The organism is Rhizobium sp. NXC14, from assembly GCF_002117485.1.
Classification (GTDB): domain Bacteria; phylum Pseudomonadota; class Alphaproteobacteria; order Rhizobiales; family Rhizobiaceae; genus Rhizobium.
In genome coordinates this window covers 227,709-681,351 of the sequence record NZ_CP021032.1, presented here as the reverse complement: position 1 = coordinate 681,351, position 453,643 = coordinate 227,709, and the positions used below count along the sequence as shown (strand labels likewise).

Annotated in this window: 424 protein-coding genes, 13 pseudogenes and 2 riboswitches (2 of these 439 only partly in view); of the genes and pseudogenes, 214 read left to right on the top strand and 223 right to left on the bottom strand. The window is 61.5% G+C overall.

Translation table 11 applies throughout. From position 1 onward, the window contains the following. Nucleotides 1–239 carry the 5' portion of a fasciclin domain-containing protein gene (locus NXC14_RS27545; protein WP_085781168.1) on the bottom strand. Its footprint begins 247 nt before the window's first position, so the window shows 239 of its 486 coding nt (coding positions 1–239); its start codon is at nt 237–239; its stop codon lies beyond the left edge, outside the window. 160 nt (nt 240–399) lie between these two features. Here NXC14_RS27545 and NXC14_RS27540 point away from each other — a divergent pair, with 160 nt between their 5' ends. Beyond that, nucleotides 400–984, top strand: coding sequence for an XRE family transcriptional regulator (locus tag NXC14_RS27540; protein WP_085781167.1), 585 nt, complete (start codon nt 400–402; stop codon nt 982–984). 9 nt (nt 985–993) lie between these two features. Here NXC14_RS27540 and NXC14_RS27535 read toward each other — a convergent pair. The 6 genes and pseudogenes from NXC14_RS27535 to NXC14_RS27510 all read right to left on the bottom strand — a co-directional run. Next, nucleotides 994–1,321, bottom strand: a pseudogene (locus tag NXC14_RS27535) (aminoglycoside phosphotransferase); the annotation flags it as partial. A 90-nt stretch (nt 1,322–1,411) separates the two neighbouring features. After that, nucleotides 1,412–2,545: a sn-glycerol-3-phosphate ABC transporter ATP-binding protein UgpC gene (ugpC, locus tag NXC14_RS27530; protein WP_085781166.1), complete on the bottom strand. Its 1,134-nt coding sequence runs from the start codon at nt 2,543–2,545 to the stop codon at nt 1,412–1,414. 94 nt (nt 2,546–2,639) lie between these two features. Next, nucleotides 2,640–3,845: an ABC transporter substrate-binding protein gene (locus NXC14_RS27525; protein WP_085781165.1), complete on the bottom strand. Its 1,206-nt coding sequence runs from the start codon at nt 3,843–3,845 to the stop codon at nt 2,640–2,642. 73 nt (nt 3,846–3,918) lie between these two features. Then, nucleotides 3,919–4,776 carry a carbohydrate ABC transporter permease gene (locus tag NXC14_RS27520; protein ID WP_085781164.1) on the bottom strand — a complete coding sequence of 286 codons (858 nt, stop codon included), beginning with the start codon at nt 4,774–4,776 and terminating at the stop codon, nt 3,919–3,921. Continuing rightward, nucleotides 4,773–5,657 carry a sugar ABC transporter permease gene (locus tag NXC14_RS27515; protein WP_011428222.1) on the bottom strand — a complete coding sequence of 295 codons (885 nt, stop codon included), beginning with the start codon at nt 5,655–5,657 and terminating at the stop codon, nt 4,773–4,775. The genes NXC14_RS27520 and NXC14_RS27515 overlap by 4 nt, the downstream gene beginning before the upstream one ends. 13 nt (nt 5,658–5,670) lie before the next feature. Continuing rightward, entirely contained in the window at nt 5,671–6,828 is a 1,158-nt protein-coding gene (locus NXC14_RS27510; protein ID WP_085781163.1) for a Gfo/Idh/MocA family oxidoreductase, read from the bottom strand. A gap of 303 nt (nt 6,829–7,131) precedes the next feature. Between NXC14_RS27510 and yghX the strand changes: the two genes are divergently transcribed. Then, nucleotides 7,132–8,019 (top strand): YghX family hydrolase, encoded by an 888-nt coding sequence (gene yghX / locus NXC14_RS27505; RefSeq protein WP_085781162.1) that lies wholly within the window; start codon nt 7,132–7,134, stop codon nt 8,017–8,019. Between the two features lie 57 nt (nt 8,020–8,076). Here the strand turns inward: yghX and NXC14_RS27500 are convergent, their stop codons facing one another. Further along, complete coding sequence (locus NXC14_RS27500; protein ID WP_085781161.1) at nt 8,077–8,517, bottom strand: DMT family transporter; 441 nt, start codon at nt 8,515–8,517, stop codon at nt 8,077–8,079. Further along, entirely contained in the window at nt 8,514–8,999 is a 486-nt protein-coding gene (locus NXC14_RS27495) for a DMT family transporter (RefSeq protein ID WP_085781160.1), read from the bottom strand. Before NXC14_RS27495 ends, NXC14_RS27500 begins: the two co-directional genes overlap by 4 nt. A 116-nt stretch (nt 9,000–9,115) precedes the next feature. Between NXC14_RS27495 and NXC14_RS27490 the strand changes: the two genes are divergently transcribed. Together NXC14_RS27490 and NXC14_RS27485 are read left to right on the top strand one after the other, a co-directional pair. Beyond that, nucleotides 9,116–9,949, top strand: a complete 834-nt coding sequence (locus NXC14_RS27490) for a pirin family protein (protein WP_085781159.1) — start codon at nt 9,116–9,118, stop codon at nt 9,947–9,949. A gap of 236 nt (nt 9,950–10,185) precedes the next feature. Beyond that, on the top strand, nt 10,186–10,410 hold the full coding sequence (locus NXC14_RS27485) for a hypothetical protein (RefSeq protein ID WP_064695708.1): 225 nt from the start codon (nt 10,186–10,188) through the stop codon (nt 10,408–10,410). Between the two features lie 75 nt (nt 10,411–10,485). On the opposite strand, the gene NXC14_RS27480 is transcribed toward NXC14_RS27485, so the two are convergent. The 3 genes from NXC14_RS27480 to NXC14_RS27470 form a co-directional block, all read right to left on the bottom strand. Further along, nucleotides 10,486–12,480, bottom strand: a complete 1,995-nt coding sequence (locus NXC14_RS27480; protein ID WP_085781158.1) for a glycosyltransferase — start codon at nt 12,478–12,480, stop codon at nt 10,486–10,488. Then, a complete protein-coding gene (locus tag NXC14_RS27475) occupies nt 12,462–13,694 on the bottom strand; it encodes an HlyD family efflux transporter periplasmic adaptor subunit (protein WP_085781157.1) in 1,233 nt (410 codons plus the stop codon). Before NXC14_RS27475 ends, NXC14_RS27480 begins: the two co-directional genes overlap by 19 nt. Before the next feature lie 419 nt (nt 13,695–14,113). Next, nucleotides 14,114–14,314, bottom strand: a complete 201-nt coding sequence (locus tag NXC14_RS27470) for a hypothetical protein (RefSeq protein ID WP_085781156.1) — start codon at nt 14,312–14,314, stop codon at nt 14,114–14,116. Nucleotides 14,315–14,914: 600 nt separating this feature from the next. Between NXC14_RS27470 and NXC14_RS27465 the strand changes: the two genes are divergently transcribed. After that, nucleotides 14,915–16,057, top strand: coding sequence for an AraC family transcriptional regulator (locus tag NXC14_RS27465; RefSeq protein WP_085781155.1), 1,143 nt, complete (start codon nt 14,915–14,917; stop codon nt 16,055–16,057). 305 nt (nt 16,058–16,362) lie between these two features. Here the strand turns inward: NXC14_RS27465 and NXC14_RS27460 are convergent, their stop codons facing one another. Continuing rightward, nucleotides 16,363–17,388 (bottom strand): LacI family DNA-binding transcriptional regulator, encoded by a 1,026-nt coding sequence (locus tag NXC14_RS27460; RefSeq protein WP_085781154.1) that lies wholly within the window; start codon nt 17,386–17,388, stop codon nt 16,363–16,365. A 172-nt stretch (nt 17,389–17,560) separates the two neighbouring features. On the opposite strand from NXC14_RS27460, the gene NXC14_RS27455 reads away from it, so the two are divergent. From NXC14_RS27455 to NXC14_RS27430, 6 genes are all read left to right on the top strand, one after another. Further along, nucleotides 17,561–18,820, top strand: coding sequence for a sugar ABC transporter substrate-binding protein (locus tag NXC14_RS27455; protein ID WP_085781153.1), 1,260 nt, complete (start codon nt 17,561–17,563; stop codon nt 18,818–18,820). Between the two features lie 60 nt (nt 18,821–18,880). Beyond that, nucleotides 18,881–19,762 carry a sugar ABC transporter permease gene (locus tag NXC14_RS27450; protein WP_085781152.1) on the top strand — a complete coding sequence of 294 codons (882 nt, stop codon included), beginning with the start codon at nt 18,881–18,883 and terminating at the stop codon, nt 19,760–19,762. Then, complete coding sequence (locus NXC14_RS27445) at nt 19,755–20,591, top strand: carbohydrate ABC transporter permease (protein ID WP_085781151.1); 837 nt, start codon at nt 19,755–19,757, stop codon at nt 20,589–20,591. Before NXC14_RS27450 ends, NXC14_RS27445 begins: the two co-directional genes overlap by 8 nt. 13 nt (nt 20,592–20,604) lie before the next feature. Then, nucleotides 20,605–21,747, top strand: a complete 1,143-nt coding sequence (ugpC, locus tag NXC14_RS27440; protein ID WP_085781150.1) for a sn-glycerol-3-phosphate ABC transporter ATP-binding protein UgpC — start codon at nt 20,605–20,607, stop codon at nt 21,745–21,747. A 49-nt stretch (nt 21,748–21,796) separates the two neighbouring features. Next, the gene (locus tag NXC14_RS27435) at nt 21,797–23,158 is read left to right on the top strand and encodes a NosD domain-containing protein (protein ID WP_085781149.1); all 1,362 of its coding nucleotides are present in this window, start codon (nt 21,797–21,799) and stop codon (nt 23,156–23,158) included. A gap of 110 nt (nt 23,159–23,268) precedes the next feature. Next, nucleotides 23,269–24,930: a glycoside hydrolase family 32 protein gene (locus NXC14_RS27430; RefSeq protein WP_085781148.1), complete on the top strand. Its 1,662-nt coding sequence runs from the start codon at nt 23,269–23,271 to the stop codon at nt 24,928–24,930. Nucleotides 24,931–25,061: 131 nt separating this feature from the next. Here the strand turns inward: NXC14_RS27430 and NXC14_RS27425 are convergent, their stop codons facing one another. Then, complete coding sequence (locus NXC14_RS27425; protein ID WP_085781147.1) at nt 25,062–25,469, bottom strand: carboxymuconolactone decarboxylase family protein; 408 nt, start codon at nt 25,467–25,469, stop codon at nt 25,062–25,064. A 302-nt stretch (nt 25,470–25,771) separates the two neighbouring features. On the opposite strand from NXC14_RS27425, the gene NXC14_RS27420 reads away from it, so the two are divergent. Then, complete coding sequence (locus NXC14_RS27420; protein WP_085781146.1) at nt 25,772–26,701, top strand: TauD/TfdA family dioxygenase; 930 nt, start codon at nt 25,772–25,774, stop codon at nt 26,699–26,701. 85 nt (nt 26,702–26,786) lie between these two features. Here the strand turns inward: NXC14_RS27420 and aspA are convergent, their stop codons facing one another. From aspA to NXC14_RS27360, 12 genes are all read right to left on the bottom strand, one after another. After that, nucleotides 26,787–28,214: an aspartate ammonia-lyase gene (gene aspA / locus NXC14_RS27415; protein ID WP_085781145.1), complete on the bottom strand. Its 1,428-nt coding sequence runs from the start codon at nt 28,212–28,214 to the stop codon at nt 26,787–26,789. 98 nt (nt 28,215–28,312) lie between these two features. Continuing rightward, entirely contained in the window at nt 28,313–29,416 is a 1,104-nt protein-coding gene (locus NXC14_RS27410) for an asparaginase (RefSeq protein WP_085781144.1), read from the bottom strand. Nucleotides 29,417–29,481: 65 nt separating this feature from the next. Next, nucleotides 29,482–30,954, bottom strand: coding sequence for an amino acid permease (locus NXC14_RS27405; protein WP_085781143.1), 1,473 nt, complete (start codon nt 30,952–30,954; stop codon nt 29,482–29,484). A gap of 230 nt (nt 30,955–31,184) precedes the next feature. Then, a complete protein-coding gene (locus NXC14_RS27400) occupies nt 31,185–31,892 on the bottom strand; it encodes a FadR/GntR family transcriptional regulator (protein WP_085781293.1) in 708 nt (235 codons plus the stop codon). A gap of 48 nt (nt 31,893–31,940) precedes the next feature. Continuing rightward, nucleotides 31,941–32,660 carry a FadR/GntR family transcriptional regulator gene (locus tag NXC14_RS27395; protein ID WP_085781142.1) on the bottom strand — a complete coding sequence of 240 codons (720 nt, stop codon included), beginning with the start codon at nt 32,658–32,660 and terminating at the stop codon, nt 31,941–31,943. Between the two features lie 84 nt (nt 32,661–32,744). Then, nucleotides 32,745–33,566, bottom strand: a complete 822-nt coding sequence (locus NXC14_RS27390) for a bifunctional allantoicase/(S)-ureidoglycine aminohydrolase (protein WP_085781141.1) — start codon at nt 33,564–33,566, stop codon at nt 32,745–32,747. Nucleotides 33,567–33,621: 55 nt separating this feature from the next. Further along, the gene (locus NXC14_RS27385) at nt 33,622–35,478 is read right to left on the bottom strand and encodes an ABC transporter ATP-binding protein (RefSeq protein WP_085781140.1); all 1,857 of its coding nucleotides are present in this window, start codon (nt 35,476–35,478) and stop codon (nt 33,622–33,624) included. Between the two features lie 34 nt (nt 35,479–35,512). Continuing rightward, nucleotides 35,513–36,709, bottom strand: coding sequence for an aminotransferase class V-fold PLP-dependent enzyme (locus tag NXC14_RS27380; protein WP_085781139.1), 1,197 nt, complete (start codon nt 36,707–36,709; stop codon nt 35,513–35,515). A 133-nt stretch (nt 36,710–36,842) separates the two neighbouring features. Continuing rightward, nucleotides 36,843–37,355 carry a RidA family protein gene (locus tag NXC14_RS27375; protein WP_085781138.1) on the bottom strand — a complete coding sequence of 171 codons (513 nt, stop codon included), beginning with the start codon at nt 37,353–37,355 and terminating at the stop codon, nt 36,843–36,845. Nucleotides 37,356–37,403: 48 nt separating this feature from the next. Then, on the bottom strand, nt 37,404–38,273 hold the full coding sequence (locus NXC14_RS27370) for an ABC transporter permease (protein WP_085781137.1): 870 nt from the start codon (nt 38,271–38,273) through the stop codon (nt 37,404–37,406). Continuing rightward, entirely contained in the window at nt 38,273–39,214 is a 942-nt protein-coding gene (locus NXC14_RS27365) for an ABC transporter permease (protein ID WP_085781136.1), read from the bottom strand. The genes NXC14_RS27370 and NXC14_RS27365 overlap by 1 nt, the downstream gene beginning before the upstream one ends. Nucleotides 39,215–39,296: 82 nt before the next feature. Next, nucleotides 39,297–40,823, bottom strand: a complete 1,527-nt coding sequence (locus NXC14_RS27360) for an ABC transporter substrate-binding protein (RefSeq protein WP_085781135.1) — start codon at nt 40,821–40,823, stop codon at nt 39,297–39,299. 224 nt (nt 40,824–41,047) lie between these two features. Here NXC14_RS27360 and NXC14_RS27355 point away from each other — a divergent pair, with 224 nt between their 5' ends. The 12 genes from NXC14_RS27355 to NXC14_RS27300 all read left to right on the top strand — a co-directional run bounded on the left by NXC14_RS27355 (nt 41,048) and on the right by NXC14_RS27300 (nt 51,938). Then, nucleotides 41,048–41,632 (top strand): DUF1349 domain-containing protein, encoded by a 585-nt coding sequence (locus NXC14_RS27355; protein WP_085781134.1) that lies wholly within the window; start codon nt 41,048–41,050, stop codon nt 41,630–41,632. A 133-nt stretch (nt 41,633–41,765) separates the two neighbouring features. Then, a riboswitch (TPP riboswitch) is annotated at nt 41,766–41,862 on the top strand. Between the two features lie 45 nt (nt 41,863–41,907). Further along, the gene (gene thiM / locus NXC14_RS27350; protein ID WP_085781133.1) at nt 41,908–42,711 is read left to right on the top strand and encodes a hydroxyethylthiazole kinase; all 804 of its coding nucleotides are present in this window, start codon (nt 41,908–41,910) and stop codon (nt 42,709–42,711) included. Beyond that, complete coding sequence (gene thiE / locus NXC14_RS27345; protein WP_085781132.1) at nt 42,708–43,343, top strand: thiamine phosphate synthase; 636 nt, start codon at nt 42,708–42,710, stop codon at nt 43,341–43,343. Before thiM ends, thiE begins: the two co-directional genes overlap by 4 nt. Further along, nucleotides 43,340–44,149 (top strand): bifunctional hydroxymethylpyrimidine kinase/phosphomethylpyrimidine kinase, encoded by an 810-nt coding sequence (thiD, locus tag NXC14_RS27340; protein WP_085781131.1) that lies wholly within the window; start codon nt 43,340–43,342, stop codon nt 44,147–44,149. The genes thiE and thiD overlap by 4 nt, the downstream gene beginning before the upstream one ends. 215 nt (nt 44,150–44,364) lie before the next feature. Further along, nucleotides 44,365–44,844 (top strand): GNAT family N-acetyltransferase, encoded by a 480-nt coding sequence (locus NXC14_RS27335; RefSeq protein ID WP_085781130.1) that lies wholly within the window; start codon nt 44,365–44,367, stop codon nt 44,842–44,844. Between the two features lie 24 nt (nt 44,845–44,868). Next, a complete protein-coding gene (locus NXC14_RS27330; protein WP_085781129.1) occupies nt 44,869–45,891 on the top strand; it encodes a glycoside hydrolase family 3 N-terminal domain-containing protein in 1,023 nt (340 codons plus the stop codon). A 42-nt stretch (nt 45,892–45,933) separates the two neighbouring features. Continuing rightward, on the top strand, nt 45,934–47,580 hold the full coding sequence (locus NXC14_RS27325; RefSeq protein WP_085781128.1) for an ABC transporter substrate-binding protein: 1,647 nt from the start codon (nt 45,934–45,936) through the stop codon (nt 47,578–47,580). Nucleotides 47,581–47,637: 57 nt separating this feature from the next. Beyond that, the gene (locus NXC14_RS27320) at nt 47,638–48,615 is read left to right on the top strand and encodes an ABC transporter permease (protein ID WP_085781127.1); all 978 of its coding nucleotides are present in this window, start codon (nt 47,638–47,640) and stop codon (nt 48,613–48,615) included. Between the two features lies 1 nt (nt 48,616). After that, nucleotides 48,617–49,495, top strand: coding sequence for an ABC transporter permease (locus tag NXC14_RS27315; protein ID WP_085781126.1), 879 nt, complete (start codon nt 48,617–48,619; stop codon nt 49,493–49,495). Continuing rightward, entirely contained in the window at nt 49,492–50,295 is an 804-nt protein-coding gene (locus NXC14_RS27310; RefSeq protein WP_085781125.1) for an ABC transporter ATP-binding protein, read from the top strand. Before NXC14_RS27315 ends, NXC14_RS27310 begins: the two co-directional genes overlap by 4 nt. Next, nucleotides 50,292–51,191: an ABC transporter ATP-binding protein gene (locus NXC14_RS27305; RefSeq protein WP_085781124.1), complete on the top strand. Its 900-nt coding sequence runs from the start codon at nt 50,292–50,294 to the stop codon at nt 51,189–51,191. The genes NXC14_RS27310 and NXC14_RS27305 overlap by 4 nt, the downstream gene beginning before the upstream one ends. Before the next feature lie 69 nt (nt 51,192–51,260). Next, on the top strand, nt 51,261–51,938 hold the full coding sequence (locus NXC14_RS27300) for a hypothetical protein (protein WP_085781123.1): 678 nt from the start codon (nt 51,261–51,263) through the stop codon (nt 51,936–51,938). A 7-nt stretch (nt 51,939–51,945) separates the two neighbouring features. Here NXC14_RS27300 and NXC14_RS27295 read toward each other — a convergent pair whose 3' ends face one another. From NXC14_RS27295 to NXC14_RS27285, 3 genes are all read right to left on the bottom strand, one after another. After that, nucleotides 51,946–52,740: an aldolase/citrate lyase family protein gene (locus tag NXC14_RS27295; RefSeq protein ID WP_085781122.1), complete on the bottom strand. Its 795-nt coding sequence runs from the start codon at nt 52,738–52,740 to the stop codon at nt 51,946–51,948. Nucleotides 52,741–52,803: 63 nt separating this feature from the next. Next, nucleotides 52,804–53,004 carry a hypothetical protein gene (locus NXC14_RS27290; protein WP_085781121.1) on the bottom strand — a complete coding sequence of 67 codons (201 nt, stop codon included), beginning with the start codon at nt 53,002–53,004 and terminating at the stop codon, nt 52,804–52,806. 91 nt (nt 53,005–53,095) lie between these two features. Then, nucleotides 53,096–54,001 (bottom strand): LysR family transcriptional regulator, encoded by a 906-nt coding sequence (locus tag NXC14_RS27285; RefSeq protein ID WP_085781120.1) that lies wholly within the window; start codon nt 53,999–54,001, stop codon nt 53,096–53,098. A 95-nt stretch (nt 54,002–54,096) separates the two neighbouring features. On the opposite strand from NXC14_RS27285, the gene betC reads away from it, so the two are divergent. Further along, complete coding sequence (gene betC / locus NXC14_RS27280; RefSeq protein ID WP_085781119.1) at nt 54,097–55,614, top strand: choline-sulfatase; 1,518 nt, start codon at nt 54,097–54,099, stop codon at nt 55,612–55,614. Between the two features lie 18 nt (nt 55,615–55,632). On the opposite strand, the gene NXC14_RS27275 is transcribed toward betC, so the two are convergent. Both NXC14_RS27275 and NXC14_RS27270 read right to left on the bottom strand, forming a co-directional pair. After that, nucleotides 55,633–56,493: a TIM barrel protein gene (locus NXC14_RS27275; protein ID WP_085781118.1), complete on the bottom strand. Its 861-nt coding sequence runs from the start codon at nt 56,491–56,493 to the stop codon at nt 55,633–55,635. A gap of 65 nt (nt 56,494–56,558) precedes the next feature. Then, complete coding sequence (locus tag NXC14_RS27270) at nt 56,559–57,929, bottom strand: amidase (protein WP_085781117.1); 1,371 nt, start codon at nt 57,927–57,929, stop codon at nt 56,559–56,561. A 268-nt stretch (nt 57,930–58,197) separates the two neighbouring features. Here NXC14_RS27270 and NXC14_RS27265 point away from each other — a divergent pair, with 268 nt between their 5' ends. From NXC14_RS27265 to NXC14_RS27255, 3 genes are all read left to right on the top strand, one after another. Beyond that, nucleotides 58,198–58,473 carry a hypothetical protein gene (locus NXC14_RS27265; protein WP_198175577.1) on the top strand — a complete coding sequence of 92 codons (276 nt, stop codon included), beginning with the start codon at nt 58,198–58,200 and terminating at the stop codon, nt 58,471–58,473. 111 nt (nt 58,474–58,584) lie between these two features. After that, nucleotides 58,585–59,022: a DUF1810 domain-containing protein gene (locus NXC14_RS27260; RefSeq protein WP_085781115.1), complete on the top strand. Its 438-nt coding sequence runs from the start codon at nt 58,585–58,587 to the stop codon at nt 59,020–59,022. A gap of 361 nt (nt 59,023–59,383) precedes the next feature. Further along, nucleotides 59,384–59,905, top strand: coding sequence for a tetratricopeptide repeat protein (locus NXC14_RS27255; protein ID WP_085781114.1), 522 nt, complete (start codon nt 59,384–59,386; stop codon nt 59,903–59,905). Nucleotides 59,906–60,022: 117 nt separating this feature from the next. Here NXC14_RS27255 and NXC14_RS27250 read toward each other — a convergent pair whose 3' ends face one another. From NXC14_RS27250 to NXC14_RS27185, 14 genes are all read right to left on the bottom strand, one after another. Continuing rightward, nucleotides 60,023–60,592 (bottom strand): hypothetical protein, encoded by a 570-nt coding sequence (locus NXC14_RS27250; RefSeq protein WP_085781113.1) that lies wholly within the window; start codon nt 60,590–60,592, stop codon nt 60,023–60,025. A gap of 77 nt (nt 60,593–60,669) precedes the next feature. Beyond that, nucleotides 60,670–61,971 carry an AAA family ATPase gene (locus tag NXC14_RS27245; protein WP_085781112.1) on the bottom strand — a complete coding sequence of 434 codons (1,302 nt, stop codon included), beginning with the start codon at nt 61,969–61,971 and terminating at the stop codon, nt 60,670–60,672. Between the two features lie 15 nt (nt 61,972–61,986). After that, nucleotides 61,987–62,928 (bottom strand): type II secretion system F family protein, encoded by a 942-nt coding sequence (locus NXC14_RS27240; protein ID WP_085781111.1) that lies wholly within the window; start codon nt 62,926–62,928, stop codon nt 61,987–61,989. Nucleotides 62,929–62,935: 7 nt separating this feature from the next. Beyond that, a complete protein-coding gene (locus NXC14_RS27235) occupies nt 62,936–63,889 on the bottom strand; it encodes a type II secretion system F family protein (protein ID WP_085781110.1) in 954 nt (317 codons plus the stop codon). After that, the gene (locus NXC14_RS27230) at nt 63,886–65,334 is read right to left on the bottom strand and encodes a CpaF family protein (protein ID WP_085781109.1); all 1,449 of its coding nucleotides are present in this window, start codon (nt 65,332–65,334) and stop codon (nt 63,886–63,888) included. The genes NXC14_RS27235 and NXC14_RS27230 overlap by 4 nt, the downstream gene beginning before the upstream one ends. 16 nt (nt 65,335–65,350) lie before the next feature. Further along, nucleotides 65,351–65,914: a L,D-transpeptidase gene (locus NXC14_RS27225; RefSeq protein WP_085781108.1), complete on the bottom strand. Its 564-nt coding sequence runs from the start codon at nt 65,912–65,914 to the stop codon at nt 65,351–65,353. After that, entirely contained in the window at nt 65,911–67,053 is a 1,143-nt protein-coding gene (locus tag NXC14_RS27220) for a response regulator/pilus assembly protein (protein ID WP_085781107.1), read from the bottom strand. Before NXC14_RS27220 ends, NXC14_RS27225 begins: the two co-directional genes overlap by 4 nt. 29 nt (nt 67,054–67,082) lie before the next feature. Continuing rightward, nucleotides 67,083–67,706, bottom strand: a complete 624-nt coding sequence (locus NXC14_RS27215; RefSeq protein WP_085781106.1) for a TadE/TadG family type IV pilus assembly protein — start codon at nt 67,704–67,706, stop codon at nt 67,083–67,085. Next, entirely contained in the window at nt 67,700–68,179 is a 480-nt protein-coding gene (locus NXC14_RS27210) for a TadE/TadG family type IV pilus assembly protein (RefSeq protein WP_085781105.1), read from the bottom strand. Before NXC14_RS27210 ends, NXC14_RS27215 begins: the two co-directional genes overlap by 7 nt. Further along, nucleotides 68,176–69,777 (bottom strand): TadE/TadG family type IV pilus assembly protein, encoded by a 1,602-nt coding sequence (locus NXC14_RS27205; RefSeq protein WP_085781104.1) that lies wholly within the window; start codon nt 69,775–69,777, stop codon nt 68,176–68,178. The genes NXC14_RS27210 and NXC14_RS27205 overlap by 4 nt, the downstream gene beginning before the upstream one ends. Nucleotides 69,778–69,868: 91 nt before the next feature. Then, nucleotides 69,869–70,174: a hypothetical protein gene (locus NXC14_RS27200; RefSeq protein ID WP_085781103.1), complete on the bottom strand. Its 306-nt coding sequence runs from the start codon at nt 70,172–70,174 to the stop codon at nt 69,869–69,871. Beyond that, nucleotides 70,158–71,648: a type II and III secretion system protein family protein gene (locus NXC14_RS27195; RefSeq protein WP_085781102.1), complete on the bottom strand. Its 1,491-nt coding sequence runs from the start codon at nt 71,646–71,648 to the stop codon at nt 70,158–70,160. Before NXC14_RS27195 ends, NXC14_RS27200 begins: the two co-directional genes overlap by 17 nt. Before the next feature lie 55 nt (nt 71,649–71,703). Further along, entirely contained in the window at nt 71,704–72,618 is a 915-nt protein-coding gene (gene cpaB, locus NXC14_RS27190; RefSeq protein ID WP_085781101.1) for a Flp pilus assembly protein CpaB, read from the bottom strand. 97 nt (nt 72,619–72,715) lie between these two features. Continuing rightward, a complete protein-coding gene (locus NXC14_RS27185; protein WP_085781100.1) occupies nt 72,716–72,910 on the bottom strand; it encodes a hypothetical protein in 195 nt (64 codons plus the stop codon). 257 nt (nt 72,911–73,167) lie between these two features. Between NXC14_RS27185 and NXC14_RS27180 the strand changes: the two genes are divergently transcribed. Then, nucleotides 73,168–73,704 carry a prepilin peptidase gene (locus NXC14_RS27180; protein ID WP_085781099.1) on the top strand — a complete coding sequence of 179 codons (537 nt, stop codon included), beginning with the start codon at nt 73,168–73,170 and terminating at the stop codon, nt 73,702–73,704. 1 nt (nt 73,705) lies between these two features. Here the strand turns inward: NXC14_RS27180 and NXC14_RS27175 are convergent, their stop codons facing one another. Together NXC14_RS27175 and NXC14_RS27170 are read right to left on the bottom strand one after the other, a co-directional pair. Continuing rightward, a complete protein-coding gene (locus tag NXC14_RS27175; RefSeq protein WP_085781098.1) occupies nt 73,706–73,906 on the bottom strand; it encodes a hypothetical protein in 201 nt (66 codons plus the stop codon). A gap of 64 nt (nt 73,907–73,970) precedes the next feature. Next, nucleotides 73,971–74,594, bottom strand: a complete 624-nt coding sequence (locus NXC14_RS27170; protein ID WP_085781097.1) for a TetR/AcrR family transcriptional regulator — start codon at nt 74,592–74,594, stop codon at nt 73,971–73,973. A gap of 126 nt (nt 74,595–74,720) precedes the next feature. Here NXC14_RS27170 and NXC14_RS27165 point away from each other — a divergent pair, with 126 nt between their 5' ends. Together NXC14_RS27165 and NXC14_RS32745 are read left to right on the top strand one after the other, a co-directional pair. Beyond that, complete coding sequence (locus tag NXC14_RS27165) at nt 74,721–74,936, top strand: hypothetical protein (protein WP_085781096.1); 216 nt, start codon at nt 74,721–74,723, stop codon at nt 74,934–74,936. Nucleotides 74,937–75,009: 73 nt separating this feature from the next. Then, the gene (locus tag NXC14_RS32745; RefSeq protein WP_157131511.1) at nt 75,010–75,186 is read left to right on the top strand and encodes a hypothetical protein; all 177 of its coding nucleotides are present in this window, start codon (nt 75,010–75,012) and stop codon (nt 75,184–75,186) included. Nucleotides 75,187–75,283: 97 nt separating this feature from the next. Here NXC14_RS32745 and NXC14_RS27160 read toward each other — a convergent pair whose 3' ends face one another. Then, nucleotides 75,284–76,141 (bottom strand): SDR family oxidoreductase, encoded by an 858-nt coding sequence (locus tag NXC14_RS27160; protein ID WP_085781095.1) that lies wholly within the window; start codon nt 76,139–76,141, stop codon nt 75,284–75,286. Nucleotides 76,142–76,256: 115 nt separating this feature from the next. Between NXC14_RS27160 and NXC14_RS27155 the strand changes: the two genes are divergently transcribed. The 5 genes and pseudogenes from NXC14_RS27155 to NXC14_RS27135 all read left to right on the top strand — a co-directional run bounded on the left by NXC14_RS27155 (nt 76,257) and on the right by NXC14_RS27135 (nt 78,704). Beyond that, the gene (locus tag NXC14_RS27155; RefSeq protein WP_085781292.1) at nt 76,257–76,505 is read left to right on the top strand and encodes a type II toxin-antitoxin system prevent-host-death family antitoxin; all 249 of its coding nucleotides are present in this window, start codon (nt 76,257–76,259) and stop codon (nt 76,503–76,505) included. Then, nucleotides 76,505–76,927 carry a type II toxin-antitoxin system VapC family toxin gene (locus NXC14_RS27150; protein WP_085781094.1) on the top strand — a complete coding sequence of 141 codons (423 nt, stop codon included), beginning with the start codon at nt 76,505–76,507 and terminating at the stop codon, nt 76,925–76,927. Before NXC14_RS27155 ends, NXC14_RS27150 begins: the two co-directional genes overlap by 1 nt. 153 nt (nt 76,928–77,080) lie before the next feature. Next, entirely contained in the window at nt 77,081–77,920 is an 840-nt protein-coding gene (locus NXC14_RS27145) for an IclR family transcriptional regulator (RefSeq protein ID WP_085781093.1), read from the top strand. An 88-nt stretch (nt 77,921–78,008) separates the two neighbouring features. After that, complete coding sequence (locus NXC14_RS27140) at nt 78,009–78,263, top strand: plasmid stabilization protein (protein WP_085781291.1); 255 nt, start codon at nt 78,009–78,011, stop codon at nt 78,261–78,263. Beyond that, a pseudogene (locus NXC14_RS27135) lies at nt 78,260–78,704 on the top strand (type II toxin-antitoxin system VapC family toxin). Before NXC14_RS27140 ends, NXC14_RS27135 begins: the two are co-directional and overlap by 4 nt. A gap of 24 nt (nt 78,705–78,728) precedes the next feature. Here NXC14_RS27135 and NXC14_RS27130 read toward each other — a convergent pair. Both NXC14_RS27130 and NXC14_RS27125 read right to left on the bottom strand, forming a co-directional pair. Beyond that, nucleotides 78,729–79,937: an amidohydrolase/deacetylase family metallohydrolase gene (locus tag NXC14_RS27130; RefSeq protein ID WP_085781290.1), complete on the bottom strand. Its 1,209-nt coding sequence runs from the start codon at nt 79,935–79,937 to the stop codon at nt 78,729–78,731. Between the two features lie 171 nt (nt 79,938–80,108). Further along, nucleotides 80,109–80,978: a sigma-70 family RNA polymerase sigma factor gene (locus NXC14_RS27125; RefSeq protein ID WP_085781092.1), complete on the bottom strand. Its 870-nt coding sequence runs from the start codon at nt 80,976–80,978 to the stop codon at nt 80,109–80,111. Nucleotides 80,979–81,086: 108 nt separating this feature from the next. Between NXC14_RS27125 and NXC14_RS27120 the strand changes: the two genes are divergently transcribed. Further along, entirely contained in the window at nt 81,087–81,545 is a 459-nt protein-coding gene (locus NXC14_RS27120; protein WP_085781091.1) for a carboxymuconolactone decarboxylase family protein, read from the top strand. Between the two features lie 65 nt (nt 81,546–81,610). Here NXC14_RS27120 and rhaI read toward each other — a convergent pair whose 3' ends face one another. Then, the gene (gene rhaI, locus NXC14_RS27115; RefSeq protein WP_085781090.1) at nt 81,611–82,903 is read right to left on the bottom strand and encodes an L-rhamnose catabolism isomerase; all 1,293 of its coding nucleotides are present in this window, start codon (nt 82,901–82,903) and stop codon (nt 81,611–81,613) included. Nucleotides 82,904–83,118: 215 nt separating this feature from the next. Next, nucleotides 83,119–85,215, bottom strand: coding sequence for a bifunctional rhamnulose-1-phosphate aldolase/short-chain dehydrogenase (locus tag NXC14_RS27110; protein ID WP_085781089.1), 2,097 nt, complete (start codon nt 85,213–85,215; stop codon nt 83,119–83,121). A gap of 202 nt (nt 85,216–85,417) precedes the next feature. On the opposite strand from NXC14_RS27110, the gene NXC14_RS27105 reads away from it, so the two are divergent. The 9 genes from NXC14_RS27105 to NXC14_RS27065 all read left to right on the top strand — a co-directional run bounded on the left by NXC14_RS27105 (nt 85,418) and on the right by NXC14_RS27065 (nt 94,385). Continuing rightward, on the top strand, nt 85,418–86,230 hold the full coding sequence (locus NXC14_RS27105) for a DeoR/GlpR family DNA-binding transcription regulator (protein ID WP_085781088.1): 813 nt from the start codon (nt 85,418–85,420) through the stop codon (nt 86,228–86,230). A gap of 47 nt (nt 86,231–86,277) precedes the next feature. After that, complete coding sequence (gene rhaS, locus NXC14_RS27100) at nt 86,278–87,273, top strand: rhamnose ABC transporter substrate-binding protein (protein ID WP_085781087.1); 996 nt, start codon at nt 86,278–86,280, stop codon at nt 87,271–87,273. A 72-nt stretch (nt 87,274–87,345) separates the two neighbouring features. Beyond that, entirely contained in the window at nt 87,346–88,887 is a 1,542-nt protein-coding gene (locus tag NXC14_RS27095; RefSeq protein ID WP_085781086.1) for a sugar ABC transporter ATP-binding protein, read from the top strand. Nucleotides 88,888–88,897: 10 nt separating this feature from the next. Further along, nucleotides 88,898–89,899, top strand: coding sequence for an ABC transporter permease (locus NXC14_RS27090; protein WP_085781289.1), 1,002 nt, complete (start codon nt 88,898–88,900; stop codon nt 89,897–89,899). After that, the gene (locus NXC14_RS27085) at nt 89,896–90,903 is read left to right on the top strand and encodes an ABC transporter permease (protein ID WP_085781085.1); all 1,008 of its coding nucleotides are present in this window, start codon (nt 89,896–89,898) and stop codon (nt 90,901–90,903) included. The genes NXC14_RS27090 and NXC14_RS27085 overlap by 4 nt, the downstream gene beginning before the upstream one ends. Then, nucleotides 90,900–91,220 (top strand): L-rhamnose mutarotase, encoded by a 321-nt coding sequence (gene rhaM / locus NXC14_RS27080; RefSeq protein WP_085781084.1) that lies wholly within the window; start codon nt 90,900–90,902, stop codon nt 91,218–91,220. Before NXC14_RS27085 ends, rhaM begins: the two co-directional genes overlap by 4 nt. Beyond that, the gene (locus tag NXC14_RS27075) at nt 91,217–92,596 is read left to right on the top strand and encodes an FGGY-family carbohydrate kinase (protein ID WP_085781083.1); all 1,380 of its coding nucleotides are present in this window, start codon (nt 91,217–91,219) and stop codon (nt 92,594–92,596) included. Before rhaM ends, NXC14_RS27075 begins: the two co-directional genes overlap by 4 nt. 81 nt (nt 92,597–92,677) lie before the next feature. After that, entirely contained in the window at nt 92,678–93,436 is a 759-nt protein-coding gene (locus NXC14_RS27070; RefSeq protein ID WP_085781082.1) for a fumarylacetoacetate hydrolase family protein, read from the top strand. A 169-nt stretch (nt 93,437–93,605) separates the two neighbouring features. Beyond that, nucleotides 93,606–94,385 (top strand): ATP-binding cassette domain-containing protein, encoded by a 780-nt coding sequence (locus NXC14_RS27065; protein ID WP_085781081.1) that lies wholly within the window; start codon nt 93,606–93,608, stop codon nt 94,383–94,385. A 9-nt stretch (nt 94,386–94,394) separates the two neighbouring features. Here NXC14_RS27065 and mmsB read toward each other — a convergent pair whose 3' ends face one another. The 7 genes from mmsB to NXC14_RS27030 form a co-directional block, all read right to left on the bottom strand. Continuing rightward, nucleotides 94,395–95,276, bottom strand: a complete 882-nt coding sequence (gene mmsB / locus NXC14_RS27060) for a 3-hydroxyisobutyrate dehydrogenase (RefSeq protein ID WP_085781080.1) — start codon at nt 95,274–95,276, stop codon at nt 94,395–94,397. A gap of 9 nt (nt 95,277–95,285) precedes the next feature. After that, entirely contained in the window at nt 95,286–96,881 is a 1,596-nt protein-coding gene (locus NXC14_RS27055) for a GMC family oxidoreductase N-terminal domain-containing protein (protein ID WP_085781079.1), read from the bottom strand. A gap of 62 nt (nt 96,882–96,943) precedes the next feature. After that, nucleotides 96,944–97,933, bottom strand: coding sequence for a branched-chain amino acid ABC transporter permease (locus NXC14_RS27050; protein WP_085781078.1), 990 nt, complete (start codon nt 97,931–97,933; stop codon nt 96,944–96,946). A gap of 1 nt (nt 97,934) precedes the next feature. Beyond that, the gene (locus NXC14_RS27045) at nt 97,935–98,822 is read right to left on the bottom strand and encodes a branched-chain amino acid ABC transporter permease (protein WP_085781077.1); all 888 of its coding nucleotides are present in this window, start codon (nt 98,820–98,822) and stop codon (nt 97,935–97,937) included. A 4-nt stretch (nt 98,823–98,826) separates the two neighbouring features. Further along, nucleotides 98,827–99,528 carry an ABC transporter ATP-binding protein gene (locus NXC14_RS27040; protein ID WP_085781076.1) on the bottom strand — a complete coding sequence of 234 codons (702 nt, stop codon included), beginning with the start codon at nt 99,526–99,528 and terminating at the stop codon, nt 98,827–98,829. Beyond that, complete coding sequence (locus NXC14_RS27035) at nt 99,528–100,310, bottom strand: ABC transporter ATP-binding protein (RefSeq protein WP_085781075.1); 783 nt, start codon at nt 100,308–100,310, stop codon at nt 99,528–99,530. The genes NXC14_RS27040 and NXC14_RS27035 overlap by 1 nt, the downstream gene beginning before the upstream one ends. A 5-nt stretch (nt 100,311–100,315) precedes the next feature. After that, the gene (locus tag NXC14_RS27030; RefSeq protein WP_085781074.1) at nt 100,316–101,521 is read right to left on the bottom strand and encodes an ABC transporter substrate-binding protein; all 1,206 of its coding nucleotides are present in this window, start codon (nt 101,519–101,521) and stop codon (nt 100,316–100,318) included. 175 nt (nt 101,522–101,696) lie between these two features. On the opposite strand from NXC14_RS27030, the gene NXC14_RS27025 reads away from it, so the two are divergent. Further along, complete coding sequence (locus tag NXC14_RS27025) at nt 101,697–102,644, top strand: LysR family transcriptional regulator (RefSeq protein ID WP_085781073.1); 948 nt, start codon at nt 101,697–101,699, stop codon at nt 102,642–102,644. Here NXC14_RS27025 and NXC14_RS27020 read toward each other — a convergent pair whose 3' ends face one another. After that, nucleotides 102,645–102,983 (bottom strand): cupin domain-containing protein, encoded by a 339-nt coding sequence (locus NXC14_RS27020; RefSeq protein ID WP_085781288.1) that lies wholly within the window; start codon nt 102,981–102,983, stop codon nt 102,645–102,647. 171 nt (nt 102,984–103,154) lie between these two features. Between NXC14_RS27020 and NXC14_RS27015 the strand changes: the two genes are divergently transcribed. The 4 genes from NXC14_RS27015 to NXC14_RS27000 all read left to right on the top strand — a co-directional run bounded on the left by NXC14_RS27015 (nt 103,155) and on the right by NXC14_RS27000 (nt 106,842). After that, on the top strand, nt 103,155–104,342 hold the full coding sequence (locus tag NXC14_RS27015; protein ID WP_085781072.1) for an acyl-CoA dehydrogenase: 1,188 nt from the start codon (nt 103,155–103,157) through the stop codon (nt 104,340–104,342). A gap of 98 nt (nt 104,343–104,440) precedes the next feature. Then, on the top strand, nt 104,441–104,902 hold the full coding sequence (locus NXC14_RS27010) for a DUF4126 domain-containing protein (RefSeq protein WP_085781071.1): 462 nt from the start codon (nt 104,441–104,443) through the stop codon (nt 104,900–104,902). Further along, nucleotides 104,899–106,260: an FAD-containing oxidoreductase gene (locus NXC14_RS27005; protein WP_085781070.1), complete on the top strand. Its 1,362-nt coding sequence runs from the start codon at nt 104,899–104,901 to the stop codon at nt 106,258–106,260. The genes NXC14_RS27010 and NXC14_RS27005 overlap by 4 nt, the downstream gene beginning before the upstream one ends. A 12-nt stretch (nt 106,261–106,272) precedes the next feature. Continuing rightward, on the top strand, nt 106,273–106,842 hold the full coding sequence (locus tag NXC14_RS27000) for a DedA family protein (RefSeq protein WP_085781069.1): 570 nt from the start codon (nt 106,273–106,275) through the stop codon (nt 106,840–106,842). Nucleotides 106,843–106,856: 14 nt separating this feature from the next. Here NXC14_RS27000 and NXC14_RS26995 read toward each other — a convergent pair. Further along, nucleotides 106,857–107,898 (bottom strand): annotated as a pseudogene (locus NXC14_RS26995) (NAD(P)-dependent alcohol dehydrogenase). A gap of 495 nt (nt 107,899–108,393) precedes the next feature. Between NXC14_RS26995 and NXC14_RS26985 the strand changes: the two are divergent. The 8 genes from NXC14_RS26985 (at nt 108,394) to NXC14_RS26945 (ending at nt 117,816) form a co-directional block, all read left to right on the top strand. Next, complete coding sequence (locus NXC14_RS26985; protein ID WP_085781067.1) at nt 108,394–108,756, top strand: copper resistance protein CopC; 363 nt, start codon at nt 108,394–108,396, stop codon at nt 108,754–108,756. Nucleotides 108,757–109,083: 327 nt separating this feature from the next. Then, nucleotides 109,084–109,173 (top strand): K(+)-transporting ATPase subunit F, encoded by a 90-nt coding sequence (locus NXC14_RS26975; RefSeq protein ID WP_003547774.1) that lies wholly within the window; start codon nt 109,084–109,086, stop codon nt 109,171–109,173. Between the two features lie 64 nt (nt 109,174–109,237). Beyond that, on the top strand, nt 109,238–110,941 hold the full coding sequence (kdpA, locus tag NXC14_RS26970; protein ID WP_085781066.1) for a potassium-transporting ATPase subunit KdpA: 1,704 nt from the start codon (nt 109,238–109,240) through the stop codon (nt 110,939–110,941). 64 nt (nt 110,942–111,005) lie between these two features. Further along, nucleotides 111,006–113,063 carry a potassium-transporting ATPase subunit KdpB gene (gene kdpB / locus NXC14_RS26965; RefSeq protein ID WP_085781065.1) on the top strand — a complete coding sequence of 686 codons (2,058 nt, stop codon included), beginning with the start codon at nt 111,006–111,008 and terminating at the stop codon, nt 113,061–113,063. Between the two features lie 21 nt (nt 113,064–113,084). Beyond that, on the top strand, nt 113,085–113,654 hold the full coding sequence (kdpC, locus tag NXC14_RS26960) for a potassium-transporting ATPase subunit KdpC (RefSeq protein WP_085781064.1): 570 nt from the start codon (nt 113,085–113,087) through the stop codon (nt 113,652–113,654). 240 nt (nt 113,655–113,894) lie between these two features. Beyond that, the gene (locus tag NXC14_RS26955; RefSeq protein ID WP_085781063.1) at nt 113,895–116,603 is read left to right on the top strand and encodes a sensor histidine kinase KdpD; all 2,709 of its coding nucleotides are present in this window, start codon (nt 113,895–113,897) and stop codon (nt 116,601–116,603) included. Then, a complete protein-coding gene (locus NXC14_RS26950) occupies nt 116,600–117,292 on the top strand; it encodes a response regulator transcription factor (protein ID WP_085781062.1) in 693 nt (230 codons plus the stop codon). Before NXC14_RS26955 ends, NXC14_RS26950 begins: the two co-directional genes overlap by 4 nt. A 68-nt stretch (nt 117,293–117,360) precedes the next feature. Continuing rightward, entirely contained in the window at nt 117,361–117,816 is a 456-nt protein-coding gene (locus NXC14_RS26945; protein ID WP_085781061.1) for a PTS sugar transporter subunit IIA, read from the top strand. Nucleotides 117,817–117,865: 49 nt separating this feature from the next. Here NXC14_RS26945 and NXC14_RS26940 read toward each other — a convergent pair whose 3' ends face one another. Further along, on the bottom strand, nt 117,866–118,882 hold the full coding sequence (locus NXC14_RS26940; RefSeq protein WP_085781060.1) for a porin: 1,017 nt from the start codon (nt 118,880–118,882) through the stop codon (nt 117,866–117,868). Between the two features lie 343 nt (nt 118,883–119,225). Here NXC14_RS26940 and NXC14_RS26935 point away from each other — a divergent pair, with 343 nt between their 5' ends. From NXC14_RS26935 to NXC14_RS26915, 5 genes are all read left to right on the top strand, one after another. Then, nucleotides 119,226–120,251, top strand: a complete 1,026-nt coding sequence (locus NXC14_RS26935) for a sulfate ABC transporter substrate-binding protein (RefSeq protein WP_085781059.1) — start codon at nt 119,226–119,228, stop codon at nt 120,249–120,251. An 8-nt stretch (nt 120,252–120,259) separates the two neighbouring features. Further along, nucleotides 120,260–121,117 carry a sulfate ABC transporter permease subunit CysT gene (gene cysT / locus NXC14_RS26930; RefSeq protein WP_011428112.1) on the top strand — a complete coding sequence of 286 codons (858 nt, stop codon included), beginning with the start codon at nt 120,260–120,262 and terminating at the stop codon, nt 121,115–121,117. Next, a complete protein-coding gene (cysW, locus tag NXC14_RS26925) occupies nt 121,107–121,979 on the top strand; it encodes a sulfate ABC transporter permease subunit CysW (protein ID WP_085781058.1) in 873 nt (290 codons plus the stop codon). The genes cysT and cysW overlap by 11 nt, the downstream gene beginning before the upstream one ends. A 10-nt stretch (nt 121,980–121,989) precedes the next feature. Next, nucleotides 121,990–123,030 (top strand): sulfate/molybdate ABC transporter ATP-binding protein, encoded by a 1,041-nt coding sequence (locus NXC14_RS26920; RefSeq protein WP_085781057.1) that lies wholly within the window; start codon nt 121,990–121,992, stop codon nt 123,028–123,030. A 231-nt stretch (nt 123,031–123,261) separates the two neighbouring features. Next, entirely contained in the window at nt 123,262–124,080 is an 819-nt protein-coding gene (locus NXC14_RS26915) for a cell wall hydrolase (protein WP_085781056.1), read from the top strand. Between the two features lie 29 nt (nt 124,081–124,109). Here the strand turns inward: NXC14_RS26915 and pepT are convergent, their stop codons facing one another. Continuing rightward, complete coding sequence (gene pepT, locus NXC14_RS26910) at nt 124,110–125,342, bottom strand: peptidase T (RefSeq protein ID WP_085781287.1); 1,233 nt, start codon at nt 125,340–125,342, stop codon at nt 124,110–124,112. A gap of 304 nt (nt 125,343–125,646) precedes the next feature. On the opposite strand from pepT, the gene NXC14_RS26905 reads away from it, so the two are divergent. After that, a complete protein-coding gene (locus NXC14_RS26905; protein ID WP_085781055.1) occupies nt 125,647–125,961 on the top strand; it encodes a DUF982 domain-containing protein in 315 nt (104 codons plus the stop codon). Nucleotides 125,962–126,211: 250 nt separating this feature from the next. Continuing rightward, complete coding sequence (gene ligD, locus NXC14_RS26900) at nt 126,212–128,857, top strand: DNA ligase D (RefSeq protein ID WP_085781054.1); 2,646 nt, start codon at nt 126,212–126,214, stop codon at nt 128,855–128,857. Nucleotides 128,858–128,880: 23 nt separating this feature from the next. Here ligD (NXC14_RS26900) and ligD (NXC14_RS26895) read toward each other — a convergent pair whose 3' ends face one another. The 9 genes from ligD (NXC14_RS26895) to NXC14_RS26850 all read right to left on the bottom strand — a co-directional run bounded on the left by ligD (NXC14_RS26895) (nt 128,881) and on the right by NXC14_RS26850 (nt 138,138). Beyond that, the gene (ligD, locus tag NXC14_RS26895) at nt 128,881–129,942 is read right to left on the bottom strand and encodes a non-homologous end-joining DNA ligase (RefSeq protein WP_085781053.1); all 1,062 of its coding nucleotides are present in this window, start codon (nt 129,940–129,942) and stop codon (nt 128,881–128,883) included. 3 nt (nt 129,943–129,945) lie between these two features. Continuing rightward, nucleotides 129,946–130,764 (bottom strand): Ku protein, encoded by an 819-nt coding sequence (locus NXC14_RS26890; RefSeq protein ID WP_085781052.1) that lies wholly within the window; start codon nt 130,762–130,764, stop codon nt 129,946–129,948. 12 nt (nt 130,765–130,776) lie between these two features. Continuing rightward, complete coding sequence (locus tag NXC14_RS26885; protein ID WP_085781051.1) at nt 130,777–131,676, bottom strand: Ku protein; 900 nt, start codon at nt 131,674–131,676, stop codon at nt 130,777–130,779. 228 nt (nt 131,677–131,904) lie between these two features. Then, nucleotides 131,905–132,963: a sn-glycerol-3-phosphate ABC transporter ATP-binding protein UgpC gene (gene ugpC, locus NXC14_RS26880; RefSeq protein WP_085781050.1), complete on the bottom strand. Its 1,059-nt coding sequence runs from the start codon at nt 132,961–132,963 to the stop codon at nt 131,905–131,907. A 6-nt stretch (nt 132,964–132,969) separates the two neighbouring features. Beyond that, nucleotides 132,970–133,800: a carbohydrate ABC transporter permease gene (locus NXC14_RS26875; RefSeq protein ID WP_085781049.1), complete on the bottom strand. Its 831-nt coding sequence runs from the start codon at nt 133,798–133,800 to the stop codon at nt 132,970–132,972. Between the two features lie 4 nt (nt 133,801–133,804). Further along, nucleotides 133,805–134,740, bottom strand: coding sequence for a sugar ABC transporter permease (locus NXC14_RS26870; protein ID WP_085781048.1), 936 nt, complete (start codon nt 134,738–134,740; stop codon nt 133,805–133,807). A 211-nt stretch (nt 134,741–134,951) separates the two neighbouring features. After that, a complete protein-coding gene (locus NXC14_RS26860) occupies nt 134,952–136,211 on the bottom strand; it encodes a sugar ABC transporter substrate-binding protein (protein WP_085781046.1) in 1,260 nt (419 codons plus the stop codon). A gap of 35 nt (nt 136,212–136,246) precedes the next feature. Further along, nucleotides 136,247–137,419 (bottom strand): PLP-dependent transferase, encoded by a 1,173-nt coding sequence (locus NXC14_RS26855; protein ID WP_085781045.1) that lies wholly within the window; start codon nt 137,417–137,419, stop codon nt 136,247–136,249. Next, nucleotides 137,416–138,138, bottom strand: coding sequence for a FadR/GntR family transcriptional regulator (locus NXC14_RS26850; protein ID WP_085781044.1), 723 nt, complete (start codon nt 138,136–138,138; stop codon nt 137,416–137,418). The genes NXC14_RS26855 and NXC14_RS26850 overlap by 4 nt, the downstream gene beginning before the upstream one ends. A 759-nt stretch (nt 138,139–138,897) precedes the next feature. Here NXC14_RS26850 and NXC14_RS26845 point away from each other — a divergent pair. Then, nucleotides 138,898–141,426 (top strand): HAMP domain-containing methyl-accepting chemotaxis protein, encoded by a 2,529-nt coding sequence (locus tag NXC14_RS26845; protein ID WP_085781043.1) that lies wholly within the window; start codon nt 138,898–138,900, stop codon nt 141,424–141,426. 558 nt (nt 141,427–141,984) lie between these two features. On the opposite strand, the gene NXC14_RS26840 is transcribed toward NXC14_RS26845, so the two are convergent. Both NXC14_RS26840 and NXC14_RS26835 read right to left on the bottom strand, forming a co-directional pair. Further along, the gene (locus NXC14_RS26840) at nt 141,985–142,800 is read right to left on the bottom strand and encodes an endonuclease/exonuclease/phosphatase family protein (protein ID WP_085781042.1); all 816 of its coding nucleotides are present in this window, start codon (nt 142,798–142,800) and stop codon (nt 141,985–141,987) included. Nucleotides 142,801–142,895: 95 nt separating this feature from the next. Continuing rightward, nucleotides 142,896–144,359 carry a phosphatidylserine/phosphatidylglycerophosphate/cardiolipin synthase family protein gene (locus NXC14_RS26835; protein ID WP_085781286.1) on the bottom strand — a complete coding sequence of 488 codons (1,464 nt, stop codon included), beginning with the start codon at nt 144,357–144,359 and terminating at the stop codon, nt 142,896–142,898. 159 nt (nt 144,360–144,518) lie between these two features. On the opposite strand from NXC14_RS26835, the gene NXC14_RS26830 reads away from it, so the two are divergent. The 4 genes from NXC14_RS26830 to NXC14_RS26820 all read left to right on the top strand — a co-directional run bounded on the left by NXC14_RS26830 (nt 144,519) and on the right by NXC14_RS26820 (nt 147,368). Further along, the gene (locus NXC14_RS26830; RefSeq protein WP_085781285.1) at nt 144,519–145,160 is read left to right on the top strand and encodes a UdgX family uracil-DNA binding protein; all 642 of its coding nucleotides are present in this window, start codon (nt 144,519–144,521) and stop codon (nt 145,158–145,160) included. Nucleotides 145,161–145,302: 142 nt separating this feature from the next. Then, nucleotides 145,303–145,569, top strand: a complete 267-nt coding sequence (locus NXC14_RS26825; protein ID WP_085781041.1) for a DUF2934 domain-containing protein — start codon at nt 145,303–145,305, stop codon at nt 145,567–145,569. A gap of 317 nt (nt 145,570–145,886) precedes the next feature. Beyond that, nucleotides 145,887–146,057, top strand: coding sequence for a hypothetical protein (locus NXC14_RS33200; protein WP_198175570.1), 171 nt, complete (start codon nt 145,887–145,889; stop codon nt 146,055–146,057). Nucleotides 146,058–146,162: 105 nt separating this feature from the next. Then, nucleotides 146,163–147,368: an MFS transporter gene (locus NXC14_RS26820; RefSeq protein WP_085781040.1), complete on the top strand. Its 1,206-nt coding sequence runs from the start codon at nt 146,163–146,165 to the stop codon at nt 147,366–147,368. Between the two features lie 31 nt (nt 147,369–147,399). On the opposite strand, the gene NXC14_RS26815 is transcribed toward NXC14_RS26820, so the two are convergent. The 6 genes from NXC14_RS26815 to NXC14_RS26790 are packed head-to-tail and all read right to left on the bottom strand — an operon-like array spanning nt 147,400 to nt 152,928. Beyond that, nucleotides 147,400–148,092, bottom strand: a complete 693-nt coding sequence (locus tag NXC14_RS26815; protein WP_085781284.1) for an amino acid ABC transporter permease — start codon at nt 148,090–148,092, stop codon at nt 147,400–147,402. An 18-nt stretch (nt 148,093–148,110) separates the two neighbouring features. Next, complete coding sequence (locus NXC14_RS26810; RefSeq protein ID WP_085781039.1) at nt 148,111–148,818, bottom strand: amino acid ABC transporter permease; 708 nt, start codon at nt 148,816–148,818, stop codon at nt 148,111–148,113. Between the two features lie 56 nt (nt 148,819–148,874). Next, nucleotides 148,875–149,693, bottom strand: coding sequence for an amino acid ABC transporter substrate-binding protein (locus tag NXC14_RS26805; RefSeq protein ID WP_085781283.1), 819 nt, complete (start codon nt 149,691–149,693; stop codon nt 148,875–148,877). A gap of 15 nt (nt 149,694–149,708) precedes the next feature. After that, nucleotides 149,709–150,449 carry an amino acid ABC transporter ATP-binding protein gene (locus tag NXC14_RS26800; protein WP_085781038.1) on the bottom strand — a complete coding sequence of 247 codons (741 nt, stop codon included), beginning with the start codon at nt 150,447–150,449 and terminating at the stop codon, nt 149,709–149,711. An 8-nt stretch (nt 150,450–150,457) separates the two neighbouring features. Next, nucleotides 150,458–151,933 carry an NAD(P)/FAD-dependent oxidoreductase gene (locus tag NXC14_RS26795; RefSeq protein WP_085781037.1) on the bottom strand — a complete coding sequence of 492 codons (1,476 nt, stop codon included), beginning with the start codon at nt 151,931–151,933 and terminating at the stop codon, nt 150,458–150,460. Then, on the bottom strand, nt 151,930–152,928 hold the full coding sequence (locus NXC14_RS26790) for a LysR family transcriptional regulator (protein ID WP_198175569.1): 999 nt from the start codon (nt 152,926–152,928) through the stop codon (nt 151,930–151,932). The genes NXC14_RS26795 and NXC14_RS26790 overlap by 4 nt, the downstream gene beginning before the upstream one ends. 158 nt (nt 152,929–153,086) lie before the next feature. Here NXC14_RS26790 and NXC14_RS26785 point away from each other — a divergent pair, with 158 nt between their 5' ends. The 5 genes from NXC14_RS26785 (at nt 153,087) to NXC14_RS26765 (ending at nt 158,021) form a co-directional block, all read left to right on the top strand. Beyond that, nucleotides 153,087–153,569, top strand: a complete 483-nt coding sequence (locus tag NXC14_RS26785; RefSeq protein ID WP_085781036.1) for a hypothetical protein — start codon at nt 153,087–153,089, stop codon at nt 153,567–153,569. Then, nucleotides 153,566–154,141 (top strand): peroxidase-related enzyme, encoded by a 576-nt coding sequence (locus tag NXC14_RS26780; RefSeq protein ID WP_085781035.1) that lies wholly within the window; start codon nt 153,566–153,568, stop codon nt 154,139–154,141. The genes NXC14_RS26785 and NXC14_RS26780 overlap by 4 nt, the downstream gene beginning before the upstream one ends. 98 nt (nt 154,142–154,239) lie before the next feature. Continuing rightward, nucleotides 154,240–154,518, top strand: coding sequence for a hypothetical protein (locus NXC14_RS33195; protein ID WP_198175568.1), 279 nt, complete (start codon nt 154,240–154,242; stop codon nt 154,516–154,518). A gap of 11 nt (nt 154,519–154,529) precedes the next feature. Beyond that, entirely contained in the window at nt 154,530–155,078 is a 549-nt protein-coding gene (locus NXC14_RS26770; protein ID WP_085781034.1) for a hypothetical protein, read from the top strand. 207 nt (nt 155,079–155,285) lie between these two features. Next, nucleotides 155,286–158,021 carry a response regulator gene (locus tag NXC14_RS26765; RefSeq protein ID WP_085781033.1) on the top strand — a complete coding sequence of 912 codons (2,736 nt, stop codon included), beginning with the start codon at nt 155,286–155,288 and terminating at the stop codon, nt 158,019–158,021. Here NXC14_RS26765 and NXC14_RS26760 read toward each other — a convergent pair. Further along, nucleotides 157,981–158,406: a hypothetical protein gene (locus tag NXC14_RS26760; RefSeq protein ID WP_085781281.1), complete on the bottom strand. Its 426-nt coding sequence runs from the start codon at nt 158,404–158,406 to the stop codon at nt 157,981–157,983. The genes NXC14_RS26765 and NXC14_RS26760 overlap by 41 nt on opposite strands. Nucleotides 158,407–158,583: 177 nt before the next feature. Between NXC14_RS26760 and NXC14_RS26755 the strand changes: the two genes are divergently transcribed. From NXC14_RS26755 to NXC14_RS26745, 3 genes are all read left to right on the top strand, one after another. Then, nucleotides 158,584–158,898, top strand: a complete 315-nt coding sequence (locus NXC14_RS26755; RefSeq protein ID WP_085781032.1) for a plasmid stabilization protein — start codon at nt 158,584–158,586, stop codon at nt 158,896–158,898. Nucleotides 158,899–159,007: 109 nt separating this feature from the next. After that, the gene (locus NXC14_RS26750) at nt 159,008–159,298 is read left to right on the top strand and encodes a DUF3175 domain-containing protein (RefSeq protein WP_085781280.1); all 291 of its coding nucleotides are present in this window, start codon (nt 159,008–159,010) and stop codon (nt 159,296–159,298) included. A 2-nt stretch (nt 159,299–159,300) separates the two neighbouring features. Continuing rightward, the gene (locus tag NXC14_RS26745) at nt 159,301–160,026 is read left to right on the top strand and encodes a glutathione S-transferase (RefSeq protein WP_085781031.1); all 726 of its coding nucleotides are present in this window, start codon (nt 159,301–159,303) and stop codon (nt 160,024–160,026) included. Here the strand turns inward: NXC14_RS26745 and NXC14_RS26740 are convergent. The 8 genes from NXC14_RS26740 to NXC14_RS26705 all read right to left on the bottom strand — a co-directional run bounded on the left by NXC14_RS26740 (nt 159,999) and on the right by NXC14_RS26705 (nt 168,975). Then, nucleotides 159,999–161,036 carry a DNA topoisomerase IB gene (locus tag NXC14_RS26740; RefSeq protein ID WP_085781030.1) on the bottom strand — a complete coding sequence of 346 codons (1,038 nt, stop codon included), beginning with the start codon at nt 161,034–161,036 and terminating at the stop codon, nt 159,999–160,001. The genes NXC14_RS26745 and NXC14_RS26740 overlap by 28 nt on opposite strands. Before the next feature lie 15 nt (nt 161,037–161,051). Then, nucleotides 161,052–163,208: a glycogen debranching protein GlgX gene (glgX, locus tag NXC14_RS26735; RefSeq protein WP_085781029.1), complete on the bottom strand. Its 2,157-nt coding sequence runs from the start codon at nt 163,206–163,208 to the stop codon at nt 161,052–161,054. Nucleotides 163,209–163,309: 101 nt separating this feature from the next. Further along, nucleotides 163,310–164,104, bottom strand: coding sequence for an SDR family oxidoreductase (locus NXC14_RS26730; RefSeq protein ID WP_085781028.1), 795 nt, complete (start codon nt 164,102–164,104; stop codon nt 163,310–163,312). A 381-nt stretch (nt 164,105–164,485) separates the two neighbouring features. After that, on the bottom strand, nt 164,486–165,700 hold the full coding sequence (locus NXC14_RS26725; protein WP_085781027.1) for an MFS transporter: 1,215 nt from the start codon (nt 165,698–165,700) through the stop codon (nt 164,486–164,488). A gap of 133 nt (nt 165,701–165,833) precedes the next feature. After that, a complete protein-coding gene (locus NXC14_RS26720; RefSeq protein ID WP_085781026.1) occupies nt 165,834–166,316 on the bottom strand; it encodes a GNAT family N-acetyltransferase in 483 nt (160 codons plus the stop codon). Between the two features lie 49 nt (nt 166,317–166,365). Next, on the bottom strand, nt 166,366–167,571 hold the full coding sequence (gene pcaF, locus NXC14_RS26715; protein WP_085781025.1) for a 3-oxoadipyl-CoA thiolase: 1,206 nt from the start codon (nt 167,569–167,571) through the stop codon (nt 166,366–166,368). Between the two features lie 10 nt (nt 167,572–167,581). Then, entirely contained in the window at nt 167,582–168,271 is a 690-nt protein-coding gene (locus NXC14_RS26710) for a CoA transferase subunit B (RefSeq protein WP_085781024.1), read from the bottom strand. Next, the gene (locus NXC14_RS26705) at nt 168,268–168,975 is read right to left on the bottom strand and encodes a 3-oxoacid CoA-transferase subunit A (protein WP_085781023.1); all 708 of its coding nucleotides are present in this window, start codon (nt 168,973–168,975) and stop codon (nt 168,268–168,270) included. The genes NXC14_RS26710 and NXC14_RS26705 overlap by 4 nt, the downstream gene beginning before the upstream one ends. 124 nt (nt 168,976–169,099) lie before the next feature. Here NXC14_RS26705 and NXC14_RS26700 point away from each other — a divergent pair, with 124 nt between their 5' ends. After that, nucleotides 169,100–169,858, top strand: coding sequence for an IclR family transcriptional regulator C-terminal domain-containing protein (locus NXC14_RS26700; RefSeq protein WP_085781022.1), 759 nt, complete (start codon nt 169,100–169,102; stop codon nt 169,856–169,858). A 52-nt stretch (nt 169,859–169,910) separates the two neighbouring features. Here NXC14_RS26700 and NXC14_RS26695 read toward each other — a convergent pair whose 3' ends face one another. The 3 genes from NXC14_RS26695 to NXC14_RS26685 all read right to left on the bottom strand — a co-directional run bounded on the left by NXC14_RS26695 (nt 169,911) and on the right by NXC14_RS26685 (nt 173,714). Further along, nucleotides 169,911–171,002: an acyltransferase gene (locus NXC14_RS26695; protein ID WP_085781021.1), complete on the bottom strand. Its 1,092-nt coding sequence runs from the start codon at nt 171,000–171,002 to the stop codon at nt 169,911–169,913. 89 nt (nt 171,003–171,091) lie between these two features. Next, nucleotides 171,092–172,606 carry a lipopolysaccharide biosynthesis protein gene (locus NXC14_RS26690; RefSeq protein ID WP_085781020.1) on the bottom strand — a complete coding sequence of 505 codons (1,515 nt, stop codon included), beginning with the start codon at nt 172,604–172,606 and terminating at the stop codon, nt 171,092–171,094. Between the two features lie 19 nt (nt 172,607–172,625). Then, the gene (locus NXC14_RS26685; RefSeq protein WP_085781019.1) at nt 172,626–173,714 is read right to left on the bottom strand and encodes a polysaccharide pyruvyl transferase family protein; all 1,089 of its coding nucleotides are present in this window, start codon (nt 173,712–173,714) and stop codon (nt 172,626–172,628) included. 336 nt (nt 173,715–174,050) lie between these two features. On the opposite strand from NXC14_RS26685, the gene NXC14_RS26680 reads away from it, so the two are divergent. From NXC14_RS26680 to NXC14_RS26645, 8 genes are all read left to right on the top strand, one after another. Beyond that, nucleotides 174,051–175,121, top strand: coding sequence for an acyltransferase (locus NXC14_RS26680; protein WP_085781018.1), 1,071 nt, complete (start codon nt 174,051–174,053; stop codon nt 175,119–175,121). 165 nt (nt 175,122–175,286) lie between these two features. Then, nucleotides 175,287–176,213 (top strand): ArsR family transcriptional regulator, encoded by a 927-nt coding sequence (locus NXC14_RS26675; RefSeq protein ID WP_183701363.1) that lies wholly within the window; start codon nt 175,287–175,289, stop codon nt 176,211–176,213. Nucleotides 176,214–176,424: 211 nt separating this feature from the next. Further along, nucleotides 176,425–177,933 carry an alpha-N-arabinofuranosidase gene (locus tag NXC14_RS26670; RefSeq protein WP_085781017.1) on the top strand — a complete coding sequence of 503 codons (1,509 nt, stop codon included), beginning with the start codon at nt 176,425–176,427 and terminating at the stop codon, nt 177,931–177,933. A 177-nt stretch (nt 177,934–178,110) separates the two neighbouring features. Continuing rightward, nucleotides 178,111–180,015, top strand: a complete 1,905-nt coding sequence (locus NXC14_RS26665) for an ABC transporter substrate-binding protein (protein WP_085781279.1) — start codon at nt 178,111–178,113, stop codon at nt 180,013–180,015. A gap of 118 nt (nt 180,016–180,133) precedes the next feature. Further along, nucleotides 180,134–181,138 (top strand): ABC transporter permease, encoded by a 1,005-nt coding sequence (locus NXC14_RS26660; protein WP_085781016.1) that lies wholly within the window; start codon nt 180,134–180,136, stop codon nt 181,136–181,138. A gap of 3 nt (nt 181,139–181,141) precedes the next feature. Next, entirely contained in the window at nt 181,142–181,999 is an 858-nt protein-coding gene (locus tag NXC14_RS26655) for an ABC transporter permease (protein ID WP_064808333.1), read from the top strand. A 1-nt stretch (nt 182,000) separates the two neighbouring features. Then, nucleotides 182,001–182,990: an ABC transporter ATP-binding protein gene (locus NXC14_RS26650; protein WP_085781015.1), complete on the top strand. Its 990-nt coding sequence runs from the start codon at nt 182,001–182,003 to the stop codon at nt 182,988–182,990. A 47-nt stretch (nt 182,991–183,037) separates the two neighbouring features. Beyond that, nucleotides 183,038–183,796 (top strand): ATP-binding cassette domain-containing protein, encoded by a 759-nt coding sequence (locus NXC14_RS26645; protein WP_085781278.1) that lies wholly within the window; start codon nt 183,038–183,040, stop codon nt 183,794–183,796. A 170-nt stretch (nt 183,797–183,966) separates the two neighbouring features. Here the strand turns inward: NXC14_RS26645 and NXC14_RS26640 are convergent, their stop codons facing one another. Next, nucleotides 183,967–184,914: a zinc-binding alcohol dehydrogenase family protein gene (locus tag NXC14_RS26640; RefSeq protein ID WP_085781014.1), complete on the bottom strand. Its 948-nt coding sequence runs from the start codon at nt 184,912–184,914 to the stop codon at nt 183,967–183,969. A 110-nt stretch (nt 184,915–185,024) separates the two neighbouring features. Between NXC14_RS26640 and NXC14_RS26635 the strand changes: the two genes are divergently transcribed. Together NXC14_RS26635 and NXC14_RS26630 are read left to right on the top strand one after the other, a co-directional pair. Next, nucleotides 185,025–185,954: an AraC family transcriptional regulator gene (locus tag NXC14_RS26635; RefSeq protein ID WP_085781013.1), complete on the top strand. Its 930-nt coding sequence runs from the start codon at nt 185,025–185,027 to the stop codon at nt 185,952–185,954. Nucleotides 185,955–186,219: 265 nt separating this feature from the next. Then, nucleotides 186,220–186,666, top strand: coding sequence for an isoprenylcysteine carboxylmethyltransferase family protein (locus tag NXC14_RS26630; protein ID WP_085781012.1), 447 nt, complete (start codon nt 186,220–186,222; stop codon nt 186,664–186,666). A 333-nt stretch (nt 186,667–186,999) separates the two neighbouring features. On the opposite strand, the gene NXC14_RS26625 is transcribed toward NXC14_RS26630, so the two are convergent. From NXC14_RS26625 to NXC14_RS26590, 9 genes are all read right to left on the bottom strand, one after another. Then, nucleotides 187,000–188,406, bottom strand: a complete 1,407-nt coding sequence (locus NXC14_RS26625) for an FAD-binding oxidoreductase (protein WP_085781277.1) — start codon at nt 188,404–188,406, stop codon at nt 187,000–187,002. A 4-nt stretch (nt 188,407–188,410) separates the two neighbouring features. After that, nucleotides 188,411–189,265, bottom strand: a complete 855-nt coding sequence (locus NXC14_RS26620; protein WP_085781011.1) for a PfkB family carbohydrate kinase — start codon at nt 189,263–189,265, stop codon at nt 188,411–188,413. Then, the gene (locus tag NXC14_RS32735; protein WP_198175567.1) at nt 189,265–189,423 is read right to left on the bottom strand and encodes a hypothetical protein; all 159 of its coding nucleotides are present in this window, start codon (nt 189,421–189,423) and stop codon (nt 189,265–189,267) included. Before NXC14_RS32735 ends, NXC14_RS26620 begins: the two co-directional genes overlap by 1 nt. Nucleotides 189,424–189,442: 19 nt before the next feature. Next, nucleotides 189,443–190,303 (bottom strand): carbohydrate ABC transporter permease, encoded by an 861-nt coding sequence (locus tag NXC14_RS26615; protein ID WP_085781010.1) that lies wholly within the window; start codon nt 190,301–190,303, stop codon nt 189,443–189,445. Beyond that, the gene (locus tag NXC14_RS26610; RefSeq protein WP_085781276.1) at nt 190,300–191,265 is read right to left on the bottom strand and encodes a sugar ABC transporter permease; all 966 of its coding nucleotides are present in this window, start codon (nt 191,263–191,265) and stop codon (nt 190,300–190,302) included. Before NXC14_RS26610 ends, NXC14_RS26615 begins: the two co-directional genes overlap by 4 nt. Before the next feature lie 2 nt (nt 191,266–191,267). Beyond that, nucleotides 191,268–192,608: an extracellular solute-binding protein gene (locus NXC14_RS26605; protein WP_085781009.1), complete on the bottom strand. Its 1,341-nt coding sequence runs from the start codon at nt 192,606–192,608 to the stop codon at nt 191,268–191,270. A gap of 91 nt (nt 192,609–192,699) precedes the next feature. Next, nucleotides 192,700–193,713 carry an SIS domain-containing protein gene (locus NXC14_RS26600; RefSeq protein ID WP_085781008.1) on the bottom strand — a complete coding sequence of 338 codons (1,014 nt, stop codon included), beginning with the start codon at nt 193,711–193,713 and terminating at the stop codon, nt 192,700–192,702. Between the two features lie 274 nt (nt 193,714–193,987). Then, nucleotides 193,988–195,019 (bottom strand): LacI family DNA-binding transcriptional regulator, encoded by a 1,032-nt coding sequence (locus NXC14_RS26595; RefSeq protein ID WP_085781007.1) that lies wholly within the window; start codon nt 195,017–195,019, stop codon nt 193,988–193,990. A 137-nt stretch (nt 195,020–195,156) separates the two neighbouring features. Continuing rightward, nucleotides 195,157–196,053 carry a GGDEF domain-containing protein gene (locus tag NXC14_RS26590; RefSeq protein WP_085781006.1) on the bottom strand — a complete coding sequence of 299 codons (897 nt, stop codon included), beginning with the start codon at nt 196,051–196,053 and terminating at the stop codon, nt 195,157–195,159. A gap of 344 nt (nt 196,054–196,397) precedes the next feature. Between NXC14_RS26590 and NXC14_RS33700 the strand changes: the two genes are divergently transcribed. Continuing rightward, nucleotides 196,398–197,630, top strand: a complete 1,233-nt coding sequence (locus NXC14_RS33700) for an AMP-binding protein (protein ID WP_245362220.1) — start codon at nt 196,398–196,400, stop codon at nt 197,628–197,630. Further along, nucleotides 197,627–199,009, top strand: a complete 1,383-nt coding sequence (locus NXC14_RS33695; protein ID WP_245362219.1) for a hypothetical protein — start codon at nt 197,627–197,629, stop codon at nt 199,007–199,009. The genes NXC14_RS33700 and NXC14_RS33695 overlap by 4 nt, the downstream gene beginning before the upstream one ends. A gap of 86 nt (nt 199,010–199,095) precedes the next feature. Here the strand turns inward: NXC14_RS33695 and NXC14_RS26580 are convergent, their stop codons facing one another. After that, nucleotides 199,096–199,932, bottom strand: a complete 837-nt coding sequence (locus NXC14_RS26580) for a helix-turn-helix transcriptional regulator (protein ID WP_085781005.1) — start codon at nt 199,930–199,932, stop codon at nt 199,096–199,098. A gap of 95 nt (nt 199,933–200,027) precedes the next feature. Between NXC14_RS26580 and NXC14_RS34020 the strand changes: the two genes are divergently transcribed. Further along, nucleotides 200,028–200,279, top strand: a complete 252-nt coding sequence (locus NXC14_RS34020; protein ID WP_085781004.1) for a DUF1127 domain-containing protein — start codon at nt 200,028–200,030, stop codon at nt 200,277–200,279. A 46-nt stretch (nt 200,280–200,325) separates the two neighbouring features. Next, nucleotides 200,326–201,060: a class I SAM-dependent methyltransferase gene (locus NXC14_RS26570; protein ID WP_085781003.1), complete on the top strand. Its 735-nt coding sequence runs from the start codon at nt 200,326–200,328 to the stop codon at nt 201,058–201,060. Between the two features lie 63 nt (nt 201,061–201,123). Here the strand turns inward: NXC14_RS26570 and NXC14_RS26565 are convergent, their stop codons facing one another. Both NXC14_RS26565 and NXC14_RS33905 read right to left on the bottom strand, forming a co-directional pair. After that, nucleotides 201,124–202,278, bottom strand: a complete 1,155-nt coding sequence (locus NXC14_RS26565) for an ATPase, T2SS/T4P/T4SS family (RefSeq protein ID WP_245362218.1) — start codon at nt 202,276–202,278, stop codon at nt 201,124–201,126. After that, nucleotides 202,278–202,409: a hypothetical protein gene (locus NXC14_RS33905; protein ID WP_257784635.1), complete on the bottom strand. Its 132-nt coding sequence runs from the start codon at nt 202,407–202,409 to the stop codon at nt 202,278–202,280. Before NXC14_RS33905 ends, NXC14_RS26565 begins: the two co-directional genes overlap by 1 nt. Nucleotides 202,410–202,919: 510 nt before the next feature. Between NXC14_RS33905 and NXC14_RS26555 the strand changes: the two genes are divergently transcribed. The 11 genes from NXC14_RS26555 to NXC14_RS26505 are packed head-to-tail and all read left to right on the top strand — an operon-like array spanning nt 202,920 to nt 213,218. Beyond that, nucleotides 202,920–203,123, top strand: a complete 204-nt coding sequence (locus NXC14_RS26555; protein ID WP_085781002.1) for a hypothetical protein — start codon at nt 202,920–202,922, stop codon at nt 203,121–203,123. A gap of 13 nt (nt 203,124–203,136) precedes the next feature. Next, nucleotides 203,137–203,700: a prepilin peptidase gene (locus tag NXC14_RS26550; protein WP_085781001.1), complete on the top strand. Its 564-nt coding sequence runs from the start codon at nt 203,137–203,139 to the stop codon at nt 203,698–203,700. Between the two features lie 5 nt (nt 203,701–203,705). Further along, the gene (locus tag NXC14_RS26545) at nt 203,706–204,503 is read left to right on the top strand and encodes a TadE/TadG family type IV pilus assembly protein (RefSeq protein ID WP_085781000.1); all 798 of its coding nucleotides are present in this window, start codon (nt 203,706–203,708) and stop codon (nt 204,501–204,503) included. Continuing rightward, complete coding sequence (locus NXC14_RS26540) at nt 204,500–206,143, top strand: Tad domain-containing protein (RefSeq protein WP_085780999.1); 1,644 nt, start codon at nt 204,500–204,502, stop codon at nt 206,141–206,143. The genes NXC14_RS26545 and NXC14_RS26540 overlap by 4 nt, the downstream gene beginning before the upstream one ends. Then, complete coding sequence (locus NXC14_RS26535) at nt 206,115–206,795, top strand: hypothetical protein (protein WP_085780998.1); 681 nt, start codon at nt 206,115–206,117, stop codon at nt 206,793–206,795. The genes NXC14_RS26540 and NXC14_RS26535 overlap by 29 nt, the downstream gene beginning before the upstream one ends. A gap of 1 nt (nt 206,796) precedes the next feature. Further along, the gene (locus NXC14_RS26530) at nt 206,797–207,711 is read left to right on the top strand and encodes a hypothetical protein (RefSeq protein ID WP_085780997.1); all 915 of its coding nucleotides are present in this window, start codon (nt 206,797–206,799) and stop codon (nt 207,709–207,711) included. Continuing rightward, nucleotides 207,708–208,646 carry an RcpC/CpaB family pilus assembly protein gene (locus NXC14_RS26525; protein ID WP_085780996.1) on the top strand — a complete coding sequence of 313 codons (939 nt, stop codon included), beginning with the start codon at nt 207,708–207,710 and terminating at the stop codon, nt 208,644–208,646. The genes NXC14_RS26530 and NXC14_RS26525 overlap by 4 nt, the downstream gene beginning before the upstream one ends. 19 nt (nt 208,647–208,665) lie before the next feature. Beyond that, complete coding sequence (locus tag NXC14_RS26520; RefSeq protein ID WP_085780995.1) at nt 208,666–210,564, top strand: ATPase, T2SS/T4P/T4SS family; 1,899 nt, start codon at nt 208,666–208,668, stop codon at nt 210,562–210,564. A gap of 10 nt (nt 210,565–210,574) precedes the next feature. Then, nucleotides 210,575–211,438: a type II secretion system F family protein gene (locus NXC14_RS26515; RefSeq protein ID WP_085780994.1), complete on the top strand. Its 864-nt coding sequence runs from the start codon at nt 210,575–210,577 to the stop codon at nt 211,436–211,438. Next, complete coding sequence (locus NXC14_RS26510) at nt 211,435–212,340, top strand: type II secretion system F family protein (protein WP_085780993.1); 906 nt, start codon at nt 211,435–211,437, stop codon at nt 212,338–212,340. The genes NXC14_RS26515 and NXC14_RS26510 overlap by 4 nt, the downstream gene beginning before the upstream one ends. A gap of 2 nt (nt 212,341–212,342) precedes the next feature. Then, on the top strand, nt 212,343–213,218 hold the full coding sequence (locus NXC14_RS26505) for an FHA domain-containing protein (RefSeq protein WP_085780992.1): 876 nt from the start codon (nt 212,343–212,345) through the stop codon (nt 213,216–213,218). A gap of 256 nt (nt 213,219–213,474) precedes the next feature. On the opposite strand, the gene NXC14_RS26500 is transcribed toward NXC14_RS26505, so the two are convergent. Continuing rightward, complete coding sequence (locus NXC14_RS26500; RefSeq protein ID WP_085780991.1) at nt 213,475–213,717, bottom strand: hypothetical protein; 243 nt, start codon at nt 213,715–213,717, stop codon at nt 213,475–213,477. A gap of 575 nt (nt 213,718–214,292) precedes the next feature. Here NXC14_RS26500 and NXC14_RS26495 point away from each other — a divergent pair. Both NXC14_RS26495 and NXC14_RS26490 read left to right on the top strand, forming a co-directional pair. Beyond that, entirely contained in the window at nt 214,293–216,050 is a 1,758-nt protein-coding gene (locus NXC14_RS26495) for an adenylate/guanylate cyclase domain-containing protein (RefSeq protein WP_085780990.1), read from the top strand. A 243-nt stretch (nt 216,051–216,293) separates the two neighbouring features. Further along, nucleotides 216,294–217,064, top strand: a complete 771-nt coding sequence (locus tag NXC14_RS26490) for a glucose 1-dehydrogenase (RefSeq protein ID WP_085780989.1) — start codon at nt 216,294–216,296, stop codon at nt 217,062–217,064. 115 nt (nt 217,065–217,179) lie between these two features. Here the strand turns inward: NXC14_RS26490 and NXC14_RS26485 are convergent, their stop codons facing one another. Beyond that, nucleotides 217,180–218,079 (bottom strand): LysR family transcriptional regulator, encoded by a 900-nt coding sequence (locus NXC14_RS26485; protein ID WP_085781274.1) that lies wholly within the window; start codon nt 218,077–218,079, stop codon nt 217,180–217,182. Nucleotides 218,080–218,198: 119 nt separating this feature from the next. Here NXC14_RS26485 and NXC14_RS26480 point away from each other — a divergent pair, with 119 nt between their 5' ends. Then, a complete protein-coding gene (locus tag NXC14_RS26480) occupies nt 218,199–219,062 on the top strand; it encodes an NmrA family NAD(P)-binding protein (RefSeq protein WP_085780988.1) in 864 nt (287 codons plus the stop codon). A gap of 91 nt (nt 219,063–219,153) precedes the next feature. On the opposite strand, the gene NXC14_RS26475 is transcribed toward NXC14_RS26480, so the two are convergent. From NXC14_RS26475 to NXC14_RS26445, 7 genes are all read right to left on the bottom strand, one after another. After that, on the bottom strand, nt 219,154–220,014 hold the full coding sequence (locus NXC14_RS26475; RefSeq protein ID WP_085780987.1) for an NmrA family NAD(P)-binding protein: 861 nt from the start codon (nt 220,012–220,014) through the stop codon (nt 219,154–219,156). Between the two features lie 226 nt (nt 220,015–220,240). Next, the gene (locus NXC14_RS26470) at nt 220,241–221,068 is read right to left on the bottom strand and encodes an aminoglycoside phosphotransferase family protein (protein ID WP_085780986.1); all 828 of its coding nucleotides are present in this window, start codon (nt 221,066–221,068) and stop codon (nt 220,241–220,243) included. 44 nt (nt 221,069–221,112) lie between these two features. Further along, nucleotides 221,113–221,478 carry a VOC family protein gene (locus NXC14_RS26465; RefSeq protein ID WP_085780985.1) on the bottom strand — a complete coding sequence of 122 codons (366 nt, stop codon included), beginning with the start codon at nt 221,476–221,478 and terminating at the stop codon, nt 221,113–221,115. A 99-nt stretch (nt 221,479–221,577) separates the two neighbouring features. After that, on the bottom strand, nt 221,578–222,081 hold the full coding sequence (locus NXC14_RS26460) for an SRPBCC family protein (RefSeq protein ID WP_085780984.1): 504 nt from the start codon (nt 222,079–222,081) through the stop codon (nt 221,578–221,580). After that, nucleotides 222,074–222,421 (bottom strand): metalloregulator ArsR/SmtB family transcription factor, encoded by a 348-nt coding sequence (locus NXC14_RS26455; RefSeq protein WP_085781273.1) that lies wholly within the window; start codon nt 222,419–222,421, stop codon nt 222,074–222,076. Before NXC14_RS26455 ends, NXC14_RS26460 begins: the two co-directional genes overlap by 8 nt. 166 nt (nt 222,422–222,587) lie before the next feature. Further along, nucleotides 222,588–223,097 (bottom strand): nucleoside kinase, encoded by a 510-nt coding sequence (locus NXC14_RS26450; RefSeq protein ID WP_085780983.1) that lies wholly within the window; start codon nt 223,095–223,097, stop codon nt 222,588–222,590. 72 nt (nt 223,098–223,169) lie between these two features. Then, nucleotides 223,170–224,072: a LysR family transcriptional regulator gene (locus NXC14_RS26445; protein WP_085780982.1), complete on the bottom strand. Its 903-nt coding sequence runs from the start codon at nt 224,070–224,072 to the stop codon at nt 223,170–223,172. Nucleotides 224,073–224,197: 125 nt separating this feature from the next. Between NXC14_RS26445 and NXC14_RS26440 the strand changes: the two genes are divergently transcribed. After that, nucleotides 224,198–224,383 carry a 4-oxalocrotonate tautomerase gene (locus NXC14_RS26440; RefSeq protein WP_085780981.1) on the top strand — a complete coding sequence of 62 codons (186 nt, stop codon included), beginning with the start codon at nt 224,198–224,200 and terminating at the stop codon, nt 224,381–224,383. Between the two features lie 499 nt (nt 224,384–224,882). On the opposite strand, the gene NXC14_RS33690 is transcribed toward NXC14_RS26440, so the two are convergent. Beyond that, nucleotides 224,883–225,167: a hypothetical protein gene (locus NXC14_RS33690; RefSeq protein ID WP_245362217.1), complete on the bottom strand. Its 285-nt coding sequence runs from the start codon at nt 225,165–225,167 to the stop codon at nt 224,883–224,885. Between the two features lie 18 nt (nt 225,168–225,185). On the opposite strand from NXC14_RS33690, the gene NXC14_RS33685 reads away from it, so the two are divergent. After that, nucleotides 225,186–225,950 (top strand): ATP-binding protein, encoded by a 765-nt coding sequence (locus NXC14_RS33685; RefSeq protein ID WP_281064625.1) that lies wholly within the window; start codon nt 225,186–225,188, stop codon nt 225,948–225,950. Nucleotides 225,951–226,071: 121 nt separating this feature from the next. After that, nucleotides 226,072–228,303, top strand: a complete 2,232-nt coding sequence (locus NXC14_RS26430; protein ID WP_085780979.1) for a S8 family peptidase — start codon at nt 226,072–226,074, stop codon at nt 228,301–228,303. Nucleotides 228,304–228,499: 196 nt separating this feature from the next. Here the strand turns inward: NXC14_RS26430 and NXC14_RS26425 are convergent, their stop codons facing one another. From NXC14_RS26425 to NXC14_RS26385, 9 genes are all read right to left on the bottom strand, one after another. Further along, nucleotides 228,500–228,811 carry a DUF982 domain-containing protein gene (locus NXC14_RS26425; RefSeq protein ID WP_085780978.1) on the bottom strand — a complete coding sequence of 104 codons (312 nt, stop codon included), beginning with the start codon at nt 228,809–228,811 and terminating at the stop codon, nt 228,500–228,502. A gap of 292 nt (nt 228,812–229,103) precedes the next feature. Then, nucleotides 229,104–229,856, bottom strand: a complete 753-nt coding sequence (locus tag NXC14_RS26420; protein WP_085780977.1) for an NYN domain-containing protein — start codon at nt 229,854–229,856, stop codon at nt 229,104–229,106. Nucleotides 229,857–230,029: 173 nt separating this feature from the next. Then, entirely contained in the window at nt 230,030–232,435 is a 2,406-nt protein-coding gene (locus NXC14_RS26415; protein WP_085780976.1) for a serine/threonine protein kinase, read from the bottom strand. Between the two features lie 36 nt (nt 232,436–232,471). Continuing rightward, nucleotides 232,472–233,653, bottom strand: coding sequence for a serpin family protein (locus NXC14_RS26410; RefSeq protein WP_085780975.1), 1,182 nt, complete (start codon nt 233,651–233,653; stop codon nt 232,472–232,474). 14 nt (nt 233,654–233,667) lie between these two features. After that, a complete protein-coding gene (locus NXC14_RS26405) occupies nt 233,668–236,217 on the bottom strand; it encodes a trypsin-like serine protease (RefSeq protein ID WP_085780974.1) in 2,550 nt (849 codons plus the stop codon). Beyond that, nucleotides 236,214–237,830: a caspase family protein gene (locus tag NXC14_RS26400; RefSeq protein ID WP_085780973.1), complete on the bottom strand. Its 1,617-nt coding sequence runs from the start codon at nt 237,828–237,830 to the stop codon at nt 236,214–236,216. The genes NXC14_RS26405 and NXC14_RS26400 overlap by 4 nt, the downstream gene beginning before the upstream one ends. A 22-nt stretch (nt 237,831–237,852) precedes the next feature. Continuing rightward, complete coding sequence (locus NXC14_RS26395) at nt 237,853–239,814, bottom strand: DUF4384 domain-containing protein (protein WP_085780972.1); 1,962 nt, start codon at nt 239,812–239,814, stop codon at nt 237,853–237,855. Between the two features lie 208 nt (nt 239,815–240,022). Further along, nucleotides 240,023–240,400, bottom strand: coding sequence for a hypothetical protein (locus NXC14_RS26390; RefSeq protein ID WP_085780971.1), 378 nt, complete (start codon nt 240,398–240,400; stop codon nt 240,023–240,025). A gap of 124 nt (nt 240,401–240,524) precedes the next feature. After that, on the bottom strand, nt 240,525–241,115 hold the full coding sequence (locus NXC14_RS26385; RefSeq protein ID WP_085780970.1) for a hypothetical protein: 591 nt from the start codon (nt 241,113–241,115) through the stop codon (nt 240,525–240,527). Between the two features lie 247 nt (nt 241,116–241,362). Here NXC14_RS26385 and NXC14_RS26380 point away from each other — a divergent pair, with 247 nt between their 5' ends. Beyond that, the gene (locus tag NXC14_RS26380; RefSeq protein ID WP_085780969.1) at nt 241,363–242,967 is read left to right on the top strand and encodes a hypothetical protein; all 1,605 of its coding nucleotides are present in this window, start codon (nt 241,363–241,365) and stop codon (nt 242,965–242,967) included. An 80-nt stretch (nt 242,968–243,047) separates the two neighbouring features. Here the strand turns inward: NXC14_RS26380 and NXC14_RS26375 are convergent, their stop codons facing one another. Together NXC14_RS26375 and NXC14_RS26370 are read right to left on the bottom strand one after the other, a co-directional pair. Further along, nucleotides 243,048–243,701 (bottom strand): tail fiber domain-containing protein, encoded by a 654-nt coding sequence (locus tag NXC14_RS26375; protein ID WP_085780968.1) that lies wholly within the window; start codon nt 243,699–243,701, stop codon nt 243,048–243,050. 23 nt (nt 243,702–243,724) lie between these two features. Next, nucleotides 243,725–246,313 carry a caspase family protein gene (locus NXC14_RS26370; RefSeq protein WP_085780967.1) on the bottom strand — a complete coding sequence of 863 codons (2,589 nt, stop codon included), beginning with the start codon at nt 246,311–246,313 and terminating at the stop codon, nt 243,725–243,727. A 322-nt stretch (nt 246,314–246,635) separates the two neighbouring features. After that, nucleotides 246,636–246,747, top strand: a riboswitch (guanidine-I (ykkC/yxkD leader). A 74-nt stretch (nt 246,748–246,821) separates the two neighbouring features. On the opposite strand from NXC14_RS26370, the gene NXC14_RS26365 reads away from it, so the two are divergent. The 7 genes from NXC14_RS26365 to atzF are packed head-to-tail and all read left to right on the top strand — an operon-like array spanning nt 246,822 to nt 256,428. Then, the gene (locus NXC14_RS26365) at nt 246,822–247,895 is read left to right on the top strand and encodes a putative urea ABC transporter substrate-binding protein (protein ID WP_085780966.1); all 1,074 of its coding nucleotides are present in this window, start codon (nt 246,822–246,824) and stop codon (nt 247,893–247,895) included. A 57-nt stretch (nt 247,896–247,952) separates the two neighbouring features. Then, complete coding sequence (locus NXC14_RS26360) at nt 247,953–248,771, top strand: ABC transporter permease subunit (protein WP_085780965.1); 819 nt, start codon at nt 247,953–247,955, stop codon at nt 248,769–248,771. After that, nucleotides 248,768–249,592, top strand: a complete 825-nt coding sequence (locus NXC14_RS26355) for an ABC transporter ATP-binding protein (protein ID WP_085780964.1) — start codon at nt 248,768–248,770, stop codon at nt 249,590–249,592. Before NXC14_RS26360 ends, NXC14_RS26355 begins: the two co-directional genes overlap by 4 nt. After that, nucleotides 249,589–250,410, top strand: a complete 822-nt coding sequence (locus NXC14_RS26350; protein ID WP_085780963.1) for an urea amidolyase associated protein UAAP1 — start codon at nt 249,589–249,591, stop codon at nt 250,408–250,410. The genes NXC14_RS26355 and NXC14_RS26350 overlap by 4 nt, the downstream gene beginning before the upstream one ends. Nucleotides 250,411–250,420: 10 nt before the next feature. Further along, nucleotides 250,421–251,071 carry an urea amidolyase associated protein UAAP2 gene (locus NXC14_RS26345; protein WP_085780962.1) on the top strand — a complete coding sequence of 217 codons (651 nt, stop codon included), beginning with the start codon at nt 250,421–250,423 and terminating at the stop codon, nt 251,069–251,071. A gap of 2 nt (nt 251,072–251,073) precedes the next feature. Further along, nucleotides 251,074–254,613, top strand: a complete 3,540-nt coding sequence (uca, locus tag NXC14_RS26340; RefSeq protein WP_085780961.1) for an urea carboxylase — start codon at nt 251,074–251,076, stop codon at nt 254,611–254,613. A 3-nt stretch (nt 254,614–254,616) separates the two neighbouring features. Further along, the gene (atzF, locus tag NXC14_RS26335; RefSeq protein WP_085780960.1) at nt 254,617–256,428 is read left to right on the top strand and encodes an allophanate hydrolase; all 1,812 of its coding nucleotides are present in this window, start codon (nt 254,617–254,619) and stop codon (nt 256,426–256,428) included. 249 nt (nt 256,429–256,677) lie between these two features. Here atzF and NXC14_RS26330 read toward each other — a convergent pair whose 3' ends face one another. Next, entirely contained in the window at nt 256,678–257,370 is a 693-nt protein-coding gene (locus NXC14_RS26330) for a GntR family transcriptional regulator (protein ID WP_085780959.1), read from the bottom strand. A 339-nt stretch (nt 257,371–257,709) separates the two neighbouring features. On the opposite strand from NXC14_RS26330, the gene NXC14_RS26325 reads away from it, so the two are divergent. Genes NXC14_RS26325 through NXC14_RS26290 form a run of 8 tightly spaced genes read left to right on the top strand, consistent with a single transcriptional unit; the run spans nt 257,710 to nt 265,239 of the window. Then, entirely contained in the window at nt 257,710–258,837 is a 1,128-nt protein-coding gene (locus tag NXC14_RS26325) for a BMP family ABC transporter substrate-binding protein (protein WP_085780958.1), read from the top strand. Between the two features lie 21 nt (nt 258,838–258,858). Further along, nucleotides 258,859–259,989: an ABC transporter permease gene (locus NXC14_RS26320; protein WP_085780957.1), complete on the top strand. Its 1,131-nt coding sequence runs from the start codon at nt 258,859–258,861 to the stop codon at nt 259,987–259,989. Continuing rightward, nucleotides 259,989–260,915: an ABC transporter permease gene (locus NXC14_RS26315; protein ID WP_085780956.1), complete on the top strand. Its 927-nt coding sequence runs from the start codon at nt 259,989–259,991 to the stop codon at nt 260,913–260,915. Before NXC14_RS26320 ends, NXC14_RS26315 begins: the two co-directional genes overlap by 1 nt. 34 nt (nt 260,916–260,949) lie before the next feature. Further along, nucleotides 260,950–261,966: a formamidase gene (locus NXC14_RS26310; protein ID WP_085780955.1), complete on the top strand. Its 1,017-nt coding sequence runs from the start codon at nt 260,950–260,952 to the stop codon at nt 261,964–261,966. Nucleotides 261,967–261,976: 10 nt separating this feature from the next. Then, nucleotides 261,977–262,678: an isochorismatase family cysteine hydrolase gene (locus tag NXC14_RS26305; protein WP_085780954.1), complete on the top strand. Its 702-nt coding sequence runs from the start codon at nt 261,977–261,979 to the stop codon at nt 262,676–262,678. Next, nucleotides 262,675–264,225 (top strand): ABC transporter ATP-binding protein, encoded by a 1,551-nt coding sequence (locus tag NXC14_RS26300; protein WP_085780953.1) that lies wholly within the window; start codon nt 262,675–262,677, stop codon nt 264,223–264,225. Before NXC14_RS26305 ends, NXC14_RS26300 begins: the two co-directional genes overlap by 4 nt. After that, nucleotides 264,225–264,893: a cysteine hydrolase gene (locus NXC14_RS26295; protein WP_085780952.1), complete on the top strand. Its 669-nt coding sequence runs from the start codon at nt 264,225–264,227 to the stop codon at nt 264,891–264,893. Before NXC14_RS26300 ends, NXC14_RS26295 begins: the two co-directional genes overlap by 1 nt. Beyond that, nucleotides 264,886–265,239 (top strand): cupin domain-containing protein, encoded by a 354-nt coding sequence (locus NXC14_RS26290; protein ID WP_085780951.1) that lies wholly within the window; start codon nt 264,886–264,888, stop codon nt 265,237–265,239. The genes NXC14_RS26295 and NXC14_RS26290 overlap by 8 nt, the downstream gene beginning before the upstream one ends. 185 nt (nt 265,240–265,424) lie before the next feature. On the opposite strand, the gene NXC14_RS26285 is transcribed toward NXC14_RS26290, so the two are convergent. Further along, nucleotides 265,425–267,542 carry a carboxy terminal-processing peptidase gene (locus NXC14_RS26285; protein ID WP_085780950.1) on the bottom strand — a complete coding sequence of 706 codons (2,118 nt, stop codon included), beginning with the start codon at nt 267,540–267,542 and terminating at the stop codon, nt 265,425–265,427. 232 nt (nt 267,543–267,774) lie between these two features. Here NXC14_RS26285 and NXC14_RS26280 point away from each other — a divergent pair, with 232 nt between their 5' ends. Continuing rightward, nucleotides 267,775–268,074 carry a hypothetical protein gene (locus NXC14_RS26280; protein WP_085780949.1) on the top strand — a complete coding sequence of 100 codons (300 nt, stop codon included), beginning with the start codon at nt 267,775–267,777 and terminating at the stop codon, nt 268,072–268,074. Nucleotides 268,075–268,215: 141 nt separating this feature from the next. On the opposite strand, the gene NXC14_RS26275 is transcribed toward NXC14_RS26280, so the two are convergent. After that, nucleotides 268,216–269,538 (bottom strand): type II toxin-antitoxin system HipA family toxin, encoded by a 1,323-nt coding sequence (locus NXC14_RS26275; RefSeq protein ID WP_085780948.1) that lies wholly within the window; start codon nt 269,536–269,538, stop codon nt 268,216–268,218. Then, nucleotides 269,528–269,812 (bottom strand): helix-turn-helix domain-containing protein, encoded by a 285-nt coding sequence (locus NXC14_RS26270; RefSeq protein ID WP_085781272.1) that lies wholly within the window; start codon nt 269,810–269,812, stop codon nt 269,528–269,530. Before NXC14_RS26270 ends, NXC14_RS26275 begins: the two co-directional genes overlap by 11 nt. A gap of 342 nt (nt 269,813–270,154) precedes the next feature. On the opposite strand from NXC14_RS26270, the pseudogene NXC14_RS32725 reads away from it, so the two are divergent. From NXC14_RS32725 to NXC14_RS26255, 4 genes and pseudogenes are all read left to right on the top strand, one after another. After that, nucleotides 270,155–270,307 (top strand): annotated as a pseudogene (locus tag NXC14_RS32725) (sugar ABC transporter ATP-binding protein); the annotation flags it as partial. Nucleotides 270,308–270,399: 92 nt separating this feature from the next. Next, a pseudogene (locus NXC14_RS26265) lies at nt 270,400–271,496 on the top strand (mandelate racemase/muconate lactonizing enzyme family protein). A 21-nt stretch (nt 271,497–271,517) separates the two neighbouring features. Then, complete coding sequence (locus NXC14_RS26260; protein ID WP_085780947.1) at nt 271,518–272,264, top strand: ribonuclease activity regulator RraA; 747 nt, start codon at nt 271,518–271,520, stop codon at nt 272,262–272,264. 353 nt (nt 272,265–272,617) lie between these two features. Then, nucleotides 272,618–273,631, top strand: a complete 1,014-nt coding sequence (locus NXC14_RS26255) for a methyltransferase (RefSeq protein ID WP_085780946.1) — start codon at nt 272,618–272,620, stop codon at nt 273,629–273,631. A 478-nt stretch (nt 273,632–274,109) separates the two neighbouring features. On the opposite strand, the gene NXC14_RS26250 is transcribed toward NXC14_RS26255, so the two are convergent. Then, the gene (locus tag NXC14_RS26250; protein ID WP_085780945.1) at nt 274,110–275,030 is read right to left on the bottom strand and encodes a zincin-like metallopeptidase domain-containing protein; all 921 of its coding nucleotides are present in this window, start codon (nt 275,028–275,030) and stop codon (nt 274,110–274,112) included. A gap of 658 nt (nt 275,031–275,688) precedes the next feature. Here NXC14_RS26250 and NXC14_RS26245 point away from each other — a divergent pair. Continuing rightward, nucleotides 275,689–276,624: a nucleotidyltransferase and HEPN domain-containing protein gene (locus NXC14_RS26245; protein WP_085781271.1), complete on the top strand. Its 936-nt coding sequence runs from the start codon at nt 275,689–275,691 to the stop codon at nt 276,622–276,624. A gap of 239 nt (nt 276,625–276,863) precedes the next feature. On the opposite strand, the gene NXC14_RS26240 is transcribed toward NXC14_RS26245, so the two are convergent. The 6 genes from NXC14_RS26240 to NXC14_RS26215 form a co-directional block, all read right to left on the bottom strand. Then, on the bottom strand, nt 276,864–278,234 hold the full coding sequence (locus tag NXC14_RS26240) for an alpha-glucosidase/alpha-galactosidase (RefSeq protein ID WP_085780944.1): 1,371 nt from the start codon (nt 278,232–278,234) through the stop codon (nt 276,864–276,866). A 22-nt stretch (nt 278,235–278,256) separates the two neighbouring features. Next, nucleotides 278,257–279,924 carry an ABC transporter ATP-binding protein gene (locus NXC14_RS26235; protein ID WP_085780943.1) on the bottom strand — a complete coding sequence of 556 codons (1,668 nt, stop codon included), beginning with the start codon at nt 279,922–279,924 and terminating at the stop codon, nt 278,257–278,259. 10 nt (nt 279,925–279,934) lie between these two features. Beyond that, on the bottom strand, nt 279,935–281,071 hold the full coding sequence (locus NXC14_RS26230) for an ABC transporter permease (protein WP_085780942.1): 1,137 nt from the start codon (nt 281,069–281,071) through the stop codon (nt 279,935–279,937). 1 nt (nt 281,072) lies between these two features. Next, entirely contained in the window at nt 281,073–282,080 is a 1,008-nt protein-coding gene (locus NXC14_RS26225) for an ABC transporter permease (RefSeq protein WP_085780941.1), read from the bottom strand. 159 nt (nt 282,081–282,239) lie between these two features. Beyond that, nucleotides 282,240–284,327, bottom strand: coding sequence for an ABC transporter substrate-binding protein (locus NXC14_RS26220; RefSeq protein WP_085780940.1), 2,088 nt, complete (start codon nt 284,325–284,327; stop codon nt 282,240–282,242). Nucleotides 284,328–284,453: 126 nt separating this feature from the next. Continuing rightward, on the bottom strand, nt 284,454–285,920 hold the full coding sequence (locus NXC14_RS26215) for an alpha-glucosidase/alpha-galactosidase (RefSeq protein ID WP_085781269.1): 1,467 nt from the start codon (nt 285,918–285,920) through the stop codon (nt 284,454–284,456). 245 nt (nt 285,921–286,165) lie between these two features. On the opposite strand from NXC14_RS26215, the gene NXC14_RS26210 reads away from it, so the two are divergent. After that, on the top strand, nt 286,166–287,008 hold the full coding sequence (locus NXC14_RS26210) for an AraC family transcriptional regulator (RefSeq protein WP_085781270.1): 843 nt from the start codon (nt 286,166–286,168) through the stop codon (nt 287,006–287,008). Nucleotides 287,009–287,243: 235 nt separating this feature from the next. Continuing rightward, nucleotides 287,244–288,764 (top strand): mechanosensitive ion channel family protein, encoded by a 1,521-nt coding sequence (locus NXC14_RS26205; protein WP_085781268.1) that lies wholly within the window; start codon nt 287,244–287,246, stop codon nt 288,762–288,764. 43 nt (nt 288,765–288,807) lie between these two features. On the opposite strand, the gene NXC14_RS26200 is transcribed toward NXC14_RS26205, so the two are convergent. After that, a complete protein-coding gene (locus NXC14_RS26200) occupies nt 288,808–289,869 on the bottom strand; it encodes a class I SAM-dependent methyltransferase (RefSeq protein ID WP_085780939.1) in 1,062 nt (353 codons plus the stop codon). Between the two features lie 181 nt (nt 289,870–290,050). Between NXC14_RS26200 and NXC14_RS33680 the strand changes: the two genes are divergently transcribed. From NXC14_RS33680 to NXC14_RS26180, 4 genes are all read left to right on the top strand, one after another. Continuing rightward, the gene (locus tag NXC14_RS33680) at nt 290,051–290,386 is read left to right on the top strand and encodes a helix-turn-helix transcriptional regulator (RefSeq protein ID WP_085780938.1); all 336 of its coding nucleotides are present in this window, start codon (nt 290,051–290,053) and stop codon (nt 290,384–290,386) included. Continuing rightward, entirely contained in the window at nt 290,387–290,644 is a 258-nt protein-coding gene (locus tag NXC14_RS26190; protein WP_085780937.1) for a hypothetical protein, read from the top strand. A 9-nt stretch (nt 290,645–290,653) separates the two neighbouring features. Then, on the top strand, nt 290,654–290,893 hold the full coding sequence (locus tag NXC14_RS26185) for a hypothetical protein (RefSeq protein ID WP_085780936.1): 240 nt from the start codon (nt 290,654–290,656) through the stop codon (nt 290,891–290,893). 268 nt (nt 290,894–291,161) lie between these two features. Beyond that, complete coding sequence (locus NXC14_RS26180; protein ID WP_085780935.1) at nt 291,162–293,723, top strand: FAD-dependent oxidoreductase; 2,562 nt, start codon at nt 291,162–291,164, stop codon at nt 293,721–293,723. An 81-nt stretch (nt 293,724–293,804) separates the two neighbouring features. Here NXC14_RS26180 and NXC14_RS26175 read toward each other — a convergent pair whose 3' ends face one another. Beyond that, the gene (locus tag NXC14_RS26175) at nt 293,805–294,542 is read right to left on the bottom strand and encodes a phosphatase PAP2 family protein (protein ID WP_085780934.1); all 738 of its coding nucleotides are present in this window, start codon (nt 294,540–294,542) and stop codon (nt 293,805–293,807) included. Nucleotides 294,543–294,707: 165 nt separating this feature from the next. Here NXC14_RS26175 and NXC14_RS26170 point away from each other — a divergent pair, with 165 nt between their 5' ends. Then, a complete protein-coding gene (locus NXC14_RS26170; RefSeq protein WP_085780933.1) occupies nt 294,708–295,250 on the top strand; it encodes a hypothetical protein in 543 nt (180 codons plus the stop codon). An 11-nt stretch (nt 295,251–295,261) separates the two neighbouring features. On the opposite strand, the gene hutH (NXC14_RS26165) is transcribed toward NXC14_RS26170, so the two are convergent. From hutH (NXC14_RS26165) to NXC14_RS26145, 5 genes are all read right to left on the bottom strand, one after another. After that, nucleotides 295,262–296,755, bottom strand: a complete 1,494-nt coding sequence (gene hutH / locus NXC14_RS26165) for a histidine ammonia-lyase (RefSeq protein WP_085780932.1) — start codon at nt 296,753–296,755, stop codon at nt 295,262–295,264. Continuing rightward, on the bottom strand, nt 296,752–297,528 hold the full coding sequence (locus NXC14_RS26160; RefSeq protein WP_085780931.1) for an ATP-binding cassette domain-containing protein: 777 nt from the start codon (nt 297,526–297,528) through the stop codon (nt 296,752–296,754). Before NXC14_RS26160 ends, hutH (NXC14_RS26165) begins: the two co-directional genes overlap by 4 nt. A 26-nt stretch (nt 297,529–297,554) precedes the next feature. Beyond that, on the bottom strand, nt 297,555–298,259 hold the full coding sequence (locus tag NXC14_RS26155; RefSeq protein ID WP_085780930.1) for an ABC transporter permease subunit: 705 nt from the start codon (nt 298,257–298,259) through the stop codon (nt 297,555–297,557). Between the two features lie 10 nt (nt 298,260–298,269). Continuing rightward, nucleotides 298,270–298,995: an ABC transporter permease subunit gene (locus NXC14_RS26150; protein ID WP_085780929.1), complete on the bottom strand. Its 726-nt coding sequence runs from the start codon at nt 298,993–298,995 to the stop codon at nt 298,270–298,272. 104 nt (nt 298,996–299,099) lie between these two features. Beyond that, a complete protein-coding gene (locus NXC14_RS26145; RefSeq protein WP_085780928.1) occupies nt 299,100–299,942 on the bottom strand; it encodes a transporter substrate-binding domain-containing protein in 843 nt (280 codons plus the stop codon). A gap of 192 nt (nt 299,943–300,134) precedes the next feature. Here NXC14_RS26145 and hutC (NXC14_RS26140) point away from each other — a divergent pair, with 192 nt between their 5' ends. Beyond that, the gene (gene hutC / locus NXC14_RS26140) at nt 300,135–300,890 is read left to right on the top strand and encodes a histidine utilization repressor (protein WP_085780927.1); all 756 of its coding nucleotides are present in this window, start codon (nt 300,135–300,137) and stop codon (nt 300,888–300,890) included. A gap of 27 nt (nt 300,891–300,917) precedes the next feature. Here hutC (NXC14_RS26140) and hutC (NXC14_RS26135) read toward each other — a convergent pair whose 3' ends face one another. Beyond that, nucleotides 300,918–301,640: a histidine utilization repressor gene (gene hutC, locus NXC14_RS26135; RefSeq protein ID WP_085780926.1), complete on the bottom strand. Its 723-nt coding sequence runs from the start codon at nt 301,638–301,640 to the stop codon at nt 300,918–300,920. 60 nt (nt 301,641–301,700) lie between these two features. Continuing rightward, nucleotides 301,701–303,047, bottom strand: a complete 1,347-nt coding sequence (locus NXC14_RS26130; protein WP_085780925.1) for a formimidoylglutamate deiminase — start codon at nt 303,045–303,047, stop codon at nt 301,701–301,703. Nucleotides 303,048–303,168: 121 nt separating this feature from the next. On the opposite strand from NXC14_RS26130, the gene hutI reads away from it, so the two are divergent. The 6 genes from hutI (at nt 303,169) to NXC14_RS26095 (ending at nt 310,092) form a co-directional block, all read left to right on the top strand. Next, on the top strand, nt 303,169–304,431 hold the full coding sequence (gene hutI, locus NXC14_RS26125) for an imidazolonepropionase (RefSeq protein WP_085780924.1): 1,263 nt from the start codon (nt 303,169–303,171) through the stop codon (nt 304,429–304,431). Beyond that, on the top strand, nt 304,428–305,963 hold the full coding sequence (gene hutH / locus NXC14_RS26120) for a histidine ammonia-lyase (RefSeq protein ID WP_085780923.1): 1,536 nt from the start codon (nt 304,428–304,430) through the stop codon (nt 305,961–305,963). The genes hutI and hutH (NXC14_RS26120) overlap by 4 nt, the downstream gene beginning before the upstream one ends. 235 nt (nt 305,964–306,198) lie before the next feature. Then, nucleotides 306,199–307,002: an N-formylglutamate deformylase gene (gene hutG / locus NXC14_RS26110; protein ID WP_085780922.1), complete on the top strand. Its 804-nt coding sequence runs from the start codon at nt 306,199–306,201 to the stop codon at nt 307,000–307,002. 30 nt (nt 307,003–307,032) lie between these two features. Then, a complete protein-coding gene (gene hutU, locus NXC14_RS26105) occupies nt 307,033–308,706 on the top strand; it encodes a urocanate hydratase (RefSeq protein WP_085780921.1) in 1,674 nt (557 codons plus the stop codon). A 5-nt stretch (nt 308,707–308,711) separates the two neighbouring features. Continuing rightward, entirely contained in the window at nt 308,712–309,287 is a 576-nt protein-coding gene (locus NXC14_RS26100; protein WP_085780920.1) for a HutD family protein, read from the top strand. Nucleotides 309,288–309,462: 175 nt separating this feature from the next. After that, the gene (locus tag NXC14_RS26095) at nt 309,463–310,092 is read left to right on the top strand and encodes a J domain-containing protein (protein WP_011427926.1); all 630 of its coding nucleotides are present in this window, start codon (nt 309,463–309,465) and stop codon (nt 310,090–310,092) included. A gap of 20 nt (nt 310,093–310,112) precedes the next feature. On the opposite strand, the gene NXC14_RS26090 is transcribed toward NXC14_RS26095, so the two are convergent. Both NXC14_RS26090 and NXC14_RS26080 read right to left on the bottom strand, forming a co-directional pair. Beyond that, nucleotides 310,113–310,814: a DUF899 family protein gene (locus tag NXC14_RS26090; RefSeq protein WP_085780919.1), complete on the bottom strand. Its 702-nt coding sequence runs from the start codon at nt 310,812–310,814 to the stop codon at nt 310,113–310,115. A gap of 470 nt (nt 310,815–311,284) precedes the next feature. Next, nucleotides 311,285–311,467 carry a hypothetical protein gene (locus NXC14_RS26080; RefSeq protein WP_085780917.1) on the bottom strand — a complete coding sequence of 61 codons (183 nt, stop codon included), beginning with the start codon at nt 311,465–311,467 and terminating at the stop codon, nt 311,285–311,287. Between the two features lie 70 nt (nt 311,468–311,537). Here NXC14_RS26080 and NXC14_RS26075 point away from each other — a divergent pair, with 70 nt between their 5' ends. Further along, the gene (locus tag NXC14_RS26075) at nt 311,538–312,179 is read left to right on the top strand and encodes an alpha/beta family hydrolase (RefSeq protein ID WP_085780916.1); all 642 of its coding nucleotides are present in this window, start codon (nt 311,538–311,540) and stop codon (nt 312,177–312,179) included. On the opposite strand, the gene NXC14_RS26070 is transcribed toward NXC14_RS26075, so the two are convergent. From NXC14_RS26070 to pcaQ, 3 genes are all read right to left on the bottom strand, one after another. Continuing rightward, nucleotides 312,176–312,871 (bottom strand): RES family NAD+ phosphorylase, encoded by a 696-nt coding sequence (locus NXC14_RS26070; RefSeq protein ID WP_085780915.1) that lies wholly within the window; start codon nt 312,869–312,871, stop codon nt 312,176–312,178. The genes NXC14_RS26075 and NXC14_RS26070 overlap by 4 nt on opposite strands. Further along, nucleotides 312,868–313,380 carry an MbcA/ParS/Xre antitoxin family protein gene (locus tag NXC14_RS26065; RefSeq protein WP_085780914.1) on the bottom strand — a complete coding sequence of 171 codons (513 nt, stop codon included), beginning with the start codon at nt 313,378–313,380 and terminating at the stop codon, nt 312,868–312,870. The genes NXC14_RS26070 and NXC14_RS26065 overlap by 4 nt, the downstream gene beginning before the upstream one ends. Before the next feature lie 70 nt (nt 313,381–313,450). Beyond that, nucleotides 313,451–314,368 (bottom strand): pca operon transcription factor PcaQ, encoded by a 918-nt coding sequence (pcaQ, locus tag NXC14_RS26060; RefSeq protein WP_085780913.1) that lies wholly within the window; start codon nt 314,366–314,368, stop codon nt 313,451–313,453. Nucleotides 314,369–314,770: 402 nt separating this feature from the next. Here pcaQ and pcaD point away from each other — a divergent pair, with 402 nt between their 5' ends. From pcaD to NXC14_RS26020, 8 genes are all read left to right on the top strand, one after another. Then, nucleotides 314,771–315,580 carry a 3-oxoadipate enol-lactonase gene (pcaD, locus tag NXC14_RS26055; protein ID WP_085780912.1) on the top strand — a complete coding sequence of 270 codons (810 nt, stop codon included), beginning with the start codon at nt 314,771–314,773 and terminating at the stop codon, nt 315,578–315,580. After that, the gene (gene pcaC / locus NXC14_RS26050) at nt 315,577–315,981 is read left to right on the top strand and encodes a 4-carboxymuconolactone decarboxylase (protein ID WP_085780911.1); all 405 of its coding nucleotides are present in this window, start codon (nt 315,577–315,579) and stop codon (nt 315,979–315,981) included. The genes pcaD and pcaC overlap by 4 nt, the downstream gene beginning before the upstream one ends. A 9-nt stretch (nt 315,982–315,990) precedes the next feature. Continuing rightward, nucleotides 315,991–316,740: a protocatechuate 3,4-dioxygenase subunit beta gene (gene pcaH, locus NXC14_RS26045; RefSeq protein ID WP_085780910.1), complete on the top strand. Its 750-nt coding sequence runs from the start codon at nt 315,991–315,993 to the stop codon at nt 316,738–316,740. Nucleotides 316,741–316,742: 2 nt separating this feature from the next. Further along, complete coding sequence (gene pcaG / locus NXC14_RS26040; protein ID WP_085780909.1) at nt 316,743–317,354, top strand: protocatechuate 3,4-dioxygenase subunit alpha; 612 nt, start codon at nt 316,743–316,745, stop codon at nt 317,352–317,354. A 230-nt stretch (nt 317,355–317,584) separates the two neighbouring features. Continuing rightward, the gene (locus NXC14_RS26035; protein WP_085780908.1) at nt 317,585–318,631 is read left to right on the top strand and encodes a 3-carboxy-cis,cis-muconate cycloisomerase; all 1,047 of its coding nucleotides are present in this window, start codon (nt 317,585–317,587) and stop codon (nt 318,629–318,631) included. Between the two features lie 325 nt (nt 318,632–318,956). Further along, nucleotides 318,957–319,787: an MBL fold metallo-hydrolase gene (locus tag NXC14_RS26030; protein WP_085780907.1), complete on the top strand. Its 831-nt coding sequence runs from the start codon at nt 318,957–318,959 to the stop codon at nt 319,785–319,787. A 109-nt stretch (nt 319,788–319,896) separates the two neighbouring features. Beyond that, entirely contained in the window at nt 319,897–320,271 is a 375-nt protein-coding gene (locus tag NXC14_RS26025; protein WP_085780906.1) for a GFA family protein, read from the top strand. Next, complete coding sequence (locus NXC14_RS26020; protein ID WP_085780905.1) at nt 320,220–321,143, top strand: alpha/beta hydrolase; 924 nt, start codon at nt 320,220–320,222, stop codon at nt 321,141–321,143. Before NXC14_RS26025 ends, NXC14_RS26020 begins: the two co-directional genes overlap by 52 nt. Here the strand turns inward: NXC14_RS26020 and NXC14_RS26015 are convergent. Next, a complete protein-coding gene (locus tag NXC14_RS26015) occupies nt 321,131–321,904 on the bottom strand; it encodes a polysaccharide deacetylase family protein (RefSeq protein ID WP_085781266.1) in 774 nt (257 codons plus the stop codon). The two genes, NXC14_RS26020 and NXC14_RS26015, sit on opposite strands and share 13 nt — an antisense overlap. A gap of 4 nt (nt 321,905–321,908) precedes the next feature. Further along, nucleotides 321,909–322,991 carry a glycosyltransferase family 4 protein gene (locus tag NXC14_RS26010; protein ID WP_085781265.1) on the bottom strand — a complete coding sequence of 361 codons (1,083 nt, stop codon included), beginning with the start codon at nt 322,989–322,991 and terminating at the stop codon, nt 321,909–321,911. Nucleotides 322,992–323,250: 259 nt separating this feature from the next. Between NXC14_RS26010 and NXC14_RS26005 the strand changes: the two genes are divergently transcribed. The 3 genes from NXC14_RS26005 (at nt 323,251) to NXC14_RS25995 (ending at nt 327,951) form a co-directional block, all read left to right on the top strand. After that, nucleotides 323,251–324,966, top strand: coding sequence for an adenylate/guanylate cyclase domain-containing protein (locus NXC14_RS26005; RefSeq protein WP_085780904.1), 1,716 nt, complete (start codon nt 323,251–323,253; stop codon nt 324,964–324,966). Beyond that, a complete protein-coding gene (locus tag NXC14_RS26000; RefSeq protein ID WP_085780903.1) occupies nt 324,966–325,844 on the top strand; it encodes an FkbM family methyltransferase in 879 nt (292 codons plus the stop codon). The genes NXC14_RS26005 and NXC14_RS26000 overlap by 1 nt, the downstream gene beginning before the upstream one ends. Before the next feature lie 193 nt (nt 325,845–326,037). Continuing rightward, entirely contained in the window at nt 326,038–327,951 is a 1,914-nt protein-coding gene (locus NXC14_RS25995; protein ID WP_085780902.1) for an adenylate/guanylate cyclase domain-containing protein, read from the top strand. Nucleotides 327,952–327,991: 40 nt separating this feature from the next. On the opposite strand, the gene NXC14_RS25990 is transcribed toward NXC14_RS25995, so the two are convergent. Next, nucleotides 327,992–328,897, bottom strand: coding sequence for an NAD(P)/FAD-dependent oxidoreductase (locus tag NXC14_RS25990; protein WP_085780901.1), 906 nt, complete (start codon nt 328,895–328,897; stop codon nt 327,992–327,994). 132 nt (nt 328,898–329,029) lie between these two features. Between NXC14_RS25990 and NXC14_RS25985 the strand changes: the two genes are divergently transcribed. Then, entirely contained in the window at nt 329,030–329,485 is a 456-nt protein-coding gene (locus NXC14_RS25985) for an Rrf2 family transcriptional regulator (protein ID WP_085780900.1), read from the top strand. A 17-nt stretch (nt 329,486–329,502) separates the two neighbouring features. Here NXC14_RS25985 and NXC14_RS25980 read toward each other — a convergent pair whose 3' ends face one another. After that, on the bottom strand, nt 329,503–330,003 hold the full coding sequence (locus NXC14_RS25980; protein WP_085780899.1) for a GFA family protein: 501 nt from the start codon (nt 330,001–330,003) through the stop codon (nt 329,503–329,505). Nucleotides 330,004–330,043: 40 nt separating this feature from the next. Further along, the gene (locus NXC14_RS25975) at nt 330,044–330,523 is read right to left on the bottom strand and encodes a class I SAM-dependent methyltransferase (protein WP_085780898.1); all 480 of its coding nucleotides are present in this window, start codon (nt 330,521–330,523) and stop codon (nt 330,044–330,046) included. A 124-nt stretch (nt 330,524–330,647) separates the two neighbouring features. Between NXC14_RS25975 and NXC14_RS25970 the strand changes: the two genes are divergently transcribed. Beyond that, the gene (locus NXC14_RS25970; protein WP_085780897.1) at nt 330,648–331,823 is read left to right on the top strand and encodes a DUF3095 domain-containing protein; all 1,176 of its coding nucleotides are present in this window, start codon (nt 330,648–330,650) and stop codon (nt 331,821–331,823) included. Here NXC14_RS25970 and NXC14_RS25965 read toward each other — a convergent pair. The 4 genes from NXC14_RS25965 to NXC14_RS33190 form a co-directional block, all read right to left on the bottom strand. Further along, nucleotides 331,813–333,150, bottom strand: a complete 1,338-nt coding sequence (locus tag NXC14_RS25965; protein ID WP_085780896.1) for a nucleotide sugar dehydrogenase — start codon at nt 333,148–333,150, stop codon at nt 331,813–331,815. The two genes, NXC14_RS25970 and NXC14_RS25965, sit on opposite strands and share 11 nt — an antisense overlap. A gap of 191 nt (nt 333,151–333,341) precedes the next feature. After that, nucleotides 333,342–337,979: a Ti-type conjugative transfer relaxase TraA gene (traA, locus tag NXC14_RS25960; protein ID WP_245362230.1), complete on the bottom strand. Its 4,638-nt coding sequence runs from the start codon at nt 337,977–337,979 to the stop codon at nt 333,342–333,344. Between the two features lie 474 nt (nt 337,980–338,453). Continuing rightward, nucleotides 338,454–338,936, bottom strand: coding sequence for a hypothetical protein (locus NXC14_RS25955; protein ID WP_085780895.1), 483 nt, complete (start codon nt 338,934–338,936; stop codon nt 338,454–338,456). Further along, nucleotides 338,933–339,148, bottom strand: a complete 216-nt coding sequence (locus NXC14_RS33190; protein ID WP_085780894.1) for a hypothetical protein — start codon at nt 339,146–339,148, stop codon at nt 338,933–338,935. Before NXC14_RS33190 ends, NXC14_RS25955 begins: the two co-directional genes overlap by 4 nt. On the opposite strand from NXC14_RS33190, the gene NXC14_RS25945 reads away from it, so the two are divergent. Next, nucleotides 339,075–339,452 carry a WGR domain-containing protein gene (locus NXC14_RS25945; RefSeq protein WP_245362229.1) on the top strand — a complete coding sequence of 126 codons (378 nt, stop codon included), beginning with the start codon at nt 339,075–339,077 and terminating at the stop codon, nt 339,450–339,452. The genes NXC14_RS33190 and NXC14_RS25945 overlap by 74 nt on opposite strands. Before the next feature lie 535 nt (nt 339,453–339,987). On the opposite strand, the gene NXC14_RS25940 is transcribed toward NXC14_RS25945, so the two are convergent. The 4 genes and pseudogenes from NXC14_RS25940 to NXC14_RS25925 all read right to left on the bottom strand — a co-directional run bounded on the left by NXC14_RS25940 (nt 339,988) and on the right by NXC14_RS25925 (nt 342,074). Beyond that, nucleotides 339,988–340,311, bottom strand: coding sequence for a DUF736 family protein (locus NXC14_RS25940; RefSeq protein ID WP_085780892.1), 324 nt, complete (start codon nt 340,309–340,311; stop codon nt 339,988–339,990). 781 nt (nt 340,312–341,092) lie between these two features. After that, nucleotides 341,093–341,403, bottom strand: a pseudogene (locus tag NXC14_RS25935) (toprim domain-containing protein); the annotation flags it as partial. Between the two features lie 96 nt (nt 341,404–341,499). Continuing rightward, the gene (locus NXC14_RS25930; protein WP_085780891.1) at nt 341,500–341,865 is read right to left on the bottom strand and encodes a type II toxin-antitoxin system VapC family toxin; all 366 of its coding nucleotides are present in this window, start codon (nt 341,863–341,865) and stop codon (nt 341,500–341,502) included. Beyond that, nucleotides 341,859–342,074, bottom strand: coding sequence for a CopG family transcriptional regulator (locus NXC14_RS25925; protein WP_085781264.1), 216 nt, complete (start codon nt 342,072–342,074; stop codon nt 341,859–341,861). The genes NXC14_RS25930 and NXC14_RS25925 overlap by 7 nt, the downstream gene beginning before the upstream one ends. Before the next feature lie 226 nt (nt 342,075–342,300). On the opposite strand from NXC14_RS25925, the gene NXC14_RS25920 reads away from it, so the two are divergent. Continuing rightward, nucleotides 342,301–342,510, top strand: coding sequence for a hypothetical protein (locus tag NXC14_RS25920; protein ID WP_085780890.1), 210 nt, complete (start codon nt 342,301–342,303; stop codon nt 342,508–342,510). Between the two features lie 85 nt (nt 342,511–342,595). Here the strand turns inward: NXC14_RS25920 and NXC14_RS25915 are convergent, their stop codons facing one another. After that, nucleotides 342,596–343,516, bottom strand: coding sequence for a zincin-like metallopeptidase domain-containing protein (locus NXC14_RS25915; protein WP_085780889.1), 921 nt, complete (start codon nt 343,514–343,516; stop codon nt 342,596–342,598). 509 nt (nt 343,517–344,025) lie between these two features. On the opposite strand from NXC14_RS25915, the pseudogene NXC14_RS25910 reads away from it, so the two are divergent. The 13 genes and pseudogenes from NXC14_RS25910 (at nt 344,026) to NXC14_RS25850 (ending at nt 356,737) form a co-directional block, all read left to right on the top strand. Further along, nucleotides 344,026–345,522: pseudogene (locus NXC14_RS25910) on the top strand (ISL3 family transposase). A 237-nt stretch (nt 345,523–345,759) separates the two neighbouring features. After that, a complete protein-coding gene (locus NXC14_RS25905; protein WP_085780888.1) occupies nt 345,760–346,746 on the top strand; it encodes a UbiA prenyltransferase family protein in 987 nt (328 codons plus the stop codon). 2 nt (nt 346,747–346,748) lie between these two features. Next, nucleotides 346,749–347,450, top strand: a complete 702-nt coding sequence (locus tag NXC14_RS25900) for an HAD family hydrolase (protein ID WP_245362228.1) — start codon at nt 346,749–346,751, stop codon at nt 347,448–347,450. Beyond that, nucleotides 347,447–347,812, top strand: a complete 366-nt coding sequence (locus tag NXC14_RS25895; RefSeq protein WP_085780887.1) for a GtrA family protein — start codon at nt 347,447–347,449, stop codon at nt 347,810–347,812. Before NXC14_RS25900 ends, NXC14_RS25895 begins: the two co-directional genes overlap by 4 nt. 325 nt (nt 347,813–348,137) lie before the next feature. Further along, complete coding sequence (locus NXC14_RS25890; protein WP_085780886.1) at nt 348,138–348,431, top strand: acylphosphatase; 294 nt, start codon at nt 348,138–348,140, stop codon at nt 348,429–348,431. 131 nt (nt 348,432–348,562) lie between these two features. After that, nucleotides 348,563–349,204, top strand: a complete 642-nt coding sequence (locus NXC14_RS25885) for a Rieske (2Fe-2S) protein (RefSeq protein ID WP_085780885.1) — start codon at nt 348,563–348,565, stop codon at nt 349,202–349,204. Then, complete coding sequence (locus NXC14_RS25880) at nt 349,201–350,049, top strand: aromatic ring-hydroxylating dioxygenase subunit alpha (RefSeq protein ID WP_085780884.1); 849 nt, start codon at nt 349,201–349,203, stop codon at nt 350,047–350,049. Before NXC14_RS25885 ends, NXC14_RS25880 begins: the two co-directional genes overlap by 4 nt. Continuing rightward, nucleotides 350,046–350,705, top strand: a complete 660-nt coding sequence (locus NXC14_RS25875) for a glutathione S-transferase family protein (RefSeq protein WP_085780883.1) — start codon at nt 350,046–350,048, stop codon at nt 350,703–350,705. Before NXC14_RS25880 ends, NXC14_RS25875 begins: the two co-directional genes overlap by 4 nt. Before the next feature lies 1 nt (nt 350,706). Next, nucleotides 350,707–352,086: an amidohydrolase gene (locus NXC14_RS25870; protein WP_085780882.1), complete on the top strand. Its 1,380-nt coding sequence runs from the start codon at nt 350,707–350,709 to the stop codon at nt 352,084–352,086. A gap of 21 nt (nt 352,087–352,107) precedes the next feature. Continuing rightward, the gene (locus NXC14_RS25865; protein WP_085780881.1) at nt 352,108–353,208 is read left to right on the top strand and encodes a BMP family ABC transporter substrate-binding protein; all 1,101 of its coding nucleotides are present in this window, start codon (nt 352,108–352,110) and stop codon (nt 353,206–353,208) included. Nucleotides 353,209–353,211: 3 nt separating this feature from the next. Continuing rightward, the gene (locus NXC14_RS25860) at nt 353,212–354,732 is read left to right on the top strand and encodes an ABC transporter ATP-binding protein (RefSeq protein ID WP_085780880.1); all 1,521 of its coding nucleotides are present in this window, start codon (nt 353,212–353,214) and stop codon (nt 354,730–354,732) included. Further along, nucleotides 354,729–355,829 carry an ABC transporter permease gene (locus NXC14_RS25855; protein ID WP_085780879.1) on the top strand — a complete coding sequence of 367 codons (1,101 nt, stop codon included), beginning with the start codon at nt 354,729–354,731 and terminating at the stop codon, nt 355,827–355,829. Before NXC14_RS25860 ends, NXC14_RS25855 begins: the two co-directional genes overlap by 4 nt. Then, nucleotides 355,826–356,737 (top strand): ABC transporter permease, encoded by a 912-nt coding sequence (locus NXC14_RS25850; RefSeq protein ID WP_085780878.1) that lies wholly within the window; start codon nt 355,826–355,828, stop codon nt 356,735–356,737. The genes NXC14_RS25855 and NXC14_RS25850 overlap by 4 nt, the downstream gene beginning before the upstream one ends. A gap of 94 nt (nt 356,738–356,831) precedes the next feature. On the opposite strand, the gene NXC14_RS25845 is transcribed toward NXC14_RS25850, so the two are convergent. Next, nucleotides 356,832–357,365, bottom strand: coding sequence for an NUDIX hydrolase (locus tag NXC14_RS25845; RefSeq protein ID WP_085780877.1), 534 nt, complete (start codon nt 357,363–357,365; stop codon nt 356,832–356,834). Between the two features lie 184 nt (nt 357,366–357,549). Between NXC14_RS25845 and NXC14_RS25840 the strand changes: the two genes are divergently transcribed. Together NXC14_RS25840 and NXC14_RS33675 are read left to right on the top strand one after the other, a co-directional pair. Then, on the top strand, nt 357,550–358,842 hold the full coding sequence (locus NXC14_RS25840; protein WP_085780876.1) for a mechanosensitive ion channel domain-containing protein: 1,293 nt from the start codon (nt 357,550–357,552) through the stop codon (nt 358,840–358,842). Then, nucleotides 358,843–359,013 (top strand): annotated as a pseudogene (locus tag NXC14_RS33675) (dipeptide/oligopeptide/nickel ABC transporter ATP-binding protein); the annotation flags it as partial. 44 nt (nt 359,014–359,057) lie between these two features. Here NXC14_RS33675 and NXC14_RS25835 read toward each other — a convergent pair. Continuing rightward, nucleotides 359,058–361,280 carry an EAL domain-containing protein gene (locus NXC14_RS25835; RefSeq protein ID WP_085780875.1) on the bottom strand — a complete coding sequence of 741 codons (2,223 nt, stop codon included), beginning with the start codon at nt 361,278–361,280 and terminating at the stop codon, nt 359,058–359,060. A 553-nt stretch (nt 361,281–361,833) separates the two neighbouring features. Here NXC14_RS25835 and NXC14_RS25830 point away from each other — a divergent pair. Both NXC14_RS25830 and NXC14_RS25825 read left to right on the top strand, forming a co-directional pair. Beyond that, nucleotides 361,834–363,237, top strand: a complete 1,404-nt coding sequence (locus NXC14_RS25830; RefSeq protein ID WP_085780874.1) for a nodulation protein NfeD — start codon at nt 361,834–361,836, stop codon at nt 363,235–363,237. A 29-nt stretch (nt 363,238–363,266) separates the two neighbouring features. Next, entirely contained in the window at nt 363,267–364,028 is a 762-nt protein-coding gene (locus tag NXC14_RS25825; protein ID WP_085780873.1) for a slipin family protein, read from the top strand. 206 nt (nt 364,029–364,234) lie between these two features. On the opposite strand, the pseudogene NXC14_RS25820 reads toward NXC14_RS25825, so the two are convergent. From NXC14_RS25820 to NXC14_RS25775, 10 genes and pseudogenes are all read right to left on the bottom strand, one after another. After that, nucleotides 364,235–364,387 (bottom strand): annotated as a pseudogene (locus NXC14_RS25820) (helix-turn-helix domain-containing protein); the annotation flags it as partial. Nucleotides 364,388–364,663: 276 nt separating this feature from the next. Then, the gene (locus NXC14_RS25815) at nt 364,664–364,954 is read right to left on the bottom strand and encodes a type II toxin-antitoxin system RelE/ParE family toxin (RefSeq protein WP_085780872.1); all 291 of its coding nucleotides are present in this window, start codon (nt 364,952–364,954) and stop codon (nt 364,664–364,666) included. Continuing rightward, nucleotides 364,954–365,208 carry a type II toxin-antitoxin system ParD family antitoxin gene (locus NXC14_RS25810; RefSeq protein ID WP_085780871.1) on the bottom strand — a complete coding sequence of 85 codons (255 nt, stop codon included), beginning with the start codon at nt 365,206–365,208 and terminating at the stop codon, nt 364,954–364,956. Before NXC14_RS25810 ends, NXC14_RS25815 begins: the two co-directional genes overlap by 1 nt. Before the next feature lie 286 nt (nt 365,209–365,494). Continuing rightward, on the bottom strand, nt 365,495–366,892 hold the full coding sequence (gene lpdA / locus NXC14_RS25805; RefSeq protein ID WP_085780870.1) for a dihydrolipoyl dehydrogenase: 1,398 nt from the start codon (nt 366,890–366,892) through the stop codon (nt 365,495–365,497). A 3-nt stretch (nt 366,893–366,895) separates the two neighbouring features. Further along, complete coding sequence (locus NXC14_RS25800) at nt 366,896–368,140, bottom strand: dihydrolipoamide acetyltransferase family protein (RefSeq protein ID WP_085780869.1); 1,245 nt, start codon at nt 368,138–368,140, stop codon at nt 366,896–366,898. Nucleotides 368,141–368,143: 3 nt separating this feature from the next. Further along, nucleotides 368,144–369,157, bottom strand: a complete 1,014-nt coding sequence (locus NXC14_RS25795; RefSeq protein ID WP_085780868.1) for an alpha-ketoacid dehydrogenase subunit beta — start codon at nt 369,155–369,157, stop codon at nt 368,144–368,146. 1 nt (nt 369,158) lies between these two features. Next, the gene (locus tag NXC14_RS25790) at nt 369,159–370,391 is read right to left on the bottom strand and encodes a 3-methyl-2-oxobutanoate dehydrogenase (2-methylpropanoyl-transferring) subunit alpha (protein ID WP_085780867.1); all 1,233 of its coding nucleotides are present in this window, start codon (nt 370,389–370,391) and stop codon (nt 369,159–369,161) included. A gap of 60 nt (nt 370,392–370,451) precedes the next feature. Then, nucleotides 370,452–371,579: an acyl-CoA dehydrogenase family protein gene (locus tag NXC14_RS25785; RefSeq protein WP_085780866.1), complete on the bottom strand. Its 1,128-nt coding sequence runs from the start codon at nt 371,577–371,579 to the stop codon at nt 370,452–370,454. A gap of 19 nt (nt 371,580–371,598) precedes the next feature. Further along, entirely contained in the window at nt 371,599–372,786 is a 1,188-nt protein-coding gene (locus NXC14_RS25780; protein WP_085780865.1) for an acetyl-CoA C-acyltransferase, read from the bottom strand. A gap of 23 nt (nt 372,787–372,809) precedes the next feature. Next, nucleotides 372,810–373,577, bottom strand: coding sequence for an SDR family NAD(P)-dependent oxidoreductase (locus NXC14_RS25775; RefSeq protein ID WP_085780864.1), 768 nt, complete (start codon nt 373,575–373,577; stop codon nt 372,810–372,812). 134 nt (nt 373,578–373,711) lie between these two features. Between NXC14_RS25775 and NXC14_RS25770 the strand changes: the two genes are divergently transcribed. Further along, nucleotides 373,712–374,734: an AraC family transcriptional regulator gene (locus NXC14_RS25770; RefSeq protein WP_245362227.1), complete on the top strand. Its 1,023-nt coding sequence runs from the start codon at nt 373,712–373,714 to the stop codon at nt 374,732–374,734. A gap of 53 nt (nt 374,735–374,787) precedes the next feature. Here the strand turns inward: NXC14_RS25770 and NXC14_RS33670 are convergent. Then, nucleotides 374,788–375,035, bottom strand: a pseudogene (locus tag NXC14_RS33670) (type II toxin-antitoxin system prevent-host-death family antitoxin). Between the two features lie 136 nt (nt 375,036–375,171). Here NXC14_RS33670 and NXC14_RS25760 point away from each other — a divergent pair. Genes NXC14_RS25760 through NXC14_RS25740 form a run of 5 tightly spaced genes read left to right on the top strand, consistent with a single transcriptional unit; the run spans nt 375,172 to nt 381,083 of the window. Further along, on the top strand, nt 375,172–376,317 hold the full coding sequence (locus NXC14_RS25760; RefSeq protein WP_085780862.1) for an isovaleryl-CoA dehydrogenase: 1,146 nt from the start codon (nt 375,172–375,174) through the stop codon (nt 376,315–376,317). Then, entirely contained in the window at nt 376,314–377,924 is a 1,611-nt protein-coding gene (locus NXC14_RS25755; RefSeq protein WP_085780861.1) for a carboxyl transferase domain-containing protein, read from the top strand. Before NXC14_RS25760 ends, NXC14_RS25755 begins: the two co-directional genes overlap by 4 nt. Nucleotides 377,925–377,932: 8 nt before the next feature. Beyond that, nucleotides 377,933–379,798, top strand: a complete 1,866-nt coding sequence (locus NXC14_RS25750; RefSeq protein WP_085780860.1) for a biotin carboxylase N-terminal domain-containing protein — start codon at nt 377,933–377,935, stop codon at nt 379,796–379,798. Then, a complete protein-coding gene (locus NXC14_RS25745) occupies nt 379,798–380,250 on the top strand; it encodes a MaoC family dehydratase (protein ID WP_085780859.1) in 453 nt (150 codons plus the stop codon). Before NXC14_RS25750 ends, NXC14_RS25745 begins: the two co-directional genes overlap by 1 nt. Beyond that, the gene (locus NXC14_RS25740; protein WP_085780858.1) at nt 380,247–381,083 is read left to right on the top strand and encodes a CoA ester lyase; all 837 of its coding nucleotides are present in this window, start codon (nt 380,247–380,249) and stop codon (nt 381,081–381,083) included. Before NXC14_RS25745 ends, NXC14_RS25740 begins: the two co-directional genes overlap by 4 nt. Nucleotides 381,084–381,101: 18 nt before the next feature. On the opposite strand, the gene NXC14_RS25735 is transcribed toward NXC14_RS25740, so the two are convergent. The 3 genes from NXC14_RS25735 to NXC14_RS25725 all read right to left on the bottom strand — a co-directional run bounded on the left by NXC14_RS25735 (nt 381,102) and on the right by NXC14_RS25725 (nt 384,603). Beyond that, entirely contained in the window at nt 381,102–382,553 is a 1,452-nt protein-coding gene (locus NXC14_RS25735) for an efflux transporter outer membrane subunit (protein ID WP_085780857.1), read from the bottom strand. A gap of 101 nt (nt 382,554–382,654) precedes the next feature. After that, nucleotides 382,655–383,914 carry an ATP-binding protein gene (locus tag NXC14_RS25730; protein ID WP_085780856.1) on the bottom strand — a complete coding sequence of 420 codons (1,260 nt, stop codon included), beginning with the start codon at nt 383,912–383,914 and terminating at the stop codon, nt 382,655–382,657. Nucleotides 383,915–383,916: 2 nt separating this feature from the next. Then, nucleotides 383,917–384,603: a response regulator gene (locus tag NXC14_RS25725; RefSeq protein ID WP_085780855.1), complete on the bottom strand. Its 687-nt coding sequence runs from the start codon at nt 384,601–384,603 to the stop codon at nt 383,917–383,919. 272 nt (nt 384,604–384,875) lie between these two features. Here NXC14_RS25725 and NXC14_RS25720 point away from each other — a divergent pair, with 272 nt between their 5' ends. The 3 genes from NXC14_RS25720 (at nt 384,876) to NXC14_RS25705 (ending at nt 390,046) form a co-directional block, all read left to right on the top strand. Continuing rightward, the gene (locus tag NXC14_RS25720; RefSeq protein WP_245362232.1) at nt 384,876–385,907 is read left to right on the top strand and encodes an efflux RND transporter periplasmic adaptor subunit; all 1,032 of its coding nucleotides are present in this window, start codon (nt 384,876–384,878) and stop codon (nt 385,905–385,907) included. Beyond that, entirely contained in the window at nt 385,907–389,059 is a 3,153-nt protein-coding gene (locus NXC14_RS25715) for an efflux RND transporter permease subunit (RefSeq protein WP_085780853.1), read from the top strand. The genes NXC14_RS25720 and NXC14_RS25715 overlap by 1 nt, the downstream gene beginning before the upstream one ends. Before the next feature lie 456 nt (nt 389,060–389,515). After that, the gene (locus tag NXC14_RS25705; protein ID WP_085780851.1) at nt 389,516–390,046 is read left to right on the top strand and encodes a cytochrome c; all 531 of its coding nucleotides are present in this window, start codon (nt 389,516–389,518) and stop codon (nt 390,044–390,046) included. A 20-nt stretch (nt 390,047–390,066) separates the two neighbouring features. On the opposite strand, the gene NXC14_RS25700 is transcribed toward NXC14_RS25705, so the two are convergent. The 3 genes from NXC14_RS25700 to NXC14_RS25690 all read right to left on the bottom strand — a co-directional run bounded on the left by NXC14_RS25700 (nt 390,067) and on the right by NXC14_RS25690 (nt 393,756). Beyond that, complete coding sequence (locus NXC14_RS25700) at nt 390,067–390,786, bottom strand: ribonuclease activity regulator RraA (protein WP_085780850.1); 720 nt, start codon at nt 390,784–390,786, stop codon at nt 390,067–390,069. Between the two features lie 14 nt (nt 390,787–390,800). Then, nucleotides 390,801–392,543: an L-arabinonate dehydratase gene (araD, locus tag NXC14_RS25695; protein ID WP_085780849.1), complete on the bottom strand. Its 1,743-nt coding sequence runs from the start codon at nt 392,541–392,543 to the stop codon at nt 390,801–390,803. Between the two features lie 367 nt (nt 392,544–392,910). Then, a complete protein-coding gene (locus NXC14_RS25690; RefSeq protein ID WP_085781262.1) occupies nt 392,911–393,756 on the bottom strand; it encodes a 3-keto-5-aminohexanoate cleavage protein in 846 nt (281 codons plus the stop codon). 96 nt (nt 393,757–393,852) lie between these two features. On the opposite strand from NXC14_RS25690, the gene NXC14_RS25685 reads away from it, so the two are divergent. The 7 genes from NXC14_RS25685 (at nt 393,853) to NXC14_RS25655 (ending at nt 400,808) form a co-directional block, all read left to right on the top strand. Beyond that, nucleotides 393,853–394,743 (top strand): MurR/RpiR family transcriptional regulator, encoded by an 891-nt coding sequence (locus NXC14_RS25685; RefSeq protein ID WP_085780848.1) that lies wholly within the window; start codon nt 393,853–393,855, stop codon nt 394,741–394,743. Continuing rightward, nucleotides 394,740–396,071 carry an aspartate aminotransferase family protein gene (locus NXC14_RS25680; RefSeq protein WP_085780847.1) on the top strand — a complete coding sequence of 444 codons (1,332 nt, stop codon included), beginning with the start codon at nt 394,740–394,742 and terminating at the stop codon, nt 396,069–396,071. The genes NXC14_RS25685 and NXC14_RS25680 overlap by 4 nt, the downstream gene beginning before the upstream one ends. 567 nt (nt 396,072–396,638) lie before the next feature. After that, nucleotides 396,639–397,388 carry a glutamine ABC transporter substrate-binding protein GlnH gene (gene glnH / locus NXC14_RS25675; RefSeq protein WP_085780846.1) on the top strand — a complete coding sequence of 250 codons (750 nt, stop codon included), beginning with the start codon at nt 396,639–396,641 and terminating at the stop codon, nt 397,386–397,388. 64 nt (nt 397,389–397,452) lie between these two features. After that, nucleotides 397,453–398,109 carry a glutamine ABC transporter permease GlnP gene (gene glnP / locus NXC14_RS25670; RefSeq protein WP_085780845.1) on the top strand — a complete coding sequence of 219 codons (657 nt, stop codon included), beginning with the start codon at nt 397,453–397,455 and terminating at the stop codon, nt 398,107–398,109. Further along, the gene (glnQ, locus tag NXC14_RS25665) at nt 398,106–398,834 is read left to right on the top strand and encodes a glutamine ABC transporter ATP-binding protein GlnQ (RefSeq protein ID WP_085780844.1); all 729 of its coding nucleotides are present in this window, start codon (nt 398,106–398,108) and stop codon (nt 398,832–398,834) included. The genes glnP and glnQ overlap by 4 nt, the downstream gene beginning before the upstream one ends. Beyond that, nucleotides 398,824–399,870 (top strand): C45 family peptidase, encoded by a 1,047-nt coding sequence (locus NXC14_RS25660; protein ID WP_085780843.1) that lies wholly within the window; start codon nt 398,824–398,826, stop codon nt 399,868–399,870. The genes glnQ and NXC14_RS25660 overlap by 11 nt, the downstream gene beginning before the upstream one ends. Nucleotides 399,871–399,884: 14 nt before the next feature. Further along, the gene (locus NXC14_RS25655) at nt 399,885–400,808 is read left to right on the top strand and encodes a MurR/RpiR family transcriptional regulator (RefSeq protein WP_085780842.1); all 924 of its coding nucleotides are present in this window, start codon (nt 399,885–399,887) and stop codon (nt 400,806–400,808) included. A gap of 103 nt (nt 400,809–400,911) precedes the next feature. On the opposite strand, the gene NXC14_RS25650 is transcribed toward NXC14_RS25655, so the two are convergent. Both NXC14_RS25650 and NXC14_RS25645 read right to left on the bottom strand, forming a co-directional pair. Beyond that, nucleotides 400,912–402,072 (bottom strand): Xaa-Pro peptidase family protein, encoded by a 1,161-nt coding sequence (locus NXC14_RS25650; protein WP_085780841.1) that lies wholly within the window; start codon nt 402,070–402,072, stop codon nt 400,912–400,914. 50 nt (nt 402,073–402,122) lie between these two features. Further along, nucleotides 402,123–402,827: a GntR family transcriptional regulator gene (locus tag NXC14_RS25645; protein ID WP_085780840.1), complete on the bottom strand. Its 705-nt coding sequence runs from the start codon at nt 402,825–402,827 to the stop codon at nt 402,123–402,125. Between the two features lie 137 nt (nt 402,828–402,964). On the opposite strand from NXC14_RS25645, the gene NXC14_RS25640 reads away from it, so the two are divergent. Beyond that, the gene (locus tag NXC14_RS25640) at nt 402,965–403,876 is read left to right on the top strand and encodes a dihydrodipicolinate synthase family protein (protein ID WP_085780839.1); all 912 of its coding nucleotides are present in this window, start codon (nt 402,965–402,967) and stop codon (nt 403,874–403,876) included. Between the two features lie 53 nt (nt 403,877–403,929). Here the strand turns inward: NXC14_RS25640 and NXC14_RS25635 are convergent, their stop codons facing one another. Then, entirely contained in the window at nt 403,930–404,988 is a 1,059-nt protein-coding gene (locus NXC14_RS25635) for a LacI family DNA-binding transcriptional regulator (RefSeq protein WP_085780838.1), read from the bottom strand. A gap of 143 nt (nt 404,989–405,131) precedes the next feature. On the opposite strand from NXC14_RS25635, the gene NXC14_RS25630 reads away from it, so the two are divergent. The 5 genes from NXC14_RS25630 (at nt 405,132) to ugpC (NXC14_RS25610) (ending at nt 411,521) form a co-directional block, all read left to right on the top strand. After that, nucleotides 405,132–407,453, top strand: coding sequence for an alpha-L-rhamnosidase (locus tag NXC14_RS25630; protein WP_085780837.1), 2,322 nt, complete (start codon nt 405,132–405,134; stop codon nt 407,451–407,453). Nucleotides 407,454–407,490: 37 nt separating this feature from the next. After that, on the top strand, nt 407,491–408,774 hold the full coding sequence (locus tag NXC14_RS25625; protein WP_085780836.1) for an extracellular solute-binding protein: 1,284 nt from the start codon (nt 407,491–407,493) through the stop codon (nt 408,772–408,774). 62 nt (nt 408,775–408,836) lie between these two features. Then, on the top strand, nt 408,837–409,715 hold the full coding sequence (locus NXC14_RS25620; protein WP_085780835.1) for a sugar ABC transporter permease: 879 nt from the start codon (nt 408,837–408,839) through the stop codon (nt 409,713–409,715). After that, nucleotides 409,712–410,539, top strand: a complete 828-nt coding sequence (locus NXC14_RS25615; RefSeq protein WP_085780834.1) for a carbohydrate ABC transporter permease — start codon at nt 409,712–409,714, stop codon at nt 410,537–410,539. The genes NXC14_RS25620 and NXC14_RS25615 overlap by 4 nt, the downstream gene beginning before the upstream one ends. Nucleotides 410,540–410,543: 4 nt before the next feature. After that, nucleotides 410,544–411,521: a sn-glycerol-3-phosphate ABC transporter ATP-binding protein UgpC gene (gene ugpC / locus NXC14_RS25610; protein ID WP_085780833.1), complete on the top strand. Its 978-nt coding sequence runs from the start codon at nt 410,544–410,546 to the stop codon at nt 411,519–411,521. Nucleotides 411,522–411,582: 61 nt separating this feature from the next. On the opposite strand, the pseudogene NXC14_RS33665 reads toward ugpC (NXC14_RS25610), so the two are convergent. Together NXC14_RS33665 and NXC14_RS25600 are read right to left on the bottom strand one after the other, a co-directional pair. Then, nucleotides 411,583–411,877, bottom strand: a pseudogene (locus NXC14_RS33665) (type II toxin-antitoxin system RelE/ParE family toxin). A gap of 49 nt (nt 411,878–411,926) precedes the next feature. Then, a pseudogene (locus NXC14_RS25600) lies at nt 411,927–412,177 on the bottom strand (transcriptional regulator). Nucleotides 412,178–412,290: 113 nt separating this feature from the next. On the opposite strand from NXC14_RS25600, the pseudogene NXC14_RS33660 reads away from it, so the two are divergent. After that, a pseudogene (locus NXC14_RS33660) lies at nt 412,291–412,554 on the top strand (FAD-dependent oxidoreductase); the annotation flags it as partial. A 57-nt stretch (nt 412,555–412,611) separates the two neighbouring features. Here the strand turns inward: NXC14_RS33660 and NXC14_RS25590 are convergent. The 13 genes from NXC14_RS25590 to NXC14_RS25530 form a co-directional block, all read right to left on the bottom strand. Further along, nucleotides 412,612–414,066: an NAD-dependent succinate-semialdehyde dehydrogenase gene (locus NXC14_RS25590; protein WP_085780832.1), complete on the bottom strand. Its 1,455-nt coding sequence runs from the start codon at nt 414,064–414,066 to the stop codon at nt 412,612–412,614. 10 nt (nt 414,067–414,076) lie between these two features. Further along, on the bottom strand, nt 414,077–415,156 hold the full coding sequence (locus NXC14_RS25585) for an ABC transporter ATP-binding protein (protein WP_085780831.1): 1,080 nt from the start codon (nt 415,154–415,156) through the stop codon (nt 414,077–414,079). Then, nucleotides 415,153–415,953, bottom strand: a complete 801-nt coding sequence (locus NXC14_RS25580; protein ID WP_085780830.1) for an ABC transporter permease — start codon at nt 415,951–415,953, stop codon at nt 415,153–415,155. The genes NXC14_RS25585 and NXC14_RS25580 overlap by 4 nt, the downstream gene beginning before the upstream one ends. Before the next feature lies 1 nt (nt 415,954). Beyond that, nucleotides 415,955–416,827, bottom strand: a complete 873-nt coding sequence (locus NXC14_RS25575; protein WP_085780829.1) for an ABC transporter permease — start codon at nt 416,825–416,827, stop codon at nt 415,955–415,957. A 103-nt stretch (nt 416,828–416,930) separates the two neighbouring features. After that, entirely contained in the window at nt 416,931–417,941 is a 1,011-nt protein-coding gene (locus tag NXC14_RS25570; RefSeq protein WP_085780828.1) for an ABC transporter substrate-binding protein, read from the bottom strand. Nucleotides 417,942–417,988: 47 nt separating this feature from the next. Continuing rightward, on the bottom strand, nt 417,989–418,312 hold the full coding sequence (locus tag NXC14_RS25565; RefSeq protein ID WP_085780827.1) for an NIPSNAP family protein: 324 nt from the start codon (nt 418,310–418,312) through the stop codon (nt 417,989–417,991). Nucleotides 418,313–418,317: 5 nt separating this feature from the next. After that, nucleotides 418,318–419,781, bottom strand: a complete 1,464-nt coding sequence (locus NXC14_RS25560) for an aldehyde dehydrogenase (protein ID WP_085780826.1) — start codon at nt 419,779–419,781, stop codon at nt 418,318–418,320. 4 nt (nt 419,782–419,785) lie between these two features. Beyond that, nucleotides 419,786–420,826: an LLM class flavin-dependent oxidoreductase gene (locus NXC14_RS25555; RefSeq protein WP_085780825.1), complete on the bottom strand. Its 1,041-nt coding sequence runs from the start codon at nt 420,824–420,826 to the stop codon at nt 419,786–419,788. Further along, nucleotides 420,823–421,758 (bottom strand): flavin reductase family protein, encoded by a 936-nt coding sequence (locus NXC14_RS25550; RefSeq protein WP_085780824.1) that lies wholly within the window; start codon nt 421,756–421,758, stop codon nt 420,823–420,825. The genes NXC14_RS25555 and NXC14_RS25550 overlap by 4 nt, the downstream gene beginning before the upstream one ends. Next, on the bottom strand, nt 421,755–422,600 hold the full coding sequence (locus NXC14_RS25545) for an alpha/beta fold hydrolase (protein ID WP_085780823.1): 846 nt from the start codon (nt 422,598–422,600) through the stop codon (nt 421,755–421,757). Before NXC14_RS25545 ends, NXC14_RS25550 begins: the two co-directional genes overlap by 4 nt. A 14-nt stretch (nt 422,601–422,614) precedes the next feature. After that, the gene (locus NXC14_RS25540) at nt 422,615–423,217 is read right to left on the bottom strand and encodes an amino acid synthesis family protein (RefSeq protein ID WP_085780822.1); all 603 of its coding nucleotides are present in this window, start codon (nt 423,215–423,217) and stop codon (nt 422,615–422,617) included. Nucleotides 423,218–423,676: 459 nt separating this feature from the next. Beyond that, a complete protein-coding gene (locus NXC14_RS25535; protein WP_085780821.1) occupies nt 423,677–424,372 on the bottom strand; it encodes a GntR family transcriptional regulator in 696 nt (231 codons plus the stop codon). A 143-nt stretch (nt 424,373–424,515) separates the two neighbouring features. After that, on the bottom strand, nt 424,516–425,889 hold the full coding sequence (locus tag NXC14_RS25530; protein WP_085780820.1) for an FAD/NAD(P)-binding protein: 1,374 nt from the start codon (nt 425,887–425,889) through the stop codon (nt 424,516–424,518). 202 nt (nt 425,890–426,091) lie between these two features. On the opposite strand from NXC14_RS25530, the gene tauA reads away from it, so the two are divergent. From tauA to NXC14_RS25515, 3 genes are read left to right on the top strand one after another with little or no spacing between them, the layout of a single operon-like run. Further along, a complete protein-coding gene (tauA, locus tag NXC14_RS25525) occupies nt 426,092–427,105 on the top strand; it encodes a taurine ABC transporter substrate-binding protein (protein ID WP_085780819.1) in 1,014 nt (337 codons plus the stop codon). Nucleotides 427,106–427,157: 52 nt separating this feature from the next. Further along, nucleotides 427,158–427,946, top strand: a complete 789-nt coding sequence (locus NXC14_RS25520) for an ABC transporter ATP-binding protein (RefSeq protein ID WP_085780818.1) — start codon at nt 427,158–427,160, stop codon at nt 427,944–427,946. After that, nucleotides 427,943–428,797, top strand: a complete 855-nt coding sequence (locus tag NXC14_RS25515) for an ABC transporter permease subunit (protein ID WP_085780817.1) — start codon at nt 427,943–427,945, stop codon at nt 428,795–428,797. Before NXC14_RS25520 ends, NXC14_RS25515 begins: the two co-directional genes overlap by 4 nt. A gap of 27 nt (nt 428,798–428,824) precedes the next feature. Here NXC14_RS25515 and NXC14_RS25510 read toward each other — a convergent pair whose 3' ends face one another. The 7 genes from NXC14_RS25510 to msuE all read right to left on the bottom strand — a co-directional run bounded on the left by NXC14_RS25510 (nt 428,825) and on the right by msuE (nt 431,737). After that, a complete protein-coding gene (locus NXC14_RS25510) occupies nt 428,825–429,595 on the bottom strand; it encodes a gamma-glutamylcyclotransferase (protein WP_085781261.1) in 771 nt (256 codons plus the stop codon). Between the two features lie 2 nt (nt 429,596–429,597). Next, nucleotides 429,598–429,906, bottom strand: a complete 309-nt coding sequence (locus NXC14_RS25505; RefSeq protein WP_085780816.1) for a hypothetical protein — start codon at nt 429,904–429,906, stop codon at nt 429,598–429,600. Between the two features lie 11 nt (nt 429,907–429,917). Continuing rightward, a complete protein-coding gene (locus NXC14_RS25500) occupies nt 429,918–430,499 on the bottom strand; it encodes an alpha/beta hydrolase (protein WP_085780815.1) in 582 nt (193 codons plus the stop codon). Continuing rightward, entirely contained in the window at nt 430,496–430,648 is a 153-nt protein-coding gene (locus tag NXC14_RS33185) for a hypothetical protein (protein ID WP_198175576.1), read from the bottom strand. The genes NXC14_RS25500 and NXC14_RS33185 overlap by 4 nt, the downstream gene beginning before the upstream one ends. A gap of 12 nt (nt 430,649–430,660) precedes the next feature. Next, nucleotides 430,661–430,837 (bottom strand): hypothetical protein, encoded by a 177-nt coding sequence (locus tag NXC14_RS33180; RefSeq protein ID WP_198175575.1) that lies wholly within the window; start codon nt 430,835–430,837, stop codon nt 430,661–430,663. A 131-nt stretch (nt 430,838–430,968) separates the two neighbouring features. Further along, nucleotides 430,969–431,166 (bottom strand): hypothetical protein, encoded by a 198-nt coding sequence (locus tag NXC14_RS25495; RefSeq protein WP_085780814.1) that lies wholly within the window; start codon nt 431,164–431,166, stop codon nt 430,969–430,971. 10 nt (nt 431,167–431,176) lie between these two features. Beyond that, nucleotides 431,177–431,737: an FMN reductase gene (gene msuE, locus NXC14_RS25490; protein ID WP_085780813.1), complete on the bottom strand. Its 561-nt coding sequence runs from the start codon at nt 431,735–431,737 to the stop codon at nt 431,177–431,179. Nucleotides 431,738–432,145: 408 nt separating this feature from the next. Here msuE and NXC14_RS25485 point away from each other — a divergent pair, with 408 nt between their 5' ends. The 3 genes from NXC14_RS25485 to NXC14_RS33175 all read left to right on the top strand — a co-directional run bounded on the left by NXC14_RS25485 (nt 432,146) and on the right by NXC14_RS33175 (nt 433,361). Beyond that, nucleotides 432,146–432,328, top strand: coding sequence for a hypothetical protein (locus NXC14_RS25485; RefSeq protein ID WP_085780812.1), 183 nt, complete (start codon nt 432,146–432,148; stop codon nt 432,326–432,328). Continuing rightward, nucleotides 432,318–432,938, top strand: coding sequence for an XRE family transcriptional regulator (locus tag NXC14_RS25480; RefSeq protein ID WP_085780811.1), 621 nt, complete (start codon nt 432,318–432,320; stop codon nt 432,936–432,938). The genes NXC14_RS25485 and NXC14_RS25480 overlap by 11 nt, the downstream gene beginning before the upstream one ends. 72 nt (nt 432,939–433,010) lie before the next feature. Then, entirely contained in the window at nt 433,011–433,361 is a 351-nt protein-coding gene (locus tag NXC14_RS33175; protein ID WP_085780810.1) for a hypothetical protein, read from the top strand. 258 nt (nt 433,362–433,619) lie between these two features. Here the strand turns inward: NXC14_RS33175 and NXC14_RS25470 are convergent, their stop codons facing one another. From NXC14_RS25470 to NXC14_RS25425, 10 genes are all read right to left on the bottom strand, one after another. After that, a complete protein-coding gene (locus NXC14_RS25470; RefSeq protein WP_085780809.1) occupies nt 433,620–434,537 on the bottom strand; it encodes a fatty acid desaturase in 918 nt (305 codons plus the stop codon). Between the two features lie 101 nt (nt 434,538–434,638). Then, complete coding sequence (locus tag NXC14_RS25465; RefSeq protein WP_085780808.1) at nt 434,639–435,235, bottom strand: DsbA family protein; 597 nt, start codon at nt 435,233–435,235, stop codon at nt 434,639–434,641. Between the two features lie 67 nt (nt 435,236–435,302). Beyond that, on the bottom strand, nt 435,303–436,337 hold the full coding sequence (locus tag NXC14_RS25460; protein ID WP_085780807.1) for an LLM class flavin-dependent oxidoreductase: 1,035 nt from the start codon (nt 436,335–436,337) through the stop codon (nt 435,303–435,305). Nucleotides 436,338–436,352: 15 nt separating this feature from the next. Further along, on the bottom strand, nt 436,353–437,291 hold the full coding sequence (locus NXC14_RS25455; protein ID WP_085780806.1) for an ABC transporter substrate-binding protein: 939 nt from the start codon (nt 437,289–437,291) through the stop codon (nt 436,353–436,355). 70 nt (nt 437,292–437,361) lie between these two features. After that, nucleotides 437,362–438,306, bottom strand: coding sequence for an ABC transporter substrate-binding protein (locus tag NXC14_RS25450; protein ID WP_085780805.1), 945 nt, complete (start codon nt 438,304–438,306; stop codon nt 437,362–437,364). A gap of 90 nt (nt 438,307–438,396) precedes the next feature. Then, nucleotides 438,397–440,172 (bottom strand): amino acid ABC transporter permease/ATP-binding protein, encoded by a 1,776-nt coding sequence (locus tag NXC14_RS33900; RefSeq protein WP_085780804.1) that lies wholly within the window; start codon nt 440,170–440,172, stop codon nt 438,397–438,399. A 45-nt stretch (nt 440,173–440,217) separates the two neighbouring features. Further along, nucleotides 440,218–440,751 carry a GNAT family N-acetyltransferase gene (locus NXC14_RS25440; RefSeq protein ID WP_085781260.1) on the bottom strand — a complete coding sequence of 178 codons (534 nt, stop codon included), beginning with the start codon at nt 440,749–440,751 and terminating at the stop codon, nt 440,218–440,220. 8 nt (nt 440,752–440,759) lie between these two features. Then, entirely contained in the window at nt 440,760–441,959 is a 1,200-nt protein-coding gene (locus NXC14_RS25435; RefSeq protein WP_085780803.1) for a M20 aminoacylase family protein, read from the bottom strand. Nucleotides 441,960–441,977: 18 nt separating this feature from the next. After that, the gene (locus tag NXC14_RS25430) at nt 441,978–443,327 is read right to left on the bottom strand and encodes an LLM class flavin-dependent oxidoreductase (protein ID WP_085780802.1); all 1,350 of its coding nucleotides are present in this window, start codon (nt 443,325–443,327) and stop codon (nt 441,978–441,980) included. Nucleotides 443,328–443,351: 24 nt separating this feature from the next. Continuing rightward, nucleotides 443,352–444,344 (bottom strand): LLM class flavin-dependent oxidoreductase, encoded by a 993-nt coding sequence (locus tag NXC14_RS25425; RefSeq protein ID WP_085780801.1) that lies wholly within the window; start codon nt 444,342–444,344, stop codon nt 443,352–443,354. A gap of 207 nt (nt 444,345–444,551) precedes the next feature. Between NXC14_RS25425 and NXC14_RS25420 the strand changes: the two genes are divergently transcribed. After that, nucleotides 444,552–444,833, top strand: a complete 282-nt coding sequence (locus NXC14_RS25420; protein ID WP_085780800.1) for a type II toxin-antitoxin system Phd/YefM family antitoxin — start codon at nt 444,552–444,554, stop codon at nt 444,831–444,833. After that, nucleotides 444,833–445,156 carry a type II toxin-antitoxin system RelE/ParE family toxin gene (locus tag NXC14_RS25415; RefSeq protein WP_085780799.1) on the top strand — a complete coding sequence of 108 codons (324 nt, stop codon included), beginning with the start codon at nt 444,833–444,835 and terminating at the stop codon, nt 445,154–445,156. The genes NXC14_RS25420 and NXC14_RS25415 overlap by 1 nt, the downstream gene beginning before the upstream one ends. A gap of 65 nt (nt 445,157–445,221) precedes the next feature. Here NXC14_RS25415 and repC read toward each other — a convergent pair whose 3' ends face one another. The 4 genes from repC to NXC14_RS25390 all read right to left on the bottom strand — a co-directional run bounded on the left by repC (nt 445,222) and on the right by NXC14_RS25390 (nt 451,131). After that, nucleotides 445,222–446,523 (bottom strand): plasmid replication protein RepC, encoded by a 1,302-nt coding sequence (gene repC / locus NXC14_RS25410; RefSeq protein WP_085780798.1) that lies wholly within the window; start codon nt 446,521–446,523, stop codon nt 445,222–445,224. A gap of 198 nt (nt 446,524–446,721) precedes the next feature. After that, entirely contained in the window at nt 446,722–447,711 is a 990-nt protein-coding gene (gene repB / locus NXC14_RS25405) for a plasmid partitioning protein RepB (RefSeq protein WP_085780797.1), read from the bottom strand. After that, entirely contained in the window at nt 447,708–448,925 is a 1,218-nt protein-coding gene (gene repA / locus NXC14_RS25400; protein ID WP_085780796.1) for a plasmid partitioning protein RepA, read from the bottom strand. Before repA ends, repB begins: the two co-directional genes overlap by 4 nt. A gap of 1,120 nt (nt 448,926–450,045) precedes the next feature. Further along, entirely contained in the window at nt 450,046–451,131 is a 1,086-nt protein-coding gene (locus tag NXC14_RS25390) for an ROK family protein (RefSeq protein ID WP_085780794.1), read from the bottom strand. Nucleotides 451,132–451,253: 122 nt separating this feature from the next. Here NXC14_RS25390 and otsB point away from each other — a divergent pair, with 122 nt between their 5' ends. The 3 genes from otsB to NXC14_RS25375 form a co-directional block, all read left to right on the top strand. After that, a complete protein-coding gene (gene otsB, locus NXC14_RS25385) occupies nt 451,254–452,033 on the top strand; it encodes a trehalose-phosphatase (protein ID WP_183699894.1) in 780 nt (259 codons plus the stop codon). Between the two features lie 199 nt (nt 452,034–452,232). Then, nucleotides 452,233–453,117 (top strand): AraC family transcriptional regulator, encoded by an 885-nt coding sequence (locus tag NXC14_RS25380; RefSeq protein WP_085780792.1) that lies wholly within the window; start codon nt 452,233–452,235, stop codon nt 453,115–453,117. A gap of 208 nt (nt 453,118–453,325) precedes the next feature. Continuing rightward, on the top strand, nt 453,326–453,643 hold the beginning of the coding sequence (locus NXC14_RS25375; RefSeq protein ID WP_157131503.1) for a sugar ABC transporter substrate-binding protein. Its footprint extends 756 nt past the window's final position; 318 of the gene's 1,074 nt are visible here — the first part of the coding sequence; the start codon lies at nt 453,326–453,328; the stop codon falls past the right edge of the window.

The window sequence follows — 453,643 nt, the reverse complement described above, 5'->3', positions numbered from 1 at the left end:
AGGTTTTCGACGGTGCCGGCCGGCAACTTGGCGAAGGCTTCATCTGTCGGAGCAAAGACCGTGAACGGACCCGTTCCCTTGAGAGTGGCGACCAGGCCTGCTGCTTCGAGCGCGGTCACCAGCGTCTTGAATTTACCCGCCTCCACGGCAGTCTCGACGACATCCTTCTCCGCGGCGACCCCGCTGAAACTGCTGCCGAGCGTGATTGCTGCAGCGACTAAAAGGCTTCTCAACTTCATGTCAGTCTCCTCTCGATGACAGGTGCGCCATGCACCTCGAACCTTTCATTTGGAGAACATTGATTTTATTACCACTCAAATTTTCGTGAGTGGAAACAGAATTTTCTTGTACAGAAAATTGTCGTTGTGATAGTTTCCCGAAACGAAAAGGAGTTTACGAGTGCTCTCCGACACGCTGTCCAATGAGCTTCAGCGCTACGCGATCGGCCCGCGTATCAAGACACTGCGACTGAGAAAGAAGCTGGGGCTGGTGCAGTTGGCGGGGCATACAGGGCTCTCGCCTGCGATGCTTTCGAAGATCGAGCGCGGGCAGATGTTTCCGACGCTGCCCACGCTGCTTCGGATCGCCATGGTTTTCGGGGTCGGCCTCGATCACTTCTTCAAATCCGACAAGGAGGAGCCGCTCATCGCGGTCGTCCGAAAGCACGAGCGGCTCAAACTTCCCAGCCCGCCGGGCGAAAAGAACCCAGCCTTCCTCTTCGAAAGCCTCGATTATCCCGCTCCCGACCGCCGCATGGAGGCGTATTACGCCGAGTTCCCGCTCGATTCGCCGCCCTCGGAGCCGCATCAACATGGCAGCGCCGAATTCATCTACGTGCTCAACGGTCGGCTTGTCGTCATTGTGGACGGCAAGGAGACAGCGCTGGATGCGGGCGACGCTATGTATTTTGACTCAAGCGTTCCGCACAGTTACCGCCGGGAAGGCGAGGGAATCTCGACGGCTCTTGTTGTGATTTCTCCCTAGGCGGCCGCTGCCCTGTGTCAACCAATGCATTCGCGGAGCGTGTCGGCCACACGACACCAGTCGGACTCTGTCTCGGGCGGCTCCATGTATTTCATCACCACCCGACCGTTCGCGAACAGCCGGCCGTCGGTCGTCGGGATCAGCGCTGAAACGTGCATGCCTTTTACTGGGATGAGCTCGGTTTCCCATGCGAGACCGGCGTCGGTTCTGTAGCCGAGACGACCGACCGCGACCTGCCCGTGGATGCGAACGCTCCACACGTCATTGGCAACTCCGCCCGTCAGCCGTTGATGCGGACCGCGTCTTCACCCCATTGTCCGAGCGCTTCCCATCCCATTGGCGATACTCTTGGCGGCGATGATTGACGGAAGAGGGTGTCATCTCGCCGCCGACGGGACTCCTGGTGGAACGAACCAAGCCCGTCGGCTCAAGCCGCCGTCGGATTGATCACGTTCGTATCGATTTCGGTCAGTTCCACGCGACGCTCGAATGCAATGCCCGCTTCGTCGAAGAGGTGGCAGTCAACGGCATTGATGCCCGTTGTCACAGGTGCGTCGGGGCGGATGCCGACGCTGCCGGGGAGCATGGCGCAGAAATTTTCGGCCTCGCCGTTGAGTGAGGCATAAGCGACCGTATTGGCGCCGAGGCGTTCGATGACCGTCGGGGTCACGGTGAAGACGATATCGCCGCCGTTCAGCTGGATGTGCTCCGGCCGGATGCCGAGCGTCAGCGTCTTGCCGGCCATGCCATCGCGCGGGGTCACCGGCAGAACGGCGGTCTGGCCTTGATAATCGACTTCGACGCCAGCGGCGCTGACGCTTTTGCAGGTCACCGGCAGGAAATTCATTTTGGGATTGCCGATGAAGCCGGCGACGAACTGGTTGGCGGGTTTGTGATAGAGCTCCAGCGGCGCGCCCGTCTGGGAAATGTTGCCGGCGTCGAGGACGACGATGCGGTCGGCCATGGTCATGGCTTCGACCTGGTCGTGCGTTACATAGATCATCGTCGCCTTCAACGCCCGGTGCAGCTTGGCAAGCTCGATGCGCATGTCTGCGCGCAGCGCCGCGTCGAGGTTGGAGAGCGGCTCGTCGAACAGGAATATCTTCGGTTCGCGCACGATGGCGCGGCCGATCGCGACGCGCTGGCGCTGGCCGCCGGACAACATGCCGGGTTTCTGCTGCAGCCGCTGATCGAGATGCAGGATGCGCGCGGCATTCTCGACCTTGGCCTTGAGTTTTGACTCTTCCATCTTTTCGACGCGAAGCGGGAAGGCGATGTTCTCGAAGACCGACATATGCGGGTAGAGCGCGTAGGACTGGAACACCATGGCGATGCCGCGCTTGACCGGCGGCAGGTCGTTGACCCTGACGCCGTCGATGACGATGTCGCCCGCGGTCGTCGCGTCGAGGCCGGCGATCATGCGCAGGAGCGTGGACTTGCCGCAGCCGGACGGGCCGACGAAGACGACGAACTCGCCATTCCTCACTTCGAGCTGCACGCCCTTCAGAACCTCGTAGTCGCCATAGAACTTCTGGACTTTGTTGAGAAGAAGCTGTCCCAAAAATCTGTCTCCGCCGGCGGCCTTCGTCGCATATCATCATAAGGAGAGGGATCGCGGATTGTCGCCTCCGCGATCCCAAGGCGTTGAAGCAAGCTTATTTGAAGGCTTCGATTTCGCCAGCCGCCTTCTTGAGCGCGGCCTCCGGTTCGGCCTTGCCCGTCACGACGGACTGGATCATCTCGATCATCGAGTTCTGGAAGCCCTTATAATCGGTGAACAGCGGCTCGGGACCACCATAGCTGATGCCCTCGATGAGCGGCTTCCAATAGGGATCCTTGGCGACGAACTCATCGACCTTTGCGGAGGGCCGCAGCGGCGTGAGGCCGGCGCCGCCCTGCAGTTCGTATTCCGACTGAACATCCGGCGAGGTGATGAACTTGGCGAATTCAGTCGCCTTGTCCTCGACGCCGGAGCCCTTGAAGATCGCCAGGCTGTCGGTGATCAGCAGCGTGCCGGGGCCCTTGGCGTCGGGACCGAGCGGCAGCGTCGTGATGCCCCAGTTGATCTTGGTTTCCTTCAGGCGGGAGGCGGCGCCCGATCCTGCCTGGATCATCGCAACCTTGCCGTCGAGGAAGATGGCGCGGACTTCGTTCTGCTCATAGGCCGTCGGGCCTTCCTCGGAGTAGGGCACGATATCCTTGTAGGCCTTCAGCGCAGCGAGGATCTGCGGGCTGTCGAGCGTGATCTTGCCTTCGGCATCGGTCACCGCACCGTTATTGGTGTAAACCCAATGCATGAACTGGTGCATGGTGTTGTCGAAGGTCTTGGCGGAAAGACCGAAGCCCGGAATGCCGGTCTTTTCCTTGATGGTCTTGGCCATCTCGATTTCTTCGGCCCAGGTCTTCGGCGGCTTCTCGGGATCGAGGCCGGCCTGCTTGAAGAGATCCTTGTTCCAGTAGAGCGCCTTGGTGGAGAAGGCGATCGGAACGCCCCACTGATTGCCCTCGAAGGTCACCGTGTCGACGATGTGCGGATAGTAAGCCTTCTTTTCGTCGTCGGTCATCGGCACCGGAACGATGAGATCGTTCTGGGCGAATTCCTTCAGCGTGCGCGAGCCGACATAGGCCATCGCAACAGGGGTGCCGGCAGCGGCAAGCGTCGTTGCCTTGTCCTGGCACTGCGCCCAGCCGACGACCTCAGGCGTGACCTTCCAGCCCGCGTTCTTTTCTTCCCACTGCTTGATGTATTTGGTGTGGACCGGATCGATCGTGTCGCCGCAATAGATCCAGCTGATTTCCTTGTCGGCCGCATGGGCAGTGACCGCGGTCAATGCCGTCGAACCGAGCAGGGCGAGCGCCATAAGGCCTGTCTTGATTGCTATGCTCACGTTGTGACTCCCAATGTGGTTGTTAGCTGTTCACTGATTATTGCTCTTATTGTTTCACCGCACCGGCGGTCAGACCGCCGACGAGGTAACGCTGAAGGAAGAAGATGACGACCATCGCCGGCGCAATGCCGACGAAGGAAGCCGCCATCAGTTCGTTCCAGATGACCTCCTGCTTGCCGAAGTAAGCAAAGAGCCCCACCGGCAAGGGCATGTATTCGGTCTTCGAGTTGAACGTCAGCGCGAAGATGAATTGCTGGGCGTAAGCGCCGATGAAGGTGGTAATGGCGACGACGATAATGCCCGGCATCGCGATGGGCAGGATGACGCGGCGAAGCGTGTAGAAATGGCTGGCGCCATCCATGAAGGCGGCTTCGTTGAGCTCCTGGGGAATACGGATCATATAAGTGCGCAGCAGCCAGATCGCCGAGGGGATCAGGAAGGCGACGCCCGGCACGATCATGGCGAGATAGGTGTTGAGCACGCCCATGCTGCGCATCAGCCGGAAGAGCGGGATGAGCAGCACGGCGCCGGAGAACATGTTCACCGTCAGGAAGGCGCCGAGCAGGATGCCCATGCCCTTGAATTCGAACTTGGCGAAGGCGTAAGCGGCCGGAATGACCAGGCAGAGCACGATCAGCGTGACGATGATCGAGATGAAGAAGGAGTTGAAGATATAGCGCCCGAAGCCCGGCACGCTGATCCACATCGTCCGGTAGGCCTCGAAGGAGCCGTTCTCAGGCCAGAAGCGGTAGGGCGAGGAGAAAAGCTGGGCGAGCGGCTTCAGCGACACCAAAAAGCCCTCGACGAAGGGCGCCAGCACGAAGAACAGGAACACCGCGATTCCGCAATAGATCAGGACGATTTCCCACCAGCGGTAGCGGTCGATCATGGCCGGGCTGCTCATGCGCGCTTCTCCGGATTGAGGCGGCGGGTGACACGGAAATAGGCGAAGCAGAAGAGCGACAGGAAGATGCAGATCAGCACGGCGCGCGCCGCACCTTCACCGTATTTCTTCGAACCGATCGCGGTCTGATAGGTATCGATGATCATCGTCGTCGTCTCGCCGCTCGGGCCGCCCTGCGTCAGGATCCAGATGATGTCGAACGAGTTGAAGGTGGCGATCAGCGACAGCATCGACATGGTGATGATGGCGGGCACCATCAGCGGCAGGGTGATGCGGCGGAAACGGTACCAGCGGCCGGCGCCGTCGGTCCAGGCGGCTTCGTAGAGATCCTTCGGGATCGACTGGATCGCCGCCAGGAAATAGATCGTCACCAGCGGCACGCCGATCCACACGTCGGTGACGATGGTCGCCCAGAAGGCGGTGCTTCCATAGGCGAGGAAGGCGACCGGGCCGTCGACGAGGCCGAAGCGCTGCAACAGACCCGAGATCATCCCGAACTGGCCATTATACATCCAGCCCCACATGAAGATGCCGATCGCCATCGGCACGATCCATGGCGGCATGGTTAAAAGCCGGAACAGGGAGCGTCCGGGAACGGCGGCATTCAGCATGCAAGCGCCGAAGGTGCCGATCACCATTTTCAAGGCGACGGAGAAGAAGGTCCAGACGAAGGTGCGGAGGATGACCTCCGCGAATGTGGCGTTGAAGATCTTCTCGTAGTTGATCCAGCCGACCCAATTGGTGGTCTTCTTCAGCGACGCATCGGTGAAGGAGAGAATGAACGTATCGACGAGGGGATAGGCGACGATGGCGAGAACATAGAGAACGGCCGGAAGAAGGAGGATCCAGGCGAAGATGAAGGCGCTTCTTTGAACACTCATCTTGCCGCCTTCCTCAAGCCGCTCTGGCGTGAAGGGCCTCGTCGAAGCGGTCCCAGACGGGACGCAGGTCGACGACTGATTTCTTCATTCTCGCTTCGTCCATGGCAAGGGCCAGAATGCCGGCTTCGAGCGCATTCAGCGTGGAGACGGGAAGTTCGAGCCCTGTGCGCACGCTTTCCAGCAGGTCGCTCGCCATCTGTTCGTCGGCGCCGTAATGCTGGGACAGTTCGGTTGCAGCATAAGCGTTTGCGACCACCTTGTTGCCGGTCAGCTGTTCGTGCACGTTGAGATAGCCGCGAACGAAATCGCCCTCGGCCATGCCGCGCGAGCCCATGATGGCGAAGCGGCGGAACTGGTCGGGTACGTTCAGATTGGTATGGAAGTTCATGCCGACGCCATTGGCATATTCGACGATCGCCACCTGATAGTCGATGATATCGGCGTCGCTGTCGAAAACCTTGTCCGATCCCATCCAGCCGCTCGGCTTGCGGTGGAAAAGCTCGAGATCGTTGATGCCTTCGCGCGCCGGGTCGTTGGCCGGAATGAAGCTCTTGCGGCCGCCGAAACTGGCGACGCGCTCCGGCCGCGCGCCGACGACACCATTGTAGAGGTCGAGGTCGTGGCAGCATTTCTCCAGCATAAAGCTGCCGGAATAGCGCTCGTAGCGGCGCCAGTCGCGCATGAAGAAGGCGCCGTGATAAGGCTCGATATGTTCGGAGGCCTCGATCGACACGATCTGACCGAGTTTGCCCTCGGCCTGGATGGCGCGCAGATCCTTGTAGAGAGGGGAGTAACGCAGCACCAGACCGACCATCAGCCGCTCATGGCCGAACTTCGCCATCAGATGGGCAAGCTCGATGCTTTCTGCGATGGTCGTGACGATCGGCTTTTCGCAGAAGACCTTGAGACCGGCTTGCAGCCCGAGTTTGATATGGTCGAGATGCATGTGATTGGGCGAGCCGATCATCAGCAGATCAAGCTTTTCGGAGGCGAGGAGCTCCTCCGGCGAGCCGTAGGCCTTGCCGGCGGAAATGCCCTTTTCCGTCAAACCGGGAAGGCCGGCAGGATCGGGGTCGACGTAGCCGACGATATCGAAACTGCTATCGATCGCTTTGAAGACGTAGCCGAGATAGCCGAGCCGGAATCCGAGCCCGATGATGCCCACTTTCATGCCGATCAAGTTCCCGATTAAGTAATTTATTTTCTTTAAGTTGGGACAAAAAACAAAGGGCGTCAATAGAAAACGGGGCGCAAGACGCGAGTATGAAATTGATTTTCATAATTCGCGGGCGAGGATCGTTAAAGCGCTGCCACCGCCAAAATGCGGAGGCAACCGGTGGAAGAGCCATCTTCAAAGCAGGAATGCTGACGTCATTGTTGCGAACCCGGCAAGCTCACGCAAAAATCGCGAAATGTTGAAAAGAGTAGCTAGCCCGGGTGTGTAGGATGGGCGATACCCGAAGGAGGAGCCATCATGACCCGCATGACAGCCAAGGACTTTCCGCAGGAACTGCTCGAACTTTACGATTATTATGCGCATGGAAAAATCACCAAGCGCGAGTTTCTCGACCGGGCCGCCAAGTTTGCGGTGGGTGGAGTGACGGCAGCCGCCATTCTTGCGTCGCTCAGCCCCAATTATGCGCTGGCGACCCAGGTCGAGTCCACCGATCCCGATATATCGGCCGAATACATCACCTATCCCTCTCCAAAAGGAAACGGCGACGTCCGCGGCTATCTCGTGCGGCCCGCAAAGGCCGACGGCAAGGTTGCGGGCGTGGTCGTCGTTCACGAGAATAGAGGCCTGAACCCCTATATCGAGGATGTGGCGCGGCGCGTGGCAAAGGCCGGCTTCATCGCCCTGGCCCCGGATGGGCTGACGTCGGTCGGCGGTTATCCCGGCGATGACGAGAAGGGGCGGGAGCTCCAGCAGAAAGTCGATCCGGAAAAGCTGATGAACGACTTTTTCGCGGCGGTCGAATTCCTGATGAAGGGTGATCTCACCACCGGAAAGGTCGGCATAACAGGCTTCTGCTACGGCGGCGGCGTCGCCAACGCTGCGGCGGTCGCCTATCCCGAGCTGGCCGCAGCCGTGCCCTTCTATGGCCGGCAGCCGCGCGCCGAGGACGTGCCGAAGATCAAGGCGCCATTGCTTCTCCACTATGCCGGGCTGGACAAGGGGATCAACGAAGGCTGGCCGGCCTACGAAGCCGCGCTGAAAGCGGCGGGAAAAACCTATGAGGCCTATATCTACCCCGACGTCAATCACGGCTTTCACAATGACACCACGCCTCGCTACGACGAGGCGGCAGCCAAGCTCGCCTGGCAGCGAACGATCGACTGGTTTACGAAATACCTTGCCTGAAAATGCAGTGGCGTGAGGCTGCGGGGAGCCATCCCCGCCGCATGGCCTCGTGTCCCGCTATTGCGAACGGTCGACCTTGCGCCGTCCCCGACTGAGCATCATTCCGCCGACGATGAGAACAATCCCGCCGGCGTTCGCCCAGAATGATCCCGGGACCCCGCTGACATAATCAAATGCCACCCCCGTTACCATCTGCCCGCCGATGATCAGCAGAGCCGAATTGACGGCGCCGATCCGCGCAATCGCCCAACTGCCGGCCGCCACGAAGACAACGCCGATCGGACCGCCTAGATAGGCGTACCAGGGCGCCTCGGCGGCGCCCGCGGGAAGCAGGCCCCCGACGAAGAGCCCGAGGCAGGTTAGGACGGCAAATCCGACGGCGTGATTCCAAAAGGATGCGATCAGCGGCGTCGTCGAGATTCTCAACCGCCCATTGAGCTGACGGCTGAGGCCGACGAGCACGCCGCCGAGGCAAGCAAGCAGAATGAAGAGCGTCACGCCGCACCTCGCCCGAACAATATGATGAGCGCCGCCCCCGCAACGACGAGGCCGAGCGCAGTGATGTCTCGTGCATCGGGATGCCGCTTGCGCATGCCGAACAGTCCCCAACTGTCCGCCGCGACGCTGAAGACGACCTGGCCTGCCAGGCCCAGAGCCAGGGTGCCGGAGAGCCCGAGCGGTGAGTTGACCGCGGTCGAGGTCAGCATCACCGTTGCCGCGCCGGAGATACCGCCGAAATAAGCCCATAGAGGCGCGCGCAAGCTCTGTTCCGGCTTTGGCCTGCGTCGCCGGTGGATGAGCAGGAGAAGAATGACCGCGGCGATGATGCCTGTGCCGTGAGCGGTCCAGGAAGAAAACAGCGGATTTCCGTAGCGTGCCAGCTCGCCATTGAGGTGCACCATGAAAGTCAGGAGCCCACCCGTGGCGAAAGCGCCAGCAAAGTAGATCGGATGCGGATTTCGTGCGGCTTCGATGGTCATTGGAGATCCCGTCAGCGAATCGATTGCGGCGGATGTTTTTCAAATTGCCACTAAGGCCATTCATCGGCATCCTCAGCAAGACGTGTCGTCATAGCCTGACAGGCATGGAGGACGCGATGCTGCTCAAAGGCGAACGGACATTCCTGGTGCGGGATGCTGGCGGTTTTGTCGCGCACATCAATATGCCGGGATGGTTGAAGCCGAAGCCGACGGACCATGGCCACGGCCCTCTCGCTATGATCGTCGAATCCATCCTGGTCCCTGGCCGGCTGATCGCGATGCACGAGCACAGAAACGACGAGATCGTCTCCTGGGTGCCTGACGGCGTGATGCGTCACCAGGATCGGGCCACAGGCTGGCTGCTGATCGACCGCCATCATCTGATGGTGATGAATGCCGGGAAAGGCTTCTGGCACTCGGAGGAGACGATGGTGACCGATCCGCCGCTGCGAATGCTACAGATCGTCATTCGTCCGCGTGCGGCCGATCTGGTGCCGAAAATTCAATACGGCGCGATCCCTATGGTCGCGGCGAATGTCTGGCGACACCTGGTCGGCCCAGAAGGGGAAGGCACGCCGTTTTATGTCCGTAGCGCCGTCGACATCTTCGACATCCGGTTGGAAGCAGGCGCGCGGGCGGAATTCCCGCGGAAGCAGGGCCGGGATCTCTACTTCTATATCTTCCGTGGCTCAATCACCGTTGATGGTCAAACCTTCATGGAAGGCCAGCAAGGACTGCATCTGTCAGATGACTGGCTCGACCTTGAAGCCAAGGATCCAGCCACGCTGATCGCGTTTCTCATCTATGCAAACGCACCGGTCGCCAAGCAGGGGACCGTCGGCGACCATAAGGACATACCGTCGGCCCTTGTCATCAGGGCGCTTCTGAAATGGAGGAAATTTCGGCAGAGGTGGCGACGGTCTTCACTAGGCGCGCTTCTGCGGCAATAGTGATTACCGCAAGTCGCTTCCGCTTTCGGCAATTGTGCGGTAGCCTGTCCGTTCGTTCACATCCAGCGAAGATATTTCGCTGCGCACCCAGAGATGCCGAGGACGGGCGATGTTGCGATCGTCCAGAGTTTCGGAACAGTTTCCGTCAGCCGTGATGCGGCTAAAAATGCCATGTGAACGGAACAAGCATGCCTGCAATTGGGTTTCGAACCTTAGCGTTTAAAAGGAGGAGCATTATGCCTACGGTTGCTGCGACGCCCATCACTCCGCCCGATCAGCACGTCGTCACCGCACGCGAAGCCATCGAGCCGCTGTATGAGAAGCTCGAACTGCAAACGGAATCGCTGGTTCTCTCTGCGGCGCTCGAAGCAGGATGGTCTCCGGACGAGGCAACGGAAGCGCTGGCGGCGCTCAGACTGCAGGACGCGCTGTCCATCCTCGACGAACGATCTGGCCAGTAGTTGGCGAAGAGTGACGACTCCGGCCATGGCGGGACAACTTCGTCGAAGACGCGACAACTTCGCTCCCGAGCCGGGCTATAACGTGCGCGTCCGCCCGAATGAGCGCAACAGCAGATTGAGAGAGACGGCAACCTTGTCGATGTCGCGAATGTCCCGCGAATATCGGCCGGTGTAGAGTTTTACAATCATGCTGTCGCGGGCAGAGCCGCTGAGTTCGAAATAAAGGTGCAGGTAATAGGCTTGCTTGTCGCCGCCGCGACTTACGCTTCTTCGCCGTTGAGTGACCTGACCGAGCTCGGCTTTGATCGGGGCGAAGCCGGAGAGTTTCAGCATCACCGACTTGGACTGCAACCGGGCCATGGTGGGGACTGCAACGACCGCCTTGTCCAGTGCCAGACTGACGACTTGACCGGGGACATCGTCGACGATAGCGGGTTCATCGAGCTTGAACGCATGGAACAGGCGCCGAGGTTTCTCAAAGCAGATAAGTGACGCGATGAGCAGGACGACGATATTGATCCCTGACCACCAGGCCGCGACCGGCGAAAACTGGCCTTGTACATGCGATGTTTCCGGTACGACGTTGACCAGCAGGCCAACCACGGTGATCGTGATCATGCTTGCGATCCAGGCGAAGCTGTAGCGGTCGAACTGGTTCGCCTCGTTGCCACTGCCCTTTGGCGTCACCCTGAAAGGCTTGCCGAATGGTCTCACCAGGCTGGAGACCACGGTCGGCAGCATGCGGAATGTCGCAAAGGTCCCGACGGCGCTGGAAACCACAGGCAGATAGCGCGTCGGCGTGATCCACAGCATGAGCAGAAAATAAGCCGCCAGCAGCGGCACCTGATGAGACACATACGCGGCTATATCAGTGAAATAGAGCGGGACCAGGCCAAACCAGAGATAGACGATGGGGACGAGCAATATCGTGAAGCGGACCAGATACTGCACCAGCCATGACGCCGGCAGGAACATGATCCGTTGAAAGAGCGTCAATCCCGGGCCGCGCAGCGGGCCATTATACAGGTAAAGGGTTTGAATACCCCCCTGACACCAGCGTTCGCGCTGGACAAAATAACCGGTCAGGTTCTCGGCGGCCAGTCCCATCGACAGCCGCTCGTTCAGGTAGCGGGTCTTGTAGCCTTTGTTGAGCATCGAAAGAGTGGTCAGCAGGTCTTCTGTGATCGACTCCGTCGGAAAACCGCCTATTGCGTCGACGGCCTTGCGGCGGGCAATCGAGCATGACCCGCAGCAGAAACTGACGTCCCAGGCGTCTCGGCTGGGCGCGATCTCGTCGAAAAACAAGCGCTGCTCGTCCGGCCAGATATTCTCCAGGCCCAAGTTCGATTGGACCGGATCGACATTGAAGAAATGTTGGGGTGTCTGGACGATGCCGATGCTTTCATCGGAAAAGAACGGCAGCGTCCGGCGAAGGAAATGTCGATAGGGGACAAAATCGGCGTCGAAGATCGCAATGAATTCGCCCGAGCTGACCTTCAGCCCATTGTTCATATTGCCGGCTTTGGCGTGCGCGTTGTCGCCGCGCGTGACGTGGATGACGTTCTTCTCCTCGCAATAGGCCTTCAGCCAATCCCGGCGTTGATCGTCAAGCACATAAACCGTCAATTTGTCGGCAGGATAATCCAGCGCGCGGGCGCCGATGATGGTTCGCTCGAGCACGTCGAGCGGCTCGTTATAGGTCGGAATGAAAACGTCGACAGTAGGCAGCTCACGCTTATCGCGCGCGAAGAAAACACGACCCAGCCTGTCCGCTTCCGCGCTCCGGTCGACATAGCGGCTCATCAATACAAGAAAAAGGATAACTTCGACGCACGCCAGAATCTCGACGAAGAAGAGGATCCACACCCAGTAGAAACTCGCACCGTCGCTGGGATAGGGAAGCACCGTCTCGGTCAAGCGCCAGAACATGTATCGCAATGCGAATGCTGCGACAAACGCGCAGGTCACCGCTCGTGTCCAGGTGTGATGCCGCGACCAATTGAACGGCCCGAGGAAAAAGAAGGCCGAAACGAGAAAGGTCGGAACCAGCGCTACAAGATACTGAACCACAGGCTTTTTACCCAGTTGGACAGGTCGATGCCGTGCTTGGAAAACCGTACCTGGACTGTGCGCCCCACCTGGCAGGAGTTCGCAAAGTCATCATTCATGAAGGATGGATCGAGGCGAACCCGAATGCGGGCATTGCGCTGTGTCGACGGCGGCAAGCTGGCGGCAAAGGAATCGGCCTCAACCGAAGCCGAACTGCCTCTGACGGAGATGACCGTTCCATTGAAGACATCGCTGCGGCCGAACAAGCGCACCTGAGCGACAAGTCCGGGATAGATTTCGTCATAGTTGACCTCGGGAACAAGAATATCCACAAACAGCTCCCGACAGTCGAGAAGGCGCATCAGCTCGTCATTCAGCACGACGTTGGAACCGTTGACGATACTTCTGGTCCAAACAACGCCGTCGAACGGCGCTATTGCCGTTGCGGATTCAAGGCTGCTAACGCGGTTTGCCTCTTTGACGAGCTGTTTTTGAACTTCTGTCGCTCGTGTCTCATTCTCCGCTATGCGCGAATTCAAGTCGTTGATGCGAACGACAACCTCGTCCTCGCGCTGCCGCGAATAAGGCACGTCATTCTGCCCGTCGCCGAAAACAAAGATACCCTGGCGGACCGCATTGAGCCTTTGTTCCAGTTGATCGACAGTCAGATTGCTGATTTCGACCTCGCCGCCGGTCGCAGCTCCGGCGGCTCGCGCGACTTCGACCAGCTTCTGCGTAAGAATACCTTTTGACTCGAGCTCCATCCGGCGGTTCAGGTCGACCTGTGCGACAAGATCCTGGGCCTGCGACACTTCGACCTTTTTCCGCAGGATTTCGACTTCGCGTTCGAGATTGGCAATAGTTGTCTGCCTGTAGACCTCCAATCTTGCAGACAATTCCTCGCGAAGGGCGGAGAGCTCCTCCCGTTCCTTTTTAAGTGCCGCGACGCGGTCGAGCGCCGTGTTCCGATCTGCCTCGAGCGAGGCGAGAATTGCGCGACTGACGCGTGTATTTCTGATTTCTGCGAGGGATTGTCCCGCTTTGACCGGGCTGCCGACCTTGAGGGGTTCTTCCGCAATCGTGCCGTCGATTGGGGCATTAACGACAGCAAACCGGGCATTGACCGTGCCATCAAGGCTGGTAAAGCCGGTAATCGTCGGCAACGAGACGACGGTCACCAGTGCCAGCAGCAATAGGCCGACGACGATGCGTGTGATGCGATGGTTCCAGATCATGTTGGCATCCGAAGGTATCGCTCTGCAGCCATTCGTCGCTCTCGCGCTGACACGGATGGATGCAACTCATTCTTGCATACTTTAGCGCATGGAAATTTATAGACAAGTGATGGTCGTAAACCTGCGACAGAAACAGTTCGGCTCTGAACGAAATGCCACCGACGCAGGCGTGGCGCCGGCCTGTGGTCAAGCCCGGCGCGGCGACTGAACTGGGGGGTAATGGGTAGAACGTAGGGATAGGGGATGATGGAAATTACCGCGCCCGGTGAGGCCGCCATCTCATTGAGACAGAAATAGCGGAGCGGTTTGGCTTTTCACGAAAGCGCAGAACCGCTCCAACTTTTTTATCTACGCAGTTCCCGGCAAAAGCGCTTCGCGCTTTATTGGGGAAACCGCTTCTCACCTTGCCCGGAACGGCTCTAATGCGGCCGAAGTTCTTTGGTCGCGATCAGCATGACGAGATCTTCCGAGGCATCGGCGAGCGTCAATGCCAATTCCGCGGCCGACCATCCACGTTTCTGCAAACTGACGAGCATTTCCACCATTGCGACTTCGACTTCTCGTCTGCAGGTCGAAATTGGCTTGAATTGGATAACGTTCTCATCACATGCGGTAGTCATCTTAGCCTCCTCTGCCACATGAAGGGCAGCGTCAAAGAAATTCGACAGTGGTTGGATATGATAGGGGTTGCGTACAGACCTCGAGCCATTACGCATCGACATGTATGGCCTCGGCTGCGCGCAACCCCTCGCGCGCCACTATTGGCCAATATCGGCCTCAGGAGCGCCTCGTATTAGTCTGAACGACTGGCGATACAATTTTCCTGGCTCACCCTTGGATTGATTCCTGTTGAAAGCCATTGCTTGCGCAAGGCGAGCACGACTACTTCTTCGATAGTTCACGACCTATCCTCCCATGTTTGCGTGTTTTTGTTTTGAACAAGTGTCGTTTTGCGTTGTCGGGGCTATCGCACCGGCAGCTAAGTATTTGGAATTTCCGAACTTTCCTTCGGAATTAACCATTGCTTATTTAGATATATGAACGGGATGCGCTTGTCGTTATCGCAGCATCCAGAAAATTATCGGTCCGTCCATTTCTGCTCGCAGAGGAATATGATAAGTAGCTTATGCACGTAGAGCTTTAGCCACTTCGGCTATCGGATGGCGGTTGTTTGCTTCAGTTTCAACAGCCCGGATCGGCTAATGCGCTGGAGGAATTGGATGGTTGCGGAGTCTGGAGATGACCCGGCTGCCGGACGGGAGTGGCCGGCGCACCTGGAGCGGCGGCGCTGGCCGCGCGAACCTTCTTCCCAGAAAGAACATCGGGTGGACGTTCCACCGGCACTGCTGCCCCTGCGATTTTCGACGCACGAACTGCCACAGAAAGATCAGTTCCAGGCTTGGCGATCACATGTGGCGCCCCTTATGGATGTACATCTGCCGGATGGAAAATCAGAGGGCGATGGTTTCCTTGCGGAACAGACCGGTTGGCACCTCGGCGATATCCTTATCGTTCAGCAGCGCGCGCAGGCGTGCAGCTATATTCGCGATCAGGCGATGCTGCGATCGAGCCCGATCGATCACTGGAACGTCGGCATACTGCGCAGCGGCCGGGCCTGGACCGAAGCCGATCGGCATGTAACCGAAACGGGCCCGGGTGAGATATTTTTCAGGTCTCTTGGTTATCCGTACCGCGGGCGGATGACCGATTCAGTCGCTGTGCTCGTCTTCCTGCCCTATGAACTGTTGACCGGTGATGCGACTCTTCTGCAGAGCGCCAACAACACCGCCTTCTCCGGTAGCCTGGCTGAATTGCTGGTCAGCTATATTAACGGCCTGGAAACGAACCTGAGCAGCTTGACGGTGGAGGAGGTGCCGCGGATCATACGGACGATCGGCGATATGGTCGTTGCATGCGCTGCATCCTCCACAAGTTCGGACCGCGGCCAGGAACAGACCAATATGGGGCTGATGGAGCGGGCGCATCGCTATATTCACCTCAATCTTCATTCAGATAGCTTGACGCCTGAGGTCATGTGCCGAGCGCTGGGGATCTCGCGGACCCGGCTCTACCGATTGTTCGAAACGAGCGGGGGCGTCTTCACTTACATTCGCAAACGTCGCTTGCTGCAGGCCTATGCGGATCTTACCAATCCGACCGACAACAGACCGATCTCGGAGATTGCCGAGGCCGCCGGCTTCGACGTTGCAGCCAATTTCACGCGCGCGTTCAGCCATGAATTCGGGCTCAGCCCGCGTGAAGTCCGAAAGACCATAGCAACCGAGCACCCGGCCATCCCAGCAACACGTTCCATGCGACGTGTCGGGACAACGATCGGCGACTGGCTGACGCTCGCACGTTGATGTGGAAGGAATAAAAGCCGCATTGCTGCTACTTTTCAAGCAATTACGCAGCGGCCTTTACTCAACGCTTTCAAGTTCCATAAGATCGATTACGCCAGATTCGATTGTAGCCGGGGGTGGGTTCAAAGTTGAAGTGTCCCGTTTCTGCAAAGTTGGAATGTCACTCGCCCCGCATTGATGACGTGGGAGATTGCGAATGGGACTAATTGCAATGAACGAGCGAGATCTGCAGCGGATCGTTTTGTCGAAGGCAACGCTCAAACCAGACATGATCATTCGAGGCAGGCAGTAGAGATTCTCGACGCCTAATGAGGGCCAAAGGCGGCAGAGCTACGTTCAACCAGTTTGCAAGAGACAACCCGACTGCCCGGATAAATCTTCTCGCCCGCTATCAAATCGTTCAGCCACTTCGCACCCTCTCGGCCGAGATCGTAGTATGGCAACGCCGCTGTGGTCAGCTCTGGCTTTAGCGCCATGGTGACTGTTCGAAAATCGTCAAAGCCGACGATGCTGACGTCTTGTGGAATTCGCAAGCCCAGTGCCATGGCGGCAATGTAGATTTGAATCGCCATTTCGTCGTTGCCGCTCATGATCGCGGTCGGACGGTCGTCTTGTTTGAGCATTTCGGTCGCTGCCGCAAAGACGTAGTTGTTTTCTGCCCCCACAGGTCCATCCATGCCAAGGCTGATAGAGAGGTCGTTCTCTGTGAGACCGAATTCGCTTGTCGTTCGGCGAAATGCCTCCAGGCGCAGTTCGGCTCCCAATAGGATCGGATTGAGCCGGATGTAGCCGATTCTGCGATGACCCCGTTCAAGGAGGTACCGGGTAAGGTCTCGCGCGCCCTGATAATCATCGGGCTCGATGGACGGCAGGAGCTCCCTTGTTTGCGGCCGACAGTTTATCATCACTGTCGGAATGCTGACATCGCCGGTCTCCGGATCCACAATGCGGCGGTACATGGTTACATACAAGACTCCATCAATGCGATGGGACTGGAACATTTTCCAGATTTCCACCTCTCGCTCGGAAGAACCACCGGTGTTGGCTATCAGGATGGTTTTCCCATTCGCATTGGCCCAGTCTTGAATTCCGCGGACAATATCCACCGAATAAGGCGTCGTGGAAACATAATCGGTGATAATCCCAAAGGTGTTGGAACGGCTGGATCGTATGAGGCGCGCCGCCATATTCGGGATATAGCCGAGGTCCCGAATGGCTTTTTCCACCCTCTCCCGGGTTTCCTCAGTCACGTAGGGCTCGCCATTGATGACGCGAGAGACTGTTTTATTCGAAACCCCGGCCGCTTTCGCGACGCTGACGATGCTCACCATGTCCGCTAATTCTCCTGATGCGGGTCTGTTGTAAACTACACGCATGACAACGTCGACATATTTTTCTGACAACGTCGACAATTGCAATTGACAACGTCGTCATAGCGCGCCTATGGTCCCAACGATGGAACAGCCCGAGGCAAGTGCTTCCGGCGGAACAAGGGAGGAATTCATGAAAAAACTGCTTGGCGCCAGCGCGCTCGCGTTCGTTTGCATTGCGGCCTCCGTCAAGGCCGAAACCATCAATGTCCTCGTGGAAGGCGGCGGCGAAATGCTGCAGAAGGCAGCCGCGGAGAAGTTTACCGCCGAGACCGGTATCAAGGTGGACTTCACCGTCGTTCCCTATCAGGGCGTCTTCGACAAATTTTCCGCCGAAATCGCCTCCGGCTCATCGGCGTTCGATGTGGTAACGATCGACGTCGTGTGGAACGCGAAATTCGCAAGCCATGTCGAAGACCTCGCGCCGCTCTTCACCGACGCGGTTCGCAAGGACCTGCCGCCTGCCTTGCTTGCCGACGCGAAGATCGGCGACAAACTGATCGGCATGCCTGCTTGGGCCAATGCCGAAATTGTTTTTTATCGCAAGGACCTCTTCGACAAGCCGGAAGAACAGAAAGCATTCCAGGCAAAATATGGTTATCCCCTCGCCCCGCCGAAGACTTGGCAGCAATGGCGCGACATCGCAACATTCTTCACCCGAGACACCGATGGTGACGGCAAGACTGACTTTTGGGGCACCGACACCATCGGCAGCTTCTCCGAAGAGTGGATGGCACATGTGCTTCAGGCGGGCTCGCCAGGTGTGATCCTCGACAAGGATGGGAAGGTGATCATCGACAACGAAGCGCATAGGAAGGCGCTCGAATTCTACATCGCGCCTCACTGCATCGATCATTCCGTGCCCGAAAACGTCAACGAGATTGGCTGGGGCGAAGCTCAGAACCTGTTCTATCAAGGCAAGACGGCGATGATGAAATTCTGGGCGCACGCCTACAAGATGACGCCCGCCGATTCCAAGGTCAGCGGAAAGGTCGGCGTCGCCCCGATGCTGGCTGGCGATGCAGGAATCGCGGCAATTCCGGGTCCTTGGTACAATGTCGTTCCGTCGACCTCCCAGCACAAGGACGCGGCCAAGAAGTTCATAGCCTTCGCGATCGCCAACAATGCTCTTGGTATCGAAGCGCCGCTTGGATTGGCTGCGACGAATTCGGCCTATAATGGCTATGCCAGCAAGCCCGGTTATGAGCATTTCACGCCGCTGCTTGAGACGTTAGGCGCTCCTGCGACGCAAGGCCGTCCGATGAACGAAAAATATCAGGAAATTGTCGACGAAGCGGTTCTGCCAGCGGTGCAGCAGGCCCTGACATGCAAAGCGGATGTTGGCAAGGTCCTGACGGACGCCAAGGAAACGATCCAAGACATCCTCGACTAGTCCCTCGGCGGCGAGGAGGACGGGTGGTCCTCCTCGCATCATCAGCTTTCGGAGAGCGCCATGTCGGGTGAAGACCGATTCGTGCTGTGCATGCTTGCGCCAGCCCTCGCCATCCTTGGCTTGCTAGTCGCATACCCGGTAGGGCTTTTGGTGTTCGATTCCTTTTTTAAGGTCGACACCATTACTCCCCACATACGAGAATGGATCGGGCTCAAGAACTATATCGACGCGCTAACCTCGAAGCGTGTCGCGGAAAGCGCATTCAGAACAATCCAGTATTCGATCTTTGCGCTGTTCTTCGAATTTACCTTCGGTTTCTGCGCCGCGCTGCTGTTCACGGCGCTCCCCGGTCAATCGCGCTGGCACCGCACGATCTTCACGCTGCCATTAATGGTGCCGCCCATTGTCGCCGGCCTCTTGTGGCGCTTTCTCCTGGTCGGGAACATCGGCATCTTGAACTACGGGCTCCTCCATCTGGGCGTCATCAGCGATCCCGATGCGATTGCCTGGTTGTCCGACGAAGATATCGTCATCTATTCCGTCTCTTTCGCCGATATCTGGCTGACGACATCCTTTGTCGCCCTCGTCTCCTATGCCGGATTGACAAACATTCCCAAAGACCTGCTCGAGGCCGCGCGGATCGACGGCGCGAACGCGTTCAAGCGCTTCTGGCATGTCACGCTGCCACTGATGCGCCCGGTGATCGCCGTCGTCGTCATCGTGCGTGGGGTGGATGCGGCCAAGACCTTCGACCTCATCTGGATTCAGACGCAGGGTGGCCCCAACCACGCTTCTGAAGTGTTTTCGATGAACATCTATCAGCGCATGGTGCGCTTCGGCGATCTCGGCGAGGCCTCGGCCTCCGGCACGCTGTTTCTGATCGTCATGATGGCTCTGGCTGCTGCTGCCTATTGGAAGATATGGAGGCCGGTCCATGCGTAGTGCGCGCCGCCTCAATTTCAACGGCATCGTGATCAATGCCGCCGCGTTCGTCCTCGTCCTGTCCTATGCGCTGCCTTACGTCTATCTGCTCATGACGTCGATCAAGCCGGCAGCGGATGTCCAGCAGATTCCGCCGAGCTTCTTTCCCGTCGTGATCTCTTTCGAGAATTTTCGCGATGTCCTGCAATCGTCGACCCTGCCGCGGGCCTTCGCAAGCTCGCTGATAGTGGCGGTGCTGACAACCATCCTTTCCCTCGCTGTGGCGGTTCCGGCCGCCTATGTCGCGACCCACTATAGGCGCCGGATCACCACCCTGTTCCTGCTTTTCGCGCTGGTCACGCGCATGGTGCCCTCGGTGTCGCTCGGCGTGCCATTGTTTCAGCTTCTGAAGTCGCTCGGTCTGCTGGATACCGTTCCCGGTCTGGTGCTCGCCCACACATCAGCCGCGGTACCTCTTGCGCTTCTTCTCATGGCAGCCTTCTTCGAAGGCGTTCCGAAGGATCTGGAAGAGGCGGCGCGCATGGACGGCTGCACCCGTTTCCAGGCCTTTCTGAAGGTTATTCTTCCGATCATGACGGGCGGAATCGCCGTTACCGCGCTCTTTACCTTCATCACGAGCTGGAACGAGTTCCTCTATGCACTGCTGCTGACGTCAGAGTCGACCAAAACGGCACCGATCGTCATTGCTGAATACAACTCGGTCTATGGCCTGGCCTGGGGAGCGATGACGGCGGCAGCCGTGCTCTATTCACTGCCCGTCATCATCGTAACGCTCGCACTTCAAAAGCAGATCGTCGGTGGCCTGACTTTCGGCGCTGTAAAAGGATGAGGGAGGCTAAGACATGGCCGGTATAGAACTGCGCAACGTCAACAAGATCTACGGCAACAGCTTTCATGCGCTACACGACCTGAGTTTCAACATCAGGGATGGTGAGTTCATGGTGTTTGTCGGTCCCTCGGGATGCGGGAAATCGACGGCGCTTCGGATGATCGCCGGCCTTGAGAGCATTTCGAGCGGCGAACTCAGGATCGGGGACAGGATCGTCAACCATGTCGATCCGAAGGATCGCGACATCGCCATGGTCTTTCAGTCTTACGCGCTGTACCCGCACAAGACCGTGCGCGAAAACATCGCCTTTCCATTGCTGATGGCGGGGTTGCCAAAATCCGACATTGCCAGCCGCGTGGACGAGGCCGCGCGCATCCTCGAACTGACGGCTCTGCTCGACCGCAAACCGGCGCTGCTCTCGGGCGGCCAGCGGCAGCGCGTCGCCATGGGTCGGGCGATCGTCCGCCAGCCGTCCGCCTTCCTGATGGATGAACCTCTGTCCAATCTCGATGCAAAACTGCGTGTGCAGATGCGCGCCGAGATTGCCAGCCTCCAGAGAAAACTCAACGTCACCACGATCTACGTCACTCACGATCAGGTCGAGGCAATGACGATGGGCGACCGTGTCGCTGTCATGAAGGGCGGCGTGTTGCAGCAAGTCGACACACCGCAGAACCTGTACAGTCGCCCCGACAACGTCTTTGTTGCGGCCTTTATCGGATCGCCCTCGATGAACTTGTACGAGGCCGTCCTGAATGGAAGGACGGTGATCCTGGGCAGCAACAGTTTCGAAATTCCTGACCGGGTTTTCGAATGCCGTCCCTCGCTCAACGGTGCGTCTCACCGTCAAATCCTTCTCGGCATCCGGCCGGAGCACATGAATGACGCTTCAATCCGGCCTTCTTCGGCCGAGATCTCGGCCCCGGTCACTCTTGTTGAGGCGCTGGGTTCTGAATCCATGGTGCATCTGAATATCGATGCACCCTGGGTGGATGCTGGCGACCCGGACGCCATCGCCGACATCGGCGACGAAAAAGCTGCTGTAGCCCGTTTTTCCCCTAAGAGCACAGTGCGAGCAGGTGACATCGCGCGCATCGCTGTCGATGCCGAAGAACTTCACTTCTTTGACCCGGGCACCCGTACCAGCATCTGGTGATGGCACAGCCAAAAGACAAGATTAACCCTCGCTGTCCGCGGAGATGATAATGATTAGCGAAAACTGTTACGACGTTACGAAGTATCCATCAGGCAATCCCCGTGAGGATATTGGCGCCGTCATCAATAACATCATTGCGGATATCAAGAACAGGCAAGCGGTAGTCGATGCAAATGACGGCGGAAAACCTGGATCAGTTATCTATATACCGCCAGGCGATTATCGTCTTGTCACTCAAGTCGTTATAGACGTGAGCTATCTGAAGATCGTTGGCTCTGGGCATGGTTTTACGTCGTCGAGCATCCGCTTCAACACACCAGCAGGCGAGTTGACCCACTGGCACGAGGTGTGGCCGGGCGGAAGTCGAATCCTTGTGGACATTTCTCCAGAGGCCACAGACGTTGAGGCTGCTGGTGCCGCGTTTTATGTCAAGCGCAATGGAAATCCTCGTATAAGCTCTGTGGAGTTTGCTGACTTTTGCATCGATGGCTTGCACTTCATCGATGATGGTTCGGGGCAAGACGACGCAGAAAACACATACAGGAATGGCAAAACGGGAATCTATGTAGGCAGCGCCAATGACTCATTTCGAATAACCGGTATGGGCCTTATCTACCTGGAGCATGGAGTCACTGTTCATGATGCAGATGCGCTCGCGATAGATAATAATTTCATCGCAGAGTGCGGCAACTGTATCGAGCTGAAAGGTATGGGGCAGGCCTCAAGAATAGCAAATAATTTTGTCGGCGCCGGATATAGGGGACACTCAATTTACGCCGAGAATTACGCGGGCATTCTGGTATCCTCGAACAACGTATTTCCGCGAGGAGCAAGCAGTCTCCATTTCTCCGGCGTGGTGCGTTCCTCGGTCACGGGAAATAGGTTCCATTCCTTCTATCCCGGAATGTTGGTGTTTGCTGCTAACTGCTGCGAGAATTTGGTCTCCTCAAATCACTTTCTGCGAGATCGCGAGCCATGGGCGCCGATGCAGAAGTACGACAATGGCTTGGATGATCTGTTTGGGCTTCTGCAGATTGACGGCAGCAACAATTCGCTGATCGCGAACCATATTTCGCACACCATTGACACCCAATATATCAAGCCTCCCGCAGCAAAACCTGTCATGATCAATGTAGTTTCCGGCAGTGGAAACTACATAGCCAACAACCACATTGTGGCCACCACCGAAATACCTCAAGAAGCCGGGAGCGATGCGCCAAACAGCGCCTGTTTTTCAACACAAGTGAGCGCATTGCTTTCAATCGGGAATTCGACTTCGCGCGACGTAACGACCGTGCTGGTGCAAAGGAACTCAGTGGGGAATACGGTCCTGGACTGCGGAAACGTCGAACAAGTGGTGATGGACCGAACGGTAAATGCATTCAGGGGCACTCCGGCTCCTGGGCAATAGACCGCAGCCGCCAGGCCTCTCCCGCCGGTCGTGGGACCACAAGTCCTCTTCCAAGAAAAACCTGGGCCAGTCTTCGGACCGGCCGTTCTTCACTCAGATTGCGTCTCCAAATGGCTAAAGCGACTGTCTCTTTTGTTTCGGGCGAGCGTTTGGAATTCTGGGCCGTTGGCCCCGGGGCCGTCAGTATTTCGCAAGATGGTGAGACCCTCTGGCATGTGCCCGCTTTCGAAGCTCATCCATCATACTATGCCTATCACCACCGCGAGGCCGGCAGCGTTGTCGTTGAATGGGATCAGCCGGAAGCATTCCTCTGGGCCTACACCTACGATCCGGCAACCGTTGCGGAGGCCGGCATAAAGCTATGGGAATTCAGCACGGATGAAATTCTAATTCGCGCAGGAAAGGAAATTGGCTCATGGCTGCGAAGCGATCCTCAGCGGCCTCGACTTCATTTTTCTCCTTGTCGCAACTGGATGAACGATCCTGTGGGTCTCTGCAGGATCGCCGACTGCTGGCACCTGTTTTATCAATTCCATCCATGCGGCGGCGAGTGGGGGCCAATGCACTGGGGGCATGCTACCAGCCCTGACCTGTTCAGCTGGACACACATGCCGGTTTTTCTCCATCCGGAGCAGAACCTCTGGCGTCTCGGTGCGACCGGAGGCGCATTCTCCGGCAATGCATTTCAGGACAGGGACGGCAGCCTGATGTTCTTCTATACGGAACGCCTGCCCGCCTATGACCTTTTCAAAGGTTATCGAGAGATACAGAAGATCGCCCGGCCGGACCGGCGGATGATCAAGGCGGAAAGCATCTCGACCGTGCTCGAGCAGCGCCCCGAAGGAGTTGAGCACGACTTCCGCGATCCAAAGGTGTGGTGGGATGAAGCCTCCGGCGCTTATCGCATGGTGCTCGGCGCCTCTATTCATGGCGACCCGGCAGTCTTGCTTTACGGTTCGGAGAATCTGCTGGAGTGGAAATACCTGGGACCGCTCTACCGTGCACCGCCCTTCTTCCGCGAGCAGGGCGCCAGAGCAGTTGAATGCCCCGACTTTTTCCCCATCGACGGCAAATGGGTGCTGATCATGGGACTTGTCGGACACTGTGATCCTGACAGCGGGCGACACAACCTGCTCTATGGGCTCGTCGGAAGTTTCGTCGATGACCGCTTCATTCCGGACTCCGATGCGCTGCAACTCCTCGATTTCGGCAGCGACTTTTATGCGATGCAGAGCTTCGCGACGGGTGGCAGGCAGCTTTCCTTTGCGTGGCTCTTCAATTGGCAGTTCCGCAAGCCTGCCGGATCGCCGTATTCCGGCGAGTTGTCCTTACCCCGCCAGCTATCGCTGGATGCGCGCAACAGGATATGTATGAGACCCGCTGACGAAGTGGAGGAGGCCCTCACACATGCGCCTCTGCCTTCCGCTGAACCCGGCAGATATGTTCTTGACGAAGCGCCCGTCGATATCCGACTGAACGGAATGCTCGACGGAACAAGGATCACCGCGACCGAGGCCGGACGATTGTCATTTTCCATCGTGGTGGAAGATCAAAGTATCTCCGTGCAGCTGCCACAAGATGACGGATCGATCCGTTACGCCGCGATGATTGCCGATGCGACGGATCTGAGAGTCATCCACGATAAGGGCATCTTAGAGATTTTTGCTGACGGAGGAGCTGTCTGCGGCACGCGACGCAACTATCTCAACGTCAGACCGGACAAGCTTGTTATTCTGTCAAAGGCACATGTGAGCGCTTTCAGCGGGGAGTAATCGCATCATGCTGAAGTCGTTGAGGTAGCCGCAAAGTTAAGCAAAGTTGGAATGCAACACTCTCCGCATTTGATGATGCGGGAGATTGCGGACGGGACTGGTTGCATGTGCTTGATCTGAGACATCGTTTCCTATCGCACCTCGAATTCCGGATCTGTGGGAATCTGCATGGCGAGAGCGAGATGATTTGTCTGTGCGGCAAGGCCGATGATCGTCAGGAGTTCGCCATGTTGGGCATCGGTCATTCCGCGCGCCCGGGCGGCTGCGGTATGGGATTGAATGCAGTACTGGCAGGCATTGGCCGTCGACACGGCGATGTAGATCATCTCCCGCGTCAACGGATCGATGGCGCCTTCGACAGTCATGACCGATTTGAGCGTCTCCCACACCCGCTTGAGATTTGCGGGATCGTTTGCGAGAGCACGCCAGAAATTGTTGATGAAATCGGTCTTGCGTGTCGCCCTGATGTCATCAAACACGGCTTGCACGGCCGGAATGGCTGCCGCCTCTTGGTCCGACAGGAGTTTAACTGTTGCCATCGAAAGTTCCTTTCCGCGCGCCGGTCTACGGCCTCAAGCATCACTTGCTCGGCAATCCCACGCTGACGGCGGAACATACGAAGAAATGACAACGCCCGCCAGCCTCGCCTCCCGGCGAGGAAAATCGAAGATGGCCGTTTCAGGAAAACAGTCAAAATTAGAAATTATTGTCTACAGATTTTGTAGATTGTAAGGTTCCATAGCCCTGTCGACTTTCAACGATGAGATTTCGAACGCCCGATGAATCCTTCATCTGGCTCAAGCGACCTTCCGACTTCTTCCAATATCAACAGGAGATTTCCATGAGCAATCCGGTTCTCGTCAATCAGATCATTCCCGAGTCCGACGTCGTGCCGCTGACCGGCCGTGTCGGAGCCGAAATCAAGGGTATCCGCCTTGGTGGAGATCTTTCGGATGCAACGGTGACGGCCATCAATCAGCTTCTCTTGAAACACAAGGTCATCTTTTTCCGCGATCAGGGACATCTTGACGATTCCGCCCAGGAAGCCTTCGCACGCCGCCTCGGCGATCTTGTGCCGCATCCGACCCAGGGACCGGTCGCCGGCACGGCGTCCATCCTCAATCTCGATTCCAGCCGCGGCGGCGGCAGAGCGGACCAGTGGCATACCGACGTTACCTTCGTCGACGCCTATCCCAAATTCTCCGTCCTGCGCGGCGTCGTCATCCCGGCGGCCGGCGGCGACACGATCTGGTCCAATACCCATGCCGCCTATGAAAGCCTGCCGGCGCCGCTCAAACTGCTGGCGGACAATTTGTGGGCCATTCACAGCAATGCCTATGATTATGCCGCCGTTCGCCCGCGCGCCACCGCCGAAGAGAAGAAGCATTTCGAGGAAGTTTTCACCTCCACCATCTACGAGACCGAGCATCCGGTCGTGCGTGTCCATCCGGAAACCGGCGAAAGATCGCTGCTGCTCGGCAACTTCGTTCAGCGCCTTGTCGGCCTGTCGAAGAGCGACTCCGTAAAACTCTACGAGGTGTTCCAGTCCTACGTCACTGCCCCGGAAAATACCGTGCGCTGGCGCTGGAGAGCCGGCGACGTCGCGATCTGGGATAATCGCGCCACCCAGCACTATGCCGTCAACGATTATGGCGACCAGCACCGGGTCGTCCGCCGCGCCACGGTTGACGGCGATGTTCCCGTCAGCATCGATGGCCGCCGCAGCACAACCCACGTCAAGGCGGCCAAGCCGCAAGCCAAGGCGGCGTGATCGCACACATAGGAGTGTTGCCCGGCCCATGATGCGACAAGAGCTTTATGGGCCGGCCTTCGCAAGGGGAAATGAGCCGCATGCCCTACGAGAAGGAAAGCCTCTCGCTCGGCCGGGTCAGCGTTTCCGGGCGCAAGACCGCATCGAGATGCTCCTTCTGCATCAGGCCGCGCTCGAGAATGATTTCGTAGACCCCACGGCCCGAATGATGCGCCTCCAGCGCGACCTCCGTGGCATTGCGATAGCCGATATAGGGGTTCAACGCCGTCACGATGCCGATCGACTGCTCGACTGTCTGGCGCAGCCGGTCACGGTTGGCGGTTATGCCTTGAATGCAATTGGCTTCGAGCGTCAGGCAGGCATTGGTCAGGTGGCTAAGACTGCGGTAGAGACTGTAGAAGATCACCGGCTCGAAGGCGTTCAGCTGAAGCTGGCCGGCTTCCGCGGCCATGGTGATCGTCACGTCGTTGCCGATCACCTCGAAAGCGACCTGGTTGACGACTTCCGGGATGACCGGGTTGACCTTGCCCGGCATGATCGACGAGCCGGCCTGGCGCGCCGGCAGATTGATCTCGTTCAGGCCCGCACGCGGCCCCGAAGACAAAAGCCGCAGGTCGTTGCAGGTTTTGGACAGCTTGACCGCCACGCGTTTGAGCACGCCCGACAGCTGCACGAAGGATCCGCAATCCTGCGTCGCCTCCACCAGATCCGGTGAGGTCACCAGATCGACGCCGACGATATCGGACAGGCGCTCGCGCACCAGCGCCGCATATTGGGGATGGGCGGTGATGCCGGTGCCGATAGCCGTGGCGCCGAGGTTGATCTCGCGGATCAGCGAGACGGCTTCGGCAAGGCGCGCCTCGTCCTCCGCGAGCATCAGCGCGTAGGTCCCGAATTCCTGTCCGAGCGTCATCGGCACAGCGTCCTGCAATTGGGTGCGGCCCATCTTGAGGACGTCGGCGAACTCGACCGCCTTGGCCTCGAACGACCGGCGCAGGACGGCCATGGCATCGACCAGACGGTGAACGCCGATCCAGGCGGCGAGCTTCAGCGCCGTCGGATAGACGTCGTTGGTGGATTGCGAGAGATTGACATGCTCGTTCGGATGCAGGTGCTGGTAATCGCCCCTGTCATAACCCATGATTTCAAGCGCCCGGTTCGCAATCACCTCGTTGGCATTCATGTTGGTCGAGGTGCCGGCGCCGCCCTGAATGAGATCGACGACAAAGTGCTCGTGCAGCGCGCCGTCGCGAATCTCGACACAGGCGGCGATGATGGCGTCGGCGCGTGCCCGATCGAGAAGGCCGAGGCTTGCATTGGCCTGAGCCGCTGCCTGCTTGATCGCGGCGAGCGACGCAATCAGATCCGCCGATTCACGCAGGGTCTGACCGGTAATCGGGAAATTCTCCACCGCACGCAGCGTATGTACGCCATAATAGGCCGAGGCCGGCACGTCGCGATCGCCTATCAGGTCATGCTCGACGCGGATTTTCGCAATATCGGAGATAGTCATGGCTGGACTTTCAAGAAGTGGCATGCGCCCTGAGCTGCGGCGGCAGGCCGGAGAAGATGATGGGTGGAGACGCGGCGGAATGTCGTATCACGGATGTGTCATCGGGCCGAAGCCCCAGGACGGGAATCCTCTCCGTCCGGCTTCGATCCGCGCAGCGTGAACGGAAAGGAGACACCGCCGGTCGCGACACCCATCGTGTTCACGCGCTTGGGGTGATGGAAGGTCGCAAGCTGCTCGCGCAGTTCCGGCGAACCGATGCCCAGCTGGTCGAGGATTTCCGTCACGACAGCGTAGAGGATTTCGATGTTGCCATCCTCGATCTTGACCGAGATGCCGAGCGCCCCATCGGTTCCCAATCGCCTGGTGTCCTCCGAGGCGCGCACACCGATTGCGTAACTGGCATCGGCGCCGAGCTTGCCGATCAGCGCGCCCTTGAACGCGCGCATCAACACCGTGCAATAGCGCCCCTCGCCCGCGACCAGTTCAGGGTATCGCGCCATCGCCCGGAAAATGCGCGCCAGCGCTGCGTCTCGCCTCGACAAACCCTCCTGCACCTCGCCCCGATCCGCGGCCGAAGCAAGCTTGGCATAGAGGCGCGCCAGACGGTCCAACGGAAAGGCGGGCGTCGGCAGATTGCATCCGTCGATCCCCCACTCGACATCCTGCAGGTCCAGATCGCAGATCTCGGCGACCGTACGCTTCACGATCACCTGCATCGGATGATCCGGCAGGTGATAGTCGTCGGCGTCCGCGCCGATGGCCCGGGCGCCTGCAATCATTCCAACGTGTTTTCCCGAACAGTTGCTGCAGACCGCCGTCGGCGTATAATCCTGCCTGATCCAGGCGCGGTTCACGGTTTCGGACAAGGAAGGATGGCCGCCGCAACGAAGATCGGCCTCGTCGGCCTGGATCTTCGCCAGCATGGTCCGCGTCTGCGCGATGTGCCGCTCTTCGCCGCTGTGGGAAGCACACATCAGCGCCAGATCGGCATCATCGAAGCCGTAACGCTCGATCCCGCTCGTTTCCAGGATGGCGAGCGCCTGGGCCGGCTTGGCGGCAGACCGGGCAAGCGTCAGGCGCGTCGGGTTTCCCAGCGCATAAAGCAGCCGGCCTTCTGCATCGACGACCGCCGCATGGACGCGGTGACGGTTCTCGACGATGCCGCCACGGTCGGTGACGACGAAATCCTCACTCGGGATCATTTCTCTCTCCATTGAAGCGGCCCCGGCGGCATTCGGCGCCGAGGCAAGCCTTGCTGTCGCGCCGGTCAGGCCAGATCGAAACCGCCGCGATCGTCGCCTTGTTCGGCCGCGATCATGTGGATGCGCTCCCGCATCAGAAGCCAGCCGACCACCAGCGCCGGAATGATCAGCAGCAGCGACGCGACCGTGTAGGTGCCGACCGGATAATCCAGCGCCATCAGGATCACGACGACCACCAGGAAGCCGAGCGTCAGCACGCCGGTGTAGGGCGCGCCGAACATCCGGAATTCGGGCCGCGCCAGCTTGCCCTGACGCGACAGGTGCCACAGCTTGAGCTGGCACAGAACAATGACGCCCCATGCCGCGATGATGCCGAGCGCAGCGACATTCAAGCCGATCTCGAACGCTTCTGCCGGAACGACGGCGTTGAGCACGACGCCGAAGGCGGTCACGACAGCCGTCACTGCAATGCCGCCATAGGGCACGCCGGATCTGTTCATCTTGGCCAGGGCGGCCGGCGCCGAGCCCGAAATCGCCATGGAATGCAGGATGCGGCCGGTCGAATAAAGGCCGGCATTGAGCGACGACAGGACGGCGGTCAACACGACGAGGTTCATGACGACATCGGCGCCTTCAACGCCGATCTTGCCGAAGAAGGTGACGAACGGGCTCTCGCCGCCCTTATAGGCGGTATAGGGCAGCAGCAGCGACAGCAGCAGAACCGAGCCCACATAAAAGACCACAAGACGCAACACGACCGTCCGGATTGCTCGGGGCATGACCTTGCGCGCATTTTCGGTTTCGCCCGCGGCGGTGCCGATCAGCTCGATCGAGGCATAGGCGAAAACCACGCCCTGGATCACGACAAGCGCGGGCAGGATTCCGTTCGGGAACATGCCGCCGAAGTCGACAATCGTATTGAGCCCCGGAGCGTGGCCGTCGATCGGCGTGCCGGTCACAACGAAGTAGACCCCGACAAGCAGGAAGACGACCAAAGCGAGAACCTTGACGAGGCTGAACCAGAATTCCAGTTCGCCGAAAACCTTTACGGACAGAAGGTTCATGGCGAGAACGAGGACCAGCGCCGCCAGCGCAAAGACCCACTGATCGATCATGGCGATCCATGGAACGTAGGCCTTGAAGAAATTCATGTAGAGAGCCACGGCGGTGACATCGGCGACCGCCGTCATCGCCCAGGTCAACCAGTAGAGCCAGCCTACCGCGAAGGCGAGCTTTTCACCGTAGAATTCACGGGCATAGGAAACGAACGAACCGGAGGTCGGGCGGTGCACGATCAGTTCGCCGAGCGCCCGGAGAACGAGGAACGCGAAAAAGCCGCACAAGGCATAGACCAGCACAAGCGCCGGACCGGCAGCGGCAAGCCGTCCGCCCGCGCCCAGAAACAGCCCGGTGCCGATCGCTCCGCCGATGGCGATCATCTGGATCTGCCGCGGCTTCAGCGCCTTTTTGTAACCGAGATCCTCCTCTGCGAAAATCTGGCCATCGGCCTCGGTTCTGGTGGATTCCATCACTGTCATTTCTCCTCCCTCTCCTGGGTTCGGCAGCCTCCCCGGCCGCCCCTCCGCGCAGCTTCGACAACATGTCAATCTGCTATGCGGTCTGACAGGTTCAGCGAATAAATGGAAACGTACACCTCCGTCAAGCTCCTTCGTTCGAGGATGTGTATAAATGGAATTCGGTTCGCCCATCGGGCAGCTACCGATGCGGACGCAACGGTGTGTAGAAGGCTCCGATACGTTGGCGCCGCTTAGCGCGGTTCGGCGCCGATGATGCGATTGACCGCCGCCTCCACCTTTTGGAGATGGGTTTCCATGGCGGCCCGGGCTTCGATGTCCGAGCCTGCGCGGATGGCCTCGACGATTGCGCGATGCTCGTCGTTCGACTCCTGCCGCCGCGGCCCCAACACCGTTAGAAGGCCGGATTGCTGCGCCATCGCCTCCCGAACCTCATCGACGATATCGCGGAAGACGGCATTCTTCGATGCCGCAGCAATCAGTCCATGAAACTCCGAATCCAGCTGCACCCAGGCCTCGGTATTGTCCTCCTGCTCCATCTCGTCGCAAAGGCCAAGCAATCCGCACAGTTCGTCATCGTTTCGACGCAGCGCCGCCCAGCCGGCGGCCGTCACCTCGACGTGAGGCCGCGCCTCCATGAGATCACGCGCCGAATAATCGCCGTAACTGATGTCTCCGTCGCCGGCAGCCGCAAGCACATATGTGCCGCTGCCCGTTCGTGTCTCCGTCAGCCGCAAAATCTGCAGCGAGCGCAGCGCCTCCCGGACGATCGGGCGGCTGACGCCATATTTTGCAGCGAGCTTGGCTTCTGACGGAAGTTTCGAACCGGCGGCGAAACGGCCGGAAAGGATCAGGCTGCGCAATTCCTCGAACACAAGTTCCGAGGCGCTTTTGCGACTGAGGGTCGCGGAATCGGACAGCCAGTTTTCTAGATCGTTCATCGCTTGCATTCGATCGGCCGCACGGGACATCCGGGCGTAAATTTGAAATCATGCCTTCTGGGCAGTTCGCCTTTCATCGGTAATCCCGATGATGGAGCGCTTGACCTCCAGCAGGTGCTCTGCCATTGCCGCCCGCGCATCCTGCTCGCTGCCTGCAGCAACTGCCTCCAGAATTCGGCGGTGCTCCGCATTGGACCTTTGGCGCCGCCCGCGAACATGCTCGACCAGTTCCGACTGCGTCGAGAGCGCGCCGCGAACATCGGCGACGACTTTCCGGAAGATCGCATTGCCTGAAGCCTCCGCGATTTCTCCATGAAAGGCCGCGTCCATCCGCACCCATTTCTGGACATCCTCCTCCTCATCCATTCGGTCGCACAAGGATGTCAGCCGGGCCAGCTGCTCGCCCGAACGACGCAATGCCGCCCAGCCGGCTGCCGGGATTTCAATGCAGGGCCGCGCTTCCATCAGGTCGCGGGCGGAATAGGCGCCGCCGCCGAGCTGCCGCGCGGGGCTGTCCGAAACGATGAAGGTGCCCCGGCCGGTTCGGGTTTGCGTGAAGCCCAGCGTCTGCAGGGAGCGAAGCGCTTCACGCACGATCGCCCGGCTGATGCCGTAGCGTTCGGCCAGTTGCACCTCCGAGGGAAGACGGCTTCCGAGCGGCAGTTTCTGATCCACAATGGCCGTGCGGATATCTTCGAAGACCGCTTCGGCAGCGTTTCTTCGGTTGATTTCGTTCTTCTCCGACAGCCCTGAATCCATATCCCGCATCGAACGACGATGCGTGTTAACCAGAGAGCTGTCAAGCAACCGGACAGGTGCGAGCCTGCCTCGTGTGCGGCCTATGCGAGCCGCCTACCAGAGCTTCATATGCCGATTGACATCTTTGTAGAGCAGGTAGCGGAAGCGGCCGGGACCGCCGGCGTAGCAGGCCTGCGGGCAGAAGGCGCGCAGCCACATGAAATCGCCGGCTTCGACCTCGACCCAATCCTGGTTCAGGCGATAAACCGCCTTGCCTTCCAGCACATAGAGGCCGTGCTCCATGACGTGCGTTTCCATGAAGGGGATCACCGCACCCGGCTCCAGCGTCACGATATTGACATGCATGTCGTAGCGCACATCGGCCGGATCGATGAAGCGGGTCGTGCCCCAGCGGCCGTCGGTGTCGGGCATGGCCTGGATCGGATGGTCATCCTCATGCGTAAAAATTGCCGGCGGCGGCTCCAGCCCCTCGACTTCCTGGAATGCCTTCCGGACCCAATGGAAGATCGCCGCGGTCGAACCATCATTTTTGAGGCGCCAAGCCGAGCCGGCCGGAAGATAGGCGAAGGAACCGGCGCGCAGCGCATGGCTGACGCCCTCGAGCTCAACCGTCATGCCGCCTTCGACGACGAAGAGCACCGCTTCGGCTCGTTTGTCGGGCTCCGGCCGGTCGCTTCCGCCGCCCGGCTGAACTTCCATCACATACTGCGAGAAGGTTTCGGAGAAACCGGAAAGCGGCCGTGAGAGCACCCATGCCCGCGTTCCCGTCCAATGCGGAAGGAGGCTCGTGACAATATCGCTCATGACGCCGCGGGGGATGACCGCGTAAGCCGTGGTGAAAACGGCCTTACCGGAAAGCAGTTGGGTCTGCGGCGGCAGGCCGCCGAGCGTCGAAAAATACTCTGTCTTGTTCATCGGTGCGGCTTTCCAAGCATTTGTCTCCGCATCTGCTTTATGCGCCGCTGATCCGTTAGGCAACTCCCAGCCCGGACGAGCGCTCGGCCATGACCAGATGGCCCGGCCCGACCTCGCGATAGGAGGCTATCGGAGGGGCGTAGTCGACCGGGCGCATCGGGCTCTTGATCTCGTCGTTCGCCGCCATCCGCTTCTCGTGGCGGCGGTCGGGATCTGGCACCGGCACGGCGGCGATAAGCTTCTTGGTATAGGGATGCTGCGGATTTTCGAAGACGGCGGCGCGCGGGCCGATCTCGACGATCTCGCCGAGATACATCACCGCCACGCGGTGGCTGACGCGCTCGACCACCGCCATGTCATGCGAGATGAACAGGAAGGCGAGGTTGAGACTCTGCTGCAGATCCAGCATCAGGTTGATGACCTGCGCCTTGATCGAGACGTCGAGCGCCGAGACGCTTTCGTCCGCTACGATCACCTTCGGCTGCAAGGCAAGCGCGCGGGCGATGCAGATGCGCTGGCGTTGGCCACCGGAAAATTCATGTGGGTAGCGCGCCGCCATATCCGCGGACAGGCCAACCTTCACCAGCAGGTCGGCGACGACCTCCCTTGCCTGTTTCGCATTGCCCATCCGGTGTTCGAGATAGGGTTCGGCGATCGCAGCCCCCACCGTCATGCGCGGATTGAGGCTGGCGAAGGGATCCTGGAAGATCATCTGCACGGATTTGCGCATCTCGCGCAGCTCCTTCCTGTCGAGGCCGAGCACCTGCCTGCCCTCGACGAGAACGGAACCCGCCTGCGGCTCGATCAGGCGCATGATGGCTCGCCCCGTCGTCGATTTGCCACAGCCGGATTCGCCGACGAGCGACAACGTCTCGCCGGCATGAAGATCGAAGGAGACGTTTTCGACCGCGTGCACGCGGCTGGTCAGCCGGCCGAAAAGGCCGGAATGGATGTCGAAGCGCTTGGTGAGGTTCTTCACCTGCAGGACGGGCCTTGCCGCGACCGTATCGGCAGCCTCGGCGGGAATGTCCGATTCGCCCGTCGCGGTGTTAACCACGGGAAAGCGCAGCGGCCTCTGCCGGCCCTGCATCGAGCCGAGCACCGGCACGGCGGACAACAGCGCCCTTGTGTAGGGATGTTTGCCGCGGTGAAAGATATCGGCAGTGGCGCCGCTTTCCACCTGTTCGCCGCGATACATCACCACGGTCCTGTCGGCGATCTCGGCGACGACGCCCATGTCATGGGTGATGAAGAGAACAGAAGTCCCCTCCTCTTCCTGCAGCAGCTTGATGAGATCGAGGATCTGCCCCTGGATCGTCACGTCGAGTGCGGTCGTCGGCTCGTCGGCGATCAAGAGCTTCGGCCGACTGGCGAGCGCCATGGCGATCATCACCCGCTGGCGCATGCCGCCGGAAAAACGATGCGGATATTCGTCGAAGCGCGAGGCGGCCGAGGGGATACGGACCTTTTCCAGCAGCCTGATCGTCTCGGCCCTGGCATCGGCCTTGCTCATTGCGGAATGGCAGAGCAGCGCTTCGGAGATCTGATCGCCGATGGTGAAGAGCGGATTGAGCGAGGTCATCGGCTCCTGGAAGATCATCGCCACCTCATTGCCGCGCACCTGCCGCATCGCATGTTCCGGCAGGGCCAGCAGGTCGCGGCCGCCGAGCATGACGCGGCCCTCGATGCGGCTCGTCTCCGCCTGCAGCAGCCGCATGATCGAAAGCGAGGTGACGCTCTTGCCCGAGCCGGATTCGCCGACGATCGCCACAGTTTCACCGGGCGCGACGGTGAAGGAAACGTCGCGCACGACCGGTTTCCAGGCGCCGTCGACCAGGAAGGACGTGGTCAGCCGGTCGACGGAAAGAACGGGGCTCAATGTCTCGATCGGCAGGGCTTGGGCGTTGGCCATATCGGCTCCTCTTGCGGCGGATGAGAACGGCCGATCAATCCGGCCAGCGCAGCAATCCGTCGAAACGGTGCCGGCTGCGGTTTTCGATCGGTGTGGCGATGATCTCGTTGGAGGCGCGCGCCTTGTCGAGTTCCTCAGCGAGGCGGTTTGCGACGATGACCTCCTCGCCCGGATGCAGGTTGCAGGGGTCGAGATAGAAATAGCGGTGCTCCACCTCATGATCGCGCACGATGATCGGCGGACTGCCCTTGGCGAGCGCATCGGCCAGATCCCAGGCGGTGATATGCGCCTCTTCGGGATCGACGATGAGGCGCAGCCGATCGAGCGGATTGTTGGTCGGGTCGGGCTCGATCAGGGCGGTGACGCCCCGACGGCCGTCGAGCGTCTTCTTCCAGAGATTGAGATAGCCGGTCTCGCGCTCGCGGATGCCGGCATGATCGCGCCTTTCCCACGCCTCCAGCGCCGCCATGACGCCGAAGATACTTTCCTTGCCGACCTTCATGCCGCGGCCGATCCCCATATTCTGCAGGAAGGCGTGCCGCACCAGTTCCTTGCTGCCGGCGACGATGCCCGAGGTCGGGCCGCCGAGAAACTTGTGGCCGGAATAGAGCGCGATATCGGCCCCCTGCTCCAGGAAGGTCCTCAGGTCATATTCCGAGGCCGCATCGACGATGACGGGAATGCCCCTGGCATGGGCGATCTCGATAAATTCCTTGAGGTTCAGCAGGCCATAATCGACGACATGGTGGGAAACGACATAGACGGCAGCAGCCGTCTTGTCGGTGATCGCCCTTTCCATGTGGAAACGATGCGTCGAGGTCGCCTGTCCCACAAGCACCACCTTGCCGCCGGCAAGCCGGATCGCCTGGTCGACCGGCGCGCCGTAGCTTACCATATGGCCCATCTGCACCAGCACCTCGTTCCTCTCCGGCACGGCGTCCGGCAGTTTCTCGATCGCCAACAGATTGTCGCCGGTGATTGCGCCGGCGACGGCAAGCGAAATTCCGGCCGAGCAGGAGGCGGTGACGAAACCCGCCTCGCCGCCGGTCAGCCGGGCGATGACGCTGCTTGCCTTGCGCTGCAAGTCGTTAATTTCGACGAAGTGCGGCAGGATCGCTGTCATCGCCTCGATCGCCTGCGGAACGACGATCGAGGCGCCGAGGCTGGTCATCGTGCCGGACACATTGATGACGGGACGAAGGCCGAGCGAAGGTCTGATATCATCGGGCATGAAGATCTCCGGAAGTCTGGGAGGAAGGGCAGAACATGGCGCTGCCATGTGGCAGTGTCGAGCAGCCGGGGGAAGGATGCGTGCTTAAATAGAAAAAAGTCATCCGAAGACCACTCTAAACACGAAAACACGTTCAGCAATGCAGGGCGACGATGGCCTCGATCTCAACGGTGATATTGCCGGGCAGCGAGCCGAAGCCGACGGCCGAGCGGGCATGTTCGCCGGCTGCGCCGAACACGGCGATCAACAGATCCGAGCAGCCGTTGATGACGCTCGGATGATCCTCGAACTCGGGCACGGCATTGACCATGCCGAGCAGCTTGACCACCCGCCTGACGCGGGAGAGATCGCCAAGCGCCTCATGCATGACGGAAAGCAGGTTGATGCCGGTCAGCCGCGCATGCCGGTAAGCTTCCTCGACACCAACGCTGCCGCCGACCTTGCCGGCATGCAGGAAGCCATCGGCCTCGCGCGGCCCCTGGCCTGACAGATAGAGCATGTTGCCTTCTATCACATGCGTCACGAAATTGGCGATCGGCGGCGGTGGCGGCGGCAGCGTTATGCCGAGCGCGGCTAACCGTTGGTAAGGCGAGTTCTCGACCTTGCCGGCGGCGGCGGGGAACTGATTCACGCGAACTCCTGTCATGCGAATTTCGATTGGCGGATTTGGATTGGGCGACCTCTGGTCGGCGGATTAAAGGTCCTTGCGAAGTCTTGGATCGAGCATGTCTCTCAGGCCGTCGCCGACCATCTGCAGCGACAGCACCGAGAGGACGATCGCCACGCCGGGGAAAGCCGTCATCCAATCGGCCTGCCCGATATATTGCCGACCGGCAGCGATCATCGTTCCCCAGGTCGGCACTTCGGGGCTGACGCCGAGGCCGAGGAAGGAGAGGCCGGCTTCGGCAAGCATAGCGCTGGCAAAGAGGAAGGTGGCCTGTACCAGGATCGGCGACAGCAGATTGCGCAACACGTGTCGGGTCATGATATGGAAGGTCGAGATGCCAAGCGCCCTCGCCACCTCGACATAGGGCAGCTCGCGGATGACAAGCGTCGAGGCACGGACGATACGGGCAAGGCGCGGCGAGTAGACGATCGACAGCGCAATGATGACCGTCGTCAAGGACGGGCCGAGAGCGGCGACGAGGGCGATGGCGAGCAGGATATCCGGAAAGGCCATCATCGCGTCGATCAGCCGGGCGATCGGCGTATCGAGCTTTTGAAAGAAGCCGGCAAGCAGGCCGAGCGTCACGCCGATGGCGGCCGACAAGGCCACAACAGCCGCACCGACGAGCAGCGACAGGCGGCCGGCGAAAATCGTGCGCGAGAAGACGTCGCGGCCGAACTCGTCAGTACCGAAAAAGAAGATCTCGCTCGGCGGCTTCAGCCGGTTGACGATGGAAAGCTTCGACGGCGAATAGGGCGCGACGAGCGGCGCGAAGACTGCGAGCAGCACGAAGACCACCAGGATCAGCAGGCCGAAGGCCACTGTCCTGCGCTTCATGAGGCGGCGGACGAACTTGCTGCCTTCGCTTTCGACAGGTTTGATTGCGACATCCGCCATCAGTAGCGCACCCTCGGATCGACCAGCAGGTAGAGCATGTCGATCGCAAAATTGATCAGCACGTAGAGGGCGGCGATGACGAGCAGCGCCCCCTGGATGACGGGATAGTCGCGGCGCAGCACCGCCGAGACCACGAGATTGCCAACCCCGGGCAAGCCGAAGACGGTTTCGGTGACGACAGCGCCCGAGATCAGCACGGCGGCGGTCAGGCCGAGCACCGTCAGGATCGGGATCAGCGCATTCTTCAGAGCGTGCTTGAGGATGACCTTACGCTCGATTAGCCCCTTGGCGCGCGCCGTGCGGATATAATCGTCGCCGAGCACATCGAGCATCGAGGCACGGGTGAAGCGCAGGATCAGCGCCGAAGAGACGATGCCGAGCGCAAAGGCCGGCAGCGTCAGATGATACATCCGGTCGATGAAAGTCGAGCCCGGGCCGCCATAGCCGGAGACCGGGAAGAGATTGAATCGGACAGCGAAGAACTGCATCAGGATGAGACCGAGCCAGAAGCTTGGAATACTGGCGGCGAACATGGCGAGGGTCGTTGCCGCCTGATCAATGAAGGAACCACGCCGATAGGCGGCATAGATGCCGATCGGCAGGGCGATGATGCTGGCGATGGCAAGCGAAAACAGCGTCAGGAAGAAGGTCGGTTCGGCCCGGTCGACGAGTGCTACAGTGACCGGCATGTTGAGGAAGATCGACTGGCCGAGATCCCCCTTCAGCAACTGGCCGATATAATAGACATATTGCAGCCCGAGCGACTGATCGAGGCCGAGCCGAGCTCTCAGATCGGCAATATCCTGCGGCGTCGCATCGGGGCCGAGCATGACGGCGGCTGGATCACCCGGCGTCACGCGCACGATGACGAAGACGATCGTGACGACCAGGAACATCACGACGATCATGCCGAACAGGCGTTGGAGGATGTAGCGTATCATGAATGCCGGCCTTCAATCCCTTGCAGATGCGGCAGAAAAGATGACCGGTACCGGTCCCGAAGGGCGGCACCGGCGGTGTTGCTTACTTCTTGATCGAGGCGTTCCAGAAATATGGCCACGGAGCCGGATCGACGCCTTCGAGCTTGATCGACTTCGCCGAGACGGCGTTGAAATCGCCGATCTTCATGAAGGGTGCGTCTGTATAAACGGCCTTCTGGACATCGGCCCAGAGCGCCACGCGCTTCTTCGGATCGACTTCGGAGGTGAAGGCATCGACCGCGGCCTTGCGGGCCGGCGTGTCCCACCAGCCGGGCGAACTCGTCGACAGCGAGCCGATGAGCGCCGGCTCCGGCAAGAAGGGGCTGTGGGTAATGTAGATATCCCAAAGCTTCGGATCGGTGCGACGCTGGGTTAGCGTCGCCCAGTCCACGACCTGCATATCGACGGTGAAGCCTGCAAGTTTCAGATATTCGGCGGCGACCTGCGCCATCTTGTAATGGAACTCGTATTGGCGGCTGGTCAGGATGCGGATCGGCTCGCCATTGTAGCCGGCTTTCTTGGCGGCAGCGGACGCCCCTTCCGGATCGGCGACATTATAGGCGCCCTCGGCGCCGGCATCGGTCGACCAGGCAAAGGACTTCGGGTAGATGGCCCCGTCGAGCGCATAAAAATCCCTGCTGCCGAAGGCCGCCGCCAGCATGTCTTCCATGCTGAGCGCCTGCCGGATCGCCTTGCGCACCTCGACGTTGGCAGCAGCACCTTCCTTGGTGTTGAAGACGAAGACAGGATAACCGAAGGGCTTCAGCATTACCGGTTGCGAGGCGGTCGAGGCTTTCAGCTTGTCGTAGGATTCGACAGGAATCGAGTCGACATAATCATACTGGCCGGAAACGGCGGCCTCGACGCGGGTGTTCGGGTCCGGCACCGGCACAAAGCGGATTTCATCAAGATATTGATGACGCGCGCCGCCATAGCCATCGCTCTCGCCGCTGCGTGGCTTGTACCCATCGAAGCGGACAAGCTGGATATACTGGTCGGCTTTCCGTTCCTTCAGCATATAGGGACCGGTGCCGATGAACTCCTTCATCGGCTCGTCCTGCTTTTCGGACGGGATGATGATGGCCGCCGAATTGTTGAAGGCAAGCAGCGAGGTCAACGGCGCATAGGGCTGCTTCAGCGTGATCGTAACCGTCGAAGGATCGGTAGCCGCGATCTTGTCGATAAAGCCGGCCACCTGCTTGCCCCGCGAGGCGATCTTCATCCAGCGGGTAAGCGAAGCGACCACATCCTCGGACGTCATATCGGTATTGTCGTGGAACTTGACGCCAGTCCTGAGCTTGATCGTATAGGTTTTGCCGTCGGCGCTGATCTCGGGCAGGCTTTCGGCGAGAAGCGGCGTGACGTTCCAGCTCTTGTCGAAAGTGTAGAGCGTCTCGAAAATATGCTGGGTGACGATGCCGACGAGATCGGCCGTCGACGACATCGGATCGAGCGTCGGCGGCTCGCCGATCGTCGCGACATTGATGACGCCGCCCTTTTCCTGGGCAAGCAGGGTCGAAGGCAGGGCGACGAACGCGGTTCCGAGAAGGAATGCGACGAATGTTTTCATATGAGAGCTCCCGATTTAGTTCCACAATTATGTAATTCATCTTTTTGTAACAGAATAGAAGCTGGAGCTATCGTGTCAAGCATGAGTGGTCGATTATGCAGCCGCGGATAGCGCGTTGCCGGAAAAGCACCATCTTCAGCTGCGCTAGTTCTCCGCACGGGGCCTGCGTGGTACGCCAAGTGAGACGACTGCCCTGCGGCAAGATTAAAGGAAGGGAGAAGCGAATGAGCATCGACTTCAATGACGGGAAATGGCTGAACGAGCCGGGCAGCTGGCACGCCGACGAAACCGGCCTGACGATGACGACAGGCGAAAAGACCGATTTCTGGCGCGAGACCTATTACGGCTTCACCCGCGACACCGGCCACTTCCTCGCCTTTCCCACCGGCGACAGCTTCACCGCACAGATCCGCGCCCAGGGCGAATTCCGCACCCTCTACGATCAGGCAGGCCTGATGGTACGCATCGACGAGAGCCGCTGGGTGAAAACGGGCGTCGAATTCACCGACGGAGAAGCCTTCCTCAGCACCGTCGTCACCGACGGAAAGTCAGACTGGTCGGTGTCGCAGCCCTTCAAGGAATTGGAGGATTTCCGCATCCGTGTGACGGTCGCAAACGGCGCCGTGCGCATCCAGGGCTCCCGCGACGGTAGCCGCTGGCCGTTGCTGCGGTTAGCACCCTTCCCGGCTGCCGATCGCTATGAGGTCGGGCCGACAGCCTGTACGCCGGAGCGAAGTGGTTTGAGGGTTCGATTTTCGGAGTTTTCAATCAGCCCGGCGATTACGACGGGGCTGCATGATTTGAGTTAGGCAAAATTGGATGCCGTCAGGATTGCGCTGGGAAGGCCTCCAGCAATGTCCACGCCCAAGGGCAGCCGCTCCGAAATACCGGAATACTCACTTTCGGAGTGACAGCCGCGCCATTCTCTGCGAAAAAGAGCGTGATGAGAGACAGGGGCGTTCGTCGACAGACGGGCTGAGAAGAACCCTTCGAACCTGAACCGGATAATGCCGGCGGAGGGAGTCGCTCGGGGCATCGCCGTAAGAGCAGCGCCCCGCGCCCGCCCCCGCCTGAAAGGGGCACCATGCAGAGCAAGATCACGTCGGGAGCCATGCTGAAGGCGATGCGCGAAAAGCCGCCGCTCGTTCAGTGCATCACCAATTATGTCGCGATGAATATCGCGGCCAACGTCCTGCTGGCCGCGGGCGCTTCGCCCGCCATGGTGCATGCCGCCGAAGAAGCCGGCGAATTCGCCGGCATCGCCAATGCTTTGACCATCAACATCGGCACGCTCTCGACGCAATGGCTCGAAGGCATGCAGGGGGCTGCCAAGGCCGCCAATGCGGCGGGCAAACCCTGGGTGCTCGATCCGGTGGCCCATTACGCCACGGGCTTCCGCCGTGCCGCGTTGGCCGACCTTCTGGAGCTTCGCCCGACGATTATCCGCGGCAACGCCTCCGAGATCATCGCGCTTGCCGGCGGCGAGAGCCGTGCTCAGGGCGTCGACAGCCGCGATCCAGTCGAACAGGCGGAGGGTTCGGCACGGCGGCTGGCGGAGAGGCAGCGGGCCATCGTCGCCGTCACCGGTGCTGTCGATTTCGTCACCGATGGCGCAAGGGCAGTCCGTATTGCGGGCGGATCGGCCCTGATGCCGCAGGTCACCGCGCTCGGCTGCTCGCTCACCTGCCTCGTCGGCGCCTTTGCCGCGACCGCGCCCGAAGATCTCTTCGGCGCGACTGTCGCCGCGCTTGCGACCTTCGCCGTCGCCGGCGAAGATGCAGCGCTCGGCGCCGCCGGCCCGGGCTCCTTTTCCTGGCGCTTCCTCGATGCGCTGGCTGCGATCGACGCCGAAACGCTCGATGCCAGGGCAAGGGTATCGGTCGCATGAAGCGCTTCGACCTTTCGCTCTACCTCGTTCTCGATCCTGATCTCTGCGTCGGGATCGGGATGGTCGAGACCGCGCGCCTTGCCGTTGCCGGCGGCGCGACGATGGTGCAACTGCGCGACAAACAGGCCGGCACGGCCAGGATGATCGAGACCGGCCGCGCCTTGAGAGAGGCGCTCGTTGGAACCGACGCCCTGCTCATCGTCAACGACGATGTCGAGGCGGCCATCGCCATCGGCGCCGATGGCCTGCATATCGGCCAGGAGGATATGGATGCGCGCACGGCGCGCGGGATGATCGGACCCGGGATGATCCTCGGCCTCTCGGTCGAGACCGAGACACTTGCCGCTGCCGTCGATCCCGGTCTCGTCGATTATGCCGGCGTCGGACCGGTGTTTGCGACGCCGACCAAGGCCGATCACAAGCAGCCGATCGGCTTTGATGGGCTTGCTAGGCTGGTGACGGCCTCGCCGGTGCCGTCCGTCGCCATCGGCGGCCTCAAGGCGGAGCATGTGGCCGAAGTGTTTGCAGCCGGCGCCGAAGGGTTAGCCGTTGTCTCCGCCATTGCGGGCACGTCGGACCCCGAAGCGGCCGCCCGCCGCATCGCCGCAGAAATCCGAAAGGTCCGCCCATGATCCGCAACGTTCTCTCCATCGCCGGCTCCGACCCCTCGGGCGGCGCCGGCATCCAGGCCGATCTCAAGGCGTTTTCCGCCCGCGGCGTCTACGGCATGGCGGTGCTGACGGCGCTGACGGCGCAGAATACCCAAGGCGTCAGCGGCGTGCATCTGGTGCCGCCGCAATTCGTCGCCGACCAGATCGATGCCGTCTTCGCCGACGTGCGAGTCGACGCCGTCAAGATCGGCATGATCGCCAATGCCGGCATAGCCGAGGCTGTCGCCGCAGCCCTTGCCGATCGACGGGGAATCCCCATCGTTCTCGACCCGGTGATGATCGCCAAGGGTGGGGTCGCCCTGCTCGCACCCGAAGCGGTCGACGTGCTGACCCGGCGGCTGCTGCCGCTAGCAACCCTCCTGACCCCGAACCTGCCCGAGGCCGCGGCCCTGTTGCACCAGCCGGTCGCGACCAATCGCGATGAGATGGCGGCGCAGGCCGAGCGGCTGCGCGCGCTTGGCCCCGCCGCCGTATTGGTCAAGGGTGGCCATCTCGGCAGCGACGAGAGCCCAGACGTGCTTGCCACGGCCGACGGCCTGCACTGGTTCGAGGCCAGGCGAGTGCCGACGAAAAATACGCACGGCACTGGCTGCACGCTCTCCAGCGCACTGGCCGCCGAGCTTGCCAAGGGCGCATCGGCCGAGCAAGCCGTCGCCATTGCGAAGGATTACCTTGCCGATGCAGTCGCCGCCGCCGGCAGTCTCACTGTCGGCTCCGGACATGGCCCGGTGCAGCATTTTCATGCGCTTTGGAAGCACGGCGAATAACCGATCCCGCCGAAACGCGCAGGCTCAGGATTACGAGAGAAAAACGGCCCGGCCTCCCCCGGGCCGTTTTCATTCGCGCCAGCCGGCGCTGATCCGAAGCTGGGCGCACCGCTCCGTTTGAAAAATCCCCGTTGACAAGGCCAGTTAGATAGCCAAGTCTATGACATTAAACGGATATATATTCCGCTATAAAGGAATACCTGGAGGAGAGACAGGTGCCAGACCTGCTTGTGAGCTTATATTCCAACAGGCTCGCCGACCTGAAAGAGCGGGCCGACAATGTCCGCGCCTCCATTCGTCCGGCTCTTCCTCCAGAATTGCACCTAGTCGTCAACTGGGTTCGCGAACGATTCAGCGAGAAATGGGCAAGCGAGGTTTCGGTTGCTTTTTCCCGCCAACCCGTCGCCTGCCAGATTGCCATCGACGGCGGCAAGCTGCTCGGCTTTGCCTGCTATGACACGACGGCCCGCGGCTTCTTCGGCCCAACCGGCGTCGATCCCGAGGCGCGTGGCAAGGGCATCGGTCTCGCGCTGTTTTCCGCCTGCCTTCAGACGATGAAGACGCTCGGCCATGCCTATGCCTTCATCGGCGATGCCGGGCCTGTCGATTTCTACGCCAGCACCGCGGGTGCGATCGCCATCCCTGCCCCCGACAAGGGCATTTACGAAGGCATGCTGCGAAGCGCGCCGAAATGACCAGCTGATACCGGAGTTCCAGAAGTGTCCTCGACCCCGCTCGCCCTTTTTGTCGGTCTCCCGAACCCTGCGATTTCGGACGACGAATTCGCCCTGTTTCGCGAGACCAATCCGCTCGGCCTGTTCGTCGGCCGGCGCAATCAGCGCGAGCCGGAGCAGACAAAGCGGCTGATCGAACGCTTCCGCGAAGCCGTCGGCCGAGAGGATGCGCCCGTCTTCACCGACCAGGAAGGCGGCCGCGTCCAGCATCTCGACGCCGGTCCCTGGCCGCTCTTCCGCAGCTTCGGCCAGTTCGCCGAACTGGCCCGCCGCGATTTCGATCTCGGCCAAAAAGCACTGCGCCTTTCCTCCCAGGCCATGGGCGCGATGATGACGGAACTCGGCCTTTCCAGCGGCTGCTCGCCCGTTCTCGACCTCGTCTTTGAGACGACGAGTGCGGTCATCGGCGCCCGCTCCTTCGGCCCCGATCCCGACTTCATCGCTGCCCTCGGCCGCGAGGTGGTCGACGGGCTGCTAGAGACCGGCAACATGCCGGTCATGAAGCATATTCCCGGCCACGGCCGCGCCACGCTCGACTCCCACAAGGAGCGTCCGGTCGTGGATGCCAGCCGTGAGACGCTCACCGCCACCGATTTCAAGCCTTTCGTCGCACTGAAGGATACGCCCTGGGCCATGGTCGCCCATGTCGTCTACTCGACCTACGATGCCGAATTGCCGGCATCCGTCTCGCCTGTCATGCACGACGTGATCCGCAAAGAGATGGGTTACGAGGGCGTGCTGATCTCCGACTGCATCTTCATGCAGTCGCTCACGGCCACCTTGCCGGAACGCGTTGCCCAAGTCCTCGATGCGGGCTTCGATATCGCCCTCCACAGCCACGGAGACGTCAGGGAAAGCGAAGCCGCCGCCAAGGCCGCCCGCCCGCTGACGGACGCCGCGCTGAAGCGTATCGCCGCCGGCAAAGCCCGCCTCGGCAATCTCAAGATCGACGTCCGCGCCGCCCATGCCGAGGTGGAAGATATGTTTGCCAGCGTGCCGGCCGCCTGACCGGCAGATCATTTTTCACGCATAAGAAAAGGGGAATGGAACATGAAAAAATATCTATTTGCAGCCGCCGCACTGACGCTGCTTTCGGGATCCGCCATGGCGCAGGCGATCCTGACGGCGAATATCGAACCGGCCACGACCTGGGTTCGCAACTTCAACCCGTTCAACCAGACCTCGGCGCGCCAATCGACGCTCGATTTCATCTATGAGCCGCTGGTTATTTTCAATCGCTTCGACAGCAACAAGCCGGTCTATCGCCTGGCCGAAAGCTTCAAGCTCTCCGACGACCTGAAGAGCATCGACTTCAAGCTGCGCCCGAACCTGAAATGGTCTGATGGCAAACCGCTGACGGCAGCCGACGTCAAGTTCACCTATGATTATCTGAAAAAGTTCCCGGCGCTCGACTTCGTCAGCATCTGGACCTTCGTCACCGACGTGCAGGCCGTCGACGGCCAGACGGTGCGCTTCGCGCTCGCCAATCCGAGCTCGCTTGCTGCCGAGCAGATCTCGCAGCTGCCGATCGTTCCCGAACATGTCTGGAAGGATGTCGCCGATCCTGTCACCTTCGCCAACGAGAACCCGGTCGGCAGCGGGCCGTTGACCGAGGTGCCGCGCTTCACCGGCCAGACCTACGACCAGTGCCGCAACCCGAATTACTGGGACAACGCGCATCTGAAGGTCGACTGCATTCGCTTCCCGCAGCTTGCCGACAACAACCAGATCCTGACGGCGACCGCCGACGGCACGCTCGACTGGGGTGTCTCCTTCATTCCCGATATCGACAACGTCTATGTCGCGAAGGACCCGGCGCATTTCCATTACTGGTATTCGCCGAGCAGCATGGTCGCCTTCCTGTTCAATCTGGAAACGGCGAACGAGAACAATAGAAAGGCCTTCAACGATGTGAAATTCCGCCGTGCTATCGGCATGGCGCTCGATCGCAAGACGATGATCGACGTCGCCGGCTACGGCTATCCGACGCTGAACGAAGACCCCGGCCTGATGGGCGAGCTCTACAAGAGCTGGGCGGATCCGTCCGTCAAGGCCGACTTCGGCAAGTTCGCGACCTATGACGCCGACGCCGCCAAGGCCCTGCTCGACGAGGCGGGCTACAAGGACAAGGACGGCGACGGCTTCCGTGACAATCCCGACGGCAGCAAGATCTCCTTCTCGATCATCGTCCCGAACTCCTGGACGGACTGGGTCGACACGGTCAACATCGCCGTCGAAGGCATGCAGGCGGTCGGCATCGACGCCAAGATCGAAACACCGGAGGAAGCCGTCTGGACCGGCAACCTCATCGCCGGCAAGTTCGATGCGGCGATCAACAGCCTGCCGGCTTCGGCCTCACCTTATTATCCCTACAAGCGCGCCTTCAGCGCTTCGGACAAGGGCAAGACCCGCTTCACCGCGCAGCGCTGGTTCAACCCGGAGGTCGAGAAACTCGTCACCGAATTCACCCAGACAGCAGACCTTGCCACGCAGAAGGAGGCGATGAACAAGGCACAGCGCATCGTCGCCGAAAACATGCCGATGATTCCAGTCTTCAACAATCCGAACTGGTATCAGTACAACACCAAGCGCTTCACCGGCTGGTCGACCAAGGAAAACCCCTTCGTCAATCCGTCGATCTCGCGCACCAATCCGGCACGTCTGCTGAACCTGCTCGCCCTGGAACCTGTGAAGTAAAGCATCATGGTCTCGGGAGCGGTCTTGAAACGCCGCTCTCGTCACGACGGAGTTCCCATGGCTTTCCTGCTTCGCCGCCTCGTCTTCTATATTGCAGCCTTCATTGCGGCAGCGACGATCAATTTCTTTCTGCCCCGGCTGATGCCGGGCGATCCCGTGCAGATCATGTTCTCAAGCGCCGGCACCGAATTGCCGCCGGAAAGCCTGCAGGCGCTGAAGCTCACCTTCGGCTTCGTCGACGGCCCGCTCTGGCGGCAATATCTCACCTATCTCGGCAGCATCTTCACCGGCGATCTCGGTCGCTCGATCAAATATTTCCCGCTGCCCGTCACCTCGGTGCTCGGCCACGCTCTCGTCTGGACCGTCGGCCTGATGGGAACAGCGACGGTCGTCAGCTTCGCGCTCGGCACCTTTCTCGGCATCGTCGCCGCCTGGCGGCGCGGCAGCCGGTTCGACGTCATCGTCTCCGTCGGCGCGATCTTCGCGACCTCGGTGCCAGCCGTCGTCACCTCGCTGATCGTGCTCTTCATCTTCGGCTTCACGCTCGGCTGGTTTCCGAACGGCTATGCCGCCGACCCGTCGCTCGATCCGGCCTTCAGCCTGCATTATATCGGCAGTGTGGCCTATCACGGCATCCTGCCGATGGTGACGCTCTGCACAGTGCTGATCGGCGGCTTCACCGTCACCATGCGCAACAACATGATCAATCTGCTCGGCGAGGACTATATCGTCATGGCACGCGCCAAGGGCCTTTCCGACCGGCACGTGATGCTGTGGTATGCGGCGCGCAACGCCCTGCTGCCGACCGTTTCCAGCCTGGCGATCGCCATCGGCACCATCCTCAGCGGTTCGCTGGTGACCGAAGTCGTCTATAACTATCCCGGCCTCGGCAATATTCTGTACCAGGCGATCCTCGCCCGCGATTATCCAGTCATCCAGGGCCAGCTCCTCATCATGACCGCGACCATGCTGATCGCCAATTTCATCGTCGACGTCAGCTATATCTTGCTCGACCCGCGGCTGAAGGGAGCTTGAGATGAAAAGCCTGCTTCGAAACCGCAAGGCCCTTGTCGGCCTCATCATCATCGCTTTCATCGTCGTCGTCGCGATCGCAGCGCCGCTGCTGACGCAATACGATCCCGCCGCCCGCACCGGCAGGCCGCACCAGCCGCCGTCGCTCGACCATCTGCTCGGCACCACCCGCATCGGCCAGGATGTTTTCGCCCGGCTGCTCTACGGCGCCCGCACCTCTCTTGCCGTCGGCTTCGGCGCCGGGCTGCTGATTACCCTCGCCGGCACCGCGCTCGGCATCATTTCCGGTTATCGCGGCGGCAAGACCGACGAAGTCATCAGCTTCTTCACCAATATGGAGCTCGTCGTTCCCAACCTGCCGCTGCTGCTCGTGCTCGCCGCCTTCATCGGTCAGGCAAGCCCCGTCGTCATCGCCCTCATCCTCGGCGCCACTTCGTGGGCCTGGGGCGCGCGCGTCACCCGCGCCGAGACGCTTTCCGTCAAGCAGAAGGATTTCGTCAAATCGGCCGAGATGATGGGCGAGCCGCAATGGCGCATCATGACATTCGAGATCTTCCCCAACGTGATCTCGATCGTCGGCATCAATTTCATCGGCAGCGTCATCTTCGCCATCATCACCGAGGCGACGCTTGAATTCTTGGGCCTCGGCGATCCCAAAGCGATCTCCTGGGGAACGATGCTCTACAATGCCCAGAAGGCCTCCGCCCTTTCGGTAGGCGCCTGGTGGGATATCCTTACCCCCTGCTTCGCGCTTGCTTTCCTCGGCATCGGCATGTCGCTGCTGAACTTCGCCGTCGACGAGATCGCCAACCCGCGTTTGCGCACCGGCAATCATCTGAAGCGCTGGTCGCTGCTCATCCGTTCCGGGGAGGGCCGCCTTTGACGCAGCCGCTGCTTTCGGTGAGGAACCTCACCATCGATTATATTGGCGAGGAGAAGGATTTTCGCGCCGTCGACGACGTCAGCTTCGATGTCGCGCCCGGCGAAGTTTTCGGCCTTGCCGGCGAATCCGGCTGCGGCAAGAGCACCATCGCCTTCGCCATCAGCCGCCTGCACAGGCCGCCGGCGCTGATCCGCAAGGAGAGCCGGATCCTGCTCGACGGCCGAGACGTGCTCGGTCTCGACCGGCAGGCGCTTGCCGCCTTCCGCTGGCGCGAGGTGGCGATGGTCTTCCAGAGCGCCATGAATTCGCTGAACCCGGTGCTGCGCATCGAGGCCCAGTTTTACGACGTGCTGCATACCCATAAGGGCATGAGCCGAGCGCAAGCCCGCGAGCGCACCGCCGAGATGCTGAAGCTGGTCGACATCGCGCCGGACCGAATGCGCGACTACCCGCACCAGTTTTCCGGCGGCATGCGCCAGCGCATCGTCATTGCCATCTGCATGGCGCTCGATCCGAAGCTGGTCGTCATGGACGAGCCGACGACGGCGCTCGACGTCGTCGTTCAACGCGAAATCCTGCAGCGGATCAACGAGCTACGCCGCAGCTTTGGCTTCTCCGTGCTGTTCATCACCCATGATCTCGGGCTGATGGTGCAGTTCTGCGACCGAATCGGCATCATGCTTGCGGGCAAGCTTGTCGAACAGAACGGCGCCAAGGCGATCTACAGGACGCCGAAACACGCCTATACGAAAAAGCTGTGGGCCTCCTTTCCCTCGCTTCATGGAGGCGTGCTGCTGTGAGCGATGCCATCCTTGCCCTCGACAAGGTGACGAAGACCTTCGGCCACGGCGCCTCCGCCGTTCATGCCGCCCGCTCGATCTCCATTTCGCTGCATGCCGGCCGGGCGCTGGCGCTCGTCGGCGAATCCGGCAGCGGCAAGACCACCTGCGCCCGGATGGCGATGCGCGAATATCAGCCGACATCGGGGCAGATCCTCTTTAAAGGCCGCCCGGTGGAAGGGGCGAGAGCAGATGAGATCGCTCGCTATCGCCGCTCGGTACAGATGATATTCCAGGACCCTTTTGCTTCGCTCAACCCGGCGCATACCATCGCCCATCATCTGAGGCGGCCATTGAAGCTGCACCGGCCGGAGATCAACGGAGCTGAGATCGACATCACGGTCCGCAGACTGCTACAGCGCGTCAGGCTCGATCCCGATCTCGTCGCGCCGAAATATCCGCACGAACTCTCCGGCGGTCAGCGCCAGCGCGTCAATATCGCCCGCGCCCTTGCCGTCAAGCCGGAGGTGATCGTTGCGGACGAGCCGACCTCGATGCTCGACGTCTCGGTGCGCCTGGGGGTGCTCAACCTGTTGAACGAAATGAAGCAGGATATGAATCTCGGCCTGCTCTACATCACCCATGACATCGCCACCGCCCGCTATGTCGCCGAGGATATCGCCGTCATGTATGCCGGCCAGATCGTCGAATGGGGCAGCACCGCCCGAGTGATCGACAATCCGCTGCATCCCTACACAAGACTGCTGCTCTCGGCCGTGCCCGATCCCGATGTCCGCTTCGAAGACCCGAAAGCCCGGCTGAGGCCCGATGAAGTCGAGGATATCCGCCGCCGTTCTGCCGCGCCACGGGATGATATCGTCGAAGTGGAGCAGGGTCACTTCATCCGGATGGTCTAAGATCGGCTCGCTGGCCTCGCTCTTTGCGCTATGCTAGGGACGGTCCCTTTCATGTGAGGCGAAACCATCATGCTGCCCTGGATCCAGCTCGATTCCGCGACCATTCCCGGCGAAGACGGCGAACTCAGGCTGAAGCGGCGCGGCAGCGAATTCTCGATCATGCTCGGCGCCAACGAACTGATGAACAGCCGCCTCAGCGGCTCGGAAGAAGCGCTGGCGACCCTTTCCTGGGAACGGATCAGGACGCATCAGAAACCGAGGATCTTGATCGGCGGGCTTGGCATGGGCTTTACCCTGCGCGCCGCTCTCGCAGTGCTGCCCGAGGATGCCGGCGTCACCGTCGCCGAACTGGTGCCCGCTGTCGTCGCCTGGGCGCGCGGACCAATGGCCGAAGTCTTCAAGGGCTGTCTAGACGACCCGCGCGTCCACCTTCACCAGGGCGATGTCGGCGAGGCGATCCATGCAGGCAAGGCTGCCTATGACGCGATCCTGCTCGATGTCGACAACGGCCCGGACGGGTTGACCCGCAAATCCAATGATCGGCTCTACGATTTCGCCGCCCTTCGCGCCACCCGCGACGCGCTTCGCCCCGGCGGCGTGCTCGCCGTCTGGTCGTCCGGCCCTGATCCCGATTTCACACGCCGTCTCAAGGACAGCGGCTTCTCCGTCGACGTGGTCAATACCCGCGCCAACCGCAAGCGCGGCGCCCGCCACGTGATCTGGCTGGCGGCCAAACCGGCTCGCTGAGACGAGCTCAGCCGCCGGAAGCGATTCTGCGCGCAGCGTTGATCGCCCGGCGAGCGCCGGCGCGCAGTTGCACGGTCTCCGCACCGGCGATGACCAGATCGAATCCGTACTTCAGCAGTTCCCCGGCCCGCTCGCCATCGCCGGCATAGGCGCAGGCGAATTTGCCGTGGGCGCGGCAGCGCGCGACGGCATGCTGCATGGCGCTGTCGATCTCGGCGGCGTTCGGCGCCACCTGATCGCCGTTCGACAGAGCTATCGAAAGATCGGCAGGGCCGACGAAAATGCCGTCGATGCCGGTGACGCCAAGAATGCCGTCGATAGCGTCGAGCGCGGCGCGGGTCTCAACCATGGCGATGGCGACCGTGAGCTCGTTGGCGCTCCTGAGATAGGCATCGGCCGACAGGCCGGTATGGTTCAGCGCCAATGACGGCCCCCAGCTTCGCTCGCCGAGGGGCGGATATTTCGTGGTCCTGACCAGCGCTCGCGCATCTTCGGCCGAATTGATCATCGGCGCGATGATGCCGGAGGCGCCGGCATCGAGCAGGCGCGAGGCGGAAGCGAAATCGCCGACGGGTATGCGGGCGATGGCCGGCTTTCCGGCGAGACGAACCTGAGCGACGGCGTTTGCCGCCGATTGCATATCCCACATCCCGTGCTGCATATCGAGCACGACGGCATCGAAAGCCTCTTGCGCCAAATGGTTGACGAGCATGGCATCGGGGATGCCGACCCAGGCGGAGATCATGCCGCCCTGGTGCTTTCTGATACGGTCGGCAAAACCGTCGATTTCAGCTGCGCTCATGCCATTCTCCTCATTTCGACAGGCCGTCAGCGGCCGGATTTGCCGCCAGACGGCAGCAGCAATTCATCCTCTGCGACGCAGCCGCGAGAGGATGACGATCACCACGATACCCGCTGCGGCCAGAATGGCTCCCCAGAGCATCCAGATCTTTTGAGCGATCATGAAACTGGACGCCGGATAGGGAAAATAGCCGCTTCCCTGCCCGATCCAGATCAGGCCGAGCAAGACCATGAGCAGACCTATGACATATCCGATCGTTCGCATGCTTCAGCCACCTTCGCCATCGATTCGGCCCCACAATGTCGATCGCGATCGCCGATGACAAGGCTTCTCCTGGACAGAACTGCAACCGCCGCTAATCATTTCTCTTCACCGCATCCGCCAGCCAGGCGCTGAGCCTCTCGCTGTGAACGTTTGGAGACCGCGGCGGCACCAGCCAGTAACCGCGGTCGGGCGCCTCCAGCGGTGGACCGGCTTCGACGAGCATGCGTGCCGAAAGAAGCGTATCGACGAGGCCCTTCCAGCCGATCGCCACGCCCTGCTCGCTGAGGGCGGCCTGGATGACCAAGGAATAGGTATTGAAGCTGATATCGCCGCGCCCGGCGTTGATGTCGCGCAGGACCGAGAATTCGGCAAAGTAGCTGCGCCAGTCGAACCAGGGCGATGGCAGAGGCCCGTCAAGATGGATCAGACGCGCCTTTGCGAGCTCTCTTGGATCGTCGAGGGGGCCGTTGCGATCGAGAAATCCGCGCGTGCAGACGGGCACGACCCTCTCCGGCAGCAGGAGCGTACCGACGGCTGCAAATTCCTTACGGGTACCGAAAACCACCGCGAAATCGGCTTCATCGCGGAATCCGGCCGCAAGCCTCTGCGTCGCAATGATCTGTATGTCCGTTTCTGGATGCAGAAGGCGAAACCTCTCCATCCGTGGTATCAGCCAAAGTGCCGAGAAGGCATAGTCTGTCCTGAGCCTGACGACCGGTCTTTGCGCCTCGATCTGAAAACTGCGGGCGAGTGCATCGATGTCGCCGACTGCCTTGGCGGTCACCGCGAGAAGGCGCTCGCCTTCCGCGGTCAGCTCAACGCCACGATGCTGGCGGCGCAGCAGGCTGACACCGAACTGTTCTTCCAGCCGGCGGATCTGGTAGCTGACCGCCGGCTGGGTCAGCCCGAGAAGCGTTGCAGCCGCCGAAAAGCTTCCCAGTCGCGCGACTTCAACGAAAAGGCGCATCCATCCAAGCTCAGGCGGGTGTTCTGCCATAAAAATCCCTTTAGGCAGCTATCGAAAAAAGCTGCCTTTACAGGCGCAATGATAGGCGCTTCAATAAAATCTTCAAATAGCAAAAGGCAAATTATATGGCGCGCCCGAATATCCTCATTCTCATGGTGGACCAGTTGAATGGGACCTTGTTTCCCGATGGTCCGGCCGATTTCCTTCATGCGCCGCATCTGAAATCCCTGGCCGAGCGCTCGGTGCGCTTCGCCAATACCTATACGGCAAGCCCGCTCTGCGCGCCGGCGCGGGCGTCCTTCATGTCCGGACAGTTGCCGAGCCGGACGCGCGTCTACGACAATGCCGCCGAATTCGCCTCCGACATTCCGACCTATGCCCATCATCTGCGCGCCGCCGGTTACCAGACCGCACTGTCAGGCAAGATGCATTTCGTCGGCCCCGATCAGCTGCACGGTTTCGAAGAGCGCCTGACGACGGACATTTACCCCGCCGATTTCGGCTGGACGCCCGACTACACCAAGCCCGGCGAGCGCATCGACTGGTGGTACCACAATCTCGGCTCGGTCACCGGCGCCGGTGTGGCCGAAATCACCAACCAGATGGAATATGACGACGAGGTCGCCTATCACGCTACGCGAAAACTCTACGATCTCTCCCGTGGCCATGACGAGCGCCCCTGGTGCCTGACCGTCAGCTTCACCCATCCGCACGACCCCTATGTCGCGCGCCGCAAATTTTGGGATCTCTATGAGGATTGCCCGGCTCTCGACCCTGCGGTCGCGCCGATCGCCTATGATCGACAGGACCCGCACTCGCAGCGCCTGATGAAAGCCTGCGACCATGATGCTTTCGACATCAGCCGCGAACAGATCAGGCGGGCAAGACGCGGCTACTTCGCCAATATCTCCTATGTCGATGAAAAGATCGGCGAAATCCTCGACGTGCTCGAACGCAGCCGCATGGCCGACGACAACACGATCATCCTCTTCGTGTCCGACCATGGCGACATGCTCGGCGATCGCGGCCTCTGGTTCAAGATGAACTTCTTCGAAGGATCGGCACGTGTTCCATTGATGATCGCAGCGCCCGGCTGGGCGCCGAAGCGCATCGACCAGCCGGTTTCCACCCTCGACGTGACGCCGACGCTCGCCGGCCTCATCGGCATCGACATCGCCTCGCTGAAGCCGTGGACCGAGGGCTGGGATCTCGCCCCGCTTGCCCAGGGCACCGGCAGCCGCGGCCTCGTGCCGATCGAATATGCCGCTGAAGGTTCCGAAGCGCCGCTCGTCTGCCTGAGGGATGGGCGATACAAGCTGTCGCTCTGCGAGAAGGACCCGCCGATGCTGTTCGACCTCGAGGCCGACCCGCAAGAACTCGACAATCTGGCAGCCGACCCGGCGCATGCCGACACTTTGGCGCGGCTTGTCGAACAGGCCGGGCAGCGCTGGAACCTTGGCGATTTCGACGCAGCCGTGCGCGAAAGCCAGGCGCGACGCTGGGTGGTCTATGCAGCGTTGCGCAACGGCGCCTACTATCCCTGGGACTACCAGCCGCTGCAGAAAGCCTCGGAGCGCTACATGCGCAATCACATGGATCTGAATGTGCTGGAGGAGAGCCAAAGGTTCCCGCGTCAGGAATAAGCGCGAAGTCCTTGGACTTTAAGCCGTCCTGCGCTCTGGCGCCTCGCGCAGAAAATCCTCGATGAATTGTTTTTGAAGCAGGATCCCGTCCCATTCATCGGCGAAGAACGGCGAGTCATAGATGAGCGTGAAAGGCCCGGCGTAACCCGCCTTCTCGCACATCTCCAGGCACTTGCGGTAATCGTCAGCATCGAGACCTGCAGGGCCGTAATCGGCCTTGGCGTGGCAGATTTCCGCCCGGCGCATGATATCGGCAAGACCTTCGTACTTGGCGGGTGCCGACCAATTGCCGAGGTCGCCGTTAAGGCCGACATTGCCGTCCAGCCGCTCCAGCAGCCAGTTCATCTCCACCGGCGACGGCAGCAGGTTGAACCAGTTCTCGACAACGACGCGCACCCCACTGCCTTTGGCCTTGTCGGCCAACCAGTTCAGATGGCGGGCAGCGCGAGCAAGGTTTTCCTCCGTCGGCTTCTGCTTGCCGGCAATGACGCGCATCCTTTGCGCCCCGAGCGCCGCCGCGATATCGATCCATTCTACCATCCATCTGACATCGCGTTCGGCCGTTTCGGGATGGCTTGGATCGCCGTCCTCGATCAGCAGGGTCTGGAACAGCACGTTCGAGGCCGCCATCGCGTCGCTGAGTTCAGTTAGATAAGCGGCATCAAGGCTCGGCAGATGGAAGGAGCAGACTTCCAGCCGGTGGATACCACGCGCAGCGAGCGCCGCCGGCATGTCGATCAGCGCCGCACCGCCGGGGCCGTAGGGCTCTTTGGGCGCCGCACTTTTATCGGGATCGGGGCTATAGCCATAAACGGCGCCGAGCAGCCGATGCAACGACCAGGTCGAAACCGCCAAGCGTCCGTTCTGCAAAACCTGCACGTGCGTTCCTCCAGGATCTCCTCATCCATCAATGGCAATAAAAACCCGGTGCTTCAATTGCCAATTCAGACGAAATCGCCGCGGACCACCGCCTCGGCGGCAAGTGCCGCCCCCAGCAGCGCCTCATCGCGATTTGCGGTCGCCGAAAGAAGCAAACCGACCGGCATGCCTGCTACACCCGTCCCGCAGGGGATGGAAACGCCGCACCAGTCGAGGAAATTGCCGAGCGCGGTGTTGCGCAGCGTCTTGTTATTCGCAGCGAAGAAGAGTTCATCATCCTCTTCCAGCGGCGCGATCGGCGGAGCGACATGGGCGACCGTGGGAAAGGCGATCAGACGATTGCCAATGAGACGGTCGGTATCGGCGATCAGGCGGCTGCGCGCCTGCAGCATCGCGATGTAATCGGGCGCCGTCGTCCTGCTTCCCAAGCGAGTGCGCATGACGACGCGATGGTCCATACGCTCTGCGTCCGGTCCCGCCAAACGCTCCCGGTGAAGGGCGAAAGCCTCCGCCGTCACCAGCGGACCGTATCTTGTCATAAGATCGAAAATTTCGTTGAAGGCGGGAATGACCGTGCGGGAAACAGCGGCGCCCGCGCTTTGAAGGCGTTCCAAAGCTGCCTCGAAAGCCTCGACAACGCCTGGTTCCGCCGCATCGAAAACGATATTTTCGGGCACGAGCAATTCCAGCCCCCGCAGCGGACGCTCGACGACATCGGGCGCGGTCAGGCCACGCATCGCCGCATCGATCCACACGGCATCCCTGACGCTGCGGCAGAGCGGCCCCAGCGAATCGAGGCTTTTTGCCAGCGGGTAAACTCCATCGATCGTATAACGGCCACGTGTCGCCTTGTAGCCGACGATTCCGTTGAACGCAGCGGGAATGCGCACCGAGCCGCCGGTATCCGTGCCCATCGCGACAGGCACCAACCCGGCTGCGACGGCAACACCGGCGCCAGAGGAGGAGCCGCCGGGGACGCGCGGGAGATCGGTGCCGCGCGGATTGACCGGCGTGCCGTAATGCGGATTGATGCCCAGACCGGAAAAGGCAAATTCGCTCATATTGGTTCGGCCTATGGCGACCATGCCAGCCTGCCTGAGAAGACCGACGACCGCCGCATCACGGCCGGCGGGTGCGTCGGAAGCCAGGACGATTGACCCCGCCGTCGTCGACAGGCCTTCAATGTCGAAAAGATCCTTCCAGGCGATCGGAATGCCGTCCAACAAACCGAGCGAGCGCCCTTCCCGCAAACGTTTGGAGCAGGCGCGCGCCTCTTCCATCGCCCGACCTTCGAGCAGTGTGGTGAAGACCGCCTTGTCGGCATAGTTCGCTATGGATTCGAAAACCGTCTCGGCCACATCGACCGGATCGGCGGCGCCGCCTTGAATGAGGGCGGAAAGCTGGGCGACCGACATCGCGCCGAAGGATTTGCTCATGGGGTGGACCTTATGAGAGATGCGGTCAATGACTAACCCGGATCATTCCGGCGAGCCAGAGCTTCACGATATTTTGCATTTATTGGTACGAATTTTTGAACACTGAGTTTGAAAATTGCCCCTTCAATTGCCACGATTGAAGACACACATGCATGCACGCATGCCGAGCCGGTTCGACGCGAGGGTGAGAGTTTACTCTTTGACCGGCCGCATGTGTTGCAGGAGTAATAAAATGACAGATTGTGAAACTTTAAGCCGTCGCCAGGACATGGTGACCCTCCACGTGAAAGAGGACGAATCTCTCGGTCCAGGCGAGCGTGACTATGTGGAACATGTCAGCGCGCAGAAACTTTCCGGTTTCGAGCGCATCGTGGTGGTCGCAGCGTTGGTTGTCTTGAGCTTTATTGGTTTTGCCGCATATTCTTCCAGTGTGACGGATCCGGTGACGACATCGGCCATTGCCGCCACCCCTGGCGATACGCCGCATCATCAGCCTTACGGCCATTGCCGTGACAGCAGTCCTTATGCTGAACGGGTCTGCTGACAGCAAGCCGACTACCCCGGGCGACATTGTTGTTCGCCCAGGGAGAAGTTTCTTCGCCGGGCATGGAGCCCCTCTGGCTCAAGCTGCGTTGACAGCAAAAGGGAAAGAACCATGGCCGGCAAGATCGATTACAATCTCGAACGTTTCGTCAATGCTCAAAACGGCGTCTACGAGCAGGCGCTTTCCGAGCTGAAGACCGGACGGAAAACGTCTCATTGGATGTGGTTCATCTTCCCGCAGATCGCTGGGCTCGGCACTTCTGCAATGGCGGAAAAATATGCCATACGCTCGGCCGGGGAAGCGGCCGCCTATCTCGCCGATCCCACGCTCTCAAGCCGGCTGCTGCGCTGCGTCGAGGCTCTTTTATCGATCGACGGCCGATCGGCCCATGACATCCTCGGCTCGCCTGATGATCTCAAGCTGCGCTCATCGATGACCTTGTTTGCAGCGATCAGCGATCACGGGTCGCCCTTCCACCGGGCGATCGACCGTTTTTATCAAGGAAAATTCGACGAGCGGACGATCGAGATCCTCAGCGCCAAGGACTAGAGCGGTTCAGCTTTTCACGGAAGCGCAGCACCGCTCCAAGTTTTTGTTTTTACGCAATTCCAGGCAAAGGCGCTTCGCGCTTTGCCCGGGAAAACCGTTTCACACTTTTCCTGGAATTGCTCTAAGCGGAGCGACATGCGCCGCCAAGTTTTTCTATCAGGCCGAGATTTTGGGGCGCACATGTTGCCTACCCCGAGTAGTTGGCGTTTATTGCCCAAGGCGCAAGCCAGCGAAGACCGCCTCTGTCGCCTTTTTTGTGAGTATCTGCTTAAATTCTTGAGTTGTTAGCTTTTTTTCACGATGATGCCGGTGAACGCATCCGAGTCTTGGGTAAGAATGTCTGATGGGGATCAAATTGCCAATGCTGCAGATCAGTGCTGGGACTAAATGCATTGCCTTTTTGCTGGCGACCGGAGCGATTTTGGCTGGTTGCCAGTCATCCGGCGTTGATGGTCTGGCTGCTTACGGCGACAGCGCAAAAACTCTCCAGGATGACTCGGCCGTCGCCTTCTATAAGAACGACGAGCTGATAACCAACGGCAAACTGCAGTTTCAGGAAAAGAATTACGGAAAATCCTACGCCATCTACAAGCGAGCGGTTGACGTTTTTCCGGAAGACCCGGCCGCCTGGTTAGGCTTGGCGGCCTCCGCCGATATGGTTGCCCGCTTCGATACCTCCGACCGCGCTTATCAGCAACTCTCGCGGATGATCGGCAACACCCCGGTCTACTACAACAATATCGGCTATTCTCACCTGTTACGCGGTGACCTGCGTACCGCCCGGCGCTATTTCCTGAAAGCCTATGAGCTTGATCCCGGAAACGAAGTCACTGCCCGTAATCTCGAACTGATGAAGAACAGCGTGAAGTATGCTCAGCGGTAATCGATCCTTCAGCGATCGGCAATCTGCGTCGAGATGAGAACGCCCTAGATATGAGGAGCGGCACGGCGCCCCTGGCGGCGTCCACCGATTACTTTGGATATTTCGGCGAGTCGGTGTTTACCGAGCCTTCCGAAGAATGAGTTTGCCTTCCGGCGAGAGTGTGCGTTCGTAACGCGGCAGGTTACTGACGGAAATGCCGCTGGCTTCGATCGACGCAAGGGTGCTATCTGCAGTTTGCGTTTCCGCTGATACGCCACGGGGTGCGAAAAACTGTGCCGGTTCCTTGCCGGGTGCACTGAGGACCAAAGCTGAACCCATGCGTGCACCGCTCATGTCGTTGCGCATTCCTTCGTTGATCGACAGAATGGACTTTTGCAGGCTATCCATCTCCTGGCGGATCAGGTCGACTTCGTCGGCCTTGGCATTCTCGGCGATGTTGCGCGACTGCTTTTCCATTTGTCCTCTCAGGCCATCGATGGACCTTTTAAGCGCAGCGATGGTCTCGCGGCTCTCGCGAACATCGGCCGAGTTCTTGGCCGTATAAATGAGAACGCCGGCATTCACAGGCAGGAGCATGAGGATCAAACCGACGAGCAGCGGGTTTCTTGAAACTCTCGGCTCTGGTTTTCGCATATGGCTTGGTTTTGCGCCGTCGACTTCGACGTCGATATTCGGGATGCCGGTCATTCGCTTACTCCCCGTAAGTGATCAAATCTGCGTTGGCATTGTCCAGGAACAGGCCGTGATCAGCGCCAAGCACGCAATCATTCCGACGTAAATACACCTTCCCACGCGCGTTCGAGCATATCAAGCGACGCGATTCGCGCTAAGCCATTAAACTCGCAGTAGGAACTGACGAAATCGAGAAGATATTTCGGATGGTAGCAAGACGCTAGCACATCACCGTTGTACTTGCGATCGTAGAACAAGTTCAGCTCTGGGTCAGCGACAACCAATCCAGTGCCGCTGGCGTAGGATTTGAAAATTCTGAGATATTCGTCGCGCGACGGAGTGTTGACAAAAATCTTGTATTTGAGGCGCCGCAAGCCCGCCTCGTCGGAGAGGTCCTTCGGTGCGATATTCGTCGAAAATACGACCAGCTCGTCAAAGGGAACCTTGAACTTCTTGCCGGTGTGCAGCGTCAGAAAGTCATATCCGCGCTCGAGCGGCACAATCCAGCGATTGATGAGCGCCTGTGGCGCCACTTGCTGACGCCCGAAGTCGTCGATGATGAACACGCCGCCGGACGCTTTCAAGTGTATGGGTGCTTCATAGACATTTGGCCCGGCGTTGAAGGTGAGATCGAGCTGATCGAGGGTCAATTCCCCGCCCGTCTTGATCACCGGACGGCGGCATTCGATCCATCGTTGATCCGCTTTCGAATGGGAGTCCGTGCCAGCCTCCGATACGGGGTGATGCACGGCCTCGTCATAGAAACTGATGACATGGCCGCCGACCTCGATGGCATATGGCACCCAGATCGTTTGGCGAAACAGCTGCGACGTCCGCTCGGCGATGCTGGTCTTCCCGTTGCCGGGCGGTCCGTAAAGCAGGATAGAGCGACCGGAGTTGATGGCCGGGCCGAGTTTTTCGACCAGGGTATGCGAGAGCACCAGCCCCTCAAGGCTGTCGGTCAGCCGGTCTGGGGTCACGCGCTCGTGATGGATGGACTGCAAACCTATTTGCCGGCAGAACGCGTCGAGCGACACCGGCGCCGGCCCGACATATTGGCATTGGCGCGACGCCGCGTGGGCATATTCGAACCCCTTCATTGAGAGCGCATATCGGACATCGGATCTGACATCCTCACCCGCCAGGCCGCGAGCCTCGAGGTATGCGAGTTTCACCAGTTCCTTGATCAGGATATTGACGATCACTTTCGGCAATTTCATGCGTTCAGCGAGATGAGAGGCCGTGGTCGTATCCTGCTCGGCCGCACATTTTGCGGCCAGCCGAAGCAGGAACGACTGGTCCAATCCCGCTTGCTCTATGCTTCCCGGTGCCGTTGGCATACGCGGATCGAGGGAAATGATGGCGTCACGATTGTGTTCGAGCGAATACTGCATACGACCTCGCTTGGCTTAACCGCCGGGTTTCATGCCGATAAGAAGACTGATGACACGCATAACAACGGGCACGAGCACAATGACGAGGCTTACCGGAAAAAGGAACGCGCCCAGCGGCAGCAGCATCTTGACCGGCAAGGCGTTCGCCTTTTCCTCGGCGCGCACAATACGCAGGTCGCGCATTTCCTTGCTGTAGACCCGCAGCGTCTGCGTGACGCTGGTCCCGAGCTCCTCCGATTGGCGGAACAGAACGGACAGGGCCCGGGCCTCGTCGATTCTCAGGCGGGTGGCCAGGTTAGCGAGCGCCTCACGCAGTCGCCGGCCGCCCCGAACTTCCAGCATCATGATCGAGAGATGGAGGCCGAAGTCCTGCTGCTTGTCCACGAATTCCCGGGCAACACGGTTCGCGGCCGCTTCGATGCTCATCCCTGCATCGAGGCAGACGATCAGCATATCCATAAAATCGGGAAAGAGGCGGCGGTACTCCCTCTCCTTGGCGGTGCCACGCCGGTCGATATAAATGTTGACGAGAATAAAGGTCGCGCCCGCAGCAAACATGGCAATGATCAGGGCGCCTATCTGCGGCATGTTCGGCGCGATCCGGTTTAGGGCCCAGACCGCCCCGACCAGCATGCAGATACAAATCACCGCGCGGACCACCTGGAAGGTGGTCACCGCGCCGGCAGCAAAATAGCCCGCCCGAATCAGCCGGTTCTGGGTGGAGTTCAGATTCGTGTCACGTCGCGTAATTTCGAAATAGCGGCGGATCAGGCGGTTTTCCGCCTCGCCGAGATCGGCAATCGTCGTATCGCCGACATGGAAGTCGTCGCCCATCGCCGAGCTCTTGGACACCCGAACGGAGACTTCGCGCTGTCGAAAAAACAATTCCGAGGCTGCCGCCGAAAATATCAGCACTGCAAAGAAGACGATGAGGTAGATTCCATACTCGCTCGACATGACCGCCTCAGTACTCGAAGTTGACCATCTTGTAGAGAATGACGTTCCCGATCGCCATGATGGCCAGCAGAATGCTCACAACGGCAGGTCCGTGGCCGCTGTCCCAGACGGGGTCGAAGTAGGTCGGAGACAACGCCTTGATCATCGCGTAGAGCAAAAACGGATAGATCGACATGAAGATCGCCGTGATGCGTCCTTCAGACGAAATCGCCCTGACCTTTGCCTTGAGCATCGACCGGTCTCGCAGAGTTTTCGAAAGGTTCTGCAAGATCTCCACGAGATTGCCGCCGGTTCCCGCCTGTACGCTCAACGATATCGCAAGCAGATTCAGGTCCTCGACGCCGACCCGATCGGCTAAGTTCACAAGGGCATCGTCCAGCGTCACGCCGTAGGTGAGTTCATCCGAGAGGAGGCCGAACTCGGTGCCGATCGGATCAGGCATCTCGCGTGCCACCAAAGAAATCGCCGCCGGCAGCGGGTGGCCGGCGGCCAGGCTGCGATTGGCGACATCGAGCGCTTCAGGAAGCTTCAGCTCGAATTTCTTCATGCGGCTCGCCCGGGCGCGCCAGACGACCAATACGGGGATGAGCAGGCAGATCAGCAGAAAGACGGGTATTCTAAACAGAGTGCTCGGCACGAGGAACTGAACTGCGAGCCACGTCAAAAGTGCGCCAGCGATCGCGAAGAGAGCAAATCGCCTGGCATCGAACTTGATTCCCGACTGGGCGTAGAACCGCAGCAGCCGCTGCATCATGGGGGTTTGCCGCCAACCACCGGCGACACCGCGCTCCTTGAGCATATCGCTATAGGTCTTGCGATGATCATCGCTGACCTCGAGCAAGCTCAACCGATGGTTCACGGCGCGGTGGCGTTCGGATGTCTTGAAGTAGCCGCGCATAATCGCTTCAACAGCGACAAGGGCCGCGGTGAAAACGGCGGCGTAAACGAGAGTCAGGGTCATTGAACAGGTCCCGTTTGGAGCGGTTTACCGGGATCAAAGATTGCCACGGGAACCTCGATCCCGAGTTCCGCAAATTCCTCGACGAATCGCGGCCGGATGCCGGTGGCGCGGAATTCGCCATGGATCCGCCCGCCTTCGTCAGTGCCGATTTTCTTGAACTTCATAATCTCCTGCATCTGCACGACTTCGCCCTCCATGCCGGTGATCTCGGATATCGAGACAACTTTGCGGCTGCCGTCGCTCAAGCGCTGAACCTGCACGATGATGGTGATGGCCGACGAGATCTGTGAGCGAATGCTCAACTGCGACATCGGCATCCCGGCCATGCCGACCATCTGTTCGAGTCGGCCGACGGCGTCGCGGGGCGTGTTGGCGTGAATAGTCGTCATCGACCCCTCGTGACCAGTATTCATCGCCTGCAGCATGTCGAACGTCTCGTCGCCACGGACTTCGCCGACGATGATGCGGTCGGGACGCATGCGAAGAGCATTTTTCAAAAGTTCGCGTTGACGGATCTCGTTGCGTCCGTCGAGCGTCGGCGGTCGGGTTTCCAAACGCCCGACATGGGGTTGCTGCAGTTGGAGTTCGGCCGCATCCTCGATGGTTATCAGGCGCTCCTTTGGAGAAATCTGCGAGGAGAGAGCATTGAGCAAGGTGGTCTTGCCGGAACCGGTGCCGCCTGAAATGACCATCGACACTTTGCCCTTGACGGCGGCGCTGAGAAGGATGCGCATCGCATCGGCCATGGCGCCATATTGCACGAGGCGCTCCAATGTCAGCGGCTTGCGGGTGAATTTGCGGATGGAAACGAGCGGCCCATCGACCGAGATCGGCCTGATGGCGACGTTGACACGTGAGCCATCCTTGAGGCGGGCGTCGACCATCGGCGTCGATTCGTCGACGCGGCGGCCGACGGCCGAGACAATCTTGTTGATCACCCGAAGGAGATGGTCCTCGTCCTTGAAACGCACGGCGGTGCTTTCAAGCTTGCCGCCCCGCTCGACATAGACGCTGCTGTAGCCGTTGATGAGAATATCTGCGATCGTCTCGTCGGCCAGCAGCGGCTCGATCGGTCCCAGCCCGAGCATCTCGTCGGTGATATCGCGGATCAGATCGTTGATTTCCTTGGCATTCAGCGGAAAGTTGTTACTCCGGATATAGTCCTTGACGAGCGGCCGGATCTCGGTCGCGATCTCCTCATTGTCGAGCGTGTCGAGTATCCCGAGGTTGATACGATCGAGCAGGTAACGGTGCAGATTGACCCGCTCGGAAACCATGTCCGGCCCGAGCGACGCCTCTTCGCCACCCGCCGTGGCGCTGTCAGAGACCGGTCGGGCAGGCATGTTCTGAGCTGCGACGAGAGACAGGTCGGCCGGCTCCGGATGTTCCCGGCTTTCAGGCTCCTGCTGATGCTTGTAGAAACGCCCCATGATGCCGTTCGCCATGCTTCCAACCCCTGAACTATTTTACAATGACCGTGGAACCGACTTTCACCCTCTCATAAAGATCGATGACGTCGGCATTGCTCATGCGAAAACAGCCCGATGAGGCGAAATCGCCGACCGTCGACTGCTCGTTCGTTCCGTGAATGCGGTAGAGCGTGTCGGTCCCGCCCTTGAAGAGATAGATCCCGCGAGCGCCCAAGGGATTGAGCGGTCCGGCAGGTACCAAGTCCGGAAGTCCGGCCGCGCGCGCCTTCATCTCAGCAGGCGGGCGCCAGTCGGGCCACTCTGCCTTGCGTCCAACCTTGACGGTCCCGCTCCAGCGAAATCCGTCACGTCCGACGCCGATCTTGTAACGGATCGCACGTCCTTCAGAGATGACGAGATCCAGCGTTCGGTTCGCGCTGACGATAACGATCGTTCCAGCCGCGTAGCTTTTTTCGATCGTCACCACGGTGCTTGTCGTCGGCCCCAGGGTTCGTGGCACAAGCCCGGCTGCCGCGGCATCCCCAGCAACGGCCAGAACGGCCAGAACCAGCAGGCCGACGCAGGACCTTATGCGGCCACGGTCACTCGCCTTCATCGCACCAATGCTCCAAGTTTACCGACCGCGCCGCAGAAGCGCGCGCGGGAATTCACCTGAGCCGGCAGCACGCCCCGGTTAACCGCCTCGCTCAAAGTATCCCATTCATCCGCAATGACATGCGTCGGGATGCCCTTGAAGATCTTCTCCGTCTGTTGCCGGCGCAGGCCGAGGCCGAAAAGCTTGGCGCGGTATTTGTTGATGACGATGAATATCTGATCCGAACTGCCTCGCAGCCGCGCCAGATTGGTAAACAAATCCTTGGCTTGGGAAAGCGCGGGGATCGTCATTTCGGTGACGATGTAGATGCTGTTGACCGAAGTGAGCACCTCGTATTTCCACGGCGTGTCATAATAGGGGACGTCGACGACCGTGTGGTCGCTCTCGAAGGCGGCCACGTCGAGCATACGCAGCACGAGTTCACCGCCTTTCGGCGACAGAAGGACTGACGGCTGCTTGAAGGAAAGCAGTGAAAAGCCTCCCGGATGCCGCTTTCGGACGAGATCGATGAATTCAAGATCGACCCGGGAAGGATTGGCGATCACCGGTTTCAAGTCATAGTCGTTCACAAGATTGAGATAGTAGCCAAGCGCCCCGGAGCAAAAATCCGTATCGAACAGGTCTACCCGCGGCGTCGAGTTCTTGGTCGGCTGAGCCAGCGAATGCGCAAGCGACGAAGCGATCATGCTGGCGCCCGCGCCACCGACGGCTGAGACCACGGCATGCACCCGGCTGTCGCTGGCCCCGGTGCCTGGCGCATGGGTTGAAATCATGTCGATGAGGGCGCGGCGCTCCAGCGGCTTCTTCAGCCAGTCATTGCCGTTCAGGCGGAAGAGCAGCCGCATCATGTCGTCCGGCAGGTCTTCGGAAACGACGACGAGCGGAATGTCCCGGTAGCTGGTACGAAACGCGAAGAGCTCAGGTTGCTGCAGCAATTCCCCGTTGTCGACATCGAGAACGATCAGGTCGAACTGCGTCGGATCGAGCCGCCCCTTTTCTCCGAGCGCCTTAAGCGAGAAATGGCGGACATCATAACGCGAAAGCGACCCGAACGTATCGAGCATGAAGCTCGCTGCAGCCGCGTCGTCGGAGAGAACCAGGATCTTGGCGGATGCGGCAATGTTCATGTGCGCTGTCATTTTCGCTTTCCTACGCGTTAATTAAGGAATCAGCAGGTTGAGCAGGTCTTCAGGTCTTCCGTCGTGATCGTTACTGGATGGGCCGGGATGGTGACGTCGTTCAATCCCAACAGCCCGCCGAGGATCGGCAGATCGAAGGTGATGTCGCGCACCTCCAGCCGCATCGTCACCACGGGCCCGTCAGGGCGGCCCCAATAGCCGAGTCCCGATCGCTGATAGGTGACGACCAGATTCTGCGGTTGGATACGCCAATTGAGATCGCAAATGCCGGGGTGCAGATCAGTTCCCGCGTTGCAAACGCCATCGCTTCCCAGGACGATCCGGTTCAATGCCGCCGTGCAGTTTGCAAGAGCCGGTCCGCAGGTCGACGATATCGTGGCATCGTTCGGAGTAGCTTTGCCGTTGTTGAGCGGATCGGCAGCGTCGGTCGGGAAAACGGCATTGAAATTGGTTGTCAGCGGATCTGATACTGCCGCCAGTCGGGCACCATATTGCAGTGCCTTGACCGTCTGATTCCACTGCGACATGGCATAGCCGAACTCGATGAAGGCGGCGAATACCAGCATGACGATCGGAAAGGTCAGCAACGCTTCGACAAGGCTGACACCACTGCTGTCCTGCCAGAATGTCTTGATCTGCCGAAAGATCACCATCCGATATATCTCTCTTCATGGAAGGAACTGAGGGTGATGGCGTCGATTCCAAGAAAGCCGAATACCGGCGAGCTCTGGTAGAGATGCGCAGTGGAAATGGTAATGTTCCCATCGGCATCGGGCGCACTGATGGTAATGTCGGCAGGGTCGTTCCAGCCGGGGACGCGCGGTTGAGCGTTTGCCGCAGGTGTCTGCGTTCCGTAAAAAGCGATCGTCTTTGCCGTTGCCTGATTGCATGTCGGCACATAAGTTCCCGACAGCGGTCGGCATCGCGAGAGGTAACGCCCAGCATCCCGCAGACCTGCGTCGATCTGCATCCGCTGCCAGAAAATGCTGCCGAACTCCAGTATGGCAGCGGCAAAGAGCGTCACAAACGGGATCGCGAGCAGCGCCTCGGCAAGCACTGCGCCTTCCTCCCTCCGCCAGAAGCCGAGGCAAAGCTGATGCAAGATAAACTTGCGGAGCGCCATCATCTGACCAACTCCGCTTCTTCCCGCAGGAATTCGTCTGCCGTACCGCGACCACCCTTGCCGGTGATGTCGATCATCTCCAGGGAAAGGTATCGTTCGCTGGAATCCTTTATCGCCGGCTTGGTCAGGAACATGCGCGCGAAGGCCACGGCGCGGGTGGCCTTATGACCGTTCAGATGCCCGACTGAGGCTTCATAGCCACAATTGACGATCGCTGAGAAGATTTCGCGGCGATCACCATATTCAGCCGCGGTATAGTTCGAAAGGTCCGGGCCGGTATAGCACTGGCCGCCGGTTGTCGGTTTGCCGGTTTCGCCATTCGCCGAGGCATGGTTGATCAGAGATGGGTTAGCAAGCTCGTAACGATAAACGTCGTAGGCGGAGGGCTGGCTCGGTGTCCCGGTCGCCTGCGGGGGATAGCTGGAGTAGTTGCTGAGGACCGTGCTCACCGAGGGCGCAGCCGTGCCCTGCGCGACATTCCAATAGGTCGTGTAGTTCCAATTGTTGCCGCTGCTGATCTTGCCGCCGGCAAGCGAGCTCATGGCCGCTCCGTAGCCGAGCGGCAAAGCCTTGGTCGCATCGCCGACAACGTCTCCCACCATGACCGGAGCATAGGTATCGCAATCCGGCTTTCCCTTGGTGGTTGTCCGGGCGGAGCGTACGTTTCGCGCGGGACGGTAACGATAATCTCCCTTCGCGCTATTGAACGAGGAGGCGTAAAAGCCGAAGCGCGTATTCACCCCGTCCTCGATGGGCCCCGCCATTGCGCCGGTCTCGGTATCAAGATTGTCCTGTGTGTAGCAGGCGCCGGGATTGCCGGTGGCAAGAGCCTCCGCCAGCACGGACGCACCATTGCCCAAGGGGGTCCGCAGGAAGCCGAAATTGCCGGGGCCGGGACTGGACGACGAGGTGCTGTGAAGCTCGATCTGCCGACCGTAGAGATTGCCGGCCGCAAAATTGGTGTGCAAGGCGGCTGCGGCAGCTGCGTCTGCGCTTGCACTGGTGTTGCCAGCAGGCTCGAACGGATTGCAGATAAAGATCGGCGTCACGTCGCATGCGCTGGCGTGGTATACCGCCACGGCGTCGGCGGCAATGTTGATCGTATCGCGGTTGAAGCCGACCGGTATCGGAAAGATCGTCTGCATCGCTTGCGGCTTGGCGATGACCCAGGCATAGGAAGCTTCGCTGGGCTCTGTCGTTTCCATCGAAGCCGGGATGGGCGTATCGTCATTGGCCGGGATGCTCTTCAGAAAAAGCACGGTAACCGTGCTTCCGGCATCATTGCCGGCGTCATAGCTCACGCTGATATACGAGCCAAGCGACATGCCGGTCCCGCCGCCGGAGAAAGCCGCGCTATTGGCAATTTTCTCGATCGCCGTCTGCGCCCTCGAAATGGCATCATCGCGGCCATCGAGTTCCCGGGCCCCCGCCAACGCCATCGCATCGACCGCGTTCTGGAGATCGGTATGCAGGTTGCTGCTGCGGCCGACATCGATGACCAGCAGCGAAAAGCCGAGAAGCATTGGCATGGCGATGAGCGTCAAGGCGATGACATAGCCACGATGATCATTCCAGAACCGTCTGACAACCCTGCTGAGCATTGGCGTCCCCCCATCACGGCGCTATCGCCGTGATGACCCCGTTTCGTGCATTTCCCCTGCGGCGCGCTACGCCGTTCATGCCTTCCGCCAGCTACTGGCTGGCGATCGCCCCGTTGGAGGCCCCATTCGCCCCCATGGCCGGCGACGGCTGAACAACGCCCAGCCCGCCGTTCTGATATTGAGTGACCACCCTGCGGATCACCTTGCCGTCGCTTGCGATTCGGGTTCGCTGGGCTTCCGGCGGGAATGGGTCCTCGATCTGGATGGCCTTGTTTGCTTCCACGGCGTTGCCGACCCCGAAGGTGATCGTGTCGCGATGGTTCATGTAGTCGGCGCAGCCGGAAGCGAGGCCGGCGGCCGCAAAGACGAGAAGGACGCGCTTAGCGTTTTGTAGCAACGGCTTGGACTCCCTGGTTCAAGTCGAGACGGTGGCCATAAGGCCCGGTCACACCTACGCCATTTCGAAAGCGTCGGAGCATGTCCTTGTCGACTTCCAGAACCCCGAGCGCGAAGAGCTCGACGTCGTTGGACGAACGCGTCTGATCGAGCGGACTGTAGAGGTCCTCACCCGGGCGGGCCGGGCGCACAATGTGTGGCGTGACGACGATGACGAGGTCGGATTCCTTCTTCTGGAAACTCGTCGAACGGAACAGAGCGCCGAGCACCGGTATCTGCCCGAGTCCCGGCAATTGCTGGATGTCTTTGGCATTGATCGACTGCAGCAGGCCCGCCAAGGCAAAGCTCTGGCCGTCGCGGAGCGCGACCGTGGTGCTGGCAGCGCGCGAGATGAATCCCGGATTGCCGTTGACGTTGATCGACGGATCAATCTCGGAAACCTCAGGCTCGATCTCCAGGTTGATGAGGCCATCATCAAGAACCACTGGCTTGAAGGTCAGCCGCACACCGAATGGGCGATAGTCCGTTTCTGTGGCCACCGTCGTGCCGTTGTTCGTCGTCTTCAGGATCGGCACTTCACCGCCGGCATGAAAGCTGGCGGTCGAGCCGCTCATGGCGATGAGGTTCGGCTGAGCCAGGCGGCGCACCAATCCCTTCTGCTCGAGGGCGTTGATCACAACGTCGATGTGGCCGCCGGAGATTTCCAACACCTTGGCGATCAGCTGGCCGAAGGGCAACGCACCCGTTGCCGCACCCTTGGGATCAAGGAGGGTACGGGCCAAGTTGCCGTTGTCATCAACGGTGATCCCCTGGCTGGCCGTTGCCTTGCCGATGCGGTTGTTGTTGCCATAGCCGGACCAACCGATCCCGAGGTCACGACCCGTCTGGCGCGAGGCTTCGATGACACGGACCTCGAGCATCACCTGCTGGCTGTCACTGACGCGCAACTGGTTCAGCACTGGCTGGTCGGAATAGGATTGGGCGATTTCCATCACCCGCTGCAGTTCGATGCCGTCACGGACGAAGCCTGTCAGGCGAATGCGATCGTTGGAGTTGATGACCCTGACCCGAGCCGAGGGCGCGGCAGAGCGAATGGCGGAAGCGACTTCGCTGAAATCGCTCGCAACGCGGATGTCGATGACCCCAAGCAGCGACTTGTCGTCGCCATATACCGAAATATTGGTGGCGCCGGGCTTTTTGCCGCGGATGAACAGCGACTTGTCGGAAAGCGGCACCACGTCGATCATATCGGCGCTGCCGATGACAAGATCGCCGAAGGGCTGGCCTGTATTGAGCGTCAGCGTCTCGTTCGGAGGCAAGGTCACGTGCTGGACTGATTCGCCTAAAGTGATGGACTTCTCCTGTGCGTTGGCGCGGCCGGCAACTCCGGGGCCTAAACACACACAGGCCGAAAACACTGCCGCTAGTGCCGCAAGGCTTTTCGTCCTCGCGATTCTTCTCTTGCCGTTCGCCATGCCTGCTTTAGCCCCCTCATCCGGCTCGCCGCACCTGCGGCATTCCGCATCAACATCACTGGACCAGGCCGACTCGGTGCTCCTCGCGCTTCGTCGTGTTCCAGACTCCCACTGTCACCCACTTCGGCTCAACCGGCAACACCGGCTCAACCTTTTGTTCCACAATCTGCACTTGTTTTGCCGGCTCTGGCAACTGCTTTTCCAAATCCTTGCCCAGTTCTGTCGCCATCGCCCCGCCACCGAGGTCGGCGACGGTGATCGGCCGGGTCTGCTCGACTGAGGAAGAGGCAACATTGCGAAGCGCCAGCGAGAGCGTGCCGACACTGGAGCCGAGGGTCAGGCGCTGCGCCTCGTCGGTCGTGACCTCAAAGGTCACCGTTTTCACGACGGATGGCTCGTCCTTGCGCTCGTCTGCCGTCTGGTCCACCGCAAGGACCTTGACGCCTTGCAGCAGCACGTCGACGAAGGTCTGATCGTTGCCCGCCTGCCCGCGCACGACCCGCGTCAGAAGCACGTCGACGCGATCGGAAGGCCTGACGAAGCCCGCAACGCCGAGCACATCGTTGACGCGAATGGAAACGGCCTTCATGCCCTGATCCAGCGCCGCCGACAGCGTGGCGCGTTCGCCGGTACCGGTGATCTTCGAGGATAGAACCGGCTCGCCAGGGTCGATCGCCGCCATGGCATAGCGGGGCTGGGCATCATTGCCGACGACCATCTCGATGCTGACGAATGAGCCTGCGGGTGTTTCATTGGAGGGCCACGGAATGGCCTTGAGGTTTTCGGATCGGATCCGGTCGCCGAAGCGCATCGGCGTGGCGGCGACAACAAGTGTCCTTTCCTCCGCCTTTACGCCGCTCATCGCCAGCAGCTTGGCCTTCTGATCGGAAAGATACGCGCGCATGCCGAAAACTGCGGCGGCGGCGAGTACAAATGCAATAACGAGGCTTAAAATTGTTGAAGAACGCATCGCGGTTACTCGCTACACTGGACGGAGCGCATCCATTCATTGATGCTAATTTAGAAGAGAGGGGTTAACAAACCCCTCGCTTCTGCGAACGCCAGCTTCAGGCTGGAGCCGTCAGGTTGGCCGTAAACCAAGCTGCCCAGCCGTTCCACACGGTAGCGAGGTTGGTGCCGGCCAGTGTCACCGCCCCGATCACGCCGCCAACCAGCAAGGCAAGCAGAATAAGGTATTCGGTGAGTGCGACGCCATCTTCTTCCCGCGCGAAAGCGCGTACGCTATTTACAAATGCTTTCATCGAGAATTACCTCCCAGGTAAGTGGTGCGCCGTATTTCCCCCGGCACTAGTCGTCGAGACCGCCCCTTCGACTGGAAATATTAATAATCTGTTAAGTCTAATTTAGTCAATTGTTTTATACGCAGACATTCGACATCTATACTTTATGGTTAAGACGAAAAATCGCAGAACTGGTCGTAAAAGCCGACTCCTGTGGCCGATGTTCAGTGACGATGAGCGTACATGGTAGATTACCATAGCCCAAAAAGGTTGATCCGATGCTGGAAATGGTCGTTGTTATTAATTCTCTTTCAGTATTACTTTTTCTCTGCGCCGCCTGGACAGATTTCCGTACTTGGAAGATTCCCAACACGCTCGTGCTTGCGCTCGTGACACTTTATGCGCTACGCGCGCTGGCCGTGATGCTTGGCTCCGAGGATGTCGGCGCAGCCCTATTTGCTTCGAGCGGAATTGGTGGCGACCTTGGGGCCGGTCTGCTGATGTTCATGCTTGGGGTGGCGCTCTGGACGTTCCGGCTATTTGGCGCAGGAGACGCCAAGCTTTTTCTGCCGATCGGTCTTTTTATCGGATGGCACGGAATGCTGCCGTTTGCGGTGTTGCTCCTCGCCCTCGGCATTTTGACGCTGCTGGCCCTGCGGCTGCCGGTGCCGCTGTCCGTCGCGCATCTCGCCTTTTTCATGCGCATCGAGGAAATTCGGGTGAGCCGGAAGATACCCTATGGCGTCATCATGGTTTTCGCGACGCTCCTGACCCTGGCTTTGCCAATGATCCGGCAGCACCTGCAGCTACGGTGACCTACCCTGAAAGGGCTCTGGCCGACCTGTTCTCCAGCGCGGCGATCTCCTCGGAGACCTCGCTCAATCGCTGACGCAGGTCGCTGTCGGTGCCGTCATCGACCTCTTCCTCGCCAAAACAATAGCGTGCCTCGTGAAGCTCGAGCTTGGCTTCGAGCTCGGCGCGTCTGGCATATAGGCGCTTGAGATAGGCGTGGTTCATCTCCCGGTCTCCACATCGTCCCGGTGATGGAAAAACGGTGTGGAGGCGGTAAGGTTCCGGTCTATCAGGTGAAAGAAGCGATCGCTGCTCGGCAGGCCTTGGCGAAATGGCCGCAACAGCCGGCGGCGCCCATTGCCTGACGGCTGACGCGCGCGCCTTCGAGCAGCAGCGTCAGCGTATCGGCAAGAAGTTGAGGTTCGCGCGCACCGGCTGCCGAACAGAGCGCGGCCAAGCGATCGCGCTGTGCGGCCTTGTGCCTCTCGATCATTTCATGGGCGGGATGCCCTTCTCCCTTGAGCTCGATGGCGGCGTTGGCGAGATCGCAGCCGGCGGGCTCGCCGTTCAGACACTGCGCCCGCATCTCCACCCAGGCGTCGAGCTGGGCGCGGGGATCGCCGGGATGAGCGGCCTCCAGATCGCGCCAAATGGCATCGGCCCTTTCGGAGGCACGCCGCAGCGTCTCGCAGACGAGTTCGTCCTTCGAGCCGAAATGCCGGTAGAGCGTCATCTTATTGGTCGAGGCGGCATCGGCAATGGCATCGACGCCGATGCCGCGGATGCCGCGCTCGCGGAAAAGCTCCACGGCCGTCGAGACGATGCGCTCCCGCGGCGGGATGCGATCTTCTGAAACGGTTGCGGAGATTTCATTCGAAGTTTCTGATTTTTTTGCGGACGAAGTCCTTGACATCAATGTGACCGATCGGTAACAACAGCATTGTTACTTACCGGTAACACCACAGGCCGCGAAAGTCAACGCAGAGGGTTGGCGGCGGATGTGGAACACGGGCGACCGCCCACGAAAGGAGGACAAGCCATGAGACAGACCAGAGACGACCTGACAATATCCGAAGCCCTTCGCGACCCCCTGATCGCCATGGTGTTGCGCGCCGACGGCGTGAAGCTTGAAGACTTCAAGCAACTCCTGGAAACGGCCGCCGGGAAACGCGAATCGCGCCCGACGCCGGTGGGCAAGATGATCGGAGCGCTTACGAGCCGCGCCAATCTGCCGGCTATTGCCTGCTTCGGCTGAAAAAGCCGCCTGAACACCGGGGGATCTCTCCCTGCCCCCGACAAGGGCTGTCGTCATAAAGGGGCGGCGGCCCTTGCTGCTTCATCGTAGTGGCCGGAAAGCGGCGGCGATCAACTTCTCCTTGCCCGCCCGCGCGCCTTTCACGAGGCCGCGCTTTTCGAACTTTCTCCGCTGCGACCAGGCCCTGCTCGCCGCCGGCGACGCCGTGATCGTCACGACGCCGACCGGCGGCGGCTACGGCAAGCCGTGACTGAAGCGCGCATCCTGCCAGATCGTGATTACGCGCTTCAGCTCCTTCTATCCGTGCATGCCTTCATCCCGGAACCGCCAATTCCGGGCGACATGCATTAAAGGATTGGCTTGCCGCCTGTAACCGCGATGGTCGTGCCGGAAACATAGCTCGACAAGGGATCGGCCAGCATGACATAGGCGGTGGCCAGTTCGGCCGGCTGACCCGGCCGTTTCATCGGTACCTGCTTACCGAAATTGCTGACGCTGTCTTCGGGCAGCGTCGAAGGAATGAGCGGCGTCCAGATCGGGCCCGGCGCCACGGCATTGGCGCGAATGCCCTTGTCGGCCAGAAGCTGGGCCAGGCCGGCGGTGAAATTCTGGATCGCGCCCTTGGTCGTGGCATAGGCCAGCAGCGTCGGGTTCGGATTGTCCGAATTGATCGAAGCCGTGTTGATGATGGCGCTGCCGGGCTTCATATGGGCGACAGCCGCCTTGGTCAGGTAGAACATCGCATGAATGTTGACCTTGAAGGTCAGTTCCCACTCCTGGTCGCTGATCTCGTCGATGCTCTTGAAGCTTGCCTGGTGCGCGGCATTGTTGACGAGAATGTCGATACCGCCGAGCTCCTTGACCGCCGTCTCGACAATTTGTCGGCAATGGGCCGGATCCTGAATATCGCCGCTGACGAGCACGGCCTTGCGCCCGGCCTGCTCGACGAGCCGCTTCGTCTCGTCGGCATCCTCATCCTCGTCGAGATAGGAAATCAACAGATCGGCGCCTTCCCTTGCATAGGCGATTGCCACTGCGCGGCCGATGCCACTATCGCCGCCGGTAATGATCGCCCGCTTGCCCTTCAGCCGTTCGGATCCGCGATAGGTTTTTTCCCCATGGTCGGGAACCGGGTCCATCTGGGCGGTGAAACCCGGCATCGGCTGTTTCTGGGATGGGAAAGGGGGTGTTGGATAATGCGTCATTATAGCCTCCTGAGTTGAGGGACAAACTCAGGCTGCGGCTGGTTGTTCCAACGGCATTGCAGCCACATCGCTTTCCGAATAAAATGACCAGAAAGTTGGTCACGGCGACAATATGATGGCACGTGTCAACCTGGCGGAAGCAAAAGCCCACCTGAGCGAGTTGCTCAATAGGGTGGAGGCCGGCGAAACGATCGAGATATTGCGGCATGGCAAGCCGGTGGCGCAGCTCGTGCCGGTGAAGACGCCGAAACAACCGATCGATGTCGAACGGCTGAAAGCATTGACGGCCTCGATGAAGCCACCGGCCGAGCCGGTCGATTCCGCGACCTTCATTCGCGATCTGCGCGATACCAATCGTTATTGATGCTTTACATCGACACACCAGTCCTCGTCGCCGCATGGACGGTCGAAACCCGCACGGACGACGTGCAGCAATGGCTGGCGGAGCGTCGAACCGAGGAGATCGCCGTCAGCAGCTGGACGATAACCGAATTTTCAAGCGCTGTCGGAGTCAAGGCGAGAAACGGACAGATCGATCCGGCCGATCGCAGCAAAGCTTTGGCGCTGTTCAAGGAACTATGTTCAACGAGCTTCGAGTGCCTGCCGATATCGCGGGCGCACTTCATCGAAGCGGCGCGAATGATCGAACAGTTCAATATCGGTCTTCGTGCCGGTGATGCGCTGCATCTGGCCGTCGCAATCGACAGCGACGCCACGCTCGTCACGCTGGACAGGGGGCTGGCAAAAGCCTGCAGCCTCATCGGAGCGCGTCACCGCTTGTTATGAGGTCGGCGGTATCGGCGGATGCGGAAACCACGCAGTCTCCCGGCTCCACCGCCGCCACATTCGCACCGACGATCAACCTACAAAATATTGCGATTTGCCACAGCGACCGCTGTACCATAGTAATGTAATATGGTCGCAGGGTTCATGAGGTGCATGAAATTGGACGGAAAGACATCGCCCGCAGTTTACTCCGAAGATGAGAGCCTTGCCGGCGAAGCCGGCGGCAAGAGCGCGCGCCGCGCCCGCGTCAGCGGCATCGACCGCGCTCTTCAGGTGATCGATCATCTCTATGAAACAGGATCGCCGGCCGGCGTCTATGCCATCGCCAAGGCGGTAAAGGCGCCGCTATCGACCGTCTACGTCATCGTCGACGACCTCGTCGAAAAGAATATGCTGACGCGCCAGGCGGATGGCTCGATCTGGCTCGGCGCCCGGCTTTATCATTACGGGCTTGCCTATGCCCGGTCGCTGGATTTCATGAGTATCGCCACCCACGAAATGCACGATCTCTGTCGCCAGGCCGGCGAAACCGTGCAGGTCTGCGGCCGTGACGGCGATTACATGCTGGTGCTTGCCATGGCCGACGGCCCGAGCCACTTCCAGGTGGCGTCGCGCGTCGGTACCCGGGTGCCGCTCAACTGGACGGCGTCGGGCCGCCTGCTCGTCGGCCACCTGCCCGAAGAGGAACGCATCGAGCTTTTCAAACGCTGCGCCCGCTCGTCACCGACCGGCCGCGCCGAGATCGATCCACGCACCCTATCGGAAGCGGCCGGCAAGGCCTTCGAGTCGCGCCTGTCGATCCAGGCCGGCGAATCCGATTATGCGGTCGCCTGCATCGCCTCGCCGATCTGCGATCGCGAGGGCCAGTGCGTTGCCACCATTTCGATCGTGCTGCCGGAGCAGAAGGCCTTTTCCGACGAGAACCATTATACGGCGCATGTGCGCAATTCTGCGGAGCGGATCGAAAAACTGATGGGTTGGCGCAACCGCTGACGTGAGCTCGGACACGATCCTTGAAGGATTGTCCTCTGACTGCATTGCATCTATGTTGACGTCACTGACAGCATTTGGGGGTCTGAATATGGCCGTTCTGACAGTTCGAAACGTGCCCGATGACGTGCATCGCGCATTACGTGTCCGGGCGGCGATGCATGGCCGCAGCACCGAGGCGGAAGTTCGCGAAATCCTGGAAAATGCCGTAAAGCCCGAGCAGCGCATTCGCATGGGAGACGCTTTGGCTGAACTCGGCCGGCAATTGGCGCTTACCAATGATGATCTCGAGGTGCTTGATCAGCTGCGCGAAAGGGCGGCGGCGGAGCCCTTGAGGTTTGAATGATCGTACTCGATACGAATGTGCTTTCCGAGACGATGAAACCGACGCCCAGTTTGGCTGTGCGCGCGTGGCTCAACGAGCAAGCCGCGGAAACGCTGTATTTGTCGAGTGTTACCTTGGCCGAATTGATGTTCGGCATCGGCGCCTTACCGGACAATCGACGCAAAGCGGCCCTGACCGAGATGTTTGGCGGCTTACTAGCACTCTTTGGGGATCGGGTATTGCCATTCGACGTCGGAGCGGCCCGGCATTATGCCGACCTTGCCGTCAGAGCTAGAACGAACGGCAAAGGCTTCCCGACGCCGGACGGATATCGCCGCCATCGCCGCTTCGAAGGGCTTTGTTGTCGCGACACGCGATATAAGCCCCTTCGAGGCGGCGGGACTGACTGTCGTAAATCCCTGGAACCATCGATCATCTGAGGCCTCTCGGGAGAATTTATGATCGAACCCCGCCTCGCGGCGGATTCTATCTGTAGGAATAGCCGTGGCTGTGGCGCACCAGCCTGCGCGCCCGCGGCACGTAGCGGCTGGCGGCGACGGCCTCGGCACCCATCACCGCATAGCGTGGCTCGAACAGCTTGTTGAGGACCGAGACATCACCATTCGAATCCGTCGCCTCGAGTTCGGACTCGACGAGGTCGAAAACGGTGAATTCGGCTTGCGCGCCAACCGCAAGCCGGTTCTCCATCGACAGCTTGATGACCGAGGCCGGCGCATGGGTGACTGCTTCCACGACCTTGTCGAAGGGCATGCCGACGCTCAGCAGCTTCGACATCGTCGTTGCCAGGTCCCAGACCGGAAAGTTCATCGAATGGCCGTGCAGGTCGGTCGAGATCGAGAACGGCAGAAGCCCGCGCGCGATCGCCGCTTCGGCGACCTTGAAGGAGAAGGAGGCGCCGCCATGGCCGATGTCGAGGCGGATGCCTTCGGAGGCGCAGCGCTCGGCGAGATTGAAAAGATCCTCATCCTCCATGAGGCTCGAACCGGCCTTCCCGTTGAAGCAATGGGTGACGACGTCACCGGGGCCGAGAATTTCAAGCACTTCGTCATAAAGCGCCGGCGGCTCGCCGACATGGACCATCATCGGCACTTTCAGGATCTTGGCGATCTTCTTGCCGAGCTTGACGGGAGTGACACCCCAGGAGCCGGTGATGACGTGGCTGGCGCGCACCTTGATGCCGACGATGTGCTCGCTGTTTTCAGCGTAGACTTGGAGAATGCGGTCGAGATCGATATCTCTGATATCCCTGAGCTCGGCGACGCGGTTGCAGGCGACGAGACCGATCGAGCCCAGGTTCAGGAAGGCCTTGATGCGCTCGCGCGAGGGCTCGATGATATACTCGCGGAAGCCATGGAAATTCGCCTCGCCGGCCGAACCGGCGTCGACCAGGGTGGTGACGCCGCGCTCGAGACCGCATTCGGACGGGCGGATGGAGATGTCGGTGCCGCCATGCCAGATGTGGACGTGCAGATCGATCCAGCCCGGCGAAATGAAAGCCCCCTTGCCGTCGATGCGTGTCACATCCTCAGCGGCTGGAAGCGATGGACCGATCCGGGCGATGCGGCCGTCGGCATTGACGAGAATGTCGATCACCCCCTCGGATGCGCCCGCACCGAAAGCCGTCGGTCTGACATTGGTGAGGAGAAGCGGCTTCTTCGCCTGGTCGCCCGACATGATCATATTTGCAAATTCCATAGTTATGACATGTTAATCCTTATAATAGAATAAAATCGAAGAGACTGCTGTCAAGAGAAATGAAGCGCAGCCAGCCGCACGGGAACGGCGCCAGCGCGCTCGTTCTCAGCCGCACTCGCCGTCAAGGAGCGGCAAATTTTTCCAGCGATTTCAATCCCGCAGGATCGAATATTCAAGCCGTTTGAGGTGGTCTGGATCGGCGATGGCTTCGATTGCCGCAATCCTGTCGTCGGCGATAGTAAACGCCACCACGACGCGGATCTGACCCGCGATGCGCACGACGAAGCCAAGCTCGCCGTCGACTATGGCGATCTCTGCCGCCTGCGCCCGGCCCTTGAACAACTCTGCCACTTCGGATGCGCCGCGTCTTTCGCCGAAGGCGCCGAAACGCGCCGCCGTCGCATCCAGGCGAAACACGACATCTGGAGCGAGCACCGCAATCAGCGCCTGCAGATCGCCGCTGCGCGAAGCCGTCAGAAAGGCCTCCGCAATCGTTCGTTTGCGGCCGAGATCGACATCCGGCGTCTCGTCCGCGCCCTGCACCCGGCGGCGGGCACGGCTCGCGAGCTGACGGGCGGCGGCGGATGACCGGCCGATAATCGGCGCAATTTCTTCGAAGGGAAGATCGAACATGTCGTGCAGCACGAAGGCAACTCGTTCGGCAGGCGCCAGCGTCTGCAACACGACGAGCAGCGCCACGCCCACCGAATCGGCGAAGGAGGCGTCGCGTTCCGGATCCTTGGCCGGATCGGCGATCGCTGCATGGACCGATGTCTCCAGCGGCTCCTCGCGCCGGGTCTTGCGGGCACGCAGCATATCGAGGCAGATGCGCGCCACCACCGTCGTCAGCCAGCCGGCGAGATTGCCGACGTCAGTCCTATCCGCGCGGGTGAGCCGCAGCCAGGCCTCCTGAACCGCGTCTTCGGCCTCGCTGCGCGACCCCAGCATGCGATAGGCGGCCGCCTTCAGATGCGCCCGGTTGGCTTCGAATTGATCGGCCAGCCAATTATTCTCGTTCATCCGTCACATTCCTTCGCTGCGTTCCGTCACATCAATGACGAATGAAACCGGGCCGGTGTGACAGCGCCGGCGGTTCGTCGCACCCTAAACCCATCAAGGAGACCTATCATGCAGGAGAGAATGGGAAATCCCGCCCTCGTGCTTCCAGAAGCCATGCAGGCGCTCAATGCGCTCAGCAAGGTGCCGACCGAAACAGGCCTTTCGCCAAGGCTGCTCGAACTCGTCAATCTGCGCGCCAGCCAGATCAACGGCTGCAGCGTCTGCATCGATGGTCATTGGCGCATTGCCCGCAAACACGGCGAAACGGATGAGCGGCTCTTTGCCGTCGCCGGCTGGCGCGACGCTCCCTATTATAGCGAGGCTGAACGCGCCGCTCTCGCCTTGACCGAGGCGGTGACCCGCACCAGCGACCGCGCCGACCCGGTGCCTGACGAGATCTGGGACGAGGCGACCCGGCATTATGACGGCCGCAGCCTTGCCGCGCTTGTCATCGCCATCGCCAATATCAATGTCTGGAACCGGCTGAACATCGCCACCCGCCAGATCGCCGGCGCCTGGAAACCGTGAGCGGCGATTGCCGGCGGCGTTTCAACGATGCTGCCGGCGATCACGCCTTTATTCGGCCCGGCAGCTCAAATGATACCGCCGCCACCGGCAACGGAAGCCGGACGTTCGGCTGCCACCTTGTTGCGGTAGCCGCTGGCGCGATAGGCCGCGATCGGGTCGATCGCGCCGCCGGCCCGGCGGCGGGCCTCGGCAAGGATCGGCTCGACATCGGCGCGATAGGCGCGCTTCAGCGTTTCTGACGCCATCAGCGCGTCATTGTCCTCTTGGTAGCCCACGAGGGCCTTCCGGTCGACGAGGAGCGCCTGCGCATAGGCGCGGCGGATTTCGTTGGCGCTGTTGATCAGGCTCTCGATCGGATCGGTGACATTGTGCGACTGGTCGATCATGTGGGCCGGATTGAAATCGTTGACGCCGCGCTGCTCGGCATCCACCAGCTCGTTGAAAACCAGGAACAGCCGGTAGGGATCGATCACGCCGGCATCGAGATCATCGTCGCCATATTTCGAATCGTTGAAGTGGAAGCCGCCGAGCTTCCCGAACTGGATCAGCCGGGCGACGATCATCTCGATATTGGTGTTCGGCGCATGGTGGCCGAGATCGACGAGGCACTGGGCTTTCGGGCCGAGGGTCTGGGCGATCAGATAATTGGTGCCCCAGTCCTGAACGATCGTCGAATAGAAGGCCGGCTCGTACATTTTGTGCTCGGAGAACAGCTTCCAGTCGTCGGGCAGCGCCTTGTAAATGTCGGCCATCGAGGCAAGATAACGCTCGAATGCCTTGGTGAAATTGCTCTGGCCGGGGAAGTTCGACCCATCGCCGATCCAGACGGTCAGCGCCTTGGAGCCGATCGCTTTGCCGATCTCGATGCATTCGAGATTATGCTCGACCGCCTGGGCGCGTGTTGCCGCGTCGGTGTGGCTAAGCGAACCGTATTTGTAGGAATAAGCCTGCCCCGGCGCGTCGGAAAAGGTGTTCGAATTCATTGCGTCGAAGCCGAGGCCGAGCGCATCACCCTTGGCCTTCAACTCCCGTGCATCCGCTTTGTCCCAGGGAATATGCAGCGACACATTCGGCGTTGCCTGCGTCAGCTGATTGATGACGGCGCAATCGTCGAGCTTGTCGAAGATGCCGCGCGGTTCGCCGGTGCCGGGAAAGCGGGCGAAACGCGTGCCGCCGGTGCCCACGCCCCAGGAAGGAACGGCGACGAAGAACTCCGCCACCTTGCGTGTCACCGCCTCTATATCGACGCCGCGGCGATCAAGCGTCGCCCCCAGCGCCTCGTAATCGGCTTTCAGCGCGGCTGCCCGCTTGTCGTTTTCGCTCGCAACCAGATCCTGCGCGATCCTGAACTCGGCCATTTTTTCCTCCCGGTTCTGCAATTTCTACATTGGAACTGCCGTACGGCCGCCCCCCATCCGCCTGCCGGCACCTTCTCCCCGTTCAGACGGGGAGAAGGTGATATGCCGCGCCGTCTCCGTCTCACTCCAACATTTCGTTGGGCAAGTCCCCTCTCCCCGTCTGAACGGGGAGAGGGTTAGGGTGAGGGGCAGACGCATCCGCCCCCAGTCAAAAATCAGCGCGTAAAACTCTGAACGTTGCCGGCGTCGACGTTGATGATGTTGCCGGTCGATTTCGCCGATAGATCTGACGCCAGGAAGTAGACCGCCTCGGCGATATCTTCCGGGAAGACGTTGAGCTTCAGCATCGACCGCTTGCGGTAATGTTCCTCCAGCTCGTCGACCTCGATCTTCGAGGAGGCCGCACGCTGCTCGCGCCACTCGCCGCTCCAGATCTTCGAGCCACGCAGGACTGCATCGGGATTGACGGTGTTGACGCGGATGCCGGCATCGGCGCCTTCCAGCGCCAGGCAGCGGGCGAGATGGATTTCAGCCGCCTTCGCCGTGCAATAGGCGGACGCGTTCGGCGAAGCGGCAAGACCGTTCTTCGATGCAATGAAGACGATATTGCCGCCGAGCGCCTGACGGCGGAACAGCCGGAAGGCCTCACGCGAAACGAGGAAATAACCGGTCGCCAGAATGTCGATATTGCGGTTCCACGTCGAAAGTTCCGTCGTTTCAATCGGCGCCGACGAGGCGATACCGGCATTCGAAATGAGGATGTCGATGCCGCCGAATTCCACGCAGGATTCGGCGAAGGACGCGATAACGGCATCTTCCTTGGTGACGTCGAGCTTGGTGGTGCGCACGGCGTCCGAGCCGTACTTCTTCACGAACTCGGCTTCAGTCGATTCAAGTGCCGCCTGATCGATATCGGCGAGCACCACACAGGCGCCCTCGCCGACGAGGCGCGCCGCCGTCGCCCGGCCGATGCCGCCGGCACCGCCGGTGACGAAGGCGACCTTGCCGGCAAGGCTCTTCGGCTTCGGCATGCGCTGCAGCTTGGCCTCTTCGAGTAGCCAATATTCGATGTCAAAGGCTTCCTGCTCCGGCAGTCCCTGATATTCCGAGACCGTCGAGGCGCCGCGCATGACGTTGATGGCGTTGACGTAGAATTCGCTGGCGATGCGGGCCGTCGCCTTGTCGCGGGCGAAGGACAACATGCCGACACCCGGCACCAGGAAGATGACGGGATTGGCGTCGCGCATGGCGGGCGAATTGTCATGTTTGCAGTCGTTGTAATAGCGGGCGTAGTCGGCGCGGTAATCCTCCAGCGCCTTGTCGAGACCCGCGACGATCGCGTCGACATCCGGTTTGGCCGGGTCGAAATCGATGATCAGCGGCCGGATCTTGGTGCGCAGGAAATGATCGGGGCAGCTGGTGCCGAGCGCGCCGAGCGGCCGCAGGTCGCGGGAGTTGACGAATTCGAGCACGGCGTCCTGATCGTCGAAATGGCCGAGCTTGCGCTCCTGCTTGCCGATGCGACCGCGAATTTCGGGCATCAGGCGAGCGGCGATAGCCCGGCGTTCGGCAACCGGCAGACTCTGCACGACCGCGCCGCCGAAGATCGTCTTGCCCTCGGTTTGAGCGGCGAACCATTCAATCGCCTTGTTGATGATATCGAGCGTCAGCTCGTAGCAGGCCTTGGCGTCGTTTGCCCAGGTGAAGAGACCATGGCTTTCGAGCACGACGCCCTTGGCGTTCGGGTTCGCCTTGACGAAGGCTTCGAGATCGAGGCCGAGCTGGAAGCCCGGACGGCGCCAGGGCAGCCAGCCGATCTCGTCGCCGAAGATCCGCTGAGTCAGCTCGCGGGAGTTTTTCGAGGCGGCGATCGCAATGATCGCATCGGGATGCATGTGATCGACATGGGTGAAAGGCACGAAGCCGTGCAGCGGCGTATCAATCGAGGCGGCGCGGCCATTGAGGTTAAAGGTGCAGTGCGGCAGGAAGCCGACCATGCGGTCCTCGTCCTCGACACCTTTGTAGATGCCCTTCAGCGATTCCAGCTTGTCCTGGTAGAGTGTGGCGAAGCCGTCGAGCTTGATGGTGCCGACATCGCCGCCCGAGCCCTTGACCCAGAGAACCTTGACCTTCTCGCCGGTCAGCGGATCGGTCTCCATGACCTTGGCCGAGGTATTGCCGCCACCGTAATTGGTGATGCGCTTGTCGGCGCCGAGCAGATTTGAGCGATAGAGAAGCTTGCCGGGTTCGTCGAGGCCTGCCGCGTAACCCTCATCCCACCGGTTTTCCAGAAGCCGGACGTTCGCCGCCATGTCATCCTCCCATATGAAATCATTATCGGGACGCGATGGTTCGCGCTCCTCTTCGCTGACCGGTATCGCTCATGAAAATGGAGTTTGTCAATCGAAAACGATCAAATTCGATTATTGTGCAGCGCAATATGAAAATTTATGATCGTTTATGATTGACAGGTTTTAACGGATACGAAATAAATACGACAAGAGGAGGAGCCCAATGCACGAACGCGAACGTCATCGCATCATCTTGAGCGCCGTTCAGGAAAAATCCGTCGTCACGATCCAGGACATTTCCGAATTGACGGAAGCTTCTGAAGCGACAATCCGGCGCGACATTGCGGCTCTTCATGTGCAGGGCAAGATCCGTCGTGTCCGCGGCGGAGCGGAGGCGGTGCACCCGCCGCAGCTCGGCAATCTCGCCGGCCGCCCATTCCGGGTTTCAGAATCGGTCAACATCGATAAAAAACGCGCAATTGCACGCGCCGCGGTCGATCTCTGCGAGGCCGGCGACGCCATCATTATCAATGGCGGCACCACGACCTTCCAGATGGTGCATTACATGGCCGGCCATCGCATGCAGGTGATGACCAACTCTTTTGCCATCGCCGAACATCTGGTGAAGCATTCCAAGAACACGGTGACGGTGCCGGGCGGCGCGATCTATCGTGAACAGAGCCTCATCCTGTCGCCGTTCGACAATGACGCTATCCGCAATTTTTATGCGCGACGCATGTTCATCGGCGCGCAGGGCGTCGGCCCGCTCGGCATCATGGAGGCGGATGCCCTCATCATCCAGAGCGAGCAGAAGCTGATGCACCAGGCCGACGAACTCATCGTCATGGTCGATTCAAGCAAATTCAATCGCCGGTCGAGCCTCATTCTCTGCGCGCTCGACCGCGTCTCTGTCGTCATCACCGATGACGGGATTACCGACGAGGCAGCTCGCATGGTCGAGAATGCCGGCGTTCGGCTCGTCGTCGCCAGCCCGGTGACCCAGCTTGTGAAGGAGGATTCCTCGTCGGTCGCGTGAGGCGCCGCCGAGGTGTGGAAGTCTAATCTTAATGGGAGGAAAGTGACATGAAATTCGCAAAGACACTGGCGCTCGGCGTAGCGCTCGCCGTCGCCATGATGGCCGGCACCGCCAGCGCCAAGGACATCAAGATCGGCCTCGTCGTCAAGTCGCTCGGCAACGGCTTCTTCGACGCCGCCAACAAGGGCGCGCAAGAAGCAGCCAAGGAACTCGGCGGCGTGGAGGTTATCTACACCGGCCCGACCTCGACGACGGCCGAGGGCCAGATCGAAGTCATCAATTCGCTGATCGCTCAGGGCGTCGACGCCATCGCCGTGTCGGCCAACGATCCGGACGCGCTCGTTCCGGCGCTGAAGAAGGCTACCCAGCGCGGCATCAAGGTCATTTCCTGGGATTCCGGTGTTGCACCCGAAGGCCGCATCCTGCAGCTCAACCCGTCGTCCAACGAGCTGATCGGCAAGATGTGCCTGACGCTCGCCAAGGATCATCTGGAAGGGGGCAAGGGCGACTTCGCCATCCTGTCGGCGACGACCACCTCGACCAACCAGAATATCTGGATCGACCAGATGAAGAGGCAGCTCAAGGATTTCCCGGGCCTCAACCTCGTCACCACGGTTTACGGCGACGACCTCTCGGACAAGTCCTATCGTGAAGCCGAAGGCCTGCTGAAGTCGTACCCGAACGTCAAGGTCATCGTCGCTCCGACGACGGTCGGCGTTCTCGCTGCTTCCAAGGTCGTCGAAGACAAGGGCCTTGTCGGCAAGGTCTACGTCACCGGTCTCGGCCTGCCGTCCGAAATGGCCGGCGCCATCAAGTCGGGCGCCACGAAGGAATTCGCCATCTGGAACCCGATCGACCTCGGCTACTCCGCCACCCAGATCGCCTATCGCCTCGTCAAGGGTGAAACCGACGGCAAGCCGGGCAGCGAAATCGAAGCCGGCCGCATGGGCAAGATCAAGGTTGGCGACAACGGCGAAGCCGCCATGGCCGATCCCTTCGTCTATAATGCCTCGAACATCGACCAGTTCTCCAAGGTCTTCTGATCCGAAGCAGCCGTATAAAGCCCGGCGGCCTGATAGCCGCCGGGATTTCTCATTCGACACTGGTAGAAGCTGATGAACGCTGCCTTTCAACAACCCGCCACTGCCACGGACAGCAAAACCGGCGAAGCGCCCGCCATTCTGGAAATGCGCGGCATCTCCCAGATCTTTCCCGGGGTGAAGGCGCTCGACAATGTCAGCATCGCGCTCCATCCCGGTACGGTGACGGCGCTGATCGGCGAAAACGGCGCCGGCAAATCGACGCTCGTCAAGATCCTGACCGGCATCTACAGGCCGAACGAAGGCGAGATTCTCGTCGATGGCCAGCCGACGAGCTTCGCCAGCGCCCAGGCCGCGATCGACGCCGGAGTCACCGCCATCCATCAGGAAACCGTGCTGTTCGACGAGCTGACGGTTGCCGAAAACATCTTCCTCGGCCATGCGCCGCGCACGCGCTTTCGCACCATCGACTGGCAGGTGATGAACAGCCGCTCGACGACGCTGCTGACCGCACTTGAAAGCAATATCGACCCGACGATCCGGCTGAAGGACCTCTCGATCGCGCAGCGCCACCTGGTAGCGATTGCCCGCGCTTTGTCGATCGAGGCCCGCATCGTCATCATGGACGAGCCGACGGCCGCCCTTTCCCGCAAGGAGATCGACGACCTCTTCCGCATCATCAAGGGCCTGAAGGAGCAGGGCAAAGCGATCCTGTTCATCAGCCATAAGTTCGACGAGCTTTACGAAATCGCCGACGATTTCGTTGTCTTCCGCGACGGCCGCGCCGTCGGCCAGGGGCGGCTGAAGGAAACGCCGCAGGACGAAATCGTCCGCATGATGGTCGGCCGTGACGTCGATAACGTTTTTCCGAAGATCGAGGTTGCCATCGGCGGCCCGGTGCTCGAAGTCGAAAAATACAGCCACCGCACCGAGTTCCGCGACATTTCGCTGACGCTGCGCAAGGGCGAGATCCTCGGCATTTACGGCCTGATCGGCGCCGGCCGCTCGGAATTGGCGCAATCGCTCTTCGGCATCACCAAGCCGCTCTCGGGGCGGCTGACGCTCGAGGGCCGGGAAATTTCGATCAATTCGCCGCATGATGCCATCAAGGCCGGCATCGTCTATGTGCCGGAGGAGCGCGGCCGCCACGGCCTGGCGCTGCCGATGCCGATCTACCAGAACATGACGCTGCCGTCGCTGACACGGACCTCGCGCAAAGGTTTCCTGCAGGCGGCGGAAGAACTCGCGCTCGCCCGCAAATATGCCGAGCGGCTGGATCTGCGCGCCGCAGCCCTCTCCGTCCCGGTCGGCACCCTGTCAGGCGGCAATCAGCAGAAGGTCGTCATCGGCAAGTGGCTCGCCACCATGCCCAAGGTCATCATCCTCGATGAACCCACAAAGGGTATCGACATCGGCTCGAAGGCTGCCGTGCACGGCTTCATCAGCGAGCTTGCCGCAGAGGGCCTCTCGATCATCATGATCTCTTCCGAACTGCCCGAGATCATCGGCATGTCGGACCGGGTGCTTGTCATGAAGGAAGGTCTGTCCGCCGGGCTCTTCGAGCGCGATCAGCTTTCGCCGGAAGCGCTGGTGCGCGCGGCGACCGGAAATGCATGAGGTGATGAGCATGGCCAAACTAATCAAAAAACGCGAAAACCTGCTCTTTGCCATCATCGTGGTAATGATTGCCGTCTTCTCGGCGCGGGCCGCCGACTTCGCCACACCGGACAATCTCGCCGGGATCTTCAACGACACCGCGATCCTCATTATCCTGGCGCTTGCCCAGATGACGGTGATCCTGACGAAATCAATCGATCTCTCGGTTGCCGCCAATCTCGCCTTCACCGGCATGGCCATTGCGATGATGAACGCCGCCTTTCCGGGCCTGCCGCTGATCGTGCTGATTCTTGCTGCGATCGCAATCGGCGCCGCCCTCGGCACTATCAACGGCTTCCTAGTCTGGCGCCTCGAAATCCCGCCGATCGTCGTCACCCTCGGCACCCTCACCATCTATCGCGGCATGGCCTTCGTGCTGTCGGGCGGCGCCTGGGTGAACGCCCACCAGATGACGCCGACCTTCCTCGCCGTTCCCCGCACGCCGATCCTCGGCCTGCCGGTGCTGAGCTGGGCTGCGATCGTCATCGTCGCGCTGATGTATATGCTGCTGCGCTACAGCCAATTCGGCCGCGCGGCCTATGCGACCGGCGGCAATCCAACAGCGGCCGTCTATGCCGGCATCGATACCGGCCGGACCAAGTTCCTTGCCTTCGTGCTGTCGGGCGCGCTTGCCGGCCTCTCCAGCTATCTCTGGGTGTCGCGTTACGCGGTCGCCTATGTCGATATCGCCAACGGCTTCGAGCTCGACAGCGTTGCCGCCTGCGTCATCGGCGGCATCTCGATTGCCGGTGGCGTCGGCTCGGTCGCCGGCACCGTGCTCGGCGCGCTGTTCCTCGGCGTCATCAAGAACGCCCTGCCGGTCATCGGCATTTCCCCTTTCACGCAGATGGCGATCTCCGGAACCGTCATCATTCTCGCCGTCGCCTTCAACGCCCGGCGTGAGCGCAACCGGGGCCGCATCATCCTGCGCGACCGCGCCGCAGCCGAAATCAGAACGGAGGCCGCAGCATGAGCACCGTATCCACCCACGAAAAGCGCGTCATCCCCGACCGCCTCGGCACGCCCTTCCGCCGCATCATCGCAAGCTGGGAAGTGCTGCTCTTTGGCGTCGCCGTCCTGATCTTCATCTTCAATTCCCTGGCCTCGCCCTATTTCCTCGATGCCTGGAACCTGTCGGACGCCACCTTCAACTTCACCGAAAAGGCGATGATCGCCTTCGCCATGGCGCTGCTCGTCATCTCAGGCGAGATCGACCTCTCGGTGGCCGCCATCATCGCGCTCGCCTCGACGGCGATGGGCGCGGCAGCACAGGCCGGCATCGGCACGCCGGGCCTGGTGCTGATCGGAATCGGCACCGGCCTTGCCTGCGGCATCTTCAACGGCGTGCTTGTTTCGGTGCTGAAGCTGCCGTCGATCGTCGTCACCATCGGCACGATGAGCCTGTTCCGCGGCATTTCCTATATCGTGCTCGGCGACCAGGCCTATGGCAAGTATCCGGCCGACTTCGCCTATTTCGGCCAGGGTTATGTCGTCTGGGTGTTCTCGTTCGAATTCGTGCTGTTCATCGTGCTGGCGATCCTCTTCGCCATCCTGCTGCATGCGACGAATTTCGGCCGGCAGGTCTATGCGATCGGCAACAACGATTTCGCCGCCCGCTTCTCCGGCATTCCGGTCGAACGCGTCAAATTCATTCTCTTCCTGCTGACCGGCATCATGAGCGGCATTGCTGCCGTTTGCCTGACCTCGCGCCTCGGCTCGACCCGGCCGTCGATCGCGCAGGGCTGGGAACTCGAAGTCGTCACCATGGTCGTTCTCGGCGGCATCTCGATCCTCGGCGGCTCCGGCACGATCGGCGGCGTCGTCATCGCCGCCTTCGTCATGGGCCTCGTCACCTTCGGCCTCGGCCTCTTGAACGTGCCCGGCATCGTCATGTCGATTTTCATCGGCCTGCTTCTGATCATCACCATCGCCATCCCGATCCTCGCCCGCCGCATCAAGCTCATGAGCTCCCGATGACCCTGGAAAAACACGCCTTCAAGATGCAGCTCAATCCCGGAATGGAAGCCGAATACAGCAAGCGGCATGACGAGATCTGGCCGGAACTGGTCGATCTCCTGCATCAGTCGGGCGCCAGCGACTATTCCATCCATCTCGACCGCGAGACCAATACGCTGTTCGGCGTTCTCACGCGGCCAACCGATCACACGATGGCGAGCTTGCCGGACCATCCTGTCATGAAGAAATGGTGGGCTCATATGGCCGATATCATGGCGACCAATCCGGATAATTCGCCCGTTCAAAGCGACCTCGTCACCCTCTTCTATATGCCATGACCGCCAGCTCCTACCGCCGCATCGCCGTCCTCGACATCGGCAAGACCAATGCCAAAGTCGTGGTGCTCGACAGCGCGACCGGTGCCGAAATTGCCGTCCTGAAGCGGCCGAACATTGCGATCAAGAAAGGTCCCTACCCGCATTACGACATAGAGGCGCTCTGGGCCTTCGCTCTCGATGCGCTGAAGAGCCTGGCGCGGGAACCGGGTTTCGATGCCATTTCGATTACCACCCACGGCGCCGCAGCCGCACTGCTCGACCGCAATGGCGCGCTCGCCATGCCTGTGATCGATTACGAACACGAATATCCTGAGGCGATCCGCGATTCCTATACCGCTTTGCGTCCCTCCTTCGCCGAAACCTTCTCGCCGCGCCTGGCGATGGGCCTCAATGTCGGCGCGCAGTTGCACTATCAGAAGAGCGTCTTTCCGCAGCAGTTTGCCGCGGTCGAGACAATTCTCACCTATGCGCAATATTGGGCGGCGCGCTTGACGGGTGTCGCCGCAAATGAAGTGACGTCGCTCGGCTGCCATACCGATCTCTGGAATCCGAGAAGCGGCACCTACTCTTCGCTCGTCGACCGGCTCGGCATCCGCGCGCTGATGGCGCCGATCCGCTCGGCCTTCGACGCGCTCGGCCCGGTCCTGCCCGAGATTGCCGCCGCGCTCGGGCTTTCAGCGCCGGTGCCGGTCTATTGCGGCGTCCACGATTCCAACGCCTCGCTGCTGCCGCATCTGGTTCATCGCGAAGCGCCCTTCGCCGTCGTCTCCACTGGCACGTGGGTGATCAATTTCGGCGTCGGCGGCGATCTCGACCATCTTGATCCGAGCCGCGATGCGCTTGCCAACGTTGACGCCTATGGCCGCGCCGTTCCCTCCTCGCGTTTCATGGGCGGGCGGGAATTCGAAATTCTTTCGGCCGAGATCGGTCCGGTGGATGACGAGGCCGCCTGGGCTGCGATCGGTGCGGTGATCGGCAAGGGCATGATGCTGCTGCCCAACGTCGCCCCAGGCTCCGGACCCTTCCCGGGAAAGGCGAGCCGCTGGGTCGGCGCCGAGGCGGCGAGCCGCGAGAAGCGTTTTGCCGCCGTCTGCCTCTATCTCGCACTGATGACCGACGCATGCCTCGGACTGATCGGCGCCAAGGGTCCTGTCATCGTTGAAGGGCCGTTTGCCCTGAACAACACCTATCTTAAGCTGCTCGCCGCCCTCACCGGCCGTGTTGTCGTCGCCCATCCAGGCTCCACCGGCACCAGCCAGGGGGCTGCACTTCTGACTGGCATCCGGCCAGTCTCCGGTGCAGAGACACATGTTCCGCCGTCCGAAATTGCCGGGTTGAAGGTCTATCGGGATCGCTGGTTCGCGGAAATCGAATAGGAGCTTTTCCTGTAACGCCCCCTTGTTCCTCACCGGCTTGCGGTTACTGTTACGCCTCGAAACTCAGGTCGGGGAGACAGCATGACAGAAGCATTCGATCCGCGCGCCCTCGCAGCCAGGCTTTACAGTCTGCGGCGGGCCGGCAGACAGGAGGCGACCAGCGCCTTCCTGTCGCCGGCCAATCTACGTCAGGCGATGGAAGCGCAGCACTTTCTCGCCGCGGCCGACGGCATTTCCGGCAATGCATGGAAGGTGACGGTTTCGCCGCAGGGCCACGCCGTCAGCGGTCCGCTGCATCCCTATGCCGAAGCCGTCTCAGGTGCTGAAATCCCCTGGTATCCAGGGCTGAAATTCGAAACCGAGATCGCCGTGCGCCTCGGCAAGGACCTGCCGATCCGCGCGGGCAAGCCGTACAGCCGCGCCGACGTGGTCGAGGCGATCTCCGCCGTCCATCTCGGCGCCGAACTGCTGATCAGCGCCGTCAGGGAAAGCGGCAGCGTTTCCTTCCTGCTGTTTGCCGCCGACCGCCTCGGCAACAGCGGCTATGTGCTCGGCCCGAGGCTCGACGACAGCCTTGTTGATACCGCCGGCGGCACCCCGCTCAAGGTCACGCATGCCGGACGCACCATTTATGACGGCCCTGCCCAGCATCCGAAGGGCGACGTTCTCACTTGGCTCGTCGACTACGCCAATGACGGCTTGCGTCCGCAAACATCGATTAAGGCAGGCGCGCTGATCACAACGGGCACGTTGAGCGGCGCGATCGAACTGGCCGAACCCGGCGAGATCGACATCCTTTTCGGCGATGCCAGGCTAAGTTTTTCGGTATCGAAGACATGATGAACGTTGATTATACCCGCGGCCGCGGCAATTCCCCGCGGTCTCACCTTCTCCAGAGAAAAGGTAAGTTGACAATCCAGGTTTAGTTTTGCAGGAACCGGGTGTGGATGGGAGGCCGATGCATGTCAGAGGCACTCCCCAACCTGCAGCGCCGAACCCGGAGCAGACCATGCCGTCGTCTTTCCTTGCCCTGTCGGGAATCACCTATGCCATCGGCCCGAAGCCAATCCTCTGCGGCATCGACCTGACCCTTGAAGCAGGCCGTATCTACGGGCTGGTGGGGCCGAACGGGTCCGGCAAGAGCACGCTTTTGAAGATCATCGCCCGCCAGATCGGGCCGCAATCCGGCACCATTACCTTCGGCGGCAGGGCGGCGGCTGACTGGGGGGCGCGGGAATTTGCCCGGCACGTGGCCTATATGCCGCAATTCACGCCGGCGACCGACGGGATGTCTGTGCGGGAACTGGTGGCGCTTGGCCGTTTTCCCTGGCACGGCACGCTCGGCCGCTTCACCGCAGCGGACCGTGGCAAGGTCGAGGAGGCAATTGCCCGCACCCGTCTTGAGGATTTTGCCGATCGCCTCGTTGCCGACATGTCCGGCGGCGAACGCCAGCGCGCCTGGATTGCCCTGATGCTCGCCCAGGATGCCCGCTGCCTGCTGCTCGATGAACCGACATCGGCGCTCGACCTCGCCCATCAGGCCAGCGTCCTCTCCCTTGTACAGCAACTCAGCCATGAACGCGGGCTGACCGTCATCATCGTGTTGCACGAAATCAATCTCGCCGCCCGCTACTGCGACGCGATCGTCGCACTGAACCGCGGCCGGATCACGGCCGAAGGCACGCCCGGCGAGATCATGCAGGCCGAGAAGCTGCATTCGATTTTCGGCGTCGGCATGGGCGTCTTCGCGCATCCGGTGCGAAACGAGCCGGTCAGCTATCTCTTATAGGCCGCCGCCTCACACCTTTTCGCGGAACATCTCGATGATGGCGGAGAAATCCCGACCGCCGTTACCCTGCTTTTCGAAGAGCGAATAAAGCTGCGCTGCCTCCGCGCCGAGAGGCGTCGAGGCGCCGCTTGCCAGCGCCGCCTCCTGCGAGAGCTTGAGATCCTTTAGCATCAGCGCCGCGGCGAAACCCGGCTTGTAGCCGTTGTTGGCGGGCGAAGTCGGCACCGGCCCCGGCACCGGGCAATAGGTATTGATCGACCAGCACTGGCCTGATGAGGTCGAGGCGACGTCGAACAGAGCCTGATGCGAGAGGCCGAGTTTTTCGGCCAGCACGAAGGCCTCGCAGACGCCAACCATCGAGATGCCGAGGATCATATTGTTGCAGATCTTCGCCGCCTGGCCAGCGCCGGCCTCGCCGCAATGGACGATCCTCTTCCCCATCGCCTCGAGGATCGGCTTTGCCTTGGCGAAGGCTTCGTCCGAGCCGCCCGCCATGAACGTCAGCGTGCCCGCGCTCGCCCCACCCGTACCGCCGGAGACGGGCGCGTCGAGCGACAGGCAGCCTGCGGCCTTGGCCATTTCATGCGCCTTGCGGCTGCTTTCCACATCGATTGTGGAGCAATCGATGACCAGCGTGCCCTGCGCGGCGGTCTGCAGGATATCGGTCCAAGCCGTCAGCACATGCCGGCCCTGCGGCAGCATCGTGACGATGGTCTCCGCGTCCTTGACCGCTTGGCTGGCATGGCTTGCCGGCTTGACGCCGCTTGCCTCGGCCGCCTTCAGCACCGACGCAGCGAGATCGAAGCCAAGGACCCCGTGGCCTGCCTTGACGAGATTGGCCGCCATCGGGCCGCCCATATTGCCGAGGCCGATGAATGCAATCTTTGCCATGGTCTTCTCCTATCGATTGTCTTCGAGGATCATCGCCGCCGCCTTTTCGGCGATCATGATGGTCGGCGAATTGGTGTTGCCCGAGGTGATCGACGGCATCACCGAGGCGTCCGCGATCCTGAGCTTGCCGAGCGCCCTTAGTTTCAGCCTGGGATCGACGACGCTGTCCCCGTCGGCGCCCATACGGCAGGTACCAACCGGATGAAAGATCGTCGTGCCGATATCGCCCGCCGCCCGCTCCAGATCGGCCTCCGTCTGATAGCTGGGGCCGGGTTTGAATTCCTCCGGCTTGAAACGGGCGAAGGACGGCTGCGCCACGATCCTGCGCGTCAACCGTATTGAACGGACAGCTATGTCACGGTCGCGCTGCGTCGAGAGGTACTTCGGGCTGATGGTCGGCTGGGCGGCGAAATCCGGGCTCGACAGGTGCACCGAACCGCGGCTTTCGGGCCTCAGATTGCAGACGCTGGCGGTGATCGCCGGGAAAGGATGGACCGGATCGCCGAACTTCTCCAGCGACACCGGCTGCACATGATATTGCAGATCCGGCGTTTCCCGGTCCGGGCCTGACCGGGTGAAGATGCCGAGCTGGCTAGGCGCCATCGCCATCGGGCCGGAGCGGCGGACAAGATATTCGAGCCCGATCGCCGCCTTGCCGATCAGCTTCGTCGCCTTCTCGTTCAGCGTCGGGACGCCCGTCACCTTGTAGGCGAGGCGCAGCTGCAGATGGTCCTGCAGGTTCTCGCCGACAGCTTTCACCTCGGTGACCACATCGACACCCGCCTGCCGCAGAACTTCGCCCCTGCCAATGCCCGACAATTCGAGAATATGCGGTGAGCCGATCGAACCTGCGGAAAGGACCGTTTCCCTCGCTGCATAGGTGCGCTTCGCGGTGCCCTGGTGCTGGAATTCGACGCCGACAACGGCGCCGTCCTCCACCAGCAGCCGTCGGACCTGCGCCTTGGTGAGCACGGTCAGGTTCGAGCGCCGCATTGCCGGGCGCAGAAATGCCTTCGACGTATTCCAGCGAATGCCGGAGCGCTGGTTGACGTCGAAATAGCCGGAGCCTTCGTTGCTGCCGCGGTTGAAATCCTCTGTCTCCGGAATGCCGGCTTCCCTCGCCGCCTGCTGGAAAGCGTCCAGCACGGCCCAGCGCACACGCGCCTTCTCGATGCGCCATTCGCCGCCGGCCCCATGCATCTCGTCTTCGCCGCGGTAAAAATCCTCTGACTTGCGGAAGAAGGGCAGAACATCGTCCCATCCCCAGCCGGTGCAGCCCATCTGCCGCCAGAGATCGTAATCGCGCGCCTGCCCGCGCATATAGATCATGCCATTGATCGACGAGCAGCCGCCGAGCACCTTGCCGCGGGGGTAGCTCAGCGCCCGGCCGTTCAGCCCGGCTTCCGGCGCGGTGGTGAAGCACCAGTCGGTGCGTGGATTGTTGATGCAATAGAGATAGCCGACCGGGATGTGGATCCAATGGTAGTTATCGCTGCCGCCCGCTTCCAGCAACAGCACGCGGCTCCTGCCATCGGCGGATAGCCGGTTGGCGAGCACGCAACCGGCACTGCCTGCCCCGATGATGATGTAGTCGTAGCGGTCCATGCCCCTCACGAAACTCCAGATGCTTGACGCCTGCCTCTGCCCGCGCTGCGGGAGAGGAGAGGTCAGCGGCGATAGACGAAGCCCAGCTTCCGCCCCAGTCGCGAAGCGTAGAATTCGCCGATAATGCCGCGGCGGAAGATCAGCACGCAGACCATGAAGACGACGCCGGTGATGATCGTCACCGGGAATTCCGAGGTGGCGAGGTAGTTTTCCAGCGCCACCACCAACCCAGCACCGAAAAGCGGGCCGATCAACGTGCCGATACCGCCGAGCAGTGTCATCAGGATCACCTCGCCCGACATCTGCCAGGCGACGTCGGTGAGCGTCGCGAACTGGAAGACGATCGATTTCACCGCGCCCGCCAGCCCGGCCAGCGCCGCCGACATGACGAAAGCGCCGAGCTTGTAGCGCGCAACCGAATAGCCGAGCGAGATCGCCCTTTGCTCGTTTTCGCGGATCGATTTCAGGATCATGCCGAAGGGCGAATTGATGAAACGCCAGATAATCAGCACGCCGATAATGAACACGGCGAGCACGAAATAATACATGTTGGTCGAGCTGTTGAGATCGATGACGCCGAAGAGATGGCCGCGCGGCACCGACTGGATGCCGTCTTCGCCCTCGGTGAACTTCGCCTGCAGGCAGAAGAAGAAGAACATCTGCGACAGCGCCAGCGTGATCATCGCGAAATAGATGCCCTGGCGGCGGATGGCGAAGAAACCCATGACGAGGCCGAGAAAGGCCGCCCCCGCTACTCCGATCAGAATGCCGAGCTCCGGCGGCAGCCCCCATGATTTCACCGTATAGGCGGTGAAATAGGCCGCCCCTCCGAAGAAGGTGGCATGGCCGAAGGAGAGTAGGCCGGTATAGCCGAGCAGCAGGTTGAAGGCGCAGGCAAACAGCGCGAAGCACAGGAGCTTCATCAGGAAGATCGGATAGAAGAAGAACGGCGCCAGCAGCAGGAGCAGCAGTCCCACGAGAAGGAAGCCGGCCTGGACCGAAAGGGCGGTCCGGCTTTTTTCCGTTCGGATGGTTTCGGTGATGTCAGCCATGTCAAGCATCCCGGCCGAAGAGGCCCGCGGGCCTGATGAGAAGCACGATCGCCATGATGACGAAGATCACGATGTTGGAAGCCTCGGGATAGAAGACCTTGGTTAGGCCCTCGGCGATGCCAAGCACATAACCGGTGATGATCGCGCCCATGATCGATCCCATGCCGCCGACGACGACCACGGCGAAGACGACGATGATCATGTTCGAGCCCATCAGCGGCGAGACCTGGTAGATCGGTGCGGCCAGCACGCCCGCAAAGGCTGCAAGTCCGGCGCCAAGCGCATAAGTGAGCGTCAGGAGCACTGGCACGTTCACACCGAAGACCTGCACCAGGACGGAATTTTCGGTGGCGGCGCGAAGATAGGCCCCGAGTTTGGTCTTCTCGATCAGAAGCCATGTGCCGAGACAGGCGACGAGCGAGACGACGACCACCCAGCCGCGATAGATCGGCAGGAACATGAAGCCGAGATTGGCGCCGCCGGCAAGGGCTGGGGGCGTCGCATAGGGCTGGCCGGACGAGCCATAGAGATAGCGGAAGGTGCCCTCGACGGCGAGCGCCAGCCCGAAAGTGAAAAGCAGGCCGTAGAGCGGATCGAGATCGTAGAGCCGGCGCAGGAACAGCCGCTCGATGATCGCGCCGGCGAGTCCGACGATGATGGGCGCCAGGATCAGCGACGGCCAGTAGCCGATGCCGGCATAGGTCAACAACAGATAGGCGACGAAGGCGCCGAGCATATATTGGGCGCCATGGGCGAAGTTGATCACCCTTAGAAGGCCGAAAATGATCGCGAGGCCGAGGCTGAGCAGCGCATAGAAGGAGCCGTTGATCAGGCCGATCAGAAGCTGGCCGAGCAGCGCCTGCAGGGGAATGCCGAAGATCATCGTCATCTGGTCACACTCCCAGAACCTTGTGCAGCGTATCCATGCGCTGCGGCAGTTCGCCGACCGGGAATTCCGACACCATCTGCCCATGATCCATCAGATAGAAGCGATCGGCAATACGGCTGGCGAAGCGGAAGTTCTGCTCGACCAGCAGGATCGTCATGCCGCGCTCCTTGAGTTTCTTCAGCACCTCGCCGATGCGCTGGACGATGACCGGAGCAAGCCCTTCCGTCGGTTCGTCGAGGATCAGCAGCCGCACACCGGTGCGCAGGATACGCGCGATCGCCAGCATCTGCTGCTCGCCGCCTGATAGTTTAGTGCCCGGGCTGCCGCGGCGCTCGTAGAGATTGGGGAAGAGCTCGTAGATCTCCTCGAGCGTCATGCCACCGCTGGCAACGACCGGCGGCAGCAGCAGATTTTCCGAAACGGTGAGCGTCGAAAAGATACCGCGCTCCTCCGGCACGAAGCCTATGCCGCGGTGCGCCGTCTTGTGCAGCGGCACATGCATCATGTCGCTGCCGGCAAAGCTGATCCTTCCCTTGCGGGTTCGCACGATACCGGTGATGGTGCGCAGCGTCGTCGTCTTGCCGACGCCGTTGCGGCCGAGAATGGTGATCGTCTCGCCCTCGCCGACATGCATGTCGACGCCGTGCAATATATGGCTTTCGCCGTACCAGGCGTTGAGGCCCTGAACCTCGAGGAGAGCGGCCATCAGTGCTCCTCCGTGCCCATGTAGGCCTCGCGCACGCGCTCATCCTGACTGACCGTGGCATAGTCGCCCTCGGCAAGGATCTCGCCGCGCTGCAGCACGGTGACTTGCTGGCAGATATTGGCGACGACGGAAAGATTGTGCTCGACCATCAGCACCGCCCGATCGCGGGCAACATCGCGGATGATCGCCGAGACGACGCCGACATCCTCATGCCCCATGCCGGCCATCGGCTCGTCGAGTAGCAGCACTTTCGGCTCCAGCGCCAGCGTCGTGGCGATCTCCAGCACGCGCTTGCGGCCATAGGAAAGATCGGCGGCGAAATGGTCGCGCTCCTTGGAAAGGCCGACGCTCGCAAGCAGCTGTTCGGCGCGCTCGTTCAGCCGGTCGAGCGCCGACAGTGGCCGCCAGAACTGCGTCGACAGATGGTTCGGCCGCTGCAGCGCCACGCGCACATTGTCGAGGACCGAGAGATGCGGGAAGACCGCCGAGATCTGGAAGGAGCGCACCAGCCCCATGCGCGCCACCCTGTCGGGCGGCGTGTCGGTGATATCGGTGCCCAACAGGGTGATGGTGCCAGCCGTCGGCTGCAGGAACTTCGTCAGCAGGTTGAAGACCGTGGTCTTGCCGGCGCCGTTCGGGCCGATCAGTGCATGCACGCTTGCGTCGTGCACGTCGAGATCGACATTCTTGACGGCGGTGAAGCCGCCGAAATCGCGGCGCAGGCCGCGGGCGGACAATACCACCCGCGGCTTTTCCTGAGTTTCAATCGCGGAAACCGCCATCGTGCTTACTTCACCAGATCGCAGCCGCTCTTGGCGGGATCGATATAGGCGTCCTTGCCGGGAATGGTCGCGAGAACGTTGAAGTAATCCCACGGCTCCTTGCTGTCGGCCGGCTTCTTGACCTGCAGCAGATACATGTCATGGATCATGCGGCCGTTGGCGCCGACCGTGCCGCCGCGGCCGAAGACGTCGTCAACAGGCATCTCATGCAACTGCTTGGCGACGGCTTCTGTCTCGTCGGTGCCGGCTTTCTGCACCGCCTTCAGATATTGCGTCACCGCGGAATAGGTGCCGGTATGGATCATATTCGGCATCTTGCCGGTGCGGTCAAAGAACTTCTTGGCGAAGGCGCGGCTTTCGTCGTCGCGGTTCCAATAGTAGCCCTCGGTCAACGTCAGGCCTTGAGCCGCTTCGAGACCGAGCCCATGGACTTCGGCCAGCGTGAAGAGCAGCGCCGCCAGATGCTGGCCACCTTGGGTAATCCCGAATTCGGCTGCCTGCTTGATGGCGTTCGAGGTATCGAGGCCCGCATTGGCAAGGCCGATCACCTTGGCGCCGGATGATTGCGCCTGTAACAGGAAGGAGGAGAAGTCCTGGGTCGACAGCGGATGGCGGACGGCGCCGACGACCGTACCGCCACTCGCCTTGACATACTCACTGGTCTGCTGCTCCAGCGAGTAACCGAAGGCGTAGTCGGCGGTCAGGAAGAACCAGCTGTCGCCGCCCTGCTTGACGAGCGCACCGCCGGTGCCGACAGCGAGCGCGTGGGTGTCATACGCCCAGTGGAAGCCGTAGGGCGAACAGGCCTTGCCGGTGAGATCCGTCGTCGCAGCACCGGTGACGATATCGATCTTCTTCTTCTCCTTGGCGATCGCCTGCACGGCGAGCGCTACGGACGAGGTCGTCAGTTCCATGATCGCATCCACCTGCTCGGTGTCATACCATTGGCGGGCGATGTTGGAGGCGATATCCGGCTTGTTCTGGTGGTCGGCATCGACGATCTCGACCGGAACGCCGAGCACCTTGCCGCCGAAATCCTCGACCGCCATCTTGGCCGCCTCGACGGAAGACTTGCCGCCGAAGTCGGCATAGACGCCCGATTGGTCGTTCAGGATGCCGATCTTGACCTTGCCATCGGTCGCGCTCTGCGCGAGCACCGCTGTGCTGCTCGCAAGCAGAAATGCAACTGATGCAACGAGATTCTTACGCATATTCTCTCCTCCCAGAGATGAGCCAGATTGCGGGTCTGTTCAGATTTGGCCAGCCGCACTCCTCAGAGCGGCCGAGCCTTGGCCTACGATCACGGAAATTCCGCATTGAAGCAACGGGTGGTTTACAACTAATTCCAAACAGTATCTGTTCGTTTTTGAACAGATAGGGACGGCGATGACCAATCCACCGCAGTTTACTTGGGATGATCTTCAGTTTTTTCTAGCGGTCGCCCGTACCGGACAGCTCTCGACGGCGGCCCGGCAGTTGCGCTCCAGCCATGCCACCGTTTCGCGACGTATCGACCGGCTGGAATTTACCCTCAAGGTCAAGCTGTTCGAGCGCAATCCGCGCGGTTACGTGCTGACTGTCATGGGCACGCGTTTCATCGAGACGGCCGAGCGGATGGAGCAGGAGACCGAGCGGCTGCGCGCCGACCTTGCCGATGGCTCGATGGCGCAGCGCGGCCTGGTGCGCCTCAGCGCGCCCGAGGGCTTTGCCAATTTCTTCTTCGCCACCGTGCTGCCGCGCTTTGCCGCCCAGCATCCGCATCTTTCGCTCGAGCTGGTGACAATCCAGCAGATCATGTCGCTGTCGCGCAAGGAGGCCGATCTTTCCGTTGTGCTCGACGAGCCGAAAGGCGGGCCTTATTACGCTGAAAAGCTGACCGACTATCACCTGCAGATCTACGGCTCGCGCGACTATCTGGCAAAGGCGCCTGATATCACCAGCCGCGAAGATCTGCTTCAGCATCCCTTCGTTAGCTATATCGAGGAAATGATTTTTGCGCCGGGGCTGGATTATCTCAGCGATGTGCATCCGCGCATCAAACCGCAGTTCCAGAGCTCCAGCATTTTCGCGCAGCTCACCGCCACCCGAAACGGCCTCGGCCTGTGCATCCTGCCCTATTTCTTCGCCAGCCGTTATCCCGAACTCGTGCGCGTGCTGCCCGAGGAGATCGACCTCAAGCGCCATTACTGGATTACCTGCCATCGCGACCTGAAACAGGCGCCGCGTGTGCGGGCCGTTATCGACTTTCTGCGCGAGGCCGTGCGCGGCGAAGATGCGCGCTTCGTGCCGCCTTTTGTCGCCAACGCCCAGCGCCAACTAGAATCCGAAACGTGATTACTTGAGAAACTCTGCCCGGTGCGGCGTGAAGGTATCGATCAGCCGGCCCCTTTCCAGTGCCCTGACGCCATGGACGAGATTGGGCGGCACGATGAAGCTGCCACCCTGCCGCAGCAGTTCAGTGCGCCCATCAATCGTCACCTCGAAGCTGCCTTCGGCGACATAGCTTGCCTGGATGTGCGGATGCGAATGGGCTGCACCCACGGCGCCGCTTTCGAACGCCACTTCCACCATCATCATCTCGGGCAGATAGGTCATGATGCGCCTGGTGACGCCCGGCTCCGGATTGACCCATTGGGCACCTTCGGCCGATACGAACAGATCGCTTGACGACATTTCCGCCTCCTCATTCCAGAATCGAACGCGGGCAAAGTGGATCATGCCGCGGCGTTTGAAAAGATGGTGCGGCTCGTCTTTTAGACGCGAGCGCCCGCTGTTGACGCCATCGGCCGGGGGGTCTATGGCCAGTTTGAAGGCAAGCCTGATGAATGGTGAGGAGACGCCGCCATGCAGCATACGCGCGAGGTTTTCGACTGGGCCGACCCATTCCGCCTGGTGGAGCAGCTGACCAATGAGGAGCGCATGGTGCAGGATACCGCCCATGCCTATGCGCAGCAAAAACTCGCTCCTCGCGTCCTCGACGCCTTTCGAAATGAAAAGACCGATCCAGCCATCTTCCGCGAAATGGGCGAACTCGGCCTGCTCGGCCCGACGATTTCGCCCGATTATGGCGGCGCCGGCCTCGGTTATGTCGCCTACGGCCTGATCGCTCGCGAGGTCGAACGGGTCGACAGCGGCTACCGTTCGATGATGAGCGTGCAGTCCTCGCTGGTCATGGTGCCGATCGAAACCTTCGGCTCAGAGGCACAGAAACTAAAATACCTGCCGAAGCTAGCGACCGGCGAATGGATCGGCTGCTTCGGCTTGACCGAGCCGGATCATGGCTCCGACCCCGGCTCGATGGCGACACGCGCCAAGAAGGTCGACGGCGGCTATAGCCTCACCGGCTCGAAGACCTGGATCTCGAATGCGCCGATCGCCGATGTCTTCGTCGTCTGGGCAAAGACCGAGGACGGCCTCATCCGTGGCTTCATCCTCGAAAGGGGCTGGAAAGGGCTTTCCGCGCCGGCCATCCATGGCAAGGTCGGCTTGCGCGCCTCGATCACGGGCGAAGTGGTGATGGATGGGGTCTTCGTGCCCGAGGAAAACCTGCTTCCCGGCGTCACCGGCCTCAAGGGGCCGTTCACCTGCCTCAACTCGGCCCGCTTCGGCATTGCCTGGGGCGCACTTGGTGCGGCCGAGGATTGTTATGCGAGGGCCCGGCAATATACGCTGGAGCGCATGCAGTTCGGCCGGCCGCTCGCCGCCAACCAGCTGATCCAGAGGAAACTCGCCGACATGGCGGCGGAAATCGCGCTCGGCCTTCAGGGCTGCCTGCGGCTGGGCCGGATGAAGGAGGAAGGCCATCCGCCGGTGGAGCTGACCTCGATCCTCAAGCGCAACAGCTGCGGCAAGGCGCTGGAGATCGCGCGTGCTTCCCGCGACATGCTCGGCGGCAACGGCATCTCCGACGAATTCGGCATCGCCCGCCATCTCGTCAACCTCGAAGTGGTCAACACCTATGAGGGCACGCACGACATCCACGCGCTGATCATTGGTCGGGCAATTACCGGCATCGCCGCCTTTGCGAACTAAGTTGCCCGGCGCCGGTCAGCGCTGGCGAATTGCCACGCGCCTGACAATGTGCGACCTTCCCTGGCTGCGGCACACGGCCGGCAATGAGGGGATCGCGCATGTTTCTGCTTCTTGCATTGGTGATCGGTGTCATCTCTGGCCTTCGCGCCATGACGGCGCCGGCCGCCGTCGCCTGGGGCGCCGCGCTCGGCTGGTTCGACGTGTCGCAGACGCCGCTTGCCTTCATGGGCTACCGGTGGACGCCTTGGATTTTCACCCTTCTCGCGATCGTTGAACTCATCACCGACCAGCTGCCGTCGACGCCGTCACGCAAGGTGCCGATGCAGTTCGGCGCCCGCATCGTCACGGGAGCACTTGCCGGCGCCACGATCGGCGCAGCCAGCAGCCTGCTTTTCGGCGGGCTGATCGCCGGGGTGATCGGCGCCGTCATCGGCACCTATGGCGGCGCCGCCCTGCGCACAAGGCTTGCCGCCGCCTTCGGCAAGGATCTGCCGGCCGCCCTCATCGAGGATGCCGTTGCCGTTGTCGGCGCTCTATTAATCGTGGGAGCCGTATCATGAAGAGCTTCGACGCCATCGTTATCGGCGCCGGCCAGGCCGGCCCGTTCCTCGCCGCCCGCATGGTCGAAAAGGGCATGAAGGTAGCGCTGATCGAACGCAAATTTCTGGGCGGCACCTGCGTCAATGCCGGCTGCATGCCGACCAAGACGCTGGTCGCCAGCGCCCGCGCTGCCCATGTCGCAAGAAGTGGTGCCGCCTACGGTGTCAATATCCCCGGCGAAATCGCTATCGACATGAAGGTGGTGAGAGCCCGGGCGGAAACCGTGACGATGAATGCCCGCAACGGCCTGATCGGCTGGTTTGGCAGCATGGAGGGCATGAGCGTGATCTACGGCCATGCCCGTTTCGAGGATGCGAAAACCATCCGCGTCAATGGCGAGACACTGACGGCGCCGCGCATTTTCCTCAATGTCGGCGCGCGGCCCGTCATCCCCGAACTGCCGGGTATCGACGATATCGATTACCTCACCAGCACGTCGATCATTCATCTTGACACGCTGCCGCGGCACCTTGCGGTGATCGGCGGCAGCTATATCGGGCTGGAATTCGCGCAGATGTATCGCCGCTTCGGCGCCGAAGTCAGCGTCATCGAGCACGGCCCGAAGCTCGCTTCACGCGAGGACGAGGATATATCGGACGCGATCGCCGATATATTGCGCTCAGAAGGCATCGAGGTTCATACCGATGCCGGCGACATCGCCTTTGTCCGAAACGGAAGCGTAGTGAGCGTCACCGCCGGCGCGGCGAAGATTGAAGCAAGCCATGTTCTGATCGCCACCGGCCGCCAACCGAATACCGACGACCTCGGCCTCGGTGCCGCCGGCGTGGCGACCGACAAGCGCGGCTACATCACCGTCGACGACAAGCTTGCCACCAATGTCGAGGGCATCTTTGCGCTCGGCGACTGCAACGGCCGCGGCGCCTTCACCCATACCTCCTACAATGATTTCGAGATCGCCGCCGCCAACCTCCTCGATGGCGACGACCGCAAGGTCTCGAGCCGCATCCCGGCCTATGCGCTCTATATCGACCCGCCGCTCGGTCGCGTCGGCATGACGGAGAAGCAGGCGCGTGCATCCGGCCGCAGGATCATGGTCTCGACCCGGCCGATGAGCCGCGTCGGCCGCGCCAATGAACGCGGCGAGACCAACGGCTTCATGAAGGTGATTGCCGATGCCGAGACCAAAGAGATCCTCGGCGCGGCGATCCTCGGCATCGAAGGCGACGAGGTGATCCATGGCCTGATCGATGCGATGAATGCCGGAACCACCTATCCCGCACTGAAATGGTCGGTGCCGATCCATCCGACAGTGTCGGAGCTGATTCCGACACTGCTTGGGGATTTGAAGCCGGTTTAAGGCCAGGAACGCGTGTCCATCGAACTGCTGATCGAAAATTATGGGCTGCTGGCGATCTTTCTGGGCGCCGCCTTCGAGGGCGAAACGGCGGCTTTTCTCGGTGGCGTGATTTCCCACCGGGGGCTGCTGTCCTATTGGTCGGCGTCGCTCGCGGCCGTCGCAGGCTCCTTCGCCGGCGATCAGTTCTGGTTCTTCGCCGGCCGCTATGCTGGGCAATGGGCTCCCGTCCGCCGGCTGATGGAACGACCCGCGCTCGCCCGTGCGACACGGCTGCTGGAAGAATATCAGACCGGCTTCATCCTGGCGTTCCGTTTTCTCGTCGGCTTGCGCACGATCAGCCCGATCGTCATTGGCACGACGCGGATAACGACCGGTAAATTCGTCATCCTGAATGCGGTAGCCGCTCTGGTGTGGGGGCAGCTCTTCACAGCACTTGGTTATCTGTTCGGCAACGGCATCCAGCAGATACTGGGCCACCTTCCGCTGCATCGGCATCTGCTGATCGCCGTCGCGGCCGCCGCTGTCGTCGCAGCCGCGGCTCTACTCTTTCGCAGGATGAAACCAAGCAGCAGGCATCCGTAAAGGCTCTGCGGCGCCTATTCCATCACGATCTGCAGCTTCACGTCGCTCGGCCGGCCTCGACGGCGCGGTCGAATGCCTTGACCGAATCTTCGAACTTGAACGTCTCGGAGATCAGCGGCTTCAGATCGACCCGGCCCGAACCGAGCAATGCGATCGACCGCTCATATTGGTGAGCATAGCGGAACACCGTTTCGATGCGGATTTCCTTGGTGGAGGCCATCGAGACGTCGAAGCCGATCGGGTTCACCGGCAGGCCGACGGCGACGATGACACCGCCCGGGCGCGGCAGCGCCACGATCGTCTCCCAGGCCTTCGGCGACCCGGAGCATTCGAAGACGACATCCGCACCCCAGCCGTCGGTCAGCCGACGACCTCTTCGGCCAGGTTCTTCTCGCGGATGTTGACCGGGATGACACCCTGATATTGCGCGGATATATCGAGCTTCGGCTGGGCGAGATCGGCAACGATCGCGCGAGCGCAGCCGCCGGCAAGAGCGGCAATCGCGACCATCGTGCCGATCGGCCCGGCGCCGAGCACGACGGCAGTATCGCCGGGCGCGATCTTCGCCTTGGCTGCCGCCTGCATGCCGACGGCAAAGGGTTCCACCATCGCGCCTTCCGCGAAGCTGACATTGTCGGGCAGCTTGAAAGTATAGTTGGCCGGATGCACCACTTCGGGCGTCAGTACGCCATGGATTGGCGGTGTCGCCCAGAAGCTGACGGCAGGATCGATATTGTACATGCCGAGCCTGCTCGCCTTCGAGTTCGGATCGGGAATGCCGGGCTCCATGCAGACACGGTCGCCGATTTTCAGATGTGTCACACCGGCCCCGACCTCGACCACCGTGCCGACCGCCACATGGCCGAGCACCATCGGCGCGTTGACGACGAACGGGCCGATCTTGCCGTGGGTGTAATAATGAACGTCCGAACCGCAGACGCCGACAGTATGAATTTTGATCCTCACCTGCCCTGGCCCTGTCTCCAGCGGCAGATCGATATCGCGCAACGCAAGCTCATGCTGGCGCTCCAGCACCAGCGCACGGACTTTGGTCATTGTCGGTTTCCTTCCCTATGGCCCCGAAGATTCAGAGGTGCCGTTGAGGCGACTATAAGACCGCAGGGCGCTTCGATTCAACCGCCTGAGTAAGCTTTTGCCCATCACGCGACGAAATGCTCATGTGCGTAGCCCGAAAGATAAGCGCCGATAAACCTCCGTATGATTCCGGAAGAGCACAGCGCGCGGTACAGTCTTACTCGTGAGCCACGGCAAGGCGGGAAGGCGACAAGTGATGAAGCATGATAACGACAATGTCGGCGGAAGCCGGCTTTCCCAGAGGATGCTTAGACCGCTTCGAAAATTCTGGCGCAGACTGGTGGCCGATTTGAACGCCGCCCTTCGCAGAGACAACCCGGGGCAGCCAATGGGCGTCATTCTGCGGACGCGGGATCGAAATCGCCCCCGGCAGCGTTGATAGCATGCAGCCCGCACGGCGTGGCGGGAGCATGACGGCTCCCGGCGCCAATGGCTCGGCAATATAGGAAGGCCATCATGAAGTCGGTCGTGTCATTCTGCCTGTTCGCATCCCTTCTTTTCGCCGGCAACCAGGCGGCCGCGGCCCTCGAACAAGCATCTCTGCCCTCGCAGCAGCAGGAAGAAGAGCTCGTGCCGGCCAATGTCGAGCTTACCTTCAGCGGTCCCGTCGATCTTGCCCGCTCGACCGCCACCTTGCTCGATGCCCAAGGCAGGGCGCTCCCCCTCGGCAAGCCGTTCCTCTCCGGCCCCGAAGGATCCATATTCAAGATCCCTCTCGATCCCGCAATGGCGCCCGGCCTCTATACCCTCGACTGGCGCGTCCTCTCGATGGACGGCCGCAGCGCCGAAGGCCGCTACCAGTTCCGGGTCGACCCTTGAATTTCAAGATCGCGCCCTGCTCTCGTTCCCGCTGCAGCGGCCTGAAAGCATTTATAAGATTTTTATATTGATGCGGTTTCGGCCGTCTCGAACCTTTATGCGCTCCGGCTCCATATTGGTGCCCGAGAGATCGAAGGATCCTCTCCACGCCAGAAAGCATAAAAGGCAGTCTCCAACGGCGGCGGCCCTTTGTCTTGTCTGACTCCAACAAGAACAACATGAGTCACGATCATGATGGATACCATTCTGCTCGGCACAGCGATCCTATTCTTCGCGCTGTGCTTTGCCTATGTCGCAGCCTGCGACAAGCTCTAAGGAGAAGCGACGATGACCCTCGATTATGTCCTGAGCGGCGCCGTAACCGTGTTTCTCACCGTTTACCTCACCTACGCTCTCTTACGCCCAGAACGCTTCTGAACCGGCGCTTGCGAGGCCGCGCTGCGCGACCGAGAACCAGCCGGGTATTGAAAGTTTTAGCTCCATGACCCTCAACGGATGGCTTCAGATCCTGCTCTATTGCGGGATCGTCCTTTTGCTCGTCAAACCGCTCGGCGGCTATATGACGCGCGTCTATAACGGCGAGCGAACGTTCCTCTCGCCCGTCTTCGTCCCGATCGAACGCGGACTTTACCGTATGGCCGGCACCGGCGAAGGCGAGGAGCAGCATTGGACCTCCTATGCCTTGGCGATGCTGATGTTCAACCTTCTCGGCGTCCTCCTCCTCTACGCGTTGATGCGCCTGCAGGGCGTTCTGCCCTATAATCCGGCCGGCATGGCCGCTGTTCCGCCCGACCTTTCCTTCAACACCGCCGTCAGCTTTCCCACCAATACCAACTGGCAGAACTACGGCGGCGAAAGCACCATGTCGTATCTGACGCAGATGGCCGGCTTCACGGTGCAGAATTTCCTGTCCGCCGCCACCGGCATGGCCATCGCCGTCGCCTTCATCCGTGCTTTCGCACGGGCGTCTGGCAAGGCGATCGGCAATTTCTGGGTCGATATGATCCGCGGCACGCTCTACATCCTGCTGCCGATCTGCATCGTGCTGACGCTCGTCTTCGTCTATCTCGGCGTACCGCAGACGCTCGGGCCCTATGTCGACGCGACGACTCTCGAAGGCGGCAAGCAGACGATCGCGCTCGGCCCGGTCGCCTCGCAGCTCGCCATCAAGATGCTCGGCACCAATGGCGGCGGCTTCTTCAACGCCAATTCGGCCCATCCGTTCGAAAATCCCGATGCGATTTCCAACCTCATCCAGATGGTTTCGATCTTCGCGATCGGTGCGGCTCTGACCAACGTCTTCGGCCGCATGGTTGGCAACCAGCGCCAGGGCTGGGCGATTCTGGCCTCGATGGGCGCGCTGTTCGTCGTCGGCGTCGGAATCACCTATTGGGCCGAAGCGGCCGGCAATCCGCTGATGCATGGCTTTGGCCTCGCCGACGGCAATATGGAGGGGAAAGAAGTCCGCTTCGGCGTCGCGCTGTCCTCGCTCTTCGCCGTCATCACCACCGCCGCCTCCTGTGGCGCCGTCAACGCCATGCATGGCAGCTTCACCGCGCTCGGCGGCCTCATTCCGCTGATCAACATGCAGCTCGGCGAAATCATTGTCGGCGGTGTCGGCGCCGGCTTCTATGGCATCCTGCTGCTCATCATCGTCGCCGTCTTCGTCGCCGGGCTGATGGTCGGGCGTACACCGGAATATCTCGGCAAGAAGATCGAGGCGAAGGAAATGAAGATGGCCGTTCTCGCCATCCTCTGCCTGCCGCTCGCCATGCTTGTTTTTACCGCCATAGCCACGGTGCTGCCCTCCGCTGTCGCCTCGGTCGGCACTCCTGGACCGCACGGCTTCTCCGAGATCCTCTATGCCTACACCTCGGCGGCGGCCAACAACGGTTCGGCCTTCGGCGGTCTCACAGGCAATACGCCCTGGTACAATGTTACGCTTGGAATCGGAATGCTTGCCGGCCGGTTCCTGGTCATGATCCCGGCGCTCGCCATCGCCGGTTCGCTCACCGCCAAGAAGACGGTTCCGGCCTCGGCAGGCACTTTTCCGACCGACGGTCCGCTCTTCGTCGGCCTGCTGATCGGCACGATCCTGATCGTCGGCGGCCTGACCTTCTTCCCGGCGCTGGCCCTCGGTCCAATCGTCGAACACCTCGTCGCGATCGCCGGACAGAGCTTCTGAGGCGATGCCGTAACCCACATCCCCAGGTTTCGTTGTCGTCCTCGTTTCAAAGCTGGAGCCTCTTATGAGCCAGGCAAAATCCGCGAGCATTATCGATTCTCGCATCCTTATTCCGGCCGTCGGCGCCGCCTTCAAGAAGCTCGACCCGCGCGCCCTTGCCAGAAATCCCGTCATGTTTGTCGTGGCCACTGTTTCGGTGCTGACCACCGTGCTCTTCCTGCGCGACCTCATCACCGGCAACGGCAATCTCGGTTTCTCTTTCCAGATCAATCTCTGGCTCTGGTTCACCGTGCTCTTTGCCAATTTCGCCGAGGCCGTCGCCGAAGGCCGTGGCAAGGCGCAGGCAGATTCGCTGCGCAAGGCGCGCACCGAAACCCAGGCCAAGCTGCTGACAGCCAACGGCGGCGGCTACCGCGTGGTGCCGGGCACCAGCCTCAAGGTCGGCGATATCGTGCTGGTCGAAGCCGGCGACATCATCCCTTCGGACGGCGAAGTCATCGAAGGGGTCGCCTCCGTCAACGAAGCGGCGATCACAGGTGAATCCGCTCCCGTCATCCGTGAATCCGGCGGCGACCGCTCGGCGGTGACCGGCGGCACGCAGGTGCTCTCCGACTGGATCCGCGTGCGCATCACAGCGGCGGCCGGCTCCACCTTCCTCGACCGGATGATTTCGCTGGTCGAAGGCGCGCAGCGCCAGAAGACGCCGAACGAGATCGCGCTCAACATCCTGCTCGCCGGCATGACGCTGATCTTCGTGCTGGCGACGGCGACGATCCCGAGCTTTGCCATCTATGCCGGCGGCTCGATCCCGATCATCGTGCTCGTCGCGCTTTTCGTCACCCTGATCCCGACGACGATCGGTGCGCTCTTGTCGGCGATCGGCATTGCCGGCATGGACCGGCTCGTCCGCTTCAACGTGCTTGCCATGTCCGGCCGTGCCGTGGAAGCGGCCGGCGACGTCGACACGCTGCTGCTCGATAAGACCGGCACGATCACGCTCGGCAATCGCCAGGCGACGGCCTTCCACCCGGTGCGCGGCGTCTCCGAGCAGGAGCTCGCTGATGCCGCGCAACTCGCCTCGCTTGCCGACGAAACGCCGGAAGGCCGTTCGATCGTCGTGCTCGCCAAGGAGAAATATGCGATCCGCGGCCGCGACATGGCGAGTCTCAAGGCCAGCTTCGTGCCTTTCACCGCCCAGACCCGCATGAGCGGCGTCGATCTCGAAGGCGCTTCGATCCGCAAAGGCGCGGTCGATACGGTGCTCGCCTATGTCAAAGGCGACGCCCCCTCGAAGAATGGCAACGAGCTGTTGCGCGAGCTGCAGTCGATATCGGACGAGGTCGCCAAGTCAGGCGGCACGCCGCTCGCCGTTGCTCGCGACGGCAGGTTGCTCGGGATCATCCAGCTGAAGGACATCGTCAAGGGCGGCATCCGCGAACGCTTCACCGAGCTTCGCCGCATGGGCATCCGTACCGTCATGATAACAGGCGACAATCCGCTGACAGCAGCGGCCATCGCCGCCGAAGCCGGCGTCGACGACTTCCTTGCCCAGGCAACACCCGAGATGAAGCTGGCGCTGATGCGCGAGGAACAGGCCAAGGGCAAGCTCGTCGCCATGTGCGGCGACGGAACCAACGATGCCCCGGCGCTGGCCCAGGCCGACGTCGGCGTTGCTATGAACACCGGCACCGTCGCAGCCCGCGAGGCCGGCAACATGGTCGATCTCGACTCGGACCCGACGAAGCTCATCGAGATCGTCGAAATCGGCAAGCAACTGTTGATGACACGCGGCGCGCTGACGACCTTCTCGATCGCCAACGACATCGCCAAGTATTTCGCCATCATCCCCGCGATGTTCCTGACCTTCTACCCGCAGCTCGGCATCCTCAACATCATGGGGCTTTCGACTCCGCAGAGCGCCATCCTTTCGGCGATCATCTTCAACGCGTTGATCATCATCGCGCTGATCCCGCTGTCGCTGAAGGGTGTGCGTTACCGTCCGATCGGCGCTGGCGCGCTTCTGTCACGCAACCTGCTGATCTACGGCCTCGGCGGCATTGTGGTTCCCTTCATCGGCATCAAGGCGATCGACATGGCCGTCGCGGCCCTCCGTCTCGCCTGACATCTCTAGGAGCTAAGAACAATGTTGAAACAACTTCGCCCGGCCGTCGTTATGATCGTTGCCACTACAGCCATCACGGGCCTGCTTTATCCGCTCGCCATGACGGGAGCGGCCCAGGCGCTCTTCCCGACCCAGGCGAATGGCAGCCTGATCGAGCAGAACGGTCAGCTGATCGGCTCGAGGCTGATCGGCCAGGCGTTCACCAGCGACAAGTATTTCCACGGCCGTCCCTCGGCCGCCGGCGATGGCTACAATGCCGCCGCCTCCGGCGGCTCGAACCTCGGCCCGACCAGCCAGAAACTGATCGACCGCGTAAAGGGCGACTACGAAACAGCCAAGGCGGCCAACCCAAACGCCAAGGTGCCGGCCGACCTCGTCACCGCGTCCGGCAGCGGGCTCGATCCTGATATTTCGCCGGAGGCCGCCTACTTCCAGGTGGCGCGCGTCGCCAAGGCACGCAACATCGACGAGGCGAAGATCAAGGCGCTGGTCGACGGCGCCGTCCGGGACCGCGAACTCGGATTTTTGGGAGAACCTACCGTCAATGTTCTGGCGTTGAACCAGAGCCTTGATGCTTCTATGACTGAGTGAGTTTGGCAGGTTAGATGCTGTGGTTTGGCGACAAGGCCAACCCCACTCTCCGCCATCCTCGGGCTTGACTCACTGATGTCCGGTTGGCGCTATCGGCTGCCCCTCACCCTAACCCTCCCTCCGTTCTGACGGGGAGAAGGTGGCGGCAGCCGAATGAGGGGCTTTCTCGCCGCGTAAACATCGGGAATGCCATCCGCCAGCTGAACCTCGATTGCCGCCATTCGCAGAAAGACAACACGCATGCCAGACGACAACCGCGACCAGGCCGGCAGGCCCTCGCCCGATGCGCTTCTCGAAAAAGCCCGGGCGGAGATGCGCGGCCGTCTGAAGATCTTTCTGGGCGCCGCCCCAGGTGTCGGCAAGACCTATGAAATGCTGGTCTCCGGCCGTGCCAAACTCGCCGACGGCCTCGACGTTGTCATCGGCGTCGTCGAGACTCACGGCCGCAAGGAGACCGAGGCACTGCTCGCCGGTTTCGAGATCATTCCTCGCGTCAAAATCGACTATAAGGGCCGTCCGCTCGAGGAAATGGACCTCGACGGCATCCTCGCCCGCAGGCCCGATCTCGTTCTGGTCGACGAACTCGCCCATACCAATGCCGAAGGCAGCCGCCATCCGAAGCGCTACCTCGACGTCAAGGAATTGCTCGGCCGCGGCATCGACGTCTACACGACGCTCAACATCCAGCATGTCGAAAGCCTGAACGACGTCGTCTCGCAGATCACCCGCATCCGTGTGCGCGAGACGGTGCCGGATTCGATCATCGACCTGGCCGACGACGTCGAGATCATCGATCTGACGCCGGACGATCTGATCAAGCGCCTGCATGACGGCAAGGTCTATGTGCCCCGCACCGCCGAGCGGGCGCTGACCAACTATTTCACCCCGGGCAACCTGACGGCGCTGAGAGAACTTGCGCTGCGCAAAACCGCCCAGCGCGTCGACGATCAGTTGCTCACCCATATGCAGGCTCACGCGATCTCCGGCCCTTGGGCGGCGGGCGAACGTGTCCTCGTCTCGATTGACCATCACCCGCGCTCCGCCTCGCTGGTGCGATATGCAGCTCGTATGGCCTCGCGCCTGCGCGCGCCCTGGGCCGCCGTCTATGTCGAGACCAGCCGTTCGGTCAATCTGACCGAAGCCGAGCGCGACACTGTTGCCGCAACGCTGCGTCTTGCCGAACAGCTCGGCGGCGAGGCGATCACGATTCCGGGCCGCGAGGTCGCCGAAGAGCTCGTCCGTCACGCCACAGCGAACAATGTCACCCACATCGTCATCGGCGCCCCCAAGATGGCGACATGGCGCGACTGGTGGAGCCGTTCAATCACCGACGAACTGATCCGCAAGACCGGCGAGATCAGCGTCCATGTCATTTCCGGCAATGAGAAGGACGGCACCACCGCGCGCGGCATCCGGGCGGCGGCCACGGCCCCTGAATTCGATTTCAGAGCCTATCTGCTGGCGACCGTCTATGTCGTCGTCGCGCTTGGCGTCAGCATCGTGCTCGATCAGGTGCTCGACGTGCGTAACCTTGCCCTCGTGTTCCTGATGGCGGTGCTGACCTCCGCCGTCCTGCATGGGTTACGGCCGGCGCTCTACAGCTGCATTCTCGGCGCGCTGTCCTTCAACTTCTTCTTCCTGCCGCCGCGCTATACGCTGACGATCAGCGATCCAGAAAGCGTGCTGGCCCTGTTCTTCTTCCTCGGCGTCGCCATCATCGCCAGCAATCTGACCGCGACCGTGCAGCGGCAGGCTGCCGCCGCCAGGCAGCGGGCCCGCACGACAGAAGATCTCTATCTTTTCTCAAAGAAGCTCGCCGGCACGGGTACGCTCGACGACGTGCTCTGGGCGACCGCCTTCCAACTCGCCTCGATGCTGAAGGTCCGTGTCGTCCTGCTCTTGCCGGAAGAGGGCACCATCGCCGTCAAGGCCGGTTATCCGCCCGACGACACGCTCGACGATGCCGATATCGCCGCCGCCCGCTGGGCCTGGGAGCACAATCACGCCGCCGGCCGCGGCGCCGATACCCTGCCCGGCGCCAAGCGGCTCTATGTGCCGCTGAGGACCGGGCGCACCGCCGTCGGCGTCATCGGCCTCGACAGCGACCGCCGCGACGGGCCGCTGCTGACGCCGGAGCAGCAGCGGCTGCTCGATGCGCTGGCCGATCAGGCGGCTCTTGCGATCGAACGCGTCCAGCTCGTAGCCGATGTCGACCGGGCAAGGCTTGCGGCCGAAGCCGACAGGCTGCGTTCGGCCCTGCTCACCTCGATTTCGCATGATCTGAAAACGCCGCTTGCGGCTATCCTCGGCGCCGCCGGCACGCTGCGCGACTATTTCGCCTCCATGCCGGAGGAGGACCGCACCGATCTGCTTTCCACCGTCGTCGACGAATCCGAGCGCCTCAATCGTTTCATCGCCAACCTGCTCGACATGACCAAGATCGAATCCGGTGCGATGGAGCCGAATTTTGCGCTGCATTATGCCGGCGATATTGTCGGCAGCGCGCTGCGTCGGGCCGCAAAGATCCTCGAGCACCACAAGACCGAGACGAGCATCCCCGCCGACCTGCCGATGGTGCGGGTCGATCCCGTCCTGTTCGAGCAGGTGATCTTCAACCTGCTCGACAATGCCGCGAAATATGCGCCTGAGGGATCGGTGGTCCATATCGAGGGCTGGGCCGATGCCGACAACGTCGTCCTGCAGGTCTCGGACGAAGGCCCAGGCATTCCACCTACCGACCTTACCCGCGTCTTCGACACCTTCTACCGGGTGCGCAAGGGCGATCAGGTGCGCGCCGGCACCGGCCTCGGCCTTTCCATCTGCCGCGGTTTCATCGAGGCGATGGGCGGCACGATCACCGCCGCCAACCGAAAGGGCCGCCCGGGCGCCGTTTTCACCATTCACCTGCCGAAGCCCAACGACATACCGAAACTGGATGAACTCAGATGACCGGTTCAGCCGTCAAGATCCTCGTCGTCGACGACGAGCCTCCAATCCGCAAGCTGCTCCGCGTCGGCCTGACCGCGCAGGGCTACGAGGTGCAGGAGGCGCCGAACGCTGCCAGCGCCCGTCAGTGGGTCGCCGACGACAGGCCCGATCTCATCCTGCTCGATCTCGGCCTGCCTGACAAACCGGGACATGATCTCTTGCAGGAATGGCGCGACGAAGGCCTGTCCATACCCGTCGTCATCCTCTCCAGCCGCACCGACGAGGCCGGCATCGTTAAGGCGCTGGAAAGCGGCGCCGACGATTACGTCACCAAGCCCTTCGGCATCAACGAACTTGGCGCCCGCATCCGCGTGGCGCTGCGCCATCGCCTGCAGCAGCAGGGCGAAAAGGCGATCTTCCAGACCGGCGAGCTGTCGGTCGACCTCGTCAAGCGCATCGTCAAGGTCGGCGGCGAGGAACTAAAATTGTCGCCGAAGGAATATGACATCCTGCGCGTGCTCGCCCAGCATGCCGGCAAGGTGCTGACACACCAGTTTCTTTTGAAGCAGGTATGGGGGCCGGCGGCCGATGTGCAATATCTGCGCGTCTACATCAGGCAGCTCAGGCAGAAGATCGAGCAGAGCCCCGACCAGCCACACTATATCACCACCGAAACCGGCGTCGGCTATCGGCTCAGGGAACCGGACTGACATCTCCTCCCTCCCGATGCCCGACCATATCGAGCCGACCATTTCGAGCCGCCCACATCGAGAATGACATGAACCTTCCCAACATCATCCGGCCGGAGCACACTTTCATCGGTGTCTCGGCACCGACGAAATGGCGCGCGCTGCAGATCATCGCCGACAAGGCGGCGAGGGCCTTCTCCGTCGACGGCCAGACCATCCTGAAGGCGCTCGAAGCGCGTGAGAGGCTCGGCTCTACGGGGATCGGCAATGGCATTGCCATCCCGCATGCCGCCATCGACGGCATGACGAGCCCGCGCGGCCTTCTCATTCGTTTCGCGCAGCCGCTGGATTTCGAGGCGATCGACGATATCCCGACCGATATCGCCTTCGTGCTCATCTTCGGGGAGAACAATCGCGGCGAATATCTGAATGTGCTCTCGGGCATCGCCCGGCGGCTGCAATCGGATGGCGTGCTTGCCGCCATGCGCAAGGCAGGAACGGCGGACGAATTCTATTCCGACTTCATCGCTGATTCCCGGGCGTAAAAAAGACGCGGCCCGAAGGCCGCGCCCGTTCGTCTGCAATCAGATCGACTTAGAAATCGCGCTGGAAGCGCAGGAAGCCGAAGACTTCGTCGTCGCCTTCGTCCTCATCGTGGTACTGCACGCTGAGCTTCGTTCGGAGGTCGTCGACGATGCGATAGTCGATCGTCACACCGGTTGTGTAGGCGCTGCCGCCGGTGAAGCCGTTGCCGTCGGCCTCGAGGGCGATGTTTTCGAAGTACTGGAAGCCCGGGGTCACCGTCCACTTCTCGTTGATCTTCAGGGCATATTCTGCTGCGATCGTCCATTCGGACTCTTCGTAGTAGTAGTTGGCGCCGCTTGCCCAGACGCCGGCGATGCCGAGCGTGCCCGGACCGATGTCGGCATAGACGATACCACGAACCGCGACTTCGCTGGTGTCGGTGTCATAACCGGCAAGCAGGTAAGCGCTGATAGCGCCGGCCTTGTAGGAGACCTGGCCTGCCACACCGAAGTTGTTCGGGCCTTCGCCCGGCTTGGTGGCATAGTCTTCTTCCAGCTCGTCGACCGAGAGGCCGGCGGCGAAAGCGCCATTCTCGTACTGATAACGGATCGAGTTGTGGGTCGTCTCGTTGCTGGCGAGCGTATCGGTCTCGCCGCTCATGTCGTCGTCCCACCAGCTATAGAGCTTACCGACGCGGAAACCGGCGATATCGATGTAGCCCTCGTCCAGCAGCGCTTCCTGATCGGAGGCGTTGTCGGCATTGTAACGCAGCGTCAGGACGCCGGTCAGCGTGCCGTACTCGGTGTCGTTCTTGGCCTGGAAGGTGACCTGACCGCGAGTCCAGAAGTTTACGTCGGAATCGCCGGCAATGTTGTCACCGAAGCGCACTTCGGTACGGATGTAGCCGCCGATCGAAAGGCATGTTTCCGTTCCCGGAATATAAAAATAGCCGGTACCGTAGGCGTCGCAAACGCGAACATATTCCACGGGCTCGGGTTCCGCTGCCACGATGGCGTCGGCTGCGCGCGCTCCGGAGGCCGCGGCAAGGGCGGCAACGGAGGCAAAAAGGATAGTTCTGATATTCATTTTGAATGGCCCTAACAGGTTGAATTGTGAGGCGCATTTCAAGGGATGCCCCCACGTAGCGGCCGGTGAACACGACCGCACGGAGGCCCATATAGGAATCCGCAAGTGTCATCGCGGCAAAACCATCGCAAAAATCGGCTTCACCATGGCGCTTTCGTGGAAGAACTGTGGCCAAAAAAACACGGTCTGCCCCAATTGGCCGCGGCCAACTTCGGCACGCTCATTTCCAAATCAGCCCCGAAATGGAATGACATTCTAAGGCCAAGCCCGGAACCGGAAGAACCTTTGTTTCATTATACGACTGACTTGATAGAGTTAAGACATAACAGGAGAGGGTTCCTCAATGCAGACACAACGGTTTACCCGGCTCATCGCAGCCGCGGTCATGGCAGGCAGCTTTGCGATCGGGGGCATCGCTCCGGCATTCGCCGATCAAACGCTTCTCAACGTTTCCTATGATCCGACTCGCGAATTGTATAAGGATTTCAACGCAGCCTTTGCCGCCAAGTGGCAGAAGGATACGGGTGAAACCGTGACGATCCAGGCCTCGCACGGCGGCTCCGGCGCTCAGGCCCGCTCGGTCATCGACGGTCTCGACGCAGACGTGGTCACCCTGGCCCTCGAAGGCGACATCGACGCCATCGCCAAGAAGACCGGCAAGATCCCGGCCGACTGGAAGACCAAGTTGCCCAACAATTCGACGCCCTATACGTCGACGGTCGTCTTCCTCGTCCGCAAGGGCAACCCGAAGGGCGTCAAGGACTGGGGCGACCTGGTCAAGGATGACGTGCAGGTCATCACCCCGAACCCCAAGACCTCGGGCGGCGCACGGTGGAACTTCCTGGCAGCCTGGGCATGGGCCAAGCAGGCAAATGGCGGTGACGATGCCAAAGCGCAGGAATATGTGACGAAACTGCTGCAGCATGTTCCTGTTCTCGACACCGGCGCCCGCGGCGCCACGACCACCTTCGTCCAGCGCGGCCTCGGCGACGTGCTGCTCGCCTGGGAAAACGAAGCCTATCTTTCGCTCGAAGAACTGGGTCCTGACCAGTTCGAGATCGTGACGCCAAGCTTCTCTATCCGCGCCGACCCGCCAGTCGCCGTCGTCGACGGCAATGTCGACAAGAAGGGCACGCGCAAGGTCGCCGAAGCCTATCTCAACTACCTCTATTCGGATGAAGGCCAGAAGATCGCCGCAAAGCACTACTACCGGCCGATCAAGCCTGAAGCCGCCGATCCGGCCGATATCGCCCGCTTCCCGAAGCTGCAGCTCGCCACCATCGACGACTTCGGCGGCTGGAAGGAAGCCCAGCCGAAATTCTTCGGCGATGGCGGGGTATTTGACCAAATCTACAAGCCGGCCCAATAATAGACTTCATGAAAGCACATAGCCCCACGCGGTGGCGGTTCAAGCGGCCGAGCGTCATTCCGGGTTTCGGAATGGCGCTCGGTCTTACATTGACCTGGCTCACCCTTCTGATCCTCATCCCGCTCTCCGGCCTTGCCGTCCGGTCGAGCGCGCTCGGCTGGGAGAAATTCTGGTCGATCGCGTTCGATCCGCGCATATTGAACGCGCTACGCATCAGCTTCGGCAGCGCTTTCATCGCTGCGATCATCAACGCCGTCTTCGGCATCATCCTCGCCTGGGTGCTGGTACGCTACCGTTTCCCCGGCAAGCGCGTCATCGACGCCATGGTCGACCTGCCCTTCGCGCTGCCGACGGCCGTCGCCGGCATTGCATTGGCGGCGCTCTACGCGCCGAACGGCTGGGTCGGCCAGTTGCTGACACCGCTCGGCATCAAGATTGCCTTTACCCCGGCCGGCATCGTCGTGGCGCTGATCTTCGTCGGCCTGCCCTTCGTGGTGCGCACCGTGCAGCCTGTCATGGAGGAAATCGACAAGGAGGTCGAAGAGGCCGCGGCTACGCTCGGCGCCAACCGCTTCCAGACGATTTTCCGCGTGCTGCTGCCGGGGCTGGCGCCGGCCGTGCTGACCGGCTTCGCGCTCGCCTTTGCCCGCGGCGTCGGCGAATACGGCTCGGTCATCTTCATCGCCGGCAACCTGCCGTTCAAATCGGAAATCGCACCGCTGCTGATCGTCATCAAACTCGAAGAGTATAATTATGCGGCAGCGACTGGCATCGCGGCGATCATGCTGGTGATCTCGTTCGCCTTGTTGCTCGTCATCAATCTCATCCAGAGCTGGAGCAGGCGGAGGTACGGCTATGGCGCTTGATGCGACCGTTCAACCGACGAAACTGCGTTCGGTGACCACCGAACACAGAATGGCGCGATACACGCTGATCGCCGTTTCGCTGCATTTCTTGCTGCTAATCCTGCTGTTGCCGCTCGCCGCCGTCTTCGTCGAGGCTTTTCGCAAAGGTGCCGGCCCCTTCCTCGAGGCGCTTGGCGATGCAGAGACCTTCTCGGCGATCCGCCTGACGCTCGTCGTCGCCGGCATCAGCGTACCGCTGAACCTCGCCTTCGGGGTCGCCGCCGCCTGGACGATCGCCAAGTTCGAGTTCAAGGGCAAGGCATTCCTCACGACGCTGATCGACCTGCCCTTCTCGGTTTCACCCGTGATTTCGGGCCTGGTCTTCGTGCTCTTGTTCGGCGCCAACACGTGGCTCGGCCATTGGCTCAGCGCAAACGACATCAAGATCCTCTTCGCCGTGCCGGGGCTGATCCTGGCGACGATGTTCGTCACCTTCCCGTTCGTCGCCCGCGAGCTGATCCCGCTGATGCAGGAGCAGGGAACGGCCGACGAGGAGGCAGCCCTGTCGCTCGGCGCCAGCGGCTGGCAGACCTTCTGGCACGTGACGCTGCCGAACATCAAATGGGGCCTGCTCTACGGCGTGCTGCTTTGCAATGCCCGCGCCATGGGCGAATTCGGCGCGGTCTCTGTCGTCTCCGGCCACATCCGCGGCCAGACGAACACCATGCCGCTGCAGGTCGAAATTCTTTATAACGAATATAATTTCACCGGCGCTTTTGCCGTCGCCACGCTTTTGGCCTTGCTCGCGCTCGTGACTCTTGTTTTGAAGACGCTGCTGGAAATGCGCTACAGCGCTGAAATCTCCGCCAGCCGGCGGCACTGAAGGATCTGGAATGGAAGTACGCGTTCAAAACATCCGCAAGGAATTCGATCGTTTTCCGGCGCTCCACGATGTCTCGCTCGACATCCGCTCCGGCGAGCTGATCGCACTGCTCGGCCCTTCGGGCTCCGGCAAGACGACATTGCTGCGTCTGATTGCCGGCCTGGAAAGCCCGACTGAGGGACAGATCTTCTTCGGCGACGAGGATGCCTCGAAGAAATCGGTACAGCAGCGCAATATCGGCTTCGTCTTCCAGCATTACGCCCTCTTCCGCTACATGACGGTGCTCGACAACGTCTCCTTCGGCCTGAGGGTCAGAAAGGGCGCGCGGCGGCCTGCCAAGGCCGATATCCGCCGACGGGCGCTGGAACTGCTTGACCTCGTCCAGTTGTCCGGCCTTGAAAAACGCTATCCCGCCCAGCTTTCCGGCGGCCAGCGTCAGCGCGTGGCGCTCGCCCGCGCCATGGCCGTCGAGCCGAATGTGCTCTTGCTCGACGAACCCTTCGGGGCGCTCGATGCTCAGGTGCGCAAGGACCTGCGCAAATGGCTGCGCGAGATCCACGACCGTACCGGCCACACCACCGTCTTCGTCACCCACGACCAGGATGAGGCACTGGAGCTTGCCGATCGCGTCGTCGTGATGAGCCAGGGCGCGATCGAGCAGGTCGGGACGCCCGACGAAGTCTATGATTATCCGAACTCGCCCTTCGTCTTCGGCTTCATCGGCCAATCCAACTGCCTGCAGGTCGAGATTTCGGGCGGCGATATTCTCTTCGAAGGCCGCTCGCTCGGCCTCAATGCCGAGGGCGAGCCGGATGGACCGGCGCAGCTCTACTTCCGCCCGCATGATGTCAGGCTGTGCGAATCAGCCGAAAACTGCATTGGCGGCCAGCCGGTCTCCAGCCGCCGCGTCGCCGGTACGCGCCATATCGAACTCGATATCGGCAATGACCGGCCAAATATCGAAATCGAGCTGCCGCCGAGCGAGGCTGACCGGCTCGACCGTCACCGCGTGGCGTTCAAGCCGACCCGCTGGAAGCTGTTCCGCGGCTGATCCCGATTGCGCGCGTCGTTCCTGACGCGCTCACGGCGCTTGCTTAATAATTCGTTAACCCTCCGGATTTACGCATCGGTCGGTCCCAGGCCTCAGCCGGAATCGCCCTTCGCGGGAGTCCATCCGGCCTTTTGTTATCTGAGGTTGTTTGTATTTCAGTCATATGACGAGTAAAAGATTTTGCGCGTTAATCATAAAGGGCTGGACTAATCCCATAGGAGGCACCTGGCGTTGAGGGCGGAGATTTCCTTTCGAAAATCCCTGATCGGGATTTTATTCGTAGGACTGGCGGCTGCAGGCTGCACCACAACACCGAAGCCGGCGACGACGCCGGCAAAGACAAAACAGGCTCAAGCGGCGAAAGTCACTTTCAATTATACCGCCAAGGATCGCGACTGCCTGAAGCGCGCGATGTATTTCGAATCGCAGCATTCCGACGAGGATGGTTATCTGGCCGTCGGCACCGTCGTCATGAACAGGCTGACGTCAGGCGCCTACCCCCCATCGATCTGCGGTGTCGTCGCCCAGGAGAAGCAGTTTGCGCCCGGGGTCATGACGCGCGAAGTCAAGCCTCAGGCGGAACCGGAACTTGCCACCGCGGCTGATGCGATCCTGCTGAAGGGGGCGCGCCATCCGGCCGTGAAGGATGCAATGTTCTTCCACACCGATGGTCTGAAATTCCCCTACGACAACATGCATTATGTGACGGTCGCCGGCGGCAACGCCTTCTACGAGAAGCGCGATTCGAATGGCATGCTGGAAACGCCGCCGCCGCTGCCGTCCTATGAGGTGGCGATGAATTATGTGCCCGGCGAAAGCATGCTGCCACCGCAATTCGAGGCGCTGATACCCTCGGCCGTTCCCGTTCCTCTGCCGGCGCCCGATCCGATGGCGACGGCGAGCACGGCGCCAATGCAGATAACGGCTCCGGTGACCCAACCGGAAACCGCGCCTGCGCCCGAGCCGGCGATGCGGATCGCGATCCCGACCCCCCGTCCCGCCTATGACAGCGTGATGCTGCGCGGCGAGATCCCGGTAAATGGCGGCTAAAACTGGATTTTCCTAGCGGGAGGAGCGCCTTAGGCGCGCTCTTCCCAGATCTTTGCAAGCTCCACGATCGTTGCGACCGCCTTTTCCATATCCTGGCGGCTCACCCATTCGAGCGGCGAGTGGAAGGCATGGCCGCCGGCAAAAATGTTCGGGCACGGCAGCCCCATGAAGGAGAGGCGGGAGCCGTCCGTGCCGCCGCGGATGCTGCCGCGTACCGGCGTCATGCCGGCACGACGCACCGCTTCAAGCGCGTTCTCGACAATCTCCGGATGGCGGTCGAGCACCGTCTTCATGTTGCGATATTGTTCCGTCACTTGGAAATGGTAGGTCGAGCCGGGATAGGCCGACATCACCTGCTTGACGATAGTTGCGAGCATCGCCTCCTTCTCAGCGAGCCCCTCCTCCGTGAAGTCGCGGATGATGAAGCTCAGCGACGCCTTTTCCATCGAGCCGGTCACGCCGACCGGATGGATGAAGCCCTGCCGGCCTTCCGTCGTCTCCGGCGCCAAATCTTTCGGCAGCCGGTCGATGATGGCGCCGGCGATCTTGATAGCGTTCTCCATACGGTCCTTGGCGAAGCCCGGATGGATCGCCACGCCTGTTATGCCGATCTCGACGCCGTCGGCCGAGAAGGTTTCGTCCTCGATGTGACCCGCCGTCTCGCCGTCCATCGTATAGGCGAAGTCCGCTCCGAGTTTATCCAGGTCGACCTTGTTGACGCCGCGACCGACCTCCTCGTCAGGCGTGAACAGGATCTTGATCGCTCCGTGCCGGATATCGGGATTGTCGACAAGGATCTGGGCCGCGGTCATGATTTCCGCCAGTCCCGCCTTGTCGTCGGCGCCGAGCAATGTCGTTCCATCGGTCGTGACGATATCGTTGCCGACCTGGTTGTTCAGTTCGGGATGTTCGGCGACACGGATCACCCGGCTCGAATCGCCAATGAGCCGAATATCGCCGCCGGCATAATTCCTGACGATCTGTGGCTTGACATCCGTGCCGCTGAAATCGGGCGCCGTGTCCATATGCGAGCAGAAACAGATGACCGGCACCGCCTTGTCGCTATTGGCCGGAATGGTGGCATAGACATAGCCATGTTCATCGAGATGGGCATCGGAAAGCCCGATCTCCAGCAGTTCGTCGACCAGAATCCGGCCGAGATCCTTCTGCTTCTCGGTGGTCGGCTGCGTCGACGCGGAGGGATCGGATTGAGTGTCGATAACGACATAACGGAGGAAGCGGTCGAGAACAGTGTCGGTCATTTCAATCCAATCCAATGAGATCACCAGAGGATATAGCCCTTCCGGGCGAAGCGACAAAAGGATTTTCCGCTCGGCGCATGGTTCTATGACGACGGCCCCTACTGAGGAGCGGGGATGATCTGGCTCGCCCGGGCGCGTCCAGCCGAGGAGCTGTTGCAATCGTTCTCTCGCATCCAACAGCGGCAGGCGGAATTTGTCCTGTAGGCATACCCATTAATGGATTATCGCTGCCGTCTTGAACTACCAGCAGCCATTTCCAATATTTTTAAGGGATCAAGCTGGCATCGAAAGGAGGAAGAAGAAAATGCCGCTGAACGATGTGCTCTGGACTCGTCCAGTGACGGTCCGGCTGCAGTGCGGCCTGGAACGAACTTTTACGGGCGTCTATGATGCCTTGGATTTCCTGGAAAACGAATGGCCGTTGGGCCACGGAGAGCGCCACAAGCGCGCGGTCAAGACCTGTCGGGGCGCTCTTAACCGGGTTATTGCCCCTTTGATTGCGCGGGAGGCTTTCATGGCCGCGTGCGTCGAAGCCGGCATGCCCGCGGTCGTGGCTCCCTGGCAGGTGCAGGCTACCAGCCGCCCCGTGCGACCCACGCGTGTCGCTGCTCTTGGCTAAGGGCCAGGCGTGCGCAGTTCACGTCGGGACCCTGACTTCAAGATACCTGTCGCGCGGCCCCGGGAGGAGCCGCGCCAGGTCAAAACCCAAGGCATCTCGATCTCCTTTGCCGTCTGGGCTTCGGAGCTGAAATTGTAGTTGTTTCCCCGTAGAACCGTCGCTGTCGTGCCTACTCAAACGGGGAACGCTGCCGCGGCTGGAACAACGATCACCAATATTTCGTTTGAGGACCGAATGCCCGGGAACAGCCATGGCCAGCGACAAGCTATCAAGCTATCGATCAAAACGCGATTTTCAGAAGACTGCTGAGCCCAGCGGCGAGCGGCCCCTCAAACGGAGCAACCGCCGTCGCTTTGTCATTCAGAAGCACGATGCGACACGTCTGCACTACGACCTGCGGCTTGAACTCGACGGCGTGTTCAAGAGCTGGGCTGTCACGAAAGGTCCGTCGCTCGATCCGCAAGACAAGCGGCTGGCCGTCGAGGTCGAGGACCATCCGCTCGATTATGGCGATTTCGAAGGCACGATTCCGAAAGGCCAGTATGGCGGCGGCACGGTCATGCTGTGGGATCGCGGCTATTGGGAGCCGGAGGGGCGGAAGAGCCCTGAGCAGGCGCTTGCCAAGGGCGATTTCAAGTTCACGCTCGAGGGCGAGCGCTTGCACGGCAGCTTCGTGCTAGTGCGCATGCGCAACGATCGCGACCGCAGCAAGCGTACCAACTGGCTGCTGATCAAGCATCACGACGAGTTCTCCGTGGAGGAAGACGGTGCTGCCATTCTGGAAGAGAACGTCACCTCGGTCGCCTCGGGCCGCAGCATGGAAATGATCGCGGCCGGTAAGGGGCGCAAGCCGAAACCCTTCATGGTGGAGGGCGGCAAGATCCAGGCCGACGCCGTCTGGGACAGCAATCACGGACTGGCCGCCGAGGAGCGGCAGGAGGCGAGAGGCGGAAAGCGCGCCAGCGCCGCGACGGCGGTTGATCTTCCGGATTTCATCGCGCCGCAGCTTTGCGAGAAGCTGGAGCGGCCACCCGGGGGGAACGACTGGATTCACGAGATCAAGTTCGATGGCTACCGCATCCAGATGCGTGTGCTCGACGGCGAAGCCACGCTGAAAACCAGGAAAGGTCTCGACTGGACGGCCAAATACCCCGAAATCGCCGAGGCGGCGTCAGCGCTTCCAGACTGCATAACCGATGGTGAAATCTGCGCTCTCGATGAGCACGGCGCGCCTGACTTCGCCGCGCTTCAGGCGGCGCTGTCGGAAGGCAAGACCGGCAGCCTCGTCTACTTCGCCTTCGACCTCCTCTATGGCGGCGGTGAGGATCTCCGCCTCAAGCCCATCATTGAACGAAAGACGCGACTGCAGGAGCTTCTGGCGGAGGCCGGCAACGACCCTCGCATCCGCTACGTCGAACATTTCACAGGCGGCGGCGACGCCGTGCTCAGGTCGGCATGCAAGCTATCGCTGGAAGGCATTGTGTCGAAAAAGGCAGATGCCCCCTATCAATCCGGTCGAACGGCAAGCTGGGCGAAGTCGAAATGCCGGGCGGGGCACGAGGTGGTCATCGGCGCCTATGCCAAGACCAACGGCAAGTTTCGCTCTCTTCTCGTCGGCGTTTTCAGCGACGATCATTTTGTCTATGTCGGCCGTGTCGGGACCGGCTACGGCGCCAAGAAAGTCGAAACACTGCTTCCGAAACTGAAGGCGCTGGAGACGACGAAGTCGCCGTTCACCGGTATCGGCGCTCCGAAGAAGCAGGCTGAGGTGGTGTGGGTAAAGCCCGAGCTTGTCGCCGAGATCGAATTCGAGGGCTGGACCACGGACGGTCTTGTCCGTCAGGCGGCCTTCAAAGGCTTGCGGGAAGACAAGCCGGCCAGGGAAGTCGAGGCGGAGAGATCGCCAAGATCATCAACAGCTGAGATTACGGGGCCGACGCCGAGGGCCACACCGAGAACAACGCGCCGTGAGGGTCAGAAGGCCGATGTCATGGGTGTGCTCATTTCGAACCCGGACAAGCCATTGTGGCCAGATGCCGAGGATGCTGAGCCGGTAACAAAGGAAGAATTGGCCCGCTATTACGAGGCGGTCGGCGACTGGATGATCGAACACCTCAAGGGCCGGCCCTGCTCCATCATCCGCGCTCCGGATGGGATTGGTGGTGAGCAGTTCTTCCAACGTCATGCCATGCCGGGGCAATCCAAACTGCTCGAACTGGTCAAGGTGTTCGGCGACAAGAAGCCATACCTGCAGATCGATCGCATCGAAGGGCTTGCCGCGGTCGCCCAAATCGCGGCGGTCGAGCTCCATCCGTGGAACTGTGAACCCGGGCAACCGGAAGTTCCTGGCCGCCTGGTATTCGATCTTGATCCCGGTCCCGATGTTCCCTTTTCCACGGTTGTGGCCGCTGCCCGCGAGATGCGCGACCGGCTGGAAGACCTCGGATTGATCAGCTTCTGCAAGACGACGGGCGGCAAGGGCTTGCATGTCGTGACCCCGCTTGCAGTCAACAAGCGAAAACCGTTGTCATGGCCCGAAGCGAAAGCCTTCGCGCATGACGTCTGCCAGCAGATGGCCCGAAACAACCCCGATCTCTACCTTATCAAGATGACCAAGAGCCTGCGGGGCGGTCGCATTTTTCTCGATTACCTGCGCAATGATCGCATGGCGACGGCCGTGGCGCCGCTCTCCCCTCGAGCCCGCCCAGGGGCGACCGTGTCAATGCCTCTGACGTGGACGCAAGTGAAATCGGACCTCGATCCTAAAAGGTTTACGATCCGAACCGCGCCTGCTTTGCTATCGAAGTCATCCGCCTGGAAGGATTATTGCGAGGGGCAGCGTCCCCTGGAGCAGGCGATCAAGAGGCTCGCCCGCACCGGCAAGCATGCCGCCTGACACGGCTGATCGCCCCGCGGCACTCATCTGATTGCAGCGGCATCAGTCATATCGAAGACGGCTGCGTTATCCTGGATCTCGCGGAGGCCTTTATATGAGGGGTGGCGCAGGCTGCCCTCACGCGTCCAGCCGCGAAACTCGATTTCGGCGATGAGTGTCGGTTGAGAAAAGACGAGGCGCTTTCCTTTGAGCGGCACAACAGGTTTTTTTGTCTGGAGGCGGTTCAACGTCTTGCGCAGATACTCCGCCTCCGTTCGGTTGAAGCCTGTGCCGACGGAGCCGACATAGATCCACTCGAGACCTTTTCGACCCGCAAGCAAAAGACTGCCGAGCCCACCGCGGTTGCTGACGGATTCCTCGTACCCGACGATCATGAAACTTTCGCTCTGAACGCACTTGATCTTCTGCCAGTCCCCCAGACGTCCACTGCGGTAAGGGCTATCCCTGCGCTTTGCAATGATGCCTTCCAGACCCCGATGGCATGCGTGCTCAAGCAGTTCCTCGCCACCTAAGTCCAGGTCTTGCGAGAACCGAATAGCGCCATCGTCGGTCTCAGGGATCAGATCTTCGAGAAGATGGCGGCGGACCGAGAGCTCGGTGCGCGTCAGGTCGTGACCGTCGAGATACAATAGATCGAAGGCGTAGAAGATGGATTCGGTCGAGATTCGTTTGCCGCCCCTTCCGCCGAGCGAGCGCTGCAACGCCCCAAAGTCGGAGCGACCCTCGTCATCAAGGACGACCGCTTCTCCGTCGAGAATGCAGGTCGATACACCGAGTTCTCTTGCCCCTGCGGCGATGTTAGGAAATCGGTGGGTCCAGTCATGTCCGCCACGGGTGAGAATGCGGATGCCCTTTGGCTCAATGTGGAGCGCCAATCGGTAGCCGTCCCACTTCACCTCATAAAGCCAATCCGGCCCTTGCGGCACCGTCTGCTTCAGCAAGGCAAGGCACGGCTCCACTCTCGACGGCATCGCATCGAACGGCAGGTTTGGCTGGTCGGGATCACGCCGACGGAGAGGTCGTGATTGTATGGAGGGATTCGAGTCGCGAAGAAGCGGAGCGGAGGGGCCGCGTGGTCTGGTCATCGCTCAATGCCTGTCGGGTCGGTTCTCGGCATCGACGGATTTGCGCAGGGCGTCCATGATGTTGATGACGTTGCTGGGCACCGGCTCCGCCTTCTCCTTGCCCTTGGATTTTGCTCTGACGGGCTTCTTCATTTGTTTCTTCTTGGCCTCGATGATGTCGAGCAGCCTATCCTGCACCGGGTCGGAGACCATCTTCGGGTTCCAGTGCTGCGTCTGCTTCTTGATGAGCTGCTGGACCAGCGGCATCATCTCACTGTCCGCCGGTTGATCGTCCACCCGCTCGAAATAGCTCTCCGCGTCGCGCACCTCGTCCCCGTAACGCAGGGTCCAAAGGACGATGCCCTTGCCGCGTGGCTCCAGCATGACGGCGCGCTCGCGGCGCGCAATCACCAGTCGCGAGATGCCGACCATGTCCTCGGCGGCCATCGCATCGCGGATCACCGAGAACGCCTCCTGGCCGACCGGATCGTCCGGTGAAAGATAGTAGGGCGTGTCGAGCCAGATCCAGTCGACGCCGTTGCGCGGCGTAAAGACCTCGATATCGATGGTCTTGGTGCTTTCAAGCGCAACGTTCTCCAACTCCTCGTCTTCAAGCAAGACATATTCGTTCTCGCCACGCTGATAGGCTTTCACTTCGTCTTCATCTTTCACGTCCTTGCCGGTGACGGCATCGACATAGTGGCTGACGACGCGGTTTTGGGTGGCGCGATTGAGCGTGTGAAAACGCACCTTCTCATTTTCGGAAGTGGCCGGCATCATCTGCACCGGGCAGGTGACGAGCGACAGTTTCAGGTAGCCTTTCCAGTAAGGCCGGATCGCCATGGAAACCTCCGATCACCCGGCGCGGCGCTGGTGAGCGCCGGCCGGGCCGCGTGATTTCGTCGTCGACGCGCGCGCGGCCTTCTGTCTGCTCTTTCCGGCATTGGCATTTGCAGCGGTGCGCTTCGTCTTGGCCGGCGTCGCCATGCCGGCGCTTTCGCGTAGTGCCTGTAGCAGGTCGCTCGGTTTGGGGGCCGGCGGCGCCTTTTTCTTCGGAAGGGTGCGGCCTTCGATCTTGGCCTTCACCAGTTCGGCGACGGCCGCTTCATAACGGTCGTCGAACTGCTTCGGGTCGAACTCGCCTTTCTTGGTGTTGATGATGTGCTTGGCAAGCTCCAGCATCTCGCCTTCGATCTTGAGATCCGGCATCTCCTCGAATGCCTTCTCGGAGGAGCGAACCTCATAATCGAAGTTCAAGGTTGAGCCGACCAGCCCTTTTCCATGGGGCCGGATGAGGAGCGTTCGCAGGCGCCGGAACAGCACCGTTCGGGCAATGGCCGCGACCTTGGCTTTCTTCATACCATCCCTCAGGAGTTTGAAAGCGTCGCTGCCCATCTTGTCGGGAGCCAGATAATAAGGTTTGTCGAAATAGACGTCATCGACCTCGTCAAAAGGAATAAAGGCCTCCACCTTCAGCGTCTTGTCGCTCTCGGGAATGGCGGCCGCGACTTCCTCGGACTCGAGCACGACATAGCGGCCGTCCTCAATCTCAAAACCCTTGACCTGGTCCTCCCGCTCGACCGGATCGCCGGTCTCGCCGTCCATGAATTCTCGGCGCACCCGGTTGCCGGTCTTCCTGTTCAGCGTATGAAACGCGATCCGCTCGGATGTGGAGGCGGCGGTATAGAGCGCCACCGGGAAAGCCACCTCTCCGAACTTGATAAAACCCTTCCAATTCGCCCTCGGGGCAACCATCTCGCTCGCGCTCCTGACGCAACCTGTGCGAGTCAACCGAATCAGTTTACGATTGGTTCCGAGTCAAAACGAATCAAATTTCAATAGCTTAATCAGAATTGCCCACGCTTTTTCCGAGTCTCTTTCATCTCCTTGAATCTGATAGGTGTTTTTCTTGACCAAGTGCTTTTAAGGTGAAAACAACCAGGAGATAAAGCCGCTGCGGACCGATTTCCCTGGCGTGACTGCTCATTCGATGCGTTGTCCCTCGCCGTCGAACACATGCAGATATTGGGGCGGGAAAGCGACATTGACCTTCGGCCCCGCCTTCAGCGCTTCGCGGTCCAGAGTGAAGATCTTGAACGGCAGGCCATGCAGGGCGAGGTGCAGGATAATGCCGAAGCCGGTGGGTTCGACGAGTTCCACGTCGGTGGCAAGCCCGCTCCCGTCGTTCGTGATCAGCACATGCTCCGGCCGAATGCCGAGCGTCACCTTCGTGCCGTCTGCAAGCGGCAGCGGCTTTGCCAGCGGCACGATCGTTCCATCCTTCAGCTTGACGCCGCCAGCGGTGTAGCTGGCCTCGAGGAAATTCATTCCGGGCGAGCCGATGAAACCGGCGACGAAGAGATTGGCGGGGCGATCATAGAGTTCCAGCGGGCTGCCGACCTGCTGCACCACGCCGCCATGCATGGCGACGATCCGGTCCGCCAGCGTCATCGCCTCGATCTGGTCGTGTGTGACGTAGATCGAGGTCGCCCTCAGCTCGCCGTGCAGTTTCTTGATTTCGGCGCGCATCTGTTCGCGCAGGCGCGCATCGAGGTTGGAGAGCGGTTCGTCGAACAGGAAGGCTTTCGGCTGGCGGACGATGGCGCGGCCCATGGCGACGCGCTGGCGCTGGCCGCCGGAGAGCGCTTTCGGCCGCCGTTCAAGCAACGGGTCAAGGCCGAGCTTGGCGGCCGCCGCGGAGACCGCGCTCGCGATCTTCTCCTTCGCCGTTTTCCGCAGCCTCAGGCTGTAGCTCATATTGCCGGCGACATTCATATGCGGATATAGTGCATAGGACTGGAACACCATGGCGATGTCGCGGTCCTTGGGATGCAGTTCGTTCACCCGGGCGCCTGCAATACGGATCTCACCTGATGTGACTTCCTCCAGCCCGGCAATCATCCGCAACAGCGTTGACTTGCCGCAGCCGGAGGGACCGACGAGCACGACGAATTCGCCATCCCTGATGTCGAGATCGACGCCGTGCAGCACCTGCACCTGGCCATAGGCTTTGCGGATATTCTGGATATCGATCGATGCCATTTCTGTTTAACCCTTGACCGCGCCGGCCGTCAGGCCCTGGACGAGATAACGCTGGATGAGCAGGAAGAAGAGGCCGGCCGGAATGAGCGCCATGACGCCCGCCGCCATCATCTGTCCGAAATCCACCGAGAATTTCGAAACGAAGGTGAGAAGCCCGACGGGGAAGGTCGCCGCGTCATTGCCGTTGATCAGCATCAGCGCGAAGAGCAGTTCGCTCCAGGCGGCGGTAAAGACGAAGCCGAGCGTCGCGGCGATGCCGGGCAGCGTCAGCGGCAGGATGATCTGGCGAAACGCGGTGAACTGCGTCGCCCCGTCGATCATCGCCGCCTCTTCGAGATCCTTGGGAATGCCGTCGAAGAAGGACTGCATCAGGAAGGTGGCGAAAGGCACGTTGAAGGCGGTGTAGACGATGACGAGGCCGGTCAGGCTGTTGGTCAGATGCAGAGGCGACAGGATCTTGAAGATCGGCGCGACCAGCATGACGAGCGGGAACATCTGGGTCAGCAGCATCAGCGCGACGATCCAGTATTTCGCCCGAAAATTGAAGCGCGACAGCGCATAGCCGGAAAGCGAGGCGCAGATCGTCACCGTCACCGCCGTCGAGGCCGAGACGATCAGGCTGTTTTTGAAGAAGGTCGGAAAGGCGCTGTGCTGCAGCACGAAAGCATAGTGATCCCAGCTGGTGCGCGACGGCCACATCCGCACGCCCTCGGTATAGAGCAGATCGTTCGGCGTCACCGAGACCTTGAGCAGCCAGAACAGCGGGAAGAGAGCGAAAGCGATATAGCAGAGGATCGCCAGACGGTGCGCGATCGTTGGGATGAGGGATCGTTTCATGGCCTCAATCCTTGTTCAGCAGCGTCTGCCGCAGCAGGATGATCAGCATCGAATAGGCAAGCAGCAGTGCCAGCAGCACCAGCGCGATCGCCGAGGCGTAACCGAAATCGAGCCGCTTGAAGGCCGTGGTGAAGATGTAGCTCGCGACGATCTGCGTCCGGTCGGCCGGCCCGCCATTGGTCATGACGACGATGAGATCGGCGAAGTTGGAGATCCACACGGTGCGCAAGAGCACGGTGATGGCGATCGTCGGCGCGAGAAACGGCAGGGTGATCGAGCGGAAACGCTGGAACCAGCCGGCACCATCGATAGAGGCCGCCTCGTAGAGATCGCGCGGGATGGCCTGCAGAGCGGCAAGCAGGGTGATGGCAAAAAACGGAATGCCCCACCAGACATTGGCGACGATCGGCCCCCACATCGCATGATCGGGATCGGATAGAATGTTGCCCGGCTCATGCATCAGCCCGAGCGCGAAGAGCCAGTGCGGGATCGGCCCGATGACCGGATTGAACAGCCAGGCCCAGTTGAGACCTGCGAGAAAGGACGGCACCGCCCAGGGCAGGAAGACCAGCGCCTGCGCGATCGCGCGGCCCGGGAACGGCTTGTCGAGCAGCAACGCCAGAATGAGGCCGAAGATGAATTGCAAGACGACGGATGCGCCGGTCCACCACAGCGTGTTCCTCAGCGCACCGTAAAAAGCCGCGTCGCTCGACAACTCGCGAAAATGCTCGAGCCCGATGAAGCCGCCGGAAAAGGGGTTGAGCAGCTGAATATCGCGGAAGGCATAGGACAGCCCGAGCGTCAGCGGCACCAGCATCACCGCAATGATCAGGATCAGCGACGGCGCGCTGTAGAGATAGGGCTCCGAAGCATCGGCAAGACGGCGCAGCCACGGCCTGCGGTCGCGACGCATGTCGAGCATATCGGCGGAAATGGTCATCGGATTGCGGTTTCCATTGTCTTGATCAGCGGAGTCTCGCCCGGGTGATACTTCTGAAGCAGGAGGTCGAGGCCCCCTCATCCGCCTGCCGGCACCTTCTCCCCGCTGGGGAGAAGGGAATATGCCGCGACGTCTCCGTTCTCTTCTCCCCAGCGGGGAGAAGGTGGCCCGAAGGGTCGGATGAGGGGGCTCCGCACTCAGAGCTCACCAATTACTTTTTGGCCAGGAACTTCTGCTGCGCCTTGGTCAGATAATCCGCCCACTGGTCAGCCAGGTCCTTCGCCGAGATATCGCCGAGCAAGGCCTGTTGCGAGGTCTTGATCGCGAGCGAATCCTTGAAGAAGGCGAACTCCTCCAGATAGGTCGGCATCACGGTCGGCACGGTGTTCGGATCCGCCAGCTCCTCGAACCAGCCCTTGAACTGGTCACCGGCATAGAAGGGATCCTTCTCGGCCGCCGTATAGGCCGGCAGGGCGCCGATGCGCTTGTTCCACTCGATATTGCCTTCCGGCCCTTCGAGGGTCGCGATCAGCTTCCAGGAGAGATCCTTGTTGGCGCTCGTCGAAAACATCGACCAGCCGCCATAGCCGATGGTCGGGAAGGACTTGCCGTCGGGCCCCTTCGGCAGCGGCGCAACGCCGAAATCGTCCTTCTTCATGCGTTCGGCAATGGCGATCAGCGCATCCGGATCCTGGTCGAGGAAGGCGCAGGTGCCGGAATAGAAGCCGGCGACGACTTCGTTGAAGCCCCAGTTGACGCTGTCCTTCGGCGCATAGCCCTTCTTGTAGAGATCGACCATCCACTCGATACCCTTTGCCCAGCCGGGGCTGTTCATGGTCGAGGTGCCGTCTTCCTTGAAGTACTTGTTGTCGCCGGCCATCGTGGCGGCAAAGATCATCCAGCCATTGAGGCCGCCCGGGCCGCCGCGCATGCAGTAGCCATATTTGCCCGGCAGCTTGGAGACCTTTTCGGACGCGGCAGTAAACTCCTCGAGCGTCTTCGGCGGCGCGGCGACACCAGCCTCCGAAAGCAGCTTCTTGTTGTAGAACATTGCCCTGAGATAGAAGCCATAGGGCAGCATGTAGGCGGTGTTCTTGACGTCGCGGCCGAGCTCGAGCGCGCGCGGCGTCAGCTCCTTGGTGTGCTCCCATTTTTCGAGATAGGGCTCGAGGCTTTCGAGCATGCCGTTATTGGCATAGAGCGACAGCCAGGTATCGGGCATCTCCATCACATCGGGCACGTCACCGGCCGAGACCATGGTCGCGAATTTCTGGAAGGCTTCGTTCCAGGGCAGCGAGATGATATCGACCTTGGTGCCGGGATTGGCGGCCTCGAACTTGCCGACGATTGATTTCAGCGTTTCGGTGCGCTCCGGGCTGGTGATGACTTCAACAAGCTTGAGCGTCGTATCGGCAAAGGCCGTACCGGCCATCATCGAAGCAAAGAACGTCGAGATTATTAGTTTTTTCATGGCTCAGTTCCCCCTTGTTAGGTTTCTCTCGGGTTTCAGGATTGTGAGGCGGCGGCGAGCGCCTCCTCGATGTCCCTCCACAGCGCCTCGGTTCCTTCAAGGCCGACATGGAGGCGTACGGATCGCGCATGGATGCCGAAGGTTTGCGCGGAGTTCGGCTGTGCCTTCTGCTGAAGCACGACCTCGCCTGGTACGATCAGGCTTTCATGCCCACCCCAGCTTACACCCAGTTTGAACAGCTTAAGATGGTCGGCAAAGGCGCGGATATCGACGCCGTCGCGGAAGATGAACGAGAACAGGCCCGAGGTGCCGTTGAGCCCCGCGGGCAGGCGGTTGGCAAGCCCGGGATGGCAGACCGTCTCCACCACCTCGAGCTTCTGCAGGCGCCTGGCGATTTCAAGCGCCGATGCCTCATGCGCCTTCATGCGCAGCGGAAGCGTGCGCAGGCCGCGGATCAGCAGCCAGGCATCGAACGGCGAAAGCTTGCCGCCGAGATAGGGATAGGCCTCAGCCTTGATGCGCGCGATCATTTCCTTCGGGCCGGCGACGACGCCCGCCACCACATCGCTGTGGCCGCCGAGATATTTCGAGGCGGAATGGATGACGATCTCGACGCCGAGCGTCAGCGGCCGCTGGAAGAACGGGCTTGCCCAGCTGTTGTCGATCATCGAGACGACGCCATGGCGCTTGGCGAGCGCCGCGAGCGCACCGACGTCATGGGCCTCCATCACCCAGCTCGTCGGGCTTTCCAGGTAGAGGAGCTTGGCGCCGGGCAGCGCCCTCGCGACGGCTTCCTCGTCGCGCCCGTCGACATAAGTCACCTCGATCTTCATCCGCTTGAGGATGGTGCCGAACAGGCGGAAGGCATCGGGATAGACATGCTTCACGGCGACGATGCGGTCGCCCGGTTCGACGAAGCTCAGCACCGCCGAGGAGATCGCCGCCATGCCGCTCGCAAAACCCAGCGCATCCTCCGCACCTTCGAGCTTGGCCAGCATTTCCTCGAAGGCGCGCACCGTCGGGTTCAGCCCGCGCGTATAGGTCGGCCGCACCTTCTCGCCGCGATAGACGGTGATCATCTCGTCGTAATCAGAAAAGGTGAAAAGCGAGGTCTGGAAGATCGGCGGCACGACGGCGTCGGCGAAGTTGCCGTCGTCATGGGCGGTGATGAGGGAAGCAAGATCGAACGGATCTGCGCCGTTGCTCATTTGGACATTTCCTTGATGTCTTCCTCGACAATATCGAGAATTTTCAATGTCTCCGCGCGCGCCGCCTCCGGATCGCGGGCAGCGATCGCGTTGAAAAGCGTGCGGTGAAAGGGAAAGGACCGGCGGGCGAAATCCTGCCGGTCGAACGGATGCTCCCAGAAGCGCTCGAATGTCTCGCGCATCTGCTCGAGCAGCTGGCGAAACAGCGGGTTGTGGGTGGCGTCGTAGACGGCGAGATGGAAGGCGAGATCCTCCGGCCCGGATGTGCCCTTCTCCAGGTGCACCCGTTCCATCTCGTTGAGCTTCTCCTCGATGACGACGAGGTCTCTTGTCGTGCGCCGCCGGGCGGCAACCATGCCCGCCTCGCATTCGATTCCGCGGCGGACCTCCAGCGTCTGCAGCAACGCATCGCGCAGATGAACCGCGTCAAAGGACAGCGGCATATGGATCGTCGCCCTGGATACCGGCTTCAACAGATAGGTGCCGCTCCCCTTGCGCGTCTCGATGACGCCGAGCGCCTGGAAATGCCGGATCGCCTCGCGAATGGTCGAACGGCCGACGGCAAGGGCCGCCATCAGCTCCCGCTCGGCCGGCAGCCGATCACCCGCCTGCAACCGCGCTTCCTCCACATAATCCGCCAGCGCATCGGTCACCTGACGCGCCCGGTCCATGACGGGAAGCGGCCGGATCACCGGCCTGTCGCTACGATTTGCCTTCATGGTTCCCCATTTTTTCTATCAGGCAGCCAGATCTGAATTGGTCTGACATCTTAGCATTTCTCAAACGGGGCAAGACGTCAAGCCGAGTTGTCTTTATAATAAGGCCGATCTTGCTGCGTTGCTCCCTGGGCAGAAGCGGTTCTACGGTTTGCCATTTTTCGTCGGTAGGTCACCACGTACCAGGGCAGCCTCCTAAAAGGCACCTTGAATTAAAACTCAGCTGATTTGGCCAAGCACATTATCAACAGGACCTAGGCAAGGATTGCCCCGTCACCGGGAGCGCGCTAAAGCGTCGGCGCCTGCGACCTGCCCGAACCGCTATTTTCACAATCTCGCGCTCCTGTTTCACGAAGTCGCAACGAACGCTGCGAAGTACGGAGCACTCTCCGTTGGCGACGGGCACGGACGGATGAATGCAGATCCGACCCAGCCCTCTTCGGCTTTGAAAGCATCCTGGAGCAAAGGATAGCGCAAAACCTTGACATCCATATCGAGCGATCATGGACGCCTGATGAATTGTCAATTCGGCTTTCGCTTCTCCGTCTCGTGATCACGTAAGCCTTCCGGCTCGCCCGGGGCTTACAAGGGAGATGCATGGCATGGCCATCGCCATACCGAATGACACCCGCAATTCGGCAGCCTCCGTTTCGCGATTTGGCCGGTGTTGTTCTCCGCGCGGCAACAGAGGCGACGCCTAGTCCCTTCATCGGTCCTTAAGAAAAGGATGGCAGCTTTACCTCAAATTTGGGGGGTGCATATATGGTACATGGGTTGATGTGGCGGGCTCGCATTCAGACGAAGGTGCTCGCGCTTTTGGCGCCATTCGTCATTAGCCTATGCGCAGTAGGGTTGACGGGGTACTACGCGTCGAGCCTTCTCGAAGGTCGGATGGAGATCTCCAACCATATTTTGCAGTCTCTGAACGGGTTCAAGCTTGTTTCTTCAAGCATGACCGGCTTTCTGATGAAGCCGTCGCAGGAAGCTCGTGACACCGCGCTTGCGGACGCCCGAGAGCAATTGGCAAACCTGAAGCAGACGATCGAGACTCTAAGGCCGACGACCGATGTGGGGCTTCTCGACCGCGCGCTCGATCAGTCGCAAATCATCCCGCAAAAGATCGAAGCGATCTGGCAAATCGAAACGGGACAGCAGAAAATTCTCAGCGACGTGGACGCTGCTTCCGCGGCGCTTCTTGACCTGCAAGGGCAGGTGGGCAAGCGCTCGTTCATGCTGATGGCGAGTGCGAAAAAGATGGAAAATGCCAACAAGAGCGGCCTCAGCAACGCCGTCTCCATCACCGCGGCCGCCAGTGTTGCGACAAAACTTAGCAATGATTATACGAACGCTACAACGTCGGCTGACAAGCTTAGCCTTCTAGCCAAATATGCGCCCGATTTGCAGAAGACAAGGGAGCAGCTTTCGCCTGCGATAGGGACCGACAGAGAAGCCCTCGCAACGCAGTATGCCGCTGCGGTAGATGCCATCCTTAACGCTTCGAAGGCGTCGCCAGACACTTTGGATGTCCCGACAACGGATACCGCCATCGCTAATCTTGCTGCTATTGGGGACAGTCTCAAGACAATAGGCGACGATCTGATGCGGACCTCAGTACTCGCGCTTGCCGCGTCGGACAAGGATATCTCTCAGGCGACGAATGTCGGCAACCAACTGCGTGCTATCGTTAACAGCAATAACGAGATCCGCGTCGGCTTCGCCGAGCTTGCTGGCAAGCCAGACGACGCGCGAGTGAAGAAAGTCCAGCAATCAATCTACATGTATCAGACCGAGCTCGGCCGTCTCGCCGGCGTGGTGACCGACGATCCGGTTTTTGCCGAGATTCCGAAGAAGGCTCAACCCGTTCTCGATCTGCTTGCGGCGAACGCGGCAGCGCTCTCCGACGGTGCGCTCCGCAAGCTTGCTGAGTTCGACCGCGCCGCGGAGCAGATCGACAACACCTGGAACCTGCTTGCGCAGTTCGCCGAGACGCAGAAGCAAAATGCTGGACAGGATCGTCAACAGGCCAATAGGATATCCGGCGGCGCGATTGTCATTGGCATCCTAATTGCCATGGCCGCAGGTGCCGCGCTGGTCTTCACACTGAAGGGACCTATCGCCCAGATTACCGCAGCGATGCGCAAGATCGCCGAGGGAAGGCTCGACACCACAATAACCGGCGAGACACGGGCCGACGAAATCGGGGAAATGGCCCGTGCGCTTTCGGTCTTCAAACAAAATGCGCTGTCGAAAGTCGAAATGGAACAACAGGCCGAGATCGCGCGTCGTGAGGCAGAATCTGAGCGCGCCCGCAACGAACTCGAGCGACGTAACGCACAGGTTCAGGTTGATGCCGCAATCGAGGCGCTGGCGGAAGGGCTCACGCGGCTGTCGCGCGGGCAGTTGAATTTTGCGATCGATACGCCCTTTGCCCCTGATCTCGATCGGATCCGCACCGATTTCAACATGTCGGTGGAGGGTCTCAGAGAGACCCTCCGCGAGATCCGTGAGACGTCTTCCCTCATTAGCAATAATGGCCGCCAGATGGCGGAAGCTGTCGATGACTTGGCCAGTCGGACTGAAAAGCAGGCGGCTGCTCTTGAAGAAACCGCAGCGGCTGTGGAGGAGATTTCTTCCGCCGTCAACACCTCTTCAGGACGGGCAGCAGCAGCGCTGGCGCTTGTCCAACGCGCCAAACAGGGCGCCGACGCCTCGGCTTCGGTGGTCCAAAACGCAGTATCGGCTATGGGACGGATCGAGGACGCGTCGGGCAAGATCGTACAGATTGTCAGCGCCATCGATTCTATCGCTTTCCAGACCAATCTCTTGGCCCTGAATGCGGGAGTCGAAGCGGCGAGAGCGGGTGAGGCCGGCAAGGGCTTTGCAGTCGTGGCTCAGGAAGTGCGGGAGCTGGCGCAGCGATCGGCTCGCGCAGCCAAGGAAATCGGCGAGCTCATCAACAATTCTGTTCGAGAGGTTGCGTCGGGCTCCGAGTTCGTCGGCCGCACTGGCCACGCGCTGATGGAGATTTCCAGCGAGATCGTCCACATCGTCGGCCATATTGAACTGATCGCCGCGTCAAGCCGCGATCAAGCGACGACACTCAATTCAATCAATGCGTCGGTGAACGATATTGATCGTATGACGCAGCAAAATGCGGCGATGGTGGAAGAGACCAATGCCGCCACGCAACAGCTATCGTCAGAGGCGCTCGCACTTACCGAGATGATCGCACGCTTTCAGCTTGAAGGACCTGAGAGCCCGGCTTCTAAAGGCTACGAGGCCGCCGCATGATGGCAGCGTGTACGCAGACCCTGTGACCTGCTTTGAAATGTGAATCATCAGCGACTGCTGCACGGCGTCATCAGCGTGAGCTCGGTATGCCACAAAGTCCCGACGATCACGATTTGTGGCCAACGGCTGTTGGTCAGGACTGAGCCAGTTAGGCGCATAAGGAGCATTGACGGTTCTGAACGCCGTCGGCATCGCTGCGGACGTGATTGTCACAGACTCACGGCCCAGTGACGCAGAAGAAGGCGAATTGGCGGCCTTATAGGTGTCGGCATCGCTCTTCGACCAAGGGCGCCGCAACATAATCTTTTTGCCTTGTCCACCAGTGGCGAGAGGGCAGGAAGTGACCGCATGTCACATCCGACACGTCGTTCCCGCGAGGCAAAGGCCTGCTTCACGCCCAGAACGCATTGATGGAGCGGCGATCTCCTGAGCGCAGTCGAGGCAGTTATCGAGGGCTGTCAGACGCATCAGAACCATCCGCAACGGCTGCATCGCCGATTGGCAAGAATGTTGCCCCTTCACACTCGTCGGAGCTTTCGAAACATCAGCTTAGAGGTGCTAACCGGCCACTGATTTCAGATCGACCAGCGCCTTGATCGGCAAATGATCCGAGGCGATGCGGGCGAGCGGTGTATCATGCGCCTCCACCTCGGAGATGATGCCCTTGCGGTTGGCGATGATGCGGTCGAGCGCCAGCAGCGGCAGGCCGGCGGGAAAACTCGGCACGGCGGGCGGCAACTCGCCGAAGGCGGATTGGAATGTGTTCAGCGACGAGCGGTCGCCGAGCCGCCATTCGTTGAGGTCGCCGAGCAGGATGGTCGGCATCTCATGCCTGTCGTTGATCAGTTCGACGAGGGTCCGGGCCTGCTGGGCTCTGCTGTGGCGCAACAGGCCAAAATGCGCGGCGATGATCCGCAGCGCGCCGCCCTCTTCCAGCTCGATTTCGACGACGAGGGCGCCGCGCGGCTCCAGCCCCGGCAGTTTCACCTGGTGCACATCATGCACCAGCCCCTTCTTGAACAGCACGACATTGCCGTGCCAGCCATGCGCCTTCGCCATGCCGGCGATCGGCACAGGGATCAGCCCCGTCTCCCGCTCCAGCCGGCCGAGATCGAGTATGCCCGTGCGCTCGCCGAAACGTGTGTCGGCCTCCTGCAGCGCGATCACGTCGGCGCCGATTTCATGGATCACCCGGCTGGTCCGCTCCGGATCGAAGCGGCGGTCGGTACCGACACACTTGTGGACATTGTAGGAAGCGATCAACGTTCCGGCGCTACGCGGCCTTGCCTCCATATGCGCTGCGTCAAGCCGCTTTTTCCTGCTCCTGATCGAGGCGAGAATGCTGGCGGGAAGACTGTCTTTCCTGGCGTGCATTGGGAAGCGCACTTGTTCCGTTGATCAACGAGGCTACTCACTCGGCAGTATAGGCGGCCGCGCGGAACTTGCCATGTGGGAATGCAAAAAATCCGTCAGAGATAGGGCGAACCAAGCCACAGCACCTTCTCAATGAGCCGCACCGGGAAGGGCCGCGCGCGTAAGCCGTCCAGCGTCACCAGCGTTGCCGATTTCAGGGTTTCTTCGATATGCTCGTCGATTTCGGCGGCAAAGCCCTCATTCAGCACTTCGAGGTCGACCTCGAAATTCAGCCTGAGCGAACGTGGATCGAGGTTGGAGGAGCCGACATAGGCCCAGGTGCCGTCGATCGTCAAAAGCTTCGAATGGCTGAAGCTGCCGGTCGAGCGCCAGATGCGGCAATAATTTTTGAGAATCTGATCGAATTGCGCCGTCATCGCCCGATCGACCAGCATGAGATTGTTGAGAGCCGGTACGACGATATCGACTTCAACGCCGCGCCGCGCCGCCGTCACCAGGGCGCTGATAAGTTCGCGGTCCGGCAGGAAATAGGGCGACATGATGCGGATCGATTGACGCGCAACAGAAAAGGCGCCCATCAGCATCTTGTGGTTGGTTTCGAGGCTGCGGTCCGGTCCCGAAGCGACGACGCGCATCAGGATGGGGTCGCCGGGGCTGCGCTGCGGCGGTTCGATACGCCAGGCCTCGTCGTTCAACAGTTCGTCGGTGGTGAACCGCCAGTCTTCGGCGGCAAGATCGAAGAGATCGGCGACGACCGGGCCGGTGACGCTGAAATGCGTATCACGGGCAAAGGTCTCGCCCGTCGCCTCCTCGCTGAAACCCGCCCTGATATTCATGCCGCCTGTCAGCGCAATGCGTCCGTCGACGATCAGGATCTTGCGGTGGGTGCGCAGATTGGCATAGGGCAGCCGTAAACCCATGATGACATTGCCGTTGAAGACGGCGACGGTGACGCCGCCCTCCTTGAGATGGCCAAGAATGCTCGGCACCGAATAACGCGCGCCGACGGCGTCGATCAGCACCCGGACCGTCACACCTCGTTTCACCGCGGCAATCAGCGCATCGGCGATGCGCAGGCCGATGACATCACGGTCGAAGATGTAGGTTTCGAGCAGGATGCTGCGCTCCGCTTCATCGATGGTGGATTTCATCGCGGCATAGGCCTCGTCGCCAGTCTCCAGCATGTCGATTGTATTGCCTGAGGTCAGCGGGTTGCGTGTGACGCGGTCGCCAAGCGTCTGCAGCGCCGCAAAGCGGCGGCCGAACTGGCTGATCACGGTCTCGGCGTCGGCGTCGAACGTCTCCAGTTCGTCGGTCCCGGGCGCGAGCAGCAGGGCGTCGCGGCGAATGCTCAGCGATTTGCGGCGGATGCGATTGATGCCGGCAATCGCATAAAGCAGCGCACCGACAACAGGCGAGAGGATGATGACGCCGACCCAGCCGATTGCCGCGCGCACCTCCTCCTTGGTCATGGCGGCATGGATCGCCGCCGCGGCTCCCATGGCGATCGAAACGACAAAGAGGATATGCGGCCAGTAAGTCGACAGGAGATAGAACATCGCTGGCCAATATAGCCGCGAAACGGCGGCGTTCAATTATGCCGCCGCTCCCCCATGGCGCGAAATTTTCCTCGGGATTGTTTTGCCGAGGTCCCCGTTCGATCGCGGGAACAATCGCGGTTGAGATCGATTCCTCCTCAGGAACTGAGGATTGCCATGATGAACATCGCAGCAAGCGTCGGTCCTGCTTTGGCGCTCGAAGTCGCGGATGCCGAAAGCATTGCCGAACTCCGGCGTCAGGCCGAGGACTGCACCCGCTGTGACCTCTATCGCAATGCGACGCAGATCGTCTTCGGTGAAGGTCCGGGAAAGGCAGAGATCGTCCTTGTCGGCGAGCAGCCCGGTGACCGGGAAGATATCACCGGCAGGCCCTTTGTCGGCCCGGCAGGGCATCTGCTCGACCTCTGTCTCGATGAGGCCGGTCTGGATCGTCAACGCTGCTACGTCACCAATGCCGTCAAGCATTTCAAGTTCACGCCGCGCGGCAAACGGCGGCTGCATGCGAAACCCAATGCCGGCGAGATAAGGCGTTGCGCCTGGTGGCTCGGCGCGGAACTCAACATCCTGCAGCCGAAACTCGTGGTGGCGCTGGGCGCAAGCGCGCTTTACGCGCTTCTCGGGCCGAAGGCGAAATTGACGCCCGAGCGCGGTCATGTCCTTCAGCCTGCAAACCATCCGCCGGTGCTGGTGACTATCCACCCCTCCTATCTCCTGAGAATTCGCGATGGGGCCGAGCAGCAAAAGCAGCGCCAGGCATTCGTGTCAGATCTGCACAGGGCGGCGGAATTTCAACTTCGATGAATGCCGATTCTCAACCTTGATATGCTGCAATGCGAAATATTTGCGGTTGCGTTCCGATTTCGCTTGAAACCGCGCTCCTCCTCTGGAACCATCCTGACAGTATCGCGTTCGAACGACGGCAAAATGTGACTGGAGATCAGCGATGGCAGAAACTCGGGAAGAGTGGATCAAAAAACGTGCATACGCCCTCTGGGAAGAAGAGGGCTATCCGACAGGACGGGATTCCATCCATTGGGAACAGGCACGCCACGAGCGCGACGCGCTCGAAGGCTCCTCTTCCAACGGCAAAGAGGCCAAACCCCGGGCCAAGCGCGCCGCAACGACCACCAAGGCCGCCCCAGGCGCCAAGACGAACGGCGTTGTCACTCCGGCGCCCAAGCGGACGGCAAGCCGCAAGACGGCATCCTGACTGCTGGAATACCGATCACATTCAAAAAAGGGCGTCGTTGCGACGCCCTTCGGCTGTGCTTTGTCATATCCCTGCATTAGTTGGGTTTTAAGAGAGATTGCAAGCGGGCTTGCCGCGCGGGGGTGAACAAAGACCGGATGACGCTGCAAGCTTTGAAGCTTCCAAAAAATTTGAGGCTTCGGCGCAAAGCGGGGAACAAGACCATACAAAGACTGTTTGTGGCGAAAGAGGAGGCAGCCATGAACGATCCTATCCAAATGCTCTTCGTCACACCTCTTGCCGCCCGAAGTCACGCTTCCAACGTGATCGTGTGAGCCATGGAAATATCGCTCGTGCTCATCGCCGCTCTGCTTTATCTAGGTCTGGCGCTCGGCTTCATCCTCGCCGTCGATAACCTGGTCGGACTGGTTTTCCGCGAGTCCCACACCCCGCTGCAACTGCCGTCCTTCGGCATTGGCCGCGCCTTCGCAGCGTCGCAGCGGAAATAACGGTTCTCGGCTGGCGCCCACGCACGGTTAAAACGTAGGGTGGGCCTGGCGCATCGGCCCGAAAATCGGAATTGATTTTCGAAAAGCAGGATGAGATCGAGGACAATGGGACAGGCGCGAAGCGTTCAGCCGGCGACTTGGCTTTTTGCGGCGCGCTCCTTGCGCGACTTCGGCGACGGCTTCGTGGCCATCCTGTTGCCGGTCTATCTCCTTGCTCTTGGATTTTCGCCCCTGCAGGTCGGTGTCATTGCGACGACATCCCTCTTCGGATCCGCTCTTTTGACGATCATCATCGGATTTCTCGGCGCGCATCATGATCTCCGCCGCCTGCTTTTGGCAGCCGCCGGCCTGATGGTCGCCACCGGTGTCGCCATGCCCATGATCGACGATTATGCGCTGCTGCTCGCCATCGCGTTTGCCGGCACGATCAACCCGTCGGCAGGCAGCGTGAGCATCTTCGTGCCGCTTGAACATGCGGTCCTTGCCGGGGAGGTGACCAGCGTCGACCGAACGAGGATGTTCGCGCGCTACAGCCTCGTCGGGGCGCTTGCAAGCGCCGGCGGCGCGCTTGCCGCAGCGCTGCCTGACGTCATGACCCGGCTCGGGATGACGCAACTGAGTTCGATCAGGCTGATGTTCGTTCTCTATGCGCTCGTTGGCATTCTCGGGGGCCTTCTTTATGCCCGCATACCGCCTCGCCCGGTGACGCACGAAGACCACAAGCCGGCCGCACTCGGGCCTTCGCGCGCCATCGTCATGAAGCTCGCAGCCCTCTTCAGTCTCGATGCCTTCGCTGGAGGTTTCGTTGTGCAGTCCTTGCTCGCGCTGTGGCTGTTCGAACGATTCGATCTTTCGCTGTCCGAGGCTGGAGTGTTTTTCTTCTGGACGGGTGTTCTGTCGGCGTTTTCGTTTCCTGTTGCCGCCCGGCTATCGAAGCGGATTGGACTCGTGAACACCATGGTGTTCACCCACATTCCATCAAGCGTAGCTCTCGCCCTTGCCGCATTCGCCCCCACCTTGCCGTTGGTGCTTGCCTTGCTGCTGGTTCGGGCCGCGCTTTCGCAGATGGATGTGCCAACCCGGTCTTCCTACGTGATGGCTGTTGTCACCGAGGCGGAGCGAGCCGCCGCCGCAAGCTTCACATCGGTGCCGCGCAGCCTCGCATCGGCGGCCAGCCCTGCCCTCGCGGGCGCTCTTTTCGCCGCGTCCTATCACGCTTGGCCGCTTGTCATCTGTGCCGGCCTAAAGATCATATACGACCTCTTGCTGTTGCTGCAGTTCCGCCACCTCAAGCCGCCCGAAGAATCCTGAAGTGCATTGCCTGCAGTGGGCGCATGCCCCCTCAGGTCCGGACTCTGAGAGCTCGTTCCGTTCTGTCGGCGATTTGGGTCACGGCATAGGCGATCACCATATAGATCACCACGGCGACCAGGAAGGCTTCGAGGTAGTAGAAGTTCAGCGCCGCGGTCAGCTGCGACTGCGCGAAGATGTCGACCACCTCGATGGCGAAGCCGAGCGACAGCGCCTTCATGATCACCATGAAGGAGTTGGCGAGATCCGGGATGGCGGCGACGATCACCTGCGGCAGCATGACCCGGCGGAAGAGCTGGCTCTTCTTGTAGCCGAGCGAATAGGCGGCGTCCGCCTGCCCCGTGTCGAAAGAATTTAGGGCGCCCTTCACGACTTCGGCCTGGAAGGCTGCGACGCAGGCGGTGAGAGCGACGATCAAGGTCACCCAGTTGGGCGTGGAGTGGCCGTTATAGTCGATGCCGACGAGCGACGTCGTGAACTGCAGAAACGACGGCAGGCCGTAGTAGGCAAGGAAGATTACGATCACCATGGGCACGCCTTTGAAGGCGACCTTGTAGGCGACGACGAGCTGGCGGAGCACCGGGATCTTCCGATACTCGACCATGGCAAACAGGCTGCCGACGATCGTCGATAGGACGAAGATTGCGAGCGCCATGGCAAGCGTCAGCGGCACAGCGCCGAGCATCTCATAAAGGTCGGGGAGAAGAACTTCGCTGTCGAAAATCATGCCTTCCCTCCTCGATCAGACGCTGGCCATCAGCGGGGCACGGATCGTCGCGTCGCCGGGCACATATCTTCCCGACCGACGCTCGAAGGACCTCACGACCGCCCAGGCGATGAGGCAAAGGACCGAATACAGCACCGCCAGTACGAGGTAGGTCTCGAACTGGTATTGGTTGTAGTCCCGCTCCATCACGAGGTGGGCGGTCGCCATCACGTCGGCCGCGCCGATGTACATGACAAGCGCCACGTTGTGGATCAGGTAGATGATGGAGTTGCCATACCCCGGCAGCGCAATGTGGACGGCCTGCGGAGCGATGACGCGCAGTAGCTTTTGGCGGAAGGTGTAGCCCAGGCTGTCCGCCGCATCGTGCTGGCCTCGCTCGACTGCGAGGTAGGCCGGACGCATGACCTCCGACAGATAGCCGCCATGGTAGAGGCTGAGGCCCAGCATGGCGGCTATCGTCGGCGAGACGAAGTCGCCGATACCGAACAGGCCGACGAGCACGGGAAGCCCATAGAAGGCGACGAACAACTGAAGGACGACGGGAACGCTGCGCGCATAGGAGACGTAGAGGTCGGCCGACTGGCTGATCACCGGGATCCTGCGCACCCGGAACGTCGTCGCGATCAATGCCAGCACGAAGCCGGCGGCCATGGCCGTGAATGTGATCGCAAGCGTCAGCGGCAATGCCGAGAGCAACTCGGGAATCATTATGGAAAGGTCCACTTGGGAACGCTCCTTCTTTCAGTCCTTGGCCTGGTCGCCGGCTTCGAAGCCTGGGGTTACTTCATGTATGTGGTGATGTCCTCGCCGAACCACTTCTGCGAGAGCTTGGCGAGCGTGCCGTCGGCCTTGAGCTCCTTCAGTGCCTTGTCGAAGCCCTCGGCGAGCGCCTTGTTCTCTTCCGAGCGGTGGATCAGCACGAAGGTGTTGTTGATCGCGACCGGCTCGCTCGCCTGAAGGTTCAGCTTCTGCTCGTCGATCACCGTCTGCTCGCCGAGATTGGACGGAAGGACGAGCGCATCGTACTTGCCGTTCTCGACTTCCTTCAGACGGTCCGGATAAGGAATGCCTGCGCTCGAAGCGGTGATCTCGATCTTGTATTCGGGATTCTTTTCCTGCCAGGCGGTCGCGAACTTGTAGATGCCGCCGCCTGCCGTCACCGGAACGATCTTCTTGCCGACGAGGTCCTTCATTTCCTTGATGCCGCTGTCCTTGCGGCTGTAGATCTTGATCAGGCTGGCGCCGATCGGAGCTTCCGGGATGAGAAACTGCTTCTCACGAGCCGGAGCACGGTAGTAGCCGCCAGTCGCGACGTCGTACTTGCCCGTCGCAAGACCGGTTTCCTGCGCGATGTCGGCCGCGCCTTCCATCACGAACTTGTACTGCGGCAGCTTGGCGTTGATCGCCTTCAGGACGTCGGGCTCGTAGCCCTGCGGTTCGACGCCGATCGCACCCCACGAGAGTGGCTTCGATTCCGCCGCGGTGGCGATCTTGATCGTCCGAACGTCTTCGGCGAAGGACGCAGTTGCGAAGGCGATCGCGACGCCTGCTACGGCGAGACCGAGACCACGGCGCGAGATTGAACAAATGGAAGTCATTTCAGGCATCCTTTCTTACTGGATCGCGCGTTCGGAATTGAGAAACTGAGCGAGGCGCGGGTTGGAGGGCGTGTCGAAAATTTCGGACGGACTGCCGTCGGCTGCGACGACACCCCGGTCCATGAAGACGATGCGGTTCGAGATGTTCTTCGCAAACTGCATCTCGTGGGTGACGAGAAGCGAGGTGATGCCGGAGGACGTGACGTCCTTGATCACCTTGAGAACCTCATTCACCAGTTCGGGATCGAGCGACGAGGTCGGCTCGTCAAAGAGCATCACATCAGGTTTGACCGCGAGCGCTCTGGCGATGCCCGTTCTCTGGAGCTGCCCGCCGGAAAGCTGCGACGGATAGTTGTCGAGCTTGTCGGAAAGCCCCACTCGCTCGAGCTCCTGCAGCGCGATGGCGCGGGCTTCGTCCTTGGCCTTGCCCTGCACGACGACAAGCGGATCCATGACGTTCTGGATGACCGTCATGTTCTTGAAGACGTTGAACTGCTGGAACACCATCGCGGTGCGCAGACGGATCGCCCGGACCGCAGCCTTGTCCGGGCGCGCGAAGTCCATCCGGATATCGTCGAAGGCAATCGTTCCGGATGCGGGCTTCACCAGATGATTGATGCACTTCAACAGCGTCGTCTTTCCAGTGCCGCTCGGACCAATGATCGAAACCACGTCACCGCGTTTCACCGACAGATCGACGCCATTCAGGATCTGGGTGCGACCGTAGGACAGCTTCAGGTTCTTGATCTCAAGCATTTTGGGTCTCAGGTCCTTTCGGAAGATAATTCGGAGAGCGCCTCGGTATCGTCATCGGCCCACTCGTCTCCAAGCAGTTCCGGCGTGTCGAAGGCCTGCAGGTTTTCGAAGTGTTTTGCGCGGTCCGCGACGAAGAGCGATCGGACGATGCCGCGCGCCAGGCGGTCCGCGCCCTCGCTGATTGCGGGGATGTCGCCTGTGAGCTTGCCGTGGCTGAGCGTTGCCGGGAAATTGAAGCAATGGACCTTCGACAGGGCCGGGCACAAGCCCGGTTCCCTCTCGAGAAATTCGAAAGCGTCTCCAAGATCGGGCGAACCTTCGAGTTCCGCATTCGCCATCCCGGCCGGCGTCGGAAAGCGGTCGCGCCAGAGGCGGATGAATGGTTCTAGGGCGGCCAGTTCCGGCCGATTGTTCAGGTCGATCTTGAAGCCCGTGCCGAAGATCAGGAAGTCGACCGGATAGCTTGCGCGAGTGGTCGTTACAACGACTTGGTCGCCCTGCTCTTGCAGACCGCTGATTGGGCTCTCGAGATGAAGGTGAGCCTGCTCGAACGAACTGACGCGCAGCACGCTCGGGCGTGGCGGCGGCGTCTGCTGACCCATGGCATAGTTCAGGAAGCGCCACTTCCACTCGTCGGGAAGTCCTGCAAATCCATGCACGACACCCTGGCTGCCGATGCCAGTGAACTTGTTGATCCGCGGCAGCGTCTTGCGGCGGACGAACATATCGAGACGCGCGGCACCGGCTTCGAGCGCGGACGCCGCGTTGTCCATCGCCGACGCGCCTGCGCCGACCACGCCAACCCGCTTGCCGCGCAGCGCCCCAAAGTCGATCGCGTCAGCGGTGTGCGACCAGAATTTTCTGTCAATATGTTCGGCGATGTCGGGCAGGTAGGGGCCGCCGAGGCCGTCGCGCCCCGTTGCCAACACAACGTGGCGGCAGATGATCGTTTCCTTGGCGTCGTCCTGGCTGCAGACGAGGTCGAGCATGCCATCATCGCGCGGCAGGATCGCATCGACGGCCACGCCGTTGCGCACCGGCAGCTCCAGCACCTTCCGATACCAGATTAGATATTCCATCCACGTCTCGCGAGGCGCGCGCTCGAGCGCGTCCCACGCAGCACGGCCGAAGCGCGCTTCGTAATAGGCCCGGAAGGTCAGCGCCGGCAGGCCCATGGCAGGACCGGTAAGCTGCTTTGGCGAACGAAGCGTACGCATCCGCGCGAAGGTGACCCACGGACCTTCCCGGCCGGCAATCGCCTTATCGAGGACGAGATGGTTGGCAACGCCGAGACGCTTCAGCATTCCGGAGGCAACGAGGCCCGCCATGCCGCCGCCGATGATGACAACGTCGACGACCTTCTGGCCATCGGCTTCGCGAGCAGGAACCCAAGCCTTGGAGGGCAATTCCAACCACGAGAGGTCCTGGCGCAGACGCTCTTCGAGAGCGGCGAGGTTGTCGGGAAGCGTGGAAAGGTCGCTCATGTGGGCGCTCCTTCAGAATTGATGGCTTGCCCATAGACAGTATCAGCCAGCGCATCCGCACCATTTGCTTCCAGCAGGCGACAGCCGGGCATTGCCAGGGCCTCCGCGCGTGCGGCCTCGATGACGGCGGTGACCGTCGGGGTGAGCGGCAGCGCCGCTGCTGAGATCGCGCCGAACAGGAAGGGAATTTTCTGGTCGACTTTGCGCATGACGATCCCGTCCATTGGCACGCCACAGACGGTCGCAGGCTCGACGATGGCAACACCCAATCCGGCGCGGACGAGCGAAAGCGCCGTCAGCGAAGCATTCACGTCGATGATACGTTCCGGAGCGACTCCGGCGCGTTCCAGGGCCTCGTCGACGCGATGACGCAGGCGGTATGGATTGGCAAGGGTGATGATGCGGCGATCGGCAATATCCGACAGACGAACCAATTCATCAGCAGCTAGGGGATCGGCTGCACCAATGGCGACCACGCAGGGAGCCTCGGCGATCCAGTGAATTTCCAGACCGGGATGCTCGAGCGGCAGGCTTGATATACCGAGATCAGCCGAGCGAGCGACGATTGCCTGCACCACGTTTTCCGCCGCGAGCGCCTGGACGTGGAGATGGCGAGGAATGAGATCCGCTGGCAGGGCACCCAGTGCCTGCGGCAGGAGCCCTGCCGCAAGCGACGGCGTCGCGGCAATCGTCAGTGTTGCCGGCTCGTCGCGGCCGATCGCCTCCGCCCGCTCCCGGATATGGATGAGGCTCGCAAGGTGACGTTCCACCTCGCCATGAAAACGCAGCCCGCGCGAGGTCGGCTGGATGCGCCCGCTGCTTCTATGGAGAAGCGCGTAGCCGAGATCGGCCTCGAGGTCCTGTATCAGCCGGGAAACTGCTGGCTGCGAACGTCCGAGCAGACGGGCCGCACCGGTTACGCTCCCTGCGGACATTACTGCCGCGAAGGCCTCGAGCTGTCGGATGTCGATCGAGTTACTATGCATATAAGACATCAACCATTCCCTCTCATGTTATTAAAGCATGGGTTTTCCATTAAATCACTGGAGAATAGATAATTATTTCACATAGAGTTCGGAAGATCATGCTAATTTGACATGGATCATGACGAGGCCTATCTGGTGCTCTCCGCGAGATGCAAAGGAGCTTCCCCTTGACACTCATCGAAACTCTTGCCGCCGTGAGGCCTGGCTCAGTGCTTGCCGAAGCCATCGAGAAGCGTGCCGAGATTCTTCGCCTAAGCGAGGCTGCTCACGACGCCGTGCTCCTTCCCCGCGATCCGGGCGGCCTTTCGCATGGACTGAGAGCCGCTCTCGCCGCGCGCATGGCCCGGCACAACGGCAACGAGGCGCTCGCCGATCACTACGATGATCTCGTCAAACGCGCCGCAGAAAAGTCAACTGCGTTGCTCGCGCAACCGGGCACGAACGTGGATGACGGCCGGACCGCCGAGATCGTCCGTCACGCCGACCGACTGACGCTGGCGCCGCGCGATTCAACCCGTGGCCATATAGAAGTATTGCGAAGCGTGGGCGTTGGCGATGCCGACATCGTCCGCCTTTCCGAGCTGGCCGCCTTCGTGAACTACCAGGTGCGCGTCATCGCAGGATTGGCGCTGATCGGAGCAAGGCAATGAGCGACGTCGTTCACAGCTTCACCACCACGGTTCCGCGCTGGGAGCCCTACGTCGTACCGGTCGACCTTGAGACCGCCACCGAGGAACAGCGCGAAGCGATGCAGGTCACGCCATCCAACAAGGGCATCTCGACCTATGTCTTGACTCTCGCACACGACCCGGAATCGCTTGCGGTCCGCTCCCCACTATTCAATCTGATCATGTATGGGAAGGACGGGCTTTCATTGGGCGAGCGCGAATTGGGAGCCACGGCCGCGTCTGTCGTCAATCGCTGTGTCTACTGCGCCGCCGTCCACGCGTCCCGGTTCATCAACTATACCAAGCGGACCGACGTGATCGACGCGATCTTCGCCGATGAACTCGGCGCGGAACTCGACGAGCACCTGCAGGCGATCTTCGACTTCTCCGCCCGCCTGTCGACAACGCCTCCGCAAGCGACCAAGGCGGATGCGCAGGATCTCGCCGAAGTCGGTCTCTCCGAGCTTGAATCCCTTGACCTTGTTCTGTCTTCCGCGATCTTCGGCTGGGCGAACCGCCTGATGCATACGCTTGGCGAACCTGTCAAGGATTGAGCTCTGCCGGATTCCGCCCGGCTTTTGTGCCACTGGTTGCGAACTAAACCAGTGAGGGAAAGGTCCGCCGCCCGAAGACGGACCCTGGGTCTCACATCTTGGCTGATAACCGAGCAGGCGCAGTCGGTCCTGAGAGTTCGCCGTACACATTCGCACCCTTGATCATCGCTAAGCTTGATCTCTGCGCCATCACCCGGCTGCAGTGCGACGGCATCTTGTCCCGCCGCGCCGTGGTCTTCCGGGAAAGGATCTCCTATCTGATGAGAAGGCATCCGCAATTGCTTGCCTCTGTCTCGCGCGCGACGGCCGGTCTGGCCGGCCTCGTGCTCGTCGCCGTCGCCGCGGTCGAGATAGTGAACGGGTTGGACGCGCGATGAGGAACAGAGCGATGCCAAGACTTCAGACTATACTTGCTTCGGCAGCGATTGCGTTCGTGCCTTTCACCACCGCCCTTGCGGACGATGGTCTGTCTTCGTTCGACCGTTTTGTCGATCGCTGTCTGGACCGCGGGCCGCAGTATGATCGCGCGGCCGCCCTCGCCCACCGAAACAAATGGCCGGCGCTTGCTGCCGATATGGTGTTGAGCATTCTTCCTTTTTCGGAGCCGGTGGCGTTCGACGGCTGGATAACCGGGGCGGGCAGCGCGGCGCCCTTCGAAGCCCTGGTCGTTGGAAGAGGCATGGTCGGCGAGAAGCCCGTCGAGAGCTGCACGATGGCCTTCGCCGGGACCGACGCCGCGGGCTTCGAGCACAGTCTTGTTTCGACAAAAGAGGCAAAACCCTCCGGCGAGCAGAACGGTGAAGGACGTATCCGGAAATTCTTCACGATCGAGCGCGATGGGTTGAAAGAGGCGGTGACGCTCGATCTTCCCATCTACCCTAACGGCAGCGACGAGGTGCTCGCGAGCGTCGTCGCCGAACAGCAGACCGAGCACTGAACTTGCCCCGATGACAAAGCGCTGAATACCGAGCGGCAACCATATTTCAACCGAACCCTTTCCCCGCCATCGCAAGCCTCTATGTTGACGGTGGACGAGCTGAATCCTTACGGCGCCGCGCATCTTTTCAGGCGCCCAAGAAATGCTGTAGAACTTTGAATCGCTGCCGCTCGCACCGGCGCGGTGGCGATAGGGAAGCGGTTTTGAATGGGAAGCGTCGGCAACGGCTGGCCGAGAGGCGGCGGGAAAATCGGCGAATTGTTGCGGCATCCGGCCTTTGACGCCGTCGGTCTCGGACCGGCCGAAAGCTGGCCTGCGTCTCTCAAGCATATCGCCGAAATGGTGTTGAATTCGCGCCAGCCGAAATTCGTCGCCTGGGGTCCGGATCTTGCCTTTCTCTACAATGATGCCTACGTGCCTGTTTTCCCCGACCGGCATCCTGGCGCACTCGGAAGACCCTTTCGCGAGGTTTGGGCGGATATCTGGGAACAGTTCTCGCCGATCGTCGCCAGCACGCTTGAAGGCAGGCCGCAGCTCTTCAAGGAGCTGCTCATCCCGATGCGCCGGGACGGCCGCACCGAGGATACCTGGTTTACCTTCTCCTATACGCCGCTGCGCGACGATGACGGCGCCATCGCCGGCATCCTTTGCGCGACCCTCGACGTCACCGACCAAGTGGCGGCCAAGCGGGGCGAGAAGCTGGCGCTGGAAGAACTGCGCGCCAAATCGGAGGCGCTTGCCGTCGTCAACCAGGCGGGCGCCGCTATCACCGTCGAGCCCGATGTCGAACGCCTCACCCAGATTGTCGTCGATGCGGGTGTGACGCTGACAGGCGCCGAATTCGGCGCCTTCTTCTACAATGTCGATGATGGCGAGGGCGGCAGCTACATGCTTTATGCCCTCTCCGGCGTAGAACGGAAGAACTTCGAGAAATTCCCGATGCCACGCAATACGAAGGTCTTTGAGCCGACCTTCAGCGGTGAAGGCATCGTGCGCTCCGACGACATTCTGCTCGACCCGCGCTACGGCCAGAATCCGCCACATGCCGGCATGCCGAAAGGGCATCTGCCGGTCAGAAGCTATCTTGCCGTGCCGGTGAAATCGCGCGACGGCAGCGTCATCGGCGGCTTGTTTTTCGGCCACGGCGAACCCGGCCGCTTCTCTCAAGCCGCCGAGGCGAGCCTCGTCAGCCTTGCCGGCCAATCGGCGGTCGCAATCGACAATATCCGGCTGTTCCGTGCCGCCAAAATCGAAATTGACCAGCGCCGCCACATGGAAGATCAGCTGCGCAAACTCAACGATATGCTCGAGGTCCGGGTCGCGGCCGAGATCGCCGATCGCCAACAGGCTGAAGCAGCGCTCCGGCAATCGCAGAAGATGGAATCGATCGGCAAGCTCACCGGCGGCGTTGCCCATGACTTCAATAATCTGCTGCAGGTTATCTCGGGCAATCTGCAGCTTCTCGGCAAGGACGTGGCGGAAAATGGCCGGGCCAGAGAGCGCATTTCGAATGCGCTTGCCGCCGTCGAACGCGGCTCGCGACTGGCAAGCCAGCTGCTCGCCTTCGGCCGCCGCCAGGCGCTGGAACCGAAGGTCGTCAATATCGGCCGCCTGGTCACCGGCATGGATGACATGCTGCGTCGCGCGCTCGGCGAGGAAATCGAAGTGGAGACCATCGTCTCCGGCGGCCTCTGGAACACCTTCGCCGATCCTGCCCAGATCGAGAACGCCCTGCTCAATCTCGCGATCAACTCGCGCGACGCAATGGGTGGTGTCGGCAAGCTGACGATCGAGGTCGGCAACGCCTTCCTCGATGATTCCTACAGCCGCACCCATCCCGAGGTGAAGGCCGGCCAATATGTCGTGCTCGCCGTCACCGATACCGGCTCCGGCATGACGCAAGAGGTGATGGAGCAGGCCTTCGAGCCGTTCTTTTCGACAAAACCGGAAGGCAAGGGCACCGGTCTCGGCCTCTCCATGGTTTACGGTTTCGTCAAGCAGTCCGGCGGTCACGTGAAGATCTACAGCGAGATCGGCGAGGGTACGACCGTCAAACTCTACCTCGCCCGCTCGTTGCGCAGCGAGGATCGCGCCGCGGCGGCCGACAACCTTCCGGCAACCGGTGGGACCGAAACCATCCTCGTCGCCGAGGACGACGAGGGCGTTCGCGCCACGGTCGTCGAGATGCTCTCGGATCTCGGCTATTACGTGCTGAAGGCGAAGGATGCGCAAAGCGCCCTCACCGTCATCGAAAGCGGTGCCCACATCGACCTGCTCTTTACCGATGTCGTCATGCCCGGTCCGTTGCGCAGCCCGGAGCTTGCCCGCATGGCGCGACAGCGCCTGCCCGACATCGCCGTACTCTACACCTCGGGCTATACGGAAAACTCAATCGTTCACGGCGGCAGGCTCGATCCAGGCCTGGAGCTGCTCTCCAAGCCCTATACGCGCGAGGAGCTCGCCCGCAAGATCCGCCAGGTGCTCGCCAACCGGCCGCAACGCCACCAGGCAGAGGCCAATGCGCCGGTGTCCAATGCAAAGCAACCCGATCCAAAGGTTCCCGGCACGGCCGGAAAGCTGAAGCTGCTGCTCGTGGAAGACGATGCATTCATCCGGATGGATACCGCCGAAATCCTGCAGGATCTCGGCTACGACGTCATCGAGGCGGGCAGCGGCGAACAGGGCATTGATATCCTTGGTCACACGCTCATCAACGTGATCGTCGTCGACGTCGGCCTGCCCGGCATGTCGGGCTCGGCCTTCGCCGCCAAGGCGCGGGAAGCCTTTCCTTCCGTCGGCCTGGTCTTTGCCACGGGCGACAGCGACCCGCCCGACGCCGCTCGCTTCTCCGGCTCGGTGCTGCTGATGAAACCCTACACCAGCGCTGCGCTCGACCGGGCGGTCAAGAGAGCCGTCCAGCTTTCCCAAGCTGAACCGCCCTAACCGCACTGTCGAACTCGGGATATTTGCGCATCAGGTCGACCTCGCTGGTGCAGCTGTCGTCGCGCGCCGTCAATTCGATCGAGATCGTGTCGCCAGGATCGAGGCGGCCGTCGTCATGATGGTCGCCATCGTGATGGCTGCCGCCGTCGTAACGACTACCGTCATTGTGATAGACGGGAATGCGGGCGCCGCTCTGGCTGACAAGCACGGCATCCCTCTTGAAACCCCTCCGCAGCAGCCAGTCGCGCGGCGCCATCAGGCGGATATCGACCTCGCAGGAATGTCCCTTCCCTTGCTTGAAGCAGACCGTGTAGGTGACCGGCGATACCTGGCCGTTCACGTCGATCGTGCCGTTTCCATCGGCTTTGACGATGTGTTTTTCCATGTTCTCGGTTCCTTGCTGCATGCGGGCTTAAGTAGGCTTGCCCATCGAAAACCCGACAAAATCGGCTTTTGTTCCGAAATCTGGGACAATGACCCTATAGGGAACTTTTCCCCTCCCCACCGGTTGGATTCTCTTACAAATCGCGCTCGAGCGCTTTGCAAACCACAGGAGGCGAAGATGCCGCGAGGAGACAAATCCGACTATACCGACAAGCAGAAACGCAAGGCCGAACACATCGAGGAGAGCTACGAGGAGCGCGGCGTCTCTGAGCAGGAGGCCGAACGGCGCGCCTGGGCGACCGTCAACAAGGAAAGCGGCGGCGGCAACAAATCCGGTTCCGGCCGCGGCAAGAAGGATACGCACGAATCCTCCAAAAGGGGCGGCCGGGCCGGCGGCGCTGCATCCGCGGCACGCTCGAAGGAGGAACGCTCCGCTTCCGCCAAGAAGGCGGCCGCGACACGCAAGCGCAACGAGCACCATAGCCACCACTAAACATGTGCCGAAGGGTGTGAGCGGTCTCGGGCGGCACCATGCTCCAACCGATCGAGAAGAGGACGGCAGGCGCCAGTTTGTCGCCAGTCCGTCCGGCAAGGATTTTGTCATGGCCAAATCGAAGAAGAAATGGTCGCAGGACGTTACCGAACACAGCAACGCGATGGACCTCAAGGAAGGCGTGTTCAAATCGGACCATCCGAAGGAGATCGCCCGCTCGATCAAGCGCTCCGCCGAGGAGAGTGACCGCCGCAAGTCCAGCCCGTTTCGCGCTGCCATGTCGATGCTGACCTTCTACATCAACCGCGCTGGCGAGCAGCTGTCGAAAAAGCGGCGCGGCACCCTTGAAAAGGCCAAGGACGAACTGCGAAAAGACTTCGGTCGTCAATCGAGGCGTTGAGCATGGCATATGAGCTTTATTATTGGGACGGCATCCAAGGCCGAGGCGAATTCGTACGCTTGGCGCTGGAGGAAGCCGGCGCCGACTATGTCGACGTCACGCGTCAGCCCGGCCGGGGAACGGGCGCCATGCTCGAGATCATGAAGAGCGAAGGCGAGCCGCACATTCCCTTCGCTCCGCCCTTCCTGAAGGACGGCGACCTCATTATCCCGCATGTCGCCAACATCCTGTTTTACCTCGGTCCGAAGCTCGGCCTTGCGCCGGAGGACGAAAGCCTTCGCTACGTCGCCAACGGCCTGCAGCTCACCATCACCGATTTCGTTGCCGAAGTGCATGATACGCACCACCCGATCGACCTGTCGCTTTATTATGAAGACCAGAAGCAGGAAGCCAAAGCACGCTCGGCCGCCTTCATCCGGGACCGCATTCCCAAATTCCTCGGTTATTTCGAGCGCGTTCTGAAGCGCAATCCGAAAGGCGCCGATCATATAGTCGGCAATGCGCTCACCTATGTCGACCTCTCGCTTTTTCAGGTGATGGAGGGCCTCACCTATGCCTTTCCCAAGGCGATGAAGAAGAGCAAGGCCGAATACCCCGCTCTCCTTGCCATTCATGATGCGGTGGCGAAGCGGCCGAACATCGCCCGTTATCTCGCCTCCCCTCGCCGCCTCGCCTTCAACGAGGAAGGGATTTTCAGACACTATCCGGAACTGGACGCCGCGAGCTGAAGAGATCCCTCGGTCTCGCGTATGAGGAAATCAAGCAGCCTGTTTTCTTCGGCCCGCAAGCCCCGCAGCGGCTCGCTACCTCCCTCGATCAAAGGACGATCATTGCCGGCCAGCGCGATGATTGCCGGATGGATATAGCTCGAGCGCGATATCGCCGGCGTATTATGCAGCGCCTCGGCCGCAGCCTCCGACATTTCCTTCACCGTCGGCCGTCCGCCGCCGACGATCCTTTCGCGGGCGACCCCGAAGGCCGCCAGCGATCCGGCCCAGGTGCGGAAGGTCTTGGCGGAGATCGGAATGCCCGATATTTCGGCCAAATAGGCATTCAGCCGGCCGGAGTCGACCGGTTTCAGCACGCCGCTTTCATCCTTCCAGACGAAGAGCTGGCGGCCGGGAAGGTCGGAAATCTCTTCCAGGATTTTCTGCAGCCTGGGATGCTTGAGACTGCGCTGGACGCGCTTGCCGCCCTTGGCCCGGAATTTGAGCTCGATCCGCCCGTCGACGATTTTCAGATGCCGCTTCAAGAGCGTCGTCGCGCCATAGGTGCCGTTCTCCCTGACATAGGCCTGATTGCCGACCCGCAGATGCGCCTCGTCGAGCAGCGTCGTCAAAGCCGCCAGCACGCCGTTGACATCCTCGACGCCGGTGTCGAGATGCCGCAGGACGGTGCGGCGGATCTTCGGCAGCGCCTGACCGAATTCGATCAGTTGGTAGAATTTTCCGGCGCTGCGGAACGATTGCCAGTCCTTGTGATAGCGGTATTGTTTGCGCCCGCGCGCATCGATACCGGTCGCCTGCAGATGACCGTTCTCGTAGAGACAGATCCAGACGTTCTCGTAGGCTGGCGGCAAGCCGAGCGCGCCGATGCGCGCCCGCTGCGATTCATCGGAAAGCGTCGTACCATCAGGCATCACATAGCTGAAGCCCTTGCCTTTCCTTCGCCTGCGGATGCCCGGTTCGGTATCGCTGACATAGATCAGGCCAAGTTCGGTAACTGTTTCGGCATTCATGCTGTTGGCGACCTGCTATTTGCCCCAGCGGCCGAACTGGAACCACCGGCGGCGCTGGGCCTTGGTCGCCCCTTCCGGCGGTTGCGTCTGGCCTGTCGGCGCGAATACGGCGACGCTCTGGGTATAGACCATGACGGGATTGGTTTCGTCGTGCACCTCGAAGGCACCGGTTTCAGCCCCGGTGTCGAGAACGCGTGACCACTGTTTCAGTCCGTTCACGATAGGCAGATGAACCTCGCAATCGCCGCCGGCGTTGAAGACGAGGAAGAGGTCATCCATCTTCTCGGTATCGAGTGCGTGCACGCTCTTCGAGAAGTACACGCCAAGGACCTGCAGTCCATCGTCGTTCCAGGCCGCGTCATCCATAAAATTGCCGTCCGGCTTGTACCAGGCGATCTCGATACGCCCGTCCTCGCTGGTCTCGCCGGTCAGGAACCGCTCCTGCCTGAGGACCGGATGAGCCTTGCGGAAGGCGACGGCCTGCCGACAGAAATCGAGGAAGGGATCGTCGAGCCCGTCCCAGCCTGTCCAGCCGATCTCATTGTCCTGGCAATAGGCGTTGTTATTGCCGCCCTGGCTGTTGCCGAGCTCGTCGCCGGCCAGGATCATCGGCACGCCCTGGGACAGCATCAGCGTCGCCATCATGTTGCGCCGCCGGCGTGCGCGTGCCGCGTTAATATTGGCATCATCGGTGGCGCCCTCGAAGCCCATATTGTCGGAATGATTGTCCGAATGCCCGTCACGGTTATCCTCGCCGTTCGCCTCATTGTGTTTGCCGTCGAAGGAAACCGCATCCATCAACGTAAAGCCGTCATGGGCCGATAGAAGATTGATCGAGGAGGTCGCCCCCCGATCGGAATGGTTGAATTGCGGCGCCGAGCCGGTGATGCGCGCCGCCAGTTCCGACACCATTCCGCTGTCGCCCTTCCAGAAACGGCGCACGTCGTCGCGGAACTTGTCGTTCCATTCGCGGAAAGGGTGCGGGAAACCGCCGACCTGATAGCCGCCCGCGCCGATATCCCAGGGCTCGGCGATCAGCTTGACGCCGGCAAGGATCGGATCCTGACGAATGGCGCCGAAGAACAGCCCCTGCCGGTCGAACTCCAGATCCTGTCGCCCGAGCGTGCTGGCGAGATCGAAGCGGAAGCCATCGATATGCATGACGCCGACCCAATAGCGGAGGCTGTCGAGCACCATGCGCATCACCAGCGGATTGGCGACATTCAGCGTGTTGCCGGTCCCTGTTGTATCGAAGGTATGACGGGGATCATCGGGTGAAAGGATATAATAGCTCGCATTGTCGAGCCCACGGAAGGACAGCGTCGGCCCCTTCTCGCTGCCTTCGGCCGTATGGTTGTAGACCACGTCCATGATGACCTCGATGCCGGCCGCATGGAACCGCTTCACCATGGTCTTGATCTCGGTGATCTTGTCACTCGAGAGATAGCGCGACTGCGGCGCGAAGAAGCCGAGCGTCTGGTAACCCCAATAGTTTCGCAGCTTCTTTTCGACCAGATAACGGTCGTCGAGGAAATACTGGATCGGCAGGAGCTCGATCGCCGAAATGCCGAGCTTGACGAGATGATCGATGATCGGATCGCTGCACATGCCGAGAAAGGTGCCGCGCAGCCGGTCCGGCACTTTCGGATGCGTCATCGTCAGGCCCCGCACATGCGCCTCGTAGATGATCGTATCCGTCCAGGGCCGGCGGATCGCCTCTTCACCCGCCCAGTCGAAATCGGGATCCTGCACAACGCTCTTGACCATGAAAGGCGCACTGTCACGGTCGTCGAAGGAAAGATCGTCCTCACCGATCCGATAGCCGAACAGCGCGTCATGCCACTGCAGTTCGCCCGTCACCTGTTTGGCATAAGGGTCGAGCAAAAGCTTGTTCGGATTGAAACGATGGCCGGCGCCGGGATCGTAGGGGCCATGGACGCGATAGCCGTAGACGGTGCCCGGTCCAATGCCGGCGATATAGCCCGACCAGATATCGCCCTCGCGTTTGGGCAAGGGCAGCCGAGCGATTTCATCCTTTCCGTCGGGTGAAAACAGGCAGAGCTCGATCTGTTCCGCATGCGCCGAGAAGACGGCGAAATGAGTGCCGGAACCCGTATACTCCGCCCCCAGCTCCGGCTTGAGGAAGTCGAGTTCCGAAAATGAAAAGCTCATGGCACCCCGCCTGATGAAAAGACCAAGCGGGAAACGTGAAGGTGGTTCGAAAGTTCCGTAGCCCCGGGGAAAGCGGACGCTGTCGTTGCCGATCGAGGCGTTTACGGCATCAGCTGACCGCCATTGACCTCGATGATCTGGCCGGTGATGTAGCCCGAGAGCGTCGGCGAAGCGAGGAAGAGATAGGCGCCGACGCAATCCTCCGATGTGCCGACGAAGCCCATCGGGATCGATCTGCGTTGCAGCTCCATCTGCTCGTCATTAGTGTAACGCTCGTGGAAGGGCGTGGCGATGACACCCGGCGCAACGGCGTTGACGCGAATCCTGTCGGCGACGAACTCCTTGGCGTGGCCGCGCGTGATCGTCGAAACGAAGCCCTTGGAGGCGGCGTAGAGGACCGCGCCATTGCCGCCGCCGTTGCGGGCGGCGATCGATGTGGTGTTGATGATGAAGCCGCCCTGTTTCTTCAGCCAGGGATGGGCAGCGCGTGTGGCCGCCAGCACCGAACGGGCATTGAGGTCCATGACGGCTGCATAATGCGCGTCTGTATGTTCCGAGGTCGGCTTTCGCCCCAGCATGCCGCCGGCATTATTGATGAGCCCGTCGAGATGGCCGAAGGTCTTCGCCGTCTCCTCGACGACACGCTCCGTCTCCCCCTCCCTCGACACGTCGCCCTGGATCAGATGCACGGTGCCGCCAGCAGCCCGGATTTCTTCGGCGAGCTTTTCCGCCGGTTCCCGGCTAGCATTATAATGCACCCCGACCTTCGAACCCTGGGCCGCAAAGGCGCGGGCAAGTGCTGCGCCGATGCCGGTCGAGGCACCGGTAATCAGCACGGCCTTGCCGGCGAGATCCGGCAGTCTGATGGATGCGAGCAATTGAGCAAGTTCTGTCATGGCCAAGAAGCCTCCCGAAAAACCAAGGACATAGGTGATGAAACAGACGAGGGAAGTCTATCAGCCGAAATCGGCGAAGGGCAATGCACGAAAGCGGGAGATTTGGCTCGTGGGTGATGACATGGCTAGTGGGTTCGGACGGCTTGGCTGCCCCTCACCCTAACCCTGCCCGGGTCGAGCCACCGGTCTCGACCCGTCCTGCGGACCCCCGTAAACGGGGCGAGGGGACGTGCCACGCGAGAGGTCAGAGGAGAATGGAGAGACTGCGACATGGTCCCTTCGCCTCGCGTGCGGGGGTCCGAAGGACGGGGCGAGACCCGTGGCTCGACCCCGGTCGGTGCCGGCAGGCGGATGAGGGGCGGACCTCGCCGATCTCCACCCTCAAGAAGACACGCCCAAGACCGCCTCCTGTTCGCGGCGCCCAAGAGGTGGAAATGCGAGCGCGATCGCCGCAGCCCCGAGCCCGACCATGGCCGAGCCGATGAACAGCCAGGAATAATTGGCGAAGGTATCGAAGATCCAGCCGCCGATCAGAGGCCCGAAGGCCATGCCGAGGCTGGAGAGCATCGTCGCCGCGCCGAGGACGGTACCGATGATGCGCTGGCCGAAATATTCCCGCGCCAGCACCGCATAGAGCGGCATCACGCCGCCATAGGCGCTGCCGAAGACGATGGCGAGCGCATAGAACTCCGTCAGCTCGCTGACCAGGAGATAGGTCGCGAGTGCGGCCGCCTGCACCAGGAGGCCGGCGACCAGGACCGGCTTCACGCCGATCCTGTCGGCGAGACTGCCATAGAGCAGCCGACCGCCGAGGCCCGCCAGGCCTTCGACACTGTAGATGCTGACGGCCGCCATCGGTGCGACGCCGCAGATCGTCGCATAATTCACCATGTGGAAGATCGGGCCGGAATGGGCCGCACAGCAGGCAAAGAAGGTGAGGCCGAGCACGATGAACTGCGGTGACCGGAAGACTTTCGAGAGCTGTGGCCGGGCGCCCGCCGCGGCAAATTCGGTACCGGCATCGACGGCTTCGGCAGGCGGACGCCTGACCAGCAGGGCGGCCGGCACCAGCAGCACCCAGGTGGCAATGCCGATGATCAACATGGCAGGGCGCCATTCATAGGCCGAGATCAGCCAGCGGGCGAAGGGCGAAATCGTCATCGGGGCTACCCCCATGCCGGCCGAGACCAGCGACACGGCAAGACCGCGGTTCACGTCGAACCAGGCGGTGGTCGCGGCGATCATCGGCGCGAAGAAAGCGCTGGCGGCCAGTCCGACCAGGATGCCGTAGGTCAGCTGGAATTCGATGAGTGTTGCGGCGCGGCTGGCGAGCACCAAGGCCAGGCCGAGCAGCACGGACCCGACCAGCACGACGATGCGCGGGCCGAAACGGTCGCTCGCCGCACCCCAGAGGAAACCGCCGAAACCCATGACGAGGAAATTCAGCGTCATGGCGCTGGCGATCCCGACATGCGACCAGCCGGTGGCGGTAGCGATCGGCTCCTGGAAAATCGCCAGCGAGAACATTGCGCCAATGGCGACGCACGACATCAGGGCGCCGACGGCGACGATGACCCAACGATAGGAAACACTCATGGCTTCATACCTCCATGCCGACAGAGTGATCGCGACGCGTGCAGCCGGTCGGCCACTTTCCGCGCCTTGCGATTAAAGACGTTCGAACCGCTGCGATTTCGACAGCGCCGTCACACTTTTTTCCACCGGCCGTTTAGAGCGTGCGGAACATCACCAAGGCGTCGACATAACCCTCAGTTGGATGCAGGAAGACGCCGGGCAGCCGGCCGACGATTTCGAAGCCGAGGGATTGCCACAGCGCGACAGCGCGGCGATTGCTGCTGACGACGAAATTGAACTGCATGGCCCGAAAGCCCCGTGACCGGGCATGCTCGAGCGAATGTTCGTGCATGCGGCGGGCGACGCCGCGGCCGCTCGCGGCGGCATCGGTCATGTAGCCGCAATTGCAGACGTGGCGCCCGCCGCCGGCCTGATTGGCCTTGATGTAATAGGTACCGAGGATGACGCCGTCCTCTTCCGCGACGAAGGTCTCGCGGTCCGCTCCCATCCAGTAGGCGAGCGCGTCTGCTTCCGAGAGATCGCGGTCGAGCGCATAGGTTTCGCCGGCGCGGATCGTCGGGCCGATGATCCGCCAGATTGCGCTGCGGTCGCTAGTGGCTGCGGGTCGGATCAGCATGCCCGATTTTTACAGAAGCCCGATATGGCGCGCAACAGGCGCTGCGCTCTCACACTCTTTCGAGCGCGATCGCAATCCCCTGCCCCACACCGATGCACATGGTCGACAGCGAATACCGGCCGCCGGTTTCGACAAGTTCCAGCGCCGCCGTGCCGGTGATGCGGGCCCCCGACATGCCCAAGGGATGGCCGAGCGCGATCGCGCCGCCATTGCGGTTCACACGCTGGTCGTCATCGGCGATGCCGAGTTCGCGCAGCACCGCCAGCCCCTGGCTGGCGAAGGCCTCGTTGAGCTCGATCACGTCGAACTGGTCCTGTGTCATGCCGAGCCGCGCCATCAGCTTGCGCGAGGCCGGGATCGGCCCGATGCCCATGACCCGCGGCGGAACCGCGGCGGCAGCACCGCCGAGGATGCGGGCGATCGGCGTTAGATCGTATTTTCGCGCCGCCGCTTCCGAGGCGACGATCAGCGCCGCCGCCCCGTCATTGACGCCGGAGGCATTGCCCGCCGTTACCGTGCCACCTTCCTTTTTGAAAGGGGTGCCAAGTTTCGCCAGAGCCTCGATTGTGGTCGCGCGCGGATGCTCGTCCCTCTCGACGACGATGGGCTCACCCTTGCGCTGGGGAATGGTGACCGGCGTAATCTCCTTCGCCAGCCGTCCGCTCGCCTGCGCTGCCGCCGCCTTCGCCTGGCTGCGCAGCGCGAAGGCGTCCTGATCGGCGCGGCTGACATGATAGTCGGCGGCGACGTTCTCGCCCGTCTCCGGCATGGAATCGACGCCATACTGCTTCTTCATCAGCGGGTTGATGAAGCGCCAGCCGATCGTCGTGTCGTGAATTTCGGCGGCCCGCGAAAAGGCCGTCTCGGCCTTCGGCATGACGAAGGGCGCGCGCGACATGCTCTCGACGCCACCGGCGAGCATCAGTTCCGCCTCGCCGGCGCGGATGGCGCGCGCCGCCGTCATCACTGCATCCATGCCGGAGCCGCAGAGCCGGTTGATCGTCGTGCCCGGCACCGCGATCGGCAAGCCGGCCAAGAGCGCCGACATGCGGGCGACATTGCGGTTGTCCTCGCCCGCCTGGTTGGCGCAGCCGAAGATCACGTCGTCGACCGCTTCCCAGTCGACGCCGCCGTTGCGCGCCATCAGCGCCGTCAGCGGGATGGCGCCGAGATCGTCGGCGCGCACCTGGGAAAGTGAGCCGGCGAAGCGGCCGATCGGCGTCCTGATATAGTCGCAGATGAAGGCTTCGGTCATGGCATTTCCCTTAGAGTTTCGGAACGACGAGATCGGCCACCGGGCCGTCGACGTGCAGTCGCGCGCCGGTCATCGCCTGCAGTTCTTCCAGCGAGATGGCTGCGAGCTTCTCGCGCAGGACGAAGCGTCCCTCGACGATGTTGATGACGGCGTGGCTCGTATAGACGCGGGTGATGCAGGCGACGCCGGTCAGCGGGAAGCTGCATTTCTCCACCAGCTTCGGTTCGCCTGTCTTGGTGACGTGCTCGGTGATGACGCAGACCTGCTTGGCGCCATGCACCAGGTCCATGGCGCCGCCGACGGCCGGCACGCCCTTGCTGCCGACCCGCCAATTGGCAAGATCCCCATTCTCCGCGACCTGATAGGCGCCGAGGATCGCGACGTCGAGATGGCCGCCGCGCACCATGGCAAAGCTATCGGCGTGGTGGAAGAAGGCCGCCCCCGGCTTCAGCGTCACCGCCTTCTTGCCGGCGTTGATCAGATCCCAGTCCTCTTCACCTTCGGCTGGCGGCTCGCCGAAATTGAGGATGCCGTTTTCGGTGTGGAAGATCGCCTGACGGCCGGGCGGCTGATAGCGGGCGACCATTTCGGGAAAGCCGATGCCGAGATTGACATAGGCGCCGTCGGCAATGTCCTGCGCCGCGCGCCAGGCGATCTGCGCATTGGAAAGTTTGATGTCGTCCCTGATATCGACGGTCATACGTAGACCACTCCGGCTCGGATGAGCTCTTCTTCCTGCTGCGGATGGGGCACGGCGACGAGACGGTCGACGAAGATGCCGGGTGTCACCACATGCTCCGGATCGATGCCGCCGGCCGGCACGATCGACGAGACCTGGGCGATCGTCCTGGCGGCCGCCATGCACATCAGCGGATTAAAATTGCGGCCGGCCTTGTTGTAGGTGAGGTTGCCGTGGACATCGCCGACCGCAGCCTTGACGATCGCAAAATCGGCTTTCAGCCAGCGCTCCTGCACATAATGGCGGCCGTCGAATTCGGCGATGACCTTGCCTTCCGCGAGTTCAGTGCCGTAGCCGGTCGGCGTATAAAAGGCCGGAATGCCGGCGCCGCCGGCCCGGACGCGCTCGGCGAGCGTGCCCTGCGGCACCAGCTCGAGCTCGATCTCGCCGGCCAGGTATTTTTCGGTGAAGGCGCGCGGATCCGAGGAGCGCGGGAACGAGCAGATCATTTTCCGGACCAGGCCGGCATCGATCATCGCGGCGATGCCGATGCGGCCGTTGCCGGCATTGTTGTTGATCACAGTCAAGTTTTTCGGGCCCTTGTCGATCAGGGCATGGATCAGCTCGATCGGCGCGCCGGAGCCGCCGAAGCCGCCGATCATGACCGTCGCGCCGTCGCCGATCTCGGAGACGGCCTCAGCCGTGCTCGCGATTGTTTTGTCCATGGGGATCTCCTCAGCCCGTCTGCTGTCAGAAGTATACCGCCGCAGGAGCAGTCGCAAGATATTCTGTGCGATATTTGACATTTGTTCGTATATCGCACACAATTCTGGCGGAGGAATCGAATCCATGCGCGAAACGGATTTCGTAAGCGGCTTTGCCCGCGGCCTGAAAGTCATCGAGGCCTTCGGCGAAACGCGGCAGCGGCTGTCGATCGCCGAAGCCGCGAAGCTGACGGGGCTCGACCGGGCCACTGTGCGCCGCTCGCTGCTGACGCTTGCCGAGCTCGGCTATGCCGATTACGACGGCAAGTTCTTCACGCTGACGCCGAAGATCCTGCGGCTCGGCCATGCCTATCTCGCCGCAACGCCGCTGCCGGCGCTCCTGCAGCCGCATCTCGATCTTCTCTCGGAAAAGTCCGGCCAGAGCGCCTCGGCCTCGGTGCTCGACGGCACCGAGATCGTCTATATCGCCCGCGCCGCGCAACGCCGGGTCATGTCGATCAATCTGACCCCCGGCAGCCGCCTGCCCGCCTATTGCGCCTCGATGGGCCGGGTGCTGCTGGCGGCCCTTTCCGAGACCGAGGCGCGCGCCATCCTGGCCAGGAGCGAGCTGAAGCAGAACACGGCAAATACCAAAACCGATCCGGACGAACTGATCGAAGAATTCCGCCGGGTGCGCGCAGAAGGCTGCGCCGTCATCGATCAGGAGCTGGAGATCGGCCTCTGCTCGATTGCCGTGCCCGTTGAAAACGACCGCGGCGAAACAATCGCGGCGATCAATATCGGCGCCCCGGCCGCCCTCGTTCCGGCGGCCGAGATGAAGGCGCGTTATCTCAAGCTTCTGCAGGAGACGCAGGCGGCGCTGCGGCCGCTGCTGCACCGGTGACAACAGCCAATCAGAGCGTGCGCCCGATCACTCGCGGTTGCCTGTAATCGAATTATGCGGCCCGACGCGCCCGGAAAGCCGTGGCTTTGTCTAGGAGACGTGCGGTCGCATAGGCGAAGCAGACCACCGCACTGAGAAGCACCAGAAACGCGAGGGGGCCGTTCAGACCCATCGAAGCAGCAAGCGGCTTGAAGACGCCGATTATACCTCGGTGCAGGATGTAAACGGGATAGGAGATGTATCCGATCCAGGTCGCCAGGCCCTCTGCCTGGGCGGGCATCTCCAGCAACAGGCCGAGTGTGACGATGAGCGGCGCCAGGGTGATCGCGAAGATCAGATCATAGTAGGGCCGCAGTACGAGCGGAACCGGAGCTACGATGCAGATCAGCAAAAGCAGGCACGGAGCTATTGCGACCCAGCCCCTCCTCCAGGCCGAAACGCCGTTGAAGAGACGGCTGATAACGACACCTGCGGTAAATGAGAACATCACCCTCGGCAGCCCACCCACTGCGGAAGGCCACTCCCAGCCGATATTCAACATGCCGTACTTCAGACCGACAAAGACCAAGAATGCCGCCGAGACGAGCGCAACGGCGCAGAGGGCGCGGACGGAGAGCCGGAAGAGGCACAGTGCGAAGACGATATTGACCAGCAATTCCCAGAACATCGACCAGGCCGGGCCGTTGATCGGAAACATCCCTTGCATCGGATTCGCTTGAAGGAAATACATCGGGCTCGGCAAAACGAAGGTGTTGGTTGCGCTCGACACCAGCAGATCGACCGCGCTTTGGGCTCGCAGTCCCCAGCTCGTCAACAGAATGATCTGCACGAGGCCAACCAAGATTCCGATCAGATAAAGCGGATACAGGCGTTTGATGCGGACCTTCATGAATGACTGAAATGGCAGGCCGCGCGACAGCCTTCGTCCGTAAATGTCGGCGATAATGAAGCCGCTGAGAACGAAGAAAAAGTCGACCGCCAGATAAGCCGATGGCGCGTATCTCTCCTGGAAGTGCGTGGCGACAACACAAATGGCGGCAAAGCCGCGCATGGCATCGAGCGTATAGTAGCGGCTGCGGCCACTTGTCGAAACATCTGCCCGGTGAAGCTGATGTAACGGATAATCGCGGTCGAGATCTGTCATCTTGTCGATTATCCCATGCGCTTGCGGCCGAAGGCCGCTTGGGTTGAGAGACGGGCGGCGAAACAATCCGCCGGGCTGGAGCCAGGAAATCACACAGGGGTGGCCACTGCGCCCCTGTTGCCCTTGCGCTGCCGAGCCTGTTTGATGCTGCCGATCAGGACATTCAGGCGCGCCCTGCACAGCAAGAATATCAGGCTGCAGTAAGCGATGCCGCCTGCAAGGGCTTCTATAGCCAGACGTGCGTAGGGCGACCAATGAAGCAACAGTTCGTGCAGCAGCAAAACGACAGCCACCATCGCTGCACTGGCCGTGGTCGGCCGCAGGAACTGCGCCAAATATGCCGGCACACTCAGCTCTATATGCTGCGACACCTTCCAGCTGGTGATCGGCCAGAACAACAGGACTTCGATCATGATCGCAAACACGACTGTCGTCACGCCGTAGGGGTAAAGAACTGCGATGGTCAGAAGCGTGAGAACATTTCGAGCCAGCTGGTAGTAAAACCACCAATCCATCTCTCCCTGGCTTTTTATCAGGGATGCCTGCACGTAGCCGATCCCAGCCATCAAGCCAATAACGCAGTAGAATCGAACCGGCCAAACGGCCTCGATCCAGTGCGCTCCGAAAATCGTAGTGATTGCATCATCGGCAACCGCCGCAAGCCCGATGAAGACGGGGTAGGAAACCAGAGCACAGCCAAACGTCGCCATCAGGAATGCTTCCCGGACTTTCTTCGGATCGGCCCGCAGCGATGACAGCAGCACATGCGTCACCGACGTCAGGCCGCCGGCGATGACGTTGTTGATCATGTCAAACAGGCGCTTGGAAAAGTTATAGATGCCGAGCGCCGACGGGCTCAGGAGCACGCCGATGAGCAAGTTGTCCAGGCTCATCGTCTGTAAAAAGCGGGTGCCAGATGCAAAGAAACCATAGTGAAGCAGATCGTTGAGGCTTGCTCTCTTTATGTTCAGGCCGGGAATCCAACCCGCACCCCAGAAAGCGGCGCCGCACGATGCCGCCGTGGCGGCGATCTGGGCAATGGCAAGCCCCCACAAGCCGAAACCGGCGAGAACCAGAACAAGGCAAAGGCAAGCAGAGGTGATGGTCGCGATGACTGTGCGGACGGCCACCAGATGGAAGGACATTTTCCTGTTCACGATCGCATTCGGAACGACGGCCGTGAAGTCGAAGAATACCTTCAATCCCATGATGTAAATGAGATAGGTGACCTCCTTATGTCCGACATAGGCCGCGATCGACGAAGCGGCCAGGCATAAGGCGCCGTAGACCAGGAACGAAAAGCCGAGCGAAAGCAGGAATATCGTGTCGAGGTGGCTGCGCCTGATCTCGGCTCTCTGGATGATCGCTTCGCCAAAGGCAGTCGGCCCGAAGCTCGCTGCAAAGGAGACGATGCTGAAGGACAGCGCGACAAGACCGAAATCCTGAGGCTGGAGAATACGAGACGTGACCACAAAAACAGCGAAGGTCAGGACCGTCGGAATAAGGGTACTGAGTGCCGACCAGAAGGCACCCGTTACGGCTGCGGCGGACCGGTTCTCACTGACATGGCTGAAGAGAATATCGTCGTCTTGCAAAACCGACAAACTGAGCTCCTACCGATAATCAGACTATGGAAGGTTGAGGGACCAGATCGGGGGCGGGAATACTGGGACCGACAGTCATGGGCCGGCTCGACTTGTACCAGGTGCCGCCGATCTCATAGGGCAGGCGAGACATTGCTGCGAAAATCTCGCTTGCGTTCGTCGCTTTCTCAACCAGAGGGCTGTCGCAAGTCCGGCTATCGATGAAAGCGTGAAGATTGCTGCCGTCTCTCGCGACCGCGACATGCGGCTTATTGAGCAACAGACAGAGAATGTGACCGTGTAGATGATTGGTAATAATCCGCTCTGCGCCGGACAGGATCCGCACGCCATAATCGACATAGCGACGGGCGACATCCTCGCGGTGCTGAGCCAGCAGCGCCGTGCGGCTCAATCCATGCCGCAGCGCTGAGCTGCCAATGCTCGACAGGCGCAGGCGCGACAAACTGTCCGGACCATTGATCCAATTGGTCAGAGGTCCGTCGATAATCGATCGCGCTTTCGCTATATCGACGTCGTCGTCCTCGCCAAAAGGCTGCATGACATACAACACCCTCAGAGGGTCGGCGTCGAAGGGCTTCAGCGTCTCGATACCGAATGCCGTGTCCGGGCCGGCCTCGACCTCACAATCGAAGTTCGCTCTTGCCAGTTCGAAGCTCTGGTCATCGCGCGTCAGGCAGAAGAAGTTGCGATGCCTGCCAATCGTGCGTTTGGCGTATTCCTTGAGCGACTCGTTGGCGAAGTGGACCCTCTGCGGCATCTGGATGATCGTCCGATCCGGATATTTCCACATCAAGCGGCAGCGAAGATCATCCCTGCCCGCCCGCAAATTCCCAAAATCACTCCACCCGCAAATGAAAATTGGAGCATCGGCCGGCGTTTCCTTTATCTTGTCTATATTTTGGGATGCACCGCAAACAAGCGCCGGCATCCTGCCCGTTGCTTCCTTCAATACCTGCGACAACCCAAGCCAACTTGCATGATGCCCCGGATCTTTATTCGAAGGAAAGTCAATTATAATGTAAGGCTGTCCCGTATTTACGAACCTCCTTACTATCTCAATCAACTTTTCTTTTTGTCTATGTATTACAACTTCGCCGAGGTGATGCATCAATACGACTTGATTCTCTAAATTTTATCGACTGATCTATATCCATCAGCTGAATGAGTCAATTGGACTTCGGCGCGACATAGAATCGCACCAGATTTACATTACTTTTTCGTAATGTTAGACATGCTGGATTTTCGGAGATGACTTCGTTCTAGCGCTCACTCGATAGACTGAGGCGGTGGGCCACGGCTCATCCGGTCGTTGTGCCGAGCGCACTGTTGTCAGAGGCGCATTTGGGCAGATCGGAGAGAGTCTCGACTTGAGCCCATTTTCACAACGGCTCGTTCAAAACTCGCCTTAATGGCGTGTCAAACTTCAGAGGTGCGGGAGGCTCGCATGCACGGGGGCGATGGCAAGAAGGCATTTTACCCGAACTTCAACATGATCAGGCTCGTCGCAGCCTCGACGGTGATCTTCTCGCACGCCTTCCTTATCGTGGAAAAGACCTCGGCGAACGAGCCCTTCGAGCGGTTGTTCGGAGAGGGTAATATCCTCGGCCTATTCGGCGTCTATGTGTTTTTCATCACCAGCGGATTCCTCGTTACGCAGAGCGCGCAGTTCGGCAGCGCGGGTGGTTTTCTCTGGCGGCGGGCGCTGAGAATATACCCGGCGTTCATCGTCTGCACCCTGCTCAGCGTCTACGTCCTAGGCGCCCTGTTCAGCCCGTTGGGCATCAGTGGCTACTTGCTGAAATCGCTTCATCTGAAGACGACGTTGCATTCGCTGCTCGACCCGAACTTTGGCATGACCCTGCCGCATGTGCAGTTTTATGATCCGGCAATCTCCTGGCTCGCCACTTCCGTCAACGGCTCTCTCTGGACGATCGGGCAGGAAATCTTCTGCTACCTGATCGTCGCGGGATTGATGGCAATCGGGCTTCTGCGAGCGCCGCTGATGGCACTTGCCGTCGCCGTGGGCGTGACATGGCAGCTTTTCTTCGATCATCCGTGGCCAAACATACGCTTCCTGACGGATTTCACCTTTATCGCTCCCTATTTCTTCTGCGGTTCGCTTCTCTGGTTCGTGATGGAAAAGCGGCGGCCCAGCATTGTCCTGGCATTGGTCTTTGCGGCGCTCGGCGTGCTCTTCCTCGTCTTCTGGCCCGGCTATCTTTACGGCCGCATGTTGTTCGCCTATCCGCTTGTCTACATCGCGACCTCGCCCTCCCTACGCCTGCCGACTCTCGAACGATTGGGCGACATCTCCTACGGCACCTATCTCTATGGCTGGCCAGTGGAGCAGGTGATGAACCATGCCCTCGGCCAGTACAGCACATGGTGGGCCGTCTTTGCCCTTTCGCTGCCGACAGCATGGTTGCTCGGCTGGCTTTCATGGCATCTCCTGGAAAAGCGTGCGCTGCGCCTGAAGCGGATCCCGCTCCTCCAGCGACAGCCTGTCAGCCCTTGAGAAAAGCTGACTTCCGACCCACAGTTCGCAGCGACGTTTGACGCTCTGATTGTCGCAGCCGGACCTTGGCGCGTGATTGTTCTCGCTTAGCGCATCATTCCGAACTACTCCACTTGCTGCATCATAATTTCCGATATACATCATTCTATCGGAAACGATGGGGAAATGATGGAACGCTCGTTTTTGACGATCGCCGCCGGCGAGAACAGTGAGGCCATACGGGCGCTTTCGGCGCCGGCGCGGATCGAGATATTGAAGCTGCTCTGCGCCAAGGGGCCGCTCAACATCAACGATATCGCCCAGACGCTTTCCCTTCCTCAATCGACCGTCGCCACCGGTATTCAGATCTTGGAAGATGCCGGGCTGGTGGATTCGCGACTGGCCAAGGCGCGCAAGGGCAACCAGAAGATCTGCTCGGCGGTCTATAGCGAAATCCTGATCAGCTTCGAGGAAAGTGCGGCGCAGCGGGCGAACAATATTATCGAGGTCGAGATGCCGGTCGGGCTCTATACGAGCTGCGACGTGCATGCGCCCTGCGGTCTCTGCTCGACGGAGAGCGTCATCGGACCGCTCGATGTGCCGGATTATTTCCTCGATCCGCAGCGCATGCAGGCCGGGCTGGTGTGGTTCGGCCGGGGTTATGTCGAATACAAATTCCCCAACAATGCCAAGGTGTTGAACAAGGATATTCGCGCCATCGAATTTTCGCTGGAGCTGTCATCCGAAGTGCCCGGCACGAATCCTGACTGGCCGTCCGACATCACGCTCTGGGTCAACGGCATGGCGATCGGCACCTGGACCTCGCCCGGCGATTACGGCGACAAGCGCGGCGCCTTCACGCCCGCCTGGTGGAAGCTCGAAGGTTCGCAATACGGGACGATGAAAACCTGGCGGATCTCGACGCGAGGCACATTCATCGACGGTATCGCCGCATCGAATATCACGCTCAGCGATCTGGCGCTCGGCCAGCATTCGTCGATCCGCCTGCGCGTCGGCATCGCCGAAAATGCCGGCCACACCGGCGGCGTCAATATTTTCGGCCGCGGCTTCGGCAATCACGGCCGCGACATCACCATGCGGCTGCATGTCTGAAAAGTTAATATCGGATATCCTGATTTAAAAATCGCATTTATTTCGTGTTTCAGCGGTCGCTAAACTTAATCAAGCCATTGTATTTCAATATTTTTCCTTCGGATTGGCATTAGTATGATTAAATCCGCCTTTCGGTTGACATCACGACATTCCTGATATCAAGTTAGAGGCACGAAAACAAAAATCCTGATACATAAACGGGGAGGATCCGTTGAAGACGAATGTCGTTGCCCACCGCGATTTCCGCATCGCGACCATTGACGCCAGGCTCTACAGCTCGTTTCTCGAGCATCTCGGCAGAGCGATCTACGGCGGCATCTATGAGCCCGGACATCCGACAGCCGATGAAGACGGCTTCCGCCGCGATGTGCTCGATCTGGTGCGCGAGCTCGACACGCCCTACTGCCGTTATCCCGGCGGCAACTTCGTCTCGGCCTATAATTGGGAAGACGGTGTCGGTCCGCGCTCGGAACGCCCGGTGCGCCTCGACCTTGCCTGGCGCACCCGCGAGGCCAACCAGGTCGGCGTCAACGAATTCGTCGACTGGTGCAAGAAGGCCAATACCAAGCCGATGCTGGCCGTCAATTTGGGATCACGCGGCCTCGACGCCGCCCGCAACTTCCTCGAATATTGCAACCATCCCGGCGGCACCTACTGGTCGGACCTGCGCCGCAAACACGGCTGGTCCAATCCGCATGATGTCAAACTCTGGTGCCTCGGCAACGAGATGGACGGCCCCTGGCAGGTCGGTCACAAATCCGCCTATGAATATGGCCGGCTGGCGGACGAGACGGCCAAAGCCATGCGCGGCTTCGACAAGTCGCTCGAGCTCGTCGTCTGCGGCTCGTCGAATTCCGACATGAAGACCTATCCGCAGTGGGAGGCCGAGGTTCTCGACCAGTGCTATGACAGCGCCGACTACATCTCGCTGCATATGTATTTCGCCAACCGCGAGAAGAACACGCTGAACTACCTCGCCCGGGCGACCAAGCTCGACCGCTACATCACCACGATCGGCGGCGTCATCGATTACATCAAGGCGAAGAAGCGCTCGAAGAAGACGATCGGCATCTCCTTCGACGAGTGGAACGTCTGGTACCATTCCAACCAGCAGGACAAGGAGATCCTGGCGCGCGACGAGTGGCCGGATGCGCCGCATCTGCTCGAGGACGTCTATAATTTCGAAGACGTGCTGCAGGTCGGCGGCATCCTCAACACCTTCATCCGCCGCTCCGACCGGGTGCGCATCGCCTGCATCGCCCAGCTCGTCAACGTCATCGCCCCGATCATGACCGAGGATGGTGGTGCGGCCTGGCGCCAGACGATCTATTATCCCTTCTATTACGCGTCGCGATATGGCCGCGGATCGGCCCTGCAGCTCGTCGTCGACGGCCCGACCTATGACAGCGACGAGGAGAATGAGGTTCCCTATCTCGACGTCTCGGCGGTGCATTCCGAGGATGGCCGGTCGCTGACCTTCTTTGCCGTCAACCGCCATCCGGACACAGCGATCGATCTCGACGTGCGGCTGGAAGGTTTCGGCGGCGCCCGGCTGATCGAGCAGGTGGAGATGACCCATGGCGATCTCGAAGCCGTCAACACGGCGCGGCGGCCGGAGACGGTCGTGCCCGCCAAGGTCGAGACGGCAAGGATTGAGGATGGACGGGTGCGGGCGGCGCTGAAACCGCTGTCCTACAACGTCATCAGGCTGTCGGTGTGACAGCCGCCGCCGGGTTAGGCCCCGGCTGAGAAATCGGCCCCCTGCGAGGAGGCAGGCGGCCGGAGGATGGTTCGCCGAAGCGTCAGGCTCACAAGCCCGCTTCTGCGAACCGACAACCGCGACATGCCCCTGCGTGCCTCGAAGGCCGCCGCATCGTCGCTTACAAGGGAGGAGTTCATGCAAAAGTGGAAGAGGTTTGCATTCGGCTTCGTGCTGGCCACGCTCGGTCTGACGGGTCTGGCCACCGCCGAGGACTACACCTCCTTGCCGCGCAAGGAGACGCTCATCGTCGAAAATCCTGAAGGGACGATCAAGAATCCCGGCTGGTTCAACATCTGGGTCAATGGCGGCGGCGGGGTCTCGACCGGCCTGCAGCAGCTGACCATGGATACGCTCTGGTATATCGACCCGGAACAGGGGCTTGGCGGCGCGGCCTGGGACAATTCGCTCGCCGCCGACAAGCCGCAATATAATGCCGACTTCACCGAAATGACCGTGAAACTGCGCAAGGGGCTCTATTGGAGCGACGGCGTCGAATTCACCGCCGACGACGTGGTCTATACCGTCAAGACGCAGATGGACCATCCCGGCATGGTCTGGAGCGCGGCCTTCTCGGTGCAGGTGGCAAGCGTCGAGGCGACCGATCCACAGACCGTGGTGTTCAAGCTGAAGAAGCCCAATTCGCGCTTCCATGCGATCTTCACCGTGCGCTGGAACGGCGCCTGGATCATGCCGAAGCACGTGTTCGAGAAGGTCGAGGATCCGCTTCGCTACGATTTCGCCAATCCCGTCTCGCTCGGCGCCTACAAGCTGAAGGCCTACGATCCGCAGGGCAAATGGTATACCTGGGAAAAGCGCGACGACTGGCAGCGCACCTCGCTTGCCCGCTTCGGCGAGCCGGCCCCGAAATATGTGACCTATACCGATCCAGGCCCGCCGGATAAGCGCACGATCGCCCAGCTCGAGCACAATCTCGATATCATCCACGACAACACCCCGGAGGGCATGTTCACCCTCAAGGAGAAGTCGAAGACAATCGAGACCTGGTTCCCGGGCTTCCCCTTCGCCCATCCGGATCCGACGCTGCCCGCCGTGATCTTCAACACCCAGGAAGCGCCCTTCGACAATGCCGATGTGCGCTGGGCGCTGGCTCTGCTGATCGACATCAAGGCCGTCGACATGGCGAGCTATCGCGGGGCGGCGACGCTTTCGGCACTCGGCGTGCCGCCGACGGCAGCGACGATGAAAGACTATCAGGCGCCGATGCAGGACTGGCTGAAGGATTTCGAGATCGATACCGGCAAGAGCAAGATCAAGCCCTATGATCCGACAGTCGGGCAGCAGATCGCCGATATCCTGCGCAAGCAGCCGAAGTTCAAGGACCAGATCCCGACCGATCCGGAAGCGATCAGCGGCGCCTTCGGCTACGGCTGGTGGAAACCGAACCCGAAAGCGGCCGGCGAACTGCTGGAGAAGGCCGGCTTTAAAAAGTCAGGCGGCAAGTGGCTGACCCCTGATGGACAGCCCTTCAAGATCCGGATGACGGTGGAAGGCGACACACGCTCGGTCTTCACCCGCGCCGGCACGCTGATTGCGCAGCAATGGGCCTCCTTCGGCATCGACGCCAAAGCCGTGCCGGCCGCCAAGCTCTGGCAGACGGCGCTGCAGCCCGGCGATTTCCAGGTGGCGATCGCCTGGAGCGTCGAAACCTGGGGTGGCGATCCCGACCTCTCCTTCTTCCTCGACAGCTGGCACTCGCAGTTCGTCGCCAAGAAAGGCGAGGTTCAGCCGCCGCGCAACTGGCAGCGCTGGTCCAATCCGGAGCTCGACAAGATCATCGAGAGCATCCGCGGCATCAGCGCCGACGATCCGAAGGGCATGGAGCTCGGCAAGGATTATCTGAAGCTGGTCGCCCGCGAAATGCCGACGATCCCGCTGATGTCCTATAACGTCTTCACCTCGATGGATACGACCTATTGGACCGGCTATCCCACCATCAAGGACCCCTATACGGATCCGGTGCCGAACTGGGCCAATTCGCGGCTGATGATGGTCAAGCTGAAGCCGGCCCAATCGCAATAACCCCTCCCAACGCCGGCGCGGAAGCCATCGCGCCGGCCCCCTCATCGACGGGCATGAGCCCCAGCTGCCATGCTCGTCGATCCTTTCAAGAAGGGAAGCAGAGAGGAACCACTGCCTTATGACGCCCTATCTGATCTTTGTGCTGAAGCGATTTGGTCAGTTCCTGCTCGTCGTCTTTCTCGGCGTGACGATCACCTTCTTCGTCACCCACCTGACCCCGATCGACCCGGTCGAAGAAAGCATAGGCGCCATCACCCAGATGGGTCAGTCCGACCCCAATGCGATCGAGCTGATGCGCCAGTCGCTGCGCGAGCTCTACGGCATGCAGGGCTCGATCTGGCAGCAATATCTGCACTTCTGGCTGCGGCTGGCGACCGGCGATCTCGGCCCCTCGCTCTCGGCCTTTCCGACCCCCGTCTCCACCATCATCCTGCGCTCGCTGCCCTGGACGATCGGGCTGATGACGGTCTCGACGCTGATCACCTTCGTGCTCGGCAATGCGATCGGCGCGCTCGCCGGCTATTACCGCAAGGACATGGTGCTGAAGGCCGTCAGCCTCGTCTTCATCGCCATGCTGCCCATTCCCTATTACATCCTCGCCTTCGTGCTGCTCATCGTCTTCGGCTTCATCTGGCCGGTGCTGCCGATCAATGGCGGCTATGAGATGAACGCCAATCTCGACCTCTCCTTTGCCCTCGTCCTCGATATCCTCAAACACTCCATCCTGCCGGCCTTGTCGCTGATCCTGGTCGGCGCCGGCAGCTGGCTGATCGGCATGCGGGCGCTGGTTTCCAACATCATCACCGACGACTATGTGGTCTTTGCCGAGCTCGGCGGCGTGCCGAAGGGCAAGATCCTGCGCTCCTACATCGCCCGCAACGCCATGGTGCCGCAATTCACCGGCCTTGCCATGTCGCTCGGCGCGATCTTCAACGGCACCGTCATCACCGAAATCGTCTTCGGCTATCCCGGCATCGGCAATCTGCTGATCGAAGCGGTGCATGCCGGCGACTACAGCCTGGTGCTCGGCCTCAGCGCCTTGTCGATCGTCGGCGTCGCCGCCGCCGTCTTCATCATCGACGTGCTGAGCCCGCTGATCGATCCGCGCATCAAGGTGGAATAGGCCATGTTTACCATCATCCGCGACCTCGCCCGCCAGAACATGGAATTCCTCTGCGGCCTGCTGCTCTTTGCCGTCATCGTCGGCCTGGTGATCCTGTCCTATTTCTCGCCTTATGGCGCGACCGACATCTATTTGCTGCCGCCCGACATGCCGCCGGACGGCGAATATTGGCTAGGCACGACATCGCGCGGCCAGGACGTTTTCTGGCAGCTGACGATCGGCCTTCGCAACACGCTCTATTTCGGCATCGGCGTCGCCTTTCTCTCGCGCATCATCTCGCTCGTGGTCGGCCTCGTCGCCGGTTATGCCGGCGGCGCGGTGGACCGGGTGCTGATGGCGATCAACGACAGCGTCATGGTCATCCCGCAATTTCCGCTGCTGATCCTTTTCTATTTCGTGCTGAAGGACAACATGACCTGGGTGGCGCTGATCGTCATCATGGCCTCGCTCGGCTGGTCCTATGACGCGCGGCTGATCCGCTCGGTGGCGCTCGGCCTGAAGAGCCGGCCGTTCACCACCCAGAGCGTCTATTCCGGCATGACGATGCGCAAGATCCTGGTCGAGGAGCACCTGCCCTATGTGCTGCCGATCGTCTTTGCGACGACGATGAACAACATGATCTGGTCGATCGGCATGGAGATCACCCTTTCGGTGCTGGGTTTCACCGACATCGAGACGCCGACCATGGGCATGATGATCTACTGGGCCAATGCGCATTCAGCGCTGATTTCGGGGATCTGGTGGTGGGTGGCCGCCCCCGTCGCCGTCATCGTCATTCTCTTCCTGGCGCTCTTCCTGCTCTCCATGTCGATGAACGAATACAATGATCCGCGCAGCCGGCTGAACCGGATGGGAAGTTAGCATGGAGAATCTGGTCGAAATCGACAACCTGAAAGCCTATTACCGCGCCTTCCTCTATGGCGTCGATCGCGAGGTGCGGGCCGTCGACGATATCAGCCTGACGATCCGCCGCGGCGAGGTCTACGGCGTCGCCGGCGAATCGAGCAGCGGCAAGACGACGCTGATCAAGACCATTGCCGGCGCCATCCGGCCGCCGCTTCGGGTCGTTTCCGGCAGCGTCAAATTCCATTTCGGCGGCGGCACCCAGGATCTCTATGCGATGACGCCGGAGGAGCGTGTGGCGCTGCGCTGGAAGCATCTCTCCTATATCATGCAGGGCTCGATGAATGTGCTCAATCCGGTGCGCCGGATCCGCCATTCCTTCACCGATTTCGCCTTCCGCCACATTAAGGTGAGCAAATCCATCTTCTTCGAAAAGGTCGCCAACCACCTGCAGCGGCTGAAGCTCGATCCGCAGCTGCTCGACGCCTACCCGCACGAACTCTCCGGCGGCATGCGCCAGCGCATGACCATTGCGCTCGCCACCATACTGACGCCGGAGTTCATCATCGCCGACGAGCCGACGACGGCGCTCGACGTCATCGTGCAGCGCGACGTGCTGTCGATGATCCGCGAGATCCAGCGCGAGATGGGTTCGTCCTTCCTGTTCGTCACCCATGATATGGGCGTGCATGCGACCGTCTCCGACCGCATCGGCATCGTCTATGCCGGCCGGCTGGTCGAGGAAGCGCCGACACCAAAACTCTTCAGCGCGCCGCTCCACCCCTATACGCAGCACCTCGTTGGCAGCCTGCCGAAGATCGGCGACCCCACGACCCGACCCTCGCTGGAGGGGCGGCCGCCGAACCTCGCCATGCCGCCGGAGGGCTGCCGCTTTCACCCGCGCTGCCCGAAGCGCATGGAGATCTGCTCACAGAAGGTTCCGCCCATGGTCACCGTCGCGCCCGAGCGGCGGGTGGCGTGTTTTGCGGTTACGGGGGATCAGGTTTGACTCTGCTTAGCCTCTCGCATGTGACGAAAATCTACCGCCAGGGCGGCATGCTCGGCCGGCGGCTGATCACCGCCGTCAAGGATGTCAGCTTCGAAATCGGCGACGAGCCGGAGATCCTCTCGATCGTCGGCGAATCCGGCTCGGGCAAATCGACGGTGGCGGCGATGATCCTCGGCCAAGCCGAACCGACCGAAGGCGAGCTGCAATTTGCCGGCAAGACCGTCGCGATCCACAGCCGGGCCGAACGTAAGGCCTTCATGAAGGTGGTGCAGCCGGTGCTGCAGAACCCCTTCGAAGCCTTCAACCCGCTGAAGCGGGTGGACCGCTACCTCTTCGAGACCGCCCGCAATTTCTCCGCCTCCGGCAAGCGGCCGGACCGGCGGGAGGTGGAGAGGATGGCCGATACCGCCCTCCACCACGTCGGCCTGACGCTGGAAGAGGTGAAAGGCCGCTTCCCCCACGAACTCTCCGGCGGTCAGCTGCAGCGCGTCGCCATCGCCCGTGCGCTGATCCCTGAGCCGCGCCTGCTGGTGGCCGACGAACCGGTCTCGATGGTCGACGCATCGCTGCGCATGGCCATCGTCAACCTCTTCGGCCGGCTGAAAAACGAGCTCGGCCTTTCGATCATCTACATCACGCATGATCTCGCGACGGCCTATTATGTCAGCGACAATATCATCATCATGCGCAAAGGGGAGATTGTTGAGCGAGGGCGGGCTCGGGCAGTGCTGGATGATCCGCAGCATGCGTATTCAAGGGCGCTGAAGGATGCGGTGTTGGCGGCGGAGTTTGGTGAGGCGAGGTAGATCGCGAGTCGCTGAAATCGGCTTGGCTTGGGGGCACTGCCTAATTTGGGGTCGCCTGCGGTCTGACTGCATCCCGAATGCAAGAGACAAAAGCGGCCAGTCCGCGGCGGTTTGCCGGAGTCCGCGATCCGCCCGAAGCGCACTTCGCTTCGGGTGAATTGTTCTGAGGATCATTGCGCCGGCAGGATGACGTAGCGCCTATTGGAATCGTCGTTCCAGGCCTCCCCAATCTTACTCAAGGGCACACTCGCAAAATCGGTATCAAAGCCTGCTGCGGGGGCTGCCTCCAGAAGCTCGCCTGCGCAGGCCAACAGGTCGGTCACGGCAGCGCTCCCAATACCGCTGCCCATCAGCTCGAGCCCGGTACTGCGAAGCATATCTCCTCTGATAGGGATTTCCGAGCCCGCCATCGTACCCAACTGGACATAGCGCAGACGCGGTTCGCCGAGGCGGGACCCCCGGTCCTTGGTTGCCGCCTGAAGGATCCGAACGGCGGGTTCACCCCAGACAAAGTCGAGAACGACGTCGATGCCGTGGTCGAACTGCGCGCGCAGCAAATGATCCGCTCCGTCGTCCAGCGCGATCTTGACGTCCGCATCGAGCCTATCGAGCTTCTGATTGTTGCGGCCGACGGCGACAATCTTGGTTGCGCCGAAATGCCGGGCAGTCTGAATTGCCATGCTGCCCGACGAGCCAGTTGCGCCGACAATGAGGACAGTTTCACCTTTCTGCAGCTTGGCCCGGCGCGACAGCGCCACCCAGGATGCCAGCGCGCCTGTCGCCAAGGCCGCAGCTCGATCGCTTGGGAGGATGTCGGGAACCGGAACGGTCATAGCTCGGGCCGACAGTGATTTCTCTGCCAGCGAGCCGAAAGGTGCCTTCGGGAAAAGGAAGTAGACGCGCTTGCCGTCGGCATCCCGCCCTATACCGTCCACGCCTGGAACGAATCCGGCGTTTGCGGCGCTCGTGTAGTGACGGCCGGAGGCGAGTAGCTTGACGATTGGGCTGATCGCGGCAGCCTCGACGGTGACGACCGTCTCGCCATCGCCGGCTTCCGGTTCGGGGAATTCCTGGAATGACGGCGTGACACCAAAGACGTTAACGACTGCAGCTTTCATGTGGTTGAGCTCCTTATTGTCTGCTCCCAGCTTGGTAGACCTTCGCACCTGAACGCTCTATGCCTTGAAGTCGCAAGTTTGTTCGCCATCGTCCAAATTGGGGGCTGACAATGGATGTCCTTTCCGAACTTCTCAGTCTTTTGAAGCCTCGGAGCTATATAACCGCCGGATTCGATGCGGGCGGTCAGTGGGCATTGACGCTCGATGATCTCGCAGGGAGGATAAAATGCTATGCGGTAATGAAAGGCGAATGCTGGCTCTCGATAGAGGGCATCGGCGGGGCGCTGAAAGTGTCTGCCGGGGATTGCTTTGTTCTTCCTAGCGGTCGACCAGTCCACATCGCGAGTGACCCTCAGGTCGAGCCGAGACGAGCGAGCGAAGTGCTTGATCCCAACCGCAGTGGAGAAGTCGTCACCTATAATGGCGGCGGAGACGTCCTCTTAGTCGGCAGCCGATTTGAGGTCGATGGGCGCCATCCGGCATTCATGCTGAAAACCCTGCCTCCGCTCATTCGCATCGATACGTCGTCAGATAAGGCCAGGCTGCGGCTCTACCTCGACCTCATGATGGCGGAGCTGAAGGAGATGAAGCCGGGGGCGATGTCCGTCGCCCAGAACCTGTCGCACATGATCCTGGCCCAAGCGTTACGACTTTATCTCGAAACGGTGTGTGAGGCGGAGGTCGGCTGGTTCGCCGCTCTTTCGGACGCCCGCCTAGGAAAGGTTATAGAGGCGATGCATTCCGAGCCGTCACGCGCCTGGACTCTGGAAGCGCTTGCCGACAAGGCCGGAATGTCGCGTTCGAGTTTCGCAAATCATTTCCGAAGACGCGTCGGAGAGACCCCTATGTCATATCTCACGCAGAGACGCATGATGTCAGCAGCAGAGAGACTCTCTCAAGGAAGGGAGTCCATCGCACAGATTTCGGCTTCGCTCGGATATGCGTCGGAGCATTCCTTCAATACCGCTTTCAAGCGTGTTATGGGCCTGCCGCCCCGGCAGTTCGGCAGGGGTAAGGAACAACTTCGCACAGCTACTTGAACCAGCGGATACGACCTCGCCGTCGCGTAACCACCGTATCTGGCTTTTGACCTCGATTGGCGCGCAGGAGACAGGTCGCCGCTGCGGAGCTATGTCGGCTTTAGGGCTAGCGCGATGGCGACTTTTACGACCGATATGAGGCGCTTTGCTGATCGGCCGCCTCCGACTCATAGCGGCCGCAAATGGCTTTGAGGGGCAATATTCCTTATAGTCGCTCCCGGTGCCGGCAATAGAGCGCCGGTCGCGCTGCGCGAGGTGAACGAATATGTTGAAACTTCCACCACCGATATGGGCCCTTCTCTTCTTGATCCTCACTGCGGGCGCCAGCTACTTGGCCGGGTGGCCCGCCGTACCTTGGGTACATAGCCTCTTCGTCGGGATCGGGCTCATCGCGGTGAGTTTCATTGCTCCAGTTTGGGCTTTGATACTGTTCCGACGTGAGGGCACCCAGGTCAATCCCACCTCGGAAACCAACAACAAGCTGGTCACCGGCGGACCTTTTCAGTTCACCCGCAATCCGATGTATCTGGGCCTCGTTGTCCTCAGCCTCGGTGTGGCTGTGGCGACGGGCGCTATTCTTATGTTCGTCGCCCCCCTCTTGGTGTTTGCTACCGCCAATTGGGTCCACATCCCCTTCGAGGAAGCCAAGATGCGCCGCCAGTTCGGCCCGGCTTTCGACGAATACGCGCGTAACGTGAGAAGGTGGCTTTAGAGCCTCGCTTGTTTCGGCTGCGCGACAAAGCAGGTACTATGGTTCGGCGTTCGGAATGGCTGCTTGCCGCCCATACAGGAGGTGGCTCAGGCGTCCAGCGGAACGCTCGGCTTTGGACATTCCCCTCGACTTACCTTAATGGCCGGAATGAGGGCGCGAAGCTGCCGTAGATCCTTGTTCGGTTCTCAAATCGGGCGTGAGCCCGGCGTCGGTGCGGTCGGCCGGCGATCTGCCCCCCGACACTCATCTCGGAGGTCTGGCCGGGAACTCAAGCGGCGGGCGTGCCGCTCCTGTGCTCCCTTTCGGCGGCCGCCTCATGGCAGGCGCATCACATCAGCCGCCGGGCTTCAATTCGGAGATGTAGCGGACGATCGGGTTGACCCGCCGGTTCTCGATTTCGGCATCGTTGCGAAGGCGGATCGCCTTGCGGACGAGCCTGCCGCCGAGATAGCGGATCGGCTCCGGCGGCAGCGTCTTGCGCTTGCCAAGGCCGACAAGACCGCTGCGGCTCCATTGATCATCTCGGCCGAGCACCAGGCTCGCGAGGATGCGGCCGGCGACGGGCGCCTGGGCTATCCCGGTGCCGTTGAAGCCGATGCCGAAGAAGATATCGGGCTGGCCCGCGAGATGGCCGAAGATCGGCAGGTGATCTGCGGTGCAGTCGATCGGCCCCGACCAGTCGTGCTCGATCCTCACTGTTCTCAGCTCGGGGTAGACCCGGTCCAGCTCGCGCCTGTTATCGGCGCCCTTTTCCGTACCGCGGTTGAAGGAGGGACCGATCCGATCGCCGTAGGCGATCTTGCCGCTGCCGCGGCCGAAGATGACCCGCCCCTCCGGCGTGCGCTGGTAATAGAGCACATGCGCCTGCGCGTCGCAGATCGATTCGCCGCCCGTCCACCCCAGGCTCTGAAGCAGATCCGGCACTGGCTCCGTGGCGACGATCTGGCTTTCGACCACATAGATGTAGCGCAGGAGCTCGGGAATGGATGCAAGCCAGGCATTCGCCGCCAGCACGACGCGGCCGGCGCGAAGGCGGCCCTGCGGCGTGTGCAGGGTGGCGATGGCCCCCGGTTCGATTGCGGTGACGGGCGTCTTTTCGTGGATGATCACATCGCGCGCGAGAGCGAGCCGGCGCAGGCCCGCGGCGAGCTTTGCCGGCTGCACCGTTCCTGCCCGCATCTCGGCAATGCCCATATAGGAGGCGCGAGAGCCGGTGCGGCGGGCAATCTCGCCGGCATCGAGCCGGCTGAAGCGCGCTTCGCCCTGGCCCTCCGCCATCTCAAGCGCCTTCTGCCATGCGCCTTCCTGGGCCCTGGCGCTTGCCGTCCATAGCCATCCGTCCAGCCTGAGATCCATGGCGATCGCGCCGCTTGCCTGCAGGGCCTCCAGCTCGTCAATCGCATCGGCGGTCGCCCGGCAGAGCGAAAGCGCCTCCGTCTCTCCCACCACCGCGGCAAGAAGATCAATCTCGGCAAACCAGGAGTGGACCTGGCCGCCATTGCGGCCGGATGCCCCTGCCCCGCAGCAATCCGCCTCGAGCAGGACGATCTTCAGCCCGGGATCCTGCTCCTTCAGGCGCAGCGCCGACCACAGGCCCGTATAGCCGCCGCCGACGATCGCGACATCGGCGGCCTGATCGCCGGCGAGCGGCGTGGTGACCGGGGCGGCACCGGCGTCCTGGAGCCAGAAGGAGCGGTCCGCGCCGCGCGCCAGCACCGGCGGTCTCAAGGTGTAGCGCATGATGTCAGCCCTCCGCGGCAGAGATTTCGTCTGCATATTTCCGCAGGAGCCATGGCGGAATGGCGGCGAGCCTCTGCGGAAAGCCTCCTTCGTGCAGGCAGGTCCCGGCGGCCGCATCGGTCGCGAGGCGCATGGCCGCCTCGGCATCCATGCCTTTCAGAAGATGCGCGACAACAAAGGTGGCGATGAAACTGTCGCCGGCGCCGCAGGTATCGACGACATCGACTGCCTGCGCCGGCACGTGGACAAGCTCTGCACCGTCGTCGAAGAAGGCGCCGCGCGGGCCGCAGGTGAGGACAATCCTCGCGGCGCCACGATCCCTCAAGGCTCCTATGACCGGCTCGACCGGCACATGCGGCTCATCCGGACCGGATGCGAAGACCAGCGGCACGCCCTTGAGATCCAGTGACTGATGCGCCGTCGAGACGTCGATGCTGAAGCGAATGCGGTCCTCGATCAGCCGTTCGATGAGCTCGGCGCTGGAATTGGTGCCGAGGTGAACCCAATCGGCCCGCCTAAGTGCCGCATAGCGTTCCGGAGACGGAACGAAATTCCGCCCGACCCCAAGATCCTCAAGCAGGAACCTGCGGTCGCCATCCTGCTCCAGGAGCAGGGTGACGGCGGTGGCGCCGTCCCGCCGCTCGAGGTCCGCCCCAGGCAGACCGACGGCTTCGATCGCCGTGGCGATCACGTCGCCCTCGGCATCCTTGCCGACAACGCCGAAATAGCGGGCATCGCAGCCTTGCCGATGCCATTGCGCCGCCACATTCAGCGCATTGCCGCCGACAGCCATGCTGTTCTTGCTGAGGTAAACGTCCAGGCAGTTGTCGCCAACCGCAATCAGCCGCATCGCCGCCATCACGCGACCTCCCCTGCCGGCTGGAGATAAGGCGCGATCCCCCAGGGTTCGATTTCGGCAAAGCCGAAGCCGCGGATCACTTCTGCAACCTTTTCGAAGGGAGAGTGCTGAAAGCTGAAATTGGCGCCGATCAGCTGCCTAGCCGAGAGTTTTGGCACTTCCGGTTTCCTCATGAAATCACTTGCCGATGCCTTCGGTGAGGCCGCGGATGAAATAACGCTGGGTGAAGAAGAAGATGACGACGATCGGCAGCGCCGAGATGGTCATGGCGGCGAAGACCTCCGCGAAATTGGTGCCATGCTTGGCCATCAGCGAGGTCAGGCCGACCGGCAGGGTCTGCACGTCGATTTGGTTGGTGAAGATCATCGCGAAGATATATTCGTTCCAGGCAAACAGGATGTGCAGGATGATGCAGGAGACGATGATCGACCGGCAGAGCGGCAGCATGATCTTGCGGAAGATCTGCCCCTCGCTGGCGCCATCGATCATGGCCGCCTCGTCGAGATCACGCGGCAGATCGAGCATATAGGCGCGGATCAGGAAGGTGGTGAAAGGCACCCGGAAGGCCGTGTAAAGAATGATCAGCGCCCAATGCGTATTGTAGAGGCCAAGGCTCTGCATCATCTGCACGAGCGGCACCAGCGCGACCGTCGGGCTGAGCATCATGCCGCCGAGCACGAAGCCGACGATCACAGGCTTGCCGAACATCTGCGTCCGGGTCAGGCCATAGGCGGTCCAGGCACTGATGAAGACCGTGGTGATCGTGGAAACGACGGTCACCAGCAGGCTTGAGAACAGGAAATTGCGCACACCCTGGTTCCAGGCCGCGGCGTAATTGTCGAAGGACCAGCGGTCGGGCAGCGCGAAGGGATCGCTGAAGATCTGGCTGTTCGACTTGAATCCGCCGAGCGCCATCCAGATCAGCGGGTAGACGACGAGAACGCCCGCCGCCACCAGCAGCGCCATCAGCACGCCCTTGCCGATGACCAGCCAGGGATTGCGCAGCGACGCGCCGGCAGGAATGACCACCGCGCTCATGCCTCCACCCTCCGCCGCTTGGTGTACCAGAGCTGGAGCAGGCCCGTCGTCAGGGTGGCGAGGAAGATGACGACGCCGATCGCGGCCGCATAGCCCATGTCGTTCTGGTTGAAGCCCTGCTCGTAGAGCCATGTGCCCAGCACCTGGCTCGAATTGTTCGGCCCGCCGCCGGTCATCACCATGACTTCGTTGAACACCTGGAAGGCGCCGGCAATGGTGACGATGATCATCATGCCGGTCATTTCGCGGGTGAGCGGAAAGGTGATGCAGAAGAGCTGGCGGAGCGGCCCGGCCCCATCGACGGTGGCGGCATCGTAGAGTTCGCGCGGGATCTTCTGGATGGCGATGGTGAAGAGCAGCGTCGAATAGCCGAAGCCCTGCCACTGGCTCATCGCGATGATCGCGTAGATCGCCGTGCGCTCGTCACCGAGCCAGGTATAGGACAGGTTCTGCAGCCCGAGCAGATGCAGCAGGGCGTCGAGAAGGCCGATATCGGGCTGGTAGATGAAATAGAAGAGCAGACCGGTGACGGTGGTGGAAATCGCCGAGGGAATGAAATAGACGGCCCGCCAGAAATTCCGCCAGGCGCGGCTCCTGAGCCCCTCGATGATGGCGGCAAGCACGAAGGCGGCGAAGACCTGGAAGACGACGGAGAGCACGGCATAGAGGCCGTTATTGGTCAGCGCCCGCCAGACGACCGGATCGTCCAGCAGCCGGCGGTAATTGTCGAGCCCGACGTAAGCGACCTCGCCGGTGAAGATGTCCTGGGTGGTCGTGCTGACAAACAGGTTGTCGACGATCGGATAATAGACGAACCAGCCGACGATGATCAGCGCCACGATGCCCCAGCGCAACGCCGCCAGCTGCTGCAGCAAGCCGTGCCGCAGCCATCTGCTGCGGTTGGAGACGGCGCCGCTGAGGGCGGCACCGTTGCTTGTCGGGGTTGTCGTCACGCTCGCCATCGTCATTGTCTGGCGGCAGCCGCGGCGGCTTTGCGAACGGAGGCGAGAAGATCGTCCGCCGACATGGAGCCGCCGGCGAAGGCCTGCAGGCCGGAGAGCCAGGCAGCGGCGACACGCGGATGGTTGACCGTGTCGAGCCACGGCATGAGGTAGCTTGCCTTGGCGATCTCCTCCATGCCTTCGGCGACATTGGGATTGATCCTGGTCTTATCCGCGCCGCCGATCACCGCGCTCGGCTGGCCATAGGGCGGCGCCGACAGCGTCCTGCCGTTTTCCTGGCTGGTGAGGAACTTCAGGAAGTCGATCGCCAGGGGAACGTTCTTCGCCTTGGCATTGACCATGTAACCCTCCGGCGCGCCTTCGAGCGCCGTCGCCGAACCCTTGCCATCGCTCGGCGCCGGCAGCTTGAAAAAGCCGAACTCCTCCGGCTTCAGGGCCGTCTCCTTGGTCGCAGCCTGATCGAACTCGATGATCTCCTGGTAGTACATGGCCGCCTTCTTGTCGCTCATCGACTGGAGTGCGGTCTGGTAGGAGAGGCCGTTGACCTGGGCGCCGCCGGCGCAGCGCTCCTGAAGCGAGCGGTACTGCTCGAGCGCCGCGACATAGCCGGGATGGTCGAAGGTCGCCGTCTTTGGGTTGAAATCGCGCTCCAGCGTCTCGGTCGGCACGTTATAGGCGAGCAATTGCCCGAGATAATGGACGAGCGGCCAGGATTCCTTGTTGCCGATGGCGATCGGAACGACCCCCGAATCCTTCAGCGCATCGCACGCCTTCAAGAGCGCGTCGAAATCCTTCGGCGGCTCGATGCCGAGATCGGCGAACATCTTCTTGTTGTAGCCCATGAATTTCGCGTCGAGATAAAGCGGCACGCCAAAATATTTGCCGTTATACGAAAAGGCCTTCACGGCCGCCGGGCTCAGCGTCTTGCCCCATTCGGTCTCCGGCCCGATGACCTTGGACAGATCGACGGCGCGATTGCCGCGGATGAAGTTCTCGCCCCAGGTCCCCGTCCAGGAGAAATAAATGTCCGGCAGCGAATTCGAGGCGACCAGGGTCTTGGTCTTGCCCTTGATGCTGTCGTCGTTCTCCTGGATGAGCTCGATCTTCACGCCGGGATGCTGCGCCTCGTAGGCCTTGGCGACATTGACGAAATAGGGGGAAAGCAGCTGCAGGCCGAACTTGGTCAGGATCGTCAGCTTGCCGCTGTAGTCGACCTTGGCGGCTGGATCGGCAACCGGCGCATCGCCGGCCGCAGAGGCCGTTGCCGGGAAGGCTCCCCAGTAAATCGAGATGACCGATACTGCCGCAATCATCGCCGCAGTGGAGTGGATGGACCGTTGCATGTTTCATTCCCCTTTTGCTTGTTGATCGTGCGGCAGATCGCGGTGTCCTACCGTCCGCCATCCGCCGGTCAGAAGCGGCGAGCGGCATGCATCAATACTCGACCCGCTTGTAGTAGCGGCGAGTGGTCAGCGGGTGCTGGCGCAGCACCTCGAGATGGGCGCTCAGCCGCTCCAGCAGGGTGGCGAGAACCACCGGCGAGATCAGACTGCGGACCTGCGGCGAAATGCCGGGAAGGGCAACGGATGCGGAATCGAGGATCCAGACCTTGTCGGTGTAGCGATGGACGAAGCGCTCGACCCGCTCGCCGAGCGGCCGCAGCGCATCCTCGCCCTTGAACAGGAAGACGCTGACGCCCGGCTCGACCAGTTCCAGCGTGCCGTGGAAGAAATCGGCGGCATGAACGGGCCGCGTGCGGATCCACTGCATTTCTTCCAGGATGCACATTCCGTAATAATGGGCCTCGGGCCAGACCGAGCCCGCGCCGGTGAAGATATGATAAGGCTCGTCCTTGATGGACTGGGCGAGCTTCGCCGCCTCGTCTTCATAGGCGGCCTTGGCCTCCGCCAGCAGCCCCGGCAGCCTCTTCAGCTCGGAAACGATCGCGTCGAAATTCGCGATCCTGCCGGTTTCGGCCAGCAGCGCCAGGACGATGATCATGGTCTGCAGGTAGAAGGCCTCCGACGACGTGTCGTCTTCGGCGAAGTTGGTATAGGTGTGATCGGCCTGCTGGGCGAGCGGCGTGTCGGCATGGCCGGTGAGCGTCAACAGGCGCACGCCGCGTTCCTTGAGGAAAGGCAGAAGCGCGACACTCTCCTTGGTCGTGCCCGACAATGACGGCATCACCACCAGCGCCTTTTCGTTGAGCCCGGCCGGCGGTTCGAGGATAACCTGGGCCGGGAAGCAGGCCGATACCGGAAAGGTCGTATGGCGGGCGGCGAGCTCGATCGCAGGAAAGGTCAGGAGCTGCACGCCGCCGGTGCCCATGAAGTAAAGCCGCTCGATCCCCGCATCGAGCAGTTCGCGCATCAGCGGGCGGATCCAGTCAGCAATCGCAACGGCGCCCGTCTGGATCTTCAGGAAGCGGGCTTGGTCAAAGTTCAACATTCGGGTCCCTTGTCTGTCGGTAGTAAGCACGCACACGTCCCCCACTTCAGGCGGCGGACTGCGGCGCGCCGGCATGCAGTCGCCAATTCAATGTGATATCGATCTCACACATGGATCAAAAGAAAGACCGGCCTCTCCTCGGGAGTGATGAGAGACCGATCTCACACGCGGATTAATGCATGGTCCGGTCGGCATGGCAAGCCACTTTTTGCAGAAATTTCACCTGATGCTGGAAAGAGCCTGTCTCGGACAAACCAGGAGAGGCGCGGACAGATCAGCGTCCGGTCGTGCGGGAAGGCCGGGAGACGGAGCCGCGCACCACCAGGCGCGTCGTGAACTGCTCCCTGTGCGGCGGCTCACGGCTGCCGTTGATCCGCTGCATCAGCAGCTTCACCGCAAGCGGGCCGATCTGCGCGATCGGCTGCGCCACGACGGTGATCTGCGGGTCGGTGAACGTGGCGAGGTTGAAGTCGTCGAAGCCGACCAGGGAAACGGCATGCGGCACGGCAAGCCCCATCGAGCGCAGCCCGAGAAGCGCCCCTTGCGTCATCAGGCTGTCGACGGTGAAGACCGCTGTCGGGCGCGACGGCCGGCTGAACAGGCGGATGGTGGCATCGATTGCATATTCCACCGTCGATCGCGAGACGATGATCAGCGATTCGTCCACCTCGATGCCATGGCTCTGCAGCGCCTGGATATAGCCGGCGAGACGGCCGCGGGCAGTCGTGATGCGGGAATCGTCCTGAATGAGGCCGATGCGGCGATGGCCGTTGGCGATCAGATAGCTCACGGCCTCGCGGGCGCCGCCCTCATTGTCGACGGTGACGCTGTCACAGGCAACCTGCGGCAAGGCGCGATCGATGAGCACGAGGGGCGTTCCGTCCCGGACCAGCCCGTCCAGGTGCTCCTTGTTGTCGGCCGAGGTCGGAGCGACAATGAAGCCGCGCACATTGAGGGACCTCAGGCTTTCGAGCAGTTCCACCTCCTGTTCCGGATCCTCCTCGCTGCTGGCGATCAAAAGGTTGTGGCGAAAGGCGCGCAGATCGACATCGGCGTCATGGGCGATCCGGGCAAAAAACGGGTTCTGGATGTCGCCCGGCATGAAGCCGATGAGCGGCAGCTGCCCTCGCCGCAAGGCCTGCGCCACGCGATTGCTGCGATAGCCGAGCCGATCGGCCGCTGCCAGCACACGCTCTGCCGCGTCTCCGCCGACATAGCCGTAACCGTTCAATGCGCGGGCGGCGGTCGCGCGCGACACGTTCGCGGCGCGCGCAACGTCTATCAGCGTCACTGCCTTTGGCGCCACTTCCCTGGTCCCCGCTGGATCTTGTCCGGCCTTCAAAGCCAGGATGACGCCTAGCAGAGGACGCCCGACCAATTCAAGAGCGGCATCTGGAATGCGCACCGACCAGAGCCGCTCGGCCGGGACCTCGGCATCTTATCCTACGCCGCCCGTACCCGATCCCGGCCGCTCATCTTCGCATCATACAGCGCCTGATCGGCCCGCCGGTAAAGCTCCGACGCGCTGTCCGTCGGCACGCACGCGGCGATCCCAGCGGAGCAGGTGTAGCTGAAGTCGGGAGAGTCCGGCAGCGGCCGGGAGAAGCGGATCACCGTCAGCATGCGCTCGACCATGGCAAGCGCGTCTTCCGGGCCGGTGGCCGGCATGACGAGCAGGAATTCTTCGCCGCCGACCCGGCCGAAACAATCGCTGCGGCGGACATTCTGGTGGATGCGGTGGGCGAAATCGCGCAGCACGAGATCGCCGGCGTGGTGGCCGAGCCGGTCGTTGATGCGTTTGAAATTATCGATGTCGAAGACGGCAAGGCAGCCGCTGCTGCCATGACGGGCGGCTTCAAGCATGTCTTCGACGCGCGCCATGACGAAGCGGCGGTTGGCGACGCCGGTGAGTTCGTCGGTGTAGGAGGCCTTGATCGCCTGGTCGCGATCCTGCCTGACAGTGCGGCCATGGACCTTGAGACGGGTGATGTCGCTGGCGATGCAGAGCATCCAGCCGTTCTTCTGCACCGCCTCGGTCATCCACAGCCAGCGGCCATCGGAAAGATCCGTCTCGAAGGCGCGATAGCCGATCTTGCCGCGGCGCGACTGGGTGGAGCGCAGCCATTCCTCGAAATTATCCGTGCGGATAACGGTGCCGCGGCCGAGATCGAAATTGCGCCGCATCAGATCCGGCCAGAGCGGCGTTTCCTCCGGCTCGATGAAATAGGCCGAGCGGAAGGCGCTGTTGGCATAGCGCAGCCGGTCATCGCCATCATAGACCGCCATCAGCGTTTCCGTCTGTGCGGAAAGATGGAGAAACTGTTCGATTGTCTCGTCCATACAGCACCCTGTCTGGTTGCCCCGGCAAGAGATGGCGCAGAAATCCTATGAGAAAAGGGCCGCCCGGCAAGCAAAGGCGGGGTGATTACGGAAACGTCAACAGGCGCCATTCCCGCTGGTGATCGGACATCGGCTGCCGCGGGATCGACGCGGAAGCCATCCGATGCTGCAAGGCTGGTCTCGCCGCCGCGGTGAAACGGCCGCGGCGATAGGCAAGGGCTCGCCGCGGCGCATGCCAGGGGCACAGTTGGCCGGGCGAGGTAATGCACCCGGAAATTAGTTGACTGCGATAGTCAAGGATTATACGCGCTGGCGCCAGTTCTCTGCCAATCCGAAGCGTCAGCATGATCCCCGCCAACCTGTTTTCCGAAATCGCCCGCGCCGACGATCGCCCTGCCCTTGTTTTCGCCGACGGGCGGACGCTCTCCTATGCCGATCTCAACGTCCGGACGCTGCGCTTTGCCGAACGGCTGGGAGGCGGGGAAAAGCGGCTCGTGGCGATTTCGGCAGAGATCTCGGAACATGCGATCGTCGCCTATCTCGGCGCCTTGGGCGCCGGCCATGCGGTGGCCATGCTGCCGCCCTGCGATGACAGGCTGTGGCGAGAATTTCTGGCGGCCTTTCAGCCCGACTTCACCTACCGCCCGGCCGATGGCTGCTGGCGGCTCGTCGAGGAAAGCCGGCCCGGGCAAAGCGGCCCGCCGCTGCATCCGGATCTCGCCCTGCTGCTGATGACATCGGGCAGTTCGGGCCCGGCGAAGGCCGTTCGCCTTTCGCATGCCAATCTTGACGCCAATGCGCGCTCGATCGCTTCCTATCTCGAGCTCACCGCTGCAGACCGAACCGCGCTCGTCCTGCCGCTTCACTATTCCTACGGCCTCTCCGTTCTCCATTCGCATCTGGTTGCCGGCGCCAGCATCTTCATCCCGGGCGTCTCCGTGGTCAGCGAGAATTTTGCGAGGCTGCTCGGCGAAAGCGGCTGCACCAATCTTTCGGGCGTGCCCTATTCCTATGAGCTGATTGAAAAAACCGGCTTCCGCACGAAGACGCTGAAGACGCTGCGCTTCATGACGGTGGCGGGCGGCCGGCTGGCGCCGGAACTGATCCGCCTCTACCGCGACCATATGCGCGCCAACGGCGGCCGCTTCTTCGTCATGTATGGCCAGACCGAGGCCGCCGCCCGCATCGCCTTCGTGCCGCCGGAGAGCCTGGCGGATAATGAAGAGCGGATCGGCATCGCCATTCCCGGCGGCAGCCTCAGCCTCGTTGGCGATGACGGGCAGCCGCTCGACCGAGCCGGTGTTGCCGGAGAGCTCGTCTATGCCGGCCCGAATGTGATGATGGGCTACGGCGCCGACCGCACCGATCTTCAGCGCGGGGCCGAGGTGGCGGCATTGATGACCGGCGACATCGCCATGCGCGACGAGGACGGTTTCTACCGTATCGTCGGCCGCAAGAGCCGTTTCGCCAAGGTCGCGGGGCTCAGGATCGGCTTCGATATCATGGAGCAGGTTCTGGCCGAAGCGGGATCGCGGCCGCCGTCGTCGGCGACGATCAAGGACTGCAGGCCTTTGTGAGCGATGCACGTGACGCCGACAGGGCGCTCCAGGTGCTGGTCGAGGCGAGCCATCTTCCCGCCAACCTTGTTAGCGCCAATGTGCGAAGCGAGCTTCCGAGGCTTGCCTCCGGCAAGATCGACTATGCGGCCCTTAGCGAGCAGATGCTGGCGGCGCGCGAGACGAGCCGCGCGGTGGCGGTCAGCGTGCTCGATGCTTATGCGGGAGTGTTCTACCCCCACAAAGTGAGCCGCAACGACAGCTTCGTCTCGCTCGGCGGCGATTCCCTGCGCTTCCTGCAGCTGACGATGGAGCTCGATCGGCTCGGCGTCGAGCTGCCGGAAGGCTGGGAGCAGCGGCGGATCTGCGAGCTCGATATCGGCCCGCGGGTCGCCGCGTCCGGCCGGAGCGGGGAGATCAGGGCGCTGCCGACCGATCTGGTTCTGAGGGCAATCGCCATCCTGCTCGTCGTCACCCATCACGAGATGCTCTGGCCCATTCCCGGCGGATCGGGCGTGATGCTGCTTCTCGTCGGCTTCAGCCTGGCGCGCTTTCAGTCCGGCCATTTCCTCGCCGGTTATTTCGGCCATGCGCTGCGGCCGGCGATCAATGTCCTCATTCCCTATTTTCTCATCGTCGCCGCCTATGGGCTCGCCTGGCGCACCATTCCCTGGGCCTCGATCACGCTCACCGGCAATTTCGGCTATGCCGAGCCGGAGCGTCACGAGATGCTTCCCTATCTCTACTGGTTCATCGAAGCCTATGCGCAGACGCTTCTCGTCTTCACGCTCGTCTTCGCCGTGCCTGCGGTGCGCAGGCTGGCGCGATCGCAACCCTTCGCCTTCTCGCTGACGCTGCTGGCGCTCGCGGTCACCGCGCGGTTTTCGCTGCCGCACGTCTTCGACATCGGCCAGCGGCAGATCTTCACCCTCTACTGGGGCCTTCACCTCGCCGTTTTCGGCTGGTGCGCAGGTCTCGCCGGCAGGCCGGCGCAACGTATCATCCTGACGATCATTGCCGCCGCCGTGCTCGGTTATCTCGCCTTCTGGGAAACGCTCTGGATCGGAACGACGGTCAAATATCTGACGATCTTCGCAGCTCTCATGGCCCTGCTCTACCTGCCGCGCATTCCCCTGCCGGTGCGGCTGGGGCGCCTGGTGACGCTGATCGCCGTCTCGGCCTTTCCGACCTACCTGCTGCACCGCTTCGTCCCGGAACTGCTGATGCCTCAGGTCGCCGGCGCGCTACCGGCTCCGCTCTTTCATCTGCTGGCGATATCAGGCGGCCTGGCGCTCGGCGTCATCGCCAACAGAGCCGCGGCGGAGCTTCGCAACCTGCTGGGCAGTATGGCGATGACACGCGCCACGGGCGGGCGGGCCATGGCGGCGGAGACGGCCTGAGCCGTTTTCGTTGCGGCTTTGGAGACAATCTCCGATGGGCCGTCAGGCGATGATTCTGGCTTTGCCGTTTTGCGCCAGAGGACGCGTCATTGCGCCGGCCGCGCGGGGGATGCGGCGCCATGGCCCGGAAAGCTTCCCTGGAAATATTGTCCGGGAGAGACACCGAAGGCCGTCCGGAACACCGCAATGAAGGCGCTGGGGCCGGAGTAGCCGAGCGAGAAGGCGATATCGCCGACGCTTCGGCCGGCGGCGAGCCACTCCACGGCTTTGAGCAGTTTCGCCTGCTGACGCCAGGCGCGGAAACTCATGCCTGTCTCGGATTGGAAATGGCGCTGAAAGCTGCGGGCGGACATGGCCGCGCGCGAGGCAAGTTCACCGAGTGGCCAATCGGCACCCGGTTCGTTGCGGATGTCCGAAGCGATGCTGCGGAGGCGTTCGGATGCCGGCGAGGGAAGCGACAGCGGCGCGACCGTACTCGTCTGAAGCTGGTCGAGAATGACGGCGACGAGCCGTTCGGCAGGGGCACTGCCGGCATCCGCGCGCGGTATTTCCAGGAAGGCCAGGATCAGTTCGCGCAGGAGCGGCGTCGTACCGATCACTGAAACCTCGGAGGGCAGGTTCACGACCGCGTCGGGCCGGAAGAAGAGGTAGCTGCGCTCCGTCTCCTGCAGGTATGTCACTTCGTGCAGGACGCCTGAGGGCACGAATACGGCACGTTCAGGCGGAACGATGAAGTAGCCCCGCTCGGTCTCCAGCCGCAGCGAACCGCGAACGATCTGAAAGAGCTGGGCGCGGTGGTGCACGTGGAAAGAATAGGTTCGCCCGGCGGGCTCTGCTCCACCCTGAGCGACAGCGGTGTGCGGATAATCTCCAAATGCGTCTTCCGGCAGATGAACATTGGTCAGGTTGTCGCGGGCAATCATGGCGTCTCACAGACATAATTTGACAGACTGCCGATAACACGTCGGATGGCATTTCACTAGATTGATATCACCGCAACACAACTTGGACGTAGGTTATGACATTCGAACTCCGGCACATTGAAATTTCGGATCGTTTTGCTCCCAGCCTTCTGACGAAGATGGCAGCTTTGCGGTTTGCAGCGCCCGCCCTCCTTCGCTGGTGGCAACGGCGCGAAAGGGAACAGGCACTCCAGTGGCTGTCGGACCGCGATCTGGAAGACATAGGCGTTGCCCGCCACGAGATTGGCGAGCTGGCTCGATCGCTTGGACCAATTGACGCGTTGCCCGCGAAGCGGCGGGCAAGGTGATGGCACTCCCGGTCCTCAGGCAACCGCTATCAGAGAGGTAAGTAAGATGCACGACGATGGTTTCTTTGACGATGAGGTCGCCGCTTCCTACGACGATGCTGACGGGATCTCGGCCCCGGAGGTCGTTGATCCGGCGGTCGATCTCCTGGCCGAGGTCGCAGGCGGCGGGCGCGTGCTCGAATTCGCGATCGGGACCGGGCGCCTGGCGCTGCCTCTTGCGCGGAAAGGGGTGGAGGTAGAAGGCATCGAGCTGTCGCGAGCGATGGTGTCTCGCCTTCGCGCCAAAGAGGGCGGCGCGGAGATTCCGGTCGTGATCGGCGACATGGCGACAACCCGTGTCGAGAGGCGCTTTTCCCTGGTTTATCTGGCTTTCAACACGATCAACAATCTGACGTCGCAGGAAGCCCAGGTCGCCTGCTTTCAGAACGCGGCCGCGCATCTTGAAACTGGCGGGCGCTTCCTGATCGAGGTTGGCGTCCCGCCGCTTCAGCGGCTTCCGCTCGGCGAGACGATCCTGGCGTTCGACCGCAGCGAGACGCATTGGGGTGTCGACGAGTTTGACGTGGTAAGCCAGAACTTCACGTCCCATCACATCCGGATGCGGGACGGGAACTACCGAAGCTTCTCGGTCCCGTTTCGTTATGCATGGCCAGCGGAATTCGACCTTATGGCGCGGCTGGCCGGCCTGAAACTCAAAGACCGATGGGGCGGCTGGAAAAAGGAGCCGTTCACAAAGGTCAGCGATCGACATGTCTCCGTCTGGCAGAAGATCGCAGCTTAGGCCAGGAGATGAACGGCGAGGTCGCTCGCGATCGTGTCGAGCTCGGCCAGACCGATCTCCGCTTTACTCAGGCCGGTGAGCGGTCGCCACCGGCTTCATCCAGCTCGGGAGCTCCGCCTGGCTGCTTCCCAGCTCCTCAAAGGCTTCCGTGGCGAAGCTCGGTACGGCGCCTGTCCAGCGCAGCTCTCCATCTGCGTTGGAATGGCCGCCGCCGTCGAGCTTGTAGATGCTTTCGACGACATACTGGCCGTCATCATTGAGGCCCTTGATCTCGGAAATTTCGATGACCCGTCGCCGCCCGGTGCGCTTGAACCGGGCAATCTGGACGACGACGTCGACGGCGGAAGCGATCTGTGAGCGCAGCGGCCGCAGCGGCATGTCGATATCCGACATCAGCGCCAGGGTTTCCAGGCGGTGAAGCGCGTCGTAGGGCGTATTGGCATGCACGGTCGAGAGGCTGCCGCTATGACCCGATGTCATCGCCTGGATCATATCCAGCGCTTCGCCGCCGCGGCACTCGCCGACGATGATGCGGTCCGGCCGCATTCGCAAGGAAGAGCGGAACAGCTCGCGAATGCTGGCGCCGCCGCGACCGAACCTGTCGGGCTTGGTGACTTCGAGATAGACCACATGCTCCTTGCGGATCTGCAGTTCCGAGGTGTCCTCGATGACGATGACGCGCTCATGATCGGCGAAGGCTTCCGACAGCGCGTTCAGCATCGTCGTCTTGCCGGTGCCGGTGCCGCCGGAGATGATGACATTCTTCTGCAGCCCGACCGCCGCCTGCAGCAAGGACAGCGACTCCTCCGTCAGGCTGCCCTGGGTGACGAGGTCGCGAATGCTGCGATGTTCTCTCAGGAAGCGGCGGATGGAGATGCAGAGCCCGGTTCGGGCGGCCGGCGGCTGGATCATCTGCACGCGCGAACCGTCCGGCAGACGGGCTTCGACGCTCGGTTCCTCCGGCGTCAGCCGCTTGCCTGAGAATTGCGCGATGCTGCGCGCCGCCGATTCCAGATCCTCGCGGCTGGCAAAGCGCGTATCGGCGCGCTCGAGCTTGCCTCGCCTTTCGACGAAGATGTCGGAGGTTCCGTTGATCAGGATTTCGGAAACGCTCGGATCCTCGAGCAGGAAGCGGATGGGCGCCAGGAGCTTGTCCAGCGCCCGGGTCAGAACCTGGAAGGTCGCCTGTTCGGCAGCGTCGTCGGAAACGGCCTTCATCAGAGCGGCATCCCGACAAGGACGGAGCTCATGCCGAACAGCGTCACCATCATCTGAACCGCAGTCGGAAAGAACAGCATCAGTGGAATGAGGACCAATGCAAGTATCAAGACGCTGCTCATCGTTTCCATGGTTTTGTCTCCGGAACGACTGACTGGCCATACCCAATATTGAAGACAAGCTTAATCCAGATCGGCAAGCAATGCCATGGGGGCGCCCTCGCCCGCCCGCCACTATGGGCGCGTTGCTTCCGTCTGTTCTATCACCTTGAAACAATTGGCCAATAATGGAGCAGCTGACGATATTTGCAAAAACGGCTTCACTGCATGCCTCACCCGAAAAAATTATCGCTTAATCAGCCGGTTAGCGTGAAAACGTCACCGTCAACCGCATGTCTTCAAGCGACGCCTCCAAGACAATTGGAACCCTGCCTTCCGTTTGCTTGACGGAGGGCTGGCCTTGGGCGCACTCTTGGGTCTTAATGATGTTGCTCAACAAGCGTTGGCGACCGGGGAAGAAAAGCAGAAGCAGAAAAAATCATTGGAACGAGCAACGTGCTGGTTCGGATCGATAGCGTATGCTCGCTTCTTCTTCACTAAGGTCTTCGATCCGAAACAAACCAAGGAACGAGGAATACGCAGATGTTTGGAAAACTCAAGACTCTCGCAATTGCACTTCACAAGGACGAACGCGGCGACATGGCCCAGATCGTCCTGGCCGTCGCCCTGATCGTCATTCCACTCATGCTGATCCTGCTCGCATTCGGCACCAAGATCGCCGGATGGTTCAACGAGAAGAACGAGGCCCTTACCAGCGCCGAGAGGATCCCCGAGCCGGGCCAATAAGCGGATCCGTGTCATGGATATGACCTACGATCTGACCCAGATGCCAGCGGCGGCGGCTCTTGCCGTCGCCTGCGCCACGACCGCGGCGGTGTTCGATCACCGCCATGGTCACATCCCGAACGCCGTGACCTATCCCTGCCTGCTTGCCGGCTTCATGCTGGCAGCGATCAGCGGCGGTCTGGCAGGGATCGGCCTGGCTTTCGCCGGCCTGCTTGCTGCAGGCACGATCTTCATTATCGCCTTCGCAGCCGGAAGCTGCGGCGGCGGCGATGTCAAGCTGATGGCGGCGCTCGGCGCCGTTCTCGGCCTCTGGCCCGCCATCGACGTGATGCTCGCATCGCTGATGATCGGCGGCATGATTGCGGTTTTATCGATGGCGCGGCGGGTTCAATGGGGCGCGCTGGCGCGGAACGTCGGACTGTTCGCCCTGCTTCTGCCTGTCGGCATTCGAAGCGCCGCTTCGGTGCTGAAGCCGCGCGAAACCCATCATACCGTCCGTTTCGGCGTCGCCGCCGCCCTCGGACTTCTCTGGTGCCTGTTCATGCCTGATTTCACCCCTCTTGCCCTCGTGAGGTAACGGCAATGCGCGCGGAACTCGAACGCCCCACTTTCGACGGTGCTTTCTGGAGTTCGATCCTGCACTCGCGGACCTTCTGGATTCCTCAGGATCACGGCGCGCTTCTCGGCACCTTTGTCATCGCCATGCTGTTGCTAACCTCGATGCTGCTGCTGCCGCGGCTTTCCGCCCGCCGGCGGCGGATATCGGAGCTTCACGGCGATATGTCAGGCAGCACGACGATGATGGATTTCGTGCTGGTCACGCCGATCTTCGTCTTCTTCATGTTCGTGGTCTTCCAGTTCACGATCCTGGCGAAGAACCACCTCTTCACCCATTATGCCGCCTATGCGGCGGCCCGCAGCGCCCGCGTCTATTTCTGCCCGGCCCTGCCGATCACCATCCACAGCTTCATCGGCCCCAAGACCTGCGATAACGACGCTGCAGCGGGCAAGGCCGATCTTGCCGCCCGCCTGGCGCTGATCCCGGCCGCTCCCTACGACCAGCTGAAATGCGTCGGCGCCTGCCAGCCGCCGGAAGAGGCGCTGAAGAGCCTTGCCGACGCCTCGGGCCTGTCGAAGAACTGGCGCGCGATGCGCAACCAGGCGCGCTACATGTTCGACCCGCAGAACGTTACGGTCACCGTCGACCGCGCCCCGATGGCGCTCTATGCCGCCATCAACCGCTCGCCGCATGTGCCCGTGACGGCCAAGGTCGAAGCGCGCTTCCTGCTGCTCGAATATGCCGGCTGGGTCTTTGCCCGCGGCCAGCGGAAGGATGGGCGCTACTATACGATTTCGACGGCGGAGGTGAACCTGTTATGACACCGTCCTTCATCCATCGCCTGCACCGCGACCAGCGCGGCTTCCTGTCTCCGATCATCCTCTACATGACGATTGCGCTGGCGCTGATGATCGTCTGGATCCTGAACACCGGGCAGATGATCTACGACAAGCAGCGCACCCAGGATACCGCCGATGCCGCCGCACTCATCCATGCCGATTGGGAGGCGCGTTATCTCAACATCATGGCGATGAACAATGTCGCCTCCTCGCAGGCCACCGTGGTCATGGCGACCTCGGTCGCCTATCAGCTGACCACCGCGGAACTGGCCCTGCGCTCGGCCGCCATTTTGGCGAAACTCGCTCAATATTCCTTCACCGAAGGCTTCGGACCGGCCTCGCTCCTGCCGCCGTTGCCTCCGATGCCCTACTGCCCCGGCTGGCAGAAGGTCCCGATCGTCGGCGGCATCATCTATGGCGCCTGCCTGGCGTTCCAGGGGTTCCGGGCGACCGAAGCCACCAAGGCGATCGCCTATACGGTGGCGGCGCAGGTCAAATACGATCCGCTGGGTCTGATCAATAAGTCCAGCGACATCATCGATGCGATGAACGATCTCAACGACTATCTGGTCGAAAGCTTTCCCGAGCGGGTCGGCAACGACGCCTTGCATCTGGTTCGTTTGAACAAGTCGGATCACGTCGTCTTCCATCCGCCCTGCGAATCCTGCGGTCAGGCCGGAGAAGGCGCCGGCGGCAACCTGCCGGTGGACCGCGACGGCGTCAATCCAGCCGCCGCCTATACCGAAATGTGCCTTGCCATGTCCTATGGCACTCAGGGACAGGATCCGCTCCTGATGCGCGGCGAATACGCCAATCGCGGCTTCCCCGACGGCAAGGGTCCGTTGACGGCAGGCGGAGTCGACGGCAGCCATATCCGCGACTGGGTCAACCACGAAAGCGGCATCGACAATCAGCTGGTGGAGTTCTACATCTTCTACGAAGCCTTTGGGCCGGCCTATCTGAGCAAGGTCCCGTTCAAGGCGATTGTCGAGCAATATGCCGGCGATCTCAGCTGGTGGCAGGAACTGGCGCTCGATGCCAGCTTCTGGATCGCCGACAAGGTCTTCGGCGTCGGCTTCGGCATCACCAACCCCTTCCAGCTGCCGATCGACGTGCCGCCGCGTTATTCCGACAAACAGACCAAGGACGAGAACGACTTCACCCGCAAGTTCGACATGATCTGGAACCAGGTCTGCGGCCCTGGGGGCGGGGCGATCTCGGTGACCGGTGTCAGTCTGCCGCTTCTCTCCTTTCCGAAGCCCTACTGGCTGAAGGGACGCATTCCCTTCAACTTCACGCCCTTCGGCGGCGACCAGCTCACCGACTACCAGACGCTGGCGATCGTTTCGCGTGCGCCGCGCGCCAGGCTCCAGGTTCGCCTGTTCAAGGACAAGACGCCGTCCGCTTATGCGCTGGCGCAGAGCTGGGTCCATAATTACACGGCCTTTGATCTCTATACGCAGGACTGGCTTGCCTCGCTGGCGCCAGCGACACTCGCCGACGATATCGGCGCGGTTTCCGGCACCATCAAACAAAGCCCGGCCGCCGACAGTTTCACCGGCCTGACACGCGTCTTCGACCAGGGAGGAGCCAATGCCTGGGCTGCCGTCAACACACACTGAGCAAGCCGGTGACGCTCCGGCCGGCGGGTTGATGATGCGGCTGCACCGCGACCGGCGCGGTCTTGCCTCGATCGAATTCGTGCTCGCCGCGCCGGTTATCCTGCTGATCGTGATCTTCGTCATTCACGCCAACAAGATCTCCACCAAGAAGGTCGCGACCATGCTCGCCATGCGCAATGCCGCCTTCGCCGAGGCGTCCGGCCTGAATTGCACCTCTGATTTCTCCAACGTCTTCCCGATCCCGGCCTTGCCGGCCCTGCCTGGGGGAGACGCGATCAACTGCTCGCGCACCCCGTCGCATGAAGGCGACGGCGATCCTCAGCGGACCTTTGTCTGGGATGACGTGCAGAAAACCCTCAAAGGCAATGGTCGCGACTTCGGCGATATGGTCGGCGAGCTCGCCGACGAGAAGCCGCAGCTCGTCACCGCGACCGCCGACCGTGTCTACAAGTTCAGGGATTCCGACGATCTCGACACCATCCGCAGCATCCGCTGGAAGGATGCGTTCACGGTCGACGACTCGACGCTGTTTATCTCGCACAACAACGATACCACGCGCCGCGGCTACGATCCGACGCTGCGCCGGGAAATCCGCGATGTGGCCAGCGATTCCGGCGATCTCTTCGACGGCGTCTTTCCTGGGGCGAAGTGACATGGCACAGCGCTCACGCATCTCCGTTCATCTCCTCGGCACCGCCCTGGTCGTCGGCCTCGCCGTGGTCATGGGCACACCCGGCCGCGCCGAGATCTACAAGGATATCCGGGTGACGCTGAATTCGATGCTGGCGGGCATCCTCGGGACGCCGGAACGGGCGCCGCGCGATCTCGTCATCAACGGCCAGCCGCTCGAGTTCACGCCCTACCAGAGCGATCGCAGCATTGCCGATATTACCGACGAGTGGCTGCGGGTGCTGGCCGCCAATACCCGGCCGGCCATGCCGAAAAGCAGTGACCGGGAGGAACTGACCGCCGTCATCGCCGCCAACATGATGATCGTCCCGAAGGTGAGCCGGATCCGCGACGATCTCGCCGTTGTCGTGCGCTTCTTCGACGGCGACGGCGAGGCTGCGCTCGACTATATGAGACAGCAGGATCCGAACGATCCTTCGACGAGAGCGCCGATTCCGGGCGTCTCGATCATGATCCGCCGGCCTGCCGATGCGCCGATGACCGAAGTGCTGATGAGCCGCTTCGACGATGTCGCCGCCACCCTGCCGGCCTTCGCCGCCCCTGCCGATGTCGCCAAGCTGCCGACGTCGCTGCGTCCGCCGGCCGGCGTCGAGGTGCTGAGCGATATCGGCGACCATGACAAAGGCCATATGTCGCGCACGGTCGTGTCGAAGGGCACGCTCGCCGCCGCGCGCTGGTCCGGTCAGCGCGCCGACCTGCTCGTCCGCGACGGCTTCACCATCGAAACGCCGCCGGCCGAGCGCGGCGGGGTCACCGCGCTTTACGGCCGGCGCGGCAGCGTCGAAGCCAATGTTCTCTACACCAGAAGCAGAACCGACGGCAGGACCGTTGAGGTCATTCAAATCAGGCAACCCTTCGTCGAAGGAACAACACCATGAACTGGAAGCTCATTGCCGCTGTGATCGTCGGGCTGATCACCGGCGTTCTCCTCTACTTCTGGACAGAGAGCGTCAAGAACGAGCAGGTGGCCTATGCCTTCATGCGGCTCCAGCCCGACAAGAAGGTGACGAGAGGACAGGCGATCACCCCCGACATGCTCGCCGAACCGGTGATGCTGCCGGAAAGCTTCGGGGCGCTCGCCAAGCTCGCCGTGCCTGCCGCCAGCGCCTATCAGGAATGGCTGAAGGACCGGACGGCGGCGGCCGACATTCCGGCCGGCTCGGTGCTGCTCTTCCAGTATTTCGACGATACCGACGGCGGTCGGCTGACGACGATGATCGCGCCCGGCAAGCGGGCGCTGACCCTGCCGGTCAATGCCGCCGAGGCCGTCGGCCATTTCGTCGAGCCGGGCAGCTATGTCGATATTCTCGGCACCGTCGACGAACCGGTCGAGCCGGTGGCGCCGCCCGCCGCGGTGCAGCCCGGAACCCCCGGGCAGCCACCGGCCGCACCCGGCCAGACGCCCGCCGCAACCACGCAGCCGCAGGCTCCGGCCCAGCCGCCCTCGCCGGTCGAGCAGATGCTGAAGAACTATCTCACCCAATATCCGGGCGCCGACGAGAACGACATCAACGCCTACCGGAAGCAGGCGCAGGACTACAAGCTCGGCATCAGCTCGCGCACCCGCGTCGTCACCCGCACCTTCCTGCAAAACGTCAAGGTGCTCGCCGTCGGGGCGGCGACCACCCCGGAAGGTGCGGTCACCAAGGCCAATAGCAGCTATAATCACGTGACGGTCGAGGTGACGCCGTCGGAAGCCGAGATGCTGATCTTCGCCATGGGCCAGGCGAACGGCAGCCTCAACCTCGTGCTGCGCAATCCGACGGATAACAGCGTCGAAGACCTGCCGAGCATCAACTGGACGCGCATGTGATCGTTTCGGGGATTGAGCCATGCTGTTGAAGATTTCCTATGAGGACGGCAGCGGACGGGAGGTGATCCCGCTCTCGGCGAACGAGACCTATTTCGTCGGCGAAAGCAGCACGCTTTCGCTTCCCGCCGGCGCCGGCGTCGTGCGCCTGCGCGGCAGCCACGTCTCCTCGCCGCAATTCGTGTTGCGCAAGTCCGGCCAGGGATGGTCGGTGCAGCATCATGGCCGCAACCCGACCCGGGTCGACGACCAGCCGCTTCGGGCCGGCACGCCGGTGGCGGTCTCGGCCGGCATGTCGATCTGGGTGCCGAATGTCACGATCGAACTGGTCGAGCCGGCGGCGGCGCCGGAGGCGGTGACGCAGTTTCCGGACCAGGAGCGGGTGCTGGCGTTGCAGATGGAAATCCATGAGCGATTGCTAAAAGACACGCAATATGACCGGCTGGTGAAATCCTCCGATTTCGGCCGCGAGGAGACGCGCAGCCGCATCCGCGAGCGCCTCGACCTGTTCATCAAGGAGGCGCTGGACGCCGCACCGCAGGATCTCGTCATCCTCGTCATCAAGAACGCCGTCTACCGGTGGCTGGCAAAACGCATTGCCCGCACCGGCCGGCGCGACGGCGCATCGAATGCGGCAAGCCTCGCACGCGAAGAGCAGGACAACCGCCGGCTCTTCGATGTCGGCAAGGCGCTGATCTCGGCGCTGCAGCTGAAGCTCAACTTCGAATCCACCCGTTCCGACTTCGCGCAGCTCGACACCAAGTTCGGCGCCGCCTTCCAGGCCAGGCAGGCGCTGTTCAACGCCGGCGACCGCTACGAGATCGCCCATATGCACCTGCGCTCGAATATCGAGGAGCTGATGTATCGCTGGGGCACGATCTCGGAACTGATGGATCTCGACGTCATCTCGGAAATCATGGTGACGCGGTACGACGAGATCTATGTCGAGAAATTCGGACTGCTCGAACGCTATCCCTTCGCCTTCGCCAATGAGCGGCAGCTGATGAAGGTGATCGAGCGCATCGCCGTCGATTCCAACCGCTCTATCAACGAGAGCGAGGCAATGGCCGACTTCCGCATGCCGGACGGTTCGCGCGTCAACGCCGTCATCCCGCCGCTCGCCGTCAAGGGCGCCTGCCTCACCATCCGCAAGTTCGGCGGCAAGTCGCGGCTCGATATCAGCAAGCTGGTGGCCGCCGGCGCCCTCAGTGAACCGATGCGCGCCTTCCTCGAGGCGGCGGTGCGCGCTCGCAAGAATATCGTCGTCTCAGGCGGCACCGGCTCCGGCAAGACGACGCTGCTGAACAGCCTGTCGCAATTCATTCCGGTCGGCGAGCGCGTCGTTGCCGTCGAGGACACGTCCGAACTGCAGCTCGACGGCATTCACGTTGTCTACCTGCAATCGCGGCCGAAGACGGCGGAGAGCGAAACCAGCGTCACCATCCGCGACCTCGTGCGCAATGCGTTGCGCATGCGCCCCGACCGCATCATCGTCGGCGAGTGCCGCGGCGCCGAGGCGATCGACATGCTGCAGGCGATGAACACCGGCCATGCCGGCTCGATGACGACGGCGCATGCCAACACGCCGCAGGACATGATGACCCGCCTTGAGGTGATGGTGCTGCAGGGCCAGAGCTCGCTGCCGGTGACGGCGATCCGCCAGCAGATCGTCGCCGCCGTCGAGCTCGTCGTGCAGCTCAACCGCCTGGAAAGCGGCCGGCGCGCCGTCACCGAAATATCCGAGGTGATCGGCATCGATCCGGATACCGGCCTCATCATCGTCGAGCCGATCTTCAATCTCGTCGGCCGCGCCGGCGGCCAGGCGGTGCATGCCTTCACCGGCTATCTGCCGAGCTTCGTCGCCGAACTCGTCGCCTTCGGCGAAGACGGCGAGATCAAGAACCTCGATATGTTCGTTTGAGGGTGGAACCATGGACATCAGCCTTCTGCAGATCGTGACGATCGCCCTCGGCGCAGTGACGGCGGGGCTGCTCGTCTGGGGCGCGCCGATGCAATGGCCGGCGCCGCTGCTTCGCGCCACCGAACGCGATATCGCGCTCGCCAGCGAAGCGGCCCAGGTCTTCGGCCGCGACGCCGTGCCGCCCTATACGATGATCCTCGCCTATACCATCACCGCCATCATCGTCTTCGCTCTGATCTCGCTGATCTTCGGGCCGATCTTCGGCATCGTCGTTGCCATTCCCGTCGCCTTCTTCCTGCCCAAGGCGACGATCCGTTATTTCCTGCGGCGCCGCTGGCTGCAGATCGAATCGCAGCTTCCCTATGCCGTCGACCAGATCGTTTCGGCGGTGCGCACCGGCAAGCCGCTCGCTGTCGCCGTCAATGCGGTCGCCGACACCGGCCAGATGCCGGCCTCGCGCGAATTCGAGCGCATCGCCCGCGAACAGAAGCTCGGCATCGGACTGGTCGAAGCGCTCGACCGCCACGGCCGCACGGTGCCGAGCCTGCATTTCAAGATGGTTGACGCCGCCCTCGGCCTGTTTGCCCGCCAAGGCGGCGACATATCCGAGCCGCTGACGGAAATGTCGAAATCCTTCAAGGAGATCTGGAAGCTCGACCAGAAGATCAGCACCTCGTCGTCACAGGCGCGGATGAACTTCCGCGTCGTCAATGGCGGCGCGCTGTTCATGATCCTGATGATCTTCTTCGGCCAGCCGGAGCTGATCGACAAGGTGTTCGGCAACGCCATCGGCATCGTCATCGCGATCGTCGGCGCCATTCTCTATGCCACCGGGTTCTTCTGGATGCGCTCGATGATGAAGGTGTCGGTATGATGTCGGAACTCCCCCTTGCCCCGATCATCATCGTCCTTGCCGGCGTCACTGCGGCGCTCATCGTCTGGTGGATCGGCGATCTCCTCGGCAGCATCAAGGTGGTGCGGCGGTCGGCCGGTGGCGACGGGCCGCCTCCGAATATCGTCGACAGCATCGGCATGCGCACGCCGGTCGAATTCGTGCTGAGGCAGTTCGAGCCGCTTCTGGCCGATTTCGGTGCGCAGCTCGAAAAGAAGCTGATCTATGGCGGCCGGCCCTTCGGCGGCGTGACGGGGCGTGAATATATCGCCCTTCTCGTCGTCCTCAGCCTCTTCGGCTTCATCCTGCTCGGTATGCTGTTCGGCATTGCGAGCGGCAGCGTCATCGGCGGGCTAGCCGCCGGCCTGATCCTCGGCTTCATCCCCGCCATCTACTTCTGGGTCGTCGCCGACGACAAGATGCAGGACCGCAAGGAACGCATCTCGCGCGAATTTCCCTATTTCCTCGATCTCGTCGTCATGACTCAGCAGGCGCAGGCGACCCTGCCGGAAAGCCTGCGGCTCTATGCCGAGGCAGCACCGGGCACCGTGATGACCGAGGAGATCGAGCAGACGCTGAAGGACGTGGCGCTCGGCACCGGCATGATCGAGGCGCTGCAGCGCCTGGAGGCGCGCATGACGGCCGAGGAGGTGGTGCGCGTCATCCGCGCCGTCATCCAGGGCGAGGTCGAGGGCAGCAACCGCGTCGAGCTTTTGCGCGAACATGCGCGCGACCTGCGCTTCCGCCGCTGGGAAAAGGCCGACAGGGCCAGTGAGAAGCTGAAGGCCAAGATTGTCATGCCGGCGATGTTGATCGTCGTGTCGATCCTGCTTCTGGTGCTGGCGCCTGCTATCGTCGAGATGATGTCGAGTGGGATGTTCTGATCATGGTCTTTTCCTTTTTTCGCGGCAACAAACCGAGCCTTCTGCAAACCGGCCCCGGCGGCCAGAGCCGCAGCCATGTGCTCGACCGGGCGGAAATGTCGATCGGCCGGGCAGCCAATGCCGATATCGTCGTCGATGATCCGTTCCTGGCGCCGATCCACGCCCGCATCGAAAAGCAGAGCGACGGCGGCTTCATCATCCGCCGCATGGGGCTGAACCCGATCATGCTGCGCGGTGAGGCGCTGCTGCAGACCGCCTCGCTCAAAACAGGCGACAGTTTCCGTCTCGGCAAGGATGTCGAATTCCAGTTTCTGGAGAAGGCGCCGGCCAAGGAGGCGCCGAAAAAGGAGGCTGCCAAGGCAGACGACGGCAAGCCGAAAAAGCCGCTTTTCAAACAGCCGGCCTTCCTCGCCGCCATAGGCCTCGTCTACCTCGCCGTCGTCGGGATCATCGGCTACGTCATCCTCTCCGGCGGCGGCAGCACGGAGGCCGGCCCGACGGCCGAGCGCATCAATGCCGAAGCTGCCCGCATCCCGACATGCATCAAGAACGCCAGGCGCCTGCGCCAGGTTTCCGAGCAGACTTTCAACGGCGCCGTCGGCGGCCGCGTCGGCCGGGATGGCGATGTCACCTATGCCGCGCTTGCGCTGGCAACCGACCCCGCCGACGACGCGGCGCTGGCAAAAGCGGCGGAGCCGATCGTCGAGGCCTACAAGCGCACGGCGCTCGCCGCCCTTGCCTCGGAAAACCGCGGCAACAACACACTGGCGCAGAGCCTCTACCAGCAGACGTACGATCTCGTTCCCGACGTCAACTGCTCGGCCGCGCGTTTTGCACTGCAGCGGCGCGCCGCCACCAAGCCGCCGGCGCGGCGGTGATTGGCGGTTCGAAACTCTTCAAAACGGCTCGGAGGGTCGACCGGCCAGAGCGCGCCGCAGTCACGCCTACGGCCAAGCCGGCCGGTCGATCAGGCGGCCCGCAGATTCGCCTGGCAAATCTGCGGACCCCCCCGGAGGCACCTTGAGTATGCCCTCGCCACGCCTTTCGCATGACGAAAATCTGTGCGGCAGAGTTAGCCATCCAATGGATTGGCTTTGCCACGTTTGTCCAAACGCGATGCCGTCCGGATTAGCCTCATTTGTTGCCGGGCCCGCTCGAACCGCAGTCGTTGCAGTTGAAGTTCTCCGGGTTGCCCTTGTTTGTTGAGGTGTCCTTGGTGCCGCTGCTGCTTCCTGCATTGTCGTTCGGCGGCGTCTTGCCGCTTTCGCCCATGGTTGTGGTCTCGTCCCGTGAATTGCTGTTGGCAGCAAACGTCGACTGAAGCCCACCGAGCAGAAGTGCGAGGGCGGTGAAAACCGAAAGCGTAAGTCTGGACATGGTACATGCTCCTTGATCGGGGTTCACTAACATCAGGCATGCGCCAGAGCGTTCTTTTGAGATATGTTGGCTCCCCTGGCGTTGGTCGCCAACGGACGACGATTCCTCCGCCTCGCGGCGGGAGCTGAATCGGATGTTAGGATTCTCCTCATTGGAGGTCGGCTATCGGCTTCAACGCGCGATACGCAATCCATCTGACACGTGAGAACGTTTTGCCCATAGCAAAAACCTCCATTTCCGGCTGATCTCTGCAGTCGGAGGAGGATTTATGCCTTCCCATAAGATAGAGAGACTATAATCAGAGCGGCGACAGATCAACTTACTAATTGTGTGATCTTCTTAGTTAATTCGGGCTAAGACGTGAGTAGACTTGCACGCCCGGGGATCGGACTCTATTTGCGTTGACCGCTTCGCGGCTCCTGTTCTGTTGGAGGCGGCACCCTTATGAAGCGTCGCCATATGACGGTCTCAGTGGTATCATGAACCGGCACGGTCGCGGTGTCGGGCAGCCGGATGGTGCATGTTGCGTCAATCGCCTGGACTTCATTCGGCGCATCTCCTGAGGGGAGACAGCCATGGCAACCGCAAGAGCAGAACGGCGGCTGGCCGCGATCCTGGCCGCTGACGTCGTCGGCTATTCCCGCCTCGTCGAACATGACGAGACTGGGACGTTTTCGGCCCTCAAGATTCTGCGCCGGGAGGTGATCGATCCGCTGCTGGCTGAGCATCAGGGCCGTATCGTCAAGCTGATGGGCGACGGTGCGCTCGTGGAGTTCGGCTCGGTCGTCGATGCCGTCGCGTGCGCTGTCGCCATCCAGAAGGGGGTTGCCGAGAACCAAGCGGATATCCCGACGGAGCGACGCATCGTCTTCCGGATCGGAGTCAATCTGGGTGATGTGATCCACGAGCTCGATGGGGATCTCTACGGCGATGGCGTTAACATCGCGGCCCGCCTCCAGACCTTGGCGGATCCGGGGGGCATTTGCATTTCCGGCACGGCCTACGATCACCTCCAGGGCAAGCTTGACTGCGACTTCGAAAACCTCGGCGAGCGCGCGCTGAAGAATATGGAAAGGCCGGTGCGACTGTACCGCCCCCTTCAGGAAAGGACGGCCGCCGGAACGGCATCGTTGAGGTCTGCACTTCCGGAGCGGCCATCCATTGCCGTGCTGCCGTTCAATGCCCTGAGCGCCGAGCCGGAGCAGGACTTCTTCAGCGATGGGCTGACCGAGGACATCACCACCGCGCTATCCAAGCTCAAGGGCTTCTTCGTGATCGCCCGCAACACGATGTTCACCTACAAGGGAAAGCCCGTGGATGTGCGCGCCATCGGGCGCGAACTCGGGGTCCGCTATGTTCTCGAGGGGAGTGTCCGCAAGTCCGGCAGCCGGATGAGGGTGACCGCGCAGCTCATCGATGCGGCCTCCGACGTCCATCTCTGGGCCGAGAGGTACGACGGCGACCTCGGCGAGATCTTCGCCATTCAGGACGAAATCACCGCAAGCGTCGTCGGCCGCATCGGCCCGGAACTCCTGGCGGCGGAGCATGCTCGCGAAAGCCCAAAGCCGCATCATGGCCTTGATGCCTGGGAATGTGTCGTGCGGGCGGTGTTCCTGTGTTCCCAACTGTCTGAGGAGAGCAGCAGGAAGATGCTCCCGCTGCTCGATCGGGCAATCGAACTTGCCCCCGGCTATGCTCAGGCGCTCGCCATGAAAGGTTGGATTACCACGTGGCGCGCGTTCCAGGGGTGGGAGGACATGGGATATGCCTTGGCCCTTGCCAGGGATGTCGTCCAACAAGCCATGGCCGCGGACGATAAGGAACCGTGGACTTACCTTGCGCAGGCGATGATAGCCTTTGCGACGCGCGACAATGTCCTGGCGGTGGCAGCGATCAGCCAGGCTGTCGCGATCAACCCCAACTCCGCGTTTGCACACGGCCAGTTGGGACTTGCGCATGCCAACGGGGGCCGCGCGGCGGACGCCATTCCTTGCATCGACTACGCCCTCAGACTGAGCCCGCGCGAGGCTTTTCTCGGCGACTTTCAGTTTTACTACGCCATGGCTCATTTCCAGGGCGCGAATTACGAACTTGGATTGAGTTACGCACGGGAGGCGCATCGATTGCGGTCCGGCCATGCGGTTCCACTGATCATTGGCACGGCCTGTGCCGGACTTCTCGACAACCGGGAGGCTGCCACGGACTTGCTCGAACGGCTTAAATCGCTAGTTCCTGACATCTCACGGGACGCGGTCGGAGCAACATCTTCTTTCGTCCGCGCCGAGGATCGGGCGCGTCTGATCGAAGGACTTACCCGTGCCGGCCTGAATTGACGGGTTGGATTGACCTCGAGAACCGATAGTGGCGTTAGCTACCGAATGCTGCAACGCTGCTTCTTGCATGTCTCAACGCCTGAGCGCCCGCCTCGTCCTTCGAGGCCCTGCGGGGCTCCTCAGGATGAGGCTCTCTTGAATCCTGGCGCTACAGTCCGGCGGGGATGCCGCTGCACATGCGCAGAGCATCTGGCATCCGCGCCGACCCTGGCATAAATTGATTTCATCAAGGGAGGAACCATTATGCAGAGGCATGCGCCGGACTTCAGCCTTGAGGGCAAAGTGACTTTGGTAACAGGAGCGAGCCGCGGTATCGGCCGGGCTTGCGCGCTTGCCTGTGCCGCGGCAGGCTCCGATATTGTTTTGGGAGTTCGCAATGTCGCAGTGGCGGCGGAGCTGGTCGCGGAAATCGAGGGTGCGGGGCGAAAAGCCCTCGCCGTTGAACTGGACCTTCCCAACAAGGCCCATATCGCACAAGCCATCGACGCGGCGCTGACGGCATTTGGCCGGATCGATGTCCTCGTCAACAATGTCGGCGTGGCTCCAGGCAATCTCGCCGAACTCGTCGAGGAGAAGGACCTCGACGAGATCCTCGATGTCAACATCAAGGGCACCTTCCTGATGACGCAGGCCGTCGGTCGTCAGATGATCAAGCAGAATGGCGGCCGGATCATCAGCATCAGCTCACAGGCCGGCACCGTGGCGCTCCGCGGCGAGGCAATCTATTGCATGAGCAAGGCGGCCATCAATCACCTCTCGCGCTGCCTTGCAGCCGAATGGGCACGCTACAATATCACCGTCAACACCGTATCGCCGACCTTCATCCACACGGATGGGACGGCACCCTTTCTATCCGACCCCGCCAATCGCCAAGCGACGCTCGATCACATTCCCCTCGGCCGGATCGGTGAAACCGATGACGTGGTGGGCGCCGTCGTGTTCCTAGCATCGCCGGCGGCGAGCCTGATCACCGGCGCGAACCTGCTGGTGGATGGTGGCTGGTCCGTCGCCTGAGGCCAGCCCACGCCGTCGGCAAGTGCGATGCGACTTATGCCGCGCTTTTGCGGCCGCTGAATCCGTCCGAAGATGCTGGTGGCAAAAGACTCCGAGCCGATCTCCGCAGCGGCATCTAGCCGACGATTTCGACGCAGAAATCAATAAAGGCTCGGACCTTGGCCGGTACGTGATGGCGAGAGGTGTAGAAGCAGTGCAACGGAAAGGTCTCATCGGGCCAATCCGGATAGAGATCGACCAGCTGGCCGCAATCGAGATAGGGCTTCATGCCGAGCGAGAAGACCTGGGCAATGCCGATCCCGGCGAGACAGGTAGCAAGGGCCGTACCGGCATCATTGACGAGGATGCGCCCATGCGTTTGGATCGGCACGACCTTCTTTCCGCGTCGCAACTCCCATTCGAAAGGCCTGCCCGTCAAAGGGTCCTGATACTGGATGCAGGTATGATCGGTCAGGTCTGCAGGCAGCTTCGGCGTGCCGTGCCGTGCAAGATAGGACGGCGCGGCAACCGTGATCACCCTCGTGCGAAACAGCTGCCGGGCAATCAGCGAGCTCTTCGCCGGGATTTCGCCGAAGCGCACCGCCACATCCATGCCGTCGGCGACAAGATCGCCGATCTCGTTCCTTGTCACCAGCTCGAGCTGAAGATCGGGATAGCGGTCGAGAAAGGTGCCTAGCTTCGGCGCGAGGATCAGCCGCGAAAAATACGGATCGACATTGATCCGCAGCCTCCCACGCACCGTCTGCGTCGTTCCGGCCGCATAGGCAGCGGCTTCTTCGATGCCGCCAAGTAGCGGCACGACCTGCTCGTAGAAACGCGTACCGTCATCGGTGAGCCTCAGGGAACGGGTCGTCCGCTCGAGCAGGCGCACGCCGATGCGGCTCTCAAGTCGCGCCACCGCCCGGCTGACTCCGGAAGCTGTCAGCCCCAGCGCCTCGCCGGCCCGGGCAAAACTGCCGCTCTCAACGACGGCGGCCAGCACGCTGACCCCATTCAGCAATCGTCCGTCGAACATCATCCAATTCCTGATATTTTGTCATGAATTATCTGACAAAAGGGCAATTCAGTCAAAAGCGACTTTGGCGCATCTTTTCTTTCATCGCGGCGCAAGCCGCTGCCAAAAGGAGTCCGAGAATGTTTGCCGTGACTGGAATAACAGGTCAGGTTGGCGCCGTGGTCGGCGCGAAATTGATGGATCAGGGACTGCCTGTCCGTGCAGTCCTGCGCAATGCGGAAAAAGCAGGCGCCTGGCGGGATCGCGGAGCGGAAATCGCCATTGCCCAAATAACGGACGCGTCGTCCCTTGCCCTCGCCTTCGAAGGCGCCGAGGGCGTCTTCCTGCTTCTGCCGCCAAGCTTCGATCCCGCGCCGGGTTTCCCGGAGGTAAAGGCAATCATCGAGGCGCTGAAGACGGCGCTCACAAAGTCGTCACCGAAGAAGGTGGTCTGCCTATCGACAATCGGCGCTCAGGCAAAGCAGGAGAATCTGCTCAGCCAACTCGGCCTCTTCGAGCAGGCAATTTCGACACTTCCGATGCCGGTAGCGTTCCTGCGCGCCTGCTGGTTCATGGAGAATTCAGCCTGGGACATCGCGCCGGCAAGGGAGAGCGGCATCATGCCAAGCTTCCTGCAGCCGGTCACCAAACCCGTGCCAATGGTTTCCGTGCGCGATGTCGGCGCCACTGCGGCTGAAATGCTGCAGGAGGACTGGACCGGTAAACGCATCGTCGAGCTTGAGGGTCCTTTCCGCATCACGCCGCTGCAAATGGCGGACACCTTCTCTACCGTGCTCGGCAAGTCGGTCCGTGCCGAGCCGGTTGCAAGGGAGACATGGGAAGCGCTGTTTTTGAGCCAGGGCATGCAGAACCCCCGACCCCGTATGCGCATGCTTGACGGCTTCAACGAAGGCTGGATCGAGTTCGAAGGCGGCGAGGCCCGATCGCGCAAGGGCACAACGACCTTTGAGACCGCTATCCGCAAACTGGTCGAACGCGGTTGATGAAAACGCCGTGGCGGCTTCAGCGATCCCATGGAGGTCGCCACCTGAAGACGAGGCGCCTGCCCCGGCACAAGTCCCATACGAAGGCGCGTCAGCACGAGTCCCGAACGAGCCCATCTATGTATGTCTGGAGCGAGATCGATCCGCGAATTGAACCCTCGGGATATTCGGGGCCATCGACGGTGCGCGCCGTCATCCTGGCGTATGAGTGGGCTGCCGCGTCGGAGAAGCCCAAATTGCGGTATGCGTCTTCCCATGTTTCGCGCGGGATCACCTCGACGCGAACTGTCCGTCCGATGGCGGCGGCGAAGGCTGCGGCAACGTCATTGGGAGAGTAACGTTCCGGCCCTTCGACGGGGTATATGCCGATCCGGTCGATCGGCTCGTGCAGGAGCCGCGCGGCCACCTTTCCGAGATCCTCCGGCGCGACCATCGGGAGCTTGAGATCGGCCGGGAGCATGGTCGATAGCACGCCGTCCTTCGTGACAGGCCCCACCATCGTGTCCCAGTTGCTGTAGTAATAGGCTGCGCGGATGATACTGGCGGGGATCGGCTGGCTTCGCAGCCCCGTCTCCAGTTCATAAAGGACATTGAGATCGCCGCATTGCTCGCCCGGCTGCGCGCCCATCGTTGATTGCGCCACCACCTTCTCCAGTCCAGACCCTTCGATCGCCTCCAGCAGGCAGCGCACGGTCTCGCGTTCCTCCCGATCCGTATCGCTCGCGATGTCAGCGTTGGGGTTCAGCAGGAAGGCCCGCTTCCCGCGGCGGAACACCGTCCGCAGCGAGGTGACGTCGTGGACGTCGGCGAGCGCGACTTCTGCGCCCCGCTGTCGCCATGCGTCCGCCTTCTCAGGGTTTCGCGCGACGATGGTGACAGCTTCGCCCTGGTCGAGCAGCGTCTTCGCCACTGCGGAGCCGACGCGCCCCGTCCCGCCAACAATGATGTACATCGGTCATGCCTCCCGCAATCATGCCGAGCACAACACTTCGCTCCCGCCAAAGGTTCCCTTGCCGGCGCAGGCGCAGTGCACGGATGCGAAGCTCTAACCGGCGGCTCTGAGAAGAGCCGGAAGCAACCATCGGATGGGCCAGTGACTTGGGCGAACCATGGTGGCTGCAAGAAATCCCAGGGTCTCAATCCAGCTGTCGCCTCCCCCGCGCCATATGATCCAGAGGCTATGACGACGCACCAAGTCGCTGTACCAATTCCCGTGCGTGTTGTTCCATCCAGGCCACTTCGAGCGCGCCTTCGTCAAGGACGCCACGGCGTTCCAATTCGATTTCCCATGCAGAGCCTGAGGCAGCGAGATTGCGCATGTGTTGCTGCATCTGCCGCACCCTTTCGATGGCTGCCCGCATGATCTCAACCTCCGGCTCTATCCCATAGGCGTCGAGGAACAGCTGGAAGCGCCGCGCTTTCTCGCGGATGCCTTTCGGCAAACCATGCGCTTCGCATTTGTCGTCTCGCCAAAATGGCACCCAACGCCACGCAATGAAGCCGAGGTCCCAGGAGCGTGGTCCTGGTGCTGCAGCATCCCAATCGATGAACGCGACAGGGAGGCCAGCTTGGAAGACGGTATTCCACGGTGACAGATCATTGTGACAGATCGTTTCGACGGGTTCCCGAGGTTGAAGACGCCAGTTGCGCTCATTCCAGGGGAAGCTTGCTGCAGCATCGTGGTAGGATCGCAGCAATTTCCCTAATTCGGCAAGGGCTCGGTCGCTCCAGACGTAGTCGGGAAGCCGGACGTCGAAGCGGCCAAGTTGATCAGGGATGAAGCCTTTGCCCAAGCCGACTTCACCTTCAATGTAAGTGAGACATTCGCGTCCCTGATCATCGAAGCCGAGCGCACGGGGAGCCCCCTCGAATCCTTGCCGTTCAATGTGGCGAAGCAGGTCGAGGACGGCGGAAGACCATGCGCGGCCACCGCGCCGAACCGTGCCGCCGACCCGGACAACATTGGAATCTGCGCCGCCTGTGAGAGGAATTTCCGGCTCGCCCATGCCCAAGCTTAGGCACGGGCAAACCAGAGGGTCAAGCCGCGGCCCTATCTTCGCCGCGTATCGAACGGCCGAGAGGGCGGCTCCGCAAGGGTGATGCGATTGCCGTCCGGATCCGCGATCTGGGCGACCCTTCCGTAGTCGCCCTCGGATTCACCTGTGAGCGTCACGCCAATCTCTTCGAGCGCTCCGCAGGCTTCATCCATTTTCGGCACCACAATCGTCAGCCTGCCGAAGCCGGCATTCTCCTTGTCGAGGAAGATTTGAATGTTCGCTCCGGCGACATTTCGCCATTGGATCAACGCCTCCATGGGGCGATCATCGGGCTCCCGCTCGAACAGCTGAGTGTAAAACTTCTCCGCCTTATCCATGTCTGCAGTTGCGAGCGCGGCGTAGATTCCCTGGATCAGCATTGTAACTCCCCTTTCTTACCGCCTCCACGGTAATGAAACAGGACGAGTTGCGTTCCAAACCTGCGTGGATGGCGGCAAAGGCGGTCTGAAGGCCGTCCGCTACTCGGTCAGGCTGGGAAGCAATTCGTCGAGCTGTTCCAACTGCTCCGGCAATGCGACAGCCGAGCCCTGGAGTGCTTCCTCAAGCGCCTCCCTGGACGGATAGACTTCCTGGAAAATCACAAGCGTCTTCCCGCCTTGGTCCTCGAAGGTCACCGTCGTGATCGCGCCCTCTTCGCCCTCGTCGTTGGTCCAGACGATGCGCTCGTTCGGCACCACCTCGAGATACTTGCCATAGAAGGCCATGGTGTCCGAACCACCGGCGCCGAATTCCAGCCGATATTTGCCGCCGGTGCGGACGTCCATGTCGCACGATACCAGCGAAATCCCGGGTACCGATTTCGGCACCCACCAGCGCTGGAACAGCTCGGGCTGGCTCCACGCCCTGTAAACCGTGCTCGGCGGCGCATCGAATATCCTGGTTATCACGAGTTCGCGATCCCCTCTGCGCTCGACCGACGTGCGGATCTGCGCGCTACCTGCCCTTTCAACCTGCTCAGTCATCGCTTCCCTCCTGTTTTATTTCGTTGATGATTTCATCCAATGCTTCGAAGCGGGCCTCGAAGAGCTGGCGATGCGCCTCGATCCACTCGGCCTCCGCCTTGAGGCCGCGTTTCCCAAGCTTGCAGGTCCTCACCCGTCCGACCTTCTGCGTGACGACGAGCCCCGCCCGCTCGAGAACCTGGACGTGCTTCTTCATGCCGGTCAGCGTCATCTGGAACTTATCCGCGAGACTGGTGATCGACGCGTCGCCTCGCCCAAGCTGATCGATGATCCCGCGGCGGGTCGCATCGGACAGCGCCGCGAACGAGAGATCGAGGGGAGGATCTAAATACTGAACCATATGGTTCAGTGTATAACGCGCTCGCATCGAAAGCGCAAGCGTCCCGAGCTTTCCTGCCGTGGATCGATCATTCGAGGTCATGAACCGCGGCGGCGGCAGCGAAAGATAATCTAGCGCCGGCCTACAACAGTGATCGAGCGCTTCGCATCCGATGCAGCTTAGGACCTCAGGTGAGTTGAGCGAGGATATCGTCGACGACACCTGTAATGCTACCCGCCGTGTCGATATTGATACCGACGGGAAGATGCTCCCGGGTCTTATGGTAACGGAGCACCAGAGCCCGCTCGGCCGGCTCGAAGCCCGGCTCATCGGGGCGCCCATCCAATCGCCGGTTCAAAGTCTCGACGTCGATGTCGAGAACGAAAACCTTGTCGAACAGGTGCAGGAATTTGTGGAAATTGCGCGAGCCGCCACAGAAGAAAGTGACAGGGTGGGTGGTGTCGGCAGCAATGGCCCGGACCCTTTCGGCAGGCCAGATCCAATGCGCATATCCCCAGGCAATGCGGTCGGCGCCATCGGGCGGTCCTGCGAGTGCACGGCCTGTCTCGGGGTCGCCCACATATGCCAGGACGCGGTCGCCATGGACAACATTGTAGCCCCGCCGCTCCAGTTCGGAAGCGACAGACGTTTTTCCAGTGCCCGAACTGCCTTCGATCAAATAGTTCCTAATGCCCATGAGCGCTTTTATCACGGGCTTTGATCCGGTGAGAAGAGTCACCAGGCGGACGATGTGCCGACATGCCCGTCGCTATGTCACGTCGATCTGCTTAGCAAACCGTTCCACCAGGAAATCGATCACCGTCCGCAGCATCGCTGTCGGGCGCCGGTTCGGGGCGTAGATGAGGAACATCGGCACAGGCCTGTAGGACCATTCCGGCAGTACATGCTCGAGCCGGCCTTCGGCGATGTCGGCGGCGAGCAGCAGTTCCGGCTGAAGCACGATTCCCGCACCGCTGAGCGCTGCCATGCGCAGCGCCGCGCCCTGGTTCGTGGAGAACTTTCCGGAGATCGGCACGTCGCGCACTTCGCCGCCCGGCCCGACCAGGTGCCAGAGATCCGACATACGCCAATAGGAGTGGCCGAGGCAGAGATGGGTCGTCAGATCCTCCGGCGCCGCCGGTCGGCCATGGCGGGCAAGATAGGCTGGCGCGGCAGCGAGGATGCGCCGATAAGGCGTGAGCGGTCGGGCGACGAGGCTGCTGTGTGAGAGCGGGCCGATGTGGATGCCGAGCTCGAACCCCTCGCCGACGAGATCATGGACATTGTTGTCGAGCGACAGCTCGATGCTGACGTCGGGATAGGCGTTCTGGTATTCGATCAGCGCCGGCACCAAGACTTGCGTGCCGAAGCTGACGGGCGCCACCAGCCGAAGCCGGCCGCGCGGCGCTGATTGCAGCTCGCTCGCCGAGGCCTCGGCCAGCGCCACTTCGGCAAGCGCGCGCTTGCAGCGCTCGTAATAGAGCTGGCCGACCGCCGTCAGCTGATGGCGGCGCGTGGTGCGATGGATGAGCTTCGCCCCGAGCCGGGTCTCGATCGTCTTGATGTGCTTGCCCACCATGGCAGGCGACACCTGCGCGATCTCCGCGGCCGCCGCGAAACTGCCATTGTCGATGACCCTGACGAACATCGCCATGCCGGCCAGCTTGTCCATGATTGCCTACCTCAGGGTTTTGAATGACGACACCGGCAGCTTATTTATCAACCTCACCATTTACAACATAGTCATCATGCCGGCGCCAAGGCGACGGACAGCACCAACCCGACGAAGGAAAAACCATGCCCATTCTTCACCTGCAGATGCATCCCGGCCGCACCAACGAGCAAAAGCGCGCCTTCGTGCGCGAAGCGACCAAGGCCGCCGTCGACACCCTGGCCTGCCCGCCGGAATCGCTGGAAATCCTGATCACGGAGATCGCCAAGGATTCCTGGGCGGTTGGCGGCAAGCTGAAATCTGACGCTTGAGTGACGACTGCAGCGTCAAGGCTCCGGCTGCGGTAAGCCGGTCATAGCATTGGAAAGGGAGCCGGCACTCGGCTCCCGTGCTTAGCGGGCTAGGGCAGCCGCAGGTCCACCGCGCGGGCCTATGGAAAGCCGACCTTTGGATTTAGGCCCCGAGCAGACTTCTTCCTTTACCGAAGAGAAAGGCTGCTTCGCGCCTACATCTGGCCGTTAAGCAGTTTTCCTTGCTCACCTAAAGCGGACTTCCTGAGCGGCCAGTCCTCGGTTGACCGTGGCTGTTTTCGCTTTGTATGGACGTGTCGCCTGTAGGCGCTCCTTGACGTGGCAATTGTGTGTGGTGACGGCAGAATTGCAACTCACGACCGAGAAAACACGATTCATTGGTGGCGGAATTTGGTCTGCTCTCTTCCATTAACCGTTCGAAGCTATAAAGTTCTCTGAGGTGGTTCTACAGATCACCGGAGACAGTGGAAGTCGCACAGCCATGGCATCGGCACAGCAACTAATAGGGCTTGTCAAGAGTCACGCCGAAGGTGACGAAGAACGCTTCTTCGATCTCGCCATGCAGCTTGCTGCCGCCGAAGATCAGAAAGGGCATGCAAGGCTTGCCGAGCAACTGCGCCAATGGGCAGAGGTTAGTCGGACGCCACCCAAATCCGCCGCCGGAAGGCCTACGCCGCTGGCGGCGCCACGCGGTGATCTTGCCGGTTTCCTTGATGCGAGCTACCCCTCGACACGGCTCAATGACGTCATTCTGCCGTTCCATCTCGAGGATGAACTCAGGCATCTCGTCACCGAAACCCATATGCGAGAGCGGCTGGAGGAAAAGGGGCTGCGGCCGCGCCGACGGCTCCTGTTCGCCGGTCCCCCAGGAACCGGCAAAACCTTGAGTGCGGCTGCGTTGGCTGGCGAGCTGCGATTTCCTCTTTTTACCGTGCTGCTGCACGGGTTGATAACAAAATTCATGGGCGAGACTGCCCAGAAGCTGCGCATGATCTTTGATGCAGTCCGCATGACGCGGGGCGTTTACCTATTCGACGAGATTGACGCCCTTGCCGCAGCACGGGGCTCTGAGAACGATATAGGTGAGGCGCGACGCATCCTGAACTCGTTCCTGCAATTCCTTGATGAGGACACAGGTCCGTCGATCATCGTCGCCACCACCAATCTTCCGGAAATTTTGGACCGGGCAGTGCTGCGTCGCTTCGACCTAGTGCTGCCTTACGAGATGCCCAAGGGTGCGGCGATTGAAAAGGCGTTGCGCCGCCGGTTGACCGGTTTCGACGCCAAAAATGTCGATTGGGCGGACGTCGCGCGCCATGCCGAGGGATTGTCGACTGCCGACGTCGTCGCCGCTGCGGAAGACGCCGCAAGACGCGCAGTGTTGGCCCATATGGAGAGCATCGAGACAACATCCCTCGTCGCATCCCTGGATCGCCGCCGCTCACTGCATGGAATAGGAGGAATGGGCGGGTATGCCGAGGGATCGCGAACACTTCATTCTGCAAGGCTTAGGAAAAGCCCAGGTCTTCAAGGCCAAGGGCGGCGGGTCGGCAAGAAGACCAAGTGATGTCGCTAACCGCGCTGACCATGCGCAGGCTCTCCTCCAGGCGCTCGACCATCTCCCGAACCTAGCCGCCGAAGATCGGCCCGGACTCTACCTAGACGTCGCGGGGCGGCCAGGAGAGGTAATGGTGACGTCCGGCCTCGACGCCAGTGGCCTGACGCTCCTCAAGGTGCAGCCGGCAGCAGGTGAGCAGCTGGCGGTGCGCGCGACGGTGTTTGCCTCCCGAGAAGGCATCGACAAGCTTCGGCAGAAAGTCGCTGACTTTGGCGAGAAGAACCGGATCAAGAATGATGGAACGGAAGGTCGGCCCTACAACGCCGATCTTGTCCAGAGCATCGGGGCGATCGCCGAAGCGGGCTTGCGAGCGCTGTGGCGTAGCCCCAATCAGAAGTTTCCCGACGGCAATGACGCGAGGCCCTGGGAGATCTGGCTCGATAAGGCTGCGGCGGGCGATTTCATTGCCGGCGCTCCCGGCTATGGCGTTGCCATCACCGCCGATCTACTAGAGTTTCCCGAAGACATTGTCGTCATTGGCACGGCAACAAGCGACGCGTTGGCCTTGGCAGTGCGCCGGCTAGGTGGCGTTCGCGCGCTGGCTGCTCCTACGGTCACGGCGGACTACTTCGATGCGCTTGAAATCGAGGAGCAGCTTGAATGGGTGGATGACGTCGTCGGCAGGGCGACATTCGATGGCGGCGGCGATCCCAATTACATCACCCTGCTCGACCGCGGCGTCAGCAGGGCGCATCCGCTGATCGCGCCGGCGCTTGCCGTCGCCGACCGCCATGCGGCAGAGCCGGCGTGGGGGCTGGACGATATGGTTGGCCATGGTACTCAGCTAGCTGGCCTCGCTCTCTTCGGCGACCTCACTACAGCGGTGCAGACGATGAATCCCATTCAGGTTCGGCATCGCCTGGAGTCGGCCAAGATCATTCCGGACGCCGGACACAATCCTCATCATCTTCTTGGCGTGGTCACCCGCAAAGGCATCAATGCCGTCGAGACCACCGGCGACCGGCGGCGCACCTTCACGCTGGCAACCACCACAGAGGACGATACTCCCCACGATGGGGCGCCCACGTCATGGTCGAGTGAGGTCGACCAGTTGGCCTCCGGTGTGTCAGGCAATAGGAAGATCAAGCGCCTGGTCCTCCTGTCGGCCGGAAACACCAACCAGAACCAGTTCGGCAATAATGATTACCTCGCAGTCTGTGATCTTCCCGAGAACGAGTTGGAGTCGCCCGCTCATGCCTGGAACGCGATCTGCATCGGCGCCTATACGGAAAAGAACGTGTTGCCACCCGGTGAGGTGGGTCTACCGCTCGCACCAGTTGGCGACCTCGCTCCATCCTCGCGGACGGCCAGTTGGTCATCGCACTGGCCGCTGAAGCCCGACGTCGTCTTCGAAGGCGGCAACTGGCTGGTGGATGGTGCTCCTCCACCGATGAAGCATCCAGCGCTTTCGCTTCTTACCACCGATCACCAGTACCCGCAGCGGGCCTTCACGACCACAGGCGAAACGAGCGGCGCCACGGCGCTGGCAGCGCGGGCCGTAACCGAGATCTGGTCGGACTATCCCGATCTTTGGCCGGAAACCATCCGCGCCCTGTTCGTGTCGTCCGCCCGCTGGACCCCTCAGATGAGAAGCCACCTGCCAGTCAATCCTGCCAAGGGGGATTATGCGCCGATGTTCAAGCGCTATGGCTATGGCGTTCCCGACCTTAATCGCGCGCGGCGAAGTGCTTCAAATGCTCTCACCCTTATCGCGCAGGATACGATCAGGCCCTACCGAAAGGCAAGCAAGCCGTCGGCGCAGCACGTTCACAATGAAATGAAGGTTTTCCAGTTGCCGTGGCCGGTTGAGGAATTGCGGAAACTCGTTCAGAGCCCAGTGACGCTGCGCGTAACGCTCAGCACATTCATCGAACCCAACCCTTCCGAGCCGGCACGAGGTTCCAAATTTCGATATGCGTCGCACAACTTGCGCTTCAAGCTGAACCGGCCCAACGAGAATCAAGCCGCATTTTTGGCCCGCATCAGCAAGGCTGGAGAGCAGCCGGAGGACCCGGTTGTCGACGAAGATGACAACTGGATCTTTGGCCGCAATCGCCGGGATGTCGGATCACTGCACATCGATGAACTGGTCTGCCCGGCATCCGATCTGGCGCGCCGCAATCTAATAGCTGTACATCCCGTTGCAGGTTGGTGGAAGGCCAAGGCCGTCCCTGACCCGGAAGAAAAGATTGCGCGGTTTGCCCTGATAGTAGAAATTGATGCGGGGGAAACAAACGCGGAGCTCTACGCCGAAGTGCAGGAGGCGATTGCGGTACTTAATGTTGTGGAGAACGTCGTCTGACAGCCTATGGGGATAAGGGTGCCCAATGGTGGCGCACAAGTCTTTTTTCAGAGGGCTGCTAAAGACCGACATCAACTTCGACCGTTGTCTGCTATTCGAAGAACTAGTGCCAAAAGCTGACCGACCGCAAACGGCCCCAAACCGGTCGCTCCTTCACGGGCACCTGGCGAAAGCGGATAGTCCGCTAAAGGAAAGCCTATATGCGCATCGTGGGGAGAATGCCGGGCCGCCGCTCACCCACTCCCTGCGGAACCAGCGATAGAGTACGGATGCCCGCCTCGTCGGCCGCCCGCAGAAGCACTTCGCGGAATTGTTCCGGGGCAATTTTGCCGGTGATGGCATCGACGCAGGCTTTGACGGCAGCCATGTATTCCTCGCCGTCATCGCAAGGCCAATCGTTCATCAGGAGGCGCGCCGCGTCGCCCAATGTCCACACGATCTTGCGAGATTTCGGACCTCGCAAAGCAAACCCGACAGGCGTGAATGCTGATGATGTATTCCAGCACATTTTCCCCGACCCCTCAACGCACGGATACTACAGTCCCCATGTTCAATGTACGCGCGTATTTGGAAATTTGGAATTGAAAATTATTGTGACGCACGGCTTGAACGCGAATTTGTGATTGAAAGTTCGCCGTAATTCGACGCTTACGCTGACGAGGCCGCCGCCGGAGCGGAGGGAGCGCCAATCCAAATCATATCGAAACGCAAAAACCCTCGCACACATTCTGATGTTTCGGCCGAAACCTGCGAGCGCTTTTGGGGATCTGAGATCCAATCTCGCACTATCTGCCGATGCGTCAGGTTGCCGGCTTCACGCTGCCTTTTGTCGGCGCAGGTTTCAGGCGGATACGAAAGGGACGACCTTCGGCATGATCTACCTCGAAGGCGTTCGTCTTTTTGACCAGATCGCCCAACTTCTTGAATCCGAACGTCCGTGGATCAAAGTCGGATGCCAGATTGGCAAGTTGCTTTCCAACCACGCCAAGCGAGATCCATCCATCCTCAGAGTCCATCTGCGCGATTGCTCTTTTGATGATCGGTGTTGCGGCGCTAGGCGGCCGTAGTGAAGGCGCAACCTGTGTGGCGTCCGCTCCGTTCGACACGACTGAAGGCGCCAGATTTTCCGTATAGATAAACCGACGGCATGCTTGGCGGAAACTCTCCGGGGTCTTCTGTTCCCCGAAGCCGAAGACATCGATCCCTTGTTCCCGGATGCGTGAGGCGAGACGCGTGAAATCGCTATCTGACGACACCAGGCAGAAACCGTCGAAGCGGCCGCTATGGAGCAAGTCCATCGCATCGATAACAAGCGTGATGTCGGACGCATTCTTACCCGTGGTGTAGGCAAACTGTTGTTGAGGGATGATCGCGTGTTTTGCAAGGACGTCGATCCATGCCTTGGAGCGAGCATTGGCGAAGTCGCCATAGATGCGCCGCACGCTCGCTTCACCAATCTTGGCTATTTCCTCGAATAGACCGTCAACGATCTTCGCGGAGGCGTTGTCGGCATCGATAAGAACCGCAAGGCGTGGCGAGCGTGGTTCAGGCATGTCGAAGCTCCATGGTGATTGATAGGCCCTAGAGGGACTATGAATGGCGTGCCGCGTGGCCCCCTCATCCGCCCTACGGGCACCTTCTCCCCGCTGGGGAGAAGGGGAGCAAGGCCCGCTGACACTTCCCGAACGAGACGCGCCATCCTGGAATCTCCCTTTCATTCTCCAGGTCACCTCAACTCAGCACTCACCCGAAAAATCCCCCCGGCGGAAGCGTCCGAGCAGACGACGAAGGTGGAGCCTTCCTGCGCCATGAAGGCGACGTTGCCGCCGGCTTCGCAGGGGGTGGCGCTCCATTGCAGGATGATGTCGCCATTGTCGGGCAGTTTCTCCGGCATCAGCTTGACCGCGCTCGCCATCCATTCCGTCGCCGACGGCAGGTGGACGGGGGCGTTCAGCTGTTTCGACAGCCAGGCGGTATAGTTCTGCGCCTCGGCAAGCGGCACGTCGTCGGCCGGCTGCTCGGGATTGCCGGCATAGGCCTGGGCGGAGGCCGGGTCGGCATTGGCGGTGTAATACTGCGCCATCTCGGCGCGGGTGACTGCTTTGGCCTGCATGCAGAAGGATTTTTCGACCTTCACGGCGCCATTGGCGACGCCGAGCATGCCGCCGAGCTCCTTCAGCGACGAGGTCATCAGCCGGACATTGTCGAGCGAATAGCTTCCGGCGGGAATAGTCTCGAAGGCGACATTCGGTGCAACCGGGCAGAAGCCGCGCGCCGACAGAGCTTCGAGATCGGTCAGGATCGGCTGGTAGGCTGCGATTGCGAGCTTGTAGGCCTCAGCGGTGTAGCGGCCGTCGGCCTCTGTGAGCTTCGGCGCCAGCGCGGCAAGCGTCGGATCGGCGGGGCCGGCGCGTGTCGCCAGCGATGCGTTGAGATCAGTGACCTTCTGCCTGAGCGCCGTCGCCTCGTCCTTGGCGGCCATGACATCCGATATCAGCGCGGCGAAGAGTTTGGCGGCGTCGGCGTAGCCCGAGGTCGCTGCCGGCAGCTGCCATTGCTCGGCCTTGGCCTTGGCCTCGGTCATCAGGCCGCTCGCCTTGGCGACGTCGGGGCTGTCGCCGGCGCCGATGCGGGTGACGGTTTCGCGTTTTGCCGCGGCGTCCTTTTCGGCCGCCGTCAGCGCCGTCAGCGCCTTGGCGAGATCGTCGTAAGCCGTTTTCGCAGCCTCGTAGTTATCGACCGCGCCATGCATCTGCTGGGCGGCGGCGCTGTCGGCCGCGGCCTTCATCTTGCCGTCGGCCTCGGCAAAACTCGGGGCCTTGTCGCCGCCGGCGGCGGCAGCAGCCGATTTGGCCTTTTCGGCATTTTCTTTCGAGATGGCGATTAGCGACTTGCCGAGGCTGATCGCCGCCTTCTGGTAACCGGGAAGCGCCTTTTTATAGTCTTCGTCCTTGAGCAGGGCATTGGCCTCGGTCAGTGCCGCGGCCCCGGCATCATAGGAAAGCTTCGCCTCATCTTGGGACGGGCGTTCCGGTGCCTTGGCGGCGATGGCCTTGTCCCTGCGGCTTTCGGCCTCCTTCTTCCAGGTGCCGACATCGGCGACGAGCTTGGGATCGGGACGCAGCAGCTTCGGGATGGTGACGACGCCGACGCCGATGCAGATCAGGAGCAGCGCACCGATCATCGAGAAATGCGCGAGCGTCCATTTCTTCCGCTTCGGGGTTTCCGGCTGTTGCGGCATGCCGCCGCGCGGATCCCAGGCCATCGGCTGGATGCCCGTGGTGACGCGGCTGAATTCGCCGAGCGCATCGGCGCCCATGCGCGGCCGCTGGGCCGGGTCGCGGCTCAGCATTCTCTCGATCAGGCTGGCCAGTCCTTCGGGAAAACCGGGGATCAGCACGTCGAGTCGCGGGAAAATATTGGACGGGTCGAGATGGATGTTCTTCCAGCTCTGCTCGCGCTGGTGCTCGTCCTCCCAGACCATGACGCTGTCGAAGACGCTGGCATAGGTCTGCCGCGGCAGGAAGAGCTTGTAGGCGATCATGCCCATCGCATAGATGTCGAGTGCGGCGGAAGCCGAGAAGGTGCCGCTGGCATAGATCTCCGGCGCGCCGAATTCCGGCGCATAGGGCGGAATGATGTGCTCGCCGATCTTGGAGATCAGGTGCAGGTTGCCGATCCGGACCGAGAGGCCGGAATAATCCTCCGATACGTAGATGCACTGGTCGGTCAGCGCATTGTGGGCGTAACCCGCCCCGTGCAGCGTTGCCAGCCCTTCGAGGATATGGCGGCCGATCTCGATGGCGCGGTCATAGGCCACCATCTCGGTTTCCTCGAGATATTGGTGCAGCGTCTTCGACGGCCGCTTCTCGACGATGTAGAAGTTATCGTCTTCCGGCGACGGCGGGATGAGATCCTCGATTTCGACGAAGCGCCGCGCCGTCAGCGACTTGGCCTCGTTGACCGAGGTCCAGACCCGCTCAAAGCGCGCCTTGTCCAGTTTCAGCGCCACATCAGGCGCCACGATGAAGACCGAACGATCCATCCGCTTATCCTGCGCCGGATAGACGATGAACTCGTTCTCATAGACCGGCTCGCCGATCGTGTAGCGGGCGATCAGATCACTTCTCATGCACGTGTCCCCCTGCCATTTTGTCTTCATCAAATGTCATTCACCCGCCAGAAGCGGATCGCCGATCAGGCCGGCGGCCAGAAAAAGGCCGGTTTTCGTATCGCGAAGCGCGAAGGCGAAACGGGCATCGGCGCTCACCCGCACCAGTTTCGGATCAATGCTGCGCTCGGTGACCACAGCCGTTGCCGCCGCCGCTTCCGTGCCGTTCTCATCGACCTTGATCATCGTCTTCTGCAGAACGCGCGACAAGCTGATGTTTTCCGTGGTGAACCCGGGAAAAGCCGCATCGCTCGCCTTTTCGGGCGAAAGGCCCATCGCGTGGAGTGTCGGCATCAGATCACGCCCGTCATTGAAGGAAAAGCGGGGCAGGAAGATTTCGCCCTTGGCGGGTTCGAATTTCTCGCCCTGAAGCCAGGAGGCAAGGGTTTTGAGATCGGCGCCGCCGACGCCTTGTTCCGAGCGCGCCGCGATCACCACCATGCGGTAGGTTCCACCTGCATAGGCGAGGTCGACGGCTGCGAAACGATCGTCGACGCGGAATTTCTGGCCGTCGCCGGCAAGATGCATCATCGGCACGGAGACCGTCGAGCCATCCGGCCGCCGGAACGGGGCTGCCGGGCTCTGAGCCTCGAAGGCGGTTTTCCATCGGGCCTTGAAGGAGAGCGCCCCGAGGCTGATGAAGCCGCCGCCGGGCGGCGTTTCCAGGATCGCCGGAATGGCGTCGCGTGTCGCCTGCCTGACCCAGCCGTTGATGTGCTCTACGGATTTCGGCTGATCGAGATCCTCGATCGACGGCTTGATACGGTGGCCGGCCAGCATGGAGAGGGCATCGGGAACGAGCGCCAGCTTGTCGTCGAAGACGATCGCAACGCCTGAAGCCAACGGCGCGTCGGCCGCCGGCGGCGTCTTCGGGGTCATCTCGTCCAGCACCTTCTCCGGCCCCTTGACCGCATCGCCGAAACCCAGCCCCCGGGCGATCGCCGCCTTGCCCGCGTCCGAGGCGCCGAGGCCTGCGAGACCGAGCGCGGCAGCAAGGCTTGCCGGCGACACCATGATATTGGCCGCCCCCTCCTTCGCCAGAGTGCGGTCGATCAGGTCGACGGCAAGCCCGGCCTGGGCTGCGAGCACCGCCCGAGTGTCAGTGGCATCGCCCGCATGGGCTGGCGCCAGCGCCATCAGGGAAGCGGAAAGGCCCGCCAGCAGAATGGATCTCGACATCACTCGCCTCCCTTTCAGCGGATGCGATAGAATTTGGAATCGAACGACCATTTGCCCTGGACGCCGGTCTCGTCGTCGCCGACGATCCTGAGGCTGCGGGCAAGGTCGTAGACATAGTTGAAGGCCGCGCGCTGGCCGACGAGCGGTGTCGGCACGTCAGGCAGGTCGAGCACTTCGATCGGCTTGTCGCTGAGGATGGCCACGACCATCCCGACGCCGGCCGGCCCCTCGACGACATATTCGAAGCCGATATATGGATTGCGGGCATCGGGCACGACCACCGGCCGTGCCGGATCGAGCCTGTTGTCGCCGCCCTTGGCCGTCGGTTTCAGGCCCATCGAGCGCTTGTTCGGATAGAGCTGCGTCAGCTTGCCGGCGGCGTCGATATCGACGAGGATCAGATAGCCTGATTTCTTGGTGGAGACGCGCATCGCCACCTTGTCGCCGATGCTGACCGAGGTGCCGGGCAGCACGTCGACGGCAACACCCGCCTCATTGTCGGTCTTCAACGTGTTTTCGACGGCGGCGACCGGCGTCTTTGCCTCCTCGCCGGTTACGACATCGCGGCCGAGCGCGTCCGGCAGGCCGTAGAATTGCGGTACCGGCGTGAAGCGGCAGTCCTCGGAGTGCGCCCGGCAATATTCGTCGGATTTGCGCCTGACATAATCGAGCAGGGCGGCGTTGCTGACCTCAGGCTTGTCGGAAGCGCGCGCCACCCCTTCCTGCACGCCTTCGATGAAGCGGCGGGTGAAGACGCCGAGCGGCGGTTTGGCCTCAGTATCGACCAGCGCCCATTGGCCTGCGTTGACGGCCGACCAGACCATCGCCGTTTCGCCGCCGAAGGAGAACTTGGCTTCCTTGCCGGAGCGGTTCGGCGGCTGCAGCGACGCCAAAGCCGGGCCGAGGCAGCGCACCGTGCCGCCGGCGGGTGCGGCCACCGCGCTGCGGCTGCCGGGACCGACATGGCAGGCATCGATCAGCAGCGTGACGCGGCGGTCCTTGAGGCTGTTCAGCCGGGCGGCGATTTCGGTCTCGCGGATCTGGTTGGTGACGGTCACCTTGGCCCCCTCGCGCACCAGCTTGGCATCGGCGGCAACCAGTGTCGGGCTCGTCGTCGCCTCGGCGCCCATTTCCTCGGAGCCCTGGCCGCTGAAATAGAGGAAGACGCGGCTGCCGGCTTGCGACTGGCGCACCAGCCAGTCGTCGATTTCGGCAAGGATCGCCGCGCGGCTGGCCTTGCGGTTGGTGAGCGTGTGGATCTGTTCGGGACGGTAGCCGACCGTCTTGACGAGGAAGAGTTGCATCGCCTTCACATCGTCGACGGAGCCCGTCAGCTTCGCCTCGCGCATTTCATAGTCGTCGATGCCGATCAGAAGCGCGCGGTCGCCGGGAGAACGCACGGTGATCGGCAGCTCGGCAGCCGGCGCCTGAACCTCGGGCTGGCTGACGTGGGGCGAAGCGGCGGGTGGAGTCTGCGTCGTTTCCGCTGGCGCCTTCGTAGCGTCGGGCGGCGTGGTGATCGCAAGGTTGGCCTCTAGCTCATCGGCGGGCGTCTGTTTTTGCGTCGTTCCGCCCGCCGGGTCGCTCGCCGCAGGCCGGCGCTTGGTGGCGATCGCCGCCACCTGGTCGTCGCCGGCGGAAGCGCCTGAGGTGTCCGGCGCGTTCGGCACGTCGCCATCGGTCTTCTCGGCGATCCAGTCGCGGAAAGCGGCGACGCGGGTGTAGACGCCGTAATGTTCAGCCTCGGCACAGCCGGCGCCCCAGCTGACGATGCCGAGCTGAATCCAGCGCTTGTCGGGGCGCTGCGCGACCAGCGGCCCGCCGCTATCGCCCTGGCAAGCATCCTTGCCGCCCTCGGCATAACCGGCGCAGACATTGCGCTCGTCGATCGGGTTCATGCGCATCGAGCTTTCGCGGTAGGCGGCGCGGCAATCCTCGCGCGAGACGAGCGGCAGCTCGACCTCCTGCAGTTCGGTCGGCAGGTATTTGTCATCCCAGCCGTGATCGGCCTTTGTGTAGCCCCAGCCGGTGACGACGGCGGTGTGGCCGGGGCTTTCGACGGCCTCGTCCGAGGCCGAGGCGAGGATCGCCGGCTTCGAAACGGCGGGTTCGGCGAGCTTGATGAGGGCGATGTCGTTGGCGAAGACCTTGCGGTCGAAATCCTCGTGGATGATCACGTCTTCGACGGAGAGGCCAGGTTTGTCAGGCCCGTCGACCGAGATCACCTTGTCGACCTTCTGCTTTCCCTCGACGATCAGGAGGTCGCGGGCGAAGAGATCCTGCTTGCCGGAACGGCCGCTGGTGACGCAATGGGCGGCGGTCAGGATCCAGCGCGAGGAGATCAGCGAGCCGCCGCAATGGCCGCCGAAGCGGCCGCGCTGCTCGGGATCGGGCGCCAGGATCTTCACCTGCCAGGGCCATTCGCCTTTCTTCGCCGCCTGGCCGCCGATCACCCGCCCGCCATCCTCGCCGGCGAAATCCGTGTCCTGCTGCGCCAGGGCGGGAGTGGCCAGAAGCAGAAGGACGGCCGCAATGTTGAGGACCCTGCTGATCGACGTACTCATAGCCTGGCTCCGGCGGAGGTATAGAGGACCGTAAATCCGAGGCGCGCGCCCTCGGGCAGAAGCTCGCCGAGATGTCTGGCGATGTTGCCGGCGGTGCGGCGCCTGTCGTTCTGTTTCAGGAATTCGACCAGACCAGGCATCGGCGCCTCCGAGGTGACGGCGACGAGCAGGTCGGTACCGAAGGGGCCGACGACGGAAAGATCGAGATCGAAGGTTGCGGACATGTCGGCATCGGCTTCCCTGTCGCCGGGATAGAGGAACTGCACCGTGCCGTCGCCGGTGACGTCGAACAGCACGAGCTTGCGACCGGCAAGCTCGGACACCGTGACGCCGACGCGCTCGCCGTCGCGATGGACCTTGTCGGATGGTGTCACCCGCACGATCTGCGGGTTGATCTCCGACAGCCGCTTCAGCGTGTCGAGCGCCGCCATCCGGTCGACGACGAAGGGCATGTCGCCGGCGCCGACTTCGGAGGCGACGACATCGCCGCCGGCGATCGCCTCACGCTTTTGCGGATCGAAGACGAGTTCGGCATGGGCGCTATCCGTCAAGTTGAACGGCGTGACGGCCGGATCGATCCCCTGCAGTACCGGCTCGGAACCGAGGGCGGCGACGGTGATCGGGGCAGGCTCGGACGGCGGTGGCGGCACGTTCGATGTCTGCGCTTCCGCCGGGCCTGCCGTGTCATAGGCATAGACGACGGCGTGGTCGAGATCCGCCCCAGGCGAGCTTTGCGTAAAGATGTTCTGCCGCTGGTCGGTGAACTGATAGACCGACTGGCGCACATATTCGAACAGCTCGCGGCGGGTCACAGTGCCGTCGCCGTTGCGGTCGGCCGCCCCTTCGAAGGCGCGAGCGGTGGCATAGCTCAGCGCCCCGCGCTTCTCAGCGATGCCGGGAATCGAGATCTCCGGCGATTTGGTGTTGTCGTCGACGGCGGCCAGGAAGGTCAGCCGCTTGTAATCGAAGCCGGTGGAGAGGGCATCTGATGTGGTCGAAATCGGCGCGAGGTCATCCTCCTCGATCATATAGGACGGCGCCTGGCGCCAGGTGATCTCGGCGCCGCGCGGATCGACGTTGCGGGTCATGCCGCCGGCATGGCAGGTATCGGCGATGAACAGGACCTCGGCGCCTTTTTGCTCCAGCTTGTGGATCAGCACCTTGAATTCGTCGCCGAAGATGCGCTCGCGCGATCCCGGCAGCCTCGTATCGAAGCCGGCCAGCACATAGACCTCGTCGCGACCGCTCGGTTTCGAGCCCTTGACGCGCTCCGGCTCGCTCGATCCATGGCCAGCAATGCCGAGCACGATGAGATCGCCCTCGCCTGCCCTTTCCGTGAGGGCGCCGATCGCATCGAAGATGCCCTGGCGATCGGCGGCGCCGTTCTTCAAGAGCGTCATGTCCTTAACGCCGAGCGAGCGCAGCGACAGGGAAAGATCCTCGGCATCGGCGACGGCGCCGTGCAGCGGCGGGACATTGCGATAGAGATCGATGCCGATCAGAACGGCTCTGACCGTGCCGCGCTCGGGAGCTTCGATCGTCCTGGCAAGGCCATCGGTGCCCGCCAGGGCAAGAAGGGCGAGTGCGGCGGCCATGGGAGCGAATGTGGACATGGCCGGTTCCCCCTCGCCCCCTCTATTCGCGGCGCCATTCGACGCGGCGGTTGAGCGCGTCGATATCGTCTTCGGTGAGGTTGGCGGTGGCGGTCACGTCCACCGGCTCGGAGGCGCCGCGGCCTTCGGCATCGATCGTGGCGTCGATGCCGTGGTTTTTCAGGAAATCGGCAACGGCCTGGGCGCGGCGCTCGGAAAGCTTCTGATTATAATCGTCGCCGCCTTTGCGATCGGTATGGCCGATGAGGATGATGCGGCCGGGCTTCTGCTCCTTCAGCGCCTCCAGCAATTCCTCAGCGGCTTCGGTGCCGATCGAGGTGAAGGTCGATTTGTCGAAATCGAAGGTGATCGGCACCGGGATGGAGACCGGCACGATGCCGCGCACATTTTCCGAATAGATGCCGCCGAGCACGCCGCTGCGGTGATCCTTTTCGGCCGGCACGAAGCTGCCCTGCGGATTGTCACTGGTCGGGTTGGCGGCAAGAATCCGGGCCTGGGCGGCGCGCTGGATGAGATCGGAGATTGTCTCGGCCGGCGGCGCCTTCGGCGTGCGGGTCTCGTTCTTGATGATTTCGATCGCCTGCTGGTAATCGGCGGCGGCATCGGCAAAGCGGCGGGCGGAGAAATAGATCTCGCCGAGCGTGGCGGAGGCCTGCCAGAGCACCTGCGGGCTGTCGGCGGCGACGAGCAGCGGTTCATACTCCGCGACCGGCTTGTCGGCCGCCATCATCTCCTGAGCGGCGGCAAGCCTCAGGGCTGCGACGCGGCGCTGGGCGTTCACCTGAAACTGGCCGCATTCGGCGCTGACGGCGATGGCATCGGCCTCGGAAGCGGCAGCGGTGATGTCCTTGGCGGCAACGGCGGTGTTCAGCTTGTCGAGCAGGGCGTTGCAGGCCGGAGTATCGGCATTGGCAACCTCGATCTCCTCTCCGGCCTGGCCGGGTTCGGCCGAACGGCCGAAGCTCAACGGCGGCATCTTGATGCTGAAACCGCCGGGAAGCTTGAATTGCGGCATCTTGATCTGCGGCATCGGCAGCTTTGGCATATTGGTCTGGGCAGACTGGGTCGGCTGCTTATATGGCTGCTGATATTGGCTCGGTTGTTTATATTGGTTGGGGCGGGTGGAGGCGGTGGTGTCGGCCGGGCCGATCAGCTGCAGCTCGTCGGCGGCGAGCTCCTGGCCGGGCGCCAGATTGGTGACGATCTTGTATTTCTTCGGCGGCTGTGTGGTCGCCTGTTCGACGGGTTTGGGCGCCGCCTTCGGCTTTTCGACCACCTCAGGCTTTTTGGCGACATCGGGTTTGACGGCCGGTTTCGGCTTCGGAGTGACAGCGGGTTTCGGCGGAACGGCTGGCTTTGCCGCCTGTTCGACCGGCGCGGGTTTTGCGGCGGGAACGGCGGCGACCGGCGGGACGGCGGAGGGCGGCAGGGCCGCCGCGCTGTCGACGGTGGTCAGCGTCAGCGTCTTGCTGCTGATCTTGGTGCCGAGGCTGCGGGCTTCTTCGAGGCTGCGGGAGACGGCATCCATACCGCCGTCGATCGAGCGGAACATGCCGCTGCCGCTGCCGCCGAGATCGGCGAAGATGGTCAGCGGCTTGGAGGAATAGAAGACCTTGATCTGCTCCTGCCCGACCGGGCCTGACACCTGCAGCCTGGCGCCGCTTGCCGGATCCGGCACCTGCACGCGCTTGCCGGCGGCAACGAGCGCATCGGTCTGGTACTTGTTCGGGAAGAGCTTGGTGACGGAGCCGTTCGGCGAGACGTTCAGCACCGTAACATAGGCGTTCTCGGTCGACTGGATGAAGAGGCCGACGACTTCGCCGATGGCATATTTCGCCTCGGCGCGATCGAAGGTGATGCTGACCGGCCCGCTCTGAGCCGGCGCTTCCGTCAGCGTGCGTTCGTCCTGCGCCCCGACCTCGGGGATCGGTGAAAAAAGCGAAAGACATGTGGCTGCGGCTAGGATGGCTTTGCGGCTGAGCATCGGAACCTCCCCCTTCGAACAATCTCACACTGTGCTGAAGATGAGAATAGCACTGACCGGCGAAATTGGGATGGTTTTGGCTGTCTTGCTTGAGGGAGGGTTACAAATTATTTGGAGCCGCGAAGATTGCCTACGCAAGGTGCGAGCAAGACTCGCGACCGGCAATATCCGGTGTCCTTTTATAGTCGGGTTGGACTGGAGTGAGGCGTTAGTTCTTCGGCTTCTGGCCGGCGGATTTCAGAATCGAGATCAGGTCGCTCATTCCCTCCGGCGAGGAATTGTAGAGCCAGAGAATATCCGGATTGTCCGATGTGAATTCCTTGCCGGAGCCCGAGCCCATGTCGCGGCCGGGCGAGGTCGTCTCCGGCAGCTTGCCCTGGCCGGGTGTCAGCCCCTCGGCGCGTTCATGGTCGGCGATGATAGCAACGGCAGCGGCAAAGGCCTTTTCGTCGTGCTGGCGCAGCGCCGCAAGCGTCGGGTTTCGCGCCGCCAGCGCATCCTCGACAGGCCCCGCAAACCCGAGCCCGGGCATCGCAAGCGCCAGAGCCAGTCCGATCGACAGGCTTATGAGCCGGGATTTCTTCATCGTCGTCACATCCGTCCAAGGGGGCGCCATCGCGCGACTAAACCGACAATAGGGAGAGGCCGGATGGAAGGCAACGGCGCTCGGCGCCAATCGATTGGGAGGGGTGAAATCGGCTGGAGAGAGGTCAGAGTATCTTCAGCTGCTGCAGGCTGAGCCGGAGATTGCGCAGCATTTCGCCGAAGATTTCCTCGATCCTGCCGGTCGACCAGACCACCATCGTGCCATAGGGCGAGCGTTTGCGCTGCATGAAGCCGGCCGTCTCGAAATCGATCAGCGTCTTGCGGCAGGTCTCGCTAGACATGACGGCGACGAGGAAACGGGCGAGATTGGACTGGTCGATGGCGCCTGATTTTTCAGCCCAGTTCTGGATCAGCCGCGGCTTGGTGTCGGCGGTAAACATGGAGGCGAGCGCGCGCTCCTGCGAAAGGCCGAGGCGCTGCAGTTTGGCCGGATCGCGGGTGAGCGACACCACGTAATCATTGTGCAGATCGGCGAAGCGCTCGACATCTTCAGCCGTGTTGATGCCGAAGACCTTCATCGAATAGAGAAATTCGGCCATCAGATAGGTGGGCTCCGAGCGCAACTGCGCCAGATGTTTCTCATCCTTGCTGGCCGAGGCGGCGCAGACGCGATCGGAAAACCCTATCCTTGCCGCGCGCACCTGCTCCAGCAGGCTGACATCGAGCGCCAGTTCGTCACCGTTCCAGTCCAGCATAGGCTTCCCTGCCAGTAAAACTTCAAGACGATAAACTTGTACTATTGCCGACGCCGATCTCCAAATCGTTTGGAAAGCAACGCCTTGCTGACGAGCCGCTTCTATCCTAACATTTTAAGGACTTGGGGCATGATGCCGAAAGTTGTGAACGGTTTTCCGACGACATCATTCTCTCGCTCTCTAATTGTGAACAGGCTTCAGATTGAGGCCCCATGGCCAAAATGATCCTGTTTCGGGGTTCACGGCAATGCGCAGTTTCAGCTCGCATATTCTGATGGCCGCAGCGATCGCAATCGCCTGGCCTGTCCTCGCCAAAGACACTGTGATGATCGAGCTTCCGGGCGGCGACGGCGCCCGTTCGGTCGGCATCATTTCCGCCAATGAGGAGGTCGAGGCGTCCGGGCCGGCGGCGATCACCATCGGCGACGAGGGCACCGTCTACATCCTCGACCAGAACAATGGCCGCGTGCTCGCCGTCGACGGCGAACGCTCGCAGGCCGATCCCGAGATCCTGCCGCTGCCGGAGAATACCGCGCCGGAGGACCTCGCCGTTGTTCATAACGAACTCTACCTCTGGTCCGACGGGATCGTGCCGCTCGAGCGCGCCACCGGCGCCGATGGCCGCTCGCAGACCCTGCGCGCCATCGACGGCGGCGATGCCGACGACTACACCCGCTCGGTCTTCGCCTCGATGGGCTCGGTGCCGCCCGGGCCACTGAACAGCATCATCGACGAGATCGGCCGCAGCACCAGCCGGCCGCCAGCCCGCCCGCCGGTTGTTCAATATGTGCCGAGCCGCGGGCTCGGCGATATCGTTGCAGAAGTCTCGGCGGCAAACGAAAAGGCGGAGATCCTGCTGCGGCGCGCGAGCTCGGAGGAGAATTTCCTCTCCCTTCAGCTCACCGGGGAAAACCGCATCGGCACCGTCGAACTGCTCGACATCGACACGACGGGCAGACCCTATGCGCTGGTCGAGCTCGTGCCTGCCGACCGGCCGGAACGGACGGGCATGCTGGTGGTGCGCTTCACGCCGAACGGCGTGCTGGAGCGCGTTTACGATCTGCCGATCGAAGCCAGCACGGTTTTTTCCAGGCGCTTCGTGGCGATCGGCCCGCGCGGCGACGTGCTGTTTCTGCGCTCGCAGGAAAGCCGGGCGCAGGTGCTGAAACTCGAGGGGCGCGAGCCAGGCCGCAAGCTCGCCGTCGCCAGGCCAGCCAAGCCATCGATGGCGGCCAAGCCCGGAAAGGGGCCTAAGGTCGCCATCCTGCCGAAATCGCGCGGCGACGTCATCGAGCGGGCGATCGGCTTCGAGACGCTGAACTGGCTGGTGACGCCGGCGGCCTATGGCAAGGATCCGGGACCTGCTTGCGTTAACATGAACCGCCTGCGCCGGCCATTCTACCTGTTCGGCAAACGCGGCCAGACGGTGAAGGGCGTGCCCTATTGCTGGGGCTGCAAAACGCCGCTCGAGGATTTCACCAATGGTGTCATGGACGGCCAGACGGCCGGCAATGTCTGCACCAAGAGCGCGCCGCAAACCAATATTCTCGGCGTCGACTGCTCCGGTTTCGTCAGCGAAGCCTGGGGGCTGAAGATGCATGTCTCGACGCGGGCGATCCCTGGCATTACCAGGCGGCTCGCCGATCCCTGGTCGTTGCAGCCCGGCGACGCGCTGAACCGACCGGGTTCGCATGTGATGCTGTTCATGCGCTTCACCGATGACCGCAAGGTGGAGGTGATGGAAGCGACGCCCAATGCCTGCAAGGGCCGCGTCTGCCGCAACACCTATTCACTCGGAATCCTGCTGCTGCGCGGCTACCAGCCGGTGCGCTTCAAGGGGCTGGACGGCTGAAGGGGCATGGTTCAAGGTTTTACGGCCGGGCGCAACAGGCATTGCGTCCAGCACCGGCGTTTGGATCACCTTGCCAACTGCTACAACACGAATTCGGGAAGTCCGATCAAAGGCTGCGTCTTTGCAGCGTCCACCGAAAGCGCCGAGAGGGCAGCTTCTGCCGCTGGCGAAGCCAGGGAAAGCTCATCCGGTATCGAGATCATCCTGATATCAAGCCTGGCGTAATCCACCGTGTAATATCCGGTTGCAGCCTGGGACAGGACGTCCGGCCTGATCAGCAGAAGATCTTGCGCCATCGTGCCGACAAAAAGTGGGCCGCCCCAGATGTAGCGGAATGCATAGATCGGAATGCCGGCAGGGGAAGAGCCGAGGCGACGAATATCCGTCTTCAGACGCCGATCCGACCAACCTGGATCGCCGCCGCCACCAGGATCACCGCCGCCGTCGCTGCCGCCGGAACTGCCACTGTCGGAGCCGCCGCCCATCCCGGACGAGCTGCTTGAGCCGCCGCTGGAACTCCTGTCCGAACGAGCAAAAGTCGACTCCCGATCGTCATTGGTTTTTGCGGCGACCTTCTTCACGGTCGGCGTCTTGTTGCGCGCCGGCTGCGCCTGCTCCTGATTGGCGAAGAGCGTCTTGCCGCCGGGGTCGAAGATGCAGCCCTGCAGCATGACGCCGGAGCCGGCGATGAAGGTCGAGCAGAGCAGTACACGGATGAAGACTTTACTGGTCATGTCAGGCGCCCCCGGGTCACCGTTTAAAAAAGATCATATCGCGGATTTCGCTTTGCCCAGGTCGCCTTCGCAAGAAGCGTCAGCTTCTCGTTCAGCGACTTCGTCTTCGGCAGAGCCTTCAGTTCCTGTGCAGTCAATTCGGCCGAAAACGCTTCTGCGGCCTTCTTTTTGGCAGGCTCCGCCAAGGATGCGAGCTCCTTGTCGGACTGCTTTTTGGGATCGCCGGTTCCGGGGCGGTTGAGCGCGCTTGCAAGAGCGAAATAGTGAGCGGCGGTCACCAGGCTGTCGGCATCTGAGCCGTCGCCCTTGGCCATTTTGGCCCGTTCGAACGCGCTCCAATAATCGCCGCGCTCGGCGCCCATTTCCAGCCAGGATAGCGCTGCAGCCTCGTCCTTAGGCACTCCTTGACCGTCCCTGTACATAAGGCCGATGTTGCGCGGCGCATAAGGCTGGCCGCCGTCCGCTGCCTTCTTGAAAAGCTCCAGCGCCTTCTCGAGGTCCTGCGGCACGCCTTTGCCGGCGCGATAGATCATCCCGAGGCTGTTCATCGAATAGATGTCGTCTCGCTTGAGCCCTGACTCGTAAAAGCGAATGCCGCGTTCCATATCGGCTGGGACGTTGACGCCGTTCGAGAAGATGTAGCCCAGTTCGTTCATTGCATAGGTGTGGCCGAGGTCGGCTGCCTGGAGCATAAGCTTCAGGCCTTCCTCGGTGTCGGCTTTCACACCGCGTCCATAAAACAAGCTTTTGCCATAGGCATAGAGCGCGTAGGGATCCCCCTTCTTCGCGCCGATCGCGGCGATCTCGCTCGATTTGCCGAGATTTGCCGGGACGGAGGCTCCGACGAGATAGAGCGAAGCGAGTTCGGAAATCGCCCTGATATGGCCGGCATCCATCGCCTTCTTGATCGTCGCAAAGGCTGCCTTGGCGTCACGGTTGGCGAGCTGGGCGCGACCGAGCTGATAGACGAAGCGGGCCACCGCGGGATAGGCCTTCACCGCATCATCGCAGGCAGGTAGCGCGACGGCCGGATCGATTTCGTTCGGCAGCTTGCCCGCGGTCACGCCCTGCAGATCGAGCGGGGCGGCGGCTGCGCTATCGCAGGCGTCAAGCGTCGGTGTGAAGGTGACGGTGGCGGCCGGCAGGTCGTCATTGGCGGCCTGCAGCGTCAGGGCGAAAGGCTGGTTTTCGGTGCCGATCTGTGGCTCGTAGGAAAGTGCCGGAATATCGGCGGCTTCAAGCACGTGGCCGGGGCCGATCACCCGATCGCCGGCACGCAGTGTGCCCTTGTCGGGCAGGGCCGCGACCTTGAAGGTCATCTCGGCGGCCGATGCCGGTACTTCAGGCAGGCGGGCTTCGACGGGACCGACGCCGATCGTCGTGTCGACGTCGCGCGGCAGCGATTTCAGATAGGCGCCGGCATCGGCAAGCCGCGCCTGCTTCTCCTGCTCGAGCTGGGCGAGCTTGGCGCCGGCATCGGCCGAGACGGTGATGGCGACGACGCCCTGCGTCGCCTGGCCATAAGGATCGCTGACCGTATAGCCGATCAGGCCGACCGTTCCGGCGGCAACGCCCGATGAATCATAGCTCAGCGCCGTCAGCGCCCCGGCCGGCAGCTTGGCGCCCTGCTCCACCGGCTTGCCGTCGAAACTGAGCTTGCCGGTCTGGGGAAGCTGGTTGAGCGTGACAAGCAGCGCCGAGCCGGTTTCGTCATGCGGCGGAGCGATCGGCAGCTTGGTCGCGGCCGCCCCCTCCGGCACGCTCACCTGCTGCATCGGTTCGACGCTCGGCGGCGGCGGGGCCGGGATGAAATAGAAGCTGTCCATCAGCGAGGAATTTTCCCAAGGGACCTGCTTGCCATTGGTCATGGCGATCACGTCGCGGCGCACATCGGTCAGGACCTGGCGGATTTCCTTGTTCGGCTCGCTGGCGCGCTTGATGAAGGATTCGGAATAGGGGCTGAGCGCCCCCTCGCCGTCGAGCGCCACCTGGCCCGGCTCCGTCGAAAAGGCGATCAGGCTGCCGAGATCGCTGTCGATGCGGGCCAGCCCGCGCGTCGCGCCGACCGGTTCCAGCTTTTCCGCCATCCAGAATTTCTGCGTATTGAACGGGTTATTGCGGCAAGCATCGAGAAAGATCAGCTGCACGCGCGAATTCTGCTTGAGGTGGTTCAGGATGAGATCGAGCGGCATGGTCTGCGTCTCGACGTCATAGGGCGTTTCCAGCGTCGCATCGACCGGCACGATGAAATTCTGGCCGCCCACCTGGATGCCGTGTCCGGAATAATAGATGAGGCCGGCCTCTGCATTATTGGCCGAGCGCAAGAAGCTGCGCACCGTATTCTCAAGACCGATGCGGTCGACATTGATGCCGATCGTCACATCGAACCCGGCCCTGCGCAGCGTGTTGGCGACTTCCTGGACATCGTTTGCGGGATTGGGCAATGAGGGCAGCGTCTTGTAGACGGAGTTGCCAACGATCAATGCAACCCGCCGGCCATCCTGTTCACCGGCGGCGGCAGCAGCGGGTTGTTCAAACCCGAGAAAGACCAATGCCGTCAGGAAGATCAGCAATATAGCCGCAAAGCGGTTCTTTCCGTGAAACTCGGGCATAGCTCCACCGCAGATAGTACTGGTTGGATGATTTATTGACCGACCGAATAAAAATATTCCTGCGACTGTAAAAAAGCAAGTTTGGTTACTTCCAAGGCAATTGGAGGGCTTCCAATGTATCGTCAAGGGTCCGTAGCAAAGGTGCGGGCGCACGGGGATATGCCGGTCAATCGAAAGGACGAGGTCGATCGGATGGCTTCGCTGATCACTGCTCAAAAATTTAGCAAATGCCGCGAAGTGTACACAGTAACATGCGACCAAGGAACGGGGACTAGAAAAATCAAAGATTTATAAGCTGGCACACCTCTTGCAAGGAATGTGCTGAGTTGGTGGCTAGGGTTCCGGCGCTTTTCTGAAGCGCGGCTGGTCCGAGAGCCACCACCGGCGGAGGAGAAATCCCGCCGGGTGCACGGCGGGACAAAAGCCCGGGAGACCTCGTAAGCCAAGGGATTGGTGGCACGATGGTCTTTGCCGATCCCTTTTGAAGAAAAGCAGAAGGGGAATTTCAATGCAGACTTTTTCGAAGATTGTTTCGACCACAGCGCTGGCGGTATCGCTGATGCTTGGGCCTGCTTCCGTCGCAGAGGCGGAACAGAAGAGCGAATTCAAGGTGGCCTGGTCCATCTATGTCGGCTGGATGCCCTGGGGCTACGCGGCCGACCACGGCATCGTCAAGAAATGGGCCGACAAATACGGCATCAAGATCGAGGTCACCCAGTTCAACGACTATGTGGAATCGATGAACCAGTACACGGCCGGCGCCTTCGATGCCGTGACGCTGACCAACATGGATGGCCTGTCGATCCCGGCCGCCGGCGGCGTCGATACGACAGCCGTGATCGTCGGCGACTTTTCGAACGGCAATGACGCCGTGATCCTGAAGGACAAGGCGAGCCTTGCCGATATCAAGGGCCAGAACGTCAACCTCGTCGAGTTCTCCGTCTCGCACTATCTGCTCGCCCGCGCGCTCGAAAGCATCAAGCTGGCGGAGCGCGACGTGAAGGTGGTCAACACATCGGACGCCGACATGGTCGCGGCCTACAAGACGCCTGACGTCACCGCCGTCGTCACCTGGAATCCGCTGGTATCCACCATCCTCGAAGATCCCTCGGCCAAGAAGGTTTTCGACAGCTCGCAAGTGCCGGGCGAAATCATCGACCTGATGGTCGCCAATAGCGGCGTGCTGAAGGACAATCCGAACTTCGGCAAGGCGCTTGCCGGCATCTGGTATGAGACGGCCGCCCTGCTGCGGGCAGACAGCGCCGAGGGCAAGGCCGCACGCGAGGCCATGGGCTCGGCGTCGGGCACCGATCTTTCCGGCTTCGAGGCCCAGCTTGCCGCCACCAAGCTCTTCGACAAGCCGGCCGATGCCGTTGCCTTCACCGCTTCGCCGAATCTGCCGAAGACCATGGATCTGGTGCGCAACTTCCTCTTCGAGAAGGGACTGCTCGGCAATGGCGCGCCATCCGCCGATGTCATCGGCATCGAAATGCCGGACGGCAAGGTGCTGGGCGACGCCGGCAACGTGAAGCTGCGCTTCACCGACGCCTATATGAAGGCCGCCGCCGACAGTTCGCTCTGATCGCAAAGGGGCGCGGTCTGCCCGCGCTCCCTCCCCTTCCTCAGCGGAGCATTTCCCATGCATTGGATCAACACGAGGCCGAGCCGGGGCGCCCAGTTCGCCTTGACGATGCTGCCCTTCGTGCTGCTCGCCCTGGCCTATGCCTTCGGCTCGGCGGCGCGACTGGCTGACAACGCCAACGACAAGCTTCTGCCGAGCCTTGCCGGCTTTGCCGACGCGATCAACCGTCTGGCCTTCGTCGCCGACCCGCGTACCGGCGAGTTTCTGCTCTGGTCGGACACGGGCGCGAGCCTCATCCGTCTGCTCTCCGGCCTCGGCATCTCGACGGCGATCGCGCTTGTTGTCGGCATGCTGATCGGCATGCTGCCTTATCTCAGAGCGCTGCTTTCCCCCTTCGTCGCCGTCATCTCCATGGTGCCGCCGCTGGCGCTGCTGCCGATCCTCTTCATCGTCATGGGACTTGGCGAGACGTCGAAGATCGCCCTCATCGTCATCGGCGTCGCGCCGACGATGATCCGCGATCTGGCGCTGAAGGCGCTGGAATTGCCGCGCGAACAGATCGTCAAGGCCGAGACGCTCGGCGGCTCCTCCTGGCAGATCGGACTGCGCGTCGTGCTACCGCAAATCCTGCCGCGGCTGATCACCTGCCTCAGACTGCAGCTCGGCCCGGCCTGGCTGTTCCTGATCGCAGCCGAAGCCATCTCGTCAGATTCCGGCCTCGGTTACCGCATCTTCCTCGTCCGCCGCTATCTGTCGATGGATATCATCTTCCCCTATGTGGTCTGGATCACCCTGCTTGCCGTGGTCATGAATGCCCTGCTCGATCGCCTGCGCATAGCCGTCTTCCCCTGGTCGGAGCTGGAGAAGCAGGCATGAGCCAACTGAAGATCGAAAGGGTCTGGAAGGAATATGGCGACCAGGTCGTGCTCGAAAACGTGTCCTTGACCGTCGCCTCGCGTGCCTTCGTCGCCCTTGTCGGGCCCTCCGGCTGCGGCAAAACCACCTTCCTGCGGATGCTGCTCGGACAGGAGCAGCCGACAAAGGGCAACATCCTGCTCGATGGCGAGCCTCTGCCGTCGGAGCCAGGCCCGGACCGCGGCGTCGTCTTCCAGCGCTATTCCGTCTTTCCGCACCTGACGGTGCTCGGCAACGTGCTGCTCGGCAAGGAATTTTCCGCGGCGCGCTACAAGGCCAGGCTCTTCGGCGCCGCACGCCGCAATGCGATCGAAGAAGCGCGACAGTTGATTGCCGAGGTAGGGCTCGCCGGTTCGGAGAACAAATATCCGGCCCAGCTTTCCGGCGGCATGCAGCAGCGCCTGGCCCTCGCCCAGGCGCTCATCATGAAGCCGAAGGTGCTGCTGCTCGATGAACCCTTCGGCGCGCTCGATCCCGGTATTCGCGCCGAGATCCACACGCTGATGAAGCGGCTCTGGCATGAAACGCAGATGACCGTCGTCATGGTCACCCATGACATGCGCGAAGCTTTCACGCTGGCCAACCGCGTCGTCGCCTTCGAACGCCGCCGCGACCGGGCGGAAGAGAAGGAGCGCTACGGCGCCACCATCACCAAGGATATTGCCATCTGGCCGCCGCGCCTCGCCGGGCAGCCATCGATCTTCAGCCCCGACCGGGACGGCCCGGTCTCTTCCCTGGGGCACAGCCGGGACGACCTGGCATCATCAGGAGAGACGCTATGATGCATGTGAGACGATCGCCCGAAGAAATTGCCGCCAATCGCGCGCGTTACGAGGAGCACCAGAAAAAGGGTCTGGAATTTGCGCCCAAGGCCCTGCCCGGTCCAAGCCCGCTGCCGGCGCCGGCCATCGAAGCTGCCGCGACCATCCATCAGGAGACCATACCGGGCGGCTGGTACTGGTCGACGAAACTCCGGCGCGGCGAGGCGATCCGCGTCGACCAGGGCGAAGGAAATTCCACCGTGGCGCTCGTCGCCTGGAATGCCGAGGATACGAGCGAGCGGATCAATCTCGTCGATACCGCCAAGGTCCAGTGGACGACGGCACTCGGCAAGGGGCGGGTGATCTTCTCCGATATGGGCCGCGTCATGTTCTCGATCATCGAGGATAGTTCCGGCGCCCATGACTGCCTGATGGGCGGCTCGACGGCCGCATCGAATGCCGCGAAATATCCGGGCGAGAAGACACGCAACACCCGCGACAACCTGATCCTCGTCGCTGTCAAGCTCGGCCTCGACAGGCGCGATATCCCCGGCATCCTCAACCTCTTCGCGCCCGTCCGCCTTGCCGAGGCCGGAGGTTTCGGCTGGCAGGGCAAGCGCTCCAACAGCGGCAATTATGTCGAACTGCGTGCGGAGATGGACATGCTGGTCGGCTTTTCCACCTGCCCGCATCCGCTTGACCCGGATCCGACCTACCAGCCGAAGCCCGTCGTCATCACCCGCTACAAGGCGGCAGTCCCGGCTGCCGATGATCTTTGCCGCGCGGCAACGGCCGAAGCCGTGCGCGGTTTCGAGAACAACGCCCTGATGCAGGCCTGAGGAGAAGACGATGTCCGATTTCATCCAGACCTCTCCTGCCCGTACTGTTCAGAATGCTGTGCAGGATCATTTCATTCCGGCCGAAGCCCCATGGTCCGGCGTGGTGCGCAAGGGCCAGACGATCCGCATCGAAGACAGTCTTGGCCAGCAGGCGATCGACACGCTCTTCTATCGTGCCGACGATTTCGCCGAGCGCTATTCCAATCAGGATACGATGCGCATGCAGGGCGCTGCCTATATCGGCATCGGCACGAAGATCATATCGAATGAAGGCAATGTGATGCTGACCATGACGGCTGACAGCTGCGGCCGCCATGACACGTCTGCCGGCGCCTGTTCCTGCGAGAGCAATACGGTGCGCTTCGGCCATGGCACGAAATACCTGCATGCCTGCCGCGACAACTTCGTCCTCGAGGTCAGCAAACACGGCATGGGCAAGCGCGACATCGTGCCCAACATCAATTTCTTCATGAACGTGCCGATCAAACCGAATGGCGAGATGACCATCGTCGATGGTATTTCGGCGCCTGGCGACTATGTCGAACTCGTCGCGGAAATGGACGTGCTCTGCGTCATCTCCAATTGCCCGCAGATCAACAACCCCTGTAACGGCTTCGATCCGACGCCGATCCGGGTGCTGATCTGGGACGGCGAGGACTGAGCATGTTCAAGAAAGTCCTGATCGCCAACCGGGGCGAAATCGCCGTGCGGGTTATCAAGACGCTGCGACGGATGGGCATTGCCTCCGTCGCGGTCTATTCCGATGCCGACCGCTTCGCCAAGCCCGCTATGATGGCGGATGAGGCGATCCGTCTCGGGCCGGCGCCGGCCAGCGAAAGCTATTTGAATGTCGACGCCGTCATTGCCGCCTGCAAGGCGACGGGGGCCGAGGCGGTGCATCCGGGCTACGGCTTCCTGTCGGAAAATATCGGCTTTGCCGAGCGCCTTGCCACCGAAGGCATCACCTTCATCGGCCCACGGCCCGAGCACCTCTCTGCCTTTGGGCTGAAGCATACGGCCCGCGAACTCGCCAAGGCGAGCGGCGTGCCGCTGTTGCCCGGCACGAGCCTGCTTTCGAGCGCCGATGAAGCGCTCGCTGCGGCCGAAGAAATCGGCTATCCCGTGATGCTGAAAAGCACGGCCGGCGGCGGCGGCATCGGCATGCAGCTCTGTGCCGATGCCGAAAGCCTGAAGGCGTCCTTCGAAAGCGTGCAGCGTACGGCGCGGGCAAGCTTCGGTGATGCACGCGTCTATATCGAGCGTTTCGTAGCCGCGGCCCGGCATGTCGAAGTGCAAATCTTCGGCAACGGCCAAGGCAAGGTCATCGCGCTCGGCGAGCGCGACTGCTCGCTGCAGCGGCGAAACCAGAAGGTGGTCGAGGAAACTCCCGCCCCCGGACTTTCGGCCGCGACCCGCGCCCGCCTGCATAAGTCGGCCGTCGATCTCGGTGCTGTGGTCTCCTACGAATCCGCCGGCACCGTGGAATTCATCTACGATCCCCTGCGCGAAGAATTCTACTTCCTCGAGGTCAACACCCGCCTGCAGGTCGAACACCCCGTCACCGAAGCTGTGTTCGGCATCGATCTTGTCGAATGGATGATCCGTCAGGCGGCCGGCGAGGACGTGCTCTCGGGCGCCGAGGCCCTGCAGCCGAAGGGAGCGGCGATCGAGGTGCGTGTCTATGCCGAGATGCCGCATGCCGATTTCCGCCCGAGCGCCGGCCTGCTGACGGAGGTGTCCTTCCCGCAAGATGGGCGCATCGACGGCTGGATCGAGACCGGCACGGAGGTCACGCCCTTCTACGATCCGATGCTCGCCAAGGTGATCGTGTCAGCCGAGGACCGAACGGCGGCGATCGAAAAGCTAAAGTCGGCACTTGGCGAAACATCGATATCGGGCATCGAAACCAACCTCGACTATCTCAGGGCCATCGCCAGCTCCGAGCTTCTGGCGAGCGGCAAGGTGGCGACGACGGCGCTACGTGATTTTTCCTTCGTGCCCGATGTCATCGAGGTGATCGCGCCGGGCGCGCAATCAAGCATCCAGGAACTGCCGGGCCGGCTTGGACTCTGGCATGTCGGCGTTCCGCCGAGCGGGCCGATGGATGAGCGCTCGTTCCGCCACGCCAATCGACTCGTCGGCAATGGCGATATGGTCGCAGCACTGGAGCTGACGGTTTCCGGCCCGATGCTGAAATTCCATACCGATACGACGGTTGCCCTTGCCGGCGCCAGGATGGCGATGAGCATCGACGGCGTGAATCTGCCGCATGGCAATGCGGTGAACGTCCGCGCCGGCCAGGTCCTCGCAATCGGCAGCATCGATGGACCGGGGCAGAGGGCCTACCTCGCCGTGGCGGGCGGTTTTGCCGCTCCCGTCGTGCTCGGCTCGCGCGCCGCCTTCGGTCTCGGCCAGTTCGGCGGCAACGCCACCGGCACGCTGAAGACCGGCCATGTGCTGCATCTTGCCCGTCAGGTGGCGGCCGAAGTGCCGAAGCCGGCGACGGAGCCGGCAGAGCTGACGCGCGAATGGCAGGTCGGCGTCGTCTACGGCCCGCATGGCGCGCCTGATTTCTTCCAGGACGGCGATATCGAGATGTTGTTTTCGACCAGCTACGAGGTGCATTTCAACAGTGCCCGCACCGGCGTGCGCCTGATCGGCCCCGCACCGAAATGGGCACGCAGCGATGGCGGCGAGGCTGGCCTCCATCCCTCAAACCTGCATGACAATGCCTATGCGATCGGGGCGATCGATTTTACCGGCGACATGCCGATCATTCTCGGTCCTGATGGTCCGAGCCTCGGCGGCTTCGTGTGCCCGGCGGTGATCGCACGCGACGAGCAATGGAAGATGGGGCAATTCAAGCCGGGTGATCGCATCCGCTTTCATCCCGTTGCTCGGTCCGAAGATCCGATTGCCGGTCCGGTCGTGCATCGGATGAAGGAAGAAACGGGCTCGCCTGTGATCGGCAAGCGCGACGACGGGCCGGTCTCGGTGCTCTACCGCCGCCAGGGTGATGACAATCTGCTGGTCGAATACGGGCCGATGACGCTTGATATCGCCCTGCGGCTGAGGGTGCATCTCTTGATGGAGGCCGTTTCGCAGGCCCGATTGCCCGGCATCATCGATCTCACCCCCGGCATCCGCTCGCTGCAGATCCATTATGACGGCTCGACGCTGACGCGCAAACGCCTGCTTGGCCTGCTGGCCGAAATCGAGACGAGTCTGCCCGCGGTCCAGGACGTCACCGTGCCGAGCCGCATCGTGCATCTGCCGCTTTCCTGGAACGATCCGGATGCGGAACTTGCGATGCGCAAATATCAGGAACTCGTGCGACCGAACGCGCCCTGGTGCCCCGACAACATCGAGTTCATCCGCCGCATCAATGGGCTGGCGGACGAACAGGCGGTGCGCAATATCGTCTTCGATGCGAGCTACCTCGTGCTCGGCCTCGGTGACGTCTATCTCGGTGCGCCGGTGGCGACCCCGGTCGACCCGCGCCATCGGCTGGTAACGACGAAGTACAATCCCGCCCGCACCTGGACGCCTGAAAATGCCGTCGGCATCGGCGGGGCCTATATGTGCATCTACGGCATGGAAGGACCCGGCGGCTATCAGCTTTTCGGGCGCACCATCCAAGTCTGGAATACCTGGCGCCAGACGCCGGTCTTTGCCAAGGGCAAGCCGTGGCTGCTCGACTTTTTCGATCAGATCCGCTTCTTCCCGGTCAGCCATCAAGAATTGGCGGAAGCCCGCAGCGCCTTTCCGCATGGCGGTTATCCCGTCAACATCGAGGAGACGGAATTTTCCTACGCCGCCTATGAGCAGGAATTGCAGGCGAATGCCGCCTCGATCGCGACCTTCAAGGCACGCCAGCAGGCCGCCTTCGACGCCGAACGCCAGCGCTGGAAGGAGGCGGGTCTCGACAGCTTCGTTACCGACGAAGGCACCGGCGGAAGCCCGGCAGGAGACATCCCTGAAGGCTGCTTCGGCGTTGCAAGCGCCGTACCCGGCAATATCTGGAAACTGCTGGTCGAGCCGGGCGCACCGGTCGCGGCCGGCGACACGCTTGCGATCATCGAATCCATGAAAATGGAAATCAACGTCACCGCACATGCGCCAGGCCGTGTCCGCGACCTGCGCGCCGGGCCCGGACGAAACGTCAAAGCGGGCGATATCATTGTTGTTCTGGAGGAGTGCTGACCCATGCTGCCGACCATTCTTGATCTGACCAGCCTTCGCGCAGCCTATGAGGCAGGCAAAAGCCCGCTCGATATTATTGAGATCGTCATTGCCCGTCGCAATGACGCAACGGATCCCGCTATCTTCATCACGCCGGCGCCTGATGAAGCCTTGCGGGCCGAGGCACGAGCTCTGATGGAACGGGCGCCTGATCCCAACAGCCTGCCGCTTTGGGGCATTCCCTTTGCGGTGAAAGACAATATCGACGTGGCGGGACTGCCGACGACAGCCGCCTGCCCTGCCTTTTCCTACCGGCCGGACAAGGACGCAACCGTCGTTGCGAGGCTGCGGGCTGCGGGCGCGATCGTAATCGGCAAGACCAATCTCGACCAGTTCGCCACCGGTCTTAACGGCACGCGCTCGCCCTACGGAGCCCCACGCTCGGTCTTCGACAAGAACTATGTGTCGGGCGGCTCGAGTTCCGGCTCGGCGGTTGCCGTCGCCTCTGGCCTGGCAAGCTTCGCGCTCGGCACTGACACGGCCGGCTCCGGTCGCGTGCCGGCGGCTTTCAACAATCTCGTCGGCATCAAACCGACTCCGGGGCTGGTGCCAAATGTCGGGGTCGTGCCGGCCTGCCGCAGCGTCGATGTCGTCACCATCTTTGCCCCGACGGTCGGCGACGGCGTCGCGATCCGCAAGGTGATGGAAGGTTACGATGCCGCCGATCCCTTCTCGCGCAAGGCCGTTCCAGCCAGCCTGCCAGCCTCCGGTCTGCGGATCGGTGTGCTCGACGGTGCCGAGCGGGAATTCTTCGGCAACAGGCAAGTCGAAGCTCTCTATGACGCCGCGATCGAAAGGGCGCGCGCGCTCGGCGCCACCATCGTTCCCTTCGACTATGCACCATTTCGGCAGGCAGCAGAGCTGCTCTACAACGGTCCCTGGGTCGCCGAGCGGCTGGCGGCGGTGAAGGATTTTCTGGCCACGAATGGCCCAGACTTCGATCCGACGGTTCGCACCATTATCGAGGGCGCGAAAGCCTATGACGCCGTCGCCGCTTTCGAAGGCAGATACAAGCTCGAGGCGCTGCGTCAGAAGACCCTGAAGGAATGGGAAAAGGCTGATATCCTGATGCTGCCGACCTCGCCGACCACCTACACGGTCGACGAGATGATGGCGGATCCGATTGTGAAAAACGGCCATTTCGGCCGGTACACCAACTTCGCCAATCTTCTCGGCTGCGCCGCGATCGCCGTTCCAGTCGGCTTCGACGCCGACGGTCATCTCCCGGCCGGCGTGACTCTGATTGGTCCGGCCTTTACCGATGACGCTCTCGGCCCCTTCGCCGATGCCATGCACCGTGCGGCGAACGCCGGCATGGGCAAGGACCGCCTCTCGGCAATCCCCGAGGCGATCCGCGTGCCGCCAGAAGATGATGGCTTGGTGCCGATCGTCGTCGTCGGGGCGCATCTGAGCGGCATGCCTCTCAACCACGAACTGACGCGGCCGGGCGGCAGGCGCATCAAATCCTGCCGTACTGCACCGGATTACCGCCTCTTCGTTCTGCCGGGCACCGTCCCGCCGAAGCCAGGCCTGATCCGTGAACCCGGTTTTGACGGCAAGGGTCTCGAAGTCGAGGTGTGGAAAGTCACTCCGGAGGCTTTCGGGCGCTTTGTCCAGAACATCCCGGCCCCGCTCGGCATCGGCAAGGTAACGCTCGATGACGGTTCCCAGATTCCCGGTTTTCTCTGCGAGGCTCATGCCATCGAAGGCGCGCGCGAAATCACGGAATTGGGGGGCTGGCGCGCCTACATCTCAGATCAAATGAAAAAAGCATGAAGCATCGTCTCAAAAAAATCCTGCTGGCGATACTTGCGGGCCTTGAGGCACGAAGTGCTTCAAGGCGGTTCGGCCACCGCAGGATTTCATGACAAGGCGGGGCCGAGACGATATCGCATTTGCTATAATTTTTGCTTCGACGCCTGAGGACGATCGCGAACAAGAAGTTCGCTGCGTTATAGACAAAGGCCAGCCGCTGCAGTCGCGGCGGCCATCGCTGTCCGCTTGTCGCAGACGACCTGCAAGATTTCAGGTGCCTCGCGCGCTCGGCTCTCCGGTTGTTGCAAACACCGCGCTCGCATCGCTGACCATCACAACGTGGGAATAAGCTGCCTGTGCGGCAGCGATGCCATCCGCTCGCATGACGGCCATCACGATCCGACCGTGTTCCTCGTAGGACCTTGCCAACCGACCGGGCAGCCGAAACTGCGCCCGCCGAAATGGGGCGAGCCGTGCCCGTGTCTGCGTCACCATCTCCAAGATGTGATCATTATGCGCCCCGCGATAAAGGCGGGTGTGGAATTCCGTGTTATGCACCGAATACTCCTCTTCCGCGCCGGCATGCACGAGCCTCATTGATGCCTTATGCTCCAGCTCCAGCGTGCGCCGCTCATCGACGGTCATACGCTCGGCCGAGAGCCTGGCGCAGATCGCTTCGAGTTCAGCCATCGCCTCGAACATCGAATGCAGATAAGTTTCGGTGACGGTGGTGACGACGGCGCTGCGGTTCGGCTCCCGGTCGACAAGCCCCATCGCCCCGAGTTCACGGAGCGCCTCGCGCACCGGTGTGCGCGACACTTCGAAACGAGCAGCCAGCGAGACCTCATCAAGCTTCTCGCCCGGCAGCATCTGTCCGGTTACGATCATGTCCGCGATCGCACGTACCATCTGCTCGACGGTCGTCCCTGCTCTGATGATTTCTCTGCGCCTGGCTTGCTTCAAGGAATGATTCTACACCGTTCTGATTGCATACACATGCCCGCTCAAGCTGGCAAAGTCAAACATCAGTATATATGATTGATGTATCTATCAAAAATGTATTCTTGGCCATCGGATTCCCAGCACCTTTCAGTCAAACGAGGCAGATGTCGGGCGATTTTATAGGCTGTGCATATTTTTTCATCTAATTTTAAGATGAAATTGCATGCACTTCTCGGGCACCGGCCGGAACCATCACAATTTCACACATAGAATCAATACACTAAAATCTGGCATGACCATTGCATACACTTTTCTGTAACCAATCGAAAACGGCAAAACCGCCGTCAGGGGAGCATTCCGATGACCAGACTCCTTTCCATGAAACGACGTCATTTTCTTCAGGCTTCCGCCGCCGCCACTCTCGTCGGCGCGGCGCCCGGTCTCCTCTCCTCCCGCGCGCTCGCGCAGGCGGCCCTGACCGTCGGCTTCGTCTATGTCGGTCCCAAGGATGACTATGGCTACAACCAGGCGCATGCAGAGGGTGCTGCCGCCGTCAAGGCGGTGCCCGGCGTCACCGTCGTCGAGGAAGAGAACGTGCCCGAGACGGTGGACGTTCAGAAGACGATGGAATCGATGATCAATCTCGATGGCGCCACCCTGCTCTTCCCGACCTCCTTCGGCTATTTCGATCCGCATATGCTGGCCATGGCCGCCAAATATCCCGATATCCAGTTCCGCCATTGCGGCGGGCTCTGGCAGGAGGGCAAGCATCCGGCCAATACCGGCTCCTATTTCGGTTATATTTTCCAGGGGCAGTATCTGAACGGCATCGCGGCCGGCCATGCAACGAAGAGCAAGAAGATCGGTTTTGTCGCCGCCAAGCCGATCCCGCAGGTGCTGCAGAACATCAATGCCTTCCTGCTCGGCGCACGCGCAGTCGATCCGACCATTACCTGCCAGGTGATTTTCACCGGCGAATGGTCGCTTGCGGTCAAGGAGGCGGAAGCCACCAACGCGCTGGTCGATCAGGGCGCGGACGTCATCACCTGCCATGTCGATAGTCCAAAGGTGGTCGTCGAAACCGCCGCCGGCCGCAGCGCCTTCGTCTGCGGCTACCACGCCAATCAGGGCCCGCTTGCGCCGGAGAAATACCTCACGGGCGCCGAATGGGCCTGGGGGAATGTCTATAGCGACTTCGTCAAGAAGGCCCAGGCCGGCGAAAAGCTCGGCAATTTCGTGCGCGGCGGCCTGAAGGACGGTTTCGTTAAGATGAGCGCGCTCGGCCCCAGTGTTCCCGAGGCAGGCCGCAAGGCATTCGAGGCGACGCATGCCGAAATGATGAAGGGCGGCTTCTCGGTCTTCAAGGGGCCGCTGAAGGATAACAAGGGCAACACCGTCGTCACGGCCGACAAGAGCTACGCGGAAGACGCAATCGAGCTCGAAAGCATGAACTATCTGGTCGAGGGTGTCGTCGGGTCGACCGCGTAAACCGCGTGAGGGAGAAGCGCCATGACCATTCAGGCCAATGATCCCGCAATGCCAGTAGCTTCCGACAACCCAGCCGCGCTGCGTCCCCTGCTCGAATGGATCGCACGCAGGGCGGAACCTGTGGTCATCGGCCTTGCGGCCATCCTGATCGGGCTCGGGCTCTTCTCCCTCTTCATCCTGGCGGTCGGCAAATCGCCGACCATGCTCTTCCAGCTCATGTATACCGGCGGCTTCGGCAGCTGGTTTTCGGTGCAGAACAGCTTAAGCCGTGCCGCACCCCTTCTCCTGACGGCACTCTGCGTCGCCCTGCCCGCCCGCCTCGGCCTCGTCATCATCGGCGGGGAAGGAGCGGTCGTGCTGGGCGGCGTTGCCGCCGCAGCCATGGCCATGCCGCTTGTCGGCGCGGCCCCCGTGTTTCCCGCTCTTGTTCTGATGGCGATTGCCGCCATGGTCGTCGGCGGCATCTGGATCGGCTTTGCCGGCTTCCTGCGCCATTACCGCGGCGTCAACGAAACCATTTCTTCGCTGCTGCTCTCCTATATCGCAATCGCTCTGATGAATCAGTTCGTCGAGGGGCCGCTACGCGATCCGGCCAGTCTCAACAAGCCCTCGACCAAGCCGCTGCCGCCCGAATACATGCTCGGCAACATTCCCGGCATGGATGTGCATTGGGGCCTCGTGATCGGCATCCTCGCCTGCATCCTCTTCTGGATATTGATCGAGGTGACGAGCTTCGGTTTTGCGGCACGCATCGCCGGCGGCAATGTGCGCGCCGCCCAGATCCAAGGTCTGCCGGTCGGCAGGCTGATCGCAAGCTTTTCCGCGATCGCCGGCAGCTTCGCAGGTCTTGCCGGCATGATCGAGGTCGTGGCCGTCCAGGGGAGCGCCAATGCCTCGCTCGCCGCGGGTTATGGCTATACGGGCATCCTCGTCGCCTTCCTCGCCCGCCACAATCCGCTGGCGATCATCCCGGTCGCGATCCTGCTCGGGGGCATCGATGCTTCCGGCGGCCTCATCCAGCGCCGCATGGGCCTGCCCGATGCCACCGTGCTGGTGCTGCAGGGTACGCTCTTCATCATCATCCTCTTCTGCGAGACCTTCTACGGGCGCTTCAAGATCTTCAATCCCGACCTCTGGAAAAGGAGCCTCTGATGGAAGAGACGGGCATCGGCATCTGGGGCGTGCCGCTCGCGATCCTGGCGGGCGCCATCCGCGTATCCACCCCCTTCATCTTCGTCAGCCTCGGCGAGACGATCACCGAGCGCTCCGGCCGCATCAATCTCGGCCTGGAAGGGACGCTCGTCTTCGGTGCGATGACGGCCTACGCCGTAGCCGTCATGACCAACTCGCCCTGGCTCGGCGTGCTCGCTGCCATGGCGACCGGCGCCATCTTCGGTCTCGTTCACGGCTGGATCTGCAAATGGCCGAAGGTGAACGACATCGCGATCGGCATCGCCATGATGCAGTTCGGCCTGGGCCTCGCCTTCTTCCTCGGCAAGTCCTTCATTCAGCCTGCAGCGCCGCATCTGCCGTCGATTCCCTTCGGTTTCTGGTCGAGCCTGCCGCAGATCCAGGCAGCGCTGAACATCAATGTTCTCTTCATCCTGGGGGCCTTGCTGGCCTTCACCCTCTGGTGGGCCTTCCGGAATACCCGGCTGGGCCTCATCCTGCGCGTCGTCGGTGACAGCACGGATGCGGCGCGCGCCATGGGCATCAATCCGGATCAGGTGCGCCTGCTGGCCACTGCCGTCGGCGGGTCGCTGGCGGCGATCGGCGGCGCCTACCTATCGCTCTATTATCCCGGATCGTGGAACGAGGGCATTTCTTCAGGCCAAGGCTTGATGGCCGTCGCACTCGTCATCTTCGCCCGCTGGAACCCGATCGGCTGCTTCCTCGCCGCGCTGCTATTCGGCGGCGCCGGTGCGCTCGGGCCGGCGTTGCAATCGATCGGCGTGACCCAGGGCTATTACCTCTTCTATGCTGCCCCCTACGTGCTCACCCTCGTCATCATGATCGCGACCTCATCACCCACCCGTTCGCTTGCCGGCGCGCCTGGCGCGCTTTCCCTCACGAAATGAGCCCGAACGACATGGGCCTGAAAGGAGCCAAACCATGAACGGCCTCGGCGGTTTGAACAAATCGGAACACGGCGTCGGAATTGGCCTCGTCCAACTGCAGCTTCCCGTCACGGCCACGAGGCAAGACCTTGCCCGCCAGACACAGGCGATCGTCGATCTCGTCGGCAAGGCGCGGCGCAACCAGCCCGGCATGGATCTGGTCGTCTTTCCGGAATATGCGCTGCACGGCCTGTCGATGGATATCAATCCGGAGATCATGTGCACGCTCGATGGGCCGGAGGTCTCTGCCTTCAAGAAAGCCTGCAGGGACAACACCATCTGGGGCTGCTTCTCGATCATGGAGTTGAACCCGGAGGGCGCGCCCTATAATTCCGGTTTAATCATCGACGATAAGGGCGACCTCAAGCTCTATTACCGCAAGATGCATCCCTGGGTGCCGGTCGAACCATGGGAGCCAGGCAATGTCGGTATTCCCGTCATCGACGGCCCGAAGGGAGCCAAGCTCGCGCTCATTATCTGCCATGACGGCATGTTCCCGGAGATGGCGCGGGAATGCGCCTATAAGGGTGCGGAAATCATGATCCGCACGGCCGGCTATACAGCGCCGATCCGCGAAGCGTGGCGCTTCACCAACCAGTCGAACGCCTTCTGCAATCTCATGGTTACAGCGAGCGTCTGCATGTGCGGCTCCGACGGCACGTTCGACTCGATGGGCGAAGGCATGATCTGCAATTTCGACGGCTCGATCATCGCTCACGGCACGTCCGGCCGCGTCAATGAGATCATCACGGCCGAAGTGCGACCGGATCTTGTGCGCGAGGCGCGGCTCGGCTGGAGTGTGGAAAACAACATCTACCAATTCGGTCATCGCGGCTATGTCGCCGTCGCCGGCGGGGCTGATGATGCACCCTATACCTACATGCACGATCTCATCGTCGGCAAATACCACCTCCCCTGGGAGGATCAGGTGAAGGTCACGGACGGTACTTCCTGCGGCTTCGACAAGCCGACGCGCCGCTATGGCGAAACGTTCAAACTCGCGGGTGAATAGGAGAAAAGCGATGGACGCCATGGTCGAAACCAAAGGACATTATATCGACGCCGATCCCTATGCCTGGCCTTATAACGGCGCCCTGCGTGCGGACAATACCGCTCTCATCATCATCGACATGCAGACGGATTTCTGCGGCAAGGGCGGCTATGTCGACCACATGGGATACGACCTGTCCCTGGTCCAGGCGCCTATCGAGCCCATCAAGAAGGTGTTGGCCGCCATGCGCGCGAAGGGCTATCACATCATCCACACCCGCGAGGGTCATCGGCCTGATCTCGCCGACCTGCCGGCCAACAAGCGCTGGCGTTCACAGCGGATCGGCGCAGGCATAGGCGATCCAGGCCCGTGCGGGCGCATCCTCACACGCGGCGAGCCGGGCTGGGACATCATCCCGGAACTCTATCCGATCGAAGGCGAGGCGATCATCGACAAGCCCGGCAAGGGCTCCTTCTGCGCCACCGATCTGGAACTGATCCTCAACCGGAAGCGTATTGAAAACATCATCCTCACAGGCATCACGACGGATGTCTGCGTGTCCACCACCATGCGCGAGGCCAATGATCGCGGCTTCGAATGCCTGCTGCTGGAAGACTGCTGCGGCGCGACCGACTACGGCAACCATCTCGCCGCGATCAAGATGGTGAAAATGCAGGGCGGCGTCTTCGGCTCGGTTTCCAATTCCGCAACGCTCGTGAGCCAGCTGCCATGAGCACGATCCGCGACACCCCGCTCCCGCAACCCGGCAAGGCCGTCGGCATCGACACGATCGACATGACGATGCGCTTCGGCAGCTTCACCGCGCTTGACCATGTCTCGATCAAGGTGCCGTCCGGCAGTTTCCACGCCCTGCTCGGCGAGAACGGCGCCGGCAAGTCGACGCTCGTCAAATGCATCATGGGCTTTTATCACGCCACGGCAGGTTCTCTCTCCATCGATGGTCGCGAAGTGGCGATCTCCTCTCCCAAGGACGCGGCGACCTATGGCCTCGGCATGGTCTATCAACACTTCACGCTGGTCCCGTCGCTGACGGGTGCCGAAAACCTCGTCATCAGCCGCGCTGAAGTCCCTGCCATCATCAACTGGGCGAAGGAGCGGAAGGATCTCGCCGCCTTCATGGAGCGCATGCCCTTCCAGATTTCGCTGGACCGCCCGGTGAGCGAACTGGCCGCCGGCGAGAAACAGAAGCTCGAGATCGTCAAGCAGCTCTATCTCGGCCGCTCCTTTCTGGTCCTCGACGAGCCGACCTCGGTGCTGACGCCCGCAGAAGCCGACGAGATGCTCGGCCTCGTGCGCGGGATGACGGAGCGCGGCGAACTGACCGTGCTGATGATCTCCCACAAGTTCCATGAGGTGACGAAGTTTGCCAATGCCGTATCGATTCTGCGACGCGGCAAGCTTGTCGGCTCTGGAAAAGTTGGGGAAGTCTCCACGGCCGAGATGGCGACGATGATGATCGGCGACGTCAAGCTCGCCGAGCTCGACAGCCGCGTTCCCACCCCGCAGAGCGTCAAGCCGGTCCTCAAGGTCGAGCAGGTCAAGGCGCCTGACCGCTCGGGTCTCAAGACCATCCAAATCGACGAGCTCATGGTTCACGCCGGCGAGATCGTCGGCATCGCCGGGATATCAGGAAATGGCCAGAAGGAATTGACCGAAATCCTCGCCGGCCAGCGCCCGACGGAGACCGGCCGCGTTATCGTCAACGGCGACGCCTACCGCGCGACACGGCCCGAGACGCGCAAGAACAATGTCCGTTTTATTCCCGAGGAGCCGCTGCAGAATGCCTGTGCGCCGCGCATGACGGTCAGCGAAAATCTCGCCTTTCGAACGTTTGACCTCAAAGCAGACGGCAAGGACGCGATCTGGCTGAACAAGGGCAAGATGAGGAAGCGCGCCGCGGCGCTGATTTCCGATTTCAAGGTGAAGACGGCTTCCTCCTCATCACCGATCGCTGCACTTTCCGGCGGCAATGTGCAGCGCGCCGTGCTTGCCCGCGAACTCACCGGCAAGGTGGATCTGCTCATCGTCTCGAACCCGAGCTTCGGCCTAGATTTCTCGGCCGTCGCCGAAATCCGCGCCCGCATCATGAAAGCGCGCAATGCTGGCGCTGCCGTTTTGCTGCTCTCCGAGGACCTCGACGAGCTGCTGGAGATGTCCGATCGCATCATGGTGATTTCCGAAGGTAGGCTGGTCTACGAAACGCCGGCCCGCTCAGCCGACATCGGCGTGATCGGCGCCCATATGGCGGGGCATCACTGATGGCGGAGATCAAGGCAGAACCCTTCGCCTTTCCGGTGAAGCACGACCAGCTCGCCCTGATCGTCATCGACATGCAGCGTGATTTCGCCGAGCCCGGCGGCTTCGGCGCCAGCCTCGGCAATGATGTCAGCCGCATCACCAGGATCGTGCCCGATGTCAAACGACTCGTTCAGGGCTTTCGTTATGCGGGGCTGCCGGTCATTCACACGATGGAATGCCATCGGCCCGATCTTTCGGATCTGCCGCCGGCGAAACGCGACCGCGGCAATCCGACACTCAGGATCGGCGACGAAGGCCCCATGGGCCGCATCCTCATCTCCGGCGAGCCCGGCACAGCAATTCTGCCGGAGCTTGCTCCGGTCAAAGGCGAGGTCGTCATCGAAAAACCGGGCAAGGGCGCCTTCTATGCGACCGAGCTCGGCGAAGTGCTGCAGCAGAAAGGTATCAAACAGCTGGTTTTCGCAGGCGTGACTACCGAAGTCTGCGTGCAGACCACCATGCGTGAGGCCAACGACCGCGGCTATGAATGCCTGCTCGCCGAGGAGGCCACGGAAAGCTATTTTCCGGAGTTCAAGGCCGCAGCCATCGCCATGATCCGCGCCCAGGGTGCAATCGTCGGCTGGACGGCTCATGTCGACGCCATATTGGAAAGCATCGCCCATGCCTGAAACAACCCGCGAATTGCTGACCTCAGGTGGCTGGAAGGATCTCGAGTTCGGCCCCTTCCGCGATCAGGTGACGATCCACTGGATCCGACCCTTTGAGGGTGATCAGCCAGGAGTAGCGCTGCTGAAATATGAAGCCGGCGCCGGCGTTCCCCGCCACCGGCATGAGGGGCTCGAAACAATTCTCGTGCTCGACGGCGTGCAATCGGATGAAGCGGGCGATTACGGCCGCGGCAGCTACATTGTCAACGGGCCCGGCACCGAGCACTCGGTCTGGAGCGAAACCGGCTGCGTCGTCCTCATCCAGTGGGACCGGCCCGTCAGAATACTGGAAGAGAAAACAGTATGAAGCAAACGATACCACCGCGCGGCCGGGATTGGCAGATCGATGGAGTTGATAAAACTTCCGCTTCCAGTTCCAGCCCCCTTAGAATGACTTGCAGTCGAGCAGATTCGAACTGTCGTTAAACGGACATCTCGCATCATCACCGGTTAGCGCATTCCAAACGACATAGTGCAGTTTATCGGCGCCGCCTATTTCTGCTCCGCCTTTCCCGACGGCTTAGTGGCTGCCTCTACAGCGCCGCCCTGCAAATCCGCCTCGTCCCCGACAATGGCGGCGGCCTCGTCGAGCAGGACGTCCTTCGCCTTCTTGCGGGCATTTTCCATGGCGATATCGGCGCTCAGGCTGCGCTCATCCGCCTGCAGGCCGTCGTCGCCGGCAAGATCGTCGCCATCGCCGGCTTCGGCGCGCGCCTTGAACCGTGCTTCCCGGGCGGCCGCTTCCTTGCGGCGTTCGGCTTCGTTCAGGGAAACGACGCCCTTGTCGCGCTGCGCCTTCAGATCGGCGATGTCCTGCAGCAGACGCTGGAAATCCTGATCGCCCTTGACCCGCGCATCATGGCGGCTCTGCAAAGCCGGCAGCAATGCCGTAACATCACCTTCCGGCGCATATTTCGCCGGCTTGATCTCCGCCCATGGCAGGGCATTGTCATAACTGGTCTCGCCGAAGTTCGCCAGATCCGACAGTCCCGGCAGGCTGATATCGGGGGTAACGCCGCGCAGCTGCGTCGTGCCGCCGTTGATCCGGAAAAACTGGGCGATCGTCACCTTCAGCTCGCCGAATTCGGGTTTGCTGTTGTGGACCACCTGGTCGAGATCGACGACCGTCTGAACCGTGCCCTTGCCGAAACTGGGCTCGCCGATGATCACGCCGCGGCCGTAATCCTGGATTGCCGCGGCAAAAATCTCCGAAGCCGAAGCCGAGCCGCGGTTGATCAGAACGCCCAATGGGCCCGTCCAGGCAGGCGTTTTTAGGTCGGCGCTCTTGACCTCGATCTTGCCGTTGCCGGCGCGCTGCTGAACGACCGGGCCCTTGCCGATGAAGAGGCCGGTGAGATCGATCGCCTCATCAAGCGAACCGCCGCCATTGTTGCGAAGATCGATGAGAACGCCGTCGACCTTTTCCTCGCTCAGTTCGCCGAGAAGCTTGGCGACATCGCGGCTGGCGCTCTTGTAATCGTTGTCGCCCTTGTTCTTGGCTTCAAAATCCTCATAAAAGACCGGCAGGGTGATGATGCCGATCTTGCGGGTGGTCTCGCCCGCCTTCACCGACAGCACGGTCTTCCTGGCGGCCTGCTTGTCGAGGCTGATCTTGTCGCGCACCAGGCTGACGACGCGATGCACGCCGTCGGCGCCGGCATCGGCCGGCAGGATGTCGAGCCGCACCACCGAGCCTTTCTTGCCGCGGATCATCTGCACGACCTCATCGAGACGAGTGCCCACCACTTCCTTGATCGGCCCGTCCTTGCCCTGGCCGACGCCAGTGATGCGGTCGCCGACGGCGAGCTTGCCGGAGAGCTGCGCCGGCCCGCCAGGCACGAGTTCGCGGATCGTCGTATAATCGTCCCGCTCCTGCAGAACCGCGCCGATGCCGAACAGCGACAGCTTCATCGAGACGTTGAAATCGGCCGAAGCAGTCGCACCGAAATAATCCGTGTGCGGGTCGATCGAATTCGAATAGGCGTCCATGAAGGACTGGAAGACGTCGTCGCTCTTGAACTTGTAAGCGCGCTCGAGCGTGTTCTCATAGCGTTTGTCGAGCGTCTCGCGAATGGCCGCATCGTCCTTGCCGCCGAGCTTCAGCCGCAGCCAGTCGTTCTTGACGCGCTTGCGCCAGAGGTCATTGCTTTCGGCTTCCGACTGCGGCCAGGGCGCCTTGTCGCGCAGCACCGCATAATCTTCCTTGCCGCTGAAGTCGAAGCCCTGCTTGAGCAGGCTACGCGCATAGGTCATGCGGTCGACGACGCGCCGTTCATAGGCGTTGAAGATGGCAAAGGGGATCTTCAGGTCCTGCCGCTCGATGGCGTCGTCTATCTCGTTGCGGTCAGCCATGAACTTGTCGATGTCGGCCTGCAGGAAGAGCATGCGGTCGGGATCAAGCGACTTGATGAACTGATCCATCACCCTCGCCGAGAGAGCATCGTCGAGCGGAACCGGCTTGTAGCTGTATCGCGACAGAAATTGCGCGCTCAATTCAGCCGCCTGGGCCTGCCGCGTCAGCGGCTTCAAGACGGGTGGCGCTGCGACCTCGGCATAGGCGGACGGGGCGAGTGCAAGAAATGCACCGAGAAAAACATAGGCTATGCGCATTCAGTCTTGATCCAATTCTTAAGGCCGAGGGTGGATGTATGAACTAAGTGAGGCAATTGTGGTTTTTTGGCAAGCAGGTGAGAATTGTTGGCCGGCGAAGCCAGAAAAAACGATCCGGCAATGAATATTGCGACGGCGGGCAAGCCCGCACCCCCCTGCGCTCGCAAAGTTTGGGTTGACCGCTTTCGGCGGCGAGGCGACAGTTGAGCAGCAGCAAGGCAGGAGGAACATGATGGACGAGCAAGACCGCTGGCGCCAGATGGCGAGCGCACCGAGAGACGGCAGCCGCATCCTGGTGACGATCCGAGCATCCGAACAGGGGCCGGCGGAAGTCGACCTCGCCTACTGGTCGCATGGCGATCAGTTCGGCGGAGAAGGCTGGCGCGCCTCGGATTCTTCGCCCGGGCACATCATCGAATATGCCGAGCCGGAGTTGAAATGCTGGATGCCGATGCCCTCTGCCAATCGCGCCTCGATGCCCTCGCCCTGGGAAGGCGAAGACGAACAGCAGCTCGACGGGTCGGGGATTTAAGGAGCCAGACAGTTCTCCGAACGAACACAGCAGCTACAACACCACGGCAGTCCCGAGGTGGTCTGCTCCGCAGTGCATGACACGGCCGAGGGAGCGAAGGAAGGCTCCAGGCCATGCGCCTCTTTTGAGCCGCGGCCATCGTCAGGCCCCTCCGCTGGAGATCAGGGTTTCGCGCGCGGTGCGGAATGCGTCCTGCAGTGCCTTGTGGTTTCCGAGGCCTTCGAGGGCATAGCTGTTGAGAAACTGACGCGCGGCGAACAGTTTGCGGTCGACGGGGCTTAGTTCGGCCTCGTCGCAGACCTCTTGCCAGCGTTCGGCGATGGTCGTGATCTGGTGTTCGATAAGCGCGCCGGCTTCCGCCTCTTTCAGGTGATAGTCGGGCGCGGCAGCGAGCAAGGTGGAGAGCGTGCTGGCGCGGCTCTCACCCTTGATCAGCATCGCCTGCGTGGCTTCGTTGCCTGTGCGGCCTTGCGGGCAGATGTCATAAGCGGGGGTCAGGGTCAGCCATTTGCCGTCCCAGAACGCCGCATGGTTGCGGGCATGGTCGTCGGTGTTCCCGCACAATACGTTGAAGCAAATCCGCCCGTAGAGCTCCTTGAGCGTTTCCTTCGGATCTGTAAAGCGGTGGCGGATCAATTCGGCGAGGTCTTCGTAGGAGGCGTAGCGGGCCATCATCTCATCAAGGCCCAGCATGGTCAGGGCCGAGACCATGGCGTGGCGCGTCCAGCCGTTTTTGGTGTGGCTGCGGTCGAAGCGCTCGATCAGCAGCACGTCCTTTTGCGCGGCACGGGTCATGGATATTGAAGCGGCGTTGAGACCGCACGCAGTCGCCAGCTTCATCGCGATGAACTCGGCCTTCACAACGCTGTAGGTGTCGTTGGTCGCCGAGAATTTCGCGATGAACTTCTTCGTGTCGTCGTCGATTAGCGCCTTTGGACGCGCGCCACCGATCGAGGTGCCGTGATTAAGGGCCTGGTCGAGTGCCGAAGTAAGAGGGACGCCTTTTTCGATGAGTTCAGCCGCTTCGAGGAGTTCGTCGAGCGAAGCTTGCGCAGTAAGGCGGGGGACGTACTCCGTGGCCGATGCCTGAAAGTCGAGGGCGCCAATCCGGTCGGAGCCTGACTGGAGCAGGAAGGTCAACTCGCTGATCTCCGGCACGCCGGCAGCGTCGGGTTTCTTACCCGTCAGCCTGTTGATGATGACACGGCGGCCCCAGGCGTCCGGCGAGCCGTCGCGAATGCAGCTTGCCATTTGCAGGCCGTTGATAGGCGCAATGACGCCTTCCTGAAGCGGCAGTTCCGGCTCATAGATGGAAATAGCGTTGTTCCGGCGGCGGTAGCTGGCGCCGTAGGTATAGAGCAGGCGCTCGCCATCCTGGTCGAGGCGGCCGGCCACGACTGGTTCCGTCGCCCCCGGCAGCCACATCCAGACAAAGGATTTGGTAGCGTCCGCCTTAGAAGTCATCATCGACCTCCTTCACACTGTGGCGGACGCTCTTCGGCATCAGGGTCAGTTTTTCGTCAAGGCGGGCGTTGTGCAGGTGGAGAGTGCGTTCGTCATAGTCGAACAGGCGCACACCAACGATTGAGGCGACTTCGAATACGATGCCGATCTCCGGGCCCGGCGCGCCTTTTTCGATGCTGGACAGCGTCGTGCGGCTGATGCCGGCGCGGTTGGCTAGTTCCTGTGCGGTCAGGCCGCGCTCGGCGCGGCCGACGCGGATCAGCTTGCCGAGCAGGGTGAGCGCCTGGTGCGTGACTCTGGAGTAGCTTCTCTGACGGGGCACGATTATACCGCTTTGTTCATTTAACTGGACGTGAGGCCATGTCATGTCCAGAATTTTGTACATTTTGCTATGCGGGTGGCGTCTTGTCAAGATTGTTCATTTGATTGGTCACAAAGGCGGCTCGCGGCCATAATTTTGAACATCAGGTGCCGGGCCGCGGCGGTGCGATAGAGTGGAGGGGCGGTTTGGGACGGTGGTGCCAGGCCAATGGGGCGAAATCTGCGGGGCGGCCGCGTGGACGGCGTCACCTCGATCTCAGCGCTGCGATACGCCTCGGCCTGACCCTTCCAGCGTTCGATCCGCTCGATGCAGCGCGGCGCCATCGTCAATGTCAGCGTGCCGCCAACCGTTGCGGTCACGCCCGACGAACAGATCTGGCTAAAATTCGATCAGGAGCGGATGCATCTGTTTGACGGCGAAACGGAAATGGCGCTGAAGGCCAACTGAGACCAAGCGGATGTGAGACGAGGGCGTGGGTGACGAAGCTTAAAATCACGGCGATCAAGCCCTATCCTGTATGGGTCGGGACGCGCAACCAGATGCTGGTCAAGGTCGTGACCGACAGTGGCATCTTCGGTTGGGGCGAGAGCGGCTTGAGCGGTCGGGAGAAGGCCGTGGCCGGCGCGATCGAGCACTATCGCGAGTTTCTCATCGGTCGCACCCGATGCAGATCGGTCGGATCTGGCAGGAGCTTTATCGCAGCCAATATTTCGAAGGCGGGCGCGTTCTGCAGGCGGCGATTTCCGCTATCGACATTGCCCTGCACGACATCAAGGGCAAGGCGCTGGGCGTACCGGTCTATGACCTGCTGGGCGGCAAGCAGCGCGACCGTATTCCGACCCTCGCCTCGACAGGCGACGAGGCCGAGGGCGATGTTGCCATCGAACGAGCCCGCGAACTGCGCGCAGAGGGGTGGCAGGCGATACGCTTCTTCCCCATCGGGCAAAGCAGCAACGATATCTTTGAGCCGCGAGAGTCGATCGGCGCCACCGCACGGATGCTGAACAGGGCGCGCGACGCGCTCGGCGACGAGGTCGTCCTCGGCATCGACTACCATCATCGGCTATCGGTGGCAGAGGCGGCGAGCTTCTGCAACAAGCTCGGCCGTGGCGTGCTTGATTTCCTCGAGGAGCCGATACGAGACGAAACGCCGGAGGCATACGAATCTCTGCGCACTATGACCGACATCCCGTTTGCCATTGGGGAGGAATTTGCCAGCAAGTGGCAGTTCCTGCCCTATATCGAGCGCGGCATCCATCAGTTCAACCGGCTTGATGTCTGTAACGTTGGCGGGCTCACTGAAGCGATGAAGGTCGCTGGTTGGAGCGAGGCGCACTATGTGGATCTGATGCCACACAATTCCCTTGGTCCAGTCTGCACGGCCGCAACAATCCATCTTGCCTCGGCGGTACCAAATTTCGCCTGGCTCGAGACCAGGGCGCCCGAAGCGAAGCTCGGCTTCGACAATTCCGACTTCTTCCCCGTGCAACCGCGGCTCGACGGCCCCTACTATCCGGTCAGCGATCTGCCGGGCCTCGGCGTCGAGGTCAACGAAGAAGCGATTAAGGCGGAGAGCTTTCGTTTCTGGGAAGCGCCGCACCTGAAGCGCCGCGACGGTTCTGTCACCAACTGGTAGTTTCATCCACCGGAGCCTAAAATGACGCATACGCCCGATATTACGCGACCTCCCAGAGACATGATCGACGCACTGAAGGAGATCGGCGCCGCGACCATTGCCGGTACGCTCGGCCATATGGGCTTCCGCAATCCGCATATGGTCGGCCCGGTATCGCAGAGCCGCGGGAAGTCGATCGTCGGCCCGGCGCTGACGCTTCAGTTCCTACCGCAGCGGCCGGACCTTTTCACCGAGGGAGAATATGCAGATCCGGAGACGCAGCTGCACCGACACGTGCTCTATCACGTGCAGGAGGGCGATGTGGTCGTGGTCGACGCGCGCGGCGACATGAGCTCGGGCGTCTTCGGCGATATGATGTCGACCTATTGCAAAGGCAGAGGCGGCGCTGGCATCGTGATCGATGGGTGCATGCGCGATCGCCCCAATGTCGAGAAGCTCGATCTCTCTTTGTGGCTGCGCGGCTGGACGCCCAACTACCATGTGCAGACCAGCATCTATCCGAACGCCGTCAACGTTCCGATTGCCTGCGGAGGTGTCACGGTGATCCCCGGAGATATCATCGTCGCCGACGATGATGGGGTGGTGATGCTTCCAGTCGCAATGGCACCGAAGGTAATCGAAGAATCGCAAAAGCATCACGATTGGGAGGAGTTCTCGCGAGCCAAGCTTATGGAGGGCGGGTCGTTGCAGCGCTACTATCCGCTGCATGACGATGCCCGCACAGAGTACGAAGAGTGGCGCAAAGGAAACCGCCCGGGAACAATCTAGACAACGGATTGCTCCAGAAGGCGACGAACTTTGTGAGGCGTCGCCCTGCGGAATAGGCACTGCGTCGCATTCGCCCTCGGCGCGGGGCTGATGCGGTTTAGGTGTTCGCAACCGCACCAAATGCGTACATTGCGATCCGACTTCGCTGTGAAAGTCAGCTGTCGGTATCGCCGCTCAGCCGTTGGGCTCTTGGCTAGTGAATCTTGATTAATTGCCCCCCATCATAAAACGCTTTAGTTTTACTCGGAGGGTGCCTCGACGAGACGGAACGTCCTCGGCTTCGCAGCGCCGTCGGCGGTTACCGCACCAATTCCAGGTGCCGTTCGACGACACAATCTACGAGGAGACGAGCGATGGGCGCGACGACGCCGGACAACATCATGCAGCTTGGCATGGGGTTCTGGGCCTCCAAAGCCATGCTCAGCGCCGTCGAGCTCGGCGTCTTCACCGAGCTCGCAGCCGGCCCGGCCGACCTGAGCGACCTGCAGGCCAGGCTGAAACTGCATCCCCGTTCGGCCCGCGACTTCCTCGATGCCCTGGTGGCCCTGAAGCTGCTCGAACGCGAGGACGGCCGCTATCGCAATGCCATCGATGCGGAACTCTTCCTCGACAAGGCGAAGCCATCCTATATCGGCGGCATCCTCGAAATGGCCAATGCCCGGCTATACGGTTTCTGGGGCTCGCTTACCGAAGCCCTGCAGACCGGAGAGCCGCAGAACGAAGCCAAGTACAGCGAGGACCTCTTTGCTGCGATATACGCGGAACCGGCACGGCTGCGCGGGTTCCTCGAGGCGATGAGCGGGATCAGCGCCGGTCCGGCGCAGGCGATCGCCGCCAAGTTCGACTGGTCGAAATACACGACCTTCGCCGATGTGGGCGCGGCGCAAGGAATGGTGCCGGTGGTGATCGCCCGAGCCCATCCGCATCTCCGGGGACTCGGCTTCGACCTCCCCGCCGTGCAGCCGATATTTGACGAGTTCGTCGCCCGGCAAGGCCTTAGCGACCGCATCGGCTTCCAACAGGGCAATTTCTTCGACAGTCCGATGCCGAATGCGGATGTGATCGTGATGGGGCATATCCTCCACGACTGGGATCTTGCCGAGAAGAGGATGCTGCTGGAAAAAGCCTTCGCCGCGCTGCCGAACGGCGGGGCCCTGATCGTCTACGACGCCGTCATCGACGATGAACGCCGCAGCAACGCCTTCGGCCTGCTGATGAGCTTGAACATGCTGATCGAGACCCGCGGAGGGTTCGACTACACCGGCGCCGACTGCCAGGCCTGGATGCGCGACGCCGGATTCGTTTCCACGCGCGTCGAGCCGTTGGTGGGGCCGGACTCGATGGTGATCGGATTCAAGCCCCACTGAGCGGGAACGGCGACCCCGGCGGGTGTCGCGCCTTGGATGGCGTAGTTTGTCCTTCTGGGAATTCTTGGAAGTTAGCAGCAACGACCCACCACTGTAACAACCGGCGAGGTTTTGCCAAAGACGGTCCTTTATCCACGGGGCGGCGTCACGCCACCCCGACAAGTTGCATTGCGAAACGACCCCCGGATAGAAATCCTGCGACCTGCTGATCCTTCCTCAGGTAGCGGGCAGCGGAAGAGTACCCTGGCTTAGGATTGTGAGATATCTGCGGTAGCTGAAAGACGGCCGAGCGCCTAGTTCTGGACAACCCACGGCGTCCGTATTCACGGGCGCTCGAGGACGCAGTGCTTGCTGCCGATTTCAGCCCGACGATTAGATCATGCGGGGCAGATGCGCCGTACGATGCTTTTTGCGGGATAAGAGCGCGCAAGATGTGAGTGCCGCAGTTATCCGACATGAATGGCTGAGAAAAGACGGCTTACGCCGCCTCCTCCTCGTTGAGGTCCGGCTGCAGGTCATGCAGGTAATCGACGGCCCGCTGCGCATGCGCTGCCGCTGAAAAGATAGCCCGCTTTTCGTTGCCCAGAACTTTGAGCCAGCCATCGAGATAGCTTGCGTGGTCGGGGCGTGGTTCGAGCTCCGGAACGATGCCGAGATCGGCGCAAAGAAAGCAGCTGCCGAGTTCGGCAATGAGTTCTTCGCGGGCTCGTTCGCTCCGGTCCTTGGCGTACCGGCTGAGATCACGGTCAAGCCTTCGGGGTGCCGCGGTCCAGTGCGTCATCTCGTGGCTCAAGATGGCGACATAGGAGGCATCGTCGCGGAAGGCATCCAGGTGTGGCATCTGGATGTAGTCCCGGGCAGCAGCATAATAGGCGGCCGATCCTCCGTGCCGTATCAGTGCGCCCGTGTTGGCAAAGAAGCGGCCGGCATTGCCGATGCGGCTCATCGGATCCTGGACGGGCTCAATGCACTCGGCCCGCCCATCGAGACCGGTGATCTGATCGGTATTGAATACCGTGTAGGTTTTGAGGAATGGAATATCCCGTTCGATCTCCGCGCCTGTCTCCGTCGTCTCGGCGCGAATAAATGAGCTGGCGAAGACGACGGTTGTGCCGGTTTCGCCCTTGCGGACGGCGGCGCCGAGCTCCTTTGCCTGGCGAAAGGTCATCCACGTTGATGACGCAAAGCCGCGGGCGATGGCTTCCGACCAGAGGAGCAGAACGTTGATGCCGGTGTATGGTTGGCCGTTATGGCGCAGTGGCCGGCTGACCTCGGCTGTCGCATCTTTCGTCGTCCAGGGTCTGGTCCATGGCCGTACGCCCTGTTCGAGATCGGCAATGATCTTGGCGGTGATGCGGCTGTAGATATCGGATCGTTGATTGGATTGCTGCGTGCTCATATCTGAACCTCCGTTTGGAGGTCGCGGCCATCGCGACCTGCTACGGCGGGTCGAAAGCCAGGCAACAAGCGCCGCCTGCACCCGCAGGGCCGCAACGAAGTGAAGGACGGCAAAGCCGTTGCCGGTGGCGCGAGCCTGGCAGGACCAAGAGCCGGGCAGGACGCGATGGCAGCACCATTATCGTGAGGTCGTGAAGGAGGCACAGAGCGGCAAATCCAAGGCTGATACGTCGCTCGCATCGCACATCGCCGGAGCACTGGCTGAACCGCCGCGCCTGACCATCGTGAGGGCGAGCATGCAGCCGATCTTCAATGCCGTTCACCTGACAGGAATTCGCCGGTGTGGGGGCGGTACAAGGGCGCGCCGACCTTATTGGTCTTGGCCTCGGCGACCTTCACCTTTGCCTCGACACGAGCCCGCACGCGCCACCGGCCGCCGCTAAAGGAAGCCCACTATCACCAAGATTTCGCGGCCGGTCATCGGGGCATGTCGTCCGAATGTTGACGGCCATCGATACGCGAGATCGGCACCGTCGGCCGCCGCTATGCAAGGCGGATCATCAGTCCATTTACGGTTGTGGTTTGAGACGACCCGTGTAGAATCGCCTGATCTGAGTTCTTCAAATCATTTGTCAGCTGCCGCGGCCATTTTCTTCATCATGAAAACGTCCCTCAACCATATGCCGCTCCGCAAGCAACGCGAGCTTGGCCGCGTTCTGGAAATTCTCCATGAGGAATTCGAGGATGCGCTGAAAGACGGCACGGCGGAATTCAAGAAGCGCGGCCGGATCCTGAAGATCATCCTGTTCGGCTCCTACGCCAAGGGCGGCTGGGTGGATGAGCCCTGCACGATGAAGGGTTATCGCTCGGATTTCGATCTGCTCATCGTCGTCAACAACCGCAAGCTTTGTGAATTCGCAGAGTACTGGCACAAGGCAGCCGACCGGCTGATCCACGACAAATCGATAGAAACGCCAGTGAGCTTCATTGTCCATTCCAGGCGCGAGGTGAACACCTATCTCAAAGAGGGGCAGTACTTCTTTTCCGATATCCGCAAGGAAGGCATCGTTCTGTACGAACTGGATGATGAACCCCTTTCGGAGCCCAAGGCCCTCTCTTCGGCAGAGCTTTGGAAAGTCGCGAGCGGCCATTTTGATCAGAGGTTTCGGGCAGCCACGCGCTTTCTTCAGATGGCAATGTTAGCGATTGAGCGCCGTTATATAGAGAACGCAGCCTTCGAGCTGCATCAGACGATTGAACAGGCCTATTCTTGTGTCTTGCTGACGCTAACCAATTACGGTCCGCCTTCTCACAATATCAAATTCCTCCGCTCGCTCGCCGAGGAACAGGACCGGCGCTTAGCCGAGGCTTTCCCTCGCGATCAGCACCGCGAGCGTGCTTGGTTCAACACGCTGAACGAAGCGTATGTAAAAGCGCGGTATTCAAAGTACTTTGAGATCAGCGCGGAGGCTCTCGACTGGCTTTCGGAGCAAACGGCTTTGTTGCTTGAGCTGGTCAACACAGTATGCTCCGAGCATCTGGAGGTGCTGGGGCGAAATGGTGGTATTGATGGGAAGACGGCTGAGTGTTCTTGAGGGGAGCATAACCTTAAACTCTGGTCATTTTACGTCTGGGGCAGTTGAACGGATTCGAACCCACCGCCGTCCCGATATCATGACCTTAATTTTTACGCTTAATCTTGAAAAATCAGCTGCCGATCGAGATCAATACTTACTCATAGGAGGCCGCTCGCGTCCATTACAGGATTTTTACGTAAAAGCCCCGCGGTTGTTGCGACCGCGGGGCTTCTCGACGCCTCACCCGGGAGAGGGGATCAGGCGGCCTGGACTTTTCGGTTGCCGCGTGCCCATTCGGGCAGCCAGTCGCCGTGGGCGGCGAGCAGGTCGTCGACCAGCGACCAGATCTGGTCGAGGTCGAGTTCGGCCGCAGTGTGCGGGTCCATCATTGCGGCGTGGTAGATATGCTCGCGATTTTCCGTCATCAGCGCCTGCACCGTCAGTTCCTGGACGTTGATGTTGGTGCGCATCAGCGCTGTCAGCTGCGGCGGCAGGTCGCCGATGAAGGTCGGCTGGATGCCGGAGGCGTCGACGAGGCAGGGCACTTCAGCGGCGCAATTTTCCGGCAGCGAGGTGATGCAGCCATTGTTGCGGACATTGCCGTAGATCACCGAGGGTTCGCCGGTCCAGACCGAGTTGATGATCGAGGAGGCATATTCCTTCGATGGCTTGACCTCGATCTTGTCGGCCGTGCGATAGGCTTCCGCCTGGCCCTTCCAGCGCTCGATCTGCTCGATGCAGCGCTTCGGATATTCATCTAGCGGAATGCCGAATTTCTCGATCAGGTCCTCGCGGCCTTCCTTGATGAAATAAGGCGTGTATTCGGCGAAGTGCTCCGAGCTTTCCGTGACGAAATAGCCGAGCCGCGTCAGCATCTCGTAGCGCACCTTGTTCGGGCAGCGCGGATTCCAGCCGGGCTTCGGCGCCCTGCCCTCGCGATAGGCGCGCAGGAGATCGGGATAGAGGTTGCGGTAAGAGCCGTCGGCCTGGCGATGCTCGAATTTGAGATAGAAGGCCATGTGGTTGATGCCGGCGGCGCGATAGCGGATTTCCTCGTAGGGAATGTCGAGGTCGTGCGCCAGCTCCATCGCCGTGCCCTGCACCGAATGGCAGAGGCCGACCTGACGGATCGTCGGGTATTTCTCCGATATCGCCCAGGTGTTGATCGCCATCGGGTTGACATATTGCAGCATGATCGCCTCGGGGCAGACGGCGAGCATGTCCTCGCAGACCTTCCAGAGATGCGGCACGGTGCGCAAGCCCCGCATGATGCCGCCGACGCCGAGCGTGTCGGCAATCGTCTGGCGCAGCCCGTATTTCTTCGGCACTTCGAAATCGGTAACGGTGCAGGGCTCGTAGCCGCCGATCTGGAAGGCGACGACGACGAAATCGGCGCCTGAAAGCGCCTTTCGCTGATCGGAATAGGTCTCGGCCTTGGCCTTGACCCCGAGCGTCGAGATCAGCTTGTTGACGACGATCGAGCTTTCTTCCAGCCGCTGCGGATTGAGATCCATCAGCGCAATTGTCGCGCCCGAGAGCGCCGGACGCTGAAGCACGTCGCCGATGATGTTCTTCATGAAGACGGTGGAGCCTGCTCCGATGAAGGTGATTTTGGGATTTCCTGCCATTATAGCCTCCGGCATTCGATAATCATGCTACCTCGAAAGCGGCCTTGACGAGCCGTTCGGTGTAGGCGGTCTTGGGATTGGTGAGAACTTCGTTGACGGGCCCCTCTTCCATGATCTTGCCGTGCTGCATGACGATGACGCGGTGGCAGAGGGCCCGGACGACCTTGAGGTCGTGGGAGATGAAGAGATAGCTCAGGCCGCGCTCGTCCTGCAGCTTGCGTAAGAGTTCGATGATCTGCGCCTGGACGGACAGGTCGAGTGCGGAAGTCGGCTCGTCGAGCAGGATGAATTCCGGCTCCAGCGCGATGGCGCGGGCAATCGCGATGCGCTGGCGCTGACCGCCGGAAAATTCATGCGGAAAACGCGACAGGATATTGCCGGGCATGCCGGCGGCAACAAGTGCCTCGCGCACCCGGTCCTGCCGTTCGGCCCTCGTGGCGCCGAGCCGGTTGACGACAAGGCCTTCCTCGATGATCTGGCCGATCGTCATGCGTGGGTTGAGCGAGGAGAACGGGTCCTGGAACACCACCTGCATGCGGGCGCGGAAGGGCCGCATCTCGGCCCTGGAAAGCCCGTGGATCGGCTGGCGATCGAAATGGATCTCGCCGGCCTGCGGCGTGTTCAGCCGCAAGATCGCCTGGCCAAAGGTTGTCTTGCCGGAGCCGGATTCGCCGACGAGACCGAGGGTTTCGTGGCGGCGCAGCGTCAGGCTCAGGCTGTCGACGGCGACGAGCTCACGCATCTCCGGTTTCAGGAAGGTGCCGTGGCGCAGCATGAAGCCGACCCGCACGCCCTTGGCATCGAGGATGATGTCGGAGCCCTCCGGCAGCGGATTGGCCTGCCCACGCGGCTCGGAGGCGAGCAGATGTCTTGTATAGGGGTGCTGAGGATTGGCAAACAGCGCCTCGGTGACATTGTGCTCGCGCACCTCGCCATGCTGCATGACGTAGACGTAATCGGAGAACTGCCGGACCACCGTCAGATCGTGGGTGATGAGGATGACCGCCATCCCCAGCTCTTTCTGCAGGTTGCGGATCAGGTTGAGGATCTGCGCCTGCACGGTGACGTCAAGCGCCGTCGTCGGCTCGTCGGCGATCAAAACATCGGGATCGTTGGCAAGGGCCATGGCGATCATCACACGCTGACGCTGGCCGCCGGAAAGCTGGTGCGGATATTGTTTGAGGCGCGCTGCCGGATCGGGGATCTGCACATGTTCGAGCAATTCGAGCGCGCGTTTCTCTGCGTCTTTCCGGCTCACCCGGCGGTGCACGCGGATTGCCTCCACGATCTGGCTGCCGATCGTATAGATCGGGTTCAGCGAGCTCATCGGTTCCTGGAAGATCATCGAGATGCGGTCGCCACGCAGCTTACGGCGCGCCCGCTCGGAAAAATTCAGGATGTTGCTGCCGTCATAGGAGACCGTCGAATTGTCGGAGACGACGGCGCGTTTCGACAGGAGCCCCATCACCGTACGCGCCGTCACCGATTTGCCGGAGCCGGATTCGCCGACGATGGCGATCGTCTCGCCGCGATAAAGCTGGAAGGAGACGTCCTTGACGGCTTCAACCATGCCGCCCTCGACCTTGAAATTCACCGCAACGTTGCGCGCATCAATGATCGGCGTTTCCGAGCGGCCGTCATGGTCATGGCGGACGGGCGGGGCGAAGGAATTGACCAGTGCAAGAGCCATATCAATCACCTCAATAGGGATCGACCGCGTCGCGCAGTCCGTCACCGAGCGCATTGAAGGCGAAGACGGTGACGAGCACGAAGCCGACGGGGGAGAGAATCCAGGGATAGGAACCGATGACCGAGTAGGTCGCCGTGTCCTGCAGCATCAGCCCCCAGGAAATCAGCGGGGGCTTAACGGCGAACCCGAGGAAACCGAGGAAGGATTCCAACAGTACGACGCTCGGTATGGCGAGCGTCACCGCGACGATGACGTGGCTCAATACGTTGGGCAGAATATGCTGGATGATGATGCGCCGGTCGGTGGCGCCGACCGCCATTGCCGCCCGGACATAGTCGATCCGGGCAAGCGCCAGGGTCTTGCCGCGCACCTCGCGCGACATCTGCGCCCAGCCGAGCGCCGACATCACGACGATAACGAAGGCGAGGAATACATTGGTCGGCGCGGTCACCGGGATCAGCGAAGTCAGCGCCAGATAGAGCGGCAGTTGCGGGAAGGCAAGGACCAGTTCGACGAAGCGCTGCAGCCAGACATCGAAGGTGCCGCCGAAATAGCCCGACACCATGCCGACAGTCGTGCCGATGAGCGTGACGATGAAGACGACGGTCAGCGCGATCATCAGCGAGATCCGCGAGCCGATGATGGCACGCGACAGCACATCCCGGCCGAACTTGTCGGTGCCGAGGAAATGCACCGGCTGGCCATCGGTCGAGCCGAAGAAGTGGCGGTCGGCCGGAATGAGGCCGAAAAGCTTATACTCCGCGCCCTTGACGAAGAAACCGAGCAGCCGCGGATTGTCGTAGTCGACGCCCACGATCGGCTGGAAGGTGACCGGGTCGAGCTCCTCGGAATCCGACAGCGCATAGACGCGTGGCTGGAAGACGAAATTTCCGTCCTTATCGTGAAAGCTCATCACCTGCGGCGGCGCAAAGCCGACATCGGTTGCCTTGGGATCCATTGGCGCGAAAAAATCTGCAAAGACTGCCATGAGGAGCAAGAGCCCGACGAGCACCAGCCCGGCCATGCCGGTCCAGGAGCGCCGCAGCCGGCGCCAGACGAGCGCCAGGTAACTTTCGCTGCCATGCGAGGGCTTCTTGATCGCGGGTTCGGTTGTCGGTGGGGTCTCGGATGAATCGAAAGCAAGCATCTCAGGCTCCTCCGAACTGGCGCACGCGCGGATCAAGCAGAGCGAGCAGCATGTCGGCGATGATATTGCCGACGATCAGCGTTGCCGACAGAACCATCATGAAGGTCGCCGTGACATAGACGTCGCCGACCGCCATCGAGCCAACGATCGCCGGACCGACGGTCGGCAGCGCGAAGATGATCGCCGTTTCGATCTCGCCGGTCAGCATGTAGGGCAGAACGACACCCTGGTACATGACGAGCGGATGCAGGGCGTTCGGCACCGCATGGCGCATCACCACCGCCCCGCCGGTAAGCCCCTTGGCCTTGGCCGTCTCGACATATTGCGCATTCAGCGTGTCGAGCAGATTGCCGCGCATGACGCGCATATTGTAGGCGAGCCCGCCGAAGGTGGCGATCGCAACGACCGGCCAGACATGATGGACGAGGTCGACGAATTTCGCCCAGGACCAGGGCGCCCCGCCATATTGCGGCGAGAAGAAGCTGCCGATTTCGGACACGTTGAACTGGAAGACCAGGAGATAGACGATGATCAGCGCCATCAGGAAGCGCGGCACCGTCATGCCGAGGAAAGAAATCGCCGAAAGCGTGCTGTCGATCCAGCTATATTGCCGCGTCGCTGCCCAGATGCCGAAGCCGATGCCGAGCACGGATGCGAAGATGTGGCAGACGAGCGCCAGCAGCAAGGTCCGCGGCAGACGCTCGCCGACGACATCGGCGACCGGCTTGTTGTAGAACATGCTGTAGCCGAAATCGCCGCGTGTGACGATACCGCCGATCCAGTTGCCGTATTGGATGACCAGCGGCTTATCGAGGCCGTGTTCGACACGGTAGGCCTGCGCCTGGGCTTCGGCCTGGGCGTAAGATGCGCCGCCCTGATTGATCAGCTGAGATCTTATATAATCGGCATAATCGCCGGGCGGGGCCTGGATGATCGCGAAAGTCACCACGCTCAGAATGAAAAGAACAGGGACCGCGGAGGCTATGCGCACGAGCAGGAATCGTAACATCGGACGGTTCGCTTACCTTGCCGCCAGTCGCTCCTTGTCGGCGCGGCCGGCTTTGTTGGTCATATCAGGCCGCGCGCCACGCGCGGCCTGAATCTCATTTTCAGCTGGGAGGGAACTCCAGCGCGTCGCATCAGATGCGACGCGTATTTGTTTCATGCATCAGTTGATCGGACCCTTGTCGCCGGGTTTGCCGGGCAGCTGCTCGGGGAACAGCTCGTATTTGCCCTGCTTGTCGGCGGCCACCCACAGGCGTTCGCGGATGATCGAGTCTTCAGCCCAGTTGAACATGAAGATCGGCGTGCCCTGCGGGACGTTCGAGAAGCGCTTGTTGATGATCAGCGCGCCCGGATATTCCGTCAGACCGACGGTGTTGACGTGCTCGGTCGAGATCTTCTGATACTGCTTCATCAGGTCGACGCGCTCGTCATTGTTCTGGCTGGTCGTGAACTTGTTGACGACATCGACCATTTCCTTTTCGAAGGGCATCAGATCGAGCTGGTCCTCCTTGCCGGCGCGATGGTGCCAGCTGGTGCGCGGGCCGACCGGGGCAAGCTGCTCGGTATTCTGCACCACCGACGACAATTCGGTCGTGTTGCGCTGGATCAGCCAATCGAAGCGGCCGCCATAATGGGCTTCGTCACGCTTGGCACCGTCGAGGCCGTTGAGGATGACCTTCAGCCCGAGCTTCTCCATCTGGCCGACCACACCTTCGGCAAGGCTCTTGTCGGTTGTGTAGTCGTTGTTGACGAGCATGACGATTTCGACATCCTTGCCGCCGGCCGTGCCGGCCGGGAAGTTCACGATGCCGTCGCCGTCGGTATCCTTCAGGCCCGCTTTGGCGAGTTCAGCCTTGGCGCCCTTGAGATCAAAGGGATAGTAGACCGTGGAGTTGCGGTCGTAGAAGCTGGTGCCGGAGGAAAGCCCACCCGGATAAATGGCCGTGAACGGTCCCTTGACCAGCGAGTCGCCGATCGCCTTGCGGTCGAGCGCCATGGTGACCGCCTTACGGAAGTCCTCGTTGCGGTTCAATTCGCGGATCGCCTGGCCGCGCTCGTCCGGATTGCCCCAGCCATTGGCGGAGAAGTTCATGCGCAGGTTATAGCCGATCAGGCGCGGCCCGAAGGCAAGCCGGGCGGGCGCGGTCTTTTCTGCGGCGCGCTTCAGCGAAGCGACGAAGTTTTCCGGCTGCTCGAGGTTGGAGATATCGGCAGATCCGGCCACGGCCTGAACATCGCGATCAGCCCAGGTCGAGAGCTTGTAGTGCAGCTCGTTGAGGTAGGGTAGCTGGTTGCCCTTCTCGTCGACCTTCCAGTAATAGGGGTTGCGGCGGAGCACGATGATGTCGTCGGGGCGATATTCCACCGGCACCCAGGCGCCCATCACAGGCATGTTCATGAACTCAGGCGGGAAGGCGTTCTTGAACTGGTCGTAGGTGTTCTTCGAATATTTCGGATGCTGAGGTTTAAGGATATGCGACGGACCCGGGCAGAAGTTCGGGTAGGACATCGTGTAAAGGTATTGCTTGGGGAAGGCTTCCTTGAAGGTCCATTCGACGGTGTAGTCGTCGATCTTCTTCAGGGTCGTGCCGACACCGAAGGCCTCAGGCGAGGCGCCGCCGCCAAGCGGCGAGACGTTCGGATCGACTACTTCGTCGTCCCAGTAGAACATGATGTCGTCGGCATTGAACGGCGCGCCGTCGGACCACTTGGCGCCCTCGATCAGGTGCATGGTCAGCTTATGGCCGTCCTCCGACCAGTCCCAGCTCTTGGCAAGGTTCGGCAGCGGCTCGGTATCCTGGGCCTTCACCTGGAAGAGCGGCGCGGTGCGCGTCAGGCATTCGGAAAGGCCGATATCGATGCCGCCCCAGCCCTGGGTCTGGCCGGCCCCGTAGTTCCAGCCTTCCGGGCGGCCGCCGATGACATGGCGCATCGTATCGCCGTAAACGCCAATGCCGTCGGGCATATTGCCCGTCTTGAAGACCAGCGGCTCCTTCGGCAGACGGTCCTTGACCGGCGGCAGCTTGCCGCCGGAGACGAAATTCTTCGTTACCCAATTGGGCTCGTGATATTCGGGCAGCGCCTTGAACTCCAGGATGGAGTCGCGCGCGACATAGTTGATCTTGCCTTCGGCCGGAAAGTCCGGCGGCACCGGCGGGGCGGTCGGTTCGGACGCATGGGCATGCAGCGCCAAGACCGAAACGCCAAGCGTCAGTCCGGCCAGAATGCCTGCTTTGCGGAAATTCATCATCGTTTCTCCCTCTGTTTCGGAGCACGGGGGCAGCCGGCTCCATTCTCCTCGAACAGCGTGGAAGCAGGCCTTGTGTCATGGATTTCCCTCCCGGAAATCCATGACAACCCATCTTCCACGAAAAAGTCAGACGGCGTGTTTCAGCGCCGCCTTTTCCGCGCGCAGCTCCTCGATCGAGCGGACGTTGCGGCGTGCGGCCCCCGCCCAGTCGCGGGTCTGCACCTTCGATTTCGACAGCCTCTCCTTGGCGGCCGGCACGGCATCGGCATATTGCGGCAGCCAGCGAGCCTGAGCAACGACCATTTCATCGACCATCTGCCAGACCTCCTCGGGTGTGGAGACGGCGCCAACAAGCGGATCGTGCAGCACGGCAAGCTTCAAGAGGTCGATATCGCCCGAAATCGCCGCATGCACCGACATGCGCTGAACGTTGATCGAAGCGATGCAGGTGGCCGCACAGGCTTCCGGCAGGGTGACGCCCGAAACCATGTTGATGCCGAAGCGATCGACGAAGCCTGGCGATTCAATGATCGCATCGGACGGCAGATTGGTGATCACACCGTTGTTCTTGACGTTGAAATGGCCGCGATAGACCCGGTTCGTTTCCAGCCCCTCCAGAATGTGGCTGGCATGTTCGTTCGAGCGTTTGGCGGGATCGATCGGCTTCGACGCCGATTCGAGGAATTGCGGGAATTCCGTCTCGAACCAGTTGCGCGTTTCCGTCGAGTGCCGGAGGTATCCGCCGGTCTCGCCGTGGATCCAGTCGGACATGTCGATCCAGCGGGTGATTTCCTCCGGCCGCTTGCGGTACCAGGGCAGATATTCGGAAAGGTGGCCGTTACTTTCGGTGGAATAGACGCCGAAGCGCTTCAGCACGTCGATGCGCAATTTCTCCTGCTGCGAATAGACGGGATGCGCCTCGAAGGCGGCGACCAGCTCGTCCTTGCCGATCTTGCGGCCGTTGAGGCGCAGATCAATGAACCAGGTCTGGTGGTTGATGCCGGAGCAGATGTAATCAAGCTCGCGCACCGACTTGGCGCCGAGCACCTCGGCGATCTGTTCGGCGCCGTGCTGGACGCCATGGCAGAGACCGACGGTGTCGACCTTGCCGTATTCGATCGCCGCCCAGGTGTTCATCGCCATCGGGTTGGCGTAGTTGAGGAACTTCGCGCCCGGCTCGGCGACCTCTCTTATATCCTTGCAGAAGTCGAGAATGACCGGGATGTTGCGCTGGCCGTAAAGGATGCCGCCGGCGCAGATCGTATCGCCGACACACTGGTCGATGCCGTATTTCAGCGGGATTCTGATATCGTCGGCATAGGCTTCGAGCCCGCCGACCCTGACGCAGCTGATGACATAACGCGCGCCTTCCAGCGCCTTGCGCCGATCGGTCGTCGCCGTCACCCTGGTCGGCAGCCCGTTCGCCTCCACGACACGGTCGAGGATCGCCTTGATCATCTCGAGGTTATGTTCGCTGATATCGGTCAGCGCGAATTCGATGTCGCGAAACTCGGGAACGCACAATATGTCGGTAAACAGCTTTTTGGTGAAACCGACGCTGCCCGCACCGATGATAGCGATTTTGAAACTCATGATCTTCACCTCGGACTGATCGAATGCTAGAGAAAAGATGGCCATGGAGGATCAGGCCGCATGCTGGCGCATGTGGTTGAAAAAGCCGCAAAACTGCCTGTTTTCCTCCCGGCCGCTCTATCGGCCGTGGTCTTCTCTTTCTTGTTCGAGCGGGATTATGCCCGAAATCGGCAGGGCGACCAGAGAAGGATTATGCTTTCAGGGGTAATTTTGTGCTGCAGGATTTGATTGCCAACGGACAGGCGATGAGGACGGTTTCGCTGCCCCGCGGCCGGCAGCGATTGCACGCCATGCCGACCAGCGCGGGCTATGAAGTGCGTGAGAACGAGACCTACGACTGGGACGGCCGCCGGCGCGGCCAGACGCCCTTCACCGTGCTGCAGCACACGATCAGCGGCACCGGCCGGCTGCGCTACCAGAACCGCAATTACCGCCTCCAAGGCGGCGATACGCTGCTCGTGCTCGTCCCCCACAATCACCGCTATTGGCTGGAGAAGGGCGAGCGCTGGGAATATTTCTGGATTTCGATGAACGGCGAGGAAACGCTGCGCATCCACAAGCTGGTGCTTTCCACAGCCGGTCCTGTCTTGAAGCTGCAGCCCTCGACCGTCGATCATCTCGCCGATTGCAGCCTGCGCCTGGTCAAGGGCGCGACGTCGGCGGGAGCAGCGTCGGCGATCGCTTATGAAGCGGCGATGGCGCTCTATGACGATGTCTTCAACTCGGCGGCTGTTGCCGCTGAACTCAGCCTCATGCAGCCGGTGATCGACCATATCAACGCCAATCTCGACAAGCCGCTACCGGTCAGCGAACTCGCCGGCATCGTCGGCCTCAGCCGCGCGCATTTTTCCCGCAGCTTCGCCGAGAGCGAAGGCATGCCGCCGGCCGAATTCGTGCTGCAGCAGCGGCTGCAGCGCGCCGTCAAGCTTCTGACCAAGGCGGACTTCCTGCCGGTCAAGGAAGTCGCCATCATGTGCGGCTTCGAGGACGCCAACTATTTTTCGAAGGTCTTCCGCCGCGTCTACGGCACCAATCCCACCGAATTCCGCACGACCGGCATGTATGCCAGCATCGGCAAGCTTCGCTGAACGGCTGACCACCCGAAAGGCGCAACGCGAAATCCATTGCCAGGTGGCGGTTTGACATCGCTTGGACGAACGGCGATGTTGCTTTTCCGGATCTCCGGCTCGCCCTGCCCAGCGGACGCTGCGAGGAAATGGAATATTCTCAGGGATTATTCGATGACAGCGACGGGGGTTCTTCGCCCGGTCCTTGCCAAAGCGGTTCTGGCTGCACTCAGCCTTCTCTCGCGAGTTGATTTCGATGCTAGAAAATCCCACATGGTCCGAGGCGCTTTCCGATCCCATCGTCCAGGTGGGAGCGGTGGCCGTGGTCGGTGCGATGGTTACGCGAGTTGCCCTGCGCCCCTTCCCGAGCTGGAAGCTGGTCGGTCAGGTGTTCTTCTTCGCGGCGCTGACCATCCTGCTTCTCTATCACGATATCGTGCCCTACGAGGTCAGCCCGACATCGTCTTCCGCCTTCGAACGTGTCTTCATCGGGGTTGCCAAGGTAGTCTGGTGGGTCAATGCCGCCTGGGCGTTGATCGGCTTCGTTCGCGTCTTCCTGATCTTCGAGCGTCAACCGCGGGAGGGACGCCTCGTTCAGGATCTGGTCATCGGGCTGATCTATCTCGGCGCGATCCTTTCGGTGGTGGCCTACGTCTTCAGCTTTCCGGTCGGAACGTTGATCGCCACCTCGGGCGTCTTCGCCATCATCCTCGGCCTGGCGCTGCAGAGCACGCTGAACGACGTCTTTTCCGGTATCGCACTCAATCTCGGCCGGCCTTACACAATCGGTGATTGGATCGTCCTCAACGACGGCGTCGAAGGGCGTGTCGTCGAAACCAACTGGCGTAGCACGCATCTCCTGAACGGCACGAACGACCTTGTCATCCTGCCCAACAGCTTTCTTGCCAAGGTGGGGCTGACCAACCTCAGCAGCCCCGACCGCAGCCACGGCGTCATGCTGACGGTCCGCGTCGTACCGACGACGGGGCCATCGACGATCGTCGAGGTGATGCGCACCGTGCTTTTGAGCAGCGGCTCAATCCTGACGGAACCAAGGCCCGGCGTGCAGGTCAAGTCGCTCAATGCCGATGCGGTGGAGGTGGAGCTCTCTTTCCGCGTCAGGGATATTGGCCACGCCGGGCTGGCGAAGAATGAGATATTCGATCTTATCTACCGCCACATCAAGGCGGCCGGCCTCACCCTGGCGCGGCCGATCGATGCCGCAGGCCCGCCGTCCGACCGGGTGCAGCCGGAAGAAGTGGCAGGGCAGCATCGTCCGACGCCGCTCAAGCTTCTCGATGCCATCCCCCTGTTTGCCTCGTTGACGGAGGACGAGAAGGAGACGCTGGCCGCCTCGATGACGCGGCGGACCTTCAAGAAGGATGCGATTCTGATCGAACAGGGGGATACGGTCGCTTCGCTGATGATCGTGCGCAGCGGCGCCGTCATCGCGACACGCAAGGAAGGCCAAAAGGAAATCGAAGTCGGACGATTGGCACCGGGCGACTATTTCGGCGAGAGCGGACTGCTGATCGGCGCCGGCGAAGCGGCAACCCTGCGCGCCCTCACCTTCGTGGTCATTTACGAAATTGCACAGACCAGTCTGACACCGTTGCTGCACGACAGGCCCGGCATCGCCGAGGAGCTTGCCGCCACCCTGACCCACCGCATCGAGACCGGCCAGCATTCCTTCGTGACCGAAGGCGCAACACTGAACGGCAGCTCGATGACTTCGCTGCTGATGCGAATCCGCCACCTGTTCCAGGTGCCGCAATAGCAGTCAGTGCCACTGCCACGCGCTGAAACACGACTGATGCGCCTTACGCCCGCACCTCGAACACCATGTTGAACGGCGTTTCGGTTGCACGGCGGAAATGCGTGAAGCCGGCGTCGAGTGCAACCTTTCGAAGCCTCATTTCTCCGGCCTGAGCGCCGAGCCCTAGCCCCACCTCCTGGGAGAGCGATGCCGGTGTGCAGATCATCGTCGACGCCCCATAATAGACGCGGCCCACCGGATTGAGATTGTCCTTCAGGTGGTCATGGGCGAAGGGTTCGACGATGAGCCATGTCCCATTCGGCGCAAGCGTTTCCTTGACATGCCGCCCGGCGCCGACCGGATCGCCCATGTCGTGGAGGCAGTCGAACATGGCGACCATGTCATAACCGCGCCCCGGAAATTCGGCCGCCTTGCCCTGCTCGAACGTCACGCGATCGGCGACGCCAGCCTCTTTGGCGGCGGCCTTTGCCCTTTCGATCGACGGGCCGTGATAATCGAAGCCGGTGAACCGCGAGGCGGGATAGGCCTGCGCCATCAGGATGGTCGAGGCGCCGTGACCGCAGCCGACATCGGCGACCCTGGCGCCCGCCTTCAGCTTTTCCTCCATCCCGGCAAGAGCCGGAATCCATTCATTCACCAGATGGCTGTTGTACCCCGGGCGAAAGAACCGTTCGGTTCCGCGGAATAGGCAGGTGCTGTGTTCATGCCAGCCGAGACCCTTTCCAGTGCGGAAGGCATCGGCGACTTTCGGCTCGTCCATCCACATGGATTGCACAACCTCGAAAGCGCCCACGAAGAAGGCGGGGCTGTTTTCCTCGGCGAACACCATCGCCTGTTCCGGCGTCAGGCTGAAACGATCCGATTGTTCATCATAGCTGACATATTCCGCCGCCGCCTGGGCGCTGAGCCATTCCCTGAGGTAGCGCTCCTTCACCCCTGTTTTCGCGGCAAGCTGCTCGACACTCAAAGGCGTCCCGTCGGCCATCGCCTTGAAGATTCCGACTTTGTCACCGAGCACGACCAAGGCGCCCGACACGGCGGCGCCGACGTCGCCAACAAGACGACCGACAAGCGTATCGAGTTTCTGCATATCCGGCTCACGCATTGCAACCTCCCCGGCGCGTGATAAAGGGGCCCAAATTAGACCTTGGTAATATTCAGTCAATCAACCTTCCCATCGCCCAATAGGGTAGCGGCCTCGATCCGGTATCAGCACATTCGCTTGCTTTCTTCGCCGGCGCTCACATCTCTCATAGTGCTGACCGAGTCCAACCATCCGTGTATCAATGCCAATTGATGACTTTTCTCTATCCGCATCTCAGTGCCGCGCGGCACGAGCTCTTATCGCGTGGTCTGAGGACGATCTATCTTCAGCCGCGAAAATCCCAAAGGCGACGATTACCCGTTTCGAAGCCGGGAAGCTTTCCCCTGACGAGCAGACCCTGCGGGACCTGAAGGAGAGTTTGGAGGCAGCGGGCGTTCTTTTCATCCCGGAGAATGGTGGCGGCGCGGGCGTTCGCTTGGCAAGACCGGCATCGGCTTCTATAGACACTGACGAGACTCAGACGGTCCAATACGAAGAACATCTCAAAAACGACGCCCCTCCCGGCGCTGGCGGTTGAATGGCAAAGAAACAGAAGCTTGAGCACTCCGAATTGGCGGGGGAATTTACCGAAGACGGGGTTACGGTGCTCGTCGATATCTTTCGATCCGCGGGCAGCAATGAAGACTGGACGATGGAAGTCGTCACCCAGGCAGAGGACCTGATCCAGTGGGACGAGCCGTTCGCGACGGACCGCGAAGCTTTCGACGAATTCCTCGCGGTCGTGGCGCGGGACGGCATCCGCTCCTTTCTCGACGACGAACCTTCCGTGCATTGAGGGCCGGCCGTGAAGAGTATCAATGATCTCGTCGCCTCGGCGAAAACGGTCTGCGACCGATACCGGGCCGGCCGGATGGAGCGCGAGACCGTGCGGGAATGGGTCCTTCGGCTGGGCGCCTATCCCCCGCCGCACGGAGACCGCGTGCGCGAAGCGGCTGAATGGTTCCGCCTGCACAATCGCGAGCCGGTTTCCGACGATATAGTGCTCGGAGACATCGACCGGCTCAACGCAATTGCAGCGCCGTGATCCGGGTAGGCGAGCTCTATCTGGAATAACCTCAGCCCCGATCCGGACTGGCGCAATTACGCCGTTACTCGACGGCGTAGGACCAATGACGATTGTGACCCTTATGCATAATGGCTTATCCAGCTTCGGGAGGGAGAGGTCTGGGGTTTTGCAGCTTGGGCAAATGTGACACGCTCACGAGGCTGACATGGCTCCTGCATCTCACGCGAAGCGTAAGCCAAGCGCGGCTCGGTAGTTTTAATTCGTGCGGAAATAGAAGGAACAGCACGTGGCAGCATTTCCGGAAAAGGCAAAGGTCGTCATCATCGGGCTCGGCGGCATCGTCGGCGCCTCCATCGCTCATCATCTTGTCGAGCGCGGATGGGACGATATCGTCGGCATCGACAAGTCGGGCATACCGACTGACATCGGCTCGACAGCGCATGCCTCGGACTTCTGTTACACCACGAGCCACGACTATCTGTCGGTCTGGACGACGCAATATTCAATCGATTTCTATGAGAAGATGGGCCACTACGCCCGCATCGGCGGCCTCGAAGTGGCGCGCACCGGCGACCACGCCTGGATGGAGGAAATCAAGCGCAAGCTTTCCTCGGCCCGCGCTTTCGGCACCCGCGCCCATTATGTCAGCCCCTCCGAGATCAAGGAGAAGTTCCCGCTGATCGAGGAAGATCAGGTGATGGGCGGGCTTTTCGATCCGGATGCCGGCCTCGTCATTCCGCGCTCGCAGACCGTTGCCGGCAAACTGGTCGATGCCGCCGAAAAGGCCGGCAAGCTCAAGGTGTTCGGCAACACGCCGGCGAAGTCGCTGATCGTCGAGGGCGGACGCATCAAGGGCGTCGTCACCCATCGCGGCACTATCATGGCCGACCACGTCATCGTCTGCGCCGGCCTCTGGGGCCGCCTGATCGCCGAGATGGTCGGCGAAGACCTGCCGGTCATGCCGGTCGACCATCCGCTGACCTTCTTCGGTCCCTATAACGAGTTTGAAGGCACCGGCAAGGAAATCGGCTTCCCGCTGCTGCGCGACCAGGGCAACTCCGCCTATATGCGCGACACCGGCGACCCGGCGACGACCGAGGGTGGCCAGATCGAGTGGGGCTATTACGAAGCCACCAATCCGCGCATGTGCCATCCGCGCGATCTTCTCGAAAAACACGAAGCCCGCCTTTCGCCGTCGCAGCGCGACCTCGAGATGGAGCAGATCATCGAGCCGCTCGAACGCGCCATGGAACTGACGCCGATCCTCGGCGAACTCGGCTATAACGAAGGTCATTCCTTCAACGGCCTGCTGCAGGTTTCCGCCGCCGGCGGCCCATCCTGCGGCGAGAGCCAGAAGGTGCGCGGTCTCTGGTATTGCGTTGCCATCTGGGTCAAGGACGGCCCGGGCTATGGCAAGCTGATCGCCGACTGGATGACCGATGGCCGTACCGAAATCGATCACAACAGCATTGACTATGCCCGCTTCTATCCGCATCAGCTGACGGAAGAATTTATCGAAGGCCGCTGCTTCGAAGCCGCCCAGAAGATCTATTTCCCGGCGGTTCACACCCGCGAACCCTATGCATCCGGCCGCAACATCAAGCGCTCGCCCTTCTACGAGCGCGAAAAGGAGCTTGGCGGCTACTTCATGGAACTGGGCGGCTGGGAGCGTGCGCACGGCTACGCCGTCAACGAGCACCTTCTGGAGAAGTATGGCGACCGGGTTCCGGTTCGCGAGAATGAATGGGACAGCCGCCATTTCTGGCGCGTCTCGAATGCCGAACACCTAGCGATGAGCGAGGATTGCGGCATCGTCAATCTCAGCCATTTCCACATGGTCGATATCGAGGGGCCTGATCATGTCGAGCTGATGGAGTGGCTGTGCGCCGCCAAGATCGGCGGCGATGCCAACATCGGCAAGGGTATCTACACCCACTTCCTCGACGACGAAGGCATGGTGCGCGCCGACTTCACCGTGTTCCGCATGGCCGACCGCTGCCGTCTCGTCAACGGCGCCGATGCCGGCCCGCGCGATCTGCACTATATGAAGCGGGTCGCTCAAGACCGCGGCCTTGACGTGACCGTCACCGATGTCTCGGAGAAATTCGTGACGATCGGCATCTGGGGTCCGAACGCGCGCGAGACGCTGAAGAAGGTGGTAGCCGATCCGGCCGGGCTCGATCAGGAAAACTTCGCCTTTGCGGCGATCAAGCCGATCGAAATATCAGGCAAGACCGTCACCGCCTTCCGCATCTCCTATGTCGGCGAGCAGGGCTGGGAATTGCACATGAAGTACGAAGACGGCCTCGCCGTCTGGGATGCGCTGCGCTCGACCGGCGTGATGGCCTTCGGCGTCGAGACCTATGCGAACTCGCGCCGCATGGAGAAGAGCCTGCGCCTGCAGAACGCCGACCTCCTGACCCAGTACAACCTGATCGAAGCCGATCTCGCCCGCCCGAAGGTCAAGGAAGCCGATTTCCGCGGCAAGGAAAAGCATCTGGAATACAAAGCGCGCGAGCACCAGCCGGCCATGCTCTGCACGCTCGTCATGACCGAGAATACCGACAAAACAGGCGTGAAGCGCTATCCCGTCGGCAACCTGCCGGTCGTCGATCCCGCCACGGGAGAGGTTCTGGTCGACGAGCTTGGCCGCCGGTCCTACACAACCTCGATCGCCTACGGCCCGACGGTCGGCAAGAACATCGCCCTCGCCTATCTGCCGTGGTCGCATTGCCAGGTCGGACGCAAGCTTGAGGTCGAGTATTTTGCCGAGAGCTACCCGGTGGAGGTTGTCGGCGTCGGCTACAAGCCGATCTATGACCCGGAAAATCTGAAGCCGCGCACCTAATCACTCAAGCACGTGTGGCGCCGCAGGCACGCGGTGCCACACGCATGAGGCTGAGCGGCTGTAGCAGAATTTTGCTGAATTCTATTTGCTGTCGCCAGCGGCAGTTTCGACGCTATCGTCGATGGGACGGCTTGAAATGAACTGTTTCGAGATCAGCCAGCAGCCGAGCGCCCAGAGCGCGCCGGCGCACCATCCGGCGAAAACGTCCGTCGGATAATGAACGCCGAGGTAGATGCGGCTCAAACCGATGATGACGGCCAGGAAGACGCCGGCGCCCATGACGAAAATCCGCGTCGAGGGATAACGTTGTGTGCGCGCCAGCAGCGCCCCGAGCGTCAGATAGGTCACCGCCGAGACCATGGCATGGCCGGAGGGAAAACTGAGATCGCTCACCTCGACGAGGTGCGGCACGACATCGGGGCGCGGCCGCGCGACGAGGATCTTCAAAAGCGTACTCGCCAGCCACCCTGACAGCACCGAGGAAAAGACGAAGATCGCGATCGGCCAGCGCCGGTCGAGCAAGAGATAGACCGTCACGAGGACAGTCATCAGCGACAGAACGGTGATGCCGCCGAGACTGGTGATGTCGCCGACGGCGTGCGTCAGCCAGGCGGGACCGATCGGCATGCTGAGATCGCCCTGATGTCGCAGCGCCAGCAGGATCGACTCATCGAAGCGGAGAGTCTCGCCCTCGATAACCTCGCTCGTCAGCCGCTGCAGCAGGAAGAGGCCGCCGGCGATCGATGCCACCGTGATCAGTGCCAGTGGCTCATATGCGTTGAGCCTAGCCCAAACCCTGCGTCGTTGAACGTCACTCATGCCTGTCGCCAACTCCCTTCGTCATGTCGATCCCCTGCCACATTGGCAATACGCCCCCGGGATTCAAGACCTTGCGGCATTTAGCGAGCGCCGGGGGACCCGCGGTAGCAAACGCTCAACCTTCTTTTGCTATGGCTGAAGCGGATTGTCCTGGAGGCTTCGACGATGAAAATTCTGACCGCGATAGTTCTGCTGGCATCCATCCTGCAGCCGGTCTCCGCCTTCGGCGAGACCGAATGGATGGGCGGCGCAAGACAATGGTCGGTCGGCTATGCGAGCGACAGCCCACCCTATTGCCGGCTGCTGTGGGAGAGCGAGATCGGCAAGAGCATGGAATTCCGCCAGAGTGCGACCGAGACGTTCTGGCTGGTGTCGAAGAACAGCTGGGACATCCCGGCCGGCACCAAGACCCAGGTGACGCTGACTGATCGAAATGTGACGAAAGCCGTTGCCGCCGAGTTCTTCGACAAGCATACGCTTCGCCTCTGGCCCGTGGGCAGCAAGGGTAGCGGCGGACTGAAGAAGATCATCAAGAATTCCTTTTCCGGAACCCCTGACGTGCAGTTGACCTTTGCCGGCGACGAAGGCGACTGGACGCTGCCGCTCTCGCGGGTGGACCAGCTCTACCCCACGTTCGCCCGATGCCTCAAACGCCTCGACGCCGACGGAAAACCGAAGCAGGATTCCGACTCCAGCAAGCCGTTCTGACGTCTGCCCGATCAATTCATCGGTGGCGGCACAGTCTCGCGGATCAGGCTGCGCACGGCCTCGATATCGCCATTGAGCGGCCGCTCGTCGCCATAATGGGAGATACGCTCCCGCACGGCCTGATAGATAAGATCCGTGCCTGCCGCCCGGGGCGCCGTCGCCGCCAGGAAATCATGCGCCTGGGCGGCAGCCATCAGCTCGATCGCCAGGATATATTCGGCATTGTCGATGACCGCGAGCAGCTTGCCGGCGGCAGCCGTCGGATGCGCGAGGAAATCCTCCTGCAGGCCGGAGGTCAGCCCGCCGTCAAGCGCTGCGGGCGCGGCAAGGCGGCGATTTTCATTGCTCAGCGCCGCTGCGGTATACTGGGCGATCATGAAGCCGGAATGGCTGCCGGCATCGCTCGCCAGAAACGGCGGCAGGCCACTCACCAGTGGATTGACCAGCCGGTCCATGCGCCTCTCGCTGATCGCACAGAGCTGCGCCATTGCAACGGCGAGGCTGTCGGCCGCCTGCCCGAGCGCCGGGGCGACCGCATGTGCCTCGGAGGAGACGACGGGTTCTTCCGGAGTGCCTGAAACGGCGGGATTGTCCGTTACCGAAGCGAGCTCCTGATCGGCGATGCGGGCGGAATTGTCGAAGACATCACGGGCCGCTCCGTGGGCATGCGGCACCGAACGAAGGCTCAGCGCATCCTGGGTACGCCGGCCAAAGGCGGCGGCGATGAGACCGCTGCCCTGGAGCCGTGCGCGCAGCGTAGCGCCTACTTTCTCTATTCCCGCCGATGGGCGCAGCGCCAGCACCGCCTCGTCGAAGGCGGCGATCTGGCAGCCCGCCGCTTCCAGCGTCAGCGCCGCGATGGCATCGGCCCAGTCGAGCAGCCGTTCGGCGCGCCAGAGTGCCAGTGCGGTCAAGCCCGTGGAGCAGGCCGTCCCGTTGACGAGGCTCAAACCCTCCTTGGCGCCGAATACCAGCGGGACAAGGCCGATCGCCGCAAGCGCTTCGCGGCCGCTCATACGCCGTCCGGCAAGCGTCGCGCTGCCTTCGCCGATCAGGACGAGCGCGGTATGGGCATTATGGGTGAGATAACCGGCCGAGCCCTTGGATGGCACGTCCGGAATGCAATCATGCTCCAACAGGGCCGCAAGATGCTGGACGATCTCACGCCGCACGCCGGAATGGCCGTGGGCAAAATTGGCGATCTCGGCGGCGATGATGGCGCGCACCTCGCGGGCGGGCAGAAGCGGCCCGACGCCACAGGCATGGCTGAGCACGATGCTGCGCGACAGCAGGCTCTGCGAGGCGCGGTCGACCACCGTATCGGCCAGCGCCCCGACGCCGGTGTTGACGCCATAGGCGCGCACGCCGGTTTCGACGATGCGCGCGACGATCCGGCTTGCCCTTTCGACCCGCGCCCAGGCAGCCGGCGACAGCGCAAGCGCCTCCCCTGCCCCGACGCGCGCAACATCGCGCCAGCCCAGCACCTTATCGAGGACGACCGTCATCGACCCGTTCCGAAATTACCGATGAACTGGCGGAAGGCGGGTGTGGCGCCGCCGGCAAACATCTCGTCCGGCGTGCCGCTGCTTTCGATCAGCCCTTCGCGCATGAAGACGACACGGTTCGAGACGTTGCGGGCAAAGCTCATCTCATGGGTGACGACGAGCATGGTCATGCCCTCCTCGGCAAGCGCGCGCATGACGCGCAGGACTTCGCCGACCAGCTCCGGATCGAGCGCCGACGTCGGCTCGTCGAAGAGCATGACCTTCGGCTTCATCGCAAGCGCGCGGGCGATGGCGGCGCGCTGCTGCTGGCCGCCGGAGAGATGGGTGGGATAGGCATGGCGTTTGTCTGCGATGCCGACCTTTTCGAGCAGCGCCTCGGCCTCGGCGATACATTCGGCGCGCGGCCGCTTCAGCACATGAATGGGTCCCTCGATGACATTCTGCAGGATGGTCATGTGGGACCAGAGGTTGAAGGACTGGAACACCATGCCGAGTTCGGAGCGGATATGGTCGACCTGCTTCTGGCTCGCCGGCCTTGTCTTGCCGTTCTTGTGGACCATCTCGATATGCTCGCCGTCGACCCAGATTTCGCCGTCGCTGGCGGTTTCGAGCATGTTGATGCAGCGCAGGAAGGTCGATTTGCCGGAGCCTGAGGCGCCGAGCAGCGAAATCACGTCGCCGTCCTCGGCATCGAGGGAAATGCCGCGCAGCACTTCATGGGTACCGAAGCTCTTGCGGATGTTGCGAACCGAAAGTCGGGTGACGCCTGGCATGGTTGCTCCAATCAGGTCAAAAACGCCTATGCCTTCAGCGGCTGCGGGGCCGCTCGGCGGTGTCGGGAGAGCGAATATTCAAGCAGGGCCATGCCCTGCAGGATGATGAAGTTCAGAACGAGATAGATGATCGCCGCGCAGAGGAAGACCTCCATCGTCCGGTAGGTCTGCGAGATCAGCCGCTGGGCGACGCCGGTGACCTCCCAGACGGTGACGAGGCTTGCGAGCGCCGTTGATTTCATCATCAGCACGATCTCGGTGGAATAGGCCGGCAGCGCGTGGCGGAAGGCGATCGGCGCCAGGATGCGGCGCACCAGCAGGAAACCGGACATGCCAATCGAGCGCGCCGCCTCGATCTCCTTCGGCGACACGGCACGGATGCCGCCGCGGAAGATCTCCGCGGTATAGCCGGCAGTGCAGAGCGCCAAGGACAGGATGGCGCAGACCATCGGCTCGCGCAGGAACGGCCAGAGGAAGGAATAGCGGATGACGCCGAACTGGCCGAGACCGTAGAAGACCAGGAACATCTGGATCAACAGCGGCGAGCCGCGGAAGACGAAGATATAACCTTTGGCGAAGCCCGAAAGCATGCGGTTGCCGCTGACCCGCATCCAGACAATGACGAGGGCCAGCAGGCCGCCGAAGAAGATCGACAGCGAAAACAGGATCAGCGTCGTCGGCACGGCTTTCAGCAATGTGACCATGGTCGAGGCGAGAAAGGTGAAATCCATCTTCGCCTCCTTACGCCTGGCCCATGGCCGATGCCGGCATGCTGCGATTGGCGCGGCGTTCGGCGCCGTTGAAGATGCAGTCCGAAAGGCTGGTCAGGATCAGGTAGAGCGCGCCGCCGGCGATGAAGAACAGGAAATACTGCCGCGTCGAGCCCGCCGCCACCTGGCTGGTGCGCATCAGCTCGGCAAGGCCTGTGACGGAGATCAGCGCCGAATCCTTGAGACTGAGCTGCCAGACATTGCCGAGGCCCGGAATGGCGAAGCGAAGCACCTGCGGCATGATGATGCGGCGAAAGCGCAGCCCGCGGTGCATGCCGATCGCCGAGGCGGCTTCGAGTTCGCCCTTGGAAATGGCGAGGAAGGCGCCGCGGAACACTTCCGCCTGATAGGAGCCGGAGATGATGCCGACGGCAAGCGCGCCGGCGGCAAAGGACGGTAGGCCGAGGAAACCCTCGTAGCCCATCGCCTTGCCGATCGAGGTGACGGCCGAGGAGCCGCCGAAATAGATGAGATAGATGATCAGCAGTTCCGGCACGCCGCGAAACACGGTGGTATAGACATTGCCGAGCGTGATGAGGAGCGGATTGCCGGAGAGTTTCGCGAAGGCGACGACCGCGCCCAGCAACGCGCCGATCGCCAGCGCCGTCGCCGTGACGGCGAGCGTCATCAAGGCGGCGAGAATGAGCAGCGCGCCCCATCCGGTTGAACCGAAGCCGAGCAGTTCCAAGCTTGCCATATCGTCCGTTCCCCGTCCGCGGCAGTGTCTTATGGATTTGAGAATAACACGCGGTCTCCGGCGTTAAAGCCGGAGACCGCACCTGCGGCCAGAGGCCGTAAGGCTTATTGCTGCGGGCTGACGTCGACCTTGAACCATTTCATCGAAAGGTTCTTGACCGTGCCGTCGGCCAGCGTCGACTTGATCGCCTCGTTGAACTTGTCACGCAGCTCGGTATCGGCCTTGCGGATGCCGAGGCCTTCGCCTTCGCCCCAGATCGAGCCGACGATCTCCGGGCCGGTGAAAGCAAGCGCGCCGTTGGCGGCCTCAAAGGCATTGGCGAAATAGACGGCGTCGTCGAAGCCGAGGTCGATGCGGCCGTTCTGCAGGTCGAGGTCGCGATCGGCACCGGTCTTGTATTCACGGATCTCGGCGATATCGCCGAAATTGTCATAGACGAACTTGGCATAGACGGTCGCCGCCTGGATGCCGATGGTCTTGCCCTTGAAGAGTTCCTTCAGCGCGTCGATCTCCTTCACGCCGGTCTGGCCGGGCGTCATCTTGATCGTGGCGCCGGTGCCGGCGGCATTGGCGAGCGGGCTATCCTTGGCCGTGGCGAAAGCGGCGGGAGTCGCGGCATAGGGAATGGTGAAATCAATAATCTTCCGCCGCTCTTCGGTAATCGACAGCGCATCCATGATGACGTCGAACTTGCCGGCGTTGAGCGCCGGGATCATACCGTCCCAATCGGAGGCAACCAGCGTGCATTCGATCTTGGCGCGCTCGCAGAGCACCTTGGCAAGCTCAGGCTCGAAGCCACCAAGCGTACCGTCGGCATTGGTGAGATTCCAAGGCGCATAAGCGCCCTCAAGGGTGATGGTCGCCTTCGTCCAGTCCTTGGAAAAGGCCGGAGCTGCGAAGGCGGAAAAGGCGGCGACGCCGCAAAAAAGGATTGCGCTTAATTTCATCGATGAATTCTCCTCTGGAGTTGAAACAGACCTTGCGGCACCGCCGATCTCCGCCGGCTTGCCCGTTCCGTCCTATTTTTTCGTCGAGGACTGTTCGGGAGGTTGTATATGGTACCATATGAGAAAATTTGTGATATGCAAGAGAAAAGTCGATTTATATGGCGAATTGCATCCGTGCAAAAGGAATAGGCAATGAAGCGTTCCGACGAGATGAAACGCGACCTGGCAGGAAATGACAGCACGCCGCTCTATGCCGGCGTCAAACAGGTGATCCTCGACCGCATCCACAGTGGTGAATGGCCGCCGAAATACCGCGTTCCCTCGGAAAACGAACTGGTCGTCGAGCTCGGCGTCAGCAAGATGACCGCCAACCGGGCGCTGCGCGAACTTGCCAACGAGGGCGAACTCGTCCGCATCCAGGGTGTCGGCTCCTTCGTCGCCGAGCGCAAGGGCTATTCGGCGCTGTTCGAGGTGCGCAACATCGCCGAGGAGATCGCCGAACGCGGCCATGTTCATGAGGCGTCTGTCGTCATTCTTGCCCAGGAAACCGCCTCTCCCGAGATCGCTGACAGCTTGGAACTTGAAATCGGCGCGGCGGTCTTCCACTCGCTGATCGTGCACAGCGAAAACGGCGTTCCGGTGCAGATCGAGGACCGTTTTGTCCATCCGGAAGCCGCTCCCGACTATCTCAAGCAGGACTTCACGACGCTGACGCCGAACGCCTATCTGACGGCGGCCGCCCCGCTCAGCGGCTCCGAGCATGTCGTCGAGGCGGCGATGCCGCAGGCCTGGGAATGCAAGCTGCTCACTATTCTCAAGACCGAGCCGTGCCTGACGATCCGCCGGCGCACATGGTCGGCAAAACAGGTGGTCTCGACCGCCCGCCTCGTCTATCCCGGCTATCGTTATCGGCTCGAAGCACGCAGCGGCAAGATGTTCGAAGAGTGAAAGCACTCGCCATCTTGTATATGGAACCTACTGCGAGGCCGGCGTGAATCGCGCCACCAGGGCGTGGCGATCGCCCGGATAGGTGAAACGGACGTGGGTCACCGGACCGGCGCCGCTCCAGGTGCGGCGTTCGACTACCAGGCAGGCAGTGTTGCGCGGAATGTCGAGCGCCGCGGCCACCTCGGCACTGGCGGAGACCGCGTGGATCCGGTGTTCGGCCGTGCTCCACGGCACCTGGCCAAGCAGCCACGGCCCCGGCGCCACCGTCAGAAAATCGGCATCGGCGGCCTCAGGCACGGTTTCAAGGCTGATCAGCCTCTCCTCGAGGCAGAAGGGCCGCGCCCCGGCATTGTGGACGCAGACCACCTCGACGACCGAAGACGCCACGGGCAGTTCCAGCCGGCTTCTGTCTTCCGCTTTCGCCTTGCGGCTCGCCTTCTTCGAAAGCGCATAGGAATAAGGCAGGTTCAGCGACTGCACCTCAGCCTTGATGTCGTGGATTTCGAGCACGGCCGATTGCGCCTGCGGCTGGGTGACGAAGCTGCCGGATTTCTTGCGGCGCTCGATCAGGCCCGCCTTGGCGAGCTGAGTCAGCACCTTGTTCACCGTCATACGCGAGCAGTCATACTGCGTGGCGAGGTCGACCTCGAAGGGAATACGATGCCCCGGTGGCCATTCGCCCGAGACGATACGCCCCTCGATCTCGCCCAGGATGCGCTGGTGCAAGGTCAGATCCCTGCTTTGGTTCATCGCCACGTTCCGATTGGTTCTCCGGTCTAGATCGAATGCCTTGAAAGGAAAAGTGCTTTTTCAGGCAGCCAGCAACTCGCCCATTGCGGCAAGGAACCGCCGGTCGATTGCGTCGCGCTCGCGATGGCGGCCGCCTTCCACCTGCTTAAAGCCGCGCGCCCACACGCAATCGACGGAAACGCCGCCGGCAAACAGCCAGTGATCGAGGATCTGATCGCCCGAGAGGTAAGGAACGGCTGACGTATCGAGCGAAACGAGATCGGCGTGATGACCCTCGACGAGGCCGGCCGGCGCTTTCAGCGCGCCGGAGCCGCCAGCAAGTGCGTGGGTGAATAGCGAAAGCGCCGTCGATCCGCCAGGTGCCGCGACGACATTGCGGGCGCGCAACGCCAGGCGCTGCGAATATTCGAGTTGGCGCAATTCCTCCGGCAGGGAAATCCGCACGTTTGAATCCGAACCGATACCGTAACGGCCGCCCTCTTCGAGGAAGAGCGGCGCGGCAAAGGCGCCGTCGCCGAGATTGGCTTCGGTGATCGGGCAGAGGCCGGCAATCGCCCCGCTCTTCGCCATCCGCCGCGTCTCGTCCTCGGTCATATGCGTTGCATGGATGAAGCACCAGCGCTGATCGACCGGCGCATGATCGAGCAGCCATTCCACCGGCCGCGCGCCGGACCAGGCAATGCAGTCCTCGACCTCCTTCACCTGTTCGGCGACATGGATGTGGATCGGCCCGTCGCCCGCCATCGGCACAAGCTTCGCCAACTCCTCGGGAGTGGCGGCCCGCAAGCTGTGCGGCGCCAGCCCGAGTTCGGCGCCGTCGAGCCGGCCGGTCACCACACGGCACCCATCCATCAGCCTTTCGAAGCTTTCCAGCGAATTGATGAAGCGTCGCTGGCCTTCAATCGGCGCGGCACCACCGAAGCCGGAATGGGCATAAAAGACGGGCAGAAGCGTCAGGCCGATGCCGGTCTCTTCGCTCGCAGCACCGATGCGTTCGGCAAGCTCGGCGATATTGGCATAAGCGCCGCCATCCTTGTCATGGTGGAGATAGTGGAATTCGCCGACACGGGAATAGCCCGCCTCCAGCATCTCGGCATAGAGCTTGGCGGCGACTGCTTCGACATGATCGGGCGTCATCGCCAGGGCGAACTTGTACATGACCGTGCGCCAGCTCCAGAAGCTGTCACTGGCAGGCCCCCGCACTTCGGCAAGGCCGGCCATCGCTCGCTGGAAGGCATGGCTGTGCAGGTTGCCCATGGCGGGAACGATCAGGGCATGGCGCTCATTGCCGGGTGCTGCGGCAGCGTCGGGCTCGACCCGGGCGATGCGACCTTCTTCGAGCGTCAGCCGCACGTTCTTCCGCCAGCCTTGCGACGTCAGCGCCGTCTCCGCGTGAAGTATGGTCATGGCCTTCTTCTCCTCCTGCCGCGCCGCCGATCTTTCTTTTCCAGAAAAGCGCGCAAAATTTCTCTTGTCACCTGTTGATTATGTATATACATGTTTCGGCATAAGGAAAGGCGCATAGCTGATGAGCGGGAACAATTTTTCTGAGGGTACCCCATCCGCCGATATCCGGCCGGTGCTGTGGCGAAATGCGCGACTTGCGACGCTGGCGCCCGACAGAGCAGGTCTCGGCATCATCGAAAAAGGCGCCGTGCTGACTGGAGGGGGCTGTATCGCCTTTGCCGGCGTCGAAAGCGAATTGCCGGCATCCGCCATCGAGAAATCCGAGATCGTGGATCTCGAAGGCCGCTGGGTCACCCCCGGTCTCGTCGACTGCCACACCCACATCGTTCACGGCGGCAATCGCGCCCGCGAATTCGAGATGCGCCTTGCCGGCGCGACCTACGAAGAAATCGCCCGCGCCGGCGGCGGCATCGTGTCCTCGGTGAAGGCCACCAATGCGCTGTCGGTCGAAGACCTCGTCGCCGAAGCGCTGCCGCGGCTCGATACGCTGCTTGCCGAGGGTGTCACGACGATCGAAGTGAAGTCCGGCTACGGGCTGAACCGGGCCGGCGAAGTGAAAATGCTGCAGAGCGCGCGCCTTCTCGGTCATATCAGACCGGTGCGCGTCGCCACCAGCTATCTCGGCGCGCATGCGACGCCGGTGGAATACAAAGGCCGCAACGGCGACTATCTCGACGATGTCGTGCTGCCCGGCCTCGACGACATGTATAATCTCGGCCTCGCCGATGCCGTCGACGGGTTCTGCGAGGGCATCGCCTTTTCCACGACCGAGATCGCCCGGGTCTTCGACAAGGCGAAGGCGCTCGGCCTGCCGGTCAAGCTGCATGCCGAACAGCTCTCCAATCTCGGCGGCGCCAAGCTTGCTGCGTCATACGGCGCGCTTTCAGCCGATCATCTCGAATATCTCGACGATGATGGCGTTGCCGCGATGGCGGCTGCCGGCACTGTCGCCGTGCTCCTGCCCGGCGCCTTCTACGCCATCCATGAGAAGCAGAAGCCGCCGGTCGAGGCGCTGCGCCGGGCCGGCGTGCCGATCGCGATCGCCACAGACTGCAATCCCGGCACCTCGCCGCTGACCTCGATGCTGCTGACCATGAACATGTCGGCGACGCTGTTCGGGCTCACCGTCGAGGAATGCATCGCCGGCGCCACCCGCGAAGGCGCCCGCGCTCTCGGCCTCATCGCCGAGACCGGAACGATCGAGCCCGGCAAGTCAGCCGATCTCGCCGTCTGGAATGTCGAAACCCTCGCCGAGCTCGTCTACCGCATCGGCTTCAACCCGCTTCATGCGCGTATCTTCAAGGGCGAAAGGAACGGTCGATGACCATCACCCTCCACCCGGGCACCGTCTCGCTCAACGACCTCGAGACTATTTACTGGACGGGCGAGCCGGCAAGACTCGATCCCGCTTTCGATGCCGGCATAAACAAGGCCGCCGCCCGCATTGCCGAGATCGCCGCCGGCAACGCGCCGGTCTATGGCATCAATACCGGCTTCGGCAAACTTGCCTCGATCAAGATCGACAGCGCCGATGTCGCCACCCTGCAGCGCAATCTCATCTTGTCTCATTGTTGCGGCGTCGGGGCGCCGCTGCCGGAGAATATCGTGCGCCTGATCATGGCGCTGAAGCTCGTCTCGCTCGGGCGCGGCGCCTCCGGCGTGCGTCTGGAACTGGTGCGGCTAATCGAAGGCATGCTGGATAAGGGCGTCATCCCGCTGATCCCGGAAAAGGGTTCGGTCGGCGCTTCCGGCGATCTTGCGCCGCTCGCCCATATGGCGGCGGTCATGATGGGCGAGGCCGAAGCCTTTTTCGACGGCGAACGCCTTTCCGGCGCTGAAGCCCTCGAACGCTCCGGGCTGAAACCGGTCGTGCTCGCCGCCAAGGAGGGCCTGGCGCTGATCAACGGCACCCAAGCCTCGACGGCGCTGGCGCTCGCCGGCCTGTTCCGCGCCCATCGCGCCGCCCAATCCGCCTTGATCACGGGCGCCATGTCCACGGATGCGGCCATGGGCTCCTCGGCGCCCTTCCATGCCGATATCCATACACTGCGCGGCCATAAGGGGCAGATCGACACGGCAGCAGCCCTGCGCGGCCTGCTCGAAAACTCCATCATCCGCCAGAGCCATATCGAGGGCGACGAGCGGGTGCAGGACCCCTATTGCATCCGCTGCCAGCCGCAGGTCGACGGCGCCTGCCTCGATCTCTTGCGCGCGGTCGCCCGCACGCTGGAGATCGAAGCCAATGCGGTCACCGACAATCCGCTGGTGCTCTCGGATAATTCCGTCGTCTCTGGCGGCAATTTCCACGCCGAACCCGTCGCCTTCGCCGCCGACCAGATCGCGCTCGCCATCTGCGAGATCGGCGCGATCTCGCAGCGCCGCATTGCGTTGCTCGTCGACCCCACCCTCTCCTATGGCCTGCCGGCCTTCCTCGCCAGGAAGCCGGGCCTGAATTCCGGCCTTATGATCGCCGAGGTCACCTCGGCGGCGCTGATGTCGGAGAACAAGCAGATGTCGCACCCGGCCTCGGTCGATTCGACACCGACCTCTGCTAATCAGGAAGACCATGTCTCCATGGCCTGCCACGGCGCCCGGCGCCTGCTCGGCATGACCGAAAACCTATTCGCCATCATCGGCATCGAGGCGCTGACGGCAGCCCAGGGCGTCGAACTGCGCGCGCCGCTGTCGACGAGCCCGGAGCTTTTGAAGGCGATCGCTGCGATCCGCGCCCAGGTGCCGAGCCTCGAGAGTGATCGTTACTTGGCGGGGGATCTCGCCGCCGCCGCCGCACTGGTGGCGACGGGGGCGCTGAATGATTCAGTTTCGACAGGCATTTTGCCGGTTTTGGAGGGTTGATGGTGATGTCTGCGCACTTTGCACCCCCCGCTGCCCTGTCGGGCATCTCCCCCACAGGTGGGGAGATCGGCTGGGCGGAGCCGCTCGCTCCAATATTAATTGTTTGGCACAGCCCCATCCGCGGGTCGATCTTCCCCCTTGTGGGGGTCCGAAGGACGGGTCGAGACCCGCGGCTCGACCCCGGGTCCGGCAGGACAGAGGGGGGTAACGCCCGCAACGCCGGAGCGCTTTGCCCATGACCGCACCATACGAAACCCGCCAGGGCACCTCGCCGATCATCCTCGGCTTCCCCCACACCGGCACCGAGGTGCCGCCCGACATCGCCGACCGCCTCAACGACAATGGCCGTATCCTCGCCGATACCGACTGGCACATCCACCACCTCTATGACGGGCTGGTCGACAACATCACGACCGTGCGTGCCACCTTCCATCGCTACGTGATCGACGCCAACCGCGATCCAGCCGGCGTCAGTCTTTATCCCGGCCAGAACACCACCGGTCTCGTTCCCGAAACGGACTTCGACGGCAGACCGATCTGGAAGGATGGGCAGGCGCCTGACGAGGCCGATATCGCGGCGCGGCTCAGGGATTTCCATGCGCCCTATCATGCCGCCCTTGCCGCCGAGATCGAACGCGTCAGGGCAATCCATGGCGTGGCGATCCTCTACGATTGCCACTCGATCCGCTCGCATATTCCTTTCCTGTTCGAAGGCAAGCTGCCGGATTTCAATATCGGCACCGACATGGGCAGGACCTGCGACAGCGCCATCGAGCAGGCGACGCTCACCGTCACGCAAGCTGCCGAAGGTTACGACAGCGTGCTCAACGGCCGCTTCAAGGGGGGCTGGACGACTCGCCACTACGGCCGGCCCGAGACGGGCGTGCATGCGATCCAGATGGAGCTCGCGCAATGGACCCATCTGCAGACCGAGACGCCGCCCTTCGCCTATGACGCCGCCAAGGCCGACAGGCTTCGCATTCATCTCAAAGACATTCTGATGCGCATCGAACAGATCGCACCGGGCCTGAAACGCTGACGATTGAAACCTGAGAACAGGGGAACAGCCATGACCAATCCACGCCACAATATCCGTGAAATCCGCGCGCCCCGCGGCAACGATCTCAATGCCAAGAGCTGGATGACCGAAGCGCCGTTGCGCATGCTGATGAACAATCTCGATCCCGACGTCGCCGAAAATCCCAACGAGCTCGTCGTCTATGGCGGCATCGGGCGCGCCGCGCGCACCTGGGAGGATTTCGACCGCATCGTCGCGACGCTGAAGACGCTGACGGAAGAGGAAACCCTGCTCGTCCAATCCGGCAAGCCGGTCGGCGTCTTCCGCACCCACAAGGATGCGCCGCGGGTGCTGATCGCCAATTCCAATCTGGTGCCGCATTGGGCGACCTGGGACCATTTCAACGAGTTGGACAAGAAGGGTCTTGCCATGTATGGCCAGATGACGGCCGGTTCGTGGATCTATATCGGCACGCAGGGCATCGTGCAGGGCACCTACGAGACCTTCGTCGAGGCCGGCCGCCAGCACTACGGCGGCAATCTCAAGGGCAAATGGATCCTGACAGGGGGCCTCGGCGGCATGGGCGGCGCCCAGCCGCTCGCCGCCGTCATGGCTGGTGCTTGCTGCCTTGCCGTCGAATGCAATCCGGATTCGATCGATTTCCGCCTGCGCACCCGCTATCTCGACGCCAAGGCCGAAACGCTCGACGAGGCACTCGCGATGATCGACCGCTGGACGAAGGCAGGCGAAGCCAAGTCCGTCGGCCTGCTCGGCAATGCCGCCGAGATCCTGCCGGAAATGGTTCGCCGCAGCATCCGCCCCGACATCGTCACCGACCAGACCTCGGCGCATGATCCGATCAACGGCTACCTGCCGAAAGGCTGGACTATGGCCGAGTGGAAGGCTAAGCGCGAAAGCGATCCGAAGGCTGTGGAAAAGGCGGCGCGCGCCTCGATGCGCGAGCATGTCGAGGCGATGATCGCCTTCTGGAACGCCGGCATTCCCACACTCGACTACGGCAACAATATCCGTCAGGTCGCCAAGGATGAAGGCCTGGAAAACGCCTTCGCCTTCCCCGGCTTCGTGCCTGCCTATATAAGACCGCTGTTCTGCCGCGGCATCGGACCCTTCCGCTGGGCAGCCCTCTCGGGCGACCCGGAGGATATTTACAAGACCGACGCCAAGGTGAAGGAGCTGCTGCCCGACAACAAGCACCTGCACAACTGGCTCGACATGGCTAGGGAGCGCATTTCCTTCCAGGGCCTGCCGGCGCGTATCTGCTGGGTCGGCCTCGGCGATCGTCACCGCCTGGCTTTGGCCTTCAATGAAATGGTCAAAAACGGCGAGCTTTCCGCGCCGATCGTCATCGGCCGCGACCACCTCGATTCCGGCTCGGTCGCCTCGCCGAACCGCGAAACCGAGGCGATGAAGGACGGCTCCGACGCCGTCTCAGACTGGCCGCTGCTCAACGCCCTGCTCAACACCGCCTCTGGCGCCACCTGGGTGTCGCTGCATCACGGCGGCGGCGTTGGCATGGGCTTCTCGCAGCACTCCGGCGTCGTCATCTGTGCCGACGGCACGGATGATGCGGCAAAGCGTCTCGAGCGCGTGCTCTGGAACGATCCCGCGACCGGCGTCATGCGCCACGCCGATGCCGGCTACGACATCGCCCTCGATTGCGCCCGGGACAAGGGCCTGCGCCTGCCCGGCATCCTCGGAAACTGAACCTCATGAGGATCCTGCGCGCCGGCGATCACAAGCGCATGCCGTGGAAGAACGGCAAGGGAGAGACGGTGGAGATCGCCGTCTCTCCGCCAGGCGCCCCGATCGACGATTTCGACTGGCGCATCAGCATGGCAGCGGTCGCGGAGGACGGACCGTTTTCGATTTTCCCGGGCATCGACCGGACGCTGGCGGTCCTCGACGGCAACGGCATGGTGCTCGAGATCGACGGCAGCGCTGCTGTCCTGCTGACGACACAAACCACTCCTCTTGCCTTCCCGGCTGATGTCCCCGTCACCGCCAGGCTCGAAGACGGCGCGATCACCGATCTCAACGTCATGACGCGCCGGGCCGGCCTCACCCATAGCCTCGCCCGAATCGACATCGACGGCGCCACGCGCCTGCCGTTGCCATCGCCGACATGCCTGTTCCTCTGCCACCGCGGCATGGTGTCATTCCGCCGGTCGGGCGAGACCGGGACGCTTGCAGCCGGCGACGCGCTGCTGATCGAGGATATGACGATAGCTGCGCTTGATATCGACGGCCAGGCCAGATGTTATCTCATCTCGATCGCTACTCACTGATTTTCCCTTAACTCTTTGGAATTTCGACCGATTTCGGAAAAAATCAGGGTGCCAGCATCGGCGATCGCGATATCAGGCCATGGACGCCGTTCCTGCTTTCGGTCTAAACTTTGCCCTTCTGATGCAGAAGAAGACCTAGACTGCCCGCGACATCAAGGGCGGCAAGGGAGCAGGTGTGACGGATCCATACGATATTCTCGGCGTTGAACGCGATGCGGACGAGGCGAAGCTGAAGGCGGCCTACCGGCGCCTGGCAAAGGTCGCCCATCCTGATTCGGGCGGCGATACGGAAGCCTTCGACAATCTGCAGAAAGCCTATGCGCTGCTTCTCGATCCGGTCCGCCGCAAGGTCTATGACGATACCGGCTATGACGTCGAGTTCGCCGATGCGGCCGAGCTGCAGGCGCTTGTGATGATCGAGAAGCTCGTGACCGACGCCGTGCTCGACGAGCGGGCGCCGGGCAGTTTCGACCCGGTCGCGGTGATGCAGGAAAGCCTCTCCGAGGAACTGCGCAAGGCGCGGTTCAGCAAGAGCGAGCTGGAACGCCACGCCTCGCGCGTCGGCCTGCATCTGGAGCGGTTGGAAAAGCAGTCCGGCCGTGATGTGCTCGCCCATATGTTCCGCGCCCGCATCGAAGCGATCTCCAAGGCGGTCGCGGAAACCGAGGCGAAGATCAAGGCGGCCGAACGCGCCGCCGACATGCTGAGCGGCTACGTCTACGATCTCGATCCGTCGTTGCTGCCGGAGGCTTCTGTGACCAATCTCGAATGGATCGAGACCTCCAGAAACCGCTCCACCGGCTGACGCAGCGCGCGCTAAAACCGTCAGTAGGACAGCTTCGGATACCAGTCCGGCGCCCGGCCTTCCGGCGTCGTGTCGATCAGCGTCCAGAGCGGCATCAGATCGGGCGCGCCGCGCGGATCCTCGCCGGGATCAGCCGTCACGCCGCCCATTTCCTGGCTCCAGAAGTGGCGGATCGTGCCGTCGCGCCTCTTGAAGACGTTGTAGGCGGCGTCATCGCCGCCGCCTCTGCCTATGGCGTGATAGTCGCGGCTGTAATCGCCCGACGGATCGGAATAAAGCGGCAGGTGGTGCCAGCCGCGCTCCTTCTTGAAGGCGAGCAGTCTGCCGATCGGCGAAAGCGCGACCACCGCAAGGGCGGCGCGCTGCTGGATATCCGGCACCTCGCCATCCCAGGCCGACAGCAGCGAGGTGCACATGGGGCATGGACGCTCGCGCTCCGGCCCGAACATGTAGCTATAGACGATCAGCGTCTCCTTGTCGGCAAAGAGCTCGCTGAGCGAGATCGGCCCGTCGGCACCTTCGAAGCGATAATCCTTCTTCACCTCGCCGCCCGGCGGCAGCGCCCGGCGCTGTCTTGCCACGCGCTCGATGTGCCGGCGCAATTCGATCTCTTCGGCCAACAGCGCATCGCGGGCGATACGATATTCCTCGCTCTCATTCGGGAAACGAACGCCATTCTTGGCCGCGAGTACGGCGGCAGGTACCAGCTGACGGTTATCCATGACAATCCTCCTGTCGTTGCCTGATGATGTGCCGACCTCAGGGCAATATGCAGCACATCGTTGGAATGACGATCGGAAGATGCGAAAATCGACAGGGCGGCGAAAAATATCCCACTTCGGAATTCCGAAATTCCTCCGCTTCGAGATTCCGAAATTCGAGCCGGTTTGCGCGGCATTCTCCCGGAGAAATAGTCAAGGATTTCAAAGCCTCATCCTATCTCGGGATTCCGAAGTGCTATATAGATCTTGGTGGAGTTATGCACGCTCGCCACACAATACTGCTCGAACGTCCGGATGCCTGAACGCAAAAAGGGCGCTCGACCCTTGCGGGGAGCGCCCTTATCCTGTCGGACAGCGAACAGCTCGACAACGTCGATACCGGGCGCATCCATTTTTCAGGCAGGCCCGCTATATGGACGCTTGCATTCGCCGTTTCAAGGGCTTTTTGCATCATCTTTAGCATGCGGCCACTAAAGGGCGGCGCCGGTCACCGGATTGACCACCGGCCGCTCGCTTTTGTCGCCCTCCCCAGCCGGCTGCACGGCCGGCGGCGCCATCGATTCGGCGTCGGCGGGTTCCGGCTTGCCGGGAACGGCATTGACGTCCTTGGGACGGCGCTGCTCGGGCTTTACGTTTTCATCATTCGTCGACATTGTCTGTCTCCTTTCCAGGGAAGAAGTCCGGGCTGCCGACATGGTTCCGGGGGCGGATGGAGGATTGCCGATGCTCGAGAGATTTTTGCTGCAGGGGCCGCAGGATGCGCGCTTCACCATCCTTCTTGCCCATGGCGCCGGCGCGCCGATGGATTCAGCTTCGATGACAGCGGCGGCCGACGCGCTTGCCGGCGTCGGCTTTCGCGTCGCCAGGTTCGAATTCGCCTATATGGCCGCCCGCCGCACCGCGGAAGGGCGCAAGCCGCCGCCGCGCGCCGAAACTCTCAACCCCGAATATGAGGCGGCGATTGCCGCGCTCGACGCCGGCGGTCCTCTCATCATCGGCGGCAAGTCGATGGGCGGACGGGTTGCGAGCATGGTCGCAGACGGTCTCTACGACAGGGGAAAGATCACTGGCCTGCTCTGCCTCGGCTATCCCTTCCATCCACCTGGCCAGCCGGAGAAGCTGCGCACCGGCCACCTCAAAAGGCTCGCGACACCCGCGCTGATCTGCCAGGGTACGCGCGACGAGTTCGGGACAAAGGACGAGGTGCCGGGCTATGATCTCTCCGACAGGATCGAGATCCTCTGGCTTGAGGACGGCGACCACGACCTGAAGCCGCGCAAGAAAATCTCCGGCTTCTCCGCTGCCGGCCACCTCGCCGCGATGGCAAAGGCGGCAAAGGCGTGGGCCGAACGCCTGCCGCTTTAGGCACCGCCTTTTGGCCGTCGTCGGGTGGAAAGCTTCCTCACATCGATGCGCCGGTCGCCGGCGAAAACAGTGATTTCGAAATGATCGGCCTGCACCACGTCGCGGATATTCCTCGGCCGGTGCGCCGCGACGTTCACCCCGCCTCTCAGCCGCACGCTGTCATAAAGAATGCCGGCGCCGCCACTCGAGCGCACCTCTTCGCCGAGCACCTGCGATGCAGCGTAGCTCGTGCCGTCATAGATATCGGGCCGCAGCGTCTGTTCGCCGCGAATGTCGAGATAGTAGCCGATCAGGGTGGCGGTATAACTGCGATAGGTGCGCGCCATCGTCGCCACCCCACGCGCCACAGCCTCGCGGCGGAGATGATGACCGACCTCGGCGGCGGCTGTCTTCAGATTGTCGGCGGCATACCAGGCGCCGAGATCGGGGCCATTGAACCGCATGCCGCCGGCTGCGACATGCAGGAATGCCGCCATTACGATGCTGGCATTGGGCGTCCCGTAAACCCATTCGTTTTCGGGAAGCCGCCGGATGCGGTCGGCCACGAGCCGGTCATTGGTCCATCCCACAAGTTCCATGACGGCTTCGAGATCGGCCGCCCTCGCCACAGTATCGAAGAGACCGATCGGCGGAAATTGCGACGGGATCAGCCGGTAGGACGGTCGCGGCGCCTCGGCGAAACGGTCGCTCACCGGAAGACGATGTCCGCGTCTTCGTAGGGCGTGAATGCCTCGTCGAGCCGGTTCGGCGGCATATAGAGCCCGCCGCGCGCGCCGTCGAGAAACCGGCGCACAGTTATCAGCCCGTCCTGGGTGCCACTTGTGACGATATCGAGCGGCGGGTGGCCGCCGAAGACAGGCGCCTGATGCGGCGTTCGCAGCCAGTCGATTCCGGCGCGTTCGTCGGCAAACAGCACGCCGAGCGCCTGGTGGATGCCGAGCACGGCGGAGATCCGGGTCAACGTATCGACATCGAGGGTGAAGGCGCCGTGCTCACGCGCCTGCTTGGCCCAGCTGTGATAGGTCGAGCGGGAGGGATAACCGAGCACGAGGAGGCGCTGTTCTTCAGTGAGCCCCCAGAGATCGGCGATCGCCAGGAAGGTCCGCAAGGCCGGCGGGCTCAGCCGCCTTCGATTGGCCGGCGCAAACCGCTGCGTTTCCAGCCGCTCCGGCTCCTGCTCCCTGTGTCTTGCCTGCTGCATGGCGTTCTCCTGTCTTGAACTAGATTTAGTCCAAATCTGGGCATCCGGCAAGCAAATTGGAAGTGGGACTTCAGGATAGCTCTCCGGCCGCCTCGCGGATCGTCTGCATCAGGATCGATTGCGGTAGCGATGGCACCGCATCGGCGCGCATCGTCAGCCCGACCGGCCCCTTGGTTTCGCCGGTGTCGATCGGCAGAAGCGCCAGCCGCCCATCGGCGACATCGCCTGCCACCACGCCGTTGGAAATGATCCAGATCGCATCGCTTGCCCTCAGGAAGGCGCGGCCGAAGGAGTCCGACACCGTCTCAATCTGGTTCGGCAGGCTGGAAATACCGTTGGCGATGAGGAAATTTTCCACGACCGGCCGGATGATCGAGCCGCGCGTCGGCATCAGCACCGTGTAGTCGGCGAAACCGGCAAAGGGCGATTGCCGGCCATCGAGCAGCGGATGGCCGGGCCGCACGGCAAACACCACCTGCTCGGAATAGAGATGTTCGAAGGAAAAGCCCGCCATCTTCTCAGCTCCGGCCAGGCGGCCAACCACGAGGTCGAGATCGCCGACGCGAAGCTGCTCCAGGAGCACGGCGTTTTCGCCGGTGACGATCTTCACCCGGCTCCGGGTATTTTCATTGAGGAAGAGTTCCATCGCCCGCGGCATGATGCGCGACGACACCGTCGGCAGGGCGCCGATCCGGATAGGCGGCGCATCGGCGAACTGCTCCTGCGAGACGGAATCGAGACCCTGGCGCAGCGCCGTCAGCGCGGCGCCTGCATGCCGCAAGAAAACCTCGCCGTAACGGGTGATCTTGATGCCGCGACCGTCGCGCTCGAACACGGCAACACCCAGCACCTCTTCCAGTTCGCGGATCGTCTTCGTCACCGCCGGCTGGCTGACATGCAGCAACTCCGCCGCCTTCATGACGCTCTTCTGCCGCGCCACCTCGACAAAGGTCTGCAGATGACGAACCTTGACGCGGCTGTCGATCATTCCATAACTCCCGGGTTATCGAGATGCCTGAAAATATCATTTTACTTAACCGGATCAACCATTCAGTTTTGCGCCAAGAGATGGTGGCGAGTTGACGAGAAGGCGCAATCGGTCATCCTCGGCCTTGACCCGCGGCTGGTGGTGCCGTGTGGATGCTCGGGCCAGGCCCGAGCATGACGGAGGGGCGGGAATGGCTGCCCCTCACCCTAACCCTCTCCCAGGCGGGGCGAGGGGACGTGCCAAACGCGGCATCGAGGTTGAGGGAGACGGTGCGGCAGATCCCTTCTCCCCGCACGCGGGGGTCCGAAGGACGGGACGAGACGCGTGGCTCGACCCAGGCAGAGGTGGCGGCAGCCGGATGAGGGGCTACCCGGCTGAGCTCATGATGACGGAGGAAGCGACGTGCAGTTCGCCCGCATAAACGACGTGACGATCCACTATCAGCTTATCGGCGCTCCCGCCGACCGGCCGGTGATCGTCTTCGTCAATTCGCTCGGAACGGATTTTCGCATCTGGCGCGATGTCGTCGTACGGCTTGCCGGCGACTATGCGGTCGTGCTGTACGACAAGCGCGGCCACGGCCTTTCCGATGTCGGCCAGCTCCCCTCATCGATCGAGGATCATGCGACCGATCTTGCCGGCCTGCTCGACCTGCTCTCGGTCAAGGATGCCGTCATCTGTGGCCTCTCGGTTGGCGGCCTCATCGCTCAGTCGCTCGTTCAGCACCGGCCGGATCTCGTCGGCGCCCTCATCCTTTGCGACACCGCCCACAAGATCGGCACGGCAGAGAGCTGGAACGCCCGCATTGCCGCCGTCAAGAAAGATGGCCTCGGCAGCATCGTCGACGCCATCATGGAGCGCTGGTTCACGCCGGCCTTCCGACGGCCCGAAAACACCGCCTATTCCGGCTATTGCAACATGCTGACGCGCCAGCCCGTGGAGGGTTACCTCGCCGCCTGTGAGGCGATCCGCGACTCGGATTTCACCGAGGCCGCGAAGTCGATCGCTGTGCCGACAATCTGCATAGTCGGCGACCAGGACGGCTCGACCCCGCCCGATCTGGTACTCTCCACAGCGCGGCTGATCCCCGGCGCCCGTTACGAAATCATCCGCCATTGCGCCCATATTCCCTGTGTCGAGCAGCCGGAAGCGCTGACGGCGATCATCCGCGCCTTCCTCACATCGATATCGCCTGGAGAAAGCAGCCCATGAACGAAACAGCCTCTCCCTCCGAACGCTATCGGCAAGGCATAGCGACCCGTCGCGCCGTGCTCGGCGACGCCCATGTCGAGCGCGCCATAGCGGCAACGACGGAGTTCGACCGCCCCTTCCAGGAGCTGATCACCGAAGCCGCCTGGGGCCATGTCTGGTCGCGCCCGGCGCTGACGAGGCGCGAGCGTTCGATCGTCACCATCGCGCTGCTGGCCGCACTCGGACAGGACGATGAGGTCGCCATGCATGTGCGTGCCACCGCCAATACGGGTGCGACCCGGGAGGATATCTGCGAGGCGCTGTTGCATGTGGCGATCTATGCCGGCGTTCCCGCCGCCAACCACGCGATCAAGATTGCCAAGCAGGCCTTTGCACAGATGGACGCCGAGAAAGCGGCCTGAGGGGGAGAAATGTCCGAACGAGCAAACAGCAAGCCGGAGACCGGCGCCTTCTTCGCCCGCGACCGCGCCTGGCACGCGCCGGCGCTGACCCCCGGCTACAAAACCTCGGTGCTGCGCGCGCCGCAGCGCGCGCTGCTGTCACTCGACGGCACGATCTCCGAAACGACAGGCCCGGTCTTTGGCCATTCAATCATCGGCGAGCTCGACAACGACCTGATACTGAACTATGCGCGGCCGGGCGAAAGCGCCATCGGCGAACGCATCATCGTCCATGGCCGCGTGCTCGACGAACGGGCCAAGCCGGTGGCCGGCGCCCTGGTCGAATTCTGGCAGGCCAATGCCGGCGGCCGCTATCGCCACAAGAAGGAAACCTATCTCGCGGCAATCGACCCGAATTTCGGCGGCTGCGGCCGTGCCATCACCGACGAGGAGGGCCGCTACCATTTCCGCACCGTCCGGCCCGGCGCCTATCCCTGGCCGAACGGCGTCAACGACTGGCGCCCCGCCCATATTCACTTCTCGGTCTTCGGCCACGGCTTCGCACAGCGCCTGATCACCCAGATGTATTTCGAGGGCGATCCGATGATCTGGAAATGCCCGATCGTCGGCACGATCCCCGACAAGGCGGCGATCGAGCAGCTGATCGCCCCGCTGGACTGGGGCAACACGATTCCGATGGATTCACGCGCCTATAAATTCGATATCGTGCTGCGCGGACGCCGCTCGACGATGTTCGAAAACAAGCTGGAGGGCAACTGACCATGCAGCAGCTCGGTTATCTCAAGGAAACCCCGTCGCAGACCGCCGGTCCCTATGTGCATATCGGCCTGACGCCGAATTTCTGCGACATCACAGGCGTCTACGACAGCGATCTCGGCAGCGTGATGCTCAACGACAAGACGCTCGGCGAACGCATCACCGTCACCGGCCGCATCTTCGACGGCGCGGACGCGCTGGTGCGCGATGCCGTCGTCGAGATCTGGCAGGCCGACAGCGCCGGCCTTTACAACAGTCCCTCGGAAATGCGCGGCGCCGCCGACCCGAACTTCGCCGGCTGGGGCCGCTGCCCGACCCGGGCCGACGACGGCGTCTACAGCTTCGAAACCATCAAGCCCGGGTGGGTCCCCTTCAAGGACGGCCGCAGACAGGCGCCGCACATCACCTTCTGGATCGTCGCCCGCGGCATCAATATCGGCCTGCATACACGGATGTATTTCCCGGAAGAGACCGAAGCCAACGCCAGCGACCCGCTGCTTGCCCGCATCGAACATCGCGAACGCGTTGCCACCATGGTCGCCACCCGCGATGGCGCAACCTGCCGTTTCGACATCCATCTGCAGGGGCCGAAGGAGACGGTGTTTCTGGATATTTGAGGGTGTGCCGGCTGCTTGTCGGAGAATTCCGCGCAAGCAGCCCCCTCACCCTGCCCTCTCCCCGAGGGGAGAGGGGAACAGTGCCACGCGAGAGAACCTGCCCATAAGGCGCCGACGCCGCCTCATTTCCCTTCTCCCCTCGGGGGTCCGAAGGACGGGTCGAGACCAGTGGCTCGACCCCGGGGTGGCGGCAGCCGGATGAGGGGGCCACCACCACAAACGAGCAAACCATGACCGCATCGCCCTTCGACCACCCCTTCCTCTCCGGCCTTGTCGGTGACGACGAAATCGCGCCCTATTTTTCCGCCGAAGCCGATATTCGGGCCATGCTCTCCTTCGAGGCGGCACTCGCCAGGGCCGAAGCCGCGCACGGCCTCATTCCCGGCGAGGCAGCAAGGAAGATTGCCGAAGCCTGCGCCGATTTTTCTCCAGATCTTGCCAGCCTTCGCGCGGCAACGGCGAAAGACGGGGTCGTCGTCCCCGACCTCGTCAAGCAGCTGCGCGCCAAGGTCGGCGAGGAAGCGGGCAGAAACCTGCATCTCGGCGCCACCAGCCAGGACGTCATCGACACCAGCCTGATGATCCGCCTGAAGGCGGTGGTCTTCCTGTTTGCCGGCCGACTTTCCGCCATCCTCGCAGCGCTTGACGGGCTCGACCGGCAGTTCGGCCGCAACCGCCTGATGGGCCATACCCGCATGCAGGCGGCGATCGCCATCAGCGTCTCGGACCGTCTCAATGCCTGGCGCACGCCGCTCGCGACCTATCGCGACCGCCTGACCGAGCAGAGCTTCCCCGTCCAGTTCGGCGGTGCTGCCGGCACGCTCGACAAGCTTGGGCCACAGGCCGCCGCCGTCCGCGCTTCGCTCGCCCAGGAGCTCGGCCTCACCGACATCAGGCAATGGCAGAGCGCGCGTCTGCCGATCGCCGATATCGCCGGCCTGGTCGCTTCGATTTCGGGCAGCCTCGGCAAGATGGGACAGGATATCGCGCTGCTTGCCGAGATGGGCGGCGAGATCGAAATTTCAGGCGGCGGCACCTCCTCGGCCATGGCGCACAAGCAGAACCCGGTTGCCGCGGAAGTCCTGGTCTCGCTCGCCCGCTTCAACGCCACGGCGCTCTCGGGTATCCACCAGTCTCTTGTCCATGAACAGGAGCGCTCCGGGGCGGCCTGGACGCTCGAGTGGCTGCTCCTGCCGCAGATGACCATGGCAACCGCCGCCAGCCTGCGGCTTGCCGGAGGACTGATAGGAAATATCAAGCGGCTCGGGACGGCTTGAGATCACAGCTGCGGCCAGCGCTATGGCTAGCCGCGCGGCAAGGGTTCCAGCGCGAGAGCGGGCATTTGCTTTTTCGATCGCGCGCAACCATCTAATAGGCATGACTTGCGGAAAACGCCCTGCCCGCGCAGCCCATTTACCGAAAACCAACCATACTGGGTTGCTTTCCGAAGCGAAAGCCGATTGCTTAGGAGAATATACTTCTTCTTCCGCTACCGGTTAGGAGAATGAAAGGGGGCGCAGGCAAACTCGTGGAATTCTGCTGCTTCGCATCGGGATAAACTATGATTACGATGGCGATGCGGGAAGGCCGGTTTGAAAAACGATGACGACAGAACTGTTTCAGATAAAATTTTGGGGCGTCCGCGGCAGTATTCCCGTGTCGGGCCCCGAGTTCGATCGCTACGGCGGTAACACTTCCTGCATCGAGATTCGCTGCGGAAAACATCGGTTGCTTTTCGACGCAGGTTCGGGCCTGCGCGAGGCGGGGCTGTCGCTGCTTGCCGACGGCGTCAGCGACGTGGACCTGTTCTTCAGCCACTGCCATTACGACCACATCATCGGCCTGCCCTTCTTCAAGGCGATCTATTATCCCTCAATCAACGTCAACATCTGGTCCGGGCACCTCGACGGCAAGATGAGCACGCGGGAAATGGTCGAGCAGTTCATCAGCCCGCCCTGGTTTCCGGTCAAGACCGACATCTGTCAGGCGACGATGAACTTCCGCGATTTCCACTCCGGCCAGGTTCTGACCCCGCATGAGGGCATCGAGATCAAGACGTTCACGTTGAACCATCCGGGCGGCGCCATCGGCTACCGCATCGAATGGCGGGGTCGTTCGATCGCTCTGATCTACGATATCGAGCATATTCCCGGCAGTTATGATCCGGTCTCCCTGGAGATGATGCACGGCGCCGATCTCGTCGTCTACGATTGCACCTACAATGAAGATGAGATGCAGCGCTTCAAGGGCTTCGGCCATTCGACCTGGGAGCACGGCACCGAGCTGGCCAAAATGGCGGGCGCCAAGCGCTTCGCCCTGTTCCACCACGCCCCCTCCCGCACGGACGAACAACTGGCCGAAATGGAAGCACAGGCTGAGGCCGCCTTCCCCGGCGCCTTCGCCGCCCGCGACAATCAGACCGTGGTGATTTAGGGGTGCCGGCGCACGCAGGCGCCGGCCCGTTTGCAACTTGCTGACGGAACAGATGCCGGGTCCGACCGTTTCCCCGGCAGCGCAAGATCGATGCAACGGGGTATCAGCCATGACCGTGCTCTCCGGACAATGCCTTTGCGGGCAGGTGAAACTTTCTGTTCGTGGCGAACCGTTGCGCGTCGGCATTTGTCACTGTACCGACTGCCGAAAGGAAAGCGGTTCGGCCTTTACCTTTTACGGCGTCTGGCCCGCCGGCCAATTTGAACATTCCGGCGAAACCGGCGAATTCCACGGCCGGCGCTTCTGCACCGGATGCGGTTCGCGGCTGTTTTCCGCCGATGACCAGGAGGCGGAAATCAAGCTCGGCATCCTCTCGCAGGCGCCGACGCCGCTGGCGCCGCGCTACGAACTCTGGATCAAACGCCGCGAGGCATGGCTGCGGCCCGTGGAGGGCGCCGAGCAGTACCAGGAGGACCGAACGTGAATCTGGCCACGCTCGTCCGACATCACATCACCACCGTTGCAGGTATCGAGATTTTTTACCGTGAGGCGGGCCCGAAGGAGGCGCCGGTACTGCTGCTGCCGCACGGCTATCCCTGCTCGTCTTACGAGTTTCGTAATCTCATGCCGCGCCTTGCCGACCGCTGGCGGCTGATCGCCCCGGATTTCCCCGGCGCGGGCTACAGCGGCACACCCGACGATTTCGACTACAGCTTCGATGGTTATGCCGCCTGGCTCGAAGCGTTCATCGGCGCGCTCGATGTCGACCGTTTCGCCCTCTATCTCCACGATTTCGGCTCACCGATCGGAGCGCGGCTGGCAATCAGAAACCCGAGCCGCATCGTGGCGCTGATCATCCAGAATGGCGATATTCCCTATGAGGATGCACTCGGCCCGAAATATGCCGATATCGAGGCGACGTGGGCGCTGCCGCGCGCGGAGATGAGGAAAGCGCTGGCGCAAGCGATCAACGAGGAGACCTTCCGGGAGGAATTCCTCAACGACCTGCCGCCGCCCCTGGCCGACACAATCCCGCCGGATCTCTGGCGGCTGCACTGGTCGCTGGTCACGCCGCGGCGCAAGGAAATCGCTATCGACCTGATCGCCGGATTGAAGGAGAACCGCGCCTGGTTCCCTGAGCACCGGAAATATCTCAGAGAGTACCGGCCGCCGACCCTGATTGTCTGGGGGCCAAACGACCACTATATGCCGGAAAAGTCGGCACGCGCCTATCTCCGAGATCTGCCGGAGGCCGAACTGCATCTGCTCGACGGCGGGCATTGGCTGCTCGAGACGCATCTGAATGAGGTCACAGAACTGGTGCGGGACTTCCTCGGGCGCGTTCACGCAGTCTGATCGATAGCCTGATCTTGCAGGAGTTCTGGCGCCGACGACCAAGAGACGGCAGGGTGGTGGGCCGTCACCGCAAACAAGTCCGACAGGAAATCCCTGGCGGCCGCATCATGAACCAGATGGTGGCTGAGCACGCCAATGGGCTCGTCATTGCCGGCAAACCGGTCGCGGAGTTCGGCAACCAGTTCGGCCACCAGTTCCTCCGCGCTGCGGCCGCCGCGCGTGCCGTGCCAGTCGATGATATCGACATGGGTGTTGAGAAGCGGGATCGGCCCGCCCTCTTTTGCCCGCCCGTAGACCGAGAGCGCCGCAAAGCCGACTTCGGGCAATGCCGGGATGAGCGCGGCGTCGATCCGGTTCCACGGCGGTACCAGCACCGGCAGGAAGCGGGCGGGATGGAGCCGCTTCAGGCGCTGCAATCCTTCACGCAACTCGCTGAGCACCACCTCGGGCGGCCGTTCGCCGCCGAGTTCCTGCTTCTTGCGCTCGGGCCCGGCGTGGTTGGTGTGCGACCAGCCATGCACAGCGACAGCGACGCCCGCTTCCGTCGCCAGCCGCGCAGCCAAGTCCTCGCCGGTCAGGGCAGGAATAACGGCAAGGGTCAACGGAATCCCGTTCTCGGCGGTCAGCGCCAGCAGCCGCTCCAGATCGGGCGTCGGCTCGACGGCGTCGTCGTCGCGCAGCCAGAATCGCGCCACGCGGCCGGCGGCTCGCCAGTGGTCGAGCTCCCGGCGCAGCGGTTCCCAGTTCATCCCTTGGCTCATCATCTCACTCCTGTTCCTGCGCCTTGCGCAAAATCTCGTCCAGAACGCGGGCAGCCACCGCGAGCGAGCGCTCCTCGAGCACGAAGCGCCGCGCTGCCTGCCCCATCGCGTCGCGTTTCCGCCCGTCGCCGAGCAGGGCCGCGATGGCCCCGGCATAGGCGGCGACATCGCCCTCCGGCGTCAGCAGGCCGGTGACGCCGGCCTCGACCACGGCGGGCACGCCCGCCGTTTGCTGCGCCACGACAGGTAGGCCGGCGGCCTGGGCTTCGAGATAGGCAAGGCCATAGGCCTCGCCGCAGCCGGGCCAGACATAAATGCCGCCGCGCGCGAGCAGGCCGGCGATCTCGGTCTCGCTCCGCTCGCCCAGCCATTCGATGCGGCCGGGAAAGCCGGCAAACAGCCCCTCCACCTCTCGGCGCATCGGCCCGTCGCCGATGACTGAAAGGGTCCATGGCTTGTTTTCAATCAGCCGCAATGCTTTTGCGAGCATCGCGTAGCTTTCCATCTTGTCGCCGGCCCGCATCATCGCGACGGTCATCAGCCGGCCGGGATCGGGCGCCGGACGCACCGCCTCGAACAGCGCCGAATCGATGAACGGCTTGAGAGCCGCAAGCCGCGCCTGCGGAAAGGCGGCTGATAGTCCGGCCCGATCACGCTCGGTGAAGCTGATATTGACCGCCGCCTGCATGACCGCCTCCCCCACGCGCTTCTGTCGGTCGGCCCAATCCGTCCGGTCGCGTTTTGCTGCATAGGAGGCTTCGGCGGTGACATAGGGAATAGCCAATTCGGCGGCGATCGCCGGCCCGAAGGGATCGGGCGATTTATAATAGGGATGATAGCAGAACCAGAGATCCGGCCGCGGCTCTTTTTGCCATTTCTCCCGCAACCGCCCCAATTCGGCCGAGATGGCGGGTGCGAGCGCCGCGGCCGCCTCCGGTGTCGGGGCATGAGTGCGGAATTCGGAAACGATCTCGACTTGATGCCCGGCAAGCTCCAATGCCCGGATCAACAGCCGCGCCATCAGCCGGTCGCCCGAAGGCACCGGGTGGTTCGGCGATTTCATCGGCGCATAGAAGGCGACCCGCATGCGCATCCCTCGCATAGACACACTGTTTCCAATCGGCATTCACAAGCGAATTCATAACCAAATCAGGCACATGCAGCATGCGGTCGCGTTGAACCCTCCCATGGTGTGCGGCATCGTGACCGGCGGCGAAAAAATCCCTTATTGCCGCCTTCCCGAAAACTTGCGCATAAGCATATGCAATGTGATCGCAATGGAAGCAATTCCGCCTCTTTCCCCCATCTCTATGGGCCTGAGATTGCATCGACAAGAACGGGAATGAATGACGACGGCCTCGGTCACAGGGATTTTTTCGGAGCGCTCGATCAGAAGGGCAAGGCTCGGTTCCGGGCTGGTTATTTTCGTCTTCGTTCTCTTGCATATGTCGAACCATGCACTCGGACTCGTTTCGATCGCCGCGGCCGATAAGGCCCGCCATCTTTTCCTGGCAATCTGGCGCAATCCCGCCGGCACCGTCCTGTTTTACGGATCAGTCCTCGTCCATATGACCCTGGTGCTGCGCGCCATCTACATCAGGCGCAGCCTGGTCATGCCGAAGGGGGAAGCAGCCCAGATGGTGCTCGGCCTGCTGATCCCGCTGCTTCTGATCGATCACGTCATCGGCACCCGCATTGCCCATGAGCTCTATGGCTATATCGACAATTACGAGACGATCGTCGGCATGTTATGGCTGCGGACGCCGGCGACGGGCGTGCGCCAGGCATTCGGCCTGATCGCGGTGTGGATCCACGGCTGCATCGGCATCCATTACTGGCTGCGTTACCGCCCCTGGTACAGCGGTTTCGCACCGCTGCTGCTGGCGCTGGCGATCCTTGCGCCGGTGCTGTCGCTGCTCGGTTTCGTCGAAATGGGCCGCACACTTGCCGACCCCACCTATCAACTGACCTCCATCGAGCCTTACGCAACGACCGTGAATTCCCACTATGTCTCCGACCCCGAAATCCGCAGCCAGATCGCCATGGTTCGCGCCGGGCTCTATGGCGCCTTCTCGGCCTCGCTGATCATCGTCGTTGCCGCCCGCACACAGCGCAGGCTGAAGGAGCGTCTCGATCAGGTCGCGGTGCACTATCCGGGCGGCGAAGTGATCCGCGTGCCGCGTGGGTTCACGGTGCTGGAGGCGAGCCGGCTCGGCGGTCTGCCGCATTATTCGGTCTGCGGCGGCAAGGGCCAGTGCTCCACCTGCCGGGTACAGATTCTTGGTGATTACCAGACGCTGCCGCCGCCCGACAAGCTTGAACAGACGACACTGAAACGCATCAATGCCGGCCCTGATGTCCGCCTCGCCTGCCAGCTTCGGCCGAATACCGATGTCTCGGTCGCGCCCCTTCTCGTGCCGGCCGTCGAGGCGGCTCTTCCCGCCAACAGCCAGGAGACGAGCCCCGGCCGTGAGCGTGAAATCGTCGTGCTCTTCGTCGATATCCGTCATTTCACCACGCTGACGGAAACGCGCCTGCCCTTCGACGTCGTCTTCCTGCTGAACCGCTATTTCGCCATCATCGGCAAGGCGGTGGAGCAGGCGGGCGGCCGGCTCGACAAATTCATCGGCGACGGCGCCATGGCGCTCTTCGGCCTCAACGCCGCGCCGGAGGAGGCCTGCCGCCAAGCGCTCGACGCGGCGGCGGCAATCAACATCGGGATCGACAAACTCGCCGCCGAACTGGCCGAAGAGCTGACGCTGCCGCTGCGGATCGCCATCGGCATCCACACCGGCCCGGCCGTCATCGGCACGATGGGCTATGGCCGGGTGCGCAGCATGACGGCGATTGGAGATACGGTGAACGTCGCGAGCCGACTGGAAAGTGCGGCCAAGGAATTCGACGCGGCGATCGTCTTCTCCGAGCCGGTGGCCAGGCTTGCCGGCGCCGATCTTGACGACATCCAAAGCCGTGAAATCAGCGTGCGCGGCCGCGCCCTGCCCTTGAAAGTCTATGTCGTTCCGAGAGAGAAAGCGGCAGAACCGCTCAAAGGAAAAGCCTGATGCACGGCAAGCCCTGGCTCACCGCCAAATATTGGAGCCGCCGGTTGCGCAAGGCGCGCAATAGAGTCGCCTCGCGCTTCTTCGACACCCGCCTCGGCCGCCGGCTGCTGATCGAGAATATCGGCCGGCGCGTCGTCTCGATGACGGTCGATGCCGGTGATCATCTGATGACCTTCTCGCCTTCCGACTATATCGGCCGAAAGGTCTTCCGGAAGGGCCATTTCGAGCGCGACGCCGTCGACCGGTTGATCGCCATCCTGCGCGAGCGCGGCCTGCTCAGGAAGGATGCGACGCTGCTCGAGATCGGCGGCAATATTGGCACCCAGACGGTTTATTTCGCCTTGAGCGGCACCTATGCCAAGATCGTCAGCGTCGAGCCCGATCCGCGCAATTTCCCGCTGCTTGAACTGAACATCCGCCAGAACCGGCTGGAGGAGAAGGTCCGCCTCGTCAACTGCGCCGCCGGCGAGCACGCAGGCGAGATCGACTTTTTCCTGAACCTCAACAATCACGGCAAGAGCAGCGCCATCCGCCAGGGCTCTAGCGATAGGAAGGTCACCGTACCGGTGAAGCCGGTCTCCGAAATCCTCGCCGGGCTTTCGATCGACCCGGCCGCGATCGGGCTGGTGTGGATGGATATTGAAGGCTATGAGCCGGTCGCCTGCCGCTCGATGCAGCCGCTGCTTTCCCGCCGCGTGCCGCTTCATATGGAGTTCACGCCGCTGTTCTACGGGCGCGAGGGCACGAAGGCCTTCATAACGATGCTGTCGGGGTTCTACGAGGATTGCGTCGTGCTCTTCGAGGACCGCGAGGAAGAGATGAAGGTGCGGGATCTGCCTGGCGATATCGATCAGTACAACGTATTGTTTTTGCCCTAGGCTCTGCAGGACACGATTACTGGCGCCTTGCCGCGGACGTCCGTGTTGCCCCCCGGGGGCGTGAGCTCAGGAACGTCTTGTGCAAACCCGAAAAAAGCGGTTAGCTGCACAGTTGGGGGCACTTTTCAAGCACAGTCAGACGAGCTTCGGGCGTTAGATGCGCTGAGAGGTGTCCGCATTCGAGGGAAGTCTCGTGCGCTGGTCCAAACCGCTCAGAGTGCATCTCGGTGTCCTGGTCGTCGCATCGCTGCTTTGCACGTCGATGCCGATTATCTGGTTGGCGTTCAGGCAGGGAAGCAATGCTGCCGTGAGTGCCGGCGCGCAGCAGATGCGCGAGATGAGCCTGCGGCTGATCGAGGGATATCGCCACACGCTGGAGGGAGGCTACGAGGCGGTGGCGCTGGCATCCACCCTGCCGCAGCTCGTTTCGCCGCCGCCTCAGGATATCAAGGCGAAACAGGACCTCTTTCTCGAAGTTCTGCGAAATGTCCCCGAGGCAACGAGCATCTATACCGGATACCCTGACGGCTCGTACCTGCAGGTCATCAACGCTGGAAGGAGGGATGTCCGCCAGACCCTCGCGGCGCCTGACGAAGCGGCTTTCGCGATCAGAACGATCGCCGGGCGACAAAGCGCGAACGTCATATCGACGCTTGGCTTTCTCGACGGCAAGGCAAGACTGATCGGCGAACGGGATGTCGACGACGCGTCTTTCGATCCGCGGCAACGCCCGTGGTATCAATCGGTCGTTCAGGACGGCGCCCCGGTCTCCGTCGGCCCCTATGTGACCGGAACGCTCAAGGTGCCGACGCTGACGATCGCGGCACCGATGAAGGACGATGGGCGGGTGGTCGTCGGCATCAACGTTCACCTGCAGACCATCGGCCGCCTGCTGGATGCACAGAGCATTTCGCCGCATGCCCGAGCCTATGTCATCGACGGGGGCGGCAATCTCGTTGCTCATTCCGACCCTGATATCATGAGCAGGATCATCGCAATATGGTCGAGAACCTCAGGCGCCTTCGCCATAACGGCAAACGCCTTCGATACCAGTCTCGAAACGATTGTCCGGCTGCGGCAGGACCCTGCCTTCGCAAACGGCGGCCTGGCGCGGATCGAACTTGATGGTGTAAGCCATCTTGTCCAGATCGCCCCGGTCAGCGTGTCCGGCCTGTTCCGGGGAAGCACGGCCGCAATCGTCGTGCCGCTGGACGACCTCGTTGCTGAGGCCAACCGGCTGCTCGTGCGCAATCTCCTGATTGCCGGCATCCTGTTGATCGCGGGTGTTGCGGCATCGGTGGTCCTGTCGCGCATGGTCAGCCGCTCTCTGTACCGCCTCGCCGACGAGGCGCGCATGATTGGCGATCTCGAGGTCAGCGAGAAGGCCCTGTCGCACTCCTGGATAACGGAAATCAACACATTGGCGAGCGCGCTCTCGGCAAGCCGTCACGCCATCGGCCAGTTTGCCCTCTATGTTCCGCGTGAAGTGGTCCGCCGGATCGTCAGCCCTGACGGGCGAACGGTCGTCAAGGCGAAGCGGCAGGACGTGACCGTGCTGTTTACCGATATCAGGGACTTCACGACCATATCGGAGCAGAATTCGCCCGAGGACGTGGTCGATACGCTATCGGCCTATTTCGAGCTGCTGAACACCATTGCCGAGAGCCATGACGGCACAGTCGTCCAATATCTCGGCGACTCCATTTTCGTCATGTGGAATGCCCCTGTCCCGGATGCCAGGCATGCCGACCACGGCTGCCGATGCGCGCTTGCCATGAAAGCCGCCGTCGACGAACTCAATGGGAAAAACCGGAGGCACGGCCGCCCCGAACTCTTCACGCGATTCGGTCTCCATACTGGCCCCGCCGTCGTCGGCAGTTTCGGAGCGATCTCGCGCCAGCAATACACGGCCATGGGCGATACGATCAACGTCGCCTCCCGGCTGGAAGGATTAAACAAGGAATACGGCACCTCGATCCTGGTGAGCGCCGCTATCCATAACGCCGTCGGCGATCGCTTCCAGTTTCGGCCGCTGGGTCTGGTGCAGGTGAAGGGGCGGGCTGAAAAGGTCGATCTATGGGAGCTGGTTGGGGATCTCAGGTGCTAGGTGTTGGCGCGCCTCTCCCATCTCCCGACGTCGCAAGCACCTATCCGGCGGGCGGCATCACCAGCGACTGATGGCAATGCACGCCGGCGAGCACGCCGGAGGCGGAGGCGAGCGTGCCGCTGTGCATGGAGCTTGCGGCATCGCCGGCGGCGAAGACGCCCTTGACGCTGGTCTCCTTGTTTTCGCCGGTGCGGATGACCGGCCCGAAGGCGCCGTCGTCGAAGGCGCAGCCGAGCTGGTCGGCGATGGGGCTCGCCATCACCGTCTTCGGCGCGACGAATATGGCGTCGAGCGGAACTATACGGCCGTCGGCGAGACGCACCGCCTGGAGTTTCGGACTATCGCCCAACAGCTCCACGATCGGGCTGCGCTCGATGCGTACCCCACGTGCTGTCAGCCGTGCCAGCTGCTCTTCATCGGGCTCAAATAGTGCCTGGGTGAAGAAGGTGGTCGTACCCCAGTCCGGGATCATCATGGCGGAATGGGCCGAATGCGGATAGTTAGCAAGGACGCCCAGTTCGCCGCCGCTCACCTCATAGCCGTGGCAATAGGGGCAGTGCAGCACCGCTCGGCCCCAGCGGTCGCTAAGGCCAGGTATGTCGGGCAGCGTGTCGCTGACGCCGGTTGCGAGAATGAGGCGGGCAGCACGTTCTTCACCGCCGCCTTCGATGGCGATAGCGAATTCCTCGCCCTCCTTCCGGGCGCGGATAACCTTGCCGTCGCACAGCTTTATGTTCGGATAAAGCGAAAGCTGCCTCTTCCCCTCACCCATGATCGCCGCGGGCGCCTGGCCGTCCTGGCCGAGGAAACCGTGCGAGGCCAGCGAAAACCGGTTTCGCGGCGCGCCCGCATCGACGAGCAGAACCCGCCGGCGCGCCCGGGTGAGCTGCATGGCTGCCGACAGGCCGGCAAAATTGCCGCCGATGACGATGACTTCGTAGGACATGCGATCACTCCTTAGACATTACCTGTCATGAATCAACATAAGTTACATGAAACAACGCCGTCAAGGCTCATGTTACTTGTCTTGTTACAAATTGCTTGCGATAATGCCGCGCTCGATCGACAGGATAGAACCATGCGCAACGACAGCCGCCTTTCCCGCATGCTGCACGTGCTGATCCACATGGATCGGCATGAACATGCGGCAACCTCCGAGGTGATTGCAAAGATGCTCAACACCAATCCCGTCGTCGTGCGCCGCACCATGGCCGGCCTTCGCGACCAGGGCTATGTGCGTTCGGAAAAAGGCCATGGCGGCGGCTGGACGCTGGTGCGGCAATTGTCCGACACCACCCTGCTCGACGTCTACAACGCGCTTGGCGACCCCCACCTCTTCGCCATCGGCCCCGCCGATGATCAGCCCAAATGTCTGGTCGAGCAGGCGGTGAATAGTGCGCTGGCCGATGCGATGAAGGAGGCGGAAGCGCTGCTTCTGAGGCGGCTGGGCAGCGTGACGCTGGAGGAAATCGCGGCTGACTTCGAGACAAAACTGAAGGCGCGCTCGGCCGCGGCTTATTCCTGTGCCTCGTGAGCGGAAGCTCCTAGGGCTCAGCCGTCACGCCCCCTCACCGTCCACGAGCCGGTATCGCGATCGGGGTGCTGGTTGTTGCTTTCCCTGATCGCCGCAGCCCAGTCAGCGCCGTTGGTTTCGGTCGCGCCGGTATTTTCTATGTCCGTGATCGTGTCGAACCATGCCACCATGTTTTCGGTGCAGGTATTGGCATGCGGCGGGAAGGCGTTCGGATGGTCGAGCGAACCGATCATCAGGTTGGTGCGACCGTTTTCCAGGTGATGGAAGAACAATGGCGTGCCGCAATTGGCGCAGAAGCCGCGCTCGACTAGCTCCGAGCTCTTCCAGACGCTCGGCTTGCCACGAGTCCAGGCGAGCGCATCATCGGGCGCGGCGACGAGCGCGGCAAAGATGTTGCCGGAAGCCTTCTGGCACATGCGGCAATGGCAAAGATGCGAATTGTCGAACATGGCGGTTGCGTGGTAGCGCACGGCGCCGCACTGACAGCCGCCGCTGACTTCCATCTCGATGCGTTCCATTTTTCTCCTCCTTCAAAGGCGGGTGGGGCTTCCTCTCCCCTCACATGCGCCGATACAGAAAATACCGCCCTTCCTTGATTCCCTCCGGCAGCGGCAGCTCCGTGAGCTCCGGATGCTCCAGTGGCAGGCCGCTGACGGCGATGCCGTTCGGGCCGAGCACGCCGGCTATCAGCTGTGGCAGCCAGGTCAGCGTCACCGCATCGATCTCGTCATGGCCGGTGCCGATATCGGCGTGGGCGAGGGCTGCGCCGATGCCGAGGAAGGCCTGACCGGAATCGCGGATGTTGCCAGTCACCATATCTTGCGGCTCTGGGGTCGAGGCCGAATAGGAGCGGACTTCCCAGTCGAAGGCGATGATGCGGCGGTCGGGGAATTTTTCGCGCAGGTGATCAAAGGTGCGGCCGTTGCCGAGGCCGAACTCCAGCACCGGGCCTTCGATGTCCTCGACCAGATCGGTGATTGCGTTCAGAATGTCGCGTTGGGCCGTCAACCGGCGAATGAAGCTGTCGAGGCGGCTCATGGCAATCCGAATCCGTGATGAAAATCGTGAGCGCGTGCTAACACATGAAACCTTGTCAAGTCGATTGCCATAGATGTGAATTGGCGTTGCAGCAGCGATATGGGTCTGTGCTAAGGTCAATGACATGACAACCGGGACCGACGAAGAATTCTTTGCGAGCGTGCCGCGCTTCAGCGCCTTCGAGGGCGTGACCGATGCCGGCAATTACCGGCCGTTGCCGGAGGGATGGGTGCTGGCGCTTGCCGATATCGTCGGTTCGACGCAGGCGATTGCCGGCGGTCGCTACAAGGACGTCAACATGGCCGGCGCCAGCGTCATTTCGGCGGTGCTGAATGCAGTCGGCAAGGGCGACTATCCCTTCGTCTTCGGCGGCGATGGCGCGCTGATCGCGCTGCCGGGTTCGCTGGAGAAGACGGCGCGGGATGCGCTCGCCGCCGTGCAGGTCTGGGTCGAGGAGGATCTCGGCCTGATGCTGCGCATCGCCATCGTGCCGGTCGCCGATACCCGCGCGGAGGGCCTCGACGTGCGCGTCGCGCGCTATTCCGCAAGCCCGCATGTCACCTATGCGATGTTTTGGGGCGGCGGCACAAGCTGGGCGGAACGACAGATGAAGCTCGGCCGTTACGGCGTCGAGCGCGCCGCGCCGGGCACGCGGCCGGATCTAACTGGCCTGTCCTGCCGCTGGAGCCCGATTGCGGCGGAGAATGGCGAGATCGTCTCGATCATCGCCGTGCCCGGCGAAGGCCGGCCGGGCGAAGAATTCCGCGATCTCGTCAACGGCATCGTCGCCATCACCGCCGAGCAGAACCGCGGCAGCCATCCGGTGCCGGCCGACGGCCCGAAATTCGCCTTCTCGCTGAAGGGCATCAATCGCGAGGCCAAGGCCACCGCGCCCGCGGGAAGACGGCTGTGGCAGAAGCTGATCATCTTCCTGCAGCTCGCCATCATCCTCGCGTGCTACAGGCTCGGCCTTCCACTCGGACGCTTTGATGCCCGCCGCTACAAGCGCGACGTCGCCGGCAATTCCGATTTCCGCAAGTTCGACGACGGGCTGAAGATGACGGTCGACGTCGACGCCGGCCGCTTGAAACGGATCGAGACGCTGCTGGAAGACGCGCGGGCCAAGGGCATCGCCCGCTACGGCCTGCATCGCCAGTCCTCGGCTTTGATGACCTGCTTCGTGCCGACGCCGATCTCGCGCGACCACATGCATTTCATCGACGGTGCGTCAGGCGGCTATGCGGTGGCCGCCAGCCGGATGGCCGGCAAATCGCTTTCGGCCGTTTCCGTCACGCCTTGATGACGTGATCGGCCGAGAGGCCGAGCCGGTCGAAGACATTGCGGGTATCGACGATCAGCGCAGCAGTTTTGGCGAGCGCCGCATAATCCACACTGTCATGATCGGTCGCGACCAGCACTGCGTCATAGCCGCTCAAGGCCTGCGGCGTCAGCCCCACCGACTTGCGACCTTTCAGGGCCTGGTATTCACGCGTCGGCGGGATCTCGGCGACGAAGGGATCGTGGTAATCGGCGCGGCCGCCGCGCTCCTCGATGATTTCAATCAGCCGCAGCGACGGGCTCTCTCTGATATCGGCGACGTTCTTCTTGTAGGCGAGGCCCAGCACCAGCACACGGCTGCGGCTCAGCGCCTTGCCGGCGCGCATGTCGAGCGCTTCGGCTAGTTTGCCGACGACATAGCGCGGCATCGCCGAATTGATCTCGCCGGCAAGCTCGATGAAGCGGGTCGGCAACTCGTATTCGCGCGATTTCCAGGTGAGATAGAAGGGATCGATTGGGATGCAATGGCCGCCGAGGCCGGGGCCGGGATAGAAGGGCATATAGCCGAAGGGCTTGGTCTTGGCCGCCTCGATCACTTCCCAGACGTCGATGCCCATGGCCGCATAGACGGTCTTCAGCTCGTTGACGAGGGCGATGTTGACCGAACGGAAGATGTTTTCGGTGAGCTTGACCGCTTCGGCCGTCGCATTCGAGGAAACCGGGACGACGGTCGAAACCGCAGCGCCGTAGAAGGCCTTCATCAGAGCCAACGCCTCCGGCCCGTCGCCGGCGACGACCTTCGGGATGGTCGCGGTGTGATAATGCTGGTTGCCGGGGTCCTCGCGCTCCGGCGAGAAGCCGACGAAGAAGTCCGCGCCGGATTTCAACCCGGTGCCTTCGAGAATGACCTTGACGATATCGTCCGTCGTGCCGGGATAGGTGGTCGATTCCAGAGCGACGAGCTGGCCGGGACGCAGGTGCTCAGCGATCGAGCGCGAGGTCGCCTCGACGAAGGAAAGATCGGGGTCGCGATGTTTGGTCAGCGGCGTCGGCACGCAGATGATGATGACATCGCATTCGCCAAGGCCTGCGAAATCCGTGGTCGCCTGGAACCGCCCCGCCTCGATCTCGGCTGCGAGCGCTTCGTTGCTGACGGCGTCGATGTAGGAGCGGCGGGCATCGAGCGCCACCATCTTTGAGGGATCGATGTCAAAGCCGGTGACCGCAAAACCGCTGCGCGCTACCGCAATCGCCAGCGGCAGGCCAACATAACCGAGCCCGATAATGCCGGCACGCGCCGCGCGGGTTTCGATCTTCTGCAGAAGCGTGTCGAAGGTTGAGGGGGCCAAGGCAGGATCTTTCAAACGGGAAATTCAGGAAGCTGATCTAATGCATGATGGTGGGAAATTAAACCGCCTCCACTTCTGCTTGGGAATAAAGTAAACATCTGAGCACAGAGGAGACCACCACATCCCCAGCGTGAAAGCGAGTAGCCGACAGCGGCGCATGAACGCCAAGCGATGCGGTTGTTCAGCGACCTTTAGAGATCGATTCCCCGGCCGCGGTTGACCGCCCGGTGACGCCTTTCGGCGAGGATCTGCTGACTGCTTTCCGCGCGGACTGCCTGCTGCAGGACCTTTAACCTTTCCTGCATCGCCGCAAAAGCTTGGCGCTGCGCCTCTGGCACATGGTTGATGAGATCCTTGTCGCCACGGATGATGGCGTTGCGCCCGAAGCGCTCGTCAAGCGCTTTGCTGACGACGGCGAACTCCCGGCGGATGTCCGGATCGAGAGGAGCCGCCGATGCGTTTTGCTGACGGCTTTTGTTCCTCGCCTCAGTGGTGAGACGCATGAGCGCCTCTTCCGCCGCCTTCGACAGGCCAGGAATGGAAACCCCCATGCGTCGGCGTTCGTCGGTGATGCCCTGTCGTTCTGCATCGAAGAGATTGGCATAGGTTGCCCCGAGAGAGCGCAGCCGGCTGGCTGCCTCGGGCACGGCCTGCGCCGCCTCTTTGCGCTCCCGGCCGGAAGCCAGCATCTTGTCCATCAGACGGCCCGAGCCGCGCAAAGCGCCATAGGCGGCCGGATCATTGCTCACCGCAGCGGCGATGCGATCGGCAGCAAAGCCTTTGGCAAGCAGTTCCTCGATCTTGCCGACAGCGCCTGCCGGATCGCGCCAGATCGTTCTTGCCGCGTTGGCCAGTGCCGCACGCTGCTGACGGTAAAGGGGAGCGGAGAGAGTTCGCGTTCGCGCCTCGTCGTCGACTGCTGTCTTAAACTCGGTGACGGCGGCAAGCATGGGCAGCACGGTCACATTCTCCTTGCCTCCCCCCTTGTCTTGCTCCGGGTCCGGAACGGCACTGGCCGCCGCGACGATCTTTGAACGGTCCTGGCGCTCGGCCAGATGCTGCTCCTCGGCAAAACGTTTGACGGCTTCGAACAGGTGGGTCAGCTTCTCGCCCTCGCCGGCCACCAGATCATCCGGCAAACGCTCGGCCATGTTGCGCTCGGCGACCGCATCCGCCTTTGCGGTGAAGGCGCTCCAGCCGAAGCGGGCCGACAGCGCTTCGCTGACCGCCTTGATCTCTTGCACGACCGTGCGGTCCTTCGCGGCAAGCGCAAAGGCTGTCTTATAAGCATCGTCGCCGCCCCTGTTGCGCACCGTCTCGATCTCCATGAGACGCGCCATGGCGCCTTCGGAGAGTGCCGGGACCGACAATGACATATGCGCGCGACGCGCCTGCTCACGGATCTCGAAGCGTTCGGCGTTCCTGCGGAACTCGGTCGCATGGGCGCGGGCCATGGGAAGCAATTCCGTCACAGCCGCCAAGGCGACATTCCGCTCCTGGCGCTCTGCGCGTCCGTCGACGATGAGCTCGGAGCCGCGCAGGCGGCCAAGCCGATCGGGGCTCGCGGCAAGATCGTCGGCGAGCCTGCGGGGTTCGGCGCCGGCCTCTGAAGCACGCGCATTCAGGGCGACAAGTGCGCCATCCGGATCGCGATAGATCTTCTCCAGCACCGGTCGCAGGAGGGTTTCCCGATCCTTCCACGCCGGGGATGACAATTGCGCCAGCCGCGCATCCTCATTGAGGCTTCTGGCGAAGTCGGTGGTCGGCGGGATCAGAGAATGGGTTTTGCCGGCGTTCGCGCCCGAGGGGGGCTGGGGTTCAGTTGGGTGGGATTCGGTTCGCTCGTCGCTATAGGAGACGCGCCGTTCCCGCTCGATTGCAAAGCCGAGCGCCATGCTTGCCCGTTCCCAGAGCTTTTCCACCTGCTCGCGCTTTGCGGCAATCCACGCAAAGCGCCGTGAGATGTCCCCCTCAATCTCGGCCGCAGCCAGCGAGAGATGATCGAACCCGCGGCGGCGGGCGAAGTCTTCCGCATGAGCCCGATAACCGGCCTCGCTCTCAAAATCGAGCGTCGTCGTCTTGGCGCCGGAGCGCGACAACCGCTCGACGAGCGGCTTGAACAGATCCGGCCGATGACTTTCCCGCTCGATGCGGTCCTGGCGCGCTTCGGCGGTTTCGATCTGCCTGGCCGTCCAGACGTTGCGGTCGACCTCCCGCTCCTCGTAACGCTTCTGACCGGTCTCTTCATCGATAACGGCAATCTGGACCTTGACCCGTTCCACGCCGTCCTTGCGCAGTGTGACGGTGTCGCCTTCTGCGATGCCACCCTCTTCGAGCGCCTTCGGCAGGCTCACGCCCCACAGCCGATGGACGGTTCCATCGTCGGTCCTGACATCGGCATAGGGGCTGTCGTCGGCATCCTCATCATCAGGCCGGAATTTGGCCTCTCCGGTTTCGACAAGCTCGCCGGTCACGCCGGCGGCATGATCGACACGCGGTTTGCGTCCCCATTCCGGTCTTGGCTCAAAATCCTCCCTTGCCGCATAAAGATCGACGCGATCGCGATGCCTCGTCATCGCTACATAGGTCAGGTGTTGGTCCATCATGCCGGTGGCAAGCACCAAGGTGCGCTCGACGGTGGTACCCTGGGCTTTGTGGATCGTTGCGGCATAGCCGTGATCGACATTGCGATAGCTGTCTTCGCTGAAGACGACTTTATGGCCGTTGTCGAGACGAACCGACATCAGCGCTTCGCCGCGTTTGTCGCCGGTGGAGATGACCGTGCCGAGCATGCCGTTCTTGACGTATTGCGGACCATAACTGCTGGCCCGCGGCTCGAGAAAGCGGGCGTTCTCCAAAAAGATGATGCGATCGCCTGCGGCGAACTCCCGCGCCCCGCGTGCCGTCTGGAAGGTGCGGCTGTCGGAAAGCGCACCATCGCCTGCCATCACCTGACGCAGCGCCTCGTTCAGCTTGCCGACATCGTCATTGGTGTGGGCAAGCACGAGCAGTTCGTCCCCGCGCAGCCGACCATCCCTGCCCTCGGAAACGGATCGACCGATTGCCTCTCTACGCGCCTGGCTCCAGTCGGCAACAATCCGCTCGATCGTTTCCGCGCGCGTGCGCGCCTCGGCAAGGTGACCATGCCGGGCATAAACGTCGAGCCCTTTCTCGATCTCGCCGCGGGCAAAGAGCCGCGAGGCCTCACGCGCCCATTCTTCACGCTGGCGGCGCACGCCGGCAAGCTCGGCAAAACCGATGCGTTCGCTGATCGCCCGAAAGGCTGCACCCGCCTGGATCGGCTGTAGCTGCATGGCGTCGCCGACGAGAACGACTTTCGCGCCCGCCGCCTCGACGATGTCAAGCACACGGGCCATCTGCTGGGATGACACCATGCCGGCTTCATCGATGACGAGCACATCACCGCGATGGAGTGTGTCGCGCCCATTCGCCCAGGCCAGTTCCCAGGCGGCGAGGGTGCGCGACTTGATGCCGGAACTGTCTTCCAAGCCTTCCGCCGCCTTGCCTGCAAGGGCGGCACCGATCACCCGGCGCCCCTGGCTTTCCCAGGCAAGGCGGGCTGCCGCCAGCAGCGTCGATTTGCCGGCGCCGGCAAGGCCGACAACAGCCGCAATACCGCTGTCGCCGGTGACATGACGGATCGCATCGACCTGTTCCGCGTCGAGCTTGAACGGCTTTTGTGGATCGCCGGTCTCGACGCGCTCGATCGCCGCATCGACCTGCCGAGCCGGAACGCCGAAGCCTGCTTGCTCCAACAGAACCCGCGCCGAACGCGCCATGTCGTATTCGATGCGCAGCATCGCCCGTGTGGTGAAGACTGCCGGTTCCGACGCCTTGCCGGTCTCAGCGTCAAGCTGCTGCGGCTTCAACATCACCAGTTCATCCGACGCCATCAGCCGGGCGCGGATATTGGTGAAGTCTGCTGGATCGTCGACATAGCGGTGCAGCGCTTTGGCGATATCCTTCTCGTCGAAGGTCGAGCGCTCATTGCCGAGCTGCTTCAGCAAAAGCTCCGGCTCCGCCAGCAGCCGGTCGGCCATCTCTTGCCGGCGGGCGAGATCGGCCGGCGCGAAGTAAAGCTCCCTGCCCTTGCGCGCGAGGGCTGCCTTCTCCGGCCCGAGATGTTTTTGCGCGATACCGTCGAGGCCCTGTTCGGCATAGGAGCGGCCGTCGAGCCGGATCTCATGACCGGCAAGCGCCAGGTGCCGGTTGGCCGTCTCCGCCCAGGCGATCTTCCACGCCTTCAAGGTTTCCTTGTCGCCTGCCCACACCTTATAGACGATCTTGCCATTCGGTCGATCAGGCGTGACGACACGCAGCGGCTTGCGGTCTTCGCCCAGAACAGGGACCTTCTTTGCTCCGAACCCCTCCTCCGTCAGAGGCCTCAGCGTCGTCATCAGGTGGATATGCGGATTGCCGTCCTTGTCATGATAGACCCAGTCGGCCACCATTCCCTTCGAGGTGAAGCTGTCGCGGACGAACTCCCGGACAAGCGCGATGTTCTCCGCTCGCGTCAATTCCTCCGGCAGTGCGATGATCAGCTCGCGGGCGAGTTGCCCATCGGCTCTGGTCTCGAAAGCATCGACGGCGTTCCAGAGCGCCTCACTGGCGCCGGCAACGGACTGGCCGTCGATCGCCGCCCTCAGCCAGGCCGGGATCTGCTCCGGCAGCGCCAGCTCCTCATGCACCAGCTCCCGCGACCCACCACGATAGCTGAAGGACGTTCCGGCCTGTTCGTCCATCATCCGGGCGCGATGACGATAGGCGGCGGCCGAGACGATGCTGCGCCCCGCTCCCCTGCTGATCACCTACGCTCTGACGAACATGATCGCCACTGATGGCTCCAGATCCTTCAAGCACGTCGCCGCAGCGACGTATATTGCGCCCTCGAACCGATCGGCCTGACAGGCCGATGCCGCTTTTCCGAAACGCGCCTATCGACCGGAATTGCGGCTGCGACATTTTCAGATTGATGCAAAATAGCCTATTTAACTATTTTATTCTAGTTAGTATAGCGGTGGTGCAACGGCTGGGGATGGCTGGCAATGGCGCATGGCGGCCATGGCGAGCTATGCTTACTTTCTAACTCTGATCGGAAGCTTTACATGAATATAGCGGTTGGCCCTGGGCGGTAAGCCACCGCTTCTGACGGCCAAGACTTCGATTCGATTCACATGTTGTTCTTCGCAGGATCGGGTGGATACAAAACGACCAATTCCGCTTTAGAGACGACCGCCGACTGAGAGGCTGCCTTGATTGCGAATCACCAGAATTGGGCGCTGCTACCCGGCCCATTGAACGGCACGCGCCACATAGACGGGTATGCCGGTTGCTAACGTGATATCCTTGATGATTGGCGCCAGCGAGCCGAGTTCGTCCGCGATCAGCGCAACGAGTTTGGGATAGTTGGTATCGATGCCAGTGTCGTCGACAGCCCAAGCGTTCACCCAATCGGCGCCGTTGACGCTGAATTCGTGCGTGTCGCGATCGATTTCGAGGTCGTCCAGCAGATTGATGGTGAAGCGCCGGAAAATCTCGTTCTCACCCTCCAGCTGATATTCGGCGAATTCATCGTCCCCGATGAGAGCCCTCCGTTGCAATTCCATGATGACGTGGATCCGATCAATTGCCGCCTCGAGTCCATCGACCAGGCGATCGTGAAGCTCGCGCGAGAAGCTGCTGTCGCAGCCGAAGCGGTTTGCCAGGACGACGAGTCGGAAACCGGTAAGCTTGGTGTAGAGCATGAGGTTCTGATCGGTTGTCATAATAGGATCTCCTTCATCTTGATGACGGAGATCGGCGCGGCGGAGGTCGCTTGTGGGCTTGCGTGATCGAAGCGAATAGCCCCCGGCGACCATTGGCCGGCTCGCCCACTATCGTCGGTTTCGGCCATCATCACGAAAATGAATCGGTGTGGGTCGACCGATTCACAAGTGTCGTTGGACGCAAAAGCCGGAACCGGCGATTCTTCCGTCATGCTCGCTCAACCCTATCAGCTCTATATCGAACGCACGGACGCGACCAAAAATATGGCGCGCTTCTACGTGCTTGCGATTGAACCGACGCTATTCGGCACGCCCTGCTTGACGCGGCGATGGGGACGCATCGGAACGACCGGCCAGGCCATGGTGCATCACTTCGACAAGGAAGAGGATGCAGTAAGCATGTTCCTTGATCTTCTTCGGACGAAACGGGCGCGCGGCTATAGACCGAACACAAGAATCCGACGTGAACCCATGGTCTGGAGCTGTCCGGGAAGCCTTCATGATCCTTGCCGGTAATCAATGCGTGAAGCACAGCTTCGGGTCGACGCGCTGGTCGATCCGGCGTGCCGGCCCAGGCGGGAAGGCAAAGGCCACCCTCAGAAGGGTGGCGCAGCGATCTCCAGCTCCGCTTCGATCCGGCGACGCTCGGCGGGATCGGCGTTCCTGAGTTCGGCGCGCAGTTCTTCAACCTGAATTTCGAGTGCAATCGTCATCGTCGTCATCTCCTGAATGATGTGAAAGATGACGCCCCGGGTCGTGGGGGTCGGGCCGGATCGCGTCAGCGACCGGCGGAGCCGGCGAGCGGAGGAACCGATTTTCTGACGGTGCCTTTCAGGGCGCCGGCTGAAAATTGGAGGGGCCGCGAAGTCCTTGAGGCGGCACGAGCCTCACGGCAGACTCGGATATCTGAGCAGGCAGTCCTTGGTCTCGTGTGGCACGACAGGAGGAGTGAATGCGGGCTCGATGCCCGCGTTCACTCCCGATACCGCGCGTAACAAATCGCGAAACGGCGAAGGCGGCCCCGATTGCTCGGGGCCGCTCGAGTCGCTCTTCAGTTCGGGCTGTTCCAGAGGATGACTTTCTTGCCGGGATCACCGCCAGGAGCCTGGGCGACGTTGCCGAAGATCACGCCGATCTCAGGGGCCTCCAGCTTGACGGAGAGATATTCCTCGCCGGTCTGGCGGGCAATGCGGTTCCACGCCGCCCCTATTTCGAAGCCGGTCTTGCGGTGGATGATGCGGTAGTCGGGTGCGTCGTCGCTCGCCTTGCTGGCGTTGGGAACGATGGCGATCGGGGCGTTGACCCGGATGGTGGCAAAGATGCCTTCAAGGCTGCCGTCGGTCTTCTGCGTCAGGGTTGCGATGGTGGTTGCCATTGTATGTCTCCTTCGGTTGCTCGGGACCATTCCCGATGGCGTCCGAAGAAGGGGCCGAGCCGCAGGCGTCACCGGAGCGCCAGCTCAGGGGAACCCCTTGCGGGTTGACGCTGATGGCGGCCGGTCCCTTAGAAAGGCGACACAAGAGAACGGGAATGGTCCCGGATTGCGACCGGACGCGGGGACAACCACCACGATAGCCCTTGGCGGTTGTGAGGGACCCAGGAGCCTTGAAATTCCCGCCACCGTTCTGGGCAAGATCTCGCCGGTCCCGGCCACCACAAGCGGGAAGCACGTGCCAGCTGCGCAATCCTACACCGGCTCAGCGAAACCGCCGCAGCAATCGCATCGAGCCCGGGCCATGTGCAATACCGTGTGGAGCTGTCGCTCCGAGGTCGAATACCGGATTTCAAACGGCACGCCCGGCAGTGTCGGCTGGCGGAATCCCTTGCACTGCGATTGCCGCGATATTAACGCGAAATCAGGTGATGACCGGCGGCATCGCAGTCGGTTTGGAGCCTTTCTGAGATTTCCGATGTGGAGAACGAGAAAATGGGCCACGGCTGCTGCTCGGTCGCGAATATTTCGGTCCTGTCGCTGCTACGGGCCGAACGCGACCCTAGCCAGGGGAACAAACCTGACCGACCCGCTGAAGGCCCACCCGCCGCATGGTAAGGGTCGCCTCTCGGCAGGCCCGCGGGCGCGCGCCCACCCGAACGGCGGCCGCCAAGGAACCGGCCATCCTGCTAGGCCCGGGCCCTCACCTGCCCTTTCGCCACGATTATGCGACCAGAAAGACCAGAGCGTCTTCCGGGCCGAGTTGGGCCCTGAGATTGGCGATCAGCCGCTCCGGGCCGAGCCGGCGCAGATCCTCATTGAAGTCGCCGAGCTCCGGGGCGAGCACCAGCGGCAGGATCCCGAGCGTCTGGGCGCGGCGGCTTAATCCCGCGATTCCGTGGCGGCCGGCGGCATCGGCGTCAGCTGCGATGTAGAGGCGCCGGCAACCATCGGGCAGCCGGAAGGCGGCGAGATGATTGGCGGTCAGCGCCCGGCCATCGGCATGCCGGGCATCACATGTGCGAGCGACAGGATTGCTAGTCTGATCCTCGGCGCGACGGTGACTTTTCGCCGCGGAGCTGAGCGGAAATCGAACCTTTGATACGTGCTGGCGACAGCGCAGATTTTAGGTCAGATTTCGTAAGGCACTCGTATTTCGGGCAATTCGGGAGGGAAATCCTTTGTGTTTCGTGTAATCAGCAACATCGAGTGAACATTGGCCGTTGCCCAGATTATGGCATCGGGAAGCTTGATACGATGAAGTTGTCGCAGAGATACTGCTCGTTCGGCTATGGCGTCATCGACAGCGAGGACTGCAAAGCCCGCCAGGAAAGCGCGCGTTCCGATCGCAACCTCAGGCTTGGCACCGACGAGAACCTCCATCCAGGTGATGATGCTAATCGCCTTCTCGCGATATCTTGCCAGTTCGCCTCGCGCTTGCGGAACTGCGTTGAGATAGTCGATTAAGACATTGGTGTCGAACAGAGACTTTACCATTCGCTGCGCATGTTTTCCTGATAGGTCAAGCCATCGATCTGTCGATCGCCCCAGAGGCCGAACGCTTCTGCTTCAACATCGGCATTGTTCCTGGCCAGAAAGTCATTGATCGCCTTTCGGATCAGCGCTGCCCTAGACATTTTTTCCCGCTGTGCCAGCCGGTCCAGCGCTTTGACTTCTGGGTCGCCGATATCCACCAACGTTCTCATGAGATAACTCCGATATATGATATCGGCAGTATATATCATTGCTGATCGGAGGCTTCAATGGCGTACAAAGCCATTAATAAGTTACGAGGGCGCGGGGCTGCTGATTGACCCTTGCTGAGGCAACGTTGTCACCCGTCGCTAGCTAGGTGAAACCAGGGGTTGTTATCGACCCCGGGAACAAAGGGCTGAGTCTTTCCAGCGGCAATGGAGGCACAAGGCTGTTCGGATGAGCATGATGCTCGACTTTATGCCAGTGGGTTTCTCGTTCACACAAAACAGGGCGTTATTTCGGCAACCAGGAAGCCGCACGGTTGCTTCAATTTCACAAAGTGAGGTGGTCGGCAGACATTTTTTGGACTTTCTGACTACGAATGCCGAGGCGGCTGCCAAGCAGATGGAGCAGGCATTTTTCAAGGGCGCGTTAGCGAAGAATTGACTCAAGCCGAGATCTCGACGGCCGCAAGCGCGCGAGGCCATCGGCCGCTGGAGTTATCCTGTGTGAATGGCTGAGAAAAGACGGCTTACGCCGCCTCCTCCTCGTTGAGGTCCGGCTGCAGGTCATGCAGGTAATCGACGGCCCGCTGCGCATGAGCTGCCGCTGAAAAGATGGCCCGCTTATCGTAGCCGAGAACCTTGAGCCAGCCATCGATATAGCTGGCGTGATCGGGGCGTGGTTCGAGCTCCGGAACGATGCCGAGATCGGCGCAAAGAAAGCAGCTGCCGAGTTCGGCAATGAGTTCTTCGCGGGCTCGTTCGCTCCGGTCCTTGGCGTACCGGCTGAGATCACGGTCAAGCCTTCGGGGTGCCGCGGTCCAGTGCGTCATCTCGTGGCTCAAGATGGCGACATAGGAGGCATCGTCGCGGAAGGCATCCAGGTGTGGCATCTGGATGTAGTCCCGGGCAGCAGCATAATAGGCGGCCGATCCTCCGTGCCGTATCAGTGCGCCCGTGTTGGCAAAGAAGCGGCCGGCATTGCCGATGCGGCTCATCGGATCCTGGACGGGCTCAATGCACTCGGCCCGCCCATCGAGACCGGTGATCTGATCGGTATTGAATACCGTGTAGGTTTTGAGGAACGGGATATCCCGCTCGATCTCCGCGCCTGTCTCTGTCGTCTCGGCGCGGACAAAAGAACTGGCGAAGACAACGGTTGTGCCGGTTTCGCCCTTGCGGACGGCAGCGCCGAGCTCCTTTGCCTGGCGAAACGTCATCCACGTCGATGACGCAAAGCCGCGGGCGATGGCTTCCGACCAGAGGAGCAGAACATTGATGCCGGTGTATGGTTGGCCGTTATGGCGCAGTGGCCGGCTGACCTCGGCTGTCGCATCTTTCGTCGTCCAGGGCCTGGTCCATGGCCGTACGCCCTGTTCGAGATCGGCAATGATCTTGGCGGTGATGCGGCTGTAAATATCGGATCGTTGATTGGATTGCTGCGTGCTCATATCTGAACCTCCGTTTGGAGGTCGCGGCTATCGCGACCTGCTACGGCGGGCCGAAAGCCAGGCAACAAGCGCCGCCTGCACCCGCAGGGCCGCAACGAAGTGGAGGACGGCAAAGCCGTTGCCGGCGGCGTGGGCCTGGCAGGACCAAGAGCCGGGGCAGGACGCGATGGCAGCACCATTATCGTGAGGTCGTGAAGGAGGCAGAGCGGCAAATCCAAAGCTGATCACGTCGCTCGCATCGCAGATGAACCGCATTGAAGATCGATGCCTGCTTGGCCTCATGATGGCCGCGGGCGCGGCGACGCAACCAGTCCTCGACAAGGGCGGAAACAGATTTGGCACGCCGGTATAGGCTTGTCAGTGCCGTTCCGGAGGGTCCGTCCATCTCACGAAGCTTATGGCCGTAGTGCATTCCCCTCTGTGTTTCGGCGTGCAAATTTGGCTCTGACTCAGTTTTGATGCAGTTGTAACGATGCTGCCTTGCTGGTTTCCACAAAGGAATCAGCACGATGCTCACCAAGTTTCGCCCCTCTGATTTGGTACCGGCAGGCTTCATCGCCGAACGCATCACCCACATTGACGATGAAACCTGCATCTTGCTTTCCCGAGCCGGCGCTACCGTGGCTTGTCCGGCATGCGGACGGATGTCGCAAACGGTTCGAAGTCGCTATTGCCGCCAAGTAGCGGACCTTCCCCTCTCTGGGAGACGCGTCAGGCTGCTCGTGCAGACACGAAGGTTCGCTTGTGATGCCGTGCTCTGCGGGAGGCAGATATTTACCGAGGGGTTTGGCGATGTGCTGCCGCCCTATGCCAGACGAACTGGGCGTCTTGAGCATGTCGTCCACCATTTGGCGCTCGCGCTTGGAGGACGCCCGGCGGCGCGTTTTGCCCAGCGGCTGATGCTTCCCGTCAGCAACGACACTTTGCTGCGCGTCATCCGCAGGCAAGGACTACCAACGTCGACCCCGCCCTCGGTGATTGGCGTCGACGACTGGGCCTGACGGCGCAATCATCGCTACGGCACGATCTTGTGTGACCTAGAACGTCGGCGGCCGGTTCGTCTGTTGCCGGATCGTGAGCCGTCGACGGCGGAAGCTTGGCTGCGGCAGAACCCCCAAGTCCAGATCATTGCCCGCGACCGTGGCGGTGCTTACGGGCTCGCGGTGGCAAAGGCGCTGCCGGATGCGTTGCAGGTCGCTGATCGATGGCATTTGATGGAGAATGCCAGCCGTGCGTTCCTGGACGCTGTCTGCAAATGGATGCGGAAATCCGCAAGACACTCGGAGCAACGCGCATCAATCCCAAGCTGCTGACCGCGGCCGAACGAATACGAAGGCTATCTTCGGCGCGAACAGACGAACGCGGCCGTCATTGCACTGGCGAAGGATGATGTCACGATCAAGGAAATCGTGCGCCGTACCGGTCATAGTCGCGGCTTGGTCCGCCAGGTGCCCAGAGGGCAACGAAACGATGTCTTTCGGCCCAGAAAAAGCTCGTTGGAGCCCTATCTCGAATGGCTCGACTTGCAATGGGCTGCCGGCAAGAGGAACGGCACTGAGCTATGGCGGCGTTTGAGAACACGAGGCTTTCGTGGTTCGTGCCGGGTCGCCAGTGAATGGGCCACACGACGGAAGCGAGCCGACAAGGCGGATGCGGACTCGTTGACCCGCATTCCCTCCGCCCCAACGATTGCCCGCCCTTTGTCAACCAGCAGAGACAACCTGACGAAATCCGAGACCGTCGCAATCGCCGCTATCGAAAGTGGTGTTCCCTTGCTCGTTACGGCTCGCGATATCATCGCCGAAGTCTATCTTATGATCCGGTGCAAGGCGGAAAACCATCTCGCGCCGTGGATCGACCGCGCCCATAACAGTGTGATTTCCTCCTTTGTCAATGGCGTGGCGAAAGACATACAGGCAGTCCGGGCAGTGATCGTCTCACCATGGTCCAATGGACAAACCGAGGGGCAGATCACCAAGCTCAAGCTGGTAAAGCGCCAGATCTAAGGACGCGGAAAACTTGATCTTCTCCAAGCCCGCCTGATTGGCGCGACATGAGAGAATTGCACCAAATCTGCGTCAGAGCCAAAATTGGATGCCGATAAGGGTGAATTTTGGATGCTGATTAATTAGGCATCCTCCATCAGCGAGGGCATACGTTGCCTCCTGCGAATTATTTCGAAACCTATTACGTGTAGATGATGATCGGAAATAGACCGTCTGGCGATGAAGGAGGCGTCTGGTATGAACACAGGCTCGAGTGACCGGAGCGTCCCCGCATCAGGCCGTGCCGGCTGGAGCGACTATATCGCCATTGCGCGGCTCGATCACAGCACGAAGCACGTCTTCATCCTTCCCGGCATCATCCTCGCCTATCTTCTGCGCGGGGTCAGAAACGACGACCTGGCGTCTTCGGTCCTGCTTGGCCTTGTGACCGCGCTCTGCATCGCCTCTGCGAACTACTGCATCAACGAGTGGTTCGACCGGGAGTTTGACCGGCATCATCCGACGAAATCGCAGCGGTCCGCCGTGCAAAGCGCGATGAACGGCAGGCTGGTTCAGCTTGAGTGGAGCGTGCTGCTCATCGTCGGCCTCGGCTGCGCCATCCTCTCGAGCAAACTTCTCTTCTGCGTGGCCTGTCTGTTTGCGATTCAGGGAATCCTCTACAATCTCGACCCAATCAGAAGCAAGGACAAGGCCTATCTCGACGTCATCTCGGAATCGATCAACAATCCGATCCGGCTGGTTATCGGCTGGTCGATGATCGACCCAACGAGCCTGCCGCCTGGATCGATCATTCTCGCCTACTGGTTCGGCGGCGCGTTCCTTATGGCGGCCAAGCGCTTATCGGAATATGACGAGATCGTCGCGTCCCATGGCAAAGATCTGCTGTCGCGCTACCGGGCGAGTTTCGCGCACTATACGCAGGTCTCGCTGACTGCCTCATGCATTGCCTACTCACTCTTTTCGATTGCCTTCCTGTCCGTCTTCCTGGTCAAGTATCGCATCGAGTACATGCTCGTCCTGCCCTTCGTCGTTGTCCTGTTTACAGCCTACTTCGTGATGGCCACGAAACCGGGATCTACGGCGCAGAAACCGGAAAAGCTGTTCCGCGAGCCGGGGCTGATTGCAGTCGTCATGGCCCTGGTGGCGGCCTTCATCTTCACGACGTTCGTCGACATTCCTCTTTTAGTGACCCTGACCGAGCAGCACTACATCACCATCCAATGATCATGGCGAATGATATCAACTGGGGCAGTATCCGTTTCGTCGTCTTTGACGTCGACGGAACACTTTATAGCCAGAGAAGGCTGCGCCTTAGGATGGCGGGCGAATTGATCGCTCATGCGGTGGCGCGGGGCAGCCTGACCAATCTGCGGGTGCTGCGCGCTTACCGTTCCTTGCGTGAAACCATCGGCGAGGAGGAGATCGACGATTTTCAGGCGAACCTGATGGCGCGTATCGTCGCGCGAACCGGCGAGCCCGCGGAAAGGATAGAGGCAATCGTCAGCGAATGGATCGGCCGCCGTCCGCTCGCCCATCTCGCATCCTGCCGGTATGATGGGCTGGTGGAGTTGTTTGCCGGTCTCAGACGGCAGAATAAGGCGATCGGGATCTATTCTGATTATCCTGCCGACGAGAAGCTGCACAGGATGAACTTGTCGGCCGATTACATATTGGCTGCAAGCGATCCCGGCGTCGGCATCCAAAAACCTCATCCGCGGGGCCTGCAGATGCTGATGCAGCGCGCCGGTGTCGGTCCGGCGCAAACCGTGCTGATAGGCGACAGACCGGAGCGGGACGGTCTTGCGGCGCGGCGCGCTGGTGTCCTGCCGCTCATTCGCTCCAACGTGCCGCGGGAGGACTGGCTGACCTTTTCAACCTATTCGGACCCAGTGTTCGCGGCGCTTCGGGCAGAGGAGACATCCGGATGATCTTTTCCAAAGCTATTCGTTATGTGTTCACTGGGGGTCTCGCTGCATTCGTCGACCTCACGATGTTTCATTGCATGCTGGTGCTCGGCGTGCCTCTCATCCTTTCGGCGACATCGAGCTGGCTGATCGCCGCCGCCGTCAATTACAGCGTCACCAGCCGGTATGTCTTCAATCAGGCAATAAGCCGCAAGCGCGCTTCACTGTTTTTGATCGGCGCGCTCGTCGGCCTGTCCATCAATGTCTGTGTGACGCTGATTCTCGCACAACAGGTCGGGTTCTCGCCCTTATGGGCAAAGTTTTTCGGCATAGGGACGGCCTTCACCTTTAATTTCCTGATAAACCTTCTCTGGGTGTTCAGGTAAGGCCCGCGAGCGACGTGCGGGCCATATCTTTCCGTCCGAGGACCGGCCTGCAATAGGAGCAAGTCTCCGGCTGAAGTGTCATCGAGGTCAGTCGTCACCTCCTTCCGCTTTACCTAGTCGACCTGAAGAATCTGCCGCTCGTTTTCTGAGATGCAGCCTTTGGCGACCACTATGGAGGCGACGGCTGGTGTCACCTTCTCCACGGAGCCCGGCATGATTGCTATTTAGGCATCGATCGGTGGAACGACCAGAACCTTCGCTCATGCCCCTTTCACAAAGGCGACGAAGCGCTATGCTGTCATCATAGGGCGAGCGAGAGAATTCCATGCGACAATCACGGCGCAGCGAGTTACGCGAACGGATCACGATCATTGGCGACGTCAAATCCGCCTCGTTCGTCCCGTGGATTCGCTGTCATGCCGACAAGCTCGGTCTTTCCCAGGATTTTTTGCATGCCGGCGCGGACCGGATCGAACTTGAAGTCGCGGGACCTGTCGAACTGATCGACATGCTGGAAGTGGGATGTTCACTTGGGCCGATCGATGTCTGGGTCGACGCGATTCAGCGCAGGATTGTATATGCCACAGACACACCGCAGCCGGAACAGCACCCGAGCTGATGCCCGTTATTTAACCATTGTTGCCAATGCGAATCTTTTATGCAAACCTCTGAAGCTGAGATTGCAAAGCTTGGAAAGCCGCGCTACGTCTGCAGTGTCAAGCCGCTGGTAAGATTGAGGAAATAACCGTCATGCCTTCCGATACGGCCGGCTCCTGGATGCCTGTCGCGCTTTCTGCCGATCTGCCGCCGGCAACCGTCATACCGGCCTGGACATCGGCAGGATCAATCGCTCTCTGGCGCAGCCAGTCCGGGCGCGTATCGGCCTCGTCCGACCGCTGCCCGCATCGCGGCATGCGATTGTCTCACGGCTTCGTGCGGGGCGAGGCCCTCTCATGCATCTATCACGGCTGGAGCTATTCTCCGGCGGGAGGATGTGTTCGCATTCCGGCTCATCCCGACCTTGTACCGCCGGAAACGATTCGCGTGGCGGTCCAGCGGGTCGAAGAATCAGATGGCATCGTCTGGGTGTCAGTCGGCGAGCCGGCAATACTGCCGCCACGCCTGGATCGTTTCGCGCCAATACGCTCGCTAACGCTGGACGCCGGCATAGCGGCAATCGAAGCGGCAGCCGAAGGCAAACTCGATGCGGACGGGTTGATCCACGTCGCCGAATGTCCGTGGGTCCGGCTGTTGCCGGCGGCGCAGATCGCATGCACCCTCATACACGTCCTGGTCGAACAGGATCGCAACGTCGCAGATCGGATTACGGCATCCCGCATTGCCGAAGCCCTGCGCCGCCGGGCGGAGAAACGCCAGAAGGATGCCGCATGAACGAAGCCGGCGAGATGCTCGATGAATGGTACCCGGTCGGCCTGTTCAGCCAGCTCACCGAGGCGGGAAGCAAGACTGCCTTGATGGGCGAGCCCATAGAGGTGGTGCGCACCCCTGACGGCGCGGCGCGGGTTACATCGGGGGATGGACGTGCCCTGCCCGTTCGCCTCCGCTATGGTCATGTCTGGTCTTCTCTCGGTACCCCCGCCAAGGAGATATTTGCCATTCCCGAAGCCGATCAGCCCGGCCGCCGCTTCGTCGACGTCGGTGTCGTGCGGGTACGCTGCTCCCCCTTAAGAGCAGTCGAGAACTTCCTCGACATCGCGCATTTTCCCTTCGTTCATACCGATATCCTCGGCGCCGAGCCGCATACGGAGGTCGAAAATTATAAAGTCGAGATCCGCGAGAAAGAGGATGAAGTCTGGGCGACGCAGGTGAAGTTCTACCAGCCGCAGGCTGCAAAGTCGGCGACCAGCGGGATAACCACCGAGTATATGTATCGCGTGCCGGCCCCGACCTGCTCGGTGCTTTACAAGACCTGCCCTCCCCGCCCGGGCGAATGGGATGTCATAACCCTGTTCGTCCAGCCGCTTGCGGAAGACCTTTGCGACGTCTGGCCGTGGATGGCCCTCTTCGATGACGTGACGCCAATGACAGACCTCATCCATTTTCAACAGATGATTTTCCTGCAGGATCGTTCGATCCTGGAAAACCAGATCCCGGCGCTTCTGCCGCTCGATCCCGGCATGGAAATTCCGACCAGGGCCGATCTGACATCGATCGCTTACCGGCGCTGGCTGAAGCGCCACAACTATCTCTATGGCGCACAGCTGGTCGCACAATGAAGCTTTACGACTACATCCTATCGCCGAGCTGTTACAAGATCCGCCTGATGGCAGCGATCCTCGGCGTCAAGCTGGATATCCGGCCGGTCGATTTCCATCCCGGCATGGAACATCGTGGTCCTGAGCTTCTCGCCCTCAATCCGGCAGGTTCGATACCGATCCTCGTGGATGGCGAGCTGGTGCTGACAGAATCTTCGGCCATGCTCGCCTTTCTCGCCGCGCGGAACGGACCTGATTGGCTGGGTCTGAACGCGCCCGAGGAGATGGCGCGCGTGCAACAATGGCTCTCTTTTTCGCATCGGCTGACGACAAATCTCGGTGGGGCGCGGCTGCATCAGATGCTGCTGCGCCCCGGCAATATCGAGGCCCTGCAGGCACAAGGGATCGCGGCGCTGCGCGAACTCGAAGCCGGACTTTTTGAGCAGCGGCTCCGCGACATGCGATTCCTCACATCAGACCGCGCGACGATCGCCGACATGGCCTGTTTCCCCTATGTCGCACTGGCGCCTGATGGCGGAATCTCGCTCGATCCCTACCCGAACATTCGGCTGTGGCTGCGCGCCATCCGCAGTCTTGAAGGTTTCATCGAAATGCCCGGCATCCACCGGCTGCACGAGTTGAAGCCCGACCCTCATCCCGCCAGGAAGGAGACGTGAGATGCCGGGCTACCTGCTGAAGAACTGCGCCGCCATAATCGTCGACGAAGGCAACGGGCCGACCGTGCGTCGGAACGCCGATCTGCTGACCAGCGGCCCGGCGATCCAGGCGATCGGGACGAACCTGTCGCAGGAGGCCCTGCCTGCCGACACGATCCTTCAGGATGCGTCCGGCTGGTTTGTCTATCCGGGTCTCGTCAACACCCATCACCACTTCTTCCAATGCTTCGTGCGCAATCGGGCCGATCTCGACTGGACGAAGCTCTCCGTGATCGAATGGCTCGACCGGATCTATCCGATCTTCTCGCGGCTGAACGAGGATTGTTTCTATCATTCGTCGGTCACGGCCATGGCCGAGATGATCAAGCATGGCTGCACGACGGCCTTCGACCACCAATATTGCTTCCCCCGGCACGCCGGAAAGCGTCTGATCGATCGTCAGTTCGAGGCGGCGGAACTTCTCGGTATGCGCTTCCACGCGGGACGAGGCGGCAATACGCTGCCGAAGTCCGAGGGCTCGACGATCCCGGACGCCATGCTGGAAACCACGGACGAGTTCATCGCCGATTGCGCCCGGCTGATCGACAGCTACCACGATTCCGGCGCCTTCAGCATGCGGCAGGTGGTCGTTGCCCCTTGTCAGCCCGTGAATTGTTACCGCGAAACCCTCATCGAATCGGTCGCGCTTGCCCGTGATCGCGGCGTCCGGCTGCACACGCATGTCGGCGAAGGTGAAAGTCCCGTCATCCAAGCACGGCATGGGATGCGGACCGTCGATTACTGCGCCGAACTCGGCTTTGCCGGGCCTGACAGCTTTTATGCCCACTGCTGGGAGCTGACACACGACGAACTGCGCAAGATGGCGGCCAGCGGCACGGGTGTCTCCCATTGCCCCGAACCGGTCTATCTGGTGGGCGCCGAAGTGACGGACATACCGGCGATGGCGGCGTTCGGCCTGCGTATTGGCCTCGGTTGCGATGGCGCGGCCTCGAACGACAATTCCAACCTCATGCACTGCATCCACTCTGCCTATATGCTGCAATGCCTGACGGCCTCGACGCGCGCCCATCCGGTTCCAGCGCCCATCGATTTCCTGAGCTACGCGACCACGGGTGGCGCAAGCCTGCTTGGCCGCAGCGATATCGGCCGGCTCGCTCCCGGCATGGCAGCCGACCTCTTCGCCATCGATACCAGGCGGATGGATTATGTCGGAACCCGCCACGACCCATTGAGCCTGATTGCCAAGGTGGGGATCGGCATGCCGACCGACCTGACCATGATCAACGGACGCATCGTCTGGCAAGCCGGTGAGTTTGTCGGGCTCGATGAGGCACAGCTCTTCGCCGCCGCGGAAGCGGCTCTCGAGGCAGTCGAATTCTAAAAACCAAAAGAGGGAACTGACATGTCCAGTAATTTCACCCGCAGAACACTGATGAAGAGCGCGGCGGCTGCCGGTCTCGCGACGGCCTTTGCCGGCCGCTCGGCGCTTGCCGCCGACGAACCGCTCGGCATCGCCCTCGTCGTTCCCTCGCCTATCGGCGACGTCGGCTGGGGTCATGCGCTTGCCGCCGGCATCGACCCGATCAAGGCCGCCTATGGCGACAAGGTGAAGGTCACGGTCATCGAAAACATCGCCGAAGGACCGGACGCCGACCGCATCATGAACAAGACTGTCGCCGACGGAAACCATTTCCTGATCGCCGGCTCCTTCGGCTATCAAAATGGCGCGCTGCAGATCGCCCGCCGCAATCCGAAGGTGACCGTCCTGCATGCTTCAGGCTTCCAGGTCGCACCGAACTTCTCGCCCTTCGCCGCGAAATATTTCCAGGGAACCTACTTGCTCGGCATGGCGGCGGCGGCCGTTTCCAAGACCGGCAAACTCGGCTCGGTGTCGGCCTTTGCCATTCCCGAGCTGATCACCTCCATCAACGCCTTCACCCTGGGAGCGCAGGCCGTCAAGCCGGATATCGAAGTGTCTGTCGTCTGGGTCAACTCCTGGTTCGATCCAGCAAAGGAGCAGGAAGCCGCCAAGGCGCTGATCTCGCAGGTCTGCGACGTGATCTTCTCGAATGCGCAGGATACGCCCTCGGTAATCTCGGCCTGCGAGGAAGCCGGCGTTTATGCATTCAACCTTAACTCCTCGATGAAGAAATATGCCGAGAAGATCTATCTGGGCTGCATCGCTACCGACTGGTCACCCTTCTTCAAGGCGTCGGTCGACGCCCATCTTGCCGGCACCTTCAAGGGCGCCAACGCCTTCCTCGGTGTTGCCGACAAGGTTGTCCAGGTCGTCGACTGGAACCCGGCAATCCCAGCCGATACGATGACCAAGATCAAGGAAATCGAGGTCAAGATTGCCGATGGCAGCTTCTCGCCGTTTACCGGTCCGATCACCAAGGCTGATGGCAGTGAAGGTGTCGCTTCGGGGACCACGGCGACAGACGCCCAGATCGTCGCGATGGACTGGCACGTCAAGGGTGTCACGACGCCGCTGCCGAAGTAAGCCATGGTAAGCCCGCTCCTGTCGCTGCGCGGCATTACCAAGAGCTATGGCCCGGTCGATGCCAATCAGCAGATCGATCTCGACGTCGCTCCACGATCCATCCATGCCATCCTCGGAGAAAACGGGGCTGGCAAATCGACCCTGATGAAGCTGATCTACGGCGTCGAGCAGCCGGACAGCGGCACCGTCGCGTGGAACGGGAAAGCCCTCAGCCTTGCCTCTCCCGCAGAGGCAAGGCGCGCCGGTATCGGCATGGTGTTCCAGCATTTCTCGCTGTTCGAGAGCCTGACGGTCGTCGAGAATATCCGCCTGATCGTGTCCGGCAAGAAGAGCGAGCTTGCGGAACGCGTTCGCAAGCTCGGGCATGAGTTCAGCCTCGAAGTCGATCCACACGCTCATGTCCATTCGCTTTCCGTCGGCGAGAGGCAGCGGGTGGAAATCATCCGATGCCTGATGACCGATCCGAAACTGCTCATCCTTGACGAGCCGACCTCGGTGCTGCCGCCGCAGGCGGTGGAAAAGCTGTTCGAAACATTGCGCCGGCTGCGGGACGGCGGCGTGTCCATCCTGTTCATCTCTCACAAGCTTGAAGAAATCCAGTCGCTCTGCGATCGCGCGACGATCCTGCGCGGCGGACAGGTGACCGGTCACGTCGACCCCCGCGAGCACGATGCGCACGAGCTTGCCCGGATGATGATCGGCCGCGACATGCCGGAACCGATGCCTGCGCTGCCTTCGGTCGAAGGTGAAAAGCGTCTGGAGCTCGTCGGGCTCGATTACCGGGCGGACCCCTTCGCCGTGCCGCTTTCCAATGTCAGCATGGCCGTGCGCGCCGGCGAAATCCTCGGCATTGCCGGCATTTCGGGAAATGGTCAAAGCGAACTAGCGGCGCTGATTTCGGGTGAAACCCTGTTGGCACGGGAACAGCGTGACCAGATCTTCATGATGGGCGAGGATGTCGGCACGCTCGACGCTGCGGCCCGCCGGCGGCTCGGTTTCGCCTTCGTCCCGGAGGACCGGCTCGGCCGTGGTGCAGTTCCCGAGATGTCGCTCACCCTCAATAGCCTGCTGACCGCGCACCCGCTGAACCTTGTGAAGCATGGCCTGCTCGACAAGGTCAAGGCGAAGGCCTTCACCAGTGATTGCATCCGGGACTTCGACGTGCGCACGCGCGGGCCAGGGACAGAGGCCGGGTCGCTTTCCGGGGGCAACCTGCAGAAGTTCATCGTCGGACGCGAAATCATGCTGGCGCCGAAGCTTCTTTTCCTCGCCCAGCCGACCTGGGGCGTCGATATCGGTGCGGCCGCGGCGATCCGCAAGCGGCTGATGCGCCTTCGCAACGAGGGCGTGGCGATCCTAGTCATTTCCGAGGAACTCGAGGAACTGTTCGAATTGAGCGATTTTATCCAGGTCCTGCATCACGGGACGCTCAGTGCGCCGCTGGTCACGCGTGAGACCAACCCGGAAGAGATTGGCCAATATATGATCGGAGCCCAGCCGCAGCGCGAGAAAGCCACCGCATGAGCAGACCTTTCCTTGCCGCCCTGCCCATTCTGGTCCGTCGGGAGCGGGCATCGCTTGCCGCCACCCTTCTGGCGCCGCCCATCGCGCTCATCGTCACCATCGTACTCAATCTCGGACTTTACATCGCCATGGGGCGCGATCCGGCAGCGGTGGTCTATGCTATGCTGATTGAGCCCTTTTTCTCGTGGGCATCGTTCTGCGAAGTGCTGTTGAAGACCGCTCCCCTGCTCCTCATCGCGCAGGGGCTTGCGATCGGCTTTCGCGCCAAGGTGTTCAACATCGGTGCCGAAGGACAATTCGTGCTCGGTGCGATCTTCGCCTCCGCCATTCCGATCTGGTGGCCCGACGCAACCGGCCAATGGATCTGGCCAGCGATGCTGCTGCTCGGCATGATGGGCGGGGCATTCTGGGCGTCCTTCACCGCCTTTTGGCGCGCCCGGCTCAATGCCAACGAAATTCTGGTTTCGCTGATGCTGAGTTTCGTTGCCGTGCAACTCCTCAATTATCTGCTGCTCGGTCCCTGGAAGGATCCGAACGGCTTCAATTTCCCGCAGTCCGTCATGTTCCAATATGACGCGATGGTGCCGATCCTGATCGAGGGAACGCGCGTCAATGTCGCACTCGTCCTCGCCGTTCTCCTGTCGATCGCCGCATGGGTCTTCATGCAGAAGAGCTTCATCGGCTATAAATTGCAGGTCGGCGGACTGGCGCCGCGCGCTGCGAGCTATGCCGGATTCCGGGAAAGCTGGGCAATCTGGCTTTACCTGCTGATCGGTGGGGCCCTAGCCGGTCTTGCTGGTGCCGCCGAAGTCGCCGGCCCGCTCGGTCAGCTGCAGCGCTCGATCTCAACCGGATACGGATATGCGGCAATTATCGTCGCCTATCTCGGCGGTCTGCATCCGATCGGCATCGTCGTTTCTGCAATCGTCATGGCGGCGCTCTACATCGGCGGCGACAACGCCATGGTCTCCGCCAATCTGCCGGTCGCGGCCGTCCGGGTTTTCCAGGGCAGCCTGCTCCTTGCCTACCTGGTGGCCATCGCCTTCGTGCGCTACCGTCTTGTCTGTCGGCCCGCAGCGAGCAGGAGCCCGGCATGAACGCCGTCGAATTCGTTCTGGCTGGAATGCTGGCTGCTGCGACACCTTTCCTCCTCGCAGCGCTCGGAGAACTTATCGTCGAGCGTGCCGGGGTGCTCAATCTCGGCGTCGAGGGGCTGATGGCATTCGGCGCCGTCATCGCCTTCATCATCGTCTATCATGGCGGCGGCCATTTTCTGGCTTTTCTCGCCGCCGGCCTCAGCGGCGCGCTTTTGTCCCTGATCTTTGCGGCAATCGTCCTCGGCTTCAATGCAAACCAGGTCGCGACCGGGCTTGCGATCGGGATTCTCGGACAGGGCCTGTCGGCACTATTCGGCAAGACCTACGAGAGCCTGACGGTCAAGGCGCTGCCGAAGATCGCCATTCCCGGTCTTTCCGATATTCGGGTCATCGGCGGCCTGTTTACCCAGGACATCGTCGTCTGGCTTTCGCTGGCCGTGACCATCGCTATCTGGGCGATGTTTGCTTACAGCAAGGTCGGTTTGATCATCCGCGCCGTTGGCGAAAACCCGAAGGCGTCGCATGCTATCGGCTACCCGGTCGTCGCCATCCGGTTCGCCGCAGCCGCTGTCGGCGGCGTCATGGCTGGCTTTGCCGGCGCCTATGCGGCGACGATCTACACGCCGCTCTGGGCGGATGGGATGATTGCCGGCCGCGGCTGGATCGCAATTGCGCTCGTGGTCTTCGGAACCTGGCTGACCGGCCGCATCTTTCTCGGGGCGTGCCTGTTCGGCGCAGTATCGCTGATGGGGCTTGCCGCCCAGGCGACCGGGCTCGACGTTCCCTCACAGCTGCTCGCATGCCTGCCCTATCTGGTGACGATCATCGTGCTCGGCATCATTTCGGCGGATCGCCGCCTGCTCAAACTCAATGGCGTCGCCTCGCTCGGCGAGCCGTTCGAGCGATAATGATCACGCCCGTCGACGCGAAGGCAATTGAGAGTCAACTTGCCTTCCGAGCCCGCCACGAACGGCAACCAGAAGGAGGAGCCCCACAAACCTATCAGCCGTGGTCAGATTTCTTTTGGCCCCGCGGTTCAAATTCGACGAGCAGCGACTTGAGTTCGACTTCCCGAACACGTCGCGCCGCCTCATCAGGGCTGACCCATTCGAGAATACGCTGGCCTTGCTCCTTGAAGTCGTTTCCGATCTCGGTGACTTCGATCTGAAACAGGTCGACGATACATGGCGCCACATCGCCGTCGTCGAACTCCTTCAGATAGGTATAGCGGCCGACAGGTTTCCTTCTCACCGCCCCGCGCACGCCTGCTTCCTCCCAGGCTTCGATCGCCGCCGCTTCGAAAGGCCTCTTCCCTTTCATCGGCCAGCCCTTCGGTATGACCCAGCGCGCGCTCTCGCGCGATGTGATCACGAGAATTTCGATCTTCGGCCCGCCATTGAAATAGCGAAAGCAGATGGCGCCGTACTGTTGGCGGAACGCGCCAGCGAACAGCTTCGCAGGGACCGCGGCGAGCTGACGCAGCAATGGCTGAGACTTGTCTGGTCGGGACTTGCCGCGTTTTTTCGTAGGCTTCATGACGCTCCGTCTTCAGCTCATCGTGCGCACATGGCTGCGCAGGCGCGCAAGCTGATCGATACCCGCGAGCACGTTTCATCGATTTGTTTTAGCACGACGAAATGGAATGCTGATGCTTGTTTCTTCCAAATGAACTAAACTCGTGCGCTAGCTTTATCTAGCTGACATTCATCGGATCATCATCATGAATATCACGCAGATGACCGAGATCGCCGAGCAGTGGCTAACGACATTCATTCTGAACGAATGGACGTTCTTTCAGCTTGCAATCATCGTGGCGGGCTTGGGTTTTGCGTCCTTACTTGCGTCGCGCACAGAACCTGCGATGGAGGCAAAGGCGCGCCTGATCAAGGGTAATCCGGACCTGCTTCGGGTCATCATTGCTCCTATGCGCCGGATGATGTGGCTTTTCCTTGTCGGCTGGTTATGGCTCGCCAACGTTGTGCTGAGCAACAGCGCGTGGCCCTCACAACGTTGGCTTGTGTCCACGGCTCTGACGCTGGCAGCGGCATGGTTCCTCATCTCCGTCCTGACCAAGATCATCCGCAACCCGACCCTGTCGCGCGCCGTCGCGATCGGCAGCTGGAGCTACATCGCTCTTTATGCAGTTGGTCTTGACGGCCCGGTTCTATCTGCACTCGACGGACTTGCGATTAATTTGGGCGCGGTGAGACTCTCGCTTCTGCTTGTGCTCAAAGCCCTCGTGCTGGCGATCGCCCTGATCTGGTTGGCCGTCCTCATCGGCAACATGCTTTCCCACTGGGTTCAGCGCTCGGCCGACTTATCGCCTTCCATCAAGGTGTTGATCAGCAAATGCATCAAGATCAGCCTGATCATAATCGCTGGAGCCATCGCTTTGTCGGCGACCGGCGTCGACCTTACCGCTCTGACCATTTTCTCAGGCGCAGTCGGCGTCGGAATCGGCTTCGGCCTTCAAAAGGTGGTCTCGAACTTCATATCCGGCATAATCATCTTGATCGACAAGTCGATCAAGCCGGGTGACACGATCACCCTTGGCGACACGTTCGGGTCGATCCGTGACCTGCGCTCGCGGTTTGTTTCCGTCATCACCCGCGATGGCAAGGAGTACCTCATTCCAAACGAAGACTTCATATCGCAGCAGGTCGTCAACTGGTCGTTCTCCAGTGATTATGTGCGGATCGACGTTGACTTCGGGACGTCCTATAACAGCGACCCGCATCAGGTCGTTAAGATCGCCATTGCGACAGCATCGACCGTGCCGCGGGTGGCAAACCAATATAAGCCACCCGTCTGCTGGCTGACCGCCTTTGGCTCTTCGTCGCTCGACTTTCGGCTTCGCTTCTGGATCTCGGATCCAGCGAACGGGCTGACAAATGTTCGTGGGCAAGTCCTGATGGCGCTTTGGGATGCCTTCAAGAAAGCCGGCATCTCTATCCCGTTTCCGCATCATGAGATCATCATGAAAAGCCCTATAGAGATCAAACAACCGGACTGATTGCCGAGCCCCGTCGATCCGCCGAGCGGATGCCGTTTTCGAACGCGCTGCTGGAATGCGACATCTATCTGCGCCGAACAGGATCCGGCCTTGAAGAACAGGACGGCAGCGCCCGGACTGCTGACTGACTGCCATCACGCCGATCCGGGTCTTTCCACGGCCGCCGCCTGAGCCTTGTCGGGAGCGGCTGATAGCGGCGAATACCTCGCCCCCTGCTATCCGAGGAAACGACGCGGTTCCTCCTGCGGTCGGTCGGCATTCTCCGTCACGCCGGTTTTCCGTGCACACAGATATTCACCAACACGTTCACGGCTCATGGGTTTGCCGAACATATAGCCCTGCAGTGTGGTGCAGCCCATTTCCAGCAAACGCATCGCCTGCCGATGGCTCTCTACACCTTCGGCCGTGACCTTCATATCGAGCTTCCGCGCCAGATTAAGCACCAGTTCGACGATAGCGAGGCTCGATTCATCGACGAGCATGGTGTCGATAAAGCTCTTGTCGATCTTGATGATGTCGACCGGCAGACTTCGCAGATGCGTCAGCGACGCATAACCTGTCCCGAAGTCATCGAGCGCCACTGTCAGGCCTTTCTTGCGCAAACGTTGCAGGGTTGTTGCTACGGCATCTTCCATGCCCTGCAGGAAAACCGTTTCCGTCACCTCCAGCATAAGCTTATCCAGCGGAATTCCTCTTGACGCAAAGGCGGCAACGATCCGGGTTTCCAAGTCGCCCCTCATGAAATCGGAGGCGCTTATGTTGAGGCTGACCCGCCTGAATTCCAGCCCGCGGTCTATCCAGCCTCGAATGTCGGCCGCGACCTGCTCGAGCATGCGGGTCGTAATGTGATAGGCAACGCTTGAGTCTGTGAACGCCTCGTGAAATTGCGCCGCCGACACGATTGAACCATCCGAACGCCGCATTCGCACAAGCGCTTCGAACGCCCGTACCTGACCGTCGGCACAGGCAACGATCGGCTGATAGTGCGGCACCATCCGATGTTCGGTAAGAGCCGACTCCACCTCCCGGACGATTTGGATGCGACGCGCTATCCTCGAACGCAGGCTGGGCTCGTAGTGTATATAGCTGCCGCGCCGCGTTTCTTTGGCATGATAGAGAGCGAAGTCCGCGTTCTGCGAAAGCGTTGCGGCATCCATCTCGCCCTCCGAAATCGCCCCACCCACGGTTATCGCCGGATTTATCGTCGATCCCCCAACCTGCAGAGGGCGACCGATATATTCGATCAGGTGGCGCGCGAGCGAACCCATGCGGCGTACGCTTGCGGGCGCGTCCAGAATGACGGAGAACTCATCGCCGCCGAGACGAAAGACCTTTCCTCGCTTTCCCAAGCGTTCATCCAGACGTGAGGCCACGCCTTTCAGCAGCAGGTCACCTGTCGCATGGCCGAGGATATCGTTCACTTGCTTCAGGCGATCGACGTCAATCAGCAATAAGCCGATGGAAGGAGCATCGGCCGCTGTGAGCCGCTCGATATGAGCATTGTAGGCTGCCCGGTTGGCAAGTCCGGTCAAAGGATCGGCGTTGGCGGCCTGGAGCAGACGTTGCTCGTAACGCACTTTTTCGGAAACATCCTGAACGATGCCGAACAGACGACTGGGCTTGCCGCTCAAGCGCTCGATATCGCTGACTACGCGGACCCAGCGTTCCTCCCCTTCTGGCGTCATGATGCGATATTCCCTGTCGATGCCGGCCGCTGAACCATCGAGGACATCGCGTATCCTGCGTCTGACGCTCTCGCGCTCTTCAGGAGCATAGCAGCCGATCACCTCCTCCGAGGTCATGCGTTTGCCGACCGGCAGTCCGACGGTGCGGTAAATCTGATCCGACCAAATGATGGTGCCGGTCGCGAGATCCATCTCGAAGCCGCCGACCTTGGCAGAGCGTTCGGTCTGCTCGAAGCGGGCCTGCTTCAGTTCCAACTCGCGTTGCTGCGCTCTCAGCAGGCTTTGCTGACGATGTTCGCGGATAAGGCCGACGACGACGCTTGCCAAACTGCGGAGCTGTTCGAGATCCCGATCGCCGAAGCGACGGCTCTTCGTGTCGAGGACACAGAAGCTGCCGTAGCAGGTCTCCCCTTCCGAAAGCGGCACTCCCGCATAGAACCGGACCGAACGCTCTCTGACGAAGATATTTCCCGAAAAGCGAGAATCCTTGTCGGCGTTTTTGACGACGAGCGGTGACTTCGTCTCTACGATATGGCTGCAGAAGGAATGCTCACGTGGCGTCTCCCTCAAAAAGAGACCTTGCTCGGCCTTGAACCACTGCCGATGCCCGTCGACGAACGAAACCAACGCCATCGGCATGTCGAACATGCTGCAAGCCAGCCGCACGATAGCATCGAACTCTTCCGTTGGTGGCGTATCGAGAATGCTGGCCTGGTGGAGGAGATTCAATCTCTCATTTTCTGAAAGTGACATGCGACCCTGGGCTCCTCGCAGCGCTTGATGACGCGGAGTGAAACCCTTCATGGGTCATAGAAGCGGAAGAACTAACCGCTGACGCTCTATAGAATTGCATGATCTGGTTGCCAAATATTGAAGCTGTCGACATATAGCTCGGTCGTAAGACATCTCGACGAACAGGATATTCTCGCTTGGCGATAAGATCCTGAAGTATCTGATTATTATGGCATCTGGGATGGTCGACGGCATTCCGATTTCGGTTTCGATCAAATATGCAGGGCGCTTCCGAAAGCCTTCAGCACCGCTTCCATGAGCGCTTCGCTGCGGGTCGGATGAGTGTGGACGGTGCCGGCGATGTCTTCCAAGTGTGCACCCATCTCGACAACCGTTTCGCTGCATCGGAATGCGCGTCGCTGGCTGCCAGCGACCTTCAAAAATAGGCCACGCGGCTCGCATCCGTGCAACGCGCTTAGCCAACTTCGCCTTTACGAGCGCATAAGACGGCTTGAACATGAGCCTCTGACGCCTGCGTCTTTTTCTTTGTAATATCCGACATACATTAAATACTATGTACGTTCCGCCGATTGGCACGCGGGGATTGACGTGTTGGCGATGGCAACCGCCAATCTTCACTTTGTTGTTTTTGCTTCTTTCAGCTTGGGGCTTCGGCGCACCGTCGGCGTCTGACCGAGCGTCTGTCGTCCTCAAGGTGAATGGCGCCATTGGGCCCGCTATAGCTGACTACGTGGTACGAGGCATTCAGCGTGCTGGCGAACGTGAAGCGGTCTTGATCGTCCTGCAAATGGATACACCAGGTGGCCTTGACACCTCCATGCGGGAAATCATCCGCGCGATCCTTGCCTCGCCGGTGCCTGTCGCGAGTTTCGTCGCGCCAAGCGGGGCACGGGCTGCCAGCGCCGGCACCTATGTTCTCTACGCAAGCCACATTGCGGTAATGGCCCCTGGGACCAATTTGGGTGCGGCGACACCAATCGCGCTCGGCGTGAAGCCTTTCGGCGGTGATGAGGAACCCGAAAAGAAGCCGAGCGAACCTGGTGGCAAGCAGCCGGAAGCTCCAGGCAATGCCCATGAAGCAAAAGCCGTTAACGACGCAGTCGCTTACATTCGTGGGCTTGCTGAATTGCGCAATCGCAACGCGGACTGGGCAGAGCGTGCTGTCCGCGAAGCTGCAAGCCTTTCATCCACAGCGGCAGTGCGCGAACATGCCATCGATTTCATTGCAGTCGATGTCACCGATCTCTTTGCAAAGGCACAGGGGCACGTGGTGCGGGTCGGTCAAACGGAGGTCCGGCTCGATACCGCCGGTTTGGCCGTACAGGAATTCGAGCCTGACTGGCGCACGCGCCTGCTTTCCGTCATTACCGATCCGAACATCGCAATCATCCTGATGATGGTCGGTATCTATGGCCTGATCTTCGAATTTCTCGCACCTGGGACAATGCTTCCTGGCACGATCGGCGGCATCTGCCTCCTCCTTGGTCTCTATGCCCTGGCATTGCTGCCGGTAAGTTTTGCCGCCCTTGGGCTTATTTTGCTCGGCGTGGGATTGACAGTGGCTGAGGCTCATTCGCCAAGCTTCGGCGCTTTGGGCATCGGCGGCGGGGTAGCCGTGATCCTGGGAGCGACCATCTTGTTTGATACCGATATACCCGGCCTGCAAGTGTCGCGTCCTCTACTGGGCGCAATTGCATTTGGAATTCTTGCCTTTAGCCTTCTCGTTGCTCGCCTGGCATTCACCTCGCGATTGCGCCAGGTCGCAACCGGTGCAGAGGAGATGATTGGCATTTCCGGTAAAGTTGAGAGTTGGACGGGGCTCTCGGGCTACGTCATCGCGCATGGCGAACGCTGGAAGGCCGTTTCCGCCGAACCCCTTGTTGCTGGTGACCCTGTCAGGGTGACGGGTCGCAACGGGCTGGCGCTCGAGGTCGCCAGCCGTCCTAAGAACACCTAGCGACACGCAAGGACGCGGGAGGAGAAGCCATGGATATGTTTGCAGATCTTGCCTTCTATTTGGTGGCCATTGTCGTTGCGGTCGCCATCCTCGCATCCGCGGTCAAGATCCTGAGGGAATATGAACGCGGCGTCGTGTTCACGCTTGGCCGCTTTACCGGAGTCAAGGGACCCGGCTTGATTCTGCTCATTCCCTATGTCCAGCAGATGATCCGCGTCGACTTGCGCACGCGCGTACTCGATGTCCCTAGCCAGGACGTCATCTCACATGACAATGTCTCGGTTCGAGTCAGCGCGGTGATCTACTTCAGGGTCATGGACCCCGAGAAGTCGACAATCCAGGTCGAGGATTTCATGATGGCAACAAGTCAGCTTGCTCAGACGACGTTGCGCTCCGTTCTCGGCAAGCACGACCTCGATGAAATGCTGGCAGAACGCGACAGGCTCAACTCCGATATTCAGGAAATCCTCGACTCTCAGACGGACGCCTGGGGAATTAAAGTAGCCACTGTCGAGATCAAACATGTGGACATCAACGAGTCGATGATACGCGCGATTGCTCGCCAAGCGGAAGCTGAACGCGAACGCCGCGCAAAGGTCATCAATGCCGAGGGCGAACAGCAAGCTGCAGCGAAGCTACTGGAAGCGGCGGAAATTCTGGCCAGACAGCCGGAGGCGATGCAACTTCGTTACTTGAGCACTTTGAACGTCATCGCCAGCGAGAAGACTTCGACGATTTTATTCCCCTTCCCGATGGAGTTGGGAAATCTAATGGCCAATAAGCCGAAGTGATCGAACGCACTGGCGTTGGTGATTGATCCAGCTTCTGTGTCGGGCCAAAATGAGGCCAGGCCCCCAGAGAAACAGTCGGCCGTGGTTGCGTGAGTGAAACTCCGGAGGGCGTAGCCAGGGATCACATGCACCCCGCGGCGATTGTCGCCTGGGTTTCAGCCGTCCTTCGGGTGCGACTTTGCGCGGCACCGCCAACCTTGCGGTCAGAATGTGGGCTCGCCATCTTTCGCTCCTGCGATCCAGCGAATTCCCGTCGAAATCGCAATCCCGAACCGGGCTGCCGCCTGGCGTGCAGACACGCCCGCCGCAGATGCTTTCAGGACCCGTAATCGAAGATTATCGCTCAGTGCTCGTCCCATCATCCAGCTCTTCCGATATGGATTTTGAATCCGCTTCGACTCGCCTCGTCACCTCACATATTCGTCGATCACAGGATCTGCTCTAGCGCATGGGAGGCGACTACGTGTTTGCCTCTCGCAGGGGCTGATCGCGGCGAACACCTCGTCCCCTGCTATCCGAGTGGACGACGCGGTTTCTCCAGCGATCGGTCGGGGTTCTATTAACAGGCTTTGCTGACGATATTCCCGGGGCCTATTGCCCCATGCAACTGTGCTTGTTCATTCACTCAGCCAGGCCTAAGCGGGATCGCTGGCCCAGTCTTCGTGTCCATGGCGTATTCGGATCACGAATATAGTTCCGTCCTCGATGCGGTAGACAATGAGATGGGCTTTGAACGGATGAACTCTAACTGGCGGCGAAATCTCTTCTCGCTCACGCGCCATTCGGGGATTGGCCGCAATCAGATCAAGCGCGGTAAACAACTCGTCATGATACAGCCTAGCCTGTGCGGCTCCGAACATGCGCACTCCTTGTTCGGCGATCGCAATGATGTCCTCTTCCGCTTCGACTGAAAGGTCAAAGCGCATTATCTACTGCCGCGCGTTGTTTCTGCACGTGCCACTGCGGCGGCAAAGAGTTCGCCCTTCGAGCGGCTGCCAATACCGCTTTTTAAACCGTCATCAACGAAACGTTGCATGGCGGCAACCTTGTCACCGCGAATTTGGTCCCTCCGGATCAGGTCGCGCACATAGTCACTGGCATTGGAATATCGCCCGCTCTTTGCTTGTGCCTCAACCCAATCTTTCATCGGGTCCGGAAGAGATACGTTCATCGTAGCCATTCGAGCCTCCATGGTGCGAGTAGGTTAGCTGGACTTGGCAAAGTTTGTCAATCAGCTCCACGAACGGCGATCTATGTCATATCCGCGGATTGCCGCCGCGATGACGAAGCAGCGCGTAAGGGGTAGTCGGCCTGTCGACCAATGTCCGTGTGACGCTGATCCTATTGCGACAGGTCGGGCTCTTGCCTTTTGGGCAAAGCCTTTCGGCATCGGCACGGCCTTATTCCGGTCTCAGTTGATGGGATCCGAACCGGCAGACGTCATGCGTGATCCGGGTCCAGTCGGCTCAGATGTGCAAAGCGTTTCCCAACGCTTTCAGCGCTGCTTCCATGAGCGCTTCGCTACGGGTCGGATGGACGTGGATGGTGCCGGCGATGTCTTCCAGGCGTGCTCCCATCTCGATCGCCAGCGCAAAAGCTGCCGAAAGCTCGGACACTCCTGCCCCCACCGCCTGCAAGCCGAGAACGAGGTTCGTGTCGGCGCGCGCGACGACGCGCACAAAGCCCTCTTCGGAGAGCATCGTCATCGCCCGCCCGTTGGCGCTGAACGGAAACTGACCGGTGCGGATCTCATATCCTTGCGCGCGCGCCTCCGCCGGCGAGAGACCGGCGCTGACGATCTCAGGATCGGTAAAGCAGATGGCGGGAATGCATCTTTTGTCCCAACCCCGCTTCTTGCCCGCAACGATTTCTGCCACCATCTCCCCTTGCGCCATCGCCCGATGCGCCAGCATCGGCTCGCCGGTCACGTCGCCGATCGCATAGATGCCGCGCATCGAGGTGCGGCATTGATCGTCGATCCTCAGATACGGACCGGCGCGGTCGAGATCGAGTTCTTCGAGGCCGGAGCCCGCCGTTCGCGGGCGGCGGCCGACAGTGACAAGGATGCGATCCGCCGGCAGCGTCTCACGCCGGCTGTCCGACGTTTCAACGATCATTGCCTCGCCACTATCGGCAAGACCCATCGCCTTTGCACCCGTCAGCACCCGGATACCGCTCTCGGTCAGCTTGCGCATGACGGGACGCACCAACTCCGCATCATAGATCGGCAGCACCTGCGGCGTCGCCTCGACGACGCTCACCTCGGAGCCCATCTTCGAAAAGGCCATGCCGAGTTCCAAGCCGATATAACCGCCGCCGACCACGACGAGCTTTTTCGGCAGTTCCGTCAGCGACAGCGCCTCAGTCGAGGAAATGACGCGGCCGCCGAAAGGCAGATTGGCAAGCTCCACCGGATCGGATCCGGTGGCGATCACCACGGTCTCGGCGCGGATGACCTGCTGGCCGGTTTCGGTCTCCACCTCCACCGTCTTGCCGTCACGGAAACGGGCGCGGCCATGGACGATCTTCACCCGCGCCTTCTGCAGCAGACCCGAAACGCCGCCCGTCAGCCGGCCGACAATGCCGTCCTTCCAGGCGATCGTCCTTGCGAGATCGATCGAGGCGCCTTCGATGCGGATGCCCATTGGATTTTTGCCGGCGAGCATCTTTTGCGTGGCGTCGAACTCTTCGGCAGCATGGATCAGTGCCTTGGAGGGAATGCAGCCGACTGTCAGACAGGTGCCGCCCGGCTTGCCGGCCTCGACGATGACGGTATCGACGCCGAGCTGTCCTGCGCGGATGGCGCAGACATAACCGCCCGGGCCGGCGCCGATGACGAGGAGCTTGCAGACAATTTCTTTCATGGCTCAGCCTTCGATGAAAATGAGCGCCGGTGTTTCGAGCAGCGTGCGGATCCGCTGGACGAAGGTCGCCGCATCCCAGCCGTCGATGATGCGATGATCGAAACTGGAGGAGAGGTTCATCATCTTGCGCGGCACGAATTGCGTGCCGTCCCAGACCGGGCGCGTGGCGATCTTGTTGACGCCGATGATCGCCACCTCCGGATGGTTGATGACAGGCGTCGAGACGATGCCGCCGAGCGCGCCGAGCGAGCTGATGGTGATGGTGGAGCCGGAAAGCTCGTCGCGCGTCGCCGTGCCCGAGCGCGCCGCCTCCGCCAGCCGGGCCATTTCGGCGGCGCAATCCCAAATGCCACGCGCTTCCGCGTGCCGCACGACAGGCACGGTCAAGCCTGCCGGCGTCTGCGTGGCGATGCCGATATGCACGGCACTATGGCGCGTGATGATACCGGCATCGTCGTCGAAAGTGGCGTTTACCTCGGGCTGCCCGGCAATGGCTTTGACCAGGGCCTGCATCAGGAAGGGCAGGACCGTGAGCTTGGGATGGCCCTCCCTGCGGTCGCCGTTCATGGTGGCGCGCAGTTCCTCCAGCGCCGTCATGTCTACTTCCTCCACATAGGTGATGTGGGGAATGCGCGAGGTGGACAGCACCATTTTCTCGGCGATGCGGCGGCGCAGCCCGGTGAGCTTGATCTCCTCGGTCGCCGTCTTCTTGGCGGATCCGCCCCTTAGGAGGGCCGGAGCGGCGCCTTGCACGAGGAATTGCTCGACATCTTCGCGCAGGATGCGCCCGGCCGGCCCGGTCCCCTGCACTTGCCTCAGATCAACACCGCTTTCCCTGGCGAAGAGCCGCACGGAAGGCGCGGCAAGCGGCTTTTCGGCGGGCGCAGCCGCAGCAGCCGGCGCAGCGGTGATCGGCGTCGCTGGGGCAGGCCTGGCGATCTCCGCTTTGACCACTTCGGCGCTCGGCGCCTGCGAGATCGGCATCGGTTGGGCCTCACCGGCACCTTCCGCCGTTTCGATCCGCACCAGCGGGGCCTTGACCGCGATGCGGTCTCCGATATCGCCGGCGAGCCAGATGACAGTGCCATCGACGGGAGAGGGAATTTCGACCGTCGCCTTGTCCGTCATCACGGCGGCGATCACCATGTCCTCGCGGACGGGATCTCCCGTCTTCACATGCCATTCCACCAACTCGGCCTCGGCGACCCCTTCCCCGACATCGGGCATCTTGATGATGAATTCGCCCATGGCTCAGGCCTCCATGACTTCGGCAAGCGCCCGCCCGACGCGGCCGGGACCGGGGAAATAGTCCCACTCCTGCGCATGCGGATAGGGCGTGTCCCAGCCGGCGACGCGCACAACAGGCGCTTCGAGGTGATAGAAGCAATGTTCCTGCACCAGTGACACGACCTCGGCGCCGAAGCCCGACGTCAAGGTCGCCTCATGGACGACGACGCAGCGCCCGGTCTTGGTAACCGATTTGACGATCGTATCGAGATCGAGCGGCAGCAGGCTTCTTAGATCAATCACCTCGGCATCGATGCCGGTGTCCTCAGCCGCGGCCAGCGCCACATGCACCATCGTGCCATAGGCAATGACGGTCACCGCCGATCCCGCCCGCCGCACCTCGGCCTTGCCGATCGGGATCGTGTAATGGCCATCGGGCACGTCGCCGAGGTCGTGTTTCGACCAGGGCGTCACCGGCCGCTCGTGATGGCCGTCAAAGGGGCCATTATAGAGCCGTTTCGGCTCCAGGAACATGACGGGATCGGGGTCCTCGATCGCCGCGATCAGCAGGCCCTTGGCGTCATAGGGATTGGACGGCACAATCACTTTCAGACCGCAGACATGGGTGAAGAGCGCCTCCGGGCTCTGGCTGTGCGTCTGGCCGCCGAAGATGCCGCCGCCAGTCGGCATGCGCACAACGATCGGGCAGGTGAAATCGCCGTTGGAGCGATAGCGGATGCGGGCCGCCTCCTGCGTCAGCTGGTCATAGGCCGGATACATGTAGTCGGCGAACTGGATCTCGACGCAGGGCTTCAGCCCATAGGCGGCCATGCCGATTGCGGTACCGACGATGCCGGATTCGCTGATCGGCGTATCGAAGCAGCGCGTCCTGCCATATTTTGCCTGCAGGCCCTGCGTACAGCGGAAGACGCCGCCGAAATAACCGACATCTTCGCCGAAAACGACGACATTGTCGTCCTTCGCCATTGACACGTCCATGGCGCTACGCACGGCCTCGATCATCGTCATCCTGGCCATGTCAGTATCCTGCCTTCTGCCGCTGGCGACGAATATGCGCCGGCATCTCGGCATAGACCCCTTCGAAAATGTCACGCACCGAAGGCTTGCCGCCGGCATGCAGCGTGCCATGCGCCTCGGCCTGGCGTTGCGCCTCGATCACCTCGTCCATGATTTCTGCTTCCGCCTGCACATGCCGCTCCTCCGACCAAACACCCTTGACGATCAGATGTTTCTTCAGCCGCAGCACCGGATCGCCGAGTGGCCAGGCTTCCGATTCAGTCTTCGGCCGATAGGCGCTCGGATCGTCAGAGGTCGAATGCGCTCCGACGCGGTAGGTCACATGTTCGATCAGCGTCGGGCCGAGATTGCGCCGGGCGCGTTCGGCCGCCCAGCGGGAGACGGCATGGACGGCGAGATAATCGTTGCCATCAACCCGCAGCGCCGGAATGCCGAAGCCGAGGCCGCGGGCGGCAAAAGTGCCGGAACCGCCGCGGGCAATTCCCTGGAAGGTGGAGATCGCCCATTGATTGTTGACGATGTTGAGGATCACAGGCGCCTTATAGGTCGAGGCGAAGACGAGCGCCGAGTGAAAATCCGATTCCGCCGTCGATCCGTCACCGATCCAGGCCGCGGCAATGCGGCTGTCGTTTTTGATCGCCGAGGCCATCGCCCAGCCGACGGCCTGCACATATTGGGTGGCGAGATTGCCCGAGATGGTGAAGAACCCGTGTTCCTTGGAGGAATACATGATCGGCAACTGCCGGCCGTGCAGCGGATCGCTCTCGTTCGAATAGATCTGGTTCATCATCTCGACCATCGGGTAGTCGTCGGCAATCAACAGGCCCGCCTGGCGATAGGTCGGGAAATTCATGTCGCCCTTGTTGAGCGCCTTGCGGAAGGCGCAGCTGACGGCCTCTTCGCCGAGATGCTGCATGTAGAAGGAGGTCTTGCCCTGTCGCTGCGCCATCAGCATGCGGGCGTCGAAGGCGCGCAGCTTCATCATGTTGCGAAGCCCGGACAGCAGTTCTTCATCAGAGAGCGAGCCCGCCCAGGGGCCGACCGCTTCGCCGTCACGGTTCAAGACGCGGATGATCGAATAGGCGAGATCGCGGATATCCTCGGACGCGACATCGACCTCCGGCCGCGGCACCGAACCGGCCTTGGCGATCTTGACGTTGGAAAAATCAGGTTGGCCGCCCGGACGAACGGCGGGTTCGGGGACGTGCAGGCTCAAACGAGCGGAATCCACCATGTCTCTTCTTTCCTCCCTCTGCCGACCCGCCCCTCCCCGGAAGCGGGCCGGATGGCATTCTTACAGATTGCGGGCAATCACCATGCGCTGCACGTCGCTCGTTCCCTCATAGATCTGGCAGATGCGCACGTCGCGATAGATGCGTTCAACCGGGTAATCGGCCATGTAGCCGTAGCCGCCGTGGATCTGGATCGCATCGGAGCAGACGCGCTCGGCCATCTCCGAGGCAAAGAGTTTCGCCATCGACGCTTCCGACAGGCAGGGAAGCTCCGCCTCCCGGAGCGAAGCGGCGTGAAAGACGAGCTGACGTGCCGCCTCGATCCGCACCCCCATGTCAGCAAGGCGGAAGGCGACGGCCTGATGCTCAAAAATCGGCTTGCCGAAAGCCGTGCGCTCCCTGGCATAGTCACGCGCCGCCTCGAAAGCGGCCCGTGCCATGCCAACGGCTTGAGCGGCAATGCCGATCCGTCCGCCCTCGAGATTGGCGAGCGCGATGCGATAGCCTTCGCCTTCCGCACCGAGCCTGAAATCCGCAGGAATGCGCATGGCGTTGAAGGCGATCTGGCAGGTATCGGTGGAATGCAGTCCGAGCTTTTCCTCGACCCGGATCACCTCATAGCCAGGTGTATCCGTCGGCACGATGAAGGCGGTGATGCCCTTCTTGCCGGCTTCGGGATCGGTGACGGCAAAGACGATGATGACATTACCGTTCTTTCCAGATGTGATGAACTGCTTGGCGCCGTCGATCACATAGTCGTCGCCGTCGCGCCGGGCCCGGGTCTTCAGGTTCGAGGCATCGGAACCGGCCTGCGGCTCGGTCAGCGCGAAGCCGCCGATCCATTCGCCGGTCGCAAGCTTCGGCAGGAAGCGCTGCCGCTGCTCCTCGGTGCCGAATTTCAGGATCGGCACACAACCGACGGAGCTGTGCACGCTCATGATCGTCGAACAGGGTCCGTCGCCGGCGGCAATCTCCTCGAGTGCCGCGGCATAGGCGACGACGCCCGTATCCGAGCCGCCATAGGCTTCCGGAACGAGCATGCCGAGCAGCCCGAGTTCGCCCATCTCCTTCAGCTCCTCGCGCGGGAAGAGATGCTCCCGGTCGCGTTTGGCCGCTCCCGGCGCCAGCCGGTCGCGGGCAAAGTCGCGGGCGAGATCTGTGATCTGCTGCTGAAGTTCGGAAAGGATCATGTTGCTCCTCCCCTCCCCGCTAATGCCGCTCGATGGCGACGGCCGTCGCCTCGCCGCCACCGATGCAAAGTGCCGCCATGCCGCGCTTCAGATCATAGCGCTCCAGTGCCGACAGCAGCGTCACCAGAATCCGGGCTCCCGACGCGCCGATCGGATGGCCGAGCGCGCAGGCACCGCCATGCACATTGACCTTTTCATGCGGCAGGTCGAGATCGCGCATTGCCGCCATCGCGACGACCGCGAAAGCCTCGTTAATTTCGAAGAGGTCGACATCCGCAAGCGCTAGGCCGGTCCGCTCGGACAGCTTCTGCAGTGCGCCGATCGGTGCGGTGGCGAAGAGATTGGGTGCCTGCGAATGGGTGGCATGGCCGAGGATGGTGGCGAGCGGGGCAAGACCGCGGCGCTCCGCCTCGGAGCGGCGCATCAGCACGAGCGCTGCCGCGCCGTCTGAGATCGAGCTGGAATTGGCGGCCGTTACCGTGCCGTCCTCTCGGAAGGCGGGCTTCAGCGTCGGGATCTTGCCGAGCTTGGCACGGCCCGGCTGTTCGTCGCGGCGGGCAACCTGCTCGGCTTTCCCCGACTTGATCGTCACCGGCACGATCTCGCTTTCGAAGCTACCCTCCGCGATTGCCTTCTGCGCCCGCGTCAGAGAAGCGATGGCGTAATTATCCTGCGCCTCGCGCGTGAACTGATAGGCCTCGGCGCAATCCTCCGCGAAGCTGCCCATCAAGCGCCCCTTGTCATAAGCATCCTCCAGCCCGTCGAGGAACATATGATCCACGACACGCCCATGGCCGAGCCTGTAGCCGCCACGGGCCCTGTCTAGGAGATAGGGCGCATTCGTCATGCTTTCCATGCCGCCGGCAACTGCCACAGAAGCACTGCCGGCGGCGATCTGGTCATGGGCGATCATGACAGCCTTCATGCCCGAGCCGCACATCTTGTTGACGGTGCTGGCGCCGGTCGCAAAGGGCAGCCCGGCGTGGATCGCCGCCTGGCGCGCCGGCGCCTGCCCTTGCCCCGCAGGCAACACGCAGCCGAAGACGACCTCCTCGATCGCCTCGGCCTCAACGCCGCTGCGCTGGAGTGCTGCCCCTATCGCCGCCGCTCCAAGCTCGGGTGCGGTCGCGTCCTTCAGTTCGCCTTGAAAGCTGCCGATCGGCGTGCGCGCCGCACCGACGATGACGATGGGATCCTGCAAAACCATCTTTCCTCCTTCGGGAGAAGCGCTCAGCGCGCGCCCATCCGCAATGCGCCGTCGAGGCGAATAACCTCGCCGTTCAGCATGATGTTTTCAAAGATATGGCGCACCAGCGCAGCAAATTCCGCCGGCCGGCCGAGCCGCGGCGGAAAAGGCATGCTCTGGCCGAGTGCTGCCTGAACCTCGGCCGGCATGCCTGCGATCATCGGCGTCTCGAAGATGCCGGGCGCGATCGACACGACGCGGATGCCGTGACGGGCGAGCTCGCGGGCGATCGGCAAGGTCATCGCCGCCACTCCGCCCTTGGAGGCGGCATAGGCGGCCTGGCCGATCTGGCCGTCGAAGGCGGCGACCGAAGCCGTATTGACGATCACGCCGCGCTCGCCTTCACCATCCGGTTCCACGTTCTGGATCGCGGCCGCGGCAAGCCGGATCATGTTGAACGTGCCGATCAGATTGATGCTGATGGTGCGTACGAAACTCTCCAGGCGGTGCGGCCCATCGCGGCCGACCACCTTTTCGGCCGGCGCCACGCCAGCGCAATTGACCAGCCCGCGCAGGCTGCCGAAGGCTTCGAGCGCCGCGGCGACCACCGCAGCTCCCGCCTCGCCGTCGGTCACGTCAGCCTCGACGAAGCGGGCGTCTCTGCCGAATTCCCGAGCCATCCCCACTCCCGCCTCGACATTGAGATCGGCAATCATCACGCGCCCGCCGGCCTCGACGAGCATGCGCGCTGTCGCGGCACCGAGCCCGGAACCGCCTCCGGTCACGATGAAACTTGCTCCACGGATCAGCATGAATCTGTTCCTCCCTGTCGGCCGCGTCCTCCTCCGAGCGCCACCGACACCCACGATTCTATTCATTCCCCCTATTGCAAGCGATGACAGAACTGCTCCATTATTTCGGCCAGTTTTGCCATAGCGGGGATGGGATGGCCGAGATCGAGCGACGGATGATCGCGCCGGGTTTCATCGAGGAGGCGCTCGACAGCCTACGGCGGCTCGGCAAGCCGACAGCGCCGATCCTCGCACGCGTGGGTCTATCGGCGGTCGACCAGCCGGTGTCGGCCGAAACCTATGGCGCGCTCTGGCTGGCAATCGCCGCCGAGCTCGACGACGAATTCTTCGGCATGAGCGGCCGACCGATGCGCAGCGGCAGTTTCACGCTGCTTTGCCATTGCGTGCTGCACGCGCCGACGCTGGGGCACGCGCTGCGCCGGGCGCTGCGTTTCCTCGACGTCGTGCTCGAAGATCCCAGAGGGCGGCTCGTTATCCGCGACGGCCTTGCCGAGATCGAGCTCAGGGACAAGGGCGACACGCGCTCGGCCTTCGCCTACCGCACCTACTGGATCATCCTGCACGGCATCACCTGTTGGCTGGTCGGCCGACGCATCCCGATCCGGCTTGTCGATTTCCGCTGCGCCGAGCCGAAACAGGGCGCCGACTACCGGCTGTTCTTCGGCGCGCCTGTGCGCTTCTCGCAACCGATCAGCCGCCTCGGCTTCGACAGCGCTCTGCTCGACCTGCCGATTTCACGCACCGAACAGGCGTTGAAACAGTTCCTGCGCGGCGCGCCCGCCAATATCCTGGTGCGCTACCGCTATGACGCCGGCATCGCCGCCGCCGTCCGCCGGCGCTTGAACCAGGCAACGCCGGCCACGTGGCGAAGCTTCGCCGAACTCGCCGCCGATATGCGCATGCCGCCCTCGACGCTGCGCCACCGCCTGCACGATGAAGGACAAAGCTACGCCGCCATCAAAGACGACATCCGCCGCGATCTAGCCGTCGAGCTACTGCTGAATACCTCGAAAACGATTGGCGAAATCGCCGTGCAACTCGGCTATTCCGAACCCAGCGCCTTCTTCCGGGCTTTCCGGAAATGGGTGGGCAAGAGTCCCGAGGCCTTCCGTCGAGAGGAAGCGGAGAATTCAACGTCGGTCAGTCGAACCGCTTGACCCGGCCCGACTGACTTCGCGCTTTCGACAACATGGCGGCACCAGGACGAAACTCACGGCTCATCGTCGTAGCCTTCGCCCGGTGACAATCGCTCAATCGCCGCGCCAATCAATTTGGCATGCTCGTCCGGTATCTGCGAGGTGCTATGCGCGCGGCGCGGATCTGTGCCACTGCGCATGCGTTCAAAGTGCTTATAGCTCATCAGCACGAAGCGCGGCTTGTTGTGGCCGGCTCGCGGCTCGCAGCATCGGTGACGTCCCCGACCTGTTTGTTGAGATCACCTGTCGTAAACTGTCGCATCGAATAGCGTCTCCTGTTTGATTTCCATATATTCCATACTTTCCATATTTCACGAAATTGGCGTTCTCATCCGAGCATTCATCGACACTTTGAACCTGCCGCAACCCGCGCTACATATCTCAGCGGGAGGAGTGCCATGTTTGATTTTTCGCTCGGCGAAACCGCGGATGCGATCCGCGAAACGACGGCGCGATTTGCCGCCGATCATATTGCTCCGCTGGCTGCGGAGATCGACGAAAGCAACACGTTTCCGCGCCAGCTCTGGCCCGAGATGGGCTCACTCGGACTGCATGGCATTACCGTCGAAGAAGAGTTCGGCGGTGCCGGTCTTGGTTATATCGAACATGTCGTCGTAATGGAGGAGGTCTCGCGCGCCTCGGCTTCCGTTGGCCTGAGCTACGGCGCCCATTCCAATCTCTGCGTCAACCAGATCCGCCGCTGGGCGTCGCCGGAGCAGAAGCGCCGTCATCTGCCGAAGCTGATCTCCGGCGAACATGTCGGCTCACTTGCCATGTCGGAAGTGGGCTCCGGTTCCGATGTCGTCTCCATGCGGCTGCGTGCCGAGAAAAAGGGCGACCGCTATATTCTGAACGGCACCAAATTCTGGATCACCAACGCGCCGCATGCCGACGTGCTTGTCGTCTATGCCAAGACCGATCCCGCAGCCGGCCCGAAAGGAATTTCCGCCTTCATCATCGAAAAGGGCCTGACCGGTTTCAGCGTCTCCAAGAAGCTTTCCAAACTCGGCATGCGCGGCAGCGACACGGCCGAACTGGTCTTTCAGGATTGCGAAGTGCCGGCCGAGGCGCTGATTGGCCGGGAGGGAGAAGGCGTGAAGATCCTGATGTCCGGCCTCGATTACGAACGCGCCGTGCTTGCCGCCGGCCCGCTCGGCATCATGCAGGCCTGCCTTGATGTGGTGCTGCCCTATGTGCGCGATCGCAAGCAGTTCGGCAAGCCGATTGGCGAATTCCAGCTGATGCAGGGCAAGATCGCCGACATGTATGTCGCGCTGAATTCGGCGCGCGCCTATGTCTATTCCGTGGCGCGGGCCTGCGATTCCGGCTGCGCAACACGCACCGATGCGGCCGCCGCGATCCTATTTGCGAGTGAGAATGCCGTGAAGGTGTCGTTGGAAGCGATTCAAGCGCTCGGCGGCGCGGGCTATACCAAGGAATGGCCGGTCGAGCGCTTTTTGCGCGACGCCAAGCTCTACGATATCGGCGCCGGCACCAATGAGATCCGTCGCTACCTGATTGGGCGGGAGCTGATCGCATCATGACGGTGATTTCGACCGCGGTCGACCGCGCCAGCGAAAGCTTCAAAGCCAACACAGCCAAGAACAAAACCCTCGTCGACGAGCTCTACCAGCGCTCGGCAAGGACCCGCGAAGGCGGTTCACAGGCAGCACGCGAGCGCCACACGGCCAAGGGCAAGCTCCTGCCGCGCGACCGCATCCAGCTTCTGCTCGATGCCGGCAGTCCCTTCCTGGAGATCGGCACGCTGGCGGCCAACGGCATGTATGGTGACGAGGCGCCGGGTGCGGGCATCATATCGGGCATCGGCCGGGTTTCCGGCCGCGAGGTGATGATCGTCGCCAATGACGCGACAGTGAAGGGTGGCGCCTACTACCCTCTGACGGTGAAGAAGCATCTGCGGGCACAGGAGATCGCGCTGCAGAACCGACTGCCCTGCCTCTATCTCGTCGATAGCGGCGGCGCCAATCTTCCGCATCAGGCCGAGGTCTTTCCCGACCGCGACCATTTCGGCGCGATCTTCTACAATCAGGCGCAGATGTCGGCCGAAGGCATTCCGCAGATCGCCTGCGTGATGGGAAGCTGCACGGCCGGCGGCGCCTATGTCCCCGCCATGTCTGATGAAACGGTGATCGTGCGCAATCAGGGCACGATCTTCCTTGCCGGGCCGCCATTGGTCAAAGCCGCGACCGGCGAAATAATCACGGCCGAAGAGCTCGGCGGCGCCGAAACCCATGGCCGCCGCTCCGGCGTCGTCGATCATGTCGCCGAGAATGACGAACACGCGCTGCTTCTGGTGCGAGACATCGTCGCCAGCCTCAACAGTGTCAAATCGGTCGATATCGACATCCAGCCTCCGCGGCCGCCGAAACTCGATTCCCAGGATCTCCTTGGCCTCATTCCCGATGACGTGCGCTCGCCCTATGACGTGCGCGAGGTGATCGGCCGGATCGTCGACGGCTCGGAACTGCACGAGTTCAAGCCGCTTTATGGCGCCACGCTGGTCTGCGGCTTCGCCCGCATCTGGGGCATGCCGGTCGCCGTCATCGCCAACAATGGCGTGCTGTTTTCCGAAAGCGCGCTGAAGGGTGCGCATTTCATCGAGCTCGCCTGCCAGCGCCGCGTGCCGCTGCTGTTCCTGCAGAATATTTCCGGTTTCATGGTCGGCGGCCGCTATGAAGCCGGCGGCATCGCCAAGGACGGGGCAAAGCTGGTGACGGCGGTTGCGACAGCGACCGTGCCGAAGGTCACCGTCATTATCGGCGGCAGTTTCGGCGCCGGCAATTACGGCATGTGCGGCCGCGCCTATCGCCCGCGGTTCCTCTTCACCTGGCCGAATAGCCGCATCAGCGTCATGGGCGGCGAACAGGCGGCTTCGGTGCTCGCCACCATTCGCCGCGACGCGCTGGAGGCGCGCGGAGAGAATTGGTCTGTCGATGAAGAGGAGGCTTTCAAGGGGCCGATCCGCGCCGGCTATGAGGCGGAAGGCAATCCCTATTATGCCACCGCCCGCCTCTGGGACGACGGCATCATCGATCCCTGCCAGACGCGGGACGTGCTGGGCCTTGCCTTCTCCGCCTGCCTGAATGCGCCGATTCCGAAAGGGCCGCGCTTCGGCCTATTCCGGATGTGAGGCGCGCCATGATGGAGAGCCTTCTCATCGCCAACCGGGGTGAAATCGCCCGCCGCATCATCCGCACGGCAAAGACTGCCGGCATCCGTACGATCGCCGTCTATTCCGAAGCTGATGCCGGCCTGCCCTTCGTGAGAGAAGCCGACGAAGCAATCGCCATCGGCCCGCCGCCGGCCCGCGAAAGCTATCTGTCCGAGGCACGCATCCTCGAAGCCGCCCGCAAAACCGGTGCGGCCGCGATCCATCCGGGCTACGGTTTCCTGTCGGAAAATGCCGAATTTGCCGAAGCGGTCGAGAAGGCCGGCATGGTCTGGGTCGGCGCGCCGGCGGCCGCAATCCGGGCGATGGGACTGAAGGACGCCGCCAAGCAATTGATGCAGGCGGCCGGCGTGCCGGTCACGCCCGGTTATCCCGGTCCGGACCAGAGCGAAGCAAGGCTTGCGGCCGAGGCCGATGCCATCGGCTACCCCGTCCTCATCAAGGCGGTTGCCGGCGGCGGTGGCAAGGGCATGCGCGGCGTCGACCGGCGTGAGGATTTCGCCGAGCTCCTCGCCTCCTGCCGCCGTGAGGCCAGCGCCTCCTTCGGCGACGACCGCGTTCTCATCGAACGCTATATCGCCAACCCGCGTCATATCGAGGTGCAGATCTTCGCCGACCAGCACGGCAACTGCCTCCACCTCTTCGAACGCGACTGTTCGCTGCAGCGCCGCCACCAGAAGGTCATTGAGGAGGCCCCTGCTCCGGGGCTCGATGCCGCCGCGCGCGCCGCGATCTGCGAGGCGGCGGTGAAGGCGGCAAAAGCGGTGAACTATGTCGGCGCCGGCACGATCGAATTCATCGCCGACGCTTCCCAAGGCCTGCATCCCGATCGTATCTGGTTCATGGAGATGAACACGCGCCTGCAGGTGGAGCATCCCGTCACTGAAGCCATAACAGGTGAGGATCTGGTGCTCTGGCAGCTGAAGGTCGCAACCGGCGAGCCGCTGCCGAAGAGCCAGGACGAGATCGCCATGAAGGGCTGGGCATTCGAGGCACGGCTCTATGCCGAAAATCCAGCCGCCGGCTACCTGCCCTCGACCGGAAGGCTCGAACATCTGAAACTTCCGGTGGCGGTCCGCGTCGACAGCGGCGTCGAGCAGGGCGATGAGATCACCTCCTTCTACGATCCGATGATCGCCAAGATCATCGCGCATGGGCCGAGCCGCGAGGCCGCGCTGTCGAAGCTCGCCGCCGCCTGTGCCGGCATCGAGATCTGGCCGGTCAGATCCAATGCCGGCCTTCTCGCCCGCGTCGCCGCCGATCCTGATTTTCGCGCCGCCCGGATCGATACCGGCTTCCTCGACCGCCACGGTGAAAGCCTTGCGGCGACGGAGCCGGAGGAGACGGCAATCGACAAAGCGGCAACGGCACTTTCGAAGGCCGCGAACGAGGATCCCTGGTCGGTACTGACCGGTTTTCGCATTGCCGGGCCAGGCGACGGCCGCGTGCGGGTGCGCATCGACGGCCATCTCCACTGGGGGCGCGTGCGCCCCGGCCTTGAGGCGAATGCCGTCGAGGTCGACGCGAAGACCGTGCTTTTCGACGCCGGCAATGCCTGGACGATCGGCCTGCCCCATGCGGGCGAAGTCGAGGCAAGCCAGGGTTCGGGCGACGGCGCCATTCTTTCGCCCATGCCCGGCCTCGTCATAGCGGTCGATGTCGCCGAAGGCGACACTGTTGCCAAGGGGGATCGCCTCCTGACGGTCGAAGCAATGAAGATGGAACATACGCTGCGCGCGCCCTTCGACGGCATCGTTGGCAAATTACAGGTTTCCACGGGGGTCCGGGTTTCGGAAAACCAGCTTGTTGTCACCGTAATGAAGGAGCAAGCGTGATGGCCGGCCGCTATTTCGACGAATGGACAGTCGGCGAGCGCATCACCCATGAGATCCGCCGCACGGTCACCGAGACCGATAACCTGCTGTTCACGACGCTTTCCCACAATCCGCAGCCGCTGCATCTCGATGCCGATTATGCCGCCGCCACCAAGTTCGGCCGGATTGTCGTCAACGGCACCTTCACCTTTGCCCTCACAGTCGGCCTTTCGGTCGGCGACACCACGCTCGGCACGCTCGTCGCCAATCTCGGCTATGACAAGGTGACGATGCCGAAGCCTGTTTTCATCGGCGATACACTACGGGTGGAAACCGAGGTAACGGAGCTGCGCCGCTCAAACTCCCGCCCCGATGCTGGCATCGTCACTTTCCGGCATGTCACGTTGAACCAGCGTGACGAGATCGTCTGCCAGTGCCTTCGCACGGCAATGCTGAAGGTCAAACCGTCATGAGGCTGCGCTCGCTGCTCTTCGTGCCCGGCGACCGGCCGGAGCGTTTCGAAAAAGCGCTCGCCTCAGGTGCCGATGCCGTCATTCTCGACCTGGAAGATTCGGTTGCGCCGGCAAACAAGCCGCGAGCCCGGGAGGCCGTGCACGAATTCACCCTGCGCCATGCCAGCGAGGCCGCTCTGCTGATCCGCGTCAATCCGCTGACCTCCCCCGAATTCGAAGCCGATCTTGCCTCTCTGAACGGCCTTCATCCTTTCGCCGTCATGCTGCCGAAGGCCGAGGGTGCCGCTTCCGTGCTGACGCTCGCAGGCGCTCTCGCCTCCACCATTCCCATTCTGCCGATCGCGACAGAAACGCCGTCGGCGATCTTCGAGATCGGCAGTTACCGCGACGTCTCGGCGAACCTTTGCGGCTTGACCTGGGGCGCCGAGGATCTGCCGGCAGCGATCGGGGCTTCGACCGCGCGACGGACGGACGGCCGTTATACCCCGCCCTACGAGCTTGCCCGCTCGCTGACCCTATTCGCAGCCCATGCCGCCGCTGTTCCGGCAATCGAAACCGTCTATCCGGATTTTCGCGATCTCAGCGGTCTCAGGGCCTATCTCGGCCGCGCCCGGCGCGACGGCTTTTCCGCTATGATGGCCATTCATCCGAGCCAGGTCGAAGCGATCAATCACGCCTTCACACCTGACACCTCCGAGATCGCCTGGGCCGAGAAGGTGGCCGCCGCCTTTGCCGCCAGGCCTGACGCCGGCGTCATCCAGCTTGACGGACGCATGCTTGACCTGCCGCACCTCAAACTTGCGCTGCGCATTCTGGAAAGCGCAGGCCGATAGGCCCGACCTCTCAGCGAATCAGCCCGGCTTTGCGGTTTGCTCGGAAGTGACCTGTTCCGGCTCGAGGTAACCGGCGCCGATGGCGACATAGAGGTCCACATAATCCTTCGCGACCTGCTGCACGGTGGCAGCGAGGCTTTCCTGAGCATCTGAGACCGACCGCTGCGCGTCCAGAACGTCGAGCAGCGACGAGGCGCCGTCCTTGTAGCTCGTGGTCGAAAGCGCCAGCGATTCCTGCGCCGTCTGCACCTGTCTGCGCAACGGCCCCAGCGTCTGCGTATCGTGGCGAACGGCCGAAAGCGCGTTTTCGACCTCTTCCACCCCGTTCAGCACCGCCGCCTTCCACGCCAGATATTGCGTTCTGGCATCGGATTTCTCGATGTCGACGTTGGCCCGCAACTTGCCGCCGTCGAAAATCGGCAGGTTGAGCGTCGGTCCGAACGACCAGCTGGTGAGGCTGGCGCCGCTGGCGCCCGATGCTTTGACCCAGCTCGGCGAAATCGAGCCGGAGAGCGAGATTGACGGGTACAGCTGGGCTTGCGCTGCACCGATATCGGCCACAGCTGCCGCAAGCTCGCGTTCGGCCTTCCTTATATCGGGACGATTGCGAATGAGATCGGCCGGAATGCCGGCACGAATGTCGCCGCGGAACACCGGCTGACCTGTATTCTTGCGCAGCTCGTCCGTCAGCGAAGCCGCCGGCATTCCGAGCAGAGTAGCAATGTGATGGGCCGATTCGGTAAAACTCTGTTCAAGGCCGGGAATGTCGGCCTTTGTCGACTGTACCAGGCCCTCGGCCTGGACGACGTCGAGGCGGGAGGCCGCACCGGCTTTCAGCTGCAGCTGCGTGAGTTCGTAAGTCTGCTGGCGGGATTTCAAACTCGCCTGGGAGAGCGCAATCCGCTCCTGATAGTAGCGGGCGTCGATATAACTCTCGACCAGGTCTTTCAGAAAGGTGAGCTTCGCATTGTCGGCCGTCGCATAAGCGGCCCCAAGCGAGGCGATCGCGCTCTCCTTCGAGCGGCGATACTGGCCGAAGACGTCGAGCAGCCAGGACAGGCTGACATCGCCTCCCGTCGTGTTCGTGGTGCCGACCGTCGTGCGCAGCCGCCCCTTTTCGCCTGATACCGTGTGCGATGCGTCCACGCTCAGACTCGGCAGAGCGCCTGCACCGGCAACCGTCACGTTGGCGGAAGCCGAGTTGATGCTCTCGAGCACCTGCAGCACATCGAGATTGTCGCTGAGGCCGTGAGCGACCAGCCCGTCGAGCTTCTTGTCGCGATAGGCTCTCCACCACTCTACCGTCACGACATCGCCGTTGCTCTTGTTACCCCCCGCTTCGAATTTCGCGGGAAGCGGCATCTCTGGGGGAACGTGATCCGGGCCGCTGACGCAGCCTGCGAGCAGCAGTGTGAACGCGGATGCGGCGTAGCGGAGGGACGATAATCTTGTGTGAAGCGACGTACTCACGGGGGAGCCTCTGAACGGGAATCGTGGGTTCAGGCTTAGCGACGCCAGCGTTAATGGCGGTTAAGAAACTGTAAAAGTTAGGTAAAACCCGGCAGAAGGGATCAGCGCTTTCTGGGAAGCTCCAATGTGATCGCCAGTCCGCCCGCCTCCGGCAACGATGCATGCACACGCCCGCCATGGCGTTCGATAGCCTGCCTGGTGATGGCGAGGCCGAGGCCGTATCCGCCTCTCGGCACCGCCTCTTTCCCGCGTGAGAACGGCTGGAAGATCCGTTCGAGTTCGTCCCTTTTTACGCCTGGCCCCTGATCTGTGACGCAGATCTTGATGCGGTCGGCAGCTGTCTCGCAGGACACGGATATGAACGAATGCTCGGCCGTGTATTTGACCGCGTTGCGAACGACGTTTTCCAGCGCCCGGTAGATTAGCTCGCCTTCGACCTCGGCTCGGAAGACCCCCTCGACGCTCGTCGTGATCGAGACCTCCCGTGCCTGGGCTTCGAAGGCCGCATCACCGAGGATTTCGTTCAACAACTCGATGACATCGACGGTCTGCGTCTTCAGCGGCAGGCCGGATCCTGCCGTCAGCCTGGCAAGGGTCAGGACCTCGCCCACCAGCACGTCGACCCGTTCGACCTCCCGGTCCATGCGATCCAGCATGGCGCCGAGTTTGGCCGGGCTTTGCCGGAGCACGCCGACGGCGGCCTGCAGCCGGGACAAAGGCGAACGCAGTTCATGAGAAACGTCGTGAAACAACCTCTGCTGCGCGTCCTGAAGTTCCTGAAGCCGTGCGGCGCTCGAATCGAAGTCATGGGCAAGCGCTGTCACCTCGTCCTTCCGGCCGGCCATCTTTTCGCCGATGCGGAAGTCGAAGCGGCCATGCGCAAGCGCGCTCAAGCCATCGCGCAAATGCACCACGGGGCGGATGAGGTATCGTGCCAGTGCCCAGGCGGATATCGTGCTGGAGATCAGGATCGTGAGCCACGGCATAAACGGGCCAAAATTTTCGAAGGTGAAAGTGGGAGGGGCTGGCAGGAATATCCGATAGCAGATCCCCTCCTTCAGAACGGATCGCGTATCAGCCGCCTTCGGATCCGAACAGGCATCGGGTTTTGCGGTTTTGGAGATGGTCAGACCGTGCGGCAGCGTCTCTTCACTTGAACGCACGAAATATGCTGCCGCTTCCTCGCCGTCCCTCGCAAGCACATTTGCGGTTAGGTTCAACGCGATCGACCGTCGCTCCTGTTCCAGTTCCCGCGCAAAAGGAACGCCTTGGAGAAGGTTTACGAGCAGGATGATCACGCCGAGGGTCGTGGTCAGCGTCAGCCAGATGATCGCGAAGAACTTCCAGAAAAGCCGGGGCATGGTCAATCCACGAGAAGTTGATAGCCCTGACCGCGAACGGACTGGATCCAGGATTGTCCGTCCTCCCTCAGTCCGAGCTTCTGGCGAACGCTGCTGATATGGACGTCGATCCGGCGATCGAACGGGGTGAGCGGCTTGCCGAAGGCGCGCTTGGAAATATCCTGCTTCGACACCAGCTGGCCGGCGCTGCGGGCGAGAACTTCGAGCAGGCTGAACTCCGTGCCGGTCAGCTCCAAAGCTTCGCCGCGCCATTCGGCGCTTCTGCTGCCGGAATGGATCACGAGCTCTCCTGCCCTCACCGTATCAGTCGATACGCCGGCCGCCGGCTGACCCGCCCGGCGCAGGATGGCCCGCAGCCTCGCCGCAAGTTCGCCCGGCGAGCACGGCTTCGGCACATAGTCGTCGGCGCCGAGATTGAGACCGGATATCCTGTCCACGTCATCGCCTCTTGCCGTCAGCATCAGTACCGGAACCTGACTGAGCTTCCTGATCCGCTGCAGCACTTCGATGCCGTTCATGCGGGGCATCATGATGTCGAGCACGATGATGTCGACCGTATTGCCGGCAGCCGCGGCAATGGCGGCGCGGCCGTCCGTATCCGTTATGACGTCATATCCTTCCTCGACCAGATATTCCTGCAGAAGTGTCGTCAGCTCCGCATCGTCGTCGATCAGGAGAACCTTGTTCATTCGCGTTATCCGTTATCAATCCGGGCATGCCATACAGCACAATCGCACTCATGCGGGTAAGTTTTACTCAACTTAACACTAACTTGACCGCACTTAACGTTCGCCCCGTTACATACCTGCGATGACATCGTCGCGCGCTGAAAGCCGGTTGCCGTGGATGAGCGGCAATCCTTCAGTCGATTGCGCCGATCGGGAAAGGCACCGATGCCTTGACCACAAGGAGTGCGTCGTTGAGAAAAACCTCCAGACTATTCGCCTCCGCCTTCGTTGCGATGGCGCTGTTTGCTCCCCTCCGCAACGCCATGGCGCAACAGGCTGCGGCAACCGCCCTCACCGTCTCTCTGACGGCGCCGGCTCAGCGGGACTGGCCTGAGACCGTTCCCGCGAGCGGGTGGCTGAAACCATGGCAGGAAGCGGTCATCGCCTCCGAGACGAGCGGGCTGCGCATAACCGATGTTCTGGCCGATGTCGGTTCCGTCGTCACCAAGGGCCAGACGCTCGTGCGGCTTTCCCAGGAGAGCGTGCTCGCCGATCTTCGCAAGCAGGAGGCGGCCGTCGCGACCGCCAAGGCGAGCCTTTCGAAGGCCAATGCCAATGCCGACCGGGCGCGGCAGCTCCAGCCTTCGGGTGCGCTCTCCGATGAGAAGATCGTCGAGTATCTCGCCAACGAACAGACCGCGACGGCAAGTCTTGCATCCGAAGAGGCCGTACTCGACAGCGAAAAGATCAAGCTTGCGCAGACGACCATTACGGCCGTCGACGACGGCCTCATCACCTCGCGTTCCGCCGATCTCGGCGCCGTCGTCTCCGCCGGCACGGAACTGTTCCGCATGGTTCGCCAGCAGCGGATCGAATGGCAGGCCGAGGTTTCGGCACGTTATCTCCCGCGTATTTCGCAAGGCCTGAACGTCCAGGTCAACGGGCCTGAAGGTCACGTCATCGAGGGCAAGGTGAGGCTTGTCGGGCCGTCGGTCAGCACCGATACCAGCCGGGCAATCGTCTATGTCACGCTGCCGGACGACGCCCGTCCGCGCACGGGCCTTTACGTCACAGGCAACATCGAGCTGCAGACCTCCCCGGCGCTGACCGTGCCCGAGACGGCAATCGTGTTCCGGGACGGGATCAGTTACGTCTTCACCGCGAGCGAGGATCAACGGGTGCAAAGGGTGCGGGTGGAAACCGGCCGTCGCAACGACGGCGAGGTGGAAATCGTCTCCGGCATAGACCGGACGTCGAAGGTGGTGACGTCGGGCGGCGCATTCCTCTCGGACAATGACCTCGTGAAGATCGCGGAGAAAAACTGATGAACTTCTCGGCATGGTCGATCCGCAACCCCGTCCCGGCAATATTGCTGTTTGCGATGCTGACGGTCGGGGGACTCTTGGCCTTCAAGACCCTGGCGGTCCAGAACTTCCCCGATATGGACCTTCCGACGATCAGCGTCACGGCGATGCTCGACGGTGCGGCGCCAACACAGCTCGAAACCGAGGTCGCCCGCACAATAGAAGACAGTTTGGCTTCGCTCAGCTATCTCGACCACATCACCACGACCATCACCGACGGCACCGTCTCGATCAAGGTTTCTTTCAAGCTGGAGAAAAACAGCGAAGCGGCCCTGAACGAAGTCCGCAACGCCGTCGACAGCGTCAAGGGCGATCTTCCAGCGCAGATGGAGACACCAAGCGTCACCAAGGTTACGGTCCAAAGCTCCGCGCTGGTCACCTATGCCGTCCGCTCGACTGCTCTCAACGAAACCGAGCTTTCCTGGTTTGTCGATAATGATCTCACCAAGGCGCTGCTCTCGGTGTCCGGCGTCGGTCAAGTCAACCGCATCGGCGGGATCGACCGCGAGGTTCACGTCGATCTCGATCCCGCGACGATGGCGTCGCTCGGGGTCACTGCGGCGACCGTATCGTCGCAGCTGAAGGCGGTGCAGGCGGATACATCGGGCGGCCTCGGCGAAATCGGCGGCACTCGTCAAACGCTGCGCACGCTCGGCGCTCTTCCATCGGTCGAGGCTCTGAAAGGACTGAGAATTCCCTTGGCCAACGGCCAGCAGGTTCGCCTCGACGAAGTCGCATCGGTGACGGACAGCTTCGCGGAGCGGTCCTCGATGGCTTATCTCGACGGCAAACCGGTGATCGCGGTCGAGATCAAGCGCTCGAACGGCTTTTCGGACAGCGGTGTCGCCGGCGATGTCGACAAGGCGATCAAACAGTTCGCCGCCAAACATTCCAATGTGCAGATCGACGAAGCCTACAGCACGATCGGGCCGATCATCGACAATTATGACGGTTCGATGCACATGCTGTTCGAAGGGGCGATCCTGGCGATCATCGTCGTCTGGCTCTTCCTGCGGGACTGGCGCGCAACGATCCTGTCGGCCGTGGCGCTGCCCTTGTCCGTGATCCCGACCTTCCTGGTCATGTACCTCTGTGGCTTCAGCCTGAACATCATCACGCTGCTGGCACTGTCGCTGGTGGTCGGCATCCTCGTCGACGACGCCATCGTCGAGATCGAGAACATCGCCCGCCACCTGCAGATGGGCAAGCGGCCGATCGATGCCGCCCTCGAAGCCGCCAACGAGATCGGGCTTGCCGTCATCGCAACCACCTTCACGCTGGTCGCCGTCTTTCTGCCGACCGCCTTTATGAGTGGCATTCCGGGACTTCTGTTCCGGCAGTTCGGGGTCACGGCCGCCGTCGCCGTACTCGCCTCGCTCGTCGTTGCCCGCCTGCTGACGCCGATGATGGCAGCCTATTTCATGAAGGCCGCCCCTCCCACGGAGGAAAAAGACGGCCGCATCATGCGCGCCTATCTGGCAATCGTGAAGGCTGCCATGACCCGCCGCAAGACCACGGTGGCCGTGACCGCCGTCATCGTAGCGCTTTCCCTTTCCACCATTCCCCTGCTGAAATCCGGCTTCCTGCCCGCTTCCGACGATGCGCGGACCCAGATCACGCTCACCATGCAGCCGGGCGCCACCATCGAGCAGACGGACGCCGCAACCAGGAAAGCCGCCGATATCGTCGGCAAGCTTCAGGACGTCACCCGTGTCTTCTCCTCGGTCGGCTCCACATCTTCAGGCGGTGGCGGCCCCGACGCCAGCACCACGAGCAGCGTCAATTCCGCCACGATCGTCGCCGTGCTGACGGCCATCGGCGAGCGTGACCGCAAGCAGTCGGGAATCGAAAACGATATCCGGCAGGCGTTGTCGGTTCTATCAGGCGTGCGCGTTGCCGTCGGCGGCGGCGCCAACGGCACGAAGCTCGAAATCACCCTTGCCAGTGACGATGCCAACGCCCTCGACAGCGCGAGCACCGCGCTCGAAGAACAGCTCCGCACGCTGAACGGCATCGGAGCGGTGACGTCGACGGCGGCAAGGCAGGCGCCCGAGATCCAGATCACCCCCGATTTTGCGCGCGCAGCCGCATTGGGGGTGACGTCGAGCGCCATCGCCGAGGCCGCACGCGTAGCGACGAACGGCGAATACTCCGCCAGCCTGCCGAAGCTCAACCTGCCGCAGCGCCAGGTTCCGATCGTCGTCCGATTCAGCCCGGAGTCGCGCACCAGTCTGGACGATATCAAGAACATGCGGGTGGCGGGCACGAACGGCAATGTTGATCTCGGATCGGTCGCCGATATCCGGATCGGCGGCAGCCCCTCCGAAATCGACCGCATCGACCGGATGCGCAATGTTACCGTGTCGGTCGAACTCAACGGCCGTATCCTCGGCGACGTCAACCGCGAGGCACAGGCGCTGCCGGCGCTCCAGCATCTGCCGTCGGGCGTGACACTCGTCGAACAGGGCGAACTTCAGCGCAGCTCGGAACTGTTCCAGAGCTTCGCGCTGGCAATGGCGATCGGCGTGTTCTGCATCTATGCGGTCCTCGTCCTGCTCTTCCATGATTTCCTGCAGCCGCTCACGCTGCTGATGGCTTTGCCGCTCTCGCTCGGCGGCGCGCTCGTGCCACTGGTGGTGACCGGGACCAGCTTCTCGCTGGCCGCCGTCATCGGGCTGCTCATGCTGATGGGCGTGGTGACGAAGAACTCCATCCTCCTCATCGAATACGCGATCATGTCGCGCCGCCAGGGCATGTCCAGGTTCGATGCCGTCGTCGACGCTTGCCATAAGCGCGCCCGGCCGATCGTCATGACCACCATCGCGATGGCTTGCGGCATGCTTCCGGTCGCCCTCAGTCTGACCGGCGGCGATTCGAGCTTCCGGCAGCCGATGGCGATCGTGGTAATCGGAGGCGTGATGATGTCGACGCTGCTCAGCCTCGTCGTCATCCCCGTCATCTTCACCTTCGTGGATGACCTGGACGAGGCGCTCAAGCGTCTTTTCCGTCGAGCCGAACCGGAAACCACCGAGAGCGCACCGGAAGCTTCAAACGATCACGCGGCAATCACCTTCCAGCCCGAGCAATCGCGGCGAGGGGGAGGTCGACGATGATCGCCTTCCGCCGAGCGATCAGCCGGATAGTCCCACGCCCGCTGCGGGCGAGGCTCGGTGAATCTTGATGGCAAGCTCTTCGGTCGAGTTCCCTCCCCCGGAACAAGACCGCGGGACGTGTTCCCCCGCAGGCGGCATCCTGCCGCCTGCGCGTCCTGCCATGCGTTCGACAACGGCTCCATCGCTTCCAAATCGGGCAAGGTGCCGCTGGTGGCCGACCGCCCCCGAGCGAAGCGACAACAATCGGGCTGTCGCGGATTGAATAGCAGCTGCCGCGCCGCCCCGTGCTCGCGAAAATTCATAGAGGCCTGCTTCGTCGCGGCCCTTTTTCACTGCTGGCCTGGCGGCCTGCGCCGCGTACCATTCTATTAATTCGAAGTGGCTAATATATCGAACAACTTCATCGTGATATTCACTCCTTTTCGGCTGCGAGCGGCTGTAAACACGGAGGGTGAAATGTTTCGATTGAGCGTTCGGCTCGCATTTATAGCCGCTTGTGCGTTGGAGCTACCGTTGAGCATGGCAGCAGCGGCCGATGATCCGCAGATTGCCCGCGGCGAATATCTCGTCACCGTCGGCGGGTGCAACGACTGCCACACACCGGGATATTTCTTCGGAAAGCCGGACACTGCGCGGTTTCTCGGTGGATCGGATGTTGGCTTTGAGATCCCGGGCGAGGGCGTTTTTGTCGGCCGCAACATTACGCCTGACAAGGAGACCGGCATCGGGAGCTGGACCAGAGAACAAATTGTGACTGCCCTTCAGTCCGGGCAGCGGCCGGACGGTCGCATCCTGGCGCCAATCATGCCATGGCATGCATTCGCGCAGCTCACCGACGAGGACGTGACATCAATTGCAGCGTACCTTCAAAGCCTAAAACCGGTAGCTAATCAGGTTCCAGGACCCTTCAAGCCGGGGGAGAAGGTTTCAACCTTTTTGTTCCGGATCTTGCCGCCGGGTGAAACCGCAGCCAGCGCGCCAAACTAGAAAGTGACGGATGCTGCGAGTCACCGGCCGCTCCTGGCGCGCCAGGCGGCGAATTCCTCGAGATGGCGCGTCTGCGTTGCCGGATAGAGGCCGATGATCGACTGGCCAGCCAGCACGCGCTCGGTGACGAAATCCTCATAGGCGGTCATTTCCACAGCCTCCTCGGCAATCTCGTCGGCCAGTTCCGCGGGAATGACGATCACCGCTTCATCGTCGCCGACCATGATATCGCCCGGCCAGACCGCCACGTCGCCGCAACCAATCGGCACGTTGATGTCGAGCGCCTGGTGCAGCGTCAGGTTCGTCGGCGCCGAGGGCCGATTGTGATAAGCAGGGATCGACAGCCCGGCTATTTCGGGACTGTCGCGGAATCCGCCATCGGTGACGACACCTGCCACGCCGCGCACCATCAGCCGCGTGACGAGGATTGAGCCGGCGGAGGCGGCGCGCGGATTCTTGCGGCTGTCCATCACCAGCACGGCGCCCGGCGGGCAGCTTTCGACACAGGCGCGCTGCGGGTGTTCGGGATTGCGGAAAACCTCGAGCTTGTTCAGGTCTTCGCGCGCCGGAATGTAGCGCAGCGTATAGGCCGGCCCGACCATGTTGCGGCCTTTACGGGCGACCGGCTGAACATCCTGGATCGTCTGGTTGCGCAGGCCGCGCTTGAAGAGCGCCGTGCTGATGGTGGCGACGCTGACCCGCATGAGTTTGTCGCGCGTGCTGTCCGAAAGTGTCGTCATTCCTGCGTGTCCTCCTAGAAGATGTCCGGTTCTCCGGCTGCAGCGCCGAATTCGGGCAGCAGATAATCGAAATCGCAACCCTTGTCGGCCTGGCTGACATGGGAGGCGTACATCCAGCCGTAGCCGCGGCCGAAACGATCGGCCGGCTTCGTCCAGGCGGCGCGGCGCCGGATCAGCTCCTCCTCGTCGACCAGCATATCCAGCCGGCGGTTCGGAATATCGATCCTGACGATGTCGCCGTTGCGCAGCAGAGCGAGCGGGCCACCGACATGGGCTTCGGGCGCCACGTGCAGCACGCAGGCGCCATAGCTGGTGCCGCTCATGCGCGCATCCGACAGCCGCAGCATGTCGCGATGTCCCTGCTTCAGCAAAGCCTTGGGCATCGGCAGCATGCCCCATTCCGGCATGCCGGGGCCGCCGAGCGGTCCGGCATTGCGCAGCACCATCACATGATCAGGCGTCACATCAAGCGTCTCGTCCTCGACCGCCGCCTTCATGTCGGGGTAACTGTCGAAGACCAGAGCCGGACCTTGATGGACATGGAAGCGCGGGTCGCATGCCGCGGGTTTGATCACCGCGCCGTCGGGCGCCAGATTGCCCTTGAGCACGGCCAGCGAGCCCTCCGGATAGATCGGATTGGAAAGCGGCCGGATCACGTCGTCATTATAGATCTTGGCATCGGCCAGCGCTGTGCCCAACGTTTCGCCCGAGACCGTCAATGCGTCGAGATCGAGCCGCTCGCGGACCTGCGACATCAGCGCCAGAAGACCGCCGGCATAGTAGAAATCCTCCATCAGATAGGTCTTCCCGGACGGACGGACATTGGCGACCACCGGAGTAACACGGCCAAGCGCGTCAAGATCGTCAAGCGTCAGCGTGACCCCTCCCCTGCGCGCCATGGCGAGGAGATGGATGACGGCATTGGTCGAACAGCCGGTCGCCATCGCGACCGTCGCGGCATTGCGAATGGCCGCCGGGGTGACGATCCGGTCCGGCGTCAGATCTTCCCAGACCATCTCGACGATCCGCCGGCCAGTCTGGGCCGACATGCGGATATGATTGGCATCGGCTGCGGGAATCGAAGAGACCCCTGTCAGCGTCAGTCCCATCGCATCGGCAATCGCCGTCATCGTCGAGGCGGTGCCCATCGTCATGCAATGGCCGTAGGAGCGCGCGATGCCGGCTTCGATGCCCGCCCATTCTTTGTCCGATATCGTTCCCGCGCGCCGCTCATCCCAGTATTTCCAGGCGTCCGAACCGGAACCGAGCTGCTGGCCCGCATAATTGCCCCGCAGCATCGGCCCGGCCGGCAGGTAGATCATCGGCACGCCGGCGCTGAGCGCGCCCATAATGAGGCCCGGCGTGGTCTTGTCGCACCCTCCCATCAGCACCACGCCATCGACAGGGTGGGCGCGGATCTGCTCTTCGGTCTCCATCGCCAGGAGGTTGCGGTAGAGCATGGTCGTCGGCTTCATGAAGTTTTCCGACAGCGCCAGCGCCGGCATCTCCACCGGAAAGCCGCCGGCCTGCAGCACGCCGCGCTTCACGTCTTCGACGCGATGCTTGAAATGAGCGTGGCAGGGATTGAGGTCCGACCAGGTGGAGAAGATGCCGATCAGCGGCTTGCCGGTCCAGTCGCCGGCATCGTAGCCCATCTGCATCAGGCGCGAGCGATGGCCGAAGCCGCGCAGGTCCTCGGATGCGAACCAGCGGGCCGATCGCAATTCCCCCGGCGACTTAGCGATTTTCAACGACATGCCGATCTGCCTCCACAATTGACATAGCTTGAAGTGTACGAGGCCAGCAAGATACAGGCTCCCGGCTGAACGTCCACGGATGTCAAGAGAGTCGCTCAATCGCTTCGAAATCAGGCAAGGCGCCAAGCTGCTCGGCTTTGCCGAACTGTTCGTTGCCGTCAACCGTAGTCGGGCAAGGGGTCAAGCGTGCCCGACATAGAAGTATGTCGGTTTATCTGGCCTTGTCGGTCATGATCTCGGTCGGCTGAGGCTCGGTCCCTGCTCCAGCACGATCGCGAGCAGATTGAGGCTGTCGCGCGCAGAGTGCCGGGAATGGTAATGGCGTTGAGGCCGGTAAACCTGACATTAGGGAGGGACCGACCGACGTTTAGGCCTCACCGCAAAGCTGATTCAACGACAATCGCAGGTCGGAACCGCTCTGAATAGTTACTCCCATCGTGTGGAGCGATTTTTTGACTGGTTCAACCAGCTTCGCGTTTGCCTCCGCCAACATACCACCCGGTTGCCAAAGATTATTCTCGAAACCCACCCGAACGTGTCCACCGAGTAGCGCGCCTGCTGCCACACAAGCCGCCTCATGACGTCCGAAGGCACAGACGCTCCAATGGGCAAAGCGTGGCATCTCGGCCCCCAGAAACGGTAGCAGATCTCGCGGCTGAGACAACTGATTGACCGTATAGCGGCCGAGTACGAATAAAGTCGGTATGTCGTTCCATGGAACAAGTCCGCGTCGCATGATGTCGGCAAGACGGAGAGCATCTGCGCGGTCGTAAAGAATAATCTGGGGCAGGACCCGTTCCTTTTTCATCCATGACAAAAGGTTCGCAAACTCTAATTCATATGTTTCATCAGGAACAAGTTCGCGCAGAGCCAGAGACGCTGCTTCCGGTTTGACGGCCTTGACGATCGCTATCTGCTCCTGCGGTCGATACACTCCAAGCGCTTCGCTGGTGATCTGAACAATCATCCGATCGCCCACCTCAGCCTCTATGGCGGCGATGACGGCGTGATAGGCGTCGGCGTCAAGCAGATGCGAGCCATCGGGCTTGCGGACATGCACGTGTATCATGGCGGCGCCAGCCTCAAGGCATTCCGCCGCCGTTTGTGCCAACTCGGCCGGCGTCAGGGGTATGGCTGGATGAATCTTCGTACGGCGCCCTCCGTTCGGCGCGACGGCTATTGCAATCGAATTCAAAGCAGTTTCTGCATTCATCTTCATCAACTTGCCTAAATGTGATCCATATAGATCATTATATCACATGCTGAAACATACGTTGCAATTTAAATCGAACCCATGTAGGTAACGACCATGAACCAGGGACCTTTGGCAGGAGCGATCATCAAGGCGTTCGACGGCATGTCGGCCCAGCTACAAGCGGCCGCACGTTACGTGCTCGACCATCCAAGCGATGTCGCCCTGCTGTCCATGCGGGAACAAGCGCGCCAGGCTGGCGTACAGCCGGCAACCATGACGCGCTTTGCGAAACATCTTGGCCTGGCTGGCTATGACAATGTCCGGGATCTCTATGCCGAGGCGATGCGCGGTGCGGATGGTGGTTTTGCGGGCAAGGCCGGAGCCCAGGCCTTGAGCCAGAAGCTGAAGGGCGACCACGCTCTTGCGGCGGAAATGCTGAATTCGATCGGCGGGCAGATCGCCCGGCTTGCCGAGCCGCGATCCCTCGATCGGATCGTCAACGCCGCGTCGACATTGGCAAAGGCTCGCCGCGTCTACTGCCTGGGGCTGCGCGCCAGCCACTCTATCGCTTGGCATCTTTATTATATCCTGACGCTGATCGGCGAAAAATCGACCATGCTCGATGGCATCGCCGGGACAGGCGCGGATGCGATCGGCACGGCAACGGCGGAAGACGTTTTGCTCGTCGCAAGCGTTCTGCCTTACACCCGGGCAACAATCGAAATTGCCGAATACTCCCAAAGCCGCGGCATCAAGGTCGTCGCCATCACCGACAGCGAAGTCGCGCCGCTCGCACAATTCGCAACGGCGACCATTCTGGTCTCGACTGAGGGTCCATCTTTCTTTCATACCATGTCACCAGCCTTCGCCGTTGCCGAGGTCTTGGGCGCGCTGCTCGCGGGCCAGGGGGGAGAAGAGGCCGTCCAGGCACTCCGCCGTTTCGACGAGCAGCTGGCCGCATTCAACATCCACCTAAAGCCAAGAAACATGAAGAGATCGCCATGACGCACCTTCTCCACCGGGCTATTCACGCGCAGCTCCCCGTCGCCGTCGCCGGCAAGGGTATCGAACTCTTCGACGCCGATGGAAAAGCCTATATCGACGCGTCCGGAGGCGCTGCCGTATCCTGCCTCGGGCACGGACATCCCGATGTGATCAAGGCGCTGCACGAGCAGCTGGACAAAATGGCCTATGCACATACCGGCTTCTTCACCACCGAAGTAGCGGAGAAACTTGCGGATCGGCTTGTTGCAGATGCGCCCGCCGGGCTCGATCACGTCTATCTCGTCAGTGGTGGCTCGGAAGCCGTCGAAGCAGCGCTGAAGATGGCACGGCAATATTTCGTGGAAAAAGGCGAGACACAGCGACGTCACGTCATCGCACGCCGTCAGAGTTATCACGGCAACACCCTGGGCGCGCTTGCCACCGGCGGCAACGAATGGCGCCGGTCACAATTCAAACCGCTGCTGATCGAGACGCATCATATCGACCCCTGCTACGCCTATCGCTTCCAGAGAGAAGGGGAGAGCGACGAAACATACGCAGTCCGCGCCGCACAACAGCTCGAAGACAAGATTCTGGAGCTGGGCGGCGACCAGGTTATCGCGTTCGTCGCCGAAACGGTCGTCGGCGCCACAATCGGCGCCGTTCCGCCGGTCCCCGACTATTTCAAGCGCATCCGGACGATCTGCGACAAATATGGCGTTCTGCTGATCCTTGACGAGGTGATGTGCGGGATGGGTCGCACCGGCACATTGCACGCCTGCGAGCAGGATGGCATCGCACCGGACCTGATGACGATCGCCAAGGGGCTCGGAGGCGGATATCAGCCGGTCGGCGCGGTGCTCTTATCCGGCGCGATCTTCGAGGCCTTCGCCGGCGGCTCCGGCTTCTTCCAGCATGGACACACCTATATGGGCCATCCGATGGCGGCGGCCGCCGGCCTTGCCGTGCAGGAGATCCTGAAGCGCGATGGCTTGCTCGCGAACGTCATCGAAATGGGCAGCCATCTTGAAACGAGGCTAAGCGAGCGTTTTGGCAACCACCATCATGTTGGTGACATCCGGGGGCGTGGCCTGTTCCGGGGTATCGAGCTCGTCAGCGACCGGGCCACAAAGACACCCTTCGATCCGGCGCTGAAACTGAACGCGCGCATCAAGAAGGAAGCCATGGCTCGCGGGCTGATGGTCTATCCGATGGGTGGAACGATCGACGGGAAGACGGGCGATCACGTCCTGATGGCGCCGCCTTTCATCGTGAACCGGCAGGATGTCGATACCATCGTCGAACGTCTTGGCGATGCCGTTGATGCGTCCCTCGCGTCCATCCGGTGAGGTGACGCGCTAAAAAGCGCGCGCCCAAGTCATCCAGAGAGACTAAAACAGCCATGATGAACATCTTCAGGGCCTCGCGGCCTCATGCCTTCTGCTGACTTGCACGATCCCAGCAGCCGGCGCTGCAGATGTTGGCCCCGGCGCTTCAAAGAGCAAGGATACCGCGATAATCACGATCGGGCTCGAAGGTCATCGCCCTTCAAGCGAGCTTTGTAACAATTTGTGATCTATTTGTTTCCTGATTAAATTTTATGATCTAAGTGGATCATATTTTGATCGAGTTGGATATTTTCCAGGCGCAGCCAGCAAGCGGCGATTTTGCATCAGTATTTCCGCATTACGCTAACCAATTGAAATATCAGATAATCAGCGCGATCGACAGCCTGCCGACCCTCAATTTGCGGTTTTCCTCACTGCGAACGGCATCTCGCTACTGGCTACCCATACATACCCGTCAGCGTATTTGCGCAAATTTCGAATGCGACAACACGATAAAAGCATTCTATATTTGCAATTGTTGACCAAAGGCAAAGGCCGCATGCTTTTTGCCCAAAAAGGGGAACTCACATGAAACTGAGATTTGCATACCTGCTTGGAGCCGCCGTCGCGGCGACAATCGCGCTCTCGCTTCCGGCACAGGCCGCCGATCTGATCGTGGCCACCGATACGGCATTCGTGCCGTTCGAATTCAAGGAAGGCGACAAGTATGTCGGCTTCGATATCGACCTCTGGGATGCCGTCGCCAAGGACATAGGCGTCACTTACACGTTGCAGCCGATGGACTTTAACGGCATCATCCCCGCCCTTCAAACCAAGCAGGTCGATGTCGGCCTCGCCGGCATCACAATCAAGGACGAGCGCAAGAAGGTCATCGATTTCTCGGACGGCTATTATGACAGCGGCTTCCTATTGATGGTTCCGACGGACAGCACCATCCAGGGGCCGGAGGATCTCAAGGGCAAGACGCTCGCCGTCAAGACGGGAACATCAGCAACCGACTACGCCAAGGAAAACTTCAAGGGTACGGAGCTTCGCCTATTCCCCAATAGCGACAATGCCTATCTGGAAGTCGCGACCGGTCGCGCCGACGCCGCGATGCACGACACGCCGAACGTGCTCTATTACATCAAGACCAACGGTCAGGGTAAAGTGAAGACCGTCGGTTCCCAGATGATGGCACAGCAGTACGGCATGGCCTTTCCCAAGGGAAGCGAGCTTGTCGCCAAGGTAAACGTCTCGCTGGCCAAGTTGAAGGCCAACGGCACCTACAGCGCCATTTACAAGAAATGGTTCGGCACCGAACCACCGAAGAGCTGATCTCCAAACGAGTTTACCAGCGCCGGCCCTGCCGGCGCTCCTTTCCCGCTTGGAGATGCTTCACATGGAATTCGATTGGTCTGTCGTTTGGCAAGCACTGCCGGAACTGTTCAGGGGCGCACAACTCACGGTCATGATCGCGCTCGCCGGGCTTGTCGGCGGCCTCGTTATCGGCCTTGTTGCCGGCCTGATGCGCGCCTATGGCAATATCGTCGTGAATGGCATCGCATTGATATATGTCGAACTCATCCGTGGCACGCCGATCGTCGTGCAGGTGATGTTCATCTACTTCGCACTACCGCTGATCGCCGACATCAGGATCAATCCGATGACGGCGGCGATCACTTCGATCATCGTCAACGCGAGCGCCTACATCGCCGAAATCGTCCGGGGATCGTTCCTGTCCATTCACAAGGGGTTGAGGGAAGCAGGCCTCGCGCTGGGTCTGCCCCTCTGGAAGGTGCTGTTCTACGTTGTCGGGCCACTGGCCTTCCGGCGCATGATCCCGGCGCTCGGAAATCAGTTCATCGTCAGTTTGAAGGACACATCCCTGTTCATCGTCATCGGCGTCGGCGAACTGACCCGCCAAGGTCAGGAAATCATGGCGGCGAACTTTCGCGCCGTCGAGATCTGGTCGGCCGTTGCCGTGTTCTATCTGATTATGACCGGAGCGCTGACCCTCCTCCTGCGCGTAACCGAGAAGAGGATGCGAATCCTATGAGCCTCGTCGAATTTAAAAAAGTCACCAAGAATTTTGGGCCGGTTTCAGTCTTGAAAGATGTCGACCTCGAGATTGGCAAGGGCGAAGTCGTCGTGCTGATCGGCCCGTCAGGATCGGGAAAATCCACCCTGCTGCGCTGTATAAACGCGCTTGAGGAGATCAGCGGCGGCGATCTAATCGTCGATGGAATAAGCGTCCGGGAAAGCCGTTCTAAGGTCCGGCTGATCCGGCAGGAAGCCGGGATGGTGTTTCAGCAGTTCAATCTGTTCCCGCAGATGACCGCGCTTGAGAATGTTGCGTTCGGTCCACGCAGGGTTCGCAAACTCGGCAAGGCAGAGGCAACCGAGCAGGCATCGGCCCTGCTTGCGAAGGTCGGACTTGCCGATCGCGGCCATCACTATCCATCGGAGTTATCCGGCGGCCAGCAGCAACGTGTCGCCATTGCGCGTGCCCTGGCGGTGAAACCGAAGTTGATGCTGTTCGACGAGCCCACCTCGGCGCTCGATCCGGAGCTGCGCCATGAAGTGCTGCGCGTCATGCAATCGCTGGCCGAAGAGGGCATGACGATGATCGTGGTGACACACGAAATCGGTTTCGCCCGCCAAGTCGGAACAAGGCTGATCTTCATGGAAAACGGCGACATCGCCGTCGACGGTGATCCGGCCCTTCTTCTCGACAACCCCGAAAACCCACGTCTCCGCGAGTTCCTGCAGCATGTCCACTGATACCGCCCATCGCCTTGCCAGCCTGACCCTGAGGGGTAGCCACTACGACATCGGTCAAGGTCTCGGGCGCCAGGGCGCTGCCCTCGTTCACGCTCATCTCGTCAAGACCTATGCCTGGGCAACGGTGATGGCATTCAAGCACGACGACCGGGTACGGATGGCAAGATCGCTGGTCGAACAGCACTATCCGCACTATTGGCAGGAGCTCTCCGGCCTGGCGGACGGACTGGGGCTGCCCTTCGACGACGTCCTTGCGTGGAACTGTAGAGGCGACCTCTGGGCAATGGCGCCGGATGGCTGCACCACCGTTCAGATGCCGGGCCGGTTCCCGGTCGTCGCCCATAATGAGGACGGTGATCCAGGCTTGCGACCGGGATGCGCACTGGCAACCATCGTCCCGGAACAAGGCCAGCCGTTCACGGCATTCGTCTATCCGGGCTCCATACCCGGACATACATTCGCGATCAATGGCAGCGGCCTCGTGCTGACCGTGAACAACATCCGCTCAAAACTTGGCGGAGACGGGTTGCCGCGCATGGTGCTGACCCGCGCGATCCTCGACTGCCCGACGATCGATGCTGCGCTGACTTTGCTTTCCGGTGCGCCCCGCTCCGGTGCGTTTCACCTGACGCTGGCGCAGGCAGGGCAATCCCGACTGGCCAGTGTCGAATTCACCCACAGGAATTGTTCGATCGCGGACATCACCAGCCCATCCATCCACGCGAACCATCTTGTGCATGCGGAGATGGCATCCGAGCCGCAAATCATAACAGGGTCGTCGAACTCACGTCAGGATCGCGGACAGGATATGCTCAACGCAAGCGATGAATCATTGGACCCACTGTCCATCCTTTGGGATCGAAAACGTCACGCGCTTCCGATCTATCGCTCCCAGCCCGACGATCCCGACAACGAGAACACGCTGGCGACCGCCGTGTTCAAGATCGGCAAGGACAGCATCGATTGGGCCGTTTATGATGGAGCGGGATCGGTGGCTCGTTTTGAGAATATGGGCCTAAAGATCGCGACAATGTGACATCGAGGCGGGGCATGACCGTGACGGATGAGGCTGCCGGATTTGCGAAGCCGGCGACAATTGAGGAGCTTCGGAACCTCACCGTGAGGATCAATCGTGAGAATGCCAATATCTCGCTCGGCAACAAGGCGCTCGATGTGCTGGCGAAGCTGGTGGACACGCCAGAGCAAACCGCGGTTCGCACCATATCCGAATTGGCCGACGCTCTCGGGGTGAATGCTTCGACATTGACACGGCTTTCGCAAAAGCTCGGTTTTGCCGGATTCAGCGATTTCCAGAGTGTTTTCCGCCAGGCGTTTTCCTCTGACGACAGGTACTTTTACAGCCGCCAGGCGGGTCGTCTGCTTTCCACGAAGGAAGACAGCGAGGAGGAATTGCATATCTTTGACCGACTTGGCCTGGAGACCAAGAACAACATCGACGGCTTTCTGGCTCAGATCGAGCCGAATTCGCTGCTTGAAGCCGCCGGTTTGCTTGCAAACGCCCGCCGCGTCAGGATCCATGGCGTCCGCCAATTCCATGCCTTCGCAAGCTTTCTGACCTATGGACTGGGGATGCTGCGCAGCGATGTCTCGCTGCTGGATGCGCCTCGTCTTGGCGTCGCCGAGGCCTTGGCCCAACTGGAGAAAGGCGATGTCGTCGTCGTTGCGAGCTGCGCGCCATACACACGCAGCGTCGCAAATGTGGCCGAAATCGCGGCGAAGCTCGGCCTCATCGTCATAGCGGTGACGGACACGCGCGCCTCCCCTCTCGTCGGCCCCTCGCGGCACGCATTTTTCGTGCCCCATGCGAGCAGCTTTTTCAGCAACAGCATGGGCGCCTATATCGTGTTCTGCGAAGGCTTGCTTAATCTTGTGGCCCGCGAACTTGGGGAGCGGGCCATTCAAGCTTTAGCCAAGCGCGAGGAGCTCATTTCCACAATGCGAATTGAAACTTGAACTTAGTCACTCACACCGCGTCGGGCCGAAGAAGCAGCCTCGCCGAAGTGGCCCTTATGTAGGCTCGTTGTTCCGTTGCTACTCAAGGACCTAACCGGAGCGGCTAAGGCGTGGCGCCGTCTGCGGAGAACGGTTCGGTCGGTCCCCTCGCCGGCGCGGTGAACCAGCGCGGTCCCTCGGCTGTCATGTAGATATGGTCTTCCAGTCGGATCCCGAATTTCTCCGGAAAGACGATCATCGGTTCGTTGGAAAAACACATGCCGGCCGCAAGCGGGGTGTCGTTGCCGCGAACGATATAAGGCTCCTCGTGGATCTCGAGCCCGAGGCCATGACCGGCGCGATGCGGCAGCCCCGGCAGGCGATAGTCGGGGCCGAGCGAATGCTTGGCGAGCGCCTTGCGGGCCGCATCGTCGAGGCTCGAGCAGGCAGCGCCGATCCGGGCAGCGTCGAAGACGGCCTGCTGCGCCTCGCGCTCGATCCACCAGGCGCGCTCGAAGTCGCTGTTGCCGCCGCCGAGCATATAGGTTCTGGTGATATCGGAATGATAACCGTCGATCCGGCAGCCGGTGTCAACGAGAATGACGTCGTCGTCGCCGAGGGTCTGATCGCCGTCGGCGCCATGCGGCAGCGAGGTCGCTAGCCCGAAGGAGACGATTGCGAATGTCGAGCCGTCGTCGGCGCCGGCCTGGCGATGCTGCCGATCGATGAAATCGACCACCTCGGATGAGGTGATGCCCGGCTTCAACAGCGAATGCACCTGCCTGTGCACATTGAGCGTCAGGTTCATCGCATATTGAATCAGCGCAATCTCCGCGGCGGATTTGATGCGGCGCAGGCCGCGGATCAGCCGGCCGCCATCGGCGAGCCTGTCGGCGCCCATCGCCGCTGCCAGGGCGTGATAAAAGAAGAACGGCAAACCATCGTCGAGCGCGAGCCTGCCGCCTCGGCCGACAAGCCGGGAGATGAGGGCAGCACTGCTCTCCTCCTCTTCCCAGACCAGAATTTCCCCCGGCAGATGCGGCAGGGTTTCGACGCGGCTGCGCTCGAAGCCGGGAACGATATAGGAAACGGCCGTCGGCGTGACGAGCGCGCCGAGGAACCTTTCGCTCGCATGCCAGACGAGCCCCGTGAAGTAGCGCAAGCTTTCGGTCGGCCCGAGAAGCACGCCGGCCAGTCCTTCTGCGTCGATCGCTTCTCGAAGCCTGGTGAGGCGAACTTGCCGTTCGTCTTCAGTGATGCGGGGTACGGGGTGGTGCCACCACATGTCGTTTTCCTGTTCTTGCCGTTTCTGTTGTCCGCGCCGCGACCGGTGCTTTAGGACAGGCCGATCGCCACCGGCCGATCAAGGTCGCGGGCGAGATAGTCCTGGATCTGGCGGACGATCTGGCCGGCGTGGGCGATTGCCAGCCGATCGGCGCGCTCGGCGTCGCCGGCCTCGATGGCAGCGATGATTTCCTCGTGTTCATCGACATATTGTCGGGGCAGCCGGTCGTCGAAGGTCGAATAATAAAGGCGAAGTATGCGCCGGCCTTCGTCGAGCAGTTTTGCGAAAAAGGCCGTGTAATAGGTATTGCCGGCAAGCTCGGCGATCGCCACGTGGAATTCACGGTTGGCCTCGATCATCGCATAGGCGTCGCGCTTAGCAACCGCGCCGGCGAAGTCCTTCTGGTGCCGGCGGATGGTTTCCATGATCACGTCGTTCCGCCGCCCGGCGGCCCCGCGCGTCGTCACCCGGTACATCAGCGTCAGCGCTTCGAAATAGGTGGGCAGGTTGGCGAAATCGATCGGCGCAACGATCGTGTTCCGGTTCGGCAGCGTCGTGGCCAGCCCGTCGGCGGCAAGGCGCAACAGCGCTTCGCGAATAGGTGTCCTCGACATTCCGAAACGTTCCGACAGCCGCACCTCATCGAGCGGGCTGCCGGGTTCCAGCGCCATCGACAGGATCTCCCGGCGCAGCGCGGCATAGATGCTCTGCGTGCCGGAACCGCGCACCCGCACATTTTCCACGTCGTTCTGCATGCGTCCCTCCCCTTGATGTGAGCCTTGTAATGCGTTTTGGCCGATTTCGGCAACGCCCCACGAATTTACAAATCATGGCGATTGTGTCTTGTCGACAGTTTGTATATAACAAATCGACTTTAACGGAGTTTCGATCGATGACAACAGGATGGAAGGGCGTATTTCCCGCCGTAACGACGCAGTTCAACGAAGATCTTTCCGTGGATCTTTCCGCAACCCAGCGTGTTCAGGACGCGCTCGTCAACGACGGCGTCAATGGGCTGATCGTCATGGGCACATGTGGTGAGAACAACTCGCTCGATCCCGATGAGAAGCGTACGATCCTCAAAGCCGCCGTCGAGGTCGTCAACGGCCGCGTCCCCGTCGTGACGGGCGTCTCCGAATTCGATACGCGCCGTGCCGTGGCCTATGCCCGCGACGCCGAAAAACTCGGCGCCGACGGGCTGATGCTGCTGCCGGCCATGGTTTATGTGCCGAAGCCCGAAGAGCTGATCGCGCATTTCCGCACCGTCGCCGAAGCGACCTCGCTGCCGATCATGCTCTACAACAATCCGCCGGCCTACCGCGTCAACATCGGCGCCGATGTGCTGAAGGTGCTTGCCGATGTGCCCAATATCAAGGCGGTCAAGGAAAGCGCGCCGGATCCGCGCCGCTTCACCGATCTCATCAACGAATTCGGCGACCGTTTCGATATCTTCGCCGGCCTCGACGACGTCGCGCTCGAAGGACTGATGCTCGGCGCCAAGGGCTGGGTCTCGGGGCTGACCAGCGCCTTCCCGGAGGAATCCGTGCAGCTCGTTGCCGCCGCCGAACGCGGTGATTGGGAAGAGGCCCGCAGGATCTACCGCTGGTTCATGCCGCTTCTGCATCTCGATGCCGAGCATGACCTCGTGCAGTCGATCAAGCTCGCCGAGCAGATCATGGGCCGCGGCTCGGAACGCGTACGCATGCCGCGCCTGCCGCTATCCGGCGCCCGCCGGGCGGAGGTTACCGCCATGGTCAAGAAGGCCGCCGCCACGCGTCCTTCGAAGTTCGGCAAGGCCGCCTGAGATTACGAGGCCGGCAGCGCAGATGAGCTGCCGGCCTTTCCATTTCTGGCGCTCTAAGTATCCGTGGCATTGCCGGATCGGGTCAGGCTGTTGCGGCTGACCAGCGACGGCATCTGGAAAATATGCTCCGCGCCGGTGCGGCCCTCTATTCTCGAAATCAACGTCCGGGTGGCGACCTGACCGAGTTCCCTGCCCGATTGATCGATGCTTGCGAGATTGACGAGGCCGAGCGCTGCGGTCGACGAATTGTCATATCCGATGACGGCAAGGTCCTCGGGCACACGCACACCCATCTCCATCGCCAGGCTCAGAAGAGTGATGGCGTCGAGATCGCTCCAGCAGAAAACGGCGCGCGGCTTGTTCTTTCTCGACAGGAACTTTCGCATCGTTTCCTCCCGCTTTGGCGGGGCGATCGGAATTTTGGTGATCGGCGCAGACGATCCCAGTCCGGCACGCTGCATCGCCCGGCGGAAGCCGATCTCGCGCTGGCGCACGACAGAGACCTGGTGCCCCTCACGCTCGCCGAGGCTCAGCATTTCGATGTCGCGATAGCCGCAGGCAAGCAGCGCTTCCACCGCAATCTCGGCTCCACGCTGGTCATCGGCATTGACCGTATCGAAGGCCGTGGCGCCGGCATCGTGATAACCGACGGCGACGATCGGTATCTGAGCCGCGAATTTTGCGATGATGTCCGAAGGCAGGCGCGGCGCAACCAGGATCAGGCCGTCCATCTTGTAGTCGATCATCGACTCGATCAACGACGTCTCCAGCTGTACGCGCGCATCACTGACGCCGATCATCGCCTGGTAATGCGAAGGCGCCAGCACACCGTTTACCCCGGCAATCACCTCCGGCAGGAAGGGGTTGCGGATGTCGATCAAAAGCACGCCGATGGTGAAACTCCGGCCGCGCAACCCGCGCGCCGCCCGTGAGGGCCGATATCCAAGCGCTTCAATAGCGTCGGTCACTCTTGCCCGCAGCGCTTCGCTGACGCCGTAAGCGTTGCGCATCACCTTCGAGACCGCGGCGACCGATACGCCTGCATGCGTTGCCACCGTCCGGATCGTCACGCGATCATTTCGTTGCAGTCTTTTTTTCTCTTCGATCGACATGAAATCTCTGGACTTGCGCTGCGGGCGGTCACAATCGCCCTTAGAAACACCATGGCAGACTGGTGACGAAATTTCTATTGCACTTCCGAAAAAAATGTAGAACGTTATATGGAGAACGTTCTACAACTCTGCGGGAGGACTTGATGAACTTTCAGCCGGCAGCCATCGACGGCAATCTCGTTTATCGCGCCTGGTCCGGAGAGATGATCGCACCACTGTCGGACCGCGGCCAGGGAACGGCCGCAAGCTTCGTCTCCAAGACCTTCGATCATGACGGCACCGACCTTCCGATCGGACTCTTCATCTCGGCGCTCGGCCTCTATCGCTGCTTCATCAACGGCACCCGCGTCGGCAACGATCTGCTGACGCCCGGCTGGACGAATTACGACGCCCGCATTGCCTATCAGCGATACGACATCTCGAGATTTCTGAAGTCAGGCATTAACCGGATAGAAATCTGGCTCGCCGATGGATGGTACCGCTCGCCCATCATGTGGGGTGCCCAGGCTATTCCCAACTGCTGGGGCGACAGGATCGGGGCCATTGCGGATCTGGTCGGCCCCAGCGGCACCATTCTTTCTACCGATACGACCTGGCAAAGCGGCCTTCTGCCGATCCAGAAGTCGGGGATCTATTACGGTGAGATTTACGATGCACGCCTGGAAAAGGTCGCCGAAACCCACGGGACCGAGCGATTGCCGTTCGACACGGGGCTGCTCGTCGCGCACGAGACGACAGCGGTGCGGGAGCTGCAGCCGCTCGCCCCCATCGAAAGCTGGACCGATCATGAAGGCAGGACGATCTATGATTTCGGCCAGAATGTCGGCGGCTACGTCAGATACACGGTCCGTGGCGTCAGCGGCACCGAAGTACGGGTCGAGCACTCCGAAGTCCTTGGGCCGGAACGCCATTTCGACAATCGCAATTATCGCGCCGCCGCTGCGCATACCCTCTATACGCTCAGCGGAGGTGGTGACGAGACCTACGCGCCGCATTTCACCTTTCACGGCTTCCGTTATGCCAGGGTGACGATCAAAGGCGATGCGGAGATTGTTGAAATCGCCTCGATCCCAATCTCCTCGGTGCCGGAACCGGCGGGCGGCTTCACCTCGGGCAATCCTCTCGTCAATCGCCTGGTTGAAAATACCATCTGGTCGCAGCGCGCCAATTTCATCGAAGTGCCCACAGATTGCCCGCAACGCGACGAACGGCTCGGCTGGACGGGTGATGCCCAAGTCTTTGCCGCGACGGCCTGTTGGCTGAGCGACAGCCAGTCCTTCCTCAAGAAATATCTGCGCGATGTGATGGCCGACCAGCGCGAGGACGGCGCCGTTTCGCATTTCTCGCCCGACCCGACGCGTCTGCACCCCGGCAATTTCCCGGGCTATGCCGGCTCGACCGGCTGGGGCGACGCGATTGTCGTGATCCCCTGGGTCCTCTACACCCATTACGGCGACCGAGCCGTTCTTTCGGAATGCCTGGATTCCATGGTGCGCTGGGTCGATTTCGTCTGGTCCATCTCGGACGGCCCGATTGTCCATCCGCCCTCGCATTGGGGCGCCCGCGGCTTCACCTTCGGCGACTGGCTGCAGCCGGTCGGCGATAACAGAAAGCCGCGCCCGACCATTGCCGACGATTGTGCGGCGACCCTCTACCACTTCATTTCGACGGATCTTCTAGCAAAGGTCGCTGGCGTTCTCGGCGAGCATGCGCTCGAAGAGCAGATGAAGGGCCGCGCCGACAAGATCCGGCTGGCTTTTGCCAACGAGTTCATCACGCCGGCCGGGCGGCTCGCCCATAACGATCAGACATCCTATGCGCTGGCCTTCCTGTATGACCTGATACCGGGTGAGCATCATGAGGCCGCCCGGCGACATTTCAGGCAGGTGGTCGTCGATGCCGACTACAAGATCGGCACCGGCTTCATCGGCACTCCGGCCCTTTTGCCGGCGCTGACGAAACTCGGCATGGACGACCTCGCCGAAAAAGTCTTCCTGCAGGAGGATGTGCCGGGCTGGCTCTACCAGGTTTCAAAGGGGGCGACGACGATCTGGGAGCGCTGGGATTCGATGGCGCCCGACGGCACCATCTACGAACCCGACATGAACAGCTATAACCACTACGCCTATGGCGCGGTCTGCCAATGGCTGTTCGAATGTGTCGCCGGCATTTCGCCGAGCCCGGCCGCACCCGGCTTTGCCGAAGTGATCGTCGACCCGACGCCGATCCCGTCGCTTTCGCCGGTTTCGACCTATCACGATATCAGCCAGGGGCGCATCGAGGCCGGCTGGCACTGCACCGGCAGCGAGGTCACCTATGTGCTGACGCTCCCGGAGGGTTGCGTCGGCCGCTTCCGGCCCGGCCGGCGGCACCACAATGCGTCACTCAATGGCGAGCCTGTCATTGAGGAGGCGGTTCTTCCCCCAGGCACGCATAGGCTGGTCTTTTCCCTACCCGATTATTGAGGAGCATACAGGTCAAACCGTTCAGAGGAGGAACGTCATGACACATCGGATAAAGCTCATTCTTGCCGGCGCATCCGCGCTTCTGGCCTTGGCCGCGGCCGGCCCGTCGCAGGCCGAAGTCACGCTGTCATTCCTGATCGACAACAATCCCGATACGGTCGCGGCGGCCGAGGCGCTCGTTGCCGCTTATCAAAGCAAGGCACCCGACGTGACGATCGAGATCGAGCAGCGGCCGGGCGGTGGCGAAGGCGACAATATCGTCAAGACGCGTCTGGCGACGGGGGAGATGTCCGATGTGTTCCTGTATAATTCCGGGTCGCTCTTGCAGGCGCTGAAGCCGACGCAAACGCTTGTCGATCTGAGCGGTCTCGCCTCGCAGGCGAAAGTGTCCGGCGACTTCAAGGCCGTCGTTAGTGCCGACGGCAAAGTCTATGGCGTTCCCTTCGGCACGGCGATGGCCGGCGGGATTCTCTACAACAGAAAGATCTACCAGGACCTCGGCCTCTCGGTGCCAAAGACATGGGCGGAGTTCATGGCGAACAACGCCAAGGTCAAGGCATCGGGCAAGGTCGCAGTCGCGCAAACCTATCGCGATACCTGGACCTCGCAGCTGTTCGTATTGGCCGACTATTACAACCTGCATGCTGCCGTTCCGAACTTCGCTGCCGACTATACCGCCAACAAGGCGAAATACGCAGAGACGCCGGCAGCGATGAAAGGCTTCGAACGCCTGAAGGAAGTTCATGACGCCGGGCTGATGAATGAAGACTTCGGCGCAGCAAGCTATGATGACGGGTTGAGAATGGTGGCCACCGGCGAGGCGGCGCACTATCCGATGCTGAGCTTTGCGGTCGGCGCAATTAAACAGAATTATCCTGAAAACCTCAGCGATGTCGGCTTCTTCGCCCAACCGAGCGATGAGGCAGCCACGAACGGCCTGACGGTCTGGATGCCGCCTGGCCTCTATATTCCGGCCACCAGCCAGCACGCCGAGGAAGCAAAGAAGTTCATTGATTTTGCCGGCAGCGTCGAAGGCTGCAAGGTGATGGTGGAAACCAACGCCGTGCAAGGGCCCTCCCTCGTCGACGGTTGCGATCTCCCGGCGGACGTGCCGCCTGCAATCAAGGACATGCTTCCTTATTTCGAGGCTAAGGACAAAACGACGCCAGCGCTGGAGTTCGTTTCGCCGGTCAAGGGCCCGGCTTTGGAGCAGATCACCGTCGAAGTCGGCTCCGGCATCCGTCAGCCTGCGGAAGCCGCCAAGCTCTATGACGAGGATGTGCGCAAACAGGCCAAGCAACTCGCCCTGCCCAACTGGTAGCGGACGCTCGGGTCATCAACCTCGCTCCTGAAGGGCGAGGTTTCCCGATCGAAGAGGTAGTCATGACCGAGATACGCCCGCGCTCGCGCAATTCGCCCTACCCCCTATGGTTTTTTATCCCCGCCGCCATCATTTACGGCGTGCTGTTCCTTTTTCCGACCATATCGTCTCTCTGGTACAGCCTGACGCACTGGGATCTCTCGACAGCCCAATTTATCGGGCTTGAAAATTTCCAGCAGTTCTTTTCCGAACCGTTCCTGGTCAAGGGGCTGATCAACACGCTGATCTACGCGCTGACGACATCCGGCCTGAAAACGGTCTGCGGACTGCTGCTGGCCGTGCTGCTCACCAGCAATATCTTCGCCCGCGGTTTTCTGCGCACGCTGGTCTTCTTTCCCGTGCTGGTTTCGACGATCGGCATCGGCATCACCTTCACGGTCATGATGCATCCGACCAAGGGCATCATCAATGTTACGCTCGAGACGCTTGGAATGCCGGGGCCGGGATGGCTGACCAATCCGACGCTCGCGCTTTTTTCGGTGGCCCTGGTCGATGTTTGGAAGGGGGTCGGCCTTGCCACCCTGATCTTCATCGCCGGCCTTGCTGCGATCAGTCCCGACTATTATGAGGCCGCCAGGATCGACGGCGCCACACGGCTCCAGCAATTCGTTCGGATCACCCTGCCGCTCGTGCGCCCTGCCACCGTCATCGTCGTGACATTGTCGCTGATCGGCGGCTTGCGATCCTTCGACCTGATCTGGGCCATGACTCGCGGCGGCCCCGGCTTCTCCTCCGATGTGATCGCCTCGGTCATCTACAAGCAGTACCAGGCTGGCTTCTATGGTCTGTCGACGGCCGGAAACGTCATCCTGTTCGCGCTGATCGCCGTGATCATCCTGCCCTTCACCCTGTGGTTCAACCGGCGCGAGGTCGAGGAATGAGAAGCGTCCGCCCCTATGTGACGGGTGCAATTGCCCTTGCCATCGGGGCGGTCATCTTCGTCATGCCTTTCGTTTTCGTCGCTCTGCAGGCGGTGAAATCCAAATCGGAGGCCTCCCGCCTCGATTTCGAACTTCCTGAGCATTGGCTGTTCTGGGACAATCTCGTCGCCGTCTTCAAGGCGCGCGACTATCAGCTCGTGCTCGCCTATTTCAATTCGACTCTGATCACGGTCGTTTCCGTCACTATCCTGATCCTGCTGTCGGCGATGGTCGGATATGTGATGCAGCGCCGCAAGACCGCATGGAACCGCGTGGCCTTCGCTGCGCTGTTCATGGGCCTGATGATGCCGCCGGCCGTTGTTCCCACCATCGGCCTTTTGCAGGACATCGGCCTCTTCAAGACCATGACCGGAATGATCCTGATCCAGGTTGCCTATAATCTCTCCTTTTCGGTCCTGCTCTATCGGTCGTTCATTTCGACCATCCCGCGCGATCTCGACGAGGCGGCGCTGATCGACGGCGCCAAGCCCCGGCAGATCTTCTTCCGCGTGGTCCTGCCGCTGCTGAAGCCGGTGACCGTGACCAATATCGTCGTCCAGTCGATCGCGATCTTCAACGATTTCACCAATCCGCTCTATTACCTGCCGGGCAAGGAGAATGTGACGGTGCAGCTGACGCTCTATAATTTCCAGAGCATGTATTCGAGCCAGTACAATCTGCTCTTCATGAACATCCTCCTCGTAACGATCCCGCCGCTGATCGTATTCATCTTCTTCAACCGCCAGATCGTCGCGGGCATGACGGCGGGCGGAGTCAAAGGGTAGCAGAATGGCTGAACTCAGTCTCAAACAGGTTCGCAAGAGCTTCGGCGCACTTGAAGTCATCAAGGGGATCGATCTGGAGGTTGCCTCTGGCGAATTCGTCGTCTTCGTCGGCCCGTCGGGATGCGGGAAGTCGACGCTGCTGCGCATCATCGCCGGCCTGGAAGAGACGACCTCGGGTAGGCTGACCATCAGCGGCAAGGACGTGACCTATGCGGAACCTTCCGAGCGAGGCATCGCCATGGTGTTCCAGAGCTATGCGCTCTACCCGCATATGACGGTTGCCGAGAATATCGGCTTCGGACTTTCGCTCGCCCGCCGCCCGAAGGCTGAGATCGCCGAGAAGGTCGCGGCAGCAGCCGAAACGCTGCAGCTCACTCATCTGCTGCAGAGAAAGCCGAAAGCGCTTTCCGGCGGCCAGAGGCAGCGCGTCGCCATCGGTCGGGCGATCGTGCGCGATCCCAAGGTTTTCCTGTTCGACGAGCCGCTCTCCAATCTCGATGCCTCGCTGCGGGCACAGATGCGCCTGGAGATCTCGGAACTCCACGCCCGTTTAAAATCGACGATGATCTATGTCACCCACGACCAGGTGGAGGCGATGACGATGGCCGACAAGATCGTCGTTTTAAACGGTGGCGCCGTCGAGCAGATCGGCAGCCCGATGGAGCTCTACCGCAATCCCGCCACACCCTTCGTTGCCGGCTTCATCGGCAGCCCGAAAATGAACCTCTATGGCGGCGAGACGGCACGGCGAATGAACTGCACGACCTACGGCATCCGCCCGGAACATATCAGGCTTTCGGAAGGCACCGGCCAGTGGCAAGGCAGAATCCGACATGTGGAACGGCTCGGCGCCGACGCGATCCTCTATCTCGATGTCCCCGAACTAGGCGAAATGATCGTGCGTGCCGAAGGCGAGACGCCGTTTGCATCAGGTATGACGGTCTGGGCAAATCCGATGGAGGGAGCGGAGCACCGGTTCTGAGACCGGGTTAAAGCCCACATCGAGGAGCAATCCTACCGACCGAAGATCCCGCCCCTCACGGTTATTTGTTTAAGAGAGCCGCCAGATCCTCTTTGAGCCGGACCGGCTGATTCATCCCTTCGTGAAGAATGCTCATGACACCGAGATCGCCTTTCTTAAGCTCGCGAAAGAACACAGTGATGCTCATAGCGGCCGAAATAGGCTGAACGCTTGATGTCTGCCGGAACTGCCAGACGTTGCGGAAGTTGTCGCCAGATCGACCGATCCTCGCACAAACGCTGCAAATAGGCGTGCAGCCCGAGAATATAGGCGTCCGCCTGCTTCTCTCCCCACGCCTCAACCGTGTCACGCCAAATCTTGTCCTGCGCTCCTCAGCGCGGATAAAATCAAATTGTCACCATCAGGCTATCGGCGCTTGTTGCGGCGGATGACGTCTTTGGCCGAAACCGCGACGAATTCGCTGTCTTCGGCCCGCATGGCCGGCGCGAGTTCCACTTGCAGCAAATCCCAGGCCTTATCACGCGTCTGCAGGTCGCGGCGAACGAGGGCACGAATATGCTCGTCGGCGTTTCATGGAGGCCGTCGTGGCCAACCTGCTGCTGGTTATGATCCTGCAATTTCCCGCTGACCTTCACATGAATACTACCGGATGCCATGGGCATACCCTTCGTTCATCTTCTCGTGGGCAGCGTAGCATGTATTGTCATATTCATCACGATTAGGCCTACCGGTCCTCAGAACCGGTCGGGACGCAGCGGCGTGAGAGGTAGGCTGGACAGTCGCCACAGCCGATTGGTCGTCATTTTCCGATCTTGCCGCAGGGGTACTTGGAACGGCCGCCCTGCTGGCGGACCACCTGCCGGTAGAGGAACAGGGACTGCGCCTCCTGAACAATCCAACGCTGGCCATTCCTCTGCTCTCCCCCGCGAGATTACTGCGTTCGTCAACGCGACGCACAGCCTGGCACAGCTCGGAGTCTCTGCGCTACGGCGCCATGTCCGATTATGTTACGGCAGCGATTTACGAAGTAGGTCCCTGGCGGCGCAAAGCTTCGTCAGGATTTCCACGGGAAGCGCAAGCATCGACCAGCTCAGGCGATGCCGCCGAGGCATACATATTTGAGTTCGGTATATTCGTCCAATCCGTGGCTTGACCCTTCGCGGCCGAGACCCGACATCTTGACGCCGCCGAACGGCGCTTCCGCCGTCGAGACGAGACCGGTATTGACGCCAACCATCCCATATTCCAGCGCTTCGGCGACGCGAAACACCCGCGACAGGTCGCGCGCGTAAAGATAAGAAGCCAGGCCGAACTCTGTATCGTTCGCTTGCTCGATGACGTCCTGCTCGTCGCGGAAACGGAAAAGTGGGGCAAGTGGCCCGAAGGTTTCCTCGCGCGCGACCTGCATGCCGGCATCGACATCGCGCAGGATCGTCGGTTCGAAGAAATGACCGCCAAGCGCGTGGCGCTTGCCTCCCGAAACGATCCCGGCACCCTTTGCAACGGCATCCTGAATATGGCTTTCGACCTTGGCGACGGCGTTGTCGTCGATGAGCGGGCCAAGCACGACGTCGCGTTCCAGCCCGTTGCCGACCTTCAATGCCGAAACGGCCGCGGCGAGCTTGGCGGCAAACGCCTCGTAGACGCTGTCCTGTACGTAAAGCCGGTTGGCGCAGACGCAGGTCTGGCCGTTGTTGCGGAACTTGGCGATGATCGCTCCTTCGACCGCGGCGTCGAGATCGGCGTCGTCGAACACGATGAAGGGCGCATTGCCGCCGAGCTCGAGACCAAGCTTCTTGATCGTCGGCGCGCATTGCCGGTAAAGCAGCTCGCCCGTCCGCGTGGAGCCCGTGAATGTCAGGACCCGAACGTCGCGGCTCGCAGTCAGCGCCCCGCCGATTGCGGCCGCATCTCCCGTGACGATGTTGAGCAGCCCCGCCGGCAGGCCGGCGCGCTCCGCGAGAACGGCGATCGCAATTGCGGAGAACGGCGTCTGCAGCGCCGGTTTGAGAACGACGGCGCAGCCGGCGGCAAGCGCGGGGCCGATCTTGCGGGTGATCATCGCGTTCGGGAAATTCCAGGGCGTGATCGCCGCCACGACGCCGGCCGGCTGGCGCAGAACGAGGATCCGCTTGTCCGGCTGATGTCCGGGTATGGTCTCGCCATTGATGCGTCTTGCCTCTTCGGCAAACCATTCGATGAAGCTCGCACCATAGGTGATCTCTCCCTTGGCTTCAGCGAGCGGCTTTCCCTGCTCCAGCGTCAGGATCATCGCCAGATCGTCGCGGTTTTCGATCATCAGGCGGTGCCATGCCTTGAGAACGGCGGCGCGTTCGCCTGCGGTCTTCTTGGCCCAAAGCTTCTGGGCGACCACGGCAGCCTGGATGGCCTCTTCCGTCTCCGCCGCACCGAAGTCGGGGACCGCGCCCAGCACCTCACCTGTCGCCGGATTGTGGACCATGGCCGCCCGGCGCCCTTCCACTTCGATCCAGCGATCGGCGATGGGGCAAGCCTGACGGAACAGCGAGGGATCATTGAGCTTCATGGGACAACTTTCAGCAGAATACGTGAGCGGCACCGGGATCGAAATCGAGATGGACTATATCTCCACGATTGAGCCCGGCAATAGCCTCATGTCCGAACGGCAAACGGACCGAAAGCGCCTCGCCTGTCACCGTCTCTGTGGAGACGTGGATATTGTTGCCGAGAAAGGTAATGTCGCTGACAGTCGCGGCAAGACCCGCGCCGGCGGCTCTGGCGCGCGACAGGCGGATGCGCTCCGGCCTCAGCATCAGCGCCGCCCGGGCGCCGGAGGTCCCTTTTCCATGCACCGGAATTTGATCGAAGATCGTCCCGCCTCCGAGCGCAATGGTGGCTTGTCCATCGGAGGATGACACCAGGTCGCAGGAAATGAAGTCGCTGTCGCCGATGAATTCGGCGACGAAGCGCGTCCGAGGATTGGCGTAGAGTTCAGGTCCCGTCCCGATCTGGTCGATGACGCCCTTCGAGAAGACAGCGATACGGTCGGAGAGCCGCAGCGCCTCCTCCTGGTCGTGCGTGACGTAGAGGATCGTCACTTCCGTCTGCTGGTGGATGCGGCGGATCTCATGCTGGATTTCCTCGCGCAGCTTCTTGTCGAGCGCCGACAGCGGCTCGTCCATCAACAGCACCGGCGGATCATAGGCAAGCGCTCTGGCAAGCGCGACGCGCTGCTGCTGGCCGCCGGACATTTGCGCCGGCTTGCGATCCTCGAAGCCTTCGAGGCGGACGAGGCGCAGCATCTCCTTCACCTTGCTGTCGATCTCAGTCTTCGACTTGCGCCTGACCTTTAACGGAAAGGCGATGTTTTCGCCGACGGTCAGATGCGGAAACAGCGTGTAGCGCTGGAACACCATGCCGATGTTGCGCTTGTGCGACGGCGTGGCGAGCAGGGTCTTGCCCTCGAGGGTAATGTCGCCTTTCGTGGGATTTTCAAAGCCGGCTAGGATGTAGAGCGTCGTGCTCTTGCCGGATCCGGACGGTCCGAGAAAGGTCAGGAACTCACCGCGCCGGACATCGAGATTGACGTCGTGCACGGCGACAACGGGGCCGTACTCCTTGCGTATGCCGCGGATCTGAAGGAATGGTTCGTTCATTGTTTCAGTACCTTACGCACGACGGCGACCAGCGCCATCAAGATGATCGTCAAAAGGATGAGAAGGGTGGACGCGGCTGCGACGACAGGCGTCAGATCCTGCCGCAGCGTCGCCCATACCTTCACGGGCAGCGTCTGCAGGGTCGGGCTGGACATGAAGATCGCCACTACCACCTCGTCCCAGGATGTCAGGAAGGAGAAGACGGCCGCCGAAAACAACCCGTGGCTGATTGCGGGAAGCGTGACCCTGATCTTCGCTTCCAAGGGCGAGGCGCCGCAGAGCACCGCCGCATCCTCGATCGACTTGTCGAAACCTTCGAGCGCACTCGATATGGACAGGATCGAGAAGGGCAGCGCCAGCACCAGGTGCGCAATGACAAAGCCCGTCAGCGTGCCACCAAGACCGATCCTCAAGAAGAAGGCGTACAGCGCGACCGCGAGAACCACGACCGGCAGGATCATCGGTGTGAGGAACAGCGCCTTCAGCGCATCGCGGAACAGGAACGAACCGCGCACCAGCCCGAAGGACGTCACCAGCCCGAGCAGCACCGACAGGATCGTCACAATGACCGCGATCTTGAAGCTCGTCAAAGCTGATTCCAGCCATCGCGGGTCGGCGAAGAGCTCGCTATACCACTGAAATGTCCAGCCCGGCGGCGGGAAGATCAACCATTGCGACGAGCCGAAGGACAGCGCCGCGATGAAGACGATCGGCAGCAGCAGGAAGGCGGCGGTCAGAAGCGTGATCGCCAGGAGGAGATATTTCCACCAGCCGAGACGGTCGAAATTGAGCAGCATCTCAGCGTCCTCCCGGGTTCTGGCTGCCGAAGAACCGCAGTTGCACGGCATAGAGCGACAAGGTCACCACCAGGAGCACCAGCGCCGCCGCACCGCCCATTCCCCAGTTGACCAGCGACTGCACGAACTGCGCGATCAGCTCCGCGAGCATCATGTTGGCGGTACCGCCGAGAAGCGACGGCGTCACGAAATAACCGAGCGACATGACAAAGACCATGAGGGCGCCGGCCGCCATGCCGGGCATCGCCAAGGGCAGCAGAACGCGGGTCAGGCACTGCCAGCGGTTGGCGCCGCAAAGGGCTGCGGCCTGCAAGGTCGAGGGGTCGATTTTCTTGACCACGCCGTAGAGCGGCAGGATGATGAAAGGCAGCATGATATATGTCATGCCGATCGTCACGCCTGTGAGATTGTTGACCAGCGCCAGCGGCTGGTCGATCAGGCCAATTCCCATCAGCATCTTGTTGATCAGCCCCGTCCGCTGCAACAGCACCATCCAGGCATAAGTGCGGGCCAGCAGATTAGTCCACATCGACAGGAGCAGGATCGCAAAGATCACCGACGTCAGCCGGCCGGGCATGATCGCCAGCGCCCAGGCCACGGGAAAACCGATCAAAAGCGAAATCACCGTGACAAAACCGGAGACGATGAAGGTATTGGCGAAAATCTTGAGATAGGTCGCCGACCCGATCAGTTGCGCATAATTGCCAAGACCCGGGACCGGTTCCAATACGCTTCGCAGCAGCAGGACCACCACCGGAACGACGAAAAAGATTCCTACGAAGGCCAGAGCCGGAACGACCCCGCCAAAACCTGTTGCCCTGCGCGCCTTTGGCAGAGGCATGATCGCGCCGGAGGCATCGCTATACGTCGTCATGACAGTCCTTCCCACCCGTCAATTCCGCAGGCGCCATCCGACAGGCGTCGCTGCGGGAGGTACGGCGAACATTTCGCCGTACCCGTCCATCTGAAGTCTCAGCCTATTTTGCCTGCCAAGCGTACCACTTCTCGCCGATGGCATCGCGATTGTTGGCCCAGTAGTTCATATCGGCATTGACCTGGCTTGCCGTCTGCTGGTCCGGCAGGGTCTTGGCTGTCTCCGGATCCATCAGCTTGGCCGACTCGACATTGATCGGCGCATATCCGGTGGCCTTGGCAAGGGCGGCCTGCGGTTCGGCGGAGGTCGCCAGCGCAATGAACTTCATCGCAGCCTCGGCATTCGGCGCACCCTTCGGCACGACGAGCGCATCAGCAGCGGTGATGTTCTGCTCCCAGGAGGTCTCCACCTTGATGCCGGTTGCCGCAAGGGCGGTCATGCGGCCGTTCCAGACGCTGCCGAAGGGCGCTTCGGCGGAGGCCAGCAGCTGCTGCGACTGCGCACCGCCCGACCACCAGATGATATCTGACTTGATCGTATCGAGCTTCTTGAAGGCACGGTCGAGATCGAGCGGATAGAGCTTGTCGGCAGGCACGCCGTCGGCAAGCAGCGCCGCTTCGATCACGCCGGGAGCCGACCACTTGTAGAATGTGCGTTTTCCCGGAAACTTCGCCGTGTCGAACAGGTCAGCCCATGTCTTCGGGCAGGCTTTGACGGCATCGGCGTTGCAGCCGATGACGAAGGAATAATAGAAGCTGCCGACCGAATAGTCGGTGACGAAACGCGGATCGAGCTTGGACTTGTCGATGACGGAGAAGTCTAGCTTCTCGAGCTGGCCGTTCCTGCCCGCCTGGGCTGCGTAGTCACCTTCGACGTCGACGACATCCCAGGCGACCTGGCCGGCCTCGACCATCGCCTTGAGCTTACCGTAATCCGTCGGCCCGTCCTGCACGACGGTGACGCCGGTCTTTTCGGTGAAGGGGCTTGCCCATGCGGCCTTCTGTGCGTCCTGCGTCGTTCCTCCCCAGCTCGAGAAGACCAGGTTGTCGGCCTTGGCCGGGGCGGAGACCGCCACGAATGCGGCAACCGCCGCGAAAGCAAATGCTGTTTTCATGTTCCCTTATCCTTGTTCTGGTTTGTCCTACGGTATGCCTTATGCCGTCAGTGCGCCTCGCTCCTGGGAGAAAAGCTTGCTGGCTTCATAATCTTGTTTTCCGCCACCTCGATCAGATCGCGAATCTTGGGCAGGAACGCCTGCCACCGGGGATCGGCCAAAAGCCGTTGACGGCGCGCCTCGCGCTCGTCCAGGCTCGCAAAGGCCCAGATGTGAACGATTTCGTTGATCGTCCCGATCTCCGAGAAGAAGTAGCCGACCAGCGTGCCGAGATGGCTCTTCTGGATCTCGATACCCTCTTCCTCGAGGACCTTGAGATATTGCGGGATCGCGCCGTTCTTCAGCCGATAGGTCCGGATTTCGTAAAACATCGGCGTCATCTCATCACGAAGGGATCGGGGATCGGATCGTCCGACGTCCGGAGCCAGATCGTCTTGGTGCGGGTGTAATCGAGCGCCGCGGCCATGCCGCCTTCCCTGCCGTGGCCGGACAGGCCGAACCCGCCGAACGGCGCGATCGGCGAGACGGCACGGTAAGTATTGACCCAGACAATGCCGGCGCGGATGCCCTTCATCAGCCGATGCGCCCGTGTCAGGTTCTGGGTGAAGAGGCCGGAGGCGAGGCCATAGCGGGTATCGTTGGCAAGCCGCAGCGCCTCGGCCTCGGTCTCGAAGGATACGACCGACAGGACCGGTCCGAAGAATTCCTCGATCAGCGAGGGCGAGGCGACATTGTCGCAATCGAGGATCGTCGGCGGGAAGTAAAAACCTTCGCCGTCGATCTTGCTGCCGCCGGTCACGAGACGGGCGCCGCTTTCGATCGACTTTTCGACGAGGGCGCCGATATTGTCCTGCTGGCGCTTGGTGGCGAGCGGGCCGACCTCTGTCGCCATGTCGAGTGGTGCGCCGATCCGGATCGCCTCAGCCTTCTGTCGCAGCAGGGCGACGAATTTGTCCTTGACGCTGCGCTCGACGATCAGGCGTGATCCGGCAACGCAGCTTTGTCCCGTTGCGGCGAAGATGCCCGCGACCTGGGCGTTGGCGGCGCTTTCGAGATCGGCATCGGCAAAGACGATGAAGGGCGACTTGCCGCCGAGTTCGAGCGAGGTGGAAGCAAGATTTTCTGCCGAGTTGCGAACCACCTGCCGCGCGGTTTCAGGACCGCCGGTGAAGGCGACGTGGGCCACCTTCGGATGGCGGCCGAGGGCAGCGCCGCAGGAGGCGCCGAAACCGGTGATGATATTGACGACGCCGGCGGGAAAGCCCGCCTCGTGCACGAGACGCGCAAATTCGAGAAGCGGCGCCGGGCCGTCTTCCGAGGCTTTGACCACCATCGTGCAGCCGGCGGCGAGCGCCGGACCGATCTTGACCGCCGACAGGAAGAGCTGGCTGTTCCACGGCACGACCATGGCAACGACGCCGATTGGCTCGCGGCGAAGCCAGACATCCATGTCGGGCTTGTCGATCGGCAGATAGGAGCCTTCGATCTTGTCTGCTATGCCGGCATAATAACGATAGTACTCGGCGACATAAGCGATCTGCGCGGATGTTTCGCGGATGATCTTGCCGGTATCGCGCGTCTCCAGTTCGGCGAGAACCTGCGCGTTGGCGGCAACGAGGTCAGCCAGCCTGTAGAGCAGCTTGCCGCGTTGCGTCGCCGTCATCTTCGCCCAGGGACTGTCGTATAGCGCCTTTTCGGCAGCGTTCACGGCCCGGTCGACATCGCCCTCGCGCGCTTCCGGCATCTCAGCCCAGACCGTGCCGGTCGCCGGATCGATGCTGGGATAATGAGCCTCGCCGTCAGAGAACTCGCCGCCGATATAATGTTGGAAACGCCGCATGGTCCTACTCCTGAAATGCCGGCATGACCTCGGTGATGAAGCGCTCGAGCGACGCCTTCTTGCGCTCGAAACTCATGCCGGTGTCGATCCAGAAGGAATATTCGTCGTAACCGAGCGCTTCATAGGCCTTCAGCCTCGCGATAACGGTCTCGGCGTCGCCAACGACATTGTTGGTGCGCATGACCTGATCCGACAGCATCGCATTCGCTCGGATCTGCTCGTCCGGAATCCGCTCGATCAGGCCTTGGTTGACCGGCTTCTCATTCTTGAACCAGGCGAAGAAATAGTTGTAGTAAACGCTGAGCTCATGGGCTGCCTGGGCGACGTCTTCTTCCGACGAGCCGACATAGGTGTGGCGCAGCAGCATGATCTTCGGCCGCTCGATTTCAGGATTCTTGGCGCAGGCATCGTTGAAGCGGTCAATCAGCGACTGAACCTCGTCGTCACCTTGCCAGAGCGGCGTGACCTGGACGTTGCAGCCGTTGGCGACGGCGAATTCATGCGAGTTCGGATCGCGCGCCGCAACCCAGATCGGCGGGTGCGGCTGCTGCAGCGGCTTCGGCGCCGAGGTCGTCGCGGGGAACTTGAAGAACTCCCCGTCATGGGCATAGTCGCCCTTCCATATGCCCTTGACCGCCGGGATGAGCTCGCGCATCCGCTGGCCGGCGCCCCAGGCATCGAGACCAGGCAGCAGACGTTCATATTCGAAGGAATAGGCGCCGCGGGCAATGCCGATATCTAGCCTCCCGTCGCAGATGATGTCGGTCATGGCAGCTTCGCCGGCAAGCTTGATCGGATGCCAGAAGGGGGCGATCACCGTCCCGGTGCCAAGCCTTGCCCGGGATGTGCGGCGGGCGAGATCGGCAATGGTGACGAACGGGTTGGGCGCGATAGTAAAATCCATCCCATGGTGCTCGCCCGTCCAGATCGCATGCATGCCGCCCTGGTCGGCGATCTCGCAGAGCGCGACGAATTCGTCGTAGAGGCTCTTGTGGCTCTGGCTGGCGTCGAGCCGTTCCATATGGACGAAGAGGGAGAACTTCATGCTTTTGCGCCCTTGGCTGGAATGGGATGAACTTTGCCGCCGGTCTCGTCACCGAAATAGACGCCGAAATTGCCGATCGAGCTTTCCATCGCGAAACGGGTGACGATGTCGGCAGTCGAACTGGTCTTGAATTGCGCACCCGACAAAGCGTCCGGTTTCAGGAACCTGCCGCTCGCCGGTTCCCCATCGCCGGCGACGGCGTGGTAGACGATGTGCTGCTTGCCGTCGCTCTTGCCCTCGTAGACGGAATAGAGAAAGCCGATGCTGACGTTCAGCCCGGTTGATGTCTCCAGGTATTTTTCCAGCGCCTCGGTCGGGTTGCCGTCATGGGCGTCGATGCTTGGAAGGGAAAGCACCTCCTCGCCGAGGAGCAGAACCTCGCCGCGGCGTTCGACGACGGCCGCAAGTTCGATGTTGCCTTCGGCTGCCGCCGAAACCGCCTTGCTTGCGAGCGTCGGCGTGAAGTAGCCGCCGCGGGCATAACCGAGACCGTTGCGGCCGCTATTGTCGAAGGATTCGATGCGTCCCATCAGGATGACGTGGTCGCCGGCCTCGATGACCTCTTCCATGGCGCATTCGAACCATGCTGCTACGTTCGAGAAGACCGGGCAGCCTGCCGCCCCTTTGGTCCATTCGACCGCCGCAAATCGGTCTTCAACAGGGCGCGCGAAGGTATTTGACACGTCCTTCTGCGTTTCCGACAGCACATTGATCGCGAAATGCCGCGCGCCGGTCATGGTGGCGAAGTTGCGCGATGTCTTGGCAAGGCAAACGAGGAGCAGTGGCGGGTTGAGGGAGACCGAAGTGAATGAATTCGCCGTGAACCCGATCGGATTCCCCTCGCCGTCGCAGGCGGTGACGACGGTCACGCCGGTCGGAAAAGCCCCGAATGCATCTCGCAACGCCCTGGGATCGACAGTCTGGATTGTCATCGTTCATCCTCCCCGAACGACAGCCACTCAGCGAGCAGCGAATTGACGATATCCGGCGCGGTCAGGTTCACCATGTGACGATGACCTTCGACGATGCGGGCCCAGCCCTTGGGCGCAAGCGCCGCCATCTGCGTTGCCATCAGAGGCGTCGAGTTCGGATCATCCGATCCCGTCAGGAACAGGGCCGGGCCGCGGACGTCCTTCCAGCGATCGGCGTAAGTTTCGTCTCCTCCGGCGAAGGCAGCGTAAGCGACGGCATAGCCTTCCGGATCGACGAGGCTCAGCCATTCCCGTGTCAATTCACGCGCAACGAGGCTGTCCGGATCGTCGCCGAACCAGCGAGCCAGGGGGCCTTCCTTGTCAACCCCCGTTACCGGAATGGCGGCAGCCCGCGCAAGGACGGCAGCCTTTGCTTCAGGGTCGCGCCTGTAGACGCCGTTGAGATATGCGACACGGCTGATCCGTTCGCCGAAGGTCGCCGCCGCCCCGCCGGAGACCAACGCCCCCATGGAATGTCCGGCGACATTCGTCATTTCGATCGCCATGTCGTCGAGAAAGCGCCCGAACCAGGCGACGAACTCCTCGAGGCGGCTGCCCGCCGCCAGCTTCGCGCTCTCGCCGTGTCCCGGCATATCGACAGCGATGACGCGATGACCGGCCGATAGAAAGGCGATCTGCGGAGCCCAGGCCTCGAGCCGCATGCCGACGCCATGGATCAGAACCAGCGGTTCCCCGCTACCGGACTCGTGATAGGCCGTTCCGCTTGCCGTCCTCTTTCGGGGCAAGGCACCGGCGGCGCTCGTTGCTGCAGCGGCGTCTTTGCTCGATCTGGCTGTCAGCATGTCAGAGCGCTCCCTCAAACGCCCGCAGGATTGGTGACGTCCTGCCCCAGGTCTTTCAGATCCTGGTAACGGTCGCCAATGCGGTGATGCGGACGTCCGCCGACCGAAGCGCCGAGAGCCACGACGATCTCGTCGGCAGCAGGCGCGTCGGGGATCGAGGTCTGGATGGTCAGATAGTGCGAGCGGCGGCCTTCGTCATTCTTGTCCATCAGCGGGATCATGATCGGCGCATTGGCAGGGCCGCGTGTGTTACAGAAGGCGAGATAGGATTTGGCACCGACGGCATGGCGATAGAAGTTGCCGAAGCGCAGCGTGTGAATGAGCGCGGACGCGTGTTCGATCTCGCCGTCCAGGCCGACAACGGCGGATTTTCCATAGGCTTCGACAGCCTCGCCCGACCCGACGGCATCGACGATCATCTTGGTGAGCAACTCGCCAAGCACCGGCGCGCCCGCATGAATTTTGGGCTTGAGGTCTTCGACGAAGCCCTGCCCTGCCCAGGGGTTCTTCACGACAGCATAGGCGGAGAACAGCTTCAGCGGCACGGCCGCGGCCTTGCCGCCTTCGATTAGCGTCGTTTCGATCAGCAGTCCCGTCTTGCGAATTTGAATGGCCACCTGAACACCTCAATCTCGTTAATGTGTATTATGGTATACCATATTATCTGACTGTCAAGTTCGTTGTAGGCGCGGCGTCGACAGAGCCAAGCGCCGTTCAGGATATTCGCCAGAAAACAATAGATGACGCTTCGCCAGCCTCTGCATGGGCCACGAAGGCATTTGCTCGGGGCGCAATAAGGTCGTTTAGTCCCCGATAGTCTCTTCGTTCCTGTCCATTGTTGTCAGCTGACACAGCCCGTGCGCACGGCGGCCCACCGGCTCGCAGGGAGGCTGCAAGGCAGAAGGACTCAAGCCAATCCATGTCAACTTGGATATTATTTATTATGGCATACCATCACATCGGACAAACTGGGTGTCAAGAGTGTAGACTCTCCGGCATCGTAACCCGTATGATGATAGAAGATGGTGCGAATGGCTTCGCCCGCTTGCATTGGAAGCTGCCGCGGTTGCCCGGTGTTACTCGGCGGACTTCTTAGCCGACAGCACCGCTTCGGCAATCGCGCTCGCGGCAGCGACATGATCCATCGCCGCCCGGTAAGCGCCCTCGCCGTCGCCGCGACGGATGGCGTCGACGATCTTGGACATCTGCGCTGGCCCTTCGATGCCGCGCCTCTCCGTCTTGATCGTCATCGAGCGCAGGTGGTTTATGCGCACGGTGAGGAGATTGACGACACCCCAGGCGACGTGCCTGTCGACCATCGTGAACAGCGTTTGGTAGAAGGAAGAGGTGTTGGTCAGCACTGCTGCCATATCGTTGTCGCGATAACTGTTGCGGATCCCGGCAAGGGCTTCCTCCAGCGCGGCTACGATTTTGGGACTTCTGCGTTCCGCGCAGAGCCGCGCCGCCATACCCTCGAGAGCGCCGCGGATCTCATAGATCTGCTTGGCTTCCTCGATGTCGAGCTGCGCGACGATCGGTCCCTTGTTCGGCAGATTGGCGACGAGCCCTTCCGATTCCAGGTGCCTCAGAACCTCGCGTACCACCGTGCGGCTGACGCCGAGCTGGGCGCAGAGGTCACGTTCGACAAGGCGGTCGCCGGGGCGAAAATACCCATTCACGATGGCTTCGCGGACCTTGTCGAGTGCCAGCTCCCGCAATGTCTTCGCAGGACGCTCGACCCTGATTGCTGCGTCCTTGAAAGCACCGCTCATTCTGCACCTCAGAGTTGGACCGGCTTCGCACGCTCAAGAACTCGCGGCAGCCAGGTTCGAAAATCGTATTATGGCGTACCACGCACTGTAGCTGGCGGCGGCCGGCAATTCAACAGCACCGAGTGACCCTGGGGATAGCCGGTCTATGACTCGGCCGCCGGCCGCCGCTGCGCGACGATCTCTTCGACCACGGCCTTAGCCTGCACCCGAATGTCGGGGACGGCGGTAATTTCCCAGAATTGTCCCGCCGTCAAGGCGCCCACCGCAAACAGCCGGACAGGCGAGATCCGGGATGACCCTATAACCTCGGAAGCAGCATTCACCTGAATGCCGAGGCCGAGAGGATCGGCGGCGATCAGCTGAGACCGGTTCATTTCCTGCAAAAGCGGTGAATGGCTGATGCCGGCGCGCTCCATTCCCGTGCAGTTGATCAGCCAATCCGCCTTGATTGCGGCGAGATCGCTTGTAGCTCTAACTCTGTATCCGGCAACGAGCCTGCCCTCCTCGGCCTCGAGCAATTTCAGGAAGCCGGCGTGGAATCGAACGGCTCCTTCCGAGACGAGTTGGTCGAACCTGTCGAACACGACAGGCGCGACGCGGTGACGGTGGATGTTCCACCAGGGAAGCGCATGCCTGAGGAAGCGGGCCCGCTCCTTGTTGGAAAGCCGCTGCCAGAGAGCCTGTGTTTGCGGTCTCAGGCCATCCATCACGCTTCGCCAGTCGTCGACCGACCTGCTCTTTGCCCGCAAGCTCTTCAATATGCCGCTGATCGTCGTGGGAAGCGCCTCAACGTCAATCGGCAGAGGCGCGGGAGGATTTCTCGCATGCCCGAGCGGCGCAAGCCCGCGGCGCGAAAGCACGTCAATCCTGCCCCTATGGCCGTGAGCACGCAGAGCCAGAACCTGATCGATCATCGTCAGGCCAGAACCGAGGATGCAGACCTTATCGGACGATGCGACGCGTCCCAGCCAGGAGAGCCGCCAGGGGTTCTCGATGATGCGCGGCCGCATCGACAGCGGTACGGCCGCCGGGTCGACCGGCAGCTTGGCGTTGCCGACGCCGAGGCAGAGCACCACGTTCCTGCCGGCAATCTCGTCGCCATTGCCGAGATGGAAGGCCAAAGTGCTGTTGTAACGTTCCACGCATCCCGCCGCTTTGGCACGGATGAAATCAACCCGACAGCGGCCGTCCCGCTTCCGAAGCAGCTGCGCGAGTATATCCCTCACATAGAGACCGTAATCGCTGCGCGAGGCGAAATCGCCGGCCTGCGGCCGCCGCCCGCGATTTTTCAACCAGTCGACAAAGTCGTCGGGCTGATGCGGCAGCAGGCTCATTCGGCCCGCGGGTACGTTGAGGCGGTGGAGGTAAAGTTCCGTGCGGTATGCCGTGCCGCGGCCGAAGCCGGGATCATCGCCAACGACGGCGACCGTCGCCGAAGCGGGAAGCTGCTCGATGAGATTGCAGGTCACGGCTATCGCCGAAAAACCGGATCCGACCACGATAACATCATATATCAACGCATTCTCCCTGACGGTCCACACCTTGGCTTCTGCCGCTCACTCGGCCCTGAGACCGCGCCAGCGGTAGAATCGCGAAAACAAATATCTCACATTGTCTATAAATATAGTTTGTTATTTCTCCCGCTAGCCCATTCTCACCCGTTAGGCTTTTGAGGGTGAGATCAAGGGCCGGATGAGGCCCTGAACAAAGGGGCTCAAGATGAATTTCAGAAATTTGATTGCCGCGATCGCCGTCGGCGTCGGAACACTTGCAACGGCTTTTGTCGCCGAGGCGGCGGATAAAAAGGTCGTCGTCGGCTATCAAACCGACGCGCTGCCGTCTTCGGTCGCGATCGCCAATGGCGAATTTACCAAGGCGACCGGTTATGAAATCGACTTCCGCAAGTTCAATTCGGGGGCCGAGATCTTTGCAGCCATCGCCTCGGGCGATGTCCAGGTCGGCTATGTCGGCTCCAGCCCGTTCGCGGCCGCGGTATCGCGCGGGCTCGAGGTCAAAGCCTTCTACCTGGCATCCATCTCGGGGATCGACGAGGCTCTTATCGTCCGTAATGGCTCCGGCATCGACAGCCTGAACGATCTGAAGGGCAAGAAGCTTGCCGCCGCGCCAGTGTCGACGGATCACTATCAGCTGCTGGCACTGATCAAATCGCTGGGCCTGACCGAAAAAGACATCCAGGTCTTCGCCATCCCCCAGCCGGAAATCGTGGCAAGCTATAATCGCGGCGATATCGACGGCGGCTTCGTCTGGGATCCGGCGCTAACCGAGCTGAAGAAGAACGGCAAGGTCCTCGTGACCTCCAAGGATGTGGCGGACAAGGGTGCACCGACCTTTTCCGCCTGGGTTGCGACCTCCAAGTTCGCCGCCGACAATCCGGATTTCCTCAAGAGCTTCGCTTCGGTCGTCACCAAATATTACGCATCCTTCGCGGCGGATAAAGCCGCCTGGGGTCCCGACAGCGATAACGCCAAGTCGCTCGCAAAGCTTCTTGGCGGCACGCCTGAGCAGCAGGCTTCGGCCCTGACGAACCTGACGCTGCTCACCCCCGAAGTCCAAGCTTCCGACGCCTGGCTCGGCGGCGGTGAAAAGGCGGGCGCCGGCAAGATCCTCAAGGACACGGCATCCTTCCTGAAGGAGCAGGGCAAGGTGTCCGGCGTGCTGGACAATTACGGCAGCTTCGTCACCGCCGACGCGCTCGCCGGCGCCACAAACTGATCCTCCCCGACGCCGGCGCGCCCGCGCCGGCGTCTAACGTGCGAGTTCCTCTATGCTGAAAGTCGATCACGCCAGCGTTTTTTTCTCCGCCCGGGACGGGCGGACCGTTCACGCGCTCGATCGCGTGTCTTTCGATATTCCCGAACGCGGTTTTGTCGTCGCACTCGGAGCCTCGGGCTGCGGTAAGTCGACCCTTCTTAACGCGATTGCCGGTTTCCTTCCGCTTTCGGATGGCCGGATCACGCTCGATGGCCGCAGCGTCGAACGTCCGGGTGCTGACCGCGGCGTCGTGTTCCAGAAGGACTCGCTGCTGCCCTGGAAGTCCGTCATCGATAACGTCGCGCTCGGGCTGAAATTCGCCGGCTTAGGCCGGAAGGAACGGCAAGCGCAGGCGCTGGAGCTGCTCCGACTCGTCGGTCTCGACGAGTTCGCCGGCGCCTTCCCCTACGAATTGTCGGGCGGCATGCGTCAGCGCGTCGGCATCGCACGGGCGCTGGCGACCAATCCCGACATCCTGCTGATGGACGAACCGTTCGGAGCGCTCGACAGCCTCACGCGCGAGCAGATGCAGGAATTGCTGGTTTCCGTCTGGAACAAGACGGCGAAGAAAGTTTTCTTCATCACCCATTCGATCGAAGAGGCCCTGTTCCTCGGCACGCAGGTGCTCGTCATGTCGCCTCGGCCCGGGCGCGTCGTCGCCCGCTTCGACCTCGACTTCGTCACACGCTTTGCCGAAACAGGAGATGCCCGCTCGATCAAGGCCTCGCCAGAATTTGCCGAGCTGCGCGAGCAGATACGCGCCATTCTCCACAGCACCGAAGATTTGAGGAGCGTCGCATGAGCGATATAACACAGGCTCCGCCTATTACGGCTCACACCGAGGATCGCCAGGGCAAGCTGGTAAAAATGGCCGGCTTCGGCGCAGGCGAGAAATCGACGGTGGCCATCAGCGTCGCCACGGCCCTCGCCATATTGCTGCTGTGGTGGTTCGTCGCCGCGCTTGGCGTCGTTCCGCACCTGTTTCTGCCGCGCCCGGACGAGGTGCTGACGCAGATCGGCGTCATCTATCATGACGGTTATGCCGGGGCATCGCTCTTCGAGCATGTCTCTGCGAGCCTGTTCCGCATCGTGGTCGCCGCCCTCATCGCGATCTCCGCGGGCATTCCGCTCGGCTTGCTCATGGGGCTTAACCGCTGGGCAAAAGGCGTGCTCGACGCGCCGATCGAATTCTACTGGCCGCTTCCGCCCCTTTCCTACCTGCCGCTGATGATTATCTGGCTCGGCATCGGAGAGACGTCGAAGATCACGCTCCTGGTGCTTGCGATGTTCGCCCCGATCTGCCTCTCGGCTCAGGCCGGCGTTCGTTCGTTGCCGATCGAGCGCGTCAATGCCGCCCGTTCGCTCGGAGCAAGCCGGCTGCAGCTCTTCCTGGACATCGTCCTGCCCTCGGCCCTGCCGGAGATTCTCACCGGCATCCGCATCGCGCTCGGTGTCGGCTGGAGCACGCTGGTTGCGGCCGAACTGATCGCCTCCACCCGCGGGATCGGCTTCATGATCATGTCGGCTTCGCAGTTCCTGGCAACGGACGTCGTCTTTGTCGGCATCGCCATTATCGCGATCTGCGCCTTCACCTTTTCGGCCGCCGTCCGCTTCCTCGAGGCCTTCCTCGTTCCGTGGAAAGGCAAGCTCTGACCGAATGGCAGGCAGCAGGCAGCGATATCAATGACTGCCTGCTGCCTCGGTCAGTCCATGTATGGCGACAAGTTCGTCCGCGACCAGCTTCTGAAGCCGCCATAGATTGCGGTCCCGAATGCCGCGCTCCTCCAGGTGCTTCACCGTCAGATAGAGATATTCGGCGCAGGAGCCCATATGCCCGCAGGCCCTGGCAAGCACACGCGCCACGGTCTCCAGCGGCAATTTTCGCGAAACACGCTCGCCTTTCGGGCCCGCCCAGAAGACCAGCGCACGCACAAGCCCATCTGCAGTCGCGACAGGAATCCAGCGAACCGTCGCAGCGTCCTCGATCGAGCCGACCTCACGGCGGATCAGCCGCCGAAGCTGGCCAAGGCGATCCTTATCGGCGAGCCGGAAAAGGATGCCGTTGCAAAGTCCACCGCGGTCGAGAGCCATCATCAGGCCCGGCTGGGACTGCGTCCCCCGCCAGCGGGTCATCTTCAGGCAGAAGGACCGATGCCAACCCCTGGCCGCACCCTGCTGCCATTGGATGGCATCGAAATCGGGCTTCCATATCAGCGATCCATAGGCGAAAATCCAAAGCGGTCCCGCGGCGGATTCGAGAAGCAGCCTCATGGCGAGCGTCTCCAGCTCCGCTTCGGTGAGCGGGGTCCGATGCGGCTCCGGACCTGGGTCGGCCTCCGGGCGTAGGCTCAGCGATACGAGCGCATCTGTGAGCGCCATTCCTCTCCCGCCGAACATGCGTGCCTCGCTTGGCTGGATCACCGCCTGCTTGCGCTCCCGGATCGCAGTCACGTTCAATGAACCGTAAATTTGGCCGCATCCGCCCGGCGCCGCTCCAGGCTGCGGATCAGCATCGCGGCCTCCCTGACGATCGCCGAAAACGTCACGTCGTCTGCATCGGCGATCCGTCCCGTCATATCGCGGATGATCGTCGTCAAATGGATCATCGAATGGCGGTTCTGAGCATCTTCCAGTCCGAGTTGGCTGTCGGCCATCGCAAGCAGCGCCTGAACCAGATGATTGATGGTCTGGCGGCGCCTGCTTCGCGGGTCGGCATTCGGGTCTTCGGTGAGCCGCAGGAGATCGGCGACGATGTCGGACATTGCGCTTCCACTCACATCGAAAAAGCCGGCAGCATGGAAACGGCGCGCTTTCGAGCACCCGAGCGCGTCTTCAAGGCTTCCAGCAGCCGGTAGCCGTTGCGCCAGCGTCCGAAACCGCTGGCGATATTGATGTGGCCGGCCAGGCCGATATTCCGGGTCTCGGCGTTCCACAGCCGACCGAACAGGGCCAGGCGGTCGACGGTCATATAGGCGTCGTTCATGCTGCCGACGACGATGCTCGGAAAAGGCAGAGGCGCCGTCGGCATATCGCCGAAGGAGATTTGTCCAGGGTGCAGGACTTCGGTAACGGGCAGGTCGCATGGTGCGACGAGCAAAGCTCCCTTCACGCGGCGCGCAACGCTCCGGCCGGCGAGCCTGGCGGCTAGCAGGCATCCGAGACTATGGGCGACCAGATAGGCCTCACCTGCCTCTTCGAGCGCGCTTTCCAGCCGAAACAACCACTGGTCGACGTGCGGATGATCCCAGTCGTCCTGGATGACGCAACGACTGTCCGTGTGATCCTGCAGCCAGTGCCGCTGCCAGTGTCCTTCTGCCGAGCCGAACAGACCGGGAAGGATAAGGACTTCGTTCATCGGATCAACCCGATCACTAGAGCGAACAGGAATATGAACGAGCCCGTGGTCGTGCAGATTCCGGCGGCATTCCGGAATAGCGACATGATGCTGCCCGTTGTTCTTTTCGCACGATGCCGACCGAGGCCGGGTTCAATGATGATAGCCATCACGTGACCTCCTCAATACCAAAGGCCGGGCGTCGCGCCCCAATAATGAAGTTCGTATTCGCGGGCAGACCAGTCCCGCTCTTCGTCGCGAGTGAGCAATTCATTTGCGGGCTTGCGCCCAGCTGCCGGCTTTAGATCAAGAAAGCGGTCGACCGCGAGCTTCAGCCAGGATTGGAAATCAAGCTTCATGCGAATCTCCTGTCCGGAACCGATTTTCTTCGGCTAAAGCGCGTCACACCAAATTGAGTCGTGCGGCGCGCCTCAGGTCATTGTTCGATGCGTGTCGTTCAAGACCGCGACCCACCTTTGGGTAACCTGCATCAGGAAATCAGCGAATGACGTCGCGCATTGGCAAGAAGATCGCCAAGCGATGCGGTCGGTCCGTAGAGCATCAGCAGTCGGTTCTCTTCCCGCTTGGCGAGGCGATATCGCCGTGCGAATTCAAAGACGCTCCACATCTGCTCGCCCGCCTCGGGCTTTTCAGCATCGTCGGCCGATACCTTCTGAAACCTGACCATGACGATGATCCTATTCGGCCGCCGCCAGCGCCGGCTTCACCTCAGGGAAGAAAGCAGCCAGTTCCCCGACCACCTCGCCGATCCGGTTCGAAAGCGCGTCCGAGGAGACCGCATAGTCGGTAAAGTCGCGGTCGGAGGCGTAGACGGCCGTCGGCAAGGTATGGGCCATGAAAAAGCCGAAGAGCGGCCGAAGCTGATGCTCGACCATCAACGCGTGCCGGTCGCCGCCGCCGGTCGCCGTGATGATGATCGGCTTCGCCCGCAGTTCATGCGGGTCGATCAGATCGATGAGGTGTTTGAAATGGCCGGGATAGGAACCCTTGTAGGTCGGCGAACCGACGATCAAGGCATCCGCCTGCACGATCTCGTCGATGACATGCTTGGCCTGCTCGTCAAGGTCCTTGCGCCACAAGGCGCTGCCGAGCGACGGGCCGACATCATGCAGATCATAGGTCCTGCTCGTAAAGCCGTATCGATCGGTCGCAAGTTCGGCGACATGCCGGACCAGAGCCAGTGTCTTGGAAGGACGATTGAAGCTGCCAGCAATGCCGACGAGTTTGAAACCTGACATTGTTTTTCCTCTCTTAAGACTGGTCAATTATTATCGACAAAATTGATAGATAAAAGGAACGAGCGTTCCTCGTTGCTCTTATCGTTGAAAAAAACATCCGCCACAGATCCGGCACGCATAAGCTGCATCACGACATCATCCGGAATCACTGATCTCTGGGCCCGCACTCGGGCCAAAGACCGCAGCGATGGGAACAGGGCCGGCTGTGATGAAGACCTCTGAAAACGGAACGCCTATACGACGAACCTAGGGCAAGAGGCTTTGCGAACGCCGCCATAAATGGCTTTGCCGCAAGGTCGAATATTATTGGTATAAGATTTCCGGTTGAGCCTGAGGATTGGACGAGATGTCCTGCCCTTCCCGCAAGAGAAACTATAGCATTCTTATAGTTTTTAGCGGGAGCTTTTCATGCCAGTGCAGACGGCTGACGTCATCGATTTCCAGGCCTACCGGCAGTCGCGCAGCAAACATGCTGATGCGGCGAAGCCATCCGCTCCGGTATCCTTTGCGATGCAGCCGGTCCTCATGTGGGTGCCGTATTGGGGTTTCGTCCCGGTCATTGCAATGGGCATTGCAGGATATGGCGCCTGATCAAGTGCTCCTTTCCGGCGGCGAAGCGAGAGAGACTGCCGACAAGATCACGGCTCAGACAGGACAGAACCTGCGGCGCATTCGCACCCGGCGTGGCTATTCTCTCGACAGGCTGGCAAAGATCGCCGGTGTCAGCCGCGCGATGCTCGGCCAGATCGAGACCGGCAAGAGCAGCCCGACCTTAACCATCCTCTCGAAGATCGCGCTTGCACTCGGCATTCCCTGCGCCGCTCTTATCGCCGAACGCGGCGAAACCCCGATCGTTGCCGTGCCGCGGGCAAAATCAAAAATCCTCGCCTCTTCCGACGGGCGCTTTCAGACGCGGGCTCTTTTTCCCTTCGAAGGAGAGAGGAAGGTGGAATTCTACGAGCTAAGGATTGCTCCGCACCACACCGAAAACGCCGACGCCCATCAGCATGGAACGGTCGAAAATCTGGTCGTCGCGCAAGGCACGGTCGAAATCATTGCCGGCAGGCAGGCGCCGCATATCCTCGGTGAAGGCGACGCCGTCATTTTCGATGCTGACGTGCCTCACCTCTACCGAAACATGACCGGAACGGAGGCGATTCTCTACCTGGTGACGACCTATCTCGAAGACGTTCGCGTCTGACGCAAAAAGCCCCCGTCTCCGGAGGCTTTCCGTCATTTCTTTGGGCGCATCTTGCAGGTGCGCTGGAGGCGGATGGCTCATGCCGCCATCATGCAGCACATCATCATGCCGCCGCAATTCATCATGACGGGCATGCCGCCCGACATCATGGACATCATGCGCTTGCAGCATTCCATGAACATGTCCTTGTCCATGCCTTCCATCGGCTTCATTTCGCAGACCATGCCTTCTGCCGTCATGGTGCACTTCATCGAGCCCATCATCATCATCATCGGCATCATCGCGCCATTCATCATCGGCATCATGGGCATGCCCGACATCATCGGCATCATGCCACCCATCATCGGGTTCATCATGGCGGGCATCATGTTGTTCATCATCGGCATCATGTTCATGGCGGGGTTCATCGTCTCTCCCCGGTAAATAGCGGCGTTTCGCGTTTCGATGAAGCGGGAGATAAAAGAACCATTTGCAGCAAACAATATAAAAAATTCTTCCCTTATCTTTTCCTCCAACAGAATGGAACGGTTGCGCTAGGACTGCGCAACATAGCCAATATAACAGAATTCCGTCCGTTATACTTGCCCCACGGCGCGGCAGGCGCTTCGCCCTTTCCCGGCAGCTCACGGTCAAGCGCGCGTGCCATGACGAGCGCGCGCTCGCTGCACCGGGAGCGCGGCTCTATGAATGACGGGGGTGCGTCGGATCGTCGTGCGGCTTCAGGAGGAAGCGACGGGCAATGTCCCAATAGCCGTCATAGACAAGCCCGCCATTGGAGCGCACGAGCGTTTCGCGATTGTGGCGATAGATCTTGGGAAGGCGATACCAGGAAATTCCGGGCCGGCGATGATGGAGGACGTGCAGATTGTTATAGAGGAACAGCAAGCCGAAGAGGTGGCTGTTTTCGACGATGGCGGTGCGTTCCTGATGGCTTTCGGCATATCTGTGCTCGGCATAGGATCTGAGCCGCGTCATCGCTGCGCCGACATAGACGAAACCGAGATAAAGCCAGACCGGCACGCCACGGAGGACCGTCGCCCAGACAAGGACGGCGGCGACGCCTGCACCGTGCACCGCCCATATCCGTCGCCTTCCCGGTTCGTTCGCCCATATCAGTCGCCATTCCTGCCCAAGGAAACTCAACAGCATCACCGCAGGGCCGATGGTCAAACGGCCGAACAGTGTAGTGTTCCACCGCGCCAGCAGCCTGCCGGCCGCGCCGAGCTGTTGCCAGGCGGCCTTGGTGAAATAGGACGATTCAGGATCCTCGATCGGATCGGTCAGATATTCGTCGCGATGATGCTCCAGATGGCTTTCCCTATAGATCGGATACGGCAGCCAGAGCGACAGCGGTATCGACCCGATCGCGTCGTTTATCCATCGCTTTCCGGTCGGATGGCCATGGATAACCTCGTGCTGGAGGGAACCGTGCCAGGCAATCAGCCAACCGCCCGCGAAGACGGCCACGATCGCCGGCAATGATTGCCACCACCAGGTGAGCGCAAGAAATCCGCCATGGATGACGAGCGCGAGAATGATGGTCGGCCATTCCGTCGAACGCGGAATGGCTCCGGCCGCCTGTGAAATCCTGTCGGGCATGCGTGCGATTTTCCCCATCAACCACGCCAATCTAGCGAAGGCCATCAACAGCAGGGAACAAAGACTATCTATTTTATAGACTTCTCTGAAAAAATCCGTCTCTAAGGCCTGTCGCCGCGGAGATGACGTTCGAGAAAAGGCAGATTGTCCTGCCCCCAATAGAGTTCGCCGTCATGGACGTAGGTCGGGAAGCCGAAGACGCCGCTGTCGCGCGCATGCACGCGGTCGGCCGACCATTTGTTCTGAACATCGTCGTCTGCCTGGCGCCTGAGCAGCACGGCGCCATTGAAACCGGCGGCGTTAACGATCGCCTCGCGCACATCCGCCTTGCCTATATCCTTCGCCTCGCTCCAGAAGGCATGCTGCAGAGCACGGGCCACGCCGATCCAGTCCTGCCCGTCGAGATAGGCCGCAATCACGAAGAGGGACGCCGGTGTTGGGTCGCTGAGCTCGGGGCGATGCTCGAGGAACAATTCCTTGCCGCGCACACGGGCCCAGCGTTTGAGATCCCGAGTCCAGTAAGCGCGGCGTATTTCTGGGCGGTTGCGCGAAAAGATGCCGCCGTTTTCCTCGACCACCGTCGTCAGATAGGGAGTGATGAGGACGTCGTTCTGCGCCGTCAGCTCGGTAAAGGCGTCGAAACCGATGTATGACCAGGGCGAGCCGATTGAAAAGAAGTATTCTACCGTTTTGGTCACTGATGAATGTTCCTCGTAGAGTGATTGTTCAGCCATCGAATGGCGCAGATCATCGGTTTGGCGAGATTTAGGAAGCGGCGCGAATTCCGGCTTGCGCTTTCCATCCGAGCGCGGGTGCGATCGTTGTCACGAAATCGTGGAGGATCTGGCGATATTGCTCATGCTCGAACTCGTAGGGGAGTTCCAGCCTCAGTTCGCTGACCTCGGGCAGAATCGGATCTGAAAATAGCCGCTCCAATATCTCCTCCGACGTGCCGACGATATCCCGGGCGAACAAGGTTCGCCGGTCGCCTTGCGGCGAGAGCGTCCGCTGATGGCGGCCGTCGGCATAGTCGCGGTAACGGCGGCGTGTGGCCGCATCGGCGCTGTCGAAAGGCACGATGACGCGGCCGAGAGCGACGCGGCGCTCAGTTCCGGTGGCGTGATAGGTCTCTATGAGCCTGGATTGGGCGACGAAGAAATCGTCGGTTCCCTCCCCGGTTATGACGTTGCCGGTCAATAGGTTGAAGCCATTGCGGCCGGCCCATTCGGCCGAGCGCTGCGACCCGCCGCCATACCAGATGCGGTCGATCAAACCTTTGGCAAAAGGCTGCAGGCGTGGCCGCTGCGGGCCGAAGGGTGTCTTGATGACGGTCTCATCATCTCCGAGATAGGCGCCGCGCAGATTATCGGCGAAGCGCAGCACGCGATCATGCGAGAAATCGTAACGCGTCCAGTCGCCGTCAAAGGCGAGCGGGCCGATCAGTTCGGCATGCAGCGGCCGGCCGGCACTGACGCCGATGTTCAGCCGTCCGCGCGAGAGGACATCGACCGTCGCAAGATCTTCGGCCAGCCGGTAAGGGCTTTCATAACCAATCGGAATGACCGCGGTCCCGAGCTCGATCCGGCTGGTGCGCTGTGTGGCCGCCGCCAGAAATGCGCTGGCGGACGAGATCCCCGGCTCCAGATGCCGCTGGCGGACCCAGGCGCTGTCGAAGCCCAGCTCCTCGCCATATTGCAGTTGCTGAAGCGTCTGCTCCAATCCCGACAAGGGATCATCGTCGGGATAATTGCCGGGGGTGAGGAAGCCGATATGGCTGATCGATATATCGCGGCCGCTCATGTCATGCCTTCCTGATCAATATTTCGGCAGGCCGGGCGGATTGGTCTCGGATGCGGGCAAGGCTTCCTCGGAAAGATGCCAGTGTTCGAGTATCCGTTTGTACGTTCCGTCCTGGATCAGGCCATTGGTGGCGATGGTCAGCGCATCGGCGAGCCCGGTTCCCTTGCGGGTGGCGATGGCGACATCAGAACGATCTGGCCAGCCTGCGCTCAGCGTGCCGACGCGCTTGATGTTCTTGTCGCGCGCGGCAATGAAGACGAGCTGGGCATGCGGCTGAACGATGACATCGGCCCGGCCGGAACGAAGCGCAAGCAGGCTCGCCGCCTCATCGTCGTAATATTGCAGCTCGATCGGCTTCAGGCCGGCGGCGACGTCCTCTTCGCTCCACTTCACCAGGATTCGCTCCTGATTGGTGCCGGCGCCGACGATGATCCTGAGGCCCGCTGCATCCTTCGGCTCCTTGATCGAGGTGATGGGACTATCGGATTTCACGAAGATACCGTGCAGGCCCTGGCGGTAGGTGGAGAAATCAAACTTCTCCTTGCGCTGCTCGGTCACACCGACATTGGAGATGACGGCATCATATTTGCCCGAGGTAAGCCCGAGCGGCCAGTCGATCCAGGCGACCGGCGCGATCTCTAGCGTCAGGCCGAGGCTATCGGCGATGGCATAGGCATAGTCGGGATCGGCCCCCACCACGGTCTTGGCGTCGGTGGCATAGGTGGCAAGCGGCGGACCGCCGGGGCTGACGGCGATGGTGAATTTGCCAGGCGTGACGAACTTGAAATCCTTCGGGATCGCGGCGACGGCCGCATCGTTCCTGGCGGCATGAAGCCTGGCCGGCTGCTGCGGGCTCAAGTCGAATTCATCGGAGGCATGTGCTGCGCCGAGCCCGGTCAAGATTGCCGTCAGCGCTGTGAGGAAGAGGGTACGGATTGCTGGAAAGGTCGTCACGCTCGATATGTCTCCGTTTGCACAGAAAGGCAGAGACGGACCGGCGAGATGCCGGTCCGTAAGCCGACTATTACGAACCGCTCTTCGGCAGGCCGGGTGGGTTGGTCTGGGCCTTGTCGATCGCCTCAGGACCGAGATTCCAGGTATCGAGGATCTTCTTATAGGCGCCGCTGGCGATCAGATCGTTGACGACATCGGTGACCGGCGCGGCAAGGCCGCTGCCCTTGCGCGTGGTGACGGCAATCTCGGCGGTGATCGGCCAACCGCCGCTGACCGTGCCGACGAGCTTGGTCTTGCCGTTGATGCCAGCAGCATAGGCCTGGGTCGCGTTGACGCTGAAGACGGCGTCGGCCCTGCCGGACTGGACGGCGAGATCCTTGACCGCGTCGTCATCGTAATATTGCACCTCGATCGGCTTCAGGCCGGCCGCAACGTTCCTCCGATCCCACTCCAGCAGGATCTTCTCTTGGTTGGTGCCAGCATCGGTGATGACCTTCAGACCGGCAATATCCTTCGGCTCCTTGATCGAAGTGATCGGGTTATCGGCCCTGACGTAGAAACCGAGCTCATCCTTGCGGTAGGTCGAGAAATCGAACTTTTCCTTACGCTCTTCCGTGACCGTCACGTTCGATATCACCGCGTCGAACTTGCCGGAGGTGAGCCCGAGCGGCCAATCCGCCCATGCGACGGACACGAGATTGAGCTTCAAGCCCAAACTGTCGGCGATCGCCTGCGCGAGATCGACGTCATAGCCGATGACGGTCTTGGAATCGGAGGCATAGTCGTGCAGCGGCAGATTGCCGCTCGTGCTGATTCCGACGGTGAAGACGCCGTTTTCGACGAACTTGAAGTCCTTGATTTCCGCAATGCGCTTCTCGTTCTTTTCCACCCGCAGCCGGTTCGGCTGTTCGGGGCTGAGATCGAACTTCTGCTGCGCCTGAGCGGAGCCGAAACCGATCGCACCAATGGTGACGGCTCCTGCTATCAAAAGCTTTACTCTATCAGTAAATGTCATGCCCCTTCTCCGTTTCATCTTGAGATTGTGCTTGTTGTCATTCGACCAGAGCAGCCCGTCGCAGCCCGGCCTTCGCCAGCGCTGTCGACGCTAGAGAACCTTTGCGAGGAACTCGCGTGTGCGGGGATGCTCGGCCTGGGTGAAAATCCGGGCCGGCGGGCCGGCCTCAAGAATACGGCCGCTTTCCATGAAGACGACGGTGTCGGCGACCTCGCGGGCAAAACCGATTTCATGGGTGACGATGACGAGCGTCGTGCCGGTGCGGGCCAGCTCCTTGATGACGTCGAGCACTTCGCCGACCAGTTCGGGATCGAGTGCGGAGGTCGGCTCGTCGAACAGCAGCACCTTGGGGCGGAGCGCCAATGCCCGGGCGATCGCGACGCGCTGCTGCTGGCCGCCGGAGAGTTGGCGCGGATAGGCGTTGATCTTGTCGCTGAGGCCGACGCGGGCGAGAAGCTCCTGCGCCAGCTGCACGGCCTCTTCACGGCCGATGCCGCGGACCTGGATCGGCGCCTCGATCAAGTTTTCGAGAACGCTCAGATGCGGGAAGAGGTTGAAGCTCTGGAAGACCATGCCGATATCGGCACGGCGCTTGAGGATATCCTTTTCCTTGAGCTCATAGAGCGTATCGCCTTTCCTGCTGTAGCCAACGAAATCGCCGTCGACCGAGATGAAGCCCTCGTCGACACGCTCCAGGTGGTTGATGGAGCGCAGCAGGGTCGACTTTCCCGATCCGGAAGGACCCAGGATGGCGGTCACGCTGCCCGCCGCCAGGTTGAGCTCGACGTCGTCGAGCACCTTCAGCGAACCGAAGCTTTTGGAGATACCATGGATGCGCACCGCACCGCCTGTCCGCAGTGCCGTGGCGTCATGAAAACTGAGATTGCGTGTCCTATCGGTCGTGTTGTCGAGGGCCGGCAGCGGACGGCGGAAGCGCTCCAGGAATGCCTGGAAGGGCAGCGGCGTCGGATTGCGCACGGCGCCCTTGGAGAAATAGCGCTCGATATAGTGCTGGGCGACCGAGAGCACGGTCATGATGATCAAATACCAGACGGTTGCGACCATCAGCAGCGGAATGACTTCGAGATTACGGCGATAGATCACCTGGACGGTATAAAAAAGCTCCGGCAGCGCCAGCACATAGACCACGGAGGTGCTTTTCGCCAAACCGATGAGCTCGTTGAAGCCGGTCGGCAGGATGGAGCGCATGGCTTGCGGCAGCACGATGCGGAAGGCCTGGCGGCGGCGCGGCAGACCAAGCGCGGCGGCGGCCTCCAGCTGCCCATGATCCACCGACAGAATGCCGCCGCGAACGATCTCGGCGAAGAAGGCCGACTGGTTGAGCGTGAGGCCGAGATAAGCGGCAGCAAAGGGCGTCAGCAATTGTACGGTGGGGTAGTCGAACAGCAGCGTGTCGGTGAAGGGAACGCCGATCCTGATCGTTTCGTAGAGATAGCCGAGATTGTTCAATATCAACAGCAGCACGATCATGGGAATCGAGCGCAGTAGCCAGATGTAGCCCCAGGAAAGGCCTGACAGCAGCGGCGACTTTGAAACGCGGGCGAGCGCCAGAGCCGTTCCGAGGATGGAACCCGAAACGGCGGCGAGCGCAGTCAGGAGCAGCGTCCTGCCAAGGCCGACGAGCACGGGCTCGGCGAAAAACCATTCGGCAAAGACGCCCCAACCCCAGCGTGGATTGGTGAAGATGGAATAAAGCACCGAGACGATGACGATGGCCGCGAATACCGTGCCGGCCAACCGCTCGGGATGGCGGGCCGGGACGATGCGGTAACGGGAAGTGTCCTGCCTGGGTTCTGCCGTCCTGCTGCCGGGCTCAAGGCCCGCGAAATCCGTCGTCAGTGCCATTCTCATTTCCCTTTTATGATTGTCTGACTTGCCGTTTCAGAGATTTCAGCCGGCCACTTTCAGGCGCGGTTCGCTTTCGAAAGCCGGCACGGCGAGATGGGTGATGTCCTTCTCAAAGGGCAGGCTCTTGTAGATCTCGGGATCGGCCGCCGTGTCGAAGAGCGCGGTGTAGCCATAGTTCAGATAAAGTCCGACGGCCTCGGGCTGGCGGAAACCGGTCGTCAGATAGATCCTGCCATAACCTTGGCGGGCCGCCTGGGCCTCCAGCTCCACCAGCACCTTGCGGGCAAGCCCCTGGCGGCGCAGATCGGAGCGCGTCCAGATGCGTTTGAACTCGGCCGTGCGATCGTCGTAGTGCTTGAAGGCGCCGCCGCCGATGGTTTCGCCATTGCGGATCAGCAGCAGAAAATTGCCGTGGGGCGGCGCGAAGGCTTCAGGAGGATACCGGTTCAATTCGGCTGCGGCGCCTTCGGCATTGAAATAGGTGCCGTAGCGGCTGTCATATTCGTGGATCAGTTCATCGATCAGCGGCTTGGCGCGCAGATCAAGAGGGCTCGTATAGAGAAACGTATCGCTCATATCACTCATCACCCGTTGTCTTCAGTGAGGAAGGTTTCTGCGAGCCGGACCCAGTAGCGGGCGGCGGGCGCAATGATCGCGTCGTTGAAATCGTAGTGGGCGCTGTGGAGAGGAGCGCTGTCGCCATTACCGACGAAGAGGTAGCTGCCGGGATTGGCCTGCAGCATGAAGGCGAAATCCTCGCTCGCGGTTCTCGGCCGGAAATCCTTCTCGATCGCAGCAAGGCCGAGAGCGTCATAGGCGACGTCGCGAGCAAATGCCGTCTCCTTGGCATGGTTGACCAGCGCCGGAAAGCCGAGCCGATAATTCACGTCCGCTTCCGCGCCGAAGCTTTCGGCCTGGGCCCGGGCAAGGGCTGGAATGCGCTCCTGCAGCAGCTGCCGGACCGGCTCGCTGAAGGCCCGCATGGTAAGCTTCATCTCCACGCTTTCCGGAATTACGTTCGAGGCGGAGCCCGCATGGATCGAGCCGACGGTGGCGACGGCCATGTCCTGCGGATCGACATTGCGAGAAACGACACTCTGCAGCGCAGTGATGAAGGAAGCGGAAGCCAATATCGGGTCGACGGCGCGGTGAGGTTCGGCGCCGTGGCCACCCTTGCCGAGGATACTGATCACCGCCTGGTCGACCGAGGCCATGGCGGGGCCTGTGACGAAGCCGAACTGGCCCGCCGGGACACCCGGCCAGTTGTGCAGCCCGAAGACCGCATCGACAGGAAAGCGTTCGAACAGCCCTTCCGAAATCATCTTGCGGGCGCCCGCGCCGATCTCCTCGGCCGGCTGGAAGATCAGCCTGAGCGTGCCGCTGAAATTGCCGCTTTCGGCGAGGTAGCGGGCGGCGGCAAGCAGGATTGAGGTATGCCCGTCATGGCCGCAGGCATGCATGACGCCGGGATTGCTGCTGGCATAGGCAAGGTCGGTGGCCTCCTCGATCGGCAGTGCATCCATATCGGCCCGAATGCCGACCTGCTTCTTGCCTTCGCCACGTCTGAGGGTGGCGACGATGCCGGTACCGGCAATGCCCGTCGCCACCTGGTAGCCCCAGGAGGAAAGGCGGGAAGCCACGAGCTTGCTGGTCCTCAGTTCCTGGAACGCAAGCTCGGGATATTGGTGCAGATCATGTCGTAGCGCGATGATCTCATCGAGATAGCGGGCGATGCCCTTCTCGACCGGATCATTGCTGCGCGGGTTCTGAGCGATGACATCCATGGCGGGTTCGCCGGCGCCTCAGGCGCCGACTGCCTTTCCGCGTTCGAACTCCTCCGCCGCGGTCGCATAGCGGCTTTGACGGAAGGCTAGGCCCAGATGGTCGCGCAGCGTCGCGCCCCTGAGGACAGGATCGAAATAGCCGCGCTCAGTGAGGATCGGCAGGACGTATCTGGCAAAATCGTCGAAGCCCTCGGCAATGACGGGAAAGCCCAGGATGAAGCCGTCAGCGGCGCCATGATCCACCCAGCGGATGATCTCTTCTGCGATATGCTCGGCGGTGCCGATGAAGGCGGTGCGCGGCGTCGCTACATCGAGCGCGACCTGGCGGAGCGTCAGCCCCTTTTCCCGCGCCGTCCTTTTGATACGATCGGTGGTAGCGCGGAAATTGTTCCTGCCGATATCGCCGAGTTCGGGGAACTCTTCGTCGAGCGGATAGACGCTGAAATCATGGTGATCGAAGAAGCGGCCGAGATAGAGAAGCGCCTCCTCGATCGTAACGAGGTTGCGGATCGCGTGGTACTTGGCTTCCGCCTCATCAGCGGTCGCGCCGACGATCGGCCCGATGCCCGGATAGACACCGACTTCCGCAGCACTGCGGCCATGTGCAATCACGCTGTCCTTCAGCTGGCGATAGAAGGCCTGAGCCTCTTCAAACGGCCCGCCATTGGTGAAGACGGCATCGGCATGCTTGCCGGCCAGTCTGATGCCGGAATCAGAAGCACCGGCCTGGAAGACGACGGGCTGACCCTGCTTCGAACGGCCGATGTTGAGCGGCCCCTCGATGCGGAAGAAGCGGCCCTTGTGATTGAGGCGGTGCATCTTCGTCTTGTCGACAAACACGCCGGTCTCGCGATTGCGCACAAAAGCATCGTCGTCCCAGGAATCCCAGAGGCCCTTGATCGCATCGATATAATCCTCGGCGATCTCGTAGCGCAGCTCATGCTCGGGATGCTCGCGGCTGTAATTGCGACCCGAACCCTCGAGAGGCGAGGTCACCGCATTCCACCCTGCCCTGCCGCCGCTGATGAGATCGATCGAGGCGAACTGGCGAGCGATGGTGAAGGGATCGCTGTAGGAGGTCGAGACCGTGCCGACAAGCCCGATCGTCGAGGTCGAAGCCGCCAACGCCGAGAGAATGGCGATCGGCTCGAACCGGTTGAGGAAATGCGGGATCGACTGCTCGTTGATATAGAGTCCGTCGGCGACAAAGGCGAAGGCGATGCCGGCTGCCTCCGCCTTGCGCGCGGTGTCGACGAAGAAGTCGAAATTGACGCTGGCATCGGCCGGGACGCTCGGATGTTTCCAGGCATTCATATGGCCGCCAGGCCCCTGCAGCATAATGCCGAACGTGACGTGTTTTTGAACCATGGGATCGATCCTCCTTGGAACGGGTCAGGCGACGAGGGAAATCCGCTCAGCGGCGAGCAGCTCGATGGAGGCAAGGCGGTCGGCGGTTGAAAGCGCCGGCGTGTCGAGCACGAACTCCTTGACGCCGTAGCGGCGGTGAAGCTCGTCCAATTCCTTGCGGATCTGCTTGGCCGTGCCGTGGAGCACGCTCGGCACCTTCTCCTCGATACGGTAATCGGTGACGCCGGCTTGGCGGGCAAATTCGGCCGCCTGCTCTTCACTGCCAACATTGACGGTCTGGCCGTTCGGCAGGAACACCTTGACGATGCGCAGATTGCCGACGCACTCACGGGCATATTCCTCGCTTTCGGCGGCAAAGGCTGCGAGCGCGAGGATCGGGCGCTTACCGCCGGATGCCTGCTCATAGGCCTCGAACGTCTTGTTGAGATTGTCAGGATCACCGTTCAGGTGGCCGGCGAAGACGAGTTCCCAGCCCTTCTCGGCTGCGAGTCTCGCGCTCTCGACGCTAGCGCCGAGCAGGAAACGTTCAGGAGCCATCGGCGGCAAAGGGGTCGCCTGCGCGCCGTCGCTATTGGGATCTGCGGCGAGATAGGTATTGAGGTCGGAAAGCTGGCTCGCAAAATCCGGCTTCCTGGACGGATCGACAGCTAGCTGCAGGGCCCGTGTCGATAGCGGAAAGCCACCCGGCGCCTTTCCGACGCCAAGATCGACGCGGCCAGGCGCAAGCGAGGCCAATAGATTGAAGGTCTCGGCAACCTTGTAGGCGCTGTAATGCTGCAGCATGACCCCGCCGGAGCCAACGCGGATCTTCGAGGTCCTAGCAAGAAGATAGGCGATCAGCGCCTCCGGCGCGGAGCTCGCCAGATTAGACATGTTGTGGTGTTCAGCGACCCAGAAACGGTGATAACCAAGTTCCTCGGCGCGGGCTGCAATCTTTACCGTCGCCCTCAGCGCATCGGCAGCGGAAAGGCCCTGTTCGATCGGGCTTTTGTCGAGAAGGCTGAGGAAGTAGGTCATGACCCGCCGATCCACTCAGTGGTTGCAAAACTTAATCTATAAAATCAGTAGACAACGTTCATTATAAGAAATGACATTCTCTTTCAGAGCCACCGAGTGGAAAAAAGCAGGCGCGCCTGAAAGCCCCGGTGGCGTGCTGGGATCGCCGGCCGAGCTCTTCCAATCGACCATTTTGTGATCTATATTCTGGTCGAAAGGAGTAACCGCATGAAGCTGTCAGAACAGGTCAAGCCGATCAGCTATCTTAAGGCGCATGCGCCAGAAATCATCCGGACGCTGAAGGACAACCCGCAGCCTGTCGTCATTACCCTTCACGGCGAGGCAAAGGCGATCCTTCAGGATGTAGGCCAGTATGAAGAAACGCAGGAGACCTTGGCGCTCCTGAAGGTGCTGGCGCTTACCAATCGGCAAGTCGAGGAAGGCAAGACGCGCCCTGCTGCAGAATCCTTCGCGCGCATTCGCAAGCGTCTGGCCGACAGCCAGTCCTGATGCCTTATCGTGTTCTTTTCGCCGAAGACGCGGAGCGCGATGTCGAGGATCTCTATCGTTTCATCACCGGTCGCGACGGCTCCGAGACGGCGGAGCGCATCCTGACGGAAATCGAGAACGCCTGTGCCAATCTCGAAGAATTCCCCGCCCGCGGAAATATCCCAAAGGAACTGGCCAGCATCGGCATCTCCGACTACCGGGAACTGCACCACACACCCTGGCGTATGATCTATCGCATCATGGGCACCGACGTCGTCGTCTATTGCGTGGTGGACGGACGCCGCGACATGCAGGCCTTCCTCCAGCGAAGACTTATCCGCTGAAATCCAGCACACCGTCCCTCCCCCGTTTCAACAGATTCGCCGGCGTCCACCCGACCGCCTAAGATCTATCCAGCCTTTCGGCCGGCTGGCGCATTCGCCCGCAAGAGCGCCATCAGCATCGAACCGATCGCGAATTCTCCCTTTTCGCTTCGCCGCGTCAGGTCGCGAAGATATCCGCCGGCTGAATTGATGTGGCCCCCGCGTTCCAGGATGCATGCCATCACGGTCGCGGCGTTTTCCGCCCCCATCACACTTGCCGCCTCCTCATAGGCTGACGGGCTGACGCCGAGCATTGACCGAACCGTGACGGCGGCGCTCATCAGGTCGCGCCAGTTGCGGATCACGCCACCCGGCCCGTAGGCCAGGATTTCCGGGCAGGCCTGCAGAACCAGGCCAAGCGGGAAGGATTTCAGGCCGCCGGAATCATCGCCGCCGCCCACCCGTCGACTTTGCCGCTCGTGTCCGATCGGATGAGCCGTTGCATCTCTCCCCCTTTCCAACAGCACGGCCCCACGCCCGTGGTCTTGCTCTGGCATTGCGCCCTGCTTCGTTTCGAAGCTTGGTTCAAATTCAGAGGTGGATTCGGGGTTTGAATTCTGTATGTGACGCTCGATGTGACAGGCATTGCCGCTTTGTTTCGTCGATTTAATCCGAGTCTCCAACCGGTTAAGGATATCTGCCCGAAGCGCTGTCAATTCATCGAGCAAATGCTCGAGCTGCGCTGTCGTCGGCGACCTCGGCAGGCCTTCGACCAGGTCCCGAAATTCCCGATATAGCCCCTGCCAATCCCCCTGGACGTCTTCGTCGACAGCCGCTTCGATCAGCTTTGCGATATCACGGCGGCAAAGGGTGATGCGTTCGCGCAGGCGCTGGACATGCAAGCGCTCGGCCATTACCTCGGCGGCGAGCTGCTCGATCTCCTCGGCGCGAGCAAGCAGCGGCGCCAGCGAGAAGCCGAAGGCCTCGTTGACCTCCCCTGCCCTGTCCCTGCGGACATAGCGCTTGCCATTAGGACTGTCCTTGCGCAACAGAAGCCCCGCCTCGACAAGTGCGGCAAGATGGCGCCGCACGGTCTGTTCGGCCATGCCATGTGTTCGGAGGGACAGCTGGATATTCGAGGGGAAGACGATCAAGCCGTTTTCCTGGGCCAGCTCGTTCTTCGGATAGAAGCTCAACAAAGCATTGAGCACCGCCAGCGCGCGATCGGTGATGCCGAGCAGCGGCTTTGCTTCGCACAGCGCGCGAAACAGTTTCCATTTATCGACCGACTGATCAGGCTTGATCTCACCTGCCATGACCTGGTTTGCGAGCATTCCAAGCGTCATCGACCGCCGCCCGAAGGGCGTCGTTATACTTCCGGTTTCCATCTCTTCCACCTCAATGAGGCAAAAGAAATCCGCTCGCCTGAACGGCGCCAAAAACTCTTGACAGCGATTCTCGGAAGTGCGATTCTCGGAGGTGTTCAAGACTACGAGGAAAGCTTCCGTGACGGTGACGTTCGGGGGCTTTTTTCTTTTGCGCGTTATCTCCTGTTCAATTGTCAGCTGACAATCAGTCTAACTGCTTCATTTTCCCTCATTTTCCTCTTCGAATTCGGCGGCGAGGCCCGCCAGCCGCCGAGCCAGGAATTCCGAAAATGCCGCCGATTTGACGGTGATGCGAAAGGTTTTTCCCGAGCGGCTCACCGAAGCAAGCGTCCCGCCGCCTTGCGTCCGAAGCGTCTGCTCGACCCGCTGCGGCGAGCCCTTCTCCTCCAGTGCCTTCCAGATGACATCAAAGCGGCTATTGCTCTCCAGTGTTGGGAAAGCAGCGGCAGCGATTGCCGCCTGCGCCTTCTTCCGCCCGCCCGCCTCCTTGAATTTATCGGCAAAGGCCAACCAGCGGGGGCGTCCTACCTTCGGCGCCGGTCCGATGGCAAGAATGATCTCCGCATCGATCGTCTGCGCCACCTGCAGCAGCCGTGACGTTTCCGGTTTATCCGTCGCCAGCGCCTGAGCAATCATGTCGCGACTGAAGCCATGTTCATCCATGCGTCGCGCAAACAACGCCCGTTCGATGAAGCTCAAGTCGACACGCGGGCCGTTCTCCTGACCCTGCGCGAGAATCAGCTGTTCATCCGTGAGCTTGCGCACCACGGCCTTGACGGGAACACCTATCTCCGCGGCTGCACGCAAGCGCCGGTGGCCATAGGCGGCCTGGTAATACCCAGCCTTTATCGGGTCCGGACGCACAAGAATCGGAACCTGCTGTCCGCTTTCCCGAATCGACTGCTTCAATCGCTCGAACTCAGGATCCTTGTCGACCGGGATGCGGTCGCGGATAAATGACATTTCGACGACAGCCGGATCAATCTCCAGCACTTTGTCGCCAGAGGCGAGGGACTCACGCAAGGCCTTGGCGGCCGCGGCTTCCTCACCCAGCCGGCCAAGCGACAGGTTCATCGCCTTGACCGCGCCCGATGGCCGATGCGGCGGCGGCGCGCTTGGCGCCTCCGGTCGTGCCGGCTCGACGGCGCCGACCATGCTCTTCAGGATATCGCGACCTTTGGGGCTCATGTCCTGCTCCATGCACTGCGGATGAGTTGCTCGACCTCGGCATTGACGCTGTCGACGGATTCGACGCCGCGGTCATAGGTCTGGCGATGCATCGTCTCGCGGCCCGCCTCGTAGATCGTCTGCTTGGACAGGCCTGCATCCGAAACCGCCGTTGACTTCACCATCATCGAGGTCAATACGCGCTCGCCGAACAAACTGCGCAGGAAGGCGACAATCTGCGCCTGCGGACCGTCATTGGACTCATAACGGGTGATCAGGTAGCGCATCCAGTCATATTCGAGATTGCCGCCTGCCTGCTTGACGACGGCCAGAAGATCGGAGGTCATCGTCAGGAACTGGTTCATCGACGCCACGTCGAGCATCTGTGGATGCACGGTGATCAGCACGGCAGTCGCAGCGCAGAGAGCAGACAGCGTCAGAAAGCCGAGGGTAGGGGGGCAATCGATGATGACGACCTCGTAGCTCTGTTCCAGCGAATGCAATGCATTGCCGACCCGCATGAAGAACATGTCCTTGTCGTCGCGATTGCTGTCGGCCAGCGCCTTCGGGGTATCATGCTCGAACTCGTGCAGTTCGAGATTACCCGGAATGAGATCGAGGCCGGGGAAATAGGTCTGGCGGACGATGTCGGCCACGTCGCGGCGCGTCTCGTCATATTTGATAGCGCCGTAGAGTGTCTCGTTTTCACCGACATCGAACTCCGGCTGATATCCGAGCATCGCCGACATCGACGCCTGCGGGTCGAGGTCGACGGCGAGCACACGATAGCCGCGCAGTGCGAGGAACTGCGCCAGATGGATTGACGTTGTCGTCTTGCCGGATCCGCCTTTAAAATTGGTAACGGCGATAACCTGGAGATGGTCGCCCGGCCGGCGCGTCGGCAGATAGGAGGGTTTGGTGCGCCCCAGATGCTGGCGCATCGCATGGATTTCTTCGAGCGAGAAGACGCGGCGGCCGGCCGCCGTCTTTTCGGGATTGATGCTTTCCATCTGGGCCGTGAGGTGGCGAACATAGCTGTCGGTGACGCCGAGCAGCTTGGCGGCCTCGGTGCTGCTGAACCGTCGCAGCGATTTGCGGGCATCGGGCGAAAATAACCGCTCGAACAGAACCTGGAGCTGGCTGCTGAGCATCGTCGAGTCCTGCGCAATCGTTTCGTCGATCGAGACTTGACTCGCTCTTCTGGCTTTCTCAACAATCGCGGCCTTGGTCGGCATTCACGCAAATCCTGATAAATCGGGCAATTTTGCGCAAATGATCGTGAGTCTGGCGATTCCGTCAAGCGATTTCTTGGTTAGCCAATATATAACAAACCGAATTCCTCGAAAAAATTACGTGGAATTCCGGAATCTTAGCGCGATTGTCAGCTGACAATGGTGGCGACACCGCATCGGCCGAAGCCACCGACCTATCGCCAGGACTACTCGACCGACGTCGAGGCCTTCGCCGACTCAGTGGAGTAACCGCCGCCGCTTGGTACAGACCGGATCAGGCAGATGGCGTTCTTATTTATAGGCAGACGGACGGCAAAGGCTCTCGACCTCCAACCCGCGGACGGGCTCGACGTGGGAAGCCTTGCAATTTGCATCTTGGGATTCCGGATCGCGGCGTGACGAGGCAAGGCCGAGCATTTGTTCGAGACGGCCTGCATTGATCGGAGCGCTTATTCCCTTGAAGTTCATCTTATATCTTTCGTCTGCATATGAGCTTGCGTGACGTGGAGATAAGCGCAATTTGAATGCGCGGAGAACCGCCCGCCGATGTTATCACCATCTTTTGCAGTTGTGGCAGAAAAGGGCAGGGGCTAAACTAGGCATTACTCCCGAGATACGCTTGCGACAACGACGATGCGCGGCATGCTCGACAGACGCGCCGAACCGGGTTCTATTCGGGCCATACGCATTGCCAAGAGTCGCGACTTGCGTCCGCGATTGAGTTGCGCCGCCGCTGCTGGGCGCGGCAGTGTGATGCCTGCACGACATCTACTACGAGTGAGCCAGCCGAATGTCGGCGCGATGAACCAATCAACCGAGTTCGCAGGCAGCTGCAGATAGGAACAGCTGGCGTGACGGACATTAAGCGCAATGGATGTGAGGTTTGCCCTGCGCTATGCGAATCACATCGGCACGGCTATCATCGGGTTCAAGGCCGCACGGGACCTGTCTCTGCGGAAACCGGCACTCTTCCTAGCGGAACTTATGCGGGCCTTTGCTTCCGTCTACCAAATTCTTCGTTGTTTACCTGTTATTTACCATAAGGAGACGCGGCGTCGGCCGATGGTTGTGCGGGGGGTGACATGATCATTGCTTTGCCGAAAGCTTCCCCGTCGTGGCAGGGTTATCGCGCTTTCAATCCCTCGCGATTGGTAAAATGCGCATTGCCCAATCCCGTGCCGATGGTCAGCACCGCCCATCTCGACACGTCCTCCATGAAAGGGATCTGCGACAAGCCCTGCACGACGGCGTCATTGTGCATCATCACGAAGGTGCTGTGATCGGCGATCGAGGGAATGGCCTTCATCAGTGCTGCGGGAAGGTTGAAGTTGTCGCTTTCCCAATTGCCGCCTGGCAGGTTCTGTCCACCGCGTTCGATCGAGCCGTCTGCCTTGATGATGCCGGGACAGCCGATGCCGATGATCGGAGCCGGCTTCAGATTGGCCTTTTCTGCCTTGTCAATCAATTCCTGTAGCATCGCCGCCATTCTTTCCACCGTCGCACTGCGGCTCGGTTCGTCGTCGGCGTGGCGCCAGATGGTCGATTCCCAGACGCCCGCATCTGCAAAATGGGGGCTTTTTTCCTTTCCGAACTCAACGACGCCGGCACGGACATTCGTGCCGCCGATATCGACGGCGAGCATCGCTTTGTAACCCTTGAACATCCAGGGCGGCATGAGGTGGACGGAGCCGATCAGTCCCGCCTCGTCGGGATGGTGGACGATTGGGGTGACCTCGATATTGATGCCCGCCGCCTTGAGAAGAACCATGGTCCTGGCGATTGCCAGCTCCCCGAAGCGGCTTTGCCTGAAGCCGCCGCCGACGACGATGCGCTCCGTCTTGAACCAGCGCTCGTCCTTGAGGAACTTGCCGATGACTTCGGCAAAGTCCTTCGCGAAGTCCTCCACCGCCCCCAGGACCAGTGCGGCGGCCTCCATATCGTCCCCTTTCAGCAGAGACTCGATCTTTTTCTTGGAAAGCTTTGCTGTCGCAACCTTGCCGATCGGGTCATCTCCGAATTTGCGGACGTGTTTTCTCCAATCGTCGAGCTTCTGCTGGAAGGTCTTCTTGTTGGCGTTGTCGCCAACAAAGCCGTTCTTGTCACGCAGTTCATTGTTGTAGTCGTCGATCGTCACCAGCGGCAATACAGTCGCGCCATGCGCCAACGGCGCGGTGATCTCCTCGCTATTCTTGGAGCTGCTTCTGGCCATCAATTTACCTTTACGGCACGAGTGCTTGAACGGGCGGCGAGATTAAACGCTGACCCGCCTTTGGATGTTCCCGTGCCGGCCACGTCATCTTGTCCTTGCCGGCGGGCGACCTAGCTTCAATGATTCAGAGTTTGGAGAATGCCGTGCAGGACGACACCACTACGCAGGAAATGCTTTCATTGGTGCTGGGGGAACCGGAGCACTGGGCGATGTTTCTCGACATCGACGGAACGCTGCTCAATCTTGCGCCTACGCCGGACGCAATTGAGGTCCCAGAGGACCTGCCCGGACACCTTCATCGCCTTTCGAACAAGCTCGGCGGCGCCTTGGCACTGGTCACTGGGCGCTCGCTTGCCTATGCAGACGAGCTGTTCAAACCCTTTGCATTTCCAACCGCAGGCCTGCACGGCGCCGAGATCAGGAGCGCCGCCGGGATGCATACCGTCGAGCCGACGCCCGAGTTCCAGGCGCTGAAACATGCATTGACCGCCGAAGCCGAACACTATCCGGGAGTTCTGATAGAGGATAAAGGCGCCGCCGTTGCCGCGCACTACCGACTGGCGCCCGAATATGAAAAAGTGCTCGAGGAGCGCATGCATCACTATGCCGAGCTGGCCGGGCCGAACTGGGCGTTGCAGCTCGGTAAAAGGGTGTTCGAGCTGCGACCGGCACGGTCGAGCAAGGGCGACGCGCTGGAACGCTTTTTCCAGTCCGATCCCTTCAAGAACCGCGTTCCCATCACCATCGGCGATGATTTGACGGACGAGTCGATGTTTGCGATCGCCAATGCGCGCGGCGGGGTTTCCATTCGCGTCGGGGCCATCGGCGCCCCGAGCTGCGCCACGGGCCGGCTGTCTTCGGCTGCGCTGGTCAGAAATGTGATTGCCGCGCTGGCCGCCTGAGATCAGTCTCGGACGATCCCAAAGGCAGATTGCCATCGTCTTTGCGCCGCCTGCGTAGCGCCAATCATCAAAAAAGTATCGGTTTTGGCCTGGAATCGTGGTGGCGGGCATGAAGCGAGCCCACTACACTCGCCATAATAATAAAGCCAAAAGGGAATTTGGCAGGCGGAGATAGAACCGCCCCTGGGAGGAGGAAACGATGGAACCTGACTTGGAAGTCGTTCAGATCAGACCGGGCGAATCCTTCGCAGCGAAGGCGCATGGCTATCCCTATCACACCGTTCGCTGGCATTTTCATCCGGAATATGAACTGCATCTCGTCGTGGCGACAACAGGACGCTTTTTCGTCGGCGATTTCATCGGCGAGTTCGAACCGGGCAATCTGGTGCTGGCTGGCCCCAATCTTCCTCACAACTGGATCAGCGACGTCCCGAAGGGATCGAGCATTCCGCTTCGATGCCAGCTCATCCAGTTCAGCGAGAATTTTATCAGCGACACAATGAAAGTGCTGCCCGAGCTCGGTCCCTTCGAGCCGGTCCTCGAAGCATCCCGCCGGGGCGTGCTCTTCGGCACTGAGACCAGCGGGGAGGTGGCGCCGCTAATGAACGAGGTGCAGCAGGCTCAGGGCGTACGCCGTATCGAGCTCTTCATGATGATCGTCGGGCTGCTCAGCCGGGCGCAGGACGCCCAGCTTCTCGCAAGCCCCAGCTATCTGCCCGATCCCTCGGGCTATATGTCGGCCGGCATCAACAAGGCGCTCGCTTATATCAGAGAAAATCTGACGAAATCCTTCGACGAAACCGATCTCGCTGCGATCGCCGGACAGTCCACAGGCGCCTTCTCACGCGCTTTCCGCCGCCATACCGGCATGTCGCTCGTGCAATATGTGAAACGCCTACGCATCAATCTCGCCTGCCAGATCCTGATGAGCGACGACCATGCGTCGATCACAGACATCTGCTTCGAGGTCGGCTTCAACAATCTGTCCAACTTCAACCGCCAGTTTCTCGCGGAAAAAGGCATGACGCCGTCCCGCTTCCGGCGATTGTTGGGCGACAATATCAACGTGGCGAAGGCGGCATAAGGTCCGTCGAAGACGGCAATAGGGAGGACAAGGAGGAGGAACAAAACTGACGCAGGCTTGAACGTGAGCGCGCGAGGAGCGGCTCGCGAGAGGAGACGCTTGTCCTCAGAAACAGCAAACCGCCGGGGCAGGCACGCCGCTCGTTCAGCCGAACGGCACAGCAGATCACTGCAATCACCGACTACACGATTTTTTCCAATGGGAGGAGATGGAAATGACGAAATTTTCGACGAAAGCGGCAGGCGCCGCGGCACTTATGTTGTCCTTGCTCGGGGGAACTTCCGCCTTTGCACAAAGCGCGGTTGCGGATGCGACCGTCGCGTTCCTCATGCCCGACCAAGGCTCGACCCGTTATGAAGAGCACGACCATCCGGGCTTCGTCGCCGAGATGAAGAAGCTTTGCGCGTCGTGCAAGGTCATCTATCAGAATGCCGATGCCGATATTGCCAAACAGCAGCAACAATTCAATTCGGCCATCACCCAGGGTGCCAAGGTTATCGTGCTGGATCCGGTGGATTCGGCGGCG

What these genes read in the sequence shown, in the direction of transcription:
- NXC14_RS27525 (WP_085781165.1), bottom strand. Translation starts at nt 3,845, where the DNA reads ATGGCGCTCGCCCTGCTCGGTTCGACGGCATTGACCGCGGTCACTGCC.
- NXC14_RS27520 (WP_085781164.1), bottom strand. Translation starts at nt 4,776, where the DNA reads ATGAGCAGCCCGGCCATGATCGACCGCTACCGCTGGTGGGAAATCGTC.
- NXC14_RS27515 (WP_011428222.1), bottom strand. Translation starts at nt 5,657, where the DNA reads ATGAGTGTTCAAAGAAGCGCCTTCATCTTCGCCTGGATCCTCCTTCTT.
- NXC14_RS27510 (WP_085781163.1), bottom strand. Translation starts at nt 6,828, where the DNA reads ATGAAAGTGGGCATCATCGGGCTCGGATTCCGGCTCGGCTATCTCGGC.
- yghX (WP_085781162.1), top strand. Translation starts at nt 7,132, where the DNA reads ATGACCCGCATGACAGCCAAGGACTTTCCGCAGGAACTGCTCGAACTT.
- NXC14_RS27495 (WP_085781160.1), bottom strand. Translation starts at nt 8,999, where the DNA reads ATGACCATCGAAGCCGCACGAAATCCGCATCCGATCTACTTTGCTGGC.
- NXC14_RS27490 (WP_085781159.1), top strand. Translation starts at nt 9,116, where the DNA reads ATGCTGCTCAAAGGCGAACGGACATTCCTGGTGCGGGATGCTGGCGGT.
- NXC14_RS27485 (WP_064695708.1), top strand. Translation starts at nt 10,186, where the DNA reads ATGCCTACGGTTGCTGCGACGCCCATCACTCCGCCCGATCAGCACGTC.
- NXC14_RS27475 (WP_085781157.1), bottom strand. Translation starts at nt 13,694, where the DNA reads ATGATCTGGAACCATCGCATCACACGCATCGTCGTCGGCCTATTGCTG.
- NXC14_RS27470 (WP_085781156.1), bottom strand. Translation starts at nt 14,314, where the DNA reads ATGACTACCGCATGTGATGAGAACGTTATCCAATTCAAGCCAATTTCG.
- NXC14_RS27465 (WP_085781155.1), top strand. Translation starts at nt 14,915, where the DNA reads ATGGTTGCGGAGTCTGGAGATGACCCGGCTGCCGGACGGGAGTGGCCG.
- NXC14_RS27460 (WP_085781154.1), bottom strand. Translation starts at nt 17,388, where the DNA reads ATGGTGAGCATCGTCAGCGTCGCGAAAGCGGCCGGGGTTTCGAATAAA.
- NXC14_RS27455 (WP_085781153.1), top strand. Translation starts at nt 17,561, where the DNA reads ATGAAAAAACTGCTTGGCGCCAGCGCGCTCGCGTTCGTTTGCATTGCG.
- NXC14_RS27450 (WP_085781152.1), top strand. Translation starts at nt 18,881, where the DNA reads ATGTCGGGTGAAGACCGATTCGTGCTGTGCATGCTTGCGCCAGCCCTC.
- NXC14_RS27445 (WP_085781151.1), top strand. Translation starts at nt 19,755, where the DNA reads ATGCGTAGTGCGCGCCGCCTCAATTTCAACGGCATCGTGATCAATGCC.
- ugpC (WP_085781150.1), top strand. Translation starts at nt 20,605, where the DNA reads ATGGCCGGTATAGAACTGCGCAACGTCAACAAGATCTACGGCAACAGC.
- NXC14_RS27435 (WP_085781149.1), top strand. Translation starts at nt 21,797, where the DNA reads ATGATTAGCGAAAACTGTTACGACGTTACGAAGTATCCATCAGGCAAT.
- NXC14_RS27430 (WP_085781148.1), top strand. Translation starts at nt 23,269, where the DNA reads ATGGCTAAAGCGACTGTCTCTTTTGTTTCGGGCGAGCGTTTGGAATTC.
- NXC14_RS27425 (WP_085781147.1), bottom strand. Translation starts at nt 25,469, where the DNA reads ATGGCAACAGTTAAACTCCTGTCGGACCAAGAGGCGGCAGCCATTCCG.
- NXC14_RS27420 (WP_085781146.1), top strand. Translation starts at nt 25,772, where the DNA reads ATGAGCAATCCGGTTCTCGTCAATCAGATCATTCCCGAGTCCGACGTC.
- aspA (WP_085781145.1), bottom strand. Translation starts at nt 28,214, where the DNA reads ATGACTATCTCCGATATTGCGAAAATCCGCGTCGAGCATGACCTGATA.
- NXC14_RS27410 (WP_085781144.1), bottom strand. Translation starts at nt 29,416, where the DNA reads ATGATCCCGAGTGAGGATTTCGTCGTCACCGACCGTGGCGGCATCGTC.
- NXC14_RS27405 (WP_085781143.1), bottom strand. Translation starts at nt 30,954, where the DNA reads ATGACAGTGATGGAATCCACCAGAACCGAGGCCGATGGCCAGATTTTC.
- NXC14_RS27400 (WP_085781293.1), bottom strand. Translation starts at nt 31,892, where the DNA reads ATGAACGATCTAGAAAACTGGCTGTCCGATTCCGCGACCCTCAGTCGC.
- NXC14_RS27395 (WP_085781142.1), bottom strand. Translation starts at nt 32,660, where the DNA reads ATGCGGGATATGGATTCAGGGCTGTCGGAGAAGAACGAAATCAACCGA.
- NXC14_RS27390 (WP_085781141.1), bottom strand. Translation starts at nt 33,566, where the DNA reads ATGAACAAGACAGAGTATTTTTCGACGCTCGGCGGCCTGCCGCCGCAG.
- NXC14_RS27385 (WP_085781140.1), bottom strand. Translation starts at nt 35,478, where the DNA reads ATGGCCAACGCCCAAGCCCTGCCGATCGAGACATTGAGCCCCGTTCTT.
- NXC14_RS27380 (WP_085781139.1), bottom strand. Translation starts at nt 36,709, where the DNA reads ATGCCCGATGATATCAGACCTTCGCTCGGCCTTCGTCCCGTCATCAAT.
- NXC14_RS27375 (WP_085781138.1), bottom strand. Translation starts at nt 37,355, where the DNA reads ATGACAGGAGTTCGCGTGAATCAGTTCCCCGCCGCCGCCGGCAAGGTC.
- NXC14_RS27370 (WP_085781137.1), bottom strand. Translation starts at nt 38,273, where the DNA reads ATGGCGGATGTCGCAATCAAACCTGTCGAAAGCGAAGGCAGCAAGTTC.
- NXC14_RS27365 (WP_085781136.1), bottom strand. Translation starts at nt 39,214, where the DNA reads ATGATACGCTACATCCTCCAACGCCTGTTCGGCATGATCGTCGTGATG.
- NXC14_RS27360 (WP_085781135.1), bottom strand. Translation starts at nt 40,823, where the DNA reads ATGAAAACATTCGTCGCATTCCTTCTCGGAACCGCGTTCGTCGCCCTG.
- NXC14_RS27355 (WP_085781134.1), top strand. Translation starts at nt 41,048, where the DNA reads ATGAGCATCGACTTCAATGACGGGAAATGGCTGAACGAGCCGGGCAGC.
- thiM (WP_085781133.1), top strand. Translation starts at nt 41,908, where the DNA reads ATGCAGAGCAAGATCACGTCGGGAGCCATGCTGAAGGCGATGCGCGAA.
- thiE (WP_085781132.1), top strand. Translation starts at nt 42,708, where the DNA reads ATGAAGCGCTTCGACCTTTCGCTCTACCTCGTTCTCGATCCTGATCTC.
- thiD (WP_085781131.1), top strand. Translation starts at nt 43,340, where the DNA reads ATGATCCGCAACGTTCTCTCCATCGCCGGCTCCGACCCCTCGGGCGGC.
- NXC14_RS27325 (WP_085781128.1), top strand. Translation starts at nt 45,934, where the DNA reads ATGAAAAAATATCTATTTGCAGCCGCCGCACTGACGCTGCTTTCGGGA.
- NXC14_RS27320 (WP_085781127.1), top strand. Translation starts at nt 47,638, where the DNA reads ATGGCTTTCCTGCTTCGCCGCCTCGTCTTCTATATTGCAGCCTTCATT.
- NXC14_RS27315 (WP_085781126.1), top strand. Translation starts at nt 48,617, where the DNA reads ATGAAAAGCCTGCTTCGAAACCGCAAGGCCCTTGTCGGCCTCATCATC.
- NXC14_RS27300 (WP_085781123.1), top strand. Translation starts at nt 51,261, where the DNA reads ATGCTGCCCTGGATCCAGCTCGATTCCGCGACCATTCCCGGCGAAGAC.
- NXC14_RS27295 (WP_085781122.1), bottom strand. Translation starts at nt 52,740, where the DNA reads ATGAGCGCAGCTGAAATCGACGGTTTTGCCGACCGTATCAGAAAGCAC.
- NXC14_RS27290 (WP_085781121.1), bottom strand. Translation starts at nt 53,004, where the DNA reads ATGCGAACGATCGGATATGTCATAGGTCTGCTCATGGTCTTGCTCGGC.
- NXC14_RS27285 (WP_085781120.1), bottom strand. Translation starts at nt 54,001, where the DNA reads ATGGCAGAACACCCGCCTGAGCTTGGATGGATGCGCCTTTTCGTTGAA.
- betC (WP_085781119.1), top strand. Translation starts at nt 54,097, where the DNA reads ATGGCGCGCCCGAATATCCTCATTCTCATGGTGGACCAGTTGAATGGG.
- NXC14_RS27270 (WP_085781117.1), bottom strand. Translation starts at nt 57,929, where the DNA reads ATGAGCAAATCCTTCGGCGCGATGTCGGTCGCCCAGCTTTCCGCCCTC.
- NXC14_RS27265 (WP_198175577.1), top strand. Translation starts at nt 58,198, where the DNA reads ATGGTGACCCTCCACGTGAAAGAGGACGAATCTCTCGGTCCAGGCGAG.
- NXC14_RS27260 (WP_085781115.1), top strand. Translation starts at nt 58,585, where the DNA reads ATGGCCGGCAAGATCGATTACAATCTCGAACGTTTCGTCAATGCTCAA.
- NXC14_RS27255 (WP_085781114.1), top strand. Translation starts at nt 59,384, where the DNA reads ATGCTGCAGATCAGTGCTGGGACTAAATGCATTGCCTTTTTGCTGGCG.
- NXC14_RS27250 (WP_085781113.1), bottom strand. Translation starts at nt 60,592, where the DNA reads ATGACCGGCATCCCGAATATCGACGTCGAAGTCGACGGCGCAAAACCA.
- NXC14_RS27245 (WP_085781112.1), bottom strand. Translation starts at nt 61,971, where the DNA reads ATGCAGTATTCGCTCGAACACAATCGTGACGCCATCATTTCCCTCGAT.
- NXC14_RS27240 (WP_085781111.1), bottom strand. Translation starts at nt 62,928, where the DNA reads ATGTCGAGCGAGTATGGAATCTACCTCATCGTCTTCTTTGCAGTGCTG.
- NXC14_RS27235 (WP_085781110.1), bottom strand. Translation starts at nt 63,889, where the DNA reads ATGACCCTGACTCTCGTTTACGCCGCCGTTTTCACCGCGGCCCTTGTC.
- NXC14_RS27230 (WP_085781109.1), bottom strand. Translation starts at nt 65,334, where the DNA reads ATGGCGAACGGCATCATGGGGCGTTTCTACAAGCATCAGCAGGAGCCT.
- NXC14_RS27225 (WP_085781108.1), bottom strand. Translation starts at nt 65,914, where the DNA reads ATGAAGGCGAGTGACCGTGGCCGCATAAGGTCCTGCGTCGGCCTGCTG.
- NXC14_RS27220 (WP_085781107.1), bottom strand. Translation starts at nt 67,053, where the DNA reads ATGACAGCGCACATGAACATTGCCGCATCCGCCAAGATCCTGGTTCTC.
- NXC14_RS27215 (WP_085781106.1), bottom strand. Translation starts at nt 67,706, where the DNA reads ATGGTGATCTTTCGGCAGATCAAGACATTCTGGCAGGACAGCAGTGGT.
- NXC14_RS27210 (WP_085781105.1), bottom strand. Translation starts at nt 68,179, where the DNA reads ATGATGGCGCTCCGCAAGTTTATCTTGCATCAGCTTTGCCTCGGCTTC.
- NXC14_RS27205 (WP_085781104.1), bottom strand. Translation starts at nt 69,777, where the DNA reads ATGCTCAGCAGGGTTGTCAGACGGTTCTGGAATGATCATCGTGGCTAT.
- NXC14_RS27195 (WP_085781102.1), bottom strand. Translation starts at nt 71,648, where the DNA reads ATGGCGAACGGCAAGAGAAGAATCGCGAGGACGAAAAGCCTTGCGGCA.
- cpaB (WP_085781101.1), bottom strand. Translation starts at nt 72,618, where the DNA reads ATGCGTTCTTCAACAATTTTAAGCCTCGTTATTGCATTTGTACTCGCC.
- NXC14_RS27185 (WP_085781100.1), bottom strand. Translation starts at nt 72,910, where the DNA reads ATGAAAGCATTTGTAAATAGCGTACGCGCTTTCGCGCGGGAAGAAGAT.
- NXC14_RS27180 (WP_085781099.1), top strand. Translation starts at nt 73,168, where the DNA reads ATGCTGGAAATGGTCGTTGTTATTAATTCTCTTTCAGTATTACTTTTT.
- NXC14_RS27175 (WP_085781098.1), bottom strand. Translation starts at nt 73,906, where the DNA reads ATGAACCACGCCTATCTCAAGCGCCTATATGCCAGACGCGCCGAGCTC.
- NXC14_RS27170 (WP_085781097.1), bottom strand. Translation starts at nt 74,594, where the DNA reads ATGTCAAGGACTTCGTCCGCAAAAAAATCAGAAACTTCGAATGAAATC.
- NXC14_RS27165 (WP_085781096.1), top strand. Translation starts at nt 74,721, where the DNA reads ATGAGACAGACCAGAGACGACCTGACAATATCCGAAGCCCTTCGCGAC.
- NXC14_RS27160 (WP_085781095.1), bottom strand. Translation starts at nt 76,141, where the DNA reads ATGACGCATTATCCAACACCCCCTTTCCCATCCCAGAAACAGCCGATG.
- NXC14_RS27155 (WP_085781292.1), top strand. Translation starts at nt 76,257, where the DNA reads ATGGCACGTGTCAACCTGGCGGAAGCAAAAGCCCACCTGAGCGAGTTG.
- NXC14_RS27150 (WP_085781094.1), top strand. Translation starts at nt 76,505, where the DNA reads ATGCTTTACATCGACACACCAGTCCTCGTCGCCGCATGGACGGTCGAA.
- NXC14_RS27145 (WP_085781093.1), top strand. Translation starts at nt 77,081, where the DNA reads ATGAAATTGGACGGAAAGACATCGCCCGCAGTTTACTCCGAAGATGAG.
- NXC14_RS27140 (WP_085781291.1), top strand. Translation starts at nt 78,009, where the DNA reads ATGGCCGTTCTGACAGTTCGAAACGTGCCCGATGACGTGCATCGCGCA.
- NXC14_RS27130 (WP_085781290.1), bottom strand. Translation starts at nt 79,937, where the DNA reads ATGTCGGGCGACCAGGCGAAGAAGCCGCTTCTCCTCACCAATGTCAGA.
- NXC14_RS27125 (WP_085781092.1), bottom strand. Translation starts at nt 80,978, where the DNA reads ATGAACGAGAATAATTGGCTGGCCGATCAATTCGAAGCCAACCGGGCG.
- NXC14_RS27120 (WP_085781091.1), top strand. Translation starts at nt 81,087, where the DNA reads ATGCAGGAGAGAATGGGAAATCCCGCCCTCGTGCTTCCAGAAGCCATG.
- rhaI (WP_085781090.1), bottom strand. Translation starts at nt 82,903, where the DNA reads ATGGCCGAGTTCAGGATCGCGCAGGATCTGGTTGCGAGCGAAAACGAC.
- NXC14_RS27110 (WP_085781089.1), bottom strand. Translation starts at nt 85,215, where the DNA reads ATGGCGGCGAACGTCCGGCTTCTGGAAAACCGGTGGGATGAGGGTTAC.
- NXC14_RS27105 (WP_085781088.1), top strand. Translation starts at nt 85,418, where the DNA reads ATGCACGAACGCGAACGTCATCGCATCATCTTGAGCGCCGTTCAGGAA.
- rhaS (WP_085781087.1), top strand. Translation starts at nt 86,278, where the DNA reads ATGAAATTCGCAAAGACACTGGCGCTCGGCGTAGCGCTCGCCGTCGCC.
- NXC14_RS27095 (WP_085781086.1), top strand. Translation starts at nt 87,346, where the DNA reads ATGAACGCTGCCTTTCAACAACCCGCCACTGCCACGGACAGCAAAACC.
- NXC14_RS27090 (WP_085781289.1), top strand. Translation starts at nt 88,898, where the DNA reads ATGGCCAAACTAATCAAAAAACGCGAAAACCTGCTCTTTGCCATCATC.
- NXC14_RS27085 (WP_085781085.1), top strand. Translation starts at nt 89,896, where the DNA reads ATGAGCACCGTATCCACCCACGAAAAGCGCGTCATCCCCGACCGCCTC.
- rhaM (WP_085781084.1), top strand. Translation starts at nt 90,900, where the DNA reads ATGACCCTGGAAAAACACGCCTTCAAGATGCAGCTCAATCCCGGAATG.
- NXC14_RS27075 (WP_085781083.1), top strand. Translation starts at nt 91,217, where the DNA reads ATGACCGCCAGCTCCTACCGCCGCATCGCCGTCCTCGACATCGGCAAG.
- NXC14_RS27070 (WP_085781082.1), top strand. Translation starts at nt 92,678, where the DNA reads ATGACAGAAGCATTCGATCCGCGCGCCCTCGCAGCCAGGCTTTACAGT.
- NXC14_RS27065 (WP_085781081.1), top strand. Translation starts at nt 93,606, where the DNA reads ATGCCGTCGTCTTTCCTTGCCCTGTCGGGAATCACCTATGCCATCGGC.
- mmsB (WP_085781080.1), bottom strand. Translation starts at nt 95,276, where the DNA reads ATGGCAAAGATTGCATTCATCGGCCTCGGCAATATGGGCGGCCCGATG.
- NXC14_RS27055 (WP_085781079.1), bottom strand. Translation starts at nt 96,881, where the DNA reads ATGGACCGCTACGACTACATCATCATCGGGGCAGGCAGTGCCGGTTGC.
- NXC14_RS27050 (WP_085781078.1), bottom strand. Translation starts at nt 97,933, where the DNA reads ATGGCTGACATCACCGAAACCATCCGAACGGAAAAAAGCCGGACCGCC.
- NXC14_RS27045 (WP_085781077.1), bottom strand. Translation starts at nt 98,822, where the DNA reads ATGACGATGATCTTCGGCATTCCCCTGCAGGCGCTGCTCGGCCAGCTT.
- NXC14_RS27040 (WP_085781076.1), bottom strand. Translation starts at nt 99,528, where the DNA reads ATGGCCGCTCTCCTCGAGGTTCAGGGCCTCAACGCCTGGTACGGCGAA.
- NXC14_RS27035 (WP_085781075.1), bottom strand. Translation starts at nt 100,310, where the DNA reads ATGGCGGTTTCCGCGATTGAAACTCAGGAAAAGCCGCGGGTGGTATTG.
- NXC14_RS27030 (WP_085781074.1), bottom strand. Translation starts at nt 101,521, where the DNA reads ATGCGTAAGAATCTCGTTGCATCAGTTGCATTTCTGCTTGCGAGCAGC.
- NXC14_RS27025 (WP_085781073.1), top strand. Translation starts at nt 101,697, where the DNA reads ATGACCAATCCACCGCAGTTTACTTGGGATGATCTTCAGTTTTTTCTA.
- NXC14_RS27020 (WP_085781288.1), bottom strand. Translation starts at nt 102,983, where the DNA reads ATGTCGTCAAGCGATCTGTTCGTATCGGCCGAAGGTGCCCAATGGGTC.
- NXC14_RS27015 (WP_085781072.1), top strand. Translation starts at nt 103,155, where the DNA reads ATGCAGCATACGCGCGAGGTTTTCGACTGGGCCGACCCATTCCGCCTG.
- NXC14_RS27010 (WP_085781071.1), top strand. Translation starts at nt 104,441, where the DNA reads ATGTTTCTGCTTCTTGCATTGGTGATCGGTGTCATCTCTGGCCTTCGC.
- NXC14_RS27005 (WP_085781070.1), top strand. Translation starts at nt 104,899, where the DNA reads ATGAAGAGCTTCGACGCCATCGTTATCGGCGCCGGCCAGGCCGGCCCG.
- NXC14_RS26985 (WP_085781067.1), top strand. Translation starts at nt 108,394, where the DNA reads ATGAAGTCGGTCGTGTCATTCTGCCTGTTCGCATCCCTTCTTTTCGCC.
- NXC14_RS26975 (WP_003547774.1), top strand. Translation starts at nt 109,084, where the DNA reads ATGACCCTCGATTATGTCCTGAGCGGCGCCGTAACCGTGTTTCTCACC.
- kdpA (WP_085781066.1), top strand. Translation starts at nt 109,238, where the DNA reads ATGACCCTCAACGGATGGCTTCAGATCCTGCTCTATTGCGGGATCGTC.
- kdpB (WP_085781065.1), top strand. Translation starts at nt 111,006, where the DNA reads ATGAGCCAGGCAAAATCCGCGAGCATTATCGATTCTCGCATCCTTATT.
- kdpC (WP_085781064.1), top strand. Translation starts at nt 113,085, where the DNA reads ATGTTGAAACAACTTCGCCCGGCCGTCGTTATGATCGTTGCCACTACA.
- NXC14_RS26955 (WP_085781063.1), top strand. Translation starts at nt 113,895, where the DNA reads ATGCCAGACGACAACCGCGACCAGGCCGGCAGGCCCTCGCCCGATGCG.
- NXC14_RS26950 (WP_085781062.1), top strand. Translation starts at nt 116,600, where the DNA reads ATGACCGGTTCAGCCGTCAAGATCCTCGTCGTCGACGACGAGCCTCCA.
- NXC14_RS26945 (WP_085781061.1), top strand. Translation starts at nt 117,361, where the DNA reads ATGAACCTTCCCAACATCATCCGGCCGGAGCACACTTTCATCGGTGTC.
- NXC14_RS26940 (WP_085781060.1), bottom strand. Translation starts at nt 118,882, where the DNA reads ATGAATATCAGAACTATCCTTTTTGCCTCCGTTGCCGCCCTTGCCGCG.
- NXC14_RS26935 (WP_085781059.1), top strand. Translation starts at nt 119,226, where the DNA reads ATGCAGACACAACGGTTTACCCGGCTCATCGCAGCCGCGGTCATGGCA.
- cysT (WP_011428112.1), top strand. Translation starts at nt 120,260, where the DNA reads ATGAAAGCACATAGCCCCACGCGGTGGCGGTTCAAGCGGCCGAGCGTC.
- cysW (WP_085781058.1), top strand. Translation starts at nt 121,107, where the DNA reads ATGGCGCTTGATGCGACCGTTCAACCGACGAAACTGCGTTCGGTGACC.
- NXC14_RS26920 (WP_085781057.1), top strand. Translation starts at nt 121,990, where the DNA reads ATGGAAGTACGCGTTCAAAACATCCGCAAGGAATTCGATCGTTTTCCG.
- pepT (WP_085781287.1), bottom strand. Translation starts at nt 125,342, where the DNA reads ATGACCGACACTGTTCTCGACCGCTTCCTCCGTTATGTCGTTATCGAC.
- NXC14_RS26905 (WP_085781055.1), top strand. Translation starts at nt 125,647, where the DNA reads ATGCCGCTGAACGATGTGCTCTGGACTCGTCCAGTGACGGTCCGGCTG.
- ligD (WP_085781054.1), top strand. Translation starts at nt 126,212, where the DNA reads ATGGCCAGCGACAAGCTATCAAGCTATCGATCAAAACGCGATTTTCAG.
- ligD (WP_085781053.1), bottom strand. Translation starts at nt 129,942, where the DNA reads ATGACCAGACCACGCGGCCCCTCCGCTCCGCTTCTTCGCGACTCGAAT.
- NXC14_RS26890 (WP_085781052.1), bottom strand. Translation starts at nt 130,764, where the DNA reads ATGGCGATCCGGCCTTACTGGAAAGGCTACCTGAAACTGTCGCTCGTC.
- NXC14_RS26885 (WP_085781051.1), bottom strand. Translation starts at nt 131,676, where the DNA reads ATGGTTGCCCCGAGGGCGAATTGGAAGGGTTTTATCAAGTTCGGAGAG.
- ugpC (WP_085781050.1), bottom strand. Translation starts at nt 132,963, where the DNA reads ATGGCATCGATCGATATCCAGAATATCCGCAAAGCCTATGGCCAGGTG.
- NXC14_RS26875 (WP_085781049.1), bottom strand. Translation starts at nt 133,800, where the DNA reads ATGAAACGATCCCTCATCCCAACGATCGCGCACCGTCTGGCGATCCTC.
- NXC14_RS26870 (WP_085781048.1), bottom strand. Translation starts at nt 134,740, where the DNA reads ATGACCATTTCCGCCGATATGCTCGACATGCGTCGCGACCGCAGGCCG.
- NXC14_RS26860 (WP_085781046.1), bottom strand. Translation starts at nt 136,211, where the DNA reads ATGAAAAAACTAATAATCTCGACGTTCTTTGCTTCGATGATGGCCGGT.
- NXC14_RS26855 (WP_085781045.1), bottom strand. Translation starts at nt 137,419, where the DNA reads ATGAGCAACGGCGCAGATCCGTTCGATCTTGCTTCCCTCATCACCGCC.
- NXC14_RS26850 (WP_085781044.1), bottom strand. Translation starts at nt 138,138, where the DNA reads ATGAAGGCAAATCGTAGCGACAGGCCGGTGATCCGGCCGCTTCCCGTC.
- NXC14_RS26845 (WP_085781043.1), top strand. Translation starts at nt 138,898, where the DNA reads ATGGTACATGGGTTGATGTGGCGGGCTCGCATTCAGACGAAGGTGCTC.
- NXC14_RS26840 (WP_085781042.1), bottom strand. Translation starts at nt 142,800, where the DNA reads ATGCACGCCAGGAAAGACAGTCTTCCCGCCAGCATTCTCGCCTCGATC.
- NXC14_RS26835 (WP_085781286.1), bottom strand. Translation starts at nt 144,359, where the DNA reads ATGTTCTATCTCCTGTCGACTTACTGGCCGCATATCCTCTTTGTCGTT.
- NXC14_RS26830 (WP_085781285.1), top strand. Translation starts at nt 144,519, where the DNA reads ATGAACATCGCAGCAAGCGTCGGTCCTGCTTTGGCGCTCGAAGTCGCG.
- NXC14_RS26825 (WP_085781041.1), top strand. Translation starts at nt 145,303, where the DNA reads ATGGCAGAAACTCGGGAAGAGTGGATCAAAAAACGTGCATACGCCCTC.
- NXC14_RS33200 (WP_198175570.1), top strand. Translation starts at nt 145,887, where the DNA reads ATGGAAATATCGCTCGTGCTCATCGCCGCTCTGCTTTATCTAGGTCTG.
- NXC14_RS26820 (WP_085781040.1), top strand. Translation starts at nt 146,163, where the DNA reads ATGGGACAGGCGCGAAGCGTTCAGCCGGCGACTTGGCTTTTTGCGGCG.
- NXC14_RS26805 (WP_085781283.1), bottom strand. Translation starts at nt 149,693, where the DNA reads ATGACTTCCATTTGTTCAATCTCGCGCCGTGGTCTCGGTCTCGCCGTA.
- NXC14_RS26800 (WP_085781038.1), bottom strand. Translation starts at nt 150,449, where the DNA reads ATGCTTGAGATCAAGAACCTGAAGCTGTCCTACGGTCGCACCCAGATC.
- NXC14_RS26795 (WP_085781037.1), bottom strand. Translation starts at nt 151,933, where the DNA reads ATGAGCGACCTTTCCACGCTTCCCGACAACCTCGCCGCTCTCGAAGAG.
- NXC14_RS26790 (WP_198175569.1), bottom strand. Translation starts at nt 152,928, where the DNA reads ATGTCTTATATGCATAGTAACTCGATCGACATCCGACAGCTCGAGGCC.
- NXC14_RS26780 (WP_085781035.1), top strand. Translation starts at nt 153,566, where the DNA reads ATGAGCGACGTCGTTCACAGCTTCACCACCACGGTTCCGCGCTGGGAG.
- NXC14_RS26770 (WP_085781034.1), top strand. Translation starts at nt 154,530, where the DNA reads ATGCCAAGACTTCAGACTATACTTGCTTCGGCAGCGATTGCGTTCGTG.
- NXC14_RS26765 (WP_085781033.1), top strand. Translation starts at nt 155,286, where the DNA reads ATGGGAAGCGTCGGCAACGGCTGGCCGAGAGGCGGCGGGAAAATCGGC.
- NXC14_RS26760 (WP_085781281.1), bottom strand. Translation starts at nt 158,406, where the DNA reads ATGGAAAAACACATCGTCAAAGCCGATGGAAACGGCACGATCGACGTG.
- NXC14_RS26755 (WP_085781032.1), top strand. Translation starts at nt 158,584, where the DNA reads ATGCCGCGAGGAGACAAATCCGACTATACCGACAAGCAGAAACGCAAG.
- NXC14_RS26750 (WP_085781280.1), top strand. Translation starts at nt 159,008, where the DNA reads ATGGCCAAATCGAAGAAGAAATGGTCGCAGGACGTTACCGAACACAGC.
- NXC14_RS26745 (WP_085781031.1), top strand. Translation starts at nt 159,301, where the DNA reads ATGGCATATGAGCTTTATTATTGGGACGGCATCCAAGGCCGAGGCGAA.
- NXC14_RS26740 (WP_085781030.1), bottom strand. Translation starts at nt 161,036, where the DNA reads ATGAATGCCGAAACAGTTACCGAACTTGGCCTGATCTATGTCAGCGAT.
- glgX (WP_085781029.1), bottom strand. Translation starts at nt 163,208, where the DNA reads ATGAGCTTTTCATTTTCGGAACTCGACTTCCTCAAGCCGGAGCTGGGG.
- NXC14_RS26730 (WP_085781028.1), bottom strand. Translation starts at nt 164,104, where the DNA reads ATGACAGAACTTGCTCAATTGCTCGCATCCATCAGACTGCCGGATCTC.
- NXC14_RS26725 (WP_085781027.1), bottom strand. Translation starts at nt 165,700, where the DNA reads ATGAGTGTTTCCTATCGTTGGGTCATCGTCGCCGTCGGCGCCCTGATG.
- NXC14_RS26720 (WP_085781026.1), bottom strand. Translation starts at nt 166,316, where the DNA reads ATGCTGATCCGACCCGCAGCCACTAGCGACCGCAGCGCAATCTGGCGG.
- pcaF (WP_085781025.1), bottom strand. Translation starts at nt 167,571, where the DNA reads ATGACCGAAGCCTTCATCTGCGACTATATCAGGACGCCGATCGGCCGC.
- NXC14_RS26710 (WP_085781024.1), bottom strand. Translation starts at nt 168,271, where the DNA reads ATGACCGTCGATATCAGGGACGACATCAAACTTTCCAATGCGCAGATC.
- NXC14_RS26705 (WP_085781023.1), bottom strand. Translation starts at nt 168,975, where the DNA reads ATGGACAAAACAATCGCGAGCACGGCTGAGGCCGTCTCCGAGATCGGC.
- NXC14_RS26700 (WP_085781022.1), top strand. Translation starts at nt 169,100, where the DNA reads ATGCGCGAAACGGATTTCGTAAGCGGCTTTGCCCGCGGCCTGAAAGTC.
- NXC14_RS26695 (WP_085781021.1), bottom strand. Translation starts at nt 171,002, where the DNA reads ATGACAGATCTCGACCGCGATTATCCGTTACATCAGCTTCACCGGGCA.
- NXC14_RS26685 (WP_085781019.1), bottom strand. Translation starts at nt 173,714, where the DNA reads ATGCATCACCTCGGCGAAGTTGTAATACATAGACAAAAAGAAAAGTTG.
- NXC14_RS26680 (WP_085781018.1), top strand. Translation starts at nt 174,051, where the DNA reads ATGCACGGGGGCGATGGCAAGAAGGCATTTTACCCGAACTTCAACATG.
- NXC14_RS26675 (WP_183701363.1), top strand. Translation starts at nt 175,287, where the DNA reads ATGATGGAACGCTCGTTTTTGACGATCGCCGCCGGCGAGAACAGTGAG.
- NXC14_RS26665 (WP_085781279.1), top strand. Translation starts at nt 178,111, where the DNA reads ATGCAAAAGTGGAAGAGGTTTGCATTCGGCTTCGTGCTGGCCACGCTC.
- NXC14_RS26660 (WP_085781016.1), top strand. Translation starts at nt 180,134, where the DNA reads ATGACGCCCTATCTGATCTTTGTGCTGAAGCGATTTGGTCAGTTCCTG.
- NXC14_RS26655 (WP_064808333.1), top strand. Translation starts at nt 181,142, where the DNA reads ATGTTTACCATCATCCGCGACCTCGCCCGCCAGAACATGGAATTCCTC.
- NXC14_RS26650 (WP_085781015.1), top strand. Translation starts at nt 182,001, where the DNA reads ATGGAGAATCTGGTCGAAATCGACAACCTGAAAGCCTATTACCGCGCC.
- NXC14_RS26645 (WP_085781278.1), top strand. Translation starts at nt 183,038, where the DNA reads ATGCTCGGCCGGCGGCTGATCACCGCCGTCAAGGATGTCAGCTTCGAA.
- NXC14_RS26640 (WP_085781014.1), bottom strand. Translation starts at nt 184,914, where the DNA reads ATGAAAGCTGCAGTCGTTAACGTCTTTGGTGTCACGCCGTCATTCCAG.
- NXC14_RS26635 (WP_085781013.1), top strand. Translation starts at nt 185,025, where the DNA reads ATGGATGTCCTTTCCGAACTTCTCAGTCTTTTGAAGCCTCGGAGCTAT.
- NXC14_RS26630 (WP_085781012.1), top strand. Translation starts at nt 186,220, where the DNA reads ATGTTGAAACTTCCACCACCGATATGGGCCCTTCTCTTCTTGATCCTC.
- NXC14_RS26625 (WP_085781277.1), bottom strand. Translation starts at nt 188,406, where the DNA reads ATGCGCTACACCTTGAGACCGCCGGTGCTGGCGCGCGGCGCGGACCGC.
- NXC14_RS26620 (WP_085781011.1), bottom strand. Translation starts at nt 189,265, where the DNA reads ATGGCGGCGATGCGGCTGATTGCGGTTGGCGACAACTGCCTGGACGTT.
- NXC14_RS26615 (WP_085781010.1), bottom strand. Translation starts at nt 190,303, where the DNA reads ATGAGCGCGGTGGTCATTCCTGCCGGCGCGTCGCTGCGCAATCCCTGG.
- NXC14_RS26610 (WP_085781276.1), bottom strand. Translation starts at nt 191,265, where the DNA reads ATGGCGAGCGTGACGACAACCCCGACAAGCAACGGTGCCGCCCTCAGC.
- NXC14_RS26605 (WP_085781009.1), bottom strand. Translation starts at nt 192,608, where the DNA reads ATGCAACGGTCCATCCACTCCACTGCGGCGATGATTGCGGCAGTATCG.
- NXC14_RS26600 (WP_085781008.1), bottom strand. Translation starts at nt 193,713, where the DNA reads ATGTTGAACTTTGACCAAGCCCGCTTCCTGAAGATCCAGACGGGCGCC.
- NXC14_RS26590 (WP_085781006.1), bottom strand. Translation starts at nt 196,053, where the DNA reads ATGGACGAGACAATCGAACAGTTTCTCCATCTTTCCGCACAGACGGAA.
- NXC14_RS33700 (WP_245362220.1), top strand. Translation starts at nt 196,398, where the DNA reads ATGATCCCCGCCAACCTGTTTTCCGAAATCGCCCGCGCCGACGATCGC.
- NXC14_RS26580 (WP_085781005.1), bottom strand. Translation starts at nt 199,932, where the DNA reads ATGATTGCCCGCGACAACCTGACCAATGTTCATCTGCCGGAAGACGCA.
- NXC14_RS34020 (WP_085781004.1), top strand. Translation starts at nt 200,028, where the DNA reads ATGACATTCGAACTCCGGCACATTGAAATTTCGGATCGTTTTGCTCCC.
- NXC14_RS26570 (WP_085781003.1), top strand. Translation starts at nt 200,326, where the DNA reads ATGCACGACGATGGTTTCTTTGACGATGAGGTCGCCGCTTCCTACGAC.
- NXC14_RS26565 (WP_245362218.1), bottom strand. Translation starts at nt 202,278, where the DNA reads ATGAAGGCCGTTTCCGACGACGCTGCCGAACAGGCGACCTTCCAGGTT.
- NXC14_RS33905 (WP_257784635.1), bottom strand. Translation starts at nt 202,409, where the DNA reads ATGGAAACGATGAGCAGCGTCTTGATACTTGCATTGGTCCTCATTCCA.
- NXC14_RS26555 (WP_085781002.1), top strand. Translation starts at nt 202,920, where the DNA reads ATGTTTGGAAAACTCAAGACTCTCGCAATTGCACTTCACAAGGACGAA.
- NXC14_RS26550 (WP_085781001.1), top strand. Translation starts at nt 203,137, where the DNA reads ATGGATATGACCTACGATCTGACCCAGATGCCAGCGGCGGCGGCTCTT.
- NXC14_RS26545 (WP_085781000.1), top strand. Translation starts at nt 203,706, where the DNA reads ATGCGCGCGGAACTCGAACGCCCCACTTTCGACGGTGCTTTCTGGAGT.
- NXC14_RS26540 (WP_085780999.1), top strand. Translation starts at nt 204,500, where the DNA reads ATGACACCGTCCTTCATCCATCGCCTGCACCGCGACCAGCGCGGCTTC.
- NXC14_RS26535 (WP_085780998.1), top strand. Translation starts at nt 206,115, where the DNA reads ATGCCTGGGCTGCCGTCAACACACACTGAGCAAGCCGGTGACGCTCCG.
- NXC14_RS26530 (WP_085780997.1), top strand. Translation starts at nt 206,797, where the DNA reads ATGGCACAGCGCTCACGCATCTCCGTTCATCTCCTCGGCACCGCCCTG.
- NXC14_RS26525 (WP_085780996.1), top strand. Translation starts at nt 207,708, where the DNA reads ATGAACTGGAAGCTCATTGCCGCTGTGATCGTCGGGCTGATCACCGGC.
- NXC14_RS26520 (WP_085780995.1), top strand. Translation starts at nt 208,666, where the DNA reads ATGCTGTTGAAGATTTCCTATGAGGACGGCAGCGGACGGGAGGTGATC.
- NXC14_RS26515 (WP_085780994.1), top strand. Translation starts at nt 210,575, where the DNA reads ATGGACATCAGCCTTCTGCAGATCGTGACGATCGCCCTCGGCGCAGTG.
- NXC14_RS26510 (WP_085780993.1), top strand. Translation starts at nt 211,435, where the DNA reads ATGATGTCGGAACTCCCCCTTGCCCCGATCATCATCGTCCTTGCCGGC.
- NXC14_RS26505 (WP_085780992.1), top strand. Translation starts at nt 212,343, where the DNA reads ATGGTCTTTTCCTTTTTTCGCGGCAACAAACCGAGCCTTCTGCAAACC.
- NXC14_RS26500 (WP_085780991.1), bottom strand. Translation starts at nt 213,717, where the DNA reads ATGTCCAGACTTACGCTTTCGGTTTTCACCGCCCTCGCACTTCTGCTC.
- NXC14_RS26495 (WP_085780990.1), top strand. Translation starts at nt 214,293, where the DNA reads ATGGCAACCGCAAGAGCAGAACGGCGGCTGGCCGCGATCCTGGCCGCT.
- NXC14_RS26490 (WP_085780989.1), top strand. Translation starts at nt 216,294, where the DNA reads ATGCAGAGGCATGCGCCGGACTTCAGCCTTGAGGGCAAAGTGACTTTG.
- NXC14_RS26485 (WP_085781274.1), bottom strand. Translation starts at nt 218,079, where the DNA reads ATGTTCGACGGACGATTGCTGAATGGGGTCAGCGTGCTGGCCGCCGTC.
- NXC14_RS26480 (WP_085780988.1), top strand. Translation starts at nt 218,199, where the DNA reads ATGTTTGCCGTGACTGGAATAACAGGTCAGGTTGGCGCCGTGGTCGGC.
- NXC14_RS26475 (WP_085780987.1), bottom strand. Translation starts at nt 220,014, where the DNA reads ATGTACATCATTGTTGGCGGGACGGGGCGCGTCGGCTCCGCAGTGGCG.
- NXC14_RS26470 (WP_085780986.1), bottom strand. Translation starts at nt 221,068, where the DNA reads ATGGGCGAGCCGGAAATTCCTCTCACAGGCGGCGCAGATTCCAATGTT.
- NXC14_RS26465 (WP_085780985.1), bottom strand. Translation starts at nt 221,478, where the DNA reads ATGCTGATCCAGGGAATCTACGCCGCGCTCGCAACTGCAGACATGGAT.
- NXC14_RS26460 (WP_085780984.1), bottom strand. Translation starts at nt 222,081, where the DNA reads ATGACTGAGCAGGTTGAAAGGGCAGGTAGCGCGCAGATCCGCACGTCG.
- NXC14_RS26455 (WP_085781273.1), bottom strand. Translation starts at nt 222,421, where the DNA reads ATGGTTCAGTATTTAGATCCTCCCCTCGATCTCTCGTTCGCGGCGCTG.
- NXC14_RS26450 (WP_085780983.1), bottom strand. Translation starts at nt 223,097, where the DNA reads ATGGGCATTAGGAACTATTTGATCGAAGGCAGTTCGGGCACTGGAAAA.
- NXC14_RS26445 (WP_085780982.1), bottom strand. Translation starts at nt 224,072, where the DNA reads ATGGACAAGCTGGCCGGCATGGCGATGTTCGTCAGGGTCATCGACAAT.
- NXC14_RS26440 (WP_085780981.1), top strand. Translation starts at nt 224,198, where the DNA reads ATGCCCATTCTTCACCTGCAGATGCATCCCGGCCGCACCAACGAGCAA.
- NXC14_RS33690 (WP_245362217.1), bottom strand. Translation starts at nt 225,167, where the DNA reads ATGCCTGAGTTCATCCTCGAGATGGAACGGCAGAATGACGTCATTGAG.
- NXC14_RS33685 (WP_281064625.1), top strand. Translation starts at nt 225,186, where the DNA reads ATGCGAGAGCGGCTGGAGGAAAAGGGGCTGCGGCCGCGCCGACGGCTC.
- NXC14_RS26430 (WP_085780979.1), top strand. Translation starts at nt 226,072, where the DNA reads ATGGTGACGTCCGGCCTCGACGCCAGTGGCCTGACGCTCCTCAAGGTG.
- NXC14_RS26425 (WP_085780978.1), bottom strand. Translation starts at nt 228,811, where the DNA reads ATGTGCTGGAATACATCATCAGCATTCACGCCTGTCGGGTTTGCTTTG.
- NXC14_RS26420 (WP_085780977.1), bottom strand. Translation starts at nt 229,856, where the DNA reads ATGCCTGAACCACGCTCGCCACGCCTTGCGGTTCTTATCGATGCCGAC.
- NXC14_RS26415 (WP_085780976.1), bottom strand. Translation starts at nt 232,435, where the DNA reads ATGAGAAGTGATCTGATCGCCCGCTACACGATCGGCGAGCCGGTCTAT.
- NXC14_RS26410 (WP_085780975.1), bottom strand. Translation starts at nt 233,653, where the DNA reads ATGTCGAGATCCATTCTGCTGGCGGGCCTTTCCGCTTCCCTGATGGCG.
- NXC14_RS26405 (WP_085780974.1), bottom strand. Translation starts at nt 236,217, where the DNA reads ATGAGTACGTCGATCAGCAGGGTCCTCAACATTGCGGCCGTCCTTCTG.
- NXC14_RS26400 (WP_085780973.1), bottom strand. Translation starts at nt 237,830, where the DNA reads ATGTCCACATTCGCTCCCATGGCCGCCGCACTCGCCCTTCTTGCCCTG.
- NXC14_RS26395 (WP_085780972.1), bottom strand. Translation starts at nt 239,814, where the DNA reads ATGCTCAGCCGCAAAGCCATCCTAGCCGCAGCCACATGTCTTTCGCTT.
- NXC14_RS26390 (WP_085780971.1), bottom strand. Translation starts at nt 240,400, where the DNA reads ATGAAGAAATCCCGGCTCATAAGCCTGTCGATCGGACTGGCTCTGGCG.
- NXC14_RS26385 (WP_085780970.1), bottom strand. Translation starts at nt 241,115, where the DNA reads ATGCTGGACTGGAACGGTGACGAACTGGCGCTCGATGTCAGCCTGCTG.
- NXC14_RS26380 (WP_085780969.1), top strand. Translation starts at nt 241,363, where the DNA reads ATGCGCAGTTTCAGCTCGCATATTCTGATGGCCGCAGCGATCGCAATC.
- NXC14_RS26375 (WP_085780968.1), bottom strand. Translation starts at nt 243,701, where the DNA reads ATGACCAGTAAAGTCTTCATCCGTGTACTGCTCTGCTCGACCTTCATC.
- NXC14_RS26370 (WP_085780967.1), bottom strand. Translation starts at nt 246,313, where the DNA reads ATGCCCGAGTTTCACGGAAAGAACCGCTTTGCGGCTATATTGCTGATC.
- NXC14_RS26365 (WP_085780966.1), top strand. Translation starts at nt 246,822, where the DNA reads ATGCAGACTTTTTCGAAGATTGTTTCGACCACAGCGCTGGCGGTATCG.
- NXC14_RS26360 (WP_085780965.1), top strand. Translation starts at nt 247,953, where the DNA reads ATGCATTGGATCAACACGAGGCCGAGCCGGGGCGCCCAGTTCGCCTTG.
- NXC14_RS26355 (WP_085780964.1), top strand. Translation starts at nt 248,768, where the DNA reads ATGAGCCAACTGAAGATCGAAAGGGTCTGGAAGGAATATGGCGACCAG.
- NXC14_RS26350 (WP_085780963.1), top strand. Translation starts at nt 249,589, where the DNA reads ATGATGCATGTGAGACGATCGCCCGAAGAAATTGCCGCCAATCGCGCG.
- NXC14_RS26345 (WP_085780962.1), top strand. Translation starts at nt 250,421, where the DNA reads ATGTCCGATTTCATCCAGACCTCTCCTGCCCGTACTGTTCAGAATGCT.
- uca (WP_085780961.1), top strand. Translation starts at nt 251,074, where the DNA reads ATGTTCAAGAAAGTCCTGATCGCCAACCGGGGCGAAATCGCCGTGCGG.
- atzF (WP_085780960.1), top strand. Translation starts at nt 254,617, where the DNA reads ATGCTGCCGACCATTCTTGATCTGACCAGCCTTCGCGCAGCCTATGAG.
- NXC14_RS26325 (WP_085780958.1), top strand. Translation starts at nt 257,710, where the DNA reads ATGACCAGACTCCTTTCCATGAAACGACGTCATTTTCTTCAGGCTTCC.
- NXC14_RS26320 (WP_085780957.1), top strand. Translation starts at nt 258,859, where the DNA reads ATGACCATTCAGGCCAATGATCCCGCAATGCCAGTAGCTTCCGACAAC.
- NXC14_RS26315 (WP_085780956.1), top strand. Translation starts at nt 259,989, where the DNA reads ATGGAAGAGACGGGCATCGGCATCTGGGGCGTGCCGCTCGCGATCCTG.
- NXC14_RS26310 (WP_085780955.1), top strand. Translation starts at nt 260,950, where the DNA reads ATGAACGGCCTCGGCGGTTTGAACAAATCGGAACACGGCGTCGGAATT.
- NXC14_RS26305 (WP_085780954.1), top strand. Translation starts at nt 261,977, where the DNA reads ATGGACGCCATGGTCGAAACCAAAGGACATTATATCGACGCCGATCCC.
- NXC14_RS26300 (WP_085780953.1), top strand. Translation starts at nt 262,675, where the DNA reads ATGAGCACGATCCGCGACACCCCGCTCCCGCAACCCGGCAAGGCCGTC.
- NXC14_RS26295 (WP_085780952.1), top strand. Translation starts at nt 264,225, where the DNA reads ATGGCGGAGATCAAGGCAGAACCCTTCGCCTTTCCGGTGAAGCACGAC.
- NXC14_RS26290 (WP_085780951.1), top strand. Translation starts at nt 264,886, where the DNA reads ATGCCTGAAACAACCCGCGAATTGCTGACCTCAGGTGGCTGGAAGGAT.
- NXC14_RS26285 (WP_085780950.1), bottom strand. Translation starts at nt 267,542, where the DNA reads ATGCGCATAGCCTATGTTTTTCTCGGTGCATTTCTTGCACTCGCCCCG.
- NXC14_RS26280 (WP_085780949.1), top strand. Translation starts at nt 267,775, where the DNA reads ATGGACGAGCAAGACCGCTGGCGCCAGATGGCGAGCGCACCGAGAGAC.
- NXC14_RS26275 (WP_085780948.1), bottom strand. Translation starts at nt 269,538, where the DNA reads ATGACTTCTAAGGCGGACGCTACCAAATCCTTTGTCTGGATGTGGCTG.
- NXC14_RS26260 (WP_085780947.1), top strand. Translation starts at nt 271,518, where the DNA reads ATGACGCATACGCCCGATATTACGCGACCTCCCAGAGACATGATCGAC.
- NXC14_RS26255 (WP_085780946.1), top strand. Translation starts at nt 272,618, where the DNA reads ATGGGCGCGACGACGCCGGACAACATCATGCAGCTTGGCATGGGGTTC.
- NXC14_RS26250 (WP_085780945.1), bottom strand. Translation starts at nt 275,030, where the DNA reads ATGAGCACGCAGCAATCCAATCAACGATCCGATATCTACAGCCGCATC.
- NXC14_RS26245 (WP_085781271.1), top strand. Translation starts at nt 275,689, where the DNA reads ATGAAAACGTCCCTCAACCATATGCCGCTCCGCAAGCAACGCGAGCTT.
- NXC14_RS26240 (WP_085780944.1), bottom strand. Translation starts at nt 278,234, where the DNA reads ATGGCAGGAAATCCCAAAATCACCTTCATCGGAGCAGGCTCCACCGTC.
- NXC14_RS26235 (WP_085780943.1), bottom strand. Translation starts at nt 279,924, where the DNA reads ATGGCTCTTGCACTGGTCAATTCCTTCGCCCCGCCCGTCCGCCATGAC.
- NXC14_RS26230 (WP_085780942.1), bottom strand. Translation starts at nt 281,071, where the DNA reads ATGCTTGCTTTCGATTCATCCGAGACCCCACCGACAACCGAACCCGCG.
- NXC14_RS26225 (WP_085780941.1), bottom strand. Translation starts at nt 282,080, where the DNA reads ATGTTACGATTCCTGCTCGTGCGCATAGCCTCCGCGGTCCCTGTTCTT.
- NXC14_RS26220 (WP_085780940.1), bottom strand. Translation starts at nt 284,327, where the DNA reads ATGATGAATTTCCGCAAAGCAGGCATTCTGGCCGGACTGACGCTTGGC.
- NXC14_RS26215 (WP_085781269.1), bottom strand. Translation starts at nt 285,920, where the DNA reads ATGAGTTTCAAAATCGCTATCATCGGTGCGGGCAGCGTCGGTTTCACC.
- NXC14_RS26210 (WP_085781270.1), top strand. Translation starts at nt 286,166, where the DNA reads ATGAGGACGGTTTCGCTGCCCCGCGGCCGGCAGCGATTGCACGCCATG.
- NXC14_RS26205 (WP_085781268.1), top strand. Translation starts at nt 287,244, where the DNA reads ATGCTAGAAAATCCCACATGGTCCGAGGCGCTTTCCGATCCCATCGTC.
- NXC14_RS26200 (WP_085780939.1), bottom strand. Translation starts at nt 289,869, where the DNA reads ATGCGTGAGCCGGATATGCAGAAACTCGATACGCTTGTCGGTCGTCTT.
- NXC14_RS33680 (WP_085780938.1), top strand. Translation starts at nt 290,051, where the DNA reads ATGCCAATTGATGACTTTTCTCTATCCGCATCTCAGTGCCGCGCGGCA.
- NXC14_RS26190 (WP_085780937.1), top strand. Translation starts at nt 290,387, where the DNA reads ATGGCAAAGAAACAGAAGCTTGAGCACTCCGAATTGGCGGGGGAATTT.
- NXC14_RS26175 (WP_085780934.1), bottom strand. Translation starts at nt 294,542, where the DNA reads ATGAGTGACGTTCAACGACGCAGGGTTTGGGCTAGGCTCAACGCATAT.
- NXC14_RS26170 (WP_085780933.1), top strand. Translation starts at nt 294,708, where the DNA reads ATGAAAATTCTGACCGCGATAGTTCTGCTGGCATCCATCCTGCAGCCG.
- hutH (WP_085780932.1), bottom strand. Translation starts at nt 296,755, where the DNA reads ATGACGGTCGTCCTCGATAAGGTGCTGGGCTGGCGCGATGTTGCGCGC.
- NXC14_RS26160 (WP_085780931.1), bottom strand. Translation starts at nt 297,528, where the DNA reads ATGCCAGGCGTCACCCGACTTTCGGTTCGCAACATCCGCAAGAGCTTC.
- NXC14_RS26155 (WP_085780930.1), bottom strand. Translation starts at nt 298,259, where the DNA reads ATGGATTTCACCTTTCTCGCCTCGACCATGGTCACATTGCTGAAAGCC.
- NXC14_RS26150 (WP_085780929.1), bottom strand. Translation starts at nt 298,995, where the DNA reads ATGGCAAGCTTGGAACTGCTCGGCTTCGGTTCAACCGGATGGGGCGCG.
- NXC14_RS26145 (WP_085780928.1), bottom strand. Translation starts at nt 299,942, where the DNA reads ATGAAATTAAGCGCAATCCTTTTTTGCGGCGTCGCCGCCTTTTCCGCC.
- hutC (WP_085780927.1), top strand. Translation starts at nt 300,135, where the DNA reads ATGAAGCGTTCCGACGAGATGAAACGCGACCTGGCAGGAAATGACAGC.
- hutC (WP_085780926.1), bottom strand. Translation starts at nt 301,640, where the DNA reads ATGAACCAAAGCAGGGATCTGACCTTGCACCAGCGCATCCTGGGCGAG.
- NXC14_RS26130 (WP_085780925.1), bottom strand. Translation starts at nt 303,047, where the DNA reads ATGACCATACTTCACGCGGAGACGGCGCTGACGTCGCAAGGCTGGCGG.
- hutI (WP_085780924.1), top strand. Translation starts at nt 303,169, where the DNA reads ATGAGCGGGAACAATTTTTCTGAGGGTACCCCATCCGCCGATATCCGG.
- hutH (WP_085780923.1), top strand. Translation starts at nt 304,428, where the DNA reads ATGACCATCACCCTCCACCCGGGCACCGTCTCGCTCAACGACCTCGAG.
- hutG (WP_085780922.1), top strand. Translation starts at nt 306,199, where the DNA reads ATGACCGCACCATACGAAACCCGCCAGGGCACCTCGCCGATCATCCTC.
- hutU (WP_085780921.1), top strand. Translation starts at nt 307,033, where the DNA reads ATGACCAATCCACGCCACAATATCCGTGAAATCCGCGCGCCCCGCGGC.
- NXC14_RS26100 (WP_085780920.1), top strand. Translation starts at nt 308,712, where the DNA reads ATGAGGATCCTGCGCGCCGGCGATCACAAGCGCATGCCGTGGAAGAAC.
- NXC14_RS26090 (WP_085780919.1), bottom strand. Translation starts at nt 310,814, where the DNA reads ATGGATAACCGTCAGCTGGTACCTGCCGCCGTACTCGCGGCCAAGAAT.
- NXC14_RS26080 (WP_085780917.1), bottom strand. Translation starts at nt 311,467, where the DNA reads ATGTCGACGAATGATGAAAACGTAAAGCCCGAGCAGCGCCGTCCCAAG.
- NXC14_RS26075 (WP_085780916.1), top strand. Translation starts at nt 311,538, where the DNA reads ATGCTCGAGAGATTTTTGCTGCAGGGGCCGCAGGATGCGCGCTTCACC.
- NXC14_RS26065 (WP_085780914.1), bottom strand. Translation starts at nt 313,380, where the DNA reads ATGCAGCAGGCAAGACACAGGGAGCAGGAGCCGGAGCGGCTGGAAACG.
- pcaQ (WP_085780913.1), bottom strand. Translation starts at nt 314,368, where the DNA reads ATGATCGACAGCCGCGTCAAGGTTCGTCATCTGCAGACCTTTGTCGAG.
- pcaC (WP_085780911.1), top strand. Translation starts at nt 315,577, where the DNA reads ATGAACGAAACAGCCTCTCCCTCCGAACGCTATCGGCAAGGCATAGCG.
- pcaH (WP_085780910.1), top strand. Translation starts at nt 315,991, where the DNA reads ATGTCCGAACGAGCAAACAGCAAGCCGGAGACCGGCGCCTTCTTCGCC.
- pcaG (WP_085780909.1), top strand. Translation starts at nt 316,743, where the DNA reads ATGCAGCAGCTCGGTTATCTCAAGGAAACCCCGTCGCAGACCGCCGGT.
- NXC14_RS26035 (WP_085780908.1), top strand. Translation starts at nt 317,585, where the DNA reads ATGACCGCATCGCCCTTCGACCACCCCTTCCTCTCCGGCCTTGTCGGT.
- NXC14_RS26030 (WP_085780907.1), top strand. Translation starts at nt 318,957, where the DNA reads ATGACGACAGAACTGTTTCAGATAAAATTTTGGGGCGTCCGCGGCAGT.
- NXC14_RS26025 (WP_085780906.1), top strand. Translation starts at nt 319,897, where the DNA reads ATGACCGTGCTCTCCGGACAATGCCTTTGCGGGCAGGTGAAACTTTCT.
- NXC14_RS26020 (WP_085780905.1), top strand. Translation starts at nt 320,220, where the DNA reads ATGGCTGCGGCCCGTGGAGGGCGCCGAGCAGTACCAGGAGGACCGAAC.
- NXC14_RS26015 (WP_085781266.1), bottom strand. Translation starts at nt 321,904, where the DNA reads ATGAGCCAAGGGATGAACTGGGAACCGCTGCGCCGGGAGCTCGACCAC.
- NXC14_RS26010 (WP_085781265.1), bottom strand. Translation starts at nt 322,991, where the DNA reads ATGCGGGTCGCCTTCTATGCGCCGATGAAATCGCCGAACCACCCGGTG.
- NXC14_RS26005 (WP_085780904.1), top strand. Translation starts at nt 323,251, where the DNA reads ATGACGACGGCCTCGGTCACAGGGATTTTTTCGGAGCGCTCGATCAGA.
- NXC14_RS26000 (WP_085780903.1), top strand. Translation starts at nt 324,966, where the DNA reads ATGCACGGCAAGCCCTGGCTCACCGCCAAATATTGGAGCCGCCGGTTG.
- NXC14_RS25990 (WP_085780901.1), bottom strand. Translation starts at nt 328,897, where the DNA reads ATGTCCTACGAAGTCATCGTCATCGGCGGCAATTTTGCCGGCCTGTCG.
- NXC14_RS25985 (WP_085780900.1), top strand. Translation starts at nt 329,030, where the DNA reads ATGCGCAACGACAGCCGCCTTTCCCGCATGCTGCACGTGCTGATCCAC.
- NXC14_RS25980 (WP_085780899.1), bottom strand. Translation starts at nt 330,003, where the DNA reads ATGGAACGCATCGAGATGGAAGTCAGCGGCGGCTGTCAGTGCGGCGCC.
- NXC14_RS25975 (WP_085780898.1), bottom strand. Translation starts at nt 330,523, where the DNA reads ATGAGCCGCCTCGACAGCTTCATTCGCCGGTTGACGGCCCAACGCGAC.
- NXC14_RS25970 (WP_085780897.1), top strand. Translation starts at nt 330,648, where the DNA reads ATGACAACCGGGACCGACGAAGAATTCTTTGCGAGCGTGCCGCGCTTC.
- NXC14_RS25955 (WP_085780895.1), bottom strand. Translation starts at nt 338,936, where the DNA reads ATGACAACCGATCAGAACCTCATGCTCTACACCAAGCTTACCGGTTTC.
- NXC14_RS25945 (WP_245362229.1), top strand. Translation starts at nt 339,075, where the DNA reads ATGAATCGGTGTGGGTCGACCGATTCACAAGTGTCGTTGGACGCAAAA.
- NXC14_RS33190 (WP_085780894.1), bottom strand. Translation starts at nt 339,148, where the DNA reads ATGACGGAAGAATCGCCGGTTCCGGCTTTTGCGTCCAACGACACTTGT.
- NXC14_RS25940 (WP_085780892.1), bottom strand. Translation starts at nt 340,311, where the DNA reads ATGGCAACCACCATCGCAACCCTGACGCAGAAGACCGACGGCAGCCTT.
- NXC14_RS25930 (WP_085780891.1), bottom strand. Translation starts at nt 341,865, where the DNA reads ATGGTAAAGTCTCTGTTCGACACCAATGTCTTAATCGACTATCTCAAC.
- NXC14_RS25925 (WP_085781264.1), bottom strand. Translation starts at nt 342,074, where the DNA reads ATGAGAACGTTGGTGGATATCGGCGACCCAGAAGTCAAAGCGCTGGAC.
- NXC14_RS25920 (WP_085780890.1), top strand. Translation starts at nt 342,301, where the DNA reads ATGAGCATGATGCTCGACTTTATGCCAGTGGGTTTCTCGTTCACACAA.
- NXC14_RS25915 (WP_085780889.1), bottom strand. Translation starts at nt 343,516, where the DNA reads ATGAGCACGCAGCAATCCAATCAACGATCCGATATTTACAGCCGCATC.
- NXC14_RS25905 (WP_085780888.1), top strand. Translation starts at nt 345,760, where the DNA reads ATGAACACAGGCTCGAGTGACCGGAGCGTCCCCGCATCAGGCCGTGCC.
- NXC14_RS25900 (WP_245362228.1), top strand. Translation starts at nt 346,749, where the DNA reads ATGGCGAATGATATCAACTGGGGCAGTATCCGTTTCGTCGTCTTTGAC.
- NXC14_RS25895 (WP_085780887.1), top strand. Translation starts at nt 347,447, where the DNA reads ATGATCTTTTCCAAAGCTATTCGTTATGTGTTCACTGGGGGTCTCGCT.
- NXC14_RS25890 (WP_085780886.1), top strand. Translation starts at nt 348,138, where the DNA reads ATGCGACAATCACGGCGCAGCGAGTTACGCGAACGGATCACGATCATT.
- NXC14_RS25885 (WP_085780885.1), top strand. Translation starts at nt 348,563, where the DNA reads ATGCCTTCCGATACGGCCGGCTCCTGGATGCCTGTCGCGCTTTCTGCC.
- NXC14_RS25880 (WP_085780884.1), top strand. Translation starts at nt 349,201, where the DNA reads ATGAACGAAGCCGGCGAGATGCTCGATGAATGGTACCCGGTCGGCCTG.
- NXC14_RS25875 (WP_085780883.1), top strand. Translation starts at nt 350,046, where the DNA reads ATGAAGCTTTACGACTACATCCTATCGCCGAGCTGTTACAAGATCCGC.
- NXC14_RS25870 (WP_085780882.1), top strand. Translation starts at nt 350,707, where the DNA reads ATGCCGGGCTACCTGCTGAAGAACTGCGCCGCCATAATCGTCGACGAA.
- NXC14_RS25865 (WP_085780881.1), top strand. Translation starts at nt 352,108, where the DNA reads ATGTCCAGTAATTTCACCCGCAGAACACTGATGAAGAGCGCGGCGGCT.
- NXC14_RS25860 (WP_085780880.1), top strand. Translation starts at nt 353,212, where the DNA reads ATGGTAAGCCCGCTCCTGTCGCTGCGCGGCATTACCAAGAGCTATGGC.
- NXC14_RS25855 (WP_085780879.1), top strand. Translation starts at nt 354,729, where the DNA reads ATGAGCAGACCTTTCCTTGCCGCCCTGCCCATTCTGGTCCGTCGGGAG.
- NXC14_RS25850 (WP_085780878.1), top strand. Translation starts at nt 355,826, where the DNA reads ATGAACGCCGTCGAATTCGTTCTGGCTGGAATGCTGGCTGCTGCGACA.
- NXC14_RS25845 (WP_085780877.1), bottom strand. Translation starts at nt 357,365, where the DNA reads ATGAAGCCTACGAAAAAACGCGGCAAGTCCCGACCAGACAAGTCTCAG.
- NXC14_RS25840 (WP_085780876.1), top strand. Translation starts at nt 357,550, where the DNA reads ATGAATATCACGCAGATGACCGAGATCGCCGAGCAGTGGCTAACGACA.
- NXC14_RS25835 (WP_085780875.1), bottom strand. Translation starts at nt 361,280, where the DNA reads ATGTCACTTTCAGAAAATGAGAGATTGAATCTCCTCCACCAGGCCAGC.
- NXC14_RS25830 (WP_085780874.1), top strand. Translation starts at nt 361,834, where the DNA reads ATGTACGTTCCGCCGATTGGCACGCGGGGATTGACGTGTTGGCGATGG.
- NXC14_RS25825 (WP_085780873.1), top strand. Translation starts at nt 363,267, where the DNA reads ATGGATATGTTTGCAGATCTTGCCTTCTATTTGGTGGCCATTGTCGTT.
- NXC14_RS25815 (WP_085780872.1), bottom strand. Translation starts at nt 364,954, where the DNA reads ATGCGCTTTGACCTTTCAGTCGAAGCGGAAGAGGACATCATTGCGATC.
- NXC14_RS25810 (WP_085780871.1), bottom strand. Translation starts at nt 365,208, where the DNA reads ATGGCTACGATGAACGTATCTCTTCCGGACCCGATGAAAGATTGGGTT.
- lpdA (WP_085780870.1), bottom strand. Translation starts at nt 366,892, where the DNA reads ATGAAAGAAATTGTCTGCAAGCTCCTCGTCATCGGCGCCGGCCCGGGC.
- NXC14_RS25800 (WP_085780869.1), bottom strand. Translation starts at nt 368,140, where the DNA reads ATGGGCGAATTCATCATCAAGATGCCCGATGTCGGGGAAGGGGTCGCC.
- NXC14_RS25795 (WP_085780868.1), bottom strand. Translation starts at nt 369,157, where the DNA reads ATGGCCAGGATGACGATGATCGAGGCCGTGCGTAGCGCCATGGACGTG.
- NXC14_RS25790 (WP_085780867.1), bottom strand. Translation starts at nt 370,391, where the DNA reads ATGGTGGATTCCGCTCGTTTGAGCCTGCACGTCCCCGAACCCGCCGTT.
- NXC14_RS25785 (WP_085780866.1), bottom strand. Translation starts at nt 371,579, where the DNA reads ATGATCCTTTCCGAACTTCAGCAGCAGATCACAGATCTCGCCCGCGAC.
- NXC14_RS25780 (WP_085780865.1), bottom strand. Translation starts at nt 372,786, where the DNA reads ATGGTTTTGCAGGATCCCATCGTCATCGTCGGTGCGGCGCGCACGCCG.
- NXC14_RS25775 (WP_085780864.1), bottom strand. Translation starts at nt 373,577, where the DNA reads ATGCTGATCCGTGGAGCAAGTTTCATCGTGACCGGAGGCGGTTCCGGG.
- NXC14_RS25770 (WP_245362227.1), top strand. Translation starts at nt 373,712, where the DNA reads ATGGCCGAGATCGAGCGACGGATGATCGCGCCGGGTTTCATCGAGGAG.
- NXC14_RS25760 (WP_085780862.1), top strand. Translation starts at nt 375,172, where the DNA reads ATGTTTGATTTTTCGCTCGGCGAAACCGCGGATGCGATCCGCGAAACG.
- NXC14_RS25755 (WP_085780861.1), top strand. Translation starts at nt 376,314, where the DNA reads ATGACGGTGATTTCGACCGCGGTCGACCGCGCCAGCGAAAGCTTCAAA.
- NXC14_RS25750 (WP_085780860.1), top strand. Translation starts at nt 377,933, where the DNA reads ATGATGGAGAGCCTTCTCATCGCCAACCGGGGTGAAATCGCCCGCCGC.
- NXC14_RS25745 (WP_085780859.1), top strand. Translation starts at nt 379,798, where the DNA reads ATGGCCGGCCGCTATTTCGACGAATGGACAGTCGGCGAGCGCATCACC.
- NXC14_RS25740 (WP_085780858.1), top strand. Translation starts at nt 380,247, where the DNA reads ATGAGGCTGCGCTCGCTGCTCTTCGTGCCCGGCGACCGGCCGGAGCGT.
- NXC14_RS25730 (WP_085780856.1), bottom strand. Translation starts at nt 383,914, where the DNA reads ATGCCCCGGCTTTTCTGGAAGTTCTTCGCGATCATCTGGCTGACGCTG.
- NXC14_RS25725 (WP_085780855.1), bottom strand. Translation starts at nt 384,603, where the DNA reads ATGAACAAGGTTCTCCTGATCGACGACGATGCGGAGCTGACGACACTT.
- NXC14_RS25720 (WP_245362232.1), top strand. Translation starts at nt 384,876, where the DNA reads ATGGCGCTGTTTGCTCCCCTCCGCAACGCCATGGCGCAACAGGCTGCG.
- NXC14_RS25715 (WP_085780853.1), top strand. Translation starts at nt 385,907, where the DNA reads ATGAACTTCTCGGCATGGTCGATCCGCAACCCCGTCCCGGCAATATTG.
- NXC14_RS25705 (WP_085780851.1), top strand. Translation starts at nt 389,516, where the DNA reads ATGTTTCGATTGAGCGTTCGGCTCGCATTTATAGCCGCTTGTGCGTTG.
- NXC14_RS25700 (WP_085780850.1), bottom strand. Translation starts at nt 390,786, where the DNA reads ATGACGACACTTTCGGACAGCACGCGCGACAAACTCATGCGGGTCAGC.
- araD (WP_085780849.1), bottom strand. Translation starts at nt 392,543, where the DNA reads ATGTCGTTGAAAATCGCTAAGTCGCCGGGGGAATTGCGATCGGCCCGC.
- NXC14_RS25690 (WP_085781262.1), bottom strand. Translation starts at nt 393,756, where the DNA reads ATGAATGCAGAAACTGCTTTGAATTCGATTGCAATAGCCGTCGCGCCG.
- NXC14_RS25685 (WP_085780848.1), top strand. Translation starts at nt 393,853, where the DNA reads ATGAACCAGGGACCTTTGGCAGGAGCGATCATCAAGGCGTTCGACGGC.
- NXC14_RS25680 (WP_085780847.1), top strand. Translation starts at nt 394,740, where the DNA reads ATGACGCACCTTCTCCACCGGGCTATTCACGCGCAGCTCCCCGTCGCC.
- glnH (WP_085780846.1), top strand. Translation starts at nt 396,639, where the DNA reads ATGAAACTGAGATTTGCATACCTGCTTGGAGCCGCCGTCGCGGCGACA.
- glnP (WP_085780845.1), top strand. Translation starts at nt 397,453, where the DNA reads ATGGAATTCGATTGGTCTGTCGTTTGGCAAGCACTGCCGGAACTGTTC.
- glnQ (WP_085780844.1), top strand. Translation starts at nt 398,106, where the DNA reads ATGAGCCTCGTCGAATTTAAAAAAGTCACCAAGAATTTTGGGCCGGTT.
- NXC14_RS25660 (WP_085780843.1), top strand. Translation starts at nt 398,824, where the DNA reads ATGTCCACTGATACCGCCCATCGCCTTGCCAGCCTGACCCTGAGGGGT.
- NXC14_RS25655 (WP_085780842.1), top strand. Translation starts at nt 399,885, where the DNA reads ATGACCGTGACGGATGAGGCTGCCGGATTTGCGAAGCCGGCGACAATT.
- NXC14_RS25650 (WP_085780841.1), bottom strand. Translation starts at nt 402,072, where the DNA reads ATGTGGTGGCACCACCCCGTACCCCGCATCACTGAAGACGAACGGCAA.
- NXC14_RS25645 (WP_085780840.1), bottom strand. Translation starts at nt 402,827, where the DNA reads ATGCAGAACGACGTGGAAAATGTGCGGGTGCGCGGTTCCGGCACGCAG.
- NXC14_RS25640 (WP_085780839.1), top strand. Translation starts at nt 402,965, where the DNA reads ATGACAACAGGATGGAAGGGCGTATTTCCCGCCGTAACGACGCAGTTC.
- NXC14_RS25635 (WP_085780838.1), bottom strand. Translation starts at nt 404,988, where the DNA reads ATGTCGATCGAAGAGAAAAAAAGACTGCAACGAAATGATCGCGTGACG.
- NXC14_RS25630 (WP_085780837.1), top strand. Translation starts at nt 405,132, where the DNA reads ATGAACTTTCAGCCGGCAGCCATCGACGGCAATCTCGTTTATCGCGCC.
- NXC14_RS25625 (WP_085780836.1), top strand. Translation starts at nt 407,491, where the DNA reads ATGACACATCGGATAAAGCTCATTCTTGCCGGCGCATCCGCGCTTCTG.
- NXC14_RS25620 (WP_085780835.1), top strand. Translation starts at nt 408,837, where the DNA reads ATGACCGAGATACGCCCGCGCTCGCGCAATTCGCCCTACCCCCTATGG.
- NXC14_RS25615 (WP_085780834.1), top strand. Translation starts at nt 409,712, where the DNA reads ATGAGAAGCGTCCGCCCCTATGTGACGGGTGCAATTGCCCTTGCCATC.
- ugpC (WP_085780833.1), top strand. Translation starts at nt 410,544, where the DNA reads ATGGCTGAACTCAGTCTCAAACAGGTTCGCAAGAGCTTCGGCGCACTT.
- NXC14_RS25590 (WP_085780832.1), bottom strand. Translation starts at nt 414,066, where the DNA reads ATGAAGCTCAATGATCCCTCGCTGTTCCGTCAGGCTTGCCCCATCGCC.
- NXC14_RS25585 (WP_085780831.1), bottom strand. Translation starts at nt 415,156, where the DNA reads ATGAACGAACCATTCCTTCAGATCCGCGGCATACGCAAGGAGTACGGC.
- NXC14_RS25580 (WP_085780830.1), bottom strand. Translation starts at nt 415,953, where the DNA reads ATGCTGCTCAATTTCGACCGTCTCGGCTGGTGGAAATATCTCCTCCTG.
- NXC14_RS25575 (WP_085780829.1), bottom strand. Translation starts at nt 416,827, where the DNA reads ATGACGACGTATAGCGATGCCTCCGGCGCGATCATGCCTCTGCCAAAG.
- NXC14_RS25570 (WP_085780828.1), bottom strand. Translation starts at nt 417,941, where the DNA reads ATGAAAACAGCATTTGCTTTCGCGGCGGTTGCCGCATTCGTGGCGGTC.
- NXC14_RS25565 (WP_085780827.1), bottom strand. Translation starts at nt 418,312, where the DNA reads ATGTTTTACGAAATCCGGACCTATCGGCTGAAGAACGGCGCGATCCCG.
- NXC14_RS25560 (WP_085780826.1), bottom strand. Translation starts at nt 419,781, where the DNA reads ATGCGGCGTTTCCAACATTATATCGGCGGCGAGTTCTCTGACGGCGAG.
- NXC14_RS25555 (WP_085780825.1), bottom strand. Translation starts at nt 420,826, where the DNA reads ATGAAGTTCTCCCTCTTCGTCCATATGGAACGGCTCGACGCCAGCCAG.
- NXC14_RS25550 (WP_085780824.1), bottom strand. Translation starts at nt 421,758, where the DNA reads ATGACAATCCAGACTGTCGATCCCAGGGCGTTGCGAGATGCATTCGGG.
- NXC14_RS25545 (WP_085780823.1), bottom strand. Translation starts at nt 422,600, where the DNA reads ATGCTGACAGCCAGATCGAGCAAAGACGCCGCTGCAGCAACGAGCGCC.
- NXC14_RS25535 (WP_085780821.1), bottom strand. Translation starts at nt 424,372, where the DNA reads ATGAGCGGTGCTTTCAAGGACGCAGCAATCAGGGTCGAGCGTCCTGCG.
- tauA (WP_085780819.1), top strand. Translation starts at nt 426,092, where the DNA reads ATGAATTTCAGAAATTTGATTGCCGCGATCGCCGTCGGCGTCGGAACA.
- NXC14_RS25520 (WP_085780818.1), top strand. Translation starts at nt 427,158, where the DNA reads ATGCTGAAAGTCGATCACGCCAGCGTTTTTTTCTCCGCCCGGGACGGG.
- NXC14_RS25515 (WP_085780817.1), top strand. Translation starts at nt 427,943, where the DNA reads ATGAGCGATATAACACAGGCTCCGCCTATTACGGCTCACACCGAGGAT.
- NXC14_RS25505 (WP_085780816.1), bottom strand. Translation starts at nt 429,906, where the DNA reads ATGTCCGACATCGTCGCCGATCTCCTGCGGCTCACCGAAGACCCGAAT.
- NXC14_RS25500 (WP_085780815.1), bottom strand. Translation starts at nt 430,499, where the DNA reads ATGAACGAAGTCCTTATCCTTCCCGGTCTGTTCGGCTCGGCAGAAGGA.
- NXC14_RS33185 (WP_198175576.1), bottom strand. Translation starts at nt 430,648, where the DNA reads ATGGCTATCATCATTGAACCCGGCCTCGGTCGGCATCGTGCGAAAAGA.
- NXC14_RS33180 (WP_198175575.1), bottom strand. Translation starts at nt 430,837, where the DNA reads ATGAAGCTTGATTTCCAATCCTGGCTGAAGCTCGCGGTCGACCGCTTT.
- NXC14_RS25495 (WP_085780814.1), bottom strand. Translation starts at nt 431,166, where the DNA reads ATGGTCAGGTTTCAGAAGGTATCGGCCGACGATGCTGAAAAGCCCGAG.
- msuE (WP_085780813.1), bottom strand. Translation starts at nt 431,737, where the DNA reads ATGTCAGGTTTCAAACTCGTCGGCATTGCTGGCAGCTTCAATCGTCCT.
- NXC14_RS25485 (WP_085780812.1), top strand. Translation starts at nt 432,146, where the DNA reads ATGCCAGTGCAGACGGCTGACGTCATCGATTTCCAGGCCTACCGGCAG.
- NXC14_RS25480 (WP_085780811.1), top strand. Translation starts at nt 432,318, where the DNA reads ATGGCGCCTGATCAAGTGCTCCTTTCCGGCGGCGAAGCGAGAGAGACT.
- NXC14_RS33175 (WP_085780810.1), top strand. Translation starts at nt 433,011, where the DNA reads ATGGCTCATGCCGCCATCATGCAGCACATCATCATGCCGCCGCAATTC.
- NXC14_RS25470 (WP_085780809.1), bottom strand. Translation starts at nt 434,537, where the DNA reads ATGCCCGACAGGATTTCACAGGCGGCCGGAGCCATTCCGCGTTCGACG.
- NXC14_RS25460 (WP_085780807.1), bottom strand. Translation starts at nt 436,337, where the DNA reads ATGAGCGGCCGCGATATATCGATCAGCCATATCGGCTTCCTCACCCCC.
- NXC14_RS25450 (WP_085780805.1), bottom strand. Translation starts at nt 438,306, where the DNA reads ATGACATTTACTGATAGAGTAAAGCTTTTGATAGCAGGAGCCGTCACC.
- NXC14_RS33900 (WP_085780804.1), bottom strand. Translation starts at nt 440,172, where the DNA reads ATGGCACTGACGACGGATTTCGCGGGCCTTGAGCCCGGCAGCAGGACG.
- NXC14_RS25440 (WP_085781260.1), bottom strand. Translation starts at nt 440,751, where the DNA reads ATGAGCGATACGTTTCTCTATACGAGCCCTCTTGATCTGCGCGCCAAG.
- NXC14_RS25435 (WP_085780803.1), bottom strand. Translation starts at nt 441,959, where the DNA reads ATGGATGTCATCGCTCAGAACCCGCGCAGCAATGATCCGGTCGAGAAG.
- NXC14_RS25430 (WP_085780802.1), bottom strand. Translation starts at nt 443,327, where the DNA reads ATGGTTCAAAAACACGTCACGTTCGGCATTATGCTGCAGGGGCCTGGC.
- NXC14_RS25425 (WP_085780801.1), bottom strand. Translation starts at nt 444,344, where the DNA reads ATGACCTACTTCCTCAGCCTTCTCGACAAAAGCCCGATCGAACAGGGC.
- NXC14_RS25420 (WP_085780800.1), top strand. Translation starts at nt 444,552, where the DNA reads ATGAAGCTGTCAGAACAGGTCAAGCCGATCAGCTATCTTAAGGCGCAT.
- NXC14_RS25415 (WP_085780799.1), top strand. Translation starts at nt 444,833, where the DNA reads ATGCCTTATCGTGTTCTTTTCGCCGAAGACGCGGAGCGCGATGTCGAG.
- repC (WP_085780798.1), bottom strand. Translation starts at nt 446,523, where the DNA reads ATGGAAACCGGAAGTATAACGACGCCCTTCGGGCGGCGGTCGATGACG.
- repB (WP_085780797.1), bottom strand. Translation starts at nt 447,711, where the DNA reads ATGAGCCCCAAAGGTCGCGATATCCTGAAGAGCATGGTCGGCGCCGTC.
- repA (WP_085780796.1), bottom strand. Translation starts at nt 448,925, where the DNA reads ATGCCGACCAAGGCCGCGATTGTTGAGAAAGCCAGAAGAGCGAGTCAA.
- NXC14_RS25390 (WP_085780794.1), bottom strand. Translation starts at nt 451,131, where the DNA reads ATGGCCAGAAGCAGCTCCAAGAATAGCGAGGAGATCACCGCGCCGTTG.
- NXC14_RS25380 (WP_085780792.1), top strand. Translation starts at nt 452,233, where the DNA reads ATGGAACCTGACTTGGAAGTCGTTCAGATCAGACCGGGCGAATCCTTC.